This window comes from Paenibacillus sp. 19GGS1-52, assembly GCF_022369515.1.
In the GTDB taxonomy this organism is placed as follows: Bacteria; Bacillota; Bacilli; order Paenibacillales; family Paenibacillaceae; genus Paenibacillus_AQ.
In genome coordinates, this window is sequence record NZ_CP059724.1 from 2,767,883 (window position 1) to 3,229,255 (window position 461,373).

The 461,373-nt window shown below is 44.9% G+C and carries 409 protein-coding genes and 8 pseudogenes (1 of these 417 running past the window's edge); 349 read left to right on the forward strand and 68 right to left on the reverse strand.

All coding sequences use genetic code 11. From position 1 onward, the window contains the following. The first annotated feature begins 165 nt into the window (after nucleotides 1-165). The 11 genes and pseudogenes from H1230_RS13080 to H1230_RS13120 all read left to right on the forward strand — a co-directional run bounded on the left by H1230_RS13080 (nucleotide 166) and on the right by H1230_RS13120 (nucleotide 10,362). Nucleotides 166-1,518, forward strand: a complete 1,353-nt coding sequence (locus H1230_RS13080) for an IS4 family transposase (RefSeq protein WP_239714794.1) — start codon at nucleotides 166-168, stop codon at nucleotides 1,516-1,518. 135 nt (nucleotides 1,519-1,653) lie between these two features. Then, nucleotides 1,654-1,827: pseudogene (locus H1230_RS13085) on the forward strand (DUF255 domain-containing protein); the annotation flags it as partial. 556 nt (nucleotides 1,828-2,383) lie between these two features. After that, on the forward strand, nucleotides 2,384-2,989 hold the full coding sequence (locus tag H1230_RS13090) for a hypothetical protein (RefSeq protein ID WP_239715944.1): 606 nt from the start codon (nucleotides 2,384-2,386) through the stop codon (nucleotides 2,987-2,989). A gap of 95 nt (nucleotides 2,990-3,084) precedes the next feature. Further along, the gene (locus H1230_RS13095) at nucleotides 3,085-3,378 is read left to right on the forward strand and encodes a hypothetical protein (RefSeq protein ID WP_239715945.1); all 294 of its coding nucleotides are present in this window, start codon (nucleotides 3,085-3,087) and stop codon (nucleotides 3,376-3,378) included. Nucleotides 3,379-3,709: 331 nt separating this feature from the next. Beyond that, a complete protein-coding gene (locus H1230_RS31625; RefSeq protein WP_481857173.1) occupies nucleotides 3,710-3,826 on the forward strand; it encodes a hypothetical protein in 117 nt (38 codons plus the stop codon). A gap of 859 nt (nucleotides 3,827-4,685) precedes the next feature. Next, nucleotides 4,686-4,865 (forward strand): annotated as a pseudogene (locus H1230_RS13100) (DUF255 domain-containing protein); the annotation flags it as partial. A 333-nt stretch (nucleotides 4,866-5,198) separates the two neighbouring features. Next, entirely contained in the window at nucleotides 5,199-5,525 is a 327-nt protein-coding gene (locus tag H1230_RS13105) for a hypothetical protein (protein WP_239717293.1), read from the forward strand. A gap of 129 nt (nucleotides 5,526-5,654) precedes the next feature. Continuing rightward, nucleotides 5,655-5,972: pseudogene (locus tag H1230_RS31630) on the forward strand (DUF4304 domain-containing protein); the annotation flags it as partial. 556 nt (nucleotides 5,973-6,528) lie between these two features. After that, the gene (locus H1230_RS13110) at nucleotides 6,529-7,065 is read left to right on the forward strand and encodes a hypothetical protein (protein ID WP_239715948.1); all 537 of its coding nucleotides are present in this window, start codon (nucleotides 6,529-6,531) and stop codon (nucleotides 7,063-7,065) included. Nucleotides 7,066-7,173: 108 nt separating this feature from the next. Then, nucleotides 7,174-9,273, forward strand: a complete 2,100-nt coding sequence (locus H1230_RS13115; protein ID WP_239715950.1) for a thioredoxin domain-containing protein — start codon at nucleotides 7,174-7,176, stop codon at nucleotides 9,271-9,273. 102 nt (nucleotides 9,274-9,375) lie between these two features. After that, a complete protein-coding gene (locus H1230_RS13120) occupies nucleotides 9,376-10,362 on the forward strand; it encodes an aldo/keto reductase (protein ID WP_239715952.1) in 987 nt (328 codons plus the stop codon). 82 nt (nucleotides 10,363-10,444) lie between these two features. Here the strand turns inward: H1230_RS13120 and H1230_RS13125 are convergent, their stop codons facing one another. Next, nucleotides 10,445-10,660: a hypothetical protein gene (locus H1230_RS13125; protein WP_239715954.1), complete on the reverse strand. Its 216-nt coding sequence runs from the start codon at nucleotides 10,658-10,660 to the stop codon at nucleotides 10,445-10,447. Between the two features lie 168 nt (nucleotides 10,661-10,828). Here H1230_RS13125 and H1230_RS13130 point away from each other — a divergent pair, with 168 nt between their 5' ends. From H1230_RS13130 to H1230_RS13155, 6 genes are all read left to right on the forward strand, one after another. Next, a complete protein-coding gene (locus H1230_RS13130; RefSeq protein WP_239715956.1) occupies nucleotides 10,829-11,668 on the forward strand; it encodes a DegV family protein in 840 nt (279 codons plus the stop codon). A 144-nt stretch (nucleotides 11,669-11,812) separates the two neighbouring features. After that, complete coding sequence (locus H1230_RS13135) at nucleotides 11,813-12,517, forward strand: response regulator transcription factor (protein WP_239715957.1); 705 nt, start codon at nucleotides 11,813-11,815, stop codon at nucleotides 12,515-12,517. Then, a complete protein-coding gene (locus H1230_RS13140) occupies nucleotides 12,495-13,910 on the forward strand; it encodes a sensor histidine kinase (protein ID WP_239715959.1) in 1,416 nt (471 codons plus the stop codon). Before H1230_RS13135 ends, H1230_RS13140 begins: the two co-directional genes overlap by 23 nt. Nucleotides 13,911-13,998: 88 nt before the next feature. After that, nucleotides 13,999-14,346, forward strand: coding sequence for an Asp23/Gls24 family envelope stress response protein (locus tag H1230_RS13145; protein ID WP_239715961.1), 348 nt, complete (start codon nucleotides 13,999-14,001; stop codon nucleotides 14,344-14,346). Between the two features lie 79 nt (nucleotides 14,347-14,425). Then, nucleotides 14,426-14,788: an acetyl-CoA acetyltransferase gene (locus H1230_RS13150; protein ID WP_239715963.1), complete on the forward strand. Its 363-nt coding sequence runs from the start codon at nucleotides 14,426-14,428 to the stop codon at nucleotides 14,786-14,788. Between the two features lie 75 nt (nucleotides 14,789-14,863). Further along, a complete protein-coding gene (locus H1230_RS13155; protein ID WP_239715965.1) occupies nucleotides 14,864-15,880 on the forward strand; it encodes a S66 family peptidase in 1,017 nt (338 codons plus the stop codon). Nucleotides 15,881-15,961: 81 nt separating this feature from the next. On the opposite strand, the gene H1230_RS13160 is transcribed toward H1230_RS13155, so the two are convergent. Beyond that, nucleotides 15,962-16,534, reverse strand: coding sequence for a beta-class carbonic anhydrase (locus H1230_RS13160; RefSeq protein ID WP_239715966.1), 573 nt, complete (start codon nucleotides 16,532-16,534; stop codon nucleotides 15,962-15,964). Nucleotides 16,535-16,568: 34 nt separating this feature from the next. Continuing rightward, nucleotides 16,569-16,889 carry an iron-sulfur cluster biosynthesis family protein gene (locus tag H1230_RS13165; RefSeq protein ID WP_239715968.1) on the reverse strand — a complete coding sequence of 107 codons (321 nt, stop codon included), beginning with the start codon at nucleotides 16,887-16,889 and terminating at the stop codon, nucleotides 16,569-16,571. A gap of 164 nt (nucleotides 16,890-17,053) precedes the next feature. Here H1230_RS13165 and H1230_RS13170 point away from each other — a divergent pair, with 164 nt between their 5' ends. The 8 genes from H1230_RS13170 (at nucleotide 17,054) to trmD (ending at nucleotide 23,424) form a co-directional block, all read left to right on the forward strand. Next, nucleotides 17,054-18,571, forward strand: coding sequence for a carboxypeptidase M32 (locus tag H1230_RS13170; protein ID WP_239715970.1), 1,518 nt, complete (start codon nucleotides 17,054-17,056; stop codon nucleotides 18,569-18,571). An 87-nt stretch (nucleotides 18,572-18,658) separates the two neighbouring features. Continuing rightward, complete coding sequence (gene trhA / locus H1230_RS13175; RefSeq protein WP_239715972.1) at nucleotides 18,659-19,303, forward strand: PAQR family membrane homeostasis protein TrhA; 645 nt, start codon at nucleotides 18,659-18,661, stop codon at nucleotides 19,301-19,303. 150 nt (nucleotides 19,304-19,453) lie between these two features. Then, complete coding sequence (locus H1230_RS13180) at nucleotides 19,454-19,810, forward strand: putative DNA-binding protein (protein ID WP_154122272.1); 357 nt, start codon at nucleotides 19,454-19,456, stop codon at nucleotides 19,808-19,810. Between the two features lie 21 nt (nucleotides 19,811-19,831). Further along, nucleotides 19,832-21,220, forward strand: coding sequence for a signal recognition particle protein (ffh, locus tag H1230_RS13185; protein WP_154122273.1), 1,389 nt, complete (start codon nucleotides 19,832-19,834; stop codon nucleotides 21,218-21,220). 286 nt (nucleotides 21,221-21,506) lie between these two features. Further along, the gene (gene rpsP / locus H1230_RS13190; RefSeq protein ID WP_239715973.1) at nucleotides 21,507-21,779 is read left to right on the forward strand and encodes a 30S ribosomal protein S16; all 273 of its coding nucleotides are present in this window, start codon (nucleotides 21,507-21,509) and stop codon (nucleotides 21,777-21,779) included. Between the two features lie 22 nt (nucleotides 21,780-21,801). Continuing rightward, the gene (locus H1230_RS13195; RefSeq protein ID WP_239715975.1) at nucleotides 21,802-22,032 is read left to right on the forward strand and encodes a KH domain-containing protein; all 231 of its coding nucleotides are present in this window, start codon (nucleotides 21,802-21,804) and stop codon (nucleotides 22,030-22,032) included. Between the two features lie 121 nt (nucleotides 22,033-22,153). After that, a complete protein-coding gene (gene rimM, locus H1230_RS13200; RefSeq protein ID WP_239715976.1) occupies nucleotides 22,154-22,678 on the forward strand; it encodes a ribosome maturation factor RimM in 525 nt (174 codons plus the stop codon). After that, nucleotides 22,678-23,424 (forward strand): tRNA (guanosine(37)-N1)-methyltransferase TrmD, encoded by a 747-nt coding sequence (gene trmD, locus H1230_RS13205; RefSeq protein ID WP_239717295.1) that lies wholly within the window; start codon nucleotides 22,678-22,680, stop codon nucleotides 23,422-23,424. Before rimM ends, trmD begins: the two co-directional genes overlap by 1 nt. A gap of 767 nt (nucleotides 23,425-24,191) precedes the next feature. Here trmD and H1230_RS13210 read toward each other — a convergent pair. Continuing rightward, nucleotides 24,192-24,374, reverse strand: a complete 183-nt coding sequence (locus H1230_RS13210) for a hypothetical protein (RefSeq protein ID WP_239715978.1) — start codon at nucleotides 24,372-24,374, stop codon at nucleotides 24,192-24,194. 170 nt (nucleotides 24,375-24,544) lie between these two features. On the opposite strand from H1230_RS13210, the gene H1230_RS13215 reads away from it, so the two are divergent. Beyond that, a complete protein-coding gene (locus H1230_RS13215) occupies nucleotides 24,545-24,772 on the forward strand; it encodes a hypothetical protein (protein ID WP_239715980.1) in 228 nt (75 codons plus the stop codon). Between the two features lie 80 nt (nucleotides 24,773-24,852). Here H1230_RS13215 and H1230_RS13220 read toward each other — a convergent pair whose 3' ends face one another. Next, nucleotides 24,853-25,782: a hypothetical protein gene (locus H1230_RS13220; protein WP_239715981.1), complete on the reverse strand. Its 930-nt coding sequence runs from the start codon at nucleotides 25,780-25,782 to the stop codon at nucleotides 24,853-24,855. Nucleotides 25,783-25,972: 190 nt separating this feature from the next. Between H1230_RS13220 and H1230_RS13225 the strand changes: the two genes are divergently transcribed. The 16 genes from H1230_RS13225 (at nucleotide 25,973) to H1230_RS13300 (ending at nucleotide 36,224) form a co-directional block, all read left to right on the forward strand. Further along, on the forward strand, nucleotides 25,973-26,272 hold the full coding sequence (locus H1230_RS13225; protein WP_239715983.1) for a hypothetical protein: 300 nt from the start codon (nucleotides 25,973-25,975) through the stop codon (nucleotides 26,270-26,272). 146 nt (nucleotides 26,273-26,418) lie between these two features. Continuing rightward, nucleotides 26,419-26,763, forward strand: a complete 345-nt coding sequence (rplS, locus tag H1230_RS13230) for a 50S ribosomal protein L19 (protein WP_239715985.1) — start codon at nucleotides 26,419-26,421, stop codon at nucleotides 26,761-26,763. Nucleotides 26,764-27,102: 339 nt separating this feature from the next. Further along, nucleotides 27,103-27,723, forward strand: a complete 621-nt coding sequence (gene lepB, locus H1230_RS13235; RefSeq protein WP_239715986.1) for a signal peptidase I — start codon at nucleotides 27,103-27,105, stop codon at nucleotides 27,721-27,723. A 29-nt stretch (nucleotides 27,724-27,752) separates the two neighbouring features. After that, entirely contained in the window at nucleotides 27,753-28,613 is an 861-nt protein-coding gene (gene ylqF / locus H1230_RS13240; protein ID WP_239715988.1) for a ribosome biogenesis GTPase YlqF, read from the forward strand. 219 nt (nucleotides 28,614-28,832) lie between these two features. Continuing rightward, the gene (locus H1230_RS13245; RefSeq protein ID WP_239715990.1) at nucleotides 28,833-29,459 is read left to right on the forward strand and encodes a ribonuclease HII; all 627 of its coding nucleotides are present in this window, start codon (nucleotides 28,833-28,835) and stop codon (nucleotides 29,457-29,459) included. An 82-nt stretch (nucleotides 29,460-29,541) separates the two neighbouring features. Then, nucleotides 29,542-31,827: a DNA ligase gene (locus H1230_RS13250; RefSeq protein WP_239717687.1), complete on the forward strand. Its 2,286-nt coding sequence runs from the start codon at nucleotides 29,542-29,544 to the stop codon at nucleotides 31,825-31,827. Next, on the forward strand, nucleotides 31,824-32,126 hold the full coding sequence (locus H1230_RS13255) for an EscU/YscU/HrcU family type III secretion system export apparatus switch protein (protein WP_239715992.1): 303 nt from the start codon (nucleotides 31,824-31,826) through the stop codon (nucleotides 32,124-32,126). Before H1230_RS13250 ends, H1230_RS13255 begins: the two co-directional genes overlap by 4 nt. After that, a complete protein-coding gene (locus tag H1230_RS13260; RefSeq protein WP_239715993.1) occupies nucleotides 32,123-32,509 on the forward strand; it encodes a YraN family protein in 387 nt (128 codons plus the stop codon). The genes H1230_RS13255 and H1230_RS13260 overlap by 4 nt, the downstream gene beginning before the upstream one ends. A gap of 130 nt (nucleotides 32,510-32,639) precedes the next feature. Beyond that, nucleotides 32,640-33,053 (forward strand): hypothetical protein, encoded by a 414-nt coding sequence (locus H1230_RS13265; RefSeq protein WP_239715995.1) that lies wholly within the window; start codon nucleotides 32,640-32,642, stop codon nucleotides 33,051-33,053. A gap of 42 nt (nucleotides 33,054-33,095) precedes the next feature. Beyond that, a complete protein-coding gene (locus tag H1230_RS13270) occupies nucleotides 33,096-33,605 on the forward strand; it encodes a phosphoesterase (protein WP_239715996.1) in 510 nt (169 codons plus the stop codon). Between the two features lie 131 nt (nucleotides 33,606-33,736). Beyond that, a complete protein-coding gene (locus tag H1230_RS13275) occupies nucleotides 33,737-33,916 on the forward strand; it encodes a hypothetical protein (protein ID WP_239715998.1) in 180 nt (59 codons plus the stop codon). Nucleotides 33,917-33,948: 32 nt separating this feature from the next. Then, nucleotides 33,949-34,398, forward strand: coding sequence for a hypothetical protein (locus H1230_RS13280; RefSeq protein WP_239715999.1), 450 nt, complete (start codon nucleotides 33,949-33,951; stop codon nucleotides 34,396-34,398). 80 nt (nucleotides 34,399-34,478) lie between these two features. Beyond that, entirely contained in the window at nucleotides 34,479-35,000 is a 522-nt protein-coding gene (locus H1230_RS13285; protein ID WP_239716001.1) for a hypothetical protein, read from the forward strand. A gap of 52 nt (nucleotides 35,001-35,052) precedes the next feature. After that, on the forward strand, nucleotides 35,053-35,256 hold the full coding sequence (locus tag H1230_RS13290) for a hypothetical protein (RefSeq protein ID WP_239716003.1): 204 nt from the start codon (nucleotides 35,053-35,055) through the stop codon (nucleotides 35,254-35,256). Nucleotides 35,257-35,347: 91 nt separating this feature from the next. Further along, nucleotides 35,348-35,944, forward strand: coding sequence for a hypothetical protein (locus H1230_RS13295; protein ID WP_239716005.1), 597 nt, complete (start codon nucleotides 35,348-35,350; stop codon nucleotides 35,942-35,944). An 88-nt stretch (nucleotides 35,945-36,032) separates the two neighbouring features. Beyond that, complete coding sequence (locus tag H1230_RS13300) at nucleotides 36,033-36,224, forward strand: hypothetical protein (RefSeq protein ID WP_239716007.1); 192 nt, start codon at nucleotides 36,033-36,035, stop codon at nucleotides 36,222-36,224. Between the two features lie 54 nt (nucleotides 36,225-36,278). On the opposite strand, the gene H1230_RS13305 is transcribed toward H1230_RS13300, so the two are convergent. Next, nucleotides 36,279-36,464, reverse strand: a complete 186-nt coding sequence (locus tag H1230_RS13305) for a hypothetical protein (protein ID WP_239716009.1) — start codon at nucleotides 36,462-36,464, stop codon at nucleotides 36,279-36,281. Nucleotides 36,465-36,640: 176 nt separating this feature from the next. On the opposite strand from H1230_RS13305, the gene H1230_RS13310 reads away from it, so the two are divergent. The 8 genes from H1230_RS13310 (at nucleotide 36,641) to H1230_RS13345 (ending at nucleotide 45,070) form a co-directional block, all read left to right on the forward strand. Then, nucleotides 36,641-36,859: a hypothetical protein gene (locus H1230_RS13310; protein ID WP_239716011.1), complete on the forward strand. Its 219-nt coding sequence runs from the start codon at nucleotides 36,641-36,643 to the stop codon at nucleotides 36,857-36,859. A 19-nt stretch (nucleotides 36,860-36,878) separates the two neighbouring features. After that, on the forward strand, nucleotides 36,879-37,355 hold the full coding sequence (locus tag H1230_RS13315) for a hypothetical protein (RefSeq protein WP_239716013.1): 477 nt from the start codon (nucleotides 36,879-36,881) through the stop codon (nucleotides 37,353-37,355). A 159-nt stretch (nucleotides 37,356-37,514) separates the two neighbouring features. Then, nucleotides 37,515-37,733 carry a hypothetical protein gene (locus tag H1230_RS13320; protein WP_239716015.1) on the forward strand — a complete coding sequence of 73 codons (219 nt, stop codon included), beginning with the start codon at nucleotides 37,515-37,517 and terminating at the stop codon, nucleotides 37,731-37,733. A 311-nt stretch (nucleotides 37,734-38,044) separates the two neighbouring features. After that, on the forward strand, nucleotides 38,045-38,863 hold the full coding sequence (locus H1230_RS13325; protein WP_239716017.1) for a hypothetical protein: 819 nt from the start codon (nucleotides 38,045-38,047) through the stop codon (nucleotides 38,861-38,863). A gap of 688 nt (nucleotides 38,864-39,551) precedes the next feature. Next, entirely contained in the window at nucleotides 39,552-39,932 is a 381-nt protein-coding gene (locus tag H1230_RS13330) for a hypothetical protein (RefSeq protein ID WP_239716019.1), read from the forward strand. 90 nt (nucleotides 39,933-40,022) lie between these two features. Then, nucleotides 40,023-41,033, forward strand: coding sequence for a hypothetical protein (locus tag H1230_RS13335; protein ID WP_239716021.1), 1,011 nt, complete (start codon nucleotides 40,023-40,025; stop codon nucleotides 41,031-41,033). A gap of 546 nt (nucleotides 41,034-41,579) precedes the next feature. After that, nucleotides 41,580-44,231, forward strand: coding sequence for a hypothetical protein (locus H1230_RS13340; RefSeq protein ID WP_239716023.1), 2,652 nt, complete (start codon nucleotides 41,580-41,582; stop codon nucleotides 44,229-44,231). Nucleotides 44,232-44,740: 509 nt separating this feature from the next. Then, nucleotides 44,741-45,070: a hypothetical protein gene (locus H1230_RS13345; protein ID WP_239716025.1), complete on the forward strand. Its 330-nt coding sequence runs from the start codon at nucleotides 44,741-44,743 to the stop codon at nucleotides 45,068-45,070. A 76-nt stretch (nucleotides 45,071-45,146) separates the two neighbouring features. Here H1230_RS13345 and H1230_RS13350 read toward each other — a convergent pair whose 3' ends face one another. Next, nucleotides 45,147-45,377 carry a hypothetical protein gene (locus tag H1230_RS13350; RefSeq protein WP_239716027.1) on the reverse strand — a complete coding sequence of 77 codons (231 nt, stop codon included), beginning with the start codon at nucleotides 45,375-45,377 and terminating at the stop codon, nucleotides 45,147-45,149. Nucleotides 45,378-45,628: 251 nt separating this feature from the next. Between H1230_RS13350 and H1230_RS13355 the strand changes: the two genes are divergently transcribed. The 34 genes from H1230_RS13355 (at nucleotide 45,629) to H1230_RS13520 (ending at nucleotide 71,623) form a co-directional block, all read left to right on the forward strand. Next, nucleotides 45,629-46,321, forward strand: a complete 693-nt coding sequence (locus H1230_RS13355; RefSeq protein ID WP_239716029.1) for a type II toxin-antitoxin system PemK/MazF family toxin — start codon at nucleotides 45,629-45,631, stop codon at nucleotides 46,319-46,321. 261 nt (nucleotides 46,322-46,582) lie between these two features. Continuing rightward, nucleotides 46,583-46,906 carry a hypothetical protein gene (locus tag H1230_RS13360; protein WP_239716031.1) on the forward strand — a complete coding sequence of 108 codons (324 nt, stop codon included), beginning with the start codon at nucleotides 46,583-46,585 and terminating at the stop codon, nucleotides 46,904-46,906. Between the two features lie 328 nt (nucleotides 46,907-47,234). After that, complete coding sequence (locus H1230_RS13365; protein WP_239716033.1) at nucleotides 47,235-47,813, forward strand: hypothetical protein; 579 nt, start codon at nucleotides 47,235-47,237, stop codon at nucleotides 47,811-47,813. A 184-nt stretch (nucleotides 47,814-47,997) separates the two neighbouring features. Next, nucleotides 47,998-48,168, forward strand: coding sequence for a hypothetical protein (locus H1230_RS13370; RefSeq protein WP_239716035.1), 171 nt, complete (start codon nucleotides 47,998-48,000; stop codon nucleotides 48,166-48,168). Nucleotides 48,169-48,182: 14 nt separating this feature from the next. Then, complete coding sequence (locus H1230_RS13375) at nucleotides 48,183-48,596, forward strand: HNH endonuclease (RefSeq protein ID WP_239716037.1); 414 nt, start codon at nucleotides 48,183-48,185, stop codon at nucleotides 48,594-48,596. 183 nt (nucleotides 48,597-48,779) lie between these two features. Next, nucleotides 48,780-49,268: a phage terminase small subunit P27 family gene (locus H1230_RS13380; protein WP_239716039.1), complete on the forward strand. Its 489-nt coding sequence runs from the start codon at nucleotides 48,780-48,782 to the stop codon at nucleotides 49,266-49,268. Continuing rightward, nucleotides 49,265-50,986 (forward strand): terminase large subunit, encoded by a 1,722-nt coding sequence (locus tag H1230_RS13385; protein ID WP_239716041.1) that lies wholly within the window; start codon nucleotides 49,265-49,267, stop codon nucleotides 50,984-50,986. Before H1230_RS13380 ends, H1230_RS13385 begins: the two co-directional genes overlap by 4 nt. Before the next feature lie 13 nt (nucleotides 50,987-50,999). Then, on the forward strand, nucleotides 51,000-52,253 hold the full coding sequence (locus tag H1230_RS13390) for a phage portal protein (RefSeq protein WP_239716043.1): 1,254 nt from the start codon (nucleotides 51,000-51,002) through the stop codon (nucleotides 52,251-52,253). Nucleotides 52,254-52,281: 28 nt separating this feature from the next. Then, nucleotides 52,282-52,989, forward strand: coding sequence for a head maturation protease, ClpP-related (locus H1230_RS13395; RefSeq protein ID WP_239717297.1), 708 nt, complete (start codon nucleotides 52,282-52,284; stop codon nucleotides 52,987-52,989). A gap of 74 nt (nucleotides 52,990-53,063) precedes the next feature. Next, nucleotides 53,064-54,218 (forward strand): phage major capsid protein, encoded by a 1,155-nt coding sequence (locus H1230_RS13400; RefSeq protein ID WP_239716045.1) that lies wholly within the window; start codon nucleotides 53,064-53,066, stop codon nucleotides 54,216-54,218. 25 nt (nucleotides 54,219-54,243) lie between these two features. Continuing rightward, a complete protein-coding gene (locus tag H1230_RS13405) occupies nucleotides 54,244-54,528 on the forward strand; it encodes a head-tail connector protein (protein ID WP_239716047.1) in 285 nt (94 codons plus the stop codon). 1 nt (nucleotide 54,529) lies between these two features. Further along, complete coding sequence (locus H1230_RS13410; RefSeq protein WP_239716049.1) at nucleotides 54,530-54,862, forward strand: phage head closure protein; 333 nt, start codon at nucleotides 54,530-54,532, stop codon at nucleotides 54,860-54,862. Next, nucleotides 54,863-55,297 carry an HK97 gp10 family phage protein gene (locus tag H1230_RS13415; protein ID WP_239716051.1) on the forward strand — a complete coding sequence of 145 codons (435 nt, stop codon included), beginning with the start codon at nucleotides 54,863-54,865 and terminating at the stop codon, nucleotides 55,295-55,297. It begins immediately after the preceding gene. A gap of 11 nt (nucleotides 55,298-55,308) precedes the next feature. After that, entirely contained in the window at nucleotides 55,309-55,746 is a 438-nt protein-coding gene (locus H1230_RS13420; protein ID WP_239716053.1) for a phage tail terminator family protein, read from the forward strand. A gap of 19 nt (nucleotides 55,747-55,765) precedes the next feature. Beyond that, the gene (locus tag H1230_RS13425; protein ID WP_239716055.1) at nucleotides 55,766-56,845 is read left to right on the forward strand and encodes a phage tail sheath C-terminal domain-containing protein; all 1,080 of its coding nucleotides are present in this window, start codon (nucleotides 55,766-55,768) and stop codon (nucleotides 56,843-56,845) included. 20 nt (nucleotides 56,846-56,865) lie between these two features. Beyond that, on the forward strand, nucleotides 56,866-57,285 hold the full coding sequence (locus H1230_RS13430; protein WP_239716057.1) for a phage tail tube protein: 420 nt from the start codon (nucleotides 56,866-56,868) through the stop codon (nucleotides 57,283-57,285). Nucleotides 57,286-57,345: 60 nt separating this feature from the next. Then, nucleotides 57,346-57,741 (forward strand): hypothetical protein, encoded by a 396-nt coding sequence (locus H1230_RS13435; protein ID WP_239716059.1) that lies wholly within the window; start codon nucleotides 57,346-57,348, stop codon nucleotides 57,739-57,741. A 218-nt stretch (nucleotides 57,742-57,959) separates the two neighbouring features. After that, entirely contained in the window at nucleotides 57,960-60,080 is a 2,121-nt protein-coding gene (locus tag H1230_RS13440) for a phage tail tape measure protein (RefSeq protein WP_239716061.1), read from the forward strand. An 18-nt stretch (nucleotides 60,081-60,098) separates the two neighbouring features. Continuing rightward, the gene (locus tag H1230_RS13445) at nucleotides 60,099-60,524 is read left to right on the forward strand and encodes a hypothetical protein (protein WP_239716063.1); all 426 of its coding nucleotides are present in this window, start codon (nucleotides 60,099-60,101) and stop codon (nucleotides 60,522-60,524) included. Next, nucleotides 60,524-61,510 (forward strand): XkdQ/YqbQ family protein, encoded by a 987-nt coding sequence (locus H1230_RS13450; protein WP_239716065.1) that lies wholly within the window; start codon nucleotides 60,524-60,526, stop codon nucleotides 61,508-61,510. Before H1230_RS13445 ends, H1230_RS13450 begins: the two co-directional genes overlap by 1 nt. Continuing rightward, nucleotides 61,510-61,782 (forward strand): DUF2577 domain-containing protein, encoded by a 273-nt coding sequence (locus tag H1230_RS13455; RefSeq protein ID WP_239716067.1) that lies wholly within the window; start codon nucleotides 61,510-61,512, stop codon nucleotides 61,780-61,782. Before H1230_RS13450 ends, H1230_RS13455 begins: the two co-directional genes overlap by 1 nt. Beyond that, a complete protein-coding gene (locus H1230_RS13460) occupies nucleotides 61,772-62,221 on the forward strand; it encodes a DUF2634 domain-containing protein (protein ID WP_239716069.1) in 450 nt (149 codons plus the stop codon). Before H1230_RS13455 ends, H1230_RS13460 begins: the two co-directional genes overlap by 11 nt. Next, the gene (locus tag H1230_RS13465; protein WP_239716071.1) at nucleotides 62,214-63,284 is read left to right on the forward strand and encodes a baseplate J/gp47 family protein; all 1,071 of its coding nucleotides are present in this window, start codon (nucleotides 62,214-62,216) and stop codon (nucleotides 63,282-63,284) included. The genes H1230_RS13460 and H1230_RS13465 overlap by 8 nt, the downstream gene beginning before the upstream one ends. After that, nucleotides 63,277-63,813 (forward strand): putative phage tail protein, encoded by a 537-nt coding sequence (locus tag H1230_RS13470; RefSeq protein ID WP_239716073.1) that lies wholly within the window; start codon nucleotides 63,277-63,279, stop codon nucleotides 63,811-63,813. The genes H1230_RS13465 and H1230_RS13470 overlap by 8 nt, the downstream gene beginning before the upstream one ends. Before the next feature lies 1 nt (nucleotide 63,814). Then, nucleotides 63,815-65,623, forward strand: a complete 1,809-nt coding sequence (locus H1230_RS13475) for an autotransporter outer membrane beta-barrel domain-containing protein (protein WP_239716075.1) — start codon at nucleotides 63,815-63,817, stop codon at nucleotides 65,621-65,623. 15 nt (nucleotides 65,624-65,638) lie between these two features. Further along, a complete protein-coding gene (locus H1230_RS13480; RefSeq protein WP_239716077.1) occupies nucleotides 65,639-65,908 on the forward strand; it encodes an XkdW family protein in 270 nt (89 codons plus the stop codon). A 1-nt stretch (nucleotide 65,909) separates the two neighbouring features. Beyond that, complete coding sequence (locus H1230_RS13485; protein ID WP_239716079.1) at nucleotides 65,910-66,047, forward strand: XkdX family protein; 138 nt, start codon at nucleotides 65,910-65,912, stop codon at nucleotides 66,045-66,047. Nucleotides 66,048-66,072: 25 nt separating this feature from the next. Beyond that, on the forward strand, nucleotides 66,073-66,339 hold the full coding sequence (locus H1230_RS13490) for a spike base protein, RCAP_Rcc01079 family (RefSeq protein ID WP_239716080.1): 267 nt from the start codon (nucleotides 66,073-66,075) through the stop codon (nucleotides 66,337-66,339). Beyond that, the gene (locus tag H1230_RS13495; RefSeq protein ID WP_239716082.1) at nucleotides 66,321-66,911 is read left to right on the forward strand and encodes a hypothetical protein; all 591 of its coding nucleotides are present in this window, start codon (nucleotides 66,321-66,323) and stop codon (nucleotides 66,909-66,911) included. Before H1230_RS13490 ends, H1230_RS13495 begins: the two co-directional genes overlap by 19 nt. Before the next feature lie 5 nt (nucleotides 66,912-66,916). Continuing rightward, on the forward strand, nucleotides 66,917-67,054 hold the full coding sequence (locus H1230_RS13500; RefSeq protein WP_239716084.1) for a hypothetical protein: 138 nt from the start codon (nucleotides 66,917-66,919) through the stop codon (nucleotides 67,052-67,054). A gap of 34 nt (nucleotides 67,055-67,088) precedes the next feature. Further along, entirely contained in the window at nucleotides 67,089-67,502 is a 414-nt protein-coding gene (locus H1230_RS13505) for a phage holin family protein (protein ID WP_239716086.1), read from the forward strand. A gap of 29 nt (nucleotides 67,503-67,531) precedes the next feature. Continuing rightward, nucleotides 67,532-68,164, forward strand: a complete 633-nt coding sequence (locus tag H1230_RS13510) for a glycoside hydrolase family protein (RefSeq protein ID WP_239716088.1) — start codon at nucleotides 67,532-67,534, stop codon at nucleotides 68,162-68,164. A 109-nt stretch (nucleotides 68,165-68,273) separates the two neighbouring features. Next, nucleotides 68,274-69,992, forward strand: a complete 1,719-nt coding sequence (locus H1230_RS13515) for a recombinase family protein (protein ID WP_239716090.1) — start codon at nucleotides 68,274-68,276, stop codon at nucleotides 69,990-69,992. A gap of 14 nt (nucleotides 69,993-70,006) precedes the next feature. Beyond that, entirely contained in the window at nucleotides 70,007-71,623 is a 1,617-nt protein-coding gene (locus H1230_RS13520; protein ID WP_239716092.1) for a YifB family Mg chelatase-like AAA ATPase, read from the forward strand. 1,235 nt (nucleotides 71,624-72,858) lie between these two features. Here H1230_RS13520 and H1230_RS13525 read toward each other — a convergent pair. Further along, on the reverse strand, nucleotides 72,859-73,287 hold the full coding sequence (locus tag H1230_RS13525) for an organic hydroperoxide resistance protein (RefSeq protein ID WP_239716094.1): 429 nt from the start codon (nucleotides 73,285-73,287) through the stop codon (nucleotides 72,859-72,861). Nucleotides 73,288-73,432: 145 nt separating this feature from the next. On the opposite strand from H1230_RS13525, the gene H1230_RS13530 reads away from it, so the two are divergent. The 97 genes and pseudogenes from H1230_RS13530 to H1230_RS14010 all read left to right on the forward strand — a co-directional run bounded on the left by H1230_RS13530 (nucleotide 73,433) and on the right by H1230_RS14010 (nucleotide 175,079). Next, nucleotides 73,433-73,897, forward strand: a complete 465-nt coding sequence (locus H1230_RS13530) for a MarR family winged helix-turn-helix transcriptional regulator (protein WP_239716096.1) — start codon at nucleotides 73,433-73,435, stop codon at nucleotides 73,895-73,897. Nucleotides 73,898-74,291: 394 nt separating this feature from the next. Continuing rightward, nucleotides 74,292-75,452, forward strand: coding sequence for an ADP-forming succinate--CoA ligase subunit beta (gene sucC / locus H1230_RS13535; protein ID WP_239716098.1), 1,161 nt, complete (start codon nucleotides 74,292-74,294; stop codon nucleotides 75,450-75,452). Nucleotides 75,453-75,513: 61 nt separating this feature from the next. Further along, complete coding sequence (gene sucD / locus H1230_RS13540) at nucleotides 75,514-76,443, forward strand: succinate--CoA ligase subunit alpha (protein ID WP_239716100.1); 930 nt, start codon at nucleotides 75,514-75,516, stop codon at nucleotides 76,441-76,443. A gap of 153 nt (nucleotides 76,444-76,596) precedes the next feature. Continuing rightward, complete coding sequence (dprA, locus tag H1230_RS13545; RefSeq protein WP_239716102.1) at nucleotides 76,597-77,715, forward strand: DNA-processing protein DprA; 1,119 nt, start codon at nucleotides 76,597-76,599, stop codon at nucleotides 77,713-77,715. Between the two features lie 36 nt (nucleotides 77,716-77,751). Next, nucleotides 77,752-79,851, forward strand: a complete 2,100-nt coding sequence (topA, locus tag H1230_RS13550) for a type I DNA topoisomerase (RefSeq protein WP_239716104.1) — start codon at nucleotides 77,752-77,754, stop codon at nucleotides 79,849-79,851. Nucleotides 79,852-79,875: 24 nt separating this feature from the next. Then, nucleotides 79,876-81,234 (forward strand): FADH(2)-oxidizing methylenetetrahydrofolate--tRNA-(uracil(54)-C(5))-methyltransferase TrmFO, encoded by a 1,359-nt coding sequence (gene trmFO, locus H1230_RS13555; RefSeq protein ID WP_239716106.1) that lies wholly within the window; start codon nucleotides 79,876-79,878, stop codon nucleotides 81,232-81,234. Nucleotides 81,235-81,252: 18 nt separating this feature from the next. Then, nucleotides 81,253-81,795 (forward strand): ATP-dependent protease subunit HslV, encoded by a 543-nt coding sequence (gene hslV, locus H1230_RS13560; RefSeq protein ID WP_154120335.1) that lies wholly within the window; start codon nucleotides 81,253-81,255, stop codon nucleotides 81,793-81,795. Nucleotides 81,796-81,830: 35 nt separating this feature from the next. Continuing rightward, nucleotides 81,831-83,234: an ATP-dependent protease ATPase subunit HslU gene (gene hslU, locus H1230_RS13565; RefSeq protein WP_239716108.1), complete on the forward strand. Its 1,404-nt coding sequence runs from the start codon at nucleotides 81,831-81,833 to the stop codon at nucleotides 83,232-83,234. A 378-nt stretch (nucleotides 83,235-83,612) separates the two neighbouring features. Beyond that, nucleotides 83,613-84,020 carry a flagellar basal body rod protein FlgB gene (gene flgB, locus H1230_RS13570; protein WP_239716110.1) on the forward strand — a complete coding sequence of 136 codons (408 nt, stop codon included), beginning with the start codon at nucleotides 83,613-83,615 and terminating at the stop codon, nucleotides 84,018-84,020. A 5-nt stretch (nucleotides 84,021-84,025) separates the two neighbouring features. Then, nucleotides 84,026-84,472 carry a flagellar basal body rod protein FlgC gene (flgC, locus tag H1230_RS13575; protein ID WP_239716112.1) on the forward strand — a complete coding sequence of 149 codons (447 nt, stop codon included), beginning with the start codon at nucleotides 84,026-84,028 and terminating at the stop codon, nucleotides 84,470-84,472. A gap of 75 nt (nucleotides 84,473-84,547) precedes the next feature. Next, entirely contained in the window at nucleotides 84,548-84,811 is a 264-nt protein-coding gene (gene fliE / locus H1230_RS13580) for a flagellar hook-basal body complex protein FliE (RefSeq protein WP_239717299.1), read from the forward strand. A gap of 34 nt (nucleotides 84,812-84,845) precedes the next feature. Then, a complete protein-coding gene (gene fliF / locus H1230_RS13585; RefSeq protein WP_239716114.1) occupies nucleotides 84,846-86,432 on the forward strand; it encodes a flagellar basal-body MS-ring/collar protein FliF in 1,587 nt (528 codons plus the stop codon). Nucleotides 86,433-86,436: 4 nt separating this feature from the next. Then, nucleotides 86,437-87,453: a flagellar motor switch protein FliG gene (gene fliG / locus H1230_RS13590; protein ID WP_239716116.1), complete on the forward strand. Its 1,017-nt coding sequence runs from the start codon at nucleotides 86,437-86,439 to the stop codon at nucleotides 87,451-87,453. Continuing rightward, complete coding sequence (locus H1230_RS13595; protein WP_239716118.1) at nucleotides 87,446-88,294, forward strand: FliH/SctL family protein; 849 nt, start codon at nucleotides 87,446-87,448, stop codon at nucleotides 88,292-88,294. The genes fliG and H1230_RS13595 overlap by 8 nt, the downstream gene beginning before the upstream one ends. Then, nucleotides 88,287-89,600 carry a flagellar protein export ATPase FliI gene (fliI, locus tag H1230_RS13600; protein WP_195724380.1) on the forward strand — a complete coding sequence of 438 codons (1,314 nt, stop codon included), beginning with the start codon at nucleotides 88,287-88,289 and terminating at the stop codon, nucleotides 89,598-89,600. Before H1230_RS13595 ends, fliI begins: the two co-directional genes overlap by 8 nt. 9 nt (nucleotides 89,601-89,609) lie before the next feature. Beyond that, nucleotides 89,610-90,053 (forward strand): flagellar export protein FliJ, encoded by a 444-nt coding sequence (fliJ, locus tag H1230_RS13605; RefSeq protein ID WP_239716122.1) that lies wholly within the window; start codon nucleotides 89,610-89,612, stop codon nucleotides 90,051-90,053. 17 nt (nucleotides 90,054-90,070) lie between these two features. Then, nucleotides 90,071-91,000 (forward strand): MotE family protein, encoded by a 930-nt coding sequence (locus H1230_RS13610; RefSeq protein ID WP_239716124.1) that lies wholly within the window; start codon nucleotides 90,071-90,073, stop codon nucleotides 90,998-91,000. Between the two features lie 23 nt (nucleotides 91,001-91,023). Beyond that, on the forward strand, nucleotides 91,024-92,619 hold the full coding sequence (locus H1230_RS13615; protein ID WP_239716126.1) for a flagellar hook-length control protein FliK: 1,596 nt from the start codon (nucleotides 91,024-91,026) through the stop codon (nucleotides 92,617-92,619). A gap of 32 nt (nucleotides 92,620-92,651) precedes the next feature. After that, nucleotides 92,652-93,146, forward strand: a complete 495-nt coding sequence (gene flgD / locus H1230_RS13620; protein ID WP_481857138.1) for a flagellar hook assembly protein FlgD — start codon at nucleotides 92,652-92,654, stop codon at nucleotides 93,144-93,146. A gap of 2 nt (nucleotides 93,147-93,148) precedes the next feature. Beyond that, nucleotides 93,149-93,532 carry a TIGR02530 family flagellar biosynthesis protein gene (locus H1230_RS13625; protein WP_239717303.1) on the forward strand — a complete coding sequence of 128 codons (384 nt, stop codon included), beginning with the start codon at nucleotides 93,149-93,151 and terminating at the stop codon, nucleotides 93,530-93,532. Between the two features lie 132 nt (nucleotides 93,533-93,664). After that, complete coding sequence (gene flgG, locus H1230_RS13630) at nucleotides 93,665-94,483, forward strand: flagellar basal body rod protein FlgG (protein ID WP_239716128.1); 819 nt, start codon at nucleotides 93,665-93,667, stop codon at nucleotides 94,481-94,483. A 111-nt stretch (nucleotides 94,484-94,594) separates the two neighbouring features. Continuing rightward, a complete protein-coding gene (locus H1230_RS13635; RefSeq protein WP_154120312.1) occupies nucleotides 94,595-94,819 on the forward strand; it encodes a flagellar FlbD family protein in 225 nt (74 codons plus the stop codon). Continuing rightward, nucleotides 94,816-95,283 carry a flagellar basal body-associated FliL family protein gene (locus H1230_RS13640; protein ID WP_239716130.1) on the forward strand — a complete coding sequence of 156 codons (468 nt, stop codon included), beginning with the start codon at nucleotides 94,816-94,818 and terminating at the stop codon, nucleotides 95,281-95,283. Before H1230_RS13635 ends, H1230_RS13640 begins: the two co-directional genes overlap by 4 nt. Before the next feature lie 39 nt (nucleotides 95,284-95,322). Further along, a complete protein-coding gene (fliM, locus tag H1230_RS13645) occupies nucleotides 95,323-96,321 on the forward strand; it encodes a flagellar motor switch protein FliM (protein WP_239716133.1) in 999 nt (332 codons plus the stop codon). Next, complete coding sequence (fliY, locus tag H1230_RS13650; RefSeq protein WP_239716135.1) at nucleotides 96,311-97,624, forward strand: flagellar motor switch phosphatase FliY; 1,314 nt, start codon at nucleotides 96,311-96,313, stop codon at nucleotides 97,622-97,624. The genes fliM and fliY overlap by 11 nt, the downstream gene beginning before the upstream one ends. Nucleotides 97,625-97,650: 26 nt before the next feature. Further along, complete coding sequence (locus H1230_RS13655; RefSeq protein ID WP_019910416.1) at nucleotides 97,651-98,016, forward strand: response regulator; 366 nt, start codon at nucleotides 97,651-97,653, stop codon at nucleotides 98,014-98,016. 15 nt (nucleotides 98,017-98,031) lie between these two features. Further along, nucleotides 98,032-98,559, forward strand: a complete 528-nt coding sequence (locus H1230_RS13660) for a flagellar biosynthetic protein FliO (protein WP_481857139.1) — start codon at nucleotides 98,032-98,034, stop codon at nucleotides 98,557-98,559. After that, a complete protein-coding gene (fliP, locus tag H1230_RS13665; protein WP_239716139.1) occupies nucleotides 98,556-99,338 on the forward strand; it encodes a flagellar type III secretion system pore protein FliP in 783 nt (260 codons plus the stop codon). Before H1230_RS13660 ends, fliP begins: the two co-directional genes overlap by 4 nt. Before the next feature lie 22 nt (nucleotides 99,339-99,360). Next, entirely contained in the window at nucleotides 99,361-99,630 is a 270-nt protein-coding gene (fliQ, locus tag H1230_RS13670) for a flagellar biosynthesis protein FliQ (protein WP_239716141.1), read from the forward strand. 7 nt (nucleotides 99,631-99,637) lie between these two features. Further along, nucleotides 99,638-100,423, forward strand: coding sequence for a flagellar biosynthetic protein FliR (gene fliR / locus H1230_RS13675; protein WP_239716143.1), 786 nt, complete (start codon nucleotides 99,638-99,640; stop codon nucleotides 100,421-100,423). A gap of 28 nt (nucleotides 100,424-100,451) precedes the next feature. Further along, nucleotides 100,452-101,540: a flagellar biosynthesis protein FlhB gene (gene flhB, locus H1230_RS13680; RefSeq protein WP_239717305.1), complete on the forward strand. Its 1,089-nt coding sequence runs from the start codon at nucleotides 100,452-100,454 to the stop codon at nucleotides 101,538-101,540. 20 nt (nucleotides 101,541-101,560) lie between these two features. Next, entirely contained in the window at nucleotides 101,561-103,594 is a 2,034-nt protein-coding gene (gene flhA / locus H1230_RS13685) for a flagellar biosynthesis protein FlhA (RefSeq protein WP_239716145.1), read from the forward strand. Continuing rightward, nucleotides 103,591-104,994, forward strand: a complete 1,404-nt coding sequence (gene flhF, locus H1230_RS13690; RefSeq protein WP_239716147.1) for a flagellar biosynthesis GTPase FlhF — start codon at nucleotides 103,591-103,593, stop codon at nucleotides 104,992-104,994. Before flhA ends, flhF begins: the two co-directional genes overlap by 4 nt. Then, nucleotides 104,991-105,872: a MinD/ParA family protein gene (locus H1230_RS13695; protein ID WP_239717307.1), complete on the forward strand. Its 882-nt coding sequence runs from the start codon at nucleotides 104,991-104,993 to the stop codon at nucleotides 105,870-105,872. The genes flhF and H1230_RS13695 overlap by 4 nt, the downstream gene beginning before the upstream one ends. A gap of 34 nt (nucleotides 105,873-105,906) precedes the next feature. Further along, a complete protein-coding gene (locus H1230_RS13700) occupies nucleotides 105,907-107,292 on the forward strand; it encodes a protein-glutamate methylesterase/protein-glutamine glutaminase (RefSeq protein ID WP_239716149.1) in 1,386 nt (461 codons plus the stop codon). 33 nt (nucleotides 107,293-107,325) lie between these two features. Then, nucleotides 107,326-109,401, forward strand: a complete 2,076-nt coding sequence (locus H1230_RS13705; protein ID WP_239716151.1) for a chemotaxis protein CheA — start codon at nucleotides 107,326-107,328, stop codon at nucleotides 109,399-109,401. A gap of 27 nt (nucleotides 109,402-109,428) precedes the next feature. Next, nucleotides 109,429-109,890: a chemotaxis protein CheW gene (locus tag H1230_RS13710; protein ID WP_239716153.1), complete on the forward strand. Its 462-nt coding sequence runs from the start codon at nucleotides 109,429-109,431 to the stop codon at nucleotides 109,888-109,890. A gap of 36 nt (nucleotides 109,891-109,926) precedes the next feature. Continuing rightward, nucleotides 109,927-110,520 (forward strand): chemotaxis protein CheC, encoded by a 594-nt coding sequence (locus H1230_RS13715; protein ID WP_154120401.1) that lies wholly within the window; start codon nucleotides 109,927-109,929, stop codon nucleotides 110,518-110,520. Then, on the forward strand, nucleotides 110,513-111,010 hold the full coding sequence (locus H1230_RS13720; protein WP_154120286.1) for a chemotaxis protein CheD: 498 nt from the start codon (nucleotides 110,513-110,515) through the stop codon (nucleotides 111,008-111,010). Before H1230_RS13715 ends, H1230_RS13720 begins: the two co-directional genes overlap by 8 nt. A gap of 2 nt (nucleotides 111,011-111,012) precedes the next feature. After that, nucleotides 111,013-111,429 (forward strand): hypothetical protein, encoded by a 417-nt coding sequence (locus tag H1230_RS13725; protein WP_239716158.1) that lies wholly within the window; start codon nucleotides 111,013-111,015, stop codon nucleotides 111,427-111,429. Nucleotides 111,430-111,521: 92 nt separating this feature from the next. Further along, entirely contained in the window at nucleotides 111,522-112,310 is a 789-nt protein-coding gene (locus tag H1230_RS13730) for a FliA/WhiG family RNA polymerase sigma factor (protein ID WP_239716160.1), read from the forward strand. Nucleotides 112,311-112,339: 29 nt separating this feature from the next. Next, on the forward strand, nucleotides 112,340-113,743 hold the full coding sequence (locus tag H1230_RS13735) for a flagellar assembly protein A (protein WP_239716162.1): 1,404 nt from the start codon (nucleotides 112,340-112,342) through the stop codon (nucleotides 113,741-113,743). A gap of 62 nt (nucleotides 113,744-113,805) precedes the next feature. Beyond that, a complete protein-coding gene (locus H1230_RS13740) occupies nucleotides 113,806-114,117 on the forward strand; it encodes a hypothetical protein (RefSeq protein ID WP_239716164.1) in 312 nt (103 codons plus the stop codon). A gap of 40 nt (nucleotides 114,118-114,157) precedes the next feature. Beyond that, nucleotides 114,158-114,736 carry a DUF6115 domain-containing protein gene (locus tag H1230_RS13745; RefSeq protein WP_239716166.1) on the forward strand — a complete coding sequence of 193 codons (579 nt, stop codon included), beginning with the start codon at nucleotides 114,158-114,160 and terminating at the stop codon, nucleotides 114,734-114,736. Further along, nucleotides 114,733-115,362: a hypothetical protein gene (locus tag H1230_RS13750; RefSeq protein ID WP_239716168.1), complete on the forward strand. Its 630-nt coding sequence runs from the start codon at nucleotides 114,733-114,735 to the stop codon at nucleotides 115,360-115,362. Before H1230_RS13745 ends, H1230_RS13750 begins: the two co-directional genes overlap by 4 nt. A gap of 180 nt (nucleotides 115,363-115,542) precedes the next feature. Then, entirely contained in the window at nucleotides 115,543-116,244 is a 702-nt protein-coding gene (gene rpsB, locus H1230_RS13755; RefSeq protein ID WP_239716170.1) for a 30S ribosomal protein S2, read from the forward strand. A gap of 180 nt (nucleotides 116,245-116,424) precedes the next feature. Beyond that, on the forward strand, nucleotides 116,425-117,075 hold the full coding sequence (tsf, locus tag H1230_RS13760; RefSeq protein WP_154120271.1) for a translation elongation factor Ts: 651 nt from the start codon (nucleotides 116,425-116,427) through the stop codon (nucleotides 117,073-117,075). Between the two features lie 107 nt (nucleotides 117,076-117,182). Further along, complete coding sequence (pyrH, locus tag H1230_RS13765) at nucleotides 117,183-117,911, forward strand: UMP kinase (RefSeq protein WP_154120269.1); 729 nt, start codon at nucleotides 117,183-117,185, stop codon at nucleotides 117,909-117,911. After that, on the forward strand, nucleotides 117,911-118,465 hold the full coding sequence (gene frr / locus H1230_RS13770; RefSeq protein WP_239716172.1) for a ribosome recycling factor: 555 nt from the start codon (nucleotides 117,911-117,913) through the stop codon (nucleotides 118,463-118,465). Before pyrH ends, frr begins: the two co-directional genes overlap by 1 nt. 78 nt (nucleotides 118,466-118,543) lie before the next feature. After that, complete coding sequence (locus H1230_RS13775) at nucleotides 118,544-119,311, forward strand: undecaprenyl pyrophosphate synthase (protein ID WP_239716174.1); 768 nt, start codon at nucleotides 118,544-118,546, stop codon at nucleotides 119,309-119,311. Nucleotides 119,312-119,332: 21 nt separating this feature from the next. Continuing rightward, nucleotides 119,333-120,136 (forward strand): phosphatidate cytidylyltransferase, encoded by an 804-nt coding sequence (locus tag H1230_RS13780; protein ID WP_239716175.1) that lies wholly within the window; start codon nucleotides 119,333-119,335, stop codon nucleotides 120,134-120,136. 15 nt (nucleotides 120,137-120,151) lie between these two features. Beyond that, on the forward strand, nucleotides 120,152-121,291 hold the full coding sequence (locus H1230_RS13785) for a 1-deoxy-D-xylulose-5-phosphate reductoisomerase (RefSeq protein ID WP_239716202.1): 1,140 nt from the start codon (nucleotides 120,152-120,154) through the stop codon (nucleotides 121,289-121,291). Nucleotides 121,292-121,437: 146 nt separating this feature from the next. Beyond that, nucleotides 121,438-122,712 carry an RIP metalloprotease RseP gene (gene rseP, locus H1230_RS13790; protein ID WP_239716204.1) on the forward strand — a complete coding sequence of 425 codons (1,275 nt, stop codon included), beginning with the start codon at nucleotides 121,438-121,440 and terminating at the stop codon, nucleotides 122,710-122,712. 25 nt (nucleotides 122,713-122,737) lie between these two features. Then, a complete protein-coding gene (gene proS, locus H1230_RS13795; RefSeq protein WP_239716206.1) occupies nucleotides 122,738-124,186 on the forward strand; it encodes a proline--tRNA ligase in 1,449 nt (482 codons plus the stop codon). A 142-nt stretch (nucleotides 124,187-124,328) separates the two neighbouring features. Continuing rightward, nucleotides 124,329-128,654 (forward strand): PolC-type DNA polymerase III, encoded by a 4,326-nt coding sequence (locus H1230_RS13800; protein WP_239716209.1) that lies wholly within the window; start codon nucleotides 124,329-124,331, stop codon nucleotides 128,652-128,654. Nucleotides 128,655-128,841: 187 nt separating this feature from the next. Further along, entirely contained in the window at nucleotides 128,842-129,309 is a 468-nt protein-coding gene (gene rimP / locus H1230_RS13805) for a ribosome maturation factor RimP (RefSeq protein ID WP_154120255.1), read from the forward strand. A gap of 26 nt (nucleotides 129,310-129,335) precedes the next feature. Beyond that, nucleotides 129,336-130,433 (forward strand): transcription termination factor NusA, encoded by a 1,098-nt coding sequence (nusA, locus tag H1230_RS13810; RefSeq protein ID WP_154120254.1) that lies wholly within the window; start codon nucleotides 129,336-129,338, stop codon nucleotides 130,431-130,433. 27 nt (nucleotides 130,434-130,460) lie between these two features. Next, a complete protein-coding gene (gene rnpM, locus H1230_RS13815; RefSeq protein WP_239716211.1) occupies nucleotides 130,461-130,769 on the forward strand; it encodes an RNase P modulator RnpM in 309 nt (102 codons plus the stop codon). Next, nucleotides 130,762-131,080 (forward strand): annotated as a pseudogene (locus tag H1230_RS13820) (L7Ae/L30e/S12e/Gadd45 family ribosomal protein); the annotation flags it as partial. The gene rnpM and the pseudogene H1230_RS13820, both read left to right, overlap by 8 nt. Beyond that, the gene (gene infB / locus H1230_RS13825; protein ID WP_239716213.1) at nucleotides 131,078-133,762 is read left to right on the forward strand and encodes a translation initiation factor IF-2; all 2,685 of its coding nucleotides are present in this window, start codon (nucleotides 131,078-131,080) and stop codon (nucleotides 133,760-133,762) included. The pseudogene H1230_RS13820 and the gene infB, both read left to right, overlap by 3 nt. A 16-nt stretch (nucleotides 133,763-133,778) precedes the next feature. Beyond that, complete coding sequence (gene rbfA / locus H1230_RS13830; protein ID WP_239716215.1) at nucleotides 133,779-134,126, forward strand: 30S ribosome-binding factor RbfA; 348 nt, start codon at nucleotides 133,779-133,781, stop codon at nucleotides 134,124-134,126. Nucleotides 134,127-134,159: 33 nt separating this feature from the next. Further along, on the forward strand, nucleotides 134,160-135,137 hold the full coding sequence (locus H1230_RS13835) for a DHH family phosphoesterase (RefSeq protein ID WP_239716217.1): 978 nt from the start codon (nucleotides 134,160-134,162) through the stop codon (nucleotides 135,135-135,137). Continuing rightward, complete coding sequence (truB, locus tag H1230_RS13840; protein WP_239716219.1) at nucleotides 135,134-136,048, forward strand: tRNA pseudouridine(55) synthase TruB; 915 nt, start codon at nucleotides 135,134-135,136, stop codon at nucleotides 136,046-136,048. The genes H1230_RS13835 and truB overlap by 4 nt, the downstream gene beginning before the upstream one ends. 37 nt (nucleotides 136,049-136,085) lie before the next feature. After that, complete coding sequence (locus H1230_RS13845) at nucleotides 136,086-137,033, forward strand: bifunctional riboflavin kinase/FAD synthetase (protein ID WP_239716221.1); 948 nt, start codon at nucleotides 136,086-136,088, stop codon at nucleotides 137,031-137,033. A gap of 149 nt (nucleotides 137,034-137,182) precedes the next feature. Next, the gene (gene rpsO / locus H1230_RS13850) at nucleotides 137,183-137,452 is read left to right on the forward strand and encodes a 30S ribosomal protein S15 (RefSeq protein ID WP_036656390.1); all 270 of its coding nucleotides are present in this window, start codon (nucleotides 137,183-137,185) and stop codon (nucleotides 137,450-137,452) included. A gap of 285 nt (nucleotides 137,453-137,737) precedes the next feature. Then, nucleotides 137,738-139,840 carry a polyribonucleotide nucleotidyltransferase gene (gene pnp, locus H1230_RS13855; protein WP_239716222.1) on the forward strand — a complete coding sequence of 701 codons (2,103 nt, stop codon included), beginning with the start codon at nucleotides 137,738-137,740 and terminating at the stop codon, nucleotides 139,838-139,840. 315 nt (nucleotides 139,841-140,155) lie between these two features. Further along, nucleotides 140,156-141,376 (forward strand): IS110 family RNA-guided transposase, encoded by a 1,221-nt coding sequence (locus H1230_RS13860; protein WP_239712073.1) that lies wholly within the window; start codon nucleotides 140,156-140,158, stop codon nucleotides 141,374-141,376. Nucleotides 141,377-141,667: 291 nt separating this feature from the next. Further along, entirely contained in the window at nucleotides 141,668-142,654 is a 987-nt protein-coding gene (locus tag H1230_RS13865) for a polysaccharide deacetylase family protein (protein ID WP_239716224.1), read from the forward strand. Nucleotides 142,655-142,731: 77 nt separating this feature from the next. After that, nucleotides 142,732-144,000, forward strand: coding sequence for a M16 family metallopeptidase (locus H1230_RS13870; protein WP_239716226.1), 1,269 nt, complete (start codon nucleotides 142,732-142,734; stop codon nucleotides 143,998-144,000). Beyond that, nucleotides 143,975-144,421: a dUTP diphosphatase gene (gene dut, locus H1230_RS13875; RefSeq protein ID WP_239716228.1), complete on the forward strand. Its 447-nt coding sequence runs from the start codon at nucleotides 143,975-143,977 to the stop codon at nucleotides 144,419-144,421. Before H1230_RS13870 ends, dut begins: the two co-directional genes overlap by 26 nt. A 174-nt stretch (nucleotides 144,422-144,595) precedes the next feature. Continuing rightward, complete coding sequence (gene dpsA, locus H1230_RS13880; protein ID WP_239716230.1) at nucleotides 144,596-145,492, forward strand: dipicolinate synthase subunit DpsA; 897 nt, start codon at nucleotides 144,596-144,598, stop codon at nucleotides 145,490-145,492. Continuing rightward, the gene (locus H1230_RS13885) at nucleotides 145,493-146,089 is read left to right on the forward strand and encodes a dipicolinate synthase subunit B (protein WP_154120234.1); all 597 of its coding nucleotides are present in this window, start codon (nucleotides 145,493-145,495) and stop codon (nucleotides 146,087-146,089) included. Between the two features lie 279 nt (nucleotides 146,090-146,368). Beyond that, entirely contained in the window at nucleotides 146,369-147,589 is a 1,221-nt protein-coding gene (dapG, locus tag H1230_RS13890; RefSeq protein WP_239716232.1) for an aspartate kinase, read from the forward strand. Between the two features lie 16 nt (nucleotides 147,590-147,605). Next, nucleotides 147,606-148,481 carry a 4-hydroxy-tetrahydrodipicolinate synthase gene (gene dapA / locus H1230_RS13895; protein WP_239716234.1) on the forward strand — a complete coding sequence of 292 codons (876 nt, stop codon included), beginning with the start codon at nucleotides 147,606-147,608 and terminating at the stop codon, nucleotides 148,479-148,481. A 523-nt stretch (nucleotides 148,482-149,004) separates the two neighbouring features. Then, nucleotides 149,005-150,681 carry a ribonuclease J gene (locus H1230_RS13900; protein WP_239716236.1) on the forward strand — a complete coding sequence of 559 codons (1,677 nt, stop codon included), beginning with the start codon at nucleotides 149,005-149,007 and terminating at the stop codon, nucleotides 150,679-150,681. A 192-nt stretch (nucleotides 150,682-150,873) separates the two neighbouring features. Then, complete coding sequence (locus tag H1230_RS13905; protein WP_481857140.1) at nucleotides 150,874-151,653, forward strand: ClpP family protease; 780 nt, start codon at nucleotides 150,874-150,876, stop codon at nucleotides 151,651-151,653. Further along, nucleotides 151,650-151,862 carry a YlzJ-like family protein gene (locus tag H1230_RS13910; protein ID WP_239716238.1) on the forward strand — a complete coding sequence of 71 codons (213 nt, stop codon included), beginning with the start codon at nucleotides 151,650-151,652 and terminating at the stop codon, nucleotides 151,860-151,862. The genes H1230_RS13905 and H1230_RS13910 overlap by 4 nt, the downstream gene beginning before the upstream one ends. 78 nt (nucleotides 151,863-151,940) lie before the next feature. Further along, the gene (locus H1230_RS13915; RefSeq protein WP_239716240.1) at nucleotides 151,941-154,604 is read left to right on the forward strand and encodes an FtsK/SpoIIIE family DNA translocase; all 2,664 of its coding nucleotides are present in this window, start codon (nucleotides 151,941-151,943) and stop codon (nucleotides 154,602-154,604) included. Nucleotides 154,605-154,769: 165 nt separating this feature from the next. Next, nucleotides 154,770-155,627 carry a spore cortex-lytic enzyme gene (sleB, locus tag H1230_RS13920; RefSeq protein WP_239716242.1) on the forward strand — a complete coding sequence of 286 codons (858 nt, stop codon included), beginning with the start codon at nucleotides 154,770-154,772 and terminating at the stop codon, nucleotides 155,625-155,627. 160 nt (nucleotides 155,628-155,787) lie between these two features. Further along, nucleotides 155,788-157,029 (forward strand): EF-P 5-aminopentanol modification-associated protein YfmF, encoded by a 1,242-nt coding sequence (gene yfmF, locus H1230_RS13925; RefSeq protein ID WP_239717311.1) that lies wholly within the window; start codon nucleotides 155,788-155,790, stop codon nucleotides 157,027-157,029. A 2-nt stretch (nucleotides 157,030-157,031) separates the two neighbouring features. Beyond that, complete coding sequence (gene yfmH / locus H1230_RS13930) at nucleotides 157,032-158,312, forward strand: EF-P 5-aminopentanol modification-associated protein YfmH (protein WP_239716244.1); 1,281 nt, start codon at nucleotides 157,032-157,034, stop codon at nucleotides 158,310-158,312. A 9-nt stretch (nucleotides 158,313-158,321) separates the two neighbouring features. Beyond that, on the forward strand, nucleotides 158,322-159,080 hold the full coding sequence (ymfI, locus tag H1230_RS13935) for an elongation factor P 5-aminopentanone reductase (RefSeq protein WP_239716246.1): 759 nt from the start codon (nucleotides 158,322-158,324) through the stop codon (nucleotides 159,078-159,080). Between the two features lie 136 nt (nucleotides 159,081-159,216). After that, nucleotides 159,217-159,480: a DUF3243 domain-containing protein gene (locus H1230_RS13940; protein ID WP_154120217.1), complete on the forward strand. Its 264-nt coding sequence runs from the start codon at nucleotides 159,217-159,219 to the stop codon at nucleotides 159,478-159,480. Nucleotides 159,481-159,656: 176 nt separating this feature from the next. Further along, nucleotides 159,657-160,424, forward strand: coding sequence for a DUF3388 domain-containing protein (locus H1230_RS13945; RefSeq protein WP_239716248.1), 768 nt, complete (start codon nucleotides 159,657-159,659; stop codon nucleotides 160,422-160,424). A gap of 96 nt (nucleotides 160,425-160,520) precedes the next feature. Then, a complete protein-coding gene (locus H1230_RS13950) occupies nucleotides 160,521-161,477 on the forward strand; it encodes a RodZ domain-containing protein (protein ID WP_239716250.1) in 957 nt (318 codons plus the stop codon). Nucleotides 161,478-161,561: 84 nt separating this feature from the next. After that, on the forward strand, nucleotides 161,562-161,723 hold the full coding sequence (locus tag H1230_RS13955) for a hypothetical protein (RefSeq protein WP_239716252.1): 162 nt from the start codon (nucleotides 161,562-161,564) through the stop codon (nucleotides 161,721-161,723). 237 nt (nucleotides 161,724-161,960) lie between these two features. After that, nucleotides 161,961-162,452, forward strand: a complete 492-nt coding sequence (locus tag H1230_RS13960) for a YajQ family cyclic di-GMP-binding protein (protein WP_154120214.1) — start codon at nucleotides 161,961-161,963, stop codon at nucleotides 162,450-162,452. Between the two features lie 141 nt (nucleotides 162,453-162,593). Next, nucleotides 162,594-163,181 (forward strand): CDP-diacylglycerol--glycerol-3-phosphate 3-phosphatidyltransferase, encoded by a 588-nt coding sequence (gene pgsA / locus H1230_RS13965; RefSeq protein WP_239716253.1) that lies wholly within the window; start codon nucleotides 162,594-162,596, stop codon nucleotides 163,179-163,181. A gap of 196 nt (nucleotides 163,182-163,377) precedes the next feature. Continuing rightward, nucleotides 163,378-164,667: a competence/damage-inducible protein A gene (locus tag H1230_RS13970; protein ID WP_239716255.1), complete on the forward strand. Its 1,290-nt coding sequence runs from the start codon at nucleotides 163,378-163,380 to the stop codon at nucleotides 164,665-164,667. Nucleotides 164,668-164,909: 242 nt separating this feature from the next. Beyond that, nucleotides 164,910-165,974 carry a recombinase RecA gene (gene recA, locus H1230_RS13975; protein ID WP_239716256.1) on the forward strand — a complete coding sequence of 355 codons (1,065 nt, stop codon included), beginning with the start codon at nucleotides 164,910-164,912 and terminating at the stop codon, nucleotides 165,972-165,974. Nucleotides 165,975-166,108: 134 nt separating this feature from the next. Then, nucleotides 166,109-166,843 (forward strand): regulatory protein RecX, encoded by a 735-nt coding sequence (locus H1230_RS13980; RefSeq protein WP_239716258.1) that lies wholly within the window; start codon nucleotides 166,109-166,111, stop codon nucleotides 166,841-166,843. A gap of 306 nt (nucleotides 166,844-167,149) precedes the next feature. Continuing rightward, entirely contained in the window at nucleotides 167,150-168,691 is a 1,542-nt protein-coding gene (gene rny, locus H1230_RS13985) for a ribonuclease Y (RefSeq protein ID WP_154120204.1), read from the forward strand. A 202-nt stretch (nucleotides 168,692-168,893) separates the two neighbouring features. Continuing rightward, entirely contained in the window at nucleotides 168,894-169,688 is a 795-nt protein-coding gene (locus H1230_RS13990; protein ID WP_239717313.1) for a TIGR00282 family metallophosphoesterase, read from the forward strand. 203 nt (nucleotides 169,689-169,891) lie between these two features. Next, nucleotides 169,892-170,152 carry a stage V sporulation protein S gene (locus tag H1230_RS13995; RefSeq protein ID WP_154120202.1) on the forward strand — a complete coding sequence of 87 codons (261 nt, stop codon included), beginning with the start codon at nucleotides 169,892-169,894 and terminating at the stop codon, nucleotides 170,150-170,152. Between the two features lie 115 nt (nucleotides 170,153-170,267). Next, nucleotides 170,268-171,236: a dipeptidase gene (locus H1230_RS14000; protein ID WP_275591224.1), complete on the forward strand. Its 969-nt coding sequence runs from the start codon at nucleotides 170,268-170,270 to the stop codon at nucleotides 171,234-171,236. Nucleotides 171,237-171,375: 139 nt separating this feature from the next. Then, entirely contained in the window at nucleotides 171,376-171,948 is a 573-nt protein-coding gene (gene pduL, locus H1230_RS14005) for a phosphate propanoyltransferase (RefSeq protein ID WP_239716260.1), read from the forward strand. Between the two features lie 170 nt (nucleotides 171,949-172,118). Beyond that, the gene (locus H1230_RS14010; protein ID WP_239716262.1) at nucleotides 172,119-175,079 is read left to right on the forward strand and encodes an EAL domain-containing protein; all 2,961 of its coding nucleotides are present in this window, start codon (nucleotides 172,119-172,121) and stop codon (nucleotides 175,077-175,079) included. Between the two features lie 96 nt (nucleotides 175,080-175,175). Here H1230_RS14010 and H1230_RS14015 read toward each other — a convergent pair whose 3' ends face one another. Then, the gene (locus H1230_RS14015; protein WP_239716264.1) at nucleotides 175,176-176,804 is read right to left on the reverse strand and encodes a methyl-accepting chemotaxis protein; all 1,629 of its coding nucleotides are present in this window, start codon (nucleotides 176,802-176,804) and stop codon (nucleotides 175,176-175,178) included. 299 nt (nucleotides 176,805-177,103) lie between these two features. Between H1230_RS14015 and H1230_RS14020 the strand changes: the two genes are divergently transcribed. The 6 genes from H1230_RS14020 (at nucleotide 177,104) to H1230_RS14045 (ending at nucleotide 184,116) form a co-directional block, all read left to right on the forward strand. After that, nucleotides 177,104-178,414 carry a DEAD/DEAH box helicase gene (locus H1230_RS14020; RefSeq protein ID WP_239716266.1) on the forward strand — a complete coding sequence of 437 codons (1,311 nt, stop codon included), beginning with the start codon at nucleotides 177,104-177,106 and terminating at the stop codon, nucleotides 178,412-178,414. A gap of 169 nt (nucleotides 178,415-178,583) precedes the next feature. Continuing rightward, complete coding sequence (locus H1230_RS14025) at nucleotides 178,584-179,828, forward strand: hypothetical protein (protein WP_239716268.1); 1,245 nt, start codon at nucleotides 178,584-178,586, stop codon at nucleotides 179,826-179,828. Between the two features lie 196 nt (nucleotides 179,829-180,024). Then, nucleotides 180,025-180,897, forward strand: a complete 873-nt coding sequence (locus tag H1230_RS14030) for a dihydrodipicolinate synthase family protein (RefSeq protein WP_239716270.1) — start codon at nucleotides 180,025-180,027, stop codon at nucleotides 180,895-180,897. A gap of 56 nt (nucleotides 180,898-180,953) precedes the next feature. Then, nucleotides 180,954-181,616, forward strand: a complete 663-nt coding sequence (locus H1230_RS14035) for a cyclase family protein (RefSeq protein WP_239716272.1) — start codon at nucleotides 180,954-180,956, stop codon at nucleotides 181,614-181,616. Between the two features lie 24 nt (nucleotides 181,617-181,640). Continuing rightward, nucleotides 181,641-182,687, forward strand: coding sequence for a hypothetical protein (locus H1230_RS14040; RefSeq protein WP_239716274.1), 1,047 nt, complete (start codon nucleotides 181,641-181,643; stop codon nucleotides 182,685-182,687). A gap of 22 nt (nucleotides 182,688-182,709) precedes the next feature. Then, nucleotides 182,710-184,116 (forward strand): N,N-dimethylformamidase beta subunit family domain-containing protein, encoded by a 1,407-nt coding sequence (locus H1230_RS14045; protein WP_239716276.1) that lies wholly within the window; start codon nucleotides 182,710-182,712, stop codon nucleotides 184,114-184,116. Here H1230_RS14045 and H1230_RS14050 read toward each other — a convergent pair. Continuing rightward, nucleotides 184,113-184,874: an IclR family transcriptional regulator gene (locus H1230_RS14050; protein ID WP_239716278.1), complete on the reverse strand. Its 762-nt coding sequence runs from the start codon at nucleotides 184,872-184,874 to the stop codon at nucleotides 184,113-184,115. The two genes, H1230_RS14045 and H1230_RS14050, sit on opposite strands and share 4 nt — an antisense overlap. A gap of 190 nt (nucleotides 184,875-185,064) precedes the next feature. Between H1230_RS14050 and H1230_RS14055 the strand changes: the two genes are divergently transcribed. From H1230_RS14055 to H1230_RS14065, 3 genes are all read left to right on the forward strand, one after another. Beyond that, on the forward strand, nucleotides 185,065-186,945 hold the full coding sequence (locus H1230_RS14055) for a beta-N-acetylhexosaminidase (RefSeq protein WP_239716280.1): 1,881 nt from the start codon (nucleotides 185,065-185,067) through the stop codon (nucleotides 186,943-186,945). A gap of 31 nt (nucleotides 186,946-186,976) precedes the next feature. Continuing rightward, complete coding sequence (locus tag H1230_RS14060; RefSeq protein ID WP_239716282.1) at nucleotides 186,977-188,293, forward strand: M20 family metallopeptidase; 1,317 nt, start codon at nucleotides 186,977-186,979, stop codon at nucleotides 188,291-188,293. A 158-nt stretch (nucleotides 188,294-188,451) separates the two neighbouring features. Beyond that, nucleotides 188,452-189,645 (forward strand): ROK family protein, encoded by a 1,194-nt coding sequence (locus H1230_RS14065; protein ID WP_239716284.1) that lies wholly within the window; start codon nucleotides 188,452-188,454, stop codon nucleotides 189,643-189,645. Here the strand turns inward: H1230_RS14065 and H1230_RS14070 are convergent. Continuing rightward, on the reverse strand, nucleotides 189,597-190,787 hold the full coding sequence (locus tag H1230_RS14070; RefSeq protein ID WP_239716286.1) for an N-acetylglucosamine-6-phosphate deacetylase: 1,191 nt from the start codon (nucleotides 190,785-190,787) through the stop codon (nucleotides 189,597-189,599). The genes H1230_RS14065 and H1230_RS14070 overlap by 49 nt on opposite strands. 147 nt (nucleotides 190,788-190,934) lie before the next feature. On the opposite strand from H1230_RS14070, the gene H1230_RS14075 reads away from it, so the two are divergent. The 6 genes from H1230_RS14075 (at nucleotide 190,935) to H1230_RS14100 (ending at nucleotide 198,504) form a co-directional block, all read left to right on the forward strand. Beyond that, entirely contained in the window at nucleotides 190,935-192,266 is a 1,332-nt protein-coding gene (locus H1230_RS14075; protein WP_239716288.1) for a hypothetical protein, read from the forward strand. Between the two features lie 349 nt (nucleotides 192,267-192,615). After that, nucleotides 192,616-193,566 (forward strand): ABC transporter permease, encoded by a 951-nt coding sequence (locus H1230_RS14080; RefSeq protein WP_239717318.1) that lies wholly within the window; start codon nucleotides 192,616-192,618, stop codon nucleotides 193,564-193,566. An 18-nt stretch (nucleotides 193,567-193,584) separates the two neighbouring features. After that, entirely contained in the window at nucleotides 193,585-194,457 is an 873-nt protein-coding gene (locus H1230_RS14085) for a carbohydrate ABC transporter permease (protein ID WP_239716290.1), read from the forward strand. Between the two features lie 87 nt (nucleotides 194,458-194,544). After that, nucleotides 194,545-196,155: an extracellular solute-binding protein gene (locus tag H1230_RS14090; RefSeq protein ID WP_239716292.1), complete on the forward strand. Its 1,611-nt coding sequence runs from the start codon at nucleotides 194,545-194,547 to the stop codon at nucleotides 196,153-196,155. Between the two features lie 151 nt (nucleotides 196,156-196,306). Beyond that, nucleotides 196,307-197,587: a DegT/DnrJ/EryC1/StrS family aminotransferase gene (locus H1230_RS14095; protein ID WP_239716294.1), complete on the forward strand. Its 1,281-nt coding sequence runs from the start codon at nucleotides 196,307-196,309 to the stop codon at nucleotides 197,585-197,587. A 5-nt stretch (nucleotides 197,588-197,592) separates the two neighbouring features. Beyond that, on the forward strand, nucleotides 197,593-198,504 hold the full coding sequence (locus H1230_RS14100; protein ID WP_345773420.1) for a Gfo/Idh/MocA family protein: 912 nt from the start codon (nucleotides 197,593-197,595) through the stop codon (nucleotides 198,502-198,504). 12 nt (nucleotides 198,505-198,516) lie between these two features. On the opposite strand, the gene H1230_RS14105 is transcribed toward H1230_RS14100, so the two are convergent. Continuing rightward, nucleotides 198,517-199,899: an extracellular solute-binding protein gene (locus H1230_RS14105; protein WP_239716298.1), complete on the reverse strand. Its 1,383-nt coding sequence runs from the start codon at nucleotides 199,897-199,899 to the stop codon at nucleotides 198,517-198,519. A 135-nt stretch (nucleotides 199,900-200,034) separates the two neighbouring features. Here H1230_RS14105 and H1230_RS14110 point away from each other — a divergent pair, with 135 nt between their 5' ends. From H1230_RS14110 to H1230_RS14145, 8 genes are all read left to right on the forward strand, one after another. Next, on the forward strand, nucleotides 200,035-201,750 hold the full coding sequence (locus H1230_RS14110) for a polysaccharide deacetylase family protein (RefSeq protein WP_239716300.1): 1,716 nt from the start codon (nucleotides 200,035-200,037) through the stop codon (nucleotides 201,748-201,750). Further along, on the forward strand, nucleotides 201,743-202,792 hold the full coding sequence (locus H1230_RS14115; protein WP_239716302.1) for a Gfo/Idh/MocA family protein: 1,050 nt from the start codon (nucleotides 201,743-201,745) through the stop codon (nucleotides 202,790-202,792). The genes H1230_RS14110 and H1230_RS14115 overlap by 8 nt, the downstream gene beginning before the upstream one ends. A gap of 24 nt (nucleotides 202,793-202,816) precedes the next feature. Beyond that, entirely contained in the window at nucleotides 202,817-204,484 is a 1,668-nt protein-coding gene (locus H1230_RS14120) for a TIM barrel protein (protein ID WP_239716305.1), read from the forward strand. Between the two features lie 33 nt (nucleotides 204,485-204,517). After that, nucleotides 204,518-204,913, forward strand: coding sequence for a RidA family protein (locus H1230_RS14125; protein ID WP_239716307.1), 396 nt, complete (start codon nucleotides 204,518-204,520; stop codon nucleotides 204,911-204,913). Beyond that, nucleotides 204,910-205,662, forward strand: coding sequence for an SDR family NAD(P)-dependent oxidoreductase (locus H1230_RS14130; RefSeq protein WP_239716309.1), 753 nt, complete (start codon nucleotides 204,910-204,912; stop codon nucleotides 205,660-205,662). Before H1230_RS14125 ends, H1230_RS14130 begins: the two co-directional genes overlap by 4 nt. 20 nt (nucleotides 205,663-205,682) lie before the next feature. Then, complete coding sequence (locus H1230_RS14135; protein ID WP_239716311.1) at nucleotides 205,683-206,789, forward strand: alanine racemase; 1,107 nt, start codon at nucleotides 205,683-205,685, stop codon at nucleotides 206,787-206,789. 15 nt (nucleotides 206,790-206,804) lie between these two features. After that, complete coding sequence (locus tag H1230_RS14140) at nucleotides 206,805-207,689, forward strand: SMP-30/gluconolactonase/LRE family protein (protein WP_239716313.1); 885 nt, start codon at nucleotides 206,805-206,807, stop codon at nucleotides 207,687-207,689. Between the two features lie 410 nt (nucleotides 207,690-208,099). Continuing rightward, on the forward strand, nucleotides 208,100-215,311 hold the full coding sequence (locus tag H1230_RS14145) for an S-layer homology domain-containing protein (protein WP_239716315.1): 7,212 nt from the start codon (nucleotides 208,100-208,102) through the stop codon (nucleotides 215,309-215,311). A gap of 140 nt (nucleotides 215,312-215,451) precedes the next feature. On the opposite strand, the pseudogene H1230_RS14150 reads toward H1230_RS14145, so the two are convergent. Beyond that, nucleotides 215,452-216,899, reverse strand: a pseudogene (locus tag H1230_RS14150) (IS1182 family transposase). Between the two features lie 408 nt (nucleotides 216,900-217,307). Further along, complete coding sequence (gene dapA, locus H1230_RS14155) at nucleotides 217,308-218,183, reverse strand: 4-hydroxy-tetrahydrodipicolinate synthase (RefSeq protein ID WP_239716317.1); 876 nt, start codon at nucleotides 218,181-218,183, stop codon at nucleotides 217,308-217,310. A 119-nt stretch (nucleotides 218,184-218,302) separates the two neighbouring features. On the opposite strand from dapA (H1230_RS14155), the gene H1230_RS14160 reads away from it, so the two are divergent. From H1230_RS14160 to H1230_RS14200, 9 genes are all read left to right on the forward strand, one after another. Further along, the gene (locus H1230_RS14160) at nucleotides 218,303-219,208 is read left to right on the forward strand and encodes a LysR family transcriptional regulator (protein WP_239716319.1); all 906 of its coding nucleotides are present in this window, start codon (nucleotides 218,303-218,305) and stop codon (nucleotides 219,206-219,208) included. Between the two features lie 321 nt (nucleotides 219,209-219,529). After that, nucleotides 219,530-227,773 carry an Ig-like domain-containing protein gene (locus tag H1230_RS14165; protein ID WP_239716321.1) on the forward strand — a complete coding sequence of 2,748 codons (8,244 nt, stop codon included), beginning with the start codon at nucleotides 219,530-219,532 and terminating at the stop codon, nucleotides 227,771-227,773. 150 nt (nucleotides 227,774-227,923) lie between these two features. Next, nucleotides 227,924-230,362 (forward strand): beta-galactosidase, encoded by a 2,439-nt coding sequence (locus H1230_RS14170; RefSeq protein ID WP_239716323.1) that lies wholly within the window; start codon nucleotides 227,924-227,926, stop codon nucleotides 230,360-230,362. Between the two features lie 110 nt (nucleotides 230,363-230,472). Then, a complete protein-coding gene (locus H1230_RS14175; protein ID WP_239716325.1) occupies nucleotides 230,473-232,068 on the forward strand; it encodes a response regulator in 1,596 nt (531 codons plus the stop codon). Further along, complete coding sequence (locus H1230_RS14180) at nucleotides 232,065-233,855, forward strand: cache domain-containing sensor histidine kinase (protein WP_239716327.1); 1,791 nt, start codon at nucleotides 232,065-232,067, stop codon at nucleotides 233,853-233,855. Before H1230_RS14175 ends, H1230_RS14180 begins: the two co-directional genes overlap by 4 nt. Before the next feature lie 110 nt (nucleotides 233,856-233,965). Then, nucleotides 233,966-234,931: an ABC transporter permease gene (locus H1230_RS14185; protein ID WP_239716329.1), complete on the forward strand. Its 966-nt coding sequence runs from the start codon at nucleotides 233,966-233,968 to the stop codon at nucleotides 234,929-234,931. A 26-nt stretch (nucleotides 234,932-234,957) separates the two neighbouring features. Next, nucleotides 234,958-235,848 (forward strand): carbohydrate ABC transporter permease, encoded by an 891-nt coding sequence (locus H1230_RS14190; RefSeq protein ID WP_239716331.1) that lies wholly within the window; start codon nucleotides 234,958-234,960, stop codon nucleotides 235,846-235,848. Nucleotides 235,849-235,948: 100 nt separating this feature from the next. Further along, a complete protein-coding gene (locus H1230_RS14195) occupies nucleotides 235,949-237,559 on the forward strand; it encodes a DUF3502 domain-containing protein (RefSeq protein ID WP_239716333.1) in 1,611 nt (536 codons plus the stop codon). Between the two features lie 102 nt (nucleotides 237,560-237,661). Beyond that, nucleotides 237,662-239,047 (forward strand): MATE family efflux transporter, encoded by a 1,386-nt coding sequence (locus tag H1230_RS14200; protein WP_239717321.1) that lies wholly within the window; start codon nucleotides 237,662-237,664, stop codon nucleotides 239,045-239,047. Between the two features lie 49 nt (nucleotides 239,048-239,096). Here the strand turns inward: H1230_RS14200 and H1230_RS14205 are convergent, their stop codons facing one another. After that, a complete protein-coding gene (locus tag H1230_RS14205) occupies nucleotides 239,097-241,430 on the reverse strand; it encodes a beta-galactosidase (protein WP_239716335.1) in 2,334 nt (777 codons plus the stop codon). A gap of 123 nt (nucleotides 241,431-241,553) precedes the next feature. Here H1230_RS14205 and H1230_RS14210 point away from each other — a divergent pair, with 123 nt between their 5' ends. Further along, nucleotides 241,554-242,396, forward strand: a complete 843-nt coding sequence (locus H1230_RS14210) for a helix-turn-helix domain-containing protein (RefSeq protein ID WP_239716337.1) — start codon at nucleotides 241,554-241,556, stop codon at nucleotides 242,394-242,396. On the opposite strand, the gene H1230_RS14215 is transcribed toward H1230_RS14210, so the two are convergent. Beyond that, nucleotides 242,393-243,295, reverse strand: a complete 903-nt coding sequence (locus H1230_RS14215) for an AraC family transcriptional regulator (protein WP_345773421.1) — start codon at nucleotides 243,293-243,295, stop codon at nucleotides 242,393-242,395. The two genes, H1230_RS14210 and H1230_RS14215, sit on opposite strands and share 4 nt — an antisense overlap. A 127-nt stretch (nucleotides 243,296-243,422) precedes the next feature. On the opposite strand from H1230_RS14215, the gene H1230_RS14220 reads away from it, so the two are divergent. The 3 genes from H1230_RS14220 (at nucleotide 243,423) to htpG (ending at nucleotide 250,883) form a co-directional block, all read left to right on the forward strand. After that, complete coding sequence (locus H1230_RS14220) at nucleotides 243,423-246,770, forward strand: DUF5107 domain-containing protein (RefSeq protein ID WP_239716339.1); 3,348 nt, start codon at nucleotides 243,423-243,425, stop codon at nucleotides 246,768-246,770. Between the two features lie 2 nt (nucleotides 246,771-246,772). Beyond that, a complete protein-coding gene (locus H1230_RS14225; RefSeq protein WP_239716341.1) occupies nucleotides 246,773-248,752 on the forward strand; it encodes a glycoside hydrolase family 2 protein in 1,980 nt (659 codons plus the stop codon). A gap of 250 nt (nucleotides 248,753-249,002) precedes the next feature. Next, the gene (gene htpG / locus H1230_RS14230) at nucleotides 249,003-250,883 is read left to right on the forward strand and encodes a molecular chaperone HtpG (RefSeq protein WP_239716343.1); all 1,881 of its coding nucleotides are present in this window, start codon (nucleotides 249,003-249,005) and stop codon (nucleotides 250,881-250,883) included. Between the two features lie 126 nt (nucleotides 250,884-251,009). Here the strand turns inward: htpG and H1230_RS14235 are convergent, their stop codons facing one another. After that, nucleotides 251,010-251,876: a LysR family transcriptional regulator gene (locus H1230_RS14235; protein WP_239716345.1), complete on the reverse strand. Its 867-nt coding sequence runs from the start codon at nucleotides 251,874-251,876 to the stop codon at nucleotides 251,010-251,012. 149 nt (nucleotides 251,877-252,025) lie between these two features. Here H1230_RS14235 and H1230_RS14240 point away from each other — a divergent pair, with 149 nt between their 5' ends. Together H1230_RS14240 and H1230_RS14245 are read left to right on the forward strand one after the other, a co-directional pair. Next, entirely contained in the window at nucleotides 252,026-253,762 is a 1,737-nt protein-coding gene (locus tag H1230_RS14240) for an ABC transporter ATP-binding protein (protein WP_239716347.1), read from the forward strand. Continuing rightward, nucleotides 253,759-255,498, forward strand: coding sequence for an ABC transporter ATP-binding protein (locus H1230_RS14245; protein ID WP_239716349.1), 1,740 nt, complete (start codon nucleotides 253,759-253,761; stop codon nucleotides 255,496-255,498). Before H1230_RS14240 ends, H1230_RS14245 begins: the two co-directional genes overlap by 4 nt. 153 nt (nucleotides 255,499-255,651) lie before the next feature. Here the strand turns inward: H1230_RS14245 and H1230_RS31635 are convergent, their stop codons facing one another. Beyond that, complete coding sequence (locus H1230_RS31635; RefSeq protein ID WP_481857141.1) at nucleotides 255,652-255,879, reverse strand: DUF6199 family natural product biosynthesis protein; 228 nt, start codon at nucleotides 255,877-255,879, stop codon at nucleotides 255,652-255,654. Nucleotides 255,880-256,509: 630 nt separating this feature from the next. Between H1230_RS31635 and H1230_RS14250 the strand changes: the two are divergent. Next, nucleotides 256,510-256,587 (forward strand): annotated as a pseudogene (locus tag H1230_RS14250) (aldo/keto reductase); the annotation flags it as partial. Between the two features lie 121 nt (nucleotides 256,588-256,708). Further along, the gene (locus H1230_RS14255) at nucleotides 256,709-257,134 is read left to right on the forward strand and encodes a MaoC family dehydratase (protein ID WP_239716351.1); all 426 of its coding nucleotides are present in this window, start codon (nucleotides 256,709-256,711) and stop codon (nucleotides 257,132-257,134) included. A gap of 142 nt (nucleotides 257,135-257,276) precedes the next feature. On the opposite strand, the gene H1230_RS14260 is transcribed toward H1230_RS14255, so the two are convergent. Continuing rightward, complete coding sequence (locus H1230_RS14260; protein WP_239716353.1) at nucleotides 257,277-258,146, reverse strand: helix-turn-helix domain-containing protein; 870 nt, start codon at nucleotides 258,144-258,146, stop codon at nucleotides 257,277-257,279. A gap of 188 nt (nucleotides 258,147-258,334) precedes the next feature. Between H1230_RS14260 and H1230_RS14265 the strand changes: the two genes are divergently transcribed. From H1230_RS14265 to H1230_RS14285, 5 genes are all read left to right on the forward strand, one after another. Then, nucleotides 258,335-260,404, forward strand: coding sequence for a beta-galactosidase (locus tag H1230_RS14265; protein ID WP_275591225.1), 2,070 nt, complete (start codon nucleotides 258,335-258,337; stop codon nucleotides 260,402-260,404). Nucleotides 260,405-260,792: 388 nt separating this feature from the next. Continuing rightward, nucleotides 260,793-261,254 carry a DIP1984 family protein gene (locus tag H1230_RS14270; protein ID WP_239716355.1) on the forward strand — a complete coding sequence of 154 codons (462 nt, stop codon included), beginning with the start codon at nucleotides 260,793-260,795 and terminating at the stop codon, nucleotides 261,252-261,254. A 580-nt stretch (nucleotides 261,255-261,834) separates the two neighbouring features. Further along, nucleotides 261,835-263,310, forward strand: a complete 1,476-nt coding sequence (locus H1230_RS14275) for a malate:quinone oxidoreductase (RefSeq protein WP_239716357.1) — start codon at nucleotides 261,835-261,837, stop codon at nucleotides 263,308-263,310. Beyond that, a complete protein-coding gene (locus tag H1230_RS14280) occupies nucleotides 263,307-264,323 on the forward strand; it encodes an AraC family transcriptional regulator (protein ID WP_239717327.1) in 1,017 nt (338 codons plus the stop codon). The genes H1230_RS14275 and H1230_RS14280 overlap by 4 nt, the downstream gene beginning before the upstream one ends. Before the next feature lie 153 nt (nucleotides 264,324-264,476). Beyond that, nucleotides 264,477-265,271 carry an SDR family NAD(P)-dependent oxidoreductase gene (locus tag H1230_RS14285; RefSeq protein ID WP_239716359.1) on the forward strand — a complete coding sequence of 265 codons (795 nt, stop codon included), beginning with the start codon at nucleotides 264,477-264,479 and terminating at the stop codon, nucleotides 265,269-265,271. Nucleotides 265,272-265,392: 121 nt separating this feature from the next. Here the strand turns inward: H1230_RS14285 and H1230_RS14290 are convergent, their stop codons facing one another. Next, a complete protein-coding gene (locus H1230_RS14290) occupies nucleotides 265,393-265,539 on the reverse strand; it encodes a hypothetical protein (RefSeq protein ID WP_239711337.1) in 147 nt (48 codons plus the stop codon). A gap of 363 nt (nucleotides 265,540-265,902) precedes the next feature. Here H1230_RS14290 and ltrA point away from each other — a divergent pair, with 363 nt between their 5' ends. Continuing rightward, entirely contained in the window at nucleotides 265,903-267,156 is a 1,254-nt protein-coding gene (gene ltrA / locus H1230_RS14295; RefSeq protein WP_239716362.1) for a group II intron reverse transcriptase/maturase, read from the forward strand. Nucleotides 267,157-267,373: 217 nt separating this feature from the next. Here the strand turns inward: ltrA and kduD are convergent, their stop codons facing one another. Genes kduD through kduI form a run of 3 tightly spaced genes read right to left on the reverse strand, consistent with a single transcriptional unit; the run spans nucleotide 267,374 to nucleotide 269,791 of the window. After that, the gene (kduD, locus tag H1230_RS14300; protein ID WP_239716364.1) at nucleotides 267,374-268,129 is read right to left on the reverse strand and encodes a 2-dehydro-3-deoxy-D-gluconate 5-dehydrogenase KduD; all 756 of its coding nucleotides are present in this window, start codon (nucleotides 268,127-268,129) and stop codon (nucleotides 267,374-267,376) included. Between the two features lie 38 nt (nucleotides 268,130-268,167). Continuing rightward, complete coding sequence (locus H1230_RS14305; RefSeq protein ID WP_239716366.1) at nucleotides 268,168-268,923, reverse strand: DeoR/GlpR family DNA-binding transcription regulator; 756 nt, start codon at nucleotides 268,921-268,923, stop codon at nucleotides 268,168-268,170. A gap of 34 nt (nucleotides 268,924-268,957) precedes the next feature. Then, complete coding sequence (gene kduI, locus H1230_RS14310) at nucleotides 268,958-269,791, reverse strand: 5-dehydro-4-deoxy-D-glucuronate isomerase (RefSeq protein ID WP_239716368.1); 834 nt, start codon at nucleotides 269,789-269,791, stop codon at nucleotides 268,958-268,960. 203 nt (nucleotides 269,792-269,994) lie between these two features. Between kduI and H1230_RS14315 the strand changes: the two genes are divergently transcribed. The 7 genes from H1230_RS14315 to H1230_RS14345 all read left to right on the forward strand — a co-directional run bounded on the left by H1230_RS14315 (nucleotide 269,995) and on the right by H1230_RS14345 (nucleotide 279,105). After that, nucleotides 269,995-271,668, forward strand: coding sequence for a hypothetical protein (locus H1230_RS14315; RefSeq protein WP_239716370.1), 1,674 nt, complete (start codon nucleotides 269,995-269,997; stop codon nucleotides 271,666-271,668). Between the two features lie 121 nt (nucleotides 271,669-271,789). Then, a complete protein-coding gene (locus tag H1230_RS14320) occupies nucleotides 271,790-274,900 on the forward strand; it encodes an efflux RND transporter permease subunit (protein ID WP_239716372.1) in 3,111 nt (1,036 codons plus the stop codon). Between the two features lie 74 nt (nucleotides 274,901-274,974). Beyond that, a complete protein-coding gene (locus H1230_RS14325; RefSeq protein WP_239716374.1) occupies nucleotides 274,975-276,276 on the forward strand; it encodes a VTT domain-containing protein in 1,302 nt (433 codons plus the stop codon). A gap of 49 nt (nucleotides 276,277-276,325) precedes the next feature. Beyond that, nucleotides 276,326-276,859 (forward strand): RNA polymerase sigma factor, encoded by a 534-nt coding sequence (locus H1230_RS14330; protein WP_239716376.1) that lies wholly within the window; start codon nucleotides 276,326-276,328, stop codon nucleotides 276,857-276,859. Further along, entirely contained in the window at nucleotides 276,856-277,341 is a 486-nt protein-coding gene (locus H1230_RS14335; protein WP_239716378.1) for an anti-sigma factor family protein, read from the forward strand. Before H1230_RS14330 ends, H1230_RS14335 begins: the two co-directional genes overlap by 4 nt. Nucleotides 277,342-277,355: 14 nt before the next feature. Continuing rightward, complete coding sequence (locus H1230_RS14340) at nucleotides 277,356-278,198, forward strand: DUF2572 family protein (RefSeq protein WP_239716380.1); 843 nt, start codon at nucleotides 277,356-277,358, stop codon at nucleotides 278,196-278,198. Nucleotides 278,199-278,394: 196 nt separating this feature from the next. Continuing rightward, nucleotides 278,395-279,105 carry a COG4705 family protein gene (locus H1230_RS14345; protein ID WP_239717329.1) on the forward strand — a complete coding sequence of 237 codons (711 nt, stop codon included), beginning with the start codon at nucleotides 278,395-278,397 and terminating at the stop codon, nucleotides 279,103-279,105. Between the two features lie 233 nt (nucleotides 279,106-279,338). Here the strand turns inward: H1230_RS14345 and H1230_RS14350 are convergent, their stop codons facing one another. Beyond that, nucleotides 279,339-280,382: an HD-GYP domain-containing protein gene (locus tag H1230_RS14350; RefSeq protein WP_239716382.1), complete on the reverse strand. Its 1,044-nt coding sequence runs from the start codon at nucleotides 280,380-280,382 to the stop codon at nucleotides 279,339-279,341. 278 nt (nucleotides 280,383-280,660) lie between these two features. Between H1230_RS14350 and H1230_RS14355 the strand changes: the two genes are divergently transcribed. After that, the gene (locus H1230_RS14355; RefSeq protein WP_239716384.1) at nucleotides 280,661-280,912 is read left to right on the forward strand and encodes a YolD-like family protein; all 252 of its coding nucleotides are present in this window, start codon (nucleotides 280,661-280,663) and stop codon (nucleotides 280,910-280,912) included. A 297-nt stretch (nucleotides 280,913-281,209) separates the two neighbouring features. Here the strand turns inward: H1230_RS14355 and H1230_RS14360 are convergent, their stop codons facing one another. Beyond that, complete coding sequence (locus tag H1230_RS14360) at nucleotides 281,210-282,877, reverse strand: ribonuclease J (RefSeq protein ID WP_239716386.1); 1,668 nt, start codon at nucleotides 282,875-282,877, stop codon at nucleotides 281,210-281,212. A gap of 401 nt (nucleotides 282,878-283,278) precedes the next feature. Here H1230_RS14360 and H1230_RS14365 point away from each other — a divergent pair. The 7 genes from H1230_RS14365 (at nucleotide 283,279) to H1230_RS14395 (ending at nucleotide 288,844) form a co-directional block, all read left to right on the forward strand. Next, a protein-coding gene (locus tag H1230_RS14365; RefSeq protein ID WP_239717331.1) for an IS5 family transposase occupies nucleotides 283,279-284,033 on the forward strand; the annotation gives its coding sequence in 2 pieces (ribosomal slippage) (nucleotides 283,279-283,591 and nucleotides 283,591-284,033; 756 coding nt in all). 139 nt (nucleotides 284,034-284,172) lie between these two features. Continuing rightward, the gene (gene ybaK, locus H1230_RS14370) at nucleotides 284,173-284,652 is read left to right on the forward strand and encodes a Cys-tRNA(Pro) deacylase (RefSeq protein WP_239716388.1); all 480 of its coding nucleotides are present in this window, start codon (nucleotides 284,173-284,175) and stop codon (nucleotides 284,650-284,652) included. Nucleotides 284,653-284,868: 216 nt separating this feature from the next. After that, nucleotides 284,869-285,630: an ABC transporter ATP-binding protein gene (locus tag H1230_RS14375; RefSeq protein WP_239716390.1), complete on the forward strand. Its 762-nt coding sequence runs from the start codon at nucleotides 284,869-284,871 to the stop codon at nucleotides 285,628-285,630. Further along, the gene (locus H1230_RS14380) at nucleotides 285,599-286,381 is read left to right on the forward strand and encodes an ABC transporter permease (RefSeq protein ID WP_239716392.1); all 783 of its coding nucleotides are present in this window, start codon (nucleotides 285,599-285,601) and stop codon (nucleotides 286,379-286,381) included. The genes H1230_RS14375 and H1230_RS14380 overlap by 32 nt, the downstream gene beginning before the upstream one ends. A gap of 10 nt (nucleotides 286,382-286,391) precedes the next feature. Further along, nucleotides 286,392-287,111, forward strand: a complete 720-nt coding sequence (locus tag H1230_RS14385; protein ID WP_239716394.1) for an ABC transporter permease — start codon at nucleotides 286,392-286,394, stop codon at nucleotides 287,109-287,111. 21 nt (nucleotides 287,112-287,132) lie between these two features. Beyond that, nucleotides 287,133-287,822: a response regulator transcription factor gene (locus tag H1230_RS14390; protein WP_239716396.1), complete on the forward strand. Its 690-nt coding sequence runs from the start codon at nucleotides 287,133-287,135 to the stop codon at nucleotides 287,820-287,822. Beyond that, the gene (locus H1230_RS14395) at nucleotides 287,819-288,844 is read left to right on the forward strand and encodes a HAMP domain-containing sensor histidine kinase (RefSeq protein ID WP_239716398.1); all 1,026 of its coding nucleotides are present in this window, start codon (nucleotides 287,819-287,821) and stop codon (nucleotides 288,842-288,844) included. The genes H1230_RS14390 and H1230_RS14395 overlap by 4 nt, the downstream gene beginning before the upstream one ends. Before the next feature lie 33 nt (nucleotides 288,845-288,877). Here the strand turns inward: H1230_RS14395 and H1230_RS14400 are convergent, their stop codons facing one another. Both H1230_RS14400 and H1230_RS14405 read right to left on the reverse strand, forming a co-directional pair. Further along, entirely contained in the window at nucleotides 288,878-289,630 is a 753-nt protein-coding gene (locus H1230_RS14400) for a YdcF family protein (RefSeq protein ID WP_239716400.1), read from the reverse strand. A gap of 51 nt (nucleotides 289,631-289,681) precedes the next feature. Beyond that, nucleotides 289,682-290,554 carry a helix-turn-helix domain-containing protein gene (locus H1230_RS14405; protein WP_239716402.1) on the reverse strand — a complete coding sequence of 291 codons (873 nt, stop codon included), beginning with the start codon at nucleotides 290,552-290,554 and terminating at the stop codon, nucleotides 289,682-289,684. Nucleotides 290,555-290,697: 143 nt separating this feature from the next. Between H1230_RS14405 and H1230_RS14410 the strand changes: the two genes are divergently transcribed. The 8 genes from H1230_RS14410 (at nucleotide 290,698) to H1230_RS14445 (ending at nucleotide 301,955) form a co-directional block, all read left to right on the forward strand. Continuing rightward, complete coding sequence (locus tag H1230_RS14410) at nucleotides 290,698-292,584, forward strand: beta-L-arabinofuranosidase domain-containing protein (protein ID WP_239716405.1); 1,887 nt, start codon at nucleotides 290,698-290,700, stop codon at nucleotides 292,582-292,584. A 116-nt stretch (nucleotides 292,585-292,700) separates the two neighbouring features. Further along, nucleotides 292,701-294,302: a response regulator gene (locus tag H1230_RS14415; RefSeq protein WP_239716407.1), complete on the forward strand. Its 1,602-nt coding sequence runs from the start codon at nucleotides 292,701-292,703 to the stop codon at nucleotides 294,300-294,302. 32 nt (nucleotides 294,303-294,334) lie between these two features. After that, nucleotides 294,335-296,122 carry a cache domain-containing sensor histidine kinase gene (locus H1230_RS14420; protein ID WP_239716409.1) on the forward strand — a complete coding sequence of 596 codons (1,788 nt, stop codon included), beginning with the start codon at nucleotides 294,335-294,337 and terminating at the stop codon, nucleotides 296,120-296,122. A 201-nt stretch (nucleotides 296,123-296,323) separates the two neighbouring features. Beyond that, on the forward strand, nucleotides 296,324-297,667 hold the full coding sequence (locus tag H1230_RS14425; protein ID WP_239716412.1) for an ABC transporter substrate-binding protein: 1,344 nt from the start codon (nucleotides 296,324-296,326) through the stop codon (nucleotides 297,665-297,667). Between the two features lie 83 nt (nucleotides 297,668-297,750). Continuing rightward, nucleotides 297,751-298,683, forward strand: coding sequence for a carbohydrate ABC transporter permease (locus H1230_RS14430; protein ID WP_239716414.1), 933 nt, complete (start codon nucleotides 297,751-297,753; stop codon nucleotides 298,681-298,683). Between the two features lies 1 nt (nucleotide 298,684). Further along, nucleotides 298,685-299,521 carry a carbohydrate ABC transporter permease gene (locus H1230_RS14435; RefSeq protein WP_239716416.1) on the forward strand — a complete coding sequence of 279 codons (837 nt, stop codon included), beginning with the start codon at nucleotides 298,685-298,687 and terminating at the stop codon, nucleotides 299,519-299,521. A gap of 436 nt (nucleotides 299,522-299,957) precedes the next feature. Continuing rightward, complete coding sequence (locus H1230_RS14440) at nucleotides 299,958-300,716, forward strand: methyltransferase domain-containing protein (protein ID WP_239716418.1); 759 nt, start codon at nucleotides 299,958-299,960, stop codon at nucleotides 300,714-300,716. Between the two features lie 348 nt (nucleotides 300,717-301,064). Then, entirely contained in the window at nucleotides 301,065-301,955 is an 891-nt protein-coding gene (locus tag H1230_RS14445) for a copper amine oxidase N-terminal domain-containing protein (protein ID WP_239716420.1), read from the forward strand. 88 nt (nucleotides 301,956-302,043) lie between these two features. Here H1230_RS14445 and H1230_RS14450 read toward each other — a convergent pair whose 3' ends face one another. Next, the gene (locus H1230_RS14450) at nucleotides 302,044-302,958 is read right to left on the reverse strand and encodes a helix-turn-helix domain-containing protein (RefSeq protein ID WP_239716422.1); all 915 of its coding nucleotides are present in this window, start codon (nucleotides 302,956-302,958) and stop codon (nucleotides 302,044-302,046) included. 177 nt (nucleotides 302,959-303,135) lie between these two features. Between H1230_RS14450 and H1230_RS14455 the strand changes: the two genes are divergently transcribed. The 4 genes from H1230_RS14455 (at nucleotide 303,136) to H1230_RS14470 (ending at nucleotide 308,582) form a co-directional block, all read left to right on the forward strand. Continuing rightward, nucleotides 303,136-305,244, forward strand: a complete 2,109-nt coding sequence (locus tag H1230_RS14455; RefSeq protein WP_239716424.1) for a glycoside hydrolase family 52 protein — start codon at nucleotides 303,136-303,138, stop codon at nucleotides 305,242-305,244. Between the two features lie 390 nt (nucleotides 305,245-305,634). Further along, nucleotides 305,635-306,597 carry a helix-turn-helix transcriptional regulator gene (locus H1230_RS14460; RefSeq protein WP_239716426.1) on the forward strand — a complete coding sequence of 321 codons (963 nt, stop codon included), beginning with the start codon at nucleotides 305,635-305,637 and terminating at the stop codon, nucleotides 306,595-306,597. A gap of 113 nt (nucleotides 306,598-306,710) precedes the next feature. Further along, complete coding sequence (locus tag H1230_RS14465; protein ID WP_239716428.1) at nucleotides 306,711-307,337, forward strand: type 1 glutamine amidotransferase family protein; 627 nt, start codon at nucleotides 306,711-306,713, stop codon at nucleotides 307,335-307,337. Nucleotides 307,338-307,952: 615 nt separating this feature from the next. Then, the gene (locus H1230_RS14470; protein WP_239716430.1) at nucleotides 307,953-308,582 is read left to right on the forward strand and encodes a nitroreductase family protein; all 630 of its coding nucleotides are present in this window, start codon (nucleotides 307,953-307,955) and stop codon (nucleotides 308,580-308,582) included. A 61-nt stretch (nucleotides 308,583-308,643) separates the two neighbouring features. Here H1230_RS14470 and H1230_RS14475 read toward each other — a convergent pair whose 3' ends face one another. Next, on the reverse strand, nucleotides 308,644-308,967 hold the full coding sequence (locus H1230_RS14475) for a winged helix-turn-helix transcriptional regulator (RefSeq protein WP_239716432.1): 324 nt from the start codon (nucleotides 308,965-308,967) through the stop codon (nucleotides 308,644-308,646). A 149-nt stretch (nucleotides 308,968-309,116) separates the two neighbouring features. Here H1230_RS14475 and H1230_RS14480 point away from each other — a divergent pair, with 149 nt between their 5' ends. After that, nucleotides 309,117-309,899, forward strand: a complete 783-nt coding sequence (locus tag H1230_RS14480; RefSeq protein WP_239716434.1) for a DODA-type extradiol aromatic ring-opening family dioxygenase — start codon at nucleotides 309,117-309,119, stop codon at nucleotides 309,897-309,899. A gap of 450 nt (nucleotides 309,900-310,349) precedes the next feature. Here H1230_RS14480 and H1230_RS14485 read toward each other — a convergent pair whose 3' ends face one another. Then, the gene (locus H1230_RS14485; protein WP_239716436.1) at nucleotides 310,350-310,517 is read right to left on the reverse strand and encodes a hypothetical protein; all 168 of its coding nucleotides are present in this window, start codon (nucleotides 310,515-310,517) and stop codon (nucleotides 310,350-310,352) included. Between the two features lie 311 nt (nucleotides 310,518-310,828). Here H1230_RS14485 and H1230_RS14490 point away from each other — a divergent pair, with 311 nt between their 5' ends. From H1230_RS14490 to H1230_RS14500, 3 genes are all read left to right on the forward strand, one after another. Continuing rightward, nucleotides 310,829-311,053 carry a carboxymuconolactone decarboxylase family protein gene (locus H1230_RS14490; RefSeq protein WP_481857142.1) on the forward strand — a complete coding sequence of 75 codons (225 nt, stop codon included), beginning with the start codon at nucleotides 310,829-310,831 and terminating at the stop codon, nucleotides 311,051-311,053. 107 nt (nucleotides 311,054-311,160) lie between these two features. Beyond that, nucleotides 311,161-312,411, forward strand: coding sequence for an MFS transporter (locus H1230_RS14495; RefSeq protein WP_239716438.1), 1,251 nt, complete (start codon nucleotides 311,161-311,163; stop codon nucleotides 312,409-312,411). A gap of 219 nt (nucleotides 312,412-312,630) precedes the next feature. Beyond that, nucleotides 312,631-315,030, forward strand: coding sequence for a chitobiase/beta-hexosaminidase C-terminal domain-containing protein (locus tag H1230_RS14500; RefSeq protein WP_239716440.1), 2,400 nt, complete (start codon nucleotides 312,631-312,633; stop codon nucleotides 315,028-315,030). Between the two features lie 100 nt (nucleotides 315,031-315,130). Here the strand turns inward: H1230_RS14500 and H1230_RS14505 are convergent, their stop codons facing one another. The 3 genes from H1230_RS14505 to H1230_RS14515 all read right to left on the reverse strand — a co-directional run bounded on the left by H1230_RS14505 (nucleotide 315,131) and on the right by H1230_RS14515 (nucleotide 317,228). Further along, a complete protein-coding gene (locus H1230_RS14505) occupies nucleotides 315,131-316,153 on the reverse strand; it encodes an alpha/beta fold hydrolase (RefSeq protein ID WP_345773422.1) in 1,023 nt (340 codons plus the stop codon). Between the two features lie 40 nt (nucleotides 316,154-316,193). Next, nucleotides 316,194-316,385 (reverse strand): YgaP family membrane protein, encoded by a 192-nt coding sequence (locus H1230_RS14510; protein ID WP_239716442.1) that lies wholly within the window; start codon nucleotides 316,383-316,385, stop codon nucleotides 316,194-316,196. Nucleotides 316,386-316,553: 168 nt separating this feature from the next. Then, nucleotides 316,554-317,228: a Crp/Fnr family transcriptional regulator gene (locus H1230_RS14515; protein WP_239716446.1), complete on the reverse strand. Its 675-nt coding sequence runs from the start codon at nucleotides 317,226-317,228 to the stop codon at nucleotides 316,554-316,556. Between the two features lie 163 nt (nucleotides 317,229-317,391). Here H1230_RS14515 and H1230_RS14520 point away from each other — a divergent pair, with 163 nt between their 5' ends. The 11 genes from H1230_RS14520 to H1230_RS14570 all read left to right on the forward strand — a co-directional run bounded on the left by H1230_RS14520 (nucleotide 317,392) and on the right by H1230_RS14570 (nucleotide 332,705). Continuing rightward, complete coding sequence (locus tag H1230_RS14520; protein WP_239716448.1) at nucleotides 317,392-318,948, forward strand: ABC-F family ATP-binding cassette domain-containing protein; 1,557 nt, start codon at nucleotides 317,392-317,394, stop codon at nucleotides 318,946-318,948. A 242-nt stretch (nucleotides 318,949-319,190) separates the two neighbouring features. Continuing rightward, a complete protein-coding gene (locus tag H1230_RS14525; RefSeq protein WP_239716450.1) occupies nucleotides 319,191-320,342 on the forward strand; it encodes an ABC transporter substrate-binding protein in 1,152 nt (383 codons plus the stop codon). 2 nt (nucleotides 320,343-320,344) lie between these two features. After that, on the forward strand, nucleotides 320,345-321,235 hold the full coding sequence (locus tag H1230_RS14530) for an NHLP bacteriocin system secretion protein (RefSeq protein WP_239716452.1): 891 nt from the start codon (nucleotides 320,345-320,347) through the stop codon (nucleotides 321,233-321,235). A 19-nt stretch (nucleotides 321,236-321,254) separates the two neighbouring features. Beyond that, nucleotides 321,255-323,459, forward strand: coding sequence for an NHLP family bacteriocin export ABC transporter peptidase/permease/ATPase subunit (locus H1230_RS14535; RefSeq protein WP_239716454.1), 2,205 nt, complete (start codon nucleotides 321,255-321,257; stop codon nucleotides 323,457-323,459). Between the two features lie 18 nt (nucleotides 323,460-323,477). Beyond that, a complete protein-coding gene (locus tag H1230_RS14540) occupies nucleotides 323,478-326,390 on the forward strand; it encodes an NHLP bacteriocin export ABC transporter permease/ATPase subunit (RefSeq protein WP_239716456.1) in 2,913 nt (970 codons plus the stop codon). A 29-nt stretch (nucleotides 326,391-326,419) separates the two neighbouring features. Further along, on the forward strand, nucleotides 326,420-326,728 hold the full coding sequence (locus tag H1230_RS14545; protein ID WP_239716458.1) for an NHLP leader peptide family RiPP precursor: 309 nt from the start codon (nucleotides 326,420-326,422) through the stop codon (nucleotides 326,726-326,728). A gap of 22 nt (nucleotides 326,729-326,750) precedes the next feature. After that, the gene (locus H1230_RS14550) at nucleotides 326,751-327,080 is read left to right on the forward strand and encodes an NHLP leader peptide family RiPP precursor (protein ID WP_239716460.1); all 330 of its coding nucleotides are present in this window, start codon (nucleotides 326,751-326,753) and stop codon (nucleotides 327,078-327,080) included. Between the two features lie 33 nt (nucleotides 327,081-327,113). After that, nucleotides 327,114-327,443 (forward strand): NHLP leader peptide family RiPP precursor, encoded by a 330-nt coding sequence (locus H1230_RS14555; protein WP_239716462.1) that lies wholly within the window; start codon nucleotides 327,114-327,116, stop codon nucleotides 327,441-327,443. A gap of 341 nt (nucleotides 327,444-327,784) precedes the next feature. Further along, nucleotides 327,785-328,657 (forward strand): GNAT family N-acetyltransferase, encoded by an 873-nt coding sequence (locus H1230_RS14560; RefSeq protein ID WP_239716464.1) that lies wholly within the window; start codon nucleotides 327,785-327,787, stop codon nucleotides 328,655-328,657. A 34-nt stretch (nucleotides 328,658-328,691) separates the two neighbouring features. Next, a complete protein-coding gene (gene lanM, locus H1230_RS14565) occupies nucleotides 328,692-331,964 on the forward strand; it encodes a type 2 lanthipeptide synthetase LanM (RefSeq protein WP_239716466.1) in 3,273 nt (1,090 codons plus the stop codon). A gap of 129 nt (nucleotides 331,965-332,093) precedes the next feature. Next, nucleotides 332,094-332,705: an RQC-minor-1 family DNA-binding protein gene (locus H1230_RS14570; protein ID WP_239716468.1), complete on the forward strand. Its 612-nt coding sequence runs from the start codon at nucleotides 332,094-332,096 to the stop codon at nucleotides 332,703-332,705. A 15-nt stretch (nucleotides 332,706-332,720) separates the two neighbouring features. Here the strand turns inward: H1230_RS14570 and H1230_RS14575 are convergent, their stop codons facing one another. After that, complete coding sequence (locus H1230_RS14575; protein ID WP_239716470.1) at nucleotides 332,721-333,116, reverse strand: VOC family protein; 396 nt, start codon at nucleotides 333,114-333,116, stop codon at nucleotides 332,721-332,723. Between the two features lie 102 nt (nucleotides 333,117-333,218). Here H1230_RS14575 and pyk point away from each other — a divergent pair, with 102 nt between their 5' ends. Continuing rightward, nucleotides 333,219-334,283 carry a pyruvate kinase gene (gene pyk / locus H1230_RS14580; RefSeq protein ID WP_239716472.1) on the forward strand — a complete coding sequence of 355 codons (1,065 nt, stop codon included), beginning with the start codon at nucleotides 333,219-333,221 and terminating at the stop codon, nucleotides 334,281-334,283. Between the two features lie 86 nt (nucleotides 334,284-334,369). Here the strand turns inward: pyk and H1230_RS14585 are convergent, their stop codons facing one another. Next, on the reverse strand, nucleotides 334,370-335,137 hold the full coding sequence (locus H1230_RS14585; protein ID WP_239716474.1) for an ABC transporter ATP-binding protein: 768 nt from the start codon (nucleotides 335,135-335,137) through the stop codon (nucleotides 334,370-334,372). Further along, nucleotides 335,137-336,249 (reverse strand): FecCD family ABC transporter permease, encoded by a 1,113-nt coding sequence (locus H1230_RS14590; RefSeq protein ID WP_481857143.1) that lies wholly within the window; start codon nucleotides 336,247-336,249, stop codon nucleotides 335,137-335,139. Before H1230_RS14590 ends, H1230_RS14585 begins: the two co-directional genes overlap by 1 nt. Nucleotides 336,250-336,407: 158 nt before the next feature. Here H1230_RS14590 and H1230_RS14595 point away from each other — a divergent pair, with 158 nt between their 5' ends. Continuing rightward, entirely contained in the window at nucleotides 336,408-337,484 is a 1,077-nt protein-coding gene (locus H1230_RS14595) for an ABC transporter substrate-binding protein (protein WP_239716477.1), read from the forward strand. 137 nt (nucleotides 337,485-337,621) lie between these two features. Here H1230_RS14595 and H1230_RS31640 read toward each other — a convergent pair. Then, nucleotides 337,622-337,702: pseudogene (locus tag H1230_RS31640) on the reverse strand (formylglycine-generating enzyme family protein); the annotation flags it as partial. Between the two features lie 256 nt (nucleotides 337,703-337,958). Here H1230_RS31640 and H1230_RS14605 point away from each other — a divergent pair. From H1230_RS14605 to H1230_RS14620, 5 genes are all read left to right on the forward strand, one after another. Then, nucleotides 337,959-338,513, forward strand: a complete 555-nt coding sequence (locus H1230_RS14605; protein WP_239716479.1) for a DUF1697 domain-containing protein — start codon at nucleotides 337,959-337,961, stop codon at nucleotides 338,511-338,513. A gap of 101 nt (nucleotides 338,514-338,614) precedes the next feature. Continuing rightward, nucleotides 338,615-339,400, forward strand: coding sequence for a helix-turn-helix domain-containing protein (locus H1230_RS14610; RefSeq protein ID WP_275591226.1), 786 nt, complete (start codon nucleotides 338,615-338,617; stop codon nucleotides 339,398-339,400). A 212-nt stretch (nucleotides 339,401-339,612) separates the two neighbouring features. Beyond that, nucleotides 339,613-339,765, forward strand: coding sequence for a TetR/AcrR family transcriptional regulator (locus tag H1230_RS31645; RefSeq protein WP_481857174.1), 153 nt, complete (start codon nucleotides 339,613-339,615; stop codon nucleotides 339,763-339,765). A gap of 324 nt (nucleotides 339,766-340,089) precedes the next feature. Then, a complete protein-coding gene (locus H1230_RS14615) occupies nucleotides 340,090-340,716 on the forward strand; it encodes a hypothetical protein (protein ID WP_239716483.1) in 627 nt (208 codons plus the stop codon). A gap of 24 nt (nucleotides 340,717-340,740) precedes the next feature. Then, nucleotides 340,741-341,796 carry an LLM class flavin-dependent oxidoreductase gene (locus H1230_RS14620; protein WP_239716485.1) on the forward strand — a complete coding sequence of 352 codons (1,056 nt, stop codon included), beginning with the start codon at nucleotides 340,741-340,743 and terminating at the stop codon, nucleotides 341,794-341,796. Nucleotides 341,797-341,848: 52 nt separating this feature from the next. Here the strand turns inward: H1230_RS14620 and H1230_RS14625 are convergent, their stop codons facing one another. Next, nucleotides 341,849-342,736 carry a fructose bisphosphate aldolase gene (locus H1230_RS14625; protein WP_239716487.1) on the reverse strand — a complete coding sequence of 296 codons (888 nt, stop codon included), beginning with the start codon at nucleotides 342,734-342,736 and terminating at the stop codon, nucleotides 341,849-341,851. A gap of 417 nt (nucleotides 342,737-343,153) precedes the next feature. Further along, nucleotides 343,154-344,596, reverse strand: coding sequence for an MDR family MFS transporter (locus tag H1230_RS14630; protein ID WP_239716489.1), 1,443 nt, complete (start codon nucleotides 344,594-344,596; stop codon nucleotides 343,154-343,156). Between the two features lie 341 nt (nucleotides 344,597-344,937). Here H1230_RS14630 and H1230_RS14635 point away from each other — a divergent pair, with 341 nt between their 5' ends. The 4 genes from H1230_RS14635 to H1230_RS31655 all read left to right on the forward strand — a co-directional run bounded on the left by H1230_RS14635 (nucleotide 344,938) and on the right by H1230_RS31655 (nucleotide 347,479). Further along, a complete protein-coding gene (locus H1230_RS14635) occupies nucleotides 344,938-346,158 on the forward strand; it encodes an IS110 family RNA-guided transposase (RefSeq protein ID WP_239712073.1) in 1,221 nt (406 codons plus the stop codon). A gap of 189 nt (nucleotides 346,159-346,347) precedes the next feature. Further along, a complete protein-coding gene (locus H1230_RS14640) occupies nucleotides 346,348-346,941 on the forward strand; it encodes a TetR/AcrR family transcriptional regulator (protein WP_239716491.1) in 594 nt (197 codons plus the stop codon). A 25-nt stretch (nucleotides 346,942-346,966) separates the two neighbouring features. Further along, nucleotides 346,967-347,152, forward strand: coding sequence for a hypothetical protein (locus tag H1230_RS31650; protein WP_481857144.1), 186 nt, complete (start codon nucleotides 346,967-346,969; stop codon nucleotides 347,150-347,152). 60 nt (nucleotides 347,153-347,212) lie between these two features. Then, the gene (locus tag H1230_RS31655; RefSeq protein ID WP_481857145.1) at nucleotides 347,213-347,479 is read left to right on the forward strand and encodes a hypothetical protein; all 267 of its coding nucleotides are present in this window, start codon (nucleotides 347,213-347,215) and stop codon (nucleotides 347,477-347,479) included. Here H1230_RS31655 and H1230_RS14650 read toward each other — a convergent pair. Further along, entirely contained in the window at nucleotides 347,474-348,337 is an 864-nt protein-coding gene (locus H1230_RS14650) for a choline/ethanolamine kinase family protein (protein ID WP_239716493.1), read from the reverse strand. The two genes, H1230_RS31655 and H1230_RS14650, sit on opposite strands and share 6 nt — an antisense overlap. 131 nt (nucleotides 348,338-348,468) lie before the next feature. Then, complete coding sequence (locus H1230_RS14655; RefSeq protein ID WP_239716495.1) at nucleotides 348,469-349,215, reverse strand: SDR family NAD(P)-dependent oxidoreductase; 747 nt, start codon at nucleotides 349,213-349,215, stop codon at nucleotides 348,469-348,471. Between the two features lie 144 nt (nucleotides 349,216-349,359). Between H1230_RS14655 and H1230_RS14660 the strand changes: the two genes are divergently transcribed. Both H1230_RS14660 and H1230_RS14665 read left to right on the forward strand, forming a co-directional pair. Next, nucleotides 349,360-349,710: a winged helix-turn-helix transcriptional regulator gene (locus H1230_RS14660; RefSeq protein ID WP_239716497.1), complete on the forward strand. Its 351-nt coding sequence runs from the start codon at nucleotides 349,360-349,362 to the stop codon at nucleotides 349,708-349,710. Between the two features lie 16 nt (nucleotides 349,711-349,726). Further along, complete coding sequence (locus H1230_RS14665) at nucleotides 349,727-350,509, forward strand: aminoglycoside phosphotransferase family protein (RefSeq protein ID WP_239716499.1); 783 nt, start codon at nucleotides 349,727-349,729, stop codon at nucleotides 350,507-350,509. A gap of 315 nt (nucleotides 350,510-350,824) precedes the next feature. Here H1230_RS14665 and H1230_RS14670 read toward each other — a convergent pair whose 3' ends face one another. Further along, nucleotides 350,825-352,300 carry an MDR family MFS transporter gene (locus tag H1230_RS14670; protein ID WP_239716501.1) on the reverse strand — a complete coding sequence of 492 codons (1,476 nt, stop codon included), beginning with the start codon at nucleotides 352,298-352,300 and terminating at the stop codon, nucleotides 350,825-350,827. 231 nt (nucleotides 352,301-352,531) lie between these two features. Here H1230_RS14670 and H1230_RS14675 point away from each other — a divergent pair, with 231 nt between their 5' ends. After that, on the forward strand, nucleotides 352,532-353,131 hold the full coding sequence (locus H1230_RS14675) for a TetR/AcrR family transcriptional regulator (RefSeq protein WP_239716503.1): 600 nt from the start codon (nucleotides 352,532-352,534) through the stop codon (nucleotides 353,129-353,131). Nucleotides 353,132-353,196: 65 nt separating this feature from the next. On the opposite strand, the gene H1230_RS14680 is transcribed toward H1230_RS14675, so the two are convergent. Continuing rightward, complete coding sequence (locus tag H1230_RS14680) at nucleotides 353,197-354,246, reverse strand: PocR ligand-binding domain-containing protein (RefSeq protein ID WP_239716505.1); 1,050 nt, start codon at nucleotides 354,244-354,246, stop codon at nucleotides 353,197-353,199. Nucleotides 354,247-354,457: 211 nt separating this feature from the next. On the opposite strand from H1230_RS14680, the gene H1230_RS14685 reads away from it, so the two are divergent. The 11 genes from H1230_RS14685 to mprF all read left to right on the forward strand — a co-directional run bounded on the left by H1230_RS14685 (nucleotide 354,458) and on the right by mprF (nucleotide 373,056). Next, nucleotides 354,458-355,597, forward strand: a complete 1,140-nt coding sequence (locus H1230_RS14685; RefSeq protein ID WP_239716507.1) for a glycerol dehydrogenase — start codon at nucleotides 354,458-354,460, stop codon at nucleotides 355,595-355,597. Continuing rightward, nucleotides 355,598-357,361 (forward strand): dihydroxyacetone kinase subunit DhaK, encoded by a 1,764-nt coding sequence (dhaK, locus tag H1230_RS14690; protein ID WP_239716509.1) that lies wholly within the window; start codon nucleotides 355,598-355,600, stop codon nucleotides 357,359-357,361. 127 nt (nucleotides 357,362-357,488) lie between these two features. After that, entirely contained in the window at nucleotides 357,489-359,633 is a 2,145-nt protein-coding gene (locus tag H1230_RS14695; RefSeq protein WP_239716511.1) for an alpha/beta hydrolase family protein, read from the forward strand. A gap of 327 nt (nucleotides 359,634-359,960) precedes the next feature. Beyond that, the gene (locus H1230_RS14700) at nucleotides 359,961-361,055 is read left to right on the forward strand and encodes a glycosyltransferase (RefSeq protein WP_239716513.1); all 1,095 of its coding nucleotides are present in this window, start codon (nucleotides 359,961-359,963) and stop codon (nucleotides 361,053-361,055) included. Then, nucleotides 361,052-361,666, forward strand: a complete 615-nt coding sequence (locus H1230_RS14705) for a glycerol-3-phosphate acyltransferase (protein WP_239716515.1) — start codon at nucleotides 361,052-361,054, stop codon at nucleotides 361,664-361,666. Before H1230_RS14700 ends, H1230_RS14705 begins: the two co-directional genes overlap by 4 nt. A 350-nt stretch (nucleotides 361,667-362,016) precedes the next feature. Next, on the forward strand, nucleotides 362,017-363,987 hold the full coding sequence (locus H1230_RS14710; RefSeq protein WP_239716518.1) for a serine hydrolase domain-containing protein: 1,971 nt from the start codon (nucleotides 362,017-362,019) through the stop codon (nucleotides 363,985-363,987). 56 nt (nucleotides 363,988-364,043) lie between these two features. After that, a complete protein-coding gene (locus H1230_RS14715) occupies nucleotides 364,044-364,718 on the forward strand; it encodes a response regulator transcription factor (RefSeq protein WP_239716520.1) in 675 nt (224 codons plus the stop codon). Then, on the forward strand, nucleotides 364,715-366,067 hold the full coding sequence (locus H1230_RS14720) for a HAMP domain-containing sensor histidine kinase (RefSeq protein ID WP_239716522.1): 1,353 nt from the start codon (nucleotides 364,715-364,717) through the stop codon (nucleotides 366,065-366,067). The genes H1230_RS14715 and H1230_RS14720 overlap by 4 nt, the downstream gene beginning before the upstream one ends. A 410-nt stretch (nucleotides 366,068-366,477) precedes the next feature. Beyond that, the gene (locus H1230_RS14725; protein WP_239716524.1) at nucleotides 366,478-367,794 is read left to right on the forward strand and encodes an ABC transporter substrate-binding protein; all 1,317 of its coding nucleotides are present in this window, start codon (nucleotides 366,478-366,480) and stop codon (nucleotides 367,792-367,794) included. Between the two features lie 66 nt (nucleotides 367,795-367,860). Continuing rightward, nucleotides 367,861-369,933, forward strand: coding sequence for an alpha-glucuronidase family glycosyl hydrolase (locus H1230_RS14730; protein ID WP_239716526.1), 2,073 nt, complete (start codon nucleotides 367,861-367,863; stop codon nucleotides 369,931-369,933). A gap of 468 nt (nucleotides 369,934-370,401) precedes the next feature. Next, nucleotides 370,402-373,056, forward strand: coding sequence for a bifunctional lysylphosphatidylglycerol flippase/synthetase MprF (gene mprF / locus H1230_RS14735; RefSeq protein WP_239716528.1), 2,655 nt, complete (start codon nucleotides 370,402-370,404; stop codon nucleotides 373,054-373,056). A gap of 226 nt (nucleotides 373,057-373,282) precedes the next feature. On the opposite strand, the pseudogene H1230_RS14740 reads toward mprF, so the two are convergent. Continuing rightward, nucleotides 373,283-374,501 (reverse strand): annotated as a pseudogene (locus H1230_RS14740) (IS256 family transposase). Nucleotides 374,502-374,906: 405 nt separating this feature from the next. On the opposite strand from H1230_RS14740, the gene lgt reads away from it, so the two are divergent. From lgt to H1230_RS14775, 7 genes are all read left to right on the forward strand, one after another. Beyond that, nucleotides 374,907-375,695, forward strand: coding sequence for a prolipoprotein diacylglyceryl transferase (gene lgt / locus H1230_RS14745; protein ID WP_239716530.1), 789 nt, complete (start codon nucleotides 374,907-374,909; stop codon nucleotides 375,693-375,695). 389 nt (nucleotides 375,696-376,084) lie between these two features. Beyond that, nucleotides 376,085-377,047 carry a carbohydrate ABC transporter permease gene (locus H1230_RS14750; protein WP_239716532.1) on the forward strand — a complete coding sequence of 321 codons (963 nt, stop codon included), beginning with the start codon at nucleotides 376,085-376,087 and terminating at the stop codon, nucleotides 377,045-377,047. Further along, nucleotides 377,044-377,886: a carbohydrate ABC transporter permease gene (locus H1230_RS14755; RefSeq protein WP_239716534.1), complete on the forward strand. Its 843-nt coding sequence runs from the start codon at nucleotides 377,044-377,046 to the stop codon at nucleotides 377,884-377,886. Before H1230_RS14750 ends, H1230_RS14755 begins: the two co-directional genes overlap by 4 nt. A 202-nt stretch (nucleotides 377,887-378,088) precedes the next feature. Continuing rightward, nucleotides 378,089-379,798 (forward strand): sensor histidine kinase, encoded by a 1,710-nt coding sequence (locus tag H1230_RS14760; RefSeq protein ID WP_239716535.1) that lies wholly within the window; start codon nucleotides 378,089-378,091, stop codon nucleotides 379,796-379,798. Nucleotides 379,799-379,898: 100 nt separating this feature from the next. Then, nucleotides 379,899-381,515 (forward strand): response regulator transcription factor, encoded by a 1,617-nt coding sequence (locus H1230_RS14765; RefSeq protein ID WP_239716538.1) that lies wholly within the window; start codon nucleotides 379,899-379,901, stop codon nucleotides 381,513-381,515. Nucleotides 381,516-381,535: 20 nt separating this feature from the next. Next, a complete protein-coding gene (locus H1230_RS14770; RefSeq protein ID WP_345773423.1) occupies nucleotides 381,536-382,252 on the forward strand; it encodes a Gfo/Idh/MocA family protein in 717 nt (238 codons plus the stop codon). 1 nt (nucleotide 382,253) lies between these two features. Next, nucleotides 382,254-383,327, forward strand: a complete 1,074-nt coding sequence (locus tag H1230_RS14775) for a Gfo/Idh/MocA family protein (RefSeq protein ID WP_239716540.1) — start codon at nucleotides 382,254-382,256, stop codon at nucleotides 383,325-383,327. Nucleotides 383,328-383,374: 47 nt separating this feature from the next. Here the strand turns inward: H1230_RS14775 and H1230_RS14780 are convergent, their stop codons facing one another. The 3 genes from H1230_RS14780 to H1230_RS14790 form a co-directional block, all read right to left on the reverse strand. After that, complete coding sequence (locus tag H1230_RS14780) at nucleotides 383,375-383,707, reverse strand: HIT family protein (protein ID WP_239716542.1); 333 nt, start codon at nucleotides 383,705-383,707, stop codon at nucleotides 383,375-383,377. Nucleotides 383,708-383,715: 8 nt separating this feature from the next. Continuing rightward, nucleotides 383,716-384,381 (reverse strand): histidine phosphatase family protein, encoded by a 666-nt coding sequence (locus H1230_RS14785; RefSeq protein WP_239716544.1) that lies wholly within the window; start codon nucleotides 384,379-384,381, stop codon nucleotides 383,716-383,718. A gap of 231 nt (nucleotides 384,382-384,612) precedes the next feature. Then, nucleotides 384,613-385,719, reverse strand: a complete 1,107-nt coding sequence (locus H1230_RS14790) for a glycoside hydrolase family 88 protein (RefSeq protein ID WP_239716546.1) — start codon at nucleotides 385,717-385,719, stop codon at nucleotides 384,613-384,615. Between the two features lie 261 nt (nucleotides 385,720-385,980). Between H1230_RS14790 and H1230_RS14795 the strand changes: the two genes are divergently transcribed. Continuing rightward, nucleotides 385,981-387,423 carry a glycosyl hydrolase family 28 protein gene (locus H1230_RS14795; protein ID WP_239716548.1) on the forward strand — a complete coding sequence of 481 codons (1,443 nt, stop codon included), beginning with the start codon at nucleotides 385,981-385,983 and terminating at the stop codon, nucleotides 387,421-387,423. 7 nt (nucleotides 387,424-387,430) lie between these two features. Here the strand turns inward: H1230_RS14795 and H1230_RS14800 are convergent, their stop codons facing one another. Further along, entirely contained in the window at nucleotides 387,431-388,285 is an 855-nt protein-coding gene (locus H1230_RS14800) for an AraC family transcriptional regulator (protein ID WP_239716550.1), read from the reverse strand. 127 nt (nucleotides 388,286-388,412) lie between these two features. Between H1230_RS14800 and H1230_RS14805 the strand changes: the two genes are divergently transcribed. Next, nucleotides 388,413-390,002, forward strand: a complete 1,590-nt coding sequence (locus tag H1230_RS14805; RefSeq protein WP_239716552.1) for a glycoside hydrolase family 43 protein — start codon at nucleotides 388,413-388,415, stop codon at nucleotides 390,000-390,002. 43 nt (nucleotides 390,003-390,045) lie between these two features. Here the strand turns inward: H1230_RS14805 and H1230_RS14810 are convergent, their stop codons facing one another. Continuing rightward, the gene (locus tag H1230_RS14810) at nucleotides 390,046-390,495 is read right to left on the reverse strand and encodes a GNAT family N-acetyltransferase (RefSeq protein ID WP_239716554.1); all 450 of its coding nucleotides are present in this window, start codon (nucleotides 390,493-390,495) and stop codon (nucleotides 390,046-390,048) included. A 451-nt stretch (nucleotides 390,496-390,946) separates the two neighbouring features. Between H1230_RS14810 and zwf the strand changes: the two genes are divergently transcribed. The 7 genes from zwf to H1230_RS14845 all read left to right on the forward strand — a co-directional run bounded on the left by zwf (nucleotide 390,947) and on the right by H1230_RS14845 (nucleotide 399,869). Then, nucleotides 390,947-392,479 (forward strand): glucose-6-phosphate dehydrogenase, encoded by a 1,533-nt coding sequence (zwf, locus tag H1230_RS14815; protein ID WP_239716556.1) that lies wholly within the window; start codon nucleotides 390,947-390,949, stop codon nucleotides 392,477-392,479. 143 nt (nucleotides 392,480-392,622) lie between these two features. Next, a complete protein-coding gene (locus tag H1230_RS14820) occupies nucleotides 392,623-393,306 on the forward strand; it encodes a response regulator transcription factor (RefSeq protein WP_239716558.1) in 684 nt (227 codons plus the stop codon). Next, the gene (locus tag H1230_RS14825; protein WP_239716560.1) at nucleotides 393,299-394,675 is read left to right on the forward strand and encodes a sensor histidine kinase; all 1,377 of its coding nucleotides are present in this window, start codon (nucleotides 393,299-393,301) and stop codon (nucleotides 394,673-394,675) included. The genes H1230_RS14820 and H1230_RS14825 overlap by 8 nt, the downstream gene beginning before the upstream one ends. A gap of 67 nt (nucleotides 394,676-394,742) precedes the next feature. Further along, nucleotides 394,743-397,838, forward strand: coding sequence for an efflux RND transporter permease subunit (locus tag H1230_RS14830; protein WP_239716562.1), 3,096 nt, complete (start codon nucleotides 394,743-394,745; stop codon nucleotides 397,836-397,838). 112 nt (nucleotides 397,839-397,950) lie between these two features. Continuing rightward, a complete protein-coding gene (locus H1230_RS14835; protein ID WP_239716564.1) occupies nucleotides 397,951-398,559 on the forward strand; it encodes a class I SAM-dependent methyltransferase in 609 nt (202 codons plus the stop codon). Nucleotides 398,560-398,776: 217 nt separating this feature from the next. Next, entirely contained in the window at nucleotides 398,777-399,394 is a 618-nt protein-coding gene (locus tag H1230_RS14840; RefSeq protein ID WP_239716566.1) for a DUF3885 domain-containing protein, read from the forward strand. A 34-nt stretch (nucleotides 399,395-399,428) separates the two neighbouring features. Further along, complete coding sequence (locus H1230_RS14845) at nucleotides 399,429-399,869, forward strand: DUF6557 family protein (protein WP_239716568.1); 441 nt, start codon at nucleotides 399,429-399,431, stop codon at nucleotides 399,867-399,869. 128 nt (nucleotides 399,870-399,997) lie between these two features. Here H1230_RS14845 and H1230_RS14850 read toward each other — a convergent pair whose 3' ends face one another. Beyond that, on the reverse strand, nucleotides 399,998-400,753 hold the full coding sequence (locus H1230_RS14850) for a DeoR/GlpR family DNA-binding transcription regulator (RefSeq protein WP_239716570.1): 756 nt from the start codon (nucleotides 400,751-400,753) through the stop codon (nucleotides 399,998-400,000). Nucleotides 400,754-401,121: 368 nt separating this feature from the next. Between H1230_RS14850 and H1230_RS14855 the strand changes: the two genes are divergently transcribed. From H1230_RS14855 to H1230_RS14875, 5 genes are all read left to right on the forward strand, one after another. Further along, nucleotides 401,122-402,273 (forward strand): iron-containing alcohol dehydrogenase, encoded by a 1,152-nt coding sequence (locus tag H1230_RS14855; protein WP_239716572.1) that lies wholly within the window; start codon nucleotides 401,122-401,124, stop codon nucleotides 402,271-402,273. Nucleotides 402,274-402,531: 258 nt separating this feature from the next. Further along, a complete protein-coding gene (gene rhaB / locus H1230_RS14860) occupies nucleotides 402,532-404,007 on the forward strand; it encodes a rhamnulokinase (RefSeq protein WP_239716575.1) in 1,476 nt (491 codons plus the stop codon). A 25-nt stretch (nucleotides 404,008-404,032) separates the two neighbouring features. Next, entirely contained in the window at nucleotides 404,033-405,289 is a 1,257-nt protein-coding gene (gene rhaA, locus H1230_RS14865; protein ID WP_239716577.1) for an L-rhamnose isomerase, read from the forward strand. A 61-nt stretch (nucleotides 405,290-405,350) separates the two neighbouring features. After that, nucleotides 405,351-406,196 (forward strand): rhamnulose-1-phosphate aldolase, encoded by an 846-nt coding sequence (gene rhaD / locus H1230_RS14870; protein ID WP_239716579.1) that lies wholly within the window; start codon nucleotides 405,351-405,353, stop codon nucleotides 406,194-406,196. A gap of 171 nt (nucleotides 406,197-406,367) precedes the next feature. Beyond that, nucleotides 406,368-407,462: an NADH:flavin oxidoreductase gene (locus H1230_RS14875; protein ID WP_239716581.1), complete on the forward strand. Its 1,095-nt coding sequence runs from the start codon at nucleotides 406,368-406,370 to the stop codon at nucleotides 407,460-407,462. A gap of 226 nt (nucleotides 407,463-407,688) precedes the next feature. Here H1230_RS14875 and H1230_RS14880 read toward each other — a convergent pair whose 3' ends face one another. Continuing rightward, nucleotides 407,689-408,249 carry a tetratricopeptide repeat protein gene (locus H1230_RS14880; RefSeq protein ID WP_239716583.1) on the reverse strand — a complete coding sequence of 187 codons (561 nt, stop codon included), beginning with the start codon at nucleotides 408,247-408,249 and terminating at the stop codon, nucleotides 407,689-407,691. 100 nt (nucleotides 408,250-408,349) lie between these two features. On the opposite strand from H1230_RS14880, the gene H1230_RS31400 reads away from it, so the two are divergent. Continuing rightward, a complete protein-coding gene (locus tag H1230_RS31400; RefSeq protein ID WP_275591143.1) occupies nucleotides 408,350-408,676 on the forward strand; it encodes a transposase in 327 nt (108 codons plus the stop codon). A gap of 44 nt (nucleotides 408,677-408,720) precedes the next feature. Next, nucleotides 408,721-409,605 (forward strand): IS3 family transposase, encoded by an 885-nt coding sequence (locus H1230_RS14895; protein ID WP_239714765.1) that lies wholly within the window; start codon nucleotides 408,721-408,723, stop codon nucleotides 409,603-409,605. Nucleotides 409,606-409,646: 41 nt separating this feature from the next. Here H1230_RS14895 and H1230_RS14900 read toward each other — a convergent pair whose 3' ends face one another. After that, nucleotides 409,647-410,678 (reverse strand): alpha/beta fold hydrolase, encoded by a 1,032-nt coding sequence (locus H1230_RS14900; protein ID WP_239716585.1) that lies wholly within the window; start codon nucleotides 410,676-410,678, stop codon nucleotides 409,647-409,649. 159 nt (nucleotides 410,679-410,837) lie between these two features. Between H1230_RS14900 and H1230_RS14905 the strand changes: the two genes are divergently transcribed. From H1230_RS14905 to H1230_RS14940, 8 genes are all read left to right on the forward strand, one after another. After that, a complete protein-coding gene (locus H1230_RS14905) occupies nucleotides 410,838-411,608 on the forward strand; it encodes a hypothetical protein (RefSeq protein WP_239716587.1) in 771 nt (256 codons plus the stop codon). A gap of 252 nt (nucleotides 411,609-411,860) precedes the next feature. After that, a complete protein-coding gene (gene miaB / locus H1230_RS14910; protein WP_239716589.1) occupies nucleotides 411,861-413,447 on the forward strand; it encodes a tRNA (N6-isopentenyl adenosine(37)-C2)-methylthiotransferase MiaB in 1,587 nt (528 codons plus the stop codon). A gap of 63 nt (nucleotides 413,448-413,510) precedes the next feature. Then, nucleotides 413,511-413,927: a YlbF/YmcA family competence regulator gene (locus H1230_RS14915; RefSeq protein ID WP_239717338.1), complete on the forward strand. Its 417-nt coding sequence runs from the start codon at nucleotides 413,511-413,513 to the stop codon at nucleotides 413,925-413,927. Between the two features lie 162 nt (nucleotides 413,928-414,089). After that, nucleotides 414,090-414,860 (forward strand): NUDIX domain-containing protein, encoded by a 771-nt coding sequence (locus H1230_RS14920; RefSeq protein WP_481857146.1) that lies wholly within the window; start codon nucleotides 414,090-414,092, stop codon nucleotides 414,858-414,860. Between the two features lie 19 nt (nucleotides 414,861-414,879). Then, complete coding sequence (locus H1230_RS14925) at nucleotides 414,880-415,413, forward strand: cysteine hydrolase family protein (RefSeq protein WP_239716591.1); 534 nt, start codon at nucleotides 414,880-414,882, stop codon at nucleotides 415,411-415,413. Next, complete coding sequence (locus tag H1230_RS14930; RefSeq protein WP_275591227.1) at nucleotides 415,365-416,894, forward strand: nicotinate phosphoribosyltransferase; 1,530 nt, start codon at nucleotides 415,365-415,367, stop codon at nucleotides 416,892-416,894. The genes H1230_RS14925 and H1230_RS14930 overlap by 49 nt, the downstream gene beginning before the upstream one ends. 411 nt (nucleotides 416,895-417,305) lie before the next feature. Beyond that, the gene (locus H1230_RS14935) at nucleotides 417,306-418,316 is read left to right on the forward strand and encodes a 2-oxoacid:acceptor oxidoreductase family protein (RefSeq protein WP_239716593.1); all 1,011 of its coding nucleotides are present in this window, start codon (nucleotides 417,306-417,308) and stop codon (nucleotides 418,314-418,316) included. Between the two features lie 26 nt (nucleotides 418,317-418,342). Beyond that, the gene (locus H1230_RS14940) at nucleotides 418,343-420,649 is read left to right on the forward strand and encodes a thiamine pyrophosphate-dependent enzyme (protein ID WP_239716595.1); all 2,307 of its coding nucleotides are present in this window, start codon (nucleotides 418,343-418,345) and stop codon (nucleotides 420,647-420,649) included. Between the two features lie 124 nt (nucleotides 420,650-420,773). On the opposite strand, the gene H1230_RS14945 is transcribed toward H1230_RS14940, so the two are convergent. From H1230_RS14945 to H1230_RS14955, 3 genes are read right to left on the reverse strand one after another with little or no spacing between them, the layout of a single operon-like run. Then, nucleotides 420,774-421,862 carry a GerAB/ArcD/ProY family transporter gene (locus H1230_RS14945; protein ID WP_239716597.1) on the reverse strand — a complete coding sequence of 363 codons (1,089 nt, stop codon included), beginning with the start codon at nucleotides 421,860-421,862 and terminating at the stop codon, nucleotides 420,774-420,776. Nucleotides 421,863-421,911: 49 nt separating this feature from the next. Then, nucleotides 421,912-423,147, reverse strand: coding sequence for a Ger(x)C family spore germination protein (locus H1230_RS14950; protein ID WP_239716599.1), 1,236 nt, complete (start codon nucleotides 423,145-423,147; stop codon nucleotides 421,912-421,914). 11 nt (nucleotides 423,148-423,158) lie between these two features. Then, complete coding sequence (locus tag H1230_RS14955) at nucleotides 423,159-424,769, reverse strand: spore germination protein (RefSeq protein ID WP_481857147.1); 1,611 nt, start codon at nucleotides 424,767-424,769, stop codon at nucleotides 423,159-423,161. Between the two features lie 187 nt (nucleotides 424,770-424,956). Between H1230_RS14955 and H1230_RS14960 the strand changes: the two genes are divergently transcribed. The 10 genes from H1230_RS14960 (at nucleotide 424,957) to H1230_RS15005 (ending at nucleotide 435,558) form a co-directional block, all read left to right on the forward strand. Further along, nucleotides 424,957-425,475: a hypothetical protein gene (locus tag H1230_RS14960; RefSeq protein WP_239716601.1), complete on the forward strand. Its 519-nt coding sequence runs from the start codon at nucleotides 424,957-424,959 to the stop codon at nucleotides 425,473-425,475. Nucleotides 425,476-425,774: 299 nt separating this feature from the next. Beyond that, complete coding sequence (locus H1230_RS14965) at nucleotides 425,775-426,131, forward strand: NifB/NifX family molybdenum-iron cluster-binding protein (protein WP_239716603.1); 357 nt, start codon at nucleotides 425,775-425,777, stop codon at nucleotides 426,129-426,131. Between the two features lie 31 nt (nucleotides 426,132-426,162). Beyond that, the gene (nifH, locus tag H1230_RS14970; protein WP_239716605.1) at nucleotides 426,163-427,056 is read left to right on the forward strand and encodes a nitrogenase iron protein; all 894 of its coding nucleotides are present in this window, start codon (nucleotides 426,163-426,165) and stop codon (nucleotides 427,054-427,056) included. Between the two features lie 10 nt (nucleotides 427,057-427,066). Continuing rightward, entirely contained in the window at nucleotides 427,067-428,437 is a 1,371-nt protein-coding gene (nifB, locus tag H1230_RS14975) for a nitrogenase cofactor biosynthesis protein NifB (protein WP_239716607.1), read from the forward strand. 2 nt (nucleotides 428,438-428,439) lie between these two features. Then, complete coding sequence (locus tag H1230_RS14980) at nucleotides 428,440-429,759, forward strand: O-acetylhomoserine aminocarboxypropyltransferase/cysteine synthase family protein (protein WP_239716609.1); 1,320 nt, start codon at nucleotides 428,440-428,442, stop codon at nucleotides 429,757-429,759. A gap of 39 nt (nucleotides 429,760-429,798) precedes the next feature. Continuing rightward, nucleotides 429,799-430,923: an ABC transporter substrate-binding protein gene (locus tag H1230_RS14985; RefSeq protein ID WP_239716612.1), complete on the forward strand. Its 1,125-nt coding sequence runs from the start codon at nucleotides 429,799-429,801 to the stop codon at nucleotides 430,921-430,923. A 29-nt stretch (nucleotides 430,924-430,952) separates the two neighbouring features. After that, nucleotides 430,953-431,945, forward strand: coding sequence for an ABC transporter permease (locus H1230_RS14990; RefSeq protein WP_239716614.1), 993 nt, complete (start codon nucleotides 430,953-430,955; stop codon nucleotides 431,943-431,945). Next, complete coding sequence (locus H1230_RS14995) at nucleotides 431,942-432,745, forward strand: ABC transporter ATP-binding protein (RefSeq protein ID WP_239716617.1); 804 nt, start codon at nucleotides 431,942-431,944, stop codon at nucleotides 432,743-432,745. The genes H1230_RS14990 and H1230_RS14995 overlap by 4 nt, the downstream gene beginning before the upstream one ends. Nucleotides 432,746-432,773: 28 nt before the next feature. Next, a complete protein-coding gene (locus tag H1230_RS15000) occupies nucleotides 432,774-434,255 on the forward strand; it encodes a nitrogenase component 1 (protein ID WP_239716619.1) in 1,482 nt (493 codons plus the stop codon). After that, on the forward strand, nucleotides 434,239-435,558 hold the full coding sequence (locus H1230_RS15005) for a nitrogenase component 1 (RefSeq protein ID WP_239716621.1): 1,320 nt from the start codon (nucleotides 434,239-434,241) through the stop codon (nucleotides 435,556-435,558). Before H1230_RS15000 ends, H1230_RS15005 begins: the two co-directional genes overlap by 17 nt. A 326-nt stretch (nucleotides 435,559-435,884) precedes the next feature. Here H1230_RS15005 and H1230_RS15010 read toward each other — a convergent pair whose 3' ends face one another. The 5 genes from H1230_RS15010 to H1230_RS15030 all read right to left on the reverse strand — a co-directional run bounded on the left by H1230_RS15010 (nucleotide 435,885) and on the right by H1230_RS15030 (nucleotide 440,309). Continuing rightward, entirely contained in the window at nucleotides 435,885-436,703 is an 819-nt protein-coding gene (locus tag H1230_RS15010; RefSeq protein ID WP_239716623.1) for an ABC transporter permease, read from the reverse strand. Then, nucleotides 436,700-437,719, reverse strand: a complete 1,020-nt coding sequence (locus tag H1230_RS15015; RefSeq protein ID WP_239716625.1) for an ABC transporter ATP-binding protein — start codon at nucleotides 437,717-437,719, stop codon at nucleotides 436,700-436,702. Before H1230_RS15015 ends, H1230_RS15010 begins: the two co-directional genes overlap by 4 nt. A 22-nt stretch (nucleotides 437,720-437,741) precedes the next feature. Beyond that, complete coding sequence (locus H1230_RS15020) at nucleotides 437,742-438,539, reverse strand: ABC transporter permease (protein ID WP_239716627.1); 798 nt, start codon at nucleotides 438,537-438,539, stop codon at nucleotides 437,742-437,744. Nucleotides 438,540-438,575: 36 nt separating this feature from the next. Continuing rightward, nucleotides 438,576-439,613: an ArsR/SmtB family transcription factor gene (locus H1230_RS15025; RefSeq protein ID WP_239716629.1), complete on the reverse strand. Its 1,038-nt coding sequence runs from the start codon at nucleotides 439,611-439,613 to the stop codon at nucleotides 438,576-438,578. Between the two features lie 180 nt (nucleotides 439,614-439,793). Beyond that, nucleotides 439,794-440,309 (reverse strand): MogA/MoaB family molybdenum cofactor biosynthesis protein, encoded by a 516-nt coding sequence (locus tag H1230_RS15030; protein WP_239716631.1) that lies wholly within the window; start codon nucleotides 440,307-440,309, stop codon nucleotides 439,794-439,796. Nucleotides 440,310-440,491: 182 nt separating this feature from the next. Between H1230_RS15030 and H1230_RS15035 the strand changes: the two genes are divergently transcribed. The 6 genes from H1230_RS15035 (at nucleotide 440,492) to H1230_RS15060 (ending at nucleotide 444,925) form a co-directional block, all read left to right on the forward strand. Beyond that, nucleotides 440,492-441,505, forward strand: a complete 1,014-nt coding sequence (locus H1230_RS15035) for a CobW family GTP-binding protein (protein ID WP_239716633.1) — start codon at nucleotides 440,492-440,494, stop codon at nucleotides 441,503-441,505. Between the two features lie 91 nt (nucleotides 441,506-441,596). Then, complete coding sequence (locus H1230_RS15040) at nucleotides 441,597-441,944, forward strand: four-helix bundle copper-binding protein (RefSeq protein ID WP_239716635.1); 348 nt, start codon at nucleotides 441,597-441,599, stop codon at nucleotides 441,942-441,944. A 266-nt stretch (nucleotides 441,945-442,210) separates the two neighbouring features. Next, on the forward strand, nucleotides 442,211-443,086 hold the full coding sequence (locus H1230_RS15045) for an ATP-binding cassette domain-containing protein (RefSeq protein WP_239716637.1): 876 nt from the start codon (nucleotides 442,211-442,213) through the stop codon (nucleotides 443,084-443,086). Then, complete coding sequence (locus H1230_RS15050; RefSeq protein WP_239716639.1) at nucleotides 443,083-443,796, forward strand: hypothetical protein; 714 nt, start codon at nucleotides 443,083-443,085, stop codon at nucleotides 443,794-443,796. The genes H1230_RS15045 and H1230_RS15050 overlap by 4 nt, the downstream gene beginning before the upstream one ends. Before the next feature lie 59 nt (nucleotides 443,797-443,855). Further along, a complete protein-coding gene (locus tag H1230_RS15055) occupies nucleotides 443,856-444,320 on the forward strand; it encodes a hypothetical protein (RefSeq protein ID WP_239716641.1) in 465 nt (154 codons plus the stop codon). Further along, nucleotides 444,317-444,925 (forward strand): class I SAM-dependent methyltransferase, encoded by a 609-nt coding sequence (locus H1230_RS15060; protein WP_239716643.1) that lies wholly within the window; start codon nucleotides 444,317-444,319, stop codon nucleotides 444,923-444,925. The genes H1230_RS15055 and H1230_RS15060 overlap by 4 nt, the downstream gene beginning before the upstream one ends. Nucleotides 444,926-444,986: 61 nt before the next feature. Here H1230_RS15060 and H1230_RS15065 read toward each other — a convergent pair whose 3' ends face one another. The 3 genes from H1230_RS15065 to H1230_RS15075 form a co-directional block, all read right to left on the reverse strand. Continuing rightward, entirely contained in the window at nucleotides 444,987-446,237 is a 1,251-nt protein-coding gene (locus tag H1230_RS15065) for a winged helix-turn-helix domain-containing protein (RefSeq protein ID WP_239716645.1), read from the reverse strand. A gap of 146 nt (nucleotides 446,238-446,383) precedes the next feature. After that, nucleotides 446,384-448,462 (reverse strand): ABC transporter ATP-binding protein, encoded by a 2,079-nt coding sequence (locus H1230_RS15070; protein ID WP_239716648.1) that lies wholly within the window; start codon nucleotides 448,460-448,462, stop codon nucleotides 446,384-446,386. 163 nt (nucleotides 448,463-448,625) lie between these two features. Beyond that, on the reverse strand, nucleotides 448,626-450,374 hold the full coding sequence (locus tag H1230_RS15075; protein ID WP_239716650.1) for an ABC transporter ATP-binding protein: 1,749 nt from the start codon (nucleotides 450,372-450,374) through the stop codon (nucleotides 448,626-448,628). A gap of 494 nt (nucleotides 450,375-450,868) precedes the next feature. Here H1230_RS15075 and H1230_RS15080 point away from each other — a divergent pair, with 494 nt between their 5' ends. Beyond that, nucleotides 450,869-451,186, forward strand: a complete 318-nt coding sequence (locus H1230_RS15080; RefSeq protein ID WP_239716652.1) for a HesB/YadR/YfhF family protein — start codon at nucleotides 450,869-450,871, stop codon at nucleotides 451,184-451,186. A gap of 89 nt (nucleotides 451,187-451,275) precedes the next feature. Here the strand turns inward: H1230_RS15080 and H1230_RS15085 are convergent, their stop codons facing one another. Then, nucleotides 451,276-451,791 (reverse strand): ADP-heptose synthase, encoded by a 516-nt coding sequence (locus H1230_RS15085; RefSeq protein WP_239716654.1) that lies wholly within the window; start codon nucleotides 451,789-451,791, stop codon nucleotides 451,276-451,278. Between the two features lie 125 nt (nucleotides 451,792-451,916). On the opposite strand from H1230_RS15085, the gene H1230_RS15090 reads away from it, so the two are divergent. Then, complete coding sequence (locus H1230_RS15090) at nucleotides 451,917-453,665, forward strand: ABC transporter ATP-binding protein (RefSeq protein WP_275591228.1); 1,749 nt, start codon at nucleotides 451,917-451,919, stop codon at nucleotides 453,663-453,665. Nucleotides 453,666-453,769: 104 nt separating this feature from the next. Here the strand turns inward: H1230_RS15090 and H1230_RS15095 are convergent, their stop codons facing one another. Continuing rightward, nucleotides 453,770-454,213 (reverse strand): DUF441 domain-containing protein, encoded by a 444-nt coding sequence (locus H1230_RS15095; RefSeq protein ID WP_239716656.1) that lies wholly within the window; start codon nucleotides 454,211-454,213, stop codon nucleotides 453,770-453,772. 1 nt (nucleotide 454,214) lies between these two features. Continuing rightward, the gene (locus H1230_RS15100; protein ID WP_239716657.1) at nucleotides 454,215-455,219 is read right to left on the reverse strand and encodes a YpdA family putative bacillithiol disulfide reductase; all 1,005 of its coding nucleotides are present in this window, start codon (nucleotides 455,217-455,219) and stop codon (nucleotides 454,215-454,217) included. A gap of 195 nt (nucleotides 455,220-455,414) precedes the next feature. Here H1230_RS15100 and H1230_RS15105 point away from each other — a divergent pair, with 195 nt between their 5' ends. The 4 genes from H1230_RS15105 to rsgA all read left to right on the forward strand — a co-directional run bounded on the left by H1230_RS15105 (nucleotide 455,415) and on the right by rsgA (nucleotide 458,942). Further along, nucleotides 455,415-456,011, forward strand: a complete 597-nt coding sequence (locus H1230_RS15105; protein ID WP_239716659.1) for a DUF2087 domain-containing protein — start codon at nucleotides 455,415-455,417, stop codon at nucleotides 456,009-456,011. A gap of 121 nt (nucleotides 456,012-456,132) precedes the next feature. Continuing rightward, a complete protein-coding gene (locus tag H1230_RS15110) occupies nucleotides 456,133-456,588 on the forward strand; it encodes a DUF3939 domain-containing protein (protein WP_239716661.1) in 456 nt (151 codons plus the stop codon). A gap of 176 nt (nucleotides 456,589-456,764) precedes the next feature. After that, a complete protein-coding gene (locus H1230_RS15115) occupies nucleotides 456,765-457,436 on the forward strand; it encodes an HAD family hydrolase (RefSeq protein ID WP_239716663.1) in 672 nt (223 codons plus the stop codon). Between the two features lie 420 nt (nucleotides 457,437-457,856). Then, nucleotides 457,857-458,942, forward strand: a complete 1,086-nt coding sequence (gene rsgA / locus H1230_RS15120) for a ribosome small subunit-dependent GTPase A (RefSeq protein ID WP_239716665.1) — start codon at nucleotides 457,857-457,859, stop codon at nucleotides 458,940-458,942. A 168-nt stretch (nucleotides 458,943-459,110) separates the two neighbouring features. On the opposite strand, the gene H1230_RS15125 is transcribed toward rsgA, so the two are convergent. Beyond that, on the reverse strand, nucleotides 459,111-459,737 hold the full coding sequence (locus H1230_RS15125; RefSeq protein WP_239716667.1) for an FMN-dependent NADH-azoreductase: 627 nt from the start codon (nucleotides 459,735-459,737) through the stop codon (nucleotides 459,111-459,113). Nucleotides 459,738-459,951: 214 nt separating this feature from the next. Between H1230_RS15125 and H1230_RS15130 the strand changes: the two genes are divergently transcribed. Then, nucleotides 459,952-460,089, forward strand: a complete 138-nt coding sequence (locus H1230_RS15130; protein ID WP_239716669.1) for a hypothetical protein — start codon at nucleotides 459,952-459,954, stop codon at nucleotides 460,087-460,089. Nucleotides 460,090-460,492: 403 nt separating this feature from the next. On the opposite strand, the gene H1230_RS15135 is transcribed toward H1230_RS15130, so the two are convergent. Beyond that, nucleotides 460,493-460,732 carry a hypothetical protein gene (locus H1230_RS15135; protein ID WP_154119857.1) on the reverse strand — a complete coding sequence of 80 codons (240 nt, stop codon included), beginning with the start codon at nucleotides 460,730-460,732 and terminating at the stop codon, nucleotides 460,493-460,495. 171 nt (nucleotides 460,733-460,903) lie between these two features. Here H1230_RS15135 and H1230_RS15140 point away from each other — a divergent pair, with 171 nt between their 5' ends. Next, on the forward strand, nucleotides 460,904-461,373 hold the 5' portion of the coding sequence (locus H1230_RS15140) for a hypothetical protein (RefSeq protein WP_239716671.1). It continues 190 nt past the right edge of the window; the window shows 470 of its 660 coding nt (coding positions 1-470); it begins with the start codon at nucleotides 460,904-460,906; the stop codon falls past the right edge of the window.

Sequence of the window (461,373 nt, forward strand, 5' to 3'; positions counted from 1 at the left end):
TTACCTAATTATTTACTCAACTTTCGCACCTGGAATATTGTCTTAAACCCATGAGGGCGTAAGAAGAATTCAATACTTTTATTGCTATTGACAAAAAACACCTTACTTGTTTGGTATCATGGAAGTGTCGAATCAACCATGCCAACAAGAAAGGTGCGTAACCCTATGTTACAACAACATTCCCTGTCTGAACAGTCTCGCTTTTCCAAACTTTTTGTCACTCTCCATATCGGGAAAACCTTACGACACGCAGGTATTTCCAAATCCTTTGGTCTTTCGAGTCTCGCGGTTTTTCAAATCGTTTTCTCTTTAGTCTTCGAAGGTAAGAACTGGTTTCGACTCCTAGAGAGTGACCGTGGAGCAGATCTTCCAGGCAAAGATGTTATCTATCGGTTTTTAAATCAAGCTTCTTTTGCTTGGCGGCGCTTCTTGCAGACCTTAAGTCTTCGCATTGTGCTCTATTTCGAATCGCTTATTTCATCTTCGCGTGTACGAGTATTCATCGTTGACGATTCCGTGTTGAGCCGAAACCGTAGTAAAAAAGCAGAGTTACTGGCACGAGTATTTGACCATTCCACGGGCAAATTCATTAAAGGCTACACCCTGTTAACGTTAGGCTGGTCGGACGGGTTTAGCTTCGCTCCGCTTGACTTTGTCATGCTTTCTTCGGCCAAGCTGGCCAATCGTATTTGCGAAATGGCTTCGAATCTCTCGAAACGCAGCGCCGGGTACAAACGTCGAATGGAGGCTTTTTCTCGGAAGCCGGATGCCGTTGTCGCCTTGCTGGAACGGGCTTTGAAAGCGGGATTCACTGCCGACTATGTGCTTATGGATAGCTGGTTTACCCAAGTTCCACTCCTTCGTCAGCTCACCGGCAAAGGCCTTGGTGTGATTGGCATGGTCAAGGAAATGAAACAACACTATCTGGTTCAAGGAACACGAATGACGCTGCGTGAAGTCTTTCAAAGCCTTCCCAAATCGAATGCCAAAGACATTAAAGGCTCTGTCATCGTACAGACGACCTGCGGTCTACCCGTGAAACTTGTTTTTGTGCGCAACCGAAATAAAAAACGAGAATGGCTCGCGATTTTAAGTACAGATGTGACGCTAGATGCAGCTGAAATCGTACGAATCTACGGCATGCGCTGGAGTATAGAGACCTTTTTCAAAGTCACCAAAAGTTATTTGAAACTGGGAACCGAGTTTCAAGGTCGTTCCTTCGATCAACTGATTAGCCATACAACGATTGTATTCAGCCGTTATTTAGCGATGGAGTACGAACGGCGTCAATCGAGTGATGACCGAACACTTGGAGGTCTCTTTTTTCTCTTCGCGGATGAAGTCCGCGATCTGGATTATCAGACCGCCCTCCAGCAACTCATGAATTTATTTCTTGAAATGTCCCAAGCCAATACTAAGAAGAACAAAACGTCCGTTTTTTGTCAACTAGAGGAATGGATCTCTAGTTTACCCAGCTATATCAAGGGTTTGTTTAGAGATTTGAGCTGCGAAAGTTGAGTTATTTATAAGTTCCTTCGAGAAAAATAGTAGAGGACATTATAAGTTAAAAAGGCACTAACCCCCGTTAGTGTCTTTTCACTCTCGAGCGGGTAATACTAACAATGACCCATTCCGCACAAGGAGGTTACATAAATGGAATTCAAAGAAGGCCAACAGCCTAATCGATTAATAAATGAAAAGTCCCCATATCTATTACAACACGCACACAACCCCATGGATTGGTATTCTTGGGGAGACGAGGCTTTTGCAAAAGTCAAGTCCGAAAACAAGCCGATCTTCCTAAGTATCGGCTATTCGACCTGCCATTGATGGCATGTCGGTGAATTCCACTAATTTAACCTCAACGTTTTCGTCCCACCCCTGAGTCAGTTCCTGTTTTATTCTCCTTAGCTCTGTTCCTACTAATTCCTTGCTGTACTTGAATTCATACATTTTGAAAATCAATTTACCTGATCAAATCAAATGTCATAAGTCTCTTATACGAGTTATGCAATGTTTCATACATGTTTTACTAAAAATTGAAATACGAATTCAGCAAGTCAACTCGATAGACTGAGAAAATTTTTAGTGATGCATATCATTTTAAAATGTATGAATTCGCATGCCTTAGAAGGCTGTTTAGGAGGTCAGATATTGTTAGCTAATTAAAGGTGGGGGGTGGTTTACATCAAAATGAAGTTGTTTGAATAACGAAAGGGGGATAGCACTTCCACAGCTCGACTATGAGTGAAACTGGAGCGATACGACATAATGTAAATTCCAACATAGGGTACAATAATGAAGGTGAGATTTAAGTTAAATCCGCAACTGATAATAAAACGATGAGAGATATGTTCCTTATTGGAGTAAAGGGGGCTTTAATATGCTTCGAAACATGATAGATGCCATAGATAATGGAGTATTTGAAAATGATGTTTATTTAAGCTTAGTAAGCTTTGTAGTTAATGGAAATAGTATAATACTCACTCTTGAACTTACATATCAGGATGATGAGAACGTACTTCAAAAATGGGAAGTTCAGTGCAATGATTTTGGTGAACACAAACTTGAACTATTTTACTTTTCTGATTTTAAGGTTTTAGAGGAACATGTATATTTGTGGGACTACAATAATGATTATTTTGAACTTTATTTCAATGGACACGTAAAAGACAGCAAGAAGATAATTGGAGAACTTTACATTGCCCATAGAGATATTACAAATAACCTAATTCCTTTTGGAACATATATAAATGGGAAAATAGAATGGTTACTAGGATTTGATATAGGTTTGTTCGCTAAAGCCCCAATGAATCTTATTAGGGAATATTTTAACGTGCTAGAGGATAACGGTTTGAATGGCACGTTGCTTCCAACCAAAAGTGATAAGCAATGGAACGGTAAGCAAACAGATTACAAGGTCTTAATTTTTGGTGATTCGTATGTGATTGCCAAAGAATTTATTGCAATTCAACTTGATAATAGTTAAAAGTACGAAATTTATTTAGATAGGGGTTCATCATGAACAATGAAGAGTTTGTTCAAGTTGTCAAACTATAGGTTAGGGATTCTGCTATATAAACCATGATTAAACCAGCAGGGAGAAGACCAAGACAAAAGCATGTAGAACTATCTAACTGGTTCAATCAGCTTTCAGAGGAAAATCAATTGATGGTTCGAAGGGTATTAACAGAAGCTGTAGATAGTGCTTTATTTGGTTTGTTTGCTGTAATTGATGGAGTTCGAACAATAGAGGATTCATCTGATAAAAGAGAAGTTGAATTGTATTATGTCAGAGGACAAGTAAAGAAATTGATAAATAAACCTGATGATGAAGACCTTCATGATTGTTTTAATTTCTTAACTCAATCGGAATGAAAGAGCAATTAAACTGATAGGAGCGTCGGAAATGAGTAATAGAAAATGGATTTTCTCTGAGATACGATGGCGTTCACATTGAAACGAATCTTAGATAATAAGTCAACAATTAAGTATACTTCACATGATGCAGAAGATGGCATGTGGCAATTCCTTGATGGAATTGAAATAGAGATTGATGATTCTGTTATCGTTAGTCTACAAGAAATTCTTGAATACGACCCATCCCTAGCAAAGATCAGTTGACCTAGGACATTGTACCATTTGTGGGAAGTATCATGACGAATTACCTTTAAGTTACGGCGGTGATGCACCTTATTAATGGTATCAGATACCTCCTGATGAGCGAGAGGGTAGATGTGAGATAAATTCGGATTTGTGCGTGATTGACGAAGAGGGTTTTTTTATAAGACGGATTGTCAAGCTAAGTGTGACACCTCGTCCATGAAGCTCAGCTGGGAGAACGCTTGCATCGCATGCATGAGGTCGTCGGTTCGATCCCGATTTAAAATTGTTTGAGTGTACGATGTATAAGAAACTTGAAATCTGTGCAAGATATATTTGACGGTGTGAAGAGAGGTGTGGTTCCGTTGGACCATTTGGTGCTAGGGCTACAAGAGGAATTTAACTAATCACTAAGTCAACTGAAAGCGAGGGGTTGTGTCGCAGAGCATCTCTGAACACACACGCCTAGTAGCATTCCTTTAAAACGGAAAGTGAACAAGCGGTGCCCAAGTATTTCTAATGATGTGAAGTGTGACTTTTAAAGATACTCGAACGATCAAACACCGTCGAAGGGGAGCCTGTAAAAGGGCTCCTTTTTCTATTGCTTAAACGCAACAGTCCATTCCGAAAATGTTATGGTTATAATGGACTAGATGCTACGAAGGGACAGTTCCAAAAGTAGCGAGCGCTTTAATTTCTGTAACGGAACCTGATCGAGGTAGAGCAGAACTATCTCTTAATGCTGGAATTACAGCTAACGAATTAACCTCACAGAAAGATTATTTATTTGCATTAACACCATTTCATTCTGATGAGCAGAAAACGATGAAATAATAAGAGAAATATGTGTTAGCGCTTCTTTGAGATTTGAGAGAGGTGATAAGAAGTTTTTGAATGCTGACATATTACCTCATATATTAAGTCTATTCAAAGAGCCAGGGTTGTCATAGGTCCTGGTTAAGTTTCGGTAGCTGAATCAAGCAATACTTTAACAAAAAGACACTAACGAGGGTTAGTGTCTTTTTGTTCACCAATGGGTAGTAATAAAAATGGCAACATACGTGCTCAAGGAGGTTACATAAATGGAGATAATAGAAGGCCAACAGCCTAATCGATTGATAAACGAAAAGTCCCCATATTTATTGCAACACGCACATAACCCCGTGGACTGGTATCCATGGGGAGAAGAGGCATTTGCCAAAGCGCAAAATAAGCCGATCTTCCTGTCAGTCGGTTATTCAACCTGTCACTGGTGTCACGTCGGTGAATTCCACTAGTTTAATCTCAACGGTTTAGTCTCCCCCCCTAGTCGCTTCCTGATTTATTCTCCTTATCTCTGTTTCCACTAATCCCTTGCTGTACATGAATTCATACAGTCTTAATCATGATATGCATCACTATAAATTATCTCTCAGTCTATCGAGTTTACTTGCTGAATTCGTATTTCATTTTGTTGGTATTTTCGTAAATGTTATAAGCACTTCTACAGCCCGAATAAGGATGAATTGTATTGCGACACAATTAAATATAATTCCAACATATGGTACAATTGAATCCTTAAACAAACTGGTAAGAAGGCGATATTAGTGAAAGACATGCAATATTCAATTTGGATTGAAGCCGAGCAATGGGCTGAAGGAGAATGGAACATATATGATGATAACACTGATGCAATAGTTACATTTGTAGACGGTTCAAGGTGGGTTGCTTCATTTTTCACATACAAGAACATACAGTCCCTCGCTGAAAAGAATCAACAAACTGGAGAGTGCTTACAAGGGAAGTATTTCTGGGGTAGTGACATGGTTCTGGTGGATGAATGTAGTCGCAAACGTATTGAAGAAGTGGTTGAGCATTTGATATTCAAAGGTGACTTTGAAGTTATTTTTGATAAATGTGTCGAGGATAATATGGACGTATGAATGCAAGATTCTATCGCTAAGGGGATTGTTTATCATGTCTATGCAGAATGTATTGAAGCAAGTCGTAAAATAAACCATTGCTCCCTTGTTTAAGGTAGAGAGGTTTAAGAAGCAGGGCAAAACTTTGCCCATGTTTGTTCTAACTTCTCTGCGACAGTGAACATTCAGTCATCAAAGTGGAATACAGAAGATGAAGTTGAGTTTTTTTTCAATACAGGCATTTATATAGAGGAATTATTTGGAACAGTTCATCTATACCCGAAACCATCTTTTCCAATGGAAATAAATTCAGTTTTACGGATTCGTGGCACTGAACTAACGAAAAATGATAGTTGGTACAGATTGACTATCAATACTAAAGTTGAACAACTTAAACGAATGATAGTGAAAGACATTACAGAGTATATACTCCCTCACCTCGGCAGTTTGAAAGTATTAACGATGTAATCAAAGTAATGGAGTTACGAGAGAAAGATGGGATTTACGAGAATCCCCATTACTTAACGGTACTCTATTGCTCAATAGGTGACATGGAAAAAGCACAGGCTCGCATGACAAGAGTGTTTAACGAACTGAAGCTAAACCCTCAAAAAGAGTTTGCTACAGGATTGGCTTACCGATTAGGTCTGCAAGTGCAATTACGGTGAACCTTATAAGTAAACATAAAGTCGTCGTTTGGGATGTTCGTTATGCGATTTACAGATTCTCTTCTCTTCTCTAGACAAGAGGTGATTGCCGTGGACAACCGAAGGTTAATAAAAGCTCGTATTATTTATATTTTTGAATACTTTAAGAAATACGAAAACGAGACAGGAATTGGGTTATGGATTTGTTCTAAGCGAAGACGAATATTCAGACGTAACAATCGAGTATTGGGGAAAATGAAATCAGAAAGGACGTAAAACAAGTTCTTTGTTTTATTAAAATAAAAATTCATAAACCTATCATAAGAAGGTGAAGAATAATTTCACTCCAGCCTCCTGTATTCGAGATTAAGTACGAGTTGTTTGAAGATGATATAGAGGAACTAAAAACGATTGAAAGAGGAATATTTGATAAAGAATGGCATCAGATCTATGGACCCTTTACTTTGGTTGTGGGTGGCCATGAGTTCATAGCATACCCAACTCAGAATATACCTTTATCAGCTAAAAGGTTATATTCAGAATTGATACTTACACATTTTGATCTGCTTATTGATGTTTATAATTCTTTGAAATCTTATGATTATATAGCGTTAAAATATGTTGAAAATTCTTGGACTTGGTTAGAAATACAGGTTGAGAATGATATCCTAGTATTAAGTGAATTGAATTATGAGACTACTATTTTAAAAGATTTATTCATTATTGATAAGTCTGTACTGAAAATTGCATCATTCGGTTCATTTTCCAATATTAGAATAAGCAAAATTGATTTTCTTAGTGAGATAAGAATTAAAACAATTCAATTTTTTGAGGAGATTCAAGGAATAAACAGTAATATCTTAGATTCTGTTTGTTTTTCTAAAGTATTGAACTTTTATAATATATATAAGTAGGATGGAATAGGTATGCAAAGCTTATGAGGCACTAACCCTGTTGGTGTCTTTTTGCCATTCAATGGGTAATACTAACAATGACCCATTCCGCACAAGGAGGTTACATAAATGGAACTCAAAGAAGGCCAACAGCCTAATCGATTGATAAACGAAAAGTCCCCATATTTATTGCAACACGCACTTAACCCCGTGGACTGGTATTCATGGGGAGAAGAGGCATTTGCCAAAGCGCAAGCGGAAAATAAGCCGATCTTCCTGTCAGTCGGCTATTCAACTTGTCATTGGTGCCACGTAATGGAACGCGAGTCTTTCGAGGACGAGGAAGTCGCCAATTTACTGAACGAGAACTATATTTCCATAAAAGTAGACCGCGAGGAGCGGCCGGATATTGACGCGCTGTATATGTCAGTGTGCCAGGCGCTCACAGGGTCGGGCGGGTGGCCGCTGACGGTACTGCTGACACCGGAGAAGAAGCCTTTTTATGCGGGGACTTATTTTCCGAAACGGCGGATGTTCGGGCGGTTGGGAATCATGGATGTTCTAGAGCAAATCCGCGACAAGTGGGCACAGGACGGAGCTTCTTTTACCCGGCTTGGAGATGATCTGCTGGCTGAGCTGCAATCGTCAGAGCAGAAGGATCGCCAGAGTGGAGGCGCTGAAGTAGGTGAAGAGCTGCTGCATGAGGCTTTCCAGCTGTACGAGCGTCAGTTCGATGAGCAGTACGGCGGGTTTGGCAATGCACCGAAGTTTCCTTCGGCGCATAATCTTTCTTTTTTGCTGGCGTATAGTCAGGCCTATGATAAACCGGAAGCGTTACAAATGGTGGAAACTACACTGGAATCGATGTTCCGTGGTGGATTATATGACCATGTTGGCTTTGGATTCTCTCGTTATTCGACGGACCGGGAGTGGCTCGTCCCTCATTTTGAGAAAATGCTCTTTGATAATGCGTTGCTGGCTTTCGTCTATTTGGAGGCTTTTCAGATTACTAGAAAGCCGTTGTATGCAGAGATTGCTGAGAGTGTGTTCACGTATGTGCTACGGGATATGACTTCACCGGAGGGTGCGTTCTATTGTGCGGAGGACGCTGACTCGGAGGGTGAAGAAGGTAAGTTCTATGTGTTCTCCCGGGATGAGATTGAGGAGGCGCTTGGCTTGGAGGATATGCATTCCTACTGCCATGTATACGGGATAACACCGGAGGGGAACTTCGAAGGTTTCAATATTCCGAATCTGCTCCAGGACATGCCGGATGAGATGGCCGAGAAGTTGGGCATGAATCCGCTGGGTCTGCGAACCCGGATGGAGGAATGGCGGGAGAAGCTGTTTGCTTATCGGGAGCAGCGGATTCACCCCTCTAAGGATGACAAGGTGCTGACGGCCTGGAACGGGCTGATGATCGCGGCGTTGGCCAAAGGCGCGAAGGCGCTGCAAAAGCCGGAGTATGCCAAGGCTGCCGCTGCCGCAGCAGATTTCATATGGGAGAAAATGCGGCGTGAGGATGGCCGACTGCTGGCTCGCTATCGGGACGGGGATGCGGCTATAATGGGTTATGTGGACGATTATGCCTTTATGCTCTGGGGTTTGACGGAGCTGTATGAGGCTACCGGCAAGGCCGTTTATCTGGAACGGGCGTTAATCCTGAAGGATGGACTGCTGGAGTTGTTCAGGGACGAAGAGCACGGCGGCTTCTTTTTTTGTGGTCGGGATGGAGAGCAACTGCCGATTCGTTCCAAAGAGCTGTACGATGGAGCGATGCCGTCCGGTAATTCGGTGGCCGCCAAGGTTCTATGGAAGTTAGCAGCCGTTACACAGGATGTGGAGTTAAAAGGAATTGCTGAACGCACCGCTGGAGTCTTGGGAGCAGCCGCTTCTGCTTACCCAACAGGTTATGCGATTTATCTGCAGGCGCTGCTAGCTATGGTTGGTGGCGGCAAGGAGTGGGTCTTGTCTGGGAAGCACGATGATCCGGCGCTGCATGGTATGCTGGCCCAATTCCAACAAGCCTATATGCCTGATGCTGCCTTGCTCGTCAAGTGGGAGGGAACTGGAGCGGAAGACATTGTGAAGCTCCTGCCCCATCTTGCCGATAAGCCGTCTATTCACGGGGCGGCCACTGCGTATGTGTGTCGTGATTTTGCCTGTCGGGAACCAATCACTAACGTAGAGGCAGTTAGGGAGCTTCTGGCTGCTAAGGGTAAGGCATAAGCGGGAATGAATAGCAGGGGGAGCGGCTGCTGCGGTCCGTTATTCCCTCTTTTCATGAAAGTAGAGCACCAATCATACTCTCTTACGAAGGGCGGGAATCCATTGAATACAAGATCATTAGGCAAGGGTAATTTAGAGGTTTCGGCTTTGGGACTCGGTTGTATGGGAATGTCCGATTTCTACAGTGGACGGGATGAAGACGAGTCTATTCGCACGATTCACCGGGCGCTGGAGCTTGGAGTTAGTTTACTGGATACGGCGGATATGTATGGCGTCGGCAAGAATGAAGAGCTGATCGGCAAAGCGATCAAAGGACGGCGGGACGAAGTAGTATTGGCTACTAAGTTTGGCAATATGCGCAGTGAAGACGGGAAGTTTCTAGGTGTCAACGGCCGCCCGGAATATGTCAGAGCTGCTTGCGAGGCCAGCCTGCGCCGTCTGGGTGTTGATTATATTGACCTGTATTACCAACATAGGGTTGATCCTAATACGCCAATTGAAGAAACAGTTGGTGCGATGGCAGAGCTGGTACGTGAAGGAAAGGTCCGCTTCCTAGGTTTATCCGAAGCTGGACCTGCTACGATCCGGCGTGCACATGCAGTGCACCCGATCGCGGCACTGCAGACGGAATATTCGCTGTGGAGTCGGGATGTGGAAGACGAGATTTTGCCGGTCTGCCGTGAATTAGGCATCGGTTTTGTTCCTTACAGTCCACTGGGACGGGGATTTCTGACCGGTCAGATTCTTAAGTTTGAGGACTTGGCAGAAGATGATTACCGCCGCTTCTCGCCCCGTTTTCAGGGAGAGAATTTCAAGAAGAATCTCGATCTTGTAGAGCGAATCAAAGAGATTGCTCTCGAGAAGGGCAGCAAGCCGTCGCAATTAGCGTTAGCATGGCTGCTGGCTCAAGGCGAAGATATTGTACCAATTCCAGGTACCAAGCGGACGGTTTATCTGGAGGAGAATATCGGGGCATTGGCGATTGATTTGACGAAGGAAGATTTGGCGCGGATTGACGAAGCAGCTCCCATGGGTGTGGCCTTCGGCACCCGCTATCCGGAAGCGAACATGAAGAGCGTAAGCCTGTGATGCAGGCCTAGATAAAATTAACGCATGCTGAAACAACCTGCTGCCAATCGGCGCAGGTTGTTTTATTTGCAATCCCCATTGTTCACTTGTTATTTTTAGGAATGACGCGCGTTGGTCTCACTACCCAGTTATCACGCTTCATCGGTTTTACGGTATCCGTGCGGGGATTCGGAATTTCAATAGTAGCCTCAGTTGTATTCGGTTCCGCAGCAGTTGTTGCTTCTGTGCCTGCAACGTCCTTTTTCACCAGACCACGTCCGTTATGTTTACCTTTGTTCCATACTTTGTCCTTGCTCATTCTTTACACTCCATTTCTATACGCATATTTATAAACCATATCACACTAAGGATCACGAACACAATTCCAGATGCACAAATAATGCCATTTTACAAGTTATAAAGGATACTGGAGTTTCCAAAGGGTGATCGCTATAATAGTACTGATATTGAAAGGAGAGTCCCTATTATGGCTATTAAGATTATTACTGACAGCGGTTCTGATCTACCCCGTGAATACATGGAAAAATATAATATTTCGGTGATCCATCTGCCAGTTCATTTTCAACATGAGCTGATGCCGGAAGATACAGATGCAGAGACTTTTTATGCTAAAATGCGCGAATCCAAAGAATTGCCTACTACAGCCAGTCCAAGTCCAATGGTATTTCTGGAGAAGTTCATAGAAGTGGAAGCAGGCACTGACATTTTGGTTATCTGCATGTCCGCGAATATCAGCAGTACTTATCAGGCTGCGATGATTGCTATGGAAATGTATAAAGACGAAGGACATACCAATGCGATTGAAGTTATAGATTCCAAGAATTTCTCCGGAGGCCTTTCGCTGATTGTTGCCATGGCGGGCAAGTGGTCCCTGACCTGCTCAAGTCTGCTGGAATTGAAAGAAAAGGTAGTTCAGCAAAGCCAAGATGTACAAGCTTATTTTACGTTGGACACACTAGAGAACGTGATTAAGGGCGGGCGGCTAAGCCGATTGTCGGGTGCGGTTGCTTCGGTCCTCAATATTAAGCTGCTGCTTAAGATCAGCGATGAGGGAACAGTAGAGGTAGTGGAGAAGACACGTGGACTTCCAAAGGCTCTAGCCCGTCTGTTGGCCCGTCTCGAAGAGAAGCAATATGATTATGAAAAGGCCGTTGTCGCTATCGTACATAGCAATTGCGAGAAGCTGGCTCTGGAGATCAAGGAACGGATTCTTGAGAAATACCCCTTCAAGGAGGTTGTCTTCTCCAATATGGGTCCGATTATGGGCACCTATGCCGGTGAAGGCGGAATTGGGGTAGCTTTTTAGCAGTTATTTGTGGAGCATTCGTACATGGGACCAGTTCCTATGTGCGATTTTTTTTGGGAAGGTAGCATTATTTAGTTAATCTTTAGATTCTGTTTAGGTTGGGCTCAGGATGTTAGGATATAGTAAGAAAATGGGGGGATGACCATGTACACCGTTTTGATCGCTGACGATGAGTCGGAGATTGTCGAACTGCTGCAGTTATATCTGGAGAAAGAATATACCATTCTGGAAGCGACCAGTGGAACACAGGCTCTGAAGCTGATCCAAAATAATAAAATAGATCTGGCTATTCTCGATATTATGATGCCCGGAATGGATGGGCTGCAATTATTGAAAAGGATCCGCGAGCAATATCAGTTTCCGGTGCTGTTTCTATCTGCGAAGAGCCAGCACCATGACAAGATTCTGGGGCTTGAGCTTGGAGCGGACGATTATATTTCCAAACCATTTAATCCACTAGAGATTGTGGCTCGTGTAGGGGCGATGTTGCGGCGGGTTTACCATTTCGATGCCCCGGTGGTTGAAGAGAAGCAGAGTGAGCAGCTTGTACTCGGCCATTTAATGCTGGATCGGAGCCAATGTCTGCTGTACCGTTCAGGTCAACCAGTGGCCCTTACTTCCACTGAATTCAAAATTCTGGAGTTATTGATGGAACAGCCAGGTCGTGTCTTCACCCGCAAACGAATTTATGAGGCAGTCTGGGAGGATTTTTACGTGTATGAAGACAATAGTATTATGGTGCATATCAGCAATATTCGGGAGAAGATCGAACGTGATTCCAAGAAGCCGGAGTATTTGAGAACTATTCGAGGATTGGGGTACAAAATTGAAGCGCCTGTGGAGAACTAGGGAAAAGCGGCCGCTGCAAACGTCGTTTACTTTGGATTTTATGCTCTTTATGATTATTCTGCTGGTGCTTGCGCTTGGGGTATACTTATTTGTCAGTCTGGATGTGACCCATACGTTCGCCAAGTACCGAATAGCGGATCCGGAGCTGAAGGTTGAAGCAAACGCTTATATGGATGATCCCGAAAACGGTATTGAAAGCAAACGGCTCCTGCAAAGTGGCGGCTGGCTGGAGGTACTGGACAACGAGCGAAAGGTCATCAAGGTTGTGGGGGAGAAGTTGGATTTAGTGAGCCAGTATAGTAATAATGACTTATTCGTTGGGCTGGAGAACCGATCTGAACAGACCTACTTCTATTCGCTGGCCCATTTTCCGGACAATGCTTCTGGCTGGCTGCTGCTAAAAATACCCCGGGAAAAAATTGACGTCTCCATTAATAGCGACCCGTTAATTTCTTATCTGAAACATCCTGTTTCCTTCTATGTCCTGCTTGCCATCTGGCTGATGCTGTTGCTTATTTTTGTATACAGCTATTGGATGGCCCGGCGAATCAGGAAACCGTTGCGCATTATTACGCAAGGTCTCAATCAGATGACTAGAGGGAAATACAATACTCGTATTACCCTATATGCAGAGGAGGAATTCGTTCAAATTGGCGATACCTTCAACTACATGGCTGACGTGATTGAGAGAACTGCGGAGGAGAAGCGCCAAGCAGAGGAAAGTAAGCAGCGTCTTATGGTAGATCTTTCGCATGATCTGAAGACTCCGATTACGAGTATTCAAGGATATGCGCAAGCGCTGATGGAGGGCCGTGGCGAGGATGAAGAACGCCAGAAACGTTATTTAACCTACATCTATAACAAATCCGCTCAGGTCACCAAACTTATCCAAAATATCCTAGACCTGCTGAAGATAGATTCGCCTGACTTTATGCTGCATATGAAACGCCAAGACCTGAGTGAATTCATGCGGGAAATTATCGCAGATACTTATGGGGAGATTGAACAAAAAGATTTTGTGCTGCAATTCCTTGCTCCTGATCAGGGTGTATATGCAAACTACGACTCAGAGCTGCTCTCCAGTGTGGTAAATAATCTGATCTCCAATGCACTAACCTATAATCCGCCGGGAACGCAGCTGCGCGTAGAGGTCTTAGCGTCAGAGGATGATGTTGTCATTGAAATCGCCGATACGGGGATCGGAATTCCCGAGGAGTTATGGTCAACGATATTTGACCCATTCGTCCGTGGGGATAAAGCGCGGTCTGCGTCTGGTGGGACAGGGCTAGGCTTATCGATCGCTATGAAGAACATGGACAAAATGGGCGGTACGCTGCAACTTAACAAGCGGGATAACGAAGCAACGGTGTTTACGATTCGAATTCCAAAATAGCAGGATTGGCCTGGTCCTAGGTGCTTGTGAATTTAGTGCTTGTTGTATTAATGTATATGTAGATCCAATAGCTTAAAGGGGGATTCATATGGAACGGGAAATTCAAAAAGGTCTGGTTGATATTTCCGATGGTGTTGTTTCGTCTATTGTAGGGCGTGTGGTACTGGAAACGCCAGGAATCGCAGGGATGTCCGGAAGCAACATTACTAAAGGGTGGGCTCAGCGCCTGAGCGGTAGGAATGTATCTAAAGGTTTATCTGTCGAGGTCAAAGAGGTGGACGTTGCCATTGATCTGCGGGTTGTTGTTAACTATGGCTGTGTCATTCAAGAGGTGTGCTACAGTCTGCAGCAAAATGTACGCAATGCTGTTGAGACTATGATGGGACTGTCTCTGGTTGCTGTGAACGTTAAGGTGGAGAAAGTGGCTATTCCATAAGCATTGCCTTCAAGTTGGCACCGTGGCCTAGGCTTCTGCATAGAATGGAGTAAATCCATTTACGGAGGTCAGAACAACAATGTCGACATATTACACTGGGCAGCCAGAGACTGTGATTTATCAAGCCGATCCTGCTGTGATCCAGCACCTGCACGGTGTCCGTGAATCCCTGCATCATTCCTGCAAGCCATACCTTAACCATAAAGTGAAGGTACAAACGGTGGAAGGGCAAGTCCATGAAGGCGTAATCGCCGGGGTGGATAACAAGCATCTGTACTTAAGCGTGACGGTCACCCCAGAAATGGCTCGTGGATATTATAACCCTTATTATAAGCCGTATCCTACTCCCTATCCAGGTGGTCCATACCCGGGTTCTCCGTATAATAACAACGTTATTTTGCCGCTTGTGCTATTCGAATTGTTGGCAATCTCTCTAATCTAAAACGAAAAGAGGATGTCCTGCTGTAGTCGGGATGTCCTCTTTTCTTGCACGAGTATGATCACTAGGAGGCGGCATATGATTACATATCCTTTTTTAGACAAAGGAGCTACGATCGGAGTGACAGCCCCCTCATCCGGGGTTGGCGTAGAATATCAGGAATTGCTTAAGCTTTCCACTGGAAGGTTGAAGAAAGAGGGTTACCAGTTCATTGTAGGAGAAACTGCAGGGACTCAAGTGAAGGCAAAGTCTGCTCCCGCCACAATACGCGCTGAAGAGTTCAATGCGATGATGTCTGATGAACATATTGATATCATCATTCCGCCTTGGGGCGGGGAATTGCTGATCGAGATCCTGGAATATATTGATTTTGACCAGATTACAAATAAGTGGATATTAGGCTATTCAGACATCAGCTTATTGTTAATGGCGATTACGTTAAGAACCGGTATAGCAACTGCTCACGGAACGAATCTTCTAGATTTGCGGGGAAAATATTTCGATGAGACAACAGCACAGTGGCAAGCAGTGTTATCTACTCGAAGTGGTGATTCCATCCTTCAGCACTCTTCTCAGAAATATCAACAGGAATGGCAAGATGCGAAACCTTCACCCTATGTCTTTCATCTAACGGAGCCCACAGTATGGAAAACAGTGTCCACTGAGACTGTACAGATACAAGGTCGCTTACTGGGTGGATGCATAGACGTAATCAGACATCTAATCGGTACACCTTTTGGGAATCTGCAGCATTTTCAACAACAAATTATCCATAATGAACCTATAGTGTGGTATTTGGAGAATTGTGAGCTGAACACAACCGATGTACGCCGATCCTTAGTTCAAATGAAGCTGGCAGGCTGGTTCGAGCATTGTTCGGGGGTGATGTTTGGCAGAAGTGCGGCCAATAAGCCTGTTGATGGCTACACCGCTGAGGATATTTATCAGGAGCTGTCCGAGGAGCTTCAAGTACCGATAATCTATGATATCGATTGTGGCCATGTTCCTCCGCAGATCACGTTTATCAATGGGGCTTATGCGGAGATCGTAGTGAAAGCTGGCAAAGGAACGGTACAACAATATTTTCGTCCATAGCCTTCATATCCATAAATACAACAAAAGGGGCAGCCACAGGAGCTGTCCCTTTTATCTATATTCGATTGAACGATTACGTACTTAACTATTGAGTTGCTCATATCCGTCTGTGACAAGCTTAAGCGCTCCGGTAGCCGGGTCGATAATCATGCCATGCACAGGAATATTAGGAGGGAGTAGGGGGTGGCGCTTAATTAACTCTACAGAGCGCAGGACCGCTTCCTCTACATTGTTAAAGCCGCGCAGCCATTTGGTAAGCTTGATTCCCGAGTTCTCCAGTGTTGACAATACCTCATCAGAAACACCACGATCTTTAATGGATTGGATCATTCTTTCTGAATTAAGAGAAGCCATGCCACAATCATAGTGTCCCACGACAATGACTTCATCGGCGTCCAGTTCATATAGCGCAACCATAACGCTGCGCATAACGCTGCCAAAGGGCTGGGAAATAACGGCTCCCGCATTTTTGATAATTTTTACATCACCGTTCTTGAAATTCATAGCCTTAGGCAGAAGCTCTACCAGTCGCGTATCCATGCAGGTAATAATCAGCATTTTTTTGTCTGGATAACGGCTAGTCAGATAGGCTTCATATTCCTTGTTCTCTACAAAGTGTTCATTGAAGTTCATAATATTGGAAATTTGACTCATGACCGTGTGTCCTCCTCAGATTACCGAGCTATAGTTACGTGCGTAAGTCTCTTACTAGAATGTTACTGCCATAAATTTGCGAATTGCTGTCCAGCTTAAAGGAAGAGAATTGTTCTTCTGTATCAAGCCGCATCTTTTCTTCATAAAAGATTTCCTGTTGGCGGCTAATGATAAAGGGTAGAGCACCCGCCTCAATGACAGAATCTCCTTTCTCCGCCTCGTGGACGATCGTCAGTACGTTGATCCCGTCGCAGCCGCAACCTTCAGTATCATAGAAAAGCTTGAAAATTCCCGGCTGAACGCCAAGCCTCTCCTGCAATTTCCTCTCTGCAAGAGGTGTTACTTGAATCCTCATAGCCGGTCACACTCCTTAATAGTTTTGCGAAGCAAGGTCTGCTTCATACGCAATCGGAAGAAGTATTTTAAATTAGAGATGTAAGCTCCTGAAGTTGATTATACTTATTTAAAAAAGTATCATCAAGAGGAGTCGGTAAAACAGAGAAAGCAGGTGCTCTAAATATGGAACAACATGCACAGGAAGAGTGGGAGAAATTCAGTGAGTTTTTAGCTAAGATTAGTGGGTATTCGGAAGCGATCGGGTTACTGCATTGGGATTTGCGCACAGGTGCGCCGCGTAAGGGGGCTGAGATTCGTTCTGAAACCATCGGGATGCTGAGTGGAGAAATGTTCAGGCTGGAGACCTCGCCACTGATGGGACAATTCACCGAGTTCTTCAGCCGTCCTGAGGTAATGAATCAATTGACTACAGTGCAGAATAAAATTGTTGCGGATTGCCGCAAAGAGTATGACCGCAGCAAGAGCATCCCTTCCAAAAGGTATGAGGAGTACTCAGTCCTGGCTGCCCATTCCCAAACGATGTGGGAGGAAGCCAAGGAGAATAACGATTTTGCCTCATTTGAGCCTTATTTAAGCAAAATAGTGGCCTTCAAACAGGAGTTTATCGACTACTGGGGCGTGAAAGGTACGCGCTACGATACACTGCTCGATATGTATGAGCCTGATCTGACCGTGGAGAAGGTAGATGATTTATTCAACCGGCTGCGCAGTCGTCTTGTTCCGCTGGTAGAAGCGATCTCAGCTTCGCCGCACAAGCCGGATACGAATTTTCTGCATACCATCTTTGAAAAAGAACAGCAGCAGAAGTTCGGACTCTTCGTTCTGGAGCAGATGGGTTATGATTTTGCAGCGGGACGTTTGGATGAGAGTGTGCACCCTTTTGCCACTGGACTAAATCCGGGAGATGTCCGCATCACGACCAACTACCTGCTCGATAATGTTACGAGTGCTGTATTCAGCTCTTTGCACGAAGGTGGGCATGCACTCTATGAGCAAAACATCAACAAAGAGCTTGTAGGCACACCGCTTGCTCAAGGGGCATCCATGGGTATTCATGAGTCCCAGTCGAGATTATGGGAGAATATGATTGGCCGCAGCCGGACCTTCTGGCACCGTTACTATGGTGATCTGCAACAGCATTTCCCACAGCAGCTTGCGGGTGTAGAGGTAGAGGATTTCTACCGGGCTATTAACAGCGTAGCCAATTCCTTTATTCGGATTGAAGCGGATGAGCTGACTTACAATCTGCATATCATTGTGCGTTATGAGATTGAGAAGCTGATCTTTAATGAGGGGCTTGCCGTTAAGGATCTGCCTGAGGTATGGAACGCCAAATACCAGGAATATCTGGGAATAACACCGCCAACAGATGAACTTGGAGTTCTGCAGGATGTGCATTGGTCTGGTGGAGATTTTGGCTATTTCGCCTCTTATTCCCTGGGCAATATGTATGCCGCACAAATCCTTATCACACTTCGCAAAGAGCTGCCAGAGTTTGATGAACTGATCGCAGCCGGCAATCTGCTTCCTATTAAGGAGTGGCTGACTGCTAAAATTTACGTCTATGGGAAGAGCCTGACACCTGCGCAAATCATCGAACAAGTGACAGGTGAGCCGCTGAATCCTGATTATTTGGCCGACTATTTGGAGGCGAAGTATACAGAGCTATATAAACTGTAAGCTGGAGCCAAGCATCGCCGATAAGATTGGATTGACTCTAGGGTAAAGGATACAATAGAAGAAAACCGCAAATGAAAGGATTTTAGTATGGCAAACACACATACGTACAGCCGCAAGGAAGAGGTCGCAAATGCGATTACACACGGCATTGGTGTCGTATTAAGCATAGCTGCGCTCGTCTTGCTTATTGTTTTATCCAGTGAAAAGGGGACGGCTTGGCATGTTGTCAGTTTCTCTATCTATGGTGCAACGATGCTGCTGTTATATCTGAATTCAACTCTAGTGCATAGTCTCAGGGATGGAAAAGCGAAGGATTTGTTCGAATTCTTCGATCATTCCTCCATATATTTGTTTATTGCCGGCTCTTACACGCCCTATCTGTTGATAGCGATCCGTGGAACACTCGGCTGGAGCCTGTTTGGCATCATCTGGGGAATGGCTGTATTAGGAGTCTTGTTCAAAGCTTTTTTCGTTAAAAAATTCCTGTTCATGTCCACTGTTTTCTACATTATCATGGGCTGGCTGATGATGATCGCCTGGAGTCCACTCTCTCATGTTGTAGCCGCAGGAGGTATGCACCTGCTGTTGATTGGCGGATTACTGTACACGCTAGGGACCATCTTTTATGTATGGAGAGCCTTCCCGTATCATCATGCGATCTGGCATGTATTCGTGCTTGCAGGGAGTGTTGTCCACTTTTTGTCCCTCTTGTACCTGATGCCACTGAGTTAAAAAACAGTGTATTTAGTACTGGAAAGTTGATTGTTATCTAATATAAAGAGATGACAAGTGAAAAGACTTGACATGTCTCTTTGTTTTCGGTATCATAAGGGACGTTGTGAAGCTGTAAAGTGTTTTTCCTTGACGAAGGGAGTGCCCTTAATGAGTCAGGAGAATAGGCTCGAGAAAACTAACCGAATCAACTTACTTTTTGCTTTCTATGAACGGCTGCTTACAGAGAAGCAGCAAACATTTCTGAAATATTATTTTCATGATGATTTCTCGCTTGGAGAGATTGCTGCTGAATTTGAGATTAGTCGCCAAGCTGTGTATGAGCATATTAAGCGGGCGGAGCAAGTTCTGGAGAATTATGAAGATAAGCTTGGTTTGTTAGTCAAGTATGAAACTCGTAATAAACATTTAGATGAACTGCGCAGACTGCCGGATGATGGGATGCTGCCTGAGCAATATAAACTGCGGTTTGCGGATATCGTGGATCGTTTGCAGAGGTTGGAGTAGCATGAAGGGAGAAAGCTGCATATGGCGTTTGAAAGCTTAAGCGGAAGATTGCAGAATGTGTTTAGCAAACTGCGTGGCAAAGGCAAAGTGTCCGAAGAAGACGTAAACGAAGCCATGCGCGAAGTACGGCTGGCTCTACTGGAAGCGGACGTTAACTTTAAGGTAGTCAAGGACTTCGTGTCCAAGGTGAAAGAGAAGTCCATAGGCAAGGAAGTTATGAATAGCTTCACTCCCGGCATGGTTATTATCGATATCGTTAACAAGGAACTAACGGAGCTGATGGGCGGAAGTCAAGCCAAGCTGGCAAAGTCGAACAAACCACCAACTGTTATTATGATGGCGGGCCTGCAAGGTGCAGGTAAGACAACGACTTCGGCGAAGCTAGCCAAATTACTGCAGAAGGGCAATCATCGCCCACTGCTCGTAGCGGCTGATATTTACCGTCCTGCTGCCATCAAACAGCTGCAAGTGCTGGGTGAGCAGATCAAGGCACCGGTATTCTCGCTTGGGGATCAGACCAGCCCGGTAGAAATTGCCAGACAAGCTGTTCAACATGCGAAGGATAACGGACTGGATTATGTCATTATCGATACTGCAGGTCGTCTGCATATTGATGAAGAATTAATGGAAGAACTGAAGCAAATTCACAGTGTCGTTAGCCCTGATGAAGTGCTGCTTGTAGTAGACGCCATGACCGGTCAAGATGCCGTAAACGTAGCCGATAGCTTCAATAAGCAGCTTGCGCTTACTGGCGTAGTGCTGACGAAGCTCGATGGCGACAGCCGTGGTGGTGCTGCATTGTCCGTCAAAGCCGTTACTGGCTGCCCGATCAAATTCGCTGCGTTAGGTGAGAAGATCGATGCACTGGAGCCGTTCCATCCGGAACGGATGGCTTCACGGATCTTGGGAATGGGCGACATGCTCTCGCTGATTGAGAAAGCCCAGTCGAACATTGATACCGAAAAGGCTAAGGAAATGGAACGTAAGATGCGTAACGCAGAATTTACGTTTGATGATTTCCTGGAGCAGATGGATCAGGTGAAGAAGCTCGGCCCTATCGACCAAATTCTCGAAATGCTGCCTGGTATGAACAAAGCCAAAGGCATGAAGGATTTGAAGGTTGATGATAAGCAAATGGGTCGCGTCGAAGCCATTGTTCATTCAATGACTAAGAATGAGAAGCAGCAGCCTGAGATCATTAACCATAACCGCCGCAAGCGTATCGCTACGGGTAGCGGTACTTCTGTAGCCGAGGTCAATCGCCTCATCAAACAATTCGACGAGATGCGTAAGATGATGAAGCAATTCTCCGGTATGATGGGCGGCGGAGGCAAAGGTGCCAAGAACGCCATGAAGCAACTTAAAGGCATGGGTGGCAAGGGCGGCGGAATGAAATTCCCTTTCCGTTGATCTTAATCTTTTTCTTTGTTCTTTGTTCTTTTTCTTTGTTCTATACGAACTTCGATTATCCATTGTACAACATAGGATAATCCCTGTTTCTTTCTAGATAACGCAAACGTCAAGCGTGTCCCGTCAGGGACGAAAGCGATCATTCCCCAAACGTCTCCAAGCAACACCCTGCTAAACACTTACGCTAGTTGCACTTAGCCGGTGTCCAGAGGGTGCAACCCTTGGGGCCCTCCCTTGGAAGGGAGGGTTTGGGTGGGATCGAAATTAATTTAAGGAGGTGAATTTCGTGGCAGTACGTATTCGTTTGAAAAGAATGGGTGCTCATAAAGCGCCTTTCTATCGTGTAGTGGTTTCCGATTCCCGGTCCCCTCGTGATGGTCGTTTTATCGAGGAAATCGGTTACTATAATCCGATTGAAAAACCGGCAGTAGTTAAGATCGATGAAGAAAAAGCTCTTAAATGGCTTCAAACAGGTGCACAAGCATCTGATACAGTTCGCAGTCTGCTTTCCAAAGCAGGCGTGATGAAGAAGTTCCATGAGCTTAAGCTACAGAAATAATGACTGATTGTGAGGGTCCTCTATGGAAGAATTAGTTGGAGTTATTGCTAAGGCTTTAGTGGATCATCCAGAAGATGTGGTGGTAAGAACCGTGGAGAAGGATCACTTGATTGTCTATGAACTGTCCGTTCATCCTGATGACGTGGGCAAGGTTATAGGTAAGCAAGGTCGAATCGCCAAAGCGCTACGTACAGTAGTCACATCTGCAGCAGTCAAGAGCGATAAACGCGTAACAGTAGATATTTTATCTTAAATACTGCGTACAATGAGGGGCTAGGGATAGTATATCCCGGCTCCTTTTTGTGCAAATATATAGAATCAAATGTATGAACTAATATGATGTTGAAACAGGCTATTTAGAAGGAGAGGGTTTTATGACGGAAGAATTAACTGTAGGCAAGCTTGTAAATACACACGGTATTCGCGGGGAGATAAAAATATTCTCGCATACTGATTTCCCGGAAGTTCGTTTTGCGCCAGAAAAAAAGCTGATCGTATATCCTCCGAATGGTGGCGCACGATTCGAAGTCATCGTGGAATCGGCACGTGAGCACAAGGGAATGTTTATCGTTAAGCTAAAAGGCTATACCGATATTAACCAAGTGGAGAAATATAAGGGCAGCGTCCTCAAGGTTCCGAGCAAGGACTTGGTTGAATTGCCGGAGAACGAATACTATTTTCACCACATCGTGGGTTGTGAAGTATTTACTGATGAACCTGGAAGCGAGTCCTTGGGTACAATTATCGAAATATTGCAGCCCGGTGCGAATGATGTTTGGGTTGTGAAGCCAGTCAAGGGGCAGGATATTCTGATTCCCGTTATCCCGGATGTAGTATTGGATGTAGATATTGAGGCCAAACGGATCACGGTGCACCTGATGGAAGGGCTGCTGCCATGATTAGGATTGATGTGCTAACACTATTCCCTGAAATGTGTGAGAGTGTGTTTGGCACAAGTATTCTGGGGAAAGCCCGTGAGAAGGGAATCGTTGCATTGAATGCAGTGAACTTTCGTGATTTCTCGGGCAATAAGCATAATAGTGTGGATGATACGCCATATGGCGGAGGTGGGGGAATGGTGCTTAAGCCGGATCCGATCTTCGCTGCGGTGGAACATGTTCTGGAGATGTCTTCCTCACCGGTGAAACCTCGTATTATACTGATGTGTCCGCAAGGGAGAACTTATAATCAGAAAATAGCCGAGGAACTCGCACAGGAAGAGCATTTGATTTTTATATGCGGTCATTATGAGGGGTATGATGAACGTATCCGTGAGCATCTCGTAACAGATGAGCTTTCGATGGGGGATTACGTGCTGACTGGCGGAGAGTTGCCGGCATTAACCGTGATTGATTCGATAGTCCGGCTGCAGCCAGGGGCATTGGGAAATGAAACCTCAGCAGTAACTGATTCATTCAGCACAGGTTTGTTGGAGTATCCGCATTATACGCGCCCGGCAGAGTTCCGTGGCTGGAAGGTACCGGATATCTTACTGAGCGGTCATCATGCCAACATTGAGGTATGGCGGCGGGAACAAGCCCTTCAGCGTACGCTGGAGCGCAGACCCGATCTACTGGAGACCGCAGAGCTGACCAAGAAGGATTTGAAGGCCCTGGAGATTTTAAAGAAAAATAGCCCAGCTTAATATTAACTTATAGTACATGGCTTGTTACACGTCTTTTTAACGTCTTTACGTTGAAGGGACGTTTTTATTTATTATTTTCAAAAATGTGCGTCACTATTCCTTTTCCGGGGTAATTATAGGGAGTGCTGTAATTATTGAAAGGAATGACTAATATGAATACAAAAACAAGAGAAGAATATAAGCAGACAGTGGAAGCTGTCAACCAAGAGACGGAGCAGCTCCGTACAGTGAATGATATTATCGATTTCTATAAGAATCGTAAATCGTAATCCCCATTCGCCTATTAAGATCAGGTCTTTGCTGTTTAGAGATTTGTGATAATATAGCAAGAAATAAATAAGCCTTACTGCCGTGAACATTGTGTTCATTGCAGTAAGGCTTATTTATGATCTCCAAAGTCCGACGGAAATATTTCCTGAAAAAGAACATGAAAAAGACCGTCCGAAGACGGTCTTCTTTACCCGAGGCGCTAGTTTAAAGCTTTGATCCGTATCCCGCGCCACCAACGATAGAAACATTAGCCGTTGGTCCGGGTAAGGGATACGTTCAGCATGTCATGCTTGATGTGAACGCACCTCCTTTCCTTGTGCCAAGAGTATAGCATAATCTTTATAGAATATCCATTAAATTTTAGAGGAAATTTATAGAGAATAGTTTAGAAGAATCGGCTCTTATATTTAGACGTATTAGAGTATTACATTGACCCCTTCTGCCAGAATTCCTAGTATCCCAGCTGAAGGAGTCATTGTTGTTGAACATAAATTCATTTACGATTTATCACTGTGTCTAAGCTTGAGGAACCCTGTAACGAGAGAGTATAATCCAACAACCACGAGAAGTAATACAGCCCAGAGATAATTGCGCACTGTGTAAGTAAGCGATATCAAAATGAAAAATATAGCGATGCGCAGCACACCTTCGTTGATAAACAGGCTACCATTTCTAGTCATGATCTTTAGCCTCCTCAAATTAGCTGGTTACAATTATTATGATATCACTGAGTTTGCTAACAGGATAGTGAGTCCTGAAAAAAGATTCGTCAGTGGGGATCATTTAGCCGTTACCGGCCTTTCCAACTCCTCATAAAATACAGCAATACGAATGAGGAGGTATATCCAAAGTGGATGCTTATTATAACTGTTTGCGCTGCATGAATAAAAAGGTGCGGATTCTGACCGTACATGGTCAGCAATACGAAGGAGTTATTACAAATGTGGACGCTAATAATGTGTACTTAAGAACAGAAGGGAATGGGCCAATCAAGACTTCTGCCTTCTACCCTTACGGTTATGGCAGTCAAATTCTAACCTTAAGCTTGTTCACCTTATTGGCAATAGCTCTTATTTAGAAAGCTCTTCTAGCAAAAACAGACCATCCCGTTATCTAGGATGGTCTGTTTTTGCTGTTTCCTTATTCTTTTCCCATTGTTTATTGTTGTACAGTGATAGCACCGATTTGGGAGCTTAAGGATAACAGGGGGCCACCGCCCCCCAGTTCACTCTTGCCACATGCGGCTCCGGTGATTTGTCCAAGCTCGCTTTCGGTATCCAGGTTGCATTTAAGATCATGGGCCAGAACAGCGGTGAGGCTGCCTATATCACTTTTTGCTGAAAGACTGCTTCCGTTCTTCATGTCTGAGATCTCTAGATGAATACTGCCTGTGTTGGTCTCTACGCTGGATTTGCCAGTGACTATAGCTCCTTCAATGCTAATCGCACCAACATTGCTAATGATGCGGTAAGTACCTTGTAGATTATGGAGATTAATTTCTCCGACACGGTTATTAATTTGATACCGATTAAGGTTAGCTGGAATTTCTATGACATAGTTAATGCTAAAGTCGGAATAGCCGTATTTGTCTTGTGCCCAAGTCCAGAGATCCTTTTTCGAGTTTTCCTTAGGTCTAGCAGATACCTCTAACGTATTCCCGTTAGTCTGAATGGAAACTTCGGCGTGATCCAGAATCTCTTGACGGTCCGTAGAATGAGCTGAAACATTATGCGCCATAATGGTGGCACTCACGTTTATGTTGTTTCCAGCAATGGAGCTTACCGTGATTGTACCAACTGCGTTATCAATGCTGAGTACGGAGGCGGAATTGGTGGCTTGGGAAGCGGAGAGTTCTTTGCTTATACTGTCTGCTGCGACCGCATCTGCAACCTTGGCAGCCGTACTCTGAATGGTTTGCTCTACATTTGCGGTTGTTTGTCCAATTTCCTGCTTAATGATCTCTCCAATATTCTGTTCAGCATCATGGTTAGCCTCAACTTTGCCTTGTAATGGCGTGCAGCCAGCCTGAAGGGTGATGGATAGAACTGCAACGGCAGCAAGGATGATCAGCTTATGATTTTTTAACATTTGAGATGTCCCCCTAGATTTATATGTACTTCTCTGATTATATATTATGGGAAAATATTGAAAAACAGGCTGCAGTCCGGTTGTTGTACTGGACTTTAGACTAGGTGGAGTCTATGACTACAATTCAATTTTCAACTATGCTAAAATAACTTCTATATAGATGCGAGAACAAGGGAGTGGGTAAAGCCAAATGAGCTATACAGCAGTTATTATTGTGTTGTTGGTATTGGTGGTTGTTTATTTTATATCCCGTGGCCGGTTAACAAAGAATTCAAAAGATCATCGGAACAATAATGCCAATAGTAAGGGCAACGTTATTTCCATGGACAAGCATCGTAAAACCAAGACAATTTCAGGGGATCAACCCTGCTCATCATGCAAGAAAAAGAATGGTAAATTGATCTTCTATGCACAGGAGAATGGAACGATAGTTGGTTTGTGCAAGGACTGTAAGTCCAAAGCAATTAAGCAGGATATGCTGCCTCTCTAAAATAGTGGAAATAAGTTGTATTAGCCCTTACATTGTGGTATTATTATTTCTGTTGTGTGGAATACGGTGGTCCTCTGCTAATAATGATGGAGATATCATTTCTTCGGAAGAAGCAAGAACGCCTGTACGGAAGGAGGAAGACCTTAATGAATATCCTAGAATTAGTAACTCAAGAACAACTTCGCAAAGATATCCCGAGTTTTCGCCCGGGTGACACTTTGAAAGTGCACGTAAAAGTTATCGAGGGAACTCGTGAGCGTATCCAGTTGTTCGAAGGCGTTGTAATCAAACGTCGCGGCGGTGGTATCGGTGAAACTTTTACAGTTCGTAAAATTTCTTACGGTGTTGGTGTGGAAAGAACATTTCCGGTCAACTCGCCTAAACTCGAGAAAATCGAAGTAGCTCGTCGTGGTAAAGTTCGTCGTGCGAAACTTTATTATCTTCGTGACCTGCGCGGTAAAGCTGCGAGAATTAAAGAAATCCGTCGCTAGTATAGCGAACAAGGAAAGGGGCTTGAGTTCAAGCCCCTTTCGTTTTCTGATAAGCAAGAATTATCTTCCGCTAACTGCTTTTTGCACCATGAGTTCTGAATTCAATGCATGACATATATAGAGCGCTGGGGATCGGCTTCTCCGAAAAGGCCTCCTGAAGGAATATCTATGGAGGGGTTTTTGGTAGAGGTTTTTTTTGAAATTTATTGAAGTATAAGTTTAATTAAATACTCCATCCTTATATTTTACGAGAAACGGATGTCGCCCTTGTAAAAGTCGGCTCAGCCGTTTCTTCTTGTGTTGTATTGCTGGTGTGGCATAAAGAGAGGACGGTGAACTATGCAGCAGGATTTGCTGGAGGGACAGGGTGAGACTGGGGAGTCTAACCCGCAGAAACCTCGTAAACAGAAGAATGAAGTATTGGAATGGATTAAGGCGATTGCCATTGCTTTAGTTCTGGTGATTCTGATCCGTTGGCTGTTGTTCAAGCCGTTTATTGTCGATGGACCTTCCATGCAGCCTAATTTCCATACTGGAGAACGGGTTATTGTAAATGAAGTATTGTACGATATAAGGTCTCCGAAACGAGGCGAGGTTATCGTATTCCATGTGCCTTCAGAAGGCCGAGACTTCATTAAACGCGTTATAGGTGTGGCTGGAGACAAGATCAAGGTAGAGGGGGATGTCGTTACAGTTAACGGCGAGCCTGTGAACGAAACGTACATTCAAGGAGCTATTGATGCAGCGCATAATAATAACGCCTTGTACAATAATAAGAACTTCCCTAACGAAGATTTCACGGATGGTACAGTGCCAGAAGGGCATATATTCGTAATGGGCGACAACCGCTCGGATAGTACGGACAGCCGAATGATCGGTTATGTACCGCTGGGTGATATTGTCGGCCGGGCTGATTTGATATTCTGGCCGGTAAAAGACATCGAAATGATTAACCATTAAAGCAACAGAAGTCAAAGGAGGTGACGGCAATGGCCATTCAATGGTTTCCTGGTCATATGACGAAGGCTAGACGGCAAATCGAGGCTAAGTTGAAGCTGATTGATGTTGTAATAGAACTGCTCGATTCCCGTCTTCCTCTTTCCAGCCGCAATCCGATGATTGACGATATTTTGCGGGACAAGCCAAGGCTGATTATTTTGAATAAAGCGGATTTAGCCGATCCGGAAGCCACGCGGAAATGGCTGGCTTACTTTAAAGCTGAAGGGCACACTGCATTTCCGGTAGATGCATCTACCGGAACGGGGATCAAAGAAATTCCAGAGCAGGTCAAGATACTGCTGAAGGAAAAGATCGACCGGCAAATTGCTAGAGGAATGAATCCACGGGCAATGCGTGCTCTGATCGTTGGCATCCCGAATGTTGGGAAGTCAACATTGATTAACAAGATGGCTGGAAAACATATCGCTGCTGTCGGAGACCGTCCAGGTGTAACTAAAGGTCAACAGTGGATTAAGACGGGCGGGAATTTGGAGCTTCTGGATACCCCTGGTATTTTGTGGCCGAAGTTCGAAGACCAAGAAGTGGGTTACCGTCTGGCGGTAACTGGCGCAATCAAGGAAGAGATCCTCAACATTGAGGAGATCGCATTCTATGCCGTGAAGTATTTAGTGACTGACTATGGCTCTAGATTTCAAGAACGTTTTGGAATTGACAAGCTTCCTGAGGATCTGGATAATCCGGATGAGATTGTCGCCGTTCTGGAAGCAGTAGGCCGCAAGCGCGGTTGTCTGATCAGCGGTGGACGGGTAGATTTGGAGAAAGCCTCCCGTACTTTACTGCATGAGCTACGTGCTGGTAAGCTTGGGCGTTTCACGTTAGAAACTCCTTAATAAGGATTATATTTAACGTTTAAAAAACGGGGTATGGAAGAGCCATCCGAATTTGGGGTGGCTCTTTTTGTGTTTTCTGGGCTATACAAAGGTTATGAGCAAAGGACCACTATAATAAACAGCAAATCTATGAATAAAGTGGGATGCCCTGACTTGCATTACTATGTTAAGCTGAGTTGTAGAGACTAGGGATAAATTGTAGATGGTGGTGGAAGTAAGATGAGCACTATAGATATGTTATTTTACGAAAAAGAGATTTGGGAGCAATCCTATCGGAGCATCGCTGGAGTAGATGAAGTAGGTAGAGGTTGTCTATTCGGGGATGTGGTTGCAGCAGCGGTAATTTTGCCGGTGGGATTAATGATCGATGGTGTGGATGATTCCAAGAAGCTGACAGCCAAGAAGCGGGAATCCTTATTCGAGATCATCATGGAACAAGCATTGGCGGTTGGAGTGGGATATGTCGATTCAAGTGTGATTGATGAGATTAATATAAAGCAAGCCTCACGACTGGCCATGAAAAAAGCGGTTGAGGGTCTTAGCCATACACCTGATTACATGCTTATTGATGCGGAGAAGGTAGACTTGCCGCTACCGCAGCGCGCGATCATTAAAGGAGATGCAAACAGTCAATCTATTGCTGCAGCATCGATTGTGGCCAAGGTAACGCGGGACAGACTCTGTGCAGGCCTTTGGGAGGAATTATATCCGAATTATGGTATTGCGATACATAAAGGTTATGCAACCAAGCAACATCGGCAACAGATTACAGTACTAGGTCCATCGGATATGCATCGGCGCAGCTTTCTTGGAAACATACTGTCAGAGCAACAGACGCTGTTCTAGATTATGGCTACACAACTTATAAAAGCCGTAGAAATACCGATATAGATTAGAAGTAAGAACATTGGGAGGGAGGAGAAACGCTATGAATATCGGATCACTGATTCGCGGCTTGCTGGGAGACAATAAGCTAGGTGAGCCTAAGTCCTTGGAGTTGAAAGAAGGACAAATCGTGCGCGGTGTCGTTCTGAGTGTATCGGATTCGGGCAAGGAAGCACTTGTGCAGATTCAAGGAACGCCTGTTCGTGCGGAATTGGAAACACCTCTACAACCGGGACAAACGTTAAACTTACAGGTTGGCCTGCCCGGGGAAGGCGGATTACCGGTATTAAAGCCGGTCTCCCTCGGCGAAGCTGCACTAGTCTCTCCACAAAGTATGGGGGAGGCTTTGGAGTCACTTGGTTTGAGTGATTCCAAAGCAGGACGTGAGATTATACAGGCCATGCAGTCTGGGGGTTTGGTATTAACCAAAGAAACTGCGGCGAAGCTGGATGCTGTGATGAATGCCAAGCCTGCTGGCGTATCTGCAACAGAATGGCTGGAAGCCGCTGTGATTTCTGTGAAGAGAGGGTTGCCGGTTACAGTTGAGAGTGTAAAAGGTTTGCAGCAGGCTGTGTTTGGGCCGCAACTGCATCAGCTTTTGGCTACGCTGGAGGAGAGTTTAAGCCTCTGGGCAAGTCAGGAAGCTGGGAAGAGTGAATTGCCCGCTGGAACAGGAGAACAGAAGCTAACTGCTCCTCAAGCTTCAGGAACAGCAAGTGCTGTGATTGTTGGTGCCGCAGATACGGGGAATGAGCAGGCTGTCAATTCTCAGACTGGTAAAGCTGGTGTGCAGACTACGGGAGCCGTATCCGAGGAGCAACCTGTGCCAGCTGGTGCTATTCAAACAACAGAGTCTCGGAATAAGACGAATCCTGCAGGGAATGTAGCTGCTCCAAGCTTGGCTAAATCGGAGACTAGTGGCTCAGGAGCTATTGCACTTGTTAATGTTCCAGAAGCATCCGAAGACAGTTCTGGAACTGCTGCGAGTCGGGCAGCGGTGGATACTGGAAAAACTGAAGTAGGAGCCAGTGCTAAAGGTAATACAGCTGCGGAGCCCGCTAAAGGTTCAACTCTTGCGAGCGGTAACAGTGCTCCTAGCGGTGTAGTTGCAAATGAAGTTGGTGCAGAGACGGAACAGAGTAGTGTTTCTGTGCGTTCCGGAGCAGCGCCAGAACGTACAGAAACCGCTAGAGCTGCGGCTACAGGCGCTGCTCTAGCGGGAGATGCTGCTGGGAAGACAACAGCAGCACCAAGCGGTACGGCCCTGCTCGCGAAGCTGCAGGGCGTGCTCACCGAGCTGCGCGTCACAGTGCCGCAGCTCGCCGTTGCTCTGGCCCCGCCCGCAAGCCCGGCGGAGCCAGAGCAAGCCCCTGCGGCAACCGTGCCGCCGCAGGTTGCCGCAACCGCTCCGCCCACAAGCGTGGCGGAGCCAAAGCAAGCTCCTGCGGCAACCGTGCCGCCGCAGGGTGCCGTAACCGCTCCGCCCGCAAGCGCGGCGGAGCCAAGGCAAGCCCCTGCGGCAAGCGTGCCGCCGCAGGTTGCCGCAACAGCCCCGCCTGCAACTGCGGCGGGGCAGCCCGCCACCCCCGACATAGAGTCGTGGGTGGGGCGGGTGCTTAAGCTGCTCGGTGCGGAGCACGAGCAGCAGGCCGTGCGGGGCGGCGCGGCTGGCGTAGCCGCCGAGGCACGTCCGGCGGCAGCTGTGCTGGCGGCTGCCGGGCGTGAGGCGCAGCTGGTACCTGCTGCGCTGGGGCAAACGATCAGCGGCGGAGATCACACCGCTGATACGCTCAAGGGCCTGCTGCTGCAGGTGCTTGGCAGCAGCGATGTTCCACCTGCGGTTAAAGAAGCCGCAGGCCAGTTGGTGCAGCAGCTGACTGGGCAACAGCTGCTGCTGAATACAGACCGTACAGCACCGTTCGCGCAGGTTACCCTATTCCTGCCGCTTCAGGGTTCGGATGGAGAGGAGACCGCCTCCGTGCATATACAATCACGGCGGGGCCGCAAGGGAGAACTGGATGCTGCGAACTGCCGTCTCTGGTTTGATCTGAACATGAAGCAGTTAGGGCAGACATTGGTCGATGTACAAGTGGTTGACCGTATGGTTAGCCTCAAGCTGCACAATAATGATCCATGGGTGCTTGAACTGCTGGAGCAGAGTCGTGACGATATCAAGACGTCCGTAGAGTCGATTGGCTACCAGTTGTCTGGTCTGAGAACCGAACCCCTACCGGAGAAGAATGTAATGAATGATCTTGCCGGCAACAACGCTGGGAAACTGGCTGACTATGTCCCGGATTCTTACAAAGGAGTGGATTTCCGCATATGAATGAACCGGATAATGAAGCTCCGCAGAGACTTAAAAAAGCGGTCGCACTCAAATATAGCCCTGGCCAAAGCGAAGCTCCGGTCATCGTTGCCAAAGGTCAGGGCGCTGTAGCAGATATTATTCTCCAAAAAGCTAAAGAGAATGGCGTTGCCGTGCAAGAGGATGCTGCGCTGGTCGAAGTGCTTTCCAAGCTGGATCTGGACCAACAGATTCCACCTGAGCTCTATCAGCTTGTAGCTGAAATCTTGAGTTTTGTGTATCAGAGCGATCAATCCGCCGGAGCACGGAGACAGAAATGAAAGAGCAGTACCCCAAGGAACGATACAACCGTAAACAAAAGGGTGCAACTGCTGAGGAAGCTGCCGTGCAATATCTGGTTTCGCGGGGTTATTCCATTCTGGAACGCAATTGGCGTTGTCGTAGCGGAGAGCTTGATATTATTGCAGAGAACAAGGGTATCCTCTTCTTCGTCGAAGTTCGCAGCCGCAGCGGAACTTTGCTGCAGGGAACGCCGGAAGAGTCAGTAAATGCTCGCAAAATACATCAAGTCCGCAGTACAGCACAGGTATATTTGCATATGAAAGGCTATGAAGAGAGTATGATTTCATTTGATGTCATAACCGTTATATTAAATGAGGATTTAAGCATAGCTTCTCTTGGTCATATCCGCGAAGCCTTCTGATCGTATAATCGTGTAGTGTATTCATTTTATATGAAGTCCTTACATAGCCGTGGTACATTGGGTCACTTTGCAAAAGAAATGGGTAAACATTATTGTAACTTTTAATGTCATCATGAGGAGGATTATCCGAGTGAAGAATCAACCATTTGAAATAGGTGTGAGTTTTACTTGTCCGAATTGCCAACAAAAAATCGAAGTGGAATTTAACGGAGAGCCTTTATCTGTTGTCTGCTGCGCTCAATGCGATAAATCTTTTACCGTTATGCGGCCTGCCATAGCGGAGGAAATATTAATCGATTGGGAGAATGAAGCCTTATTCCAAAAAATTCGTGCTGAAAAAACACAAACCAACAATAGCAGTCTTTTAGCGCTTATTATTAGAGTCATTGAACTGCTCACCTGGCGCGATAAAGGCGATGGACAGGTAGAAGCAATTCGAGAAATGCGCGGCTGGCTTATCGAGAATGAGGACAAAGCGCCGCCAATAGCTGAATTGATTCAAATGGATGTCAATCACCGTACGAATAGACGTAATATGGAATAATGATGTCTATTCCGACAGAGGATGAACGAAAGAAGGGTAATTATGGCTAATGTATTTTTTACCTCAGACCATCACTTTGGACATAAACATATCATTGATTTCGAATCTCGTCCTTTCAGCGATGTAGAGCAGATGAACGAGGTTATGATCGATAGCTGGAATTCTATCGTGGGAAAAGATGATAAAGTCTTTCACTTGGGGGATTTTTCATTCCTAAATAAGGAAGCGACCCGCAATATTGTGGCTAGACTAAAGGGTTACAAAATATTGATACTTGGGAATCACGATCGCGGCCGTACCCGGAGCTGGTGGCTGGACGTGGGATTTGATGAGGTTAGCGAGTATGCAGTGATTTATAAGGATTTCTTTTTCCTCTCCCATGAGCCAATGTACATGAATAAGCACATGCCTTACGTGAATGTGCACGGTCATATTCATAACCAGAAGTACGAAGGTAATCATCATTTTAATATTTGTGTGGAACATTGGGAGTATAAACCCCTATCCTTTGAGCAGATTAGGGAAGCTGTTGTGGCTAGTGAAGAAGGTTAACATTACAGTTCAATAGAACCAATTATGCACACTTATGCAATAAGATATAATCAGAAAATAAGGAAGCACCTTTTTTCTTGAATTTATGACGCCTGTTATAGGCGTACTTCAGGAATCGAGGTGTTTTTGTTATGTATGGTAAAATGCACAGCGCATGTTTGTACGGAATTGAAGGGGTAATGATCGGTGTCGAGATTGATCTGGCCAACGGATTGCCGCAGACGAATATTATAGGAAACAAAGACCATACTTATTTTCTGAATCCAAACTACCTATTCAGCGTATTACAATGTATGGTAAAATTATCCTAACATTGAAAACTAAATAAAAGGAGATTACATAGATGGGAATATTTTCGTCAAGTCCAGAAAAGAAAGCTAAGAAACAAGAAGACAAAGATTTTCGCAAAGCTCTTGAAGCAGTAGGAAGAACTAATTATGTTATGGTTCATCATATTGGAGGCTTTCCCGGTATAGATGCAAACTCAATACTTGGAGTTAGTCAGGGTGTTGAAAAGAACACTCTTAGACTCAATGGGATACCTGTCACCGTTACAGGCTTGCAATGGGGTGAATCAGGCGAACGTTCACTAGGTAAAGCTGCTGTTGGGGCAATTGGCTTAGGATTGCTTACAGGCGGTATTGGAGCTATAGCAGGTGCTGCTATCGGTGGTAAGAAGCAAGATAATAGTACAGTTACAATGACTTGCACGGATAGTGAAGGCATAATGGAATACACAGTGTACATTCGTGCTGATGCTGAGAAATATCAGAAATTAGCTTCTTTATTGTAAGAAGGAAGTTAAAGCGCTAGCATTAACAATATAGAATTATACGAGAAGTTTGAAGATGATAAAGGTGGGAAAAGAACAGCATGAGAATCGGTGGTGGCCCCGTTGTTGCTAAACCCGGAGAACTAATTTTTCTGGGATTATTTATTATTATGCCAATTGGTATGGCGTTGGATTACGGGATTGGGGGTGCGGTATTATATTTAGTGATTCTCATAACATCCGGTATTGGTTATCATTTATGGCAAGAGCGTAAGTGGGACAAGGATTTATCTCTGTTCTATAAACAAATAGAAAGGAGTGGATACAAAAGATTTTATTATATTAGGAATTTAAAGGATACCCCTTCAAGTGATAATTATTACAATATTTCAGATATCCAAGTTAATAAACGAAACGAAGTAATAATTTCACATTTTAGAAACCTTGATCATCCCAACAAAGTGTTTACATTTAGCCACTCAAACACCAAAGGTTTTCGAAGTGGAACTCATTTAAAACTAGACCGTTTATTTGACACTATAGTCCTTCGTACTCATAAGGCGGATATTTATGGACTTATTGCAGGGCACTATGATGGTTATTTTGTGTTTGAACGTAGATAACCTCTTATACTTATTTCATAATTCATATTAGAATGGAGCAAAATTTACATATATGAACTTAATCATCAATTACACTATTAATCGCTTAACAGCACCAGGGCAATTCCAATATAAGAATAAATCTACAACTCTTAACCTCACTTGTAGTTTAGACGATATTGACGATCTGCTCAAAGAGGCCGTTAAAGCGATTATATTAATCGAAGATGTGAAGCCTGATCAGATTAAAATTTCTGGACTAATGAAGGTTAAGTAAACTGCAATAATGAAGAGAATGACTTTTTGTATAGAAATGAGGAGATATTCTGGATAGTAAAACTGTAACAAGTGCTGCTAAGTTTTTTTCTTTGATTGCAGAACAAAATATTAGTGAAATCGAAAAAATTCATAGCAAAATTCGGAATAGCCGATTTATTGGAACTAATATCTTTTTCTTTGCAAGCATTTTAATAATAATTGCTTATATATACTTCAGCACTATGCAACTGAAAAGTCCCTTGTTTATAGCATTGCCATTAATCATCGTAACTCCTATATTTATTCCAATTAGTATGTATAAGTTATTGAATGATTTCTTGATAGGTATACTTGCTATAATTTACGGTATTTGTTTCGAAATTTTAGTGGGTGGAGTTATATTTATAACGCTTAAGAGTCATAAGTTAAACTTAGATTCTAATATAATACCTTTAGTTTTACAAAGTCTCTTTTTTTTATTTCTTTTGTATGCGTTATTTCAATCAAGTAGAAGAATATCTGAATTATGGATACTTTCATTTTTCAATAAAAACTATGTATTAACCGCTAGCCTCATGAATGGTCATGAGGCTGTGGGTAGACTAGTAACAATAACTAAAAAAGGGGACTACATTGTCAAAATAAGTGATAATGAAGTTTTGATAAAAAATAATTCAATTAGTATGTTGAGAATTGATGAGTTTTAAAAGAAAATAACTCATAGTATAAACTTACCACTAATATCTCTCTCAACTCCTTGTTATGATATTTGTATCATCACGACAGGAGATCATCATGAAAAATAGCAAAGAAATAGAACTAGTAAAGGATTATATGAATGAGGATGAGAAGAGAGTTCAGATCTACAACATTCCAAACCTTGGAACGCTTATAATCAATGGTGAACCAGCAATTGATAACTGCAAAAAATTTGTAAAAATATTGATGGATGCAAAGAATAAGGATCAAAACAAAACTGTTGAATAAAGTAAAGCCCTTGAGGATTATCTCAGGGGCTTTTTTGTCTGTTACTCTTATGTATTATTTCAATAGTTGGATTAATTTGGCCTGTGTTTCTTTAGGAATACTGTCACAGTTTTCATATAAGTTGATTAGATAGGTTATAACATCGCTCTCGTTAGATAATCCCAGCTCTGTTTTAATTTCCTGTAATCTTTCCTTTGTTGATTCATATACTTGTACCGTTTTTCTAACTTGCTCTTTCACTTTTTTATCATCTCTCCTTAACTTGATATAATAAATTATATCATATAATGTACCCAAAATCAAAGTATTTGAGTAGAATTATTTTATATATAGTACTCAAAAACGCTTTACATGTACTCAATACCGTGATATATTGGGTACATGAAAGACATACCACATTAAAAGGGGGTGAGAAAATGGTAACTAATATGTTAGGCGATTCATTAATCTTCAACCGTCTAATGTGGGTCATGTCAGATGAGGATTTCGAAGAGGTTCACAACTTATCAACCACTCATTTTAAATTAGTTAATGAACATTTCGATGCTGCACCGGAACGTCAAGCTGAGATCGTGGAAGAGGTTGAGTTATTGAGAAGTCGTAAAGCTGCTTTATTCGCTAAGTATCAAAACTAATCTATTGGAGGAATAACAAATGACAACCGCAACAATCAACGCACCAGAGAACAAGCCTGAAGCAGTATTTTATTTCGCAGAAATAGCAACAGAAAAGGTTAGTGTAACTGGTAACATCGTCTACAAAACATATCTTTTTGATTCATTAAAGGAAGCACAAAAAAGCGGTGTAGAATATCACATCGCAACATGGGAAGACATCAATGGGCTTGCTGATTTGGGTGTTTTTATTCATGACAAAATTGTGGTCACGCCTCAGGGGAAATTTCAACTCATATCTATCACACAGTTTGATGATGTTGAGGATGCGGAAGTTGAGGTTGATTGTATCTATAATTACGTGGGTGCTCCGCTTAGATTGAATGAAGCCATTACTTGCCACTTACGTTGGAACAAAGGTAGCGAATTGCAATTCATTACTGACTGTGATGGTACTTATACCGCCTACGTCAAGAACGCAGACGGTCATGTCATTGCTTTAGATTACAGTATCTAATCAAACACTTAGCGAGAGGTATGTGCATCATTGGGTGGTGTTGCTGGTAACAACATCATCCACACATTTGTAATAAACTTTAAAGGAATTATATCATAGTTTGGGCTTATTTGTAAACTAATCACATCGGAAAACGCAACATTAAATGGAGGAATATATATGGAACTTACAATAACTAAAAATGAGGAAATGGCACGGTTTGTAAAGATACTATCTATCCCTTTTGATATGGGGATTACTATCGGTAAGATTTACCCAATCATGCACAGTGAGCCAATTTACGTTTATGGTAGTGAGACTTATGTGATTGATGATCTAGGACGCGATAATAGAGGGCCATTCCTGGTTATGGGCTGCAAGAGAGAGTATTACTTATAATGGTAATGGTGAAGGCCATCTATGTCATACCAGTAGTCGTACTCTCCAATTAAACGTATAGTGTCAATAACAAGAGACAAAGGTGGAACGCGCAATCGCTGGGATGCTTAATTTAGACTTTAACTATAATGAAATCAAAGATCGACTAATGACTAATCGTTCAAGATTTCATTCAAAGAATCAAATTATCACAAAACCCTAAAGATACTCAAATTAATATTTTGTTACAATATGGAATTTATGTAACGACAATTACCCACATTATCTATATAATGTTATAAATACAAAATATTATTTTGGGGGAGATTGTGTTGAAATTATTGAAGGTTCTAGCTTGGATTTTTGCGCCTTACATAATGATTTTTATTTTTTGGAGGAAGATGGGCAAGATCGCTAGAATTAGTGGTGCAGTTTGGGCGTTTTTCGCGCTATTGATTGCCATTTCTGCCTCAAACACAGAGGAGGTTAAGCCAGATTTAGCAAAAACAGATACTGTCAAACAAACTACAGCAAAAGAAAGTGTCCCAGAAGTTGACAGTAAAACAGTTACCGTCATTGATGAAGAGGCTGTGAAAAAAGAAGCTGAAAAGAAAAAACTAGAAGAAGAAAATAAGGCAAAGGCAGATAAAGCGAAAGCAGCAACAGCAAAGGCGGAGGCTGAAAAAGCAAACATTAAAAGTAAAGCTAATCAAACAAAAGTTTTGGAATTTGAAAAGTCTATTTATGCCTTAGAGGAAACTATGACTCCTGTCATGGAGGCATATAAAGAATCAATGGATGGATTGGGTAAGGGAACAGTAGATATATATACCGCATATGAAGCAACGGAAAATGCAAGAAAGGCCGCAAAATATCTACAAAATAAGTTTTATGGATTGTCTATCCCAGAAGGACTTCCTAAAGAAGTTGAAAAATTGTTGAGTGGTACTACTTCAGATATGGGCACTGCTTATTATAGTAAGGTTAAAGCTTTCGACGCAGTTCTCAAATTTCTTGATGAACAAAAACCTAGTTATATGTCTAAGTTCAAAGAAGAAATAGATATGTCTGACTCGTTTGTTATGAGTGGAGTTTCAAAAATAATTGAGGCAAAAACGGCTGTTGGTTTAGATATAGTTGAAAGTAAATAATTAATTGTAAATAAATTACCTACACCAAAGAACACACATCCCAGATTAACCAGATGTGTGTTCTTTGTATTTTAGCAGAAAGGAGGTATCAAAAGTATTACGATGACAACAAAACAACATTATCTAGTTGAAGCTTATCTGTATAAGTTTAGATTATTAGAGACATTGCCCATCACATCATTTAAGGTGGCTCTGACGGTGTTTAAGCACTGGAAGGAAGACGAAGATATGAATGATGTAAAATTGATGAAGGTGGTTGATCGCATTTATCGGTAGAGAATACAGAGTACAAAGGAGAGGTTATCGGAAATATTTTGGGTAGCCTTTACGAATGGACTAGCAGTTAATTAGAATTTAAATAGGGCGGAGAAGAGTATATTATCAGATAACGCAAAAATAAACGCTTGATATTAAACTATCAACGTTATATAATCGAATTGGGTCACTCTATACTTTCATAGCGAATGGCCTACTCTATTTACTATTCAATTTTAAGGAGATGATGTTATTGATTGTAATTATTAACTAGATACTATTGGGTGCTTCCCTTAAGTATCTATCTCTGCTACAGGCATAATAATATCATGTCGGAAGGGATTATGCAAGCTCTAACTGCTATCTTATTATACTTGTGTAGCAGTTAGCAGGGTTAAAAGGTTGAAAATCCAAAAAACAGGAGGAATTATTAATGAACTTTAACACGAGACATCTCACAGGACAGCAACAAGCAATCATTAGACAAAGAAATGAAGCTGATAAACAAACAAAGATTGAATATGAAAACAAGGTTGTTGCTGATTGGATTATGGTCGAAAATGATGGCACTATATATGAAACGAAAAATAAAAAGCCAGATGAAAAAACTATAAGAGTTAGTGACTTGCAGAAAAATACAACGGATCTGGTTGAACAGTTTGGAGATTTGAATAAAACAGCTTGGAAGTATTTGTTTACTGATACCCTAGTTGTTCAGCAAGGGGTATATAAATGGAACGAGAAAGCATCCAGCTTTAAAAAGGTAGCTGACGGTTATAAGTCCTTAAGCAAGCCTTCTGCAAACATAGAATAGAGCATCATAAAACACATAACCGCAGGGGCATTCGTGTCCCTGCACCATTAAAACTAGGTTTAACCGAGTTACATATAAAGGAGAGGTTCTTTGAAAATAGAAAATTTACATGTTGGTTCAACAGGGAAGAACTATGTACATATGTGTGAAATCTTAGATGAAGGGGTTGTGAATGGGAAATCTAGACAATTACAACTGAAAAGGTGGGCTTGTTACTTTGAACATGAGAAGCAAGGGAATAAGTGGATTATTACAAAAATATATGATTATCCTAGAGAATTAGCAAAAGGAGGAAATTTCACTCCTTACATAGGCGAAATAAATAAATTAATTGTTCAGTTATTGCTATGCTCAGATGATAAGAGAGTGATATTGCCCAAAAACAGGCTGTTGAAGTTGCTGAATATGATAAATGGAAATTATAAGGAATGCGAAGAAAGCGTAGGAAGTTTAAGTGAATACCTAAACGTGCCAAGAATGGATATATATGATTTTTATAACTCTGCTAATAACGTTCTCGCAGGAAACATTGAATCATCACTAAGGGATCTGAAGAATAAAAAGGCAGTATTCCATCAAACGGTGATGATGGTTGTAATAGGCAGAGCTGCACACGAAGCGACTAACGAAGAAATGGATATCATTTACCCAATTCAGGCCAGAGTATTAAAGGAAATGAAATTCGATAGCATGGTCGATGTGTACAAGTCTGGAAGAATAAAAACCTATACAGACAGGACAAATAGACTGTTGAAAAGTGAAGCAGGGATATCATACGTATATGAAGCTTACAATATTTACTTAAACAGAGAAGTGTTACAAGAGGAATTACATAGAATATGTGAAGACAAAGTAAAGGAAATCGAGGAAGGGTTGAATCAGTCAGTCAAGGATAGATTGATTGACCTATCCGAAAAAAGGAGGGAAAGGGAAATATCAACCATTGATAAGTGGTTTGGTGTTCCGAATTATAAAAAAGGATACAGAGTGAATGAGAATTACATAGGAAATCAAATCAAATTGGCAGACGTTTTGATAGACAGCAATTATAGATTAATAGTTGACGATATCAAGAAAATCAATGATAAGAATGGCAGATAAGGAGTAAATAAAAAAGTGTCACCCAAATCTCCTAATTACTATATTACTATTATAGGTTTTTGGGTGACGAAAATTATAATCATCCAATTAATACAGGTGCAAGTATACCCATATTCCGATGGGAGGGGTGAATTGCCGTAGGCAAGAGGGGTGGTGCATCGCAGCGAAGCTTTCGCACTTTGAAAGGTGAGGTGTAGCACCCCTGCACTTGAACTTGAGTATGAGTAACATCTAAGGGCAAAAGATTAAGTGCACCCTCATAAAGCAAAGAGCGCTTTATTCGTGTAGTCGGTTCCCGCCTTCATTAAGGTTCGAATTCTTACTTCAAGGACAAGGGATAAGATCAAGGTCAAAAGCGCCTGAACATGAATAATAGGTGGATACTATATTGTTGATTGATTCCATCCTCGTATCGTTTTTAAGCTTCATATCAATTGTCATTACATATGATCCACGGTGTCACAGTAGTACATAGGGTTAGTGTTAGTCGGTGTATCGGTGTCTGAATTCATTATAAATTATAAACAAAATGGAGGAATTAAATTAATGTCAAATATGTCTAACCAGTTTGAATTATATTCGCTGTCTGCTCCTGCTTTCTTTACTGATGAGGAGAGTAATAAAAAGTACATAGTCAATAAACTGACTGAGGATTTGAAAGGAGCAGAGAAACAATTAACGAACTCTGAAGATGATGATAAATATGTTGAAATATTTGCTGACATGTGTGATATCAATTTCCAAATCGTAGAAGCTAAGGAAGAGTTGAAATTTACTATAGCTAATCATCCAGGAATTAGACATCTCAGAGAAGATGCGTTGACTCTAGCCATCAAGGATACTGATGAGAGAAAACTTAATAAACAAAATATTATTTCTATGTTTCCATCAATTTTGAGTCGGACGCTAGGATTAGAAATGGAAAGGTTAACACTGGACATCATGATATTTGAAAGCAGCTATACTGATGTTCTGGAATCATTAATTAAATTAGGTTTTATGTATGGTGATGAACTTTATATTCCATATACAGCATCAGCAGGCCAAATAAGATCGGAGAAAGTTGTATTTATTAAAAAGTCGGTATTAGATGAACATGCTGATAGCATTATGTGTGGTCTGTCTGTTGAAAGAATAAATAAATCTGAATACAATGGTGCGAATATTAACAAGTACCTTGCATACTTGGCACTTGGACAATCGGCGTGTTCAGAATGGGAAATAGATTTAAATAGATGTATCGTTGTAGATGACTTTGAGACGTTGGTGAATGGTGTTGTGGATTTCATTAACCGTAATACGTATGAGATTACTCCGAAGAGAAATATGGATATTCCCATTCCTCACACTGACGGATGTGGGTTGATACTTCCTGTTTTAAGCGACAAGAATTTTCAATTTCGGATGCCATGGTTTAAGGGATTACTGGCGGTTATGCCATTCGATCTTTTTGTTGATAGCTATGAAGGTGCGACAACGAAGGTTATAGATATCTGGAATAGACCATGGGATATTGTTGAAGATAATATCCAAATCATATTTACGAAAAGCCAATTTAAGATGTGGAAGTATTATTCTTCTTGGCAGGAATATAAAGACTTATACAAATTACATAAATGTCAGTCTGGTATCTGTAGTGAAGATGAAGAAAGAGATAATGCTCAATTTGGCTATCAGATGCTTCAGACACTCGTGGATTGTTCAAAAGAGGAACTGGAATATATTGCATCCAAAACAATTCATGATATCAATATGGCGGGATCAGATAAGGAAACAATGTTGAAAATACTAGGTGTTGGCGAAGGGGAACAGACGTACATACAACAAGCGTTAGCACTATTACCTGAATTAGCAGCGGATAAACACAGTGTAGATAACATTAAGGACACCAGACGCTCCATGATAAACAGAGCTAGATTTGGAAAATTAGAAATAGATGCAAAATACACTTTTTTAATCCCAGATTTATACGCATTTTGTGAAAGGTTATTTGCTGGGATAGAAATACCGAAGGGATTATTAGCAGATGGAGAGGTGTATTGTAGTTTATATCCAGAAAGTGAACGGTTACTGGTTTTAAGATATCCTCACTTATACCGGGAACATAGCATAAATAATAATATGGTTGATGAAGTAAGAAGTAAGTGGTTCTTAACCAATGGAATGTACACGAGTAGTTTCTCAATAATTAGTAAACTATTACAATTTGATGTGGACGGAGATGACGCTTTAGTTGTTGCTGATAAAAAAATCATCGAAATTGCAGACAGAAATATGAAGAATGATAATATTGTCCCTTTATATTATGAGATGGCAACTGCTGAAGCAAGAATTATCAATAATAACAGCATATTTGAAGGGTTATCTGAAGCGTTCAAAGGAAGTGGGAAAATAGGTATATATTCAAATGCTATCAGCAAGTTGTGGAACAGTGAGAATCCAAATTTAAAAGTTATCAAATGGCTCGTAATGGAAAATAATTTCTCTATTGATCAGGCTAAGACGCTATATATGCCTAAGAGACCCGATGACGTTAATGAAGAGATAATGGAAGCGTTGGGTGTGAAACAGAAAAACGGTAAAATAGTGAATTATAAGCTCCCTCGTTTTTTCAAATTTGCAAAAGATAAATCTGATGATGAAGTTGAGCTTAAGAATAATAGTGTAGTCAATAGGCTAATGGATATTATCCCAAGCAACAATATTCGATTTAAGGACGTTGTTGGTAAACTTGATTATAAGATGTTAATGAATACTACAAGACAAAAAAAGAATGACAATTTGGAAAATGAAATTATAAAACAATATGATATATGTTTGAAAAACAAAGGCAATCAAACAAAGTATGCTGGAGTCAATCTTAAATTGATAAATCGAGAAATCAGACAACAATTATTGACAGTGTGCAAGGACAAATCTTATTTGGTTAATGTATTGGTTACTCATCTTTATACAACAAAAAACAAGAGTAAAATTATACTGTGGGATTGCTTCGGGAAAGAGATAGTTGAGAACATAAAAAGGAATAATGGAGTTGGCGTTTGTGCTGAGTGTAAGGAAGATTATGAGATCACAAAGCAAAGACAGTGCAGATGTAACAGTTGTCAAAAAGAGTATGAGAGAAGAATAGATGCTAAAAGAAAGAAAGAGAAAAGGGGGAATGATTTGTCCGGTCGAGTTGCAAATGCAGCAAGTTAAAAAGTGTGAAAAACCTATATGGAATAAGGTTTTTTTGATAGACTTGAAAAACCCTATTAAGGAGAACAAAGAGAGTTTGGATCAAAATGCGAGTTTTGCTCTCCCTAATATTTTTTCAGTTGACATTCATTATAAATTATTATATATTTAATAGTTAATTATTTACGTCCCTACATGCTAGTTGAAGCAGATTCTTGCTGCTAGTAGAAATCATTTTACCCTGAGACGATAAAAATAAGGGTGAGATACTTTCAAGTCTTCGAATGCTGAAGGTAGCTTGAATTTCCTCCGGGTCTGTATGAGCATCGGCTAATCCATTTTGGGTTGGCCTGTTCGTACGCCATTTTTAAGAAAACGACATTTCTTATAATTGACAATAAATAACTATAAAATGTAAAATATGTACTAAATATTCATTATTATAATATATCGACAATACGAATAATCAATAACTACTCTCTTCTCTTCTATGGTACAATTCTCCTATTATATGTAAAGGGGGTTTTTGTATGAACAAAAATATAGTATATGCAACTTTATTTGTAATAGTTTTCGTTCTATTAAAATTTATTTTAGGCGAAGAAAGTAATATCCCAATGTTTGCTGTTCTAGTAGCTATTATTTTTTATGGCAAAGCCTTTATTGACGGTAACAGAGAAGCCAAGGAATTTAAAAGAAAACAGAAAATTGAGTATGAAATGCAAGTCATGACAAAAGAACTGAGTAAATTAGAGACTCTGCGATCTAACAACATTATATCTGAGGAAGAATTTGATATTAAGAGAGAGCAATTAAAACATAAGTACAAAGTGAGCACTGAAAATTACATAGGCTCATAAATTCATAATCACCGAAACGGTCAACATCTAACTATATAGGTGTTGGACTTTTTGTTGATTAACACTCTCCACTCTGTTATTTACAGAACCTACAATCTTCATCTTTATATTTTGGATAATTACATTTAACACAAAATTCATGCTCTCTGTTTTTTGTATCGGGTATCTTCTTGTATTCAGCAATTACAACACTTATCTCTTTTACTATGGACAGCATATCAATCCAAAATTGTGGAGGTGTTCCTTTTAATTTATCATCATAGATTTTCCAAGCAACCTCTTCAGGATTCGTATCCCTATCGAGCAAAGGAAATATATCCTTGTAATCATTGATGCAATTCTTGGATTCGGTCTCGCTGTAATTGTAATGTTTAACAAGACAATCAAAGACCTTTTTTTGAAAGATAGATAGTCGATTATTTAACACTAGATCACCCTTTAAGATGTAATAAGAATACTTTACCATAGAATATTAATTGCGGTAGGCGCAAAAGACAATTTTCATAGGAATATGTTCCCATTTGTCGTATTATGGATAAATAGGGAGAGTGATTGAAATTGGAGCCTAATTATTTAAAATTAAAAGAAATAATTGATAATGACATCAATAAAAAAGTACCGTCAGTATCAAATGAATCGATCATCCAAAATATGTATCCTGTTTCTAAGAAACTATTTTCATTTTTTGAGCAGCAAAATTCTTACGATACTGCCGCTACAATGTTAGAATTAAAACAGTGGCAGCAATTTAAAGGTGACGATAGTAAGCCTTGGAGATATGAAATTAGAGATATCGTTTTAGTAAATCTTGGTGGAACAAATTATGGGTACGAAGCATCTTTTTCTCATCCCTGTATTATCTACAAGGAAATGTTTAATGAGGCCATGGTAATTCCGTGCTCTACTGGTCGCTATAAAGTTAAAAGTGATTACATCATAAAAGGTGAAAGCACAGATGGATTTATTTATAAAACAGGAATCCAATTAGATAAGATCAGAGTTATATCGAAGAAAAGAATTCAAGGAAAAAGATTAGGTAAAGTTGGAAATATCAAATTTAATGAAATAACAAATACAATTATTGACCTTTATTTTAATCCAGTAAAAAAAAGAATTGAAAAATTAGAGGAAAATATATCGGACATTACTCTCAATAATTTAGAGTTAGCTAGTAGAATATTCGAGCTAGAAGACGAATTACAAAGTCTCAAGAAAGAATTGACAGAAGATAAATTACGTGATACTATTTAGTTACAGAAATATTGATGCGCCTCGTAGCGCCTAGCCATTATGGATTTTTGAGGAAAGGGACTCCGCTTCTTGTGGAGTCTTTTTCATTTTATAATATCCAAGTCACCTCACATCGAAGTGGCTTTTTTGTTGATGTGCTACACAATAGGCTTTTAACCGGCTGACAAAAGCTTTGCCCAGTAAACAATTGAATAAGTATTCCCTGGACTCCTATTATATAGGGGTCTTATTTGCGTTATCTAATCTGAGGAGGAATTATTAATGAACGAAGAATTTAAAGTTGCCATGCAAGGGAAGTTTGATAAATTAATGGAACGTATGCTGAAGGAAGTAGACGGTAGAGATGGATTATTTGATCATTTATTAAATGGTGAATTACTTGTCACTGGATTAACAACATATGACAGGAGTAAATTCGAGTTAGAGGTCAGTGTTGATTCATACACCGCTCTGTTTGGATATAAAGAACAGGTAATTTATCGTGGGAATGATATCAACGTGGCTGATTATGTTCAAGATGGATTACTTGAAGCCTTGAATAACTCAGCATTATTTTGTGATGAAGAGGGAATTTATAGTATGTAATTCTGTGGTGAATCCCAACATCCAAATATCGTAAATCACGACTTTATAAAATACATAATGTTGGAGATATATACATATGAAAAGTGATAAGCAGCTATTGAAAGAGCATGCTAATGAAGACTGGTATACCGTTCTAGAGCAAATGGAACAGGATCAAAGCAGGATAAGCAGAAGAGGATCAACAAGCAGATAAAGAAGGACATGATTAAGGCTGCTAAAGTTAAGGCCGTATAGGTGTCAAAAGGTATAAAAAGGTATCTCAAATTGGGATGGTCTGTTAATCAGGCCGTCCTTTTTGTGTTACCCATATAAATTAGGAGGAATTAAATTGAAACGGAATATTGAAAAAGTGATGCCAAATGGGATTGAAATGTTTTGGAGTGTGCCGAGTTTTGTTGATGGCGAAGGTAATGAACGAGTGTTTAGTTATTATTTCGTACATAGTGTTACAGGTGATATCTGGAGTTGTCGTTCTAATCGATATCTTGTGCCAAGTGTTGCGACTGGTGGTTACATGTACGTTGGTTTGTTAGATGATTCAGGAAAACAGTTGACAACAGGACAGCATAGATTTGTACTTGCAAGTTCACTTGGTGCATGGGAATTTGAAGAAACAGGCCATAAGGACAGGGTTCGCTATAACAATAAGCCTAACAATTTATTCCCAACTACTAGAAAAGAGCAGTTTGATAATGAATTACGTGAAGCAGCGAGAGATAGTAAAATTGGGAAAAGATCAAATAGCGCTGAGTTTAGTGATGATGAGGTCAGAGGCATTAGAAATGAATACAAATCGTGGGTTGGTAAGAGTCGGTTATATATTCGTGAAGTAGCAGCCAGAACAGGTGTAACGGAACAAACCATCTATTGTATCGTTGATGGTAGGACTTATAAAGATATTATATAGGGTGAGTGCCTATACATAATTAATATAACACAAATAAAAATGAATGTACATAGGAGGGAAATGTTAATGAAAGAACCTATATATAAGGCTATTGATAAAGTGGAATACGTTTACATTCGGGTAATCGGTGGATTCTGTTTGTTCTCTATCTATGAAGCAATTCTTAATCTGGTGCGTGGTTGATATGAATAATGAATTTGTTATTGAAATCGGTACTGAATTGTATGAGGTGAATGAATATAGTGTTGCTGAGTATATGGTTGATAAGATGGGTGGCAGTGTAGTGAGCAAGTGGGGTAGTGAGTTTAAGAGGTATGTAGTGGATGAACATGGAATCGTGAGGTTTGTTGATTAGAGAGTTGGATACATATGGCACTAAAGAAGCAATGCAGTAAGTCAGGATGCAATGAGTTATGTGATATGGGTCAGAAGTATTGTGAGAAGCATGTAGATGCTAAGACAGTTAGGCGTGAAGGTAATCGTTACTATGATATGAACATTAGGGATAGAGAAGCTGTGGAGTTCTATCGTAGTAAAGAATGGCTGAAGGTTAGAAAGGTAGCATTAGTACGTGACAATTATTTGTGTGTCAAGTGTCTAGAGGATATGAAGTTCAGCAGATATGATGTAGTGGATCATATGTTGCCACGTGAATGGTTCCCTGAATTGGCCCTAAGAGTAGATAACCTACAATGTTTGTGCCACATGCACCACAATGGAAAGACTGCTGAAGATGAGAAGAAGTATGGTAAGAGGAACAATAATAATATGAAAAAATATTAAATTTAAAATAAAAAATAAATTATTTTTAAAATTCTAGGCACAGGGGGTAGGCAAAAGATTTTTTGCAAACTGATATGACCGCATCGTCCCTATTTTAGCGCGGAAATTCTATCTATGAAATCTAAAAGGGTATCGGATATACTTAGACTCATTCTAAATACTTGATGAAGGGTGGTGAAAATCATGACAAGACCAAAAGAATCAATTGAGGTTCTATTAGCAAAGGGTGTATCGAATATTAACAAAGAAGATATTGCACGTAGACGTGAAGAAGAAGCAGCACTTAAACCAAACAATAACAAGACTGATGTTCCTGATTGGTTAACAGATAAGATTGCACGTAAAGAGTATAGACGTATTGCCAAGGAGTTAACAGAACTCAATTTATTATCTAATCTTGATGTGACTACACTAGCCCAATATTGTGCTGCATATGTAAACTATCTAAATGTTTCTAAAGAAATGGAAGGTCAACCTTTTGTTGTTCCGATGGTTAATAAAACTGGTGCGACTAATATGGTTAAGAATCCTCTGATATCAATCCAACAACAATATGCTATTGAGATGCAAAAGTATTCTATTCAGATGGGATTGACTATTCAATCACGTTTAAAGATGACTCCACCTAAACCAGAAGAGAAGCCAAAGGGAAAGTTCGATGAATTTGTATGATAATACATGATTATACAACTCAATATGCATTAGATGTGTTGGATGGAACGATTATTGCAGGGAATTTAGTTAAATTAGCATGCCAAAGACATCTAAATGATCTACAAAAAGAGGGAACCGAAGGGTTCTCTTTTGTGTTTTCTAGGGAGAAAGCAGATAGAGCATTCCGTTTCTTTGAAAATTTAAAGTTTACAGATGGTGATATGAGAGGTAAACCAGTTAAATTGGTTGACTTTCAATACTTCATCATCGGGAATTTGTTTGGTTGGGTGGATGCTAAGACAGGTTATAGAAGATTCTCTAAGTCATATGTTCAACTTTCACGCAAGCAAGCCAAGAGTTTACTTAATTCTGGTATCGCAATTTATACTGCTGGCTTTTGTGGATACCAAAATGCGCAAGTATATACTGTTGCCACGAAGAAAGCACAAGCACGAATTGTATGGGAACAAGCTAAAAAGTTTATTGAACAAGATAAAGAATTAGCAGCGCTACATAAGACTTATGATCGTGAAAGTTTAATCAAACATAAAATCAACGGTGGTAAGATCGTTGCTTTAGGTAGAGATACAAATAGTATTGATGGATTTGAACCGTACACGGGAATCGTCGATGAACTGCACAGCCATAAGAATAATCAAATGATTAAACTGTTGCAGGATGGAACGATTAACTTGCAGGAGAGTTTGATTTCCATTATTACTACGGCTGGATTTGACTTATCACCAACGAATCCATGTGTAATTGAGTACGAATATTGTATCAACATACTCAATGGTTTAGGTGATAACGATAGATATTTTAATTATATTGCTCAGATGGATAAAGAAGATGATATTTGGGACAGTAAAAACTGGGCCAAATGCGCTCCTTTGTCTAGACATATTCCTCACTCTATTAAATCAATGGAAATGTTAGCGATTGAAGCCAAGGATAAAGGTGGAGAAGAACTAACAAACTTCATGACAAAGACGCTGAACATATGGACTCATTCAGAAGTGAATGCGTATATCAATCTTGATAAATGGAAAGCATGTGCCTCTGACATGACACTAGATAACTTCATAGGTTATGAGGCGGTTATAGGCTTGGATTTATCGAGTGGCGGAGATTTAACGAGTCTAGCTATTGAGATTCCTATTGTTATTGATGGAGTACAAAAGTTTTTCATTCACTCTCATTCATTTATTCCAAAGGAGAGATTGCAAGAACATATTAAATCTGACTTGGCTCCCTATGGTACGTGGTTAAAGGATGGATTATTAACAACAACTCCTGGATATAAGTCTGATTACAAATTCATACTTAAGTATCTTAGAGAACTAAAAGAAACTTATAACATAAAATTTAAAATGATATGTTATGACCCTCATAATGCCGATGCGTTCTTGAGTGATCTTGAAGATTTTGGTGTTCCAGTAGTTGAGATATTAGCGTCTGCTAGAAATCTCAATCAACCAACTGTTGATTTTAAATTAGAGGTAGATTCAGGAAATATCATTTACAACAAGGATAGCAAACTTCTATCTTGGTCTGTTGCAAATGCGAAGCTGGATCATAACTCAATGGGTGAATGCAAAATTGATAAGAATCTTAGAGTTAAAAGAATTGACCCTGTTGATGCTGTCATTGATGCACACAAAATGGCTATGCTTCAAAAGAAAGAGTTTGTAATGACAGATGAATACATAGACGATCTCTACAAAGATTACATGTAAGGGAGGTGAACAAATGGGACTATTTACAAGTAAGAAAAAGACAGCATTAAATTCACTTAGAGCGCAAGGCTTAACGTTGGCTGATGCTCAATCATTTCTAGCGGCCTTAAATCTGGATAGTGATATATCAGAGAATAAATTATACTCAGCAACCTACTACGCTTGTATGGATATCAGGTGTAAAGCTTTGGCTAAACTTCCTATTAAGATTATTAAGACTGGTGAATCAGGAACAGAAAAGCAAGATAGCCATTATCTATATTCATTGTTGAAGAGAAGACCTAATCCATATATTTCAACGACTGACTTTCTATTCGCATGTGAGTTTCAAAAGTTGGAACATGGTAATGCGTTTATATATGCTCCAACAATGAGGGGCAAGGTCACAGGATTATATATTCTGGACAGTACTAGAATGCAGATTGTAATTGATAACACAGGTTTATTCTCTACTGACGGAACTGTTAAAGAGAATATGATCTGGTATTCCTACACTGACATCAATGGTAAACAGTATATGTTTAATTATAAAGAGATTGTTCACCTTAAGAATTTCTCGAAGGATGGAATAGTTGGTACACCAATTAAAAAATATTTGGCTGAAACAATTCAGAATGAACAATACGCAAGTAAGTTCACCAACAATTATTGGAAGAATGGTGTTCAAGGTCGCGCAGTATTACAGTACACAGGTGATATTGGAGCAACAGAACGTGAAAAGATGCGGGGAATATTTGAGAGTATGGTTAGTGGTGTTAAAAACTCAGGTCGAATCATACCTGTTGCAATGGGTTATGAGTTGAAAGAGTTTAATCCTAAACTAGTTGATTCTCAATTCTTTGAACTCTCAGGAATGACAATCAAGCATATAGCGAACGCTTTTGGTGTGAAGCTATATCAATTGAACAGTCTTGAACAGTCTACATACTCAAATATAGAATCGCAGAATAGAGCGTTCCTATCAGATACTTTGGAGATTGTACTAGTTTCGTATGAACAAGAGTTTGAATATAAACTTCTGACAACTAAAGAGTTGAGTGGCGGTTATAGTATTCGCTTTAATCTTGATGGTATGTTGCGTTCTGACTTAGCAACTAGAATGACTACTTATCAAGCTGCTATTCAGAATGGTGTTTATACTCCAGCAGATGCACGAAGACTGGAAGACATGCCGTTCATTGAAGGTAGTGACGTACTAGTATTCAATGGTGCTTTGATCCCTGTTGCAAACGCAGGAAAACAAGTTGCTGTTCCAGCGGCTAAGTAAGGGAGGTGATAAATTGAAACATAAGTATATGCAAATTAAAAACGTTACTAATGATAGCGCCGATATCTACTTTTATGGGGATATCGTAAATAGCGCTTGGGATAAATGGACTGAAGCGGATACAGCACCAGAAGACGTATTAGCTATTCTAGAGCAAGCTAAAGATAAGCCTAGTCTAAACATATATGTAAACAGTGGTGGTGGTTCTGTCTTTGGTGGTATAGCAATTTATAATATTCTCAAACGTTTTCAGGGATTTAAAACTGTATATGTTGATGCTTTGGCCGGGTCTATCGCATCCGTGATTGCAATGGTTGGAGACAGAATCATTATCCCATCGAATTCATATTTGATGATTCATAAACCTTGGAATATGGCTGTTGGCAATAGTATTGATTTCCGGAAAATGGCTGATGATTTGGATAGAATTGAAGCTGGAATTATGAATGTCTATGCTGAGAAACTTAAAGAAGGCGTTGATATTGCGACAATCCAACAAATGGTAGACGCTGAAACATGGTTGAACGGGAATGAAGCTGCTAAGTATTTCAATATTGAAGTTTCAGAAGCAAATGATATCGCTGCATGTATCAGTGATAACTTCAAAAATTACATAAACGTACCAGAAACATTGGTTGTTGCAGAGGTTGAACCAGAAGAAGTACATAGTTTAGAAGTAGTACAGGTTGATGAGGATGAAATCATAAGAATGCAGATGCAATTACAGTTACTATAAGCGGCTCCTATAACAAATGTTATGGGGCTTTTTTGTTGTGAAAAAAACCAAAATTAGAATGGAGATTAAATTATATGAAACATATTGACGAATTGAAAAACTCTTTGGAAGCTGCAAAGACTGAAGCCCAGACTCTATTGAATGCTAAAAATACTGTAGCTGCTCAAGCAAAGATGGATGAAATTAATGACCTAAAAGCAAGCATTAAAATTCAGGAACAACTCGATATCGAAGCACTAGAAGACGCACAAAACAAAATTGAAACTGAAAAGGTGGACAATAAGATGGATGAAAAGAACACTAAACAAACAGCAAATTCTGTACGAGCATTGATTAAAAAGGGTATGGGCAAACGTTTGACTGAAGCCGAAAATGCTTTGCTGATTCCTGCTTCTGGTAATGGTACTAGCGGTGAAGGCTACCTATTGCCACAAGATATTAATACAATTATCGTTGAAAAGATTCGTCAATATAAATCTTTCCGTGATGTGTTGGGTTATATTCCAACTACTGCCCTGAGTGGTTCTTTCCCTGTAGAATCTTTTGAAACTCTTTCTGAATTAGTAGATTTTACAGATGGTGTTGATGGCACCGAGGCATCTGACGTAACATTTACAACTGTCTCATTCAAACTGAAAGAAAAAGGCGCTCTTATTACGTTGTCAAATACTTTGCTTGCTATGACTGATAATGCTTTGATTCAGTACATTGCTGGTGTATTCGCTAAGAAAGCAGTTGTTACTGAAAATAAAATGGCTATTGCTGCACTGAAACTAGGAAAGACTTCTAAAGCAATCGCTGACTGGAAAGCTCTGAAGAAATCTATTAACGTTGATCTCGACGAAGGTGTGAAGTATGGCGCTTGTGTCTGCACAAATCAGGATGGATTCGACATGTTGGATTCTGCCCTTGATGAATATGGTCGCCCTGTACTGCAACCGAACCCTGCCCTACCTACTAGTCGTCTATTTATGGGATATCCAGTACATGTATTCTCTGGCTCTTTGCTTCCTACCCTTGGAACTACTACAAAGAAAGCACCAATTTTCTACGGTAATGTAATGGAGGGCGCTAAGTTTGTTGATGCTGGAGCCTATGAATTTGCAACATCTTCTGAAGCTGGCTTCAAATCCAACACCACTATTGCACGTATAATTACTCATCTTGACGCAGTTCAAACAGACGCTTCAGACAAAATGTATATTTTCGGTGAAATCACACTTGCATAAGTGACTGTGATGGAGTCACAAAGGAGTGGCTAAATTGCTAATTGATGATTTAAAAGAATATTTAAGATTGGATGCTGATGACACTGAGGAAGATTCTTTCCTTGGTGTCTTAATTGCTGCTGCTAAGATGTATATCAAAACAGCAACGGGCAAGGAATTTAATGAAGAAAGTCCTAGACACAGGCTTGCTGTTTACCTTTACTGTACTCATATGTATGAAAATAGGAATCCAGTGGTTACAACTTCAACTAAAACATTAGAACTTAGCCTAAGTAGTTTGCTTATGCAAATTGAATGGGGTGAGGATTAATATGGATGTTGGAAAACTGGATACTAAATTAACCGTATGGCATAACGTCAAGGTTCAGAATGAAATACATGAAACTAGTAATCAACCTGAAGTGTTTAAAGAAAAACTATGGGCTAGTGTCATTCCTCAAACGGGAAGTCTAGGTAAAACTGTTGCTGATACGATTCTAGTTAATGTTACTCACAAGGTAATCATTCGCTATCGTTCAGGCAAGAACATTACTAATGACATGTGGTTTATGTTTGGATCTCATAGGCTTGAAATTAGATTTATTTTAAATCCATACTTTGCAGATGAGACTTTGGAAATATTCTGTGAAGAGGTGATAGGATAAATGGCACAACAAGGAATTGATTTTAGTGAGATGGATGAATTCACGAAACGATTAATGGATATTGCCGTGAAAAAGATGCCCAAAGAATCCAAGAAGTTTTTGAGAACTGAGGGCAACAAGCTGAAGAAGATTATTAAGAAAAATGCTAAATCAAGCGGTGTCAAGAAACAGAGTGGTAACTATATCAAGAGTATTAAGAGAGGGAAGATATACAAATACGAAGGGAAACTTAGTATTCGTGCATATTCCACCGATCCCAAAGCCCATCTAATTGAACTAGGCCACAAAATAGTAACAAAGAAGCCGGGAAAACAAGACGTTGGATTTGTGCCGGGACACCATGTATTTAAGAAGTCAGAAGCGGAATTTAAATCTGAGTATTTAGCAGATTGTAAAGAGTTTTTTGATGGATTGCTAGAAGATGGTTTGAGTTGAGAGGTGTATGAATGATTACCTTAATTAATGTTGCTGAAGCTATTAATCAAAAGTTGATTGATATATTGCCTGATATACCTATTCAGAGTTCAGATATTCGCGAAGGATTTGGAAGACCATGTCTTTATGTTGATTTCGACAGCGTTGTCCCTGCTAAGTATGGGCCGAAGGGATTAGACCGCACAATAAGCGTGATAATCTACTTTTTTCCTACCAGTCAAACAAACTATAAATTGGAACTATTGACTGTTCAAGATATGTTGGAAACAGCATTTGTTGACAATTTCAAAATAGTAGACGGATTCGTAGTTTATCCCTCTAATCTATCTTCGGATAAAGTGGATGGTATTCTACAGGTATCTTTCGATATTCAATTAATCGAAATTGCAGATGAAGAAAATGGTAATACAAGTGACTTCATGATGGATGAATTAGATGTAAATGTTTAAAAATGAGAGGATGATTTAAATGGCTATTGGAGTACCCAATATTGAGATTAATTTTAAGGCATTAGGGGTTTCTGCTGTGACTAGAAGTGCAAAAGGAATCGTAGCTTTAATTGTTAAGGACACAACGAATGTCACGTTTAACCTGAAAGAGTATAAATTTGCTACTGATATTGAACCAGCGTTGTTTACGGCAGCTAATGTTGCTTATATTCGTCAGGTATTTTTAGGAACGCCTAATAAAGTATATGTCGTTCGCGTTGGTACATCCGGTACTACAGGTGTAGCCGATGCAGTTTTAGCATTGGGAAGCAGAAAATATAATTGGATCGGGTTTGCTGAAGCCAGTACGACTGAAACGACTGACCTAGTTACCTATGTTAAGGCACAAGAAGCATTGAAGAAGACAATTAAAGCGGTAGTTTTCAACGCTACAATTAGCGATTCTATGCATATTGTGAATTTCTGCAATACTAGTGTGACATATAAAACTGGTGCAACTGTAACTGGTGAAAAATATATTGCACGTTTGCTAGGTGTCCTAGCTGGTCTGTCGCTTCTTCAGTCGAGCACATACCTAGTTTTAGATGATCTTGCAGGAGTTGTTCAACCAGCAGACCTTACTGTTGCAGTAAATGCAGGCAAGCTTGTGCTCTTTAACGATGACGTGTCAGTCAGAATTTGCCGAGGAGTCAATAGCTTAATTACTTACACATCTGGCGTAACCGAATCAATGAGCAAAATTCTTGTCGTTGAATCTATGGACTTGATCAGGGACGATATTTATACCACGTTTAAGAATACATACACGGGAAAATTTAAGAACATCTATGACAATCAGGTCTTGTTGATTAGTTCGATCAACAGTTATTTTAGTACTCTTGCTGATGAGGGTGTACTAGATAATGAATTCACCAATGTTTCGTTCGTTGATATTGAAGCCCAGCGCTCCGCACACTTGGCAATAGGTAAAACTATGGCGGCTGATTGGGACGATGTAACGGTACGTAAAAATACTTTCCGTAGCAATGTTTATCTTGCTGGTAACATCAAGATTGCTGATGCAATGGAAGACTTTGTATTCAATATCACAATGGAGTAATAGAAGGGAGAGAATAAAACATGGCTAACAAAGGTAATGAAGTCGCAACAGGTACAAATACCGTAGTATGGGTAAACGGTGAAGATGTTAAATCTAATAAGTTTGAATATAAAGTTGCATATGAAACTGCTGATGTTAAATTTGGTGGAGATTTGCAAACTTATAAACGTGTTGTAGGCGTTAGTTGTGAGGGATCATTCACAATCAATCGCACACAAAGTAGAATGGCGCTATTGATTGGTGATGTTGCAAAAACTGGTTTGCTTCCAGATATTACAATCACATCCAAAATTATTAACGACAGTACAGGCAAGGCAGAACGTGCAACATTCAGAAACGTTGTAATTGCAGAATATGGCGCAACATCTGAGAATCAAGCTGTAATGGAAGATACTATTCCATTTACATCATCCCCACCAGAATTTATTGAATACATGTAATTATATTGGGGAGTCAATGGCTCCCCTCTAACTATAAAAATAATGGAGATGGATTATATAATGACTAAAGCTAATCAACACGATACAAAATTGACTTTGGAACTATTGATTGCAAAGAAAGCACAAAGACTCAACAGAAAAATGAGAACAAAAGATGTGTATGTTGATAGTTTGGATTGTATGGTTACACTCAACGAACCATCGAAGGAACTTGTTTATAAATTTAGTGACAGAATACAAGAATCTGATGGTAGCACAGCGGAAAAATTTATGGCATTCAGTTATATAATTAGCCAATGTGTAGATTTGTTTAAAGATAAATCTTTCTACGAAGAATATGGAACACCTGAACTTGCTGTGCACGAATTGCTAACATTTAATGATATTAACATCCTGCAAACAGAACTGAACGGTCTAACTTATGTCAACGGTGTTAATGAAGAAATAAAAAACTAATAGAGTCAGATCGTGACTTCAATATGTACTCCTATTATGTTGATAGAGGTTATGATCTGGCTAAGTTAATTAATATGTCATTGATTGAAAAGACTTTCTATTATGAATCCATGATATATAACAAAGATGAAAGAGTCGAAGAACATAACGCTAAATGGGGAGGGGAAAAGAAATAATCCTTTCTCCATTTTTTTAGTTTTACAAGGAGGTGAGTATATATGGCAGGAGCAATACAATCAATTCTAAACTTCCGTGAGAATATGACTGAAGGTTTACAACGGATTGCTGGACAAAGTGATGATACATCACGTCAAGTAAGATTGCTTAATAATGGCGTTGAAGATTTTAGAGCAAGAGCATCATCTGGATTTATGAGCGTTGCAAAGAAAGCGGCAGGATTAACCATTGCATTCGCTGGCATTGGTGCAGCTGGTTTAACTATTGGTGCTTCAGTCGATAGCGTTAAGGAATATTCAACATCGTTATCACAATTATCAGCAGCAACAGGATACACAGGAGCAGAGTTTGACAAAATGAAGGCATCAATGGTTAGTGTCTATGGTAATAATTTCGGCGCGTCTTGGGAAGATGTCGGTGAGTCATTAGCTACAGTTGCACAAATTACAGGTCAGACAGGTAAAGCATTGGAAGACAGCACAGAAAATGCATTAGTATACAGAGATGTATTCAAAGCTGAGATTCCAGACTCTATTGCTACAACTGATAGCATGATGAAACAGTTCGGGATTACATCTGATCAAGCTTTCAATTTGCTTGCACAAGGTTCACAATCTGGATTGGATAAGACCGGTGAATTGCTTGATGGTGTCTCAGAATTTGGTGTTCAATTTAAACAACTAGGATTCTCAGCAGATGAAATGTTTGACACATTCGGTTCAGGATTAGATTCAGGAGCATTTTCTCTGGCGACAATTGGAGATTCTGTAAAAGAGTTTGGTATACGTGCAAAAGATGGTAGTGATAGCACGGCGCAAGCTTTTAAAGGATTGAATCTTGATGCAAAAGGTTTATCTGCAACATTTGCAAAAGGTGGCCCTAATGCAAAGAAGGCATTTGATCAAGTTGTTAAAGCATTGGATAAGGTTAAAGACCCACTTAAGAAAAATGCTATCGGTACAGCGTTATTTGGATCAACGTGGGAAGATTTAGGAGCGAAGTCAATATCTGCACTTGCCAATGTTGAGAAGGGATTCAATAGCACTACTGACACAATGGGCAAATTGAATGATGTGAAGTATACGGACTTAGATTCTGCCATTACTGGTATCTCCAGAACACTTGAAACTAGTATTGTGACACCGCTTGCTGATAAGGTACTTCCCAAACTATCAGAACTTAGCAAATGGGTAACAAGTAAAACACCAGCAATCAAGAAAGGTATTGATTCTGCCTTTAAAACAGGTAAAGAATTGATGAATGATTTCGGTGACGCTATGGGATGGGTCAAGAAAAATTCTGATTGGTTAGTTCCAGCACTCGGGGCTGTAACGGCAGCAGTAATAGCCCAACAAGCAGTTAATGGCGTTAAGGGATTAATCACAGCTTATAAAGCCTGGAGAACAACAACAGCAGGGTTAACACTGGTTCAAGCTGGTTTAAACGTAGTTTTAGCAGCCAATCCTCTCGGGATAATTGCCGTTGTAATTGGATTAGTTATAGGTGCTGGTATCCTTCTGTGGAAAAACTGGGATACGGTAAAAGTTAAAGCATCTGAATTATGGTCTTGGCTTGGTGGAGTATGGACAAGTCTTAAAGCAGGAACAGTTAATGCTTTCAACAGCGTAAAAGAAGCCGCTTCAAATCTGTGGGGAAGCATATCTGGTGCATGGACTAACATAAAAACGGGTACGGTTGACACCTTTAACGGTATAAAAGATAGCGTTGCTGGTACATTCAATTCAATGGTAGGTGCTGTAAAGACGCCTATTAACTCTATCATCGGCATGATAAACGGACTTATCGGAAAGATTAATGGGATTTCCATAGAATTTCCAGATTGGATGCCGGGAGATCTTTCGGGTAAAACTTTTGGACTAAGCATTCCTACAATTCCTACATTTGCTAAAGGTACTAATAATGCGCCGGGAGGCATGTCATTAGTTGGCGAAGAAGGGCCAGAACTTGTTAACTTGAAAAAGGGTTCATCTGTAGCTACAGCAGATAAGACAAGTAAAATCCTTGCTGCTAATTCCAGTGGAACAAAAATTGAAGTTAATATTCACGGCAATGTATACGGTGAAGCTGATTTTATGGATAAGGTTATGGCTAAACTAGTCAGTGTTCTTGACAGTAATATACCAAACGTTGCTACTACATAAGAGGGGATGAAAAGTAAAATGAATATAGTATTTACAGCAAATAATAACGCCGAAATACTAACTTTGCCAATTGTTCCCCCTGAGTTTTCTATCCCTGAGATAGTCAACAATAATGAGGAATTTTCTATTATTGGTGGAGTAAATGGTATTGGAGCATTGAATCTAATTGGATTAAAGTCGCTTAGAACACTGTCTATTGCTTCTCTATTTCCTAATAAATACTACTCTTTTGTTAAAGTGCAAAAGAGTGGATATGATTGTGTTTCATTTTTCAAAAAGTGGAATGATAAGCGTGTTCCCATTCGTATTATCGTCACTCACGGTGATAAAAAAATACTAAATATGGCATGTACTATTGAAACATTTACTTATGATTTAGATTCAGCAGGAGACTTTCCTTATACTCTTGAATTGAAAGAATTCGTTTTTCCGGTGGTGAAATAATGGGACATGAACTTGTATTAATTAAGAGTGGTAAGAAGTATAACATTACAGAATTAGTTGGTAATCTCTCATGGGGCAGTAATATTGACGCTGTCTCTGAAGAGTTAACTTTTGATTATGCTTACAATGATTATGAGAATATAAAGAAATATGACATTATCGAGTTAGGTGATACGGTTATTCTATTTAATGAAGGTAAAGCCCTACATAGGTATAAAATAATGGATGAATCTGTTAATGGTAGAGTGAGCAAGTCATACACTTGTTATGATTATGCTTTTTACTTAAATAGTAATAAAACAATCATTCAATTTAAGGGAATTCCTGCTTCAGATGCAATAAGTAAGTTGTGTGATAAATTCAATATCAAACATAATATATCTCCTATGTCAACTAGTATTAAGCAGATTTATAAAGAAGAAGTCATCAATACTATCAATGACATTATGGATCAGGTTAAAAAGGAAACGGGAAGCAAGTATAGGATGGAAATGGTTGATGATACGCTAACAATCAAGAAACAAACAGATTTACTTATTAAACCAATGGTTAGAAATAGTAGTATTACACCGTTATTTCCTGTAACATCTGCAATTTCTAATCCTAGTAAATCAACTAGTGTTGTAGAAATGAAGAACAAGGTTATTGTTGCAACTAGTGATGATAAGTCAACAAAGATTTTTGCGGAATCCTCAGATACAGCCAATATTAAGAAATACGGTTTGTTAACTGAAATTATAACTGTTGATGCTAAAGAAGCAGCGCAAGCACGAAATATCGCTAAAAATACACTTGCTGATTTGAATAAAGCGGTAGAAGACGTATCTTTAGACTTGTTAGGTCATGACGATATTAAGGCTGGTAGGTTAATGGATTTTAATGAACCGATCACAGGTGTTATTGGTAGATATTTAATCAAGAGTGCCGCTCATAGTGAAGCAAATGGCTTGCATAAAGTAAGCGTCCAGTTGGAGAAGGTGAGTTAATGAATGACAATGAAGTGAGATTTACTAAGTATTTTAAAGACAGGGATAACAAAACACCTGAAGAAATTGCTGTTGCAAAGGTGATAACAATTATGCCTAACATTAAGCTTTCATTAGGTTTAGATATTATCCTTGATGCTGATGATTTAGTAATTGCTTCACGTATATATGATCTAATTTTGCATATTGGAGACGATGTTATTGTAACTCCTAGTGCGAGTGGGCAATTATACTATCTTATTGATAAAGTAGGTGCGCCGCATGTTTCCTGATGATGAATTAACATTGGAAGAAATAGAAGCTTTGTCCGCTGTATCTACAGTCATGGGCAAGGTTTTTTTATTTGATTTCGATACAAAAGAATATGTATTGATCAATGGTAGACCTGTTGAAGCCACATATGAGCAAGCCATTAAACAATGGGTAACATTTTTATTGACCGCTGACTCTGATTCCATTGTGATTTATCAAGGAACTGATTTCGGAATGAGTATTAAGCAGTTTATTGGCAATAGAGATATGGATCGAATTTCTGCTGAATTTGAAATAGAAAGACAGTTAAAGGAAAAGATTATCCTTCATCCTGAGATTATTGATATCGAAGAAGTAGTGATCACAAGAGATGGAAGCAGAGTGGTAATATCCTTAAACATAATCACAAGTAGAGGAATTATTGACGGTTCAGAAAGTGAGGTGGTATTTAGTGGATGAGTTAGTTAAAGCAATCAAGCAACAACTATTAAACCAAATCAGCAATGATTATGATAAATCAGATGGCTATTTATTGGCAGATATTATGTCGAGTGTCGCATATGTATTCAATAATTTATCTATTAGATTAGATGATATTGAAAAACTATTAGACGTTGATAATCTTACGGGCGACTTGCTGACGAAGTTTGTTGAACAACGTAGAGGGATTGTAAGAAATGATGCCACTCTTTCAATTGGTCAAGTTACTGCAACGGGAAGCGGAACAGTTAATATTGGTGATTTATTCGAGACAGCAAACGGAATACAATTCGCAGCGTCAGAAACAAAGGTTATTTCTGGAACAGGTACAGTTAATATTGTCGCTATTATTGCTGGTAACAATGGTAATGTTCCGGCTAACCAAATAGTACAGATACCAGTTACACTAACGGGTATCACATCGGTTACAAATCCAGCATCAACATACAATGGATTTGATATTGAAATTGATAGTGCATTGAGAAATCGTTACTATTTGGCAGTTAGATCACCAGCGACTTCAGGAAATGTTGCTCATTATATGGCTTGGGCAATGGAGACCGATGGTGTTGGAGATGCAAAAGTATTTCCATCTGATGGCGATATCGTAGGCGGTATTAGTGAGGTTGATGTAGTTATTATCAATGCCAATAAACAGCCAGCTAGTGCAGCATTGGTTACAGAAGTTCAAACATATATTGATCCGTCCAGTACAGGTTTGGGTTATGGTCAGGCTCCAATAGGTGCAAAGTGCTATGTGAGTTCTGCAACGGGGTTAACTCTCAATATTAGTTTATCGCTTACATATTCTAGTGGGTATACGTTAACACAGGTTAAGCAGAACATTAGCAATTCTGTTACGGCATATTTGCAGAGTATTGCATTCAAGCAACTTTATGTATCTGCTGCCAAGGTGGGAGATGCTATCCTTAATTCTGCTGGGGTTTTAGATTATACTACTCTTCTTCTCAATGGTTCGGCGGGAAATGTAACAACTACAGCTAGACAAATTGCTGTTATGGGAGTGGTGACAGTTGTATAAAGATACCTTAACGAATAATCTACATAAAATAGTTAGACAAGATCCATTAATCAATGAGATTAACGGGTCTATTGGTATTACATTGGACAACTTTGATGAACAAATGACTGACTTTAGTAATCAGATTGATATTAGTACGGCTACTTGGTCATTGCCTGTCTATGAAAAGGAATTAGGCATAGTAACAGATATTACTAAGACTGATGCAATTAGAAGAGAACAGATAATGTCAAGGTTAAAAGGAATGACTAAGATTGGAGCAGCAGAGTTAAAAGTAATAGCTGACTCTTATGCTCATGGCGATGTGGAAATTACATTAGATCATGGAATCGTAGTTGAATTCACTTCTGTATTTGGTGTTCCTTCCAATATTGAAGACTTAAAAGCGGTTCTTCGGAGTTATGCACCAGCACACATAAAAATGAGTTATAAATTCAGATATGCTTTTTACAGCGAGTTTATACCATATACATATAGTCAACTCTCTACACACACATATGGAGAGTTACTTTTAGGAGGGTTCTTATAAGATGGCAACAACAAATTATGGTTTACCGATTATCACAAGCACAATGACAGGTGATGTTCCAAGAGATATGAATGCTTTAGCCAATGCAACAGATACTGCTTTATTGAGCGTAAAGAATACAGCAATGGCAGCATTTACAGGTGATATTACAAAGGCAGCAGGAAGTACATCAACAGCTATCACAGCAGGAGTCATTGTAAATGCAGATGTTAATGCGGCTGCAAATATCGACGCTTCCAAAATTGGTACAGGAGTTGTAAGTAATGCTGAATTCAATTATTTGGATGGGGTTACATCTGCAATTCAGACACAAATAACATCAAAACAGTCAATATCTGAGAAAGGTGCTGTTAATGGCTATGCTCCATTGGATGCAAATGGTTTCTTGCCAGCGACATATTCAGGAGCGATAACGGGAGATATTACATCTGCTGCTGGTAGTAGTGTATCCGCCATTACCGCTGGAGTGATCGTTAATGCTGACGTTAATGCAGCGGCTAATATTGATGCAACTAAGATAGGTACAGGTATAGTATCAACAACTGAATTTAACTATCTTGACGGAGTTACTTCTTCTATTCAAACACAAATTGCTGCAAAGCTACCAACGGCATCCTATACGGCTGCTGATGTACTAGCAAAATTATTAACGGTAGACGGTGCGGGTAGCCTAGTAGACGCTGACACACTGGACACCTACCATGCCGCAGACTTTCCAAAACAGACAACGGCAGCGCTGACCTACTATGTGCGGACGGACGGAAACGATGCCAATACGGGGCTGGCTAATACAGCGGGCGGGGCGTTAAAAACCATACAGGCGGCGATATGGAAGTTACCGCGCATTGTAAACAGCCTGGTAATAATTAATGTTGCAGCGGGTACGTATGCCGAAGATGTTATTATTGCAGGGTTTTCAGGGTCTGGTGTTATCCAAATTGTAGGTGACACAGTATTAAGTTCTACACGGTCTATTCAGTCACTAAATCTTTCTAGTAATGCACTACGTACTGAGGTTTATGGAGTAGCTACAACAAAAACGACAACCGCAGGCTTTACTGTGAGCGGCTGTATTAATGCTTACTTAGCCCGTTGCGTTTGTATAACGGCCTCGTCATTCCAAGGGTTTTATATTGAAGAGGGCAATTGCCATATGGCAGAATGTCAAGCAAGCAACAGACTTGCGGGGGTTTATGCGCATGTAAACGGTAAAGTGCTGGTACAGAATATGACGGGTAGCGGCAACAATGTAGGATATAGCGCCTCTTATGGCGGTCAAATTTCGGTTGGTGCTTCTACAATAACAGCAACGTCATTATACACAACGTTTTACGGTGGTGTTATTTTCGGTAATGATGTTGGCGGCGCTGTTAACCCATGGGGAGATAGTACTAGGGGAACTAGATCAGGGGTATTCTATTATACAAACGCCACACAGCCACTTACTGCAAACGTGAGCGCTAAAGTACTATTTCAAAACTCTTTATTCCCTGACGCACTTTCTGAATTTAGTTCAAGTCGTTTTACTGCAAAAGGTGGTATAGGGTTATACAGTATCAGCGGTATTATGGGGTGGCAATCTGGTATTTCTTCTACAACAACATCCATAGAAATATTTTTATTTAAAAACGGAGCGTTACACCTTAATTTAGGCCGAGTTTCAGGTTTTACGCTAAATAATCCGCAAGTACCTTATTGCGCCACTGTTGAACTATACCCTGGCGAATACATTGAAATGTACGCTTTGACAAGTACCGCGAGTGTACTGAATTCAAATATAACAACATTCTCAGTGGTTAGAATCGCATAAGAAGGGATGAAAAATATGAATATAGCACAAGTGATCATGCACCTATACCCGACAGCTAACCAAATGATTGATTTTATGGTACAAGATAATTCAGACGGCAACGGCCCATTCATAGCCTTTTGGAATCTACCAGAGCCACAACCGACAGAAACCGAATTACAGGCAGCGTGGGAGGCTTATCTAGAAGAACAAGCAAACAAGCCGCCAGTACTAACTGAGATCGAGCAGTTACAATCAGAAGTATCTTCACTATGGTATGAAATTATGACGATAGGAGGTGCATGAAATGGTATGGTTTAATCGTATAAAGAAGTTTTACGATGCTGGTTTCTGGACGAAAGATATGGTAGCCGACGGAGTTGTGGCTAAGAAAATAACAGCTGAACAGTATGAAGAGATTACAGGAGATATTTATATTACCTAATTACAACAAGAGAGGATGAATTATAATGAGAATTTTCGCAGCCAAATTATTAGGAAGTAATGTATCTGATTTCGGGTCTGTTACACCAAGCAACACAGTCAATTTGACTACTCAGGCTATTAGTATTGCCGTAGCAGGTACAGCAGGAACAGTATCTGTAGTGAAACCAGATGGTACATCCGTTATTATTCCTTCTGCATTATTGCCTGTTGGACAATTTGTACCATTTCCAGCAACTAGAATTAATGCAACCGGAACAACAGCAACCGAAATATGGGTAATGTACCAATGATTATCGGGGCTGGCGTAGGTGTAGGATTTGGTTATGGAGTAAGAGCAAAAACATTCAAAACATATGTCAAAGACAGTTTTGATAGAGCTGACGCGACAACATTAGGTACATCCGAAACTGGACAGATATGGGCTAGTGCGATGAAAATAGCCAATGGCAAGGCGTATGCTGATGCTTGGGTAACAGCAAAAATTAACGCTGGCTATGCTGATTATGAGATTAGTTGTGATGTTACCAGAGGGATAAGTACAGCCTGTTCATTAGGGTTTCGTTTAAGTGCAACTAATGATGCTGACCGCATGGAATTGATATTGAGCGGCAGTACTGTACAAATCAATAAAAAGGTAAACTTTGTATCAACTAATCTAGGCAGCTATACACGTGCTTATGTATCCGGTGAGATTATTCAGCTTAAGGCTATTTGTGTTGGTTCAAGCATTAAATGTTATGTCAATGATCAATTGATCTTTAACATTACAGATGCTGAATTAATTACACGTACATATGTGGGTATTTTCCCCAACAATAGCACACTCATTAAATACGACAACTTCTTAGTAAAGGAGGTTTAGTCACTATGACTAATTTACTAGTAACTAAAATAGGTACTGGAGTAGAAGGGGATTTATATCGCCCTGATACAACAGAGGAGCGCTGGCAGATTGTTGAAACTAGAGATACAGAGTATGTGATTGAATTAATTGAGACTAGATAATACGTCTCTTTTTTTATGAATTAGGGGTGATGAAATGGAACATATAGGTATAATTCTAAAATTAATAATTGGACTTATCTCAGGAATAGTATCATGGCTAATAGGTGGATTGGGACTGGTTTTCACCGTTTTGCTTGCATTGCAAATGATAGATTTCATAACAGGACTTATGGTTGGGATATATGAGAAGAATATAAACTCGCGAATTGGAACTAAAGGACTTATTAGAAAAACATATGTAATTTTATTGATTGGTGCTGTATATATGGTCGAGTCCGCTATGTTGGGTAGTCATGGAATAATCACAGATGGAATATCTGCTTCTTTTTGTTTGGTTGAGTTCGTGAGTATTGTTGAAAATGGTGGCAAAATGGGTGTTCCACTTCCTGATAAAGTTAAGAATTTGATTCTGGTGTTGAAGAATAAGGATAAATCAGAGGTTGAATAAAAATACGAATAAAGGGAGTAGTCATCAATATGAGTAGAAAAATATCACAGGCAGGAATCAGCCTAATCAAATCATTTGAGGGTTGCAGACTTGCAGCATACAAACCTGTTCAGACTGAAACCTATTATACAATTGGATGGGGTCACTATGGATCAGATGTTAAAAAGGGTTCGACTATAACACAGTCACAAGCAGATGATATGTTAGTGTCTGACCTTGCTAAATATGAATCATATGTTAATGACACATCGTATGTACCCGTTACAGCACAGCTTAATCAGTACCAATTTGATGCACTTGTAAGCTTCTGTTATAACTGTGGTAATGGCAACCTTCGAGCGTTATGTAAAGGCCGTTCAATTAAACAAATTTCAGAAAGTATTTTCAATTACAATAAGTCAAGCGGTACTGTTTTAGCTGGTTTAGTGAGACGTAGAAATGCAGAATTAGAATTGTTTAATAAGGTTGAACAGGTTGTAATCAAACCAGAGACAACGGGGAATGATGATGTGCAACTAATTAAGCAAATTTTAACTAAAGATAACAGCGTACATAATGGATTCTTGAAAGATAATGTGAATTATGTTCCTGCTGAAGTTATTGAAGCGCTTGGTCATAAAGTGTCATGGGACAATGTCAACAAGAAACTGTATATCTCATGATTTATAAGGTGTGATGCTAATATGGCATTGCACCTTTTTTTTCGTTTTGACAGCGATGGTCTATTGATAAATGATATAATAGGAAACATAAACCATCAAGGAGGAAAATATGATAACTGTTGCTGCTTATGGTAGGGTAAGTACTAAACATGATGATCAATTAAATTCACTACAGGCACAAATTAATTACTATTCAAACTACACAAATGACAAGGAAAACATGCAATTACATAAGGTTTATCATGACACATTATCTGCAACAAGATGGGAAAAGAGAAAAGGTTTTAGAGAGTTATTACATGATGCTGGATTAGATATTGCTACAAGTGATAAGGGTACTATTATGATTGAATTAAGTGATAGAAAGCCTTTATTTAATCGCATTCTTGTTAAAGATATTTCTCGCTTCACACGTAATGTAAATGACAACAGAATATTTACCTTACTTAGGGATAAAGGCGTATATATCGACTTCACAAATATGAACCTATCTACTGAGAATATGTCTGAGGAAACTATGCTACAAATTATGATGGTGTTCTCTCAACGTGAATCACAAGATAGATCAGAGAAGGTATTGTTTGGACTTAAAGAAAGTGCTAAAAATGGACGCATCAGAATGAAAGATAATTTCTATGGTTATAGGCTTAATAAAGAACTTGATACGTTAATAACTTTACCAGATGGTACACAAGTATTATCTAACAGTTTAGAAATTGTTCCTGAAGAAGCAGAAATAGTTAGAATGATATATGGACTATATATAGAGGGAAATGGGCTTAGAAAGATATTGCAGTATCTAGAGGCTAATGGAATTCTACGTGATGGAAAACCGTTTTCGCAGACAACAATTAACAGGATGTTAAATAATCCAGCATATAAAGGTGTTCTTGTTCGCAATAAGATGGAGTCTCCATTAGTTTTTAGTAATAAAAAATCTGCAACGCTTAAAGATGAGAAGGAATGGGAAATATTTGAGAATAGAATCCCTGCTATTGTTGATGCTGATACATTCGCAAACGCGCAAAAAGCGAGAGGGGGAAGGATTAATCAGGATAGAAAAGGTATTAAAACACAACACGGAAAATATTCTGGTAAGATTAAATGTGAAAAATGTGGTAAAGGTTATGTTCAAAACCGTGATAGGCATGGGAATTTATTCATGAATTGTGCTACAAGGAAAACAAAAGGAGTTGCTGTCTGTTCAGCGAAAAATGTTAGAAACGATTTGATTGATGTTGCAGTAAATGAATTTATAGGAACAGGACTAGAAGAAACAATCATGAATTTTAAAAAAAGTTATACTGTTGAATTAAACAATTTAAAAAAGGAATTGTATGGAAAGATTGATAACCAGCAGATCAGGGAATCAGAAGCATTACAACTAAAGATTAAAGATGTTATGGAGCGAAAAGAAAGATTAGGTATGTTGTTTGTAATGGGTAATTTCAATGAAGAAACATTACAAAAGATGGCTGCTGAAATAGATATGGAATACGAATCATTATCACAAAAATATCAACGTACCATATTATCAAATGAAGAATTACAGGAGGAAATAAAAGATATAGACGATACTATTAAGAGTCTAAAAGATTTCAAATTTAATAAGGAAGTCACCGGAGATACAATAATGAATCTAATTAGCAGTATTGGTGTTATGAATTACAGCGGTATTGATAATGTGACTTCTAATGAAAGTAATAATAATGAAGGATTTATATTCACATTTGAATTTAAAATGTTTGAACGATTAAATCAAATCGTAGAAAAGTATAAGTTAATGGGTAAGGTGCATACCGAAAACACCATCAGTGTGATACTGTGAAATAAGTATGGTCTATGTTACTACTAATAAATATTATAGGACTGCCAGACTCCGCCATTCGTGAAGCAGTAGAAAGGGTGCGAGCTGCCGTTAAAAATTGCGGCTACCGTTACCCTCAGCAACGCATTACGATTAATCTGGCTCCTGCCGATCTGCGGAAAGAAGGCTCGGCGTTCGATTTGGCCATCGCACTGGGTATTCTGACGACTAGCGGCCAATTGATCATGCCTGCTGCCCAAGAGATGCTGTTGATCGGTGAGCTTGCCCTCGATGGCAGTCTGCGACCCGTAAGCGGAGTTCTACCCATGGTGGAAGCTGCCCGTAGAGCGGGTATACAGGCTGTACTGCTCCCCAAAGAAAATGCTGCAGAAGCTGCACTAATCAGTGGACTAACTGTGTATGTCATGGATCATTTAAGGGGTCTGGAAAATTCGGGTGAGACAACCTCAGCAGTTGAACCGGAGGTTATTCCTGCCGAGTTTGTTTCGGTGGAAGCCGTATCATTTTCACCTCTACCTTTTCCTGTGTCAACGAGCACGGGTTCAGTTTCCAGAGAACGGCCTCCAATATTGGCAATTTCCCTGGAGCATCTCCGGTATGTAGTTCCTGTACATAACTCTTCTCCAACAGACCATTCTTTGCGCATGAGAAATGAAATGTTGGATGATTATAGTGATGTATTGGGTCAGCAGCATGTCAAGAGAGCGTTAACTATTGCCGCGGCAGGGATGCATAACATCCTCCTGATGGGTCCTCCAGGGACAGGGAAAACGATGCTGATCAAACGTCTGCCAGGCATCCTTCCACAGTTATCTGACAGCGAGGCACTAGAGGTGACCAAGATTTTCAGTGCTGCCGGAAAGCTTAAGGATGCTCATAGTGGTTTACTGCGCAGCAGGCCCTTTCGCTCACCGCACCATACGATTTCAAGCGCAGGACTTATTGGCGGCGGAGGAATCCCCAAACCGGGAGAGGTCAGTTTGGCTCATCGCGGGATTCTCTTCTTGGATGAGCTCCCTGAATTCTCCCGCAACGTGCTTGAAGTGCTGCGCCAACCGCTGGAGGATGGGGTTGTGACGATAAGCCGTGCACGGGCTTCTTTCACATTCCCCGCTCAATTTATGTTAGCCGCATCTATGAATCCGTGCAGCTGTGGTTTCCTCGGAAGTGGGAACCCACTACAAGGTTGTTCGTGCAGTCCTGCCCGTATTGCTCAATACCGGGCAAAAATTTCTGGGCCGCTTCTGGACCGGATCGATTTGCAGGTTGATGTCCCCCGTCCCAAGGATTGGGGTAAGCAAGGTACAGTTATATCCTCGGCAGATATGCGTGCCGAAGTTGTAGCAGCCCAAGCAATACAAGCTGAGCGCTATCAACACTTGTCCATCTCCTGGAATAGCGAGCTTTCCGGGGCTGCCCTTCGTCGTTATGCTAATCTGGGAAAAGAGGGCACTCAGCTGTTGCATAGTATTTTGGAGACACTGGGTCTAAGTATGCGAGCACATGATCGAATTATTAAGCTCTCCCGAACGATAGCTGATTTGGCTGGCGCGGCTGATATCAGCTCCGCACACCTGGCAGAAGCGGTGCAATATCGTAATTTGGATCGTCAGGTGACATCAGAAGAATAAATAGCTGAGCAATATTTCTTAACTCTTGCAGTAGTTCGATTTGATCGTAATAAGACCAAGCCATACTGAATTATACCGGTTGGCTTGGTGACAACGATGATTAGTGGGGCTCCTCGTTATAGTGCTCTTCAACAAATCGAACGAAATAAGTTAATTCCCCTTTGGCTTGAACTGATAGGTGTTATTAAGCTTTTCGGGTCAACGTTTAGAATATATACAGTCAACTGAAAACTCGTTCAGCGCATGTGGTGGGCGTTCGGTAGTATTGGAGAAATACTTTGGCCATGAAGCCTATTTTGCCTCTAGAAACTTGGGACAGTAGATCTCTTATCCATCTGAAGTATTGAAAGTCAACCACCTAACTGGTTTACCTCTCATATCACCATTTGTAAACTTTAAATTTTTAAAGAAAATGAATACTCAATCTGCTTTCTCCCTAGAAAACACAAAAGAGAACCCTTCGGTTCCCTCTTTTTGTAGAACATTTAGATGTTGATCCAATCTTTCCTTTGGCTTCTCTTCTGGCTTAGGTGGAGCCATCTTCAAATATGATTGAATAGTTACTCCCATCTGAATAGCATACTTTTACATCTTAATAGCATATTGCTGTTAGATTGATATTAGAGGATTCTTGAATCTGAGTGTGTTCTTTTCAACTCCCTGACTAACTCCAAGTGTTTCATTTTCTTGGTTTCAGATATGATATAACACAACATAAAAGACTACCTCTTAAGAAGTAGTCTTTTATTGTTCAGTTCAGTTGTATATTTAACAATGAAAACAAAGCCCAAACCAATATAGCTAAAAATAGAGAAATTAAGAATCTACTCATTTTTCCCCTTTTGTCAAGGAGCAAATACATCATTATAAAAGATATTATAGGACTAAGTACTAAAGATGTGATTATAACAATTTGTTCCATAGGTATCTCCCTTTTTATTGTGAAAATTTCAAGTGAAAGCTAAGTTTGGTTGGGCAGTATGGCAGTATGATTATAGTATACATTATTTGGTATTGTTCATAAATCCGTGCCTTGCGTTTTGTTCCCCAAATGTGCTCACAGGTAAGTCATCAAAACACACTTGAGACAGTTTTTTTGTGTTGGAAGCGAAGCCATATTTATATTCCATCTGAACACACGAAAACAAGCCACTCAGACATAATCCGAAGGCTTGTTTTTGTATGTGCTTACCCCGTAAAGGGGAATTATTTAATTATCTTTAACACAATATAAATTACAATACATTTAGCTCAACAGCAATATTACCGCGGGTTGCACGGGAGTAGGGACATGCTTGATGAGCACCTTCTACAAGTTTAACGGCAGTTTCGTGGTCTACGCCTTTAACGAGTACATCAAGTTTAACTGCGATACCGAAGCCGCCATCTTCGACCTTGCCGAAGCTTACAGTAGCTGTTACTTCGCTGCCTTCGATCTTAATTTTGCCTAGACGTGCAACCATGTTCAGAGCACTATCAAAGCAAGCAGAGTATCCAGCTGCGAACAATTGTTCAGGGTTCGTACCTTCGCCGCCAGCACCACCCATTTCGCGTGGAGTACTGATTGTAAGGTTTAGTTTAGGGCTTTCTGATTCTATAAATCCGTTTCTTCCACCTACTGCTTTAACTGTAGTTTCATACATTTTTTGTTGGATGGTCATCATAATATATCGCTCCCGTTTCTGATAATGTATTGTACACAATATAATATAACACAATTAAAATAATAATCAAATTATTTTTTGCTATTAACATGAAGTTGAGAGTGATTTATGCTAAAATAAAATCATAAAGGCAGGTGAAGAAGACATGACAAAGATGACAACAACTCCAGAGTTGCTGCTAGAGAACCAGCTCTGTTTTACCATTTATGCTTGCTCACGAGAAATTACGAAGTTATATCAGCCTTATCTGGACAGTATCGGGGTAACTTATTCTCAGTATCTGGTAATGCTTGTATTATGGGAGCGGCGCCAATGTACAGTAAAGGAAATAGGTGAGGCACTTTTTCTGGATTCAGGAACATTGACTCCGTTGCTTAAACGTCTACAAGCCGCAGGATTTATTTTGCGCGAACGTTCGTTGCAGGATGAGCGTAAAGTTCTGATCTCTCTAACAGAGCAGGGATGGGCTCTACAAAATGAAGCTGCTTGTATTCCTAGCAAAATGATGGAAGGAACGGCGATGACTGGCGATGAATTCGTTGATCTGCTGGCCCAGTTTAAGAACCTGCTGGGACGCGTTCACGATACGAATCTCCTGTCGAAAAAGTAAAGTTTCAGCACATGTCAATGTAATTGATCGCATTCCGGCATGGAATCAAGCGAAAACGTGTGTACAAATATTGAAAGTAATTAAGGAAAGCGTTTCAAAAACATGTTACACTATTCTGGGTTTCCTTTTTAGACATAACAGTAAATATAAGCTCAGTCTTGTATTTTTCTGATATGCCTCTTGCAGGAAATGTGTGCCGTTATTCGTCAAGGGACAGCACCGTTTCTGCTTGATCCGGGACCGGGATAGTGTATTTTTTGTTTCCGGCCAAAGACCAAGACCTAAGCGGCAATCAAAACGGAACGCTGAAAAACTGCGGGCTGCCTGCAATAATTCACCGTCAAGGGTTTATGCAAAGATGCTTATGCTATCAAACTTTTAGGAGGCTTCCGGTATGAATATCCACGAGTATCAGGGAAAAGAAGTACTTAAGAAGTACGGTGTATCCGTGCCGAATGGCAAAGTAGCGTATACAGTGGAGGAAGCGGTGGAAGCCGCACAGTCGCTGAGCACACCGGTAGTTGTTGTGAAGGCGCAGATTCATGCTGGAGGACGCGGTAAAGCTGGAGGCGTTAAGGTCGCCAAGAGTATTGACGAAGTGCGGACTTACGCCGCAGAGATTCTTGGCAAGACATTGATTACACATCAGACTGGACCGGAAGGTAAGCTTGTAAAACGGCTGCTCATTGAAGAGGGTTGTCAGATTGTTAAGGAATATTACATCGGAATCGTTGTGGATCGGGGTTCAGGGCGGATCGTTATGATGGCCTCTGAAGAGGGCGGTACAGAGATTGAAGAGGTAGCAGCAACGCATCCGGAGAAGATTTTTAAAGAGATTATTGATCCGGCAGTGGGACTTCAGACCTTTCAAGCTCGCAAGCTGGCGTACAGCATTGCCATTCCAAACGAACTCGTAGGGAAAACGGTCAAGTTTATGCAAGCGCTCTATTCCGCCTTTGTGGATAAGGATTGTTCCATTGCGGAGATAAATCCACTGGTTGTTACAGCTGATGGAAATGTAATGGCTCTCGATGCTAAACTGAATTTTGACCCTAATGCTTTGTTCCGTCATAAAGATATTCTGGAGCTTCGTGATCTTGATGAAGAGGACGAGAAAGAGATTGAAGCCTCAAAGTATGATCTCAGCTATATCGCGCTTGATGGCAATATTGGCTGTATGGTGAATGGTGCGGGTCTGGCCATGGCGACGATGGATATTATTAAATATTATGGCGGCGAGCCCGCCAACTTCCTGGACGTAGGGGGCGGTGCGACTACCGAGAAGGTTACAGAGGCGTTTAAGATTATTTTATCAGATGCCAAAGTAAATGGAATATTCGTCAACATCTTCGGCGGTATTATGCGCTGCGATGTGATTGCTAATGGTGTTGTGGAAGCAGCTAAACAGCTGGGCTTGACGAAACCTCTGGTCGTGCGTCTTGAAGGGACTAATGTCGGACTCGGCAAGCAGATTTTGGCCGGTTCGGGACTTAATATTACCACTGCAGATTCAATGGCGGATGGTGCGCGTAAGATTGTAGCACTTGTACAGTAACAGCAGATTTAGTAGGACCAGTTCTCGTATATGACAAATTCAGTAGGGATGTGACTAAGGCATGAGCATTCTTGTAGATAAAAATACGAAAGTCATCACGCAGGGTATTACAGGTTCAACGGGCTTATTTCATACCAAGGGAGCACTGGATTACGGCACGCAAATGGTTGGTGGGGTAACGCCTGGCAAAGGTGGGACCTTTGTTAACATCACTTTGGAAAATGGCAGCGAGGTTAGCTTGCCAGTATTTAATACAGTAGCTGAAGCCAAAGCGGCAACCGGTGCAACCGCCAGTGTAATCTATGTACCGCCAGCTTTCGCAGCAGACTCCATTATGGAGGCAGTGGATGCGGAGATCGAATTGGTTATTTGTATTACAGAAGGTATTCCAGTGCTGGACATGGTGAAGGTATCGCGTTATATGGAAGGTCGCCCTTCGATATTGATCGGTCCGAACTGTCCAGGTGTGATTACTCCAGGTGAATGCAAAATAGGTATTATGCCAGGTTATATTCATATGCCGGGTTATGTCGGAGTGGTCTCACGCAGTGGCACTTTAACGTATGAGGCGGTGCATCAGCTTACCACACGTGGAATCGGGCAGTCCTCTGCTGTGGGTATTGGTGGCGATCCGGTTAAAGGCTCCGAGTTTATAGATATCCTGAAGCTGTTTAATGAAGATCCAGGTACAAAGGCCGTTATCATGATTGGTGAGATCGGTGGAACAGCAGAGGAAGAGGCTGCCGAGTGGATCAGCAAATATATGACTAAGCCTGTAGTTGGTTTTATTGGTGGGGCCACGGCGCCTCCAGGTAAAAGAATGGGGCACGCAGGTGCGATTATTTCCGGAGGTAAAGGTACTGCTAGTGAGAAAATCGCTGTGCTGGAAGCCTGCGGAATTAAGGTAGCTCCTACCCCTGCCGAGATGGGCTCCACGCTTGTGAGTGTCCTGGAAGAACGCGGTATTCTGAATGCTTTTACCACACACTAATCCTGTAGTGAAGTAAGGCTAGGAAAGACTCTACAATACATGGTGTTTTCGTGTATAATCACTTTTAAAGGTAAGCAACCTTTTGTTCCTGCCAAGGGAATGAAAGGTTGCTTTTTTGCGTTTACAAGTAAATTCTGAAGGAGAGAGTTCATTATGGAGGAACGTAAATTAATATTTGGATTAAATGAAGTGGAAGGCATCGGCTGGAAGAGCATCGACAAGATACGCAAAGCGGGTTTTTTGACGGAAAAAGCATTTTCTTATACTCCTGAGGACTGGGAGAGCATTGGACTTACTAATAAAATGTCGAATCGACTTGCCTCAATATATGATGCTGAGTGGATAAACAAGCGGTACTCTTTAATGAAAGAAAGCGGTGCAGCAATGGTTACTCCGTTCGATGGAAATTACCCTGAATTATTAAAAGAGACGGCGCAGCCTCCCTGGGTACTCTATTACCGTGGGCGTTTGGAACTGATCTCCCGGCCCGCTATTGCCATGGTAGGTACCCGTGTACCCACTGCGTATGGACGCAAGGTGGGCGAAATACTGGCTGAGGAGCTTAGTGCTGCGGGCCTAACAGTCGTTAGCGGGCTGGCGCGGGGGATTGATAGTGTCTGTCATGAAGCGGCACTGAGAGGACGTGGAGGCACTATCGCGGTGATGGCTACTGGAATGGATAGGGTCTATCCACCTGAGAATCGGGAACTGGAGCGTCTGATTGGCCGAGAGGGACTGGTGCTTACGGAGTATCCACTTGGTACCCAAAGCCACCCTGGGCTTTTTCCACAACGCAATCGTATTATTGCAGGTCTTACTCTGGGGACTGTGGTCGTCGAGGCTGACATTCGGAGTGGTTCTCTTATCACGGCAGATGCTGCAATGGAAGCTAATAGAGATGTGTTTGCCGTTCCTGGTCCGATAACTTCTCCCAAAAGTAGGGGAGCGTTAGATTTGATCAAACAAGGAGCAAAGCTGATTACCTGTGCTAAGGATATTGTCGAGGAGTACGCATCTTATTTGGACAAAATTCCCGCTGAAATCAGGGAATCTGAGTCATTTGTCCCTGAAGCTGGAAACTTGGGCTTTGAAAAAAATTTGACAAGTGAGGAACTGCGACTATACCATATACTCCATCAAGGGCCATTTACGCTGGATGATCTTTTGATGAGGACCGAATGGGATTTTGGACATTTGCATTCAGTTCTGTTATCTTTAATCATAAAAAAAGCGGTAACACAATTACCAGGAGCAATTTATAAGGTAATTTAATATAGTAGTGCGAGTGTTAACGAGGAGGACGAATCTATGGCGGATGTATTAGTGATTGTCGAATCGCCGGCAAAAGCGAAGACCATCGGCAAATATTTAGGCAGTAAATATATTGTAAAGGCATCAATGGGTCATATTAGGGATTTGCCAAAAAGCCAGATCGGCGTCGAAGTTGAGAATAACTTCAACCCCAAATATATCACGATTCGTGGTAAAGGCTCCATTTTGAAGGAATTAAAGGATGCTAGAAAAAAAGTGAAAAAAGTGTACCTCGCAGCTGACCCTGACCGTGAAGGTGAAGCTATCGCTTGGCACTTGGCCCATGCGCTGGATTTGGATGTTACAGAGGATTGTCGAGTTGTTTTTAATGAGATTACCAAGCAAGCTGTGAAGGATGCTTTTAAGACTCCACGCAAGATTAATATGGATCTTGTGAACGCCCAGCAGGCCCGGCGGATACTAGATCGTCTCGTGGGTTACAAGATTAGTCCTCTATTATGGAAGAAAGTCAAAAAAGGCTTATCCGCTGGACGGGTACAATCCGTAGCTGTGAAGATTATCATGGACCGAGAAAATGAGATTTCGATGTTTGTTCCGACGGAATATTGGAGCATTACAGCCAAGCTTGGCATTCGTGATTCTCTTCTTGAGGCTAAATTCCACAAGCTTAATGGCCAGAAGAAGGAGCTTAATCAGGAAAGTGATGTGCAGGAGGTTCTTGAGGCCATCAAAGATGCTGCCTTCAAGGTGAGTGAAGTTAAGGAAAAGGAAAGACAGCGTCACCCATCAGCTCCGTTTACTACGAGCTCACTGCAGCAGGAAGCTGCCCGTAAGCTGGGATTCCGTGCAGCAAAGACAATGTCTGTTGCGCAACAGCTGTATGAGGGTGTGGAATTAGGCAAAGAAGGTACGGTTGGTTTGATTACCTATATGCGTACAGACTCCACACGGCTATCCGTAATTGCGCAGGATGAGGCCAAAGAGCTGATTGCTGCCAAATATGGTGAGAAGTTCATTCCAGAAACACCGCGGCAGTATTCCAAGAAGGCCGCCGGAGCACAGGAAGCACATGAAGCGGTTCGGCCGACTTCAGCTATGCGTGAACCAGATATGGTGAAGGAGTTCTTGAGTCGGGATCAATTCCGTTTATACAAGCTGGTTTGGGAGCGATTCGTATCCAGTCAGATGGCTTCTGCCTTGCTGGATACGCTTTCGGTTGATATCACTGCTGGCACAGCCATCTTCAGAGCTGTAGGTTCCAAAGTTTCATTCCCTGGTTTTATGAAGGTCTATGTGGAAGGAAACGATGATGGAACTACGGATGAAGACAAATATTTGCCGCCGCTTAAAGCAGGAGATGACTTAATCAAGCAAGATATCGAACCTAAGCAGCATTTTACACAGCCGCCGCCTCGCTACACAGAGGCCCGTTTGGTAAAGACGCTGGAAGAACTGGGTATAGGACGTCCAAGTACCTATGCCCCAACCTTGGAAACCATTCAGAAGCGTGGTTACGTAGCAATCGAAGAGAAAAAGTTCATGCCGACAGAGCTGGGAGAACTTATTATAGAACAAATGGAGCAGTTCTTTCCTGAAATCCTTAACGTGGAATTCACGGCTCACATGGAAGGGGATCTTGACCATGTGGAGGAAGGTGCGGAAGATTGGGTGAAGGTTCTTGCCGAATTTTACGAGACTTTCGAGAAGCGTCTTATCTTTGCAGAAGAGGAAATGAAGGAAATAGAGATCGAAGATGAGGTCTCTGATGAGTTTTGTGAGAAATGCGGTAAGCCGATGGTGTATAAGCTGGGGCGATTCGGTAAATTTCTGGCTTGCTCTGGATTTCCAGATTGCCGCAATACCAAGCCTATCGTGAAGGATATCGGCGTCAGCTGTCCGAAATGCAATGAAGGACGGGTAGTGGAACGCCGCAGCAAGAAAGGGCGCGTCTTCTATGGCTGTGATCAATACCCTGGCTGCGATTTCGTTTCATGGGACAGACCGTCCATTAAGCCTTGTCCTGTCTGTGGCTCTTGGATGGTAGAGAAGCGTAATAAGCAGGGAACCAAGCTGCAATGCACTTCTTGCGACCATACAGAGGCAGTCCTTGACAATGAGGAAGAACTAGCAGAATAAAGTCTTAACAGGAGGAAGTTTAAATTGACCGAGATAGCAAAAGTTACAGTAATTGGTGCAGGCTTAGCCGGAAGCGAAGCAGCCTGGCAAATTGCCTCACAAGGCGTGCCGGTGAGATTGTATGAGATGCGGCCTGTTGTGAAGACGCCAGCGCATCATACGGATCAATTCGCGGAGCTCGTGTGCAGCAACTCGCTGCGCGCTAACGGACTTGCTAATGCAGTGGGTGTATTGAAGGAAGAAATGCGGCGGCTGAATTCACTTGTGCTAGGCGCAGCTGACCGAAATGCAGTACCAGCTGGCGGAGCACTTGCTGTGGACCGGGATGGATTCTCTGGCGAGATTACGGCAACTCTGCACAATCATCCCCTTGTAGAAGTCATAAATGAAGAACTTACGCATATACCGGAGGAAGGGATTGTAGTTATTGCTACGGGGCCCTTAACTTCACCGGCATTATCAAATGATATAAAGGCTTTACTGGGTGAAGAGTATTTCTACTTCTATGATGCTGCTGCACCTATTGTTGAGAAGGATACCATCGATATGAGCAAGGTATATCTTGCCTCCCGATATGATAAGGGAGAAGCCGCCTATCTGAATTGTCCAATGACGGAAGCTGAATTTGATGTGTTTTATGATGCGTTAATTTCGGCAGAGACTGCTGAGCTCAAGGATTTTGAGAAGGAGATTTACTTTGAAGGCTGTATGCCGATTGAAATTATGATGCGGCGCGGCAAACAAACAGCACTATTTGGCCCGATGAAGCCAGTGGGGTTGGTAAACCCGCATACGGGTAAGCTACCTTATGCTGTTGTACAGCTTCGTCAGGATAATGCAGCCGGAACGCTTTATAATCTTGTCGGCTTTCAGACTCATTTGAAATGGGGCGAGCAAAAGCGCGTGTTCTCCCTGATTCCTGGTCTTGAGCAAGCAGAGTATGTACGTTACGGGGTTATGCACAGAAACACCTTTATTAATTCACCTAAGCTGCTGCATCCTACCTATCAAATGAAGGGTCAGGAAAGACTGTTCTTTGCCGGCCAAATGACTGGTGTAGAAGGTTATGTAGAGTCGGCAGCTTCTGGTCTTATAGCCGGGCTTAACGCTGCTAGAGCTGCATTGGGTCAGGAAGGTCTGGTCTTTCCGGAGGATACTGTTCTGGGTAGTATGCCTGCATATATCACTTCGGCCGATCCAGAGCATTTTCAACCGATGAATGCCAATTTCGGTTTGCTGCCAAAGCCTGAGAAGAGAATGCGGAGTAAACAAGAAAAAAATGAACTTCTAGCCTACCGAGCACTGGATAGTCTTGCTGGGTTTGCAGCCAAGACAGGTCTTACCCACACAGCGCCGGACGATGAAGAGCAGAGCCCATCTTAAAGGAGGTTATTTACAATTATGGTTCCTAGTTTTCATGCCACTACAATATGTGCTGTAAGACACAACGGCCAGGCTGCTATTGCTGGTGATGGTCAGGTTACATTCGGAGAGAGCGTTATTATGAAAACGACGGCTAAGAAAGTCCGTCGTCTGTATAGAGGACAAGTAATCGCCGGTTTTGCGGGTTCGGTAGCGGATGCAATAACCTTGTTTGAGAAGTTCGAAGGTAAGCTTGAGGAACATCACGGCAACTTGCAGCGGGCTGCTGTAGAGCTTGCCAAAGACTGGCGCCAGGACCGTATCCTGCGCAAGCTGGAAGCATTGATGATCGTAATGGATAAGGATGGCATGCTGCTTATTTCGGGTAACGGTGAAATCATCGAACCGGATGATGATGTGCTAGCCATAGGTTCTGGAGGCAACTTTGCCTTAGCATCCGGCCGTGCTCTTAAACGACATGCTCCTGCATTAAGTGCAGCGGAAATCGCCAGAGAAGCACTCCAGATTGCTTCCGAAATATGTGTGTACACCAATTCCAATATTATTGTTGAACAATTATAGGCCCCGGTGCCATAAGAGAGATGGAGGAAGTCACGATGGTGAATCAATCACTTACACCCCGCCAAATCGTAGCCGAATTGGATAAATATATTGTAGGTCAGAAGCAGGCCAAGAAATCGGTGGCCGTTGCACTGCGCAACCGCTATCGGCGCAGTCTGTTGGCCGAGGAACTCCGTGATGAAGTCGTACCGAAGAACATTTTGATGATTGGTCCAACGGGTGTAGGGAAGACCGAGATTGCCCGCCGTCTGGCGAAGCTCGTAAATGCACCTTTTATTAAAGTGGAAGCAACCAAATTCACTGAAGTCGGTTATGTAGGCCGCGACGTGGAATCCATGGTTCGCGATCTGGTGGAGACATCCATACGCATGGTGAAGCTAGAACGGACAGAGAAGGTTAAAGACCGTGCAGAAGAATTAGCTAACGAGCGAATTGTCTCTATACTGGTTCCTTCATCCTCCAAAGGCAAGACTCAACGCAATCCATTTGAAATGATCTTTGGAGGAAACGGTTCAAGTCAAGAGGATTCCAAAGAAGATGCTGAACAAGACGGAAGTCTAAGTGAGCGCCGTCGTGGGATTAAGTTTAAGCTGTTGGCTGGCCAATTGGAAGAGACCATCATTGAAATCGATGTTGAAGACACTACTCCAAGCATGTTGGATATGTTCGCTGGCCAAGGGAATGACCAGATGGGCATGAACATGCAGGAAATGTTCGGCAGCCTATTGCCTAAGCGCACCAAGAAGCGTAAGCTTCCAATCCGAGAGGCTCGCAAAGTACTGACTCAGGATGAAGCAGGCAAACTCATCGATATGGATGATTTGATTCAGGAGTCAGTGACGCGGGCTGAGCAGTCCGGTATTATTTTTATTGATGAAATTGATAAGGTGGCTAGTCAAGGCAAAGGCTCAGGTCCAGATGTATCTCGTGAGGGCGTACAGCGTGATATCCTCCCGATCGTCGAAGGGTCTACAGTAATGACGAAATATGGCCCTGTGAAGACGGACTACGTGCTCTTTATGGCTGCCGGTGCATTTCATATCGCCAAGCCCTCTGACCTTATCCCTGAGCTTCAGGGCCGCTTTCCGATCCGTGTGGAACTAAGCAGTCTGACCCTGGAGGACTTTGTATCTATTTTGACCGAACCAGAGAATGCACTGACGAAGCAATATGTGAATTTGCTCAAAACAGAAAATATTGAAATACAGTTTCAGCCGGAAGCTATTTATGAGATTGCCAGAATAGCAGCTTCAGTTAATCAAAATATGGAGAATATTGGCGCACGACGTTTGCATACCATTTTGGAGAAGCTTTTAGAGGATTTGTCCTTTGAGGCTCCAGAGTTAACTTTGGACACTATGGTTATCACACCGGAATATGTGCGTGAGAAACTGGCGAGCATTGCACAGGATCGGGACTTAAGCCAATATATCCTGTAATGTGCCGACAACCTTCGGCATATTACGAATTTAGGTAGTTTGAATTAGAAATTTAAAATTGCGTGTCCGAAAAAAGGAATTAAAAGTAAGTATATGAAATAAAAAAGAATATTTTGGAACTAAAAAGGTTGAATATGGAAAATAAATGATCTAAGCCCTGTCTTTTCTGAAAAGATAGGGCTTATTTCTTATTGTAATAATATACAAATTCTAAGAGAATCAATGTATGTGAGAAAGATATAATATTGTTTGACGACACCATTCGACTTAATTCGAGAAATATGGGATTTTTTTTGCTTTTTTTGTCGAATCTAGCAGGAATTTAGAAGGAAGTTGTAGAATTCTTTTCATTATGATAGGTTTGAAAGGGGGATATCCATGGGATTGCTGAATAGTGTCAGTTTTCAAAGATTACAGGGAGGCATAGACGCTGCCAGCAAACGGCAAAGTGTTCTCGCTAATAATGTAGCTAATGTCGATACACCAAATTTTAAACGCTCTGATGTTTCATTTGAAAGTTTTCTCCAACAACAAGATAGTGGACTAAAGTCCCAACTCAGTGCCAAGGTAACGGATTCCCGCCATTTTCAGTTCGGATCTAATACTGTTGTACCCGCTACAGTCGTCACTACAGATGAAACAACCTCAATGAATAACAACGACAATAATGTAGATATTGACCGGGAAATGGCGCTAAGCGCTGAGAACCAGCTCAGGTACAGTTCTTATATTCAACAAATGAACAATCAGTTTACGATGATGCGTACCGTAGTTGAAGGGAGATAATAAAAATGAACTTTGGTAGCAGTTTTGGGATCAGCGCTTCTGCACTAACTACTCAGCGGTTGCGAATGGATGTTATTTCCTCAAACATTGCCAATGCCGAAACAACGAGAGCATCTGTTGTCAATGGCAAAGCAGTTCCATACAAGCGTAAGCTTGTAGTACTGGAAGCCGCCCAGAGTGATAAGTTTTCGAATATTTTACACTCCAAAATGAATGGGAGCGCAGAAGGTGTTAAGGTTCAATCTATAATTGAAGACACCTCTCCACTGAAGCCAGTGTATAACCCAAGTCATCCTGATGCAGATGCGAACGGATATGTGTATATGCCAAACGTCGATATCACAAAAGAGATGGTAGACATGCTGTCTGTATCTCGTTCATATGAAGCCAATGTCACAATGCTTAATGCGACAAAAGGTATGGTGAGTAAGGCACTCGAAATAGGGCGGTAAAGTAAATAACATCTAGGGAGGGAATAGGTTATGCAAAGTTTGTCTATTGGAACTCAAGCTGTACAGCAGCTTGCTATGAAACCGACAACAACTAAGTCCTCAGCAGATAGCGCTGATTCAACGGACAGCTTCGGTTCTTATTTGGAAGACGCACTGAATCAAGTATCTGCTCAGGAGCAAACTTCTAAGGATATGAGTAACAAGTTTGTTTTGGGAGAAGTAAATATAGATGAAGCAATGATTTCATCGCAACAGGCTCTGCTAAGTTTGCAACTGACTACTCAAGTCCGGAACAAAGTGATTGAAGCCTATCAGGAAATTATGAGAACTCAGATTTAGATAATCCTAGTTTGATTTCGGATGGGGTGACACTGTGAATGAAAGATTGGCCCAATATCGGGAGAAATTGCTCCTGTATTGGAACAAATTTAGTGGTAAACAAAAAATATTATTTTTTTCAACATTGTTTATCATCATAATAATAATCGTAGTTTTGACAATGCAACTATCGAAGACGGAATACGAAGTGGCTTTTAAGGATTTGGATAGCACGGATTCAGCTGGCGTAATGACTTATCTGGACTCAGCTGGGATTTCTTACCGTTTAAGTCCTGATGGAAAAAGTATCTCTGTACCTAGTACTGAAGCAGCACGAATTAAGGTAGACATAGGGTCTCAGGGGATTGTGCAAGGTGGTTCTATTGGTTACAAAGTATTTGACACAAATTCATCAATGATAGGCACAACTGACAGTGAATTTAATGTGAAGTACAATAACGCACTAAACGGTGAAGTGGAACAATTAATGAGGCGTATGCAGGGAATCAAGGACGTCAAAGTCCTTATTAATCTGCCCAAAGAGACCGTGTTTGCCTCACAGTCTGATCAGGAGCAGGCATCTGCTTCCGTGGTGCTTACCTTTACCCCGGGATTTAGACCGAGTCAAGATAATATCGACGGATACTTCAATCTTGTAAAGACAGCGGTACCCAATTTGCCGATTGCAAACATAACGATCGCTAATAATGAAGTTGAATTAATGCCTACAGCCAAAGGTGGACAGGCAGGGGTCTCCAGTCAAGTAGAAGAGAATTTTGCACTGCAAAAGAAATTTGAGGATGACGTCAAAAAAGATGTCAAACAATTTTTGAGCACTCTTACTGGTCCCGACAAAGTGGATGTCTTGGTATTCTCCAAGCTGAACTTCGATAAAGAAAGTCGTAAAGAGGATCTTGTTACTCCTGTTGATGTACCAAATATGAAGGGGATCGAGATCAGTTCGCAAATTATCAGCAATACTTATTCGGGTCAGGGAAACACCACTGGAGGCGTAGCAGGTACGGGTTCACAAGATGTTGCGGGGTACCCTTCAGGAACGAATACAGGCACGTCAACCTCGGATGAATCTTCGGAAACGAGGAATTATGAGGTCAATAGAATCACAAGAGATATAATAGCCAGCCCTTATTCTGTAAAAGATTTAACCATAAATGTTGCTGTTGAACCACCAACTGGTCAAACTACTTTGGATCAGCCTACATCGGCTGCCATCCAAAATATTCTGGTCAATATCGTCCGTGCTTCACTTGCGGATTCTGGTGTTATTTATACAGACGCTGATTTAGCAAAAAAAGTTTCGGTTTATTCACAGCAATTTGGTAGTAATACTGTAACTGCTACTTCGGCTGGACTAGCAACATGGATGATATGGGCGATCGGCGCAGCTGCACTGCTCGTCGGTGTCGGTGGTGGATATCTGTTCTACCGTAGTCGTAAAAAGACTGCTGAAGAGGAAGAAGAAGACATTCCATTACAAGTTCCAACTGAATTTCCATCTATTAATATGGAGAGTGTGACGAATGACAGTCAAGTTCGTAAGCAGCTTGAGAATCTGGCAAAGAAGAAGCCGGATGAATTCGTAAATCTGCTACGTACATGGCTTGCTGACGAACAGAGGTGAACCAATGGCAAAAGCTAACCAGCAGGTACTTAGCGGCCGTCAAAAGGCGGCAATCCTGCTTATCACACTAGGACCCGAGGTATCGGCGCAAATATTCAAGCATTTGAAAGATGAGGAGATTGAACAACTGACACTCGAAATTGCCAATGTCCGCAAAGTGGAGAGCGGTGAAAAAGAAACGATCATGTCAGAGTTCCATCAGATATGCCTCGCTCAGGAGTATATATCGCAAGGTGGTATTAACTACGCCAAAGAGATTCTGGAGAAAGCGTTGGGTCCGCAAAAAGCAATGGAGGTTATTAATCGCCTGACTGCAACCTTGCAAGTAAGACCCTTTGATTTTGCGCGTAAGGCAGATCCTAATCAGATTCTGAACTTTATCCAGAATGAGAATGTACAGACGATTGCACTTGTTCTATCCTATCTTCAATTTGAACAGGCTGCGGCAATCCTTTCTTCGCTACCACAGGAGAAGCAGGCTGAGGTAGCCAGAAGAATTGCCGTTATGGATAGTACCTCTCCAGAAGTTATCACTCAGATTGAGCGAGTGCTGGAACAGAAACTTTCAGCAACTGTAACTCAGGATTATACAAATGCGGGTGGTATCGAGTCAATTGTACAGATCCTGAATGGGGTGGATCGCGGTACAGAACGGACCATTCTGGACTCCCTGGAGATCCAGGATCCAGAACTTGCCGAAGAGATCAAGAAACGGATGTTTGTGTTCGAGGATATTGTTAACGTAGACAACCGTTCGATCCAAAGAATTATTCGAGATATCGAGAACGCAGATTTGCAATTGGCACTCAAAGTTGCCAGCGAGGAAGTACGGGATGTTATTTTCCGCAATATGTCCAAACGTATGGCTGATACATTCCGGGAAGAGATGGAGTATATGGGTCCGGTGCGGCTGCGTGATGTTGAGGAAGCCCAGACCCGCATTGTTGGCACGATCCGTAGACTGGAAGAGTCCGGTGAAATAATTATTGCCCGCGGTGGAGGAGATGACATAATTGTCTAAGCTGATCAAACACTCCCAATACGTTCCGGTAGATGTTCTGAAGAGACTGGAGCAGGCAAGGCATCATGCTGGTCTTGTTGAAGAGCCTATTACGGAAGAGTATACCGGAGAAGTACACTATCAGGACCCAGCCCGTGAAGCGGCGGAATTAGCCCGTAAGCAAATGCTGAAGGATGCCCAGGAATTTGCCGAAGGGCAAGTCCGGAACGCATCCCAAGAAGCAGAGAATATTGTGGAATCGGCGCGGTCGGAAGCTGAAGAGTGGTGGCGTCAACGCCGGGAGCAGGATGAGCATCTTATCGAAGCTGTCAAATCCGAGGGGTATCAGCTAGGTTATCAGGAAGGCGTATCGCAGGCTGAGCAAGAAATGAAAGAGAAAATTGCCGGAATGATGGAAGAAGCGCGAACAGTACTATATGAAGCCTATAAGGCTAGAGATGTCATTATTCAGGAAGCAGAGCCTTTTCTGGTAGAGCTAAGCTGCGATATTGCTGAGAAAATAGTAGACAGGCAGTTAACTGTTGAACCACAGTTTACGATGGAGTTGATCCGAAAGAATCTGGCTCGTAAACGCGAGCAAGGAATGATTTCCTTGTGCGTAGCACCAGCACAGTTTGCATTTGTGAACGCAGCAAGGGAGGAATTAACACTCGCTGTTGATTCCCAGGCTGAATTGCAAATTTTGCCTGACGCTACTGTGAAAGACCGAGGTTGTGTGATCCGCTCTTCCTTTGGAAGCATTGATGCCCGTATTGATACTCAGCTTGCAGAAATTAAGAAAGAGCTGGTAAGGATCGCGCTCGATACTGAAGAGCACGGAAATGGGGAAGACGATGCTTGACAGCAAGCGTTACAAAGAGCAGCTGCGTAATTTCGACCCTGTAAGGATCAATGGTAAAGTCACACAAGTTATCGGGCTTATGGTTGAATCAGAAGGGCCAGATGCCAGCATAGGCGATGTGTGCTATATCTATCCAGCAAAAGGCAATAAGCCGCTGCAGGCTGAAGTCGTTGGTTTTCGTGACAACAAGGTTTTACTAATGCCGCTTGGAGAGCTGCAAGCTATTGGTCCCGGTTGTGATGTTGTCGGTACGGGAAAGCCATTAAGTGTTCAGGTCGGTTCAGAACTGCTGGGTAAGATACTTGATGGTCTTGGACAGCCGCTTGACGGCTCGCTCATCCCAGCTCGGATGCCGCATAGCTCTACCTTTAACATCCCGTCCAATCCGCTCAATCGTCCAAGAGTACTGGAACCAATCAGTATTGGTGTTAGAGCGATTGATGGATTATTGACAATTGGTAAAGGACAACGGGTGGGTATCTTCGCAGGCTCTGGTGTTGGAAAGAGCACATTGATGGGTATGATTGCCCGGAATACTTCAGCTGACGTAAATGTTATCGCTTTGATTGGGGAGCGAGGCAGGGAAGTACTGGATTTCATTGAACGTGACCTGGGTCCAGAAGGGTTACAACGTTCGGTGGTTATCGTCGCTACATCGGACCAGCCAGCGTTAATTCGGATTAAGGGAGCACTTATTGCTACAACGATTGCTGAATACTTTCGGGATCGTGGACTTAATGTCATGCTGATGATGGACTCTGTTACGCGGTACGCTATGGCTCAACGTGAAGTTGGCCTTGCGGTAGGCGAACCTCCGGCAATGAGAGGATATACTCCTTCTGTATTTGCTAGCTTGCCGAAGCTGCTGGAAAGAGCAGGAACTGGGCCTACGGGTTCAATAACCGCATTTTATACTGTGCTGGTTGACGGTGATGATATGAATGAGCCCATTGCGGACGCTGTTCGGGGAATACTAGATGGACATATTGTGCTGAACCGGAGCATTGCCAATAAAGGACATTTTCCTGCAATAGACGTACTTTCGAGTATTAGTCGTGTAATGAAGGATATCGCACCTGAAGAACAGATCGCAGCAGCAGAAAATGTAAAACGACTAATGGCAGTTTATAAGGATTCAGAGGATTTAATTAATATCGGAGCCTATCAGAGAGGTTCTAATGCTCAGATAGATGAGTCAATGCATTACATTGATAGCATTTGGGAATTCACCAAACAGAAGGTAGATGAAAAAGTAACGCTTGCCGAAGTTCAACAATCTTTAATTTCTCAATTCTCAAGGAGCTGATCCGGTATTGTGAGATTTCATTATACTTTTCAAAAAGTAGTGGATTTGAAGGGCAATGAGAAGACACAGGCAGAGTGGATTCTTTCAAGCGCGTTAGTTGAACTACAGGCACAAGAAAAAAGTCTTGATGAGTTAACGGATCAACGCAATGCTATCATAACCTCTTTGCAAAGTGCTGCTGAACAAAAGACGCCAATGGCAAAGATTATGGAAATGCAGGAATATGTTAATTATCTCGATACATGCATTGCCCGTAAAAATAAGGACATTAGCCATGCGCATCAGGAAGTCCAGAACAAGCAAGAAACGCTCAGTACGAAGGTGCTGGATGAAAAAGTATGGTTGAAGGCGAAAGATAAGGCTCAAACCTTATTTCAGCAAAGTATGAATTTACGGGAGCAAAACGAAATGGATGAGATGGCTACCGTCCGGTTCGCGATGAAATCCCTCTAACTGGGAGGTTTCCTCAAGTGGCTAAGAAAGATATAGAGCTTGAAAATGAAGGATCAGCAGGAAAGCTTGAACGTTTTTTATTTTTAATGATACCGATTATATTCACGCTTGTACTGCTTGGTGTACTATTAACGCTTTTTAACATGGATATTCGCAATAATGTGCTCCAGATTGCAAATAAGATCCCTATTGTTCAAAATTGGTTCCCTGATCCAGTAGCGGATCCGCAGCAGCAAACTGTGGATCAGGCAGCAAGCTCGGACACAACGGTCAAGCAGTTAAAGGCGGAACTTGCTAAGCAGGAAGCGAATCTGAAAAAGGCTAAGGAAGAGAAAACGGCTCAAGATACGCAGTTGAAATCTTTGCAAGCCCAGGTTGAAAAAATGAAAACAGAGGCAGCGGCAGCGGCAGTAGCCGTAACGACACAGGCTGTAGATGATCCTTATCAGAAGAAGGTAAGTGATCTTGCCCTGCTTTACGCAGGAATGAAGCCGGCGAATGCAGCACTGATTATGGCAAATTTAACAACAGAAGAAATGGTGCAAGTCTTCAGTGCAATGAGTACTTCAAGTAAGACAGCAATTCTGGAAAAGATGGATCCCAAAAAAGCTGCAGAAGTTTCAATAAAGCTAAAAGAAACGACAACTTCTACCGATATGGCAATTGCAGCCCTTCAATCACGCTTGAAAAAGGATGCTTCCACAACGGCAACAACTGGAACCAGTGCTAATCTGGATAAAGCAAAGCTTGTACAGACCTTCACCACGATGACGGCAGCCAATGCGGCTGTACTTCTCGGATCAATGTACGCAATAAGCCCGGATAAAGTAATTACAATACTGAATTCTGTAAGCGACAGCGTACGGTCCTCTATATTAGGGGAAATGACCAAAAATGACAGTGCACAGACAGCCAAGGTCGTTAATCGGCTAATGGGTGGTAAATAACATTTGAAGGGAGGTGAAAATATATGAGTTTAGTTGTTCAATCAAATTCTAGTGGTAATGCCTTGACGGCAAATGGGACAACCTCAGCTTCTGCTTCTAACGGAGCCGCAGTAGTACTACCATTTGCACAGACGCTTGTCCAAACTATGGGCGAAAATACAGCGCAGAAACAGGCAGCACCGTTACTTGGAAACTTAGCTTCTCTGCTTCAAGGCTTACTAAATGCAGTACAGCCTACTGGTAAGGAGAGTGAGGAGTCGGTTCCTAAGAGTACTGATCTCGCAGCTGGTCTGAAAGAAGATATCGATAAGTTGGATGATAGTATCAGTGCTGACCCAACCTTGCTTGTTGCCTTGCAAAGCTGGCTTCTTCAGGTATCTGCCTTATTATCAGGAAGTAGCACTTCCAAAACAGTTACGACAACCGGAGCAGAAGCTGGTAGTGAGGTCGCAACTAAAGGCGGTATTGAGACAGCTGGCAGTTTGTCGCCATTAGCACAGAATCCCGCTACTATCCGGTTTGCCGTTCAGGATGATCTCAACAGTCTGGTTAATTTGGTTCAACAAGCTGTTGTCAGTGGGAATACTGAATCTGCAGCTAAAGGAATTAATTTATTGAATAATTTCACGGCACTGTTAGAGCAGGTATCTACTGCAGACAACACAAATAAAGTAACAGCTTCCAATGTAGTTGTGAATTCTGGCGGAATCTTAGAACAGCCTGCTGTAACCAAGAACAAAGTAAATAACAAAACAACATCATCTGATGTAGTCGTGAATTCAGGCGTAGTGTTCGATCAGCCAACTGGAACTGAGGCCAAGGTAGATTCTAAAGACAAGATAGCAAAAGCTATCCCCACTTGGATTAACCGTTTGGAAGATATCTTAGCGCCCAAGAAAGAGACAAGCGCAACTGCTACAGTTGCAACCTCAACTACTGTAGAAGCAGATTCCGAGATTTCAAACATACCTGTGCTTAAGGTAATTGTTGCTGAGGAAGTCAAGAAGACTAATGCAGCTAAGGATTACTTACCCGAGGTAAAGATAGTTTCCAAAGATCCAGAAGTCGTTACTGTGGGTCAATTATCCTTGCGTGGTGGAATTACAGCTCCACTGAAATCGGAGGTGCCTCCGGTACCGATTCAGAGGTTTGTGCAGGAAATGACCGGACTTATTACTGGTAAATTAGGTATTGTTAATAAGGGTGGAATTGCTGAAGCTACGATCTCACTATTCCCGGAGAATCTTGGACAAGTGGATGTTAAGATTACTATGCAGAACGGTAATCTGGTTGCTCAGTTCTTAACGCAAAATTCAACAACAAAAGATATGTTGGATCAGCAAATGACGCAGCTGCGGACAGCATTGCAGTCCCAGGGGTTGCAGGTTGAGAAATTGGAAGTGACACAGAATAATACACCTTTGCAGTCTCAATTTGGTCAAGAAGGACGTCAGCCTGGTTCTGGAGGACAGCAGACAGACAGTCGTGCCAAAAAAAGCCGCGGAGATTCCAAAGATGCAATCCATGCCGCTGAGTTGAATAGTGAATGGAAAGAATGGACCGCAAACGCAGTGCAGTCAGAACGGAATCAAGGTGAAACTTTTTCTGCTAAAGCTTAAATCCTGAATTCACGAAAGTGAGGTGAATCAACATGACAACTAACCCTGTATCTACCAGTGACCAATGGAACTATTCGGCTGCTAATGCGGCTGCAGCAAGCAAAACTACCGGCAACTCTACTTTAGGCAAGGATCAATTCTTGAAAATTCTTATTACTCAGCTGCAGAATCAGGACCCTATGCAGCCGATGGAGGACAAAGAGTTTATCGCTCAAATGGCTCAGTTTTCATCCGTAGAGCAATTAATGAATATTTCAACCCAGTTAACTGCATTAAATCAATCACTTGGCTCAGTATCGGGACTTATTGGTAAGTCTGTCACCTGGAATGATGCAGATACAAAATTGCCGAAGACGGGTAATGTTGAATCTATCGTTGTAAGTAGCGGTGTTCAATATGCAGTTGTGGGTAGTGAGAGAATTGCTTTAACCGATATTACACAAATTCAGAATGCTGCAGCGGAAGTAAATACTATTACAGACAGTAATACTAGTACTTCAGGAGACAGTGGGGAGAGCGGGGCGTGACTATGAGCGACCGGCTAACTATAGGTCAAATGTATCCTGTAAATGTTCATTCATCAGTTCTACAGCGACCATCAGCAACTAAGAACTCCGTGACTCCGGAAGCTTCATTTGAAACTGTCTTGCAGCAAAAAATGCTGAAATTCAGCAATCATGCCGCTAAACGTCTGGAGCAAAGAGGGATAGAGCTCGGGAGTCGTGAGTTGGAACAGATCTCGTCCGCAGTGGACAAAGCTGCAGCCAAGGGCAGTAAAGAATCTTTGATATTGATGAAAGACATGGCTCTAATCGTTAGTGTTCAGAACAGAACGGTAGTTACAGCTATGGATGGAAGTTCGATGAAAGACAATGTTTTTACACAGATTGATAGTGCTGTAATCATATCCTAAACCGGCCGGTCCTAACGGAGAGCCGGGGTGACCGCCGACCGACTGACGCGGTCCCAGCTCTGAATCACTATAGTATTCCAAATAATTCACTTTAGGAGTCATAAGACTTCATAATCTGGGAGGACAACAAACATGTTAAGATCTATGTATTCAGGAGTTTCAGGAATGCGCGGTTTCCAAACGAAGCTGGATGTTATCGGTAACAATATTGCTAACGTTAATACCATTGGCTTCAAATCGGGACGTGTAATGTTTAAAGATATTATGAGTCAGACGGTTTCTGGGGTTACAGCTCCAACAGATGGCGCCCAGGGCGGTGTGAACGCCAAGCAGATTGGATTGGGTGTAAGTATAGGATCAATTGATACTTTGCATCTAGCTGGCAGTGCAATGACGACCAATAATCCAACTGATCTGCGGATTGATGGTGATGGTTTTTTCATGGTTAAGCTTTCAGACGACCAAGCAACTCCGTTTCTCACCCGTGCAGGCGACTTTCATATGGATGCAAGCCGCAACCTTTTGACAGCTGATGGAATGCACGTGCAGGACTCTGACGGTGCATCCATTCAATTGGGTACAGATGTTACAGCGTTCACCATTTCCAATGATGGAACACTTGTCCAAACCATGGCCGATGGAACTACACAACAAGGTGTTAAAATTGGAGTGGCTAAGGTCAGTAACCCCGAGGGTCTGGAGAAAATTGGCGGCAATCTCTATCGTATGACTTTGAATGCCAATGTTGATGGTGAACTGGTTCCCACGACTGCAAACAATACAGAAACAGGTACAGGAGCAATTGTTGCTGGTCAGTTGGAAATGTCCAATGTGGATCTCACGAATGAATTTACAGAAATGATTGTATCTCAGCGGGGTTTCCAAGCGAATTCACGTATCATTACTACTTCAGATGAAGTTCTGCAAGAAATTGTTAACCTGAAACATTAATTACAAGATACTTAACGAGGTGCTTACTAATAGCATTTCGTTTTGGCAAAAGTTCTATTGTAAAGTCACGGGGGAGGGTCTCCTTCCCCTATTTTTGTTAGGAGGCCTGTTATGATTTCAGTAACAAGATTAAATGGTACACCAATGTGGCTAAATGCTCTGTTGGTAGAAATGGTTGAAGAAAGCCCCGATACATATATTACACTCGTCACGGGGAAAAGATTGATCGTTCTTGAAAAAGCCGATGAAGTCATTACGAAGATCCGGGATTATAACAGGGACATAGGCACATATGCTGCCACCATCAAAGTCCAATCAATGGAGGAGCTTTCATGAAGAAGATGCTGCCGTGGCTCATCACAATTTTATTGGCGATTACACTTATCGCAGTAGCCGCATTTTTATTAATGGATAAAATCTTTCCGAGTAATGCAAATCCTGTAACTGCAGCAGTTGAGAAGGTGGAAGCCAAGAAATTAAGCGCTGACGAAATCGTTAAATTAACGTCAGAAATCATTGACATCAAAACTAATCTTGCTGACCCCGATTATATCGTTATGATAAACTTCGCATTTCAATTGGATACTGCAACCGCCAAAACGGAATTCGATAAAATTAAAGATATTAAGATTAAGCCGCTTATTATTAAGACGCTTGCCGATACTAAACCGGCCGAGCTCAATGGGGCAAATGGCAAAGATCAACTTAGTAGCAAGCTTATTAATCTAATTAATAAGACTTTGACTGAAGGCAAGCTGACTCAAATAGAAGTGACTAGCTTCATATTGACTACTTTGTAGCTGCAGTCGTGATTATTCTCTGATGGGGGGGTGAATGAATTGGTTGATGTACTTTCACAAAACGAAATTGATGCTCTGCTTGCTGCACTATCATCCGGTGAAATGGATGCTGATGAGCTTAAAAAAGAAGAAACACAGAAAAAGATCCGTTCTTATGACTTCAAACGGGCTGTACGTTTTTCTAAAGATCATATCCGCAGTCTTACGCGGATTCATGACAATTTTGCCCGCTACCTTACAACCTACTTTTCAGCTCAATTGCGGACTTTTGTGCAGATCAGTGTCGTTCAGGTAGAGCAGCTCCCTTATGATGAGTTTATTCGCTCCATTCCGAAAATGACGATTTTGAATATTTTTGAAGCCGAACCTCTAGAAGGTCGAATGGTAATGGAGGTTCATCCTAATATCGCTTTCGCCATGCTGGATAGGCTATTAGGAGGTTTTGGAACGGCCCCCTCAAAAATCACTAATTTAACCGAGATTGAAACAACAATTATGGAACGTATTTTTAGCAGGTGCTTTGAGAGCCTGCAGGAAGCCTGGAAGACGGTTCTGGATATTCAGCCACGAATGGAGGCACTGGAAACCAATCCACAGTTTATGCAGATTGTATCGCCGAATGAGACCATTGCGTTGATCTCCTTAAGTACCAAAATTGGAGATACAACGGGGATGATCAATCTTTGTATCCCCCATGTTGTGCTAGAACCGATTATGTCAAGGCTGTCCGTTCACCAATGGTTTGTTACTGAGAAAAAAGTGCGGGATGAAGATGAACTAGCGGCTATTAAAGCTAGGGTACATAGAGCCCAGCTTCCAATTGTGGCTGAGCTAGGCGAATCGAATATTTCAATTGCTGAATTTCTTGGACTCGCTGTTGGTGATGTGATTTCACTGAACAAGACCGTGGATTCCGGACTTTCGATTAAAGTAGGAAACAAGCTGAAATTCATTGGGAGTCCAGGAATGATTAAAGATCGGGTGGCTGTGCAAATAGACGAGATTGTTAGTGAAGGAGTTGAAGAATTTGACGAGTAAAGATTATTTATCCCAAGAAGAAATCGACGCCCTTCTACGACAATCCGCAGAGGGCACATTGGCTCCCGTGGAGAAGTCGGTGAACGACTTTTTAACACCATTCGAACAGGACGCCTTGGGGGAAATAGGTAATATAACATTTGGCAGCGCAGCAACTGCCCTCTCCACCTTGCTGGGTAAAAAGGTTGATATCACTACACCACAGGTATCTATTATCACACGTAGCGAGTTCGAAGAAGCGTTCCCTAAACCACATGTTGCAGTACACGTTCAGTATGTTGATGGTTTTCAAGGCATTAACTCACTCGTTATCAAAATTAGGGATGCTCAAGTCATCGCTGATTTAATGCTTGGTGGTGAGGGAGATCCCAAGGACGAAGAGCTCAATGAAATTCATATCAGCGCCGTTCAGGAAGCCATGAATCAGATGATGGGTTCATCCGCAACCTCAATGTCGACTATTTTCAACAGGTTCGTTAATATCTCCCCTCCGGGAATCGACATACTCAATATGTCGAGTGGAGAAGGGGTAGGCAGCCTACCTGATGCAGAGACGCTGATTCGTATTTCATTCCGTCTCAAAATAGGTGATTTAATTGATTCGACAATTATGCAGCTTTTGCCGGTGAAGTTTGCGAAAGACATGGTAACAATGTTGCTTGGTGATGTTAGTGCAGAGACACAAGAGGCAGCCGCCGCGTCTATGGAAGCAACTTCTAAGTCAGCACACTCAGCACCACCCGAAACAGCTCCACCAGCACCTCCGGTGCAGCAGGCACCCTCTCAACCGATGGGAGGTGTACCTCCGCAGTATCCGCCGCAGGGAATGCCACCTTACCCGGGAATGCCAGAAGGAGGCTATTATTATCCTCCAGCAGGAATGCCTGCATATGGAATGCCCGGGATGCCGCCATATGGAATGCCACCGCAAGGTATGCCATATGGACAGGCTCCACCGCCTAATTCAATACCGAATCGCAACGTAAATGTACAGCCAGTGCAATTTGCTAACCTTACTGGTGGGGCTTTTGGTAATATTGATGAAAATAATTTAAATTTATTGATGGACATACCACTGAGAGTAACCGTAGAATTAGGTAGGACCCAGAAGCAGATCAAAGATATTTTAGAAATGTCCCAAGGTTCGATTATTGAGCTGGATAAACTGGCTGGTGAGCCAGTGGACATTTTGGTTAACAACAAGCTTATTGCCAAAGGGGAAGTCGTAGTTATCGACGAAAACTTCGGAGTTCGCGTTACGGATATCGTCAGCCAGTGGGACCGAATTCAAAAATTACAATAAGCATATTTAGGGAGGATTTTGTAAAAATGGCTAATCGAATTCTAATCGTGGACGATGCAGCATTTATGAGAATGATGATCCGGGACATTTTGTCGAAAAATGGATTTGAAGTAGTGGGGGAAGCTCAGGATGGTTCTCAAGCTATTGAGAAATTTAAAGAACTGCGTCCAGACTTAATCACGATGGATATTACAATGCCTGAGATGGACGGAATCGCCGCCCTTAAAGAAATTAAAAAAGTGGACGCTAACGCTAAAGTAATCATGTGTTCAGCCATGGGCCAGCAGGCTATGGTTATCGATGCTATTCAGGCGGGCGCTAAGGACTTTATTGTAAAGCCTTTCCAAGCTGACCGTGTAATTGAAGCTATCAACAAAACGCTGGGCGTGTAGTAAAAAGACATGTCATTGTCAACCAATTCAGTACCGCTCGGCGGCGATAACGCCCTGCTGAGTTTGTTTAAAGTTATTTTTGTCCTTGCGGTAATTGTTGTACTTATTGTGTTGCTGATCCGGTTTCTAGGACGCCGAAATCAAACTTTTATGAGTAGCCGTTCCATTCGCACCCTTGGTGCGGTTGGACTTGGCCCTAACAAGTCGATGCAGGTTATTGAAATTGGCAGCAGCCTATATTTAATTGGGGTGGGTGAGAATATATCCATTCTGGATAAGGTTATCGATCCAACTGAGGTAGCATTGATCATATCGGCATTCGAGAATCCATCCTCAGGCCAGAATAATATTCTCGCACCCCTTATTGCCAAGATCAAGGGTAAGTTGCGCGGGGAAATTCCATCTCAAGAAATCGAACTTAGTGAAACATCATCCTTTTATGAAACATTGCAATCCAAGCTTCGTACTGCGCCTGAACGCAAAGAGAAACTGGAAGAACTGCTTCGGGATGATGCCTCTAAGGTTGAGTCGAGGGATTTATGAAAAAAAAGCTAATCCTTGTTTTTCTGCTACTCGGTATCTTAAGCGTACTTATGATTCGCCCGATACATGCTGATCCTATACCTAACATCAATATTCAAGTCGGCAATAATAATGATGGTTCAAGTGGTGGTGCCAGTGGTGGTACCAGTTCTATATCTATTCTGCTTCTCACTACGGTACTTAGTGTAGCGCCTGCTTTCTTGATGCTGATGACCAGCTTTACACGGATTGTGATTGTACTGGGTTTTGTTAGAACATCGCTAGGAACACAGCAGATGCCTCCGAATCAGGTTTTGGTAGGTCTTGCTCTTTTTCTCACATTGTTCATTATGTCTCCAACTTTGGCTACTGTGAATGAAACGGCTCTGCAGCCATATATAAAGGGTACAATAACGCAGACTGAAGCGCTTAATAAGGCCGCTGATCCGATGAAGGAGTTCATGTTTAAGCAGACTAGCACCAAAGATTTGTTGCTATTTATGAACTATACCAGCAAAAACAGCACCACGACAAAGCCCGCAAACTATAGTGAAATTCCACTAACGGTGATGGTACCGGCTTTTGCAATCGGTGAAATGAAAAAAGCTTTTACAATGGGGTTCTTGATTTTCATACCATTTCTCATTATTGATATTGTAGTTGCAAGTACTTTGATGGCTATGGGTATGATGATGTTGCCTCCGGTTATGATCTCATTACCGTTTAAAATTATGCTCTTTGTACTGGTAGACGGCTGGTACCTAGTCATAAAATCACTTCTATTAAGTTTTAACCCCTGACGCAAAAGAGGAGGCATGAGGGATGAGTACGGAGTTTATTATTGGTCTAGCTGGTCAAGCCGTATATTTGGCACTTGAAGCCAGCGCTCCCATGCTGATTCTTGGTCTGGTGGTAGGACTGATAATCAGTATTTTTCAGGCAACTACACAGATTCAGGAGCAGACGTTAGCTTTTGTTCCTAAAATCGTTGCTGTAATGCTGGCATTATTGGTTTTTGGACCGTGGATCATCACGAAGCTGATGGATTTTACCAGTCAGATTTTGGGCAATCTCAATATGTACATTGGATAATATCAGTATGGAGTCCATACAGCAAAGTTTACCCGTCTTTATGTTGATTTTTTGTCGAATTTCAGCTTTTTTTGTTGTAATTCCCGTTTTTTCTTCTCGAAGTATTCCAACAACATTTAAGATTGGCCTTTCATTTTTTATATCATTAGTGATATTTAGTGCAATTGGCACGGGAGTCACGGTTCCTCAGGATCTTAGTTATGTTTTGCTGATCGCTAGAGAGGTATTAATAGGGTTACTACTCGGTTTTGTAGGATATCTCATGTTTACAACGATTCAGACGGCTGGCTCTCTTATTGATATCCAGATTGGCTTTGGGATGGCAAATGTTATTGATCCAATGACAGGTGCCTCTGCACCAATTATCGGTAACTTCAAGTATATGATCGCAATGCTGATGTTTCTAAGTATGAATGGGCATCATTATTTGCTAGATGCAATCGTATACAGTTATAAATGGATTCCGCTTAATAATGATTTGTTTCTCAAAATGATAGATGGAAGTTTGTCCGAGTTTCTGGTCCGAACTTTTGCACAGTCGTTTGTACTGGCGTTTCAAATGGCGGCTCCTTTAGTAACTGCGCTTTTTCTGACCGATGTGGGTCTTGCCTTTCTTGCTAAAACTGCTCCACAGTACAATGTATTCGTTATCGGGATTCCACTCAAAATTATTGTGGGTCTTGCGCTGCTACTTGTATTGATGCCAACTCTAGCCGTGCTATTCCAGAACCTCTTCGATATTATGTTCCAGTCCATGCATAATTTACTAACCATCATGGGGAATAAACCATAGGTGACTGTAAGGGGAGAGTGTTATGCCAATAACGAAGCGTTATAGACTGGATCTTCAACACTTCGCGGGCGAAAAGACGGAGAGAGGTACTGCGAAGAAAAGACAGGATGCACGTAAAAAGGGCCAAGTGGCCAAAAGTGCTGAGTTAGCCGGTGCTTCAGTGTTACTGATGGCAATTGTATGCTTAATGATGTTTGGTGGCTTTATGAAAGAACGTTTTATGTCGCTGTTCACTGATGTTTTTCTGAACCGGCTACAGATGGAGCTGACTCCAGAGAATGTGACTGAACTTTTTAACCAGTATGGTATTCAAATATTAATTCTGCTTGCTCCGCTGCTAGGGCTTACATTTATTATCGCTATTGTGGCGAATATTGCTCAGGTGGGCTTTATGGCAACTGGTGAAGGGCTTACCCCAAAGTTCGGCAAGCTTAATCCGATCAAGGGCTTCAAAAATATATTTTCCACTCGCTCCTTCGTTGAGTTTCTAAAGTCAATATTTAAGCTTGTATTGATTGCTTATCTGGTTTATAGCACACTTTGGGGCCAGAGGAGTAGCTTTGCCTCTCTCTCTCATATTGGTACGGAAGAGATTTTCCATTTTGCTGCTAAGATGACTATGAATCTGGGAATGAAAATCGCTGTTGTACTGATGATCATGGCCTTTATGGATTTTATGTATCAGAAGTATGAGCATGAAAAAAGTCTGAAGATGTCCAAGCAGGACATCAAGGATGAATATAAGAAAATGGAGGGTGATCCTCTAATTAAAGGTAAGATCAGGGAACGTCAACGTAGTATGGCCATGAAGCGGATGATGCAAGAGGTTCCAAAAGCGGATGTAATTATTACGAACCCAACACATTTTGCAGTAGCGCTAAAATATGATGGTTCCAAGATGGAAGCACCACAGATTATTGCCAAAGGTCAGGATTTTGTAGCACTCCGCATTCGGGAGCTAGCCAAAGAGCATGGCGTTGTAACTATGGAAAACAAACCGCTGGCACGGGCATTGTTCCAACGAGCAGAAATAGGGGATGTAGTTCCCGCCGATCTGTTCCAAGCTGTAGCCGAAGTGTTGGCATATGTATATAAGCTAAAAGGTAAGAAAAGATAAGGCGGGGGAGGTCAAGGACATTGAAAGCTAAAGAACTAACAGTCTTACTAGGCATTATTGGTATCGTGCTTATGATGATTCTGCCAATCCCGTCCTGGCTTTTGGACGTTCTGCTGGTCATTAATATTTCGATAGCGTTGACTATCATTTTGGTAGCCATGAATACCAAGGATCCTCTTCAGTTTTCAATCTTTCCTTCCCTTTTACTGATTACGACATTGTTTAGACTTTCGTTGAACATTTCAACAACTAAGCTCATCCTGACTTATGGAGAAGCGGGTTCGGTTGTCGCAACATTCGGAAGCTGGATAGCTGGTGGACAAATTGCTATTGGGTTTGTCGTCTTCCTGATTCTCGTTGTAGTACAGTTTATTGTTATTACTAAAGGTTCGGAACGTGTTGCTGAGGTAGGAGCAAGGTTTACGTTGGATGCTATGCCTGGTAAGCAGATGAGTATTGATGCCGACCTTAACGCGGGTATGATTAATGAACAGCAGGCGCGGGAGCGTAGACAAAGCGTCGAGCGTGAAGCAGATTTCTTCGGTGCAATGGACGGTGCGAGTAAGTTTGTTAAAGGGGATGCTATTGCTAGTATTATTATTCTCGTTATCAACTTGATCGGCGGATTCATAATCGGTATGGTAGTTCACGGTATGCCTTTTGGAGAAGCATTATCTACATATTCTTTATTAACCATTGGAGATGGCTTGGTCAGTCAGATTCCGGCTCTACTTATTTCGACCGCAGCCGGCCTGATTGTTACGCGGGCTTCTTCGGATGGAAATTTGGCGGAAGATTTAACTAGGCAATTATTCTCATATCCAAAGTTATTATATATTGTTGCTATTACCATTGCTTTTTTAGGTCTTTTTACTCCTATTCATATCATTACAACTCTTCCACTGGCAGCTTTATTAGCCTTTGCAGCCTATACAATGGGACAAAATTTAAATCGTAAGCAAATTGCCGAAGAACAGCTCGTTGAGGAAAAACAGATCGAAGATGTGCGAAGTCCAGAGAGTGTGATCAACCTGCTTTCTGTTGATCCTATTGAATTTGAATTTGGTTATGGACTCATTCCTTTAGCAGATACGGGACAAGGCGGTGATTTGCTGGACAGAATCATCATGATTCGACGGCAATGTGCACTTGAAATGGGACTTGTAGTGCCCGTTATTCGTATTCGCGACAATATTCAACTAAAACCGAATGAATATGTCATCAAAATTAAAGGAAATAACGTTGGTGGTGGTGAATTATTACTGAATCACTATCTAGCCATGAGTCCTGGGTATGACGATGACTCTATCAATGGTATAGAAACAGTCGAGCCGTCCTTTGGACTTCCGGCCCTTTGGATTGACGAATCAGTTAAAGAGCGGGCTGAGTTATCCGGATATACCGTGGTAGATCCGCCTTCAGTTGTTGCTACGCATTTAACGGAGCTCATCAAGCGACACGGGCACGAGTTGCTTGGCCGTCAGGAGACCAAAATGCTGGTCGACAATCTGCGGGATAACTATCCTGTATTGGTAGACGAGTTGATTCCCTCTGTACTGGCTATTGGTGATGTGCAAAAAGTGCTGGCAAAGCTGCTTCGTGAGAAAATTTCCATTCGGGATTTAGTCACCATTTTCGAAACGCTGGCCGATTATGGAACATACACCAAAGATCCTGATATTCTAACAGAGTATGTTCGCCAATCTTTGTCCAGACAGATTACTCAACAGTTCTCGCAGGCTGGGGAAACGTTGCGAGTAATTACTGTAGGACCGACTCTAGAGAAAAAAATTACCGAAAGCGTGCAGCAATCAGAGCAGGGAAGTTATCTAGCACTTGATCCAGTCTCAACCCAAACTGTATATCAACGGCTTACAGAGCAGATTAACCGTCTCCTTCAGTCGGGACATCAGCCTATTGTTCTGACTTCGCCGACAATCCGTATGTATTTACGGCAAGTAATTGAACGGACCATGCAGGATATTCCAGTGCTGTCCTATAGTGAGCTTGAGCCAAATATTGAAATTCAAAGCGTTGGAGTGGTGAATTTATGAGAGTGAAGCGTTACGTGGTCGACACGATGCCGGACGCCATGTATTCCATCCGCAACGAGCTTGGAAGCGATGCCGTCATTCTTAGTACGAAAGAAATCAAAATTGGTGGATTCATGGGTCTGTTTACAAAGAAGAAAATAGAGGTTGTAGCTGCTGTTGAAAAAGAGCAGAAGGCAATTGTTCCTGAAAAGCGTCCAACTCCTTCACAGAGCATACCGCGCAGCGCTGTGCCGCAGGCTTACCAAAAAGCCTCAGCCAATGCACTTGCGTTCGCAGATAAGCCTGCGGAGAATCGTTCAAAGCCTGCGGAGAATCGTTCATTTGCTGAGATCGCTGCAGCGTTATCTGAAGCCGTAGGGCTTCAAGGCTCAGTTGCTGTCTTATCAGAGCCTACTATAGAACAACCCTATACTCTGGCTCCTGATTTGGAACACTCGGCACCAAGTAAGGAATCATCTGCATTTACACAAACGCTGCATGAGTCGCTTGGATTTGAGCAGACAACTCCTGCCGCTGCAGGGCAAGACAATGACGTTCTCCGTGAGATTAGGGATATGAAGCAGTGGATGGAGCGCATTGCCCGACACTCATCAGTGACAAGGGATTTGCCTTCGAGGCTGGAGCAGTTGCGCGATCGCTTAGTTGAACAGGAAACGGACACTGTGCTTGTTGAGGAGTGGGTCGAAACCGTTGTTGAACGCTGGAATGAGGATGGGCGTACCTGGATTCCAGAACAATTTGATGAATGTCTGAGAGAGCAAATGGATAAATTCTTGTCGAATAGGATCGGCTATGGTATTGCCTCGGATACACGGATCGTCTATATTGCTGGTCCTACTGGTGTTGGCAAGACAACGACGATTGCAAAACTAGCGGCTGAACAGTTATTCAGGCAAGGACGCAAAGTAGGTCTTATCACTTCAGATACCTATCGTATATCAGCAGTGGAGCAGTTACGGACATACGCAGCTATTTTGAATATACCCTTGGAGGTTGTTCAATCACCTGGAGATTTGCAGAGAGCGTTGTTTCGTCTCGAAAGCTGTGATCTTGTGTTGATGGATACTGCAGGACGCAACTATCGTAATGAGATGCTGGTTGCAGAATTACAGAGCCTACTTGCAAAGGAACTCAAAAGTGAAACGTTCCTGGTGTTAAGCTTAACCTCGAAGAGCAGAGACATGAAAATGATCGCTGAACATTTCGGCAGGTATCAGCTTGATAAAGTCATATTTACTAAGCTTGATGAAACGGGTAGTTATGGTCCGCTTTTCAATGTTCTGAATGATTACCCGTTAGCGTTGTCTTATGTAACGAACGGACAGAATGTTCCTGATGACTTGCTGATGGTTTCCAAGGAGCAGCTGTGCGATTTGCTGCTGGGAACAGGGGGGCCATAATGGATCAAGCACAATCCTTAAGACAGCTTGTATCAAGTCAGGACCCCAAACGTATTGCTGGTGGCGAGTCCACTGCCCGCATCATTACTGTCTGTAGTGGTAAAGGTGGTGTTGGTAAGTCTAATTTCACTCTTAACTTTGCTTTGGCGCTGAAAGCGATGGGTAGAAGGGTATTATTATTTGATGCAGATATTGGAATGGCTAACATTGATGTGTTGATGGGAGTAACAGCCAAGTATAACTTATATCATTTGCTGAAAAGAGAAGCTGATATTGGACAGATCATTCAGTTGGGTCCTAACGCACTCCCTTTTATTGCTGGGGGTTCAGGTATGGATGAGTTATTCTCACTTTCAGAATCTGATCTTAATTATTTCACTGCACAAATCGCTCAAATCGCGGACACTATGGATTTCATTTTGTTCGATACAGGAGCTGGATTATCCAAAGAAACAATGAAATTCATCACTTCGGCCGACGATTGTCTTGTGGTGACAACGCCTGAACCAACGGCTATCACAGATGCCTACGCTCTGATGAAGGTCGTGAACAATTCTAATCCTGGACTTTCCTTTAGGCTGATTGTTAATCAAGCAGTTGATGAGAGGGAGGCAGTAGTAACCAGTGACAAAATTCGGATGGCTGCCAGTCGATTTTTACAATTAGATGTTCCTTTTCTAGGTTATATAAGCAGTGATGTGCATGTTGTGCAGTCGGTCAAACGGCAAGTTCCATTCTCGATTGCCTTTCCGAATAGTGCGGCAGCAAAAGATATACAGAGACTCGCACTTAGTTACCTAGCAAGTGGTAATATAGAAGTATCAAAGGTACAAGGTATCAAGGGTTTTATTAGCAAATGGTTAAAGCGAAGCAAATAATTGTTCTGAATTTAAGGACAGAGGTGGAAATGATATGAAGCCATATAAAGTTTTGGTTGTTGATGATTCTGCCTTCATGCGCAAGATTATATCTGATTTAATAGAAAATGATGCTGACTTTCAGGTAACGGCAACAGCTGCAAATGGCCGTGAGGCTATTGAAAAGGTGAATGAACTTCGTCCGGATCTTGTTACTATGGATGTGGAAATGCCGGAAATGAACGGCCTGGAAGCGCTGAAAATAATAATGGCCTCTCATCCGCTGCCAGTAATCATGGTTTCAGGCATTAATGAAGAGGGCATGAAGGAAACCATTCTTGCACTTGAATGGGGAGCATTTGATTTTATTCGCAAACCTTCCATTTCGAATTCCCAAGATATTATGGCTGTGGGAGAATCCTTAAAGGAACAAATGAGAGAAGCTATGTTGGCCCGTCAACAGCGTGAGGCACGGGCTGCAGCTAACAAAGCTCCGGAGACCAAGCCTTCGGACATTCCAATACCGTCAATACCAGTTATAAAACCATCATTGAAAGAACTAAAGAGTAGCCTGGATGTTCCAAAGAAAGCTGCTGACAAACCGCAAATAGATTCTAAACCTTCTCCAGAAATAGAAGCGGCAAAACGGTTGAAGGAAAAGCTACCAGTAGACAACAATGTTTCCAAAAAAGTAGCCAAGCCTTTAGCTTCTCCACCAAAGCCCGCTTCCGAGAAGTTTCTAAATCGCTCTAAAGCGGAAAATCATCCAATGTCACCTATCTCACGATTGGTGCCAGAACCATCTGTTGAGGCGTTTACTGAACCTCCAGCGGCCATTGCAGACCGAAAGTCTGGTGTCAAAGGTCTTCGTAAGTTAGTTGCTGTAGGCTGCTCAACAGGGGGACCACGCGCTCTAAAGGCATTGTTGGAGAATATTCCTGCCGATTTCCCTGCGCCAATTGTCATTGTGCAGCATATGCCGCCCAATTTCACCAAATCGTTAGCGCAGCGTCTGAATACCTTCAGCCCACTTGAAGTGACGGAAGCAGAGCAGGGGATGACATTACGTCAGGGAGTTGCCTATATTGCCCCTGGTGGTTACCACATGAAGGTTATTTCAATTCCTGGCGGGCAATATGCAGTTACACTTACAAAGGAAGAAATGCGGAATGGCCATCGGCCTTCGGTGGACGTGCTATTCGAATCGGTGCTTTCCCTAACCTCTTTGGAACGTCATGCAGTGTTGATGACCGGTATGGGTAGTGATGGCGCAAAAATGATGAAGTCTCTTTATGATTCTGGTGTTACATCGACCTTTGCCGAAAGTGAAGAAACCTGTGTTGTCTACGGGATGCCGCGATCGGCGGTTGAATTACAATGTGTTAAATACGTCCTGCCGTTGCAAGAAATTGCTCCAAGGCTGGTGCAAGCCGTTAAATAACGGAAAAGCGAACTCGAAGGGGAGGTGCTCACAATGGACATGAACCAATACTTATCCATGTTTATTGATGAGTCAAATGATCATCTGCAGTCTTTAAACGAGAGTATGATGGGACTAGAAGCAAATCCTGATGATCTTAGTATTGTACAGGTGATATTCCGCTCTGCACATACGTTAAAGGGCATGGCTGCCACAATGGGCTTTGAGGATTTGGCTTCACTCACACATCAAATGGAAAATGTGCTTGACCTGGTTCGCAATAGTAAACTCCGGATGCAGGATTTCATTTTTGACACATTATTCAAAAGTATTGATGCTTTAGAATCTATGGTAGAGGATATTATGGGAGGCGGAGATGGCAAAGCTGATGTATCAGCAATTGTAACTTCCCTTCAAGCTATTGTTCGGGGTGAGGTTCCTAATGCGGGAGGAGCTGTAGCTGAAGTCTCGAAGCCTGCTGTTAAAGCGTCTGATGCTCCGGTTTTCCTGGATGAGTTCCAATTTTCAGTTCTGGAACAGTCAATGCAGGAAGGCCATAATGTATTATATGTGGAGGTAACGATTCGCAAGGATTGTCAACTTAAAGCGGTACGCGCATATATGGTATTTGATCTTTTGGAACGCTCAGGTGAAGTTATTAAATCCTTCCCTTCGGTACAGGACATAGAGCAAGAGAAATTCGATCAAAGTTTCTCACTCTATTACATAACTCAAAAGGGTGCAAGCGAAATACAGGCAATGATTCTGAACTTGTCGGAGATCGAGAAAGTAACGTCTGTAGCACTTGATCAGGAATCCTTACGACAGTTAGGGCAAGATTCTGTTGCTGCAACTGCGGAAGTACCTACTTCTGCTCCGGTGATCTCATCCGTCTCAGTTCCTTCTGCAGCTTCGTCGAATACGTCGGCAGCCAGAGAAGAAGGAGGGAAAGCAGCACCAGCCAAAACTGGTGGAGCACCTTCTCGGACGATTCGTGTGGATATCGAACGTCTTGATGTGCTGATGAATCTATTTAGTGAACTTTTAATCGACCGTGTCCGGTTGGAACAGCTTGCTTCAGAAGTACAGAATGGTGATCTGACCGAAACCGTTGAGCACATGAGCCGGGTCAGTGGGGATTTGCAAAATATTGTAATGAAGCTACGGATGGTTCCCGTGGATACGGTATTCAATCGTTTTCCACGTATGGTACGCGATCTCGCGAAGTCGCTGGATAAGAAAATTGACCTAGTAGTCACTGGTGCCGAAACAGAACTTGATCGTACCGTTATTGATGAGATCGGTGATCCGCTAGTGCATCTACTGCGTAATGCCGTTGATCATGGTATTGAATCCGTGTCTGACCGGATTGCTGCCGGTAAACCGGAGATGGGTACGATCAATCTGCGGGCTTTTCATAGCGGTAACCATGTCTTTATTGAAATAGAGGAAGATGGGGCTGGAATAGATTCGCAAAAAGTACTGAAGTCAGCTGTGAAAAAGGGCGTCATTACACAAGAGCAAGCAGCGACGATGAATGATGAAGAAGCTCACCAGATGCTTTTTGCAGCAGGTTTTAGTACCGCAGAAGTGATTTCGGATGTCTCTGGACGCGGGGTAGGGCTGGATGTAGTGAAGTCGAAGATTTCTTCGCTTGGGGGAAATGTAACGATATATTCCACCCTGGGTAAAGGCACAAACTTCTCTGTTCAGTTACCACTTACTCTATCAATTATTGCTGCCATGCTCATTCGGCTTGGTTCGGAGAAATATGCAATTCCTTTGTCTTCTATTGTAGAGACAGGAATTGTGAAGAAATCTCAAATCCGCACCATACATGGAAATAAAATGCTTGAATTCCGCAATAAGAATATTCCACTTCTTTCACTAAGCCGTATTTTCTCAGTACCTGATTATGATGAGAGTGATGAAGAGGAAACTGAAATTGTTGTGGTACGCAAGGGAGAACGCTTAGTTGCCATGGCCGTCCAAGATTTTATTGGGCAGAACGAAATTGTTATTAAGAATCTCGGAAAATATTTGCCGGATATTCAAGGAATATCAGGCGCTACAATTCTTGGTGACGGCCAAGTTGCACTCATTATCGATCCAAACGCTTTTATTAAATAACTAGGATAGAACAGGGAGGTTCATTCCATGGCTGAAGATATTAAAGTGATAGTATTCAAATTGGGCTCAGAGGAATATGGTATTGAAGTAGAAAAGGTACAAACCATTGAACGTATGATGCCAATTACCCGCGTACCCAAAACATATTCTTTTATCAAGGGTGTCATTAATTTGCGCGGTGTGGTTATTCCTGTTATTGATTTGCGGGGGCGTTTTGGTATTGAAGAGGGTGAACATACGGATCAGACCCGTGTAATTATTGTATCCGTAAATGATATGGAAGTTGGCTTCATCGTTGACTCTGCAAATGATGTTATAGATTTAAACAGAGACTCCATTGACACACCTCCGGACGTTGTGGGTGGTATCAAAGCTAAATATCTGGACGGGGTAGCCAAAATTGGAGAAGATCGTCTGCTCATTATGCTTAACTTGGCCGAGGTGCTTAACAAGGGTGAAATCGTTCATTTAGAAAGTCTAGAGGGCTAACCCGTGGAATTATTCAAGCACTTCAAGGATTTTAAAATGGATGTGCTCAAGGAAATCGGAAATATCGGAGCGGGTAATGCAGCCACTGCATTATCCCAACTCTTGAACAAACCGATTGATATGGCGGTTCCAAAAGTTCAATTGCTGAGTTTTGAAGAGATTACTGATAAAGTTGGCGGAGCAGAAGAACTTGTATATGCTATTTTTCTGCGTGTTGAAGGTGAAGCACCGGGCAATCTTTTCTTTATTCTTACACCTGATGCAGCAAGAAGCTTACTAAGCCGTGTTGCAGGTCTCGAAATGTCGGACAACGAAGAACTTACCGAAATGGAGCTTTCTGCGTTAAGTGAAATTGGTAATATTCTAGCAGGTTCCTATCTCACTTCTCTTGCAGACTTTACCTCGCTATCTATGTATCCGACTGTGCCAGCACTGGCGATGGACATGGCAGGGGCCATTCTGAGTTATGGTTTGCTGCAATTCGGTCAAATGGGAGATAATGCCTTATTGATTGACACAACCTTTTTAGAGGGAAAAAATGAAATTGAAGGGCAATTTTTCCTGATTCCCGATCCAGAATCTTTCCCGAAAATCTTCAAATCTCTTGGAGTCCCGTTTGAAGATGATTGAAGAACAGAGCATTATTAAAGTAGGAATGGCTGATCTTAACGTTGGGAGCCAAGAGAGTTTAATCCGCACCACAGGCCTTGGTTCCTGCGTAGGATTGACGTTGTTCGATCCCGGGAAAAAACTTGCGGGGATGGCGCATGTTATGCTGCCATCGTCCGATATTGCCCGTGAAGGACAACTTAACATAGCAAAGTTTGCAGATACGGCAGTGCCGGAGCTCTTATCCCGTCTGTTGGAACTTGGAGCGGTCCGGAGTCGGATCGTGGCTAAGATGGCAGGAGGCTCACAAATGTTTGCCTTTGCCGGGGGGAGTGATACCATGAGGATCGGGCCTCGAAATGTGGAATCTTGTAAACTTGCACTCGAGTTATTAAGAATTCCGCTAATCGCGGAAGACACAGGCGGCAATTATGGCCGTACGATTGAAATCGCCTGCAACACCGGAGTTTTGTATATCCGTAGTGTGCAAAAGGGCGCTAAGGAATTATAATTATGATTGGAAACATTGTGATAAACCTTATCTTTGGATTGTTAGGTTTCATTTTTACTTTTTTTATTAATTATGGGAACAATTTGCTACTAACTAGTTTTATTCGGGGTATTTTAGGATTTATCATTTGGTTTGTGCTTGCGTTCCTCCTGAGATGGGTATTAGGTTCTATTGTTCAACAAAACTTGCCTCCCATAGACTCCGATTCTAATAATGAGGTCGGTGATGAGGAGCTTGGTTCCCAATTGGATATTAGTACCCCTAATGAGGATGAGGAGTTAATAAACCTTCTTAAACCGCAGCCGGGTCAAGGAAGCGGAAAGAGTGATGGCTTCACACCACTGCAGCCGCCGAAACTGGTGTCGCTGAAAGATCCTGAAGAATTGGCCAAGGCCGTTCGTCACCTGAAAGAAGAATAAGCGAGTGCTGCGGTGGAACCGGTTATCCTATAGCAAGGAACGCTTCACCGCGAAAAGGCGCGTTGACTAAACTTTGGGAAGGGTGAAAGCCATTGAACGAGCGTAAAGTTTCTCAATTGGAAACTGACGGGTTATGGGAACAGTGGAAAGAACACGGTGATCCTGAAGCCAAAAAAAAATTGATTGAGAGTTACCTTCATATTGTAGATTATGTATCCAGTCGTTTGGCTGTCGGTCTGCCCAAAAATGTATCCAAAGATGATTTGTCAAGCAATGGTATTATGGGACTGATTGATGCTATCGAGAAATTCGATTACAAAAGAGGCCTCCAGTTTCAGACATATGCCTCTTGGCGGGTTCGTGGAGCAATTTTGGATTCATTGCGCCAAAGTGACTGGGTTCCCAGATCGGTACGCGAAAAGGCAAGGAAAATTGAGGATGCTTATCAGCAATTGGAACAGAAATATTTAAGGTCAGTCAGTGACGAGGAAATGAGCCAGTATCTGGATATTAGCGAACTAGAATTTCAAAATATGCTGCAGGATGTGGCGGTTATGACACTCTGCTCACTGGAAGACCCCATTCGTGAAGAAGAATCGGAAACCCGGATGTCCATACTGGTGGACGATAAAGCTAAGAATCCGGACCGAAAGGTAAATGAGTTCTATTTACGTGAAATGCTCACCAAAGGAATTGAGAAATTAACGGTGAAAGAACGGACCGTTGTGTCCCTTTTATATTATGAGGATTTATCTTTAAGCGAGATCGCTGAGGTTATGTCTCTATCCCCCTCACGTATTTCGCAGCTTCATTCCAAGGCTATTTTGCGGCTGAGAGGAACGCTTGAAAAAAACCGCGATCTTCTCATGCAAAACGATTAACCGGCGGCGGTAACAAGGGGGAGCATAGAATGATCGGTCAGTACGCTTTGAATCAATACTTAAGCATTACATTTTCGGAGGATAAAGAGATTGCTTATCTTCAATTCTCCAAAAAAGATGAGAACTTTTCCTGCTCAGTTGAAGATCTTGAAGGCTTCCTGCTCAGTCACAATATTAAATTTGGTATTCAGAACGATATAGTTAAACGCCTAAGTGAACATCCAGAAGAATATTTTTTTAATAGGGTACCTATTGCAATTGGTGAACCCGCAGTAAAGGGTGAAGATGGACGGGTTATGCTTACTGTTGATCTGGAAGTGGACCGTAAACCTCTGGAGAAGGCTGATGGCAAGGTGGATTACAAGGATTTAATTCGGCTTCATAACGTCCGTAAAGGTCAATTGATAGCTAAAATTATTCCTCCACGACCTGGGAAGGCTGGTAAGACAGTAACTGGAGAAGAGCTCACTTTCAAGGCAGGAAAAGAAGCCTACTTCAAAATCGGTAAAAACGTGCTGATCGACAAAGACGAAATCGCAATGTATGCAGCAATTGATGGTCTTGTAACACTTACTGATAAAGGAAAGATTAATGTATTCCCTGTGTATGAGGTTAACGGCGATGTTGATTACAACACAGGCAATATTGATTTTGTAGGTACAGTTGTTATCCGAGGGAACGTGCTTTCGGGATTCAGCGTGAAGTCTGTTGGTGATATCCGCGTAATTGGTGGTGTAGAAGGTGCTGAGTTAATATCTGGCGGTTCCATCGAGATTACTGGAGGCATTATCGGTTACAACAAAGGTCATGTAAGCGCTGGAAAAAATGTGAAGGTCTCGTTCATTCAAGATGGAAATGTGACTGCTGGTGAAGATGTTATTGTCTCACAAAGCATAATGCATTCTAATATACGGGCAGGAAGAGATGTCATTTGCAGTGGGGCTAAGGGATTAATTGTTGGTGGTATTGTTCAGGCTGGAGAAAAAGTTGTCGCACGAACAATCGGGAACTCAATGTCAACGGCAACTGCGATCGAGGTTGGTGTTGTTCCTGAATTAAGAAACGAGATAAATGAGTTGCGACAAGAGCTACGGCAGCTGCTGGATAATGAAGATAAAACTACTAAAGCATTATATCTATTGAGTCAATTAGCAAATAACGGGCAACTCTCATCTGACAAAGTAGCACTACGCATTAAACTTAACGCTACCAAACAATCACACCAGCGTGAGGAGAAAAGAATTAAAGAACGTGTGCTGGAGATTGAAAAAATGCTTGAAGACACTACCAGAGCCAGAGTGGAAGTCATAAAGACAATATATGGTGGTTCCAAAATCGTAATTGGCAGATATACTAGATTCGTCAAGGATGCTACGGAACGTGTTGTGTTCACCTATAACGAAGGTGATATTTCTTTATCGCCTTATATTTAAGTTAAGTGGGTTGGTATCCTGGTAGTCGGTAGTTGGTTATTACTTGTGAGAAGAGGGTTGATATGAGCCTGAGACCTGTGGAATTGCAAGTTGCTATGCCTCGAACAACCGATGCCGGAAAAATCCAGAATGAGCTGCAGCATCGTCCAGCTGTAGACCAGCAGCATTTGGCCGGGCAAAATGTGAAGCACAGCCTGGAATTGAGTCAGCGCAACTCCGAAGTAGATGATGCTTCTGAAACTGCGCTGCGGGATGATGGTCAACGGGGAAAACATTCAGGGAATAACTCTTCTTCAGAAAAACGTCATAAATCAGACGTTGAGCATAATGCGGAACATCCCTATAAGGGACACCGTATCGATCTGAGTCTTTAAGCTTCAGTTTATATTCCGTATATAAAAGGAGATAAGGTACTTGCAACCATGGGTGTATATTGTGCTGGTGGGCGCCGTTGCTATCGTTTACGCCCTGATACTGCCGGCGCGTGCACGGCAAGGAAAAACAGAGAAACAAAGTCTGAAGGAAATTGAAACTGCTCTTGAACTGTATATGGCGGACATTGAGCGTGAGAACAATGAATTGGTACAATTGATCACCAGTCTCAAACAGCAGTCTCAAAGCAATCAAACTGCCATGCAGGAACAACTAAATGAACTTCGGGGTCAATTCACTGAACTGCAGAAGAGTTCACATCAGCTTGAGGCAAGAATGGCTGCGGAAGAGAAAGGTCTGCTTCAGCTAGCGGTTTCGTATGGAACAAGTTCTTCAACTGCTGCGGCAACAGCAGAAGGCTCTGCTCCACGAAATGATTCATATCTTGAACAAGCTAAAGAAAAACCAAAGCCCGTCAGTTCTATTAAACTGCGCTATCCACGCTTGTTTGAATTACATGATCAGGGGAAGTCCATTGATTCCATTGCCAAGACGGCAGGACTTCAACGGGGAGAAGTACAATTAATCCTGCAGCTTGCCAAACAGGAGGAATCACTATGATTAAGAATCGCTCCTTCATGCTTGGAATGGGTTCAGGACTTATTGCAGGTGCAATGCTGCTTCAGTTAGTGATATCTAGTGGTGCGGCCCCACTTACGAAGGATCAGGTTGTAAAAGGTGCAGCAAAGCTTAATCTAAAAGTAACTGATGAAACGGCTAAACTGCTCACCGCTGAAGAGTGGAAAGCTAATTCAGAGGCGGCAATAGTAACGCCGGCTCCTTCAGAGGCTGCTGTCGCTGTTTCTCCGTCTCCAGCAACCTCTCCAGTCACTGCTGGAGAACCAAGTGCGGCCACGGCTCCTAAAGAGCCTGTGACACCATCCCAGCCTGCTAAAGTAGAAGTCCAGCAGCCTAAGGTAACGGCACCCTCTTCGATAACTACGGTTACTCCTGCTCCACCGAAAATAACAGCAAACGGAACCATTTCCGTAAAAATTCCCAATGGGACCACATTAACTGAGACTGCAAATCTATTGGCCAAAGCTGGAGTTATTCAGGATAAAAGTATCTTTCTTCAGGCTGCCAATGAGCGTAAAGTTAATAAAATTATACAGTACGGAACCTACAGCTTTGCTGATGATGAGAGCATAAGCGCTATTATAGACAAACTTGTAACCGTGAAGTAATTATAAGGTATTATGATTTTCGTTGCATACGTGAATATATTATGGTATAGTAATTGACGGTGTTATAACACACGCCGGTTGATTTCGACAAGAGGTGCTTTCTTCTGAAGAAAGTCTTGCTGAAAGATGACACGCGGCGGAGGAGACACACAATAAACCAAAACTAGGAGGTGTGTGAAGATGGCAGTAATCTCCATGAAGCAGCTTCTCGAAGCTGGGGTACACTTCGGTCATCAGACTCGACGTTGGAATCCGAAAATGGATCGTTATATCTTCACTGAAAGAAACGGAATTTACATTATTGACCTGCAAAAAACGGTCAAGAAGGTAGAAGAAGCTTACAACTTTGTGAAAAGTGTTGCTGGTGACGGCGGTACAATCCTATTCGTAGGAACAAAGAAACAAGCACAGGATTCCGTAAAAGAAGAAGCTGAACGTTCAGGTATGTTCTTCATTAACCAACGTTGGCTTGGTGGTACCCTGACTAACTTCCAGACTATTCAGAAGCGTATTGATCGCCTGAAGAAATTGGAAGCTTGGGAAGAAGACGGTACCTTCGCAGTTCTACCTAAGAAAGAGGTTATCATTCTCCGCAAAGAGAAAGATCGTCTTGAAAAATTCTTGGGCGGTATCAAGAACATGAAAGGATTGCCAAGCGCGCTGTTCATTATTGACCCGCGTAAAGAGCGTATCGCTGTTGCGGAAGCTCGCAAACTGGGAATTCCTATCGTTGCTATTGTTGATACTAACTGTGATCCTGACGAAATCGACTATGTTATTCCGGGCAACGACGACGCAATTCGCGCCGTGAAATTGTTGACTGGTAAGATGGCTGATGCTGTTGTAGAAGCCCACCAAGGCGAAGAAACAACTACAGCGTAAGTAGCAACACAACTTAAACAAGAACATAAATGAAAAGGGTGGTTGGCAGGTGGATAACCTCTCACTGCCCTTTTTTTAAAATAATAGAAAGAATATGCTTCAGCTATTCTTTCTATTATTTTCGAGTAACGCACCATCAATAAGGAAATCAAACGACAAATAATCTGGAGGTAATAAACAATGGCAGTAGACGCAAAGGCAGTAAAAGAACTTCGTGAAAGAACAGGCGCGGGTATGCTTGATTGTAAACATGCACTGGAAGAAGCAAATAATGATATTACTAAAGCTGCTGAATTGCTTCGTGAAAAAGGATTGTCCGCAGCTGCAAGTAAAGCAGGACGTATTGCAACTGAAGGTGTTGTTCAATCTTACATCCACGCTGGTGGTAAAATTGGCGTACTCGTAGAAATTAACTGCGAAACTGACTTCGTAGGTAAAACAGATCAATTTAAAGACTTTGCCCGCGATATCGCGATGCAAATCGCAGCTGCAAATCCTCGCTATGTGCGTCGTGAAGAAGTGCCGCAATCAGAAGTGGATAAAGAGAAAGAAATTTTGACTGCTCAAGCCCTGAACGAAGGCAAGCCTGAGAAAATCGTGGCGAAAATGGTAGAAGGACGCATCAGCAAATTCTATGAAGAATATTGTTTGCTTGAGCAAACTTTCGTAAAAGACCCAGACAAAACGATCTCCCAATTGTTGAATGAAAAAGTCAGCACTATTGGTGAGAACATCTCCATCCGTCGTTTCGTTCGTTACGAGCTGGGTGAAGGTCTGGAAAAGAAAGTTGACAACTTTGTCGAAGAAGTAATGGCACAAGTTAATAAATAAGTAAATGGATGTTCAGAGTTTTGAAGAACAGAATATAGGCAAGCATCAGAAGAGCGGAACACGTACAAGTAGTGTTCCGTCTTTTGTAAGAAAGTGAGGGTATACATTTGGAACAGCCGGTTTTTAAAAGAGTAGTGCTTAAAGTTAGCGGAGAATCATTGGCAGGACCGAACGGATACGGCATTGATGCAGAGATGATTCTTTCGATCGCAGAACAGGTCAAAGAAGTGGTGGAGCTTGGAGTACAAATCGCAATAGTCTGCGGCGGTGGTAATATCTGGCGCGGAATAGCAGGTAGTGCAAGCGGTATTGATCGTGCTACTGCTGACTACATGGGCATGTTGGCTACAGTCATGAATTCACTTGCTCTGCAGGACGCATTAGAACAAATTGATGTACCAACGAGAGTGCAAACTTCTATCTCCATGCAGCAAATCGCTGAGCCTTACATTCGCCGCCGTGCTATTCGGCATCTGGAAAAAGGCCGTGTGGTTATTTTTGCAGCAGGTACGGGTAATCCGTTCTTCTCCACCGATACAACAGCAGCATTAAGAGCAGCTGAGATCGAAGCTGAAGTCATCCTGATGGCAAAGAACAAAGTAGACGGTGTATATTCTGCCGATCCTTTCAAAGACAGCACTGCGGTGAAATATGATCAGCTGACCTATATGGATATTCTGAACAAAAATCTTGGCGTTATGGATTCTACTGCTTCTTCTCTGTGCATGGACAACAATATACCACTCATTGTGTTTGCCATTACGCAACAAGGTAATATCAAACGTGTTGTTCTCGGTGAGAAGATCGGGACTATTGTTAAAGGGAGTGTAGATTAATGCCACAAGCAATCAAACAAAGTGCTGAAGAACGTATGGAAAAAGCGATTTTGTCGCTGAGACGTGACTTAGCTTCATTGCGTGCAGGTCGTGCATCAACATCGCTACTGGATCGTATCCAGGTTGAATATTATGGTTCCCTTACTCCTATTAATCAGTTGGCCAATATTAGCACGCCGGATTCTCGGACCCTGCTAATCCAACCATGGGATAAAACATCGATGTCAGACATCGAACGGGCGATTATGAAGTCGGACATTGGAATAACTCCTGCAAACGACGGCACAATCATTCGTCTTTCTATTCCTGCACTGACAGAAGATCGCCGGACTGAGTTAGTGAAGTTCACGAAGAAGTTTGGCGAAGAGGCTAAGATAGCTATTCGCAACATTCGCCGTGATGCCAATGATGATATCAAGAAGATGGAAAAAAACGGGATATCTGAAGATGAATCCCACGGTCATCAGGAAGACATCCAAAAAACAACGGATAAGTTCATAGCCGAAGTTGACAAAGTGCTCTTGTCCAAAGAGAAAGAGATTATGGAAGTATAATGATACTCAAGAGACAAAAAGCCCCTCCGTTTATGGTGGGGTTTGTCTCTTTCTGATAAGAGCTTGGAGGAAAAGGAAATGATTAAACGGGTTCAAGCATGGCTGGGCCGTGAAGACAAGCATCAGCCAGTCGAGATTTCACCGGATAACATTCCCCGACATGTGGCTGTAATTATGGACGGCAATGGGCGTTGGGCCAAGCGACGCGGTTTGCCACGGATTGTCGGTCATCGAAACGGGATGAAGGCTGTTAAACGCGCCACCATTGCCGCAGATGAGCTGGGTGTTCAATTTTTGACCATGTATGCTTTCTCAACGGAAAATTGGAAGCGTCCCAAGGAAGAAGTAGATTTCTTGATGCGTTTGCCGGAGGAGTTCTTGGCGATTGAGCTGGATGAGTTGATCGAGAAGAACGTTCAGGTACGCGTGATGGGCGATATGAACGAAGTACCTTCTTATACCCGTAAAGCTATGGAAGTGGCTGTGGCGCGAACGGAAGGGAATACAGGCCTTATACTGAATTTTGCCTTGAATTATGGGGGACGCAAGGAAATTACGGATTGTATGCAAGCCTTGGGGCGGGACATACAAGCGGGCTTGTTGTCACCTGAAGAAATTACATCAGCACTGATTGACAGTCGTTTGTTGTCCAGCGGCATACCTGATCCTGATCTGCTAATTCGCACTAGTGGTGAAATGCGGCTCAGCAATTTCATGTTATGGCAGCTTGCTTACAGTGAACTATGGTTTACGGATGTGTACTGGCCGGAGTTCGACAAAGAGCATTTGCTTCAGGCAGTGGCTGAATATCAGCGGCGCACACGGCGCTATGGTGGACTGAAGTAGCCTGATGGGAGATGAGAACCTTTGAAGCAGCGCTTAATTACCGGAATTATTGCCGGTGCATTATTTTTAGGTTTATGCCTTTTGGGAGGCTGGTCGTATCAGCTTTTGCTAACTGCCATGGCTCTTATCGGGTATTATGAGTTTGTGAAAATGACAGGCACGCCTGCGTTTAGAGGCAGTGCTTTACTTGGTTATGCTGCGGTTCTTATTTTTATGATTCCATGGGGTTTGCTTGGAGTTTCGGCACCTTTATCGTGGGAACAAGGGATTTGGCTGCTGTTGCTGCTATTTCTTCTGGTTACTGTATTCACTAAGAATAAATTAGATATTCGCATCACGGCATTGCTGTTTACGGGTATCGTATATCTAGGGATGGGTTTCTCCTACATGGCTGTGGCTCGTGCATCTAATGACGGACATGGTTTATTCTGGACATTCCTGCTCCTCTTTTGTATATGGGGAAGTGATGCTGGGGCCTATTTTGTGGGCAGGAGCTTTGGAAAGAATAAGTTATGGCCAGCAATTAGCCCCAACAAAACAATAGAGGGTGCAGTTGGTGGAGTTCTGATCTCTATGATCATTTCCTTAGCTTTTGCGATATTTGTTCCTGATCTGCTGACGATTGGACGAGCGCTGCTTATTGGTCTTTCCTGCGCAGTTCTGGGTCAACTTGGAGATCTTGTACAGTCTGCCTATAAGAGGGTATACGGTATTAAGGATTCGGGCTCACTTTTGCCCGGCCATGGTGGTATTCTAGACCGCTGTGACAGCTGGATTATCGTATTTCCGTTCGTACATATTGTAATGCTCATGCCTTACTATTAACGGAGGAGTACAACTGTGAAAAAAATAAGTATTCTTGGTTCTACAGGTTCAATCGGCACTCAGACACTTGATGTTGTGGCCATGCACCCGGAATCTTTTGAAATAGAAGGTTTGGCGGCGGGTAGCAACATAACATTGCTGATGGAACAGGTTCGCCGGTTCAAGCCACGGCGTGTCTCTGTTGCCACAAAGGAGTTGGCAGCGGAAATAAGTTCTAGCCTGCCTTCCGGAATAGAAGTATTTAGCGGCAATGAAGGCCTGGTTGAGATCGCTGCAGGTGGAGACGCTGAAATGGTCGTCACAGCTGTAATGGGCAGTGTAGGACTGCAGTCAACCCTCGCAGCTATCGAAGCCGGTAGGCATATTGGTCTTGCGAATAAAGAGACGCTTGTAACCGCCGGACATTTGGTGACAGAGCTCGCAATTCGTAAAGGTGTTAAGCTGCTGCCCGTGGACAGTGAACATTCCGCTATTTTTCAATGTATGAATGGTGAGAACCGTGAAGATGTTGCTTCAATTACAATAACTGCATCTGGTGGGTCTTTTCGGGATTACAATAGGGATCAACTAAAAAATGTAACGGTGGAAGATGCACTTCGTCATCCAAACTGGAGCATGGGAGCCAAAATAACGATCGATTCCGCCACGATGGTGAATAAAGGCCTTGAGGTGATCGAAGCCCATTGGTTGTTCGGGCTTTCTTATGAGCAGATTAACGTGCTGCTGCATCCAGAGAGCATTATCCATTCTTATGTAGAATTCCGCGACTGCAGCATCATTGCCCAGCTTGGTAACCCTGATATGCGTGTGCCCATCCAATATGCACTGACCTATCCCGAGCGCTGGAAATCTCCGGCACAGCGTCTTTCACTTGCTGAGGTGGGGCGGCTCACTTTTCGAGAGATGGATTATGAACGTTACCCAGCCCTTAGACTGGCTATAGACTGTGGCAAGGCTGGTGGAACAGCAACAACCGCCTTTAATGCTGCTAATGAAATTGCGGTTGCTCGTTTTCTACGAGGTGAAATTCCATTTTTGCGTATTGAGGAGATTATTTCGGAGGTATTGCAGAGACATCTGAATTCGGGATATCCGGATTTGGAGCTAATTGAGTTCACTGACCGGACTGTCCGCGAGCTGGCTTCTAGCCTTTAAAAGGTTTAAGGTTTGTTTTACAACTGGAAATACTTGTGTTGCCCTAAAAATAGGTATGGACTGTTGATTCTCTTGTGCCCGATCAGAGAATAATGATAAATTAAGAGGACATACTTCGGTCTTACACCTAAAGGGGGTTGTTATGCTTGGAAATGGTTCAAGTTGTTTTTTTAACGGTGCTCATGTTTTTTGTCCTTGTGACCGTTCATGAATGGGGACATTACTATTTCGCTAAACGCGCCGGTATTCTCGTCCGGGAATTCGCTATCGGTTTCGGCCCGAAACTGTTTTCTTATAAACGCAATGAAACCCAGTTTACCCTTCGCTTACTACCCTTTGGAGGGTATGCGCGTATGGCTGGTGAAGATCCTGAGATTATCGAGATCGGTTCAGGTCAGACCATCGCTGTGAGACTTGGACAGGATAACAAGGTTAAGAATATCTATCTCGATGCCCTCGACACTCGCAGAAATGTCATCCGTGGCGAAGCACAATATACTGATCTTGAGGTTGAACTAGTAATTCGACTGGATGTAGATGGAGAAGTAACTACCTATGACGTACACCCACAAGCGATGATGATCAGAGGGACACAGCAGACTCAAATTGCTCCTAAAGACCGTCAATTCGGCAGTAAAACGGTTGGACAGCGTGCATTAGCGATTGTTGCAGGTCCTGTGATGAACTTCCTGTTAGCATTTGTTCTATTTGCTATCCATTTACAAATGGTTGGAATTCCAGTCGAGAATCCTACCTTCGTTAAGATAGGGGATGTTAGCCAGGGAATGCCGGCGCAAGAGGCCGGTCTGCAAAAAGGTGACATTGTTGAGTCTATCAACGGGGAAAAGATCGGCGCCGATTACCAAAAGATGATAACTCTAACTTCGGAGTCTAAAGGCAAGGAAATGAAATGGACTTTGCTGCGCGGTGAAGAGACGATTAACGTGACTATGGTGCCACGCGGTATGGAGGGTGAAGAAGGTGGCAAGGTTGGGATCACACCTGAACTTCCTAGTCGTAAGGCTGGCATAGGTGAGACAGTAAAGGGTTCCGGTGTTGCTATGGTCGACACGACCAAGGCGATATTTCTGGGATTTAAACAGCTAATAAATAAATTCAATATGGATGATATTGGAGGTCCGGTTCGTACATTTGAGTTGACGGGCCAGATTGCCCAGCAGGGCATTGAATATCTGACTTATTGGGCAGCAATACTGAGTTTGTACCTGGGTATTTTCAATCTGCTGCCCATTCCCGCACTTGACGGAAGCCGTTTGGCGTTCCTGGGCGTAGAGGCACTGCGTGGTAAACCAGTCGATCCAGGACATGAAGGTATGGTCCATTTTGTCGGATTCGCGATGCTGTTCTTGCTAATGATTGCCGTTACTTATAATGATATATTGCGCTTGATCACTGGATAATTTTCTTTGGGAGGAACTTCATTACATGTCAAAAGATAAGCAGTTCGTTACAGAAATCACACCACAGGCGCAGGATTTCTCACGCTGGTACATTGATGTTATTAAAAAAGCTGACCTGATGGATTACTCTCCAGTACGGGGTTGTATTGTATTTAAGCCGGATGGCTATGAAATTTGGGAGCATATTCAAGAGGAAATGAACCGCCGCTTTAAGGCAACGGGCCACCGTAATGCTTACTTCCCGCTGTTTATTCCAGAAAGCTTTTTTCAAAAGGAAAAGGAACATATTGAGGGTTTCAATCCGGAACTGCCTTGGGTCACTGAAGCAGGTGGAGATAAGCTGGAAGAGCGTCTGGCGATTCGCCCGACTTCGGAAACTATGTTTGGCCATATGTACTCCAAGTGGATTCAATCGTATCGTGACCTACCGGTTCTAATCAACCAATGGGCAAACGTTGTTCGCTGGGAGAAACGGACCCTGCCGTTTATTCGCACAAGTGAATTTCTCTGGCAGGAAGGGCATACCGCGCATGAGGAAGAAACCGAAGCTCGTGAAGAAACGATGCGCATGCTGGAAATCTATCGTGATTTCGTTGAGGGCTACTTGGCCATCCCGGTTATCACTGGGCAGAAGACGCCTTCGGAGAGATTTGCCGGAGCAGTGGATACTTACTCCATTGAGGCCATGATGAAGGATGGACGTGCAGTCCAAGCGGGAACCTCACATTATTTGGGTACCAAATTTGCCGTTGCTTTTGATATCCAATATTTAAGCCGTGAGAACGTGCTTGAGTATGTACACACTACTTCATGGGGAACTAGTACGCGCCTGATCGGTTCGTTAATCATGGTGCATGGTGATGACCGTGGTCTCGTCTTGCCACCAAAGGTTGCCCCAACTCAGGTCATTATGATTCCGATTGGACCACCTAAGACTCGTGAAGCTGTGATTGGACGGACGGACGAGCTGTTCCAGGAACTGAAAAGTGCCGGAATTCGCGTGCGTGTAGACGATCGTGCTGACGTAACGCCTGGCTGGAAATTCAACGAATACGAAATGCGTGGTGTACCTGTCCGTCTGGAGCTTGGACCACGTGATATGGAGAATGGCGTTTGCGTGCTAGTCTCACGTGTTACAGGCGAGAAGAAGGTCGTTCAGCAGGAGAATCTCGTGGAAGAGGTCAACGCCATGCTGGAGCAAGTTCATAAAGACATGTTCGAGCGTGCTTTGAAGTTCCGTGAGGATAACTTCTATTCTGTAGATACACTAGAAGAAATGAAGGCTTCCATGGAAGAGAAACGTGGCTTTGCCCTTGCAGGCTGGTGCGGCTCCGAGGAATGTGAGACCAAGGTTAAAGAAGAAACTGGGGCAGGCAGCCGCAATATTCCTTTTAACCCGGCAGAAGTCAAAGAAATCTGTATTTGCTGTGGAGAGCCAGCTAAGCATACGGTTGTTTTTGCTAAGGCTTACTAAGTTCAATCAAATTATATGATATTTCAAATGTAGCTTCTGGCGAGAGGAGTCGGCGGGCCGAAAGAACCCAATGCTTTTTATCCTGGAAGCTTTTTATCATAATGTCAGAGAGTTAAAGCTTCAGTCAGGTAAGGGGGATAGCATGGAACAGAACATGGAGAGAAGAAAACGGTTCGAGTTGCTGATGAAGCAGGGAGAAATACCACCCGCGCTGATTGACCCCTACTTTTTGGACGGGTATATAGAACGTGTGGAGATCAGCCGTGGCAACCGGGATTGGCATATTGTAATCAATAAAGAAACTCTGGTTCCAGCACAGACCTATCGAACATTTTGCCTCAGAATGCGTGATAAGCTGCAGCATATTGCCAAAGTAAGCTTTTTGTTTTTATATGATGAAAAAGTTAGCAGGGCAGACCTTGTTGGAGAGTACTGGGGGCTGTTTCTGGAATGGGTACACCGCGAGATTCCTTCCGTTAACGGCTGGATGACTCGTTCAACTCAAGAGCTTAAGGGCGATATATTATATCTGACGATGAGTGATTCTACTTCGCTAGAACTGGCCCGCAAAAAAGGGATTGACGCGGCGATTATCAAATTTTACGAGAAGTACTTTGGTCTTGTTCTTAAGATTAAAGTGCAAATGGCGGAAAATGTGAGTAACGTCAACGTCTATGAAGAATTGCAGCAAAAGGTCCAGCAGGAAGAGCGGGAGCTAGTGGAGCTAATGATGTCCGCCACCGAGCCAGAGATTTCAGCAGAAGAAGGCGACTCCGGAGAGGTAGTCCGGCTACAGGTTGGTTACGAGATCAAGGAGCAGGCTGTTCCTATGGTGGATATACAGGATGAAGAGAAGAAGATTACCATTCAAGGTACGATCTTTGGGCTGGACCGCAAGGAGTTGCGTAACGGCAGTACGCTGTTCACCTTTAGTCTGACCGATTTCAGCGATTCACTGCAGATGAAGATGTTTGCCAAGAACAAAGAGGATTTAAAGGTAATGAGCCAGCTTGCAAACGGTAAATGGGTGAGAGCACGTGGCAAGGTGGAATTCGATCGTTTTATGCAGATTCCTGAGCTGGTTATGATTCCCTCGGATCTGTCGGAAGTACAGGCTCCTCCTGCACGTAAAGATAATGCTCCGCAGAAGCGGGTGGAGTTCCATCTTCACACGAAGATGAGCGCGATGGATGCGGTGGCTTCCATTGATGCATATGTCAAAACAGCTTCCAAATGGGGCCATCCGGCAATTGCCGTCACCGATCATGGTGTGGTTCAAGCTTTTCCGGACGCAGCGCATTCTGCACATAAGAACAAGATTAAGATGATTTATGGGGTCGAAGCAAATGTAGTGAATGACGCTGTAAATATAGTCGAGAACGCTCAGGAGCTGGAACTCAAGACGGCAACCTATGTCGTATTTGATATTGAGACCACAGGTTTATCGATTACTCGCAATAATATTACCGAGCTGGCAGCAATTAAAATGTGCGAGGGTAAGGAACTTGACCGTTATTCTACTTTTGTTAATCCGCATGAGAAGATTCCTTATCATATCCAGCAGTTGACGAGCATAACGGATGAAATGGTCAAGGATGCCCCTGATCTGGAACCCGTGCTGCATCAGTTTGTGGATTTTGTAGGGGACAGCATACTTGTTGCGCATAATGCCAGATTTGATATGGGATTTATTCAAGCATCCCTTGTGAAGTTGGGGCTGCCAAAGCTGACTAATCCCACGCTGGATACGCTTGAACTGGCACGTCTGCTGTATCCGACTATGAAAAATCACAGGCTGAACACTTTGGCCGACAAATATAAAGTTTTGTTGGAGAGCCATCACCGTGCGATAGATGATACCGTTGCTTTGGGTGGGATTCTAAACGGTTTGCTGGTCGATGCGCAGAAGCTGAAAGGCATGACACGACTTGATCGGCTGAATGATTATGTGGGTAATGATCTCTCAACCGTGCGTCCGTTCCATTGCTGCATTTATGCGCTCAACCCTATTGGCAAGAAGAATCTGTATAAGCTAATTTCGATGTCGCATACGGAATACTTTAAGCGTGTACCTTGTATTCCAAAGTCGAAACTGGAAGAGCTGCGAGATGGTCTGCTGATTATTTCCGGTTGCGAACGCGGGGAGTTCTTTGAGGCAGTGCTGAACAAAACCACGGAGGAAGCGACGGAGGTTGCCCAATTCTATGATGTTCTGGAGATTCAGCCGCTGACCATGTACATGCATTTGGTGGACAAAGGTTTTGTGGCCAGTCCTGAGGAGTTGCGGGGTGCGGTGCGCAAGGTCTGCGAAATTGGAGATCAATTGAACAAGCCGGTTATTGCTACAGGTAACGTCCATTATCTTGAACCACGTGATAAGCTGTTCCGTGATATCACCATTAATGGAATTACGGGCTTTAGCCCACTGAAGGATTTGCGCAAACCAGATGCCCATTTTCGGACAACCGATGAAATGCTGACGGAATTTGAATTTCTGGGTTCTGAAAAAGCATTGGAGGTCGTTGTCACCAATACAGTGGCGTTGGCTGAACGTTTCGAAGATTACGAGTTGTTTCCGGATAAGTTATTCACACCTGTTATTGAGGGTGCCGATGAGGAAATCCGCGAGACCTGCTACAATACGGCAAAGTCCATTTACGGCGAGGAGCTGCCAGAGGTAGTGATAGCCCGTCTGGAAAAAGAGCTGGCGCCGATTATCAAATTTGGTTTCTCTGCCAACTATCTGATTTCTGAACGTCTCGTTAAAAAATCGAACCAAGATGGTTATCTTGTCGGGTCTCGGGGATCTGTAGGTTCTTCTGTAGTAGCGACCTTTCTCGGGATATCCGAGGTTAATCCGCTTCCGGCCCATTATATCTGCGGTAATTCAGAATGCCGACATTCAGAATGGTTCCTTGACGGCAGTGTGCCGAGCGGGTTCGACTTGCCGGACAAGGCCTGTCCGGATTGCGGGGGCAGGCTGAGGGGAGAAGGCCAGGATATTCCATTTGAGACCTTCCTTGGATTTAAGGGCGATAAGGTTCCCGATATCGACCTTAACTTCTCGGGTGCTTATCAGCCGAATGCCCATAATTTCACCAAGACGATGTTCGGACCGGATAACGTATTCCGTGCGGGCACAATCGGTACGGTAGCTGAGAAGACCGCCTTTGGCTTTACCAAGAAATACGAGGAACATCATCAGAAACGCTGGCGCGGCGCTGAGGTCGGCCGTCTAGCGGCTGGCTGCACGGGTGTGAAGCGAAGCACGGGTCAACATCCCGGTGGAATAGTCGTTTTGCCGGACTATATGGAAATAGAAGATATTACACCTGTGCAATTTCCAGCCGATGATGTGAACTCTGAGTGGAAGACGACTCATTTTGATTATCATGCGTTTGATGCCAACTTGCTTAAGCTTGATATTCTAGGTCATGACGATCCGACGATGATGCGGATGCTGCAGGATTTAACAGGTGTTGATCCTACGTCGATCCCAATGAATGATCCCAAAGTAATGAGTATGTTCAATTCTACAGATTCACTTGGGGTAAGACCCGATCAGATACGCACGCCGGTTGCAACCTATGGTGTTCCAGAGATGGGCACACGTTTTGTCCGCCAGATGCTTATAGAGTCCCAACCCTCAAGCTTTGCCGATTTACTGCAAATTTCTGGGTTGTCACATGGTACGGGTGTATGGTTGGGTAATGCTCAGGACCTTATCAAGAACAACACCTGTAACATCAAGACCGTTATTGGTTGTCGGGATGATATCATGCTTTTCCTAATTTATAAAGCGGGTATGGATGCAGGACTTGCCTTCAAAATTACCGAAAGTGTGCGTAAAGGTAAAGGCCTATCGTCCGAATGGATCGATGAAATGAAGAAATGCAAAGTTCCGCAGTGGTATATCGATTCTTGCTTGAAGATCCAGTACATGTTTCCAAAGGCGCACGCTGCGGCTTATGTTATATCTGCAGTGCGCACCGCCTACTTCAAGCTGTATCACCCTATCGAATATTATGCGACTTATTTCTCGGTAAGAGCAGCGGATTTTGATATTGAGTTATGCTGCAAGGGCTATGATGCCATAACCCGTCAGATTGTCGAAATCGAGCAAAAAGGATTTCAGGCCTTGCCGAAGGAAAAAGCTATGCTACCTATTCTTGAGATGGCACTAGAGATGACCGCGCGTGGTTTTGTTTTCAAAAATATTGATCTTTACCGGTCCGATGCTATCAACTTTATAGTTGACGGCAACAGTCTTATCCCTCCCTTCTCTGCATTGCAGGGTATTGGTGATAATGCAGCCTATAACGTTGCTGCCGCTAAAGATGCTGGCGAATTTCTCTCTATCGAAGATTTTCAGCAGAAATCAAAAGCGAGCAAGACGGTTATTGAGCTCCTAACCGGGATGGGCTGCTTCCGCGGATTACCGGAAAGCAACCAGCTTTCCTTATTTTAAGGCCTCATAATATCTAGAAAATGAATGTTCGACAGAGGCAGTCAAGGGCTAGCACTTGTCAGTGCTACCGCTGTATGGTATAATTTCTTTGGTAATAATGAGATAAGTCCGTTGTGTAAAGAGTGGGGAAACCCACTCTTTATCTTTGGTATATAGCAAAAGACAAGTTCGTGGAGGTTATTTTCTTTTGAGCACACCCAAATCAAATATTAAACAAACGGTAGAGCAGATGCTCGGGCCCTATCTCGACGACAATGGTTTCGAACTGGTGGACGTTGAATACGTGAAGGAAGGCTCCAATTGGTTTCTGCGCATATTCGTTGATAAAGAAGGCGGCATAGATATTGATGACTGCGGAAGTATCAGCGAATATTTCAGTCAAAAATTGGATGAGAATGATCCTATCCCTGAGGCTTATTTCCTTGAGGTTTCTTCGCCGGGAGCTGAACGTCCGCTCAAAAAAGCTGCGGATGTTGCTAAAGCGGTAGGCAAGGACGTGTATGTGACTGTTTATGAGCCGATTCAAGGACTCAAAGAATTCGAAGGTCGGTTGCTCTCGTTCGAGAACGAGGAACTGCTCATCTCCGCGGGCAAAAAAGAACAAACAATACCGTATGCCAAAGTTGCCAGCGCGAGATTGGCCATTATTTTTTAACGTCTTGAAAGGGGGACCGGAATTTCATGAGTATGGAGTTTATTGATGCTATGAATGAACTGGAAAGGGAGAGAGGCATAAGCAAGGATGTGCTGTTTGAAGCCATCGAAGCTGCACTGATCTCCAGTTATAAACGTAATTTTAATGCAGCGCAAAACGTGCGAGTCGACATGAATCGCGCAACAGGTGTGATCAGGGTTTATGCTCGCAAGCTGATTGTAGAGGAAGTCCTGGATATCCGGACTGAAATCTCTCTGCCGTCTGCTCGGGAGATTAACCCGCACTTCCAGCTTGAAGATATTGCTGAGCTTGAAGTGACACCGCGTGATTTCGGACGTATTGCCGCCCAGACCGCTAAGCAGGTTGTGACTCAGCGTATTCGCGAAGCAGAGCGTGGACTCATCTATAACGCTTTTATTGACAAGGAAGATGATATTGTTACCGGCCTTGTACAGCGTCAGGATATGCGCAACATCTACATCGATCTTGGCAAAATCGAGGCGGTGCTTCCGCTTGGCGAATTGATGCCTGGTGAGAAGTTCAAGCAAAGCGAGCGCATCAAAGCCTATATCACTAAGGTTGAGAACACAACCAAAGGACCGCAGATTATGCTGTCCCGAAGTCATCCTGGTCTGCTGAAGCGTTTGTTCGAGCTTGAGGTACCAGAAATTTTTGATGGCGTGGTTGAGATTCGTTCCGTTGCACGTGAAGCTGGCTTCCGTTCCAAAATTGCTGTGTATTCCCGTAATCCGGAAGTCGATCCTGTCGGTTCCTGCGTAGGTCCTAGAGGCACACGCGTTCAGACGATCGTTACAGAACTTCGCGGTGAGAAGATCGATATCGTCCGTTATTCGGATCTGGTTCAGGAATATGTAGCGAACGCGCTTAGTCCATCCAAAGTGCTTGAAGTACAGATCTTTGAACCTGAGAAAATGGCACGGGTCATCGTTCCTGATTATCAATTGTCACTGGCTATCGGTATTAAAGGGCAGAACGCACGTCTCGCTGCCAAACTCACCGGTTGGAAAATTGATATCAAGAGCGAAAGCCAAGCGGAGCAGGAATACGGCAGAGCGAGAACTTCAGTTGATGAAATGCATCAGGATTCCGTCTCCATTGATTAATTAACCTGTTGGCGGGAGGCTTATGTTATGAAACAAAGGAAGGTACCGCTGCGTAAATGTGTTGCTAGCCAGGAGATGAAGCCCAAGAAAGAGCTGATTCGTGTGGTTAGGACGCCGGAGGGCGAGGTGCTTATCGATCTGACAGGTAAGAAATCAGGTCGAGGTGCTTATATATGCGGTAAACTGGAATGTTTTAAATTGGCACAAAAGAATAAAGCACTTGATCGTGCATTAAAATGTCAAGTGAGTCCTGAAATCTATGCCCAGCTTGCCCGGGATTTTGTATCCGTGGAGGAGCAGTTTTTAGCAGCAAAGGATAGTGAGGACAATGAGTAAGGCACTTTCTTATTTAGGGCTTGCAATGAGAGCAGGCAAGATTGTCACCGGCGATGAGGCAGTACTTAAGGCAGTGCGGTCTTCAGAGGCGAAGCTGGTCGTTCTGGCGGGTGACGCTTCAGATAATACTCAGAAAAAGTTCCGTGATAAATGCGGAACCTACGATATTCCACTAGTAATCGCATTTCATCGAGACAGTCTCGGTGCAAGTATTGGTAAAGTTCAGCGCGTTGTGCTGGCCGTTACGGATAAAGGATTCGCGGAAATGATCTCCAAGCAACTTGGAGATACTGTCGGAGGTGGAGTTATTGACTAAAGAAGACAATAAAGATAAACTGCGTGTTTACGAATACGCTAAATCATTGAACATGAGTAGTAAAGAAATTATTACCATTCTGAAGCGTTTGGATGTCCCTGTGAACAATCATATGAGTGTCATGGAGAATGGTTCCGTGAACAAAGTAGAACAGTTCTTTAAGGACATTAAGTCAAACGCTGCAGCCAAGCGGGAACCCGGCACCAGCAGCCGCCCAGTGACAAACACTGGTGCGGTAACCGCCGAACCCCAGAGTGCTCAGAACGCCAACCAAAATCAACCGGAAAAGCAGGTAGGTATGAACAGTAACCAAAACAACAACCAATCGACGACGTCCCCAAGGCCCCAAAGCGGACAAGATTCCCGCACAGCACAAACAGGATCGACACAGAATGCACGTCCGCAAGGCAGTACAACAGGTAGCCGCCCACAAGGCAGCAGCACAACCGGAAGTCGCCCACAAGGCAGCAGCACAACTGGAAGCCGCCCACAAGGCAGCAGCACAACTGGAAGCCGCCCACAAGGCAGCAGCACAACTGGAAGCCGCCCACAAGGCAGCAGCACAACCGGAAGTCGCCCACAAGGCAGCAGCACAACTGGAAGCCGCCCACAAGGCAGCTCGCCAGCTGGCAACCGTCCGCCCGGCCAAGGTACAACTCCTCGCACAGGCGATCGTCCGCAAGGTCAAGGCGGAGCGCCTCGTTCAGCAGGTCCACAAGGTCAAGGCGGCACAGGCGGAGATTTCTCCCGTGGCGGTGACAAAGGTGGTCCTAAGAAGAGTGGTGCTACTGGTGGCAGTAGACCAACTACGGGTACAGGCCAAAGACGTTTTGATGATGGTAAGGGCGGCAACTTCCGCGGACGTGGAGGCAAAAACGGCCGTGGTAAGAATCAACAAATGGAACGTCGCGAGAAAATTGATAATACACCGAAGAAGATTATTGTTCGCGGCAGCATGACTGTTGGCGAAACAGCGAAACTGCTGCATAAGGATGCTTCGGAAGTTATCAAAAAGCTGATTTCAATGGGTGTTATGGCTACCATAAACCAAGAGCTTGATCTCGACACTATTTTACTTCTTGCCGGTGAATTTGGTGTAGAAGTAGATGTGAAGATTCCTGTCGATGAGGACAGCTTTGAAACCGTTGAAGAGAACGATACTGAAGAAGAATTGCAGAGCCGTCCTCCAGTTGTAACAATCATGGGTCACGTCGATCATGGTAAAACAACATTGTTGGATGCTATCCGTTCTACGAATGTGACCAGCGGCGAAGCCGGTGGGATTACTCAGCACATCGGTGCATATCAAGTCGAAATCAACCACAAAAAAATTACGTTCCTGGATACCCCAGGTCACGAAGCATTTACCGCAATGCGTGCCCGTGGAGCACAGGTTACAGATATGACCATAATTGTAGTAGCAGCAGATGACGGTGTTATGCCTCAGACGGTAGAAGCCATTAACCATGCTAAGGCAGCAGGACTACCAATCATAGTAGCTGTTAACAAAATTGATAAAGTGGGCGCTGATCCTGACAAGGTGAAGCAAGAGCTTACTGGATATGGCCTAGTTCCTGAAGAGTGGGGCGGCGATACAATCTTTGTGAACTTGTCTGCTAAACAGCGCACGAATCTGGAAGAGCTGCTGGAAATGATCTTGCTTGTAGCTGAAGTGAATGAATACAAAGCGAACCCGGACAAACGGGCACGTGGTACAGTGATTGAAGCGGAACTTGATAAGAACCGTGGACCCGTTGCACGTATTCTCGTACAGCATGGTACTCTGAGAGTGGGAGACGCTTTTGTAGCAGGTAACTGCTTCGGACGTGTTCGTGCCATGGTGAATGACAAAGGCCGCAAGATCAAAGAAGCGGGACCTTCCACACCAGTGGAAATTACCGGTTTGACTGAAGTACCGCAGGCTGGTGATCCGTTTATGGCCTTTGAAGATGAGCGTAAAGCTCGTGCAATTGCCGACAGACGGGCGATTACTCAGCGTCAATCCGAGCTGAATGTTAATACCCGTGTCACTTTGGATGATCTGTTCAAGCACATTAAAGACGGTGAAATTAAAGACCTGAACGTTATCATTAAAGGTGATGTACAGGGTTCGGTTGAAGCGCTTAAAGGTTCTTTGGCTAAAATTGAAGTCGAAGGCGTACGCGTGAAGATTCTTCATAGCGGAGCTGGAGCGATTACGGAATCGGATATTACCCTGGCTGCAGCATCCAATGCCATCGTTATCGGTTTTAATGTTCGTCCAGACGCTCAGACTAAGGCAGCGGCTGACCAAGAGAAGGTAGATGTTCGTTTACATCGCATCATCTACAACGTCATTGAAGAAATTGAGCAGGCCATGAAGGGCATGCTGGATCCTATCTTCAAAGAGAGCATTATCGGCCACGCTGAAGTACGCAACGTCTTTACAATTAGTAAAGTGGGCACAATTGCAGGTTGTATGGTTACTTCCGGCAAAATTGCCCGCAATGCTGAAATGCGCTTGATTCGTAGCGGTATCGTTGTTTTTGAAGGTAAGATCGATACCTTGAAACGCTTTAAAGACGATGCTAAAGAAGTGGCGCAGGGGTATGAATGCGGGATTACATTGGAACGCTATAATGACCTCAAAGAGGGCGACATTATCGAAGCGTTCATAATGGAAACTGTAGAGCGCTAAGAAGAGGTGGATATAGATGTCTAAAATCAGAGCTGGACGTGTGGGCGAACAGATTAAAAAAGAATTAAGCCTACTGATCCAAAAAGAAATGAAAGACCCCCGAATCGGTTTTGTTACAGTAACCGGCGTTGAAGTCACTAATGATCTGACGCAGGCCAAAGTATACCTAAGTGTATTAGGGGATGAAGATCAGAAGACAGCTTCGCTTAAGGCGATTGAGAAGGCACATGGCTTCCTTCGCTCAGAGCTTGGTAAAGCTATCCGCCTTCGGCATACACCGGAGCTGATCTTTAAGACTGATGAATCCGTAGCTTATGGCAGCCATATTGAGAAGCTGCTTGGAGACATCGGAAAGACAGAATAGATTTAGGCAACCTTGTTAATAAGGAGACGGCGAATGCAGAGCTATGAACAAAGTCTCCAGCAGACCCGTGAATTTCTGCTGGAACACGACGATTATCTTGTAGTGTCGCATGTTCAGCCGGACGGAGACGCAGTCAGCTCCACCCTCGCGGTGGGCTGGCTTCTCTCATGTCTGGGCAAGAAATATTCGATGCTGAACGAAGGCCCGATTCCCAAACGGATGGAATACTTGTGGCATGCAGACGAAATTATCAATCTGAGTGCTAGTGAGCAAGCGCGTAAATACAGTAATGTTATTTGTGTCGATTGCGCCGATTTCCAGCGTGTAGGTCAGACGCAACGTTATTTTGCAGATGATGCGCTCATCGTAAACATAGATCATCACCCTACCAATAATGGATATGGCCTCGTTAATCTCATCAAGCCGGATGCAGCTGCCACAGCGGAAATTTTATTCGACCTGCTGAAAGTGTTTGGGATCGAGTGGGATATTCATATTGCCACAGCTATTTATACGGGACTGTTGACAGATACCGGAGGCTTCCGTTATGCCAATACCTCTCCCAAGGTAATGGCTGCTGTATCAGAACTGTTAGTACTTGGTGTTAAAGGTCCTGAACTGGCGGAAACACTGCTTGAAGAAATGACACTTGCGCAAGTTAAGGTTCTGAACCGGGCGTTGAACACATTACAATTGTCGCCTGAGGGTGATATTGCTTGGGTTCACGTTACACCTCAAGATATGCTTGACTGTGATGCAGCTAATGAAGATTTGGAAGGAATAGTGAACTATCCTCGCAATATTCGCGGCGTTGAGGTTGGCATTCTATTCAAGGTCATTCATGAGCAAGCAGTAAAGGTCAGTTTGCGCTCCGCTGGAAAGGTTGATGTAGCGGCCCTGGCTCAAACCTTCGGTGGTGGGGGTCACACTCGTGCTGCGGGTGCGCGCATAGAAGCTACGCTGGAACAGGTTATTCCCTTGGTGCTTGAGGAGGTAAAACGTCATTTATGAGTGAACTTACCGGTGTATTAGCTGTCTACAAGCCAGCAGGATTCACATCACATGATGTTGTAGCAAAAGCACGCCGTATTCTTGGAATGAAACGGATTGGTCACACGGGGACACTTGATCCCCAGGTGACTGGTGTGTTGCCTCTTTGTCTCGGACGAGCTACTCGGGTAGTGGAGTATATTCAGGAGTTGCCCAAGGAATATGTGGCAACGCTCAGATTAGGATTAGCCAGCGATACGGAGGACATGACCGGAACAATCACGGAAACGGCAGATGAGGTTCATGTTACTGAACAAGAAGTATTGGCTGTGCTTGGTTCTTTCCAAGGAATAATTTCTCAGATTCCTCCCATGTATTCGGCGGTGAAAATTGACGGCAAGCGCTTGTACGAATTAGCCAGAGAAGGCAAAACCGTAGAACGCAAAAGTCGTGAAGTAGAGATCTATGAGATTGAAATGCTAGGAATGAGTTGGAGTGGCAATTATCCTGATATCACTTTTCGTGCACTTTGCTCTAAAGGCACCTATATTCGTACACTTTGCGTTGATATCGGCCGGGCTTTAGGGTTGCCAGGTGTAATGGTGAAGCTGGAAAGAACGATGTCTGCAGGAATTAGGGCCAGCCACTGTCTCACTCTGGAAGAGATTGCTTCCCATAAAGAAGCTGGAACCTTGGAAGCACATCTTATAGCAGCTGACGAGGCGATCTCACATTTGCCACGCCATATTGTTGTGAATGAGAAGAGAAAGTCGGCCTTGCAGGGACAACGCCTTTCGTCTCGGTTTGTGATACCTGAGGTAGAGAGTTCAGGTCATTTCCGGCTGTACGACCTTCAGAGTGAATTTCTGGGTATTTATGAACTCGAAGATTCGGGAGCCATTGCTCCGGTTAAGGTATTTGCACAAATTTAACATCAACTTTCCAAGTGAATTGTAGGTGATTACCAGCGTGAGAACTGTAACGTTAACCTATCCAATGTCGTCGGAGACTGCTGCGCATTGGGCACAGCCTCAAGTGGCTGCCCTAGGGCAGTTTGATGGCCTGCATCGCGGACATGCCAGCGTCATTAGTTCCGCTGTAGCTATGGCCCGCAAAGAAGGCGTGCCGGCTGCAGTCATAACTTTCCACCCTCATCCGAAGGATGTTATGGGCAAGGGAGATTATGAGGGATATTTGACACCACAAAGGGATAAGCAGCAGTTGCTTGCCGGAATGGGCGTAGATATTCTGTATATTGTTGAATTCAATGAACTATTATCCCAGGTGAGTCCGAAGAACTTCGTCAATATCATGCTGCTGCCGCTGCAAATTGTAACAGCAGTGATCGGATTTGATTTCCGCTTTGGCTACAAAGGCGAAGGCGATGCGGACATGCTTCGTAAGCTGGGAGAAGGCGTAATGGCTGTGGAAACTGTGCCCCCGTTCCTGCTTGAGGGACAGAAGGTAAGTAGCTCCGGTATTCGGAAATCCCTCCAGAACGGCGAGCTTGCGCTGGCCAACTCATGGTTCGGACGATGCTATCATCTGCGTGGGGTGGTAGGGCATGGAGAAAAGCGGGGGCGTACAATTGGATTTCCAACCGCAAATATTCAACTGGATGATCCATTTGTCGTTCCTGCAAAGGGTGTTTATGCGGTCAGAGTCTTTTATAATGATGAAATTCTGCCTGGTGTCATGAATGTAGGTGTGAAACCTACCTTTCACGATGGCGTAATTGCTCCGACCTTTGAGGTGCATCTGTTCGATTTTGCTGGGGACTTATATTATCAGGAACTCAAGGTAGAATTGGTTTCATACATTCGTCCTGAGCGTAAATTTGATTCTATAGAAACTTTGATCGCGCAGATCACAGCAGATGCCGAAACCTCCAAAAAAGTTTTGGGAACTAATTCATAAACTGCCCGGACAAGTCGTTTACTTTTATCTATGAAGGTGCTATACTGATTAACGTTGCTGGACTGACGGCATCATAACCTTAGCTTGGTTGTTCGTTCTCACCGACGGTAACGAGGCTACAGGCGATTATATTGAAGGAGGTGAACAGGATGGCTTTGACTCAAGAACGTAAACACCAATTGATTGACGAGCACAAAACTCACGAATCCGATACTGGATCCCCTGAGGTGCAAGTTGCTATCCTTACGGAGAACATTGTTAATTTGACTGACCACTTGCGTACACACAAGAAGGATCATCATTCTCGTCGTGGATTGTTGAAGATGGTTGGACAACGTCGTAAACTTTTGGCATATCTGAAGAATAAAGATATCAGACGTTATAGCGCCCTGATCGAAAGACTGGGATTGCGTCGTTAATATCCAATAAGATTAACCTTAAAGCAGCCTGGTTGTATACCGTATGTCCTTCTCGGAGCGACAGCGGGACAGCCGGGTTGCTTTTTGAAAATTTAGGGTAAACTTTACAAGCAAGATGATATTATTCGCAAAAACGGCTGCTTTACCTCTATTGTGAGGCCAAGCCGTTTTTGCTTGTATTGCATACAGTACCGGCTACTTCGACAGTTATTCGGTTTCAATTAGATTATTTCATTAACCTGCTATATTGAACAGCGGGTCTACTACCATTCAAGGAGGGGTTTTATGGAACAACGTGTAGAAATGCAACTGGGCGGAAGACGCCTTGTGCTGGAAACCGGCCGCTTGGCCAAACAAGCCAACGCAGCTGTAATGGTGCGTTATGGGGATACTGCAGTATTGTGTACGGTTACAGCTTCAAAGGAACCAAAGGATTTGGATTTTTTCCCGCTTACAGTGAACTATGAAGAAAAATTATATGCGGTAGGGAAAATTCCAGGTGGATTTATTAAACGTGAAGGCAGACCTAGTGAAAAGGCTATTCTGTCTTGCCGTCTGACTGACCGTCCAATTCGTCCTTTGTTCCCAGAAGGCTTCCGTAATGACGTGCAGGTATTGAATATGGTCATGAGTGTGGACCAGGACTGCTCACCGGAAATTGCTGCTATGATTGGTACTTCTGCGGCACTGAGTATTTCTGATGTTCCTTTTAGTGGTCCAATCGGAGGCGTGGCTGTAGGCCGGGTCAACGGAGAGTTTGTAATTAATCCTGATATTGCTCAACAAGCTGCAAGTGATCTATATCTGGTTGTTGCAGGTACCTATAACGCTATCATGATGGTAGAAGCGGAAGCTAATGAATTAACGGAAGATGTTATGCTCGAAGCGATCATGTTCGGACATGAAGAAATCCGTAAGATTGTAACAACCATTGAAGAACTGGTGAAGCTAGCTGGTAAAGAAAAGATGGCTGTGAAGCTGCATGCAGTGGATGCTGTTGTGAATACTGAAGTTCGTGTTTTTGCAGAAAGCCGCTTGGTGGATGCAGTGAAAATTGCTGAGAAGCATGCTCGTCAGGAAGCTATAGATGTTGTGAACGATGAAGCGGTAGCGTATTTCGCGGAGAAATACATAGAAGCGCCGGAACTTCTAAAAGATGTCAAAGAAGCATTGCATGACATCGTTAAAGAAGAAGTAAGACGTCTCATTACCCATGATAAAGTTCGTCCAGATGGTCGTAAGCTTGACGAAATTCGTCCAATTGAATGTGACACAGGTCTGCTGCCACGTACACATGGCTCCGGTCTGTTTACTCGCGGTCAGACTCAAGTACTCAGCGTATGTACGCTTGGTGCATTGGGTGATGTGCAAATTCTGGATGGTATCGATCTGGCCGAAACGAAACGGTTTATGCATCATTACAACTTCCCTCCGTTCAGCGTAGGTGAAGCCCGTCCACTAAGAGCACCAGGTCGTCGTGAAATTGGTCACGGAGCATTGGGCGAACGTGCGTTGTCCAAGGTTATTCCTAGTGAAACCGAATTCCCTTACACTATTCGTCTGGTATCTGAAGCTATTGAATCTAATGGTTCTACTTCCCAAGCAAGTATCTGTGCCAGCATATTGGCAATGATGGATGCAGGTGTACCAATCAAAGCACCGGTTGCCGGAGTAGCTATGGGTCTCATTAAGGATGGAGATCACGTTTCGATCCTGACTGATATTCAAGGCATGGAAGATCACCTTGGCGATATGGACTTTAAGGTAGCAGGAACAGCAGAAGGAATTACGGCTATTCAGATGGACATTAAGATTGATGGCATCGACCGTAAAATTCTGCAGGACGCATTGCAGCAGGCTAAAGAGGGACGTTTGTTCATCTTAGACAAAATGCTTGAAGTGATTGCAGAACCAAGACCTAACCTGTCCAAATACGCTCCAAAGATTATTATCATCAACATTAACCCGGACAAAATCCGTGATGTTATTGGTGCTGGCGGTAAGATTATTAACAAGATCATCGAAGAAACCGGCGTGAAAATTGACATCGAACAGGATGGCCGTGTATTCATCGGTTCTTCTAATGAAGAAATGATCCAAAAGGCTCGTTCTATTATCGAAGGCATTGTGCGTGAAGTGCAAGTCGGCGAGATCTATGTGGGTACAGTAAGACGTATCGAGAAATTCGGGGCGTTTGTCGAACTGATTCCAGGCAAAGATGGTTTGGTGCACATTTCCCAACTGTCTACTGAACGCGTAGCTAACGTAGAAGATGTTGTAGCCATCGGTGATAAGATCACTGTAAAGGTCACCGAAATTGATCAGCAGGGTCGCGTCAACTTGTCGCGCAAAGCTGTACTGACCTCGGAAAGCGGAGCTAAGGCATAAGATTGTTTTAGTCCAAACTGAATGTTTAAAAAGAGACAGAGACGAATGCGTTCTGGCTCTTTTTTTTAAAATATAAGACACCCATGCCGCTGCGCGGCATCACTGAGGAATGAAAATATTGTCTATACTGGTTACTGGGCTGGCGAAGGTAGGTCGGAAATTCTTGGTGTCACGAACCCGCATATAAGACGGACCCCAACGACCCGGTGCATCACAGATTGTTGCTCCCTACGGGGAAGCACGCAGGGCAGAATAACCTTAGCATTGGTCTTTGCACCAGCCTTAATTACCGCCAGCAGGCAGGAGACGCAAACCGTGGAAATACTCATTGAACGTTGCTGTGGATTGGATGTGCACAAGAAGAGTATCACAGCATGTATCATCACCTCGAAAGGAAAGGAGATTCGGAGTTTTGAAACATTGACTCGTCGGCTGATTGATCTGGTAGATTGGATCAAAAGCGAACGGTGCACCCATGTCGCGATGGAGAGTACCGGAGATTACTGGAAACCCATTTATAATCTGCTAGAAATGGAAGACCTTGAGCCACTGGTCGTAAACGCCCAGCATATCAAAGCCGTGCCAGGACGCAAAACGGACGTGAAAGATGCAGAATGGATAGCGAAATTACTCCGGCATGGGTTGGTGCAAGGCAGCTACATTCCGAATCGGGATCAACGAGAACTTCGGGAAATTATCCGTTATCGCCGAAGTATCATTGAAGAACGCACGCGTGAAGTGAACCGGCTGCAAAAGGTACTAGAAGGCGGCAATATCAAACTTTCGTCGGTAGCGTCTAATGTGCTAGGCGTGTCTGGACGAAACATGCTGGAAGCGATGATTCAAGGAGAAAGTGATCCGTCCATCCTGGCTGACTTTGCGCAAAAGAAGTTAAAGGCCAAGAAAGAGCAATTGAAACTTGCACTGGAGGGAAGCCTAGGTCCCCATCAATTATTAATGCTGGAAAAACAGTTGTCGCATATCGACCAATTGAATGAGTTAATCACGGAACTGGATGAAGAGATCGAGCGCCGAATGAGCCCTTTTGCTGAGGATCTGAAGTTGTTGGATACCATCCCCGGTGTCGGTAAGCGAACCGCTGAGCAAATTCTGGCGGAAATTGGGACAGACATGACACGGTTTCCAAGTGCAGGACATTTATGTTCCTGGGCAGGGATGACTCCAGGTCACGATGAAAGTGCGGGGAAGAAGAGATCCGCCAAAACCCGAAAAGGGAACAAAAAACTACGAAGTGCACTCGTAGAATCAGCGCGAGCCGCAGGACGAAAAAAGAACACCTACCTGTCGGCGCAATATCACCGAATTGCAGGCAGGCGAGGGAAAAACAGAGCGGCCGTGGCCGTTGGACACAGCATTTTAGCGATTGTATACATCTTGTTAACGCGAAGACAAGAATATAAGGAACTAGGATTTGACTACTTCGACCAACGAAACCACGATATGGTAATGAACCGTTCTATTAAACGTTTGGAATCCTTGGGATACCAAGTGAATCTGAGTGAGCAAACGGCCTGACGGCCGAAATTAAAAAAACAAAACATGGGGTTTGTTTTCGTATGCGTAATTTTAGTGTTCTAGAGCAATTTTATTTTCAGGGCAGAAATTATATGTTCCACCCAATAACTTATCCTTACATTTCTCGAAGAAACGGATGCCATCCATAGAAGGACGGCGAATCCGTTTCTTCTTGATTAAGATTAGGTATCCGTTCTTGTGCATATTTTCTTCTGAAGGCTCATAGGCTGGGACTAGCGTCATAGTGGTTGTACACTAATTGATCAGTCTCTGCCGGGGAGGAAGTTTGTCATGAAGACGGAAAAAGCAGCGCTAGTGCTAGCCTGTATTGCCATAGTAATAGGAATTGGGAGCAGTCGTGGGCCCGTTAAGGATATGCTGGCTCAAATGAGGCTGCAGAGTGGAGTGCCTGTCTGGAGCAATGCTCCTAAGCAGCAGGATGATGCTCTGCGCAGGCAGATTGAGAGCGCAGCAGCCAAGCTTGCCGCAACTCCCGTAGATGCCACCGTTGACCGGGTTTGGAAGGCGATTCCAGGGTACAACGGGTTGGAGGTTGATGTCGAGACTACGTATCGGGATGCTCTTTTGCAGGGGAGGACTACCCCGGTCAAATATGTATATCGGCAGATCGCACCGAAGGTATCCCTTGATGATCTGGGAGCGCAGCCTATTTACCGGGGGAATCCGGCTAAACCGATGGTTTCGCTTATGATCAATGTGGCATGGGGGAACCAATATATTAAACCGATGCTGGATATTCTCGATGAGGAACAGGTGAAGGTTACCTTTTTTCTGGATGGCAGTTGGTTAAGCCATAATGTGGAGCTAGCCGCAGAAATGCTGAAGCGCGGACATGAAATGGAGAACCACGCCTATACACACCCGAATATGAGCACTTTAAGCCAGGACAGGGCCACTGCTGAAATTGAGAAAACGCAAAAGCTACTGAAGCAATCCCTTGGCGTGACCAATAAATGGTTTGCACCGCCTTCTGGTGATTTTGATCAGGAAACTGTGGAGATTGCCAGCAGGTTGGGCTTGAAAACGGTGCTGTGGACACTGGATACCGTCGATTGGCGCAATCCGACACCTGAATCGATCATTGCCAAGATTACAGCCAAGGTAGAGCCGGGTACGCTGATTCTAATGCATCCGACAGCCTCCTCTTCTAAAGCGCTGAGAGGCATGATCAGAGGAATTAAAGGAAAAGGACTAAAGCTAGGCACTGTCAGTCAAACCCTGTCAGCGGAGCGTCTGACGCCCTCTACAGTTGAGTGAACGGGCAGGTTCTGGTAGGATGGATAAATGCGTCATAATAATGAATAGAAACATGGCTATGCCAGGAGGATTTTGAATTGGAAAAAATATTGTTATCCAACGGTTTGCGAGTAGTTCTGGAGAAAATTCCTACTGGACGATCCGTCTCCTTCGGAATCTGGGTGAAGACGGGCTCCCGGAATGAGCTTCCCGAAAATAATGGGGTTTCCCATTTTGTTGAACATATGCTTTTTAAAGGTACGGATCGTTATAGTGCTAAGGATATTGCGGAGCAATTTGATGCTATAGGCGGTAATGTTAATGCCTTTACCTCTAAAGAATATACATGTTATTATGCCAAAGTGCTGGATGAGCATCTTCCGATTGCTGTAGATGTGCTGGCTGACATGTTCTTCCGTTCACGAATGGATGCTGAAGAGCTGGCGAAGGAAAAGAACGTTATTCTTGAGGAAATTTCCATGTGCGAAGATACGCCGGATGATCTGGTGCACGAATTGATGTGTGCAGCCGCTTATGGCGACCATCCACTTGCCTATACAATACTGGGTCTGAAGGAACGGTTGCAGGAAATGACGCCTGACCATCTCCGAAGCTATATGAAGGATCAATATACGATCGAAAATACGGTGATCAGCGTAGCTGGTAATATTAATGATGGGCTTATCGAGCTGCTGGAGCAGCATTTTGGTTCGTTCACTAATCATGGCACCGCTGCACCGCTGTCTCCACCCATTTTTCATGGCGAGCTGGTATATCATCGTAAAAAAACAGAGCAAAATCACATCTGCCTCTCCCTTCCAGGTGTAGAGTCTGGCGATCCACTGCAATATGCAATGGTGTTGCTGAATAATGCTATCGGAGGCGGGATGAGCTCGCGGATGTTCCAGGAGATTCGTGAAAAGCGCGGTTTGGCCTATTCAGTCTATTCTTATCACAGCTCCCAAGCGGATAGTGGATTGTTTACTGTGTATGCTGGGACTGCACCTAAGCAGACAAAGGCTGTCATGGAGTTAATTAAAGAAATGATGTACGATCTGGCTACCAAAGGTCTTAGTGAGGATGAGCTGAGAAAAGGCAAGGAACAGCTTAAAGGCAGCCTCATTCTTAGTCTGGAAAGCACAAGCAGCCGGATGAACCGTATTGGTAAAAATGAACTTATGCTCGGAAGACACGATACACTGGATGATATGATATCCAAAATTCAAGAGGTTACCATGGAGGATGTGGATAGTGTGCTGAACCTAATGTTCGCTGAGCCACTTGCACTAGCCATGGTGGGCGCAACAGACAAAGCCATTGCAAATGTTAGGAGAGATGATCTTGTCTTACTACGTACAAATCAATAAGCTTCCAGGAAATGAAGATGTATTCATCCCCCGCAAGATGTCAGAGCAAGCCTCGGGTTATGATTTGTACGCCGCGGTTGAGAGTGAAGTTGTGTTAGTTCCGGGAGCGCGGGCATTGATTCCAACAGGAATTTCGCTGGCCATGCCGGATGGACTAGAGGCACAGATTCGCCCACGCAGTGGACTGGCGTTGAAGCATGGCATTACCTGCCTGAATACACCAGGAACCATTGATGCGGATTATCGTGGAGAAATCAAGGTGCTGCTGATCAATCTGGGGCAGGAGCCGTTTGCCATTGCTCGCAATGAGCGGATTGCCCAAATGGTATTTCAGGCAGTGCCGTCAGTAACTTTGGTTGAAGTGGAACAGCTGACTGAAACTGAACGGGGCGACGGAGGCTTCGGACATACCGGAAAATAATAATATTATTATAAAAAGCTTGCGAAATCATGCCTTAGGGCGCGATTCGCAAGCTTTTTTTTGGAATTAAGAGGTAGTGTGTGAAATCCTCTGACGGCTTTTCACCCATCCTGTTAGCCCAGCATAAGATGCTCTATAGTCGAAAAGTGTAAATTTGAAAGGAGCGTCATCCCTATGCTTACTGGCATCAGGATCGTGTTCCTGGGCGGGGACGCGAGACAGATTGAAGTGATTCGCAAATGTGTGGAAATGGATGCTACGGTAAGCGCTGCCGGGTTCGATAAGTGGGAGGCCCCAAGCCCAGGGGTGAGCCTTGAACAAATGTCGGTGGAGCTGTTAAGTAATGCTGATGTACTTGTGCTGCCTACGGTAGGCTGTGATGATGTGGGAAATATTAATGCACTACTGTCTTCTCATCCCCTTCAATTACTCGAAGCGCATATTGCTGCATTGCCGTCACATTGTAAGGTTTATACCGGTATGGCCAAAAGCTACCTGCGTAACCTGTGCGCTAGGCAATCGTTAAAGCTGGTAGAACTGCTAAATCGTGATGATGTAGCCATTTACAACTCCATCCCTACTGCGGAGGGAGCGCTGGTTATGGCGATCCAGAATACCGATTTTACTATTCATGGTTCTACATCCATGGTGCTTGGGATGGGCAGGACTGGATTCACAATGGCAAGAAGTCTTCAGGGATTGGGTTCGAGTGTAAAGGTAGGTGTAAGAAGACAGGAGCATTATGCTCGTGCAGAGGAAATGGGCTGGAAGCCTTTTATGACTGAAGAGCTGCTGCTGCATGTGCCGGATGTTGATCTCATATTTAATACCATTCCGAGCATGATTATTAACGCGCAGATCCTTTCGCGTCTCTCACGGCATTGTGTAATTATCGATTTGGCTTCCGCTCCGGGCGGATGCGATTTCCGATATGCGGAGAAGCGTGGAATTAAGGCGATACTGGCTCCGGGACTGCCTGGAATCGTTGCCCCTAAGAGCGCTGGGATTATTATGGCAAATGCGCTGATACAGTCGATTTCCGACGACACTCTAAACAGGGGGGATGAATAAATGGATTGGCACGGAATTACAGTAGGTTATGCGATAACTGGATCTCACTGCACATTTGCTGAAGTAATGCCGCAAATCCAGCGGTTTATGGATGGGGGAGCGAACGTGGTGCCAATTGTTTCCGCATCGGTGCTGGGAACGGATACTCGCTTTGGCACATCGGAAAATTGGTTAAAACAGTTGAAAGATATAACAGGGAATGATATCATTTCTACAATTGTTGAAGCGGAACCGCTAGGTCCTTCCAAGCTGCTGGATGTGCTGACCATAGCACCTTGCACTGGGAATACAACGAGCAAATTGGCAAATGCCATGACAGATAGTCCGGTGCTAATGGCGGCTAAATCGCAAATGCGCAACGGACGTCCCCTTGTACTAGCCATATCCACCAATGACGGATTGGGACTGAATGCTGCGAATATTGCAAAGCTTCTGGTAACCAAGAATATTTATTTTGTTCCGTTCGGCCAGGATAACCCGCAAGGTAAGCCGAACTCACTCGTGGCGCGAATGGATCTTATCCCAGAGGCCTGTTATGCTGCTCTGCAGGGTAATCAGCTGCAGCCGATGATTATCGAACGGTTTCATTCAGCATAGTCCTACTAGATGAACTAACTGATCCAGCTGTATACTAAAAGGGGAGATGAGCCAAATGAGCATCCATGTTACGGCATGGAACGCCGTGCAAATAGCTGGAATCGTCGCTTCCCAACAAACATAGTCTTTTTAGCTGCCGCCCCCACTCTGGAGGCGGTAGAACCATTTGTTAACATAATCTAAGGCGAAACTTGCGTATGGAAACCTCGTTCCATTTTGTGGGGATCTCCCTGCGTTTCTGTTAGTTTGTTTGCTTTGAAAGTAATGGAGGAATTATACATGGGTATTTTGGTGCAAAAATTTGGTGGGACATCGCTCTCAACAGCTGGAGCTAGGGAACACGTCATTCGTCATGTCAAAAGAGAACTGGCAAGCGGCTATAGCCTGGTTATTGTAGTATCAGCAATGGGCCGCCGTGGCGAGCCCTATGCGACAGATACACTACTGGATTGGGCCGTTCAGAACGGCGACGCGCTTCCAGATCGGGAAAAGGATCTGTTAATGTGTTGTGGTGAGATTATCTCCGCTACTACATTGTGTGGGCTGCTAGTAAATGAGGGCATTCTCTCTACAGTATTAACAGGGGCCCAAGCAGGATTTGTGACTGATAACAGCTACGGGAATGCCAGAATACTGGATGTGCGTCCAGAACGTATTCTACGTGAGTTGCGCGAGCATAAAGTAGTGATCGTAACCGGATTTCAGGGTCAGACAGAAGCTGGTGATTTCACAACTTTGGGCAGGGGGGGAAGCGATACCTCGGCGACTGCACTCGGTGCTGCACTGCGTGCAGATATGGTTGATATCTATACAGATGTTAACGGAATACTCACAGCGGACCCGCGTATCGTTGAAGATGCCAGGCCACTGACAGTAGTCAGCTACACTGAAATTTGCAATATGGCCTATCAAGGGGCAAAGGTAATTCATCCCCGTGCAGTAGAAATTGCCATGCAGGCGCAGATACCGGTACGCGTACGGTCTACATTTTCCGAGACAGAAGGTACACTGGTTACAAATCCGGAAGGATTTAGGGATATTCAGAACGGTATTGTGGACCGTTTCGTGACAGGCATCGCCTATGTTAGCAACATCACCCAAATTTCTGTAGAATGTCCTGAAGGGAATGGAACTGGCGTTCAACTGCAGATTTTCAAAAGTATGGCTGACAATGGGATAAGTGTTGATTTTATCAATGTGACGCCAACAGAAGCCTTATATACCGTCCTCGATGATAAATCAGAACGCGCTATTACAGCTCTGCAGGAGCTGGGTTTACGTCCTAAAAGCCTGTCCGGCTGTGCCAAGGTATCTGTCATTGGTGGCGGAATAAACGGGGTGCCTGGTATCATGGCCCGGATCGTAGAGGCGCTTAGTTCCCAGAATATTCAGATACTGCAATCAGCTGATTCGAATACAACGATTTGGGTGCTGGTGAAGAAGGAAGATATGGTGCAATCGCTGCGCGCATTGCATGCCAAGTTTGAATTACACCGCTGACAAGGAGGAATTCAAAGTGGATTTCGGAAGATTAATAACCGCGATGGTAACCCCTTTTGACAGAGATGGTGAGATCAACTGGGAAGCAACTTCACAGCTTGTCGATTATTTAATAGAAGAGCAGAAATCAGAAGCATTAGTTGTCTGCGGAACGACTGGTGAATCTCCAACCTTAATCGATGATGAGAAACTGCAATTGTTCTCTTTTGTAATGGAAAAGGCCGCTGGCCGCTGTAAAATCATTGCAGGAACGGGCAGTAACAGCACCAGACATTCGATACAGCTGACCCAAAAAGCAGAGAGTATTGGCGTAGATGGTGTGCTTCTGGTAGTTCCCTATTATAATAAGCCAAACCAGGAAGGTCTTTATCAGCACTTTGCAGCCATTGCTGCGGGAACCTCCCTTCCAGCTATTTTGTACAATGTTCCCAGTCGTACCGGTGTAAGTATGAGTGTTGCTACAACACTTCGACTGGCGGAAATTCCGAATATCGTGGCTACAAAGGAATGTGTGTCTGTTGATCAGATCACGCTGATTGCTGCGGCATGTCCAGTTGATTTCCATGTCTATTCCGGTGATGATTCCGCTGGCCTTGCGGCACTGGCAGTGGGTGGACACGGTATTATTAGTGTAGCCAGCCATATAGTCGGAGCACAGATGTCAGAGATGATCGATGCTTTCACTAGCGGTAATGTAAAGCTTGCTGGAGAGTTTCATCGGAGGTTATTTCCTGTATTTAAAGGATTGTTCGAATGTCCGCAGCCGTTGCCGAATCCATCCGCCGTCAAATATGCGCTGGGACTTCGGGGCTTGAATGTTGGATCAGTCAGGTTGCCGCTAATTGCGCCGACTGAGGCTGAAGCTGCATTTATTGAGGCGCTGCTTAATTAAGCAGCTGTATGACAACTTGCACAGATTTATCAAGATTAACCGGCATCTCTCTGGAGAGCCGGTTTTTAGTTTGAATTTTTATAATATTTTTCTGAAATTATGGAGATATTTTAACCAAAGAATAAGGATACGAAGTCGATGACTTGTCTTTTGCCAAAAAAATCATGTATAATGATTCTTAAGTGACTGAGTGCGGCTAAATTAAATATGCGATAATCTTCCGTCAATGTTTTACATTGTGAGACAGGATAGGTCCTTGGATGAGTCTGTTCTTTGGTGCTAGAACTTCGCGCAAGGGGCGCGGCGGTGAAATTTTGACGGCGTTTGTCCGCTTCAAACGAACTTACTGCCCGGAGTCGGGAGCTTTCGCATTGAATAATTTTACAGACTTTCGGAATTTCCTTGTTGATTTGTGGAAGCTATCAGCTGTTTGAAGATTGTGTTCAGCACCGCTGAAATATTTGAAGTTCATGTTTACAAATAAAAAGTATGACGTCCAACATCATAGGAGGGTTAGATTCATTTGTCCAAAAAAAACAACAACGATAAATTGATGATTTTCGCTTTGGGCGGAGTCGGAGAAATCGGGAAAAACATGTATGTCATTCAATATGGAGCTGACATTGTAGTCATTGATTCAGGTCTAAAGTTCCCAGAAGAAGACATGCTCGGTATTGATATCGTTATCCCTGACATCTCGTATTTGACGGAGAACCGCGACAAGGTAAGAGGCATCGTGCTCACGCACGGACACGAGGATCACATCGGTGGTCTCCCTTATGTCTTGAAGAATCTGAATGTTCCGATTTACGGAACAAGACTTACTTTAGGCCTTGTGGAGAACAAACTGAAGGAAGCGAACCTGCTTGGCGATACCAAACGAATTCTGATTGATGAAGATTCAGAAATTCAATTGGGCAATCTCACAGCAACCTTCTTTAGAACCAATCACAGTATTCCCGATTCAGTCGGCGTATGCATCGAAACACCAGAAGGCAATGTTGTTCATACAGGTGATTTCAAGTTCGACCATACCCCTGTTAACGGTCAATTTGCAAATCTGCACCGGATGGCTGAAATCGGAACTAAGGGTGTTCTTGCCCTCTTGTCCGATAGCACCAATGCTGAGAAACCAGGCTTTACACCTTCGGAAAGAAATGTCGGCATTGTTTTGGAAGATATTTTCCGCAAGGCTGAGCAACGTGTGGTTGTAGCCACATTTGCTTCCAATGTGCACCGTATTCAGCAAGTGGTTAATGCTGCTGAATCGACAGGCCGCAAGATTACGGTAATCGGCCGCAGTATGGTTAACGTTGTAGCCATTGCTTCTGAGCTTGGGTATCTCAACGTGCCGGATGGTATGCTGATTGAACCTGAGGAAATGAATAGAATGGCGGGTAACCGTGTGGTTGTTCTTTGCACAGGCAGTCAAGGCGAGCCAATGTCTGCATTGACACGTATGGCACGCTCCAGCCACCGCAAGGTAGATATCATGCCGGGCGATACTGTTATTATTGCAGCAACGCCAGTACCGGGTAATGAGAAGTATGTAGGCCGTACGATTGATGAATTATTCCGTCTTGGCGCTAATGTTATTTACAGCGGTTCCAATTCCGGCGTTCACGTTTCCGGTCACGGTAGTCAGGAAGAGCTGAAGCTTATGCTCAATCTGATGAAGCCTAAATTCTTTATTCCAATTCATGGTGAATTCAGAATGCAGCGCAGACATGCAATACTTGCAGAAGCTGTTGGCGTAGAGCCACAGAACATTTTCATCACAGAAATCGGTGAGATTGTTGAAATTCAGAACGGTGCTGCTCGCAGAGCCGGTAAGGTAACTGCAGGCAACGTACTGATTGATGGCTTAGGTGTAGGAGATGTTGGTAATATTGTCTTGCGCGACCGCAAGCTATTGTCTCAGGATGGTATTCTTGTTGTTGTTGTGACACTGAGCAAGCAGAATGGAGCAATTGTCTCCGGACCGGATATCATCTCACGCGGTTTTGTGTACGTACGGGAGTCTGAAGGACTGCTGGATGAAGCGAATCGTATTGTATCCAGTACACTGCAACGCCTCATGAGTGAAAAAGTAAACGAGTGGGCTTCGCTCAAAACAAGTGTCAAAGATTCACTTGGCCGTTTCCTCTATGAGCAGACTCGCCGTAGACCGATGATTTTGCCAATTATTATGGAAGTGTAAGGAGAACTCTCCTTAAATATATTTTGTAGGGCCAAGGCCCCTTTTCCCCGGAAATATTGGACGGTTTCCAGGGGGAGAGGGGTTTTTGTGTTGAGTTTTTGCATAATGCAGCACCCTGAAATGTCATACTAATGAAAGTTAATATGGCTGCAGAAGTAGAGAGCTGCAAGCGTAAAGGGAGAGCTGCGAACTATGGAGTACACAGAAGGATCTAACCCAGGCAAGAATGAGGAAGTTATTCCCGGTGAGGTGAGACCTGATATCAATGAGATGATGTCTCCCAGCACAATCGGGGCGCTGAAGGAGTTGGGTCAGACAGCGGTCCCAAACGGAGAGCCGGATATCTTTTGTATGACGATTATCGGCCAGATTGAAGGTCATTTCGTGCTGCCTCCCCATAATAAAACAACCAAATATGAGCATATTATTCCACAGTTGGTAGCGGCTGAGCAGAGCAAAAGCATTAAGGGTCTGCTTATTATTTTAAATACGGTAGGCGGAGATGTGGAAGCAGGACTGGCGATTGCCGAAATGATCTCCTCACTGTCAAAGCCTACGGTAACTGTAGTCATTGGAGGCGGTCATAGTATTGGAGTGCCGATCGCGGTATCTTCAAGCTATTCCATCATTGCAGAAAGTGCGACGATGACCATTCATCCGATCCGCATGAATGGTTTGGTTATCGGAGTGCCGCAGAGCTTTGAATATATGGAGAAGATGCAGGAGCGAGTGGTTAAGTTTGTTACCTCACATTCGCGAATTACCGAGAAGAAATTCAAGCATCTGATGTTCACGACCGGAGAACTCAACCGTGATATCGGGACGGCTGTTGGCGGTATTGATGCCGTTAAATATGGCCTAATGGATGAGGTTGGCGGAATTGGAGCAGCGCTCGCGCGACTTAACCGCATGATTGCCGGAAACAACACTTTAGAGTCTTCAGAGGCGATAACAGGAGGGCTTACCCAATGATTCTCTATACAGTCATGCCCATGGAACAGGTATGGGAGGGAGCACTGCATACGTTCCCACCAGTACGCGAGGTAAGCATTAAGGGAGTGTTGATGCAGGTTGAACCGCTGGAAGAAGGAAGAGCCCGTATTGTACGTCTTCTAGATTGTCCGTTGGACCGTTATTTGGATCCAAAGCTCTCTCCCGGAGCGATTATTTCGTTAACCTAAAGATGCAATTTTTGACAAAAGAGAACATAGGTACGCCACGCCATTATATGGTATAATATTGTACCGGGGGTGGCTGGCGTGGCTAAGCGAAAGAAGAAAAAGAAAAAAGCGCTGCTGGGCAGTGTTTTAAAATATGAAATATATGGAATTATGTTGATCACAATCTCTGTCATTGCGTTGTCTGGTGAAGCAGCTGTTGGACGCTCATTGTCAAGCATGGCGGGTTATTTGTTGGGCAGATTTTATTTTGTGCTGCCGTTGGCCGGTATTTTTTATGGACTAATGGTCATGATACACCGGAGGTGGCCATCCTCATGGAACAGCCGTCATACAGGTGTGCTGCTGTTGGTGCTGTCCATGTGCCTGATGAGTACGATCTCTGCGATGGAACAGAAACTGGGTCCTTTATCCATGTTACATCCGGGCAATGTGATGGCACAAGTACATAATGATCTTGCGGGATCACTTTCACCTAGTTCTAACGACAATAGCAGTGTTTATATGTTGGGTAAGGATATCAGCGGAGGATATATTGGCGGGCTGGAATATGCTGCTCTATTATGGCTGTTTGGAAGCCTTGGAGCCAAGCTGCTCATGATCGTCATGCTGGCAATAAGTTTTATGCTGGTAACCAATCTGTCCTATGTGGAGCTGTTTGGGTTGTTGCGGGTCCGTGCTGTGAAGTTTGTAGAAGGCATCCGTCATAAGGCGGCAAACCGTCCTCAGGCGGTACCGGTGACAACACGGGTAACGAAATCCAATAAGGTTTCTGCAGCTCAGCAGGTTATGCAAAACGATGACGATGATGAGGACGACGAACAATCTTTGCCTAACCGCAAACAGCCATTCTTGTTCAAAAAGCTTGCGGGGTGGATTTCCGGTACTCCACGAACGGAGGGGCTTGCTGACGATGATCAGGAGGAAGAGCTTCAGGAACCCGTCCTGAGAAGCGGTCAGAGGGGGCCAATTATATCGGGTATGGCCTCAGGCAGCGGACCTTTTTCTCATGGCCAATTGGAGAGTGATATTGCTGAAGAAGAGAATGAGCCGGTTACCCCGATCATTCGCGATTTCTTTGAGCATATCCGTTCCGAAGGGCTGAATGCAGAAGACCGCGAGGAGTGGAGTGAGTTCTCGCCTGCTGCCCGTAGTGGCGGTCCTAAGGCTGCAATTATTAGCGGAAGGGATACAGCGAGCCCACATACGGCGGATACGATGGATCCATCACAAGAGGGAGATGTGGCTATAGAGCTGGAAGGGCTATTAGTAACTACTGCTGATGGGGATATTATTCCTGTGCCGCCACTTCCACCTCCGCCCAAACCCTATAAACTTCCTTCTTTTCGTCTTTTGGCCAAGCCTGTGGGAGTCAAGGCTGGAGACCAGAATGATTATATGCAGACAGCCCGTAAGCTCGAAGCAACGCTCGAGAGCTTTGGAGTAAGGGCAAAGGTACTTGAGGTAGTAAGAGGACCTGCGGTTACCCGCTACGAGATTCAACCGGATATTGGTGTGAAGGTCAGCCGTATTGTGAATCTTACCGATGATATTGCACTTGCCCTTGCAGCCAAGGATATCCGGATGGAAGCGCCTATCCCGGGCAAGTCAGCGATAGGGATTGAGGTGCCGAATGCTGAGGTGTCCATTGTTACTATGCGTGAAGTCATGGAGACGCAGATCTTTCAGGAGGCTGAATCGAAATTAACGATTGCTTTTGGGCGGGATATTTCTGGACAGACTATTATCGGCAATCTGGCCAAGATGCCCCATTTGCTGGTTGCTGGAGCGACTGGATCAGGGAAGTCCGTCTGCATCAACGGTATTATTACTAGCATCTTGTATAAAGCGAAGCCTAATGAAGTCAAATTCCTGATGGTTGATCCCAAGATGGTTGAACTCAATATCTATAACGGAATTCCGCATCTTTTAGCACCGGTAGTCACCGATCCGAAGCGGGCCAGTCTTGCCCTGAAGAAGATTGTTGTGGAAATGGAGAAGAGATATGATCTCTTCTCCAAATCGGGAACGCGAAATTTGGAAGGCTACAATAAACTGATGAAGGATAACCCAGCCGCCGTGCTGCCTTATATCGTTGTTGTTGTGGATGAACTTGCCGACCTAATGATGGTTGCAGCCAATGATGTGGAGGATGCGATTTGCCGGCTTGCCCAGATGGCACGGGCAGCAGGTATTCATCTAATCATTGCTACTCAACGTCCTTCGGTCGATGTTATTACTGGTCTTATTAAGGCGAATATACCGTCCCGAATTGCGTTTGGTGTATCCTCTAATGTTGATTCACGCACGATTCTGGACATGCCTGGTGCAGAGAAGCTGCTTGGTCGTGGGGATATGCTTTTCCTGCCAATGGGAGCCTCCAAACCGGTTCGGGTTCAAGGTGCTTTTATGAGCGATCAGGAGGTTGAGGACATCGTTCAATATGTCAGTAGCCAAGGTGAAGCCAACTATGATGAATCCATTGTTCCGGAAATCGATGATACCACGGCAGAAGATCAGGAGCCACAGGATGAATTGTATGAACAGGCGGTGCAAATTGTACTAGAAGCGAAGCAGGCATCCGTATCATTGCTTCAGCGGCGCATGCGCGTCGGATACACCCGTGCTGCACGCCTAGTTGACTCTATGGAGGCGCGAGGGGTCATCGGGCCTTACGAAGGCAGCAAGCCACGTGAGGTGCTGATCTCCCTTGAACAGTATCATCATAATAAGATCAGCTCGTAGTTCAACAACAACATCAACAGCCAGTCTCCATTCACTCGGAGGCTGGCTGTTTTTTTTGATGGAACACTGCCTTCTTGAACTGCCATGCATAGGAAAAGCTGACTGTCGTCATAATAACTTTAGCCATCCATGCAGAACTTACAAGAGAAAGGTAGAGCGAACCTTATGAAGAAACAAAAGATGTGGATACTTGCCGCATTAACCCTTGCCTTGGCCGCCGCTCCATTTGCAGGAAGACTCGTTATGGAACCTCGTGTTGTTCACACGAATCAAAGCACGGTTGAACCGCAAGCCCCGGAGACTATTGTCATCGAGGATGAGGCTATGCCCGCCTTCAGCACAACTCCGGTCAAATATGGAGCATCCGGCCAGGATGTCTATGAACTGCAGGGGCGTCTGAAATATCTCGGTTATTACGCGGGGAATATAGACAGCCAATTCGGAGCCAAAACCAAAAATTCTGTAACCTGGTTTCAGTGGAAATTTGGTTTGACAGCAGATGGCGTAGTAGGTGCCAAAACAAAGCTGAAGCTGTATAACGCAAGCAAAAGTTGGAAGCCGACAGAACCATCTGCTTCAAACAAGACAGCTAACAATAGTAGCGCTAACACAAATACCCCGGAGAAATCGAATACAGCTGAACTAGCATCAGGAAATACAATGGGCTTAACCGAGAATGATCTCAAAATTATGTCTAACGCCGTTTATGGAGAATCCAGAGGGGAGCCCTTTGAAGGTCAGGTCGCTGTAGCTGCAGTAATCCTGAATCGTGTGAAATCCCCGAGCTTTCCCAATACGCCATCCGGTGTTATTTTCCAACCCGGTGCCTTTACTGCCGTAGCCGATGGTCAGATTTATCTGGAGCCGAATGAGCAGGCCCGCAAAGCTGTGCAGCAGGCACTGAATGGCTGGGACCCATCGGGTGGATGTATTTATTATTTCAATCCTAAGACGGCTACCTCCAAATGGATTTGGAGCCGCCCGCAGGTGAAGACGATTGGGGCGCATATTTTCTGTATGTAGCAGTATGGAGCAACCGGGTATGTACTTCCGGTTGCTTCCTTACTTTGGAATGGTTTAGAATGGATAATACTTCATAAACTATTTGTAAAGCATCTATCCACGCCGTAAAGGAGTTTTGGACTTGACTAATAATGGGTTTCATCATGGCAACGCCGCAGGCATGCGTATTCACGTATTGCCGACAAAGGCTTTTAAGACTTTCGCCATCTCACTTTATGCCGGTGTTCCGCTTGACGAGGACACAGTTACTCCTACAGCGTTGGTTCCTTTTGTACTTCGCCGAGGCACAGCATCCTATCCGGAGACAACACAATTCCGTGAACGTCTAGAAGAGCTGTACGGAGCAGGCTTCGGTTTTGATATTTACAAAAGAGGAGATTACCAGATCGTTCAATTCCGGATGGATACGATTAATGATTCCTTTGTACAAAGCAAGGAGAGCCTGCTTGCCGAATCGTTCGCTTTTCTAGGTGATGTATTAACACAACCCTTGCTGGAGGATGGAAGCTTCCGCCCGTCTTACGTGGCAACTGAACGTGAAACGGTACGTAAAAAACTCGAAGCTATCGTAAACGATAAGGCCCGTTATGCAGCTGAACGCTGTATTGAGGAAATGTGCCGCTTGGAACCTTACCGTCTGCATCCGCTTGGTCAAAGAGCTGATCTTGAGGGTATTACTCCGGAGAATCTATACCAGTCCTACAAATCCTGGCTCGATGGAGCCATTCTTGATCTCTATGTAGTCGGTGATACTACACCGGAGGAAGTGGAGAAGCTAGTCAAACGTCACTTCGGTGGTGATAAGGCAGATACAGGGATATACTCTTCCAAATTTACGCCTGTTGCGGTAAATGAGGTCCGGACGATCGAAGAGAAACTGGATGTCAATCAGGGCAAGCTGAACATGGGACTGCGAACCTCTATTACCTACAAGGATGATACATATGCGACTGCGCTTATGTACAACGGAATATTCGGTGGATACCCACACTCAAAGCTGTTTGTCAATGTGCGTGAGAAGGAAAGCCTAGCTTATTATGCCTCTTCCCGCTATGACGGCCATAAGGGAATTGGAACGATCCAATCGGGTATCGAAGCTAAGAATTACGGCAAAGCAGTCGATATCATACGCAAGCAGCTCGATGAGATGAAGGCTGGAAATATCAGTGATTTAGAGCTGAGCCAGACTAAAGCGATGATCCGCAATCTGCTCTCCGAAATTCAGGATTCCGCTTTTGAAATGATTTCCTTCGATTTTAATCGCCAGATATCCGGAAAAGATCGGTCAACACTGGAGCTGATTGAGCAGGTGGAAGCAATAGGAGCTGAAGAAGTGAAGGCTGCTGCTGATACTTTTCAGCTGGATACGATTTATTTCTTGACAGGGCAGAAGGAGGAATAGCGATGGAAAAGATTCATTACGAGAGACTTCAAGAAACGCTCTATCACGAGGTTATGGATAATGGTCTTCAGGTATATGTACTTCCAAAGCCGGACTTCCTGAAAACCTATGCTACTTTTGCAACTAAATTTGGTTCGGTGGACAATCACTTTCGTGTTGCTAATGGAGAAGAGACTCAGGTCCCTGACGGGATAGCCCATTTTCTGGAGCACAAAATGTTTGAAGAACCTGAAGGTGATATTTTCGCAACCTTTGCTTCAAATGGAGCATCTGCGAATGCTTTTACAAGCTTTGATCAAACCGTGTATTTGTTCTCGGCCACAGAGAATATTGAGACTAACCTCAGCACGCTTGTAGACTTTGTTCAGAACCCTTATTTCACGGATGAGAATGTGGAGAAGGAAAAAGGGATTATTGGGCAGGAAATCAATATGTATGCAGACAATCCAGACTGGCGTGTATACTTCGGACTGATTGAAGCGATGTATGCCAAGCATCCGGTTCATATTGATATTGCCGGTACTATAGAGTCAATAGATACGATTACAAAGGAGACACTGTATACTTGTTACCACTCCTTTTATCATCCCAGCAATATGCTGTTATTTGTCGTTGGCGGTGTGGAGCCAGAGAAGGTGTTCTCGCTCATCCGTGCTAATCAGGGCAAGAAGTCATACGAGAAGCAGGGCGAAATCAACCGTATTTTTGAAGCGGAGCCTGAGGAAGTCGCCAAGAAGCATCTGGAGAGCAAACTTGCGGTTTCCATGCCCAAGATTATGTTTGGTTTTAAGGAAAAAGAAGAAGGACTTACGGGTGAAGCAGCGGTGCGTCGTGATCTTACGACCAAGCTGATGCTGGATTTGCTGCTTGGAAGCAGCACGGTGTTGTATCAGAAGCTATATGATGCGGATCTGATCTCCGACAGCTTTGGTCATGAGTTTAACAGCTCTCCACAATATGCTTTTTCAGCGATTGGCGGGGATACCAAGGACCCTGATTTACTACTTCAGCGGATTAAGGAAGAAGTGAATCTACTGCTGGAGTCAGGCTTCGCGGAGAAGGATTTTGAGCGGGCCCGCAAAAAGAAAATCGGTGGCTATTTGCGCATGTTGAATTCACCGGAAAGCATTGCCCACGAATTCACACGTTACCAGTTCCGTGGTGGTGATCTGTTCGAAGTGTTGCCTATTTATGAATCCATAACACTAGATGAAGTTAACAAGCGCCTGCATGATCATGTGGATTGGGAGCAGCTCGCAGTTTCGTTGGTGGTGAGTCCTTAGGTGGCTATTATGGGAGAGAACAGTAAGCCTATAGGGGAAATGACAGTGCTAGTTACTGGAGGCAGCGGAGGAATTGGCGGAGCTATAGCCGAGCGCTTTGCTTCTGTAGGAATGAACATTGTCATTCACTACATGAATTCGCACGAAGCTGCAAATGATGTAGCCAGACGGTGTATGGCCCTTGGCGCAAAAGTGATGACGGTGACTGCGGATATGAAAGACCGCAGTCAGCTTTTGCGTATGGCCGAAAGACTCGAGAGCAGCGGAATGCAGCCTGATATTCTTGTGAATAATGCTGGCAAATCGCATTATGGGATGCTTGCCGATGTGACTGAAGAAGAATGGGATGATATTATGGCTGTCAACCTGAAAGGGACCTTTCTGTGCAGCCAGATTTTCATGCCCTATATGGTTTCCCAGCGCTATGGACGAATTGTGAACGTCTCGTCGGTGTGGGGAATTTCGGGAGCCTCTTGCGAAGTAGCCTATTCTGCCAGTAAGGGTGGTGTCAACGCTTTTACCAAAGCGTTAGCTAAAGAGCTGGCACCTTCCGGTGTGACCGTAAATGCTGTGGCACCCGGAGCAGTTAACACCGCCATGCTGGATAATCTTCAGGAGGATGAAATGCGTATGTTAGAGGAGGAGATTCCGGCTGGACGCCTGGCCTCTCCCCATGAAATATCTTCACTTGTTTATTTTCTGGCACTGCCCGAATCGGGCTACATCACGGGTCAGATCATTAGTCCTAACGGTGGCTGGATAACCTGATGCTTTAAGCTGGAGAAATACACCAGCATAAGATCATCCGACCTGAGACATATTATAACTGTTGATTTTAAATCTCACGTAAGGCGGCCAGTACTCGAAGTCGGTAATGGACCGTAAACATGAAGGAGGATTTAAGATGTCAACAGAAAATACTGTAATCAAGAATTTCGATACCTGGAAAAAATTTCTAGGTGAACGGGTCGTACAGGCGGAGAAAATCGGGATGAGCGAAGAGACGATCACTAAGCTTGCCTTTGAAATCGGGGAATTCCTCGATAATAAGGTCGATCCAGCGAACTCTTCGAACCGCGCGATCAAAGAACTGTGGGATGTTGGCGATGACGGAGATAAGAAGACCATTGCCAAACTCATGGTCAAGCTGGCGAAGAATAACGCATAAGCTTGCGGAACAAGCTCCCCTTGAGGGAGCTTTTCTGCAATTTTACAGACTGACCTTGCCTTTCAAATTTTTTTTATATATCATTAACATGACCCTTGTTTCAGATCGCTTTGTTGAATCAGAGCTTTTTTTACGTCTGGCAAAGTATAGGGAAAAGGAATCTATGAGGTGTACAGGTGGAGTATAAACAATGGTATATGGAATATAAGATACATAAGAACAGACCCGGTCTGCTCGGTGATATCGCTTCGATGTTGGGAATGCTGGAGGTTAACATTCTGACGATTAACGGAGTTGAAGGGAAAACTCGCGGAATGCTGCTGGAAACGAATGATGATGAGAAAATTATGCTGATGGGCGAAATGCTCAAGAAGGTAGATAATATTACGGTTACAGCTCTGCGTACTCCAAGACTTGTGGACAAGCTGGCTGTCCGGCATGGACGATATATAGACAGGGATTCTGACGATCGTAAGACCTTCCGCTTCACACGTGATGAGCTGGGTCTGTTGGTGGATTTCCTCGGTGAGCTTTTTAAAAGAGAGGGCAATCAGGTTATTGGTCTTCGCGGAATGCCGCGTGTTGGTAAAACGGAATCCATTATTGCGGGAAGTGTCTGTTCGATGAAGCGTTGGACGTTTGTATCCTCAACCCTTTTACGGCAGACTGTCCGCAGTCAGCTTGCTGAAGATGAGCTAAACCCAAACAATGTATTCATTATTGATGGTATAGTTAGTACAATACGTTCCAATGAGAAGCATTACAACTTGCTGCAGAAGGTTATGAGTATGCCTAGCACAAAGGTTATTGAGCATCCAGATATTTTTGTGCGTGAGTCTGATTACACGTTCGATGATTTTGATATCATTATTGAACTGCGCAATAATCCCACAGAAGAGATATTGTATGAATCATTTACAGCAAGCTATAGCGATGATCTATAGAACAAGCTACACATCGAAGATTATGCTTACAAAACTTAGTGAATTACGAAGTTGTACATCGAAGATTATGCTTACAAAACTTTAGGAGGTGATGGTATGTCGGAACTGGGCCGGCATTTGAAGGAAGCTCGTCTGCAAAAAGGGATGAGCCTTGATGATGTCCAGGAAGTAACAAAAATTCGCAAAAAATATTTGGAAGCCATCGAGGCGGAGGATTACAAGGTGCTCCCCGGTAGTTTTTATGTACGGGCGTTTATCAAAACCTACGCTGAGGCAGTTGGCGTCAATCCCGATGAACTGTTAGAGGAACATGGCAACGTACCTGTACCTCAGGTGGAATCGACTATGGAAACGGTGATTCAAAAGCGCAGTCGCAGACCGGAAACGGAACGGAATGCGAAGTGGCTGCCTACACTATTAATGTGGACTTTCCCTATATTAATTATTGTAGTGATTTATATGTATGCCTCACAGCTTAACAAATCAGATACCAAGCAAATCGATCCGGTCAAGCTGACTGACGCAGAGCAAGACCCACAGACTGCTCAAACCGCCCCACCAGCGGCTGGTGGGGGCGTAGTGGTGCCATCAGCCTCATCAGGAGCAGATGTAGGCGGAGCAACTGCGCAAACGACTACAGAGCCAACAGCAACGCCAACTCCTTCTCCGTCTCCTTCCACGCAAGCAGTTACAGTAACGGAGGATGGCAAATCGGGAAAAACAACGATATTCAAGGTCTCAGCTCCCCCAGGCAGCGCAGTACAGGTAGAGATTGCTGCCACTGGAGTGAGCTGGCTTGAAGTCTATAATGGCGAGAACTCCAAGGGTGAGAAGCTGTCTTTTGGCAATACTGCTGCAGGAGATACAATGAGCTTTACTCTTGGAAGTGCAGGGATGTATATTAAATCAGGTTATTCACCTGCTACCACGGTCACGGTTAATGGCCAGGTCATTACCGATGGGAAAACCTCTTCACGTTTTCTTGTTAAGCTTGATGAGGGAACGCCCAGTAGTACACCTGATACTGGACAGAATAGCGAAACGAGTCAATAGAGGATAGATATGTATAGACTTTGGTTTTCTGGAGAACCTAAGAATGAATTACAGTTCTTACGCCAAAGTGAGGTGTATTCTCTCATGACCGTCAGTTGGATCGTAGCAGGACTAGGTGTTATCGTCAGTCTCTTCGGGTATTATTTGACACCGGGCGCCTGGGGCTATGGAATTCTTGGTTTTGGACTGGCACATATCTACCTTGGAATTCTGGATATGTTCCGGAATCCTGCCCGCAGTAGATAACTGTCAGAGTAGTGGCCGTCTCCTAGGGAAGAGGGAATCTCTTGGAGGCGTGTTTTATGTAATTAAGCCTGTATATCTGCCTTAGTAGATGAGCAGGAGCTAGCTTCAGCATAAAAGCTCCACTTTGGTGGGGCTGTTTTCTATGCTAGGTTGCTTTTTTTCTTTTCATAATTAGACTTGGGAGACCCTTTCTCATATAATAGTAGCAGAATAAACGCAAGCAAAGGACGTGGAGTAATGAGTTCGGAATGTTCATTTGACATCTTATCCAAGATGGATATGCAGGAACTGACCAATGCAATCCATCAGACCGAAAAGGAAATCGATAACCGTTTTGACTTTAAGAACAGCAAGAGCAGCCTCAAACTCGAGAAGGATGCGCTAATTATCGCTTCTGAAGATGAATTTAAACTAAATGCCGTCATTGATATTTTACAGACCAAGATGGTTAAGAGAGGTATCACGCTCAAGAATCTGGATTTTGGCACCATTGAACCAGCGTCTTTAGGAAGTGTACGCCAGCGCTTGGGCCTCAAGCAAGGAATTGATCAAGAGAATGCCAAGAAGATCAACATTCTGATTCGCGACTCCAAGCTGAAGGTAAAGAGTCAAATTCAGGGTGATCAAATCCGCGTCACTGGAAAAAGCCGTGATGATATGCAAGAGATCATGCAACTTCTGCGAAAAGCTGATTTGCCGTTGGATTTGCAGTTTAACAATTTCAAGTAAGTTCTCGTACCCCGCAGTGCTTGCCAGCACCTATTTTGCGGGGTGCTTTCTGTTTTTTTGACACTCATTTGTGGCTATAATATACTTGCTTAAGAAATGTGGATTAACGTTTTTGTATGAATGATCAGGGGAGGAACTTCAGTGAATTTGCCCAACCGCATCACGCTTGCTCGCATTTGTCTTATTCCAATTATGATGTTTTTTTTGCTGGTGAATTTTAGCTTTTATCCAGAGCCAATACATTGGGGCTCATTCCAGCTTTCCATTAACCATCTGATAGCGGCTGTAATATTCTTGCTTGCTGCCAGCACGGATGGGATAGATGGTTACATCGCTAGGAAATATAATATGGTCACCAATCTGGGCAAACTGCTCGATCCCCTTGCGGACAAGCTGCTGGTATCAGCAGTATTGATTTCTTTAGTGGAGCTGGGTAGATGTGATTCATGGATTGTGATTGTTATTATCAGTCGGGAGTTTGCAGTAACCGGACTTCGCCAGGTAGCGCTGCTTGAAGGAAAGGTAGTAGCCGCCAGTAAATGGGGGAAAGTAAAGACAGTTGTCCAAATTATTGCGATTTCTTTGCTGCTGCTTAATAACTTTCCATTTCAGTTCATTAGCATTCCTGTAGATGAGATTGCTATTTGGGCCGCAGCAATCATCACTATTTATTCTGGTATTGATTATTTCGTGAAGAACAAGGATTTGCTTCAGCTTCACAATGCATAGGCTGAAGAAGAGTGTGAAGCAATAGGTATAGTGCCTATTGTTTTTTTTAAAGATAAGAATTTATATATTTGACGCGATAATTTATCCTTATCTTTCTCGAAGAAACGGGTGCCGTCCATATAATGGACGGCAAAGCCGTTTCTTCTTGCGAAATATCAGTTATGCAAACTCTACAACTAGGAGGCGAAAGCCAGCTATGAAGGCAGAAATTATTGCAGTCGGTACGGAACTTTTACTTGGCCAGATCGTGAATAGCAATGCCCAGTTTTTATCGGTAGAGCTTGCTGCATTAGGAATTGATGTGTATTTTCAAACCGTGGTTGGTGACAATAGCAGCCGGCTGCAGGAGGCCATCAAGATCGCACAAAGCCGTGCGGATGTTATTCTATTCACTGGCGGAATTGGTCCAACTGAGGACGATCTCACTAAAGATGCCTTGGCTGCTGCGTTGAGTCGAACGGTTCATATTGATCAGCTGGCGATGGATCATGTGCAGCGTTTTTTTGATGAGCGGAAGATTGTAATGACAGAAAATAACCGTAAGCAAGCCATAATTATTGAAGGCACTACACCGCTTCCTAACGAGATCGGTCTTGCTGTTGGTATTGCTTTGGCTCACGACAATAAATATTATATCGTACTTCCTGGTCCGCCCCGGGAGATGAAGCCGATGTTCACAGATCAGGCCAAGCCGTGGCTGCAACAACATGCTTTAACTGATGAAATGCCGATTTACTCCAAAATGCTTAAATTCGCTGGAATTGGAGAATCGCTGCTGGAGGATAAGCTGATTGATCTCATTCACAGCCAGACTGATCCTACAATTGCACCATACGCCAAAGAAGGCGAGGTCACAGTCCGTATTTCGACAAAGGCTCCTTCCGAGCGAGAAGCAATGCAGAAGCTAGAGGTTATGGAACAGAAAATCAAGGAGATCCTTCCGGAGCATATGTATGCGAATATAGATGTACCTTTAGAACAGCTGATTGTGGACTGGATGGCTGATGCAGGACTGACCCTAAGCGCAGCGGAGAGCTGCACAGGGGGACTGCTGATGGAAAGCATCACTAATATACCCGGTAGCGCTACAATGTTTGCAGGAGGCATCGTCTGCTATTCTAATGATATGAAGAAAAAGCTGCTGAATGTGCCAAGTGCTTTACTCGAGGGGAAAGACGCTCCCGGAGCTGTCAGCCGTGAAGTAGCTGAGGTGCTGGCAGATCAGGTGAGAATGATCGCGGATACTGACTTTGGATTATCCGTTACAGGTGTAGCAGGACCAGGGTATTCTGAACGCAAACCCGTGGGTTTGGTATTTGTCGGCTTAGCTGAACGAGGCCGTAAGACAGAGGTGTACGAGCTTAATCTTAAAGGTACTCGCGAGAATATACGGCTGCGCACTGTTAAGGCTTTGCTCTACCGTCTCTGGCGCAGGCTGGAGGAACGTAAAGTTGAAACTCCGCTCGAGGGAACAGTCTTGCAATGACATTCAGTTTAGGTATATAATTGACCCATACGGAAGAACCGTGGCACTGAGCTTTCTTTGCCGCGGTTTTTTGTTTTTTATGGTTCTTTGTTATTATGGGTTAGCTTCCTGTGATCAACTTACAATAAAAGGGATAATTAACCTAAGAATCAAAAAAAACGAATGTATGTTCGAAAAAAAGCTTGGCAAGACTTCCAAAACACGCTATTATATTACTATAAACAGTGAAGGAAGTGGTCTGATTGTCAGATCGTAGTGCAGCGTTGGAGATAGCTCTTCGTCAAATAGAAAAACAATTTGGTAAAGGTTCGATCATGAAACTGGGAGAGTCCACTCATATGCAAGTGGAAGTTGTACCTAGTGGATCTTTGGCACTTGATATTGCGTTAGGTATTGGCGGACTTCCCAAAGGACGGATTATTGAAGTGTATGGACCAGAATCTTCTGGTAAGACAACCGTTGCTCTTCATGCTATTGCAGAAGTACAACGGTATGGAGGACAAGCTGCATTTATCGATGCTGAGCATGCTCTCGACCCTAAATATGCTAAGGCCTTGGGTGTAAACATTGATGAGCTTCTCCTGTCTCAGCCAGATACGGGTGAGCAGGCGCTTGAAATTGCTGAAGCACTCGTTCGCAGTGGAGCTGTAGACATTATTGTCATCGACTCCGTAGCGGCATTGGTGCCAAAGGCTGAAATTGAAGGCGATATGGGTGATTCTCATATGGGTTTACAAGCTCGTTTAATGTCTCAGGCTTTGCGTAAGCTGAATGGTGTAATCAGTAAATCGAATACGATTGCAATTTTCATTAATCAGCTCCGTGAGAAAATCGGAGTTATGTTCGGTAATCCGGAGACCACTCCAGGTGGTCGGGCCTTGAAATTCTACTCTTCGGTGCGGTTAGATGTACGTCGTGTAGAGAGTATTAAGATGGGTAACGATGTCGTAGGTAACCGTACTAAGATCAAAGTCGTGAAGAACAAGGTAGCGCCTCCGTTTAAGCAGGCGGATGTAGATATCATGTACGGTGAAGGGATTTCCAAAGAAGGAAGTCTGGTGGATATTGGTATTGATTTGGATATCGTTAACAAGAGTGGCGCGTGGTATTCCTACGAGGGCGAACGTTTAGGCCAAGGACGGGAAAATGCCAAGCAGTTTCTGAAAGAACATCAGGAAATGGCGCTTGAAATTGAGAATAAGATTCGTGAAGCAAGCAATTTATCAACTATTGTTGCTGCGCCGAAGGCAGCAGAGATTGAAGCAGAACAAAAAGAAGAAGAAAATCTACTGCTTGAAATTGAATAATATCACTCGTTGAACATGGGGTTAAATTACATTTATGGCGCGAGCGCCCTGCGAAAGACTGTAGCAGGGTGCTTTTTCCTAATAAATAAGTGTATGAAGAATAAGGATATACAGCTATGAGGTGACAAACAGCCATGGTAATTCAATTGAACCCTGAACCGGAAGAGCAGGATGAACAGGTACTGGCCCATTTTCCTGAAAATGAGCCTCTGGAAATTACGCGAGTAGAACTGCAGAAGAAGTCGAAATATCGTTATATCATTCATTTCGGGGCTTATAACATGACTGTTCATGAAGATGTCATGATTAAATATCGAATGATTACTGGGAATACTTTTATTAAAGCTGACCTAGAGGAAATTATTGTGGCGGACGAGCGCCAACGAGCCTATGTAGAGGGACTGCGTTATCTGGAACGGAAGGCGCGTACAGCTCTGGAGATGACCCGCCGTTTACGGGAGAAGGAAATAGGGGAGACTATTATCGCGGAAGTGCTGCAGCGTTTGCAGCAGGAACGGCTGATAGACGATTCTTTATATGCCAAACAATGGGCAGAGCAGCGCATTATGAACCAGCGCAAGGGCAAGATGCGGATTCGCCAGGAGCTGCGTGAGAAGGGTATCGACAAATCTTTGATCTCTGAGGTGTTGGAGAATATTAGCCCGGAGCAGGAACTGGAGATCGCACTTGAGACAGGCCGGAAGAAGTGGAATCTGATTCGCGGTGATGTCGCAGGCAAGCGAAATAAGACTGGAGCCTTCTTAATGCGGCGTGGATTTACAGGTGAAATGGTACGCCAAGTTCTGAATACTTTGCTTCAGGAAGAGGATTTTGAGGGTGAAGAAGAGGAAATATACTACACTGACTGATTCTCTTGACTTTAATGAGTATATCGTCTCTCTTGACAATGTCTTTTTATAAATAATAAAATATAACATGAATCGGCATAAAGTAAGAATCCTTTTTCCTTCCCAAAAAGGTAACCCTTACTCGCGATTCGCGTACAACTCATATGAAATGTAAACGCCGGATAAGGCGGGCAGTGTGCATGTAATCATGTGCAGTAATGGCAATCGGTGAATTTACCGGTTTTTTGTATGGTGATGGAACGGATAGTTTAACAACTGCACAATTCCCAAGGTAACTCTTGGAGGAATCAACGAGGAGGTGAACAGATGCCAATTATCATCTGGATCATTATCGTTCTCGTTGTAGCTGCCTTATTCTTTGGGTTCGGTTATTTTATTCGTAAATCCATTGCAGAAGCTAAAATTTCAAGCGCAGAGAAAGAAGCCCTCGTCATCGTGGAGAACGCGAAGAAAGAGGCGGAAGCGCTGAAGAAGGAAACGGTATTGGAAGCTAAGGACGAAATCCATAGAATCCGTACCGAAGCTGAGAAAGAAACTCGTGAACGTCGGAATGAAATCCAACGACAAGAGAGACGTTTGCTGCAAAAGGAAGAATCGCTGGATAAAAAAATGGAATCGCTTGAACGAAAAGAAGAACAAGTAGCGAACAAAGAGAAACGAATTGATGAAACCCAACAGCAAATTGATGTCATTTACAAAAATCAAGTCACGGAATTGGAGCGTATCTCCAATTTGAGCATCGAAGACGCAAGAAGTATCATTCTTAGCAATGTAGAGCAAGAAGTTCGCCATGAGACCGCACAGATGATTAAGGAAATTGAGCAGCAAGCTAAAGAAGAAGCGGATAAGAAAGCCCGTGAAATCATTACACTCGCTATTCAACGTTGCGCAGCTGATCATGTAGCGGAAACAACGGTTTCGGTGGTTACGTTGCCGAATGAAGAAATGAAAGGCCGGATTATTGGTCGTGAAGGTCGGAACATTCGCGCACTGGAAACTCTTACCGGTATTGACCTCATTATTGATGATACGCCGGAAGCTGTTATTTTGTCAGGATTTGATCCAATCCGCCGCGAAGTGGCTCGTACAGCACTTGAGAAGCTTGTGGCTGACGGACGTATCCATCCAGCTAGAATTGAAGAAATGGTTGAGAAATCCCGTAAAGAAGTGGATGAACGGATTCGGGAATACGGTGAGCAGGCTACCTTTGAGGTAGGTGTTCATGGATTGCATCCGGATCTGATCAAAATTCTGGGCCGTCTGAAATTCCGTACAAGCTACGGTCAAAATGTATTGAAGCACTCTATGGAGGTTGCTTATTTGACTGGACTGATGGCCGGTGAGCTAGGGGAAGACATCGTGCTTGCAAAACGTGCCGGACTGCTCCATGATATCGGCAAAGCGCTTGATCATGAAGTAGAAGGTTCGCACGTCGAGATCGGTGCTGAACTTGCGAAGAAATACAAAGAGCATCCAGTTGTGCTTAACAGTATCGCATCTCATCATGGAGACTGCGAGGCTACCTCGGTTATTGCAATGCTGGTTGGTGCCGCTGATGCTTTATCAGCCGCAAGACCAGGCGCACGCCGTGAAACACTGGAAACGTATATCAAGCGTCTGGAAAAGCTGGAGGAAATCTCCGAGTCCTTCGAAGGCGTCGAGAAATCCTACGCCATTCAAGCGGGCCGCGAGGTTCGCGTAATGGTGCAGCCTGAGAAGATAGACGATGCTGAAGCATTCCGTCTGGCTCGCGATATTACGAAGATGATTGAGAGTGAACTGGATTATCCAGGACATATCAAGGTTACCGTTATCCGCGAGACACGGGCTGTAGAATACGCTAAATAAGCAAACAAGCAGAAACGGTAGCTGCGCCTGTAATCAGGACAGCATCCGTTTCTACGGGAAATATAAGGATAAAGCTTAAGCAAAACTTATACTTTCTTATATTTTAAGAAAATTGGCCCCTAAGCGGGGGCCTTTTTTTCTTTAAAAATGGATGACTCAGAATGAAAATATACACAGTGGTTCAGTTTAGGAGGAGAAGATCATAAAAGTTTTATTTATTGGAGATATCGTAGGAAACACTGGAAGAAAAGCACTGCGCGAGATGCTGCCTTCCCTGAAAACTAAATACCAGCCGCATATTATTATTGTCAATGGGGAGAACTCTGCTGCCGGCAGAGGTATTACTTCTTCCATTGCTAATGAGTTTTTTAATTGGGGAGTTCACGGCATCACTTTGGGCAATCACACTTGGGATAACAAAGACATCTTTGAATTCATCGATGATGAGCCACGAATTATCCGTCCCGCCAATTTCCCGCCAGGAACACCAGGCCGAGGTTATACTGTCGTTAAAGCCAATGGCAAGGAATTGGCGATTGTCAATCTGCAAGGCCGTACTTTTTTACCGCCTATCGATTGTCCTTTCCGTGTTGGAGAAGAAATTGTTGAAGAGCTGCGTAAGGAGCATAAGTGTATTCTTGTTGATTTCCATGCGGAGGCCACGTCGGAGAAAATAGCTATGGGTTACTTTATGGATGGACAGGTGTCGATAGTGGTAGGGACTCATACTCATGTTCAGAGCAATGATGATGTGATTTTACCGGGCGGAACAGCCTTTTTGACCGATGCCGGCATGGTTGGTTCTAGAGAAGGGATTCTCGGGATGGAAAAAGACGCAGTCTTGTATAAGTTCACTACTCAGCTTCCGGCACGATTTGTTGTAGACGAAGGCAAGTGGCAGCTCAACGGTTTATTTGTAGAGTTGGATGAGGACACTGGTGCGGCAAAACGTCTAGAGAAGATACGCCTGCGTGAAGATGAGTGGGTCATGAGCTAGTCTGATTTTGGTGAGTCTAGTAAATAAGTCGGGAAAAATGATGGATTTAAGCGAAGTGTGATATTTTTTATAGCAGAAAAGAGTATCTTTTGTACCATTTTCTCCGAAGAGGTCCGCAAAAAGAAGGAATTATTTCTTCTCTCGCGAATAACATCTACTGTAGTGGAAGAACACCAACATTTTTCCCAGGGGAGGTACTTACTATGGATGTATTAAAAGTATCAGCTAAATCCAATCCAAATTCCGTCGCCGGTGCATTAGCAGGTGTTCTTCGTGAACGTGGAACGGCCGAGCTACAGGCTATTGGAGCAGGTGCACTGAATCAAGCAGTTAAAGCTGTCGCTATCGCCCGGGGATTCGTCGCACCAAGCGGCGTCGACTTGATTTGTATTCCAGCCTTTACCGATATTAAGATTGATGGAGAAGATCGGACGGCGATTAAGCTGATTGTCGAGCCCAGATAATAGATTAGCAGTTTGGATAGAAGCCTGTTTGCTTTTGTAGACAGGTTTTTTTCTTTTGTATTTATAGCAGTAGGTTTCGGTACATAAACGGAGCAAGGGAAAGTGAGGGAGTCTCTTGAACAGAGCCGATAAGCTGAAGGTAGCAGATTTTCACTGTGATGTACTTAGCAAGATGCAGGCCTTTCCGGATATTAATTTCGAGAACGATCTTCGTCTTGATGTTACTGCGGAACGCCTACAGGCGGGTGGGGTAGGAATGCAATGCTTCGCAATCTATCTGTCTGCCGCCAGAGGAAGACCTAGCTTCGAGAGTGTTCTGGGACAAATTAGTTTCTTCAGGGAAAAGATAACAGGCTCAGGAGGCTTGCAGTGGCTGCGCTGGAGGGAAGATATAGAGAATCAGATGATTATCCCCCCAAGCTGGGGAATGCTCTCTCTGGAAGGCGTAGACGGTCTGGAGGGCAATCTATTCTATGCTGAGCTTTGCTTCGAGCTTGGGGTGCGTTTCTTCGGAGTAACCTGGAATTATGCTAACTGGGCTGCAGATGGGGTCTTGGAGAAGAGGAATGGTGGATTCACGGAGAAAGGGCGGGAACTGGTAGAGTGGTGCAATCGCAGTGGAATGCTACTGGATGTTTCGCATCTGTCACCGGCAGGCTTCTGGGAGCTTAAAGAGCTTAGTACGCGGCCTTTTATTGCCTCCCATTCCAATGCTGCTGCAATCTGCAAGCACCCGCGTAATTTGAACGATGAGCAGATAAAAGCGGTGATTGCTATGGACGGTCGCATGGGCTTGACCTTTTTTCCGAGCTTTGTACGTGACGAAGGTACGGCAAAAGCTGAGGATTTACTGAAGCACATTGATCATGTCTGCAGTCTTGGTGGTGATAAGCAGCTGATGTTTGGATCCGATTTTGACGGGATCGATTCCTGGCTGGAGAACCTGGAGCATCCGGGGAAATATCCGGAGTTTGCAGATCTATTGCTTGCGCACTATTCGGAAGATTCTGTGAAAGGTTGGTTATCTGGCAATGCTATGTCCTATTTGAAGCTACATATGCCGTCTAAAGCCGCTCAACCGTGACAATCCTGTTCCGAAATCATAAAATGTCGAAAAAAAGAACATTAAAGTGAGGAGCTTCCTTTTTATTTTTGCTGAATAAGATGTATAATATTCAATGGCTTGTACAGATACTAGAGAAAATACAAGGAGTGACTTTACAATGAGCAAGACTGTACCCGTAGGTGTGTCGGCCCGACATATTCACCTAACGCAGGAGCATGTGGAAGCGTTGTTTGGCCCAGGCTATCAATTAACTGAGTTCAAACCGCTCTCCCAACCCGGACAATTTGCAGCAAATGAACAAGTAGCAGTAATCGGAAGCAAGAGTAAATTCGACAAAGTAAGAATTCTCGGACCTGTGCGTCCGGCATCCCAACTGGAAATCTCGCGCACTGACTCTTTCAGCCTCGGCGTGAAAGCACCTGTACGCGAATCCGGCAACATCGAAGGTACACCAGGCATTACTCTTAAAGGTCCTGCCGGCGAAGTCGTACTGGAAACAGGCGTTATTATTGCAGCCCGTCATATTCACTTTCATACTTCCGAAGCTGAAGCTTGGGGCATTGCTGACAAGCAATTGCTGAAAGTTCGTCTTGGTGGAGATCGTGGACTCGTACTAGAGAACGTGCTGGCGCGTGTATCTGACAACTTTGCACTTGACATGCATATCGACACCGACGAAGCTAACGCTGCAGGTGCCAACAATGGCGATACTGCTGAAATTGTAGACTAGTCTTTTTTATTCATAACGAATGAGAGCGGGGGAGAGGTCCTTCGCTCTTTTTATTGTTTTAAACTAAGTGCGTATGTTAGCAGGAAAAGGGTTATTATTTAAGTATGAGGGATTAACGTTGTTATGCTCCTTTGAAGTAATAAAGTGCAAAATTGGGAGTGATGATATGTATGGAGATGGAACTGGAGCGGAAATTTAAAATAACACTAGATGAGATATTGTCGATAACGGACAACATCGAATTAATTGATGTGTTGCGTAGAAAAGATAAGAGTTCTGAGTTAGCTCAAAAAGTAGCAAACGTAGGGTATTGGGAGTATGACGAATTGCTTGACAAGGTCACATGGTCGAAACAAATGTTTATTATTTTTGCGATCGATGATCAATTAGCGTTGAATTCAGAATCCATTTCGAATTGTATCCATCCGGATGACCGGGATCGAGTTCATGATTGGTTTGTCTTAGCGGCCAAGGATAAAGCTGCCTATACCATTGAATATCGCATCATCCGACCAAGTGGGGAAGAACGGCATGTTATCGAGATTACCGAATTTTACCCTAAGGGAGTCATAGGAACCATTCAAGATATTTCGGAAAATAGAAAATTGAAGCTCCAATTAATAGAAGAAGGCCAATATTACAAAGCACTGTTTGAAAATAATGTGGACGCCGTCTATTCTATGGATCTGGATGGTAACTTCCTATCCTGTAATTCAGCATTAGAGGATATGTTTGGATATTCCAAGAAAGAAATTTTTGATAAAAATTTAAAGCATTTTGTGGAACCAACCTCTTTGGGAATCATTCAAAGCTACTTTAAGGAAGCCATTAAATCACTCTTACCGCAAAATTATGAGGTAGTAGGTATTCATAAGAATGGGGAAGTAATTGATTTTATACTTACGAATATTCCTATCATTATCAATGATGAACTGGTCGGGATTTATGGAATAGCTAAAAATATATCCGAGAAAAAAGTGATGGAGAGAGATCTTAAGGAAGCAGAAGCTAAATATAGAGGGATTGTGGAGCAATCGATCGTAGGCGTATTTATTGCCCAGAAGGGGTCGTTTGTGTATACAAATCCGCAATTCAACACTATGTTAGGTTATAACTCTTTAATAGGGATGAATGTATTAGTGACGGTACACATGGAAGATAGAGAACTCTTTTCAAGCAAAATCCTGAATTTAAGCGAAGGGCAATTTAACCAGAACATTAGCCATAGAGCTGTGAAAAAGGATGGGACCATTTTAATATGTGAGGTTCATTTCACGAAGATACTTCATAATGGTGAATTGGCAACGGTTGCTACCGTCTTGGATATTACAGAACGGCGAAATACAGAGGAGCACAATCAGTACTTGGCTTACTATGATTACTTGACCGATCTACCTAATCGCAGGCTGTTTGAAGATGAGTTAGTGAAGGAACTGCGAGTGGCTCAGGACGACAACAAGAAATTGGCAATTATATTAATTGATCTGGATCGGTTTAAATCAGTGAATGATGCGCTAGGCCACTCCATCGGAGATACCTTGTTACAGCAATTTGCCAAAAAACTACAGAGCTGCTTAGGTGAGGAGCAAATTGTGTATCGCCTTAGTGGCGATGAATTTGGTATTGTTGTATCCGATGTGGATAATCATCGTGACCCCATGTCCCTTGCGGATAAAATCATACAAATAAACGGCGAGGTCTATTTAATTGAAGGTTATGAATTAACAATTACGGTCAGTATTGGCATAAGCATGTTCCCTGAAGATGGTGTTAATATGGACATTTTACTCAAAAGTGCAGACACTGCACTCTTCTTTGCTAAATCCAAAGGCAGGGACCAGGCCCAATATTATTACTCAGCCTTAAATATTCAGTCCTTTAAGATCTTTACGATGAGAAATGGTCTTCGCAAAGCTCTAGAGAATAAGGAATTTTTCCTGCAATATATGCCGCGTGTAGATACCCAAACTAAGAAAATCCTGGGGGTGGAAGCATTAATCAGATGGAATCATCCAGATTGGGGCCTAGTTCCACCGGCAGAATTCATCCCGCTTGCTGAAGAAACAGGACTTATTGTCCCGATCGGTGAATGGGTGTTACGTGAAGCTTGTGAACAGAATAGACGCTGGCAGGATATGGGTCTTCCACCCATTGTAGTCTCGGTTAATTTCTCTGTACAACAATTATTCAAACATAATATATTGCAGATCATAGATGGAATTATTCATGAGTCAGGAATTGCTCCAGATTGCTTGGAGATTGAAATTACGGAAAGTTCTTTTATTAGTAACGAAAAAGAAGTGACTCAATTGCTGCTGGAGTTAAAGAAGCGGAGAATTAAAGTTTCGTTGGATGATTTTGGTACAGGCTATTCATCCTTATATATGCTTAAACGCTTGGCACTGAATACGATTAAAATAGATAAATCATTTGTGGAGGAAATTCTAACTAATGATGTGAATAGAAGCATTATTGAATGTATTTTGAATTTAGCCAAAGCGCTAAATATGAGTGTAGTGGCTGAAGGTGTGGAAACAGTTGAACAATATGATTTCTTGAAGGCGCAACATTGTGATGAAATTCAAGGTTATTATTTTAGCCGTCCTATTGGAGCTGCAGAGCTTGCAAAACTATTAAAAAATAAGTATATGTTTAGTCCAACCGTGCCAATTAAACAACAGGAATTAATATTAAACCGCAGAAAAAACTTTAGAGTTGAGTTGGATGATCCATTAGTAGCCGGAATGACGATTGTCATGTTTAAGGGAAGGAAGGTTGATCTGGGCACTACGGATGTATACGTTACGAGCATTGGTCCAGATGGTCTGAAGTTTCTTACGGGCTTTAAATTACCGATGAATGATGAGATTACGTTGATATTTGAAACGGAAATATTAAATCAGACTTATGAGCTAGAAGGAAATATTACATGGAGTAATGAAATTGAAGGTGGCGAAGTTTACGAATATGGTGTGCAATTTCAGATTGAGGAAAACGAGCAATTGGCTTTGGTTCAAGATCTAAACCTGCTAGCCATCAAAATCCTTGAAGGAGTTCCAGCACATACTCAAATCTTTGTCGGAAATCCAATAAATAGAATTAAGGAAAAGGCTAAGAAAATAAGGTTATAAGAAGGAGAATTACAAGTTAAAAAATCAAAAAAAGCGTTGCCGAGAGCTACTTCTTTCTCTCAGCAACGCTTTTTTTTGTTCTAGACCGGGCTGAGCTTATAACGTAAAGCTGCCGACCAGTTGATCCAAGTTCTCTGATAATTGGGTCAGATTTTGCGAGGAGGCTAGTAGCTCTTCCATAGCAGCCAACGATCTCACAGTTGCTTTTGCGACATGCTCTGCTTTTTCACTAGAGGTCTCCACATTGGTAACCAGTGATTGAGTGGTAGCGGCAATCTCTTCGGAGCTCGCAGAGATTTCTTCGACAATAGCGGATACACTCATAATCTGATTGTTCACGATATCTACATCTACCGCGATCTGATCAAAGGATTCTCCAGCGTTACGAACAGCAAGTAAGCCTTCTTCGGTTTTTTCAAAGCTTTGACTGATTTGTAGGGCAACCGTCTCGGTTTCATTTTGAATCGAAGAGATCATTTGAGATACAGTTTCAGATGCTACACGTGATTTCTCTGCCAGCTTTTTGACTTCATTTGCTACGACGGCAAAACCTCTGCCTTCCTCACCTGCTCTAGCTGCTTCAATGGCTGCATTCAAGGCTAACAAATTGGTTTGTGATGAAATCTGGGCAATCAAATCAATGATTTGATCAATTTCCTTTGTTTTTTCTCCCAAGAGCATAATTTTCGTCACGGATTCCTTAGACTGACTAACCACGTTCTCAATGATAAGTTGTGTTTCAGTAATAATCTGTTTTCCTCGTTCTGCTTGTTGCATCGAGTTCAATGAGGCATTGGAGACTTCCTCTGTGCTCGTTGCAATATATCCAATACCCGTTGCTACTTCATCTATAGCAATAGAACTTTCACTGATGGAAGTAGATTGGTCTTTCGCATTTTGAGAAATTTCTTCAATGGATACCGAAATGGCTCGCTCTGTTTTACCTGTCATTGTAGAAATTAATAGAATTTGATTGGCATTATCTGCTAATTGACCTGAGGAAACTGATATTTGTGTCAGAACATTTTTTAAATTATTGACCATATGATAAAAGGATCGCGATAAAATACCGATTTCATCCTGGCGATTGTTGTTAAGAACTTCTAAATCCATTGATAGATCACCAACAGCGATTTGTTCTGAAAAGCGTACAAGCGCAATCAAGGATCTCGTTAAAAAGTGGCGGACCAAATACCAAATGCTAAGCATGACTAGGATTAGAAGAATTATAGTTGTTACTATAATTTTAAGGATAGATTGGTTTGATGATTCTAACTCATCTGAAATGGAAAACTTGATTCCTGCAACGAATTTGACTTGATCCTTATTATGTAAAGGAGTTGTGACGTCTACGGTATCCTTATTAATAATTGAAACGGTTCTGTTCTCTTTAGCAGCTGTGATATCTTCGGGATCAGCCTTTTTACCGACCATAGCAGGATCTATGGATGCAATCGCTGTAGGATCATTATCCAGTTTGTAGATATTAAATTCGATGACCTCTGGATTCGCAGCTTTTAGCTTGTCTAGGGATGTTTGCAGGCTCTGAGCGTTGTCATTCCCGGTAAGTGTTGAATCAAAGGTTTGGACAATGACTATGGCCTTCTCTTCACCAGCAGCTAAGGCTGCCTTTTTACTTTCTGAATAAAAAATAGAACAGGATATAATCGAAACAAGCAACACGGAAAATCCAACCAAAACAATAATTTTATTAGCCAATTTCATGGTAGTCCACCTCGTAGTTAAAGTATGAGGTGCAAGTATAACACAGCAAAACTGACTAACAGCACGTTCGCTATATTGACACAAACGATGGAAGTTGAGTGTAACAGATGGTTAATTTTAGTTGGAAAGTTGAAATGAATTGTATATCCATGAAAAAATAAGATGTATTACTCTACCTTTTTATAATATAGTGTGCTATAATTATATGTTGCGACGCGCTTTGTGGAGACGCTGATAGCCAAAGATAGATAAGTTACTTGATTTACAAAAATATATGTACATGAAATTAGGGAGAAAAAATGACATTTAACGAATTGAATATTATGCCTGCCATTCTAAAAGCATTAAGCAAAGAAAACTATACAGAGCCAACACCTATACAGGAACAGGCGATTCCAGCAGTGTTAGCCGGCAGAGATTTACTGGGCTGTGCACAGACAGGAACCGGGAAGACCGCCGCTTTTGCTGTACCTATTATCCAATTGCTAACTGAACAGAAGACTGCTCCTAACTCAGGACGCAAGATTCGTTCATTAATATTAACACCGACTAGAGAACTGGCACTGCAGATTTCGGACAACATCAAAGCCTATAGCCAATACACTGATATTCGTTGTACAGCAATCGTAGGTGGTGTTTCGCAAAAAGCTCAGGAACGGGCGCTAGCTCAAGGTGCGGATATTCTTATTGCAACACCAGGTCGACTCATCGATTTAATGAACCAGAAGCGGGTTGATTTGCAGTTTGTGAAGATATTGGTGCTGGATGAGGCTGACAGAATGTTAGACATGGGCTTTATCCATGATGTGAAGAAGATTATTGCCAAAATGCCTGTCAAAAAACAAACCCTGTTCTTCTCGGCGACAATGCCTCCTGAAATAGATAAAATGGTCAAATCCCTACTGGTTAATCCAGTGAAGGTAGAAATTACTCCAGTGTCTTCTACTGTAGATAGAATTGAACAATCTATTTATTTATTAGAAATGGGAAATAAGCAAAACCAATTAAATCGGCTGCTGGAAGATAAAGCCATTGTTTCGGCACTGGTGTTTACTCGTACTAAGCGTGGAGCGGACCGTGTTACTCGTGATCTGGCGAAAATTAACGTTTCTGCTCAGGCCATTCATGGCAACAAATCACAAAATGATCGGCAGAATGCGCTTAAGAATTTCAAGAGTGGGGCAACACGTGTGTTGGTTGCGACGGATATCGCAGCAAGAGGGATTGATATTGATGAGCTTTCGCATGTAATCAACTTTAACCTCCCCAACATCCCAGAAACTTATGTTCACCGCATTGGCCGTACAGGCAGAGCCGGACTGAGCGGAACTGCGATCTCTTTTTGCGAAGTTGATGAGCTTCCGTTTCTGAAGGATATTGAGAAATTGATCGGAAAGACGATCCCGGAAGTAAAAGATCATGCTTATCCGATGCCCAAATCGGCGCGTACGTTCAAGACTTCGTCGAAGCCAGCAGCAGCCAAGCCAGCCAAACCGAAAGCAAACCCGCCGCTTAAGCCTAAATCCGAGTGGTTTAAAAAGGGAAGTAATACAAGTGGCAGACCCAGCAGCAAACCTAGCAGTAAAACAAGCAGTAAGACCAGCAGATAAAGGTCGTATATTGTCTTGAATAAGCCCGAAGAACCGTCAGTGAAACTCTGCTGATGGTTCTTTTTTGTGTGCGCAAATGGACCTGTTTGCTGGAGTGGTGTCGTATATATTGGGGCACTGGTGGACAAATTGGGTAATAGAACATAAAGACGGAAATGGGCGAAGTCATATGAAGATTGCAAAAAAGAAAATAAATGTAGGTGTTGGGTTCGTAACAGGGCGCAAAAATTTCAAAAATGTGGTGAAGGCTTATTTTGATGACTGGACGGAATCCAGACGGGTTGACAATAAAAAAAATGCTCTCCACCTGTTCGTTGCCTATGATTTGAAGTATAAAGGTACAAAAGTGAGCGATTATAAAGTCACGGATGAAGAAATATTGGATATGGTCGATTCAGCTTATTATTTGGGGAATTCCTCCATCGCCACTGAAGCGCAATATTTAGTGGAAAAAAAAGTGATTACCTTAAAAGAAGCTAAGTTGATCTTTGGCGAAGGGTATGCCATGAAACGAAATGCTGTATTATATTTTGCCATTAAGAATAAAATGGACTATCTTATTTTTCTGGATGATGATGAATACCCTATTGCGAATATTAAGATCAAGGATAGCCTGCTTTGGAAGGGTCAAGAGGTTATCTCTACGCACATCAATAATATTAAGCATGCAGATATGACCCATGGACATCATTGTGGATACATCTCACCAATCCCTTATTTGGACTTCAACGACAAGCTATCTGAAGATGAATTCCGCCTATTCATAGAGTCGATCAGCAATGATATTATTAACTGGGCTTCAGTAAAAAGCATTATGGATGATGGTGGAGTTACCTATGCGGATCTTGATACGATGAATAGTGAAATTACGGAAGTCGTAGAAGAGGTCAATGGTATGAAGTTTATATCGGGAGCTAATCTGGGTTTTAACCTGAAGACGATTGATAAAATATTCCCTTTCTACAACCCGCCAGGAGCCAGAGGTGAAGATACGTTCTTAAGCACCTGTATTGCTGAAGCGAATATTCGTAAGGTCCCATGTTATACCTTCCATGATGGCTTCTCGAATTATGAGCATTTGCTGCTGGGTGTGCTGCCCAATCAATTGAAGGCGATGAAAGCTGATTCCAACATGAATACGAAAAGATTCTTAAAAGCTACGATCGGTTGGATTCGATACAAACCACTGTTACTGTATATTACGCAAAGAGATAATTATGAAGCGGAAATTATGAAAATGAGAGAGAACCTTACGCTTGTTCTTCCGAAAATCTGTGCTTACTTTGGAAATAATGAATTTAAAAATATATTAAATGAGCTCGATTTCTATCATGCACATGTGGAAGAGCATTATCAGGATTTCGAAAATACGAAGGCGGCTTGGGCCAAGGTAGTGAAGCATTTAAATAATTAGGTGCAGCAAATAAGGGTTATTCTCTTAACAGTCGAACAGGCTGGTTAAGGGGATAGCCTTTTTTATCGTTGACTGAAAGGGATTTAGAGTGATATATTGTTAATAATTCAATAAGGTAAATGTATTTTCAGTATACGGAAAATATATGATGATGCCTAATGATAACTAGGGCAACTAAACTCAGGAGGTTTGAATTATGAAAGGAAATATCCCTGTCATTCCAACACCGTTCGTAGATGGGAAAATTGAATATGCTGATTTTGACAAATTAATCGATTATACAGCAGCTTATTTAGAGGGTTATGTGATTGGAGGCAGCACCGGTGAAGCACCGGCACTGACGGCTGAAGAAAGAATCGGCATCGCAAAGTACTTCGCGAAGCGTGTCCCCGACAAACATGTAGTAATCGGTCTGGGACATACGAATTTATTAGAAGCAATCCGGATCGGTCAAGAAGCAGCCGATGCGGGTGTGCGCACTGCGCTAGTCCCGAGTCCATACTATTTTCCTAACTCGCTGGAGATGGTCAAAAGTTATATAGGTGAACTGGCATTAAAGACCGGTCTGGAACTCGTATTCTACGATAATCCGGTGACAACCAAAACTTTCTATACCGCTGAACAGCTTATAGAATTGGCTAAGGCCGTCCCAGCAATTAAGGCGATCAAAATGACAGATCATAATATGGATAAGATTCGCTCCTTGAAACAGAACCCATCTCTGGCCGTATTTGGAGGCGATGATATTATCTGCTTCCGTGCTTTCGAGGCGGGTATAGACGGCAATATGATTATTGCGCCAATCATCTATCCAGAGGCCTTCAAAGCCTGTTGGGATCTATTCACAAACGGACAACGTGGAGAGAGCTTCGAGATTTTCTCGCAGACGATATTGCCGTTTATTCATATGTTCGGGCCTGGTGACGAGATTCCTACGACCAAAGCGCTGCTTAGCCATCTTGGGATCTTCAAGAGCGCTGAGACACGCCTTCCCCTGCTGCCGTCGAATGAGCGTCGGGTAAGAGAGACATTGCTTGGATACCGCAGCGGCTTAGGGGAATTGATCTAATCAGGGTATGCAGAAGTACTTAGAAGAGGTTGCCTTTTGAAGGAGGAAGAAGCGAGATGCGTAAGTGGCTTGATCTGACTGGCAAGCTGGAGAACGGAATGTGGAATTACGGAGAGCCCTTTCCGGATATTGCTATCGAGCAGGTGGCAAGCGTGAAGACTCATGGATATGTTGGCCATGCCTTTCGACTCCATTCCCTTGCAGGTACCTATCTGGAAACAGCGAACCATCTGTTTGCGGATAGGGAGAAGCTGAGTGATGTTGGTCTGGAACGTATGGTGCTGCGAGCATGGGTGGCACAGCTACCCGATAAGGCATCCCTCGAGCCGATTCGTGCGGATGAACTAGAGGCGGCGGTGGGAGCTTTGTTGGAACCCGGGGATGCCCTATTGATTGCTACGGGTTGGGACGCACACTGGAATCTGCCAGACTATATTGAATCCTGCCCATTCTTCGAGGCTGGGGCAATGGACTGGATTGTCGAAAATGATGTCAGTCTCCTGGGGGTGGATATACCCTCCATCGAAGATCCACGTAAGACTAGCGGCGAAATGCCACTCCTTACGCATTATTATGCCAAGGATCGGCTGCTGGCCGCTCCGCTCGTGCGCTTGCGGGAGGCGGGAAGCGGACCATGGACGCTTGCGATACTGCCGCTGAATATCCCGGATGTGTGCGCTGCACCCTGCCGGGCCATTCTTTATGAAACATCCAAATAACGGTTGCCGAGGAGGTTAGTATCCATGAATCCATTGCGTAAAGGTGTCGCGTATCATGGAAATCGCATATTGAAGCATGTGCATGCAGATATGATTGATATCGTAGAGCATCACTTCAATCTGGTGGTGCATATGTTCTCTCATAATGACTGGGATCGACATCGGAACGTGATGAAAGAGATTGTCGCGATCACCGAGAGCTATGGACTTGAGGTATGGGTGGATAATTGGGGGATTGGGGGGCCGCCAGGTGATAAGTCGCACTTTCTGGCTTATTATCCGGACTGTCATCAAATCTATTCTGACGGAACACGGGACCCAGTGCATGTATGTCTGAATCGTGCGGAATTTCGTCAGTTCACTAAAGAGTGGATCGATACGGTAAGGGAGATTGGCGGGAACAAGATATTCTGGGACGAACCTCGTCTGATTATGAAAAAAGGTACTAGTGAGCCGGTCTGGACCTGCTACTGCAACGTATGCCGCAAGTTGTTCGAGGAACGTTATGGCAAGCCGATGCCGACAGTGCTTACCCCAGAGACGGAAGCTTTTCGGGTCTGGACATTGGTGAACTATTTCAGCGAAGTGACGACGTACAGCAGTCTGAAGGGCATGGAAAATATCGTCTGTGTAATGCTGGGGCAGTCGTATGGCCTACACTTGGGGACACTGGGTGAAATCGCCAGCCTGGAGCATCTGCAGAATATCGGTTCTGACCCTTACTGGGGTTGGGATGGAGTCAACGATCCGTATTCATTCGTATATGATGCGACCATTAAGAACCTGGAAATTTGCCGCCAACACGACAAGGATCATAATATTTGGATACAAGGGTATGGGACGAAGCCAGGAACGGAAGAAGAAATCGTTCTGGCAACAGATGCTGCCTATGATGCGGGTGCCAGAACAATTCTGGTCTGGGGCTACCGAGGATCAGAGTCTAATGATTACCGCGCGGTGCATCCCGAGATGACTTGGAAGACCATTGGAGACGCCATGTACCGAATTACCGAGAAGGAACGGGATGCCATGCGCGTACAAAAGCGGGAGGCTATGAATATCCGCACTTAGAGAGACTTGGGAGGTAGCGAACATGACCAATGCAACGATTGTGGAAAATGGACATGAGGGAACGCTGGATTGGCAATTGACGAACTATTTGTTCGAGTATCCAGAAACCTCGCAGGGCGATGGACTGCTGCGGGGTCTTCGTTCGCCTAGTATTGAAGGTTTCGCTTCTGCTACTAGCGTCTATCCGGGGGAACAGCTGGATTTTAAGGTGAGCTTGAATCCGGCAGGCCCTTTTATGATCGATATCTACCGTTTAGGTTATTACGGAGGGACAGGAGGTCGGCATTTTCTCCAGGTTGGACCTCTGGACGGAGAGATACAACCCGTTCCGCTGGAGACGATTGAACGATTGCGAAGCTGCAATTGGGATACTGCAATGCAGCTTACCATCCCGGAAGACTGGCCAAGCGGGGTCTATCTGGCCAAGCTGTCGAGACAGTCTTCGCAGCCTGCCCAAAGCTATATCATCTTTGTCGTGAAACGGCGTGGCCCCGCTGATATTATGGTCCAGGTTAGCGATTTGACATGGCAAGCCTACAATAAGTGGCCTGGAGTCAACTCATTGTATGATGACGGGTCACCCTATCCTTGGTATCAAGGGCCGAATGTGCGGGTTAGCTTTGATCGTCCTTATACGAAATATTGCCAGATTGTAGATTCACCGTTATCGTGTGGTTCGGGAGAATTTCTGCTGTGGGAGTTCCCTCTTGCTTATTGGCTGGAGAGTGAGGGATATGATGTCGCTTACTGCTCCAATCTGGATCTTCATAGCGGTCTGATTGTGGCAGAGCAATGTCGGGTGTTCATATCAGTGGGGCATGATGAATACTGGACACGCCAGATGTACGATAATGCGCTTACCGCAAGAGATGCGGGGGTCAGCTTACTCTTCCTGTCGGGGAACACCTTGTATCATGAAATTATTCCCTATGATGGTGAAGATGGGGGGCGTTCCTTTCAATCTTTTGCCAGATCCAAGCGATTTACTGATGAACAGGCATTGATGGGCTCCTCCACATTTGGCCCTGGATATGGAGATTGGACAATCACCAAGCCGGACCATTGGCTGTTCGCAGGTACAGGGATGAAGAAAGGGGATTGTATTCCAGGATTGGTGGGTTGGGAGTATCACGGAGCGCCATTTAAAGAGATTGACGGGTTAGAAATCGTGGCCGAGAGTGAACTGATTCGAACGCCGCAGCCAGACGATATGGATCTTCCGAAGCCGGAGCATGGACGACATGCCGCCGTCCTATATCCCGGGCCTCATGACAACTGGGTGTTTAATGCGGGGACGATCTGGTGGTCAGAGGGGCTCAGCGCTCCACCTGGACTTGTTCCTGCAATAGGGACCTTTGGTCGGCCACAGGGAGTGGACCCTCGGGTGCAGATCATCACCCGCAATCTGTTATCACATTGTTTAGGCTAAATATAGCCCATCTTTTTCGAAACGTTCAATGCTTTATCACGGAGCCGACTTCCATAATCTGCAAAAGAATTGTCAGGCAACTCGTTGCGAAGTGCAGTCACGCCAAGCGCGCCAACGGCTTTGCCTTTGTGATCGAAGATCGGTGCAGCGATGCAGCGGATACCTTTTTCTCCTTCTTCATCCTCTATCGCATAACCGTTTTCTCTGACACTTTCCAGAAATACTTTTAAAGTCGCGAGCGATGTCATGGTATGTTCGGTAATCTTGGGCATGCCATGCTTCTGGATCGCTTGCTCCAGCTGCTCATCGCTCATATAGGCGGCCAATACCTTGCCAACACTGGAATTATGCAGCATTTGGGTCTGACCAATCTCTGTGGAGAAGCGGACAAAGCCTGGGCCGTTCACCTTGTCTACATAGAGAGCCTTGTCATTCTCAAGAATGGCTAGGTGTACGGTGAACAGCATATTCTCAGCGATCCATTCCATCTCTGGTCGTGCCGCTTGCCGGATATCAAGCTTGGAGAGCCGTTCCATACCGATGTTATACAGCTTCAGTGTGAGTTGATATTTGCCCTCGTCGGTCTTGATGACATAATTGAGATTGACTAGCTCGCTTAGGATGCTGAAGATTGAGGACTTCGGGATTGCGCTTATTTCATAAATATCAGTGATCCCAAGCGCGTCCTTGGAAGCTGCCAGCATTTCGATGATGGCCATTCCTTTCTCCAACGCTGGAACGCTATATTGTTTTTTCATAGTCACACACCTTTTCGATATACTGAAAATAATTGAATAGTTTTATTAAAGCATATTTTGATACACGTGGCAATGATTGCGAATAACGAGTAGTTGACGCTATTTTAGCAGGAATGATATATTATTTGTGTTTATAACTCAGAACAATAATTCTATATATTGAAAATATAAGAGTCTGGGAGTGGTGGACATGCGGTTTCACTTTATCGGCGACCTGGAAGGGTTGACTGAAGGGCTGGCGGAAATCGCGGCGGAGGCTGGCTTCGAGCTATCCCCGGATGGGCATGTTGTGGAGGTTGTACGCCACGAAGACAAGCGGATTGTGGTGCAAGCTGAGGGAGATCTCCTGCGCATTGAATGCAGTCAAAGAATTCATTTTTTTCGGGCAGTGGGTCTGCTAGTGGAAGCTTTGCAGAACGGAAATCTGTTTAGGATTGAGGAACAGCCCCAATTCGATATGAATGGGCCCATGTTTGATGTTTCACAGGGGGGAGCGGTGATCCGACCGGACTCTGTGAAGGTGTTTTTGCGGAAGATGGCGCTGATGGGCTTGGACATGATTATGTTGTATGCAGAGGACAGCTATGAGGTTAAAGAGCAGCCTTATTTCGGCTATATGAGAGGACGCTATTCGCAGGAAGAGATCCGGGAGCTGGATGATTACGCAGATCTGTTCGGTATTGAGATGATCCCCTGTATCCAGACATTAAGCCATCTGGCTGATGTATTGAAGTGGGACACATTCGCCGACATCCGCGACGATCATGAGACCATGCTGGTGGGTCACGAGCGGACTTATGAAATCGTGGAACAGATGTTGATCGCAGCTTCGGCGCCGGTGCGCACCAAGCGTATCCATATCGGGATGGACGAAGCCTGGAAGCTGGGCCTTGGCGAATATTTGGTCAAGAACGGACTGCGTACGAAGTTTGATATTATGAATGATCATCTGGATCGGGTTATGGAGATCGTAGAGAAACTTGGATTGGTGCCGATGATGTGGAGCGATATGTACTTCCGAGCAGGCTCGGCTAAGGGCGAGTATTATGATCGTGATAGCATCATTTCCGATGAAGTCATCGCAGGCATGTCGAAGAATGTCCAGTTTGTCTATTGGGATTATTACAACTATGACGAAGATTTCTATTCAGAGTGGATTCGGCGGCATAAAGAATTTGGTTCAACACCGGTCTTCGCTGGGGGGATTTGGAACTGGAAGGGTTTTGTACTGAATTACGGAATCACTTTCGCCACGACGAACGCCGCCCTGAACGTATGTAAGCGCGAAGGGGTACGGGAGATTATCGCCACATTGTGGGGAGACGACGGTACAGAATGCGATTGGTTCTCTGCACTGCTGGGGCTCCAGCTGTTCGCAGAGCATGGCTATGCGGAGCAATTAGATGAAGAGAAGCTGCGCAGTCGTTTCTACTATTGTACTGGTGGACGGATGGATGATTTCATGGCAATCAAGGATGTGGATGAGCCTCCGGGTATTCAACCGGGCAATCTGGAGACCTATAACCCTTCCCGTTATATGTTGTGGCAAAATGTAATGATGGGCTTATTTGACGAAAATTTGCGTGGTTTAGATATGGCGGGTCACTATAGCAAGCTTCAAGAGCAGATGGCTCTCTACGCGACTCGAAATGGCGAATACGGTTTTGTATTCGAGGTACTTGAACGCTTGTGTGGTGTGTTAGCATTAAAAGCGGAGGTAGGACTGCAAATTACAGCTGCCTATCTGAACGGAAATAGGCAGGAGCTGGCGCTGATTGCAGGGGTGATTTTGCCGCAAATCAAAGCTGGTGTTGAGGGGCTGCGGCTGTTTCATAGGGAGCGTTGGCATTTGGTGAATAAGCCATTCGGATGGGATATTATGGATTTAAGATATGGTGGGTTGTTAATGAGCCTGGATACCGCAATGGACCGGATATCCAGTTATACAGACGGAGTCATTGATCGCCTGGAGGAGCTTGAAGAGAAGCGGCTTTTGTTCCAGGGACAACAGGGGTTGGTAGACTGTTATTGGTACAAGAATATGCCGACACCAAGTCGGATTGCACCTTAACTTAATCTAGGGACCAAGGTGAAAGTGAGGGATGAATATGGAAGATTGCAAAAGGGATATTCCTTCATTGATTCGGGAATGGACACGGCTGAACCGTGGAATGATGGAGAGCATCCTGTCTGAGCTCATTCGTCATGATACCGTCAATCGGGTCGTCTCGGGAACGGAGCTGGAATGCCAGCAGACACTTCGGGGGATTATGGAGGAGCTAGGCCTAGAGGCTGAGCTGTACAATCCAGAAGAAGTTTCAGGATTTCATGAACACCCGGCGTATTATCCAGGCAAAGATTATAGCAATCGTCCGAATCTAAGTGCGGTGTGGAAGGGCTTGGGAGGAGGGAAATCACTGCTCTTCTCTAGTCATATCGATACTGCGGCGGTTGCTCCCGGCTGGACCGCGGATCCCTTCATACCGAGAGTAGAGAATAACAGGCTATATGGTCTGGGATCCTTCGACATGAAGGGTGGATTGACAGCATCGCTGATGGCTGTCCGTTGTTTGATGGAATTGGGTATTCGACTGCAAGGCGATGTGCGCATCGAATCCGTTGTTGATGAGGAATTTGGCGGGGCCAATGGTACGGTAGCAGGCCGTGCCCGAGGGGTAACCGCGGATGCGGTGATCATTCCTGAGCCGACGAATCTTGCACTCTATCCTGCCGCGCGCGGGGGGGCGCTATGGCGCGTCACTTTCCGGGGAACGACTGGCTTATCATTTAGTGGGGAGATCATTCGAAATCCGGCGAATGATGCCGCCCGTTTCATTATGTTTCTGGAAGCTTTTGAACTTGAGCGAGGTGGACTCGGAGGTCCGGCACCATGGTACGAGGAACAGAAGGAGTTATTGCCAGTTATCGTCACTCGGCTGGAGGCGGGCGACTTGAATTCCCCGCTATGTGACGTTGGTCCTGTTGAATGCCATGTCGATATCTGGGTGGAATGTTATCCTGGAGTGAGTGAGGAACAATTACGGGACGAGATTCTACAGGGCTATGAACGCTATTGTGGCATAGCTTACGGGAATGGACTTCAACAACCGGAGTTCCGGCGAATGATCCGCTTTCTTCCCGGCTGCTCGGTAGACCCGAATTTCCCACTGCTTCCGCTGCTAGCTGAAGAAATCGCTGCCGCAACTGGTCAGCCAGCACTAGTGACTGGAGCACCGTTTGCTTGCGATGCCTTCGTATTTAATGAATATGGAACAGCTCCAGCGCTGATTCTTGGACCCTCGGGGGCCAATGCGCATGCTCCGGACGAGTACGTAGATCTCGATAGCCTGACCTTACTTGTGGAAATCTACGCGAGGACCCTCCTAGGTTGGTGCGGGCAGAGTGAAGATCAGCGCTGATAGTAGTGTGATTATGGTGGCGGAGGATTAGACGGCGTACAATGATGTGAGAGAGGTTATGATCTGGGAACATAGGGTTTCAACCTCTTTCTTACCAAATAAGAAGAATTACCGGAATTCTTGTAGTTCATACAAATGAAAAGTTGAGGAGGCGAGATATGGCGAAGTCCCGTGGCAGGGGGCCAACGTTGGCCAAAGACGTAAATCGTATGCTGATATACAGGCAGCTGAAGCAATTAAGATCGACAACACGAATAGAGCTGTCCAATCTGCTTCAGCTCAATAAAAATACGATTAACAGTATAGTTGACGAACTGATGGCTGCTGGATACGTCAACGAGAAGGGTCTTAGCACTACCATTGGGTTAGGTCGCAAGCCCGTGATGATTGCCTTCCACGCAGCCAATAAATACGCCGTTGGAGCTACACTCAGCTCGGCAGCTATTTATTGGGCGGTGACTGATCTGTATGCGAAGCCAGTGGAGACCTTTACAACCTTGCTGCAAGATTCCTCTCCTGAATCGATGGTGGAGGCACTATGTGAAGGAGTGCAACAATTGCTGGAGCGTTATCCTAGCTCAGCGTGGATTGGCTTCGATATTGGGATACCTGGGCAGTTGAACTCGGAGCGGGGGGTCGTTCTGCAATCCAGCCATCTGCAATGGAATCAGGTGCCGTTTGCGGAGCTTTTAGGTTCACGTCTGAGCGTGCCGTTTCGTCTGGATCATAGCGTCAAACTTGCGGCACTCGGAGAACTTTGGCATGGATTCGGCAGAGAGGCTGATAATTTTGCTTACTGTTCTTTTGGGGATGGGGTTGGCTGTGGAATCGTGATGGGCGGATCGCTGATCCGTGGAGAAGGCAATTTGGCCGGGGAATTGGGTCATATTGTGATAGACCCACAGGGGCCTTTATGCCGTTGCGGCAATCGAGGTTGCCTGGAAGCCATTGCCGGAATCCCAGCAATCATGGAACGACTGTACCCGATAGGCGAAAGAGAGAAGAATTTAGATAGCATGAATTGGCTGTTTGAACAGCTGAAAAAAGGAAACCCTGCCGTCGAACAGGATATAAGACGGACAGGGGGCGTGATAGGCCGTGCCCTCAGTCATATAGTCAACCTGATCAATCCCAGACTGATCATTTGTGATGGTCCACTCATGCTGATTGCTGATTATTTGTTTCCGATTATTGAAGAAGAATTGGCGGCCTGCTCGACCCCGCCGGCCTACCGTCATGTTCAGCTAGTCCGCTCAACACTTTTTCCCTACACGGGGTGTATTGGAGCTGCCGCAAGCGCTATTCAGGATTGGGAGTCGAGTGTCGATCCATTGGAGCTGGTCAGCTGCTGACCGTCCTTATAAACCTCTCGAATGACGAACTGCTCTTGAAGCCAGTCAAAGACAACCAGATCGCCCGGCGCACCCACTTGGAGTCCGCGGGCTTCCGGCAGCTTCATGAACGAGGCTGGCCGTGTCGAAGCCATGTCCCAGGCTTCAGCTAGTTCACAGAGATTACTGCTTACTAAATGCGCCACTCCGAAAGGCAGCATTTGCGCTGATCCGGCCAACAGGTTGGGATTATCTGCCATGTGAAGCCGCCCTTCCGCCGTGAGTACAACATTCCCGCCGATAAAGCTGCTGTACGTTCCTGGTGCCAGACCACTCAAAGAGACGGCATCGCTAACTAACATCAACTGGTGCGGCTTCACCTTGTGAAACACCTTCAACACCTGCTCAGGCAGGTGGAAGCCGTCTGCAATGACACACGGCCACAGATCATCTTGGGCCAGCTGCTCCCAAATGTAGTTGGGGTGGCGCGGCAGTAATAGATGGGCCCCATTTCCAAGATGTGTACACATTCTGGCTCCCGCAGCTACGGCTCTATTGATTTGGTCTGGAGTCGCGGCGGTATGACCAATGGAGACCACGATATTGTTTTGAACACATTCAGCGATAAAGGCAGGCGCGTTCTCCCACTCCGGAGATAGAGTCACTATCTGGATCATTCCTCGTGCTGCTGTTTGCCAGCGCTGGAATTGCTCCCAGTCTGGAGCTTTGACGAATTGTTTATCATGTGCGCCTCTCACCCCATTCTCTGGTGAAATGTATGGGCCTTCCAGGTGAATGCCACGCAGAATTCGGTGGAGCCAAGGGTGCTCAGCGCAGGCTTGGGATATCGCTCCAAGTAATTTCTCCAAGGTGTGGTCGCTGTTCGTAATGATGGTTGGATAAAAGGAAGTGACCCCAAGCGCCGCAATTTTCAGGGCAACATTGCAGATTTCTTCACTGGATAGGGTCAGTGTATTGAAATCAAAGCCGGCATATCCGTTCACTTGTAAATCTACAAGGCCAGGTCCAATCCAGGGTAAGATCTCATCTGTCTCAGGCAGAGCCTCTATCTGTTCAATAAGGCTATTATTCAGTGTAATTCGTTGGGGCTGCCCAGTCTGGATATGGCGGCCGTTCAGTACGAACTTAGCATGCGTATTCATGATTGATATCGTTCCCCCTGATAGTCTTATTGAATTAGTATAATATTTATATTATCTAGTATGAGGGAGGAAATGACAACCTTACATTTAAGCATTTCAGGAGTAATATCTGATTAGGCTGGATATACCTGCGAGGAGGAGAAAATAATGGAGGTAGGTTTTGGGACGGCAGATATAACGCCAGAAAAGGGTGAACCGACTTCACTGTTTATCGAGCATCCGCTGGAAGAAGCCGTGACACCGCTCTTACTGAAGGTGTGCTATCTGCGTGACGAAGAACAGGCAACAGTTATCGTTACGTTGGATACGACTTCGCTATATACGCAAGTGATTGAGGATCTGTGCAGGACAATCGCCGGAGCCACGGGTATTCCGCATTCCTGCATCATCGTTCAATCGACACACACACATTCGTCTCCCTTCCTGCATCCAGCAGCCCAAGAAGTACTCGGGAGAAGAGGTGTACGCTTTCTGAGCTCGACTTATTATGCGCGAGTGCTGCAAGGGGCAGAGGAAGCGGCAAGGGAAGCGCTGCGCACCCTGTCTATTGTTGATGTATTTTATTCCTCAGGTATGGCGAAGCAGGTGGCAAGCAATCGTAGGGTGCGGCTGGCAGATGGCAGCATTGAGGTGCGCTGGAGTCGAGGGGTATCCGACGAGCTGCGTAGTTCACCTGAAGGGATAATAGACCCTGTTGTTTCTTGTATTTGGTTCAAAAATTCTCTAGGGCAGATAATGGGCAGCCTGATTCATTACGCATGCCATGCCACAACTTATAATAACTATTTGAAGGCGCATTGGGACTTTCCTGGCTATGCTGCGAGTGAGGTGGAGCACCAACTCGGTGGGACTTGTATGTTCCTGCAAGGCTGTGCAGGGAATATCAGTCCGGGGAAATATACAGTAGGTGAGCCGCAGGAGGATTGCCTGAGAATGGCTCATGAGATTGCGATAGCGGCGCTTGACAGCTACCCGACAGCCCAGAGGCTGGGGGTCCAGAGCTTGTCGCTGGTAAGCGGAGAAGTGAGTACCACTTTGCGGATTTTGCCCAATATCGATGAATTAAATAGATTGCTGGATCAAGAAGTAGCCAAATATCAGGAGGCACTGTCCGCGGGTAAGTCGTTTGATAATAATGATTTTATGAGCATAGCTGCGCGCCTTGTGCTGTTAGAACGCTATCCGGATAAGAATATGCCTTCCAAAGTATTTGTCCTAGGGGTGGGTGAGCTTCCCCTTGTTTTTCTGCCGGGCGAGATATTCATTGAGACTTCGCTGCAACTGCAGTTTGAATTTCCTGATACAAGACCGATAGTCATGGCTTACACGGATGCATCGTTGGAGTATGTGCCAATTGCTAGTGCCTTTGCGGAACAAGGTGGATATGAGACGAGTGAGGATTGGTGTTTCTCCGTTCCGGGCAATGCGGAAGTTCTAACGGCATATGCAGCAGAGTTGATCCGCAAGGGCATGTCTTAAGAAATGGATTAGAAATGTGCTTAGGGAGCAGTGAGACTGATACAGAAACTGTCACTGTTCCCGATAGCACGTCAAAGCTTGGAGGAAGGGGAATGTCTGACCATTTTAGAGAACGCTTACACGAACCGTACATGTTAAGTTACATAACAGATCAATCAAAAAAACTATCCACAACACGGTTACAGAGATGAAATGTTAGTAAATATTACATACATGTATTGACGAAGAAATAAGATAGTGGTATGGTACTTGTAACTAAAAGAGCTTTTAAATTTGATTGCTGGTTATAGCCATGTTGAACGTGTGAACAGGGGCTAGCCGTACAAACTGGAGAGGTGAGAAAGTGAATATTGTCGATAGCGCTCCTATACTCAAAGCTGCTCAACCGAAACCCCTAGGCTTTTTTAGAAAAAGAATTTGGCGTGACCGGCATTACTATCTGCTGATTTTTCCGGGATTACTATTTTTCCTCATCTTCCGCTACATACCGATGCTGGGATTGATCATTGCGTTTAAAGATTACAATCCTTTTCAAGGCATTATGAAGAGTGAGTGGGTTGGATTCCAGCATTTCCAGACTATTTTCTCTGATCCCGAAGTTGCTCATGTACTCATGAATACCTTGGTGCTGTCGTTCCTGCAAATTCTATTCGCTTTCCCGGCGCCGTTAATTATTGCGCTATTGCTGAACGAGGTGCGGAATCAGGTCTTCAAACGCTCGATCCAGTCCGTTGTTTATGTGCCGCATTTCTTGTCATGGGTTGTGGTCATCAGCATGGTGATTCTTATGCTTAAGAATGAAGGGATGATCAATCATTATCTGCAGCAATGGTTCGGTATCGAACCTATTCCGTTTCTAACCAACACTAGTTATTTCTATCCGTTGGTTATCGGTGAGGTCATCTGGAAGGAAGTGGGCTGGGGAACGATCTTGTTTCTCGCAGCATTGTCCGGTGTGAATCTGGAATTGTATGAGGCGGCTATCGTAGATGGAGCAAACCGCTGGAAGCAGTTATGGCATGTCACGATGCCGGCCATTCGAGGCACAGTGATCATAATGCTGATTCTACGGATTGGCAGTGTGCTGGACAGCGGGTTTGAACAAATCTTCCTGATGCTGAATCCATTTAACATGGAAGTAGGGAGTGTGCTCGACACCTTTGTTTATTTTAAAGGCATCAAGCAGTCCGATTTCAGCTTTGCTACAGCCGTAGGCTTATTCAAGGGATTGGTTGGCTTAGTACTAGTGATGGGTGCTAACCGTACCGCCAAAAAATTCGGAGAAGACGGGCTATATTAACTCTGAGGGGGGACTTGTATGCATTACAGAACCAAATCGGGACGAATCTTCGACCTTGGGATTACGATATTCTTTATTTTATTGAGTGCTGCCATGATGTTTCCCATCTATTACATTATCGTTATTTCCTTCTCCTCTTCGCAGGACTTGACCATGAACAGGTTTCTGCTCTGGCCGAAGCACTGGGATTTCAGCGCTTACCGTTATATTCTGAATTCCGAATCCTTCCGCAGGGCGATGCTGTTTACGATTTACATTACAGGGCTTGGCACAGTATGCAACTTGCTCTTCACTTCAACAATGGCGTATGGCTTGACCAAGCAGATCTATGGTCAGAAGGTGTTGCTATTCATGGTCACTTTCACCCTGCTGTTCGGCGCAGGCATGATTCCATCTTATCTAGTTGTGAAGGCAATGGGTCTGCGAGATTCGATCTGGGCTTTAATTCTGCCGAATGTCATCAATAGCTTTAATTTGATTGTCATGCGGCAGTTTTTCAAAAATATTCCGAATGAGATTCAGGAAGCTGGTGTAGTGGATGGGGCCAATCCTATGCAGATATTCATCCGCATCATCCTTCCTCTCTCGAAACCAGCGCTGGCTGCTTTTGGCCTATTCTATGCGGTGGATTATTGGAACAGCTATTTTAATGCCATCCTCTACATCAATGACCCTCACAAATGGCCAATTCAGGTCATACTCCGCCAAATTGTAATCATCAACGAGCCAACCGCTACGCTAGGGCGATCAGTGATGATGCAAAATCCGCCACAACCAGAGTCTATTCAGATGGCTGCGATTCTGCTAGCGACGCTTCCAGTTCTGCTAGTGTATCCATTTCTGCAAAAGCATTTTGCCAAGGGGGTGATGATTGGCTCCATTAAGGGTTAAGTTGGAACACGGATAATCATGAAGTGGGTGTCAGTCAGGTTAGGCAGTAACCGGAAATTAAATCATATAAAAGAGGTGTAGGAGAGAATGAAAAAACTATTCAGCGTACTGTTAACCGTCGCTATGACCACAACGATTCTAGCTGCATGTTCAAGCAACAATAACAATTCAGCAAATTCAGCGTCATCATCCCCAGCGGCAGAGGGAACTGCGGCTCCTGCCAGCACTTCAGACCCGGCTGCGAAGAAGATTGAGATCACCACTATGGATTACAGTTTCTCCGATCCTGCGCCTCTAGATGGCAAAGCGCTGCAAATGATTAACGAAAAATTCAATGTGGATTATAAGCCACAGCTGGTACCTTATGCTGATTATGCTGCCAAAATGTCGGCAACCGTCGCAGGGGGAGATACTCCGGATATTATGATGATTGAAGATCCGGCACAAGGGTTCAAAACCTGGGCGCAGCAAGGTGCTTTTCTGGATGTGACGCAATATATCGACAAGTATCCAACTTTTAAAAATGTCCCTGCCGATGTCTGGGACGCTATGAAGGTAGATGGCAAGATTGTGGGAATCCCGCGCTATTATCCTTCCACTTATAACTCACATATCATTCTCCGTCAGGATTGGTTGGACAATCTCGGTCTGAAAATGCCAACCACTCTGGACGAATTGAAGCAAGTTGCTATCGCCTTCACCAAGAATGACCCTGACAAGAATGGCAAGGATGATACTTATGGCTTGGTAATGTCAAGTGGTTTCTGGCCGAACTATACTCCATCTGCCTATTGGGATGCCAGCTCGTGGTACCACAAGGACGATCAAGGGAATCTGATTCCAGGCATTGTTGCTCCAGCACGGAAGGAAATGATCGGCTGGCTGCGAGACCTGTACAAAGAAGGCGCTATAACGAAGGACTTTCCAGTTATTACTAACGTTGTTGATTCCGCTAAGGATTTCTGGAGCGGAAAAGCTGGTATTTACACGGGTACAGCGCGAGGTATGGGTGATGATGGTATGAAGATTCTAGCTGCTGCGGTGCCAACTGCCAAATTAGCTCCACTTCCACCGTTTCTGGCTCCAGATGGATCACAAGGTCTAACGGCACTAGGTGGGTATTATGGACTTGCTACGCTGAATGCCAAATTGGTAGATGACCCGGACAAAGTAGATCGCATTATGCAGATGCTGGATTATGGCCGCAAATTCACTCCGCTGGAAGAACGTAACAGCTCTTCTCCCGATTTTGACTGGATGTATGGTGGAGAAGGCACGGGCTATACGTTAGAGAATGGTGTAGTTGCCATTACTCCATCTACAGATGGTTTAATGCCTTGGTGGTATATGCCGGATCGTGCAATGTGGCCTGCCAAGGATAGTGATAACCAATATTCCAAAACGTATACCACCCCTCAAATGCAAGATCTGATCTCACAGATCGAAACGCTGGATGCGAAATACGAGCACTATGTAAATCCATTTAACCGAATTTTCTCCCAGACCTACACCAAAAAAGGTTTTGATATTGAACAAAAAATGTATGCCCAGGAAGCCAAAATCGTGGTTGGTGAAACCCCGCTGGAAGATTGGGATAAGATCAAAGACGCTTACTTGAGCAGCGGTGGCAATGACATTATTAAAGAAGTGAACGAGCAGCTTAAAGGCACAGAAACTACGGTATGGAAGAAGCAATAATTACGAAATAACCTGGTTTGAAATAAAGATGCGTTTAGCCCGTCAGGCTAGCACATGTTCACCTAGATGGGTTGAACGCATCTTATTCCTGATCTCTACTATGTTCAATTAATAATTAGCGCGGCAATCCGTATAAAGGGAGTGTAGACAGATGGAAAAGTTAGTAGTCGACGGAGGTAGACCCGCACGTTCTGAGCCGATGCCACCGGCATATCCCGGAGGAATGATGTTGGGGCAGGAGGAAGCAGAGGCCAGTGGGGCAGTAGTACTGGATCAATCCCCCTTCCGCTATTACGGACCGAATATGCGTTATGCAGTTCAGCAACTGGAAGACATGATCTCCGCGTATGCCGAAATCCCTTACGTATTAGGGGTCACATCCGGGACGGCAGCCCTTGTAGTAGCACTGAAAGCTCTGGGTGTTGGCTACGGAGATAAAGTGATAGTACCAGCCAATACGTTTCTGGCAACACCGGGAGCTGTGGTATGCAGCCAGGCTGTCCCAGTCTTTGCAGATGTGGACGATAGCTTGAATATCAGCCCTGAAAGCATTGATAAGTTATGTGAGGACGATGAAGTTAAAGCTATTATAACGGTTCCGATCTTAGGAAACCTATGTGATATGGACGCGATTCAGTCCATTGCCAAGAAGTGGGGAATTCCTGTAATCGAAGATATCGCTCAATCCTGCGGAGCTACGTATAAGGGGAGTTTCGCTGGAACTATCGGCGATATAGGCACCTTGAGTTTCCAGATGAACAAAGTACTGACTGCAGGCGAAGGTGGAGCCGTCATCACACGCGATGCCAACTTGTTCGAACGGGCGGTTCGCTATCATGATCAGGGCAGTTTTCGGGAGAAATCACGGTATGGTATTGTCTCGGATGATGAGGAGAACGCATTTGTTGGACAAAATTATCGCATGAGCGAGGTAACGGGCGGTGTGCTGGTAGAGCAATGGAAGCGTCTGAACGGAATTCTTGGAGTGATGCGTGCTCGCTACATCGCGATTCAACAGACGCTGGCAGCGGAACTGCCGGGTATTAAGTTTCGTGTGGAACCAGATTCGACGGGTTATACAGGGTCTCATCTGGGAATGATTCTGCCCAATGCTGCAATTGCTAATCAATTCATGGAGTACTTGTATGCAGAGAATATCCAAGTGTATCCTCTGTATGGTGGCAAACCGGTATTTATGCTTCCTCAGTTGCTGCATCAGCGAACAGCCGATGTGAAGGGATCGCCATTTGCCTATCCGTTCCGCAAACCAGTCATCTACACGCCGGATTCATGTCCGAATGCAGTAAGCCTTATGCCGAGGACTATGTACTTACCGATCAGTCCCCTGTTAACCGAACAGGATGCTGTAGAAATCGCGGCCGGGATCATTAAGGTCTACCGCAGTCTGAACATTTCAGAACAAAAAGGATGAAGAATATGTTGAAATTCGGCATTATTGGCTGCGATACATCCCATGTGGAGGCTTTTGCCGAGCTGCTCGGCGATCCGCTGAATCCTTACCATACACCGGGTGCGAAGATTACGGTAGCCTTTCCGGGCGGCTCTCCAGATTTTGATCTCAGTATTTCCAGAGTAGAGGGCTATACCAACCTGTTGAGAGAACAGTACGGAGTACAGATCGTCTCCTCTCCAGAAGAAGTGGCAGAACTAGCAGATGTAATTCTGATCGAGTCCGTGGACGGCCGGGTACATCTGGAGCAGTTCCGGAGGATTGCCCCGTTCGGCAAGCCGATATTTGTAGATAAACCGTTCACTGTGAATTCGTTGGAGGCACGGGAGATTAGTGCCCTAGCGCGAGAGCATAAGGTGTTATTCATGAGCTGCTCTCCCTTGCGTTATGCGGAAGGTTTCGAGCAGGCACTTGCGCACATCAAGAGTGTCGATTCGGGGAAGGTCATCGGAGCGGATTGCTACGGGCCGATGGAGCTTGAGGCGACCCAACCTGGCCTGTTCTGGTACGGAATTCATGCCGCTGAGATGCTTTATGCGGCGATGGGTACGGGCTGTAAAGAGGTGAGCGCCTACACGAATGAAGATCATGAGTTCGTTCAAGGGGTGTGGGCAGATGGACGAATCGGTACGATTCGGGGAAATCGCAAGGGGAATAACAAGTTTGGAGCTGTGATCCATGGGGAGAAACAGACCGTTTTTGCCGATGTCTATGCATACGAAAAGCCCTACTATGCAGGGCTGATGGAAGGGATTATGGAGATGGTTCGGTCCGGTGTAGCACCGATCGCTCCAGAGGAAACGGAAGAAATCATCCGTTTCCTGGAGGCGGCGAATGAAAGCAGAGAAAGTGGCCTGCCTGTTGCAATCAGCGGATGAGACCATCCTGATTTATTGAGGCTTGTAAGCTAGTGTCTGTAGCCGATCTAGAGTAAGAGCAGGCGATTCAAGTCCGCTCCAGAACAAACCCATTTCTTCTTCCAATAGTTCCAGAACAAGCGGATCTGGCATCAGTTGCGACAGAAATCGACAGCTTGCTGATGTATCGCTCTGCAGGTTGATCGATTTCAGTATAGAAGAGTCCCATAGCATCTCATTTACGGATTCCAGAACGGAGAGGAAGTTGGCAGATCTTCCATTCATCTCTTGAATCTCCGGTGACTGCGCAGCCTGGATGAACCGTGCCGCCAGTTCCGGATTCTGCGTATCCGCCGGGATCATGAACATATTGGCAATTTGCAGTGTTTCCTTCCGTTCACCAAAAGGCAGGGAGGCCACTTTATAAGGCACTGTGTAGGATTCATTCTGCCAGCCAGCCAGCTCAATGGCGCTGGTCATAACCATGGCGGCTTTGTGATGAAGAAAGGCGTCGGCAATCAAGCTGGATCTTTGATTGAGAACAGCCGTCCGGTGACGGTACAACATATCGTGAATGAAGGTTAGTGTCTCTCGTAAAGGTTCTTGTTGAAAGGGTTGAGAGAAGCTCACTCCGTTCTGCAGTGCCAGAACGATCCAGCGTGTTGAATTCGATGACATGGAGAATCCGTACTGATCGACGATGCCGTCACCATCCGTATCGAGGGTCAACAGCTTCGCTGCTTCCAGGAAATCGTCCCGTGTCCAGTTGGGTTCGGGGTGCTTAACTCCATATTTGTCGAATAGCTCTGGGTTATAAACCAGATAAATCGGTGAGAAGGTAACCGGTGCACCGATCAAAGCTCCGTTGCGGGTACAAGCTTCAATCAGTGATGGGTATAGATCGGGTAGGGCTGGAGCCATTACTTCTTGAAGATCCAAGAAGGCTTCCTCCAGATTGATTTCATTAAAATGAGTATCGGTCATATAGAGCAGGTCGGTTTCCATACCTTGCTCTTTGCTGGAACGGACGGATTCCCAGAAATCGTTGGAGGGCATTCCGATGAACTTCACTTCCACATTAGGATTGTCTTGGTGGAACACCTCGATGATAGATTGGATGCAGGAATCCGCAAAATATGAGGGCATAGCGCCCCAAATGCGCAGGATCTTGCGCTGGCTCTCTTCAACAACCAAGTCAGGTGAAACGAAGGTGCCCTGACCGACCTTTTTGACAATCAGCCCTTCCTGCAGCAGTTCGTTCAGCGATTTACGCACGGATGTGCGGCTCATTTCATAATGCTTGCATAATTCATTCTCGGATAGCAAATATTGCCCCGGTTTGATATAGCCGGACAGGATCTGCTCACGCAGGATGCCAGCGAGTCTTGTATATCGAAATTGATTTTCTCGTTTCATAATGTCTCATCCATTCTGCTTCTATTCCGCAAGCTATTTACTATTGTTTTATTGTAATAGAAAGGTCATTAAGATACAAGTATGATACCGATAATGGTAGGATTAATCTAATGTCATAGATAAAGGATGAATCACATGATAATGGCAAAAGTTGGCATATTAATGGATCAACAGGAGGCGGAACGCTACTGGAAATACAGCGTCAACGTTTTCGGAGGTTACGCTGCAGAAATATTAAGCTACGCAGGAATTCCTTTTGATGTGCTGACGGATGTCCATCATTCGGAATATCACCAGTACGACATCGTGATTGCTGCACATGTGGCCAACGATGACGCTCGTCTTCCTGAATTGTGGGATTTCATGGCAAAAGGAGGCGTACTGATCTCATATGGTGGATTGCAGGGCTGGGCTCCGCGGCTGGGTTGTACCCTAACCGGGCACTTTGGAGCCGGGTATGCCGAAACGGGAGATTCTAATGGCGAGGAGGCTAGTCCCTTGCGTTTTCTCCGTGCGATCCCCTGGTTAAGTGCCGCGAATAAAGGGCTGCCGGTGCGTGAAGTGGGTTCGATTCACATTGACGAGCCCACGGGAACGGTCATTGGACCGTTGAAGCAAATCTTTACGATTGGTCAAGGACAGTTCATCCGCTGGTCGGTAGATGTACTGCGAACAGTCGTGGAGATGCAGCAGGGCTCGGCTCCGATTCTGGCGGATGGAATTCCCGCTCCGGACGGATCAGCTCCTGTGAATGACGGAATTCTGAAGGCTGACGACCGAGTTGAGCTGGACTGGCAATGGGATCGACGGACGACAGAAACGGGTGCTCCTTATTTTGCAATTCCATATGCTGATTATTGGCGGAATCAGATCAAGCAGGAATTGCTGGAACTGGCGCTGACTCAGGGAAAAACCTTGCCGTTCGTGGGTTATTGGCCGGATGGAATAAACGGAGTGGTTACGATTTCTCTGGATAGCGACCTTAATGAGGATGTTCATGCGGAAGCAACGCTTGCGCTTCATGCGGAATGTGGAATTTCCTCGACTTGGTGCATGCTGGAGCCGGGATATAGCAAAGAGATTTACGACCGGATCAAGGAAGCGGGCCATGAGCTGGCTTTGCATTATAATGCCCTGGCTGAAGCGGATGGAGAGTGGAGCGAGACTGCTTTTGACAGACAGTTTGACTGGTTAACCGCTGCGGCAGATCTGGACCAAGTGACTACCAATAAGAATCATTACACTCGTTTCGAAGGATGGGGAGAACTGTTTGAGTGGTGTGAAAAACGGGGTATTCGATGTGATCAAACTCGGGGTCCGTCCAAACGCGGAAATGTAGGTTTCTTATTCGGCTCCAGTCATCCCTATGTACCGATGGCACAGCATGATCAACAGAATCGCCTATACAACTTGATGGAGATCGGCTTTCTCACTCAGGATATGGATTTATTGAATTCATGGTCTGACAGCAGCATCATTACTCCACTGCTGGAGCAGATACGCAGTGTTGAAGGCGTCGCTCATTTCCTATTCCATCCGGTGCATATTCATGGCCACGAAGCGGTCAGAAATGCGTTCCGTAAGCTGGTGAAGGAAGCGGATAGGCAGGGTTTTGTATTCTGGACCACTGAAGAAATCCAACGGTGGGACCATGCCCGTAGACAAATCCGCATTACGGGTATGTCAGAGATTCTCCCTTATCAGCTAACCGTGCAGGGCTCCGCACCACAAGCTGTCGTCTGGATTCCGCTACCCCCAGGAACGCCAACAGATCCAGAGGACCGAATAGAACCTTTAAGTGGATTGCGTTGCCGGAAGCTGCAGGTGGGGGAGCTAGTCGCTAATGTCTAAAGATATGCCGGATGCGCTTAATTTCGCTATCGTAGGTGCTGGTGCTATTGCCCGTCAACATGTAAAAGCTATATTGAATCATCCAGCGGCTAAACTGGTTGCTGTTAGCAGTCGTGATCTCACTCCTATCGACGTTCTGCTTGGAGACAGCTCCTATGTGGGTAAATATCTCGATTATCGGGAGATGCTGCTTCGTTCGGATATCGATGTTGTCTGTATCTGTACCCCAAGCGGAACACATAGTGAGATTGCCATCGCCTGTGCAGAAGCAGGCAAACATGTGTTGTGCGAGAAGCCGCTGGATATTCGGGAGGACCGAATGTCCGCCATGATCAAGGCTTGCCGAAGTCATGGGGTGAAGCTGGGCTGTGTTTTTCAGAGGAGATTGATGCCTGCGGCACAGCACACCCAAGAGGCGCTGCAAGCTGGCAAGCTGGGACGTCTCCTGATCGGCAATGCTTTTCTAAAATATTATCGTAGTCCTGAATATTACGACAGTGGAAGCTGGCGCGGCACCTGGGAGCTGGATGGGGGTGGAGCACTGATGAATCAAGGGATTCACGGAGTGGATTTACTGCAGTATTTGCTGGGCGATGTGGAGTCGGTATTTGCTTATTCCGATACCCTGATTCATCGCATCAGCGTAGAGGACACCTCTGTGGTGGCACTGAAATTTCGCAGTGGCGCATTCGGTGTGATTCAGGCCACTACATCGGTCTACCCTGGACAGGAAACCCGCTTCGAGCTGCATGGAGATAAAGGGACAGTGGAATTTGGTGACGAGGGTTTCCGGCAATGGGTATTTCGCGATTATCCGGAATCGGTTCCTTTCATTGCAGATACCTTAGGTTTGTCGGTCAGCAGTGATCCGCAGCAGCTTTCTTTTGCTGGGCACTATTATTATATAGATGACATGATTCAAGCCATTCACGAAGGACGAGAGCCTGCCGTAAACGGAGAAGAAGCAAGGAAGTCAGTAGATCTGATTCTGGCTTGCTATGAATCTGCGCGAACTGGGAAAGAGGTAAAGCTTCCAGTGTAGCTAAAAAAGAAAGGGGGTTATGGCATGATTTGGGATCGTTTAGGTGTGTTGACGGACGAGGTTTCCCCGAATTTGGATACTGCTCTTGATTGGGTGGTACAGCAAGGGCTGAAGCACGTGGAGATTCGTACCCTTGATGGAATCAATGTCATGGATCTTGAGGATGCGGCGATTGTCCTTATCCGTTCAGCAATTGAAGAGCGAGGGCTGTTTGTGTCTGCTCTGGCTTCTCCGGTATTTAAATGTACTCTGGATTCGGATCATCCGGTCACTATAGGGGACACATTCGGACAGCAGGAAGAGTCGGTGGAGGCGCATTTCGGCAAATTGGGAAGAGCGATAGAAATTGCTAAAGGCTTAGGTACGCCCTATATTCGGATTTTCTCTTTCTGGCGTGAACGAATTCCATTGCTCATTGAAGAGGAAATTGTTGGACATCTGAAGAGGGCGGCAGCTATTGCGGAACAAGAGGGCATTATTCTGCTGCTCGAGAATGAGCCTGCCTGCAATGGAGGATTCGCAGCGGAGATCGAACGAATGATTACTCAAACCTCATCGCCAGCGTTGAAAGCACTCTGGGACCCGGGGAATGAAGCTTATGGCGGCAAATCTGCCTATCCAGAAGGCTATTCTCACATTAGTTCTGTATTGGGTCATGTACATCTAAAGGATGCGATAATCGGAGAGGACGGCCTTCCTCATTGTGTACCCATCGGCAGCGGAACCGTTCACTTCGCGGACCAGATTGCCGCGCTGGAGCGGGAGGGTTATCAAGGTTTGTATACGCTCGAAACTCATTATATTCCTCCCGGAGGAACAGCAGCCGACGGTACGCTTCAATCTTTGGAAGGCCTCCGCCAGGTATTGGAAAGCTTTCAGGTAATGAATAGTGTCAGGGATACATTTGCGGAACAACAGCTTACTGTACACCGCTATTCCAATCGTCTAGAAATGGGCCGTGCAGTTGCGGCTGACGTAGCCGATACTATCCGCAGACAATTGCAGCACAAAGAAAGGCTGACCATCGTCTTTGCCTCCGCTCCTTCACAGAACGAGTTTCTGGAGGCGCTGGTTGAGAGAGCGGATATAGAGTGGGAGCGTCTGGTTTGCTTTCATCTGGATGAATATGTCGGGTTGCCAGCCGATGCTCCGCAAAGCTTCTCGCGCTATCTTCAAGATAAGCTGTTTACAAGAAGACCGCCGCAGCAGTTTCACCGAATTAATGGACTAAACGAACCGGAAACGGAATGTAGCAGATATGGGAAATTACTAGAGACTTATGGCGTTGACATTGCTTGTATCGGAATTGGAGAGAATGGACATCTTGCTTTCAATGATCCTCATGTGGCAGATTTTCATGATCTGTATCCTGTGAAGCTGGTGAGTCTGGATGAAACGAGCCGGAAACAGCAAGTAAATGATGGCTGTTTCACGCAATTGAATCAGGTTCCTGTTCAGGCAATCACCTTGACGATTCCGGTGATTCTGTCGGCGGCGGCTATTTTCTGCACGGTGCCTGGTGCCCGCAAGAGCAGTGCAGTTGGGAAGACGCTTCTAGGACCGGTCACAACGCTCTGTCCATCCTCCATTCTGCGTACGGCTCGCTCTTGCCAAATGTATCTGGATATGGAGAGTGCGTCAGAGCTGGTAACGCCAGGCCAGAGGTTCGGGAGATTGCAGTTCTTAAGCTAAGGTGGACGGATAGTGAAGGAGGAGTAGGAATAGATGAGACAGGCAGTTAGTACCGGAATGGCTTCGGCTGGCAACGGTCCATATTCGCAAGCGATTTTGGCTGGTAATTATCTGTATGTGTCCGGTCAAGGGCCGTTGGACTCTACGGGCGACATCGTACCGGGCAGTATCGAAGAACAAACAAAGCTGACGCTTCAGAATATTCGTGAAATTGTTGAGGCAGGCGGATTCACTATGGATCAGGTGGTTAAAGTCGGTGTTTACCTATCTGATCTGCAGCATTTTCAGAGATTCAATGAGGTGTATGTCGCTTTTTTTCAAGCGCCAATGCCGGCCCGCACCTGTATTGAAGCTGGACTAAACGGAATACTCGTCGAGATCGATGTCATTGCTTATCGCCAGCAGGTAGAGACGAAGGCAAGTCTATGAGGAGATTTGTGGGTCAGGTAGCTGTCGTGACGGGAGCGGGACAGGGCATTGGAGCAGCGATTGCGGAGAGGTTAGCCGCTGAAGGCGCTCACGTCGTGATGTTGGATATACAAGAACATGTCTTAGCGCAATCTGTTGAACGAATGAAAAGCATGAATTATTCTGTTTCCTCGTTTACGCTTGATGTCTCAAATGCTGAAGAAGTTGAAGATACGATTCGCCGGACGGTAGAAACCGTGGGGAATATTGATATTCTGGTCAACAATGCGGGCATTGCCTGGGAGGAAGAGTTCATTCATATCAGTGATGAGCATTGGCGGCGAATTATCGATGTCAACTTAAATGGGATGTTCTATGTAGCCCAAAGAGTTGCTCGTCACATGAAGCTGAATGGGCAAGGGGTAATTTGTAATATGGCCTCTACGAATGGTTTAGTTGGAGAAGCTAAATATGCCCACTACAATGCCTCCAAGGGAGGTGTGGTTCTGCTGACCAAGACGATGGCGATTGAACTGGGACCGTACGGAATTCGCGTGAATGCGGTTTGCCCAGGTTATATACAAACACCATTATCCGAGTCGATTGACAGTCCGGAAACGGTAGGTCGTTATATTGAGCAATATATTCCGCTGGGACGAGCGGGAAAGCCTGCTGACATCGCCGGAGTATTTGCATTTTTAGCTTCAGACGATGCCGCCTTCATTAATGGGGAATGTATAGTTGTTGATGGTGGGCAACTTGCATTTTAATCTATAATAAGGGAGAATTTATGGATAAAAAGGATTTGGATACGCCTGTGGTGATGATCGATGCTACCAAGCTTGCAGGGAATATTTCGCGGATGCAAGAAAAGGTGGATAGGGCGGGGATCGCCCTTCGTCCACATGCCAAAACGCACAAAACCCCTGAGATCGCCGCCATGCAACTGGCTTCTGGTGCTGTTGGAATAACTGTGGCGAAGTTAGGGGAAGCCGAAGCGATGGCTGCTGCCGGAATCAGGGATATTCTGATTGCTTATCCGCTGGTTGGCGCCCAGAAGCTGGAACGGTTAGTTCGCCTGGTAAAGGATAAGAAGAACGTGATTAGAGTTGCTGTTGATAGTGTGGAAGTTGCAGCGGGCATCTCTGCCGCTGCATTGCAGGCTGGAGAAGTTATTGAAGTGTGGCTCGAAATCGACCCAGGCTACGGACGCGTAGGCCTGCAGCTCGGCGAAGCTCTAATTGCAGCTGCGGGCAGCATGCTCAACTTGCCAGGTATTCGACTGACCGGGGTTATGACGTTTGCCGGACAGTCCTATGATGCCATTACTGATGAGGAACTGCTGCAAACCGTGAGAAAAGAATGCGCGATTGCTGTCGAAGCTGCAGCCGCTCTGCGAGTTCTAGGCTGTCCTATTGAGCATATCAGCGTGGGTTCCACACCGGCCAGTCGATTCGTGTCCGCTATGGAGGGCGTCACGGAAATCCGACCGGGAACCTATGTGTTTGGCGATTTAACTCAAGTGAAGGCGAAGGCTCTTCAGCTAGAAGAATGCGCACTATCAGTGCTTGTAACGGTTATTAGCCGACCCACGCCGGAGCGGGCTGTTGTCGATGCGGGAACTAAAGTATTTACCGTGGATGGTGAGGATTCACCATTAGGTACCGGCCGGGGGTATGTGGTGGGCCATCCTGAGGTGAAGGTGGAGTGGTTTAACGAAGAACATGGGGTGCTTTATCTTCCACCTGATGAAAGAAAGATCAGTGTGGGTGATAAACTGGAGATCGTTCCGGTTCATTGCTGCGCGGTTGTCAATAATTTTGATGAAATCTCGATGATAAGAGAGAATGAATTCGAACACAATCTCACCGTAGCCGCGAGAGGGAAGGTTCGCTGAAAAGAGGTAAGGAATATGAATATTCGTGTGGAAAAGTTGGGCAGTATAGTGGCGGAACTGGGCGAAGGTCCATGTTGGATTGCGAAAAGTGGGCGATTGTTTTGGCTGGATATTAAAGGTCCGTCCATCCATGAATGGGATTCCGTGACCGGACAGATGGTTAGCTACAAAGCTCCCGACTTGATCAGTGCTATCGTTCCGTGTGCAGCTGGAGGCTGGCTGGCAACGGCATACCATAGTCTTTTTTATTGGGAGCCGGACGGAAGCGGTCTATTTCAAGAGGTGGCAAGGCTTGCGCATTTGCAGCCGGAGGTGCGGTTTAATGATGCCAAAGCGGGTCCGGACGGGCGCTTATGGGCAGGGACTATGTCCATGGATGGCACAAGTGGACTTGGTGCTTTATACGCTTTTGAATCCGATTATTCGTGGCATGAAGCAATAGCTGGTGTCAGCGTTTCCAATGGGTTGGATTGGAATCCAGAAGGTACGATCATGTATTATGTTGATTCTCCCACACGGATCATACAGGCGTTCGATTATCAGGATCACGGTCCGCTTGGACGCGGCCGTACCGCTGTCGCTTTTGGAGAAGAGGATTTAGGGATACCCGATGGTTTGACCGTCGACACTCTCGGCAATATTTGGGTTGCTCATTGGGGTGGGAGCTGCGTTTCCCATTGGAATCCGGCTACAGGTGAATGTTTGGACAAGATCATCGTCCCTGCTCCTCAGCCGACAAGCTGTGTTTTTGGAGGGCATAACCGGGACGAATTGTTCATTACAAGCGCGAAGGAAGGCATGGATTCACAGGCGAAGGCTGATCACCCGGATGCGGGGGCGTTGTTTAGAGCGGTTGCGAACGTACAAGGAAAACCAGGGTTCAGCTTTGGAAGAAAATAAGCTTTAGTCAACAAGAACATTCAGCCTTCCCCCTAACCTCCATGATATGGAGGTTATTTGTTATGTTTGGAGTAGAATATCTTCCATAAAATTGAGCTTTGGAAAGCCTATATTAACAAAATTATGATAATTTTCATGTATTGAGGGAGGAAACTAAAAATTTAAGTTGTTCATGTAATATATACTAACACAAACCTATTGACACGAAAAAGAGATATACGTATGATACAACTATCATTTCAACCTATCGAATTTTTGTTCAGAATACAATGTTCATTTCACTGCAACCGAAAGGAGGAAGAAGTATACAAGCTTGCAACGGACATTTAGAAAGCTCTGATCATGGATAGCTGGTTGATGGAGATAGAAGAGTACCGTGCACTTATCGCAAATTCGGGAGGGAACAATAAATGGGAATAGTCATGGCAAAAAAGTCGCGAGTCAGTGGGTTGGCCTTGTGGATTTCGATCATCATGGTCTGTAGTTTTGTGACCAATGCATTGTATTTACCCACGTCTATCCAAGCGGAGACAGCGGATACCCTGTATGATTTTACACAGGTGAATGTTGCAGGGAGTGGGATATCCGTTATTGATGCGGAGACCGAGTTGGGGCCGTATGGTTGGGAACTGCAGTCATACGGACTGAAGGCGGATACCTACACGCAGGGAGAATATATAACCTTTGAGTTAAGTGTTCCGGAGTCTGCTAGTTATGCCATCTATCTCCAAGGTGCCAATGCATCAGGCGGGGGTATTGGGGCACTATCCATCGATGGGGTCGCTTTGGAGGATTATAATTTCTACGCCGCTGCTTACACAGCGGCCGCACCGGAGCAGAAGCTGGGTATGCTGCCGCTTACGGCTGGCACTCATAAACTGAAACTAATGACCAATGGACAGCCAAGCGGATCGTGGGGAATGAACATGTATCCCGGTAAACTGAGGCTGGCTAAGGAAGCCACACCAGTGGCGCCGGCTGCCGTTTCGTACGATTTTAAGAAAGTGAATGAAGAGAATAGCGGAATTTCGGTCATTGAAGCGGAAACAGATATAGGTAGCTCTGGCTGGGAGTTACAACCGTACGGGCTGAAGACGGACACTTATACACAAGGTGAATATATTTCCTTTCAGATCGAAGTTCCGGTAACAGCGACCTATGCAGTTTATTTCCAAGGAGCCAATGCCTCGGGCGGGGGTCTCGGAGCCTTGTCGATCGACGGGACTGCGCTTGGAGATTATAACTTTTATGCAGAGACCTATACACCTGCTGCGCCCGAGCAGAAACAGGGTGTGCTTCTGCTGAGCGCTGGAAGTCATAAGCTGAAGGTGATGACCGATGGTCAACCAAGCGGCTCATGGGGCATGAATATGTATCTCGGCAAGCTGAGATTGGCAGAGGAAGCCATTCCTGTGGTGCCGGATAATGTATTATACGATTTCACGAAGGTGAACAAGACTGGCAGTGGCATCGCGGTCATTGAAGCAGAGACGGAAATTGGCAACTCCGGCTGGGAGTTGCAGTCATATGGTCTGAAGACAGACTCGTATTCAGAGGGCGAACATATTACCTTTCAGCTGGATGTTCCGGCGAATGGCATCTATGCCATCTATATTCAAGGTGCGAATGCAGCGGGCGGCGGGATAGGTGCTTGGTCGATAGACGGACAAGTCCTCGGAAGCTACAATTTCTACGCAGCTGATTATACGGCCACCGGCCTTAATCAATATATGCGTACGCTAGAGCTGACGGCAGGCAGCCATAAGCTGTTGTTGACGGCGAGTGGCATGCCAAGTGGATCATGGGGAATGAATCTTTATCCCAGCAAGCTGAATATGGTTTCTGTAGCGAAGCTGCCGGATCTGCTGGAAGTGGAAGCGTCAGTCCGTAAAAATCTGCTGCTCATCGGACAGTCAGTTCAAGTATCCGTTAAGGGCACCTTCAATGATGGCTACAAAGGCGCGATCCTAGAGGGAACGACTAGCTTCACAAGCAGTAATTCTCAAGTGGCCAGTGTTGATGATACAGGAAGGATCACGGCCATCGGAGCCGGAACGGCTGATATTACGGCAACCGTTAATATTCGCGGGACGCTGCAGCAAGCTGTGGTAGCGATAACGGTTAGCGACAAACAGCTCGGCAGCGTCGGAATTCAAGCGGATTCATTGGAAGTGGTGGAGGGGCAAACTCTTGCTCTGAGCGTCACCGGTAAATTGACAGATGGGACCGATATCCTGCTTGATGAGGATGCGACAATCCATTTTACAAGCTTAAATAACGAAGTAGCCGAAGTAGACGAGAGTGGATTGGTTATGGGAGTCGCAAAAGGGAAGGCCACAATTCAGGTAGAGGTAACTCTTGGCTCAACTACGGTAAGTGGACAATTGGACTTGACCGTACTGGGCCTGGAGCTTGCTCAAGTGCTGCTGACTTTGCCGAGGGATGAGCTATATGTCGGGCAGACAGCCAAGTCAAAGTTGGTAGGTGTGCTCAACAATGGTGAAATCGCCAATTTGTCGGCCGCTGGCACAGAGATCACTTATGAAAGTGATGAACCAGCTGTAGCTACAATTAGTTTGAACGGGACAGTAAATGCCCTGACTCCAGGAACGGTTGTACTTCGTGCTACTGTTCATCAAGGTACAACAGTGATCAGCGGCGAGACAAGTCTGGACGTTATCAGCACGACCGATATTAAGAATGCCAAGCAACGGCAAACGATTTATACGGTAGACAAAATCCAAAATGCCAGAGATAATATCGTCCAGTTCGACTGGGCTAGAAAGCTGAAGGATGAAGCGGTAACAGCTGCGGATGCCTATGTGGCAAAAGGGAATGATTACTGGTGGAGTCTCGTGACTCCGCAAACCTTACCCCGCGGATACGCTGTAAACGAAGATCTCGGCAGTCCGGTAACGGGACGGGAGATCGACAATTTCGGCACCTATCCCTATACCTATGATCCGCTAAATAATCCATGGAAAATCACCGATCCGAGCAGTGGCTATCAGTTTCCTACAAATGATTTCGCCTCCTATTATGCAAGTGGACTGGATGCGCAGGGGTTGTTTGATCCGGTGAAGGCTAAAGCGACAGGCAGCCAATATTTGGTCAATACCTTGTATCCGGAAAAGGGCGAGCATTGGGGCGTCGATGACGGAACGGGCTGGGTGGACGATAATGGGCACAAGTATACGTTCATTGCATACTACAATCATTGGGCGCTATGGGAAACAACGCATGGCCTAATACCTCGGGCATTGAATGCCTTGCGGGATGCCTATAACTATACAGGGGATGTGAAGTATGCCCGCACAGGTTCCATTCTGCTAGATCGCATAGCTGACGTTTATCCTGATATGGACGTTTCAGCTTATAGCTGGGACGATGGCTTCCGCAATTCGCACGGCGGGACCGGGCAAGGCAAGGTTCTCGGTTCGATCTGGGAATCGCTATTGGTGCCTGAGTTTATTAAGGCTTATGATGCTTTTTTTCCAGCGATGGATGATGAGGAGATCACCGGATTTCTGCAGTCCAAGGTAGACGAATTCCAATTAAACACAGTAAAGTCAAGCGGAGCAGCTGTCCGCAAAAATATTGAGGATGGCCTTCTGAAGCAGGTATATCCAGCTATGAAAACGATGCAGATCAATGGCAACACCGGGATGCACCAGAGTGCGCTCGCCCTAGCTGCAATCGTCTATGACACCTTCCCAGAAACGAAGGATTGGCTGGATTTTGATTTCCAGGCAGGAGCCGAACTGAGCTCACCTTGGCGTCTGACAGGAGGGAACTTAGGGCCGCTCTTGGTCAATAATCTGGACCGGGATGGTATGGGTAATGAGGCGGCACCAGAGTATAACCGGTTATGGTTTGACCAATTGAAACAAGTAGCCGACGTCTTGAAAGGTTACGATAAATATCCGGATGCCGACATGTATCTAAATCCCAAATTCAAAAAGATGTTCACAGCATTCTATCCATTAATCCTGTCTGACAAGTATACGGCAGCGATTGGGGACTCGGGGGGGACAGCCAAAGCGGACATCATCGTGAAGGCGGATGACTTCATCGCCGGGTTCGAGGTGTACCGCGACCCACTGTTGGCCCAATTGGCGTATTTCTACAACGGCAACAAAACGGAGGGGATTCGTGGTGATATTTTTGCTGCAGATCCCGAACAAATTGCTGATGAGATTCACAGTGTCATTGAAGAATACGGTACTTTAGTGATGAAGAGCGATAATATGACGGGTTACGGCTTCACGGCGCTGCGTGACGGCACTAATTATAATACGAAAGCCGGTATAACCTATGATTTCTCCAAAATGGATGTCATATCTTCCACTGTTCCCTACAATTTGTATACCAGCAGCGGTACGATTCAGCTAGAAGCGGAAAAAGCAGGAGAGAGCATAGCTTTTAATTTCCCTGTGTCTGCGGAAGGTACTTATGATTTGGACTTGGTACCGTTCAAAGCGACCAGTTACGGACAATATGATATTTATCTGGATGGGGCGAAGGCGGGCTCGCTTAGCTTCTATGGAACTAGTGGTGCGGGAAGTGCTGCCGAGACGATCGTGTCGGATGTGCATCTGAGCGCTGGGAATCATGAGATCTCTTTCGTCGGCACAGGCAAAGAGGAACTGGCTAATAACTATAAGATGGGCGTCATTACTTTGTCACTGCTGGATGAGGCGGCACAGGCCGTTCGAGATCAGGCGGGGAGTAAAGGAAATGAACAACGAGATTTATGGATGTATTACGGCCGCTCCTCAGGTCATGGCCACCGCGATACGCTGAACCTTGGCCTTCACGCTTTCGGACTTGATCTGGCTCCCGATCTGGGATATCCCGAACGGACTGGCGAATGGCCGAGCCGAATGGAATGGACCAGCAATACGATCAGCCATAACACGGTGGTTGTAGATAAGGGCAAGCAGGAAGAACAATGGGGCGGACTGCCGCAGCATTTTGCAGCAGAAGATGCAGTGAAGCTGATAGATGTGGAAGCGCCAGATGCCTATCCACAGACCAGTCAATACCGGAGAACTTCTGTCATGATCAAAGTGGATGCAGCAAACTCTTACTATTTAGATCTGTTTCGGGTAACCGGGGGCAGCGATCATGCATTCAGCTTCCATGGAGGTGAAGGGACGGTTACGACGGAAGGCTTGAATTTGGTGCCACAGGCCACCGGAACCTATGCCGGACCACAGGTGGATTATGGGGTGCGGACGGATAGTGTAGCTGGCTGGGGCTATATGGGAAGCGGATTTCATTATCTGAAAAATGTGGAGAAGGATACGAACCCGGCCGGACCGTTCAGTGTGGATTGGAGCTTGAAGAGCGACGGTACACTCCCGGTAGGCGAGCAGGCGCATCTGAAGCTGACCATGCTGAATAAAGTGGACGATGTAGCGCTGGCGGATGGGATACCCCCTGTCAATGGCAGCAATCCAGACAAGTTGAAGTATATGGTCGCCCATAGTAGTGGGGACAATTTGAGCAGTGTATTCACCTCTGTGCTTCAGCCTTATGTTAACGAACCCTATATTGTCTCTACCTCCGAAGTCAGCGTTGTCAACGAAGCAGGTCAAGCAGTTGGCAAGGATAAGGCAGTTGCAGTGAAGGTAACTCTGGCAAATGGCAGAACCGATTACATTATTCAATCCTTGGATGCAGAGCAACTGCTGACGATTGATGGGAAGATCAAGTTCCAAGGTTTCCTGGGTGTGTATTCCGAGTCGGAAGGTCAACCTGTATACGGTTATGTCAACGATGGAACATTGATTGGTCTGGCTGGACAGCCACTTGTGCAGGAGAATATGGGTCGCGTAACTGGAACGGTGGAGGATTTCACCAAGACATTGTCCATGGACAATACGATGACTATCAACGCTGACCTGCAAGGTCGGAGCGCATCCAATTTGGTCGGTGAGAGCATCTATGTGGATAATGACGGCGAACGAAATGCTGTATACACGATTCAAGGCATCCAGCAAACAGCCGACCACGAATACAAACTGGATCTCGGTGACCAGACACTGATTCGCAGCTATACAAATAGCAACGATCCGAATGCTGGATATATTTATGATGTATTAAAAGGCAATACCTTCCGGATACCTCTCTCCAATGAGAGCCGCAAACCAGATGAGAGTACGCCAACTGTACCATCTGCCCCAACCGGAGTAACGGCAGTGGCTGGCAACGGCATGGCGACGGTAAGCTTTACAGCTCCAGTAAGTGATGGAGGTAGTGCAATAACCGGATATAGTGTCACTTCCAGTCCAGGAGGAATTACGGCAACTGGAACAACGAGTCCGATTACAATTAATGGACTCAGTAATGGAACGGCGTATAGTTTTACTGTTATTGCAACCAATAGTGTTGGGAATTCGCTGGCCTCGGCAGCTTCGGCAAGTGTCACGCCTACAGCCCCAGCCAACGTACCGGATGTAATTAATAACACTGTAAATTCTTCAGGTACAGGTTTGACATCACCGGTCGTTAGCGACTATGCAAGAATCACAGTGAATGAGATCAAACCTAATGCCGAGGGCAAAGTGACGATTGCACTGAAGCAGGAGCAAAAGGGTATTTTGCTGGATCAAAATATTCTGCTATTACTAAAGGATACGGGGTTGATTCTCACCTCGGAGGATATCTCACTGACAGTTCCGGAAACAGCTATCCAAAAGGCATTAAATGATCAAGCAGTTGGTGCAGCAGGCAGTCTCTTGTCTATCTCTATTGAGGATCTAACGAAAGCAGAGAGCGACAAGCTGCTGGCGAACGTTCAGCCTAAGGGGAATGTGGAATGGAAGCTCGCTGGTCCAGTACTGACCCTAGACATTTCATGGATGGTTGACGGGAAGAAGACTTCAGACTTTATTTTACCTGTTGCTGCGCAGGCTGCTTTCCGCCAGAGCAAGGATATGAATATGGATCTGCTAGGGGTCTACCGCATCGCTGATACGGGTGAGTTAACTTATTTAACCGGGAAGACTGAAGAAAATGTGGTGGAGGTTCCGCTGCAGCAATCAGGCACTTATGCTGTGCTGGAATATGACCGGAGCTTTACGGATGTGCCTTCCACGCATTGGGCTTTGGCTGCAATTAAGCAGCTGGCGGCCAAACATATTGTGGAAGGGGTCACGGATACTAATTTTGCGCCGAACCAGAAAGTTTCTCGTGCCGAATTTACTGCTTTGTTGGTCAGAACACTTCAGTTACAAGAGAAATCTGATGAAGTATTCACGGATATCGGACAGAATGCCTGGTATGCGACGGATGTAGCGCTGGCTATCAAAGCCGGTCTTGTACAGGGGACTGGGGAAGCTGAGTTCTCCCCGAACCGGGCTATCACGAGAGAAGAAATGGTTGTAATGCTAATGCGGGCTTATGTAACATTGAAAGGTCAAGCTAATTTACCTGCTTCACCGGCCGTGTTCTCGGACCGGAGTAATGTGAATGGCTGGGCGCAGGAAGCATTGGATCAAGCCGCTCAACTTGGACTAGTCAAGGGCGATGGAGCTGGACTATTTCGCCCTGATGCGGCAACAGGACGAGCTGAGGCTGCCCAGATGTTGGTTCGTCTGCTTCAATCGCAATCCTAATCTTAATCTTAATTTAGGGACAGTCTTATCTATTTCAAATTAATAACAAGGAGCTGTCCCAAAAGGAGATATTTTTCACGCATGAGACAGCCTTTTACACATCGAAGCTGTAAAAGCAAAAAAACGAGCCAGTCTCCAGGTTATTGGAGACTGGCTCGTTTTCGTTTTTGATCCGTAGTGGCCTGCTTTAGCAGGTTATGGGCAAGCGAAAGCCACCCGACTTCGAGCGTCACTTTTGACAACCCTCGAAGCAGGAAACGCCGGAATCCCCGGTTATTCTTCAGTTGGCCAAACACACTTTCCGGTTCAATCATCCTTCGAACCGCAAGCACATATCCTTCCTCGCTCCGCAGTAGCTCCCTTGCCCGATTTCGGTAACGCAGGGTCTCCATACTGACGGTGACTTTCCGGTTCCCCGCCGCCTTCGTACAGCTGGATTTCAGAGGACAGTCTTCACAACCGGCACTTCGGTAATGGCGTTTACGAATTTCGTATCCACTTTCCGTTCTTTCTTTGCTCTCGTAGCGAAAATGAAGCGTTCGTCCAGCCTTACAGGTCCACGTATCTTGCTCCTCGTCGTAGCTCCAGTTTTCGATTTTTCCCACCTGGTTTCCCCAGGCCTTACTTTTCTCTTTGTGGAAGCTGTTATATTTGACAACGGCTTGGACGTTTTCTTTTTCTAAATAGGCGTAATTTTCTTCGCTTCTATACCCTGCATCGGCGATGACCGTTTCAGGCAGTCTTCCCAGTATCCGTTTCACCTTCTCAAAATGAGGTTCCAGACACCGTGTATCTGTAGGTCTTTGATGAACACTGTAGGCTAAAATAAACTGATTTTCCGTCCCAATCTGTACATTGTATCCCGGTTTAAGCGGCCATTTCGCATGTGATCTTCCTTCATTCGCATAAAGGTGGCGTCCGAATCCGTCTTGCTAAAGCTGTTTCGGTTGCCGAGAGTTTTCTGATATTGTTCGTATTTTTGCAGGCGAGGAAGCAGATCCTTGCGGAGCTGACGTTCCGCTTTCTTCAGTGGTTTATCTTTCGGTTTCTCCTGGAGCTGAGCTTCCCGCTGTTCGTCAGCCTCAATGGTAGCAAAAAGGGTATGCACCTTCTCTTGCAATTTGGCTTTGTGCTTAACAAAGGCTTTCCCCCAAACAAAGGTGTACCGATTGGCATTCGCTTCAATCTTGGTCCCGTCTACAAAATAATGATTTAGGGAGACGTACTTTTCCTCGGCCAAGAACTGCAACACGGCAGTAAAGACGGTTTCGAGAATCTCTTTCATGCGCTGGGAACGGAACCGGTTGAGGGTTCGGAAATCTGGATGCTGCCGACCCGCCAGCCACATGAAGGGGATGTTCTCCCGCACAGCCTTGGCGATTTGACGGGAGGAATAGATACGCTGGGTGTAGGCGTAAATAATAACTTTGGTTAGCATTTTAGGGTGGTAGCTGTCGCGGCCACCGCCCGGATACGCTGCGGCAAAGATAGCGTCGTCTAGGCGGTTGACGGCGGTATTGACGACACGAACAAGGTGATGGCTCGGGATATCTTCTTCTAAATCCATTGGTAGGCAAAGTGGGTCCATGGTCTATTGAATGTACAAAGAAATCGCTCCTTTGAAATGGTTGCTGGTACTTCCATTTTACCAAAGGGCGATTTCTTTTTGTGATTTCAATGAAGATTTCGAGTATGGTTTTTCCGCTGAAACCAGCGGAGAGGACGGACTGATTGCGGAAAAGCGGTAGCGGTCGCCCGAAAGCTTTCCGAAGGAAAGCTCGCTTCGAAAGCATATGCTGTGTCCGGATTTTCACCGCTAAGGGGAATTCAAAAAATCTGGACACAACAGCGATTGGAGCAACGGTCCGTTCGCGAAAGCGTCCTCACAAGCACAACCGTTTATCCGACTCCAAAAACAGGGGATGTCCCAAGCAGTCATTTCATGGCTTATGGGACACCCCCATATGGTCCTGACAGACCTGTGAAACCCACAAGGTTATCTGGAAAGATGTACGCTAAGCTCCTGCTGCAGACCTTGGCTGATCGATGTCATCGGTAACCGCAAGGTATCAGAAGCAATTTCACCATATTTGCTAAGAATCCATTTAATAGGGGCGGGATTGGATTCCTTGAATAATAAGCGCATTAGAGGAAGCAACTTAGTAAAGGTTTCCTTGGCTAGGTCGAGCTGACCGGAAGCGAAGTATTCGTAAACTTTGATGAACTCTGCCGTGTGTACATTAGCTGAAGCAAGCATTCCTCCAGCTGCTCCGCAGCCTAGCATATCATAAAAGTGCAGATCATCTCCGCACAGTACCGGCTTTGAACCCAGGCGTGACAGCTCGGACACTAGCGTTGGACTACCGGAGCAGTCTTTCAAGCCGACAACGTTATTCATATCCAGAATGGTGCGGGCGGTATCGACAGACATGCCGACACCGGCGCGGCCTGGAATATCATAGGCGATGACGGGCACGCCTACCTCGGCTGCTTTACGGAAGTGGGCGATAATTCCTTCTTGGGAAGGACGGCTATAGTAAGGAACAACAACAAGCACAGCATCGGCCCCGAGGTTCCCGGCAAGCTCCGTCCGTGCAATCGTTGAAGCGGTATCGTTAGTTCCGGTACCGACGATCAAGGGGATAGTCGATGATTGTAATAATTCACGCGATGTATTTATCAGAAGCTGCAGTTCATTAATGGTTACAGTTGGCGATTCTCCAGTGGTTCCGTTTACGACCAGACCTTGTATGTTGTTACCAATGATGTTGTTCACATAATGCTGGTACGAATCCAGATCAACTTCACCGGCAGCACTGAACGGGGTTACAACGGGGACATAGATTCCATAAATCTGTTGCTCTGTAAGCATTTATTATCGGCCTCCATTATATTTTTTGCTATAATCCTACTTTACCATGGAATATTGCATCGGCGTTATCTATAATAAGTAATAAGTATCATCATTATTATTGATGTTAGGGTGGGATTATGGATTTAACATACTTAAGAACATTCCGTGAGGTCGCTAAACGTCAAAGCTTTACCCGTGCAGCAGAAGAGCTTGGTTATGCACAATCCAGTGTCACTATGCAGATACAGAAGATAGAGAAGGAATACGGAGTTCCGTTAATTGAAAGACATGGACGCCAGTTGCGCCTTACCCCTCCCGGGGAGGAGCTGCTGAAGCTATTCGTGGAAATACTGGATTTATATGATCGTTCGAAAGAAACTATTGCCCAGCAAATCGGGGGTACCTTGACCATTGGAACGATAGATTCATTAGCCGCTTTTTATTTGCCACCTTTTCTGCAGCAGCTGCGGACGCGCTTTCCCGGACTGAACATTCATCTGCAGACGGAACAGGAAGCCAATCTGGTATCCAAAATAAAAGACGGAGAAGTCGATATCGGCTTAATGCTCGATCGCAATACGGCGGATTCTATGCTGCACCGGACGATTATCAGAGAGGAGCCGTTGGTGCTGATTGCGCCCGTAGGTCATAAGCTAGCTCAGCTCAAGACTGTTCAACTGAGTGATCTCAATAACTGTGAGCTCATTGTCTCTGAGGAGAGCTGTATTTATCGAAGCTTATTTGAGAATCTGCTAAAAGAGCATGGGATCATCTTTCGGATCGGCTTTGAGCTTTCGAATCTGGAGGCCATTAAGCGCTGCGTGATGAATGAGCTTGGAATTGCTCTGCTGCCACGAATTGTGGCGCAGGAAGAGATCGAACGAGGTTATCTGGCAGAACTGCCGTTTTATCATCCAGAAATACACTTTGATCTGCAGCTTCTGCTCCATCCGAAGAAGTGGAGATCGCAGCCGCTGCAATATTTCATCGAGATGGTCATGGCTGAGGCCATGGCAGGTGCAGTGGCAGGTACGGTGGAGTAATAATTAAAGGCAAAGACAATTAAGGGGCCCGCGTTGGGGGCTTCTTTTTTATATACTGATAAGAATCTAGGAGGAGTAAATACGCTGCGGGAAGGGCGGAGGATGGAAATCGCCAGCTGTGTCTGTGTCCAGACTGGTTATCTCTTTCGGCTAAGCTTGCTTTGGGGCTGTAAAAAAGAGGGGCCTTTCTGCACTTATCATTAAATATAAAAGGCAATCGTAACTTTGTCCGGTTACGGTTTAGCCGCAAGAACTTTATATTTATAATCAGCTCTACTATGTAAGCGCTTCACAATTCTGTGGTAAACAGGAGGTCAAAGAATGATAAAAGGTAAAATGGCAAGGAAAATACTTGCTCAGCTGCTGTCAGTACTTTTGCTGGCAACGTCTGTATTAGGGCTGTCTCCCGGCTCCTATGCGACAATCGCTCAGGCGGATGCAGCAGGCGGGAATCTGGATTTTGAGAGTGGTAGCTTATCGGGCTGGAGCAGCACCGGTACGGCCGCTAGTCTCACTACGGATAAGCATGGGGGAGCAGCCGCAGCAGTGCTTTCTGCTAATTCTTCGCTGTCACAGACGATAGGGAATATCCCTCAGGGCAGCTATACGTTATCCGTATGGATTAAAGGAACGACAAGCGGGAATACAGCTGCATTGACGGCTACGGAGACTGGAGGACCGGATTCCCGAGCGTTAATTGATACGCATATCAACGCTTCGGAATGGAGGCAGATAGCCATCCGCAACGTGCTTGTATATAACGGGCAGGTAAAGATTACTATTACCTCCGGAGCGGGAGCGGCTACCAATCTGCTGGTCGATGATGTGCAGCTTGCACTAGACAGCAGTGATAGCAATCCAATAAGCAACTGGAATTTTGAAGCAGGAAGCCTGCAAGGCTGGAATGTGGATCAAGGAGCTGTTGCTATAACCAGTGCCTCCGATACAGGTGCAACGGCAGCTGTGCTAAGCGCAGATTCGCAGATGAGTCAGAGCATTCCTGTTAAACCAAATACTTCCTATATTGCGACAGTACGTGCAAAGGTAGACAAACAGGATGTTTGGGAAACTATATATCAGAAAAATTATCGTGGTAATACAGGCCAGTTAGTCAATGTGACCTCTTATGGAGACCGGATCAACCTAGGTGTCAAGGGTCTGCAGGGTCAGGTATTGCGTCAAGCTCCAGCAGGTCTGGAGGGGTATTCACTCCTTACAGTTGCATTTAAGACAGGACCGAGTGATACACAAATCACAGTCTATGCCAATACGATTAAGGATGCCAGTTATATCAAGAGCGTGACAGCAAATAATTCACAAGGCAGCAATGCTGATCATGACCAGTGGGCTGGAAATGGCAATGACAAGGCCTATGTAGACAACTTTGATGTGTTTGAGATTGATAATTCGGTCATCAAGGGTGCGGATGTATCCTTTCTGCCGTTAATTGAAGATAAAGGCGGAAAGTATTTTGCGAATGGGGTGCAGCAGGATTGTCTGACAATTCTCTCTAACCATGGGGTAAACGCCATATTGAATATGATTTTTGTACATGCGGGCAACCCGATCTATGATCAAAGCTCACCGAAGCAGCTGCAGTATACGGGTTTCAATGATGAGGCTGGAAATCCGTATCCATATACTATGGTGGCCGGTTATTTTGACAAGGTACATTCCTATGATTTGGCGAAACGGGCTACTGAGTTGAATATGGGCTATATGCCAAGCTTTCATTATAGTGATGGATGGATGAGTGCCAGCAAAGCTTATACACCTGTAGACTGGATGGTAAAAGATGCCTCCGGCAAGCTGGTGGATCAGACCTTGGATCAGCTAACAACGACGGTCTATAACTACGTGTATGATTTCATGAAGGGTTTGGTAGATCAAGGGACAAAGCTGGTTGGTGTTAAGCATGGTAACGAGGAGGATGGGGGTATCGTTTGGCCAGTAGGCAAAGGCTACAGCTCAGCTGGCTTTAAGGCGCTGATCAATGCTTCCTATGATGCGGCGAAGGCTGCGGTACCGGGAATTCCGGCTTACATTCATTCGAATGGTGGATATAATCCGACCAACTCCAACACAATCTTCAATACCTTAAAGAATAATGGTACGGAATTCGATGGTCAGGCCTATTCGCTGTACGGCGGACATGTCTCCAGCGATATCATCAACATGATCAATAATAATCTGGTAAATTTCCCAGATAAGGATTATCTGAATGTGGAAACGGGTTTTGCTTTTACCAAATATTCTCCGGACTTTGCGGATGAGAGCGGTTCGATGGGGCAGACCCAGTATTATCAGCAAAATGCAAATGGGCAGTATAACTGGCTGCTCGATTATATGCAGGCACATCGTGACGCAGCCAATCCGCATGACATGACGCGGGGCTTCTTTTACTGGGAGACCGACTGGATTGTTGTAGAAGGAGCTGGCGCCAGCACCGGTGATGGGAATACGGTAGATCGGCGGACGATGTTCAACAACGGGGATGTCTCCATTAAGGAGATGGGCAGCACCGCTAATGGCAAGATGGGCGACATGATGGACAGTATGTACGCTTATCTGTGGCGCGGATATGCCAAGAATAAACCGGAAACCATGCTGACTCCTCTGGAGGGGGCAGGTGTTTACAAAGTTGAACAGACTCATCCAACCGGGGTCACGCTCGACAAGTTAGCGTTAACAATGGTGCAGGGCGAGGTTCAGCGTCTGCTACCTACAGTTGCTCCGGCTACTGGAATTCTGAATAATACAGTGGACTGGGTCTCGGATCATCCGGAAATAGCCACTGTTAATGAGTTCGGATTTGTCAAAGCCGTATCCGCAGGAACGGCAACGATTACCGTGAAGACAGCAGACGGCGGGTTCACTGCGCTATCTACGGTTACTGTTGCCCCAGCTACTGTAGCAGGAGAAGGCAATCTGGTCCTTACCGTGAATGGTAACCCGGCAGGCAGTACACTGAATGCCAAAGTGTGGGATAAACTGATCTTGAAGGCAGCACTTCCTGTAGGGACGACAGATAAGGGAGTAACCTTCCAGTCAAGCGATCCTGACGTGGCTTCCTTCCTAGGGGAAACCTGGCAGAGCGCAAGCCTTGGCACATTGCATCAGCAGAGTGGTGTGACTGCGAATGTGCAGCTGAATGTTAAGCATGACGGAGAAGCAACAATCACCGCCACTTCAGCGGATGGAACGGCATTGACTACTTTTCAGCTAAGTGTCAGTAAAATACCGGTCAGTAGCGTTACACTAGATAAGAGTGCAGTGACGGTAAGCCTTGGCCGCACACAGCAGTTGAAAGCAACAGTTCTGCCAGCAGATGCCAGCTTTAATGAACTGCTCTGGACCTCTTCGCAGCCTGAAGTGGCGAGTGTGGATGGAAACGGACTTGTAACAACTTTAACTACAGGGGTTACAACAATCCGGGCTGCATCTAAGGATGATTCTACCAAGTATGCAGAAAATTTAGTCACAGTTGTTCCGGTACAGGTTACAGGGATGACGTTGAATAAAGCAAAATTAAATCTGATGCTCGGCACCTCGAAGAAGCTGATCCCTATCATCACTCCAGAAGATGCTTATAACAAAAAGGTGATCTGGAGCTCTTCGGATGAAGGAGTCGCACAGGTGGATACGAGCGGCTTGATTACAGGAGCAGGATTGGGAACATCAACTATTACAGCCCTAACAGAGGATGGTGGGTTTAGTCAGTCAGCTACAGTAACGGTTCAGGATACACCGGTTCCAGTAGTGGGTGTGAGTCTTGGAGATAACTCTTATTATTTTGCCTCCGATTACTTCTCCGTGACGAATCAGTCCACTGGCGCACCAGTGCATGATTTCATTGCACAGATTGCACCGGAGGACGCCACTAATACGGATATCGTCTGGAAGTCAGACAATCCCAATGTGGCTCGCGTAGATAGCTTTGGGAAAGTTACTGCAGTTAAAGGCGGAACAGCTACGATTTCTGCGGTGACCGCTGACGGAGGATATATTGCTTCTGCTCCGGTGTATGTACCGGCAATCAGTGAAAGCTTCGATAACCGGACGGCAGCTGACAACTGGTCTACCAGTGTCGGGACGGCAGGCGGCTCGGGTACTCTGGGCGGTGCAGTTACAGCCAATAATGGCAATAACGTGTTCCAGATCAGTGGTGGAGGCTCGGGTGTTAGAAGTACACAGAAGACCTTCTCGCCTGTCGTTTCCAGCCAGCTGGTACAGCTTGACTTCGACTGGAACGTAGGAGCTGCCACTAATACTAACGGTGGAATGCTTAGTGTTGAGGATAGCGCTGGTAAGCGATATCTTACTCTTCAGACCAAAGCAGCTACTGAACTCATCTACGCAGTTGGTGGCACAGCCACTAATGCTGCAGTAGCTGGGAGCAACGTAGGCACCGGATTCAATGTAAATAGTGCACTGTATCATGTGGAGATTCAGCTTGATTTTGCCACTAGAACGATTGACTTAACTGTAACGAACAAGGGCAATCCAACCCTTACAGCAACACACAGCAATATCCCGTTTGATCCAGCTACAATCTATACTAATACGGTGGGCAAAATTCAATTCGCACTGCAGCGGAGCAGTGGAAGCTCCTCATGGACTTCTTTCTTGGACAATTTCAATGTATATGCCATGGCTCCGGTTCCAGTATCTGTGAGCCTGAACAAAACCTCATTTGGGCTGCTGCCTATTGAAGGGACACCAGGCTATACCTTCCAGTTAGTTGCTACAGTAAATCCTGTATCTACTGCTTTTGATGGCAGTGTTAACTGGGTATCAAGCGATTCGTCCGTGGCAAAGGTGAGTCCTACAGGTCTAGTGACGGCGGTTACTGAAGGAAATGTAACTATCACTGCCACCTCTATCGCTAATCCAAGTTTGAGTGCTAGCGCGTCTGTGGATGTACATTCCATTGTCCCGTTAGAAGCGCTAGGGATCAAAGATGAGAACGGAGCGGATATTGAAGGCACGACGCTCACTTTGGAATCCGGAACTACCAAAGTGCTAAAGGCAGCCCAGAACCCGGGTCATGCCGATTACATCTCACAAATCTGGTCCTCTAGTGACTCGGAAGTTATTGAGATTGATGCACAGACTGGCGAACTTCATGCTGTAGGTCCAGGCAGCGCCAAAGTGACGCTTACCGTCGATAACTATGCTGCTTACGGCGGTTATCTCAAGACGCAAAGTCTGGATATAACCGTGACAGGTGAAGCTATACTAAAAACGACATTGCTGAAAGCTGCAGTTGCAGAGGCGGTGTCAGCGAAGACTTATCCGAATGACTATTATTCACCAGAGAGTTTGACGGCCTATACCCTGGCATTACAGCAGGCCCAAGAGGATCTGCTGAAAGCCAAAAATGAGCATTGGGACAACTCACAGCAGAGCACTATTGATGAAGATGCAGCGGTTTTGAAGGCTGCGACAGTCGGTCTTATGAAGAGCAGCAACATATTGGTGTCAGGCGTTGAGCTCTCAGGCACTACTATGACAATAACGGCTGGCCAATCTAAAAGGGTAACAGCAATATTGACTCCTGCCTATGCAACGAACAAGGAACTCGTCTGGAGTTCGAACCATCCAGAGATTGCGACTGTAGATGCTGAGGGTATGATTGCCGCAATTGCCGCAGGTACTGCTACAATTACAGCGGAGGCAGTCAATGGCGGAGCAAAGGCTACCAGTGTCATTACCGTTTCTCCGGACCTTTCCACAGGCTATCTTGCCAATGGAGGTGCAGTCACCGCTAGCAAAGTAGCGGGGTCTAACGTTGCCGCTAATCCGTTGCTCAATGCAGTGACGATGAATACTGGCGGCGGCGCATGGTCTACAGGAGCGAATCTGCAGACGAGTGCCAATCCGGAATACTGGCAGGTAGATCTTGGAGGCAAAGCGAGAATCGATACGATTTCCATGCTTTTTTGGCAGACCATGAAATACAGTATCCAGGTTTCGGATAACGGAACGGACTGGACGATGGCGCTGGACAGTCGTGAGACATTCGGCGGCTCGAAGACATTGTTCACGGAACCTATGCCAGAGAATACCTCTGGACGTTATATTCGGGTAACCATCTATGGAGTCTCAAGTACTACGGACTGGGTGGGGATTGTGCTGTTTCAGGCGAAGGGTGCATTTGTACCCCTAGCTCCAGGACAATTAACAGTGAATCAGTCAGGGCGTCTGGACTGGGAGGCTGTGAACGGGGCTCAATATAATGTGTATAGAGCAGATCAGGCGAATGGCCCTTATGCCCAAATTAACAACAGTCCACTGCTGACCAATAGTTATAGTGATCTCAATCTACAGCCTGGGAGCACCTACTATTATCAGGTGAGTGCAGTAAACACAGCTGGGGAATCCCTTAAGTCGCCGTTTGTGAAATTACAGGTTCTTTATCCGGCACCTGCTCAGTTGACTGCTGTAGGCACTAGTGCTTCATCTATTCAATTGAATTGGGAAGCAGTAGTAGATTCAGATCAAGCAACAGTCACATATAATGTGTACCGCGCGGTTACTGAGGCGGGAGTTTATACTCAAATCAATCTGGAACCGCTGCTGTTAAATAGCTATGCCGATCAGGATCTACTCGCCGGAACAATCTATTATTACAAAATAGCAGCAGTCCACGGCCAAAGTATATCAGTGCTTTCTCCAACTGTAACAGCAATAACAATTCCAGCGACACCGGGAGGTTTGAGGTCGCTGGGAGCAGGAGGAAACCATATTACACTGGCTTGGAATGCAGTCGAAGGAGCAACAGGGTATAATCTGTACCGCTCTGCCACTGGAGCGGGCGGATTCATCAAGATTAACACGGTGACTATCCATGGAACTAGCTTTACGGATTCGACCCTAAATGCGGATACGGTATATTACTATTCGCTGACCGCAGTTAATGGTTCAGGAGAATCAGGTTACAGTGAACCTGTTCGTTCTCAGACCACAACCGTGCCGCAAGTAATTCTCCCCCCAGAAACACCAACGGGAGTAACAGCAATAGCGGATGGAGCTACTTCGGTCAAGATCACCTGGAATACGGTCGCTGCTGAAGGGACCGTAACCTACAGTGTGTATCGCGCTACACAGGAAGAGGGCCCTTACATTCAGGTAAATGCTGACACGGTAATTCTAACTTCTTATATCGATACAGATCTTACCTCAGCTACAGCCTACTATTACAAGGTAGCAGCTGCTAACGAAACAGGAGTCTCGGAAAGATCAGCCGCGGTATCCGCGAAGACGGCTGTTGTCGTCATACCGGACCCGACTGCAACACCAACATCGTCGCCTACAGCGTCACCCGTGCCAACAGCAATACCAACAGTTTCACAGAACACACCCACACCAGTAGTCCAAACAGGTTACAACGTTAATGCGGACGGCTCAGTAACGATTGCGGCGCCACCAACTGTAGTGGACAGAGCTGCCGGAAAAGCGAAGGTATCACTCACCAATGAGCTCCTGAATACAGCCATTTCTATGGCAGGTGAGAAAGAAAGCCATAACATTGTGGTGGATATACCAGGTATTGAGGGCGTGAAAAGTATCAGTATTGAGCTTTCCGCAAGTGCTCTATCGTATTCTTCGGCAACCTCGCAGTTTGAAATTCGGACCAGTCTGGGTACGATGCACTTGACGGATAACATGCTGAATTCCTTAAATGCTGATCCTGCTGCTGTAGTCACACTCAACATCAGCGCAACTGACACAGCAGGAATCCAGCCGGAGGTGCTGGCAATGATCGGCAGCAGACCGGTTATTGAACTGTCGTTGACGATTAACGGAGCAGTCATTGCTTGGAAGAATTCTGCGGCTCCAGTGACTGTCTCTGTGCCTTACACTCCGTCGGCGGCAGAACAGAACAGGCTTGCCCACTTAACGGTATGGTATCTGGATGATGCCGGCAATACTGTACCCGTACCAAGCGGTTCGTATGACGCAGCCACAGGCAATATGACGTTTACGACGACGCATTTCAGCAAATACGCAGTTGTTCTGGTCAACAAATCATTCAGTGACTTGGGAACTGTGGAATGGGGTCGCGAGGCCATAGAGGTCATGGCTTCCAAAGGGGTTATCAACGGTGTGTCTGTTGATAGATTTGCGCCACAATCCACAATTACCCGCGCAGATTATATTACATTATTAGTGAGAACACTGGGACTTCAAGCAGCAATAGAGAGCAGTTTCAGCGATGTGTCTACCAGTGATTACTACTATGAAGCAGTGAGTATTGCCAAGGCACTTGGAATTACGACAGGTCGTGATGGTCGCAGCTTTGATCCGGCGGCAACCATCACCCGCGAAGAAATGATGACTTTGACTGTCCGGGCGATGAAGCTGACTGGAAAGCTTGGAGATGTTCAGGCAGATTTGAGCGGATTCACAGATGGGAAGCAGATCGCTTCATTTGCGCAGCAGGGAATTGCTGAACTGATCGCAGCTGGTCTTGTAGAGGGAAGTGGTGGGTTTATCCATCCACAGGCTACGACCACCCGTGCTGAAGCAGCTGTACTTATGTATCGGATTTATAATCATTAAGGAACTACGAATCAAGAACGAATATGAGCCAGTCTCCGGGTTATTGGAGACTGGCTCATTTTTAACATTTACAGATTCAAAAGCTAGAAGCTGTAGGGAGAACCACAGGTTTTCGAAGAAGAACGTAATTCTAAGTGGGATGTATATCTGATGAAAGCGTTTTATTATATAGATACTGGACTTCACAGAGAAGACAAAGGGGTGGAGATTGGCATGACACACACTAAAGATAACGATGAGCTGAATATTGATCTAAGGGGGATTTCGAAAGCAATTAGACCCGCTACTTTAAGTTTAGGCGGGCATAATTTGCAAGGAGATAAGATTTCTTTTACCAACTATTATATGGAATGGAACGGAGCACCCTTCTTTGGGATTTGTGGTGAAATGCATTTCTCACGCATCGCTCATGATAGATGGGAAGAAGGACTGCTTAAGATGAAGGCGGCAGGCATAAATATCGTCGCCACTTATATATTCTGGAACCATCATGAGGAAGTGCAAGGCGAGTTCCACTGGGACGGGAACCTGAATCTGCGCAAATTTATTGAATTATGCGGGAAGCACGGCTTGCAGCTAATTCTCCGGGTAGGTCCATTCTGCCATGGGGAATGCCGTAATGGTGGACTTCCGGATTGGCTGTATGGCCGTCCATTTGAGGTTCGCTCGAATGATGAAGCTTATCTGAAAGCAGTGAATATCCTCTACCATGAGATTGGGACAGAGGCGGAGGGGCTGATGTTCAAGGACGGCGGGCCGGTTATTGGCGTTCAATTAGAGAATGAATATCAACATGCGGGAGCTCCTTGGGAGATGACGAATGGACAGACGAATGAATTCGTACCCTCCGGCAGGGATGGTGAAGCCCATATGAGTCGTTTAAAAGAAATGGCTGTGGCAGCTGGCCTTATAGCGCCGATATATACCTCAACGGGTTGGGGCGGAGCCGCAGTATTGTTGGATGAGGTTCTACCGTTATATGGAGGGTACGCGTATACACCCTGGAATGTGACGGAGGAACAGCCGGAGCAGTCGCCTACCACTGAATTTTTATTTCAGGATTATCACAATAACAATGTGGTGGTGCCTGGCTTTGAGCCTCCTTACCAGCCGGAGGATTATCCATATGCTTGTTGCGAGATGGGCGGTGGTATGCAGGCTTGGTATCTGGCCCGCTTTCAGGTAGAGCCGGAGACTGTTGAAGCTATGAGTATCCAAAAAATTGCCGGAGGTTGTAATTTCATTGGTTACTATGTATTCCATGGAGGCTCACAGCCAGTTGGCAGGCATTCTTACATGAATGAGAAGACAAATCCACGGATTTCTTATGACTATCAGGCCCCGATCGGAGAATTTGGCCAGGTACGGGAGTCCTATCTGCGGTTGAAGCTCTTATTCTCATTCGTTCATAGTTATGGGGAAGAATTATGCACAATGGCGACAGCACTTCCAGACAATGCGGGTCAGTTGAAGCCGACGGATGTGGATGAGGTGCGTTTTGCTGTAAGGGTTAAGGAAGGCTCTGGTTATGTGTTCCTCACTAATGTACAAGACCATGTGAAGACGAGGACCCATACCGGAATCTCCCTTCGGCTTGAGCTGGAGGATGAAATTCTGACTGTCCCAGAATCACATGGATTCACGCTGGAAAGTGACGTGTCAGCTATTCTCCCCTTTAATTTCCAGATGGGTGAATTCTTACTTAAATATGCTACAGCACAACCTATCACATGTATAATGGGGAGAAACTGTGAGGAGTATTTCTTTTTTGCTCCGCAAGGCATGTCTTCAGAATTTTGTTTTGTAAGCGCTGGACTGCATAATGTAACCTCTGAGAGTGCTCTTGTCCATCATGAAAGTGATCGGGTATATGTCACTTTTGGGGGGCGGACAGAAGGGATATTTAAGCTCCTTTCCATCACAGGACAAACCGTCATTGTGCATTTGCTCTCACACAAGCAAGCCTTGAATCTCTGGGATGTTGAGTTATGGGGAGAGCGGCGTCTGGTTCTATCTGAACTGCCACTCACGGTGAAAGGTGAGGAGCTGAGCTTCTACAGCCGCAGCAGTGGCAGCACCACATTTGCTGTATTTCCGGCTATCCAACATTCGCTGGTTTCGGATTTCATGGACATTCAGCAGATACAGGGTTCTGACCTGCACGGATTCGAGCATTACAGGCTGGACCTTCCTACCCAATCCTTCACGGTAGATACCTGCCATATTGACGATCGCAAGGCAGTTGTAAACATTCCGCCACAGGTGTGGGCAGCAACTAATCTGCATGAACTTTTTCTGGCTGTGGATTATGAGGGAGATGTCGGGAATGCGTCTATTAATGGAAGGCTGGTAGGCGACCATTTCTGGAATGGTGACAGGTGGGAGCTTGGATTAACGCAACATGCCAGGGAGCTGCAGGAACATTCGTTGGATCTATATATATCACCTGCGCGCAGAGGCGAACAGACTCGAAGTGATTCCGCTATGGCGGTACAATACTCTTTTTCCGGCCTGGAGGTTGTCAATATCGCGGAAATTTCTCTGATTCCTGAGTGGGTGGTTCGTGTGAAACCAGAATTTACCTCGTGAAACTATATTTTACCAATTACAGTCCGCTTCGGCGGCCTGTTTTTGACTTTTTAGATCATGCTGAAGAAATTTACCAGCACGGGTATAGCTATTTATAAGGGGGATGCAGCATGAGATTGTTAATCGTAGATGATGAAGAGAGAACCCGGGAGATGCTGCGCAAACATATGGATTGGGGAGAATTGGGGATATTTGAGGTGGAAACTGCGCGAAATGGTCTGGTAGCTCTGGAAATCTCACAGCGCTGGCAGCCTGATATTATCCTCTGTGACGTCCGTATGCCCAAAATGGATGGGATCGAGTTCGCCGAGCAGCTGCGGAAAAGAGATATTGGCTGCAAGCTGATTTTCTTAAGTGGTTTCTCTGACAAAGAGTATTTAATGTCGGCGATCCGGCTGCACGCTATGGATTATATAGAGAAGCCGATTAACCTTGATAAAGTCCGCAAAGCGGTCAAAGCAGCCGTGGAGGCTCGGGAAGCTGATCAGAAGAAACAGTCCGAGGGTCGCTATTTGCAAGATGCCTATGATGAAGGATTGCCTTATCTCAGGCAGGAGATGGTTCGCAAGCTAATTGCGACACCTAGTTCCGACAATGTAAACAAAGCGCTGGAGAGCCGTGAGACTTTTTTATTGCCGCTTGTGGGACCTTATACAGTCATTGCTTCATCCCTTTATTGGAATCCACCACAGTACCCTGAAGATCCAAAGCTAGTGCAGGAGCAGGTGCTGCGTAAGCTGAATTTGAGTGAAAAGCTTTCCTCTTTACAAGCGATATGCGGGTTCGACGTCCAGCACTATTTGATCATTATCATGCCTGGCCTCTATGGTAGCAGCTATCGGGAGCAACGCAGCGTACTGGAGGACTTATTTGAGGAAATCAACGGTATCATTGGCAGCAACATACGTTTTCGGATGGGGGTTGGAGAACCAGCTTCAGGGTTGACACAGATTCCAACATCCTACAAAACGGCTTACGATGCCTGCAGTCTTCATTATTATAATGTGGGCAGCAAGTTGATATTTGCCGATGTACTGGGGGGGAATACAGCGCTCGATACAGATTGGAACGTAGTTCGGAATTTACGCGATTTATTGAAAAAAGGTGACATAGAGGGTGCGGGTAATTTGATCGTAAAGTGGACGGAGCGAGCCCGTCATGCGCGTGACCTGAATATCGCCCGGCTCAATGATTCCTACTTTCAGTTTCTGCTTGTCCTCCTGGATGTAGCTGTGCAACTAGGATTCACGGATACGGATGAGGATACAGAGCGGCGGTACATCTGGAAAGAAATTGACCGGATTCCTGATCTGGCCAGCATGGAGCTATACATTCTTTCGTTTCTGGAACTGTTCTCTGTGACCGCGGGTCCTGAGGGTACAGTAGGGAAAATGCGGGATATTCTGCATTATATTCATAAGCATTATCATGAAAAAGGCTTTACCATTCTGGACATCGCAGACCATGTGGGACTTAGCGAAACCTATCTTTGCTCCTACTTTAAGAAGCAAAGGGGTGCGACTGTAAAAGAATATATTACCTCGCTCCGGGCGGATAAAGCGAAGGAGTTGCTGCTTGACAAAGAGATGAAGCTGTACGAAGTGGCTTTGCGGCTTGGTTTTGCAGATGCCAACTATTTCACAACCTTTTTCAAAAAATATACTGGCTTCACGCCTTCTGAATATCGGGAGAGGGTATCCAAATGAAATTTAGACCCCGTAAGCCATTCGTCGATTTGAGCATCCGTTATAAGCTGTTTGCGTCCTATATGTTAGTCATCTTCATCCCCTTTGTGCTGCTATTGTATATTCATCTTCATGTGACCGCTGCTGAGAATGAGAAGCAGGCGCTTTACTCCGCTCGTAAGATGCTGGAAGAGACAAAGTCATATCTACAGTACCGTGCGGAGACAGTACGGGAAGTTCTGAATTTCCTCTCTTTTAATGAAACCGTACAGACCTTGGTTGCTGAGGACCCGCAAAGGTATGAAGATGTCAATCTCTGGGGAACGGATGCCAACAAACTTGCTAGTGTACTGAACCAATTTCGCTATAACTCGGATATTGAGACGATACAGTTGTACATGAAGAAAGGGCTGGCCTCAGCCACGGAGAACCCAGACTATCTGAATATGGGGAAAGTGGAGAATAGTGAATGGTTTAAGCAGTTCGTAGCCTCACATTCAGCCTTCGCGTGGCTTCCTTCTTCCGCTTTTGATAACGAATCAGATAGTGATATGGTGTCAGTTCTGCGCGTAATTCCAAATGCACATAACATTCAGCAGACCGATGGGATTGTTCGCGCACAGGTGTCGCAGGACACGCTGCGTTCCGTATTAAATCATGCTGTTGCTACACCCTCGACTTCTGTAGCACTGTTTAATGACCGCGGCGATATTCTCAGTACCTCAGGTGGATTTCCTTATTCGACCCAAGAATTTGAGGACATTATGTCTCTATTGCCGGAAGGGAAGAACTCGGAGAGCTACTGGGTAGATCAGCTGGAATTTAAAGGCGAGCGGTTCTTATTCGGCTTGCAATCGATTTCCGACACGGATATGAAGCTGGCGATGATCGTCCCGTATACCGATATTCTGAAGTCCAGCAACAAGATGCGGAACCGCTTGATCCTCATTTTTTTCCTCATTGTCCCGGTCACGTTCATTCTCTCCTTCATTGTGGCTGGATCAGCAACCAAACGGCTCCGGCGGCTCAGTCTACATGTGCGCAAGGTGAAGAATGGCAACTTCCGGATTGCGCCGCTCCCGGCTAACCAGGATGAGATTGGGGAACTCACTCATAACTTTAATGTGATGGTGGAGAATGTGTCGCAACTGATGGATGAGACCTATACGCTGGGGCGAGATATTAAGAATAAGGAGCTTAAGGTACTGCAGGCCCAGATTAACCCTCACTTTCTATATAACACCCTTGATCTGATTAATATTATGGCGATTGAGTCCGGCAATAGTAACATTTCCAAGGTCGTGGACCGGTTAGCGATGTTTTATCGGTTGAGCTTGTCCAACGGTGAGGAGACAGTCACGCTGGAGAGCGAGTTAAAGCATATTGAATCTTATGTTTCTATCCAGAATATGCGGTTTGGCAACTCAGTCACTTTATCCATTGAGATTCCGGCAGAGTTCATCCAGTGCATGGTTCCGAAGATTATGCTCCAGCCGCTAATTGAGAATGCGATTCTGCACGGGATTATGGAGAAGGATTCGGAGATCGGGGAGATCCATGTGACCGCGCGTACGGAGATGAATGATCTGCTGATTATCATCAGCGATGACGGTATTGGCATGAATGCGGAGCAAGTAGCAACCCTTTTTACGGAGTCAATCCGCAAAGGAACAGGTGGATTCGGTATCCGCAACATCCAGGAAAGAATTGAGCTAACCTATGGGGCTTTATACGGCCTTTCCTATGTCAGCATACAAGGTGAAGGGACATCTGTGCGTATTCGACTTCCCTTTTCCACTAAAAAGTAAGCGTTAACATAACATTTCAAAGAAGATCGAAACTTTGCCTCGTATGTGTAATATCCTGAATATTTTACAATAAAGGAGGAGAAGAGAAAGCATACGTGGAGGGGATACATATGGGTGCTAAAGTGGAGCAAGTTGTCTTGAAAAACAAGAAAACGGCAAAAGGCCTGTCACCGTTCAAGGAATTAAGGAAGAACTGGGTGCTGTATGCCATGTTTTTACCGATTGCCATCTATTTCATTATTTTTGCCTACATTCCAATGTCGGGAGTGGTCATGGCCTTTAAAGAATTTAATTATCGGGATGGCATTTTCTTAAGTCCGTGGAATGGCTGGGAGAATTTCCAATACTTCTTCCAATCGGGAAAAGCTTGGCTCGTTACCAGAAACACAATGATGTACAATGTCGTATTCCTGGCAACCTATACCTTCTTTTCAATTCTGGCTGCGGTGCTGATTTCGGAAACGTATCACAAATTTTTTAAAAAGGCAGCCCAGACCTTTATGTTTCTGCCTTACTTTATTTCATGGGTAACGGTATCCGCTTTCGTCTATAACTTTCTGAATTATGAGTTCGGGATTGTCAATGTGTTCCTCCGGAACATTGGTCTGGAAGCCATTGATATTTATTCGACGACAGGCTATTGGTACCTGTTGCTTCCATTGCTCTACGTGTGGAAATGGGTTGGCTTCGGCAGCGTCCTGTATCTGGCGGCAATTGTCGGCATCGACCAGGAAATATACGAGGCGGCTACGATTGACGGTGCGACACGTTTTCAAAAAATCATGAGGATTACCCTACCTTTGCTCAAGCCAACCGTAATTGTGCTGATATTGCTTGGTTTGGGACGGATCATGCGCGGTGAGTTCGATATGTTCTACCAGTTGATCGGGAATAACGGTACGCTGATGAATGCCACAGATATTATCGATACCCTGGTCTTCCGCTCGCTGGTGGGCACACAGGATTTCGGAATGGCTTCTTCTGTAGGGCTGTATCAATCCGTATTAACACTGATCATTATCCTGTTCGCCAACTCTATGGTCCGTCGCTATGACAAAGATAACGCGCTGTTCTAAATTAACTAAATCGCTGGTGGGGTGAAATGATCGTGGAAAAAAACAAATTGAATTCAGCACCTGTCTTTCAGGTATTCTCTTATGTCATGGTTTCGATTATTGCACTTTTGTGCTTGATGCCATTTATCGTTCTGATCTCAGGTTCGATCTCTGATGAAGGTCAGGTTCTGGCAAAAGGGTATTCCTTTCTGCCCCGAGGGTTTTCGTTAGATGCTTATGCTTTTATATTCCGGAATTTCAGTGATGTATTATCCGGCTACCGCGTGTCGCTGATCGTAGCCATCGTAGGTACCGTACTGTCGCTCTTGATCTCGACGATGGCGGCATATGTCATGTACCGCAAAGAAGTGAAATACCGGAACCAACTGGCCTTCTTCTTGTTCTTTACTACGTTGTTCAACGGTGGACTGGCCCCTTACTATATCTGGATTACCAGCTATCTGCACTTGAAGAACTCGCTAGCCGTACTCATTCTCGTCCCAATGTTCAACGTAATGTACGTTCTGATTCTGCGCAGCTTTATTCAAGGCTCTGTTCCGGAACCGTTAGTTGAGTCAGCAAAAATAGACGGAGCCGGCGATTTTCGGATCTTTTGGCAAATGGTACTTCCGCTCTGCAAGCCCGCTTTGGCCTCTATCGGCTTGTTCACAATTCTAGCTTACTGGAATGACTGGTGGACGCCAATGATGTTTACGGATAAGGAGCAATATGTTCCGCTGCAATATTTGTTGTATAAAATGCTTTCGGCGATGAACATGTCTGCTGCAATGGCCCAGCATATGTCGACCCTGGATACACCTAAGGAAACTTTCAAGCTCGCTATGACGGTAATTGCCACCGGACCTATAGTAATCTTGTTCCCATTCCTCCAACAGTATTTCGTTAAGGGCATTACGATCGGTGCTGTGAAAGGCTGAGCACAGGCGGGCAAGGCCAGATTTACCATACTTATTGGTATGAATCCTGCAACTTATAGGGTTTATATATAATTACACACTACTTAGGGGGGTAATAAGGGTGAAGAAAGCAAAGAAAAACGTTGCGTCTATTCTGACAATGATCCTGTCGTTGACGCTAGTCCTATCCGCTTGTTCTAGTAGCAATAACGGCGGTAATAAAGAGAATAGCAGCAATGCTGGGAAAGAGACCAGCGCTGCGTCCGCAGAGCCGTCGGCAGCTGCGGATCAGAAAGAAGTTGTACTGAAGGGCTATCTGCTCGGTGATGCACCTAAGGGAATGCCTGAAGTGCTGACTCAATTGAACGAGAAATTGAAGAAGGATATCAATGCTACGATTGAACTGAATTATATCGGGTGGGGCGATGTGCAGTCTAAATATCCGCTTATCCTGGCTTCAGGCGAAGATGTTGATTTCGTATTCTCTGCAGACTGGAATTACTATGTTCAACAGGCAACCAAAGGTGCCTTCTATGAATTGAAGATGGAAGATATCCAGAAATATATGCCACTCAAAACTGCAAAGCTTGACCCTGCCGCATGGGATGCAACAAAAATTAACGGACAGATGTTTATGATTCCGTCCAGCACTCCGGACCGTAAAGTCAGTGTAGCTGTTCTACGTAAGGATATCATGGCCGAAGCGGGTCTGACTGAAGTTAAGAGATTCTCGGAGATCGGACCTTATCTGGCTGCCGCGAAAAAAAATCATCCCGACATGATCGGACTTAATCTGGATTCTCAGTTCGACCTTCCGACTCCATATCAATATTTGCTTCGTGATAAGATTGGTTATCAAGGTGCTCCAATCGATTCTGGAAATCCGATGGCTCAAGGTGTAGCTTACGATTTCGAAGATCCTACTGGCAAGCTTTACAGTATGGTGGAGGAGCCTTATCTTAGTGCCCAGAAGTATGCTGCTGGCATTATGAAAGACTGGTATGACAAAGGATATATCAACAAAAATCCTTACTCCAACAAGATCCGCTCCAAGGATAACTTTGTGGAAGGCAAGTCTGCAGTAGCGCTTGGCAATACCAATGACGTCGCTTCAGTAATGGAAGCTGCTGCTGCAAAGGGAATCGAAACGTATGTGGTTTCTGCCTTAACCGCTGATGGCAAAGCACCGCAAAGCACATGGACGAATAACGGGATTTCTATCGCTGCCAATTCCAAAAATCCTGAGCGTGTCATGCAAGCGATAGACCTGATCATGGAAGATCCATCTTATGTATACCTCACCTACTTCGGTGTGGAAGGAACAAACTATGCTATCACTGCTGATGACAAAATCGGATTGCCAGAAGGCATAACCTCCGAAACGAATACGTATCCTCCGGATGCGGCAGGCTTCTGGTTTGTAAACAAGGATTTGTTCAAACCGATGAGTAACTGGCCGCAATCGTATATTGATCATCAGGAAAAGGTAAAAGATTATTTGACGGATTTCACTTACAACGGGTTTACGTTCAATTCTGACAAAGTGAAGACTCAGATCTCCAACCTTGCGAATGCTTCTACGCAATACGCCAATCCTATCTATATCGGTGTTATAAAAGATGTAGATAAGGCATTCGACGAGCTGGCAAAAAACTTGAATAGCGCCGGTCTGGATAAAGTGAAAGCAGAAGTTCAAGCTCAAGCAGACGTATATCTGGCTAGCAAAAAGTAATAAATCGAAGATAGGCATAACCGCCTCGCGCAGTTTAAACTGTGCGGAGGCGGTTTTTGTTGAAATATAAGTTAAACATCGAGCAGGGAGGGCGATGCTGTGATGATATCGGATCAAGCTTTTATAGCAACAAATAAACTGTCACTCTGGCATTTATCCTGGCCGATTGCCGTCGAAATGCTGCTGCAATTTCTAATGGGAACGGTAGATTCGATGATGGTCAGCCGGCTCGGAGATTACGAAGTATCCGCAGTGGGCCTCTCAAACGGGATTATTACATCCGTGATGACTGTGTTTTTTCTTGTGAATGCCGGAACGGGAATTGTTGTCTCGCGGAAGTGGGGTGCAGGGAAGCAGCAAGAAGCGCGAAAGGCAACCTATATGGCTCTAAAAATTAACTTAGTTGCTGGTATAGGGATAAGCACTTTGTTATGTTTGAGTGCCGAGCCATTGCTGAAGCTGATGAAGAGTCCGCCGGAAGTGCTGCCTTACGCTACAACCTATTTGAGTATTGTTGGCGCAGGTATGCTCATAACCGTACTGAATTTAACGATATCGAGTGTGATCCGCAGTACTGGAAACACTAGAGGGACAATGTACGTGGCTATCGGCATGAACTTGATGCATTTGCTGCTCAATTATGGCTTGATATTTGGCAAGCTTGGTTTCCCGCAACTGGGATTGCAGGGGGCGGCAATATCAACAGTGGGCAGTAAATGTATTGCACTGCTATTCTGTGTGTACATCCTATATCTTACTTTTAAACCCCACCTGCATTGGCGTGAATGGCTAGGCTTTGATAAGCCGCTCTTGAAGGAAATTATGTCGATTGGTATGCCCTCCATCTTTATTTCGATGTCATGGGGTGCCTCGCAAATAGTGGTTATTTCCATTGTTTCTTCAATGGGGGCTTTACCGCTTGCTGCCTATACTTATCTCAACCTGATCCAGCAACTGCCGTTTACTATAGGTCAAGCGTTCGGCAGTGCTGTACAGATTCAGGTCGGGCAATTATATGGAGCAGGCAGATATCAAGCGGTATTCCGCAGTCCTTATGCCGGTTCCCGTGTCGGGGTTCTTGGCTCCTTCGGTGCCTCACTACTGATCTGGATCACGGCGAAGCCATTGCTCGGGCTCTTTACCTCCGATTTGGATGTGGTGCACAAGGCGTTGCCGATCTTTATGCTTTGCCTGCTGTGGCAGCCGCTGCGAATCTGGACCTTTACTTTGACCGGAGCGCTTACGGCGGTTGGCGAAGCCAAATTCGTGGCTGTTATTAGTGTGTTGGGCATGTGGATGACACAGACTGGCGGTGCCTTTCTGTTCGGGATCTCCTGCGGTTGGGGTATTCTCGGGGTATATACTGCATTCTTTGTGGATGAGGTGTTCCGTGCCGTCTGTGCTACCCTCCGCTGGCGGCAGCGGCGAATGCTGCCGCCAGCGGGAGGTGGATTGTTGCACAAGGATGAAATAATAACTAGTCTATAAAGCCGAATTTAATCCATTCGTTACTTTTACTTATGAGTGCTGGAGCATTTTAAATAGCTAGATATAGAGCGGATTTGTAATGCGGAACTGCTTGGATCTGCTGGAACGTGGCTATTTCCACCCCCTCGAAGACTTCTACATAAGCCTGGTTCACAAAGCTGTGCAGCGTCCCTTTGCGCAGGGGTGTAATCAGCAAATGAACTTCACCTGACTCTAACTCGTCCTTGACCTGCTTCAGCCCGATATTCCACGTGTGACCATATTGAATATGATCCGTCAGCAACCGATTGGCTAGATAAGCGGCGGCCACATCGCCCTCATAATCGATATGCAGGTAGATGTCGTCCACCTGTTGAGGCCAAGCTGAACTAATCTTTAGTAGCCGAGAACGCTCTGAAGGTTCGAACTGCTCCAATTCAGGCGTGTACGCCTCCAATCCGACATAATAGGTGCGAAACAGTCCTTCTTCATTAGACTTCAAGGTGCCGAGGCTTAGTGCAGGTTCTGCTGGTGGAGCCGGAAAGAGAGAAACAGCAAATTGGGCGCTTCCCGGCGAATGTAGTAGCAGTTGTCCATCCTTGGCGTAGAGGTGAAAGCCCTCGATTTCACTGTCGCCAATAACTAGGCGATCTTCACCCCACAGGGAGAGGCGGTAGGTGCGCATGGCTTCCTTGCGACTGAGAATGATAATGGTAACGCTTGCTCCATCTTCGGCTGTAATGCAGATGCTATGGCTTTTGCCTACTACTGGGGTTATTAGCCACACATCGCTGATCAGCCGAGCTGAGCCTAAGCCTGCATCAATGGATTGAATGCCGTTGGCCTGAAGGACTAGCTCTGGAGCTATTCCTTCATGAGCGTAGAAGACAATGGTTGTGTTCCCTGCAGATTCCAGCTTGGTCAGTAACTGAGCAGTAGCGCTAATGAGCTTGAGTCCCGCAAGCGGCAGGTTGAAGGGAAATACAACCCCTTGTCCATTCCGCAAAGTCATGGAGCCCACCTGCGGAAAGACTGCCGGCCCCTGTTTAGTATCTAACTCTAGTCGGAGTTCCTGGTTCTGCATTTCCAGATGATCCTGAAAGTTATTCAGGAATAGAAATCCGGAACCGCCCTGCTGGCGCAGACACCAGCGCAAACTGTCCACATCCGTACTTTCCACTTCGCTCTGTCCTTCTGGCAACACGGTGCCCATCGGGGCAAGAACATCCCCAAAGGATTCCAGGAACATCGAGATTGAACGGATACGATCGTAAGATGGGCCTACCCTGCCGAATTCACCCAATGGAGATTGGTAATCATAAGTGATTTTGGGGAGTGATGTTTCGTTGTAGTAGCTATGCTTGCCGGTAGGGTTGGAGCCGCCATGATACATATAATAGCCGAGCAGATTGCTGCCGCTAGCCAGCTTAACTAATGTCATTGCTTCTATGCTCGCTGCCGGCACATAGGGTCGGGCATTGTAGCTGACCTGCATGCCTCCAGCCATTTCGCAATAAGCTACCGGATAATCAAGCGAGTCATAGTTGACCGGTTCCGCTGGAGTACGGTGAAGATCACGATATAGGAATTCCTGACTGGGCGGTTGATTCGGAATCCATGGCGTATAGGCATAGCCGGCCAGCATTGGGAGTGTACCCTTGTGGGGTACAGCAGCACCACCCCAGGCCGTAACTGTGAAGAGAAGCGGATCGATCCCTACTTCTTCAGCCAACCTGCGCAGCTCAGCCAGATGCTCATTCCCGCCTGTGCCAATAGGCAGGTATACCCCGCTTTTATAACCCCAGGAGTCATAAGGAGCGCCACAATGCATGAATTCATTCTCCAGTTGGACCGCGATGACCGGACCTCCCTCCTGAAACAGAGAGCCTTTCATTTGTTTGGCAATTTCGCGGTATAGCTGCTTGGCCAGCTTGAGATAACCTGGATCATTGGAACGAATGTCAATCGGATATTTGAAGACCCAATCTGGAATGCCTCCGTTGCGCACTTCTCCATGACAGAAGGGACCCATTCGTAAGATCAGTGGCATTTCAAGCTTGGCACAGAGATCGATGAAATGGCGCAGATTCAAATCGCCGCCCCAGTTGAAGTGACCTTCCTCTTCCTCATGGAAATTCCAAAATATGTAGGTAGCCACGATGTGCACCCCACCGGCCTTCATCTTCAGCAATTCCTCCTCCCAATGCAAATAAGAGAAGCGGGAAAAGTGAAATTCCCCAACGATAGGAATAAAGGGGTGACCATTCTGAGTCATGTAATAATTTGTGAATCCAAAGCTGCGACCCTGCCGATTGCTGCCGCCATTTTCGCTCAACTTGCCATTAGTTATGGTTTTGTCCGGGGCATCGAGGGTATAACGAACCGTCTTGCTAACAGTATTCATCTGAAATAAAACCTCCTTGTACTAGTAATATATTTACGATATATTCTCTTACACAGATTAAAGTTGTAATCGTAATATATCCTTTATTGTAAACATATGAGCCAATAGTAAGGAAGTGTGGATGTGGCTAACAAACCGATGGATTATGCTATTGATGAGCTGCGGCCTTACGGTATTCTTGTGTCTGGACATTATGTGGAGAGCTGCCCTTATGTCATTCATCGGCCCTCAGGAAGTATAGATTGGCTACTGATGTATACTCACTCTGGTGAGGGAGAAATTTGGGTTAATGGGGAAAGAATTCTATGTCGGGAGGGGGATGTCACCATTCTACTGCCAGGCATACCCCATCATTATGGAGCGAACGGTGAGAATTGGTCATTTACTTGGGTACACTATATTCCTGATCCTGACTGGGTCCACCGTCTGCGGTTTCCGGAACGAATGGTTCGATTCATTCATATTTCCCTTCTGGAAGCAGAGCTGCAGAGAGCGTTCTTCGAGGCGCTAGAACGCATGCGGAAATATGGGGAACAAGGAATTTCAGAGTTGCCACGGCGTCTCGCGATGCTTGCTCTGGAGGAGGCGTTGCTGCTGCTGCAGATGTCTATTCCCCCTGCTAAGCAGGATCAAATAGACCCCCGTATTGCAGAGGTGTTAGCTCAGTTGCAGGAATCTTACACGGAGAAGCTGACTCTGCCTGAACTGGCTCGTCAAAGCTGTCTCTCTATTTCGCGGCTGTCCCATTTATTCAAGGAGCAGACCGGAGACAGCATCGGCAATACGATAAACAAGCTGAGGCTGGAAAAGGCCGCTGAGCTACTGATTTACACGAAACGGCAGATAGCGGAAATATCCGAAGATGTCGGCTACGAAAGCAGTGACCATTTTACCCGAATGTTTCAATCGCACTTTGACATTACCCCGGCCCGTTATAGAAAACAGAAGCTCACTCAGCCTCTTTAGCCTTTGGGAATGCTGCGATACTGCGTGGGTGAATACCCGATCATTTTTTTGAAGAGCCGTGAGAAATAATAAGGGTCGGCGATGCCGATAGCACTGCTGATTTCCTTGATACTCAGATCTGTCAGATCAAGATATTGTCCGGCACGCTGCATTTTCATCCGCAAAAAGTATTCAATGGGCGGGACTCCAGTCTCTTGATTGAAAAGATGTATCAAGTGCTGCTTCGATAATCCGGCATGATTGGCCAGATCTGGCAATTTGATGGAATCTGTCAAATGCTCATTCATAAACTGAATGGCTTGTTCTAGGTACCTTTCCCGCTTCATATCCTGTGAGGTCTGACTGGCGCCAATGCCAATGCTGGACAATAAATGGCGCATCGTCTGCGAAATATGGACATGTGTTGTTAGATTATAGGTCCTGTCGATCAACAAATCGTAGACAGGATCGAACCATTCTATAAAGCGGCCAGCGCTGCTGATGGGCAGGGTAAGTGGACCTTGATCGAGTCCGTACATGTTGATCAGGGCCAGCGTATGTCCACCTTTCAGATGAAACCAATAAATGCTCCAGGGGTCAATAGTAGAGGCACCGTAACGATGGGGTACCCCGGCAGGAATGACTAATAGCTGGTGTTCTGTGACTGGGATAGGCTCTTCACTGCCGAACTGAACCCAACCTTCACCTACAGAGCAGTAAATAAAGATATGGGAATCACAACCCTCTGGACGTTCGCGAAAATGATATTGAGCATGGGGGAAATACCCAATGTCGCTGACAAAGAGAGAGGCGGTCAGCTCACATTCACCCAGCTCCTTTATCTGATATTCAGGCAAGACAAATAACCGCTCCTGTGTGAATCCCTCCGGTTTGCGAGGGTTCTCTTTTTCCATCTCCATGTTCTGTTCCTCCTTCAGTTGTAAGCATCAATATAAGAATATAATCCATCAATTCCCGCATTTCGTCAATTGGATTCCACTTTGCCGAGCGTTATAGTAAAGCTATAAAGGCAAGGAGGAAAGCCCAATGAGTGAATTAATTGAATTGAACAACGCTAAGGTGCGCGTCTGGGAGGAACAGGTCTCCATTCCCACCTACAGCGTAGGAAAGCCAGACCGCAATCCGATGTTTTTGGAGAAACGGGTGTATCAGGGCAGCTCTGGCCGCGTCTATCCGCATCCGGTTATTGAGAGTATCTCCAATGAGAAGATCGCGCAGAATTATAAGCTGGTCATCCTTGAGAATGAATATGTCCGCATCGAGATTATGCCGGAGATTGGTGGCCGTATTTACCGAGCGTTGGACAAGACTAACAACTATGATTTCGTCTACTATAATCGGGTAATCAAGCCTGCACTGGTAGGTCTGGCTGGACCGTGGATTTCAGGTGGCATTGAATTCAACTGGCCGCAGCATCACCGTCCGAACACCTTCGGACCCGTGGAGTACCGCTATGATGAGAATGCGGATGGAAGTGCTACGGTATGGGTCAGCGAGATTGACCGGATGTATGGTACAAAGGTTACGGCAGGTTTTAGTCTCTATCCAGGTAAAGCCTATCTGGAGATTAAAGCCCAGCTATACAATCGCACGCCTGAGCCACAAACCTTTCTCTGGTGGGCTAACCCAGCGGTGGCAGTTAATGATCATACCCAGTCGGTATTTCCGCCAGATGTTACTGCTGTGTTCGACCACGGCAAACGCGATGTGTCGCGATTCCCGATTGCAACAGGCACCTATTACAAGATGGATTACTCTGAAGGTGTAGATATCTCCCGTTACAAGAACATTCCTGTACCTACTTCCTACATGGCTTATAAATCGGAATACAACTTTGTCGGAGGTTATGACCATGGCGTAAATGCAGGTCTGCTGCATGTCGCCAATCACCATATTTCACCAGGCAAAAAGCAATGGACCTGGGGCAACGGAGAATTCGGCCAAGCCTGGGACCGCCAGCTTACGGACGAGGACGGACCGTACATTGAGCTGATGACCGGCGTATATACAGATAACCAACCAGATTTCTCCTGGTTGCAGCCTTATGAAGAAAAGACCTTTACCCAATATTTTATGCCCTATAAAAATATTGGCGTCGTCAAGAATGCTTCCATTGAAGTTGCTGTCAATCTGGAGGTTGACGAGAATACGCGTGAAGCGCGTGTACTAGTCTACACAACCTCTTTAATGGAGGGTGCGGTTGTAGAACTGCGTGGAAGTCAACAAGTATACCTGTTGGAAACGGTCACCCTTTCGCCAACACTAACGTTTCGTTCAGTCCTTACACTGAACGAAATTGACCAGCCGCATGATCTGTCATTGTCCGTACGTGCTACCGATGGTCGCCTGCTGATCACTTATCAGTCGAAGCGTCCGGAGATCGAGCAGGTGCCGGAGGCGGCCAAGCCGCTTGCCGAACCGGAAGAGCTGCAGACCACAGAAGAGCTGTATCTAGCGGGTTTGCATCTGGAGCAATACCGGCATGCGACATTTGAACCTGAAGCTTATTATCTGGAAGGCCTAAAGCGAAGTCCTGGCGATATCCGCATTAATGTAGCCTATGGAACCTTGCTGCTGCGCCGGGGTCTCTTCACCGAGAGCGACAAGCATTTCCGTCGAGCGATCAAGACGATGACCTGGCGTAATACAAACCCGTATGACAGCGAAGCTTATTATCAGCTGGGCGTTTCGCTAAAGCTGCAAGGGCGTTTGGATGAAGCTTTTGCCGCATTCTACAAAGCGGTTTGGTCGGTTGCGTGGCAAGATGCCGGATACTTCTCACTGGCTCAGATCGCTAGCGAAAGAGGTTCGTATGATGAAGCGCTGGAGCTCGCAGAGCGCTCCCTGATCCGCAATGCCCGGAACTATAAGGCCCGTAATTTGAAGACCGCGATGTTGCGCAAGCTAGGTCTCGCTGCACAGGCGAAGGATTTCGCTACAGAGACACTTGGACTGGATGTCGCTGACTTTGGTGCCTATAACGAGCAGGCACTGGCGCTAGTGGAGTTAGGCGATACTGCTGCGGCTGAAGCTGTATGGAGTGAGCTGTCACGGCTGATGCGTGGAGACGCGCACAACTATCTGAATCTGCTGGCTGACTATGCCGGTTGTGGCTTGGTCGAAGAGGCGATTGCCGTGGCTGTGCACCTCGTACAGCAGGGCGTCGCAGTTTACCCGATGCTGCATTATGCACTTGGCGAATTGTATGATCGTGCCGGAGAGCATGACAAGGCTGCTGAACAACGTGCGGCAGGACAGCAAGCTGATCCGACCTATTGTTTCCCAAGCAGCCTGTTCGAACTGCAAGTGCTGGAGCAAGCGGTGGAGGCACAGCCAGAGGATGCAATGGCGCTGTATTATTTGGGCAACCTCTGCTATGACAAGAAACGCTCGGAGGATGCTATTTCGTACTGGGAGGCGTCCCGTGCAGTCCGCGACGATTTTGCCACAGTCCATCGCAATCTGGCCTTGGCATATTTCAACAAACGTAACAATGCTGAAGCGGCGTTGGTTTCACTGGAAAGAGCTTTCGATTGCGATCAGGAAGATGCGCGCGTACTATTCGAACTGGATCAGCTGTATAAGAAGCTGGCTTATTCTGCAGGACGGAGACTGGCGAAGCTGGAGCAATTCCACACTCTGGTCGAAGAGCGGGATGATCTCTACGTTGAATATGTGACGCTGCTGAATAGTCTGGGGCGTTATGAGACTGCGGTCGAAGCGCTGGAGAGCCGCAACTTCCATCCTTGGGAAGGTGGGGAAGGCAAGGTTACCGGCCAATATAAGCTTGCTCATGTCGAGCTAGGGAAGCAGTCACTTAAGGAGGACCGCTACGCTGAAGCGGTGACGTTGCTGCAGCAGGCGCTAGTGTATCCGCATAACTTGGGCGAAGGCAATCTGGCCGGTGCCCAGGAGAACAATATTAATTACTATCTGGGCTGCGCTTATGAAGCGCTGGAGAAACACGATGAAGCGCAGGAAAGCTTTGCGCTGGCCTCGCAAGGTCTGGAGGAACCAGCTAGTGCGATGTTCTATAACGATCAGCCGCCGGATATGATTTTTTACCAGGGGATGGCTTGGTTGAAGCTCAACAATGATAAAGAAGCGAAGCGTCGTTTCAATAAATTGATCGACTTCGCTGAGAAGAATTTGTTCGCCACGGTCAAGATTGACTATTTCGCGGTCTCACTGCCTGACTTCCTCGTCTTCGAGGATGACTTGAATCGTCGTAATGAAGTTCACTGCCGCTACATGCGGGGATTAGGTCTGCTGGGACTTGGCCATCTGGAGGCGTCTGTTCAGGAGCTGGAGCATGCGTTGGTCTTGGAGCCGAATCATCAGGGAGCGGCCATTCATCGAAAGGGTGTTTTATAAGTATGAGCAGCCGGCAAACACTTGCATTGGACCAAGGCTGGGGATTTCAGGCCGATTTGGGAATAGCGGGCTTGCGGGAAGAATGGGCCAGTAAAGAACTGCCGAATCCGCGTTCGGTTAAGGTTCCGCATACGTGGAACGTGGAAGAGGGTCTGGAAGAATTCCGGGGCATGGGGTGGTACGAATACCGTTTGCAGGTACCAGAGGCTTGGGAGCAGCGGCGTGTCTGCATACGGTTTGAAGCGGTGTACAGAGATGCGACCTTGTGGCTGAATGGGGAGAAGGTAGGAGGGCATTATCATTCCGGTTATACCTCCTTTGTCCTTGATCTGACGAAGCTTATAAGGCATGGACAAGAGAATGTGCTGACCCTCTTAGTAGACAATTCCAACAGCGAAGTGGCACTTCCCCGCGGGAACAGCTTTGATTGGGCGGATGATGGCGGCATTATTCGGGGAGTATCGCTTATTGTGAGTGGTGCTGCCGTCATTCAGCAGCTCAAGGTAAATGCAATTCCACGGTTCGGGACTAATCCCGCAGAGCCAGTGTCCGGGATCGTTAACGCCGAACTGAGTCTTTGCAATGGTTCTAGCGGTTCTGAAGTAGCAGATCCATTGACTGCACAGGTTGCGATTACTCGGCAAGGAAAGACGCTATGGAGCGTTGTACTTCCGGTCGTACGAGAAGCTTTAAGTATACAGACCGGAGAAATTACGCTAGATACTGTTGATCTGTGGCATTTTGACCATCCGCATCTGTATGAGCTTAAGGTTACACTGTGGAATAACGGAGTGGCTGAAGATGAGCAGACCGTCAGCTTTGGTTTTCGGGAGATTAAGCCGGTAGGGCATGAGCTGTGGCTCAACCGTGAACGAGTCAGGCTGATCGGAGTGGAGTGGATGCCTGGCTCTAACCCAGAGAGTGGAATGGCTGAATCAGAAGAGCAGCTTATCAGACAGCTTGTACGGTTAAAAGAAGCCAACTGTGTATTTACCCGCTTTCATTGGCAGCAGGATAGGAAGCTGCTGGACTGGTGTGACCGCAACGGTATTCTTGTACAGGAGGAAATACCGCATTGGCAACAGCCGGAGCAACCGGATGAGGCCTTACTAGCCATCGCACTTATGCAGGCGGAGGAAATGATTGGAGATCATTATAACCATCCCTGCATCTTCGCCTGGGGCATGGGGAATGAGCTTGATGGACATTCTCCACAGACAGCGGATTATATGATGAAATTTAAGGAAGCGATACTTAAGTTTGATCCGCACCGGATGATCAACTATGTCAGCAATACGCTGCAGCTTGATCCCGAAAAGGATGCCACAGGTAAAGGTGATCTGCTGATATGGAACGATTATATAGGGACTTGGCATGGTGACATGAACGAGCATGAAGTGATCCAGAGTATTCTTAAAGCCTACCCCGACAAACCGCTGGTTGTGGCCGAATATGGATTATGCGAGCCTGTGTTCGAAGGAGGAGATCCCCGGCGAATTCAGATTCTGCGCGACAAAACGGAGCTTTATCGCCAGTATGAACCATTTGCTGCGCTGATCTACTTCAGTCTGAACGATTACCGCACACAGATGGGGGAAGATAGAACGGGCAGGCTGCGCCAGCGCGTGCATGGGACGCTGGATGTATATGGCGCCGAGAAACCATCCTATGCAGCGCTACGGAAAGTATCCTCTCCGGTGTTATTAACATCGGCAGAGCGAACCACTGACGGAAATCTCAAGCTGGTGCTTGCCTGCCGCGCCGATATACCCGGCTATACGATTTCCGGGTATAAGCTGAAAGCAGAGTTAGAGGGAATAAATGAACCGTTGACGGCGGAGATTCCGCGGCTTGTCCCGGGTCAGACAGCAGAACTGCTGCTTGGACTGCCGTCAACAGTCTCCGCTTCACCTCAGCGGCTTACCGTGACGGTCATTAGACCAACTGGGTACAGTGTGTGCACAGAAGAGTTTAAGCTTTAGAATAGCAGGTGATCATAGCATACCAAAGCTTAGCCCAGCTCCCAGCATCATCGATGTGGACGGAGCTGGGTTATTGCTATGCTAATATGCAATACCGCAAATTTAACAAACGACAGGAGTTTTCCGTAATATATTGACAGCAAATTTGAGTTTATGTTATATAAAAGGTAGAATTAGCACTCAGGCTAATGGAGTGCTAATGTGTCTGTGTTGGACAAGATGTTCATTTTGAAGGGAGATCTATTTATTCATGGCTAAAAAAGAATTTAAAGCAGAATCGAAAAGAATGCTGGAAATGATGATTAACTCCATTTATACGCAAAAGGAAATTTTCCTGCGGGAGCTGATCTCAAATGCCAGTGATGCGATTGACAAAATCTATTACAAAGCACTGTCTGATGAAGGATTGGTGTTCAATAAAGAGGATTATTACGTTAAAGTAACTGTGGATAAAGCCAGCAGAACCTTGACGATCTCTGATACGGGTATTGGTATGACCGAAGAAGAGATGGAGAGTAATCTCGGAATTATCGCGAGAAGCGGCTCACTAGCCTTCAAGAATGAGAACGAGGCTAAAGACGGCCACGATATCATCGGACAGTTCGGGGTAGGTTTCTATTCCGCTTTTATGGTGGCAGATGATGTTGTTGTCATCAGTAAAGCCCTGGGCAGTGACAAGGCGTTCAAATGGGAATCCTTAGGCGCAGACGGCTACACCATTGAGCCCTACGAGAAGGAAACGGTCGGCACCGAGGTTATTTTGACTATTAAAGAGAACACCGAAGATGAACAATACGATGATTATCTGGAAGAGTACCGCTTGAAATCCATTATCAAAAAATATTCCGATTTCATCCGTTTCCCGATCAAGATGGACGTTACCGGTAGCCAACCTAAAGAAGGCAGCGAGACGGAATTCGAGGAAGTTGTCGAAGAACAAACCGTGAACAGCATGGTGCCAATCTGGCGCAAAAATAAGAACGAGCTCACCACTGAAGATTATGATAACTTCTATGCTGAGAAACGTTATGGCTATGACAAACCGTTGAAGCATATTCATATCAGTGCCGATGGCGCGGTAGAGTATAATGCGATTCTCTTTATTCCGGAAAGCACGCCGTATGATTACTATACGAAGGAATATGAGAAGGGCTTAGAGCTGTATTCCAATGGCGTTCTGATCATGAGCAAGAGTGCGGACCTGTTGCCTGACTATTTTAGCTTTGTCAAAGGGATGGTAGATTCTTCCGATCTTTCCCTGAACATCTCCCGCGAAATGCTGCAGCATGACCGCCAGCTGACACTGATCGCCAAGAACATCAAGAACAAGATTAAGAGCCAACTGCAAAGTCTGCTGAAGGATGAAAGAGATAAATATGAGTTGTTCTACAAAGCTTTTGGCAGACAGCTGAAATTTGGCGTATACAACGATTATGGCATCAATAAAGAAACGCTGCAGGACCTGCTAATGTTCTACTCCTCCACTGAGAAGAAGCTTGTTACCTTGGATGAGTACATTGCCAGAATGCCTGAAGAGCAGAAATTCATCTATTATGCCTCCGGTGAATCGGTTGAACGCATCGAGAAGCTGCCGCAAACCGAAATCGTGGCGGATAAGGGCTATGAGATGCTGTACCTGACGGATGATATTGATGAGTTCGCGATCAAAGTCATTGCGACGTATAAAGAGAAGGAATTCAAATCGGTATCCAGCGGCGACCTCGGCATTGAAGCGGATGAGAGTGAGAAGCCTACAGAAGCGGAAGAAAGCGAGAATAAAGAGCTTTTTGAAGCGATGAAGGGCATTCTGTCCGGTAAAGTGAAGAACGTTAAAGCCTCCAAGCGACTGAAGACACATCCAGTGTGTCTGTCCACTGAAGGTGAGCTGACCATCGAGATGGAGAAAATATTAAAATCCATGTCTACCGGCCAAGATGTGCAAGCAGACAAGGTGTTGGAAATCAACATCAACCATGAAGTATTCCACTCCTTGAAGGCTGCTGCAGAAACAGATCAAGAGAAATTGAGCCTCTATACACATTTGCTGTATAACCAGGCACTATTGATCGAAGGTCTGCAGGTCAGTGACCCTGTACAATTCACTAATGATATTTGCAAAATCATGGTCTAAACCGGCGCATTAGCCGACTTACATCCATGAGCAACATAAATACCCCGCGACTGGTGCAAATGACCAGGGCGGGGTATTTTTTTCGGGAATTTATATTTCGTAATTATGCTCTGAGTCCGCTTACCGTTAGATCTGAAAGCTCTCGATAAACTTGGTAGCGAGCGTTGACAAATATTTGTGCTTGATCCAGACTGCGGCCACACGGGTATGCAGCGCTTCGCACCTGATTTCTTTATAGACCAGATTGCCATGGTTAGCCAGCTCGAAGGCAGATTTGGGAATAATTCCGATGCCAAGTCCAGCATTTGCCCAGAGCAGCGTAGTGCGCGCATCATCATTCATACAGAAGACAAGTGGTTCGAAGCCATGCTCCAGACAGGTCTCACGAATGAGCTGCTCGAACCGGCGGTAGATAATAAGCGGCTTATCTTGCAGCTCCCCGAGGTCAATGCTAGTATCGCTCGGATTCCAGTCATAATCTGGGGTCATTACGGCAATCATAGGTTCGGAATTGATGTAACGACATTCCAGATTGCTAGTATTAAAAGGGGTGCGGACAATGCCGATTTCGACAATGCCTTTGTTCAGCAGGTCGATGATCATAAAGGTATTCCCCTCATGGATTTCAAAAGTAACGCCTAAATAGTTCTTATGGAACTCGCCCAGCCGATCTTGCAGCAATGTAGCTCCAGAAGAGGACACGGTGCCAATCGAAAGACTCCCCTTCAGCCCTTTCACAAAATCATTAATTTCTCTAGTGGTCGAATCGGTCAATTCAAGGATTTGCTGTGCTCGATTGCGCAAAATAATGCCGGCATCTGTCAATTGCACGCTGCGAGCCCCCCGTTCAACCAGCTTTACCCCAAGCTCTTCCTCCAGCAGCTTAAGCTGCTGACTGAGCGGGGGTTGGGCCATTTGCAGCTTCCGCGCAGCTGAAGTAATTTGTCCTTCCTCAGCGATGGCCAGAAAATATCTGAGTTGTCTGATATCCATACAAAAACCTCCGAATTTGGTATATGCTATTCATATCGGAATGAGACGAATCCAATATTATTAATATGAAAGAAGATATGACATAATCATAACGGGTCTTGTACATAAATCAAATTGTTACATAAACTTTAGGTTGGGTGTGGATAACTTTGCTGAAAATTGCCGTATTCTTAAAGCCTTACAGAAAAGAAGCTATTATTGGTCCAATATTCAAGCTGTTCGAAGCTATTCTGGAATTGCTGCTGCCGACGATCGTGGCCCTGATTATTAACAATGGCATTGGCAAACATGATTCGGCGTATGTGTATCGCATGGGAGGTCTCATGGTGCTGATGTCCATATTGGGCTTTGGCTGTTCCATGGTCTGCCAGTTCTTCGCGGCTCGGGCTTCGCAGGGCTTTGGTACAACGCTGCGGAATAAAATGTTCCAGCACATCTCCTCTTTTTCGTACGCTGAACTGGATATCTTTGGAACGCCAACGTTGATTAACCGAATAACGAACGATGTTAACCAGCTGCAGTTGGCCGTGGCGATGTTGATTCGGCTAGTAATCCGCGCTCCTTTTATCTTTATCGGGGCCATTATCATGTCGATGATACTGGATTTTCGGCTGTCCCTGGTTTTGTTGGCCGCAACCCCGGTGTTTGCACTTATTTTATACTTTATTATCACTCGTACCTCACCAATGTACCGCAAGTATCAACAGAAGCTGGATCAGCTTGCGGTCGTGCTGAGCGAGAATCTATCCGGGATTAGGGTTATTCGTGCCTTCGCGAAGAGCCGTGAGGAGAGAGCACGCTTTAATGAGGCTTCCGAAGATTTGACCGCAACGGCTATTCGGGTCAGCCGCATTTCTGCATGGCTAGGTCCGTTGACTACATTAGTCGTGAATGCCGCCATCATCGCTATTCTATGGGTTGGTGGGATTCACATTGATGGAGGACGGCTTTCACAGGGTGAGATTATTGCTTTTATCAATTACATCACCCAAATTCTGCTGGCGTTGATCGTGGTTTCAAATCTGGTCATTATTTTTACCAAAGCCGCTTCCTCAGCGAACCGTGTGAATGAGGTACTGGCTGTTGCAGCCTCCGTTTCCGATAAGGGAAATGCGGTCTTGGGTATGCTGGATAAGGCGGTTCCAGTCATTTCATTTGACCATGTATCCTTTGGTTATAACACTACTGGTGAACTGGCGCTGAATGATATCTCCGTTGTGATTAACCGTGGGGAGACGGTCGGACTAATCGGCAGTACGGGTTCAGGCAAGTCTACTTTTGTAAACCTAATTCCCCGCTTCTATGATGCTGTGAAAGGTGACATTTACGTCGAGGGTGTTAACGTGAAAGATTATCCGCTGCAGCAATTGCGCGGGGAAATCGGGATTGTTCCGCAAAAAGCAGTGCTGTTTACCGGTTCAATAGCCGACAATATCCGCTGGGGCAAGGAGGATGCTACGGATGACGAGCTCAAGCTGGCCTTGTCTGTAGCACAGGCGGAGGAATTTGTTCAAAAGCTTCCTGAAGGTTTGGCGACAGAAGTCTCCCGTGGAGGAACAAATTTATCTGGTGGACAGAAACAGCGTTTGACGATTGCCCGTGCAGTGGTTGGTCAGCCGCAGGTTCTGATCCTAGACGACTCCTCAAGCGCATTAGACTTTGCAACCGATGCGGCGCTTCGGCGGGCACTGCAGCAGAGCAGCAAGGAAATGACGGTGCTTCTAGTATCCCAACGGGTCAGCACGGTGCGGCAAGCGGATAAAATATTGGTGTTTGAGGAAGGACGGATTGCTGGCGTTGGGACCCATGAGGAACTGATGATCAGCTGTGTGGAGTACAAGGAAATCTGTCTGTCGCAGCTATCCAGTGAGGAGTCGGGACAATGAATAATAAAGATACCTGGAAAAGAGTCTTAGGTTATACCGGGCAATATAAAAATATAGCTGTAGGGGCAGTGATCTGCGCTCTACTTAGTGTGATTGCCAGCTTGATTGGCCCGTTGCTCATCGGCCGAGCAGTAGACCATATGATAGGACCAGGTCAGGTAGACTTCACAGCTGTGCTCAAGCTGCTTGTTATATTGGCTGTTGTTTATGTAGTAGGCAGCTTGTTCAGCTGGCTGCTTACGTATTATACAAATCGGATTGCTTACCGGACAGTGTATGAACTTCGGCGCCAGCTTTTTGACAAATTGAATGTCTTACCATTGAAGTTCCACGATAATCACCCGCAAGGGGACAGCATCAGCCGCTTTGTGAATGATATGGATGCAGTCTCAGACGGGCTGCTGCAAGGCTTCTCCACGCTGCTAACGGGTGTAGTGACTATCGCAGGTGCGATCGGACTTATGCTCTACATCAGCCCGCTGATGACGGTGGTTGTGCTGTTATCGGCTCCGGCCACTTTTTTTGTGGCCCGCTTTATTACTATGCGCTCGCAAGCGCTGTTCCGCGAACAAGCCAAGATTCTGGGCGGACTAAACGGATACGTGGAAGAGATGATCGGTGGACAAAAGGTAGTGCAGGCTTATCACTACGAAGATCGTGCCTATACACGTTTCGTGGAACGGAATGAGACCTTATACCAAACGGGTGTGAAATCGCAGTTCTACGGCTCCTTGTCGAATCCGACGACTCGTCTGGTCAACAATATTACCTTCTCCGTCATTGCTATGATTGGCAGTGTATTGGTTATTATGAACCATTTGACGGTAGGGGATCTGTCCAGCTTTCTGATCTATTCGAATCTGTTCGCCAAGCCTTTTAATGAAATTACCGGAGTGATTACGCAGTTGCAATCCGCAACGGCTTCAGCGCAGCGTATTTTCAGTATCCTTGATCTGCCCCCAGAACGCCCTGAACCTAAATCGGCGTTGCAGCTGGAATCGAGCCAAGGCACAATCCGGTTTGACAAGGTGAAGTTTGCTTACAATCCGGAGCGCCCGCTGATTACTGGATTCAGCTTGGAAGTGAAGTCAGGGACGCGCGTGGCGATTGTCGGACAGACTGGCGCTGGCAAGACAACACTGGTCAATCTGCTGATGCGTTTTTATGAAGTGGATAGTGGTTCGATCTCCATAGATGGAATAGATATCACCACCCTAACCCGTGACAGTCTGCGGCGTAATTTCGGAATGGTGCTGCAGGATACGTGGCTTTTTGGAGGCAGCATTAGAGAGAATATAGCTTACGGCAAGCCTGAAGCGACAGAGCAGGAAGTCATTGCCGCCGCCAAAGCAGCCAATGCGCACAGCTTTATCAAACGCCTGCCGGACGGCTATGCGACGAAGATTACCGGCTCGGGCGATAATCTGTCGCAGGGACAGAAACAGTTGCTAACGATAGCACGTGTCATGCTCGCCGATCCACCGATGCTGATCCTGGATGAAGCCACTAGTAGCATCGATACACTAACAGAATTACGCATTCAGAAGGCTTTTCTGACCATGATCGCTGGGCGCACCAGCTTTGTGATCGCCCACCGGCTCTCGACGATCCGCGAATCGGATCTGATTCTCTTTATGAAGGACGGGGATATCGTGGAGAGTGGTACTCATGATGGGCTGCTGGAGAGCGGCGGGTATTATGCTCGGTTGTATAACAGCCAATTTGCAGCTGTATAGCTGCATTTGGTGGGGGCATTTAAGGCTCAAAGCCAAAATCAGCGGTTGACCTGTTGTGAGTAGAACCGCTACGGTTCGGAGCGTTCTTGCGATCGCTGTTAAAGCCCGATTTCCTCTGATTTTTAAATAGAGCCTCATTTAATGCTTACTTTTTTACTGTCTACTCATAAAGTATGGAAATAATAATAGGCCAGCGATGATAAGCATGGCAATCATACCTGAAATTCTCCGGGCTATGAAATAAGTATTGCTGGGCTCTTTAGTTGCTTTCCAGCTTTCAAACGTTTTCCACATCAGCCTTGGAGCTATAGCATTTAATAATCCGCTAACAAATATAAGACCAAAAATAAGCATCGGGATTAGTAGTATTCCTTTGGGCATAGGTATTCTTTCCTTTCAGATCTTATTTATTTTTGTGTTTTCTCTTAGCAGCCTAGCACGAATTGAAAGTGCTGCTAAGAATAACGGAAACATTCGCTAATTATCGAGTTCTGTATACTAAACAATAGAAACGATTTGTCCAGTGGAAGATTAAGGAAGTCTAAGTACTGATTGAAAGCAGGGTTAGACTTAGCTGCACTCTGTACATTTATTCTAGGGAAATGAACTGCTAAAGTGACTTTAGTTGTACTTCGTGCAGTTAAATCTCGACAAATTCCCTCTGTACGGTAGCATCAAAAATATAGTTGCAGTAAATGCAGTAAATGCAGTAAATACAGTTAAAGCGTCAGTTGCCGGTAAAAGAGATGTTTTAAGTGTACAGACTACAACTATTCACTTGTAGCATTGGTGTGTAACCAAGTAGAACTGTGCTTCACAGATACTTAAGCGACAGCCTTCTAAAGAAATATACTACCTCTGCAGTAACCTCTGATTGGCTGAAGAAAACGTAGTATTAGATTAACGATGTAGCGTAAGATAACGGGCAGCGATTTAATCCAATAATAGCAAATTATAATAATGATATGGTAAAATTTTCACTATGAGAAGATCGGAATGGAAAAAGAGATTGATTATGTGAATCTGTACCAAATTCACCATTGGGATTACAATACTCCTATCGAAGAGACGATGGAAGCATTACATGATAATTAGGCTAACACCTGAAGAAATTGCGTCGGTGGAAGAACCGTATGTTCCCCATCCGGTAGTGGGTCCTAATAGGATCTAATGACAAACACATTTGAAATTTCAACTAAGAGGTGCATTAATGAAGTTTAATGAATTTTTTGTCGGACAAGTATTTAAAACCAAGTCTATAACAATCACTAAAGAGAGTATTAGGAGATTTGCTGCAGAGTTTGACCCGCAATATATGCATCTGGATGAAGATAAGGCAAAGCAAGGAAGATTTAATGGAATCATCGCTTCTGGAATACAGACCATAGCAGTTTCATTTAAACTTTGGGTCGAGACAGGTGTTTATGGTGATGATGTTATTGCCGGAACGGCTATGAATAATCTGAAATTTATTAATCCGGTGTATCCAGAGGATGAATTGTATACAATTGTTGAGGTTATTGAAGTAAGAGAGAAGAAGAATGAAACGGGACTCGTTACGGTGCGGCTGTCCACTTTCAACAATAAAGATGAGAAAGTTTTTGAAGGCGATTTATCCGTTTTGGTTAAGCAGTAAAACAAGGAGTAGATACCTTCCGAGGGTTCTGCTCCTTTTTCACTCATTAAGAAGGTTTCAGGCTGATTCTAGTGATGAGGTTGGTATGGAATGGGACTTGTTTGGGTTATTATATTCTTTATGAAAGAAGATGACCGGACTTCTAAGATTCATCAATTTCGCTCAACTTATTTCTCATAACACCGGGAGTACATCCGTAGGTTTTACGGAAGACCCTGATAAAATAGTTCGTCTCCATGCCCAGCTGCAGCGCAATTTCCTGCACTGGGGTTTCGGCATTCTCTCTCATTAGCTGCAGTGCCCGCTGGAGGCGCAGATTCTGCAAGTACTTATGCGGAGTTACCTCATACTCTTGCAGGAACAGTCGCTGAAAATGCTGTACCGAATAGCCAACGGCACCAGCGAGATTGGAGATCAGCAGCGGTTCCGTAAAATGCTCGTTAATCAGACTGACAGCTTTTTGCAGGGCTTCGTTGCGGACCGTTTCGAACTCGATCCGGCTAACGCCTCCTGTTGAAGTTGCGGTACGGCGGAGCATTAACAGCAGTCGATACATAGTTACAGATAGCTCCTGCATCACCTGCTCGTCTTGGCGGTTCGTGGTTTGCAGACTTACGGTATGCCAAATTCCACCAATCTCCCTCCAACACTCTTCAAATCGGTCCGGCCGGAAGGGGGCGGACGGCAGCAGGCGGATGCCTTCCAGAATTTCGCGAGACTGTGTTCCATGAAAGCCAATAAAACCGACATGCCAGGGTTCATGGGAGAGTGGATAATATTCATGTCCCCGATCCGGTGGAAATACAAAAGCCATTCCCGGTTCTAATATGGTTTCTATGCCACTCTCCAGGTCACGGAACAATCCGCTTCCGCTGCGGATCAGAAAGATCTGGTGAACGGGGAAACCTGTCGGGCGTACATGATGGTATTGGATATGACGGCCCACGGAATAAGGATATAACGGATAGTCATCCGGATTGCGCGGCATTTCAATCAGTGAGAAGGGAAGCATATATTCACCTCATATTCATTTTGTACTAGTATATCGCTACTATATTCCTACTGCCTGAATTGAATATTCTTATATTATTAATAGTATAAAGAATGATTCAGGAGTTGGATAGTGGGCACTGATCGAATTTCATCAGAGAATAGTCCCATCGGCTCTTGGACATGAATCTGAGAGGATGATTTATAGCAATGATTACTAAATTCCCTTCAATTAGCAGCAAAGCACCTGTAATGCTACACGGTGCCGATTATAATCCTGAACAATGGCTGAAGTACCCGGAAATTTTGCGTGAGGACCTGCGGCTGATGAAGCTGGCTGGCTGCAACGTAATGTCTGTAGGGATCTTTTCCTGGGTTTCACTGGAGAAGGAGGAGGGTGTCTTTACCTTCGATTGGCTCGATACTTTACTGGATACTTTTTCGGAAAATGGAATTTACGCGTTTCTGGCTACTCCTAGCGGAGCACGCCCGGCCTGGATGTCGGAGAAATACCCCGAGGTGCTTAGAGTAGAACGGAATCGGGTTCGCAATCTGCATGGAGTACGCCATAACCACTGCTTTACTTCCCCTGTCTACCGGGACAAAACAGCTCTGCTGAATTCGAAGCTGGCCGAGCGTTATGCGCATCATCCGGCTGTCATTGGCTGGCACATCTCCAATGAGTTCGGCGGAGAATGTCATTGTGATCTGTGTCAAACCGCGTTTAGAGACTGGCTTAAGGTTAAATATGATAATAATCTCGAGGAGTTGAACCATGCCTGGTGGGCAACCTTCTGGAGTCATACGTATACTTCGTGGGAGCAGATTGAGTCTCCAGCCCCGCATGGAGAGACGCAGGTGCACGGACTGAATCTCGATTGGCGGCGGTTTGTCAGCGAGCAGACGATCAATTTTTGCCAGCATGAGATCACTTCGGTACGCAGCTATAACCCAGAACTGCCTGTGACGACCAATATGCATATGATTGATGGGATTGATTACCGCGAGCTGGCCAAGATTCTGGATGTTGTCTCCTGGGACGCTTATCCGGATTGGGGTTATACCGCGGATGATGACGATGCCCGGCTGGCAGCCTGGACTGCGATGCACCATGATCTGTTCCGTTCATTCAAAAAGAAACCATTCCTGCTCATGGAGAGTACTCCTTCACTCACGAACTGGCAATCGGTCAGCAAGCTGAAGCGGCCTGGTATGCATAAGTTATCCTCGCTGCAAGCAGTTGCGCATGGCTCAGATTCCGTACAATACTTTCAATGGCGCAAAAGCCGTGGCTCCAGCGAGAAGTTCCATGGGGCTGTTGTGGACCACAGTGGTCACGCTGAGACCCGCGTCTTCCGCGATGTAGCTGAAGTGGGCAGGACTCTAGCAGGTCTGACAGATGTAGTAGGTACTTCTACACCTGTGCAGACGGCCATCATCTTTGACTGGGACAACCGCTGGGCGATTAAGGATGCTCAAGGGATCAATAATTCTGCACTACGCTATGAGGAGACGGTGCTCCAGCATTACCGCGGGCTTTGGGAACTAGGAATTCCTGTTGATATCATCGGTTCAGGAGATGACCTGTCGGCCTATAAGTTGGTCATTGCTCCAATGCTGTATCTGATCAGTGAAGAGAATGGCAAAAGAATTGAGAAATATGTGGAGCAGGGAGGTACTTTCCTCGCTACTTACTGGTCCGGTGTTGTCGGTGAGACCGATTTATGTCACTTGGGCGGGTTCCCGGGGCCACTGCGCAGAACACTTGGTATTTGGGCTGAAGAGACTGAAGGTCTGCATAGCCGCGATCTGAATGGGATTGTAATGCAGGCAGGGAATGCCCTAAGCTTAAGTGGAGATTATGATGCGCATGAGATTGCCGAGCTGATTCATCTTGAAGGAGCAGAGATGCTGGGAGCTTACCGCAATGATTTCTATGCCGGACAACCAGCGCTTACTCTGAATAAGCTGGGTCTAGGATTGGCATACCATCTGGCTACGCGCGTAAAGGACTATGCATTCTATGTGGAGCTATATGCCGCAATTACGAGCAAGGCTGGCATCACCCGTACAATAAATAGTGAATTACCAACGGGAGTAACAGCGCAGCTGCGGACAGACGGAGAGAACGATTATATTTTCGTGCAGAACTTCAGCGGCATTCAACAATCTGTGGAGCTGGACGGTAGAGCGTATACCGATCTGGAATCCGGTGCAGTCGCAGCAGGCGTATTGGATCTACCGGTGAACGGCCTGGTTATGCTGAAGCGTAAGGCATAAAGCAAGGTGATTTGAGTGGATTACACTTCTATTCACGGAGAAGTGAGACCCTACTTTTGGAATTTAGGGGAGTTTGTCTGACTGTCGAAAAAGTAAGGTTTCCCCGCAGGTACCAACTCTCGCTGCCTACGGATTCTGTTCTGAAATGAATTCTATAAAGCCTATTTCTTCGAGGAATATAAGGATGATTTATCGTGTGAAACAGATAAATTCTTAGCTTTTCAAAAAAGATCCCACACAATTTACAGTTATGTGCGGGATCTTTTTATTTGCTGATTTTGTTTTTAGCTTGCACGGTCCATACTCAAAAAAATAATTGGAAGATATAATTTTATTTGGTATATTTGGATTACTGTGTTTGTTCTGAAGATAGCGGAGGGGATTAGCGATGAGACTAGCGGAAGCGCTTGTAAGGCGAGCGGACTGCCAACGGAAGGTGGCACAGATCAAGCAGCGTCTTGGGAGAGTTATAAAGGTGCAAGAAGGAGAGACACCTTCGGAATCGCCTACTGAGCTGCTGGATGAATTAAGTCAGACGCTAGGTGATTTAGCCGTCTGGGTGAAGAAGATAAATAAGACGAATGCTTTTAGCCCGTTCGATACGAGTATCAGCTTGGCAGAAGCGCTGGCGGAACGTGATCGCATCATGCAGCATCGCAATATCCTGAATGAATTGCTTAACGAGGCTTCCATCAAACAGGAACGATACAGCCGGCAAGAAGTGAAATTTCACACGACTGTTGAAATCGTAGCTCTTCAAAAAGAGGTCGACGAGTTATCGAGGAAATACCGCGAGTTGGACTTCAAGATCCAGGAGAAAAACTGGAGCACGGACGTACTGGATAACTAAACAAGTTGGTAACCGGAATCATACAGGCGAGCACAACCCGCCAACGGGTAGTTGGACCTCTGATGTAGATGCAGGGCCATATCTACAAAACATAACTAATTAGCCCAATAATGTAACAAGAGTGCGCGATAGCATGTAACTAGGCTGTATTTTGTTTAATGTGACTACCACGTGCTGATGTATGGTTAGGTGAGGGCGGGTTCGGGGACTTGTTCAATTGGTAGTCGATGAGACAGTTGGCATATTGCTGGCCTGTCTCTTTTTTGTATGGATGACGAAGGAGTCTGCCCTCTAGTGAGGGTGGGTCTTCCAATCCGTAGTGGCCTTCAAAATAAACAGAAGCCTTAGTGAAGTTATGACATGTTTTGCTAGAAGCTGGGTTAAGGCCTTGGTTTTTTGTGTTCCTAAATTATCAGATAAGAGTAGATATTTTAATCTTTAAATAATTGTAATACACTATGATTTGGTTATAATTGAAACAGAATAGGTGTGTTACTAGTTTGTGCCTTGGTTTGATGTAATGCCTAAGCAGGAGCGCCTACATCCTGTCTGCAAATTTCAGAGTATAAGGATGGTAAATATGAGCAATAGAGAAACTACAACAGACGTTATCTTAATTGGTGCCGGAATCATGAGTGCGACCTTAGCGACATTTCTGAAAGAATTAGAGCCGGAATGGGAAATGACAGTGTTTGAGAAGCTTGAACATGCTGGAGAAGAAAGCTCGAACGAATGGAATAATGCAGGAACTGGGCATGCGGCATTGTGCGAGCTTAACTACACTGTCGAAAAACCTGACGGATCTATAGATATTAGCAAAGCAATCCAGATTAATGAACAATTTCAGCTTTCCATGCAGTTTTGGTCTTATCTTGTTAACAGTGAGCTAATACGTAATCCGCGGGATTTTATCATGCCATTGCCTCATATGAGTATGGTGCAAGGAGAACACAATATAGCTTTTTTAAAGAAACGTTTTGAAGCGATGTCAGATAATCCACTGTTTCAAGGGATGGAATTTTCGGATGACCCTGCAAAGCTGATGGAATGGATTCCGCTTATTATGCAAGATCGACCCTCTCATGAACCTATAGCGGCAACCAAAATCGACACAGGAACGGATGTCAATTTTGGTGCTTTAACGCGCATGTTGTTCGAACACTTAAAGAGTAAGAATGTCGATATCAAATACAAACATTGCGTGGATACTATAAAACGTACTAGCGATGGTTCGTGGGAATTGAAAATACGAAATGACAGCGGTAACATCGAACGCCATACTGCAAAATTCGTCTTTATTGGAGGCGGGGGAGGGAGTCTGCATTTACTGCAAAAATCCGGTATTCCTGAAGGGAAACATATTGGCGGATTCCCGGTAAGCGGAATGTTTATGGTGTGTAATAATCCGGAGGTTGTCGCGCAGCATCATGCAAAAGTATATGGCAAAGCTAAAGTTGGAGCTCCACCAATGTCTGTTCCGCATCTTGACACAAGATTTATCGACAATAAAAAATCGTTGCTTTTTGGACCTTATGCGGGCTTCTCACCAAAGTTTTTAAAGACTGGGTCTATGTTTGATTTGATAACTTCCGTAAAATCAGATAATCTCGTAACGATGTTGGCGGCAGGTGCGAAGAGCATGTCATTAACAAAATATCTGATTGAGCAAGTGATGTTATCGAAAGAAAAGCGCATGGAAGAGTTACGAGAGTTTATCCCGAACGCCAAAATAGAGGATTGGGATTTAGTAGTAGCGGGCCAACGTGTGCAAGTGATCAAAGATACGGAAGCTGGCGGCAAAGGTACACTGCAATTTGGTACGGAAGTTATTACTGCCGATGATGGCTCTATAGCAGCATTGCTAGGAGCTTCTCCAGGGGCTTCTACTGCTGTTCACGTTATGCTTGAGGTCATTAACAAATGCTTCCCGCAACATATCAAAGAGTGGGAACCGAATATTAAAGAAATGATACCTTCTTATAGAGTGTCACTAATGGACAATCCAGAGCTTCTACATGAAATTCATACTTTAACAGCGAAGGCGCTTGGTCTATAAAGTCTCAACCCTCTGACCGTATTAAACTCCCGCCAGGATTTTGGGCAGGATTACGTCAATTAGGGATTGCTGTGCACGACGTTGCTCACAAAGCACGCCTGCCGCGCACTATTATTACTGAACCAACCGTCACTACCGCCCAGTATTTCGCGATCTGGCAGGCTTATTCCGATCTTATGGGTGACACTGCTCAAGGAATCATCAAACTTGCAACTGTCTTTGAAACAGCGAAGTACCCACCGCCCGTCTTAGCAACTTACCACGCTCGTGACTACCGCGACGCGCTAAACCGGATGGCTCGGTACAAACAAATGTGTCCTCCCGAAAGCTTGCGGATCACCGAGGAGGGCGAGTACTGTACAATCGATCTGGAATGGCTGAATACCGAGCAATCCGGTCCGCCGGTGCTGGTTGGTATCACGCTGGCATTTCTGCTGGAGCTTGGGCGCCGGGGAACAGGTCAACCATTGACGGCGCGGTCCGTCGAATTCTCGCAGTCAATGGGCGATGTACAGGTCCTTGAAGCTTACTTCGGCTGCAACATCCGTATGGGCGCACAATGCAACCGGTTGACGCTACATCGAAGAGATCTGGATCGCCCCTTTGTCTCGTATAACGAAGAGTTGCTGGAGATCCTGACTCCCGTTCTGGATCGATCGCTGGGTGAACAGCAGCGCAGCCGTTCATTTCCAGAGTTGGTTAAATGGATCATGAAACGTAGCCTCACTGGAGGGCACCCCGACATTCACGCTGTCGCGAAGGAGCTCAGTGTGAGCGATCGTACCTTACAGCGCCGGCTCACTAACGAGAATACGAGCTTCAAGCATTTGTTGACACAAGCTAGACATGAGCAGGCACGAGAGTACTTGGCAGACCCCACGCTCGATATTAAAGAAGTGGCTTTCTTGATTGGATATGAAGACCAGAACTCATTCTACCGCGCATTCCGCCTTTGGGAAGGGGATACTCCAACACATTGGCGTACTGAACATTTAGGTGCATTCCCAACCTAACCAACCCCACAGGGTGCTAGTATGGACTGAATATTATCATTTGGCGTGTTGAGCAAGTATTCTGGCGTAATCTGCTAGTTACTGAACATTCCAGACAAGGTAATATAATCACTATCCGGAGCACCACACTGTTTGTAAAAGGGGAAATGGATTATGGATATGGGATTAAACAATAAAACAGCTCTAATTACAGGATCAACGAAAGGTATAGGTAAAGCAATTGCCATTGAACTTGCCAAAGAAGGAGTTAATGTACTAATTAATGGACGGAATGATGAAGAGGTAGAACGAACTGTAAATCAACTGAAGTCAGAATACCCAGCTACCTCTCCTCAAAATGCTACAGCCGATATTGTGGATACTCAGCAAAGAGAAGCTTTATTTGAAAAGTACCCCACTATTGATATTTTAGTTAATAACATGGGTATTTATGAAATCATGAAATATGAGGACGTTGACGATGAAATATGGGAAAAATATTTCCGTACTAATGTTCTTGCTGCCAACGGATTAACTAAGTTCTATTTACCTAAGATGTTGAAAAATGATTATGGCCGCATAATCTTTATTGCGAGTGAAGAAGCTATGCAACCTTCAGGACAAATGCCTCAATATGCAATGACCAAATCAATGCTATTATCATTGTCGAAAATTTTATCTAAATTAACAATAGGAACAGAAGTTACAGTAAATACAATTATGCCAGGACCCACACTCTCTGAAAATGTGTATCAAATCATTGATGGTCTGTACCCTAATGAAGATTTGACTTTTTCCGAAAAAGAGAAACGATTCATGACCACAAACCTACCTCAATCTGAAATTCAGCGATTTATTAAGCCGATTGAAATAGGTAGACTGACTACATTTGTATGTAGTCCTTATGCCTCTGCATTTAAAGGTTCTCCTATTCGTATGGATGGTGGAATGGTACCGACTATTTTTTAAAAGATAAGAATTTATATGTTTCACACGATAACTTATCCTTATATTTCTCGAAGAAACGGGTACCGTCCATAAGAGGACGGCGAAGCCGTTTTTTCTTGGTTGGCGTGCCCAGAGGCACGCATTATCTAGTTGGTGAAAGTCCAACCCAAGGAGGGGCCAAGCCACCTTGGTAGCTAGGATGCTTGCACATGGCGAAATCTGTGTGTAAAAGCGCATCGACAAAAGTACCTGTCTGAGACAGGGCGAGCGACAATCCAGGCCGCAACATGAAGTGAATCCTGCCGCGTCGTCAAAAAGGCCCTGCAAGGGGGAAAAGAGGGAGCCGAGTCTCGCGAACATAGACGAAGGCCAAGGAAACTGTGCAGAACTTGGGACAACAGTGAAGAACCCTCCGGCGTAGAGGGAACGGCATGGGTTGAAAGATAATGCAGTGAACTGGGGAGACCCTCCCCCACACGGAATTTTTTTTCGGAATCCGTAAAGAGACGCTCTATAAGCCCAAAAGACGAAGTGAACCGTCTGTGGGAAGGGAGTCCGAGGGGCTCATAGTACCGAAGAACCTAAGGACAACATAACCTTAGGGAGGGAAGGAGCCCTGCTTTGTTTATGCTTTTGGAGGAGGTACGAGTGAGTGAATGCCAACCGGCTAACGACACCCAAGGAAAAAGTTCAACAACTCCAAGAAAAGCTAGGTCATGCGGCCAAGGCGAACAAAAAGCGTAAATTCCATGCATTGTATGACAAGATCTATCGGTGGGATGTACTGTGCGAAGCGTGGAAACGAGTGAAAGCCAACAAGGGAGCTGCGGGAGTAGATGCCGTGACGCTAGCAGACATTGAGGAACAAGGAGAAATATGGTTTCTCAAGACATGTGAGCGAGAACTTAAAGAAGGTAACTACCATCCGCAACCCGTAAGGCGACACTATATCCCGAAGAAAGACGGAAAGCAAAGGCCATTAGGCATACCCACCGTACGGGATCGAGTCATACAGATGGCAACCAAACTAGTGATTGAACCCATCTTTGAAGCAGACTTTGGGGAAGTATCCTTCGGTTTTCGTCCGAAACGAAGTGCTAAAGGGGCGTTGGAACGTATTCGTAAAGCCTGCAACCGCAAAGGAAATTGGGTAGTCGACGTCGATATCCAAGGTTACTTCGACAACATTAATCAAGAGAAGCTTATGAAATTGGTGCAGATGCGTATCAATGACAGGAGGATACTGAAATTAATGAGGAAGTGGCTACAAGCGGGAGTTATGGAAGAAGGAACGGTAAGACGCTCGGATTTAGGGACTCCGCAAGGAGGCGTGATTTCACCGCTCCTTGCGAATATCTATCTAAATTACTTCGACCAACTGTGGGAGAAACACGGAAAAGGAGTAGGGGAGCTCACAAGGTATGCAGACGACTTTGTAGTGGTATGCAAAACCAAGAAGGACGCGGAACATGCGTATGAGCTCATACGCAAAATTATGGAGCGTTTGGAGTTAACCCTACACCCGACCAAAACCCGCATTGTTGGATTATGGACGGGAGACGAAGGATTCGACTTCTTAGGGATGCATCACCGAAAAACCAAAGCAGAAACCTCCCAAGGTAAGGTGTACTACACCACCCAACAGTGGCTAACGAAAAAGGCAGAGGAACGCATTCGAGAGGTGGTCAAAGAAAGATTAGCACCCCCGAGCATGCGCTCGAAATCGTTTGCGGAACAGGTAAAATGGCTCAATCCAAAGATCCAAGGATGGAGAAATTATTACTACACGAACTACAGCCAAAAAAAGATTAGCCAAGTTGGACTGGTATATTTTGCAGCGATTAACCCGGTGGTATGCCAAGAAAAGACAACGCAGAAGATGGATGGGTTCACTCTCAGAGGTTAGATATATTGCCGTCCAGTATGGACTAAAAACGCTATTGTAAACTGCATGCCCATGAATGACGAACATCGGAAAGCCGTATGAGGGAAAACCTCACGTACGGTTTGATGAGGAGGGGCTGAATTTGTTCAGCCCTTTACTCTAGCTACAATGCAAAAAAAAGAGGTATCCCAGCATCCATGTTCATGGAAACTGAGATACCTCTTTAAATTAACAATAATTATCTAGCCAACCATCCGCCATCAACATTAAGGATGTGACCGTTCAGGTAATCGGAAGCTGCGGAAGCCAAGAAGACAGCAGGGCCTTTAACATCTTCTGGAGTCCCCCAACGTGCAGCTGGAATGCGGTCCAGAATTGAATCAGAACGGCTTTGATCCGCTCGGATTGGAGCCGTGTTTTCTGTAGCCATGTAACCAGGTGCAATCGCATTGATATTCAGTCCGGAACCAGCCCATTCATTAGCAAAGGCTTTAGTCAGACCAGCTACGCCATGTTTACTGGCAGTGTAGCCTGGTACGTTGATGCCACCTTGGTAGGAAAGCATGGAGCAGATGTTGATGATTTTGCCGGATTTTCTTTCCAAGAAGTGGCGGCCAGCGATTTGGGACAGTAAGAATACTGTATTCAGGTTCAGGTTGATCACGTCGAACCAGTCTTTTTCACTATGGTCTTTAGCAGGCGCACGACGGATCATACCTGCGCAGTTAACGAGAATGTCAACGTGTCCAGTCAGTTCAAGTGCTTGGTCAAACATAGCTTGAAGAGTAGTATGGTCACTAAGATCGGATTCGATGCTAAGCGCCTTAACGCCATAGGCTTCAGCAGCTTTTACTGTTTCTTCACTTGTATTAAGGGAAGCAGAGATTACATCTGCGCCTGCTTCTGCGAAGGCAAGTGCGATGCCTTGTCCAAGACCTTGAGCAGCACCGGTGACGATTGCTGTTTTTCCTGCCAAGCTGAATAATGATGACATATTAAATTACCCCTTTAATGGTTGGATTGGTGTACTTGTTACCCGCATTCGATGGTTATGCCTCTGCTGCGGAATTGGGCCGCTGTATCAGGAGAGAGCCCCTTATCTGTCAAGATGACGTCTACCTGCTGAAGGGAAGCGAATGTACGAAGGGCCGTTTGTCCGAATTTATGATGATCCACAACGGCATATACCATCCGTGCGGTAGATACGAGCGCTTGCTTATATTCAATGAAATCTCCGGTATAGATGGAGAGCCCTTGCTCGATATTAACTGCTGTTGCGGAGAGAAAAGCTTTTTGAATGTTCAGGTTCTTCACATATGAGACCGCTTCGGGTCCGGCCAGCATATTGCGGACACGGTACCCGCCAGGTACAACGAGGCGGATGTTATCTTTGGAAACCAGTTCGCTGATGATGTACACATCATTGGTGATTACCGTTAGAGGCATGTTCTCCAGCCTCCGGGCAATTTCCAGCGTCGTGCTTCCGCCGTCCAGGGCCACGATATCATCCTTCACAATATGGGCTAGTGCGCGCAGGGCAATCTCCGTTTTTTCCTCAGAATATTTATCCAGCGGATCTTTAGAGGGCAGAATACCAAATTGATCGCTTTGCGCCAGCACAGCACCGCCGTGTACACGCATAATCAATCCTTGCTCCTCCAGCTTGCTTAAATCCTCACGAATTGTTTTTCCTGTGACCTGGAGCTTGTCGCTTAGCTCATTTACCGTTACATCTTTCTGGTTCAGCAGAACTTCCATAATCATCTCGTGCCGTCGTATCGGGTTCATCCGCCTGCCTCATCTTTCCGTAAGTGATTTATCTCTATTGTAATTCTTTCATGGATACGGGGTCCATATCATCATATCTTTTGTTGTCGCCAGCCATGCTCCAGATAAAAGTATAGTTGTGAGTACCAACACCGCTATGAATCGACCAGCTTGGTGAAATAACAGCCTGTTCATTATGCATAACGATATGGCGGGTTTCTGTAGGCTGGCCCATCAAATGAAACACGATAGAATCGTCAGGAAGGTCGAAGTAGAAATACGCTTCCATCCGGCGTGGATGAGTATGGGATGGCATAGTGTTCCACATGCTGCCTGGTTTAAGTTGAGTCATGCCCATAACAAGCTGTGCACTTTGCACGCCGTTGGCATGGATGAAGCGGTGTATCGTACGTTCATTAGAGTTCTCAATACCGCCCATTGCACCGGATTCGGACTCGCTCAACGTAGCTTTTGCAGTAGGGTAGGAGTGGTGAGCTGGTGCGGAATTTAAGTAGAACTTTGCAGGTTTAGCTGCATCTGCACTCTTAAATACTACATCCTTAGAACCTTGACCTACATACAGACATTCCTTCGTATCTACTTCAAATTCTGTTCCATCAACCACAACGGTTCCCTTGCCGCCAACATTGATAATCCCGAGTTCCCGGCGTTCTAGAAAATAAGTAACCCCAAGCTCTTTAAGATCCGTTGTCAGAACAACATCTTTCGTTACGGGATTTGCGCCGCCAACAATCATGCGATCCTCATGTGTCAGCACAAGCTTCAGTTCATCTGGAGCAAAAATAACAGGGATATGAAATTCCTCGCGTAAGCGTGCGGTATCAAACTGCTTAACCTCATTAGGATGGGAAGCGAAACGTCTTTCCATTGACTATTCAATCTCCTTCGAAAACATATTTTCGTTCGTATAGGTACAATTTACTCCATTTACGTTCATATGGCAAGTGATAATCTTTTTTATCAGGTTTATTTTAGTTTGTTATTTGGTTTAGTGATTGCCATATGAACTGAAAGCGTGCACAATAGACCTAAAAAGAAAAAGACCTATGAATAATGGAGGGATAATCTTCGATGGCGGATTTGAACAGTAAACAAAGCCCTTATAAGGAACGGCAAATCAAGATTATATACGCAATAGCGCTGGAAGCCATGCACAGACCTTTGCTTGTGAGCGGCTTGTGGTTTCACGACGATGTGCGCAACAACTTCTATTATGCTTCCTATTTATTTGCTGCAACGGTAGAAGCTTCGCTAGACCTGCCTTTTGATCAGGAAGAAGCGAAGCAGAAAGCTCAGGATGTGCTGCTTGAGACCTTATTACTGCAAAATAGAGTGCCAGGAACCGTACTTCACGGTCATTGGCCGTTAAGCCTAAACCCTGTTCCCCGAGAAGCGGTACCACATGAGCTACCTGTAGAAATTATGGGCAGTCTGATGGTTTTCTTCTATAAGAAATATGGAGCGCTGCTTAGCGGTCAATTGCGTGTAGCCTTCAATACGGCTCTCGGACATATTTATCGCAGCGATTTCTTCCGCAAGCCTGTAGTGACTTTCGGGCATCATGAGGCCAAATATACGGCAGCGAAGCTCATATTCGGTAAGATGTTCGAGGATGATGAGCTGGTGGAGGACGGGCGCCAGAGCTTGAAGGATACATTGCTCTACATCCAATCCACTGGGATGCCGGAATACGGAAGCTTACCTTGGTTCTGGCATTGGATTCAGGCTTTTACTTGTGCTCTGGAGCTTGATGACGGTACAGATGAAGATTTGCAAACAGCCCTTCGGGAAATGCTGAATCACCTCTGGAGTGTAAGGGCTGATTTCTATCTGCAAGGCGCATGGGTTGGGGCCCATTCACGGGGCTGGCCGCATGATGTGCCAGGTGACGTCAACGCACTTCACGATTATGTGCAGTTCGGAAATTTCCCACTGCCTGAAGAAATGCCGCGCACGGAATATGCCGGGTTCTTGTTCTATGAAGCACCGGAGCAGGTGCGTGCTGCTGCACTGGATCGTCAGACGCCAGTGGAAGTAACGAAGGTTACGCAAAAGGTAGTTCCAAGTGATCCCAATCCGCAGCCCTTGTTGCATTCCTATGCTTATATTACAGAGCACTTCGCAGCAGGTGGCATGTGGGAGCGGGTCGAAGAATTCGATAATGAGCAGCAGCGTTGGGCGTTCTCCTTACCGCTGAGTGGACGGGGAGGAGCTAACCAGCTATATTTCTTCCACCCCGGTCAAGGCTACCATGAAGGAGACCCCCGCCATCAGAGCCGTTATTCGGAGGTTTTATACCACCAGAGCGTGATTATGGCACTTTACCCCATCCCGGATGGAGAGCAGAATTCGATTATAGGAGTTCTTCCACAGGGGAAATGGTTGGAGCGGCCCAAGGCCCTATTCGGGCAGGTGGGCGAGGTCTATTTTGCCATTTACTTGTCGCATCCGTATCAATTGCTAGAACGCCCTGGATACATTGAAGTCTCAGCCGGAGGCATGCCTGGTGGAGTAGTAATAGAGGCATTAAGTGTGAAGAAAGCCCTTGAGCTTGGAATCGGTAAGCTGGAGCTATACGCAGCGGCCATGGACTTGAAAGCTCCGCATTTTAGCACAGGTGGATTATTACAGGCGGAGTATACCAGCTTGAACGGGGAAGAATTGAAGCTGGAAATTATAGAGCATAAGCCGCCGCAAGCCTCGATTAACGGATATCTGATCTCATTGGAACATTATTCGGTATAAATCAGCAACTATCGAGGTCAGCCGGAGTTATCGGTTGGCCTTTTTTTTATTTTTTTCACAGGTGAACAATTGGGCTCTTCGTGAAGTCTTTTCTTATATAGACTTGAGAGGGGACTTCACAATGAAGCGAATGATTGAATCCGTAATGCAAAGAGCAACTATCATTATAGTTTGTGTTGTACTCATATTAGCTTGGGGAGCGATATCCGCTGTTCAAATGCAAAGAGATTATCTCCCCGGTATTAATAACACCACTTTAATGGTGTCGCTGCGAGCGTCGTCTTACCAAGCGAACCAGATTAGAAGCGATATCACAACGCCCATAGAGGAAGTAATCCGCAAGACACCAGGCTTAACCAATCTGGAGACGACCTCGTATGACGGCGGGTTTCTAATGAATCTTTATTACCCCATGGATTATAATATGGAACAAGCAGAGAACTCGATCAAACAAGCACTAAATGAAGCGAGCTTACCAGATGGTGTTAATAAGCCAATCGTAACCAGACTGACCTCAAGCACATTTCCGATACTAACTTACAGCCTGATGGCTAGTGGCAAGCAAGTAGATGATCTGACTCTGCAATCTTCACTGCAAACCGATATGGTCAAACAAATAAAATCCGTTCCCGGTGTGGCAGATGTCCAGACTATTGGCGGAGCCAACAAGGGTTATGTAGTGGTCCTTCGTATGAAAGATATGGTAGCTAACAGCATCACGTTAGATGATTTCAACAAATCCATTGTGGCAGATTTACCTAGCCTACAGGGGAATATTGCGAATGTAAAAGCCTCATTTCCTATCCGCGTGGAAGGTTGGGACCTCACTGAGCAACAGTTGAACAATCTCGTGATGAAGAACAAAGATGGTGACAGCGTACCATTATCGGCCATTGCCTCTGTTTCAGGATCACTTACGGATGTCAAAACCGTCTCTCGAACCAATGGTCAAGCGAGCGTGATCATCAATGTCATCAAGACGCCTACCGCGACGATCACGGATGTTGCTCAGCATGTAAAAGAACGGGTATCTGGTATTGCCGCTGTGAAGAGTGGTGATGTAACGATGAGCTTGCAGACAGACCGTGCACATGATCTGAACAGCTCTTTGAAAGGACTGATTCGTGAAGGTTTATTAGGTTGTTTGTTCTCCATGCTCTGCGTGCTCTTCTTTTTCCGAAATGTGCGGTCAACATTACTTATCGCAATTTCGCTTCCCATATCGCTGCTCGCTACGACAGCTATTCTTAAATGGATGGGCATTACGCTTAATATATTGACCGTTTCCGGGCTGATTGTGGCTATGGGGCGTATCGTTGATGATGCGATTGTTATCTTGGATAATATGCACCGACGGGTTCAGGAAAATAAGGATAAGCCTATCTTGCCGGTGTTGTCTTCTGCGGTTGTAGAGATGCTACCTGCTATATTCGCTTCTACTGCGACTACTATTGCTGTATATGTTCCAATAGCTCTGGTAGGCGGGATTATTGGAGCTTCGTATGCCGGATTTGCCTGGTCGATTGTCATTGCGCTTGTGATCTCATTCCTCGTCGCTATGCTTGTGATTCCGGCCTTTGCTATTATCGGCTGGAGAGAGCCTAAGGCTAAAGCGGTAACACTTGAGCCTCTGATGAAACCTTTTCTTTTGTTGGCACTAAAGCATAAAAAAATGGTGATCAGCACCTCACTCATTCTATTTATAGTGGCAGCACTGTTCGCCTCACAGCTTCCGTTCAGTCTGCTTCCTAGCACAGCCACGGGTCAGGTAGCCATCAAGGTAGAGCTTCCAAAAGGGACACCGCTGTCGGAAGTGGATAAAGAAGTGAAGAAAGTAGAAGAGGTTCTGCATAACAATGCACAAATTGCAGCTTATTCAGCCACCTTCGGGTCTTCGTTTACGCCACAGGCCGATGATGTATTTGATCAAGGCGGTGGGTACATTCAGCAGCCTAATATAGCTAATCTTTCGATTCAATTAGTAAATAAAAAGCAGGTCAATACATTCATCCCAGCCTTACAAAAAGATCTGGCTAATCTTTCGGATCGTGCGGCCATTACAGTTACCAATCAAAACATAGCTGGTGATGATTCAACGATTAAGATTATGCTGATGGGAGCCGATGAAAAAACACTGGAGCAGGCAGCTCAGTTAGTGCGGACGAAACTAGCTGATGTACAAGGTCTAAGCGTATCCGGTAAAACAGACCTGACCAACGGTAATCCGAAGTATAGCATTACTTTAGATAAGGAAAAGGTTACACAGGCAGGTATTAAAGAGGACGATATCAACAAGATATTGAAGCGTTACCTGAGCAAGGGCAAAGATTTTGACATCTCAACATCTGTAGGAAATGGATCGATTCCGGTCGACGTCTACATTGATCCTGTTAAGACTGGGGTAGTACAGGATAAGGAACTGCCTGTATACACACCAGAGCAAGTATTGGCCTCACTAGCGGCAGAAACCGTTAAAGGCAGCAATGGCCAGTCGTATCGTCTGGATCAAGTGGCTATGATTCATAAAAGTGATGTGGTTTCGTCCATTCAGGAGCGTGACGGCCAACCCTTCTCTGTCGTAAGTGCACAAATTATCTCCAGTGACTTAAGTAAGGTATCCAGTGCTGTGGATCAGACGTTGAAGGAAGTCCAGCTTCCAAACGGAGTAACGTATTCCCTGGGAGGCATCACACAACAAGTCACACAGATGATTATCGAAATAACGATAGCTGTTCTTGTATCAATCCTGCTTGTTCTAATGATCACAAGCTTCGTATTTAAGGGTTGGAAGGCCCCGCTTGCCGTTTTGGTTAGCATCCCTTTGGCCTTATCCGGTGTGGTGCTTGCCTTGTATGCCATTCATGGGCAATGGAATCTCGCTGCATTTATTGGAGTCTTAATGCTAACAGGTATCGTGGTGACCAATGGGATTGTGCTCATCGATAAGATCGAGCGAAATCGCAAGGAAGGCTTAGGTCTAAGAGAAGCCGTAGTGCAGGGCAGTCTTTCCCGGGTTCGGCCGATATTTATGACAGCAGGGACGACGGTGCTCACCTTGATTCCGCTAGCTTTGTCTCATAGCGCTGACACCGTCATTTCACAAGTGCTAGGTATTGTAGTTATTGGCGGCATGGTCACTTCAACACTCAATAGCTTTCTTGTTATTCCCATTATTTATGAATGGATGCAAGGCACAGCAGTACGCAAAGCTGACATATCCATGCGAGGATAAACAGTGTAATATAGCAATGAGTAAGAATGATTATGAATGTTTAAGTTCAGACTAAAGGTAGAGGGGGCATTTCATTGAGTATTTTGACAACATGGCTGGAACACTATGGTTATGGAATGTTATTTATAGCCTTATTCCTTGAAATGCTTGCTTTACCTCTTCCTGGTGAAATGATGATGAGCTATACCGGCTTATTCGTATTTGAAGGAAAGCTGAATTGGCTGCTTAGTATTGTATCAGCGAGTGCCGGAGTCACAGCCGGCATTACCCTTTCCTACTGGATCGGTTATCGACTCGGGCGACCGTTCGTCGCTAAATACGGGCATCGTATTCATCTAGGTGAACAACAGCTGGCAAAGATGAGCCTGTGGTTTGAGAAATATGGAGACAAGCTTTTGTTCGTCGCCTATTTCATTCCAGGGGTTCGGCATATTACGGGCTACTTCTGTGGAGTCACCCGCATGTCTTTTCGGCGATATGCGCTTTACTCCTATTCAGGTGCAATTGTGTGGGTGAGTTTGTTCATTTCTCTGGGAAGGATACTAGGACCGAAGTGGGAGGCCTATCACCAAACGGTGAACCGCTATATGATCATATTCGGAATTTCCTCTATTATATTGACTCTATTAGTGTATTTCTACCAAAAGTACAAGCGGCGTGTACTGGGCGCGGTTATGAGCCTTCTTACACAAGGGGTACAACATTTTCACTCGCTTGGAAAAGTCAGAATCTTGTTATTATCTTCGTTTATAACATTTGTTCTATTCGTTTCCTTGATGCTGGGTCTGATTCAGGATTTCTTAGCACAGGAGTTTAGTCAATTCGATGAGGTTGCTTCTTTTGTAGTTCATTCGTTATTTGGTCCAGAGTGGATAGGTTGGATGAGCGGTTTTGCAAAGTTAGGGTCTATATCTCTTTATGGGCCACTTCTCATTATAACTGCCGTATGGATCATTCTCAGATCCCGCGAACGACTGCTGGAGCTTGGCTTCCTGTTCTGGGTTGTCATTGGTGTGGAATTTTTGGATGAAGGTCTGAGGATGCTTTTTCATCGTTCGGGACAGGTTGTTCCCGGATTACAGTTATTTAACACTTTTCCAAGCGATGAAACGTTAACTTCGATTACCGTATGTGGCTTTTCCGCCTTTTTGCTGCTGCGTCATTACAGCATGAGACTCTTTCATATATCGGTCATTTTAGCTGTAATTCTAATATGTCTTCTTGTTGGGATAAGTCGGATTTATTTTAATGTGCAATTTCCAAGCGATGTCGTTGCGGGTTATGTATTCGGTGGGGTTTGGGTTAGTCTGAACGTTATACTACTGGAGCTTCTGAGGAAACTTCAAACTAGCGAGGGCGCCAAACTGATTAACTAAGCTATACAGAATGTTGAGAAAGCTTCCGTTTCGGTAGGAGTTGAACACGGTGGGAGACGAGGAACTTTATCATATAATTCAGCAAGCCAAACAGGGCAATCGTGAAGCCTTTAGTGAACTTGTCAAACGTTATAAAGGGCCTGTGTACCGTTACGCATTGGGCATGTTGAGTGAGCGGATGGATGCAGAGGATATCTCGCAAGAGGCATTTGTCAAAGCCTTTCATTCCATTTCCAATCTGGAGAATGAGTATGCTTTTTCAGCATGGTTGTTGCGAATTGTAGCCAATCTTTGCAAAGATCGATTAAAAAAACGTGCCAAAGAACAAAGCTTCAATACAGAGCCCAATGATATGATCGAAGATCAAAGATTGTCAGACCCCTTGGAGACAGTATCTGTTCAAGCTTGTATGAGCAGACTTTCCATCGATCATCGGGAGGTTATTGTACTTCACGATGTACAAGGGTATCGTTATGAGGAAATAGCAGAGATGGTTGAAGTACCCCTAGGGACTGTGAAATCACGGTTATTTGCTGCACGAATGGCATTGCGTAAGGAATTAGGAAAGGAGGACCAAGGATGACCTACCATCTTGAGGATCAATTGTCAGCGTATATTGATGATGAGCTGGAGGATCATGAAAGACAACAAGTTGAAGCCCATCTGGAGAGCTGTGAATCATGTCAGGTCCTTCTGGAAGATCTATTGTCCATCCAAAATGTCGTGATGTCTTCATATGAACAAGTTCAAGCACCTGACAATCTCGAAGCTCTAGTTCTCCAATCGATGGGTATGGAACAATCTCCTGTGGTAGCTGAAAAAGGTTGGTTCCTTATTCCAGTTCTTGCATTGTTGTCTCTTGGGATACTTTGGTTTGTAACTAGCACAGTACTGGTAAACCTGCTTCATGGATTCCTGAAATTAACTATAGCTTTGGTCTATTTAGCATCACATTACATTACTGGCTTACCGATGTTATCTGGGCTGACGGTTGTATTTTCATTAGTTATCCTGATTCTAGCTGCATACTCACTTAAGAGGCTGCTCCAAACCACGACTCCATGAAAGGGATGATTACGTTGAAACGGTATACTTTAAGTTGTTTGACACTGCTTATGCTGCTCATGCTATTCATTCCGAATGTAGCCTCAGCGAGGAGTATATTTGAACATCAGAATACGACCGTTCCAGCAGGGCAGACAGTAGATGATGTATATGTCGTTGGAGGAGATGCTGAGGTTCTTGGTCAAGTGGATGGTGTGCTGGTAATCGCAAATGGCAATCTCCATCTGGGCAGCAAGGCGAATATAAAAGGTGTTATCGTGGTGATCGGAGGGCATGTCAGCCAAGATCCAGGTGCTGTACTCGGGGACGACATCTATAATATTTCTCTGGACACGGCGACTCAGAACAGTCTATTGATCGGAAGTGGGCTAGTAATGGGCTTGTGGGTGCTGCAACTGGCGCTCAGCTTACTGATGATACTTATACCGGTACTCATTAGAATCATTGGCAAACATAAAATGGCGGACTTCACGGATCACTACAAGCAAGCTTCAATCGGACGCTTACTGTATATTGGTTTCTTAAGTGCGTTGATTATTGCGGCTTTAAGCGCGTTGTTGCTCGTCACGGTGATTGGTATTCCAGTTTTAGTGCTTATTCTGCTAGTTATAATAGTTGCGCTTGCCCTAGGAATCACTTTGATTAGCTACCGTATTGGCGAAATGTTTCATGGACCCGCACAACTGTCAGACTGGATGAAGGTGTTGGTTGGAGCAGCCATTCTAACGGCTTTTGTGAATATCCCTATTATTGGCTGGATTTTCTTTATCCTTATTCTGTTGTTATCCTTGGGAATAGGTACGCAATGGATTTCCAGAATCCGCAAGAGAAAGAGGAATTCGAAAACGCTAAAATAAGCCCTTTTAACCGTGTTCTCAGAATGTCCTGCTACACTTGAGGCAAGCGGCAGGGAGAAACCCCAATCGCAATAAATTCCGAGAGGGGAAATGAAGCTTGAATCTAGAAAATGCAACTCTCCATAATGTCAAGACAGCTCCATTCAGTGCCCGGCAATTACTGAGCAAGGTTCCAGAAGTCACGATTTTTTTCTGGATGATCAAGATTTTGGCGACCACGGTAGGGGAGACGGCCGCAGATTTTCTAAATGTTAACTTGAACTGGGGATTGACCAATACAAGTATTGTTATGACTGTTCTATTGCTAATTACATTATTATTACAATTCAGATCCAAACAGTACGTACCGGGAATCTATTGGCTTACGGTTGTTCTTATAAGTGTTGTTGGCACGCTGGTCACTGACAATCTCACGGATAACCTGGGAGTCCCGTTAGTAACAACGACCCTTATTTTTGCTATTGCGCTGCTGGTGACCTTTGTAATTTGGTTCATCAGTGAGAAGACATTATCCATTCATTCCATTTATACTTCCAAACGGGAAGCTTTTTATTGGTTGACTATTTTATTCAGCTTTGCTCTCGGTACTGCAGCCGGAGATCTGGTAGCTGAGGGGCTTAATCTAGGTTACTGGGTGTCGGCGCTCATATTTGCCGCATTGATCGGGGCGGTCACCTTAGCTCATTATCGCTTTAAATTAAATGCCGTGTTAGCCTTCTGGATTGCATACATCCTGACTCGGCCTTTAGGTGCTTCATTGGGGGATTATCTCTCACAGCCGCGGGGGGATGGCGGACTGGGTCTGGGAACTACTGGAACCAGCATAATATTTCTTGTGACTATCCTTATCCTGGTTGTCTATTTGTCCAAGACCAATAGAGACAAGCTCCCATCAGTGAATAGCTGATAAGGATGGGGCTGTCAATAAAGTAGATTTTCTATGACAGGAGACACTTCTCTTCATTCTTAAAACCATAAAAAGCAGCAAAGCAGCGATTCACCTGTTATTGGGGAATCGCTGCTTTTCGTTTTTGGTCATTGGTTGCTTCCATTGTATCCAAAAAAGAGCTGTCCCAAGCGGCCATTTCATGGCTTATGGGACGACCCCTTATATTTAGTGGAGCAAAAGATAAATAGCGCTTAATCCATAAGGATTGAAACAATATCAATATAGGTATGAACAGATAGGTCAAGGAATTCATCATCCAGTTGAATCAAGGGTCTAAAGAAATCCAGGAGATTTGTCATGACAATGATTCCTGTCTGTCCGTTGTTTAGCGCCACCTTTTTCCCGATTAAATGAGGCAGTAGATTCTTGATAAAGGTATGAGTGATGGCAGCGTCCAATTCACCAAAGCTCATCCGATGAAGTTCTCTGAGTACATACAGGAGATTCTTTTTCTCCTGATAAATGCGGTTTGAAGTCATGGCATCGAAGATATCAGCTACGGCTACTATTTTAGAATAGAAGTGGATATCATCGCAGATTTTTTGCAAAGGATAGCCGGAACCATTAAGTCGTTCGTGATGTTCTAGGGCAACAATGGCAAAAATGTTATTGTCCCCAAGTGATTCTTGCAGGATCTCATATCCGTATGTAGTGTGTTTTTTCATTTCAGTGAATTCATCATTTGATAGTCTATCCGGTTTTAGGAGAATAGCATTATCGACTTTACCTTTTCCGATATCATGAAGATATCCGGTTTCTCCAATCAGGATTGCTTCTTCCTTATCTAAGCCCAGCCAAGTGGCAATAAAGTAGGAGAAAATTCCGACCTGAACACAATGTTCATAGGTATATTCATCTTTTCTGTTCAAGTGCAGTAAGAAAGAGAGAAGATCCTGTTCATCCTGAAATTGCAATAATAACTCTGAATACCTTTCCTTTACAAAATCTTTAGAGATGATGCCCTCCGTCCGAACGGACTGAAATAAATCCCTAACGCCCTGAATAGCATTTTTATAGATCTGCAAATGCTTAGGGTATAAGGTTCGCATGCGATATTTGGAACCAGAGATTTTTTCTTTTTTTATTTCGATATAGTCAATATTGTGCTTCAACAATTTCCCTCTATCTTCTTCACTAATAATCTTATCAGTAGGTAAAAGATGCAACCCAGATAAATTATAGACATCACCACCCAATACATCTCCGATTTTAAGTTCAGCCAAAGAGATTCGCATAGTTCCACTCCCAAAAGGATAGTAAATTCTAGGAAATAGTCATTATGACCTAGTTCGATTATCCCTATGATATCATATTGTTTGTAGTATTAAAGATCTATTTTGAAGAACATTTGATGGAGCTTGAGGGGGTAGTGAAGCGCTTACCATTTGCCCCGTATTACTGCTTATAGAGCGTAAGCAGAACAGTTGACGGATGCCAGAAAAGGTGCAGGCATGTTATAATCATTGGGAGCATTCTACTACCGTAACTTGTAATGACTTATTGGAGGAATCGTGTGGCAAAACCAAAAGTATCCAAGCGTCCTACCAGAGATGAATTTGTGCTGGAGGAAATAGGCAATCAATTGACCGAAGCAAAACAAGAGGATTCTGAGATTGTATTGACTGTATGGGGAAAAGAAGAGCTGGTACGCGGACACATTGTGTTAATGGACTCGCGCACAGGCAAAGTACACATCAGCCATTCCGAGGAGATCACAAAGGTTCCTTTTATGGATATTATGCAAGTCAATTATCCTAGAGATTAGACGGTACGGTAAGCGGGGTCCTACAAGCCAAAATTGCCTAAGGGCCCTTTTGCTATGTACATTAGGTAACAAAACCAAGTATAAATACGCCAGTACATTTAATAATGTGCCGATCCTGATTCACTTGCCTGGACAGCATCACGGGAGAATTAGTGCTCAGACCGGAGGTCAAATCAATATTCTCCCGACATATAATCATGGAAATGACTCTGCAGGCTGAAGGGTTTACAACTTGAGATATTAATTGGGAAGGGTCAACGCCGACCAACTTCTACCGGAAAATCATGGCAACGACGTCTAAACCTCAATGATGATGGGAAGAATCATCGGCCGCCGCTTCGTTCTCTCGTACAGGAATTTCCCCAAGGTATCCTTGATCGTTTGTTTCATGATATTCCATTGACCAAGATCAGCTTTACTCATTTTTTGCAGGGTTGCGGCGACAAGCTGATTGATTTCTTCCATCAGCTTGTCTGAATTCCGGACATAAACGAAACCTCTGGAGATCGTATCCGGATCGTTTAGAATTCGACCATCACTTTGGCTTATTGTGATCACAGTGATCAGGATCCCGTCTGCTGACAATTGACGCCGATCGCGCAGCACGACATTGCCAATATCGCCGATCCCGAGACCATCCACAAGAATCTGACCGGCGGTTACCCGCCCCGACTGGCGGACAACGCCTGCGCTAGACTCGACAATCTCCCCGTTCTTCAAGATGAAGATATGATCAGGATTGACCCCAACGTCTTCCGCCAGCAAGCTGTGGTGATGAAGCATGCGGTATTCTCCATGGATCGGAATGAAATATTCAGGTTTCATCAAGGTCAGCATTAGCTTTAATTCCTCTTGGCTGCCGTGCCCCGAGACATGCAGTTCACTGCGGGAACCATAAATGACGCGTGCACCAAGGATGTACAAATTGTCTACAATCCGGGATACATTGCGTTCATTGCCCGGAATCGGATTAGCTGCGATTAAGACGGTGTCCCCCGCCCCAATCTCCATTAGTCTATGGCTTGAGTTAGCCAAGCGGGATAAGGCTGCCATAGGTTCGCCTTGACTTCCTGTGCAGAGCACTGCCAACTTTTCTGGAGCCAGCTTGGCCGCATCTGCTGGCTCTACCAGCATGCCTTCGGGTATGTCCAGATATCCTAACTCTGCAGCAATTCTTACCACGTTAACCATACTTCTGCCGAGCAAGGTAAGCTTACGTCCGGTTTGGCTGGCAGAATCAACAATTTGCTGAACTCGATTCACATTTGAGGCAAAGGTAGAGACAAATATTCTGCGCTCGGCTTTATGGAAAGCATCATCCATATGAGCGCCAACGAGTTTCTCGGAAGGTGTGAAGCCAGGGCGTTCGGCATTTGTGCTCTCAGAGAGCAGAAACTTTACGCCTTTTTGGCCGATGTTAGCCATTTTATGTATATCTGGATATTGTTTGTTGACCGGGGACATATCAAATTTGAAATCTCCCGTATGGACAACGGTGCCTTCAGGTGTATCGAATACGATTCCGAGGCAATCCGGTATACTGTGATTTGTACTGAAGAAAGTTATGGAAATAGCCCCTAGCTTTAAACTCGATTCCGCATTAATGCAATGCAAGCTAGTCTGGCGTAGAATCCCGTGTTCCTTCAGCTTGTTCTCGATGAGTCCTAACGTCAAACGGGAGGCATAGATTGGGATGTTCAACTGTTTCAGCAGGTAAGGAATGCCTCCAATGTGGTCCTCGTGGCCGTGCGTGACAACTAAAGCTCTTACCTTGTCAATATTGTTTAGTAAATAAGTGACATCAGGAATAATCAGGTCGATACCTAATAGACTCTCATCCGGAAATTTAGAGCCGCAATCAATGACTATAATATCATCGGCATATTGCAGGATATACATATTCTTACCAATTTCATTAACGCCGCCCAATGCTGCAATCCATAGCCGCTCTCCAGACATCTGCATAGAAGAACCTCCTTGTTAAATTCCCCTATATTATGCATGAATTATCAGCGAATTATCCAATCAAATAATGTTGGACTTTATTTAGGGCGTGTCTGAAAACTATATAAGTTGAACTTAAGATTTCCTGAATCGGCTTTAATCGTAACTGCGGTGAATGTTTGGACTTCCGGCCGCTGTTGTCTCCCGATTTCTTGATTTATTCCGCTTTAGCGGATGAAATCCGGAGACAAAGGCGATCGCTATCGCTCCTACAGTTCCAAAATTCCCCTCCGTTACTTTTGCCTTTTGCTTAATTTTCTAGTTTAACTTATATAGATATTGCTTCAAAAGCGAAACCGTAGCATAATTTTACAAGAAAGAAATCACGAGGGGATTGTAAAAAGATGCTATGACGCCACGAAATCAAGGACGAAGAATGGGACCGAATACAAGATCTTTTACCGCCCGAAAATACAGGAGAAGGCAGACCCTCGAAGTCCAATCAATTCATGCTAAATGGAATGCTTTGGAAAGTAAAAACAGGCGCTCCTTGGCGTGATTTGCCTGAACGTTTCGGTCCTTGGAAAACGGTGTATTCCCGATTTCGTTTGTGGAGCAAAGACGACCTATTTCAAAAGGTGTTTGAGTCGTTGACCCGCGATGCGGACTTGCAGGATGTCTCTCTGGACAGCACCTCCTGTAAAGTTCATCAGCACGCAGCGGGGGCTAAAAAGGGGCCGAAAACGCCGAAACCAACCAGCAAATTGGACTTTCCCGAGGGGGACGCAATACCAAAATCCACGCTGTAGTGGACGCGCTGGGGAATCCGGTTCGTCTGTTTCTAACGTCTGGAAACATCCATGACTGTAAGGTAGCCATTGAAGTCCTCTCTGAGTTAACGTTGTCCGGAAGTGTTGTTTTAGCCGATAAAGCCTACGGAACCCAAAACATTCGAACATATATTGAATCCCAAAACGCAACGTTCTGCATCCCGCCCAAGTCCAATGCGACAGCTCCTTGGGCATGTGATTTTTACCATTATAAAGAACGCCATGTGGTGGAATGTTTTTTCAACAAACTCAAACAATTTCGTGGGATCGCAACTCGCTATGACAAGCTTTCCCGAAATTTTTTGAGCTTTGCCTTTCTGGCTTCTGCGATGATTTTGTTGTATTAGCCCCATTAAGATTAGTTTTCAGACACGCCCTAGTAATATTACCCTAGTGAGCTGTACAAGAATGAACTCCTCGGCTAGTGCACAATCTACTTTCTTGCTATAGTTGTACTATATGAATAGTTTAAAGAGGTGGATGATCATGCAAGTTACCAAAACGAATGCCATGCGAATATTAGATGCCAAGAAGATAGAGTATGAAGTCCTGATCTATGACAATGAAGACGGGAATATCCATGGAACTGCTGTTGCCGAGAAGGTTGGCCGACCGCCGGAGGTTGTATTTAAGACATTAGTTTCCCATAGCGGTCCCAATCTATATGTGTTTGTAATTCCTGTGGCGGAAGAGCTGGATCTCAAAAAGGCCGCCAAGGCAGCCGGGGAGAAGAAAATAGAGATGCTGCCCGTAAAAGAATTGCAGAAATGGACAGGTTATATCCGTGGCGGTTGTTCGCCAGTCGGCATGAAGAAGCTGTATCCCACTTACATAGACAACAGCGCAGCGGTATTGGACAAAATGGCAGTCAGCGCCGGAAAGATTGGGATGCAAATGGAACTTGCGCCCTCGCAGCTTGTCGGAATTGTGGCGGCGGAATTCTGCGAGTTGGTTCGTTCCCTTTGAATAAATCGCAAAAGTAGGGACTCCGCACACCCGCAAATTTGTCGAGTGGTTAGACCTTATTCCAGTTTATCTTCGCCCTCATCTATTTAATAGGTGGGGGCTATTTGACGTTTACACTTTATCATAACTTTATGAAACTCAAAGCGAATCTTTATTATTTCGGCATAGGGATTCTATTCTGAGTTGCTACAATCAACTCAAAGAGGAGGAAGAATTATGACAAACATCGTTCTTGAGACTAAAGAGTTAACTAAGGTTATGCATGGAAAACCTATCGTATCCAAAGTAAATATTCAAGTGAATACGGGTGATATATTTGGTTTTCTCGGACCGAACGGGGCTGGCAAAACAACGACCATTCGCATGATTACTCATTTGGTTTTTCCAACATCAGGCGAAATATTCATCAATGGTCTTTCTTTAAGAGAGCACTTTAAAGAGGCTATTTCACAAGTGGGTTGTATCGTTGAAAATCCGACATTTTATCCCCATCTCTCTGCGTATCAGAATTTAAAATTAAGTGCAGCACTTTTGGGGAATATCCACAATCAGCGAATCGAAGAAGTGCTTGCCCTGGTTGGACTAACCAGCCATTTGAAACAAAAGGTCGGAACCTTCTCGCTGGGCATGAAGCAAAGACTCGGTATAGCCAATGCTATCCTGGGGTACCCCAAGCTAGTCATCCTGGACGAACCAACAAATGGTGTTGATCCCATAGGGTTGAGAGAAATGAAGATATTAATCAAGGAACTTGCAAACAAAGAGAACATTACCTTTTTCATCTCCAGCCATATGCTTAGAGAAATGGAGGATCTATGCAACAAAGTTGCGATCATTCAAAAGGGAGAAATCGTAGCACAGGGGCAAGTAATAAGCTTACTGGCTGCTAATTCTGTTGAAACTTTAGAAGATTTATTCTTACAGATTACACAGGGGGATATCAACCATGAGAAATATCGTAACACTCTTGAAATTTGAAACCAAAAGGTTGCTGACCTCCAAGATCTCCTTACTCTACGCTGCAATCTACGGCCTATGTTTTCTGATCTCCGCCTATTTTTATTCCGTGTACGGTTCTGAAGGATCGGTTCTCGTTACCGCCAACGGTCAATCGTTTGCAATACAGCATTTACAGGCCAGCTTTTTGTTTACGGGTGTATTTGTAGCCATCTATGCTTCCAGTTTGATTCTGCAGGAGAGAACTAAAGGTACGATTAAAAACATACTGACCAGACCCGTTACACGAGGTGAATTTTGGGTTTCTCGCGCATTATCCCTAACCGTATTTGTCATCTTCATTAGCTTTATGATGGTTGTTATAGGCTACATAGTTGGGATCGCCTGCTTTGGCTGGGGGGATTATATGGAGTTCGCTAATTTACGTTATCCGCCTGTAGAGGGTGTATTTCAAACCCTAAACGCTGCTCTTGCCTTTAGTTACGCATATCTAGGTTATGGAATGATGGCTTTAGTCATGTCCATCTTTATGGATCAGATGATCACTAGTGTCACCGTGATGACCCTTCTGCTTATGGTGGGACAATACGCCGAGGTCTTGCCTAACTTGAAGGTTGGCGTGATCATGCATCAAATGCTGTTTTACCATATTGACTTATTCAAAGCCTCCCAAACCGTTATAGCCTGGAATGGATTCGTGATCGGATTATATATTGTGGTGTTCTTCAGCCTGGGGTGGGTCACTTTTCGACAACAGAATTTGAAAGTATAGGTGATCTCAAGTGAGAATAGCATTATTAAATGAAATCAGAAAAGTCATCTGGAGAAAAAAGTTACTTGGAGTACTATTCATCCTATTGGTGGCTGAGCTGATATACTATTACCGCCTAAGTTTAGGTGGCAATCCAGAGCAGTCCATTTCCGGGATACAACAGTCTTTTGATTTTTTCGAAACTTTCCGTTCTTTCTTTTGGATTCTGGCAGTCTATTTCATCTGCGATATCATCAATGAAGACTACCACTACCAAACGATGAAAACAGCTCTGACAAGGAAAATCACGAGGATGGAGTATCTCATTTCCAAATTTCTAGTGTCTATAGCTACTGTGGAAGTTTTATTTCTATTTCTAATCTTGTCCGCCGGAGCCTTAGAAGGGTTATTCCATGGATGGGGCTTGTTATTTGTGGTGGGTCTCCTTATCTCGTCGTTATTAACGATTGCTTCATTTACGGCCGTTTGTTTATGTATCATAGTGGCTTCACAAAAATCCTCTGTCTCGTTGGGGTTAGGTATGGCGCTTATTTTTCTCATGCTGCTCTTGGAAGCAGATCCCAGGCTGTCACCTTTTCTGCTTACCAAACAGATTATAGAGTTGCCCCTAAAGATGATGCAGGGTTTGACTCTTAGCCTGTTGCCTGGTATCACTCTGTTTCTTATACTGATTATTGTTGGTGTATCATGTAGTGTAAGCATGTTCAATAAACAAGACATGTATATCTGATCAGGAGGTATAGTCATTCCAGTGAAATATAAAGTTATGATCGTTGAGGATGAAGTGGAGTTGGCAGAGATTGAACGAGATTTTCTGCTGGCTGAACAATATGATGTGATGTTATGTCACGATGGGAACATGGCCTTTGGGCTCTTTCAACAATACCAGCCGGATATCCTGCTTCTAGACATTATGCTCCCCGGAACAGATGGAATCGAGATCTTACGAAGAGTCAGAACCGAATCGTCAGCGATTGTGATCATTACCAGTGCGAAGGAGTCTGAATTCGATCGGATCTTAGGTCTGGGATTGGGTGCGGATGATTATATGACCAAGCCCTTTTCGATCAAAGAAATGGTGGCTCGTGTAAAAGCACAGCTACGTCGTTCCTTTTATTTTAATGAAAAGTTATCAACTACTGCGCATGTAATTGGCTTTCAAAATATTAAAATTGACTTGAAATCCAGGCAGATTATGAATGGTGAAGCGGAAATCTTTTTAACTGTAAAAGAATATGATATTCTCGTTTTTTTACTACAGCATCCTAACCAAGTGTTTACACGAGAGCAAATGTTCGAACATATCTGGGGAACATGGGAGGTAGGTGATCTAAATACGATTACAGTACATGTGCAGAAAATCCGTGAAAAGCTAAAAGATACAGAAAGTATTGTGACTGTGAGGGGAGTTGGCTATCGATTTAATGGTGCGATGTTATGAAGAAAAGTATAGTCAGTCATCTCCGCGGTTTAATTATAGTCACGATGGTGATACCCACATTATCTTTAATGTTTCTTATTAGTGAATATCCAACAAACTTGTTCCCTATTTTCTTTATAGGATTTCTATATGTGATATTAGTCTTGTTAACAAGCTTCTATATTAAGCGCAAGATCATTGTTCCCATCACCGTTTTAGGTGAAAATGCCAAAAATATCATGAAAGGGAATATGACTGAAGAAATAGATTACCATAGTGATGATGAAATCGGGCAGTTTGCCCTGATTTTCAAACAAATGAAAGACCAACTCCTCGTTAATGAGCAAGCAAAGCAAAGGTTCGAGGAGGAACGCATGCAGTTTATCATCAATATTACCCATGATCTAAAAACGCCTTTATCCTCGATACGTGCTTATGTAGAAGGACTTCAGGAAGGCCTAGCAACAACGGAAAAGGAGCAGACCAAATACCTGGAGATTATAGACCGAAAGGCCATCGAAATCGAAGCACTAATGGATCAACTAAAGCTCATTGATCTTGGCGAACCCCTGCTTTGGACAGGAAAACCAACAAAGATACCCTTTCGTACATGGATAGAGGATAACCTCGTGCAAGAACTGGAGAAACCATTGTACCAGCATTCAAATTTCCATACGTCTATCGAAGTTGATCCACATTCTATGATTTCTGCCCATTCGCAAGATTTAAAACGGCTTGTGAATAATCTATTGGACAACGCGCTTAGGTATCAGAAGGACGTATTAGAATTAAAGGTATTTGAAACACCTGACAAGATCTGTTTAGACTTAGCTAACGATGGCTATACCCTCTCAACTAGTGAGGTTAAACAGGTATTTGACCGTTTCTATACCAAAGAAAATGAGCATGGGAATCCAAAAGGGCATTTAGGGATCGGCTTGCATATTGCTGATAATATTGCAAAATCAATGAGCGCCACTCTATCTGCTGAAATAAAAGATGAGTTATTTCATGTGATGTTGAGTATCCCTAAAATTAGATAGAGGGTCAGCCAGAGAATAGGGGAATGAGCAATCTTAGAACCGTGCCGCAAGTATGCCCAAGTATTCCTTCAATGCCAACCCCGTTGTGGAGACTGCTCCTGGTGAAGGGACAAACTTGCTGAAATACAGCGTCATAGGTCTGCTAGCTATATAATCGGTGGGATACGCTAACGGGTTCAGCCCGACATGCTCAAATTGCAGCATCGCCCGCCACATGTGAAAGCCGGAGGTTACCAAAACTGGACGGCTGAGCCCGTTCGCCTGCATAACTGCCGCTGTATTGACAGCATTTTGATCGGTGTTCAAGGATTGATTGTCGGTCAATATATCTTGCTTAGGGATGCCGAGCCCGATCAATTGCCGTTTGGCAATATCAGCTTCATTGCCGCTGTCGGCGTACACCTGACCCCCGGAAAAGAGGATCGGCAGCCCGGTCTGCCGATAAAGACGCACAGCAGTTAGCAGCCGATTGGCTGCCGAACCCAGCAGATTGCCTTCCCCGTCAAGATCAGGTGTGCCAGAGGTGGCACCTCCACCGAGCACGACAATAACATCGCCCTGCACAGCCGCAATATCTGGCTGTGCATATTTTTGTTCGAGGCTGCTAATCAGCGTATCGCTTACTAGAGTAGTCATCGACAGATACAGCGTTAGTGTAACACCGAGCAGTGCGAGCGCCGGACGGCGGTTCTTTTTCCAAATCCACAGCACAAGTCCTAACAGCAGAACGATGAAGATGCCAGGAGGAAGCACGAAGCTATAGGCAATTTTGATGAAATAGATCAAAGGGATCGACCGCCTTTATAAGAGTGATTATGGAGAGTATTGTATCATGCTTCATCTATATAATTGCTTTAAATAAGCGGACGGGGCTTCGCCTAACACCTTTTTGAATACACGGCTGAAATAATAAGGATTCGGATAGCCTAAAGACTCGCTGATTTCGGAGATATTCAATGAAGTGCTGCGCATCAGCCCGATGGCTTTGTTCATTCTGAGCTTGGTGTGGGTCTCAATAATGGTCTGGCCCGTTCTTTGCTTAAACATTGCCGACAGGTAGCTGTAGTTCATCTTCATATATAAGCTGAGCTTGTCTCCCACGAATTCTTCCCCACAATGCTCCGTCAGATAAGCCATGATTTTTCGGGCCGTATGCTCACTTTTTCCGTGAATACTCTCTTGCTCGCCTAAGTTCCATGCTTCTTGCAGATCCATCAAAAGCTCATAAACCCTGAGACAACTCTGCGTCATCCAATGCTCCTTCAAGTAGTAGTAATGCTCCATCAGCAGCTTTAAACGGTTCTCCAGTGTCAGTTGAACAGGTGAATAACCGTACTTGGGCAACGGAAACCGGTACTCATAATAATTGGGATAATAGAACCCTAATTCAGGCAGGGGAGGATAGTCCTTGTAAGCTACGGATTCCTCAAATACAGTATGGAAATGAATCCAGTACCAGGCAGTTCCAGCCGGAGTCTGGGGTAGCCCCCAATGATGTCGTCCTTTTCGCAAAAAAAGAAATTGTCCCTGCTGAACAACATACTCCTGTCCCTCTTCAATAACCTGCATTGTGCCTGCGGTAACGTAAATAAATACGTCATAATCAAGCGTACGGTCAGGATGGGTGTAGAGGCCAGTGGTCTGATTCCAGCCGATATCACGCACGAGCGGGAAACGGTCCGCACTCAGATAAATAATAGACTCATCCACAATTACACGCCCCTTCGATCTTCGTCACAGCTGAATTTAATAAACACAAAAAAGGATATGTAATCTGATATTACGTCCATTTACCCTCTAAATCAAGGAGATATAATTAAATCTATATCCAAAATATAGAGAGGGTGCTGTAAATGAGCAACGTGATGTCAACTTTTCCTGCTGGAGCAGTCCGGCTTTCGCCTGGGCCCATCCAAGCACGATTTGAACTGAATAAACACTATGTAATGAGTCTGAGCAATGCCAATCTGCTGCGTAATTTTTATCTGGAGGCGGGATTGTGGAGCTATAGCGGGAATAGTGGGACGACAGCAGCCTCGACCACAAGTATGGATAGCCCGGATCAGTGGCATTGGGGCTGGGAATCGCCAACCTGTGAGTTAAGAGGCCATATTATGGGGCATTGGCTATCTGCTGCCGCACGTATTTACGCTCAGACTGAAGATATGCTGGTGAAGGCCAAAGCCGATCATATCGTTAGTGAACTTGCCAAGTGCCAGGAAGCTAACGGGGGAGAATGGCTGGCTGCTTTTCCAGAGATTTATATGCACCGGATCGCGAATGGCAAATATGTCTGGGCGCCGCATTATACGATTCATAAGCTGCTGATGGGCTTGTATGAGATGTACACCATTGCCGGTAGCGGTCAGGCGCTGGAGATGATGAAGGGAATGGCAATCTGGTTTTATCGCTGGACGACCAAATTCAGCCGTGAGCAGATGGCTGATCTGCTGGACCTGGAAACGGGCGGCATGCTGGAGACCTGGGCCGATCTATATGGAATTACCGGAGACGAACAGCATTTGGAGCTGATCCGCCGTTATGACCGCCGCCGCTTCTTCGACGCGCTGCTGGCGGGTGAGGATGTGCTTACCAACAAGCATGCCAATACGCAAATTCCGGAGATTTTGGGCGCTGCGAAGGCTTTTGAAGTGACAGGAGATGTGCGCTACCAGGAAATTGTCGAGGCATTCTGGAAGTGTGCCGTCACGGACCGTGGTTATGTCTGCACGGGGGCGGGAGATGATGCGGAGCTGTGGATGCCTGCGGGAGAGATGTGCTCACGCATGGGCGTGGGACAGGAGCATTGTGTGAATTACAACATGATGAGGCTGGCACATATCCTTTTGCGCTGGAGTGGCGATGCGGCCTACGGAGATTATTGGGAGCGGCGCTTCTATAATGGTGTGCTGGCGCACCAGCATGGGGAGAATGGTAGAATCTCTTATTTTCTTGGGATGGGTGCGAGCAGCCGGAAGAACTGGGGCTCGGAGACTGGGCATTTCTGGTGCTGCCACGGAACGCTGATGCAAGCTAATGCGGCTTACGAACCGATGATTTTTATGGAAGAGGAAGTGGGGCTGGCGGTTTGCCAGTGGATTCCTGCCACCGTTCATTTTAAGCGGGGAGAGGCCAATATAAGCCTGCAGCTGGAGCAGGACGGCCAGTATGGGCTATATCCACTTAGCGGTTGGTCTGTTGCGGGCATGTCGGCGATCACGAAGGTGAATATACCGCCAATTCCGCAGCACCGTCCAGATGCATTCATATATAAGCTGACTTTAACGACTGATCAGGAGATAGAATTCACACTGAAGCTCAGACTTCCATGGTGGGTAAGGGAAGGGGCGAGCATAACAGTAAATGGTGTACAAGAGACTGGAACATTTGCTCCGTCTTCCTTTTATGAGATCCAGCGGGTATGGAGCAGTGGAGATAGGGTCTGTGTGGCGCTGCCCAAAATGCTGGTTACCGAATCATTGCCAGATCGTCCGGATGTTGTAGCTTTTATGGACGGGCCCATCGTACTGGTTGGTCTCGTTGATGAGGAAAGAACATTATTCGGCATTCAACAGGAGCCAAGCAGTATGCTTACAACTGATCGAGAACGGAACCATAGCTGGTGGAATCAAGGCTATTATCGGACCATTGGCCAGGAACGTGGCATCCGCTTTATTCCGCTGCTTGAGGTGAAGGATGAAGCCTATACGGTGTATTTTCCGGTGAGTACTAAGCGGTAGAGTACAACTTCTATAGAAACTGCGGTTCGCTCTAAAGAAACTTCATTCCGACTCAGATGCATCTTGGATATCTTGTCTGTTATCATAAGACTAGAGCTAAGTAGGAGGACTGCAGTATGCACACGATTCGGGTAATCTTGGCTGATGATGAGCCGGTTATTATACGGGGATTAAAGAAGCTGCTTGCTTGGGAGCAACTAGGGTTGACGATAGTAGGAGAAGCCAGCGATGGTTATGAATTGAAGCAGCAGATCGAATTATGTAACCCTGATCTGATCATTAGTGATATAAGCATGCCAGGATACACGGGAATTGATATTATTCGGGAAATTCATGATTCCGGGCGGCCGATAAAAGTGATCTTTATTAGTGCTTACCAGGAATTCTCATACGCACGGCAGGCCATTCAGTACGGCGCGATGGATTACCTGGTTAAGCCGGTTAATAAGAACCAGCTGGAGCAGGTCGTAAGCCGTGCTGTTTCGCAAATTCGACAGGAATCTGAGGGAGAACGTAATAAAAAGATGCTTAAATCCTATGAACAAAAAAACCTTAGATTAACCATTGAAGAGTTGTTAGACCGGCTTACGGATGGGAACAAAGGGACGGCGGAAACGCTGCTGGAATTGGGAATCACTGCTATAAGCCGCTATGTGAGCATCTGTGTGCTGGAGACGGATGAATACGCGGGACAGCCTTCGCGCTGGGAAGAGCGAGAACGCAAACTGGTTGAATTCGCACTGTCCAACATTATTAAAGAAACCGTAGATCAGGTTGACAATAGCTATATGTTCCGCAAAGGTGAGCGCTTTTGTATTTTGCTGCAGCATGAGCATTCAGGAGATCCGGAGCGTTTGGCTGATGATCTGCACGGCAAAATAAACAGCTTTCTGAAATTGCCGGTTTCCATTGGGGTCGGCAATACTGTAGAGGGCATGGATATTGCTGATGAGTCTTATCGTAGTGCCGTGAGAGCGCTAAACCGCAAGTATTTTGTAGGCTTGAATCATGTGATTCCTAGCCGATTGGAGCAGCCCGCTGGTGAAATCCAGACATTAACCTCGCTAAATGAGCTTCAGTCTGCGTTGAGAACGGCATTGAAGTGTCAGGATAAAGAGCAGATTGTTGAATGTACGAACCATTTGCTGCAGACGATCCGAGTGTTAGCCGTCGACAATAAGAATCAAGCCGTATCCAGTGTATATAATACGATTGTGCAGCTAGAGCAAGAACTGGCTAATTTTGGCGTAGAGGCCAATCCTGCGGGTCAGGACAGCAGTCCAATGCTGGAGAAATTGACTAATCTCTCCACGTATACAGAGGTCGAGCAAGAATTTTCCGTAATCTTGGGCAAGATGTCCGAGCAAATTGGCGGCCGCATGGTGAACAAGGAAATGGTCCAGCTGTCCCAGGTCAAAATATTTATGGAGGAGCATTACGCTGAGAACATCACACTAGAATCTATAGCAGGTATGATGTTCATGAATCCCTACTATTTCAGCAGTTTTTTTAAGAAGCACACCGGACAGAACTTTAAGAATTATGTGACTGAGGTTCGTATGAACCGTGCGCTCCAGTTGCTGCTGCAGAGCGATATGATGGTCTATGAAATAGCTGAAAGTGTAGGGTATAACAATGCCCGGCATTTCAGTGATATGTTCAAGAAGAAATATGGAAAACTGCCGCAGGAATATAAACAATCCTTCAAAAACCAATAGCAGCACTAAGAAGGAAAGGGGTGCCTTTTTACATGTTCATCTGGGGCCGCAGACAAAAAAGCATATTTGTTAAATTCTCGGCCTCCTTTATACTGGTGGGTCTGATTCCGCTGTTTGCGCTCAGTTTTTTTTCGGTTCAGACCTTTTCCGGTTATGTTGAACGTTATACCACCAGCAATCTGCAGCAAATGGTGCTGTATATGGGCTATAATCTGAACTCTGCCTTCAATCAATACAACGAGGTCTCCAAGCTGATGTACACGGGTCGTTATGAGGGATTTATTGAGAGCTACACGCAGAATCAATCCTATAATGTGAATGAACTGGAGCAGATCAATTCCATTCCGATCGAATCCTTTCTGAAGACAGTACTCTATAGTGACCCTTATATTACAAGTGTTTATTTTCAAAGAGCATTGGACGATAAGCTCTATTATCAGGATAAGGAGAATCGGGGAATCACTTATGACTCTCTACCCTATAAAAAATGGCTGGCGGTGATGGCCCCGAATCCTTCCCAAGTAGGCATATTTCCGACCCATCCCGAGAATTATTACGCCGGTTCGAAACGCAGTGTCTTTACGGTTGGACGAAGTCTGATCGATATTTCTGGCAAGGTTACCAAAGAACCGAAGATTGTTGGAACCTTATTTCTGGATGTGGATACCGCCATGTTCAACCAATTTTTCAGAGAGCTTAATCTGGGAGTGAAGGATGAGCTGTTCCTGCTGGATGGTGAGGGGAATGTCTATTTTACTAATGAGGGTTCAGTAAAGAGCACTGAAGGATATCGGACCAAAGAGGATAAGGAAATGATCGTCCTGAAGGAAGCTATTCCATTCTTAAAAGGGAACGTGATTGCCCGTATTCACCGGGATAATCTGTTCGAACAGCTGTTATCCGCCCGTTTGACTGTATTCATTGCGATCATCCTGTGTTCGATTGTCTTGATCGTGATGGGGACATGGTTCTCCCGGCGGCTGGCCGCACCGATCAGAAATCTAATTAAGCAAATGGCTGTCGTCGAATCCGGCAATCTTGATACCCAGATGGTTGTAGAGAGCAATGATGAGATGGGCAGACTCAGCCATGGCTTCAATCGAATGGTGGAGCGCTTGCAGGTATATATAGATGAAGCGTATGTGGCCCAGATCAAGCAGAAGCAAATAGAACTGAATGCCTTGAAAAGTCAGATTCGCCCGCATTATTTATATAATACGCTGGAAGTCATCCGTATGAATGCGGTTGATAAGGATATGGACGAAGTGGCGGATATGATTCTAGCACTCTCCAACCAACTGAAATATGTTATTGATTATGGGGAGGACCGGGTAAGTATACGGGGTGAGCTTGAGCATCTGCGCGATTATTTCTATATCATTTCCGTTAGGTTCGAGAACAAATATGAGCTCCGCTGTGACATCTCACCGGAAGTGGATGTGGAGTGGTACATTCTAAAACTGTCCTTGCAGCCAATTGTAGAGAATGCCATCCAGCATGGACTTCGCCAGCAGGGAAAAGGTACGGTGGGCCTGACGATAGAGAAACAGGATAACAAGCTGTTGGTTACTGTCTATGATGATGGAATCGGGATGAGTAAGGAGAAGGTGCAGCAGCTAACTGAAGCCTTGGAAGATTCTACTACACCAGGGAAAAATGTCGGACTCAAAAATGTGCATGAACGGATGCGTTCGCTCTATGGGGAAGAGTACGGTTTATCTATCAGCAGTCGCGAGCATATCGGGACTTCGATCCTACTCTCCTTTCCAATCGTGGAGAACCCCAACTTTATAAGTACCACTACGCGAACGGAGGACTGATTGAGGTCCTTCGTTCTTATTTGTTATGGGGTTGTTTCCTAATTACTTCTTAAATTCACCGCATATCCCGCTTAAAAAAGTTCATTCTAACAACGAATATAGAATGCTATTCTATTTACAGAAGGAAACGCTTTCTAAGCGATGATGCGCACATCGGTCTTTATGTTTCCGCGGTTCACTAAAAGGGGAGGCAACTATAAAATGTTAAAACAAACAATGACGAAATTGTCCGTATTGCTGCTTGCCACAACAACAGTACTGACTGCCTGCGGTGGAAACAATAACAACACGGCCGGCAATGCGACAAATGCACCAGCCTCTGATACACCTGCTACAGAGGTTGCCAAAAAAGATGTCAGCTTCACTATCGGATATGCATCCGGTGATCCGGCCACGAAAAAAGCTATCGCAGATACGGTTAAAAAATTCACAGAAGCAAATCCAAACGTGACAATTAAGGATTTAAGTGAAACTTCATCCGCAGCTTATCTGGACTGGCTGAAGACAAAAGATGCAGTTGGTGAATTCCCGGATCTGGTTGAAATGCGGGATACTCAAGTGTTTGCCGATGCCGGTAAAATCGTAGAACTGCCAGCAGATCTGCTTGATTTATTCGAAGCTCCACCGCAGGTAGATGGCAAGGTGTGGAATGCACCCATGCAGGTGAATGCACCTCAGGGCATTATTTACAGCAAAAAAGCATATGCGGATGCCGGCATCACCGAGCTTCCCAAAACCTATGATGAATTTATAGCTATTCAAGAGAAATTGAAAACATCAGGTATTACCCCGCTAGTTGTAGGCGGCAAGGATATCTTCCATATGGGCTTCTGGGTCAACAAATTCCTGATTGACGATGTATATTCCAAAGATCCCGATTGGAACTCCAAACGCACTGCCAAAACCGTAAGTTTCACAGATGCCAATGTAGTTCAGGCTATGACCGATTATAAAGATCTGTTCACTAAGTATGTCGATAAAGGTTGGTTAAGCACCGGTGACAACCAAACAGCCTCAATTCTAGTTTCGGGCAAAGCGGCACAATTGTATTCCGGTACCTGGATGTTCACGCAGATCGCCGAAGCTGACCCAAGCTTTGAATTTGGCTTCTATGCAATCCCTGACCGTGAAGGAAAAGTAAATGTAATTGGTCTCCCATCTCCAGCCGGTTGGTCTTTGTCGACCGAAGCAGCTAAGGATGCAGACAAAACTGAAGCGATCAAAGAATTTATCCGTTTCTTCTTTGCACCTGAACAATATTCTGTATATTTGGCTACAATCAACGCCATTCCATCTACTAAAGAGAACGTAACTTATAAAACAAGTGAGCAGATGCAAGTGGCCCTTGATCTTGTTGCTGATCCGAATGTAGTCAAATCATTGGCCATTAACAACTGGTGGGGTGACAATCTGATTCCGCCGCAGTTCCGCAATTGGTATTATAAACTGTTGCAGGAGCTAGTCCTTAAAGACGGAGACGTTACCGATTATATGAAAAAAGCAGATACAGAGTATGACACCCAAGTGAAAGCTAATCAAATGTAATCGTTGCGCTTAAGAAGAGAATCCTCTGCTCACAAGCGGAGGTTCTCTTTCTACCAAGCGTTTCCTTAGGAGGGAGAGCAACCATGGCAACATCCATAATAAATACGGACAAGTCAATAATCGCCACTCATAAAAAGAAAAAGAAAAAGTGGCAGTCCTACGCACTGCTGTTCATCTTGCCATCATTCATACTGTACACATTATTCGTTATTGTTCCTACAGTGGGGAGTATCTATTTAAGCTTTACCTCTTGGGATGGTATCAGTTCAGACGTTCGTTATATCGGCTTCGCCAACTTCGTGGAAATCTGGAACAGTCCACGGGTTCATAATGCACTTAAGAATACGATGGTCATGACCATTTCCCTAGTGTTGTTAGAGAATATCGCTGCAATTGCCTTGGCGATGATGGTTGATAAAGTGCGTTGGTTCCGCAATTTATTTAGAAGTGTATTTTATTTCCCCACACTGCTCAGCGGGATTGTCATGGGTTTTGTCTGGTCGATGATTCTCAATTATAACTTCGGTGTGTTCAATCAGATTTTGGATAAGATCGGAATGGGAAGCTATATTGTTGACTGGTTGGGCAACCCTAAATATGCCATGATTTCGATTATTTTGTCTACGGCTTGGAAAGGCGCGGGCTACTATATGATTATCTATCTTGCTGGATTGCAGGGAATCCCACAAGAGCTTAACGAAGCGGCCAGCATAGATGGCGCTAACGGAAGACAACAATTCCGCCATATCACCTTTCCGCTGCTCGCGGGATCAATGACAGTGTGCTTGGTGCTCTCCATGATCAGCGCATTGAAAATATTTGATCAGATTGCCGTGATGACCGATGGAGGTCCAGGGTTTGAGACCGAAACGTTAACTTATATTATTTACAAGGTAGGCTTTGGTGAATTAAGGCAGGGATTTGGTACTGCTCTAGCGATGGTCCTGTTCTTAATTATTCTGATCATTACCGTTATTCAAGTGAAATTTCTTCAGAAGAGGGAGGTGCAGCTCTAAGATGACCATGCAGACTCGCCGAAGAATAGCCGAAATCTCACTGTTCGTCATTACGCTTATAGTTGCAATCCTATTTTTCTTCCCTATCTTCTATAACCTGATGTCAGCGTTTAAGAACAATGCGGAAATTATGCGTGATGCGATTGCTTTTCCAAAGACACTTTATCTGGACAGCTTTAAATACCTGTTGACGGAGACAGAATTCCCACGGGCGATCTTGAACAGTCTAATCCTGACCGGAGTATCAATTGTTGCTCAAGTATTGATTATTCCAATGGCAGGTTACGCCATCGAGCGCAGAAATGTTAGGTGGACACGGTTTATATTCGTCTACTTTCTGGCCGGGATGATGATTCCTTTCCAAGCTTATATGATTCCCTTGTTTAAAGAGCTGAGAATGCTGGGGCTGTATGGTAATCTTGCAGGGCCCATCTTCATTTATGTCGCTGGTGCGGTAGGCTTTGGCTGTCTGCTATACACGAGCTTTGTTAAAGGCATCCCGCGTGAAATTGAGGAAGCGGCTGAGATTGACGGCTGCTCCCGCTACGGGATTTTTTGGAGAATTGTATTCCCGCTGTTAGGGCCGGTTACGGCAAGTATGGTCGTGTTGAACGGTCTGGGAATCTGGAATGACTTCCTGATGCCAATGCTGGTGCTGCCCTCCGGTGAGGCGAAGACGATGGTCGTAGAAATTTACCGTTATATCGGTGAGTTCTCCTCGCGTTGGGACATGATTTTTGCCGGAACCGCAATGTCTGTAATACCAGTGCTGATAGTGTTTATTTCACTGCAGAAGTATTTCGTTAAAGGGATTGCGTCTGGGGCGACTAAAGGCTAATGCTAATCAACGGAAGTAAGTAACGATTTAATCCAATTGGGATGTCTCTGTTAGCCAGATTCTTGGTCAGAGGCATCCCTTCTTGAATTAATGACAGTTGAAGAGGAGGAATCACTAATGAAACAACAGATCGAGGATTCAAAGAATGTAATTCATATTCTTCGATACAGGAGCCCGTACTTTTAAGATAAGGGGAATTCCTCCCCTTAATTCCTTTTGAATCACCGAATTGAGCCCGAAGGGTTAATATTAAAGGGATGAATTCCTCCTAATTGCTGAAATATCCATAATATTGCACAATTAAAGGGAAGATTTCCCTCTAATTCGTTGAGCTGACCCTGTTAACGGGCAGGAAAGCTCATTAATTTCGCGAATTCTTCAGATATATGATGTAGCAGAAATTATCCAGATCGAAATTGAAAGGATGCATTTTGTTATGAATAGTTCAGAAGCATTTTCAAAGACTATAGAGCAATACTTAAATTACACTCAGATGCCTTGGGGGCAATTGTTTTACCAAACAGCTTGGCATCAAATGGATCCATATTTTACGCTACAAGAACAAACTGTACTGGATATTGGTTGTGGGTTTGGAATTACTAGCCTTGAATATGCTAAGAGAGGGAATAAAGTTACTGGAATTGATCCGACAAAGGATATGATCGAGAGGGCGCAATGTAAAGGAACAGAAGTTACTTATTTATGTGGTTCCTTTGAGAGCATGGCTGCTGATATGGGGAGTTATAATTGGATTTTTTGTCATAATATACTTGAGTATGTAGAAGATCCAAAACTATTTATTAAACATATTAGTGGTTGTCAGGACATGAATGGTTATCTATCACTGATTGCTCATAATCCAACAGCCAAAATAATGAAGAAGGCCATTATAAATAAAGACCCTGTGGCTGCTCTTTCAAGTATAGGAAACAGCAAAGAATATAGTAGAATAATTCAGACAGAACTAACAATTTATACGTTTGATGAGATATCAAAGTGGCTGGTGGATTCAGGGTATGATATTGTAGGACACTTTGGAATACATAATATTTACGGATATATCTCAGATAATGAGATAAAGCAAAATGAAGATTGGCATAAGAAGATTGTTAATTTAGAATTTGAGCTTGGGAATCAAAGCCCGTATAGAGAAATTGCTAGATTTACACACATCATTGCTAGGAAGAAAACTTGAACGCAACTTATCAATTTTGGAGAAGAGGCTGAAGCTTTTGAATAGACTTTCAGAACTACAGGGTAATTGGTGAAGCACTCGGACATTGCGATCAATACATTAGCGATTGTTATTTCGAATATAATGAGGAGCCAATAAAAAAGATATACAAATTGGTTCATAGAGAGCAGCCCTCAGAATGGGACTGCTCTTTGTACGTTTAGGAACATTGAAATAGTGCTATTTCTAACCCATCCAGAGTAGCTTCGCTTCAAACTTGATCACCAATCATAAATTCGTAACTTTTTAAAATTTAGATCGTCTAATCAATTGTAGCATTTTACCAATTTTATGAAGGAGGAGTAAAAAATGAAAAAATACTTGAAGATTAGCCTACTTGTCATCTTCTTATTGACAACTATGTCAGGAACAGCGATGGCAAACCATTCAGACATCATTTCTATTAATGTTAACAAGGACATCATTGAGACGGACGCTGCATCATATATTGATCATGGAACTACCATAGTTCCTTTAAATGTGATTCAGAAAATTCCGGGTATTAGCGTTAAGTGGAACAACTCGAACAAAACTGTCACTATTATTCAGGATAATAAGATTATTAAACTTGTCGCAGGTCAGAACTCAGCAACTATTGGTTCAAATAAGGTGAAACTACCTGTGGCTTCCCTTATTAAAAATGGACGTGTAATGGTGCCTCTGCGCTTTATCGCTGAAGCAACAGATGCCTATATTGGTTGGAATCCTTATACTCGTAATGTTCATATTGTAAAAGCAACTCAAGAAATGATAGAAAAGACAAAATCATCTGATTTAGCCGAAGCTCGAAATGCGACTTTACAACTTCCAACTGTACGCTTACTTAAGCCAATAACCAAAGCAGGGGGAACGGATACTCAATACTACTATTTTCCTGAAGGTAAGGCTGATCAAGTATTTAGGAGTATAGGGAATGGAGTAGAGTATCTTGAAGCAATAAACGGGAGATTAGAGCAAAAGTGGGTAGGACGTATTGGGGAGAAAGGAACTATAAAAGGCCCCTTTTTTCTCTCGAGCATTGAAGAAGAGGTAGGAAAACAGCCCATAATCGATTTTGATCGCATAACCTTCTTCAAACTAATTTTACCTATTGGAGAGGCGGATTATGGTTTTATCAATAAAGATGGTAAAGCTACAACAATAGGGCATCAGGATATGCCTGGATTATATGATTTTTTTAATATTTCAGAAGAAAAATAAGTTGTTGAACTCGTTGTATAAATTGCTGTACGGACTCTACCTCTACTGGAAGATATTCTCTTTGCGACCACAAATCTCTTTAATGTGTCTAAGACTCGGCTGTCAGTCGCCGATAACCCATAGGCGGCAGGCCAGTCCAGCGCTTGAACTGCTTGCTGAAGTGGGAAACATCTCGATATCCGAGCTGGTGGGCGATGGAATCTACAGACAGGCTGTTGTCCATTAGCAGCAGCTTGGCCTGCCGGATAATCAGGCCCGACAAATATTGGCGTGGTGACATGCCATAGATTTGGTGGAAGGTACGATTACAATGAGTAGGACTGTAGCCTAGGCTTGCGGCAATGTCTTCAATGCCCCCGTTCCGCTCTCCTGTAGCTGCCGCAGAGAAGACAGAGGCTTGAAGCAATCCTTCAATGGCATTGGCCAGGGCAACTGTATTTTCCGAAACCCCGGACTGGGTACTTCCTGCTGCATTAGGCATTTCCGCAAGCACCCAGCCGCTTAGTGCGGTGAGAAGCTGCAACGAAGCATGCAGTGTAACCAAGCGGTTCCGGTGCGAATCCTCTGATTCGGATAGGATGGTCGAGCTGATGATCCCATCCAGCGCCGAGCGGATCTCCCGAAGTTCAGGTGTATCCCCACTGAGGCTGACCGAATCAGCTGTTAATAAGGAACGGCGTAAGGTCAGATCATCGATATCAAAATGCAGGCAATAGTAGGTCATTTCACAGCCGGGGTCAGTACCAAGGCTCGAATGCTTGACGCCAGGGCGGATAAACAGAATATCGCCGCTATGCTGGACAAAAGATTGGCCCCCGACTAGCATATGCTGCTGTCCTTGCAGAGCTATATTGATTTCAAACATAGGATGGGTATGTTCAGGGTAATGCCATAACTCATTCACCTTGCGCCAGTGTGCGGCGAAGATGTGAAAGGCTACCTGGATGTCAGCTGACATCCGTCCGTCAATGGAATTTTGTATACCAGGTTCAATGGGGTTCACTAGTAATCCTCTTTTACAATGGAATGATACCTTCATTATAACATAGCACTTTGCTAAGGTTTGATTTGCCCAAATAATAGAATGCTTTAACCCTGTTATGCCTGATGCAATGCGGATACCATTGAAGTAGAGCCCGGATCTTCGCGGGAACCATGCTGGAGGGAGTGCATTTACGTTATGTCACATAATCAATTTTTTAATGCCCATCATTCACCGATCGGTGCATTTGCAAGCTTTACTTTAGGGTTCAAGGGGGCCAGCGGGGGCTTTGACCTGGAACTTGGCAAACCGCCTAAACAGAATATATTTATTGGCTTGGAACGCAAGGATGGCAAAGGTTTTGATACGCTCCCATTCCATGCGGAGGCTGGGGAGGATGAGAGTAAACGCTACGACATCGAGAACCCTGATCCTAATCCCAACAAGCCGCATATCCTCTTTCCTTTTTCGGAACAAGAAATCAAGAGAGACTTTCGCTTATCTACAGACAGCTGGAGTGCAGGGGATCTAACCTTCCGCATTCTGTCGCCGGTACGTCCAATACCTAATCCCGAAACTGCCTCCGCTGAAGAACTTAAAGATATTCTTTTGCCTGCGGTGCTGGTTGAGATTGAAGTGGACAACACCGCATCGACATCCGAACGGCGCGCTTTCTTTGGTTTTCAGGGAAATGATGCTTATAGTGCGATGAGAAGGCTGGACGGATCACCTACACTTACAGGTATTGGTCAAGGGAGATTTCTGGCGATCGCAGCTACGCAGGGAACAGTCAAGTCTGCCCTGCATTTCACGATGGAGGACATTCTGACGGCAGAGCTGCAGGAGAATTGGTCCTTTGGGTTAGGTCAGGTTGGGGCGTTGATTATGGACGTGCCAGCGGGTGTGCGGGAAACCTATCGCTTCGCCGTGAGCTTCCACCGTTCAGGGTTTGTTACCTCCGGAATGGACGCCGCCTACTACTATACCCGCTATTTTAGCAATGTAGAGTCTGTGGCAGAGTATGCCCTATCTAGATTTGATGTCTTGAAAAAAGAAGCGGAGCAAGCCAACCAAATGTTTGCGGATGCCAATCTTTCGGAGGATCAGACCTTTATGCTCGCCCATGCGATTCGCAGCTATTACGGTTCAACTCAGCTTTTGGATTATAATGATAAGCCATTCTGGATCGTCAACGAAGGTGAGTACCGGATGATGAATACCTTCGATCTTACCGTCGATCAACTATTCTACGAGCTGCGCTTGAATCCTTGGACCGTGCGCAATGAGCTGGACATGTTCGTGGACCGATTCAGTTATGAAGACACCGTACGCTTCCCAGGTGATGTTACGGAATATCCAGGCGGTATCAGCTTTACCCACGATATGGGCGTTGCCAATGCCGTTTCCCGTCCTGGTTATTCTGCATATGAGCTGTATGGGATCGATGACTGTTTCTCCCATATGACACATGAACAGCTGGTCAACTGGGTATTGACTGCGGCAACCTATGTTGAGCATACCGGCGATTCTGCATGGATGGAGCGCAATCTTAAGGTTATGGAGAGCTGTCTGGACAGCATGTTGAACCGGGATCACCCAGACCCTGCACTAAGAAACGGTGTAATGGCACTCGACAGCTCCCGCACGATGGGTGGAGCCGAGATTACGACCTATGACAGTCTGGATGTGTCGCTTGGTCAAGCGCGGAACAACATTTATTTAGCAGGGAAATGCTGGGCAGCGTATCTGGCCATGGAGAAAATATTCAACGAATATGACCGCGCAGAATTGTCTGCTATTGCAGGGACGCAGGCAGAGAAGTGTGCAGCAACCATTGTGGCAAGTGTCACTGAGGATGGCTATATTCCAGCTGTGATTGGCGAAGGCAATGATTCTCGTATCATTCCAGCGATCGAAGGTCTGGTATTCCCGTACTTTACCGGCTGCCAAGAAGCACTCGATCGCAATGGCCGCTTCGCCGCCTACATCGGGGCACTCGACAAACATCTGCATGCTGTACTTCAGCCAGGCATCTGCCTGTTTGAAGATGGCGGCTGGAAAATCTCCTCCACCAGCAACAACAGCTGGTTGAGCAAAGTGTATCTCTGCCAGTTCATCGCCAGAAGTATTCTGGGTCTGAAATGGGAAGAAAGTGGACGCAAAGCGGATGCGGCACATGTAGCCTGGCTGACCCATCCAGAGCTGTCCATCTGGAGCTGGAGCGACCAAATCATCTCCGGCGAAATCGCCGGCAGCAAGTATTATCCGCGGGGTGTGACGGCGATATTGTGGTTGGATGAGAAGTAGAATGAGAAGCTGAATAGGGATGATGGAACGGGCCTCCGGTGGGGGCCCGTTTGGTTTGTGTGTGGAGGAGGGGGTGGAAGGTTATTATTTAGTTTAGCTGGGAGAACACTTACATGGCATACAAGGGTCAGCGGTTCGATCCCGCTAGCTCCAGCAGTACCTTAAATTATAACGGTAGAGAAGCCGTTTTTTTGTTCTGATTTTTGTTTCTACGCTCCACACATGTGGAGTGACTAATATTGATGGTACGAAAAGAAATGTGACAGTACTGGTCGAGGAAATTGAAAGATAGGCAGACGATTCGCAAAGCTAATAATTTCGTGCGATACTTTAGTAGATAAAAAGATATTAATAAAATATAGAGGTTCAACAAAAAATGAGGTTCATGTTATGCCAAAAAACGAAAATATGCTGGCAGTTCTATGGATGCTGAATTCGGGCGTAAAAATGACTGCAAAACAAATATCCGAAAAGTTAGAAATAAATATAAGGACAGTTTATCGGTATATTGATGCACTATGTGCCAGTGGAGTGCCTATAATATCCGACGCAGGTCATAATGGCGGGTATAGCTTGCTGAATAATTTTATCAGAGCACCTCTGCTATTTGATATGGAAGAAAAAAAGGCACTTCTTTATGCTTCGGTTTTTGCAAAAGAAACCGGATACCCTTTGAGTGAGGCATTAGGCAATGCGACATCAAAGTTGAAAATGTATTCGAATCAGGAGCAGGAAAATATACTTGGTCGCTATTTAGCCGGATTTGAAGTTATAAATCGGAGGGTAGACCCTTCTATTCAGCCGATATTGTTGGAATTGGAGCAGGCTGTAGTAAACGAAATCTCTGTAGAAATTGATTATCTTACAAGCCATGAAGAACAACCTAAGAATAGGGTAATAGACCCCTATGGAACGGTATATTGGAACAACAAATGGTATACTGTTGCATTTTGCCACCTTAGGAATGAGATCCGCAGCTTTCGGGCAGAGCGGATTGTACAAATCAAGCGTACTCAGAACCAATTTAAGCGTCCCGAAGCCTTTTCGGCCCGTGAATTTTTTATGCGAAATTTGTTACCTGATTTAGTGGGCAAGGACGGGTTAATTTCTTTAATTATCGGAGGCAGGTCAGAGGCATTGGATGACTTATGCCTGCATTGGTTTTTGGGGCATCATCTGAAAGAACGGACATCAAATCAAGCAATCTTTTTAATTGAGGAAGAATCAATTCATAGATATGTACCTCATCTTCTCCTATCCTATGGTAAATCCATTCAAGTAATCGAACCACAGAGTTTGAAGGAAAAACTTGTTGCAGTTGCGTCGGAGTTAATGGAATATTATCAACTTTAATTGCTTCACTGACAGCAGATGTCAGTGAAGTTGTTTTATAATGATGATAATCATTGATTACCTATGAATGTTTGGTACTACTTGATGAATTGTAAAATAAGGAGAACTTGCAAATGAATAATACGGTATATCTTTATGTGTTTGATACAATGGCAGACTGGGAAATAGGTTACATAACTGCCGAACTGAACTCGGGAAGATATTATAAAAAGGGGCTGGTCCCATCAAAAATAGTTACCGTAGGAATTGAAAAGACTCCTGTAACTACAATGGGCGGACTTACAATACTGCCTGACATCAAACTGGATGAGTGCAGCATTGAAAGCACAGATACATTGATTTTACCCGGTGGAGAGACATGGACAGAAACCATTCACCAACCCATCTTAACAATCGTAGAGAGGTGCTTAAAGGAAGGTACATTGGTTGCAGCGATTTGTGGTGCTACAATGGCACTTGCCCAGACAGGATTGCTGAATTCACGTCAGCATACAAGCAATGATCTGGAGTACCTAAAAATGATCTGTCCCACTTATAAGGGCGAAGAGTATTATAAAATGGAGTCTGTTGTAACTGATGGGAATTTGATCACTGCATCTGGAATAGCCCCGTTGGAATTTTCTGTGCACGTCTTGAAAGCTTTGGATGTGTTTTCTTCAAAAACATTAGATGCTTGGTATAGTCTTAATAAGACTCATGAATCCAAATATTTCTATGGGTTGATGAATTCAATCCAATGATGGTGAAATAAAAACCCAGATCCATGCGATTCCGCAGAGCCAACAGATCTTCAGGATTACCTCCTGCATTCTCAGGCTTTTCCTCGGCTCTTTTTATCCAGCTTTTAATCTTATCTCAAGTATTTCCTATTTTTTTAATCGATCAGTTACTCTAATTATTTCTTTCGAAATCCAGTATTTCACTTATTTTTTCTCGTGCTCTGAGGCAGAATGTTAGCTATTTAATGTGGGGAATAAAAAAGGCGAGAGAATGGCTGATCTGTCTTGCTGGGCGTGAGCTTTAGGAGATTGGAGCGAGAGGGAGCGGGATCTGCGGGGACGCGAGTGGCTTGCGTCTCCTTTTTTAATAGTGATTAGGGTAACCCAAACAAAGTTTTAGATTACGCATCGTTGTTCAGGATAGATCAGGTGAGGATTACAGATCATTATCATTTCATCATAGAAATTAATCCATACTATATACAATGGTCTTGTTTTTGTGACTAGGTCATTATTTAATGACTACTTTTATAAATACGTCTATTAATATAATATTGAGATCGAACTTGATATTGAAAGTTTGGAAGATAAGTGCATGGCTTTGTACCAACATACGATACAGGAGGGAAATAGACAATGACAGTAACCAATGATTTTAATGAGGTTCTATTGAACCGTCGCTCAGTAAAACAATATGATACTTCAGTAAAAATAAGTAAAGAAGAAATGACTGAAATTTTGGCGAAGACGATGCGTGCACCCTCAACATCCAATACACAAACTTACCGTTTTGTTGTAATTGATACACCTGAGGGTAAAGAAAAGCTGGCGAAGTTGGCGCCGCATAACCTATCCCAAGTGACAACTTCATCAGCTGTTATTGCGATATTCGGCGATTTAAAAGCAAGTGAAAAATTCGAGAAAATGTTCTCGAAAACCGTCGAGCTAGGTTTTATGCCTGAGGAAATCAAAAATCAACTGCAACCCATGCTTATGCAGCGTGTTGCAAATATGCCAGAACGTGAATTGCGAGATTGGGTGCTTACCGATGCTGGGCTTGTCGCCATGCAGTTTATGCTCGTTGCGCGTTCACATGGTTACGAAACGAACCCAATGGGTGGCTATGACAAGGAAAATATTGCAGAAACATTTGGTTTAGAAAAAGAGCGGTATGTCCCGGTTATGATTATTTCAGTTGGTAAAGCTGCAGCTGAGGGTCGCGGATCGTATCGATTCCCAGTCGATGAAGTGACATTCTGGAGATAACGAAGAGAGCCAAAAAGATGGTTCCTGTATGGCACAGGAGTCATCTTTTTTAACTGCATAACTAACTTCCCAAATATTCCTTACCCCATTGATCCATACTCTGTATTATAGGGTTAAAACTTTGTGCTAAAGTTGTTAACGAGTACTCCACTTTCGGCGGGACTTCTTTATATACCTCTCTGTGAATCATATGATCTGCTTCCAGCTCTCTCAGTTGTTGTGTCAATATTCCTTTTGAAATACCGGGGATAGAACGTTGAAGTTCATTAAACCTTCTTGTTTGAGTGCTTAATTCATACAAAATAATAATTTTCCATTTCCCTCCAATGATATTTTGAAGTCGATATACTGGACAAATTAATTCATCTGACAAACGATGTGTCATAATAATACCTCACTTTTCCAATAGTCCTGTTTTTATAACTACGTCACAAAATTATGACTACTTCTAAATATACGTCTACTACTATAATATTGTGATTGTACTTGATAATCAATTGAAAGCTAAAACATCAGCGTGGAGGTTTGAAGATAATGATTCCATCACTCTTTATTACTCATGGTACTCCAATGCTCGCCGTAGAAGATACAACGTATTCACGTTATTTAGAAGAACTCGGACAAACATTCCCCCGTCCCCAAGCAATTATTTTGTTTTCCGCACATTGGGAAAGTGATGTGCAGATGATTAGCGAAATTGATGAGTATACCATGATGTATGACTTTGGGGGATTTCCGAATGAGCTCTACCAAGTGATTTATCCGGCAAAAGGAAACAAAGAGGTATCCCTTCAGGTACAGGAACTATTGAACGCAGCTGGCATAACGAATCGTAGTGAACGTGAACGAGGTTTGGATCATGGATCGTGGACGATTCTCAAGAGGATGTATCCTGATGCAGACATTCCTTTGATCGCGATGTCGGTAAATCCTAGTCTGACTCCTGCGGAGCAATATGCGATTGGAAAGGCGCTTGCCCCATTAAGGGAACAAGACGTGCTGATCATCGGCAGCGGAGTAACCGTACACAATTTCGGTCTATTAAGAGCTAAGGATAAATCGGCAGTCAAATCGTTGGTTTTAGGTTTCGAGAAATGGTTGGAAAATCACATGAAACAATGGGATCTGGATTCACTCTTTCGTTACGAAGAACTTGCGCCTAATGCAAAGATCGCCGTTCCTCCACAAGCAAAAGAACATTTCATTCCTGTTTTTTATACGATGGGGGCAGCTAATCAAAACCAATTTACAAAGACGTTATTTCAAGGTTTAGTGATGGACGTGATCATGAACAGCGTCTATCAATATGGTGAGTGATCACTATAGCAACTTAAACGATGTGAAACTATTGTTTCTATCAAAAATATATATAGGGATATCTTGAATAAGCTCCCTCGGTACAATGCAATTTACTCACGAATACTCGCTTATTCGCAGGATCTCACCTTAGGATAAATTGCTATCTGGACAGAAAAGGCATTGTACCGTCAAATTCGGCAACCAAAGCGCATGCGGGAACAGAAGGGGTGTAGTTTCGCTCTTTTTTTAGCTGCTCTGCTGCACGCTGCTCCACTTACCTCCGGAGGCTTTCACTCCCATTTCTCAACGGGTCGATATCCTCTCATTCCTTCGTTACGCCTAACCGGTCGGTGCGGGCCGTTCTTCCTAACGCTACGGGTCCGGGCCCTTTTACTCAATGCAATCCGGTACTCCGTGCAATCTTGAGATCCTGCGAATAAGCAAGTTTTCGTGCCAATTGAGAAGCGGTTAAGCAGCTTGTTTCACAGGAAGATTACCATCTGGTTCGTAAGCTTCGCCGCTTTGTGCCATGGCAACGAGTAGGCGAGCAAGCTTGCCGCAAAGCTTCCTCACGGAGCGCATGGGCTTCATACTTTTCGTCTTTACATTCACTTCGTGATGTCGTTTAAACAGCATCTAAAAGAGTCTTCGAAGCACTTGCTTTAATTGAACATCGAAACTAAACACGTCGATTACTGGCGTGTTTTTTTGCATTTAGTTTCGGCTTTGCTTAAGCTCTTCTTTTACATGCTGGATCAAAAGCTTCTTGGATGTGGATATATTCCTCGTTGTAAAGAGTACAATAAGGATAAGTTACTAAAGGAGTGAAGTGGAAATGCCATTTATCAGGGTTAGTTACTTAGAAAACCAATACGATGTCCAGCAGTTAACCATTGGTTCTCATGATAGCATGAGTGCTATAGTGGAGCATTTTAACGTAACAGAAGATGGTTTTTTTAAAAGTATTCCACGCACATAAGGCTCCTTACGGTATCTGCACTAGTCGCCGGTGGGCTTACAGAGCAATTGCCCTTTCATATCCGTCTGGCCTGAAGAATGGTCTATCCGAAGAAGAGTTGATCGAAGCGATAACTCATCACGCCTTTTACGCGGGCTGGCCACGCGCGGCATCTGCGATACAGGTTGACAAGGAGATTTTCCTGGAAAACTAAAAACCGTCACTTTACTAAACCCTAACTAGATTTAACATTAAGTTTACCTTACACCCTCTAACAAAATGCTATAATGTCGGCAAGTATGTTATGCGGGGGCTGAGTGTATGAAGGTGAGCAAGGAAGAAAGATCATGGATTCTATATGATTGCGGGAATTCAGCGTATTCCATGGCTGTTTCCACCGCGTTATTGCCGATTGTATTCGGTATGTTTGAGAATGTAAATAGCAGTATGGATCTGGGGTATTTTAATTCGTTAGCCAGTATTCTTGTTGCAATCATTAGTCCGATTTTGGGTACCTTGGCAGATTATAAGGATAAGAAAAAACGCTTCTTCATATTTTTTACATTGATCGGTTTAATATCCACGCTTTCTCTCGCATTTGTATCACCCGCAAGCGGACAGTGGCAGTTACTGATTGTATTCTATGTCTTATCAGCAATAGGTTTTGCCGGTTCTAATATTTTCTATGATTCGTTTTTGGTGGATATTACAAGCGATGATAGGATGGACAAGGTTTCTTCAAGAGGTTTTGCTTTTGGTTATATCTCCAGTGTTATTCCTTTTGGCCTTAGTCTTGCGTTGATCTTTGTTCTAGGGATGGATGAGGGCATTGGTTATCAGATTGGGTTTATCATTACTGCTCTGTGGTGGGGGCTACTGACCATTCCAATGATCAGGGATGTAAAACAGCGGTATTATATTGAGCCTGAGCCTAGACCGGTGATCAACAGCTTCAAAAGGTTAGGACAAACCTTTAAGCATATTAGAAATTATAAAACGGTATTTATATTCTTGATCGCCTACTTTTGCTATATAGATGGTGTAGATACGATTATTAAGATGGTCGTCCCATACGCCACGTCAGTTTTAGGTGCTGATGCGCTTGATACGTTCACCTTGCTGGGCATTTTATTAGTTATTCAGATTATTGCCTTTCCGTGTGCACTCATTTACGGGAATTTGGCGAAAAAGTATTCGACACGAAGCATGATCATCGTCGGTATTCTCACCTACATCATTTCTTGTATCGCTGCTTTCTATATATCGTCTGTCTGGCATATCTTCATTCTAGGTGCTTTGATTGGTTCCGCACAGGGAGGAATTCAGGCATTAAGCAGGTCTTATTATGGCAGGATTATTCCCAAGGAAAGATCCAATGAATTTTTTGGCTTTTATAATATTTTTGGCAAGTTCGCTGCCATTGTCGGACCTTTTGTGATGTCTTTAACGACTACGATGACAGGCAATGCCAAATACAGTATTTTATCGATTATTCCCTTATTTATTATTGGGTTAATTGTATTTTTAGCTTTACCTAAGGAAAAGGTTAGTCTTGCTGAGGGGCACTTTTGAAGTTCACTTCTGCTAATAGTGAAATATATGGAGGCTCAGGCGACATTATCGCTTGGGCTTGTTTTTCGTAATCGAATCAAATTTTGTGGGAGGAAATAAGGCTTTATCCAAAAATCAGAGGTTGACTAAACGTGCAGATGGAGCGGAGGTTCGAAGTTTATCATTTTTTCATCATAATGGTGTGATAATCTTAGTAAAAAGTTTGAAGGAGGTGCTGCATTGAATATTATCTTAAAAAAGAGAATGTCTATTATTCTAGTAATATTAATGGTGCTAGGTGGATTGAATTTGCTGGATATTGGTGGAGGTAAAGCGTATGCAGCAGATTTCGAGGGAACAGGAAGTGAGGATAATCCATATCTAATTGCCACGGCTGATCAACTGAATAAGGTCAGAGATCATTTGGGGGAAGATGGTGCCTTTTTCAAGCTAACAGAGGATATTAGTCTGATTGATTACCAAGATGATAAGGGTTGGAGTCCGATAGGGAATGCAGCTGCACCATTTGTTGGAAATATGAATGGCGATGGTTTTACTATAACAGGGTTGTTAATTGATAGAGATAGCGACAATGGTGTAGGTCTATTTGGTGATAATATGGGTACTATTCAGAACATTAAACTGGAAGCTGGAATTATTAAGGGCAAGTCAAATGTAGGCGGTTTAGTTGGCTTTAATGATAGTAATGGAGTAATAAGGTACAGCTACGCTTCGGCAGATGTGAATGGAGTTGTCGGAGTAGGTGGGCTGGTAGGTTTAAACAATGGATATATCAGCAACAGCTACACTACGGGATCTGTTACTGGATACAGTGGCGTTGGCGGTTTAGCCGGTATTACGGACGGATGGATTAGTGACAATTACTCTACATCAGCTGTTAGCGGAAGTTCGTATGTTGGTGGCTTGGTTGGTAATATGATTGATGGATATATCGCCAATAACTACGCTGCTGGAGTTGTGACTGGAGTTAGCAATACAGGTGGCTTTATGGGTAATGACAGTAACAGAACTACCATCAACAACTACTATGACACTCAAACAACAGGAAAAGCAGGCTTAGGAGCCAGTGGGAAAACTACAGTTGAAATGAAAACGATAAGCACTTACGAGGGTTGGGACTTTCGCTTCACTTGGTATATAGATGTAGGCCAATATCCTAAATTATTTTCTGGAATTACGGGAGATCCTACAGCAAACCTACCAGGTGGAACTGTAGCAGTGGGAACAAGCGTGGTTTTGAGCAGTGCAACAGAAGGAGCTTCCATCTATTACACAAGAGATGGCAGCGATCCGACAATGGTTAGCACTTTGTATACAGGAGCAATTGTAGTAAACAACACGCAAGCTATCAAGGCGATAGCCGTGAAAATGGGATACGCGGATAGTGAGATGATCACTGCAAGTTACACAGTAGAGCAAGTAGCGGCACCAACAGCAAGTGTATCAAGTGGAGTTGTATCGACAGGAACAAGTGTGACATTGAGCAGTGCGACAGAGGGAGCTTCCATCTATTACACAAGAGATGGCAGCGATCCAACAACAGCGAGCACTTTGTATTCAGGAGCAATTGTAGTTAACAACACGCAAACTATCAAGGCGATAGCCGTGAAAATGGGATACGCGGATAGTGAGATGATCACTGAAAGTTATACAGTAGAGCAAGTAGCAGCACCGACAGCAAGCGTATCAAGTGGAGCTGTAGCAGCGGGAACAAGTGTGGTATTGAGCAGCACGACAACAGGAGCGGCAATTTATTACACTTCAGACAACACTGATCCAAGCACAGCCAGCAAGCTGTATAATGAAGCAATTGTGATCAACAGGGAACAAACGATCAAAGCGATAGCGATTCATGCCGGAATGATAAATAGTGAGATTATGAGCATCAGTTATACGATTTTACCAAGTGGGACCCATGAAACTTCCCCAGCTACTGCAACACCACCAACAGTTCCCACCGCAACACCTATACCAACTGTATCACCAACGCCTGTACCAACAGCAAAATCATTTTACAATGAAAAAGTGAATATGGATGCAATCAAGGCTTTAGTAGAAAAAGCAAACTCTGAACCAGCAGTAACATTCAAGGATGTGCCCAAAGATTCTCGAATGGCTAAAACAATCGAGTTAGCCACTAAGCTTGGCATTATCAGGGGTTATGAGGATGGTTCATTCCGCGCAAATATGACCATAACTAGAGCGGAATTTGCCACAATGCTGGTAAAAGCGCTTGGCTTAACGTCTGAAGGGGATTCAAGCTTTAAGGACACCCAAGATCATTGGGCAACAGAAGCAATTACTACATTAAAAGCAAGTGGTATTATCAAAGGTTACTTGGACGGTACGTTCAAACCGAATCAGAGTATCTCCAGAGCGGAAATAGTGGCGATGCTGTCAAAAGTAATAAATACGACTTTAGTGAAAAGTGATAGGTTCAAGGATGTTTCAGGTAGCTGGGCAGAGTATGAGATTAATACGTTATCCGAGATGGGAATTGTAAAAGGTGGAGCGGATGGTTCGTTCAAACCAAATGCTAGTGCTACGAGATACGAGTCAATACTCATGATCTTACGTATGCTAAATGTCAGTCTTAACCACTCCTTAGATGTAGAGTAGTCGCTTTGCATTCCATGCTTGTTGAATTTTCCATATAAAAGATAACAACAGCACAACAGGCCCTGGCAATATGCCGGGCCTGTTGCTCTGTCCACCAGCTTCAATCTCTGGAAGCTTCATACAGCTTTTCTTCTAAATATTTTGGTGCTGCATAGGCAGTTGTCATATGGTCGCCTTCGCCGGTGATGAGACGGAACTGGCCAAGGTGACTGGCTTGTGCCGGGTTCCAGCCATAGCTGCCTTGTGGCAAGGCGGTATCGGAGGTCAGAACCAAATAGCTTTTGGGCAGCTCAAGCGTATAGAATGTTTTCAAATCCAGCTTTTCGAATAAAGGTCCGGCAGGCTCTGGTCTGGCGGATTGATAGATCTCTTTAGCCAAGCTGAGGCTTGCGGTATTTACGAAGCTGTCGCGGAACATGGAGAAGGGCAGAGGGAGCGTATTATTGCCGGACGCCTCTCGCAATTGTCCAAACCCAGCTTCGAGTCCGGGAGCTTGATCGACGACGCTTTGTCCGTCAAGCGGCACAAAAGCATCGAAGAATACCAGCCGGTGAATACGTTCCGGAATTTGCTCCGCCACCTTTTGAATGATCGTTCCTCCGAAGCTATGACCCACGAGGACGATATTGGTAAGCTTCTTGGACTTGATATAGTCTACAACAGAAGTGACAATCTGCTCATGGGTCACATTGGGATCATACAGAGTGCCATGACCGGCATATTCAGGAGCGTAGACGGTATGTCCTGTTTTTCGCAATTCGGCTGCAGTTTTATCCCAGAAGAAGGCATCTGCCCAGGCACCGTATATCAGGACGAAGGTTAAAGGCTGTTGGGTTTGGGCTTTGGCAACCGCTGCAGCAATGCTCTCACTGAGAGCATAAGCCCGACCATTCTTGATGGTAGTTGGTTTAAGGACATCTTGGCCGTCGATTTGAATATAATGGGTGCTGGCGTTGTAGAAGACACGGTTCGGACTGATATCATATTGTGTGCTTAAGGTCTGAATTACGGGTAGTGAGCTGCCAGCGGCATTTGCCGTGGCGCCGCCACCCAATTGCACACCTGCGAGAAGTACTATCCCTGTAAGAAGTGTTGCAGCGAGTTTCTTTTTCATCATATTCATTATTATTACCTCCTTTAGTTTGGGTGTTTCAGTGGGTTTATCAGTTGATTCTGCAGGTATTCCGACCAAGCAACTTGTTGATTCCACAACGCTGTGTTAAGCCGGTAACCAGGAAAGGGATGGCCGTCAAGCCGAACAGCTTCCAGTAGCCTGGGAGAAAATAGAATAGCGACAAGAGCACCACCCCGGCAATAATTCTTATAGCACGATCTGCTCCACCAACATTTTTCATTTTCTGTTCCTCCGTTTCATTGTGATTGTATCTACAGGACCGATCTTACCAATTGCAGCGAGGAACAACCGTAACTTCGTCACACAGAAATAAATGATGACAGGAATTCAAAATAAAACCGCCTGGCGGAAAGCCAGACGGTTTTATTTGCTAGGTTTGTTATCAGAGTCAGAGCTCCTGATGCTGCTCTATTCCTTCACGGCTGATCAGTGCAATCTGTCCACGGGAAAGTTTGATCAGCCCTTCTTTTTCCAACTGTTTGAGCGACCTGCTGATCACTTCCCGCGCCGTTCCCAGCTCCACGGACAATGTGTCATGGGTAATATTCAGCAGGTCTCCGCTGTCTTGGCTATGCTGAATCAAATATTCGGCGATCCGTCCACGGATGGATTTGAAATGGATGCTGTCCAGCAGGTTGGACATAAGGATGATTCTGTTCGCAAAAGATTTAAATATAAACTGGCGGAAGCCCTGATAACGGTCTGTCCACTCCCGGAAAATGCTTACCGGAATCAGCAGGGCCAGCCCATCTTCTTCCACGCAGGCAGATGCTTCATATTCACTTTCTCCTAATATGCTTGTGGTCATTAGCGGACAGCACTCGCCGCCATGGATGCGGTACAGGGTGATTTCTCTGCCGCCGGCACTGATTTTGTACATACGTATGGTTCCCTCTAGCACCAATACTGCATATTCGAGAAACTGGCCTTCTTCAATGACTAGATTAGCTTCGACCTTCATGACCTCTATCCCGTCTCGGCTCCAATCCTCTGTACGGATTTCGGACAAACAAGGAAAAAGAGCAACGATTCGGGGGAGGTGTTCAAATACGGTTGGACTCAATATCTCTCAGCTCCTTGTACCAAAGGATAGTTCGGCAGTTGCATTTTATCATGTACAGGGGATGAACACTGTGACAATGTTACAAATCAAACATTCCATTGAATTCCCCCGCATTCCTGCTTATAATATAAACGATAAAATACAGAAAAAAAGGTGCCCACTAATGAGTATATTAAATGTTGAAGCATTAAGTCATGGCTTTGGGGATCGGGCGATCTTCAAGGATGTTTCGTTCCGCCTGCTCAAAGGCGAGCATATCGGGTTGATCGGCGCGAATGGCGAAGGTAAATCCACGTTTATGAACATTGTAATAGGCAAGCTGCAGCCCGACGAAGGGAAAGTTGAATGGTCCAAGCGGGTACGGGTCGGCTACCTTGACCAGCATGCGGTATTGACCCAGGGGTTAACGATTCAGGATGTATTGCGGGGTGCATTCCAATACTTGTTTGATCTTGAGCAAGAAATGAATGATATGTACGGCCGGATGGGTGACGTTTCCCCGGAAGAGCTGGAGAAGATGCTTGAAGAAGTGGGTACGATCCAGGATACCCTGACGAGTCAGGATTTCTACATGATCGATGCGAAGGTGCAGGAGACGGCACGTGGCTTGGGAATTACAGACATAGGACTGGACCGCGATGTATCCGAGCTTAGCGGAGGACAGCGCACGAAGATATTGCTGGCCAAGCTGCTGCTGGAGAAACCGGATATTCTGCTCCTCGATGAACCTACGAACTATCTGGATGAGTTGCATATTGAATGGCTGAAGCGTTATCTTCAGGAGTATGAGAATGCATTTATTCTTATCTCACATGACATTCCTTTTTTGAACAACGTAATCAACCTGATTTACCATATGGAGAACCTGAAGCTATCCCGTTATGTCGGCGATTATAATCAATTCCAGCAGATTTATGAAATGCGCAAGCAGCAGCATGAATCGGCTTTTAACCGGCAGCAGCAGGAAATTTCCGAGTTGAAGGACTTTGTTGCCCGCAATAAGGCCAGTGTGGCTACCCGCAATATGGCGATGTCTAGGCAGAAGAAGCTCGACAAGATGGACATCCTCGAAATGTCGAAAGACAAGCCCAAGCCACAGTTTCATTTCAAAGATGGCAAAACGGCAGGCAAAGTTATTTTTGAAGCCAAAGGATTGGTTATCGGGTATGAGGAACCTTTATCTCGGCCCCTGGATTTGCTGATGGAACGCGGTCAAAGGGTAGCGCTTGTCGGTGCGAACGGAATCGGGAAGACGACTCTTCTGCGCAGTATCCTGGGCGAAATCCCGGCATTGTCCGGTTCGGTTGAGCTTGGATACAATCAGGAGATCGGCTATTTCGAACAAGAATCAAAGGAAGGCAAGAACAATACCTGTTTAGAGGAAATATGGGATACGTTCCCCTCCATGTCTCAATTCGAAGTACGTGCGGCATTAGCCAAATGTGGACTCACCACTAAGCACATCGAGAGCAAACTCTCGGTTCTCAGCGGTGGAGAGAAAGCCAAGGTACGTCTATGCAAGCTCATTAATCGCGAAACGAATATACTCGTGCTGGATGAGCCTACGAACCATTTGGATGTGGATGCGAAGGAAGAGCTCAAACGAGCTTTGAAAGCGTACAAAGGAAGCATGCTGTTAATTTCCCACGAACCTGAGTTTTATCGTGATATTGCCACAGATATTTGGAATTGCGAATCCTGGACGACAAAAATATTTTAATTCTCCAAAGTGGTGACTAGGGAATTAATATCTTGGTTTAAACATTAAGAACGGCAGAAATGTCGTTTTTTTTGCTATAAAGAAACAGGATTTCGACTTTTACTGTGAAATTTCGGCATGAGATAGATTCAAAATTCATTGGATAGCATAGTTTGTCATTTTCCTTTCATTCAGTTGTGGTATGTTAAATTTAGTAATATTTTGAACGGCATTCTATACGAAAAAAGGAGGATCAAGATTAGATGAACTATAAAATGATGTTAAACATCATGTTGATCCTCATTTTGCTTTCGGGGTGTTCAGGATCGCTTGAAGTCAGCCAGGAACGCGCGAAAGTGGCTAAACAAAATGGGGAGATAGTTATTGGTGTGGCATGGCCTTTTGCTTCCAAGGATGATTTGTTCGAGGAAGGAATCGATTTGGCTGTGAAAGAAATTAATGCAGCAGGAGGGATTCTCGGCAGTCCGCTCCGCTTGGTCAAAGAAGATGATCAATCCTCTATAACGCATGGTTTATCTGTAGCGCAATCTTTTGCGAATAATCTCGATATGGTGGCTGTGATAGGACATCGCAATTCAGCGATCTCAATTCCAGCAGCGGCTATTTATGAAAATGCGGGTCTATTAATGCTAACTCCGGCTTCCACTGCCTCGGATCTAACCCATTTAGGATATAAGCAAGTGTTTCGCAGTATACCCAATGATGAACAAGTGGGGCAGCAGATGTCCCAATATGCACTCAATCGTGGATATCGTAATATCGCTATATTTTATAAGGATGATGCAAACGGCCAAGGGCTTGCTAATGCTTTTGAAGATCGTGCTACCGACAGTGGGATTAACATTATTGATCGTATTTCATCCTATACTGATCTCAACGATTTACAACGAATCGCCGATATGTGGACAACTTTGGGTGTGGACGCGGTCTTCCTTGCAGACATTATGCCGGAAGGGGCTGAATTCATTACTAAACTTCGACAAGTTGGCATAGATGTGCCGATTATTGGAGGAGACGGTTTAGATTCAGAGCTTCTGGGATCTGTTGGCGGGAAAGCGGTGGAAGGGACCGTGGTGGCTTCTGAATTTAATCCAAACGATAAGAGTGAACAGACGGCCGAGTTCGTGAAAGGTTTTACGGAACAATATAAAGTCGCTCCCACCACATGGGCGGCTCAAGGATATGATGCTGTATATCTGTTAACCGAGGCGATAAAAACTGCTGGATCAAGAGTTCCTGCAGATATAGCCATCGCGCTACAAAAAATGAAAGCATGGGCCGGTGTCACAGGAAACTATTCATTTGATAGTAACGGCGATGTGTTGGATAAACCTATTGTCAAAAAGATCTACCGGGATGGCCATTTTGATTACTTGGATGAGGGAGGGAATTAAGGATGGAGAATCAGGTGTTTCGTAAAGTCTCGATGGATAGGTTATCCTCACCTGAACAGCTAGACTCATTAATGAAAGTGACCTCCCCCAGAGGATGGCTTGCCTTATTAGCGATCGGACTTTTAATCATTTCTGCGATGATATGGGGCTTTTATGGCAGTTTGGCTACAAAGATAAATGGCCAGGGCGTACTAATCAAGCCAGGTGGGATTCATCAGATCTATATCTCTTCCAGTGGTCAGATTACAGACATCCGCGCTGGCACAGGTGATTTGATACATAAGGGTGAAGTTATCGCTAGAATTTCTCAACCCCAAATGATTGAGCAAATGAAACAAACACAGTCGCCAACGCAATTATCTCAATTAAAAAAGGATTATGAAATAGCCTCCAAAGTGGTAAGTCCCTACACGGGTAGAATTCTAGAGGTTAAAGTGAACAAAGGCGATCTTGTCACTACGGGAATGCCAGTAGTGACAATAGAATTGGTAGGGGACGATATTAACGAACTTGTCACCGTAATGTATATTCCTGAGGGTGAAGGGGAGGGGATTATTCCGGGTATGGATGTACAGATCTCTCCAGCTTCTGTGAATAAGGAAGAGTATGGTTTTATGCTAGGGCGAGTTGTTTCTGTTTCGGAATTTCCTGTCTCCAAACAAGGGATGATGATAACTTTGGGGGATGAAGAATTAGTGAATCAACTCTCCGAAGGCGGTGCCTCTTTAGAGGTGCGCATTGATTTAACACCGAATGTGAATACGCCGAGCGGTTATGCGTGGTCATCCAAACATGGACCTCCTGTTCTAATCAACAGCGGTACATTAGCGCTTGGATCGATCATTTTGAAGAAGGAACGTCCGATTACTTCTGTTATCCCTCAGATCAAATAAATTGGAGTTGAGTTTCCAAATGAATCAAACTAAGCAAACGAAACCTTCAAATCCTGAGGAGAAGCAGAATTCGTATACAAGGGTGAAGACACCGACTGTCCTGCAGATGGAAGCGGTGGAATGCGGAGCAGCTGCATTAGCGATCATCTTGGGTTACTTTAAAAGCTATATTCCGCTCGAAGAACTTCGCGTAGAATGCGGTGTATCCAGAGATGGAAGTAAAGCGTTGAATATTTTGAAGGCCGCGCGAAAATATGGATTAACAGCTAAGGGATTTAAGAAGGGGCCGGAAGCGCTAAGGAAAGTAAAAGGGCCAATGATCATTCATTGGAACTTTAACCATTTTGTTGTGCTGGAAGGTTTTAAGAAAGACCGCGTCTATTTAAATGATCCGGCCTCCGGTCCGCGCGTGATTACATATGAAGAATTTGATCAATCGTATACTGGTGTGGTACTTACCTTTGAACCCACACCTGAATACAAAACTCAAGGTGAAAAACGCAGTATCATCACCGCATTGAAAAAAAGATTAATAGGATCAGAAGTTGCTTTGCTATTTGTTGTGTTGACCGGTTTAGCGTTGGTTGTTCCGGGACTGGTCATCCCAACTTTCACAAAAATATTTGTGGATGATGTTCTGCTAGGGGATATGACACATTGGCTGTTGCCCTTAATTATCGGTATGGGTTTGACCGCTTTGTTAAGAGGAGTACTAACCTGGTTGCAGCAGTACTATTTACTGCGCTTAGAAACCAAAATGGCCTTGAACACATCAAGCAAGTTTTTCTGGCACGTCCTGAGGCTACCGATTGAGTTTTTTTCTCAGCGATCTGGCGGGGAGATTAGCTCCAGGGTGATGATTAATGATAGAATCGCACAGTTATTATCTGGAGAATTAGCAACTTCTGTATTAAATTCAGTCATGATTCTCTTTTATTTAATTTTGATGTTTCAATACAGTGTGCTGCTAACGTGTGTTGGCATAGGTATTGCCGCGCTAAACGTACTTTTTTTAAGGCTAGTTGCCCGTAAAAGAGTAGATCAAAATCAAAAGTTAATTCAAGAAAGAGGGAAAATCCAAGGGATATCAATGGGCGGATTACAGGTGATTGAAACCTTGAAGGCCAGTGGCTCTGAATCAGACTTTTTCTCCAAGTGGGCAGGGCATCAAAGTAAATTATTAAATTCAGAGCAAGAATTGGGCGTGTCTACTCAAGTACTTTCATCTGTTCCAACCTTCTTATCGGCTCTTACGACAACCGTGATATTAGCTGTTGGCGGATTACAGGTATTAGACGGTGCATTAACGATTGGGATGCTGGTCGCTTTTCAAAGTTTAATGGCAAGTTTTATAGGTCCTGTAAATAGTTTGGTTCAGTTAGGCAGTGCGATCCAAGAGGTGGAGGGAAATATGAATCGCTTGGATGACGTGTTGAACTATCCATTAGACCCCCAATTCTCGGTTGCAGAAGAACTTGATGGAATAGAGGCATATAAGGCAAAACTATCAGGATTTGTAGAGTTAAGGAATGTTACATTTGGCTACAACAAATTAGAAGGACCACTTATTGAAAATTTCAATCTTATAGTAAAGCCGGGATCACGTGTTGCTTTGGTGGGCGGTTCCGGAAGTGGGAAATCGACCATTTCCAAACTTATCGCTGGGATTTATCAGCCTTGGTCGGGTGAAATATTGTTCGATGGCAAACCGCGCCATGAAATTTCCCGTTCGTTAGTGTGTAACTCCATTTCTGTTGTTGATCAGGATATCAGTATGTTTGAAGGGACGATCAAGGAAAACTTAACGTTATGGGATAGTACCATTGAAGAAAAAAATGTGATTGTAGCTGCTAAAGATGCGTACATTCATGACGATATTACGAGCAGAAACGGCGGATATGATCATGTGATGGAGGAAAGTGGAGCAAACTTTAGCGGAGGGCAGCGACAGCGTTTGGAAATCGCCCGGGCTTTGGTTGGAAATCCCACAATACTCGTACTCGATGAGGCGACAAGCGCACTCGATCCCAAGACAGAGAAATGGGTCGATGACAGTTTTAGGCGAAGGGGCTGTACATGTATTATCGTCGCACATCGATTAAGCACCATTCGTGATGCGGATGAAATCATCGTTTTGGATAGAGGGAAAGTAGTAGAACGGGGAACCCACACGGAGATGATAACGTCTGACGGATATTATGCCCGGTTAATTGCACTGCATTAATACTAAGGAGGTGGGTGTATGGACCAACTGAAAAAACCGGTTTTGCAGGAAATCTTTGCGGAATTAGGCATTGTAATCGAGCTGGAAGGCAACAATCCTTTAATTGTGAATGATGACAACAGTATTTATTACGTAAACAAAGGTCATGTTGAATTATTCGCTGTTCCGTTACAGGAAGGCGAAATCATAGACAAACGGAGTTATTTATTTCGTGCAAATGAAGATCAGGTTCTGTTCGGCATCCATCCTACCGACGAAGCACAATCGATAGGTTTAATGATAACGGGTGAATTTGGTACACAATTGATCAAGGTTGCCAAATCTAATCTACTTGGGAAGATTTATGAATCGGGAAAGAGCGGGATCATCGAAGGTTCAATCCAAGAGTGGATTGGCTTATGGTCTAATACATTAAGAACCGGTCCTACTCCCACTCATTTTACAGGTCTCGAATTAGGAGACAACATCGATGTTCCAGCAGATATTATTTTGCAATCGGTTAATACAATTACGTGGTTAACAACGGAAGCCAAAGAGATGCAATGGATGGGCGAAACAGCAGTTGGAGTAGGGAGTGACTACTTCCCGTTAGCAACTGGTAGTTGGCTTACTACTCGGGAACAAGTTCGTTTATCTGCCTATTCGACTGCCGACTGGTTGAAGTTGGATAAGCAATGGAACGGGTTGTCCCACTTTCATAAGATCGTTTACGAATGTCTGCGGCAGAAACTTCGAAATACAGAAGTGGCGGACTGGGACCGTTTACAGAAAAAAAGAGAAAATGAAATTTTGTTTATGAGTCAAGCAGTTAATCAAATTACATCCGTGACACAGGGGTCGGCGCTCCGAAAAAGACCAACTACGGTTTCGACTGATCTGCTCTATTTAGCAAGTGTAATCGTTGGGGAAGCCATGGATTTGGAGATCAAACCGTTATCTGAAAAGATTATGACCAGATCAAGAAATCTGGTTGAGGACATCGCCAAAGCTTCTCGAATCCGTACGCGTCAAGTCGTATTAAAAGGCGAATGGTGGACCTCCGATAACGGACCGCTGCTTGCTTTTATGGAAGAAGACGGCAGGGCAGTTGCACTGTTACAAAAGAATCCAAAAACCTATGAGCTGCACGACCCACTCCATCAGACGCAAATCATTGTGACACAAGGAGTAGCACAAAGCTTGAAACCATTTGCCCATTCCTTTTACCGGCCGCTGCCAGCTCATGCTCTTTCCATTAAAGATATTATTAAATTTGGTACACACAAATCAATAAAGCGTGATCTTCTTGCTGTATTCATTATGGGCTTGGCTGGGGGTCTTCTCGGTATGGTGACACCGATTGCAACCGGCATTTTGTTTGACAGCATCATTCCGGAAGCAGAACGGAATCCACTCGTTCAAATGACCATGATCCTAATTGTGGTAGCGGTATCCATTTTGCTGTTCGAGATGACACGTTCTTTGGCCATGTTAAGAATTGAAGGCAGAATGGATAGTTCGATTCAAGCAGCTATATGGGATCGTTTATTGAATTTACCGGTTCCATTTTTTAGGGATTATTCCGCCGGGGATCTTGCCATGAGGGCAAACAGTATCAACATGATACGTCAGGCCATTTCTGGTGTGGCCATCACGACCATTTTTTCAGGTATATTCTCAATCTTTAATTTCTTTTTGTTGTTTTATTATGATGTGAGGCTAGCTTCAGTCGCCTTTGGATTAGTAGTAATTTCGATCTTGATCACATCGGGACTCAGCGTATTACAAGTTCGTTATCAACGTAGCTTAGTAGCGGTTCAAGGGAAAATATCTGGATTGGTGCTGCAAATTTTGAATGGTATTGCTAAATTCCGCGTGACAGGTGCAGAGAATCGCGCATTCTTCTTATGGGCTCATTTATTCAGCGAACAGAAAAGAATAGCGTTTAAGAGCCGAACGGTAGCGAATTCTTTAGCTGTATTCAACGCTATTTTTCCAATACTAACTTCGATGGTGTTGTTTTATATTATTATTTCATCGAGTTCAACTTCATTAAGTGCTGGAAAGTTTTTAGCCTTCTTTGCCGCTTTTTCCGCATTTTTAAGTGCCATGATTTCGATGTCTACAGCATTAATTTCCATTATTAATATTGTTCCCTTGTATGAAAGAGCGAAACCGATCTTACAGACGCTTCCTGAAGTTCACGAAGCGATGGCTGACCCAGGAGAACTATCCGGAGCAGTTGAGATTAGCCACTTGAACTTTAGATACAAAGCAGATCAACCCATGGTGTTGCGTGATGTTTCATTGCAGATTAAACCCGGTGAATTTGTTGCTTTAATTGGTTCATCCGGCTGCGGGAAATCGACATTGTTCCGATTGCTGCTAGGTTTTGAACAACCTAATTCGGGTTCGGTTTATTATGATGGTCAGGATTTAAAGATGGTCGATGTTCGCTCATTACGCAGCCAGCTTGGTGTTGTCCTGCAGAACGGAAAAATCATGTCTGGGGATATCTATACCAATATCATCGGATCCTCCAACTTAACGATAAACGATGCTTGGGAAGCCGCAAGGATGGCTGGACTTGACGAAGAGATACGACAGATGCCCATGGGTATGCACACAGTTATTTCTGAAGGGGGGTGTACAATATCCGGTGGACAGAGGCAAAGGATATTAATTGCCAGAGCCATGGTCAGGAAACCAAGAATCATTTATTTTGATGAAGCGACAAGCGCTCTGGATAATCGGACACAGGCAATTGTTAGTGAAAGCCTGGATAAGCTTCAAGCGACTAGAGTCGTTATTGCTCACAGGTTAAGTACGATCATGAACGCAGATCGTATCCTCGTATTTGATAAAGGGGAAATCATTCAGACGGGCACCTATCAGGAGCTGATCACCCAAGAAGGCTTGTTCGCTGACTTGGCAAAAAGGCAATTGGCATAGTGAATAACATATTATAGGAGGAAAAACCAATGTCAAATGAAGATGTAGTAGCTAATGCAATTGAAACGGTAACAAGCAAGGCCGTAACGGACAGCGAGTTTCGCGCGTTGTGTCTATCGAACCCGCGTGAAGCGGTGAAGCAAGCCACAGGGTTGGAATTACCAGAGAACTTCAAGCTGCAAGTGGTCGAAAATGCGGGAGCGCATTATACCTTGGTATTGCCGGATGCGGTATCGGGTGAGGAGTTAAACGAAAGTGAGTTGGAGCAAGTTGCTGGCGGCGCTATAATATCAACCATAAATGTGCTGACAGGGTTATGTACAACTGAAAAAATGTAACCAATTATTGGAGGCGAAATCAATGACAAATGAAGATGTAGTAGTTAAAGCAATTGAAACGGTAACAAGCAAGGCCGTAACGGACAGTGAGTTTCGCGCGTTGTGTCTATCGAACCCGCGTGAAGCGGTGAAGCAAGCCACAGGGTTGGAATTACCAATGAATTTCAAATTGCAAGTGGTCGAAAATGCGGGAGCGCATTATACCTTGGTATTACCTGATGCGATATCGGGTGAGGAGTTGAACGAAAGTGAACTGGAGCAAGTTGCAGGCGGCGCTGTAGTAGCAACCTATGATCCTAATGATCCTCTAGCAAAACCGGGGATGGGTGAAGGTTATAAACCATGTTTTTAAAGTAAAATGACAACTATGTAGGAGGAAAAACCAATGTCAAATGAAGATGTAGTAGCTAATGCAATTGAAGCAGTAACAAGCAAGGCCGTAACGGACAACGAGTTTCGCGCGTTGTGTCTATCGAACCCGCGTGAAGCAGTGAAGCAAGCCACAGGGTTGGAATTACCAGAGAATTTCAAACTGCAAGTGGTCGAAAATGCGGGAGCACATTATACCTTGGTATTGCCGGATGCGGTATCGGGTGAGGAGTTAAACGAAAGTGAGCTGGAGCAAGTTGCTGGCGGTGCTACGTCAACAACCTTCATGTTTTTGATTGCGCCTGAATGTTTTCATCCCACAAATGACGGTGACAAGCCGTTCTGACAGCGTGTTTCGCGTGTTGTGTCTATGGAACCCGCGTGAAGCGGTGAAGCAGCCATCGGTATGGAATTACCAGAGAATTTCAAACTGCAAGTAGTCGAAAATGCGGGAGCGCATTATACCTTGGTATTGCCGGATGCGGTATCGGGTGAGAGTTGAATGAAAGTGAGCTGGAGCAAGTTGCTGGCGGCGCTATGGTATTTTCCATGGATCCTACAACAGGAAAAACAGGAGCGGGTGAAAATTGTAGTTCATACGTATAAAGAAAGATAATAACCAAACTGAGATCTTAGTATCCCAGCCCGTGTCAATCGGGCTGGGATTAACTATCCGGAGGCTTATCTATGTTAAGTGTACAAGAGTTAACTCTTGACCAGATTCCTTTATTTAAGCAATTTGCCTATCCTAACTTCCGGTCCAAGCTTCATGAGTTAGTTGAAAGTCCTAACCATGTAGTACTTCGCGCGATGATATTCAGTCAGCCTGCGGGTCTTCTAATTGCTTATCGAAATGGCCCAGAATCTAATTGTGAGGTCGAATCGATATTTGTCGCAGCCCGGTTTCGGAACATAGGAGTAGCGACAGGCTTATTTCAGACATTAATCGGAAATTCGCAGGCATCTGCTCAAATCCAGATCCGTTACTTTGCCAATCAATCAGAAATAGCGTATTTGGAACAAGCGTTAAATAAGGTTGGATTCGATCCTCCCCACATGCATAGTATTTATTATAATTCCAATTTAGCAGCACTCGCCCGTGCTTCTTGGATAAGAAGATGTAAACATTCGCCGGAACTTCAGATCCTTTCGTGGAAACATATAACGGAACAACAAAAAAAAGACTTGAAGGAGAAGCGATACTTCGATTATCCGGAGGGATTATCGCCATTCATCCATGAGGAAGTCATTCAGGCCTCGGCGAGTTTAATCTTACAGCGCCAAGATGGTGCTATTATGGGATGGATTATTTACCATTCTTATGTAGAGAATGCAGTATTATGCCGCTCTTTATTTATTGCCGAATCCCTTCAGGACAAGGGAATAGGCATATCGATGATGGGTCTCTCTATTGTACGGATGTTGGATGTCAATCTTTCCAGAGCTGTATTTCAAGTTACTTCCACTAATAAGCGGATGCTGCGTATTGCCGAAAAAATGTTTATGCCTTATCAAACGGAGCAAACGGAATTCAGACAAGCACTTTTTATTCGACAGTAACCTTTATGATGAAGGAAAAGAAAAGAGTGTTGACATGAACCAGGAAGAGTTAGTTGCCATCGTAGAAAAAGCAAGCACTCTCCGCGAGCGGCTAAACGGCGGGTTTGTTTCTATTGAACTGGAAGGAAATGAACATCAATCCACTCTCATCGCTAAACGTTGGGAAGAATGGCTTCGTTATGTAGGTGCAAACGACGAGCAGGAGCTGCTGAAGACGGTAAATACCCATTTACCGCGGGATGAAGTACAAAGACTGCTCGGCGATGTTCGGCTCCGCGATCGTGAAATTTTGCCGGAGTGGGCACAGGTATTGAATGAAACTATTCACACTATCTTAGATAAGACTGACAGGCAATCTTCTTTCCAAGGGAGGATACTGAATTCTCACAAGCCTTATCCTTTTGAGGATTTGTTCATGCCTGTACTGGAGATGGCTTACGTTAAACTTGAACAAGATGTGCCGAACTTAAGCACTTTATATACAACCGGGGCTTGCGCTGATTTGCTGGAGCGTCTGCTGGCAGAACTATCAGAGCTATGCGGTCGAGCATTAATGGCTGATTTTGCTGTTTTCCGAACGATCAAATTCCCTAATCAGGGGTTTATGGCTGCCTTTATGAATGTATCTTCTACAGTCGCATATACCGCTTATATCGAATCGATGCGCCAGGGGCGAATCATTGATTTTTTTAAACAATATAGTTTCCTGGCCCGACTTACTGCTACTCGTCTTCAATACTGGTTGTCATCCGCGTCCGAGTTAAGTCGCAGGTTGGCAGAGGATAGCGAAGGTCTTTCTGCTAGATATGAGGTCTTCGGACCTGTTAAACGGTTGCAATGGGGGCTTTCCGACTCTCATCAACAAGGCCGAACAGTAGCCATACTGGAATATAAAGAACAGTACAAAGTAGTATATAAGCCAAAATCATTAGCGATAGATCAAGCGTTCAGTCATCTAATAGAGTGGCTGCATGAGCGCGTTGTTCCCGTGAAATTTCGGGCACCTAAAGTATGGGATCGTGGGAAGTATGGCTGGGCGGAATATATCGATAACACCTCTTGCAGCGAGGCTTCTGGAATCGAAGCGTATTATCGTCATTTTGGCGGATTGGTCTGCCTTGTGTATTTATTGGGGGGAAATGATTTTCACATAGAGAATATTGCTGCAGCCGGTGACATTCCTGTATTGATTGACTTGGAGACCCTCCTGCATCCTTTAGGGTCTAAACCCCCTAGATTGCTTGAAGAAGAGCGTGAGAAGGATGATGCTGAGTATCAGGAAGTAATGAAATCGGTATTCGCCACAAACTTGCTGCCCTATCATAAGCTTGGACATAGCGGTTTGCTTGGCTGGAGACAGCAGGAAGGAAGCATTTCTAAGCTGCAATGGGATCATATCAATCTCGATAATATGCAAGTCGTGCAAAAGATAGGGGACCCTGAGCGTATTCATACGAATTTGCCTTATTGGGATTCTCAGGTGCAACAGGTTCATGCTTTCATCCCTGAGCTGCTGGATGGTTTCCGGCAAACTGCGTTATTCATTCTACAGCACAAGGAACAATTGCTCAGGGATAAGGTATTAGAACCCTTTCATGATGTTATTGGACGTTTCTTGTTTCGCTCAACATTCAAATACCAGTTGCTCCTGAACAAAATACGCCATCCAGAAAACTTGCGGGATGGGCTGGCTGCTTCAGTCAAGCTGGAGTCGCTCAGCCGCATTTATATTTCGGATCATGTGCCGCAACTGCTACCCGTCATCCATACGGAAGTGGAGCAGTTACTCGGAGGCGATATTCCCTATTTCACGATACCTGCACATTCCAGACAATTAGGTGTCGGTGCGGAAGATAAGCAGTCCGATGATTCCAAGCTTCTCGTCACGCAATCGTCCTTGGAACGCCTGTTAACCCGACTTGAACTGTGGAATGAGTCCGATATTGAACATCAGTTGGGTATGATGGAAGAGGCTGTAAAGGGCGCAATAATGAAGCCAGAAGCGGTTCAATCGATCTCGATAATCGAACATTCTCCTCCGCTCGAACATTCTCCACCCTTGCAGACGACCGATACGCTTCGTAAACTCGTCTGGAAACTCGCAGATTATATGCGGAGAAGGTCTTTCTATCGCCCGGAGCATTCACCCATCTGGCTAGTTCCAGGTATCGAAATGAGTTCGCAAAGCTTCAGGTTTAACCCCATAGGATACGGTCTGTACGATGGCGTTATGGGGGTGTCTCTGTTTCTGATGGCTGCCGGAAAAGTACTGGGGGATGACGATTTCACGCAGTTGTCCCTGGAGCTGGCAGCTCCAGTTCGGCAGATGCTCGTTACGGAGGGGGTGAACTCCCGTTCACTTGGTATGGGTGCCGCTTCAGGGTGGGCCTCCGTCGTGTACGGATTGACGCAGCTTAGTAAACTTTCTGGAGAGATCGAAATGTTGAAACAGGCTGCGCAAGCTGCCCGTTTTATTGTACCTGAACAAATTGCCAAAGATGATCAACTCGATATGATGTATGGGTCGGCCGGTGTGATTGCCAGCCTGTTGACGCTTTACAACGATACTAAATACGAGTGGCTGTTGGAGCTTGCTAAATGTGCTGGAGAGCAGTTGCTTCTTCTTCGCAAGCGGACGCATACCGGACATTTGGCTTGGGTTAATCGCGACCAAAGGTTGGCCTTAACCGGATTTTCGCACGGCACAACTGGAATTGCATATGCCCTGTTAAGATTGTATGAGAGAACAGGGCTGGAACGTTATAAAGAAGCAGCCGAGGAAGGACTCCGTTACGAAACTGCGGTATTTCAAACCGAGTCTAACAATTGGCCGGATTATCGCGGAGTCCATAAGCTGGATGGGCCTTCCCGATTCATGAATAGTTGGTGTAACGGTGCTGCCGGGATTGGCTTAGCGCGAATGGGGATTTCAGGATTTGTAGAGTCCGCTTCCCTTAGACATGATGTGGAAGCAGCAGTTTTGGCTGTAACGCAGGATGGGGAATCGGCTTTAGATCATATTTGTTGCGGTAATTTCGGGCGAATTGAGTTGCTGATCACCGCTTCACAGAAACTGAATCGCCCGGAGCTGGCGGGGATCGCCTTCGACAAAGCCAATCTTTCCCTGTACGGACGAGCGGACTCATTAGGCATTGCTTTCTCTTCCAGCCCGAAATCGCCTAAGGTCGAGCAGGTTCACGATATCGGATTTCACCGGGGGATAGCAGGTATTGGCTACACAATGTTGCGGCTTTGTGCTGTGGTGGAACATAAAGAGCCCGTCCCGCAAATCCTGTTGTGGAATTAGAGATAGGGCTCAGGCCCGATAACCACTTATTCCATAAGAACATGCGATAGTAATGATTATTTACAACGGATTTAACAATTTGGTAAGGTATAAGTACAGTGATATTCGATAATAGGAGGAGGATAAGTGATGGGTAGAAGAAGCCCGAAAGTCGAAGTACACCTGGATTCTGGCGATATAAAGAGTCTGACAGAGCAAGAGATCAGAGCGATCCTTCGTGCTGCCGAAGAACTGATCATGACAGGTGGGAGAAACATGCTGGCCTTAATACTGAAAGGCTCCAAAGACAAGCGGATCTTAGAGCATGAGCTTCAACGATCTCCAGTCTATGGCTATTATCAGGACTTGAAGTTGGATGAGATTATGCACCGAATAGACTGGATGATCCGCCAAGGATATCTGAAAATTGAATATAGTGATAGATTGCCTATGATTGTATTTTCTGATATAGGGTGGGCGATTGAACGTGAGACTTATGCGGAGGAATTGCTTCTCAAGCTTGACTCAGTACTGGACGGGCATGACTATAGATACGTTGAAACGCTAAAGGACCGGAATCGTGGAATGATCCTTTTGCTGATTGAGAAGATCAAAGAAACAGGCAATGTTCGGTTTGTGCCGCTGCTTAGAGCCTGGCAAGCTATAGAATACAAGAAGGTGCAGGCAGAAATCCAGAATGCAGTGAACTATTTGCTACAAGAAGGTCAGATTAAATATGTGCAAGATAAGGAAACAGACTAAAGGTTAAGCAGAGGTTCAAGCATTATTACCTTGAAAAGCCCCGGCTTGGCTGTGCTCGGCAAGCTGCACCTCGAAGCCGTCTGGGTCCAATACATAAAAAAACCGCATTTGTGGGTTTGGCATGATTGGTCCACGCGCTAGCGGGATGCCTTGGCTAGTCAAATGCGCTATAGCCTCTTCCAGCGACTCTACTTCAAAACCAACGGAAACACCGCATTCTGGTTTCAAGGTCGGGTCATTTCCTTGGATTAACTCGATCTTGGGCTGACCCGCAGCACCTAACATGACAATCTGTTTTCCTCTGCTCTCAAATCTACGTTCAATCGGAAGCCCAAGAATACTGTGATAAAAATGAAGAGACTTCTCCAAATCGCGCACCCTGAGTGTAATCCAGTTCAGGCTCAATTTCATGATTTAATATCTCCTTCTGCGTGATTGAAATGGCAACTATTGCTATCATGTATAGTTTAGTTACAATAAACGTACAATGCAAGGTAGGGGAGTTGAGTTCACATGAGTATTGATTTAGTCTGCACGATAGGTCCGGCAAGTTCTACACCTGCTGTGCTCAAGGAATTACTGCGCAGCGGGATGACAATCGCAAGGCTCAATATGTCTCACGGAAGCCATGAGGAGCATAAACAGGTTATCGACATTTTGCAGGCAGCAGCGGCCGAATCGGGACAGTCCGTACAGATCTTGGGTGACTTGCAAGGCCCCAAAATTCGTCTGAAGAATGTGCAGGGAGATGCAGTTCGATTAGTAGAGGGCCAGACGTTTACTCTCGATCAGTCGGATGAGCCGGGTGACGAGGTACGAGCTGCGCTCGATAACCCGGGTGTGCTGGAAGATATTCAACTAGGAGCCGTAATCTTAATCAATGATGGGGAAGTCAAGCTTGAGGTGACGGATAAGCATCCGAATAGCCTCACTACAAGAGTTGTAGTAGGCGGAACTATTGGCAGCCATAAAGGCGTCAACCTTCCAGGAACGAGACTCCGCTTGCCTGCCATTACTGAAAAAGACAAACTGGATCTACAGTTTCTGCTGGAGCATCATGTGGATTGGATCGCATGCTCGTTTATCCGTGAGGCGTCTCATCTGGAGGGAATTCGCGAGTATGTATCTACTCTTAGGAAATACAGTCAACCTAAACTCATGTCAAAGATCGAAACTGTTCAAGCTGTGCGTAACTTTACATCCATTATGGAGGCGTCAGATGGGATCATGATTGCGAGAGGGGATCTTGGCGTAGAGCTGCCATTCGAGCGAATCCCTTTCATCCAGAAAGCGATTCTGCGCGAATGCAGCCGAACGAAGACCTATGTGATCACGGCCACCCAAATGCTTCAATCCATGGTCGAACACCCTGTGCCAACACGCGCGGAGGTAATGGATATCGCTCAGGCGGTACTCGACGGGACGGATGCCGTGATGCTGTCAGCAGAAAGCTCTGTTGGGAATTATCCGGTGCAAAGTACAAGAGTCATGGATACTATCGCACAATATGCCGAGAAGATGCGCGAGCACGGAGAGAGTGAGATATCGCTTGGGGAGCTATGTACGGAAGAACACTGACTGAATATATACACACAGAAATAGACCGCTTCCGTTGGATTAGGAGGCGGTCTTTTTTTTCGAAGCAATCAACTGTACAAGAACAGCTATCTAGTCTCCAAATAAGCTATTCCGAGCGCCCCGGTCACGGGGTTTCGGTAAGTCTCACAGGCTACATCAAATACTTCCCTGATCAATTCCTTCGTCAGAATATCCTCTGGCGTGCCACTGGCTGCGACTTGACCTTCCTTCATCACATACAGGTAGTCGCAATATTGTGCTGCCAGCGTAAGATCATGAAGTGCAGCAAGAATGCCGATGTCCAGCCTTTTTACGATATTCAAAATTTGCAGCTGATATTTAATGTCCAGATGGTTGGTCGGCTCATCCAGAATCATAAATTCCGGCTGCTGGGCCAGCACACGGGCCAGGATGACACGTTGTTTCTCACCACCGGACAAAGAATTATACCTGCGGCCCGCATAGGTTTCCAGATTCACCTTGTGCAGAGCGGCTGTGACGATGTTATAGTCCTCTTGATTGTCGGATTCCAGCATCCCTTTATGCGGAGTTCGGCCCATCGCGACCATTTCGCGCACTGTGAAGTCAAAGCTCAGTTCGTTGAACTGGCCGACTACGCCGAGCTTTTGCGCCACTTTTCGGGGGCTTGATTGGATAACGTCCAACTCAGATAAATAAACATCGCCTTGGCGCGGTTTGATGACTTTATAAATACTTTTAAGCAGTGTGGACTTTCCGCAGCCGTTTGGCCCGATCAGGCCTACGAATTGCTTGTTGTTAACCTTCAGGGACACATCCCTTACAATATTCGCCTCGGAAAAAGATACACATAAATGTTCAACGTTTAGATTCATTAGGATTGGCCTCCAAACGCATAGCCTTTTTTGATCAGCATGTACATGAACATCGGGGCGCCAATAAGAGCGGTAATGATTCCAATCGGAAGTTCCACATTCGGTACAATGGTTCGAGCGATCACATCTGTCCAGATTAAGAAGATGGCACCGAACAGAACGGATGCCGGCAGTAGTCTCCTGTGATCGGAGCCGAGAAGCCCTCTAACCAAATGGGGGATGATCAAGCCCACGAATCCAATCATGCCACAGCTCGCCACCATCACCCCTGTAATCAGCGCGGTAATAATCATGTAGGCTCTGCGGTAAGCTCCCAGATGAATTCCCAAGGTGACCGCGGTCTCATCCCCGAGCAGCATGGCGTTCAATACGCGGAATTGCAGCAGGAAAAAGAAAATAGCCAGCGCGACGGATATGGAGATCAGCGGCAGCTTGTCCCAGCTCGAAGCAGCCAGACTGCCCATCGTCCAGAAGGTTACGGTCTTGATGCCTTCCGCATTATTGGCAAAATAAACAATGAAATTGGCGAAGGCTGTACATAAAGCATTAATGACCATACCAGCCAGTACTAACTTAACCGAAGTCATTTTACTGCCCGCGCTTGCCAGTAGCAGTACAAGCAGTGAAGCGCCAACCGCACCAGCAAAAGCCCAGAAGGCCAGCCCCGTTTGACCCAATAGGCCCATGGAGCCAAAGCCGATTAAGATGGCAAATGTTGCGCCGAGAGAAGCGCCGGACGAGATGCCGAGTATGTAAGGATCTGCCAAAGGATTCTGGACGGCGGCTTGCATGATGGTTCCGCATAACGTCAGGCCGGCACCGATGAACATAGCCATTAGGACGCGGGGTAATCGGATCTTCCAGATGATGTCGACAAATGAACCGGAGGACAGGTCATGGATGTCTCCGATTTGGATACCTGTGATGTGGTAGAGCAGAATCCGATAGGATTGCGAGAAGGGGATTTCTACCTGTCCAAAAGAAACAGCAGCGCCAACCGATAATACAGCAATAATCAGCAGGACTGCAATTACGGCCATAAATCCGGAACGGGAATGAATCATGGATTGCTTAGGTTGTGGTTCTGATGGTATTAATAGATCAGTTTGCATGCTATTCAATACGCTCCTTAATGTGTTTAATTTTAACTATATTTTATAATGAGAATGATTGTCAATGATAAACATTCTCATTGACAGACTATCCAACCTTCTATATTCTTACGAGTGTAATCCAGTGAGCAAACTTACATAACGAAAAGGGGATTGGAATGATGAAGAATGTATTCAGAAAATATGTGCCGCTGACAGCGGTTTTGTTAATGGCAGTTATGATAGCAGCCTGTTCGTCGAACACGCAGAATCAGAATGAAGCTGCAAACTCGGCTGCCGCAACGGACAGTAACAGTAATAATACACAAGCAGAAGAAGTTGCACCAAGCAGCAAGACGATATATCCACTCACGGTTGAGAACTTTACGAACAACGGAGAAGGAATTGAATGGAAGGCCAAATCGCAAACGTTTGACAAGGCGCCTGAAAAAGTAGTGGCCAATACCCAGGGAGCTGCCGAGCTGCTGATCAAGCTGGGACTGACCGACAAAATGGTGGGGGTTGCCGCACTCTACGGTGTGGGAGATCCAGCAGTGCATGAGGAATTCAAGAAGATTCCGGTAATCTCCAAGGAGTATGCCAGTAAAGAGCTGGTTGTTGGTGCAAGTCCTGATCTGGTACTGGGACGCAGTGATCTGTTTGCGGATGCGGATTGGGGTGTCGGGACTGTAGAAGGGTTAAATGAACTGGGTATTAAGACATTCGTTCAGAATACCAGCGTTAAGGGATCCACACTCGAAAGCCTATATAAAGATATAGAACAGCTCGGACAAATCTTTGATGTGCAGGATAAGGCAACCGCCTATACCGAGGAATTGAAGAAACGTGCACAAACGCTTAAGGACGCCACGGCAGCCAGTGGAGAGAAGACCTTTGCGTATGTTTCGGATGGTGGAGAGGGGGCAATCGCGATTTACAGCGGGAATACTGACACTTTTGCGGGCGGAGTGCTTGGTCTGCTTGGGCTCAAAAATAGCTTCAGCACGGTTACAGGTGACATCAGCAAGGAGCAGCTCATCGCAACCAACCCAGATATTCTATTGCTCTCATCGTATACCGGAGGACCTGATTCGGCGGTAACACTGGGGGCTTTCTACGCAGATGCTTCACTTCAAAGTCTGAATGCGATCAAGAACAAAGCGATTCACGTGATTGATTTCAACCAGTTCTGGGGGTACAGCTACTCTATATTTGATGGAGCGGACAAGCTGGCATCCGAACTGCTTGCTAAATAATAAGTTGAGCAGATAAAAATGGTTATCAGAAACAGCAGATGGATGGTCACTTAGGTGATCATTTAATCTGCTTTTTTATTGATTAGGCAAGTTGGAATCCAAGGTCGTCGGGTTACTTTTTCATTGTATAGATCTCAGCACCACTCCCAAGCTTTTCTCAGCATGTCATACAAACCCCAGGCATTCTGTACCTTTTTGCCAACTTCATGGATTTCTCCGGATTACAGATCATATCTTCGGCATCATTACTTATAGAATCCTGATCGATCTGACAGCAGATTGCACATTATAATTGGCTTCAATCAAGGAAATCTTCACAATCGGTTTTTGATTTCCGACGATCCGCTGAATGAATCGGAACCGTGCTTTAGTGGTTTAGTTGCTCGAGTGTATGTAGTACTCTATAATGGAAGGGTTTACGGGTGTGGGAAATACAGTAAGATTAATCTATTGAACGAAAGCTGGTGATCGGGTATGGAGGATAAATATTGTGCATTCCTGCGTGGGATTAATGTAAACGGAATAAATATTAAAATGGATGCCTTGAAAGAGGCATTTATCAAGATGGGTTTTCGAGACGCTAAAACAATACTTGCCACAGGCAATGTGATTTTTACTATAGCTGAAGGGATTAATGGAGGGCAGGATTCTAAGTCTTATATTGAAGAGGAACTGAGTAAGTATTTTTCTTATGACGCCCATGTGATTATCCGCAGCAGTAGAGAAATTCAGGAGATCGTTGTTGCCGCACAAACCATGGATGTTGCCGAAGAATGCCACAATTACCTCTTGCTGTGTGATGATAGAGAAATGATTTTGGATTTAAAACAGCTTTTTGATTCCATGCCCCAAACGCCACTGGAGCAACTAATGGTACTAGAATGCGGAGTTTTTTGGACGGTTCTCAAAGGGTCCACGCTCAGTTCTGATTTTGGTTCGAAAGTATTGGGGAACAAAAAATATAAAAGCAGATTGACTTCAAGAAATATCAACACCATTCAGAAAATTCATAAACTCATGGTGGATTAGTACAGGAGAATTGCATTCGCAACCTGTGGTTGACAGTCTGTCAGCTCGACTTGGTAGTCATAAATAATACACTATTATAAGATGAATCTGAGGTGATGTTGATGGACTTTGCGGATAAATTGCAGAGCTACAGGAAACAAAGGGGCATGTCTCAAGAAAATTTGGCAGAGGTTATGGGCGTATCACGGCAAGCCGTATCAAAGTGGGAATCGGGACAATCCTATCCTGAAATGGAGAAGATGATTGGGTTAAGTGAGCTATTTCAAGTAAGCGTAGACCATCTAGTTAAGGACGTTCCCAACAATATCGGAATAGCTGAACCTACAGTAAGTCCTCACATTGTAGATCTGAACTCCCTGTTTCGTTATGAATACACAAGCAAAGGAACCTTGTTCGGTGTTCCGTTGATTCATGTTAATATCGGACGTGGCTTTTACGTAGCCAGAGGGATTCTGGCCATTGGCAATGTTGCCATTGGTGCCTTGTCAATCGGAGTCGTTGCCTTGGGCGGCCTATGTATTGGAGCGCTAGCCTTGGGCTTCATTAGCTTGGCCGGGCTGGCGCTGGGTTTGCTGTTGGCGGTTGGGGGCCTGGCGGCTGGTACTTTTGCCATTGGCGGGCTGGCCTTGGGAATTGTCACGGTTGGTGGTTTGTCAGTTGGCATGTACGCGTTGGGTGGATGCGCCATTGCTTCACGTATCGCCATTGGTGGGTATGCAAGTGGACACATCGCAATTGGTGAAACTGCAAAGGGAGCTTATACTCTCATAACTCAAACCGATAATTTCAGCAGCATTCAGGCTGAACAGGTCAGACAATTAATTAACCAAGAGTATCCACACTTGTGGAAGCCTTTTGTAGAACGGATAATCTCGATTTTCAATTAATAGTGAGTTGTTACTGTAAGATGGTGTGAGTGGGGGCTAATCGCCCCCGATTACTCCTACAGAAACTAAGTATCCAGCGCCTGAGCTTAAGCTTTGATATACTAAAACGTATTGCTTACATACGCTAAGCATGTTTATGATTCTTTTGCTACTGAACCACTTTTACGCATTGGCAATAATAGGGCGGGAATGAAGGTATCCTGGAGAATGCTATCTTACAGGCCGCTGGGGATGAACTTAATGAGGTTGGTCATGGTCATCTGACCATGGAGGGAATCGCCGTGCGGGCAAAGACAAATAAAACAGCGGTATATCGTCGTTGGCCAAATAAGTCTAAGATTGTTGTTGCGTCCATTGGGTGCTGAAACTATATACGGTCTCATGGTCGAATATCATGCGAATGATTTATTTTCTTTATTGCCGAAATTAATGCAATCGAGATCTGAAGACAAGTTGGCTACGGCAATGATAGCGATTTTGAAAAATGCAGAGAAGCGTGGAGAGGTAAGTCACTTCCCTCTGATTTACTGATGTATAAATTACTCACGACCCATGAGCCGATATCTGATCAGACTGTTATAGGGATTGTTGATGACATTTTTTTACCTCTTGTCCTTATGTAACTTATTATCTAAAATAGCTTATATCACCTTATGTGCTGGGTGGTATGATAGTAAACGGAGGGATTTATGATGAATAAAGAAATAGTAAATGACGAAGCGAATAGTAAACCAGTTGAAATGACTGAAGAGAAGTTGGCTGAACTAGTTAATAATGTTTACCATAACGGCCTCGCAGCTTTGAAATTGCACTTTCAATATGTTGATGGACAAGTATTGAACTTGGAGGCCTATGGTCCGGTTTTTATTTATCATGTTAAGTCTGATTCGAATGATGTTTATTCCTGCGGTTTTTTTCTGCGCGAGTTGCTCACAAGATTCCAGTCGGGTAATGATCCTACAGTTTGGATGGCTTCATTCTACGTTGATCTCATGAAGAACAAGGGAGGCAAGACCCTTCCCAAACCAGTTGCCAGTGAAGATGAAGCCAAAGCGAGGATTGACAATGTGTTAGTTCCGCAATGTATAGCTGCAATTCGTGAAGAATTTGCTCCAGAGCAAATACATGCGGACCTAGCTTTGAATCAAGAACATGGACCTGTCCTCGAAGCCGGATTTCCAGCGATAACGGAAGGGAATAACGTGTGTGCTGTCCCTTTACATCTATTGTTAACACATCTGCAGTTGAACCGCGATCCTGCGGAGCTTTTGATTCAAGGCTTGTACAATATCCGCAAAGAACATGGAATCGAATAAATACAAATTAGGAGGAACCGAAAAGTGGAACTTGGTGTAAGCACCTTTGTCGAGACCACACCTGATGTGGAAACGGGTGAGACGATGAGTCACGCTGCGCGATTACGTGAAGTGGTGGAAGAAATCGTGCTCGCTGATCAGGTAGGACTGGATGTATTCGGCGTGGGTGAACATCATCGGCATGATTTCGGTGCTTCCTCTCCTGCGGTTTTACTGGCTGCGGCTGCATCACAGACGACCAGAATACGGTTATCCAGTGCAGTAATGATCCTATCGTCAGCCGATCCAGTGCGTGTATTTCAGGATTTTGCTACGCTTGACGGAATTTCTAACGGACGTGCTGAGATCATGGTAGGTCGTGGTTCGTTTACAGAGTCGTTTCCGTTATTCGGCTATGATCTAAAAGACTATGAAGAGTTGTTCGAGGAGAAATTGGATTTGTTATTAAAAATCCAGGAGTCGGAGAAAGTAACTTGGAGTGGTAAACACAGACCTGCAATACATAATCTAGGCGTTTATCCACGCCCTGTGCAAACTCCTTTACCGGTATGGATTGCTAGCGCAGGGAGCCCGGAGTCTGCAGTCCGTGCGGGGGCTTTAGGATTGCCTTTCGCCCTTGCCATTATTGGAAATGTGAATCCATCGCATTATGAGTCGCAGGTGCGGCTCTACAAGGAATCAGCGGCTAAGGCGGGTTATGATGTTTCACGGCTGCCCATAGCGTCGCACTCCCATGGTTTCATAGCAGAGAATAAGCAGACGGCTGTAGAAAAGTTTTTTCCTTCAACACATGCTCGAACGAATGTGCGGGCACTGGAGAAAGGTCTTCCGCCCTATCATCGCTCGGATTATGATGCGGCTTGCAGCTTTGATGGAGCTTTGTATGTAGGAGATCCAGAGACGGTGGCAAACAAAATCATTCATTTGCGCAAGCATGTAGGAATTACGAGATTCTTATTGCATGTGCCACATGGTACGATGCCTCATGCGGATGTTATGCAGGCGATTAGACTACTCGGAACAGAAGTGGCACCTCGGGTGCGAGAAGAAGTAGCGCGTTGGGAAAATAATAATCGATAATCAGAAAACGACCCCGAGCTTTCGACAGCTCGGGGTCGTTCTATAATTTCCTTTATTTAATGGAGGCATCGTAGATGTCTTGAGTAGATTTTGCGAGCATTGCATTAAATTCATCATCTGTTAGTTGGTCGGTCAATCCTTGCGATAAGGCGCGTGAGAAACTGGCGATTAAGCCATGATTATGGGCCAGCTTTTCATTGGCTTCTGCTTGAGTATAGCCTCCTGATAAAGCTACGACTCGTACCACATGCGGTTCCCCAATTAAATCGCTGTAGAAATTGTCTTCTGTCGGTATGGACAGTTTGAGCATTACTATTACGTCTTTGCCAAGGGAAGATAACTGAGTAGTAAGCTCGTCTCTTAATAGCTTTTCCGATTGTTCTTTGTCTGCACTGAGGATATCCACTTCTGGTTCGATAATCGGTACCAGACCATACCCAGCGATTTGTTTAGCGATGGCAAACTGCTGCTCGACGATTTTTTTGATCCCATTAGGATTGGCTTCTTTAATGAGCGAACGCATCTTGGTACCGAAGATGTTTCTCTTAACCGCCTGCTTCAAAAGGTCGTCCAAACCGGGAATGGGTTTCATCAGTTGAACCCCATCTTCAAGCTCAGCCAGCCCTTGATCGATTTTTAGAAAAGGCACAATGCCTTTCTCTTCCCACAAATAATCGGCGGTTAATCGACCGTCAATGTAACGATCCATCGTGTTCTCAAATAAGATGGAACCCAGAATATGCTTGGAATTGAATGCCGGACTCTTGATAATGCGGGTTCTCATCCCGTGCACCAATCCATACATTTCTTCCTCATTGGAATAACGATCTTCCTTAATGCCATACTGCAGCAAAGCTTTTGGAGTGCTTCCACCGCTTTGATCCAAAGCAGCGATAAAGCCCTTACCTGTGCGAATTCGTTCCAATTGTTCCATATTCATGAATGTTGTTCCTTTCTCTATTGTGAACTGGAGTATAATCTGAATCCTTTTATTATAGCACCTTTGCAAGCAAGCATACATTCCGCTCCATAACGTGCTTATATAATCTCGGAAAATGAATGACAATAGGCGATGTTGTAATTCATATACTCCACTAGCAGCAAACAGACGTCTCCATATGCTGCAGACGTCTGTTTTAGTCTTTGAATATACGAATTGAACTTGGATATCAGAATTTAGTATCGGTAAATCATATCCCACATGGCGTGAGGGTGTGCACGATTATGAGGATTGATTCTGCAATGCATCAGCTACTCTGTTGCATTCTCCATTAGTTCGGGAGTAACTTGAACACCAAGGGCGCCAGATATTCCAGTCAGCTGATCGTGTAACAGATAGTATGGTAGTCAGTCTATATTAAGCACCACTATGAGCTTTACTTCTAATCCTCGGGAGAAGAAATGCAGGTATTAATCCAACTATAGTAAATCCTAAAGACCACAAGAAAGTATGATCAAATGCATGGGCTCGTGCAACGAGGTCTGTTGCTGAGTGACTACTCAGTTGATTTTGTAAAATAACGGCAAGTACAGAAGCGCCAAAGGCACCACCGATTTGCTGGATCAGTCGTGTGGCACTGCTGGCGTCTGGGATTTGTTCTCGACTAAGGCCCACGTACGCTGAGGCCATAATAGGAAGGAACACGGCTCCAAGCCCGGCACCGCGCACTATCAGCGCTAACGCCAAGAGGGTTTGACTTGTATGAGCGCCAGCCAGGGCAAAAGGCAATGTGCCAAGCGCAGTTAGCAGAGTTCCTGCCAAGACGACGGGTCGCGAACCGATTTGATCCGTAAGTTTACCTGCCAGGGAGCGGGTGAGCAGCATACCTATTCCTTGGGGAACTAATAATAACCCCGAAGCAAGCACACTTTCTCCGCGCACCTGTTGATAATACATCGGCAGCAGCAGCATGGCTCCATACGTGGAAAGACCAGATAAAAATAGCAGGATGGATGAGGCTGTAAAGGGACGAGACTTAAATAATCTTAGGTCGAGAAGAGGAGATTCGGCCTTCTGCAGTACATAAATTGCAAAGGCAGCCAATAGAATTAAGCCGATAATGATAGGGATAAGTACAGATGCATGCCCGAACCCATGGTGAATGCCTACTTGCGACAGCCCGTAAATCAGCAACACGAGTGCTGGCGAAATTAAGGTGAGTCCGATTACGTCGAGATGTTGAGTATGTTTGGTAGTAACTTTATCAGACAAACCCCAGCGTGCCAGTATGATTGCTGTGATGCAGATCGGGATGTTGACATAGAAAACCCAACGCCAGTTCAAGTTCTCGATAACTAACCCGCCTACCACTGGTCCGAGTATGGGTCCGAGAAGTGCTGGCAAGCCAGCAACCGCCATTAACTTCCCTAGTTTCTGATTGCCGGAGGCTTGAACGACCAATGTCTGCATAATGGGGAGCATCAGACCCCCGCCGATGCCTTGAATCGCCCGGAAAACAATTAGACTGCCTACGTTCCATGATAGACTGCATAGGATAGATCCTCCCAAAAACACAGCCAGGGCAAAGATCCACATCCGTTTACCGCCAAATCGATTCACTGACCATCCAGTAATTGGAACAACGATACCAAGTGCAAGCAAGTAGCTTGTCATTACCCAGTGAATGGACGAAACCGAGGCGTGTAAGGACTGACCGAGCGTATCAATGGATACGTTCATAATGGTCGTATCGAACAAGGGAGCCAAGGTGCCAACCAGGAGTACCCAGACCAATTTCATCAAAGCTGGATCGATGGGTTCACTCAATACGGATTGTGACGCTTCTTTACTATTTTTCATGTAAATGTTCCTTTCTTTAAGTCATATAAGATACGCAAAGTTTCTTATTTTCATTTATGATATAATATCTTTATAAGATACGCAACGTTTTTTAAAATATAAGACACCCATGCCGCTGCGCGGCATCACTGAGGAATGAAAATATTGTCTATACTGGTTACTGGGCTGGCGAAGGTAGGTCGGAAATTCTTGGTGTCACGAACCCGCATATAAGACGGACCCCAACGACCCGGTGCATCACAGATTGTTGCTCCCTACGGGGAAGCACGCAGGGCAGAATAACCTTAGCATTGGTCTTTGCACCAGCCTTAATTACCGCCAGCAGGCAGGAGACGCAAACCGTGGAAATACTCATTGAACGTTGCTGTGGATTGGATGTGCACAAGAAGAGTATCACAGCATGTATCATCACCTCGAAAGGAAAGGAGATTCGGAGTTTTGAAACATTGACTCGTCGGCTGATTGATCTGGTAGATTGGATCAAAAGCGAACGGTGCACCCATGTCGCGATGGAGAGTACCGGAGATTACTGGAAACCCATTTATAATCTGCTAGAAATGGAAGACCTTGAGCCACTGGTCGTAAACGCCCAGCATATCAAAGCCGTGCCAGGACGCAAAACGGACGTGAAAGATGCAGAATGGATAGCGAAATTACTCCGGCATGGGTTGGTGCAAGGCAGCTACATTCCGAATCGGGATCAACGAGAACTTCGGGAAATTATCCGTTATCGCCGAAGTATCATTGAAGAACGCACGCGTGAAGTGAACCGGCTGCAAAAGGTACTAGAAGGCGGCAATATCAAACTTTCGTCGGTAGCGTCTAATGTGCTAGGCGTGTCTGGACGAAACATGCTGGAAGCGATGATTCAAGGAGAAAGTGATCCGTCCATCCTGGCTGACTTTGCGCAAAAGAAGTTAAAGGCCAAGAAAGAGCAATTGAAACTTGCACTGGAGGGAAGCCTAGGTCCCCATCAATTATTAATGCTGGAAAAACAGTTGTCGCATATCGACCAATTGAATGAGTTAATCACGGAACTGGATGAAGAGATCGAGCGCCGAATGAGCCCTTTTGCTGAGGATCTGAAGTTGTTGGATACCATCCCCGGTGTCGGTAAGCGAACCGCTGAGCAAATTCTGGCGGAAATTGGGACAGACATGACACGGTTTCCAAGTGCAGGACATTTATGTTCCTGGGCAGGGATGACTCCAGGTCACGATGAAAGTGCGGGGAAGAAGAGATCCGCCAAAACCCGAAAAGGGAACAAAAAACTACGAAGTGCACTCGTAGAATCAGCGCGAGCCGCAGGACGAAAAAAGAACACCTACCTGTCGGCGCAATATCACCGAATCGCAGGCAGGCGAGGGAAAAACAGAGCGGCCGTGGCCGTTGGACACAGCATTTTAGCGATTGTATACATCTTGTTAACGCGAAGACAAGAATATAAGGAACTAGGATTTGACTACTTCGACCAACGAAACCACGATATGGTAATGAACCGTTCTATTAAACGTTTGGAATCCTTGGGATACCAAGTGAATCTGAGTGAGCAAACGGCCTGACGGCCGAAATTAAAAAAACAAAACATGGGGTTTGTTTTCGTATGCGTAATTTTAGTGTTCTAGAGCAATTTTATTTTCAGGGCAGAATTTATATGTTTCACACGATAACTTATCTTTATATTTCTCGAAGAAGCGGGTACCGTCCATAAAAGGACGGCGAAGCCGTTTCTTCTTATTTGGAGGGGTTTTATGAGTGATATCAATCAATTTGATAATAAACCGGAGACGCGGCGTAGGGGTAAACAACTGGAGTCAGCTATCTTTCAGGCCACCTGGGATGAGTTATCTGCTGTTGGGTATTCGCGGTTGACCATGGAGGGAGTCGCTGATCGGGCTGAAACGAGTAAGACCGTTATCTACCGTCGTTGGCCCAATCGGGCTGAACTAGTCTTAGCTACAATCCGCCAACGAGTACCCACGCCTTCTGATGAGATACCGGACACCGGGAAACTTCGAGATGATCTTCTAATATTGCTACGTCGTATGAATCGTTCCTTAAAAGAGGTTGGATTTGAGACTATACATGGATTAATGGTAGATCTAGGAGATATACCGTTCTCCAGACTGTTCTTTCCCAACGGACGGAGCAGTAATACGATGAATACTATTCTTAAACGTGCTGCGGAACGCGGAGAAGTCCAACTTGCCAAGATAACACCTCGAATAGCGACGCTTCCCGTAGATCTGACACGACATGAGTTGCTGTTATCTCAGGAACCGGTGTCAGAAAACACACTTATCGAAATTGTTGATGAAATATTCTTGCCGCTCATTTCTATGTAACATTGTACAATTACAGGACAAGCCATTGGAACCAGCAGCGGCGGCTGGGGAAACAATGAGCTGCAGTACTACCAACCGTACGCAGAACCTGCAGGTTACGGGTGGAAATCTAGTGATTACCGCGCAAAAAGAACCCTATGGCGGTATGAATTATACCTCCGCAAGGATCAAGACACAGGGATTAAAGAGCTTTACGTATAATGCTGGTTGACTATGTACGGGTGTATCAGGCATTCTCGGCAACCAGTATCGTCAGCGAGCGGGGCGAAAAATGCAGCAGTGGGATGACAATGGAACTGATGCCCAAAGGTGGAGCATCGTGGACGGGGTGGGGGTTACTACAAACTTATTTCTAAAGTCAGCGGATTGGCTATCGACGTATCCGGATCTTCTACAGCCGATGGCGCTGCGATCCAACAGTGGACCGACAACGGAACGGATGCACAGAAGTGGTTATTTACCAAAGTTAACTAATGGTTTAAAGATTCAGCCGTCTGGATTAGGGATTATTCCAATCCAGACGGCTTTTTTTCTATGATTCAAGTACAGTCTGCTTCAGCTGTAAAAACATGTGTTCTGCCATTTTTATATAATCATCGTTCAGTACATTGACTTGTGTTTGCAGAACAGCCCACATGGCATTCCAAAATGTTACTACAAAAGACATCTGTTCTAAGCTTTTCAGCGTATCAAGTTCACATTGACCAAAGTAATGCCGCAGGAAGTCCTCCTTCATTGCGGGAGAATAGGATACACATGCACAAGATAAATCAAAAAAGATATCACCCATACCTGCATATTCCCAATCTATCAGCCTTACTGTTCCATCATCCAAAAAATTATTAGGAAACGGATCATTATGACACAGCCCTATATACAATTGCTTATGCTGCTCTCTTTCCTCTTTTATGGTATATAACTTAGCGATCAATGTATCCAAGTAATCTGGAAGCTCCAAATGATTTTGGATTGCAAATTGAATTCTATCCTCGATATCCTTATAGGGTGAGAATTCATAGGGAATAGCAGTTAAACTATGCACCTTCCTCAAGGTGTCGGCAATACGCTTCATATTCTCAGTGGTTCCAACATCCTCATTTGTCCATTTTCTGCCGTCTATAAATTTCGTAATCATATTTCCAGTTCCAGTTGAAAAATAAACGATTTCCGCACCTATACCTATTTCTGATACAACCTCCATGGAAGCAAGTTCAGCATATCTATTAATACCAAGGTTGCTAGCGTTTGTGCCGCTTATTCGAATGGCATATTTGATATCGCCTTTAGATACAACATAATTCTGATTGGTCAAACCGTCGCTTTGATATTCTATAGAAATATCTGCGATTTCCCACTTTAAATGGTCCTTAATGAGCTTGTGTATTAATTCATTCATATCTATAATCCTCCTGTTATGTAATTACAAACTCAGGATAACAGAAGGAGTGTATATTAAAAATGCAGATTACAATCATTAATTTGTATTTTATTAACTTTTAGCATTTCATTGATTCGTGTTTATTCCAATTAAATTTGAGCGGCTCCGCCATCCACGAACAATTCTGTTCCAGTAATATAGCTGCTCTCATCAGAAGCAAGGAACATGACCGCATTTGCGATTTCTTCAGATGTGCCTATTCTGCCTAAGGGAGTTGTAGCCTTCATATTTTCCAGGACGTTGTCGAGTTCTGTTCCAAATAAGTCATCATAAGCCGGTGTCAGAATGTTTCCAGGGCTCACAACATTCACACGAATTTGAGAACCTTTCAAATCTAGCGCCCAACTGCGAATTAACTGTCTGATAGCTGCTTTTGTCGCACTGTAGACACTGAACGCGGGCATGCCCATTGAACCAGCCGTGGACCCCGTTATGATAATTGAACCTATATTGCTCGGGAATAAGGGTAATGCTTTTTGAACCGTGAAGATCGTTCCTTTTACGTTTACGTCGAAGGTTTGGTAATATTGCTCTTCCGTAATCTCACCCAGTGGGAGTAATGACCCCAGTCCAGCATTAGCAAACAAAATGTCCAGATGGCCTTTCTCTTGCTTCACGGCTTCGTAGAGTTTATCCAAATCTGCCAAATTGGACACGTCGCCTTGAATACCTGTTACATTCTCACCCATTAACTTCACTGCTGCATCAAGCTCGCTTTGTCTGCGTCCAGTAATAAAGACATGTGCACCTTCTTTTACAAATTGCTGTGCTGCTGCAAGACCGATCCCACTAGTGCCTCCAGTTACAACTGCTACTTTACCCGTAAACTTTCCCATGTGATGAATCTCCTTTTAAAGAAATATTTTGATTCCCTTTTATAAGTGTTATTATGTATCATAAGTAGTATTAATGTAAGTACCCACTTATTTGTTACATAGTAACCAAAAAGTGATAATTGTATAGGAGAGGGGTTCTACAACATGAAAGTTTATTATTGTAACCTAGAAGTAACGATGGAGGTCATCGGGGGGAAGTGGAAAGGGCTAGTTCTATACTATTTGATCAAAGGTCCGAAACGAACGAGCGAATTAAAGCGACTGGTGCATAGTATCACACAAAAAATGCTTATCCAAACCCTCAGGGAATTAGAAGCTAGTGGACTTATTAGCCGAAAAATGTTCAATCAAGTACCTCCGAAGGTCGAATATTCGACTACAGAGTTAGGGCAATCGCTAGAACCCATTCTAAGATCACTTTGTGAATGGGGTGACGATTATGCGGAGCAAACTTTCGCTGAAGGCGAAGTGCAAATTCTGAAATCTGATCAATAGTATAAGATGTGATGGAATGATAGGGAAGTTGATTGGTATAGGGAATACAGCTGAAGTTTTTGCTGTAGGCGACGGCAAAGTGGTTAAGCTTTTTAATTTTGGTTATCCATTGGATAATGTGTGTAAAGAGTTTGATAATTCCAAATTACTGCATGGATTAAATATTCCAACCGTCAAAAGCTATGAAATGGTTACATACGAAGGGAGAAATGGCATCCTATATGATAGGATCGACGGGATGTCTATGCTGGATATACTTCTGAACACCGAGGATTTTGAGAAATACGCAAATACTTTAGCTAGATTGCATAAACAGATGCTGGCGTGCAAATTGCGCGGCGCCGTTAGTTTAAAGTCTATTTTAAAGAGAAATATTGAATATACGGATCATTTAAGTATGCCCAACAAATCTAAGCTTATTAATATGCTTGATACATTGCCGGATGGCGACTGTTTTTGCCATGGTGATTTTCACTTCGGCAATGTTATTATCGAGCAAGAACAGAATTATATCATTGACTACATGAATGTCTGTCACGGGCATGAATATGGAGATATTGCCCGAACCGTATACTTAATCGAAATGACGCCTGTGCCAGCCCAAACTCACAATGCCGAACGTATTCTTGTTATGAAAAAACAGGCAACTGAAATTTATCTACAGGAAATAGGCGTTAATAGAGAATGTTTGTCCGAGTGGTTATTAGTAATTGCTGCTGCCAGACTTTCAGAATTAAGCTATGAGCAAGCAGATGAGAAAAATTCGGTGCTGGAGTATCTAACGAAACAAGGATTATAGTCAAGGGGTTTTCAATAAAGAAATACAATAGCATCAACCAAGATGAAACGGATGCCGTCCTTTATATGGACGGCATCCGTTTCTTCGAGAAATATAAGGATATATTATTGCGTGAAGCCTATAAATTCTTATATTTTAAGATGAAACGGCTTCTCCGTCCTTTTAGGGATGGAATACATTTCTTCGAGAAATATAAGGATAAGTTATTGCGTGAAGCATATAAATTCTTATATTTGAGAAAAAAACCGTTTTACACGGCAGACCTCTGTCGCGTAAAACGGTTTATTTTGTAATGAACTCATTCGTTTCCTGCTATTACATAAACATTTTACTGGCTTCCAAGTGCTCTGCGCTTTTGGCATCCCCTACGGTTTTGGGTTTCTTAAGTAGAACACCTAAGACCACACCTACAATGGCGATGTATACCAGTACTTTAAAAGTACCTGAGAAAGAATTCGTCCATGTTTCAATAGTGGGTATGCCATCGGCAGGCATGAATCCTTTCATATTACTGGTCAGGATCGTCATCAGGCCAGCAATAGCGAAGGAACTCATTACTTGTTGAGCGGCATTGGTGAGTGAAGTGACCCGACCTACCAGGTTTTGCGGTGAAGCTTGAATCAGATGCGTATTCAGAGGCATTAGAGAAATTCCCATTCCAGCACCCAGCAAGGAAAGGGGGAGGATCAGAGAGGATATTCCATCCGCTGCGGAGACTTGAGTCAGCATAAAGGTTGCGGCTGTGACAAAGGCCATACCAGCCATGACTAAAGGACGGGCGCCGATTCTATCGAATAAAGCACCGCTGATGGGCATGAATATACCTGCAGCTATCGCTTGAGGCAACATGATTAACCCGGTATCAAAGGCACTGTAGTTCTGAGCTTGTTGAAGGAATAGAGGGACAATGAACATGGAGCCAAACAGGGCAATCTGAGAAATCCATTGAATTACAATTCCTTTGCTGAAATCCATGGATTTAAATACACGCAGTTCCAGGATCGGTTGCTTATGGCGAAGCTCAACAATGATAAATAACACTAAGGCTACGAAGCCAATGCCTAAACCTGTAAGTGTTTTGGTAGAGGTCCAGCCATTAATACCTTCGCTAACCCCATAGGATAGACCAGCAAAAGCGATCGGAGCTAAGATCATCCCCCAGATATCAAGGGCAGTAACTGGCTGACGCTTAATGTTGGGGAGAAAACGAATACCAATGATAACGGCAAGGATACCAATCGGGATGTTAATGATGAAAATCCACTGCCATGCCGCATAATCCACTAACCATCCAGCTAATAGCGGACCAAGAGCAGGGGCGAGTAGGACAGGAATACCCATAATACCCATTACGGCACCGACTTTATGGGGTGGAGCAAGCTGATAAACAAAAGCGAAAGCAATGGGCATTACCATTCCGCCGCCAACACCTTGAATAATACGGTAAATAATTAGTTGTGTGGGGTCTGTTGCAATGGAGCAGAGCAAGGAACCAAGAGTAAAGAATCCGACAGAGAAAAGGAAAATTTGCTTGGCGCCAAATCGGTCGGATAACCATCCGGCAAGTGGAATCACTGCTGCGTTGGCAAGAACGTAACCGGTGACCGTCCACTGCAAAGTGGTTAAGGAAGAATTAAATGCGCCTGAAAGCTTAGGAAGTGCAACATTTACAGCCGATCCATCCAGAACAACCATGAACAATCCCAGAATAATGGTGATTAGGGGGACTAATATGGCTGTAATCGATTCTGGCCTTTCTTTAGATAAATCTTTTACTGTTCCAGCTGACATACTCAACCCCCTAGTTTTTTTTGAAATAAATTGTAAATAGCTTGTCACTTATAGTCCTTATCGTTCACTTGACCCTGTCAGTCTTCAAGGGTACAATACGGCTATATCAAGCAACATTTACATTTAGTTCGATAAGTGGACATTTGTCCGTTTCGTGATTCTGATAATACCGGACAAATGTCCACTTGTCAATTGTATAGGCAGCAACTTTTGGAAAAGAGGTATGGTTCCATGAAAATTCGGAAGGAACGTAAAGATGCGATTGAGCATCGTCGTCTTATTTTACTAAATGCACAGACCCTTTTTATCGAACATGGTGTAGAGGGTGTAACGATGAATCAGATTGCTAAAACGGCTGGTATTGGACAAGGGACGCTCTATCGACGTTATGCACATAAGGGTGAGATTTGTCAGGATTTGATGAAAGACAGCAGTGAGGAGATCTGTGACACGATTCAAAGCTATTTGGACCTGAATAAGGATATCCCGCTAAAAGATCGTATTACCAAAGCGCTCGAAATCTCTTTTGATTTCATTGAAAGCTATTCCCCTTTGCTGGTTTCTATCCAAGCTCCAACCTGTGAAGGGCGGCAATCGCTCTATTATCAATCCCCTTTATATAGTTTCATGCATAATGTCTTTTGTAATTTGCTCCAAGAAGCTGAACCTGCGACCAAAGAATTATCTAAGGATACGAATTTTATAGCAGATATGATACTCGCTTCTATGAATCCTGAGCTATTCCTATTTATGAGAAGTGAGCGCGGGTTAACAAAAGAAGAGATCAAGGATAAGCTGGTAAGCGTATACATTGATCCGTTGTTGGTGTAACAAAAAAAAAGACCCGTAAGATAGACGCTTCTTTCTGAAGCGTCTATCTTACGGGTCTTTTTTTTTCAAAGATACTTATCCTTATGTTTTTCCTTATAATGTTTACGATACAGAGCAGGCGTTATCTCTGCGAATTTCTTAAAGGTCTTAATAAAATAACCAGGTTCATTGAAGCCCAGTTCATCACTGATTTGGGAAACGGGCATATCGGTTACTTCTAACAGTTGCTTCGCCCAGGTAATTTTGAGCTGTGCGACATAACTCGTGAAGTTCTCGCCTGTTTCTTTGGCAAACAGTCTGCTAAAGTAGCTGGGACTTATATGACAAAGCTCAGCCATATGCGTTAAAGAGATATTTTCACTTTTGTTATGGTAAATATAGTCACCAGCCGGTTTCAAAACGGAGTTTGTCCAAACATTGGGTTCATTTGAGTTTTTTAGATAGGCATCTGCAATCGCGTTGGTCATTTCTTTTTTTATGGACTCCATATTTTTGATCGTGTAGCCGGGCAGAATGGTGGAAATATGTAAGCTCTCCTCATTTCCAGCAGCTTTTTCGAACATTTCAACCAGCAGATTTTTGTTGAGTGCTTCCTCAATAATATAATTGCAGAGTAGAAACAGCATATTGGAGATCTTGATGACTTCTTCATAAGTCATGGTAGGGATATTATCATAATATTCCTTCAAGTTATTCGCTTTCATATGATGTGATGTTTTGTTCATCGAGGTTACAATCTGCTCCAGGTCCTTGCCGTTCTCAGGGTCTGAAAGCTTCACCTGTCCGGCCATAACTGCACCGATATACTTATCATCGATGGTGATCGGAATTGCAATATCCACGATATTAAAATGGCACAGATAAACGTAAGGCGCATTTAAGCGAACCGCTTCTAGACCCCCGCGGGAATCACACTTTTGACAATAAGGCAGCAACTCAGGGTCTTTGCGTACATTTTGACAGAAAGCCTGGCAGCTGCTGTGACTTGTAACAGGGTTGCCTTTATAATCAACCGTTAGAATAGCCAGTTTGGTAACAGTAGCCAAAGAATCTTGAAGGCGCTTCCATTTATTCAAGTCCAATATTTTATGAATCCGTAATGATTCCTGTATCACAAAGTTACACCTCCGCAGCAAGATTGAAGTATGAATCATAATAAGTTGAGCTAAAATGATGAGAATGGTGAATTTTTGAGAACCGAGTGCAAAAAATTACGATTGCAAATTATAATTATTAGTAATTAGATTCCACTCCAATGCTTTAATTCCTGCTATATACTTTAATAAATGAATAATTAAATTATTTACAAACGGAGGAAATGACGATATGAGAAAAGCATTTATAAGTCCAACGAAATATGTTCAAGGAGAAGATGAGTTATTGAACCTTGGATATTTCGTGCAATTATTTGGCGCTTCGGCTCTATTAATTGCCCACCCGGACGATGTGTTGCGTGTAAAGGATAAGCTCGATGCAACAGCTGAGAAGTATGCAGTGACCTTTGTTGAAAGCGGTTTTAAAGGGGAATGCTCTCGTCAGGAAGTAGCCAGATTGCAGGAAATTGCCAAAGACAAAGGTTGTAGTTGTATTATCGGCCTGGGTGGAGGCAAAGCAATTGATGCGGCCAAATGTGTAGCTGAAGGAGAGTCCCTAATCATTTGTCCAACGATTGCCGCCACCGATGCGCCCACAAGCCATTCAGCCGTTCTGTATACGCCAGAGGGTGCTTTTGATGATTATGCGTATTTCAAGCAAAGTCCTAGTGTTGTTCTAGTGGATACGACGGTTATTGCCAATGCACCTACACGCTTCCTCGTTTCAGGTATGGGCGACGCCTTATCTACCTATTTCGAAGCAAGAGCGACAGCCAAATCCTTCTCCAGAGTGAATGCCAGTCTTCCCATGGGTTCAAGAGAAGGGTTCACTGCCCCGGCTGTGGGAACTCATGCGGCTCTCGCGCTGGCGACTTTATGTTATGAAATGCTGCTGAAGGATGGCGCCAAAGCCAAGACAGCCTGTGATTGCAACATGGTTACACAAGCATTAGAGAATATAATCGAGACGAATATTTTATTATCCGGGCTGGGCTTTGAGAGCGCTGGCTTGGGTGGGGCACATGCGATTCACGATGGCCTAACGATCCTCGAAGGGACACATTCCTTTTATCATGGTGAAAAAGTTGCCTTTGGAACCATCGCTCAATTGGTGCTGGAGAATGCTCCAACGGAGGAGCTGCATCAGGTACTGGATTTTTGTCTGGAGATAGGATTGCCGGTGTGTCTGGCGGATATTGGCGTTGACTCTATTACTACAGAGGAACTGCTTCAAGTAGCCGAAAAATCATGTATTCCGGAAGAATCGATTCATGCTATGCCTTTCCCTGTCACGGTAAAGGAAGTTGCAGCGGCGATTGCTACGGCAGACCGAATTGGCCAAGACTATAAAGCGCGCCGGGAGGCCAAGTAAATGAAGAAGATTATCAATAAAGCGGAAGATATCGTTATTGAAATGTGTAACGGTATGGTTATGGCTCATCCGGAGCTGGAATTTGTGAAGAAGTATAAGATTATCAAGAAAAAAGATATCAACCAGAACAAGGTCAGCCTGATCAGTGGTGGAGGCAGCGGCCATGAGCCTGCACATGCAGGATATGTTGGCAAGGGGATGCTGGATGCAGCTGTGTGTGGAGATATCTTCGCTTCTCCGTCGCAAATTCAGGTGTATCAGGCCCTTAAAGCAACTGCTGGCAACAAAGGTGCTCTGATGATTATTAAGAACTACACCGGGGACATGATGAACTTTAGGAATGCAGCATTTATGGCCGAGGAAGATGGGCTGCAAGTCGATTATGTGGTAGTGAATGATGACATTTCAGTGCAGGACAGTTTATATACAGTAGGACGGCGGGGAGTAGCGGGAACTGTATTGGTCCACAAAATTGCCGGTGCTGCGGCAGAAGAAGGACGTAGCTTACAACAGGTGAAAGCCGCTGCAGAGAAAGCCGCTGCAAATGTGCGCAGTATCGGTTTTGCTTTAACCTCAAGTACGGTTCCTGCGAAGGGTACACCAACGTTTGAGATAGCTGAAGATGAGATGGAATATGGTGTGGGTATTCATGGGGAGCCAGGGATTCGGCGGGAAAAAATGGCCACAGCCAATGTGTTGGCCAAGCGTATGCTGGAAGCATTGTTGAAAGACTTAAAGATCGACAGTCATACATCTACCGAGATTGCCTTATTAATTAACGGTTTTGGAGGAACGCCTTTACAAGAGCTGTATCTGCTAAATAATGCAGTTGCGCGAGAGTTGGCAAATCACAGCAACATTAAGGGTTGTGCTACTTTCGTCGGGAACTATATGACAAGTATTGATATGGCCGGGGCGTCCGTAACCCTTATGAAATTGGATGAAGAACTGAAAGCGCTGTTGTTCAAAGAAAGTGATACACCTGGCTTCAAAGTTTCAGGACCTATAGAAAGCGCCCGGTATGTTGAAATCGTTGACGAGAATACACAAGAAGCCACTATCTCCTATGAGACCGAAACACCTGCAGAATATGCCACCATGAATGGCAAGACATTCACGCTAGATAACATCGTTTATCTGGTCGATAAGATGAGCGAAATTATTATCAAGAATGAAGTTCCTTTCTGCGAACTGGATTCCCATGCGGGTGATGGTGATTTTGGGATGAGCATTGCCAAAGGCTTCCGGCAGTTGAAACGAGAGTGGAAGCACATTCTGGCGGATAACAAGACGGACATTGGAACTTTTTTGAATGCTTGTTCACTGGTGATTATGGAATATTGCGGAGGGGCGTCTGGTCCAATCTGGGGTTCGGCGTTTCGGTCTGCGAGCAAGGCTGTTGCTGGAAAAACAGAATTAACTATAGCTGATTTTGCAGACATGATGCAGGCAGGTGTAACAGGCATACAAACTACGGGTGAGCGTTCTTTTGGACGGGGGGCTGTGGTCGGAGATAAAACGCTGATTGACGCACTGGTGCCTTGTGCAGATTCCTGGTCGGAGAGTGCTAAAGCTGGAGATGATTTCAAAGACGCTTTTGCGAAAGGTGCCGATGCAGCTGTTGAGGGCGCTAAGAAAACAGAAGATTTCGCAGCACGAATGGGACGCGCAGGCACCGTTGGGGACAGAAGTATTGGTTATCCGGATGCCGGAGCATATGCGCTGGGTGTTATTTTCAAAGAGCTATCGGATCAAATGAAATAAGCATAGATCGTTATCAAAAGGTTACAGCGTTACGCTACTTAGCGCTGATTTACCTTCGAGAAGATATGATAACGCTTTCATGTAGAGTGTGCTAATCGACATAACCATGACAAAGGAGCAATCTATAATGAGGAAAATAGGTTCGTTTTTAAGAAAACCACAGGGCTTGCTGGCCCTATCTTTAGTGTTGATCATCATTGGCAGCCTTTTTGCTAGTATGTTTAACACCTCATTTTACTCGGTGAAGGTTAAGGAAATTACATTTAAAGCGGACCACGGGACACTCTCCGGGTTGCTCTATATGCCTAAAGGAGCAGGTGCAGATGATCCCCGACCGGTGATTATCACGACACATGGATATCTGAATACCAAAGAAATGCAGGATGCTCCTGCGATAGAGATGTCCAGAAGAGGTTATATCGTCTTGGCATTGGATATGTATGATCACGGGGATTCCCGCTGGGACAACGACATACCCGTGAAAGATCTATTTGGTACCTTTTGGATCTATTCTCAATTTGACGCATCAAAGTACATTTTCCAACAGGATTACACCAAAAAAGATGATAGCGGTAATGCATATGTCGCTGTCAGCGGCCATTCCATGGGCGGCTTCTCCTCATTGCTGGCTATGTATATGGACGAACTAAACTCATTGCAGACTGGCCAGCGCATGATTTATACAGGAATTACAGCAGGCGCCGATTTCTCTTACTCTTCAGCAGTTGCTCCTCAGGACCAGCTTCAAGCGGCATTTGGCAGCCGTACAGTTGGGATGATTGCCGGTAAATATGATGAGTTCTTCTTCAATAAGTCTGACGGGGAGAAAAGTACTGCAGAGAAGAAAGTGCAAGGTACAGTTACGAGTAAGGATTTCGCGTCAACCCTCTCAGGCAAGATGTTCCTCGGTCTTTCTGCGGATAAACAGGCAACTGAGAGCAAGTTCTACACTGTGCAATCCGGCGAGTTAAGTCTCGACGATGCGGTGGTGCGTCAATCACAGACGGGTGAGCGAATCCTGTTTACACCTAACCAAACTCACCCATGGAACCACTTTTCCAAAACTACCACAGCCCATTTTATTGATTTCTACGCCCAAGCTTTTAAAGGTGTGACTTCTCCAAATCAGACAAATGTTGATCTGGGTTCAGGCCATCAAATCTGGTGGTTAAAAGAAGCTGGCAACTTTATGGCCTTAATCGGTTTCTTTCTAATCATAGTTCCACTTATCAGCTTGCTGCTGAAAGTTCCATTCTTGAAGCGCTCAGTCACCTCATCCATTGCAACCGTTAGTGCGCCATCAACTGGCAAGGGTAGAATCGTATACTGGGCAGCTATCGTATTCAGTACCTTAATCCCGGCTATTTTGTTCCCAACACTGATGGATAAACAAGTGAACGGAATGAATGTCCTCAGCATTATTGCCGTTATTTTGCTAGTTGTTTGTGTAGTGGCAGCAGCAGTTGGTTTTATTCTGGCGAATACCCAAAAGACAAACCCTGAACTCCGTTCCAAAATGAAAAATATGGGTTATGGAAGTGCGGTGCTGGCAGTAGTTGCACTACTGATGTGGCTGATCTTTAACAATGCCAACCATATTCTCTCCACAAGTTCTTTCTTTAACGAACCGACAACGAACCAGGTAGCTTATTGGGCGATTGTTTCCGGACTAATTATTACATTCCTAACATTTGCTTTCTACTTCTTCTCGAAAAAGCAGGCAGGTACGAAATTCAGTGACTATGGAATCAATCTTAATATAGTTACAATTATCTCCAGCTTATGTACAGCACTTGCTGCCGTGTTTTTGGGCTATCTGCTGCTGTTCACGGTACAGGCGGTATTTGGCACTGACTTCCGAATCTGGACCTTCGCCGTACGAACCTTTCAGATAGAGCATCTGATTACCGCGCTGCGGTATATGCCATTTTTCCTAATCTACTACTTTGTCAGCGTTGTGGCACTGAATGCGAATACACGAGGTCGAAAAGGAGAATATCTCCTGTCCATTATTCTGAATGTGGGCGGGCTTATCCTTTGGATGGCAGCTCAATACGGTAAGGATTTTATTACGGGTGTTGCGCTTTACCCAGGGCAAGCCTTAAATGGTATATTGCTATTCGCCTTGGTACCATGCCTCGTATTGGCGGCAATATATGCCCGTAAGATTTTTGATAAAACCAACAATGTGTGGCTGGCCTCTTTCTTGAACACTCTATTGTTCACAATCATTACCGCAGCTAATACTGCAATGTTCTGGAATCTTATTTAATCTTGTGAAGTCACTAGTGAGCAACACAGATTGTCAGTGAGATAGTGAAGCACCCGCAGAGATGATCTGCGGGTTTTTGCTGTGATAGTACAGGAAACCGATAGGCGGAACAATGGAAGTGCGATTATTCGCCTCATAGCCGAGGGGAAAACCAAGTAGGGGATCTCTGCGGAAATTATATACTGTGAGTTCGGTCTTTTTGGAACAATTTATTTTATCTAGCCGTGATTAGCGGGCATGTAAGGACAGGACATGGAATAACCTATTGTATATGGTCTACTGAATGGCTCTTATCATTCCAGCTACTTTAGAGAGACGGGGTTGATCATGGGTCTTTACCTGTTGTTCGTTATTGGCTGCCTTTCGGGTATCGTACTGTTTCGCAGAAAGCTCATTCCCCAGAGTGTGGAAGTGAATCCGGGCAATGAGAGGCTGTCTGTCATTATTCCGGCAAGAAATGAAGCGAAGAATCTGTCCAATATACTGGACTCTCTCCGGGCTCAAACGGTTAAGCCTTATGAAATCATTGTCGTTGACGATTGTTCAGAGGATCGAACGAAAGAAATTGCCGCAAGCTATGGGGTTACAGTGATTGAGAACCCAGCTCTACCTGAGGGCTGGACGGGGAAAACTTGGGCGGTGTGGAACGGATTCTTGAATTCCGCGGGCGACACGATCGTTTTTCTAGATGCGGATATTCGCCTGTCTCCGCAGGCGCTGGAATCTCTACTGAAAGCAAGAGCCAAGGTTAGCGGCGTGATTTCAGTCGTTCCGTTTCACCATACGGAGAAATTTTACGAGCGATTGGCGTTAATTCCTAATATCTTGGGTGTGTTTGCCTTCACCTCGTTGTTTGAACATAACAATCCACGTAAAGGCCTGTACGGGTCCTGTATCGTCACTTCCAGAGTTGATTATGAAACAATCCATGGACATAGCAGCATACGCTCCGAACTACTGGATGACCTGAATTTGGGTGCTCGCTATCGGGAGGCGGGCATCCCTGTCACCAATTTTATCGGACGCGGACTGGTCTCTTTCCGCATGTATCCGCAAGGTTTGAAGAGTGAATTACAGGGCTTTGGCAAGGGAGCGGTACTAAGCACAGCTAAATTAAGTATCTGGACGATTATGCTGATAGCACTATGGTTTCTGGGGTTAATTGCTTCGTTGAGTGCGGTTTTTCTCTGGAATACGCCATGGGCCTATCCGTTGATCTTTGGATACATGCTTTATGTGCTTCACATCTATTATTTGGTCAGAGATGTGGGTTATTTTGGGAAAGTCATGCCGTTCCTCCACATTTTATCTACGCTCTTTTTTCTGGTCGTTCTGCTTTATTCAGCGTACCAGGTCCTCTTTCTGGGGCATGTGTCGTGGAAAGGCAGGGCGATTGAAGTAGGGGGCCAAAGAGACAAATGATTATAGTGCTGACTCTTGTGGAGTTTCTGTGTGGTTCTCTTATGTTCTCGTATTGGCTGGGCCGGATTGCCCGTAAAGATCTAAAGTCGGTAGGGGATGGCAACCCCGGCGCGTTCAATTTATGGAATGCTGCAGGATATAAACTGGGCCTAGCCGGAGTCCTGCTTGATTTCATGAAGGGTTATCTGCCCCTGGTCCTGTTCATCGAGAACGGGGTAGTGCAAGGATATGAGATAGTCCTTATTGCAGCAGCACCTATTGTAGGGCATGCTTTCTCGCCGTTTATGAAATTTAAAGGGGGAAAAGCAATTGCCGTCACCTTTGGTGTCTGGAGTGCCCTGACCCGATTTGAGGTATCCCTTGCTTATGCGATCATCTTGGCTATATTGCTTGCCATATCTACTATAATCAAGAAAGGCAAGCCAGTTTCGACGGAAGCCAATGCTTTTCAGGCTGTATTCGGGATGCTGCTTGTGTCAGTATATTTGTACCTCAGGAACTTCTCCATGCCGTATTTCTGCTTGTGGTTCCTAAATTTACTATTATTGAGCTATACAAATAAAAGTAAAATTGCGATTTATTTAAAAAGAAAAAACTATCATGGATCTTAACACTGTTTCTCAGCTTTTAAGCTGGATAGGTTGTTTTTTTTAGAGACTTTACGGTCAGGAGCTGCCCCTGAGACAGGCTAATGAGATGAGTATGAAATTGTGCTCCCATAGAACTTTTCACAGTCCAGTAAAGAAAACCTTCCTACCAGTAGGGAGGTTTTTCGATATGTGAATATACGATTGTTACGCGCGCATTATACTTTTGTCTTTCCACTTGAACTTCAATCTGACGACTCTCCGGTTTTGTGATTACCAGCCAGGTTCATTCTCCGTTCATATGTTTGTGATATGCTCTCAATTAAATGGCGAGAGTTAGTTATCAATAACACATTGAATGTTGGAGGGTTATCATGTCATCATCTATGAGAAGAATATTTTGCACAAAGATTTTACTGGCGTTACTGGTTGCTACAGTTGGGGCGAGTTTGTTAGGGGCTCAAACGCCCGCATCGGCAGCACTTCCCCCATCTACATTACTATCCACTAAACCGGAGGGACCAGCGGCGGGATTGGACGACCTCGCACAGCTATCAGCATTCATTGATGGAATCATGGAAGGGCATATGGACAATTTCAAAATTCCAGGTGCGGTCATCTCAATTGTCAAGGATGGGAAAATACTGCTCTCTAAAGGTTATGGACACTCCAACGTCGAAGAAGCCACACTAGTCGACCCCGAGACCAGCCTATTTCGGATCGCTTCGGTAACGAAGCTGTTTACTTGGACGGCAGTGATGCAATTGGTCGAGCAGGGTAAAATCGATCTGGATACAGACGTCAACACCTATTTGAAAACGGTGATCATACCAAAAACCTATCCGCAGCCGATTACTATGCGTCATCTCATGACCCATACCGCTGGCTTCGAAGAGGGGGGCGTCGGTTATCAAATTACCACGGATCCTAAGAAGCTGCCGGTTTCGATTTCTGAAACTCTTGCCAAACATATGCCAGCTCGGGTCATGCCTCCAGGCGAGATGATGTCCTATTCGAACTATGGCGCTTCGTTGGCGGGATTAATCGTCGAGGAAGTTAGCGGAATTGCGTATAATGACTATATCCAGAAAAACATCTTCGATCCGCTCGATATGAAATATGCTACGGTTCAGGAGCCTGTTCCGGCGTCTTTAGAGCCCTATGCAGTGCTCGGATATGCTAGAGAGAACGGCCAATTCGCAACCAGGCCGCCTACGTTCGAAGGCGGATTTCGCCCCGCGGGATCAGGATCCGTCTCAGCGGATGATATGGCTCATTTCATGATCGCCCATCTTCAGGACGGACGTTATGGAAACCAACAAATTCTCGAACCCAAAACGGCCCAATTAATGCATTCACCGGCTTTTGTATTTAACAAGCATTTACCGGCAATGGACCTTGGCTTTTCCGAGCTGAACATGAACGGCCTCCGCGTTATTTCTCATGGGGGCTCCGACGAGCTATTCAATACGGAAGTTTATCTTGTACCCGATAAGCAAATCGGCATTTTCGTTTCATATAGCGGCGGAGACGGTGGAGCAGCAGCGACAGGGTTGGCGAAAGCCTTTTTCGATCGTTACTTTCCTCAGCAGGAAGTCAATCAGTCTCCTGCCTACGCCGTTCTTGAGAATTCCTTGCAAAAATACGCAGGTTCCTATCAATTCACACGCCGTAACCACAGTGATGTAGATAAGTTTTTCAATTTCCTGGTCAAGCTTAACATTACGGTTTCCGATAACCGACTATCTATTGGAAGCGGAGCGGATCAGCAAGTTTATGCTCCAATAGGACTAGATTTATTCCAAGAAGTCGGAGGCACCAATAAGATGGGATTCCGCACTGATGCATCGGGAAAGGTTACTTATCTGTTCCTTGACGTGCTTAATCCCATGCCGCTTGAGCCCACGCCTCTGATCGACCAACCCAAATTCTGGCTTCCTTTGCTGGGAATATCGGCAGTTCTGTTTATTACTGTATTGACGGGGTTTGCTTATCGCAGACGCGAAATTAATGAGATGCCCAAAGTGCAGAGGTGGGCAGTTCGGGTATCGGTGGCTACCGCTGCTTGGGCGCTAATGACGTCGGTCGCGACATTCGTTGTCGTATTGAACATGGGACTGATTGATCGGCTTAGCCGCATTACACAATCGTTAAATCTCTACTTGTTCATGCCCATCATACTTGTGGGATTGACCGTGGCGATACTGGCTTTAAGCGTTATGGCATGGGAAAAAAAGTATTGGACCGTGCTGAAGCGTGTGCATTACACGCTAGTGGCGCTATCGGCAGTTGTGATGAGTTTGTTTTTTTATCATTGGAATCTATTGGGATGGCATTTTGGTTGAAGCAATAATCCGCCCATTCGGGAGGAACACGATAGAGATTGGAGGAGTGTATTCTCATGGCCAAAATCCTTATTGCGGATGACGATGCGCTCATTCGCGAGCTGATCACCTTGTTTTTGCGGAAAGAAGGATTCGAGATATTGGAGGCAAAAGACGGTGCGGAAGCGCTAGCGATTGTGGAAAATTCTCAAGTGGATTTGGTTATCCTCGACATTATGATGCCCCATTTAGACGGCTGGGAGTTGTGCAGGGAGATCAGGCGCGTAGATTCGAATATCCCTCTCTTGATGGTCACAGCCAAGGGAGAATCGGGGCATAAGGTTAAGGGATTTGAGCTTGGAACAGACGATTATTTAACGAAGCCATTCGATCCGCTCGAGCTTGTGATGAGAGTGAAAGCGTTGCTGAAACGTTATATGATTATCTCTTCACAAACCATACAGTTAGGCGGCATCGTACTGAATCGCCGCGGCTTTCAAGTTACACGTGGAGATGAAACGCTTAATCTACCGTTAAAGGAGTTCGAGCTACTGTTCAAGCTGGCTAGCCAGCCCGGGCAAATCTACACCCGAGAACAGTTGATCTCGCATATTTGGGGGAAAAGCTACGAAGGTGATGACCGAACCGTCGATGTTCATATTAAGCGGTTAAGAGAAAGGTTTGCCGGCGATTCGCAACATTTTCAAATTGAAACGGCCCGTAGTCTCGGGTATAGGTTAGTGATTACATGATCAAAACCTTATACGTTCGTACCATCTGTACGTTTCTGGTAGTCATTATCTTCAGCTTACTGTCCTCTTTCTTTATTGGGCACTTTCTATTCAAGAAAGAAATAAACCATATAGGACAGAACGACATGATTGCAGTAGGAGAGGATATTATACGTCTCTATGAACAAACAGGACCCGATGATGTGGATACGTTCTTAAAACGCATGGTGAAGGTATCCTCCTATCCAATTCATATTTATGACACTTCCGGCAACGTAATGATCTATGGTTTAAAAAATATGAATATCGTCAAAATAGCGCCGGAAGCGGTTCGGCAGGTGCTGGCGGGACAAAATTATACTTCTCCTACTAAGGTGGAACAAACTTTCATTGGTCTTCCCTTTTCATTCGACGGGGAGCCGCATGCCATGTTTATGCAGTTTTCCCCGCAGAACGAAAATGTCCTTAATCGGATGATGCTGCTCATATTGCTGCTCGGCCTGCTGATTGGAAGCCTATGCATTCTCATTGCGGCCCGGTATTTGGTGAGACCCATCCAAGCCTTGACGCAAGCGACCAAACGACTTGCAAAGGGCGATTTCGATATGGAGATAAAAACGAAACGCGTGGACGAAATGGGAGCCCTGACCCGTAGCTTTAATGAGATGGCGAGCGAGCTTAAGCAGTTGGAGCAGATGAGGCAGGATTTCGTTTCGAACATCTCTCACGAAATTCAAACTCCGCTAACATCTATTTCCGGTTTTGCTCTGGCCATGAAAAACAGCAACTTGGTAGCGGAGAGCGAACGGAATTATTATCTGGATATCGTTATCGCGGAGAGCGGACGACTATCTAGGCTTAGCGACAATTTGCTGAAGCTCGCTTCTCTAGATTCGGAGCATCATCCATTCGAGGCGATTACGTATAATCTGGACGAGCAAATCAGGCGAATAGTTGTTACTTGCGAGCCCCAATGGTCGGCCAAGGGCATTCGCATCGATTTAGAATGGGCTGATGCAGTCAAAATAACGGCAGATCGGGACCAGCTTAACCAAGTATGGATGAATTTACTCGGTAACGGCATCAAGTTTACCCCCGTGGGCGGGCATATCGAAATACGTATTACCCACTTGGTGAATGAAATTTTCGTCGCGATAACCGATTCAGGGATTGGAATAGCGCCGGAGCAGCTCGATCATGTTTTCGAACGGTTTTACAAAACAGACCTGTCGCGGAACCGCAACATTGGCGGTAATGGCCTAGGACTTGCCATTGCCAAGAAAATCGTGAGTCTTCATCATGGAAACATCGAAATAAAAAGTCAGGTTGGCCAAGGTACGACAGTGGTTGTTCATTTACCTATTCGATAATGGGAATTAAATATCACGTTGTGTCGGCAGTAGCAGTAGTTGGCCATCTACCCTTACACTCTCGACAATAAGATGTCAGTTGTATATATGCTATTATCCACTGTTTCTTTTGAGTGCTCAGATAGATTCATAATTTATCGGAGCTACACATTTAGGAAATACAGAACACTTGGCGGAATGAGATTGAAACCTGAAGAGAATAACTGTAAAAAGCCGCTAAACGCTTTTTTTGGTGTTTGGCGGTTTTTCTCGATGAAATATAATCTGTAATAGGTGTCTACCTCTTTTCACTGATATTTTCGGACTATTTTAAAACAATTCGTGCATTGCTCTCCTATAAACTTCAATTCTAAATTGCTACTATTACTAATGTAGCAAGACATTAAAGATTCAAAACAGGAGGGTTAATAATGTTAAAATGGAAGCGTTCTCTAACGGTCTTGGTAGCAACCGCTTTAATGGGATCGCTGGCTGCATGTGGTGGTGGCGGAGACACAAAGAATACTTCGGAGCCCACAAGCACTACGGCTGCAACAACAGTAGCCAGTAATGAGCCAGTAAAGCTGCGCATCATGTGGTGGGGTGCTCAAGAACGTCATGAGGCCACTCTGGCTGCGTTAGATTTGTACACGAAGAATAACCCGAATGTTACATTCGAGCCGGAGTATTCGGGGATGGATGGATATTTAGACAAATTATCTACACAGGCTGCAGCAAATAATGCGCCGGATATTATTCAATTAGATCCAGGCTGGACTCCGGATTGGGCAGCTCGCAATCAATTGGCGGAGCTGACGCCAGAGGTAGATGTTAGTAAAATTGATCCTAAACTGTTAGCCGGTGGACAATCTGCTGGCAAGCAATACGCTGTACCGTTGGGTTCGGTTGCTTTCGGCATGATTTATGACAAGGCGGCAATGGATAAGCTTGGTATTGCTAATCCTGCAAATGGCTGGTCATGGGATGATTTCTTCGCTTTAGCCAAGGAATCCAAGGCCAAGCTGCCAAGCGGACAATACTTTACCAAGGATTACGCTGGCGATTATTTTGCCTATTCAGCATTCCAATACAGCAAAGGCAAGGGAACCGTTATAACTGAAGACGGCAAGTTCAACATTGATCAGGCGACCTTTCTGGAGTGGACCACAAATTTCGAAGAGTTGCGTAATGCCGAGATTGTTCCTCCTGCGGATGTGAATTCATCGGATAAAGAGTTTGATCCGCAAATGGATTTGATGGCTGCAGGTAAAATTCTGCTGCGCTTGAGCTTCTCGAATAACTATGGTTCATGGGACAGCTTGAAACCAGGGGCATATGCCTTGGTGACCATGCCTCGTGCAACAGAATCAGGTGGCTGGCTGAAGCCATCTATGTATCTGGCAGTGTCCGCAGGCTCCAAAAAAATAGATGAAGCCAGAAAGTTCATCAACTGGTTCGTAAACGACCCGGAAGCCGGGAAAATATTGAAAACTTTGCGCGGATTGCCAGTTAATAAGGACAATGCGACCGCTCTGGAGTCCAGTATGAGTGATACTGATAAGGTAGGAATGGCGCTTCTTCGAGCCACGGAGAAAGACGGACAGACCTGGACAGCTGGAGCGGGAGGCTGGACGAACTATATTGATAAGGATTGGCCGTATGTTCGCGATCAGCTCAGCTTCAAGAAAATTACGCCGCAGCAAGCATTTGATCAGTTGAAAGAGGCATCGACAGCTTACGAAAAATAAATCAATGCGAAGATGCCCGGAACAAAGCTGTTCCGGGTCTTGCATTGTCTATTGGAGGGCTTTCTCATGAATAAACCTACTTTATTTCAACCTGGGGATGGTTATCAGGCTTGGCTGCAGTATCGCCAAATGTCGCCGGGGGAACGGTATAACGAATATGCATCATATAGCCATATTATCGTAACGGAACATGATGATATTATGCGTTCCGCCGTGTTCGAACTTTCACAAGGCATCAAGGGTATCTTGGGACATCCGCTTAATATTGCCGATGATCCCGAAATGACATCCTGTATCGTACTTGGAACCTTTGGTAGTAATTCTCTTCTCGATAAAGTTTTTCACAGCAGCGTGAGTGCTGCGGTTGGGACAGAAGGATATGTTATGAAGTCGGATAGCGTAACCTCCCGTATTGTTATAGGTGCCGTTTCTTCTGCTGGAGTGTTATATGGTGTCTTTCATCTGCTGCGGCTTTTAAGTACAGGCAGTCCAGTGGATGCTTTAGACATTGTAGAGAATCCCGTCAATAAGCTGCGTATGGTTAATCAATGGGATAATATAGATGGCAGTGTGGAACGGGGATATGCCGGGAAGTCAATTTTTTATCACAAGAACCAGATAACGACGAATCTGGAGCGTGTTCGGGATTACGCTCGGCTGCTGTCTTCCTCGGGATTGAATGCGATTTCAATTAATAACGTTAATGTGCATGAATTTGAGACTAAGCTTATGACTCAGGAATATCTGGCTGATGTAGCGAAGCTGGCGGATATCTTCAGGGCTTACGGCATTAAGCTATTCCTGAGCGTCAATTACGCCAGCCCAATTGAAATAGGGGGACTCACAACTGCAGATCCTCTGGATGTTGCAGTCCGCGCATGGTGGAGGGTTAAAGCGGAGGAGGTGTACGCCGCCATTCCGGATTTCGGAGGGTTCCTGGTGAAGGCGGATTCGGAGAATCGGCCAGGTCCGTTCACTTACGGGCGCGATCATGCCGATGGTGCCAATATGCTGGCTGAAGCACTGGAGCCTTACGGCGGCGTGGTAATCTGGCGTTGCTTTGTCTATAACTGTAAGCAGGATTGGCGCGATAGAACTACTGATCGAGCCCGGGCGGCCTATGATCATTTCCGACCTCTTGACGGAAGATTTATGAATAATGTCATCCTGCAGGTGAAGAACGGACCGATAGACTTTCAGGTACGGGAGCCCGTATCTCCGCTGCTGGGCGCGATGGAACATACGAACCAGATGATCGAGTTCCAGCTTACTCAGGAGTACACAGGTCAGCAGCGTCATGTGTGTTATCTGGTGCCGCAGTGGAAGGAGATTCTAAACTTCGAAACCTATATCAAAGGCGGAGGCTCCACGGTTAAACGGATTGTAGATGGATCTCTGCACGGCAATGCTTACAGCGGTTTCGCCGCTGTTTCCAATATAGGAACCGACGCGAACTGGACGGGGCATTTGTTAGCGCAAGCGAACCTGTACGGCTATGGGCGGCTATCCTGGAATCCGGAACTGTCTTCCGAAGACATCGCCGAGGAGTGGATACGTCTGACCTTCGGAAGCAATGAACAGCTGGTCCATACCATCACGAATATCCTGATGGACTCCTGGAGAATTTACGAGTCGTATACGGCCCCGCTTGGCGTAGGCTTTATGGTTAATCCGGATCATCATTATGGTCCAAATGTGGATGGGTACGAATATTCGATGTGGGGTACCTACCATTTTGCAGATTGCCATGGCATCGGTGTAGATCGAACACAATTATCGGGTACTGGATATACCGGCCAATATGCTGGCGCTAATGTTGACACTTACGAGTCGCTGGAGAGCTGCCCGGACGAGCTGCTGCTATTTTTCCATCATGTGCCTTATACCCATGTGCTTCACTCCGGCAAAACGGTTATTCAGCATATATATGACACTCATTTTGCAGGCGCGGAGCAGGCCAGTCAGTTGAAATCTGCTTGGAGGCTTCTGGAAGTACTCATGGATGATCAGCTGCATCAACAGGTAGCAGTCCGTCTAGAAGAGCAAGCCGAGCATGCAATGGAATGGCGGGACAGGATCAATACGTACTTTTACCGGAAGAGCGGCATTGCTGATCAAGAGGGAAGAGGGATTTATTAAGCATCTAATATCTAAGAGGAAGCGGTGAAATTGCCGTTTCTTTTTTTTGTCCAGTAAAATCAGTGTCTTTAAAAAATATTTCTTAATCTGAACTTTTCGATCTTTAGGCAAGTCTTTTTATTAGTAAGCTTAATTAAGAAAGGAGCAACTCACTTGCGGAAATTTTTAATAAATTTGCTGATATTTGGATTTGGTATCCTGTTATATGTTTTGATGTTTTATAGTCATGAATTGATATTTGTAAAAATATTCGTTTCTGAAATTGGTTCTTTTGCCTTGTGTTATAGTGGTTTTTCCATAATTCTATCTATAAAAAATAAAAACGAATAGTAACGGTTCAACTACGTCACATGAGCAGCATAAAGAACCTAACTTATTGAAGAAACTCCTTAACCTTTTTTACGAAATAATATCATGGGTATACTTAGACTGAGAATGTAGACTTAATAAACCATAAGGAGAGTTCCGATGAAAAGTTTCCGAGAAGTTCTTCGACGAGTACAGATCGTTAAGCTATTCACAGCTCTTTACCGCTTTAAGCTATTGCAAATAATGATCCCTGCCGCAGTGATTGTATTTATTTACTTGGAAGGGCAGAATGAGTTCCGAAGAATTAATTGGGTGAGGACTCTTCACATTCTTCATCATATAAAGCCAACGACTGTGTTCTTACTGTTAGGATTTGCGCTTATGTCAGTAGCTGCGATTAGTGTATACGATTTTGTTCTCCGACGTCATTTCCGAATTCCCACCAGTCTTTGGGATACCTTCCGTTATTCATGGATCGCAAACACCTCCAATAGTGTCATTGGTTTCTCCGGCATTGCAGGAGCCGCTTTACGGACCTTTCTGTACCGAAAACGGCAGATCCCGATGCAGACGATTACAGCTTCGATCGCTTTCCTCTCCACGATTACGATAACCGGCCTTTCGTTGCTCTCTTGGGCTGGTATTTTCGGTATTTTGCCTATACAGATTCTCATAAGGGTGCATCCCTGGACACTTTATGCGGTGTGGATTACGGCTTTATATTTGCCTGGTTACGTTATACTACAACGTACGTCGTTTTACACAAAGTGGTTGAATAGGAATCTGCCCCGGATGAATGCAGCTACAATTGCCGCCTCTATTGGCGCTTCCCTTTTGGAATGGGTCTTAGCAGGAATCTCCTTCTGGCTGATTGGCTCCTGTCTTCTTCCCGGGCTCTCACTTACAGAGGCGCTTGGAATCTACACGATTTCCGCTATTACAGGTTTACTTAGTATGGCTCCGGGTGGCATTGGCGGCTTTGATCTAACAGCGCTACTTGGACTTCAACTGCTTGGTTATCCACCTGATAAGACGGCGGCCGTCCTCGTCCTCTTCCGAATATTGTATTACTTTTTTCCTTGGATGATCGGTCTTGTTCTAGCCGCATACGATTTTGCTAGGGATCGTGATAATGAGAAAGAACGGAATTATGAGGGCTTCGAGAGCGTATTGAACAGCTGGCAAAAAGTATGGCACTATCCTAATCAGTTTGGGCTGCTAGGAGAACTCGGGGCTTGGTCACTTGGCAAACTTGTATTTGTTAGTGGATTCATATTATTGCTCTCTGCTGCAACGCCCGGCCTTTTGTATAGGCTCGAATTTACAGGGGAACTGTTATCTGCACCACTTATGCGGTTGTCTCATCAATTAAGTGTCATCATTGGCCTTTTGCTGATTGTGCTTTCCTGGGGAATTTCGCATCGGGTAAAACGCGCTTACCAATTGACACTATCTCTTCTATGTGCCGGAGCCCTATTTACATTCGCTAAGGCATTTGATTTTGAGGAAGCCATTTTCTTACTCATCGTGGCTCTGCTACTTTGGATATCACGAAACCGTTTTTTCAGGGTTGGTGCACCTTTTAGCAAAGGAAAAGCTGTTCTCTGGGGGCTTGTAACGTTTGTGGCCGCTTATGTTTATGACTTGCTTGCTTCGGGTCTACGCCCTGCTTACTTAAAGCATTGGCCTTCTTATGCTAAGGTTTCGTGGCTCATTAACCCAGCACAACATGCAGCGGCAGCAATCGCCGGTCTTCTAGTTGCTTGGTTATTGATATCACTTATTCTAATTCTCAGGCCCGAACATTTGTCTAACAAGGGGGCTTCTGAAGCAGAACTGCATAAATTACGTTTGTTCCTTGAGCACGAACGGGGCAACTTACTGACCCATATGTTATTTGCTGGTGACAAAAGTTTTTTCTGGGCTTGCAACGATCAGGTTGTGATTCCTTATGCCGTGATCAGAAATAAACTCGTCGTTCTTGGCGATCCCATTGGACATGAGGATCTAATCAGTGAAGCCATTCAGGAATGTCAGCGTTTTGCAGATCTATATGATTTGTCGGTAGTGTTTTATCAGGTTTCTCCACATTATTTTCCGATTTATCTTGAAAATGGATACCGATTTTTTAAATTGGGTGAGGATGCTTTAGTTCCTTTGAAGCCTTTTACACTAATCGGGAAACAAAACGCAAGCTTACGGAGTGTGAATAACAGGTTCGATCGCGAAGGATTCCGTTTTGAAGTGGCACAACCTCCCCATGAGTCTCATTTAATTGAAAGACTTCGTGAAATTTCTCGAAACTGGTTGAAGGGAAAAAAAGAAAAGGGCTTTTCATTGGGCTGGTTCGAGGAGTCCTACTTGCAACTATCCACAATCACTTTACTAATCAGTCCAGAGGGAGAGATCATTGCGTTTGCCTCATTGGCTCCCAGCTATGATCATGGTGAAACTCTATCAGTCGATCTCATGCGCCATGACTTCAATACCCCAAACGGAACGATGGATCATTTATTTGTTTGTCTATTAAAATGGGCCAAGGAGCAGGATTATTTATATTTCAGCTTAGGAATGGCTCCATTATCGAGCGTAGGACAAGCTCAAGCAGCCATTCGAGAAGAAAAGCTTGCTCATTTTGTTTTTAAGCATGGAGGGTATTGGTATGGGTTTGAGGGTCTTAGAAAATACAAGGAAAAGTTCTCACCAGCTTGGGAGCCACGTTATCTTGCCTATCCTACTTCGGTCTCGCTCCCGATTCTTTTATTAGAGCTGGTAAGACTGATTGCGCGCCGACCCAAGAAAGGTATTGATTAAAGTGTGGGATAACAGTAAGAGAATACATAATTTCCACACATTCTTACGTTAGGATGGAGGTACATTCTGAAGGTGGGAGAAGCCAGTGAAGAGAAAAGAAACTTTTTGGAAGAGAATAATAAGGAATAAAATGGAATGGGTGTTATGGATGGATTTAATCCCGGGTCTGTCAATAATTTTGTGTAAACTCTTTTAAGCACAGATTCCCCCGAGGGGGAGTGGCGATTCATCGCAAGTGTTGACCGACCCGATCCGGGAAAAATACCGAAAGCTGAAGGAGCATTTGTCCCCAATTTTGAACGCGCCCCGTCCATTTTCGAGTCACGTCGACGGTGGCGAGATAGAGCATTTTTAGCAGCGCCTCATCCGTGGGGAAGATGCTTTTTCCTTTCGTCACTTTACGTAGCTGGCGGTGGTAACTCTCAATCATGTTTGTCGTGTAGATAAGCTTGCGGATCTCAGGAGGGTACTTGAAAAAGGTTGCTAATTCCTCCCAATTATTCCGCCAGAAACGGAGGATGAGCGGATATCTGGCTCCCCACACCTCTTCAAAACGGTCGAGTTCAAGCAAGGCTCTTCTTCGGTAGCTGCCTTGTAAATGGGCTTTAAATCGGCAGTAACCTTCTTCAGATCCTTGTACGAAACGTATCGCGTGGAACTACGGATTTGGTGAATAATACACTTTTGGATTTCCGTTTGAGGGTAGCAGGCCGCAATCGCTTGAGAGAACCCCGACAGGTTGTCCACACAGATGATGAGGATGTCTTGAACCCCGCGGTTCTTCAGTTCATTCAGTACGCTAAGCCAGAACTTAGAGGACTCGTTCTCTCCAATCCATATGCCCAGTACATCCTTGTTTCCATCCAGATCGATGCCAATGACCATGTAGGCTTCTTTGTTGATAATAGCCCCGTCCTGCTTGACTTTGAGGTGGATGGCATCCAGATAGACTACCGCGTAAACACCTTGTAAGGGGCGATTCTGCCACTCTTTAATGAGGGGAACAATCTTGTTGGTCACATTGGAAATGAGTGTGGGCGAGACCTCAATCCCGTACATATGCTGTAGATGATCTTGGATATCTCTCGTGCTGACGCCTTTGGCGTACAGCGCCACAATCTGCTCCTCAATGCCCGTTACATTCGATTGATGCTTCTTGACCACCAAAGGCTCAAACTCGCCTAAATGGTCTCGAGGGATAACGATTTCCTGCTCACCGTACTCACTGACTACGGTTTGCGGCTTTTTCCATTGCGACTGTTTGGAGTGAGTTTCGCCTTCACTTCATGCTTTCCATAACCCAAATGGGTATCCATTTCGGCTTCTAGCATCTCCTGAATCGTCTCAGCAAATAAATCCTTTAAGGCATTCTGCGCATCTTTTGCGCTGACCAAGTTGTTTTCCTTAATAAACTCCCGCAGTTGCTGTTTTGTCCAAAGTCCCATGTATTCTCCCCAACCTTTCTCTTACTTCCATTTTAATGGGTTTGAGAGTTTACACAATATATTTTACAGACTCTTAATCCCTGCTCCTTTACATCGCTGTTATTATGGTCATTTACTTTATATTTGGAGTTGCTAGAGAGAACATTTGTTTTATTCTTTTATAATCTCGGATTTATTGTTCCAGTTCTGTTGTTCGCGTCGATATTGGCGAATAAGAAGCTTCTGCAAGCACTTAGTAAGGACTTTCTGATTTCTCGAAAAGTATTAAAAAGTATCATAGCAATCGTGACAATATTAATGGGACTGTTATCAATTTATTTAGCTTAAAAATTAGGCGAATCCGGAAACCGGGATATAGTTGGGATTTTGAATAATCAAATTCATAGCCAAAGAGGGGTCAGTAGTATGAGAGTTATATTGTTCGAAATCGGAGGCTTTTCTCTGAGGTCGTATGGAGTTATCGTCGCATTAGCGATTGTAATTGCTTTTGGAGTAGCTTATTATCTGGCACGAGGAACTCAATATCAGAAACATCTCCCCAATCTTGTTGTTTATTTACTATTCGGTGCGATTGTTGGGGCAAGAATCTGGCATGTGTTCTTTTTCCAATGGTGGTATTTTTCAGATCATTTAACAGAGATATTCGCCGTTTGGAAAGGTGGAATCGCCATTCAGGGTGCATTGGTGGGCGGATTCTTCACTGCAGTCATTTATGCAAGGAAACACAAACTCTCCTTTTGGGAACTTGCGGATATCTTGGCACCAGCCATTATACTTGGGCAGGCTATCGGACGAATTGCTTGTTTACTAAACGGCGATGCTTTTGGGTCTCCAACGGGGTTGGGGTTCGGTATCGTCTATCCGGAAGGAACCATCGCATTTGATAGATATGGTGCATCTCCGTTGTGGCCTGCAGAAATTTGGGAAGGGCAGTTGGATCTTGTTGTTTTTGGTATTCTTATGGCCATGAAAAATGTCAAACTCCCATTAGGAATGATGTTCTTAAGCTATAATATATTGTACTCATTAGTCCGGTTTATGCTTGAATTTCTTCGTGGAGACTCGCCTCGTTATGCTTTGCAATGGACTGCGGGACAATGGACGAGTATAACCGTTTTACTGATTTCTGTAATACTCATGCTTTACTTTTTCAAGCGCAACCCTGTAATAAAACCAGTTCAAGATTCGGCTTAAGCAAGAAACACGGGAGGGGTGGACATACATGAACAAGACGGATTGGCTGGTAGCCTTATTTATCATAGCTATGGGAATGATGTGTTTGATCATTTCAGTAACGTCATTTCGTAATATGTCCCTTCTGCAAGTTGGAAGTTGGACGGGGGGAGTCTGTTTTTTGGCGATCCTAGTAGGCGGAATTATTAGTCTTGTATATTATTTTATTACAAAAAAGCATAAGGATTGATTTCTCCCTCGCTTAACACCTTCCCCGCCCCGCTTTCCAGTTTAGAGAGAGCTTCTTTTTTCGTTATATTTTGAAAGAATTCGAGCATTGCCCTCCTTTAGTCCATAGGTAGCCGCCTATATACTTAAGCTATTAAATTGACTACAAGAGGTGACCACACTTGAATCGTTCCACAGCCGTTATTACAAACCCCGCTGAGAACACACGGAAAAAGAGCTCTTTTCTTAACAGATGGAACGCTCCCATCGCGGGCTACTTGTTCATTTCACCTTGGCTGCTCGGCTTTCTCGGGCTAACTGCCTACCCCCTATTTTTATCGTTATACTATTCGTTTACTGACTACACGCTGATGGAACCTATCCACTGGATTGGAACGCGCAACTATGAGCGCATATTCACGGCCGATCCGAAATTTCTGCAATCTGTAAAGGTTACCTTCATGTACGTGCTTGCTTCGGTACCGTTGAAGCTCATTGCGGCCCTGTTTGTGGCCGTAGTACTCAACAAAGCCATACGCGGAATATCCCTTTACCGCACGGCGATTTATTTTCCTTCACTGATTGGGGGCAGTATTGCGGTGTCCTTGCTCTGGCGGAATATTTTTGGAGTGGATGGAATCTTCAACAAAATCATTGCTGTCTTTGGGGTAGAGGGCAAAGGCTGGATTACGAGTCCGGATACGGCTCTGGCCACACTCGTTCTGTTGACCGTTTGGCAGTTTGGCTCTACGATGGTAATCTTTCTAGCTGGATTGAAGCAAATTCCAAGCGATCTATATGAAGCTTCATCTGTGGATGGTGCCAATCGGTTTACCCAATTTTTCAAGATTACGTTACCCATGCTGTCGCCGATCCTGTATTTTAATCTCATCATGGCGGTTATCGGGGCGTTCCAAATGTTCACCTCTGCTTTTGTAATTACGAATGGTGGGCCAATGAACTCTACTTATGTCTACGCTCTCTATCTGTACGAACGAGCCTTTAGCCGCTATCAACTGGGTTATTCCTCAGCGCTGGCCTGGATTATGCTCGTCATGATCGTTGCGGCCGCAGCCATTATCGCTGGCACCTCGAAATATTGGGTGTTTTACGAAACGGAAACTGGAGGGAAGAAACGCAAATGACGAAAAAATGGAAGTTGGCTACCCGACATCTCTTCATGATCATCTTTAGCCTGTTGATGGTTTACCCGGTCCTTTGGTGGATTGGTGCATCCTTGAAGCCGAATAATGAGCTGAGCTCGCCCAATATTTTTCCATCTGTTCCGCAGTGGAGCAATTTCGTAAATGGGTGGAATTCCGTTCCTGGACATTCTTTCACAGACTTTTATTTTAACACCTTTGAACTGGAAATTGCCGTCCTTATGGCCACATTGATCTCGTGCACACTTGTTGCGTTCGGCTTCGCGAGACTGGACTTTCCACTCAAAAAGTTTTGGTTCTCCCTCCTCATGCTGACGCTGATGATGCCTGGACAGGTGCTGATCATTCCTCAATATGCATTGTTCTACCAACTAGGCTGGGTAAATACGTATCTCCCCTTTATTGTGCCTCATCTGTTGGCTAGTGGGGCAGGCGGAACGTTCTTCGTCTTCTTGTTGATTCAATTTATCCGCGGTATCCCACGAGAGCTTGATGAATCTGCCAAAATAGACGGCTGCAACTGGTTTGGTATCTTTTGGCGAGTAATTATGCCCCTTACCAAGCCCGCAATCGTTACGGTCATGATCTTCTGCTTCCTGTGGAATTGGGATGATTTCCTGGGCCATCTGCTGTATATTAACTCGGTGGACAAATACACAGTTGGATTGGCGCTTCGCATGATCAACGATTCTCAATCTGCTCAGCAGTGGGGGCAGTTGCTGGCCATGTCGCTGGTATCGATTGTGCCGGCCACGCTTGTCTTTATGTTCCTGCAGAAGTATTTCGTTGAAGGGATTGCTACAACAGGAATAAAAGGATAAGATAAACAACAATTATCAATCCTATGGCGGTAAAGCGACGAACCTTTTTTCGCTGCTTTATCGTTTATTTCGAAATATAAGAATGTATATGTACACATGATAACTTATCCTTATATTTCTCGAAGAAGCGGGTGCCGTCCATAAAAGGACGGCGAAGCCGTTTCTTCTTGTCTCAACAGGAACAAAGGAAGTGTGAAGCACTATGACCAATCCTTTCAAAAAATTCAGGATCGACCGCCTATTTTTCCACGGTTTTGCCGTGCTGATCATTGTAGTAATCGCTTCCATCGCTTGGACAAGCTACAGCAGCTCGTCAAAGGCACTCGTGCAGACAACCTCTCATTACCAGCAGCAACTGCTGGATGAGCTGAATAATGAAATTACGACCCGGCTGGTTATGATTGAGCAGATCTCATTGTCTACCTCTCGTGACAACGAGCTGATTACCTTTCTAATGAACAAGCAGGACGAATTCGATCGTTATCGGCGGCGAGTGAGTGTTGAACGTGCGTTGGCTAATTTGACCTATTCGATTCCGGTGATTCAAGGGATTGATCTATACATGAAGGCACCGCTCCAGGGGGATGCCAAAAGTTATATCCAATTTCGGGATATTGCCGATCTGGATAAACAGGAAGGATTCCAGAATCTGGCGAAGAGTGATTTTGCCTGGACCGGCGAGCATAACATACCCAGCTTTCAAGGTGATGTTCCGGTGCTTAGCTTTGCCAGAACAATTATGTATGAGGATACCAATTTGGGAGTGCTTGTGATTCACGTCAAAGCCAAGGAAATTCGCATGCTGCTGACAGGTAATTCCTCAGGATCGAATCGGATGATGATGAACACTCAAGGGCAGCAGATTCTGAAGATTGGTCAGGCAGTGGATCAGGCAGAATGGTCCAAATGGGTTGATATCAAGAACCAACAATCAGGCTACGTTCATATTAAGGGAAACAAGGCAGCCGATGATTCTCTGCTGGTGTATTCGAAGCTGGCTGATTCCAATTGGACGCTGGTTGAGATTACGTCGTGGAACCAGATTACCGCTAAAAGCTTCAGGCTGGCTGAAGTGATTGGCCTCATTGGGATTGCCGCCGTTCTGCTGGTGCTGCTCCTCACCCACTTTTTAAGCAGGCAATTCACGAAGCCCATCAAACAACTGGTTACAGCAATGAGGATTTATTCCGTAGGCGGGAACAATGTGGAGCTGCCGGTGGATTATGAGAATGAGTTCGGGTATTTATTTGCCGGATACCGCAAACAGAACGAGCGGATCGAAGAACTGTATCTATCCCTGCAACGCCGGTATGAGCAGCAGCGAAAAGCCGAGATTGAAGCACTGCAGGCTAACATTAATCCCCATTTCCTCTACAACATGCTCGATCAATTGAACTGGATGGCGATCGAAGCCGGACAGGATGAGCTTAGCCGGATTCTGGAATTAATGGGACGCATGTTCCGCATTGGCTTGTCCAATGGGGACAGCTTTATCACAATCGCTGAAGAACTTATTCATATGGAGTGTTATCTGGAAATTCAACAGCTGCGCTGGGGCAATGGACTTCAATATACGATAGAGGTGCCGCAAGACATAGAGCCCTTATATATTCCAAAGCTTACTCTGCAACCCTTTGTTGAGAATTCGGTCGTTCATGGCTTCAATAAGCGGAATCGCGGTCATATTCACATCTCGATAAGCAGAAGCACTAATTCTCTACAGATCATTATTGATGATGATGGGGTCGGGCTGAAGCAGGTGGTAGACAAGGAACTCAAGCGTCATACGGGAGGTTACGGCATTCGTAATGTAAGAGAGCGAATTGCTGGTTATTTCGGAGAATGTTATGGGGTTTCTCTTATGGAACGAGAGGTTGGGGGACAAGGGTTGAGATTAATCTGCCACTATTGATTGAACCTCCCAATAAAGAGCAAATAGAGAAAAGTATCGAATAGATCATTCTATAGTTGGTTGCTGCCGACTGATGTGGAGTTCGAAGGAGGCAAAATGTGTGTGGAAAATCGCCATTATTGATGATGAACGCCAAGTGCTGCAAGGAATGAAGCGTGCGATTCCTTGGGATGAACTGGATGCGGAATGGGTTGGGGAAGCTCTAAATGGCGTGGACGGATTGGATATCATTCGAGCTACTGAGCCGGATATAGTCATTACCGATATTTATATGCCGGCGATGAATGGTCTGGATATGATGGAGCAACTAAGGAAAGAAGGATTTAACGGAAAAATCATTATTTTGAGCGGATATTCTGATTTTGAACATGCCAGACAGGCGTTAAGGTACAACGTAAGTGATTACGTGTCCAAGCCCATTAGTGTCCCGACTTTAAAATCTATTCTGGGCAAAGTTATTGAAGAGCTTGTGCAGGAAGAGGAGAAAAGAATCAAGCAAGGTGAGCTTGAAGATAAAATGATGCTGTATGAGCCTTTCGTGGAGAAGGAATGGGTGAGATCTGCTGCAGTTGGTACGCTAGACCGTACTTATCGCAGTGGTGCCCACTTGCCGCCGCCTTATCGCTATTGGATGGACTGCAGCCATATAACCATTGGGATTGATCTGGTTCGTGATCATCGTGCCAACGAACTATCTGTATCGGACTGGAATCTATTTCGGTTTGCGATTAGCAACATAGCCTGCGAGGTCGCCCGCAAAGTGTTTCCGACAATTGAATATACGGAGCTTCACAGTACAAGAACACTGCTAATTGTTCATCCGCAAGCGGAGAGCCCGGAACAAGTACAGCAGAAACTGGAGGAGCTCGGGATCAAGCTGATTGATAGCATTAAGAGTTACCTTAAGTTGGTTATATGCGTGGGTATTGGAGGTATCAAGGAGTTGTGGACGAAGATTCCAGACTCGACGGAGGAAGCCTTCCGTGCTATTGATTTGCGGGAGCGGAGGATGGTACCCACTTACGATATCTATGTTTACCAGGGGCAAATAAGCAGCGAACAGGATTCGGTTGCCCTGTTTCCAGTTAAGTTTTCGTTCAAACTGGCCAGTGCGATGAAGGCATCGCAGGAAACTGAGGCGCAGCAGCTGGTTGCTGACTATATCAGAGAATTAAAGAAGCAGAAAGGGATTACACCCGACTACGTGCAGATGCTGGGAAGTGAGCTATGGGGGATAATTACGTATTCCCTGTATGAGGCGGGGCTGGTGCTGGATGATCTTTTTACAAATGATCAGATTGCCAAGGAATTGGTCGGCCTGACCGGGCCGGACGCCTTAGCTAACTGGCTGATTGACAAGATAACCAGCATTTGCAGCAGTCGGCAGTGGAAGGGAAGCAGCAAGCACAGACAGGTTGTCGATTTCATGACTCATTACATTCACGAGCATTATGCAGAAGAGGTCACACTTGCTGATCTTTCAGAAATGGTCTACATTTCACGCAACCACCTGTCCATTATTTTTAAAAATATTACAGGCGAAACGTTCAACACCTATTTAACACGTGTGCGGATTGAAAAAGCACGGGAACTGCTGCTAGAGCGCAATATGCTGGTCTATGAGGTAGCTGAACGGGTGGGTTATAAGAACATACCCTATTTCAGCACACTGTTCAAAAAAATTACCGGAATGAATCCGACAGAGCTAATTAAATAAAACAGAAAATCATTTCAGGAGTGAAACCTAAAGCAACACTGGATTCTGGCTTAGCAGGCAAAATTGTTCATACTCAGGTAGACTCCTTTTGGTGGAGGGGCCACAGCTATTATGACGTATGGTGGAGAGGGACCTGGGAAAAAGAAGGGGGCGGCTGTACCCTTAATCATGGGGTTCATCATATGGATCTGCTGCAATGGATGCTAGGCATGCCGCACACCGTTCAGGCAGTCATGAGTAATACTTCGCATGATAATGCCGAGGTGGATGACCTTTCTATTGCTATTCTTTCCTACCCCAATGGCAGTCTGGCACAGATCACAAGCTCGCTTGTTCATCATGGTCAAGAGCAGCAGATGATCTTTCAAGGGGAGCGGGAGCGAATCTCGGCACCCTGGAATGTGTATGCGTCTACCTCGCAAGCAGATGGGTTTCCGGAGCGGAATGTGGTGCTTGAGGAAGAGTTGGAGCAGTATTACAATAGCCTTGAACCGTTACTTTATAAGGGGCACACCGGACAAATTGATGATGTCATGAAAGCGATCGAGAATAACTCGCTGCAGGTGCTTATTGATGGTTATGAAGGACGGAAGATGATAGAGCTAATAACAGCCATCTATGAAGCAGTCATTACGGCGCGGCCTGTAAGTCTCCCGTTAACCAAAGAAAGTAAATTGTATACGAAGGAAGGCTTTCTGGCGAACGCACCACACTTTCATTCACTTGGGGGCAAATAATATGGTGAAATTCAGTATTATTGGTGGATCGGGCTTTCGGGCGCAATATTTCCTCCGAATCGTCCAAGCCTTGCCCGAACGTTTCCAAATCTGCGGTATGGTCGTGCGGAATGAGGTCAAAGGCAGAGACATGGCAATGAAATGGGGCATTCCCACCTACCGTTCTCTGGAAGATCTGCTGAAGTATGAAAGCCCTGACTTCGTTGTCGTTTCGGTAAGCGGGGCTGGAGGTCTCGAATATTTATTGAAGCTGGCTGAGGCCGGGATTCCAGCCTTGTCGGAAACGCCGCCTGCACCGGATCTGCCGGGCCTTGAACTTCTTTATGACAAACTAATTGTTACTGGTGCACATATTCAAGTAGCAGAACAATACCACCTTCATCCCATACAAGAGGCGCGTTTGGCACTTATTCGTTCGGGGAAGTTAGGGAGAATTACAGAAACCACTGTCTCTATCTCGCATCTATATCATGGTGTAAGCTTAATTCGCAAAATGCTTGGTGTTACCTTTGAGGAAGTGCGAATAAGAGCGATGCGCTTTGAATCCGAGTGGATTAATGGACCTACACGCAGTGGTCCGCCGACGGAAGATAAGCTGATTCCCTCTCAAAGGGATTTAGCCTGGTTGGATTTTGGTGATTCGCTAGGGATTTATGACTTCACCAAGGATCAGCATCGTTCCTGGATTCGCTCGAATCATCTATCCGTCAAAGGGGAGCGAGGTGAAATCTTCGATAATCGCGTCCTGATTCAGCAGGACAACCTGATTCCACTTCAATTAGAGCTGAAGCGAGTCAATAAAGGAGAGTTGGAGAACGCGGAAGGTTATTTTCTGCAAGGCATCCTGTGCGGAGAACAATGGCTCTACGACAATCCATTTGCTCCCGCCAGACTGTACGATGATGAAATCGCCATTGCCAGCTGCCTGCAAAAGATGGCCGATTACGTCTCGGGTGGACCGGGATTCTATAGCCTGGCAGAGGCTGCTCAGGATTATTATCTGGGGATGATGATCGAGAAAGCCATTCAAAGCGGAGAAACTATTATCGCGCCGCAGCAACGATGGGCGCGGTAGGAGTATTTTACAGTATATGCGGTGAGCGAGCCCCCTGAATGGGGGCTTTATCTAATTTTATTACCACTTACCACATGCCAATGTAAATGTTTTGTATCCTGATACGCTCCTAAATTTGTGATGATCTTCGATGCTCCTGTTTTATTAACCATTTCCTCTGCTATTTTTTTAATAACTTCCATCATTTCTAATAGCAATTGTCCTGTGTTTTCTGCTTCATCAGAGATTAGCGATGAAATATGTATTTTCGGAATTACAACGATATGATGATCATAAAAAGGTTGTGTATGATGATAGGCAAGTACGGAGTCAGTTTCAAATACTGTGTTTACTGGAGTCTTACCGTTTAGCACTTCATCGCAATAAAAATCTTGATTCATAATTATCCTCATATCAGTAGGGATAGATGAGCGGTATCGTTTAAAACGCTTAAGACATTTTGCTTATAACTATTCTGATTTAGTATTGAAATACTGCCTACAGACGCTGAGAAATATGCCTTACTGAGCATTTGTGGTTGAAAATTCATCCACCATGCGATGATATAAGCCAATGTCCCGCCATGAGTTACGATTATTAGATCTTTCTCTTCTGTATTACATATCCTTTCCATGCAGCAACATATACGACTATAGAATTCTCTCCATGTCTCACCCTCTTGAAATTCTTGATAATCCATGTCAAAATCGCTGCCTATTCGCGGGTTCCTGTTGTCTCTTATCCAATCCTTTGTTTTTCCAGCAGCGATTCCGGTATTGATTTCTCGAAGGTTGCTATCTTCAATTACCTGTAAATTCAGGTGTGACCCTACTATTTCTGCTGTTTGTTTTGCGCGAAGCAAATCTGAAGAATACAAAGTGTATGCATCATGATCCAGAGTGTTAATCAAACTTAAACCAACCAGATCTGCTTGTTTTCTTCCCAGGTCAGTTAATGGTGTATCTGTCCATCCTCCCGACATATTATTTATATGATGCTCTGATTGACAATGTTGAATAAGAATAATTTTTCTCACCTCAACCATCCTTTCAAATAAAAATCTTTGTGCCCACATAAAAATACCCTCGCCAATAATGGTTGGGTATCGGTACTTCTGAACTTTCAATAAGGAAAGTATATTTTATATGGGGTAATCTGTAAATTAATTCTATGTCAGGGGTGAAATTTTTTTCTGATATCTAAATTCTGCGAAATTAAAGTAAGGGCAGTCCGTATCCAAATCATTAAGGTTACGGACTGCCTTTTTGTTTAGCTGTGCTTAATATTTATGCGCTGGCTGTTCTCCTTAGAAAATCCGTTGCTTCCAGCCGTTTAATTTGGCGACAGCTTCAACGTAATAGTAATCTCCATAAATGACTGACACATCAATGAAAGAGGTGCCGCTGCCTGTTGCATGCAGCAGTATAGCTTCATGCTCCGGCTGATCCCAGGTAGCATAATTCTCGGTCAGTGAACGCAGGATGCGCTCGGCTGCGCTTGCATACAGATTTTGTTCACCCAGAGGGACGATATCGGCAAGCTCAAGCAGTCCTGATGCGGCAATCGCGGCCGCCGAGCTGTCTCTGAACATCCGCTCATCATTATCCAGTCGGAAATCCCAATAAGGAACCTGATCCTCAGGCAGGGCAGAAATAAAATAATGGGCAATTCGCTTCGCCGTATTCAGGAAACGTACATCCCCTGTATGACGGTAGGTGTTGATGAAGCCGTATAAACCCCAAGCCGTTCCACGGCTCCATGACGATTCAGGAGAGTAGCCCTGGCCACCAAAGTTCTCAATGTAAGCTCCTGTTTCAGCATCGAAGGAGAGGATATGCTTGGTCGAGCCATCTTCGCGGATGCCATATTGCATGGTCGTTTCGGCATGACTAATTGCAATATGCTTATATCGTGGATCTCCTGTTACTTTGCTGGCCCAGAACAGCAGAGAGATATTCAGCATACAGTCGATGATGACCCAGCCGTATTTATCCTCATTCCAGGCCCGAATGAACTTCCCAACAGGATTATATCGGGCGGCAAGGAAGTTGGCAGCTTCAATTCCTCTGCGCAGGGCATCCTCGTCACCAGTGATGCTGTGCTTGATAACGGCGGTTGGGAGAAACTGAAAGCCTACATCGTGATGTAGCTCAACTGTGTGCTTAACAAACCATTCCTCTAAAGTTCCATCCCAGTGCCAAGCCGCCTTTTTGTAGGAATCCTTTCCGGTCATGTCATGCATAATCCAGAGGATACCCGGCCAAAAACCGGTTGTCCACCAGTCGGAGCCGATATCGTCAAATTTGCCGTCCTCACCAGCGAAATGGGGACATTTATCACCGATCTGCTCTATCATGCGTTCAACTTTTGTATCGAGCTTGTTCATAATTTCCTGCCAATAAGGTAAATTCATTTTTACTGCCTCCAGTGTTTTAGAATGTGTCATGAGTATAGCCCGCAAATGGCTGGGGAAGTTGTGATTTTATATTAGAAAATATTCAAATATTGTCATGATGCTGATAATCACAATATAGGAACATTTCCGCATAACACATTGAAACTTTATTCCATAGGGAAGCGATATAATGAGGACGAAAATACAGGAACCTTTACCAAGCCATTGATCAGAAAGAAACATACTGTGCATTTATGCAGCCCGGGAGAGAATAGCCTTATGAGTTATTTACAAGTATATGATGCCCTCAAAGATATACCAGGGCGGGAGGATTTCAAGGTCAGGGTACGTCTGATCGGAAGGGAATGGCAGCCACTGTTTATCTATGAAGTAAAGGTAGACATGCATGAGGTCCGTCCAGCATCTATGGCTTCTTTTGATCTGGAGGGTGCTGCAGATGTGGAAGTCACTTGCCTCTACTCAGAAGTAACAAGCGTAAATATCGCTCCAGCCTCACAGAGCATTGCCTACATACAGAGTGGGCAAACCATTAGCTTTCGTGTAAGCGGTCCGCAAAAGCTCTCGATTGAAATCAATGGAGATCTCTGCAGAAATCTCCATCTCTTCGCCAATCCACGGGAGGTGGAACCTCCGTTGCCGGGTGAGTCTAATGTAGTTCTAGTGAAACCGGGCATTCACCGCACAGCAGATTTATTGCGGCTGTTGAATACTCCTGCTGTTAGCACAGGCTTTAAACCAGAGGTGCTGTATTTCACTTCTGGCGCACACTATATAGAAGAAACAGTGCTGCCAATTCCATCGGGAACTACGGTTTATCTTGCGGGAGGTTCGACGCTGGTCGGCTCTTTGGTCTGCGAAGGAGTCCAAGATGTCTGCATCCGCGGGCGCGGAGTGATTTATTTGGCTGCCTTTCACCGTTATTCAGCCTTTCGTGGCGTACGAATTATTTTCTCGCACAATGTTAGTGTAGAGGGGATTATGGTTATCGATCCGCCGCATTACAGCATTTTTATCGGGCAGTCGGAAGAGGTTGAGATTAACAATTTCAAATCGTTCAGCACACGGGGTTGGTCGGACGGCATTGATATCATGTCAAGTTCAGAGATTATAATCCGAGATGTCTTTATGCGCAATTCAGATGATTGCATCGCTATTTACGGCTCAAGGTGGGACTTCTATGGGGATAGCCGCAATATTAGTGTGCGCGATTCCATTCTCTGGGCAGATGTGGCTCATCCGTTGATGATCGGCACACATGGCGACCATCAGCGCAGTGGGGATATCATTGAAAATATCATATTTGAGAACATTGATATTCTGGAGCATCACGAGCCACAGGAGAATTATTGGGGAGCACTGGCAATCAACGCTGGTGACCGTAATACAGTGCGCAATGTGCTCTATAAGAATATCCGTGTGGAGCGAATCACGATGGGGCAGTTGTTCGATCTTCGCGTCATCCAGAACAAGGATTATAATCCGGAACCGGGTACAAGGATCGAGAATATTACCTTTCGTGATGTCCAGTTCAACGGGAACAACGTCAAGCCCTCAAGAATTTATGGATTTGACGAAGAAAGAGTCGTTAAGGGTATAACCTTTATCAATCTGTTGCTCAACGGGGAGCTGCTGGCAGCGCCACGGTCTGAGTGGGTAAATATCAACTCTTACACAGAGGATATAAAGTTTGTTGTTGAATAATCGCTCGCTAATTACTTTTTCTATATTTAAGCGGAGTCGTCCCGAGCACTCTTTTGAATAATTGATTGAAGTAGGAAGCGTTTGGAAAACCAACAGCAATACCAATCCGCTCCACAGGCAGATCTGTCGTTCCCAATAGGCGGCAGGCTTGTTTGATTCGTCGTGCAGTCAGATAATCAACAAGCCGACCGCCTGTTTCCTGATGGAAAATCCGCGAGACATAGGACTTGGACAAATGAGTCTCCTCAGCCAGTTGCTCCAGATTAACCTCCTCGTGGTAATGCTCCTCGATCCAGCTCATGATTTTCTCGGAATAACGAAGGCTCCGCAGTTCACCTGAATGGAGTAAGGCTTGGTCTCCGGTGCCTATGCTGCTTAACAGCTGCAGAAGAAACACAGTGATGTTCTCCGAGTCTGCTTCTGTATTGCGGCTGCACTGCTCATAATTCTCGTATATCCACTCCACAATATCCCTGCGGTCCTGAAGATCGAATGCACCAAGTGTTTCTTTACCCTGCCATAATGCTGTGAATAGAGTTTTGCGCTTGGCAAAGCCTTGCAGGAGGTTCTCAGCTACATGGGGATCGATATAAAAGATAGAACGTTCAAAGGGGCAAGCGGGAGAGACATCCGAATAAATCCGGTGCAACTGATAAGGCTGGAAAAAAAACAGCATACCCGCGCGGATATCATACATTTGTTGATTAACGACCACATTTCCCTGTCCAGCATGCACATACATAATTTCACAGCACTGATGCCAGTGATAATAGCCCTTGTAATAGTCGTCCGTAAATATTCTATAATTCCATATTAAGCTCTGCGAGTCTTCGAATAAGACAGGTTCAAATAGCTGCTTCATAGCTCCTCCATCATGACAAGATATCAACATTTTATTATATCCTAGCATAACTTTGATCTCGATGTAAGCGATACAATGAAATCAAAAATAATCTATGGTTTATCTAATCGTCCAGGAGGGATTTATCATGACTCAAATGATTGTTAATCCGGTGTTGGCCGGCTGTCACCCCGATCCGTCTTTTATACGCGTAGGTGATGATTATTATATTGCTACATCTACCTTTGAATGGTTTCCAGGTGTAGAAATTCATCATTCCCGAGATTTGGTTCATTGGCATTCCCTTTCACGCGTGCTCACCGAGTCTGCGCAGGTGGATCTGCGAGGCAACGGCAGCTCAGGTTCGATTTGGGCGCCAGCGCTATCCTTTGATCATGGCGTTTATTATTTACTGTTTACTGACGTGAAATCTCGGAAAAGTGTGTACAAGGATTTACGTAACTATTTGATTACGGCGACTGACATTATGGGGCCTTGGAGTGCACCTGTAAGGCTGAATGGCAGCGGATTTGATCCATTTCTCTTCCATGATAACGACGGTACAAAATGGCTGCTGAACATGCGCTGGGATTTCCGCAAGAATCATAGCAACTTCTCAGGTATTATTATGCAGGAATACGATCTGGAGGCAGGTGAACTGACCGGACCTATTCATGAGATTTACAAAGGAACGCCAATAGGCGTAACGGAAGGCCCGCAAATGTACAAGCGCAACGGCTATTACTATTTGCTGGCAGCTGAAGGTGGTACCGGAGTGAATCACATGGTTACATTGGCGAGAAGCCGCAACCTGACCGGACCTTATGAAACGGACCCTAATTATCCTATTATGACAACGGCCCATGATCTGACCTTCCCCTTTCAGCAGGCAGGTCACGGTTCACTCGTGGAGACGCAGTCCGGTGAATGGTACATGGCTCATTTATGCACACGTCCGATTCCAGGGACTGCAACAATGAATCCGCTAGGGCGAGAGACCGCGATTCAACGCTGCGAATGGACGGAAGACGGCTGGCTGCGTCTGGCACATGGCGGAAAACTGCCTGCGCTAAAGACGCAGGCACCGGATCTGCCGGAGTATCCTTTTCCTGCGCTGCCCGATCGAGATGATTTTGATGCTGCGGAGCTGGGTTTTCCGTATCAGAGCTTGCGGGTTCCCTTTGCCGAATCGTGGGTAAGCCTGAGCGAGCGCCCGGGATTTTTGCGTCTTAGAGGAAGAGACTCACTGGCATCGTTGTTTGATCAGAGTCTGGTAGGCAGGCCGATTCAGCATTTTGAATGCTCCATATCCACCTGTCTGGAATTCATACCGGATAATTTCCTGCAAATGGCGGGGTTGGTGCTCTATTACGATGATAGCGACTATTATTATTTGCGTGTGACGGCTGATGAAATCAGAGGGATAAGTCTGGGGGTCGTACTGTGCAAGGGCGGCAAATATGATGAGATTTCCTCGATGCAAATTTCAGTCATAGATTGGGATCGATACTATTTACGAGCGGAGATTTCCGGTCGTGAGCTTATATTCTACGCTTCCCCGGACGGAGAACAGTGGACGGCTGTCTGCACACCGCTTGACTTCGGCACTCTTTCGGATGAATACGGCGGGAAGTTGGGTTTTACCGGCTCGTATGCCGGTATTTGTGCCCAAGATATGGATCAACAGGCGAAGCCGGCTTATTTTGATTATTTCGAATATAAGGCGCTTAATTCTTGAAAGAGAATTACTGGAGATGAAGCGTATAATGCTGTAATTAAGGCTATGGAGTAGCAATAAAGCCTGTTTTCACACCCATTTGGAAACCTGCGTTTTCATAGAATCTCAAGGTTCCTTCTTCTTTTGAACTTGTCAGCAGCATTACTTTGTAGCAATTATGTTCCCAAGCAATATCTAGAGATTTTCTTAGCAGTTTGGTTCCATACCCTTTTCTTTGGAAATCAGGATGAGTTACGACATTTTCTATTATTCCGAACGGACGGGCGTTTCTGGTTAGATTTGGAATGAGGGTTAACACACAAGTGGCCACCAATCGACCCTCTACATCGACTACTAAGTAGTGCATGTTCTTGTTATTGTATATTTGCTCCCACAGTGAATTTATCTCCAATAGATTAAGTTCAGGATCTTCTTCATGTAAGTATTTATATAAATCCAGTAGTTTATGTACTTCATCTTGTTTGATAGCTCTAATTACAGCTTTATTATTCAACGTTAGTTCACCCCTTATTTTTCTTGTATTATATACTCACTTGGTAGCATATGGAAATGTTGATTTAGCCGAACAATAAAGCTCCACAAGCGCGGTACAAAAGCTTGTGGGGCTTTATTGTGCCATGCAGTTTGTAGGCCAGATATTGATGTGGGTGAAATAGTTGTTCGTCCCACTGCGCAGGGGTAGTAACAACCCTTTTATGAACTTAGTCTAATGAAGACAGTAAACTATTAAACCAGCGACAGACAAGGACTCTACTTTTGCGTCCTAGTCTGTCGCTGGTTTATTTGAGATAGAGAACTCGGAAAACATTGTGAAAATAAGAACTTTCGTAAATGTCGAAATGAGGTTGACGAATGAAAGTTACAGACGTATGATGAGTGTTATAAAGTTTGCGAGTAATAAATTGTAAGCTAATAAATATTTCTTAACAACGGGAGGAATGAAAGTGGAATCATCAACTTTTGTGCTGTTTGGCGCTACCGGAGATTTGGCGAAACGAAAAATATATCCGGCTTTGTATAATCTGTACGTTGATCAAAAAATTTCCACTCCCTTCTCGGTAATCGGTCTCGGCAGACGTGAGATTTCAAAAGATGCTTTTCAGGCTCAAGTGCTGAATTCTTTGCAGACCTTTTCTAGACGGCCAACAGATGATTCCGCAGAATTGCAGGAATTTCTACAGGCCTTTGAATATAGCGTGCTTGATGTAGGGCGACCAGAGGATTATAAGAAGTTGTTACAGCATGTTCGTCAGCGGGAACAACAGCTTCATTTACAGGAGAATAGAATGTTCTACTTATCCGTTGGTCCTGAATATTTTGAAGAAATTGCCTCCAATATCAATTCAAGCGGACTCGGTTCGACCAAGGGCTGGAAACGCCTGATTATCGAGAAGCCCTTTGGAACAGATTTGAAATCGGCAAGGGTGTTGAATGAGAGCCTGAGCGCTACTTTTAAGGAAGAAGAGATCTTCCGGATTGATCATTTCCTGGGGAAACCGATGGTGCAGAATCTTGAAGTACTGAAGTATTCGAACCCCGTGCTCCGAGCTTTGTGGAAAAACCGCTATATTGCCAACGTCCAGATTACAGCCAGTGAGACGGTTGGAGTTGAAGAACGGGCCGGTTATTATGATAAGGCAGGCGCGCTGCGCGACATGTTCCAGAATCATATGCTACAGCTGTTAATGATGATTGCCATGCAGCTTCCCAAGGGAAGTACACCAGAGGAGATCCGCAGCAAAAAGAGACATGTGATGGAGTCTGTGCGGCCTTTGCTGAAAGAAGATTTGGCACAGCATGTAGTTCGTGGACAATATACCGCTGGTGAAATTCAAGGCAAACCGGTTGTTGGTTATACGGAAGAACCCAATATTGCGCCTACCTCGCAGATTGAGACTTTTATTGCGGCCCGATTATGGATTGAAGATCCGTTGTGGAGCGAAGTACCTTTTTACATTCGTACCGGCAAACGCATGAAAGAGAAATCTACACGGATTGTCATTGAATTCAAAGAGCCTTTTAATGACTACCATAATTTAAATAGAAGCACGCAGGACCCCAATCTACTGATCATTGATATTGGACCTGACGAAGCGCTTACCTTGCAGCTCAATACCAAAGATCCTCTGCGGCATGGTGAACTGGAGCCTGTTCCGATTAAATATCAATCGGGCAACGCGGATATGCCTGAGGCTTACGAGAACCTGATTTATGATGCGCTGCGTGGGGACGCGACCTTTTTCGCACATTGGCGAGAAGTGGAATTGTCCTGGCAGTGGGTTCAGCCGATTATTGATGCCATTGAAGCAGGGGATTTACCGCTACACCCTTATTCTTCCGGCACTTATGGTCCGGATGCAGCGATGGAGCTGCTGGGGAGTGATCGCTGGTGGCAGGACGCCGTTTCCGATGCGGTGGAGGATAATATAATCCCATTACCAGCAAAAGAACAACAATCTATACGGCCAGGGGCTTAAGCCCTTGGCTTTTTTTTATATAAATTATCCACCTGCACTTCTAGCTGTACGAATGTAATATTCCGTTCACCCTTAGTTCAAAATAGTAGGGTAGAATGGAGTGATAACATGGGCGAACAATAGAAGCATGAGGTGAAATTGGAATGACGGCAATTATGGTGGTGGATGATGAGGCGCATATCCGCGAGCTGGTAAAGCTTTTTCTGGAAGATGAAGGTATGGAGATTATAGAGCAAAGCAATGGTGCAGCAGCCTGGGAATATTATGAGAACAATGCAGTGGATTTGATCATTATCGATATTATGATGCCCGGAATGGATGGCTGGGAGCTGTGCAGGAGACTGAGGGAGGCAGGGGATAAGCCCATTCTGATGATTACGGCAAAAGGTGAGCCGGCGGATAAGATTAAAGGCTTTCGCCTAGGCACGGATGATTATCTCGTAAAGCCCTTTGATCCGATGGAAATGGTCATGCGGGTGAAAGCTCTGCTCAAACGTTACGGCATATCGACCTCGCATACGATCAGACTAGGTGGAGTTATTTTGGATAAGAAAAGCTATCAGGTACATTTTGCAGACTCCAGCGAATCCGTGGTCATCCCACTAAAGGAGTTCGAGCTGCTCTGCCAGCTGGCTAGCAATCCGGGCCAGATTTTTACCCGGGACATGCTGATTCGCCAAATCTGGGGCTACGAATATGATGGCGATGAGCGGACTGTAGATACACATATCAAACGGCTGCGGGAACGGTTCCAGAAATATACTGCGGATTTCAGAATTGTTACACTGAGAGGAATGGGCTACCGGCTAGAGGTGCTTCATGATTAAATCACTGTACGTCCGGGTTGTAGTCATCTTTTTGGGCGCCGTTATTCTCAGTATTTTTGCAGCCTCACTGTTAATTAACCGATTATATGTGGGACAGATGCAATCAGCGGTACAGGATAATATGATCTTAAGCGGCAAAGTGATTATTCAGGCCTATGAGCAAGCAGATGACTATAATCTGGATTCTCTGATGAAGGGGATATCATCTTTGCCGTTATACTCAGTTCGTGTGTATGATAGCGAAGGAATACAGTTATATACCAGCGGGGAAGCATCGGATAAGCAAAATGTACGGGACGTAGTCCATCTTCAAAGTGTGCTGCAGGGTGGCGTGTATCGTAGTAACCTGCATGAAGGCAATGGAGGGCTGACAGTCGGATTGCCTTTTTCCGTGAATGGCTCTTCCAGAGCCTTGTTTATCACACCTGAATTAGGAGAACTGTTTAGCATGATTGCTGGTTTCCTGAAGACTCAACTATTGCTCATTCTGGGCTTTGGCAGTGTGCTCATTCTCATCGCAGCTACTTATATAGTACGTCCTTTACAGCTACTGACCCGAGCGACCCGAAGAATGGCAAAAGGGGACTTTACAGTCAGCCTGCACACGAAGCGGAGGGATGAAATTGGCGAATTGACGCGCAGCTTTAATGTCATGGCACAGGAGCTTGGAACGCTTGAGGCTATCCGCAAACAGTTTGTCTCAGATGTGTCCCATGAAATCCAGTCCCCATTAACTTCTATTAAAGGCTTTACGCAAGCGCTGAAGCACAAGCAATTAGATGAGCCCAGTCGAATGCGACTGCTGAATATTATTGAAGAGGAAAGTGATCGTCTATCCCGACTCAGTGGGGATCTGCTGCAATTATCTACGCTAGAATATGAGCATTTTGAGCTAGAGTCGGATCGCTACTCTCTAGATGAACAGCTTCGCAAAATCGTAATCGCCTTTGAACCGCAATGGTCAGTCAAGCTTATTAATGTTGAGCTCGAACTACAGCCTCTAAGCATCGTAGCCGACGAGGATAAGCTTAGCCAGATCTGGACTAACCTGATTAGTAACAGCATCAAATTCACGGGTTCAGGTGGACGGATCACAATCACAGCTGCCGAAAAAGGGGATCAGCTCGTAGTTCAGATGGCCGATAATGGTGTTGGAGTTCCAGAGGAGGAGCTCAGCCATATTTTTAAACCTTTTTATAAAATCGATAAATCACGAGACCGGCTAGTAGGTGGCAGCGGAATCGGATTGTCAATCGTCAAAAGAATTGTCGATCTGCATCACGGTCAGATTGAAGTAAGCTCCAAGCCGGGCGAGGGAACAACCTTTACCGTATGGCTCCCCCTAATCTACACCAAGCTCGAATTGTAATCCTCAGTACACACTGAGGACAAATTCGGGCTTTATACTGTGGTCAGATAGAGGAGGGAGAAAGAGCATGAGCTTTCTAAGTAAATTAAGTTTGAAAAATTCGGTAGCAGTTATAATTTTATTTGCCCTTATTCTGGGTTATGGTGCGTTCTCCGCCACACAGATTAAGCAGCAAACCTTCCCGGACATTGAATTTCCGGCAGTATTTATTCAGGTTGTCGACCCTGGAGCTTCCACAGAGGAAATAGAAACAGGTGTTACAAAGCCCATTGAAGACAGTTTAAAAGCAATGACCGGTTATGATTCTTTTACTAGCACAACGTCCGAGAATGCCGCAAGTATCTCCATTCAATATCCGTTTGGCTCTGATATGGATAAGCTATCCGCAGATATCGAAGCCTTGTTGGCCAAACTGAATTTGCCAGAGAACGCGAACGTAACACTTCGCCGTCTGTCAGCTGGAGCGTCGCCCATTTATCAGGCGGCTTTATTCTCTGGTAATAACGATTCGCAGGCTCTTAGCAAGAAGCTAGTGGAGGAAATCGTTCCTTCCCTGCAGAAGCTGAACGGAGTCAGCTCGGTTGCGCTGAAGGGCATTTCCAGCGATAAACTACAAATTGTTGTGGATAAGGAAAAGGCCGCCAGTTTAGGCATAACTCTAAGTACGATTCAAAGTGCTTTGCAGGGCTTGAACTATGCGCTTCCGTTAGGATCTGTCAGTGAGAATCAAATCACCATTCCTATTCGACTCTCTGGCTCTGTTTCTACCCTGCAGCAGATCCAGGATTTACCACTAAGCTCTACAGCAGCTGGCGGTGGGATGAAATCCCCTGCGGGAGCAGGTACTTCAGCCTCAGTACCACAAATTTCGGCAGCTGCAGCTATTAAACTCTCCGATCTAGCGACGATAACGACGGTCTCTACAGCTGATGAGATCACCCGCTTTAATGGTGAACCAAGCTATGTGCTGGAAGTCATCAAGAATCAGGATGCCAACACCGCTGATGTTGCCGATGCAGTGCAGAGCCAACTAGATTCCTATAAAGATGACAATTTGGAAGTGCATGTCATTATGAATCAGGGGGAGGAGATTAAAGCATCCGTATCCTCGCTCATTCGGGAAGGGCTATATGGAGCCTTATTCTGCATCATTATCATCTTCCTCTTCTTGCGCAATGTGCGTGCGACATTCATTTCAATTCTATCCTTACCGATTTCCATCTTTGCTACTATGGCTGTGATGAATCAGTTGGGCTATACCCTGAATATTATGACGCTAGGCGGGATCGCAGTCTCGATTGGACGTATAGTCGATGACAGTATCGTCGTTATCGAGAATATATATAGATGGCGCCAGGAAAAAGGCAATACCCTTAAGGGCAAGGAATTAGCCTATCGGGCTACGAAAGAAGTTATCAGTCCGGTTTTTTCCTCAACCCTCGCCACGGTTGTTGTATTTGCTCCGCTGGCTTTTGTCAGCGGCATTATCGGGGAGTTCTTCCGCCCCTTCTCTTTAGCTGTTGTTATTTCCATTGTGACCAGTCTGCTAGTAGCAGTAATGCTTATACCGGTACTTGGGGCCGCGTTCTTCAATAACGTTAAGCCGCACAAGAAGGAAAGTAAACTCACGGGATATTACGCCCGGATTATTTATGCAGCCTTGAAGCGCAAATGGCTCGTTATAAGCCTAGCTCTTGTGCTGCTTGTCGGCTCACTCAGTACCATACCGCTAATTGGTGTGGCATTCCTCCCTGCTGACTCTTTGCCAACAGCTTCGATTAACTTGACACTGCCAGCAGGCAGCGGGCTGGAGCAGAGCAACAAGGTCAGCCAGGAAGTGGAGAAATATATAAGCAAGCTTGAGGGTGTGAACAATTACCAGGTCTCCATTGGTGGTTCTGCCGATAATCCCTTTAGATCCTCCGGTGGTGGAAACCAGGCAGCGGTTACAGTACAATTTGCCGATGGAACAGACATGGACGGAATCATTGATAAAGCGAAAGCAACGCTCCCAGCCCTTGTAGAGGCGAGTGTCTCTGGGACAACAGTAGCTGTCAAAGAAGGGGAACAGCAGGGCTTGCCATCAGGCAATAATATTGATGTTAGTCTGTATTCGGATAATATAGATGATCTCTCGAAGGCTGCTAAACAGGTTGAAGCCTTAATGAAACAAAGTGTTGATCTAAAAGATGTTACCAATAACATGAATGAAGTAACGCCGAAATGGGAATTGACGCTGAATCAGAAGGGGATCGACGAGAAGATTAGCCCATTCGCCCTTATGCAGGCCGTTACCGAACAGCTAAAACCGGTTAACGCTGGTACTTTCAAGCTGGACAATCAGACAAGAGCGATTGTGTTATCTTATCAGCAAAAGATTACTTCTCTGGATGAATTGAAAGGGATACAGCTGCCAACAGCTGGCGGAATGAGAACGCTAAGTGATGTGGCAGATGTGACGGTTGAGGATGCGCTAGTAACCGTTAATCATAGCGAAGGCAAGACGTATGCCCAGGTTAGCGGTACCGTCAAGGGTGAAGATACTGCTGCTGTGACGAAAGCCGTCAAAGCAGACATAGGAAGTCTTACTTTGCCTAAGGATGTAGAGATTAATTATGGTGGTGGTTTAGCCATGATAACAGAGGGCTTTACGAATCTGGGAATTGCTATGGCCGTGGCTGTGGGTCTCGTATTTCTGGTTATGAGCTTCACCTTCGGTGGTGTGGTTACACCGCTGATTATCTTGTCCTCACTGGTGTTCATCCCAGTTGGTTCACTGGGAGCATTATTGATAACAGGTCAAGCTTTGTCCATGAGCTCAATGATCGGGATGCTGATGCTGGTAGGTATCGTCGTAACCAATGCTGTGGTGCTGCTGGACCGTGTTGAGAAGAACCGCAAATCAGGACAACCCATTACTGAAGCCATTGTGGAAGCCAGCACCACTCGTCTCAGACCTATCCTGATGACTGCACTTGCGACAATGCTGGCTTTGTTGCCGCTGGCCTTGTCCGGCTCCTCAACAAGCTTGATTTCTGGTGGTTTGGCAGTCACAGTCATCGGTGGTTTATTCTCTTCAACACTGCTGACTCTCATTGTTGTACCTGTACTATACGAACTGGTTTGGAAGAAGCGTAAAGTGAAGGTTACGGAGAATTTTTAAAGAGAAAACAATCCAGTTTTATCTACAGTGTGAATGTAAACGGGAACGGCTTATACTCTGTCAACATAGTTTAGATTAGAGTATAAGCCACGCTAACTGAAGGGGGAATCTTATGCGTAACGGAATTCGCGACAGACTTCTGTTCCTGTATAAATTTCTGCGTTCACCCCGGCAATTCGGCAGTATGACTCCAAGTTCGCGCTGGTTAGCTCGAGCGATAATCACTCCGTTACCATGGAATGAGCTGTTTAATATTGCCGAGCTGGGAGCAGGTACGGGAGCCATTACCAAATATTTGAGTGCTGAGACTACGGAGCGCACGAACGTCCTACTTTTTGAGAAGGACCCTGATCTTCGCCGTCAATTACACCTTCGCTATCCTGGATATAGGCTATTTAACGATTGCTTACGGCTGCGGCTTGCGTTGCATAACAGCAACCTTGAGAAACTGGACTGTATTGTTAGCAGTCTATCTTACCGCAATTTCTCAATGTTGGGCCGCGTCCAGTTTATGGAGCAGATTACGGCCTCTTTGAAGGAGGAAGGCTGGTTTATAGCCTTTGAATATTTCTTTCCTAGGATGAAGAGAGAGTTGCAGCAGCATTTCGATATCTTGAGCATCCAGTACGTGCCACTGAATTTCCCGCCTGCCATCGTTTATATTTGCCGGAAGAAGACTTCAGCTTATGCCAAGCAGCAGCTTAAGGTAATCTTTATATAATCTTCATTCTGGCTTAAGCTAGGAGGATTATAGTAAACACATACCCCCCTTATAATATAGTTTGACCCTGCCGGATGTCGGCAGGGTTATTTTTTTATAGTTATCTGGCTCAAAATCTAAATTAGCCATTGAACGCTTGTTACTTGACCCAGATAATCCCAGTGGCATAATCTATAATGAGCAACTGAAAAAAATAAATGATAGAGTTGGGGACGCCTTGAAGAGACAACTAATTGAATACATGAACAATTTCTTTTTGGAGCGGAAGGATGTACATCTTAGATTTGAATTAGGTGAACCTTATGAGAATGGAACACATGCAAGAATAAATCAGGTTATATATCGGGTGAACACCTTATTCGAGGAGGTATTTGAACAAGAGTCTGCTATATATATTTATATAAAGGATTGGGAGACTAAGGAAGACATTATGTTTGGCAATACAACTCCTAATTATGTTTACGATTTACTTAAGGGGCACAAATTCGAAGATGACACTCTGTTCGAGTTAGAGGAAGACGAAGATGATGAAGGAATTAAGATTCAGATTCAACATGAATATAAAGTGAGAATACTGAATGGATTAATTTCTTCTTTTCCATACAAGGAAATATTAAAAGGAATATGTCATTATGAACAGGGAAAAGAACCGTCAATCGGTCAATCCATTTATTTTGTGAATATTGAAAAGGATCTGGTGTTTAATATGTATGATGACAGAGGATGTATAGTCTGTTCCAAGGATAAAGAAATACTTAAACCAATTTATATAAAGCACAACACTTGGCTCGTAGATTATTGGAGAGAGTACTTTAACAGTATTTTTGGCGAATGAAGACTAATAAGTTACGAATGGAGGTTGAAATAAAATGCTAACATTCAAGGATTTAATAATCAACACATCCTTTGATAAGGTATGGAAAAAGATGGTTATTCATCATCCCGATATGACAATACCTGATGAGGAATACGAGATGTTTTACGAACGCCTAAAATTACTGGCACCACTAAAAAATGAGAAAAATATGTACATTTCCATCTGTGCCTTTAAAGATGATGCTGATGGAGAACCTGAGTGGATTCACATTTTCGACGAAGATAATGAATTACTTTATTTTGATGTAAGCGGTTGTGAAGACGAAGGGAATATTTACTCTTTAGTTTCTAGTAAATTTTCTTCATGGCTAGGATTTTTCGTGGATAATGATACCCTTCAAAGTATGTCTAATGAAAGTTTTATCGCCCATTGTCTTTGGGAAATGAACTTATTATTCGGTTTTGATGATGAAAGGGATTTTGATCAAGTATGATTCACTGAGTGGATAAGTTTCATTCTCTGCGGTGAATATCGTGCTAGTTCTAATCATGATTTGACCGGAGATTAATCTTTAAATAGGCCGCTTCCTAATTAAATAGGAGACGGCCTATTTCTATTCCTTTAATACATTACCTCAATATTGTCCTCTTTCAGTCGTTTTATCCAGGCGTCAGAAGGTTTGCGGTCAGTGATCAGCACGTCAATTCTGTTCAACTCAACCAGCTTCGTAAAAGCGGTTTTGTCGAACTTGGTATGATCGGCGAGCAGTACAACCTTGCTGGCTTGGCGCAGCATATATTTTTTGAGCTCACATTCGGGCTCGTTGGAATCGGTGATACCACGCTCCATATCAATCCCTTTGCAGCTAATGACAGCTGTATCTACATTATAGCGCTCGATGGTTTCATGGGCGATCGGACCGACCAGCGACAGAGAGCGGTAACGCAGCGATCCGCCGGACGAAATGATATTTAGACCGGAATTCGCGAATTCATGCAAAATATTGATCGAGTTCGTAATGATCGTCAGGTTGTTTTTGTTGCCCAGTAACTTCAGAAATTCAAAAGCAGTGGAGCTAGGATCGACCATCAGGGTGTCTCCGTCATTAATTAAATCGAGCGCTTTGAGCGCAATATTGCGTTTGATATCTGTATTCAGAGCGTTGCGTGTCACAAAAGGCAAATCCTCATTCGTGTGACGATTCAGCATCGCCCCTCCATAGGTGCGGCTCAGAATACCATCCTTCTCCAATTTCTCCAGATCCCGGCGGATGGTTTCTTCTGTCACCTCAAACATACGGCTTAAATCGGAGACGAGCACCCGTTTATCCTGATGAACCAGATCTATGATCTTCTTGCGTCTTTCGGCTGCCAGCATAGTAATCACCTTTCCGAGTCATATTTCTTAATCATAGCCCTGTATATCTGTGTTTTGCAACAAATCAAACAGAATCAACATCTATTTTATTATAATCTTCACAAAACAGACAGTAAACAAATGAATACAACATTATTAATATTTTATTTGTTGACAACAAAGATTTAGGAAGCTACGATGGAAGTGTACATAAGGTCCTTTGAAAATGCATGCTTTTTTAAGGGATACCAGAGCCGGCCAGCTGTGAAAGATTCAGAGGCCAGCCTGAAATGCTGCAGCCGGAAGGTTACACCCTAGCTTGCAGAGCAGGACAGGAGCATGGAAATTAATAGGTTTCTCAGCAAAATTATCAGGAGGCTGGTCAAGCAATGAGTACTCATGTGTATTATGTGCCATCGATCAACATTATGGGCAAAGGCTGTTTGCAGGAAATTGGTCCTTTCATTCAAGAACTACAATTGAAGAAGGCGCTCGTTGTAACCGACAAATTTCTAGTGAGTAGCGGGATCGCCGGTAAGTTGCTGGCCGTTCTGGATGCAGCGCATGTTGAATACGTCGTTTATGATGAAGTGAAACCTAACCCAACCTGTAAAAATGTTCATGACGGCGTGGATTTTCTCAAAGCGCATAACTGTGATTATCTAATCTCCATTGGTGGCGGCTCACCGCAGGATACGGCTAAGGCCATCGGTATTATCGCCACGAACGGCGGTCATATTGCTGAATACGAAGGCGTACACAAATCCAAACATAAATCGCTGCCCATCGTGGCCGTAAATACAACAGCTGGAACTTCCAGTGAAGTGACGATTAACTATGTAATTACAGATGAAGAACGCAAAGTGAAGATGGTTATGGTTGATAAGAATAGCATTGCTACCATTTCAGTTAATGATCCTGAGTTAATGGTAGATAAACCAGCCGCGCTTACGGCAGCAACCGGTATGGACGCCCTGACACATGCAATTGAAGCATTGGTAACTCCGGGTGCTTATCCGGTAACCGATGCTACGGCACTGGCGGCAGTCGAACTGATTTTTGGCAATCTGGCCCGCACCGTAAAGAATGGCCATGACATTGAAGCCCGCGAGCAAATGGTCTATGCGATCTTCTTGGGTGGCCTGGCGTTTAACAATGCTGGACTTGGTTATGTACATGCCATGGCGCATCAGCTTGGTGGTGTGTATGACTTGCCACATGGGGTCTGTAACGCCATGCTGCTGCCGATTGTGGAAGAAGAGAACGCCAAATACGTACCCGAGAAATTCAGATCCATTGCCAAGGTGATTGGCTTCGATGTATTAGGCAAAAGCGACAAGGAATGCGCGGATTTTGTCATCGAATCGATCAAGGCGTTGTCCAAGGAAGTTGGTATTCCGTCCAAATTATCGGAGCTGGGTGTGAACGAGGTTGATCTGGACCTGCTTGCTGAGAATGCAATGAAAGATGCCTGCGCTCCTGGAAATCCGTTTATCCCTACTAAAGATGAAGCTATTGCCATGTTCAAAAAAATCCTTTAGCAATAAATTTGGCTCTATCTAAAAATCAGAGGTTGACTAAACGTGCGGATTGAGCGGAGGGTCGGAGGGATTCTGGAGAAACGAAGGGGTCGCCTTTAAAGCCCGATTTCACCCTATATTCATTGTTCAATCAGGAAATCGGGCTTTAACAGCGATCGTAAGAACCCTCCGAACCGTAGCGGCTATACTCACAACAGGTCAACCGCTGATTTTGGTTTTGAGCCATAAATTTCATTCCATTGAATAAGGAGATTCCCTATGAACAATCATATCGCCGTCGATATCGGCGCCTCCAGCGGGCGGCTTGTGCTCGGAACACTCGATGATGGGACGCTCTCCCTGGAGGAGATTCACAGGTTCAGTAATGCTTTCTCAGAGCGGGCTGGTTCCTGCTTCTGGGACATTGATTATTTATTCGAACAGATTATAGTCGGCCTGCAGAAAGCGAAAGCCAAAGGCATCCATAAATGTACCTTGGGAATTGATACCTGGGCTGTAGATTATGTGCTTCTGGATGCGGAAGGCAACCGCATCCAGGAGGTCTACGCTTACCGCGACCGCCGTACGGAGCAAATGATGGAAGAGGTAGCCAAGCATATTTCCCCCGCTATCGTGTATGAGAAGACAGGGATACAGCAGCTTACCTTCAATACGTTATACCAGCTGTACGCTCATAACCCGGAGGAGTTGGCGCAGGCAGACCAAATTCTGCTTGTACCTGATTACCTCTACTATAGGCTGTGCGGCCGCAAGATCAATGAGATAACTAATGCGTCTACGTCACAGCTGCTAAACTTGGCCACTCGTGATTTTGATGAGGATTTGCTGAAGCTGCTGCATCTCAGACGAGAGCAGTTCGCTGCATTGACTGAACCGGGTGAGGTGCTTGGTTTTATAAGCCAGCCACTTGTCCAACAATATGATCTCCCAGAAGAATGTCTGCTGATCTGTGCAGCTACGCATGACACAGCATCAGCTGTACTTGGCATTCCCCTTGCAAGCGATAAATCATCGGCCTATATCAGTAGCGGGACGTGGTCATTACTTGGTGTGGAGCTGAGTCAGCCGATTAACAATAAACAAGCCATGGAAGCCAACTATACCAATGAGTGGGGGGCCTTCGGTACCTACCGCTTTCTCAAGAACATTATGGGGTTATGGCTCATTCAGGAGGTACGCCGACTGGACGGTGATCGTTACAGCTTCGCGAAGTTAGCTGAGCTTGCCGGAGAAGCGGACGCGTTCCGCAGCCTTATTCCATGCAATGACCCGCGCTTTTTGAATCCGGACAACATGATTGAGGAGATTCGTAAATCTTGCGTGGAAAGCGGACAGCCCGTGCCTGAGTCGATAGGGCAGCTGGCGCGCTGTATTTTTGACAGTTTGGCCTTATCCTATTTTACTTATCTGTTGGAACTGGAAGTACTAACTGGAACAGCAATTGAAGTACTGCAAATCGGCGGGGGTGGTGCCAACAACGAACTGCTCTGCCAGCTGACTGCCGATATTATTGGCAGAGAGGTACTGGCTGGACCCGTGGAATCGACTGCGCTTGGCAACCTGGCAGTACAGATTATCAGAGCCGGTAATATTTCGAATATTACGGAAGCCAGAACGATTATCAGGAACTCTTTTGAGATTAAATCCTACGTACCACGGCCAATTCCACAACTAGCAGAGATTCTCAGCCTCTGGGAGGCGCTTCATCCAGGTCCAGTAAGCGAAACTATATAAGCACAAACTTTTAGGAGGTAGCAGCATGGATCAGAGCATAATCAACAGCTATAACGAAGCCAAAAAACTGTACGAAGCACACGGAATCAACGTTGATGAAGTATTGGAAAAGCTAGCACAGATCAAAATTTCCCTGCATTGCTGGCAGGGTGACGATGTAAATGGCTTTCTTTTCAAGGATAAAGCACTGAGTGGTGGAATTGCTGTAACCGGCAGCTATCCAGGTCGTGCAGGTACACCGGATGAGCTGCGGCAAGATTTAGAGAAGGCATTATCGCTGATCCCTGGTAAACACAAAGTGAATTTACATGCAATCTATGCAGACACAGATGAAGTGGTAGACTTGGACGAATTAGAACCACGTCATTTTGCTTCATGGGTTGAATGGGCTAAAGAACAGGGACTGGGGCTTGATTTCAACCCAACCTGCTTCTCTCATCCGAAAGCGGCGGACGGCTTCACTTTAAGCCATGCCGATGAGGAAATCCGCAATTTCTGGATTACCCACTGCAAAGCTTCCCGCAAAATCGCCGAACATTTCGGCCGGGAACTGGGACAGCCGTGTGTAACTAATTTCTGGATTCCGGATGGGTACAAGGATACTCCAGTTGATCGCCTATCTCCAAGAGTTCGTCTGAAGGAATCGCTGGATGAGATTTTTAGCGAGCGAATTGATCCGCAATACAACATTGATGCTGTAGAGAGTAAGCTGTTTGGCCTAGGTTCAGAGAGTTATGTAGTCGGATCGCATGAATTCTATATGGGTTATGGAATGACACGTGGCGTAGCGATCTGCCTGGATGCCGGACATTTCCATCCCACAGAAGTCATCTCCAATAAACTGTCCTCCATTCTCATGTTCAGCGAGCAACTGTTGCTGCATGTTAGCAGACCTGTGCGTTGGGATAGCGATCATGTAGTTACAATGGATGATGAATTGCTGGAAATTGCGCGTGAACTCGTACGTGGTGATTTGCTCTCCCGCACCAATATCGGTCTCGATTTCTTCGATGGCAGCATCAATCATATCGCGGCTTGGGTCATTGGCACACGCAATACGATTAAGGCGCTGCTGCGCGCAATGCTGGAGCCGATTGCCGTGCTTAAGCAGATCGAGTTAGAAGGAGATTATACCTCTCGTCTGGCGTTAGTCGAAGAATTCAAATCCTATCCATTTGGTGCGATCTGGGATTATTACTGCGCAAAGCAAAATACACCGGTACGCGAGCAATGGCTGGCTGATGTGAAGAGCTATGAGCAGGAAGTGCTGTCAGCAAGATAAGAAGATCTATAGAGGGCTACACAAGGATATGGAGTTGCACCTATAAAAGGAGAGATACGAAATGAGTACATCCGTGATTGAATCCAAAGGTTATATTGCCAGCATTGAAGCACCGTTTATTCAGGAAATGGCCGAAATTACCCGCCACATGTGGGAACTGGGCTGGGATGAGCTGAACGGCGGTAACGTCAGCTACCTGCTGGATGAAGAAGAGGTTGCCAAGTATATCAACATTCTGGAGCCACTGCGTGTCATTAACCTGACATTTCCGGTAGCGGAATTGGCCGGCAAATATTTCATCGTAACGGGTTCCGGCAAATATTTTAGAAATGTGATCAAAGACCCAGAAGCTAATATGGGTGTACTTCGAGTCAGCAAAAACGGCGAGAGTGTAGAAGTGCTGTGGGGTCTGCGTAACGGAGCTGTGCCAACAAGTGAACTGGCTTCCCATTTCATGAGCCACATCGAACGTTTAAAGGTTGATCCAACACACCGTATCGTGCTGCATACACATGCAACCAATGTTATCGCTATGACCTTCACTCATGATCTGGATGAACTGAAGTTCACCAAGACACTCTGGGAAATGTGCACCGAATGCCTAGTTGTATTCCCAGATGGCGTTAGTGTCATTCCTTGGATCGTTCCGGGCAGCAGCGAAATTGGCCGCGAAACCGCTAAGAAAATGAAAGATCACCGTGTAGTGATCTGGCCGCAGCATGGTATCTTCGGCACAGGATCAACTATGGATTCAACTTTCGGTTTGGTTGAAACGGTAGAGAAAGCAGCGATTGTCTATAACCTGATCGGTGGCAGAGAGATCAAACAAAAAATCACTGACCAACAGCTGGTAGATTTGGCGAAAGCTTTTAATGTTACGCCTAAGGCTGGGATTCTGAACGTCTAATTTATATATTTAGCTTGAATTCATCCCTATTCTTCTCGGTGCAAGCCGGGCATCGGCAGACTTAACTGCTATGTCCGGCTTTTTTGTTATTTCTCAATTTGCAAATGATCCTAAACAGAGCGATAATAAGACTTACTTAAAGTAATCAAATTATGACACGGAGGCCAATTTATGAATACAGAAATATTATTTACACCTTTTCAGGCAGGCAATCTTAGCCTTTCTAACCGGATTGTGATGGCACCAATGACACGGGGATTTTCCCCTAACGGAGTTCCCGGCAGTGATGTTGCTGCTTATTACCGCCGCCGGGCGGAAGGTGGGGTTGGGCTGATCGTTACAGAGGGAACAGCGATTAATCATCCATCGGCTGTCACAAGTCCGAACATTCCTACTTTCCATGGGGAAGAAGCCTTGAAGGGCTGGGCACAGGTGGTTAAAGAAGTCCACGCAGCAGGCGGCAAGATTATTCCGCAGCTATGGCATGTTGGAATGGCTCGTTCCATAGGCGCATTGCCGAATGCAGAGGCTCTGCCCATCGGACCTTCCGGTTTGAATCTGGCTGGGGAACAGGTTACTGAACCTATGACTGAGGATGAAATTCAGGGGATCATCACTGCTTTCGCACAAGCGGCTGCAGATGCCAAGCGAATCGGCTTTGACGGTATCGAACTGCATGGTGCGCATGGTTATTTAATCGATCAATTCTTTTGGGAAAAAACAAACCAACGCACAGACCGTTACGGTGGCGATATGGAAGCGCGTACTACGTTTGCTGTGGAGATCGTTGACGCCTGCCGCCGTGCAGTCGGACCGGACTTCCCGATCGTGCTGCGCTTCTCACAGTGGAAAGCGGGCGATTACTCCGCCAAGCTGGCGCGGAATCCAGAAGAGCTAACCCGTTTCCTGGCACCGCTCAGCAATGCTGGCGTAGATATTTTCCATTGCTCCACACGCCGCTTCTGGCTGCCCGAATTCGAAGGCTCCGAGCTGAATCTGGCCGGCTGGACGAAGAAAATAACAGGCAAACCAAGCATCACCGTTGGCTCCGTCGGCATGAACAGCGAGTTTGTATCCGCAGTTCCCGATAAAAATGAAGAGGATAATCTTGATCGTCTGGTGGAGATGCTGGAGAAAGAGGAATTTGATCTTGTCGCAGTAGGCAGAGCACTGATCATCGATCCCGAATGGCCTGCAAAGGTTCAGAGCGGCAGAACAGAAGAGATTCTTCCGTTTACTCCCGAGTCGACCCAAACGTTGTACTGAGCGTAATCAACGAATATCTTAAGGGAAAGAGCTGTCCCCAGGCGAATCTGCTTGGTGGATAGCTCTTTTTTTATGAGGTTTACGAGCCATTTGTCCCATTTAACTTGGAAGTTGCAGTATAAAAGGATCAAGAGGGGTGTTAGGGTCAGAAACTGTAATGAAAGTGTAACGCGCATTTGCTAGTATTAAAAATAAACTCAATAGTATCTTCTCTTCTACCGTTTTTTTATGAATTAAATATCAATCTTTCTGATTCCACTCTCCATTTTTGCGCTTCGGCATTTTGATGATTACGTTCATATAAGTGAGAAATCTGCATATAAGTGCTATATTCCTCGGGGTTAAAAATTAATACAAATTTCAAATAGGAAATAGCGTCTAAAAGCTTTCCCTGAGCAATAAGGAGTTCAGACATGTTGTTAGCTAATTCAATCAGTTGAATCTCTATTTTTATACGAATATGCAAATTCCAGTCTTCATTTAAATTCCTGAAAATATTTTGGTCTAAATTGAAAAACAATTCGCTAATTATTTCTTCTTTGATTTTATTGTTCTTTTCTTCAATTGCTTTTTTGATTTTTTGCAAAAGGATTAATAAATCACATTGAACCTCATCAGATAAAGAGATTTGTTTTTTTTCAACAAATAATATCTTGGTTTCTTTATTATTTAACAATTGTGTTAAATGAGAAAGACATACTCTTAATTGATTTCTAGCTTTGGTGTTATCTATGTCTCCCCATAATTCTTCACAAATTTGATCACGTGTAACGTTGGGATGGAACAACAAATAAGTTAATAGTTCCTTGGCATTTCTATTTAGCCCCCTAGAAGATTTGGACAGTACACCCCTTATTCAAATACAATAGTAGACGGAGGGGAACGTTATGAAGCGTGTACAATATGATCTGAATTTCAAGCGGGAAATCGTTCGAAAAGGGAAAGAGATTGGGAACTTTACAGCGGTTGCTAGACAGCATGAACTAGATCCCAAGATGGTATTACGATGGGCAAGAGATCTGAATCGTAAAGATGTAGATCAGTTAGACGGTACGAGCAAAAGACAAGCCCAGTTTATCCCCACGGCTGAAGATTTTAAACAGCTTGAGCATGAGAATGAAAAACTGAAGAAGCTACTCGCGGAACAAGCCCTCGAAAGGGAAATTCTCAAAGACCTACTAAAAAAAACGAACCCAAACTTACGGATAAAATAGAAATTGCTCGTAAATATATCGATAAAGGACATTCAATTAGCCTGGTGCTCCGTGTACTCGAAGTCGAACGCTCAACGTACTATGCCCATGTCAAAGAAACGGCACAGAATCCGATTCAAAGGGTAGGGCGTCCTGCACCCGGATACTCGTATACCACCACTGGAACTCGCGTGAGCGACGAAGAAATCTGTGAATGGCTTATGGAGTTCTTGGCGGGTGAGGGAGCCTCGTTTGGGTACCGCAAGCTGACCGTTCTTCTAAAAAGACGCCACCAACTTGTGATTAACAAGAAGAAAATCTACAGGCTGTGTACGCAGTTGAATGTCTTGCGTCCGCAGCGTGAGTTGAAACTGAAACATCCCCGAAGACTCGCAAACAACCGTGTGATTACGGGCTCTAATCAGTTGTGGGAGACGGATATAAAGTATGGCTGGATGGCGGGTGAGCGTCGGTTTTTCTTCATAATGTGCATCTTAGACGTATTCGATCGTGCCATTATTTCGTATCACCTCGGCTTAACTTGTGAAGCGAGGCATCTGGTTCAGATTACACAGGAAGCCCTGATGAAGCGTCAGCTATTTGATAAGCCCAAGGAAGAGAAGCCGTTCATCCGCTCTGATAATGGTCCACAGTTCATCAGTCACCGGTTTGAAGAAGCTTGTGAAACGTTTGGAATCACTCATGAACGAATTCCTCCACGAACGCCAAATAAGAATGCGCACATCGAATCTTTCCATTCTATTTTGGAGGCGGAATGTTATCAAAGGCATGAATTCGAGTCGTATCCTGAGACCTACGAGATCGTTACGCAGTTTATTCAGGACTATAATCAGCAACGGATTCATGGGAGTATTTACGACCTATCTCCCTACGAATATATCGATGCCCTACAGAAAAACTTGGTAAAACCTAAAGAAATCAAGGTCTAAAATGCAGAAATCGAAGGAAAGAAGAGCAAATTCGAGTTATTTTATGAAAGCATCTGGTTAAGGGGTGCAGTGTCCAGCATAAGGGTGTTCAACCGATTTCTTCTTCCCCAACCACTAATAATTTGAACATTGTCAACAAAAACTTGGAACTGATTTATTAAATTTACCTCCAGCCGAGTGGGTGAGTTCTTTATCTTTGGCTCGTTTAACATATCCAAGAAATTAGAATGCAAGTCTTTTAAAAGTGGGTCAACAGGTATTCTTTGCTCCATTTTATTGTTAAAAAAATGATTGATTTGTTTAAAGGATTCCAAAGGCTGGTCATAAAAAACCATGTTGGATGAATTATAAATAGTCATGTATCGACAATTTGGGTTTGATGAGGCTGTTAAGGAAGATAAGAATGTAGGGAACATATTGTCTTGTTCACCTGTTAATAAAAGAGTAGGGATGACATTTTCTTTGAAGATTCCTACAATTTTATCATGCACAGAAATGTAGAAATCTAATATTTCGAAGTAAACATCAATAGTTACTTTTGAAAAAGCCTCATACAACTTAATCATTTCAGAAGAGTTGCTTGGATATAGTGTGACATTGGGAATAACATGAGCAGCAATAGCTTCTATTGAATTATGTATATTCAAATCTTTTCGATATGAGGTGTACTTATGGGCAGTATCCGAAGAATTGAATAATGGAAGAGATACAAACACACTTGATTGTACTCGACTGGGATATCTGTCGGTATAGAAAAGAGCGAGTACTGAGCCAGCTCCATGAGCTACAAAATGAAATTTATCTATCTGCAAATGAGTTAAAAGGCATATTAAATCATCCACGAATGTCTTGTCATTTAACGTCTCAACACCTCTATCAGTTAAACCATGTCCTCTAAAATCATACCTCAGAACGTTATAATCAGTTGTCATATAAGGAACAATTAAATCCCAACCTCTTAAATCGAAACCAACCCCATGGATTAGAACAAGAGATTCAGTTGAATCTATGAGATTACTTGCAGGTTCATATTCATAATAGATTCGAATATTATCTTTTAGAATATACGGCATTTTTTTTACCCCTTTGTAGAGTTAGTGTTACTTTGTACCTAATATCATTATATATAATTTTTGGGATTATGTAATGGAAGTGTAGCGAGCCTTTGCTAAAGTAATTAAAGAATCAATTTAATTCTAATTAATGAATGGTGAAAGGAGAGCTGGATTAATATGCAAGAAAGTATTCAGCCCCAATTTACATGGAGCCATGAGCGTATTTGTGCGGGGGGAGTAAAGGACGTAGCTCTTCTTGTTGAGTGGAAAGGGATTAAGACTGCAGAACAATGCCGAAAAAATAGTCATAAAGTAGCAGCGTCTGAAATTGAGCTGAGAATCTGGTTTGAACCTCATGTGAAGTTATGTAAATGCCATGGTTGTAGCATCGAAACGAGAGAAGGGCAGTCAGTGTCTTTCAAGCTTGGCAAGATACTTTCCGGACAGCGTAAATACATTGGATTGGAATTTACAATGGCTGCTATGCCTGCAGGTAAACATGAAGCTATCTGGCTGCAATGGCAATATAAACAACCATTCGGAGAACGTATTCGAGAGCTTTCGGTAATAAAGCTGGGTCTGGAGCACACACATCATACTAGTGTTCTGAGAGATTCAAGCTCCTTTATTGTAGAAAAGCATATGGAACTGTTAAAAACGGAAGAAGCGCTTGAAGATGCGGCTGAGCTGCGAAAGAACGGACAAATCTTGCCTGCCTATGAGAAGCTCCGCCGCCATGCTGATAAACTGCTATTGCTGGCGACCCGTTCGGGGGATTATTTGTTATTTAAAGAAGCGGAGAAGCTCTACGAGCAGAATAAACAAGAGCTCCAGCAAAGCGATAATATAGCAGGTATCCTATGTGATACGAGGAAGGAAGCAGTTTCACTTCCTTACATACTAAATAGTACTATTCAAATTTCTGAAAATTGTTTGTATAACCATTAACTATTAGAATAATATTAAGGACAAGCAGTGACTGACTGGGGAAAGAAGTAGCCAGTCACCAATAAGTAGAGAAATGGCTGTTCTCATTTGTAGGGAAATCTACTTATGGGACAGCCTCTTCGTCGGGAAAAATGAAATACATATGAAAATAGGCTTATTTTATTTGTGGATAGATCGGTTTAGGTTAGTTATGTTATAATTTTAAATTAGCAGAATAAAAATAATTGTTTATCAATAGAGGACGTGAGCAGCATGACAAAGGGGAACAATAACTCACCGGACTTAAAATCCGGCAAGGGTGCCAAAGATTACGCACAATATTTCGATTTCAGTGATGCCAAGCTGATCAGTGAAACTGAAGGTAAGACCACTTACCGGATTAAAGGCAGAAACGTACAGATTAACAGCCAGCCTGACTATAAGGAAGGCAAACGACGGGGCAAGGAAGATATTGAAGTGCATTATGACTTTGAGATTCCGGCTGATATGGTTGATATTGGGGAGAATAAATTCTACCATATCACCACCTATGGCTGCCAAATGAATGAGCATGACACGGAAACAATGAAGGGCCTGCTGGAGCAGATGGGCTATAGCAGCACCCCTGACCGCAATCTGGCGGATATTATTTTGCTTAATACCTGCGCGATTCGTGAGAACGCTGAGGATAAGGTGTTCGGCGAGCTCGGTCACCTTAAAGTACTGAAGATCGAGAAACCAGGGTTATTGCTCGGCATCTGTGGCTGCATGTCGCAGGAAGAAGGCGTTGTGAACCGGATTATGCAAAAGCACAGCTTCGTGGATATGATCTTCGGTACGCATAACATTCACCGCCTGCCGCAGTTGATCAAGGAAGCTTTGTTCAGCAAAGAGCTGGTCGTGGAGGTATGGTCCAAGGAAGGCGACATTATTGAGAACTTGCCGAAGAAGCGTGAGGGCATGCGTGCTTGGGTAAACATTATGTACGGCTGCGACAAGTTCTGTACCTACTGTATTGTACCGTTCACACGTGGCAAGGAGCGCAGCCGTCGTCCGGAGGATGTCATTGCCGAGGTGCGGGAGCTTGCCCGTCAAGGCTTTAAGGAAGTGACTTTGCTGGGGCAAAATGTGAACGCCTATGGCAAGGATTTTACTGATATCGATTATACATTCGGTGATCTGATGGATGACATGCGGCTAATTGATATTCCGCGCATCCGCTTCATGACCTCACATCCCCGTGACTTTGATGATAAATTGGTTCAAGTGCTTGGCAAAGGTGGCAATCTGGTGGAGCATATCCATCTGCCCGTTCAATCCGGGAGCACAGCTATATTGAAGAAAATGAGCCGCAAATATACCCGTGAAGCTTATCAGGAGCTTGTTCGCAAGATCAAGGCTAATGTACCTGGCGCTGTGTTGTCTACCGATATCATTGTCGGCTTCCCCGGTGAAACGGAAGAACAGTTCGAGGAGACGCTATCGCTCGTTCGCGAGGTAGGGTATGATATGGCTTACACGTTCATTTATTCTCCACGCGAGGGCACCCCTGCAGCGGCCATGGAGGATAATGTGCCGATGGAGGTTAAGAGCGAACGTCTGCAAAGGCTGAATAGTCTGATTAAAGAGAATAGTCGGATCATTAATGACGGGATGCTGGGCGAGGTCGTTGAGGTTCTGGTAGAGGGTGAGAGTAAGAACAACTCTGACATGCTTTCCGGTCGTTCCCGCACGAACAAGCTCGTGCATTTTGAAGGTACGAAGGAGCTTATCGGCACCTTTGTGCAGGTGAGAATTACAGATACCAAGACTTGGTACATTAAAGGCGATCGTGTAGTCGAAGCTGCAGTGATCCATTAATCATATACGAAAAGGGGCGTGTGAGCAGTGAGCCAGAAGGAACAGCATCTGAATGAATATGGAATGCAGTCCCACAATACCCGTGATCTAATCGTCCGCGAGGATATTATGGGCAAGGCGAAAGAGCTAGCTTCCTTGATCTCAACCAGTGAGGAAGTGCGGCATTTTCAGCAGGCTGAGTTAAAAGTCAATAACCATGAACGGGTACAGGGACTGATCGCGACAATTAAGAAGAAACAGAAGGAGATTGTGGCCTTCGAAAGCTTCAAGAATAAAGCCATGGTAGCCAAGATCGAAGGCGAGATCGAGGTGCTGCAGGATGAGATCGACGGGATTCCCGTGGTGAACGAATTTCAGCAAAGCCAGACCGATATCAATTATCTGCTGCAGCTCGTTATTTCTGTAATCAGAGATACGGTTTCGGAAAAAATAAATGTGGAAGCCGGCACTGAAGCACCTCCGTCCACATGCGGCGATTAACTTAGAATAGATCAGGGGCGGATATAAATCCGCTCCTTTATTTTTAAATTTGACCGAATGATGTAAAATTGTTACATAGGGTAGTTGATTTTATCAGTTCAAGTTTGGTACATTTAAAGATACGAATAGTAAACTAAAGCTGCGGCAAAGGATGGATCTATAGTGAGCGAAGACGGGGAACAAACCTATAACGCCAAAAAGTACCGCACGCCGGATGGTGTTCCGGCTGATATTGTTATGTTTACATTAACTAAACGCGAGCGGAAGACGGTTACCAAGACACTGCCTCTGCGTGAATTAAAAGTAATGCTGATCAGACGGAAGAAATGGCCTTATGCCGGGATGTGGGCTTTACCGGGTGGGTTTTGTCAGGAGGATGAATCCATATACGATGCAGCAACCCGTGAGCTAAAAGAAGAAACGGGTGTGAACGGCGGGCATTTGGAATATCTTGGAGTCTATAGCACACCGGGCCGCGATCCCCGCGGTTGGATCATCAGCCACGCCTTCTTCGCGTTGGTTGAAGAGTGGATGCTAGAGCAAAGACAGGCGTCCGATGATGCAGGCGAAGTCGGTTTATTCACTCTGCAGGAAGCGCTTGAGGAGCTGGAATTAGCATTCGATCATCATAATATCATTACAGACGCCTACTTGCGTATTCAACAGCAAATGCTGCAGACAACGATTGCGAGACAGTTTCTACCTCAGCATTTTACGCTTAGCGAGCTATATCAGGTTATCCAGACGGTAGTGCCTGAATTCAAGGAACCTAACTTTATTCGCAAAATCACTTCAACCCGCAGCCGCCAGGGTATATTAGTAGAAGTGAATGATGAAGCGGGCAATTCGCTCAGCTCCAACCAGTACTCACAGCGTCCGGCTCAGCTGTACATGTTCACAGACCACGAGCCTTTGTTATCTATCTATACTTAGTTTTTAGGGGGTTCAACACATGAAAGCATTGATCGTGATTGATTTTACGAATGATTTTGTGGATGGAAGTCTGCCGGTCGGACAGCCGGGCATTGAAATTGAACCTAGGATAGCTCAATTGACAGCAGAATTTGTACAGCAAGGTGATTATGTCGTTATGGCTGTAGATCTCCATGAAGAGAATGACGCCTACCATCCGGAGAGCAAGCTGTTTCCACCTCATAATCTACGGGGCAGCAGAGGCCGTGAGCTGTACGGAAGCTTGAATAAGGTTTTTGAGGATAACCGCGAATCCATCTATTGGATGGACAAGACCCGGTATAGTGCATTTAGCGGCACTGATTTGGAATTAAAGCTGCGGGAGCGGGGCATCACTGAACTGCATCTTTGCGGTGTCTGTACAGATATCTGTGTGCTGCACACAGCAGTTGACGCTTATAACCAAGGTTTTGCTATCACCATTCACAAGGATGCTGTAGCCAGCTTTAACGCCGAAGGTCATACATGGGCACTTGGACACTTCCAGAACAGTCTGGGAGCAAGGATTGTGTAGGCGCAACACAGCAACTAGGAGATGAGGACTTGAGAAGAGAACTTGCTCTACATACTGATAAATATCAGATCAACATGATGTATGCCCATTGGGTGAACGGAACCCACAAACGCAAGGCTGTGTTCGAGGCTTACTTCCGCAAGCTGCCGTTTGGCAACGGTTTTGCCGTGTTCGCGGGTTTGGAGCGCATCATCGGCTATATTGGGTCCTTACGCTTTAGTGAGGATGATATCCGCTACTTATCGGAGCAGGAGGAGAACTACGCACCTGCTTTTCTGGAGGAGCTGCTGCAGTTCCATTTCCAAGGGACCATCCATTCTATGAAAGAAGGGGCTCTGGTCTTCCCTGATGAACCGTTGATTCGTGTTGAAGGCACGATTATGGAAGCACAGCTGGTGGAGACGGCAATTCTGAACTTTATGAATTACCAGACGCTGATTGCTACCAAAGCTTCCCGGATCAAGCAGGTGGCTCCAAATGATATTCTGCTTGAATTTGGTACCCGGCGTGCACAGGAAGCGGATGCGGCGGTGTGGGGTGCCCGTGCGACCTATATCGGCGGCTTCGACGCAACCTCGAATATGCTTGCCGGCAAATTGTTCGGCATCCCTACCAAAGGTACGCATGCGCATTCCTGGGTTCAGAGCTTCGATAGCGAACTTGAGGCGTTTGACGCCTATGCCAAGGTAATGCCGGATTTGGTTACGCTGCTGGTAGATACCTTTGATACATTGCGCAGCGGCGTTCCGAATGCGATTATTACCGCAAAGAAGCTGGAAGCGCAGGGCAAACGGATGAATGCCATTCGTCTGGACAGCGGTGACTTGGCCTATTTATCGCGGCAGGCGCGGAAGATGCTAGATGAGGCTGGGCTACAGTATGTCAAGATAGTGGCTTCCAATGATCTGGATGAGAATACAATTATGGATCTGAAGCTGCAAGGAGCAGCTATAGATACATGGGGCGTTGGAACTCAGCTCATAACTGCTTCCGATCAACCGTCACTAGGAGGAGTCTATAAGCTAGTGGAAATTGAATCAGCTAGCGGTGAAATGGTGCCAACGATCAAGATTTCCTCCAACCCGGAGAAGGTATCTACTCCAGGCAAAAAAGATGTCTTTCGCATTATTGGCACCAACGGCAAAGCGCTGGCTGATTATATCAGCTTCCCTGAAGAGGCTGCACCGCGAAGCGGAGCAAAGCTGAAGCTGTTTAATCCGCTGCATCCTTATATGCAAAAGCGTGTCGACCGCTATGAGGCGCTCGCGATGCTGGAACCGATTTACGTCAATGGATTTCAGGTGTATTCGTTGCCAGATCTCAGTGAAATTCGTCGCTATCACAAGGAACAGCTGGACTTGTTCTGGCCAGAGTATCTGCGTAAGCTGAATCCCGAGGTTTACCGGGTGAACCTTAGCCAGCAGGTATGGACTCGCAAGCAACAGTTGCTGGCTCAGCATATGGAACCTGACATAGAATAGATAATGGACATGAAATAAATATAGAAACCAAGAGGCGCTCCTGTGTTATTCAGGAGCGTCTCTTTAGTGTGATTTTTATCATGTTTACTGTGACAAAATTAACATCTTAATTTTTAAATAATTGTTAAATTAAGTTTGCAGATAACTCTATGATAACCTATGAAAACATCGGTTTTCGTATAGTTTTCACACAATTTTCACATTGTGTTGTTTTTGTGGCAGATTATCTTCTATTAAAGTAACGCAGCTCTGTCGCATATAAAGAAATCGATTGAAATCTATAAAAAATTGTGATTCCCAAAGGGTAGAGAATGCAAGATTTGTCACTTCCTTACCTGCAAATTCAAGTTACAATCGTTGAAAAAGTCAAAGTATGTTATTTAAAATGACATTTTGAAAGGGGCTATGTCGGTGGTACAGTTGCCAAAAGTAAACGAGCTCGGATTTTTCGAGATTCGTCTGGAATCAATAGGGGGCCTGGGAGCAAACCTGGCTGGAAAAATGCTTGCTGAAGCGGGCGTTGTCGGTGCCGGAATGAATGGGGTAAGCTTCTCATCTTATGGTTCGGAGAAGAAAGGTTCTGCTGTTAAGGCGCATATTCGCTTCTGTGATATGAACACACATATCCGCGACACCACTCCAGTAGAACGTCCTCATGTAGTTGGAATATTTCATGAATCGTTGGCGAAGACCGTAAACGTGACTAGCGGTATCTATGCAGACAGCACCGTGCTGATCAATTCAAACAAATCGCCTGAGGAACTGAAAGTGTTATTGAATATGAAGGCAGGTACAATAGCTGTTATTGATGCTACAAGCATTGCACTGAAGGAGAAGAATCGTGTAAACATGGCCATGTTGGGCGCGTTGTTCCGGATGTGTGATTTTCTTGATCCGGATATTATGAAGGAAGTTATCGAGAAGTCGCTTGGCAAGAAATATCCGCAAGCTGTGCAGTCAGCCATTACTACTTTTGATCGTGGATTTAATGAAGTGAAGTTTCTGCATTTCGAGCTTCCAGCAGGTGAAAGCATGCCGCAGTATGTCCGTTCCGATATTTCGGCACTTGGATATGATACACAGCCGATTGGTGGCGTCATTATCAATCCGGGGAACAGTTTCTTAAAGAACCTAAGCATTTCCCGTTCCGGAATGCTGCCAACCTACGAGCAAGAGTCTTGTATTAACTGCGCGCAATGCGACACGGTTTGTCCAGATATGTGTTTTGTGTGGGAAGAACGGATTGATAAGAAAGGCCGGTCGCAAATGTACCTCCAGGGCATCGATTACCAATATTGTAAAGGCTGCCTAAAATGCGTGGAAGCTTGCCCAACTTCGGCCCTGGCAAGTCAGCGTGAACATGAAGGCTACGCTGACAGTCATACCGTGCATCATTTGTTTGATCTTATTACACAGTCTTAATATTGGGAAGAAAGGTGGAACAACACATGGCTATCGATTATGAAAAAGAAGTCGGCTCTGCCAAGGTAGAGCAGAAATCTCTATATGAATCCGGGAATGAAATGGCAGCCTATGCTGCTCATCAGATCAATTATCATGTAATGGGATACTTTCCAATTTCACCATCGACGGAAGTCGCCCAGTTTCTGGATACAATGAAAGCTAACGGACAGCATGATATTATGCTGGTCCCTTCGGATGGGGAGCACAGTTCTGCCGGTATTTGTTATGGTGCCTCTACAGCAGGTGGACGAGTATTCAATGCGACAAGTGCACAAGGTTACATGTTCATGCTGGAGCAATTGCCCGTACAGTCTGGATCACGTATGCCAATGGTTATGAATTTGATCTGCCGCGCGATTTCTGGACCGCTTAACATCCACGGTGACCATTCCGATTTATATTTCGCGCTAAATACAGGCTGGCCAATTCTGATGTGTCGCGATCCACAGTCTGTCTATGATATGAACCTGATGGCGCTTAAGCTAGCTGAGCATGCCAAGGTCCGACTGCCAGTGATGATTGCTTCCGACGGCTACTTTACATCCCACCAAAAACGACGGGTGCAGGCATTTGTCCATCGTGCAGATGTACAAAAATTTGTGGGAGAACAACCACCAACGGGCTTTACAGATACATTGGATCGTAATAATCCGGTTTCTGTTGGTGCTTATATGAATGAACCTGACTCGATCAACAATAGCTATCAACAATCAGTAGCCATGTATAATGCTGGCGATGTTTTCGAAGAAATATCCAAAGAATTCGGTGAATTAACCGGACGTCACTATCCGATCGTTGAGGAATATCGGATGGAGGATGCTGATGTAGCCGTATTCCTGATGAACTCCGCTTCGGAGATTATCAAGGATGTTGTAGATCAGCTTCGCCTGCAAGGTGTCAAAGCTGGTTCAATCTCCCCGAACATGATCCGTCCTTTCCCGCAGAAGCAGATTGCTGAAGCCCTGAAGAATGTGAAAGCCATCACAGTAGGAGATCGTGCGGATTCTATTGGCGGACATGGCGGCAACATGGTGAATGAGATTAAAGCTGCATTGTTTACGTATAACAATACTACTACCCAAGTCATAAGCCGGATTTACGGGTTGGGTGGCAAGGATTTCTACGCTGAGGACGGGCATAACTTCTTCCAATTGGCGATGGATGCTGTTACCGCAGGTAAGGTTGAAGTTCCTTTTGACTATTATGGTCATAATGCCGGTGCTCCAGAAAAAGCACCACAGCGTCTTTTGAAGCCGATGAACTTTGAGTCACTCAAAACAGGTCTGATTACTGTGAAGCAGGATGAAGTTACAGGCAAGCTGAGTGTGAAGATTCCACCACTGCGCAGTTTAACGAAGAAACCTAAGCGTGTGTCACCAGGTCATGGTGCATGTCCGGGCTGCGGGATTTTCTCAGGCTTGGAAACATTCTTCAAAGGGATAGAAGGAGATATCGTAGCCCTCTATCACACAGGCTGTGCAATGGTAACGACTACGGGCTATCCGTATTCTTCGCACAAATCAACATTTATCCATAACCTGTTCCAGAATGGTGCAGCTACGCTGTCTGGTGTAGTCGAGATGTTCTGGGAACGCAAACGCCGTGGTGAGCTTGATGAACTTGGTATTCAAGAGGACTTTACATTCGTTATGGTTACTGGTGATGGTGGGATGGACATCGGTATGGGACCGGCTATAGGTGCTGCACTGCGTGGACACAAGATGATTATCATTGAGTATGATAATGAGGGTTATATGAATACGGGTGCTCAGCAGACCTATTCTACGCCGCTTGGGCACCGTACAACTACCTCGAGTATTGGTAAGTTCCAGCAAGGTAAATCGACCCAACATAAGGATACAGCACAGATTATGGCTGCAACCAACATTCCTTACGTGTTCACTGGCTCTGAGGCTTTTCCACAGGATCTCGTGAAAAAAGCAGCTAAAGCACAGTGGTATGCGCAGAATGAAGGTCTGGTGTATGGTAAAATCTTAACGGCTTGTCCATTAAACTGGATGTCTGAGGATAAAGAGGGTTCTAACATTGTATCTCTAGCCGTAGAATCCTGCTTCTTCCCTCTGTATGAAGTAGAACAGGGAATTACGAATATCACTTACAATCCAGAAGAGAAGGATAAACGTGTTGAGCTTTCTGCTTGGCTGAAGACGATGGGCAAGACCCGCCATCTGCTTAAACCAGAGAATGAACCGGCCCTGCATATCTTCGAAGATGAAGTTCAACGTCGCTGGAACCGTCTGAAAGTAAAACATGAGCATCCGGATTTGTAAGTTCAAGGAAGCGTGTCATCATTTCATAATCTATGATTGAGTAGATAAACAGCCAGTCTCCAAGTTATTGGAGGCTGGCTGTTTGCGTTTTCGGTCCACAGCAGCTTGGAAATAGCTCTGAAGGTTATTTCTGCTTGGGTTTACGAACTAACATGACTACAAAGAGCAATAAAGGCAGAACAAACTGGAAAATGGGCCACCAGTATTTGACCGCAACACCTCGGCCGATCTCAATATGCTGAGTGAAATTGGGCGATAGAAAGGAAAGCCCAAAAATGATAGCTCCCAGAGGAAGTATCCATTTTTTAGAACGAACTCCGGTTATTCTTTCCAGGCCTATCACTGCACCATTGAAAAAAGCGGTCATCTTGATTCCTAAGCCGAGAAAGAGAATCATGATAAACAGGGCATCCATCCGTTCAAACACCTCCGCTAATTGAATCAATTGTACCGTTCCCAGAAGAGGCAGAGTGCTGTTAGCCGCAATTTTGGGTCCCAGAACAAGTATATTAAGCTGATTAAATAGAGTCAGAAAAAGTGCAACAACTATATAGGAAATGATAACCGCTCTAGAGAGATTCCGCCCTTTCGTTGCCAGCGGGTAAAAGACAAGAAATAATACCGTCTGTCCGAACGGAAAAGAGACGATGTCGGGAATTGCTGTTTGTAGAACCGGCTTTAGCCCATTCTCCAGAATCGGGAACATGAAATCATAATGAATGAGGCCAGTGGCAGGTATTAATATACCAATTATCATATAGGTGAATAATATAAAGGGAAAAAGCACTACACAGATTAGGAAGAATATTTCAGGCCCGTAGCGGATATTATTGCAGATAACCATGATTGTTATCAAAATAATAATCCACATTGGTGTTTGGTTCAATAAAGTCATTACGGTCAGTTCGCCTAAATCGCGTAAATTCCGGGAAGTCTCATAGGTGAAATAACCAACAAACAGAAGGTTTATGAACGTACCCAGATATTTGCCCATATAACGGCGGAATAAGAGGAATAAATCCAGGCTAGGGTTCTGTTGGTGGATAGCCAGATGAAGTAAAAGAAGGAACAGGCCTAATAATGCCCCAATTAACATGGCTAACCATGCATCTTGTTTAGCTTCCCCACCTAGAAGAAATAATGTGGTGCTGCCTACCTCAAATAATACAAGACAAATGATCAGTTCGGAGACACGGGTTGTACTTTGATTCATCGGGTACATGTCACCTCCTTTCGTTGATTTGCTGTTCAAGCTTCAAGTTTTATTGATCAGTATTGGACTTCAGTAGATTGCTAAAAGACTTCTGAAAAAGTCCAGGTCGTTTAATGGAGGCTTGTACATCAATGTTAATATCCATTCTGGATAATTCTTCGGGCCAGTTTTTCTTAGTTTCTTTCCAATATCTCGGATACTTTCGATGGATTTTATCGGCGATACCCACAAGATCGATGTGCAGCTTCTGAACGGTTTTCCAGCCTTCCTTAATTTGCAGCTCAATGACCTTTTCTACTTGATGTTGCATTTTTTTTATACTTTCCGTCTTCGCGGGATCTTCTTCCGAATTGGATATGACCAACTCTCCGGCCACTTTCACCTTGACATCTAAGGAGAAATGCAGAGGGCCCTTTACAGGGGTAACCTTAACTTTAGCCTTAATAATCCGGAAAGAAGATAAAGCCTTTTCTGCGCTCTTAGCATTCTCATCTTCAAATGAAAGGGTACTGCTCTTCATATGGTTGGTTAGCCACGAAATGCCCAGACTCTCCGCTTGATTTAAAGTTCCGACCTTCCTGGCTCTATCGAATATAGATAATCCGGTTAACCTTAGATTTGCCTTGGAAGATGTTTTTTTGGAAATATCAGCGGATTCCAATGTTGCATCATCAGATCCTGCTATAGATACCTCAGGAACTCCTGAAGAACCACTGTCAGAGCTGATTTTCAGTGCTAATTCATATATGGAGATTGAAGGGTAAAATGAGCCTGTTTGGTCATCCTTTTGTAGGATTTTTGAGAGTGCTTGACCAGGGAGCTTTTCCGGAGGGAGGAGTTGTATTAGGATTTCCCGAGCTTTCCGGTCAGCTACTAATACTTTCACGGTTTCCCTGGCATCAGGATTACGGAAATAGTTATCAATAACTTCCTCAATGCCTTCTTCTGCAGCCTGTTTACCAATGATAATTACATTATTATGGGCAAAATACAGCTTGCGAGGATTTTCTAGGTTACTGATATCAATAGCTTCTCGAATGGTCTTTCCTTGGGTTGAGAAGGTATGCACGGCGGCTTGAGAAGAACCTCCTCCGGCAGATCCGCCTAAGCTGGAGGACATCGCCGAAGGGAGAATAACTTGGTAGGTTACTGTCCAATCCCCTTTATGACCATCTATTCCGGTTGCAATTGTGATTCCTAAATCATTCAACTCGGTACGGCTTCCGCATGCCGTGAGCGATAACTCTATAATAAGTACAGCAGAAATAACCCACAGTCGGCGCATAGTTTCTCTCCTTATTTCTGATTATCTGGCTCATCTCTACGCCCTTTTTTAGCTGAACTGACGGGATATTGATGAGGTGCTTGTCTAGTCTTATTGGGTCCCGATATCCCATTGGGTCTGGTCTTCATGGCCCACCACGGTACTCTAATGAAAAAGTCCTTCATATTTGATTTAGTAAAGGGGGCGAAGGGCATCAGGTATCTAACGCCGAAAGATTGGAGCGCGACGAGATGAAATAAAATGGGGATAAGCCCGGCCAGTATCCCAAAAAATCCGAGCATTCCGGCCATAAGCATGAGAAAAAAACGGATAAGCCGGACAGTTGACGCCATATTAAAGGAAGGGATTACAAAGTTTGATATCGCTGTAAAGGACACTACGATAACCATTGCTGCAGAGACCAGACCCGCTTGCACCGCTGCTTGACCAATGACAAGTGCTCCTACGATGGATATGGCCGGACCAATGACCCGGGGCATCCGAACGCCGGCTTCACGAATAACTTCAAAGATCAATTCCATGATCAACGCCTCCAATAAAGCTGGGAATGGCGTTCCCTCCCGTTGTGCAGCTAGTGTAATTAGAAGGGTAGTTGGCAGCATTTCTTGATGAAAGGTCGTGATAGCAATATACAAGGACGGAAGCAGTAGGGCGATTAGGAAAGAGAACAAACGGATAATCCGTAGAAAGGTTGAAATGTCGTATCGTTGATAATAATCTTCACTCGAATGAAAAAATTTAATAAAGGTAACGGGTGCGAGCAGAACAAAAGGCGTTCCATCAATGAAGATAGCTATTTGTCCATCCAATAAGCTTCCTGCTACGGTATCAGGGCGTTCTGTATTTAAGAGTGTAGGGAATGGGGAAAGCGGCGCATCTTGAATGAACTCTTCTATATATCCACTTTCAAGTATGCTGTCCGTATCTATGGATTGTAATCGTTTTTTCGCTTCTTCTATCACTTCCGGCCGGGCAAGTCCTTCAATATAGGCCAATACGACTCTGGTTTGTGTGTATCTACCGATATTGTGACTATCGAACTTAAGATCGGGTGTCCGCAGCTTTCGTCTGAGCAATGTTATGTTGGTAGAAAGTTCTTCTGTAAACCCTTCTTTCGGGCCACGAACTACAGTTTGTGTGGTGGGCTCCTCAACAGCTCTCCTGATACCACCTTGAATGGAAGCAGCCAAAGCAACTTGAACACCATCCACCAGAATTATGACATTTCCAGCAAGGATAGCCGCGATCATTTGATCTTCTGTGTTGACGATGTTTAAATTTCCCGTAGGGATTTTTTGCTTTATGGCATCAATTGCAGTGTGTACATCAGATGTTAAAGAGGTCTTAGAGGCCTGTTCTGCAATTAAGGCTTCCATTAAGTCCGATAGTAAGTTTTGTTCGATCAGCCCTTCGATATAACAAATGGCAAGAAGGCCAGCATTAGATGAACTGTCGCCAAATTTACGTATGATAAAGTCAGGGCTATGACCAAGCTTAGCTTGAAGTAAAGTCAGACTATGAGACAATGAAGAATTTATCGCTTCAGGGGTCTGTGTTATTGGATTTGCTTTCTTTTGCGGACGACGTTTGGCGGGTTTTAGTATAGTTTTCATCCAATGCATTGGCACATGCCTCCCTTGTTCAACTATAACTTTTACTTTTCAACTAGGAAATATTCATAGGAGGATAATAGTCAGCCCAGTGCTGCTTAATTTATCATTTTTTCAAAGAAAGTATAGAAGTCATGTTCTCAGCCATCCTATAGATAGCAAGATTGTAGCTAGAAGAGAGGGAGGAAGTGAGGTTGACATGATGCAACGTTTAGCAAGTTTATTAGCTGCTGTAATGGTGCTAGGTATGGTCTTGGCAGGCTGCAGTCAAGAGCAGGTACAGAAAGAAGCAGGAAGATATAAGCTACAGTCTTATCAGGATGGGGTAATGCTCGCACAGTCACAGGGGAAAGGTCTGAATGGACGCTTTATTAACGAAATGCGGCATTCTTTTGCCAGAGAAAAGATTAAGCTGACTCACGATATGTTCGCTGAAGATAGCAGAGGTAATATTAGCTATCAGTTCCTGATAAATAGCAAGCCTTCACAGACGATTACGCTGCATGTATTCTCAAGTCCACAAATGTTGCTGAAGAAGATGCCAGGCTGGTATGGAAATGAACAAATCGCTGAAACTAGAACGACAAAAACAGAAATTTACACAAAGGATAATACTTCGCTCGTGTATACCTCAATGGGAAAAGAGAAGGGGAAATATTCGCAAAAGGTAAAGGCTTTGTTCACAAATCTATTTGAACGTATGGATGCACATTTTTGATCACACAATATTCACCAATTTAGGGATTGATCTTTGTGCATTCCTTCGGTATATTAAAACAAAGTAAATCAATGTGTATTTGTTTAATTAGCCAAGCGGTTAACCGCAGGCCGGTCAGCATCTTAGCAGATGTCGTTCCGGCCTTTTCTTTTGATACAAATGTGAATAATATCACACATGTTAAAGGCTGACTGGACAATGGTCCGGAGGTCAAACCAAACACCAGGAAGAGGTGGAGCGGTTTGGCCTCTTTGTGCATTCAGGAGTGGTGAGACGACATTACTTTAGGAGGGGTTGGAATGTCTTGGAAAGTAGCAATAGGCAGTTCGGATGGTCACATCGTTAATCAGCATTTTGGACGCTGTGATCGATTTCTGATCTATGAAGTAGACGAGGATGGGAACTACAGTCGAATTGAGAACCGGATTTATGAGCATCTGTTTACACTGCAGGGGCATGCAGAGAATAAGCTGCGGGCTGTGGCGGAGTTGCTGGATGATTGCTCTTTTGTGCTAGTAAGTCACATAGGTCCAGGAGCAAGGGCGGTATTGCACGGCAAGGGGATTCAGGCCCTGGCTGTAAATGCACCTATTGAGCAGGCACTTGATCGGTTAACCCTTTTTCTCCGTTCGGGTCGGGAATCCATTCTAAATTAAATATGTTATTACCAGCAAAGGAGAGTTGCACATGGCTAAAAAGGTTAAACAAATTGCGATCTACGGCAAGGGTGGTATTGGAAAATCGACTACGACATCCAATATCAGCGCGGCCTTATCGGTCGCAGGTTATAAGGTAATGCAATTCGGCTGCGATCCGAAGAGTGATTCTACCAATACCCTGAGAGGCGGAGAATACATACCAACCGTGCTCGATACGCTGCGGGACAGCCATACGGTGAAGGCGCAAGATGTGATTTTCCAAGGTTTCAACGGTATTTATTGTGTTGAAGCGGGTGGACCCGCTCCAGGTGTGGGTTGTGCTGGCCGTGGGATCATAACGTCGGTCTCACTGCTGAAGCAACAGAAGGTGTTCGAGGAGTTGGACCTGGATTTTGTGATTTACGATGTGTTAGGTGATGTGGTCTGCGGAGGTTTCGCCGTACCGATTCGCGAGGGCATTGCCGAGCATGTCTATACGGTCACATCAGCGGATTTCATGGCGATCTATGCGGCGAATAATCTTTTTAAAGGGATTCACAAGTATTCGCAAGAAGGCGGCGCACTGCTGGGCGGAGTCATTGCCAATTCGATCAATGCGCCGTATGCCAAGGATATTGTGGATGATTTCGTTAGACGAACGGATACCCAAGTGGTCGAATATATACCTCGTTCCGTTACTGTCACTCGAAGTGAACTTCAGGGGAAGACAACCATTGAAGCAGCACCGGATTCAGAGCAAGCGAAGGTCTATCGCAGCCTGGCACAAAAGATTGCTGAGCACACCGTATCCAAGGTGCCTGCACCGCTGGATACACATGAACTGCGCCAGTGGGCGGCTGAATGGGGCCGGCATCTGGTAGCACAGGAAGCGGCAGCCCAGAAAGCTGAACTTGAGACTCCAGCAGCTGCAGTAAACTTATAAGGACTCAGTCATGGAAGGGGGGAGCACACTGCAAGAGATTCAACGTCATCCATGCTACGACGAGCTGGCGCATGAGTATTTTGCTAGAATGCATGTGGCCGTTGCTCCGAAATGCAATATTAACTGCAACTACTGCAACATTAAATACGATTGTGTCAGCGAGAGCCGCCCAGGTGTAGTAAGTCAGGTGCTGACACCACAGGAGGCTTATCAGAACGTACGGAAGACTGCTGCTATTCTGCCTCGCTTAACTGTGGTAGGTATTGCCGGGCCAGGAGATCCCCTGGCTAATCCAGTACAGACCTTTGAGACGTTTCGGCTGCTAAACCAAGGAATGCCGGATCTGCAGCTGTGCCTTAGCACGAATGGATTGAAGCTCCCTGATTATGTACAGGAGATTATAGACTGCGGCATTAATCATGTCACGGTAACGATGAACGCGGTCGATCCCGTAATCGGGGGGAAGATTTATCACTCCATTTATTATCGAGGCAAGGCCTATCGGGGTGAGGAAGCGGCCGCAATTCTCATCTCTAAACAGCTGGAAGGGATCAAGCTGTTAGCGGAGCGTGGCATTAAGATTAAAGTTAACTCGGTACTTATTCCGGGTGTGAATGCTGGACATTTGGTTGAGGTAACGCGTGCCGTTCAAGCTGCAGGGGCATTCTCGCATAATATTATGCCTTTAATCATTTCACCAGGGAGTCGCTTTGAACGAGACGGACACCAAGCACCTGCGCCGGAGTTAACGCTTAAGATTCAAGAACAATCGGCTGCTATTATGCCAGTGATGCGGCATTGCCGACAGTGCCGCGCTGATGCGGTGGGTCTTCTGGGCGAGGACCGTGGTGGATGTGAGGGGCAGGTAGGATTGCCAGTATACTCCCAAGAGGAGCGGGAGGTGGAGTTATTACGGTTAGATGCAGAGCTGCAGGCGCGCAGGTCGCATCGACAGTCTGGCGGCACCTCAGGTTTCGGCGGTAACGGAGTAAGGATTGCCGTTGCGACAAGAGGAGGCGGCAAGGTGAATCTTCATTTTGGCCATGCCAAGGAGTTTCTGGTCTATGAGGCCGATGGAGTAAGCTCACGCCTGCTTGGGGTCCGCAAGATTCAGGCTTACTGCAACGGGACGGCAGAATGCGATGAAGATGATGGTAAAGGGAAATCTTTCATTCTAGCGGAAACCGTGGACTTGTTGCGGGATTGCCGGATACTGCTCTGTTCGGGCATTGGAACCTTTCCGCAGGAGGCACTGCGCAAGGCAGATATTATGACGATTGTAACCAAGGATGATATTGATACAGCACTGGGGCAATACGGGCGGTTCTTCACGTACTTCACCGATGAAACCTCCAATATAAACAAGCGGAAAGAGGGATAACAATGGCTGGGAAAAAGCTGGGCTTTGACACCTTGAAAGTACGGGCGGGCTACGATTCAAGTGAACATAATTATGCGGTAGCGGTCCCCATTTATCAGACAGCATCCTATGATCTGGGCAGTGTAGAGCGGGGGGAGAAGCTGTTTGGCATGGAGGAAGCCGGTTATTTGTACACGCGAATCGGCAATCCGACGGTAAGCGTACTAGAGCAGCGGCTAGCTGCGCTAGACCACGGTTCAGGAGCCGTAGCTGTAGCTTCCGGAATGGCGGCGGTTACCTATGCGCTGCTGAACTTGGCGGAAGGCGGGGGGCGGATTGTTACAACACCGCAGCTGTACGGCGGTACCTTTGATGCGATCAAACATCTGTTTCCGAAGTTTGGGATTCACGTAGATTTTGTTGAAGATTCAGACGATCCAGAATCCTTTCGCCAGGCTATTGGGCCTGACACCAAGGCAGTGCTGATCGAGAGCATCAGTAACCCCAATGCTACAGTGCTGGATATCGAGGCCATCGCAGCTGTTGCTCATGATAACGGCCTTCCGTTAGTGGTGGACAACACCTTTGGCACACCCTACTTATTCGATTCCTTTGCGCATGGAGCCGACATTATCATCTATTCGGCAACGAAAGCGATTGGTGGGCATGGGACCACAATAGGCGGTGTCATCGTAGAGAATGGTGAATTTGATTGGAGTAACGGAAAATTCCCACATTTTGAGCAACCACAATATCTGCTTAGAGAACAATCAACAGGCCGTGAACGCAGCATATTGGAGGTGTTTCCGGAGGCTCCTTTCACAACCAGAGCTCGGTTAAGCTATCTTGCTTACTTTGGTGCATCACTCAGTCCGTTTGATGCTTTCCTGCTGTTACAGGGAATAGAGACGCTGTCGGAACGCATCACCAAGCAGATATCGAATGCCCTGCGAATTGTGGACTACCTGCAGAATAACGACAAAGTAAGCTGGGTAAGCCATCCCGCTGCCGAAGGCAATCCTTACAAGGCTCTAGCGGAGAAGTATTTTCCCAAAGGTGCAAGCTCTATATTCTCCTTTGGATTCAAGGGGAACGAAGAGCAACTAAAAGCTTTTTTAAATGCGGTAGAGCTGTTTAGTTATCATGCCAATGTGGGGGATGCCCGCTCATTGATTATCAATTCTCCTAAGACCACACATGGTGAGTTGAATGCTGAGGAGCAGGCCTTGGCTGGAATTTCGCCGGAAACTATTCGGCTCTCCATCGGACTGGAGGATGCTGAAGACTTGATCGACGATTTGGAACAGGCTTTTGCCAAGGCTTTTGTAGGAACCCTAGTGTGAATACGTACATTCCCCTTATATGAGAAAGGAAGTTATGGAATGAAGAAGAATAGGAAGAACAAGTGGAAGAATAAAAGGAAGCTGCCGGCTATTCTGCTGGTCACCTCAGCACTGCTTGTAGTTACAGCGTGCGCGAATTCAAACGAACAAAAAACGTCTGCTAACAACCATAATCACTCATCCAATAAAACAACCGCTGCTGCAGATGCTCCGGTAAGCAATGCTTCTGCTACTAACAGCAGCAAGGCAGCACCTGCATCGTATAAATATGGAAAGCTCAAAATTCAGGCGCTTAGCGGGGCTGTATGTGGTGCACCGAGCTATGTCGCTTATGAGAAAGGCTTTTTCGCTGAAGAGGGGCTGGATGTCGAACTGGTCAGCGGCTCGATGGACGCAATGAAGGCTGGACTTACAACAGGTGAATTCACGGTTACTAACGGAGATTTCGTATGGTTCACCTCGATCCAGCAAGGTTTGGATCTGAAGGTGATTGGCGGGCTGCATCATGGTTGCATCAAATTGGTTGTTCCCCCTGGCTCCAGTATCAAGACGGCTGCTGACCTGAAGGGGAAGAAGATCGGTGTCGATGAAATCGGGGGTGTGCCGATGGCAGTTGCCAGCGTAGTGCTTACCAACGCCGGACTTGATCCGCAAAAAGATGTACAGTGGTTGGCGTATCCGCTGGACCAGCTACAAGAAGGAGTAAAGAAGGGTGAAATCGATGTCTATGCGGCTTGGGACCCGTTTGGCAAACTGGCTGAAGTGAATGACGGCTATACCGTGCTGTCGGATATTTCTACAGATCATAACTTTGCCGGCAAAAGCTGCTGCTTCCTGTACGCTTCTGGGAAACAAATTAAAGAGAACCCAGAACGAGTTGCAGCTATAGCCCGCGCTTATCAAAAGGCAACAGCCTGGATTGCCGAGCATCCCGAAGAAACGGCCAAGCTAGAAATCGAGAAGAAATATGTATCGACCGATGATCTTACACTCGTGACGGATTTGATCAAGAGCTATCATTTTAATTATACCACCGAAGCTGCTCAGGACGATATTCGTTATTTTGTGAAACAGTTCAGCCAGACCGGATTTTTGAAAAAGGATACGGACCCTGAAGAATTCTTAAAGAAAGCCTATTACGATGTGTTCGCCACCTCTAAATAGTGGTTCGGCGGTTGAGGAGGTAACCATTTATGAGCATTGTCGATCGTAATCTGGCACTTAGCCGCTCCCGCAGCAGCCTCCACCTCTCTAAGGGTTTACGGGCTGGCCTACCCATTCTATCGTTTGGGATTGCCTTACTGGTTAATGTCCTGCTGCCCTCACGGCAGGAGGTAGAGCTTTTACCTTATCGGATTTTGCTGCTGGCATTCCTTGTTTTTTTTGCGATACGGATTCCGCTTGGCAGATTGAACGCTAAAGGCTATCAAAAAGCGCTGCATGATTCCCCCTTTTATCTAGTGCTGGGATTTGTGCTGGCGATATGGGATGTGCTGACTACTAAGCTCGACTTGCTTCCTTTGCCGTTCGTGCCGGGTTTGGCGCAGATTGTATCAGTCATGGTAGATGATGCCGATACCTTGTTGCTTAGTACTGCCTATTCCTTGCGGTTGCTTGTGATCGGCTTTCTCATCGGCAGCTTTATCGGTATTGTGCTGGGGGTACTGATCGGCTGGTACCGCAAATGGAGCTATTGGATGTTTCCAGTGCTAAAGGTAATGGGAGTCATTCCGGCCACGGCACTCATTCCGATTGTGATGATCCTGGTTCCGTCGAGTTTCTATGCGGCCGTGTTGCTTATTGTAATTGCCGTTTGTTTTCCGGTGGCCTTTATGACTAGCGTTGGAATTGCTAATGTGCAGAATACGTATTTTGAAGCGGCGCGGACGCTTGGAGCAGATGAAAGGTTTCTGATCTTTCGGGTGGCGATTCCGGGGGCGATGCCTTCGATTTTTACGGGAATTTATACGGCTACTGGCATTTCCTTCGCTACTTTGGTCGTTTCCGAGATGATCGGAGCTAGAGCGGGACTCGGCTGGTATATCAACTGGGCAAAGGGCTGGTCTGATTATGCCAAAGTGTATGCTTCCATCATTATTATGGCGGTTACCTTCTCCATTGTAATGGCGATCGTATTCAGAGTAAGAGACCGCGTGCTGAGATGGCAAAAGGGGCTGGTGAAATGAGTCAATATGCACTAGGGAATGTCAAAGGAGCAGTCAGCATTCGGAAAGTCAGCCGAATTTATGACGATGAGTCAGGGAGCAAGGTTGAAGCGCTAAAGGATGTGAATCTGGAGATTGATCCGGGTACGTTCGTCTCCTTCATCGGACCCAGCGGCTGCGGCAAAACAACCTTGATGCGTCTAATAGCCGGGCTGGATGATTGTGCAAGCGGTGAGATGTTGCTGGACGGTGAGATCATTCAGGGGACACATTATGAACGGGGATATGTATTTCAGCAAGCCAATCTATTCCCTTGGATGACGATTCGCCGGAATATTGCCGCAGGGCTTAAGGCGAGAAAAATCTACCAAAACAACCGCAACAAGCCGGATGAATATCTCGACATGGTAGGGCTTCAGGGTTTTGGTGATGCTTATCCACATCAAGTGTCGGGCGGTATGGCGCAGCGAGCTTCACTGGCTCGGGCGTTGATTAACGAGCCTAAGGTACTGATGCTGGATGAACCGCTCGGTGCGCTGGATGCTTTTACCCGCATGAACCTGCAGGATGAACTGCTCAGATTGTGGAAGCTGCGCGGTACCACTATGATTCTCGTCACCCATGATGTGGACGAAGCGGTATATCTCAGTGACAGGATTGTAATTATGACCTCAAGACCGGGGCAAATTCAGGAGATTGTCGAGGTGGGGATGGAGCATCCACGGGATCGAAACAGCCCCGAGTTTATCCGCTTACGGTCCAAAATCCTGGAGACCCTGCATTTCGCAGGAAACAGGAAGAATCTGGAGTATTATTTGTAGGCCTATAGGCCAGGAAAGGGAGAGAACGATGAGCAAAGTAAATTTGAACGCCTCCGAGGTACAGGTTCGTGAACAGCGACTGGGTTCAATTACCGGCTTTGCAGGAACCGCTGCTGGACTGGTTAGTTGCTCTAATGCCGGCGGCTTGCAGGACGCTTCCCGTTCCTTCAGCCAGTGCATGGGCTGCAGCTCTGGAAATGCCTTTTGCCAGCTATCGATGATTACGGATGCGGCGATGGTCAATCATGCGCCGGTAGGCTGCGCTGGTGACTTCTTCGGTTTCAACTTCGTTTACCGTGTCGGCCAGATGGAGCGTAAGCTTCCAGCTGCCATCGGCCGATATTTCAATACGAATATTGAAGAAATGGATACTATTTTTGGTGCGGTGCGCAAGCTTGAAGATACCATTAAGTTAGCCTTTGAACGGGCAAAGCCAAATGCTATTTTTGTTACTACATCATGTGCTTCTGGCATTATTGGCGATGACGTAGAGAGTGTAACTAACCGCATGACCAAGGAGTTGGGTATTCCGGTGGTGTCCTGCTTCTGTGAAGGCTTTAAATCGAAGATCTGGACTTCCGGCTTCGATTCGGCTTATCACTCCATTGTCCGCAAAATTGTCAAACCGCCAGAGAAGAAAACCAACAAGGTGAATATTATCAACTTTTGGGGGAGCGATGTATTTTCCGGCTTATTAAATAAACTAGGGTATGAAGCAGATTATATTGTGCCATTCTCTACGGTAGCACAGCTTGAGAAAATATCCGAGGCGGCCGCAACGATTCAAATCTGCCCCACGCTTGGAACTTATCTCGGCGCTGCCCTAGAGCAGGTCTATGGAGTTCCGGAGATCAAGGCGCCGTTGGCTTACGGACTGGCGGGTACGGATGCCTGGATGCGTGAATTGGGTCGGGTATTGAACCGTGAGCAGGAAGTGGAGGAGATTATTCGTGAAGAGAAAGCTGCAGTGCTGCCGAAACTGGAAGAGTATAGAGCCAAACTAGCGGGCACGACTTGTTATCTTACGGCCGGCTCGGCGCATGGGCATGCGTTGATTGCGCTGCTACGCGAGTTGGGCATTGATGTGCAAGGTGCAGCCATTTTTCATCATGATCCGGTGTACGACAACGGCGATCCGGCAGCGGATATGCTGGATCACACGGTCAAAACCTACGGGGATATCCAGAATTACAATGTCTGCAATAAGCAGGCTTATGAGCTGGTGAATATTCTGAACCGGGTGCGCCCCGATCTGATGATTGCCCGTCACGGCGGTATGACGCTGTGGGGAGCTAAGCTGGGAATCCCAACTCTGCTGATTGGGGATGAACATTTCAGTTGGGGGTATCAAGGGCTGCTCAATTATGCCGAGCGTATTCTGGAGACGCTGGATAATAAGGAATTTGTGACGAATCTGGCCAAACACAGCAGCATGCCCTACACCAAGTGGTGGATGGAACAGAATCCGTATACTTTTCTGGGAGGAAACAGTCATGTCAAAGCTTATTGAACAGCCGCGTTACTCCTGTGCTCTGGGTGTTCAGCAATCGGTGATCGCCATTAATCGTGCAGTTCCAATCGTTCATGCAGGCCCAGGCTGCAGCACCAAAATACACAGCTTGCTAGGGCAAGGCGAAGGTTACGCAGGCGGGAGCACGATTCCCTGCACAAATTCAAGTGAATCTGAAATCGTGTTTGGCGGAGAACGCAAGCTTCGTGGGGTAATTGAAGGTGCACTTAAGGTCATAGACGCCGATTTATATGTGGTGCTGACTGGATGTACCTCTGACATTGTCGGTGATGATGTGGGCCAGGTGACCCGAGATTTTCAGGATTTAGGTAAACCGATCGTATATGCTGAAACCGGCGGCTTCAAGAGCAATAATTATGTCAGCCATGACCTGATTATCAAAGCGGTTATAGAACAATTCGTTGACAAGTATGCTCCTTCGAAGGACGAGAAGATTCCCGGACTTGTGAATCTGTTCGCCACCATTCCTTATCAGGACCCATATTGGATTGGCAATCTGCAGGAGCTGAAACGACTCTTGGAAGGCATCGGCCTTAAGGCCAACGTGTTATTCGGTCCGGAATCCGGTGGAGCACCGGAATGGCTTACGATTCCGCAAGCGGAATTTAATATAGTCGTCTCAGCCTGGCCCGGACTGAAGAGCGCAGAGCTGCTGCAGCGCAAGTATGATACGCCCTTTTATCATTTTCCTTATCTGCCAGTTGGGGGAATCGAGAGTAGTCGCTTTTTGCGGGGGGTGACAGATTTCAGCAGCGTTAACAGGGAACAGGCAGAAGCTTTTATTCTTAGTGAAGAGAAAAAATTCTACTCCCATATTGAACGCACCGCGGATTTCATGCTGGAGTTCCGTTATGGATTGCCGCGTGTATTCTATACCATCCTTGATGCGACTTATGCGGTTGGCTTTGCCAAATATTTATTGAACGAACTGGGAATTCTTCCAGCTGAGCAATATATCGTGGATAATACGCCTGAAGAGTATCGTGAAAGCATTCGCGAGCAGTTCCGCACGATATCCGAACGACGTTCGGCGAGTGTGGAATTTACCGAAGACGGTGGAGGGATTCAGGAGGACATTCGCAAGAACCAGTTGAAGCAACGTTCGCTAATCCTGGGCAGTGGGTGGGAGCGGGATCTCGCTAACGAGATCGGCGCCGACTTGCTTCCAGTCAGTGTACCCGTGACGTACCGACTGATTCTGAACTGCGGATATGCGGGTTATAATGGCGGACTCCGGCTGGTGGAGGATATTTATGATCGGGTGCTGGGAACCTACCGCTAGGATTAGATTTATAGCATGGTGAGCAATCTGCCTCTTAGTCTATATCTACGTATATACAAGGGCTCTCCCAAATGAAGATATTTTCCACTTATGGGACAGTCCTTTGACACTCCAAAGCTGCAATAGTTAAAAAACGAGTCTGTCTCCGGATTAAGGGAGACTGGCTCGTTTTCGTTTTAGATCCGTAGTGGCCTGCTTTAGCAGGAAAGCGCATATCCTTCCTCACTCTTCATTCGCCATAGGGGGTGTCCCAAACAGCCATTTCATGGATTATAGATCAGCCCCTAGTTAACGTCTGAGAATACTTCGCATTACCTCACACACACTCAGAATAATGTCCAGTTTCCTTTCACTCGTGCATGTTGTTCCGCGCGAGTCAGTATATAACGTGTAGCGACTATAAGTGCTGTGTTACCTACGATAAGAACGGATAGTGACCACCACCAAGGACTGCCAATCTGGTTATTTAATGCTCCGCGCACGAGAATCAGACTATAGGTTAACGGGAAGAGCAGCGAGAGTCCGGTTGCCCACGCCGGGAATACAGCAGGGGGAATACGCACTCCTCCGAACAGCTCCATCGGAGCTTGGAAAATGTAATACAGCAGTCCAGAATCTCTGGAGAACAGTGATATTGCGCAAAGTGCCGCTCCCCAGATTATTGCCGACACCATAATAAGCAGTAATGCCGGGAGTAAAGCTAGCCAATTAATGGTCGAAATATCTGCTACGAAGATGAATGTCAGGCCCGAAAAGACGGCAAACATCCAAATTCCGTGGAAAAGGGAATATAGAGAGCGGCCGTACAGAAACGCCATTTTGGAAGCGGGACTAAGAAAGACCATTTCCAGCGTGCCACCCTTACGCTCGAGTTCAAAGAGCCAGGCCGCCTGAACGACAGTCCAGAATAACTGGAATACCAGATAACCGCTTAGCAAAAATAACGGCACTCGTCCATCCGGTATCACGCGTGAGAGGACAGAACCTTCACCAATTCTGTAGGGCAGCATCGTATAGTAGGAAGTTAGAAAAGTTAATGCAGGCCACAAGAGTAGGGAGAAAAATACAGCCCGTCCCTTCGTGCGATTCTGGTGCTGCTTGCTCACCTCCGCGCGGATTGTCAGCCAGAAACCTCCGGATGTCATGACTTCTTCCCCTCCGAGAGCAGGATAATAGCATCCTCCAGATTAGGCTTTTCGGAAGCGAAGCCGGTTATATGTAGACCATGCTGGGTCGTCCACGGCAGGAGTTCTGTAATTAAGCGATCCGCAGAAGGGGTCTGCACCGAGATACGATAAGACGCATCGCTTCTTAGTGTGCTGATTCCTGCAGGGTCAGTACTGACCAGTGCCGCAGGATACTCTCTTGCAGCAAGCTGCTCAACCAGCAGCGGGCGCAGCTGTTCGCTCCAGCCTGTGACATCCAGATGGGCGGTTTGTGTGCCCGCGACCTGCTGGACAATACGCTCAGGCGTATCACACAGCAGTAGTTCACCTTGATTCAGCACATAGACCCGGTCACAGAGCTCTTCAACCTCCTGCAGATAATGGCTGGTCAGCAAGATTCCCTTGCCTTTCTCCAGCGCAAGCTTCCGCACGGTACTGCGCAGTTGTCTGGCAATAGGCGCATCCAACCCGAGCGTAGGCTCATCCAGGAATAAGTACTGCGGGTCGTTGATTAAGCCGCGGGCAATCTGCAGGCGCTGCTTCATGCCTTTTGAATATTGCTCAACTGGCTGGTCTGCGGCTTCAGTTAATCCAACCTCGCGCAGCAGCGCTTCCGCTTCCCGCTCAATCTGGGAGCGCTTAAGACCATATAGCTTGCCGAAGTATTGGAGGTTCTCACGGCCGGTAAGCCGCCAGTATAGCATCCGTTCACCTCCAGCGATCATATTCACCTTTTGTTGGATAGCCTGTCGGTTTCTAGCCATAGAAAGTCCGTCTACCTCAATACTGCCGGAGGTAGGTTCGAGCAAGGTGGATAGCATGCGGATCGTAGTGGTTTTGCCTGCCCCGTTGAGCCCGAGAAGTCCTACAATCTCCCCGGAGGCGATGGTCAGACTCAGGGATTTCACCGCACTTACCGATCTTTTCTCAGAGCGGAACCAGCCCTGCCTATGTTTGGTTTCATAAATTTTACTGACTTCATTTAGCTTAATCATCTTCAGATTATCCCTCCAGTATCTAGAACCGTTCAAACAACTTCCGTTCCACCAGTCGATTGCTCCATAGACCTACCGCAATATATACCGTACTTAATAGTACGATTGGCAAGATATCCTGCAATCCAATCGTTTCTCCTGTAAGTAGAGCGCCCCGCAGCAACTGAAGCGAGTGGGTTAACGGGAAGATCTCGCCCGCGTGCTGCAGTACTTCAGGCAAATATTGCCTTGGGAATTGAAAACCGCATAGCAGAGCAGTGAATGCAAATAAGGTATTCTGCACAATGTAAGTATCCCGTGTGAAGAGCATGATGCTGCCCAGCACCAACGCCATCGCATAGCAGGCTAGTAAATAGGCCAGACCTCCGATAAAGATGGACCACAAATGGGGGAAGGGCAGCCTCAGACCTGCCAGAATCCCGAAACTGAGCACCACCAGTAACTCCAAGCCACTACGGTATAGCTGTTGCACGGCATTGCCCAGAAAGTAACCGTTTCGGTTGGAAGGTGAGAGCAGCAACGCTTCCAATGTGCCTTCCCGCCATTCGGTGATCAAGGCTCTGGATATATTCATCATCATGCTGATGGAGAACATATTCAGCAGCCCTCCGATAATGACGTAGGTTAAATAATCATTGCTGCCTGTGTAAACCGCAAATTGTGAATCTACGTCACCTTGAATGAGGTAGACATAAGAGAAATATGAGATGAGAACAAGATAGGTCCCATCAATGATATGACCTAAGGTAAAGGTCCAGGGATAGGCTCGGCGATTAGCCCGCTGGTTCCTGACCAAGGTCGCGATAGCGGTATGCCACACAAGCGACAGCTCCTTTTTAGTCAATACATTAAAGCTTCATTGTTCAAGAAATTGCCTCTGCAGAACGATGAGCGCATCAAAGGCATCTTTGCAGCCACTGTAGAATAAGTAGTTTCCTTTACGTTGAGACTTGGCGAACCCGGCCTCACTGAGTTGCTTTAGCTGTTTGGACACTGCTGCTTCTGAGATGCCTAAGATGGGAGCCAGCTGCTTGGTGCAATAAGGTCCCTTCCATAACAGCTTCAAGATACGCAGACGAGTATCATCACCCAATGCCTTGAGCTGGCGCAGCAGATCAGCAGGTGGGCCCTCACTGTAGGAAAGTCCGGGAATATCTACCGCAAGCGGAAGGTATAATGTATCCTCGTTCGACCCGATCAGTAGATGCGGAAAAATGAATGTCGAAGGAAACACATAAACATGCTGCAGTTGCTCGTAAGGATAGTAATAAGTGACTGCTTTTTGCGCAGATACCGTCCCGTTCTCTGCAAGCAGACGGGGATGCAGGCTGTTTATTGCTTTTTCCGGAGCTCGGAAGGCTGTTTCCTGAAATTCTGCGGCCGCAATGTTCATCCAGGGCTCAATAAAGTCCCATTCCTGGCGGAAATAATCTCGTTCATAGGTCTCCAGCGTAGCAATGAGCAGCTTGCGGACAGCACTTAGGTTCGTAAGCAGATACTGCAGATCAGTGTCCAGTTCCTCTTTTGGCAGCAACCCTTCTTTTCCGTGCATTTTGTAAATAATGGTGCTTAGAGATACCTTGTTGTTGAGCAACAGGAGGATGAACTCTGCATCCGGCAGTTGATTTAGTTCGATGATTCCATCCATGCAGGACACAGGTATCCCGGCATGATCGGGAAGATCAATGAGAGCTGTCCAGCTGTCCGACAATTTCCCCAGGGTGTGTATAGCCTCTTGCAGCGAAAGCGGCATTTGTGCTTTAAGCCCCAGCGCCCATTGCAAGCGTTTCGGGTGATGCTCCGGCTGATCCAAGACATGCAGGCTGCATAACAATTCATGAAAAGGGCTAACAATCGTCTTAATCTTGCGAGTTAATGTTGGGAGTGAGCTCATCTCGTTCCTTTCCGATTAACCATTTGGTTAATCAAAAACCACTTTCGCGTAAAGTGTTCAAAATTATATGTGGAATCACAGTTATTGTCAATTGAAATTAAAAAAGGCAAGAGACCCCGTGTGCATTTAACGCACAACAGTGGTTCTCTTGCCTTAAGTGTATGCAACTGCTCTTGTGAACTAAGAGCGCTTGTAAATCTCCCTCATTACATGGCGCAGCTCAGGGATGATCAGACGTTCCATGGCCAGCTTAACCGCACCTTCGGAGCCTGGCATGGAGAAGATGGCCGTGCTCCCAATCGTGCCGGCAATGGCCCGGCTCAGGATTGCGGCGGAGCCAATGTCCTCCGTAAAGCTGAGATACCGGAAGATTTCCCCAAACCCTGGCAGTGATTTATCCAACAGGGAAGCAACGGCCTCATAGGTTGTATCCCGGGGAGAAATGCCAGTTCCGCCAGTTAACAACACAGCCTCTATTCCAGAATGAACAGAGTTTTTATAGACTAGCTCACGAATTTCCTCATAATCATCTTTAACGATAGTGCGGCCTGCAACGGTATAACCGGCTTGTTCTAACAGAGATTGAATTAACGCTCCGCCCGTATCGGTTTCAAGGGTTCGGGTGTCTGAGACAGTAATAATATAGCAGGCGACTGATTGTGGCGCCTCCCGGCGATGTTCATCCACAGATGACATGTTTACCAACTCCTTGATAAGAGTAATCGCTATTTGTATCAATGATAGGTGATGGCTGAGCCAAAGACAAGTCAGTCCGGAGCTAGCAGTCATGAACGTTATGAGGTAATAGTGTGCTTGCACGAGGCAACTACATGTAGTACACTCGCTACCATAACCGTATTTTAGGGGAGAGATGAAACATGGAACAGGTTGTACCTGTGTATATATTGTCAGGATTTCTGGGGAGCGGCAAAACAACGTTGCTGCAGCGGCTTCTGGATCATTGGAAGGAGCAGGGGCTGCGTCCGGCCGTGGTGATGAATGAGCTGGGCGAGGTGAACCTCGATGGTTTGTTATTGGAGCAATCTGTACCGATGGCGGAATTGCTGGGCGGCTGTATCTGCTGCTCCATTCGTGGTGATCTCAGTACAGAGCTGGCTACCTTGGTCAAAAAAGAATCGCCGGACGTCGTAGTGATCGAAGCGACCGGTGCGGCGAATCCGCTGGAAATTGTCGACGGTGTGACCGAGACCTCGTTGTACCAGCGAGTAGAGTTAAAGAGTCTGATTACGGTTGTTGACGCTGCGCATCTGTTAGGGTTATACCGCACACAGCAGGGCGCATCCTACAGACTGATGCAGGAACAAATCCGCTGCGCCTCCGTACTGATACTGAATAAGACCGACCGGATATCGTCAGCAGAGGCGGAAGAAATAACCACAGTGCTGCGAAAATGGAATGCATATGCAATAATCTTGCCTGCAGTGTGCTGTGAGGTGGATACAGAAGAGCTGTTGAGCGTTGCTGGAGGAGTTCTCACTGATGACCTGATCGATGTTGAAGATGCTGAACAAGCTGAAGTTGAACAGGAAACAGGTTCTATGCATGCCTCACACGATCATGTAATGGCGTATACCCATTATTTTAAGCGTCCGGTCAACAGTGAGGAATTTGAGCAATTCGTCAAGGATCTGCCGCGGGATGTCTATCGGGCTAAAGGAATCGTCACCTTTAATGACACGTCGAGCCGGTTTCTTTTTCAATATGCCTATCGGGAATCAGATTTTATGAAAATCACCCCACAGGGCGAGGTGCCTGACGTTGCCGTATTCATCGGCGAGCATTTCTCGTCAAGTGAGCTTCGCAGCAAGTTGTTGCTGTTGGAGAAGCGCACGTTAGTAGTCCGGCCTGGCACGGTAAAAAGAAGTTTATAGAATCGTTTTTCAGCGATAGAAGGTGGTTCGCTCCTTTTTGTGCAGGTTAATACATAGGCATACCTATAAAAAATTGCAGGAGGTTGTCTCAATGACCCCAATTCTATATCAGGAATGTATTAATGCTTGTCTTGAAAGTATGAATGCCTGTAACCATAGCTATGTTGCAAGTCTGAAGGAATACGATCTTGCTGTGCTTCGCCACAGCATCCGGCTGGACCGGGAATGCGCTGATATTTGTTCCTTTGCCATTCAGGCGATGACCCGCCAAAGTCCGTTTGTGGGTAGTATTCTTCGACTCTGTGCTGAGATATGTGATGCCTGTGCCACGGAGAACAGTAACCACATACATATCCATTGCCAGACGTGTATTGAAGCCTGCCGAAGCTGTGCCGAGGCCTGCCGCTCCATTAGTGAAGTTGTTGAAGTGTACGCATAAGGCTATGAAGAGCCTCTATTCTTCAAAAAGCAACCAGACTTTGTACAGTTTTTTTCTGCTGTGAGAGTCTGGTTGTTTTTAAAACATAAGAATTTATATGTTTCACGTCATAATTTATCCTTATATTTTTCGGAGAAACGGATGCCGTCCATATAAAGGAAGGCGAAGCCGTTTCATCTTGTTAAGTCTATGTTAATTTGTTTTCTTTAAGAGGGAAAAGACAAAGATCTGGCGAATAAAAGAAGGAGGTGAAGGGAGCACAGCTAATGAGTGTGAGGGTTCCTTTAATAGAGCTGAAGCAGGTTAGTAAACTTTATGGAGGTCGACGTGTACTGGATGAAGTGTCGCTGAGTATAGAGCAGGGGACCGCAACTGCACTTATTGGCCGGAATGGTTCTGGCAAAAGTACACTACTCTCAATTATCGCTGGATTGATCCATATCTCATCAGGTCGCTTAACCCGACAACCTGACATTGTAATCGGTTATGCACCAGAGTCCTTTCCGGGACTAAAGGTTACACCAGAGCAATATCTACGCAGTATGGGCAGGATCAGTGGACTGATCGCGGGGGAATTAGAGCATCGCATACAGGAGCTACTTGAAGTTTTTTATCTGGAGCAATTTCGCACTGAGGTTATGATGAATTTCTCCAAAGGGATGCTGCAAAAAATAAACCTGATTCAAGCCTTGCTTGTACCACCAACGCTTCTTTTGCTAGACGAGCCCTTATCAGGTCTGGATATTCCAGCTATGGATCAATTCATTGCTCTGCTGCGTGAGCTAAAGAAAAAGGGGACGGCTATTGTATACTCTGTTCATGAACCGCAGATGATTGAGGCTTTGGCAGACCAAGTCCTCGTGCTTCAAGCGGGAAAGATGATAAGGAATATAAAAGGTACAGAGAACCTGTGGGTTAAACCTACTACATACATATGCTGTACAGGCTTATCTTCCGCGGAACAGATGGAAATGACGGGTAGATCCGGCTTCATTTCTTTAAATATAATTACAGATGCTCGCAGGGGTGAAGGGATTGGTTTGACTGTCCAACCGGATGCCACAGATGATTTTCTACGGCGAGTGCTAGGTGTTGGCGGTTCTATTATTTCGGTGGAACCCCTAGGGGAGTCGGGAATATGATGGCTCTTATCGCTTATTTACTGCGTAGTTATACACGCTCACAGCGGTATTTTGCTCCTTTTGCGGGCCTGGTGATAGCAGTATTAGTCCTGTATTCGTATAAGCCTAACCCGGTTATGAACAGTTATGCAGCAACCGCGGTGTTGTTATTTATCGGCTGTGCTTGGATGGGGCTTAGTTTTCTGAACCATGAGCATTCCGTGCAGGCACAGATCACCATTGTTCATCTGCGCAGTGCCCGAAAATATACCGCTGGCAGATTAATAACACTTGCCCTTCTGACATTACTGCTTGATCTACTGATCGTAATCTATCCGTTAGTTAGCGATCGTTTTGACGAACCGGCAGGTGGATATCGGATTCTAGTAGCTTTAGTAGGTCATGGATTATTGGGTATGCTCGGGATAGCGATCGCCCTTTACCTGCAAGCCTCATGGGTTAAAAAAAGCAGCCATGCACTTGGTATCCTGCTGGCAATCATCGCTATATCTATTGGGGCGACTAAGATAAGTAGTCTTTTACCCGCGCAGTGGCAACTGCTTACTCTGCTTTTGCCACCGGTATCGCCGATGATGGATACTCTGATGAACGCCGACACCCTGCCGATATCGGATGTGCTGCTGTCTTTTGTTCATGTTTTTCTATATACAGCCGTGCTTGTCGCTCTATATCTCTATCTCTCGGGTCGCAAGGATAACAACAAGAACTAACACTAACGAATACAAAGAACCGTAACAAAAATAAACAAGAGACTAAAGTGGGAGGAAAGATGAAGGATACACAAATACCGGGGAGTGAGCAGTCCAAAGAGTTATTCGCTTATTTCGGATTGGCAGTCTACTATTGTCAGGCGTTGGAACAGCAGTTAACGAACCTGCTGCTGCTTACCAAGATGTCTCAAGGGAAGACACCTACGGAAGCGGAACTCGCTGATCTATATCAGCGAAAGCTCAGCAATTCACTCGGCCAGCTCATCAAAGAAATCCAGCATCATTTTCCTTTCTCAGAACAAGAGACTGCCCAGCTTCAGCAGGTCTGGAAGCAGCGAAATCACATTGTGCATGATTATTTTAAAGAACGGATTCAGGAGACATTTACGCCAGCAGGCCGGGCACAAATGATTCGCGAGCTGAAACGCTTCAAGAATAAAGCCAGCAGGCTGGAGATCAAATTACAGGGATATTGCACGGAAATGTACTCTAAATTAGGACTAGAAGAGGAGCATTTAATATGAATACGATATACAAGCAAACTCCTTTATATCGGTTTTTGATGTTCTGTAATGAAACCAATTTGGAAAGAAAAATTCTGGATTGTGGAGCGGGAGGAGAGACCCCACCGTTAGGCTTGTTTGCAGAGCATGGCTATACGACTTATGGTATTGACTGTGATCTACTGCAAATTGAGATCGCCAATACATATGCCCGGGAAAAGGGATACAATCTTAACATTAATCTGGGAGACATGCGGAAGCTGGATTTTGCAGATCACTCACTCAGTTTCGTCTATTCCTACAATTCTATATTTCATATGAGAAAAATAGAGGTTAGTCAGTCCATACAAGAATTGAAGCGTGTATTAAAACCAGGCGGACTGTTATTCGCCAACTTTCTGACAGTCAACGATTTTCGCTGTGGTACTGGTGGCGATCTGGGAGAGCATCAATATGAACAATTCGATGATGATCTGCCCGTAATTCATTCCTACTACAGTGCTGATGAGCCGGATGCTCTGTTCAGTGATATGGAGGTGCTCTATAAGGAAGATCGGGTGCTGGAGCGGATCTTTGAAGGAGAACGGATACGGCAAGGTTTTGTGGATTATATAGTGAAGAAATAAGAAAATAAACGTCAAACCCCTAACCTTTGGGAGATTTGACGTTTATTTACGTTCGAGATCCCTACCAAGCACCTTCTTCTAATTTCTCAAGTCCGCAAGCAGCAGCGACGACGGGGAGGAACTGAATCGACGTAGCCCTTGCGCAGCGTGCTAACGAATTTAGGGCATTCTTGAGCGCCGGAATCATGTCCGCTGTTAAGGATTCTCCCGGTTCCCACCACCAATTTACAATGTTCAATATCCCACTTTTCTTATCCATTACAGGTTCGAATCGGCCGACGAAACGATCCTCGTACAGTAGAGGAAGTACATAATAGCCATATTCTCGTTCAGCCGCAGGCTTGTAGACTTCCCAGCGGTAGTGAAAGTCGAACAATTGACGGATGAGTTCACGGTCCCATATTAGATTGTCCAGCGGTGCCAAAGCTGCTGCAAAAGGGATATGGGTAGGGTGGATACCAGTATTTTCTGCTTCCTCCTGCAGAATAAGCTCCAAGGTGGGAACATCCATGGTGCGCATGTATAACGGCAGCTTTACGTCTGCGACTCTCACTTCTCTGATACTGTCCTGCAGCAATAGTCGCTCGACCGCAGCGGTTCGTTCTTTGCTCTTAAGACCGAAAATACCCAGCCAGCCGTCACCGGATTTATTCCATTGCAGCCCAATACTGCCGATCCGACGCAGCACATACCAGTCATGATACTGCTCCGGTGTAACATTAGGCTCGTCAGCTTGAAGCAGATGTTCAGGCAGCAGCTTAGCAGCAAAGTCGTAATAGCGGCGCGTATGCACCCGATGGTGTACGACCAGCTCGCCCCAGTAGAACATACTCTCCAGTGCGGCCCGCGACAATCTGGCTGGAGCCCAGGCCCAGTCAATCTTCTCCGTCCGTTCGAAATCCAGTGAGCAGAGAGGGCCACCTTGTAGCAATGCTTGGCGGACCTCTGTGACAGTGGATATTAAGGCATCATTTCCATCATGGCGTGTGGAGGCAGGTACCCTGAGCCTGCGAAAATAGGGCCAGTCCTCCGTGCAATAAATGGACATATTCTTATCCCAGCCGTCCACCAGCAGCCTGTCCTTGTATAGTAGCTCTTGTACAAGCTCTGGCGTAAATCCGGGAACACGTGCCTGCAGTACAAGCTCGTGATTATGCCCGGCGATGCTAAGTGGATCATATTGAATACAGCCCACATGGCGCACATAATCATAAATGCTTTGTTTGCCTTCTGGCAATGCTCCGGAAGCTAATTTCTGATGACGCAGCAAAAAAAGTCGGGCCTGCCTCTTGGTTAATGTATAGGAAATCATCGACTATCACTCCGCTCTTATGTATATATTCCCATTATACGGAACAAACGTTCTGTGTTCAAGCAGCAAGAATTCTATTCATTACAAAAAGCCCTTGGACTGCAACGAAGCAGTACCAAGGGCTTATTAATATTAGGGTGGTTTGATTATAACAGTGAGTTTGCTGCCGTCGCCGGTGTTATGGGTACAGCAGGGATGCTTGCTCCTCCTGCGGCTCCAGCTCCAACCTGCAACTGGTACATATTGAAGTATCTTCCGCCAATCGCCATCAGTTCCTCATGGCTGCCGCGTTCTACGATCTCGCCGCGATGCAGCACCAGGATCTGGTCAGCACTGCGGATTGTGGACAGGCGATGCGCGATGATAAAGGTAGTGCGTCCTTTTTTAAGCACCTCCAGCGCATCTTGTATGACACTCTCTGTTTCCGTATCAATATTGGAGGTTGCTTCATCCAGAATGAGGATAGCTGGATCGAAGGACAAGGCTCTGGCAAAAGAAATCAGTTGGCGCTGACCGGCGGAAAGAGTACTACCTTTCTCAACAACCGGCTCATCAAAACCTTGGGGAAGATGGGATAGCAGCTTATCGGCACCGACCTCGCGCAAGGCCCGTTCAACCCGCTCCCGTGATATTCGTTTGTCCCCTAGACTGACATTGGAGGCGATGGTACCCGTGAAGAGATAAGGGTCCTGTAATACGATACCCATGTGGCTGCGCAGCCACTGCTTAGGTATAGCGGTAACCTCTTGCCCGTCAATCGTGATCGAGCCGCGCTGCGGATCATAGAAACGGAACAGCAGGTTAATGATTGAGCTTTTGCCGGAGCCGGTATGACCCACGAGCGCAACTGTTTCGCCTGGACGTGCCTCAAAGGAGATATCGCGCAATACGAAGTCTTTTTTATAAGCAAACGAGACATCCTTGAAGACCACATTCCCTTTGTAGCGCGGCATGGAACCATCGGTGACCAGTTCTCCGGGTTCGTCCATCAACGTAAATACACGTCCTGCTGAGACCATGGAGGAATCGAGGTTGGCTAGCTGATTGACCATACCGGTAATAGGCTGGAACATCCGGCCCAAGACATCGACAAAGGCATACAGGACACCAAGTGACACAAAAGTCGTGCCGTCGAGACTGCCAAATCCGAAATACCACAATACCAAGACAAAAGAGAGACTGCGCAACGAATTAACCAGATTGTGGGACGTAAAGGCATTTAGATTGAGCATTTTATTCTGATATTTCAAGTAATCATCGTTCAGTCCCTCGAATTCTTCTCTACGCTGCTTCTGGCGGCGGAAAATACGGATGATTGACATTCCCTGAATCGATTCATTAATAATGGCATTGATCTCACTGAGACGTGAGCGGATAATCGTGTTGTATTTGGTGGCGATTTTGCGGTATAGAATGATCCAGAGCACAAGAATGGGAATGAGGAACAGGCTGAGTAGACCCAAACGGACGTCAAGCAGGAACATGGCTACATAGACCCCAATAATATTGATAATACCTGTGCTGAAATTGGATAGAACGGCAATGAACAGATCTTTGATCGCTTCAGTATCATTGGTTACCCGGGAGACGACCTTGCCCGCAGGCAAATTGTCAAAAAAGTAAACGGGCAGCCGCTGGATATGCGCATACACATCGGTCCGCAACTTGCGGATGACCTGATTGGCTGAGGATTGAAGCCAGTAGGTTTTACCGAACTCTGCGAAGATCGAGATGACGAGAAACAGAGCGTACAATCCTACCAGCTCATAAATACCGGGCAGCTCAGGTTTGTAAAAGGAAAATAATTCATTTGCGGAAAGCTTGACTGCAGGGTAGCTTAGCTCTTTGTCACCACGCTGAATATATAGCACTCCATCACGGTACGTTCTTTGTCCTTCAGGCTGAGCTACTGCTTCGTTAATGAAATAAAAGCTTCTTCCCTCTTGAAGCAGGCGAATTTCCTGACCCTTGGCTTCTCCCGGCTCAAACCGGTCGCCACGTTTATAATAGGTATTGTTATATTCCGCAGCCTCTTTGGAGGAGTCAACGGTCTGGAAATAAGGCTTCTCGATCGCCAGCATATGATTGTCGATCATGCTCTTGGCGATAAAAGGGCCAGCAAGCTCTGCCGCAACTCCGATGGACAGGAGCAGAAGGGCGGCGATAAAGGTCTTTTTGGCAGTTAATGCGTATTGCAGCAGGCGTTTGCCTGTACTTTGTGTCAACGGTGACACCCCCTAAAAGTTTTACGAAGCCTAAGGCTTCACTGAATGTTCTTCGCAGTAAAACTACTTCGAAAGCATAGGCCAAGTTTTACGAAGCCTTACGCTTCACTGAAGTATACTCCGCAGTAAAACTGCCTCGAAAGCATACGCTAAGATTTGCTTATTATTCATTCGTTAAGTTATTCTCAAGCTGCTGCCGATCGTACTGTTCACGATACCAGCCATTCATACCAAGCAGCTCTTGATGTGTGCCCCGTTCAATAATATGTCCGTTGTCGAGAACAACGATAATGTCGGCATGCTCAATGGCGGAGAGACGATGCGTTGAGATCAAAGTTGTCTTACCCGAACGCTCTTGCCGGATGTTCTCGATGATTCGGGCTTCCGTACGTGCATCTACGGCTGATAAGGCATCGTCCAGAATCAGAATATCCGGATTGGCGATAAAAGCTCTGGAGAGGGAGACACGTTGCTTCTGTCCGCCGGAGAGGGAGACTCCCCGTTCCCCGACCAAGGTATCCAGACCCTCGGACAAGGTCCCGAGGTCATTCTGGAAGGCAGCAGCGGTTATGGCTTTCATAATCGTTTCATCATCAGCCTTATCAAGACCGAACTGAATGTTCTGGCGCACGCTTTTGGAGAACAGGATCTGCTCCTGCGGAACATAACCCATCCAGCTATGCAGGCGGTCGAGAGCAATATTGTCAATCGGTACACCCGAGATTAGAAGTTCACCGCTCCCGCTCGGATATTCATGCAGTAATTGCTTCAGCAGTGTTGATTTACCGCTGCCGGTGCGGCCGACTACACCTAGTGTTTGCCCTTGCGACAATGAGAGGCTTACTCCATTAAGGTTATCAATGGTTGAGGTGGGATAACGGAAGGTCACATTTTTTAGTTCGATACTGCTTGGACTAGCAACTTCTACTGGCTGCGCTATATCCTGTACATCTGGTACTGAATTCAGCGTTTCATCAATGCGTTCGAGTGAAGCGCCACCCCGTTGCATGATATTAATCAGCTCACCTATGGCGAACATCGGCCACACAATCATTCCAAGGTACATATTGAAGGAGACAAGATCTCCAAGGGTGATTTGATTGCGGAAGACAAGGTATATGCCATATGTGAGCCCAATAATGTAGCTCAGTCCGACACAGAAGCGGATCGTTGGTTCAAAAAAAGCATCAACACGGGCCACTGCCATATTCTTGCGGTATACATCTTCCGTAATGTCCGCGAAACGTTGCTCATCCAGCCGTTCCTGCACATACGCACGGATAACCCGCACTCCGGATACGGATTCAAGCACCTGGTCATTCATATCGCCAAAAGCGTCTTGTGCCAGACTGTAACGGTCATGAATGGCCCGGCCATAGAAAATCATTGCTACCGCTATTAGCGGTAGTGGCAATACAGCAGCCAATGTAAGCTTCCAACTGACCAGAGAGCCCATCGCCAGCAGCACGACTGACAGAAAGATCGTAGAGTCACACAGCGTCAGCATCCCGAAGCCTACCGTTGCCGAGACCGCACGGATGTCATTGGTCGCCCGCGCCATCAAGTCTCCGGTACGATTGCGTTCAAAGAAGGATGGGGTCATGGTCATAAGACGGTTCATATAGCGGGAACGCAGCAAGCGCTCTACGAGGTTGGAACCCCCAAACAGCTTATGCATCCATATGTAAGTGATCCAATAGATGATGAGCAGCATGGCGATTATTGCCGAAATATACTTGATCAAAGAAGTAGCTGTAATTGAGCCACTTACAATCTCGTCAATGGCATTACCGAGGAGACGTGGGGGAAGAAGTTCAAGTACTCCGGCAATGATAAGCAGAATAAGGCCGATAAAATAACGTTTTTTCTCCCGGCGAAAGAACCACCCGAGATTTTTGAGAACAGAGAACAAGGTAAATCCCATCCTTTCGAGTTAAATGGTTGTCGGCTGTTTGCAGGGAATTCAGAATAGTGGTCCGCTCAAAAGCATACAAAAAGGCATATCATCCGAAAACGGACGATATGCCTGTAATTTACAGCTTATCATGCGCACGGTGCTAAGACAGCACCAGGCATGGAGAGATTGTCATGTACTGAAATCAAGCGCTACGCGTATATCGCTAGATATTCAGGATGGTTCCACCACTTGGGCTGCTTCGGTATTTGGTTGTGTGTAGTTGCCGACAATAGTATAAGATTGCACTGGTACAATATTAAACACCGCTCTCACCCTTTCTTTCATTTGGTAATAACTTGAAGACGCTTCGTTATGAACCGAGTTTATCACTCACTTCGAGACCTTGTCAAATGTATTTTTGAACAAATTGTTAATCCCTTATGGTGTATAGTCATTTGGAATATTAGCATTTTTTAAGTATGATAAGAATCACAAAGGAGCTGAGAGAGATGAGTATGGAAATAAGTCAAGCCGCGGCTGCCTGGTTCAGAAGAGAGCTTGGCCTAGCAAATGGAGACTATATTCGTTTATTTCCCCGTTATAGTTCGGGTGGTGGACTTCACCCCGGATTCTCACTGGGTATAGCTACTGAAGCGCCGGGACGTCCGGCGAACAGAGTGGAACAAGAAGGAATAGTGTTCTATATGGAAGAGCAGGACTTATGGTATATGGATGGATATAGCCTATCTATCGTGTACTCCGAGGTTGAGGATGATATTGAGTATAAGTACAAAGCATTGACAGCAACCGAAACTTTACGGGAGTAAATATACAGATTGATATTTCAGAAATGGGTGGTTTCTGCATAATACAAAAAGCCCTTGCCAAAAGGCATGGGCTAATATGCATATTTGTATTAAGGAGAGCTGCGAAAAGATTCTTCCTCCATCGCGAAATCGAAATCATCAATATCGTATACCTGAACAGGAATCCCGCCTTCAATAATACGTTGGATCAGCTCAAATTGATCGGTCAGGATGGGTACCTTCTCACGCTGGGATGACAACAGAAGTTCGGTTTCGATTGGATCGAATACTTCCCCATAGGTTTCAGTATCCAAGCTGTTAATAATCGTGATCTGCGCCTGTCCACCGAGCAGAATGGCGGAGCTTTTGGCCCAGGGGATGGAGAGGCAGCGATTGATTTTCTTGGAATTCAGCGGCTCTTCGAAATAATCGATTAGCTCACGAATCTTAAGTTTGACATGCTTGTCATCGTCCGGGCGGTTCATTAACGGTTCATCGCTATCCCGTAATTCGTACAATTCTATTATAGTTGTATAAGGCACTATATATTCCACAGGGCTACTCGGAACGAGCAGTTGACCGTAGATCGCCATCATGACGGCTTCCGTCACAAATTGTCTAGACATCGTTATCCTCCTGAAGTTCGGGTACTGCAATCGTACTTATGGACTTAAAAATATAAAAACATTGTAGAGCGCAAAAGTCAACAATACCTTGTAATCTCGATGAAGTGAAGGGACAGAACAATTCAGTGAAGCAATGGAAATCCTATTACCCTTTTGTTCGGCCCTATATGAAATTGATAATAATTACGCTCATTATTGGCATGATCAAATTCAGCATTCCCCTGACCCTGCCAATGATCCTGAAATATATTGTGGATGATCTGCTGCTGAATCCGAATATGACGGTTCAGGAGCGGGTGTCACAGCTAATGCTTATTTTGGGTGGAGCTTTTATTTTGTTTGTAATTGTTAGGGGGCCGGTGGAATACTTCCGTCAATATTTTGCCCAGCTGATTACCAGCAAAGTACTTTTCGACATGCGAAACAAGCTATACAGCCATTTGCAGCGTTTATCGCTGCGGTATTACCAGAATACCAAGGTGGGAGAAGCCATCTCCCGATTCATCAATGATGTGGAGCAGACCAAGAATCTGGTGGAAGTGGGGATGATGAACATATGGCTGGATATGTTCACGCTTGTGTTCGCATTGGCGTTTATGTTTTACCTCAATCCGACGCTTGCCCTTGTATCCATCGCCATTTTACCGTTTTACGCCATTGCTGTAAATACGCTATACAAGCGGCTTAAGATACTGACCAAGGACCGCTCACAAGCACTTGCTGGGATTCAAGGATACCTGCATGAACGGATTCAGGGCATTGCGATCATCCGCAGCTTCACGATGGAACAAGTAGATCATAAGCAATTCGAATCTATCAATAAGCATTTTCTGGAAAAAGCAATGGCCCAAACCCGCTGGAATGCGATCACCTTCGCCATTATCAATACACTGACGGATATTGCACCGCTGCTCGTCATTGGTTATGGAGGATATCAGGTTATCCTAGGAAACTTGACCTTGGGCACCTTTGTTGCGTTCTTCGGTTACCTTGACCGCATGTATGCGCCGTTGCGGCGCTTGATCAACTCCTCGACGGTGTTGACCCAAGCCTCGGCTTCCCTGGAGCGGGTGCTGGAGCTGTTGAATGAGCCTTATGATATTGTTGATGAGCCAGGTGCTAAACCTCTGCTTGGAGCAACTGGTGCCATTGATTTTAAGCAGGTATGGTTTAAATATAACGATGAGAACGAATGGGTGCTGAAGGATATTTCTTTAAGCATCAAGCCGGGGCAGACGATTGCTTTTGTAGGAATGAGCGGGGGAGGCAAGTCGTCCTTGATTAGCCTGATTCCGCGTTTCTATGATATTAGCGAAGGCAGTCTCCAAATGGACGGGCAGGATATAAGGGGGCTGACACAAGAGAGTCTGCGCAGAACCGTCGGTATGGTGCTTCAGGATAATTTCCTGTTCAGTGGTTCAGTGCGTGACAATATCCTCTTCGGCAATCCTGAGGCGCCGGAGGAAGATATTATTGCTGCCGCTCAGGCGGCCAATGCCCATGATTTCATTCTGCAGCTGCCGCAGGGCTATGATACCGAGGTTGGCGAGCGCGGAGTAAAGCTGTCCGGTGGACAGAAGCAGCGTGTAGCCATCGCACGAGTATTTCTTAAAGACCCAAAGGTGCTCATTCTGGACGAGGCTACCTCGGCCCTGGATTTGGAATCGGAGTATCTGATCCAACAAGCGCTGCAGGCACTTTCTTCCGAGCGCACCACCTTGATCGTAGCCCATAGGCTGTCAACGATTACACACGCAGATCAGATTGTGGTGCTGGAGAACGGTGCAATCACCGAACGTGGGACACATGATCAACTGATGGCTGTGGAGGGAAGTTACGCCAGACTGTTTAATGTGCAGCGTCTGGATGGGTGATTACTGGCAGCAAGGTTAGAATGAGAAATTCATAATACATTTACGGGTCGCCTGATGAAGGCGGCCATTTTTTGCATTGAACTTGCTCAAATACTCAGCATGAATTACATTCTCCCAATCAACAGTGACAAAATGCCAGCCGCGATGAGCGGGCCCACCGGGACACCCTTGAAGAAGGCCACGCCGATCACTGTACCGATCAGGAGTCCGGCAACAACAGTAGGCTGACTGCCCATAAGTACCGCGCCTCGTCCACCAAGGTAGGCGACAAGAATACCGATGGCGATCGCTAACAGTGACTTCCAGTTCAGAAATGACTGGCCAACCATCTGCAGCGATATTTTACCGCTGGCCAGCGGTGTCATCACACCGATGGTCAACACGATAATCCCGACGGTCAGGCCATACTTCTCCAGCCACGGGAAGGCCTGCTGTAATCCAAGCACTCTCAGCAGCAGCAGGACGACCATGGCGATGGTCACAGGTGAATTGCTGCTGATGATACCTAGTGCTGCCAATCCAAGCAAAAGCAAAGAGGTCAAGTCCATATTAGTGATCCATCTCCTTATCCTTGCTGCACTGTTTCGAGAGGATATGGTCCACAATAAGCTTGCCATGTCCCCGACCGGTCTCAATAAAGACCTCATTAGCATTGCGGCCGGAAGCGATTACACCGGCTACATACAGTCCGGGCACATTGCTCTCCATGGTGGATGGATTAAATGCTGGTTTCTCCAGTTCGTCGTCCATGACAACGCCTGCTGAAGTAAGGAGGATGCGGCTAGGCCGGAAACCGGTTAAGGCCAGCACAAAATCATTATCCACAGCTTCAGTTTCTCCATTTGGCAACTGAATGATTACAGAGTGTGGTGTAATTTCCACTACACGTGATTGGATATGCAGTGTGATTTTTTCTTTTTTTACCAGGCTTTCAAAGATTGGCCGAACCCAGGGTTTAATATTCTCTGAGATGCTATCTCCGCGATACACCATGTCTACGGCAGCTCCTACACGGATCAGCTCGAGCGCCGCATCCACTGCCGAATTGCTGCCGCCAATAACGGTAACCCTCATACCCGTATAAGGATGGGCTTCTCCAAAATAATGAGTCACCTTAGGCAGCTCTTCGCCGGGGATTCCGATCATATTAGGCTGGTCAAAGTAACCTGTCGCGATCACAACGTGGGCAGCTTGCCGAGTCTTGTGCTCACCACGCGAATATGAAGTATGTACGGCGAACGTTCCATCATCAAGAGGCTCGACAGATAAAGCTTCTTCATAGGCGGCGATTTCCAGACCATGCTGCTGTGCAGCGCGACGATAATAGACTAGTGCTTCATGACGGAAGGGCTTATCATTTGGCGATGTAAAAGGAACACCCCCGATTTCCAGCAGCTCGGCTGTACTAAAAAATTGCATGTTGGTTGGATACAAATAAATGGAATGTACGATAAAATTTTTCTCAATGATCAAGCTAGTAAGCCCTTGACGCTGACATTCCATGGCTGTCGAGAGCCCACAGGGACCTGCCCCGATAATAATTACATCTTTCATTTTGCTGGCAACCTCCTGTTAGTTCCTGTTCGTTTCTTTAAATCCTACCCCAAACCCAAGTTTTTTTCCATAAAGGCCGGTTTTTATGGTGGAAGCGGTTGATAAAGCCGCATTTATTGTTGTATAATTAGATATATATCTAAATTGCTTCGCCGCTTTATCTTCAGTCTATGAATGTTAGAGGAGTGTCTACCCGTGCAACTTGATAAAATTGTGAAATATCATAAGGCTTTAGCTGATCCTACCCGTCTGCGCATGCTGCTGATTCTGTCCCAGGGAGAAATGCATGGACAGGCACTGGCCGAGAAATTGAATTTATCGCAGCCAACAGTAACTCATCATGCTTCCAAATTGCGTGAGGCTGCGCTAATTAAAGAACGTCGCGACAAGAACACTGTCTATTTCAAGCTGAATCCTGAATTTATTACGGCTACAGCAGATGCTTCATTGCAATTTATTTTTGCTAAGGGGGTAGAAGGTATGGAAGAACAATCATCGGACAACAGTCTCAAAGAAACGGTGCTGCGTAATTTTTTCTCCAAGGATGGTCGTCTGCGGCAAATTCCAGCACAGTATAAGAAAAAACTCATCGCCCTACAGTATATTGTGGAGAAACTGGAGCCCGGAGTCATCTACACGGAAAAAGAAATAAATGAGTTCATTAAGCCATTTCATGATGATTTTGCTACTATCCGCCGTGAGTTTATTATGCATCAGTTCATGTATCGGGAGAATGATAAATATGAACTAAACCCGCAGGAGATGTGGACTCACTGGGAATATGTCAAATAATGAACTTATAAATGGTAACTTTCTGTGAATATTGGGAAGAATACTGATTAAATATTCAGAAAACGAATAAACTGGAATTGTAAGCGTTATCTGACATATACTTCGAAAGGAGACTTTCAGTATGATATTCAAACGCGCTAAGAAAAATCCCATTTCAGATCAAGTAATGGTCACTTTGCCACAGGTCAAGCAGGCTGTAAAGCAATTCGAAGCTGATATGCCCACTCCGATTAATCGCACGGCTCTTATCATGGCAGATAAAAGTATTGATCTCGCTCGTCTAAAACGTTATTTGGGTGGAGTACCGCAGCAAAAGTTCTATATGTCGCGTGAAACATTCGAAATCTTTACCGAAGAAGACAAGCTAGTTCCTTATTACCTCGATTTGGTTCAGTCTGCGGTAGACAATTATATTAATGATACAGGAAAGCTACCGCTAATCGAGGACTCCTGGTTGCCTGAGGTCCATTACCGACTGCTCTCCACAGAAAGTTATCTTAAGGAAACACCACCTTTTCCATTATATATCACGGACGAGGAAATGATGCTGACACACAGGCCGGAGCATTTTGAGTAAGGAAGTGACCCATGGATTTATGCAAATGATTTATGAATTTGATCAGTAGGACTGTTTTGAACAGAGGAGAATCGGTTTCCTTTTTCAGAATGGTCTTTTCTTTGTTTGTAAAGGCATAGTACAATGAATTCCTGAAGAGAGCGGATTGAAATTAAGCACATAAGGGGAATCATTGCATGAAAGAAATACAAGCCTTGCTATTTGATCTAGACAATACATTAATGGACCGTGATCATACCTTTCGCAGTTTTAGCACGCAATTTGTCCGTGATTTTCTGGGATATTTAAATCCCAAGCAGGCGCAGGAGGTAATTGAGGATATCATTCTCCGGGACGCTGACGGTTACAGGGATAAAGACGGTTTTTTTGCGGAGCTCGCTCAGGAGCTGCCTTGGCAATCTCCAGTCTCCGCTTCAGCCATCCGTGTGTATTATGACGAAAGCTATATAAAGCATGGAGCATTGATGAAACATGCCCTTGATGTATTAAAATACTGTCGGGATCGTGGTTATATTCTCGGACTGGTTACTAACGGAAAGACGGATATCCAATATGGCAAAATAGACTCCATCAATCTGCGCGACTACTTTCAAACCATCGTTATCTCTGGAGAAGTAGGGATCAGTAAGCCGGACCCGGAAATTTACCTACTGGCGCTTGCACGGCTGGGTACAGATGCCGGACAAACCTTGTTTATCGGCGATCATCCTGTGAATGATATCTGGGGAGCGGGTAAAGCCGGGATGGAAAGTATTTGGCTGCGGAGGAACCATGGCTGGGACGATTCGCTGGATGTACATCCATGGAAGACCATTAACGAGCTGGATGAGCTCAAGGACATTTTGTAAATTATGACTATGAGTTAAATGATTAGGTTGACATTATGTGGGATCAACGTTTATGCTTACAACAGATTATTTCGGAAGGGGATGATATTTATGACAGTCTATACATTATCGGTTGCAACTGTTGTGGATACGTGTCTTCCGGGAACAGCTACTGCGCAGTAATGCTTAACGCAGTTTAGCGCGTAAGCTCTAATACAACTATTAGAGCCGTCGGGGACCGTATCGGTTCCGGCGGCTTTTTTTGCGTGTCTATCTAAGATTCGCTCTTCTTTCTTGCAAAGGGAGCAGTCTATAGCAGACCAGCCGCCGGAACCTAAACGTTCCGGCGGTTTTTTGCCTTTTGGCAAAGTTTATGTTCCCAAAGACTGGTTGATTTGAATGCAGGTAAGAGCTATAACCACATTATTTAGGAGGAATTGGATGAGTATTATGCAATATGGCTGGAATGAAGATTGGAATAGAAAATGGAATGAAAAGTGGTTTGACACCGGGAGACCAGAGCTTGTTCCCGGTAGGATCGTCGGTGACTTTGGCACTAAGTATCGGGTAATGGCGGAGTCGGGCGAGACCTGGGGCGAGCTTGCGGGCAAGTTGAGACATGGGCTAGTAGTATCCGGGGATTATCCGGCTATCGGTGACTGGGTGGGGCTTTCCATGCAGGATGGCGGTGAGCATGCAGTGATTCATGGTGTTCTACCGCGGCATAGTGTCATCTCACGTAAAGTAGCGGGAACGACTCAAGAGGAGCAAATCGTGGCCGCAAATGTGGATACCTTATTTCTGGTCAGCGCCTTGAATGATGATTTTAACGTACGGCGGATGGAGCGATATCTCATCATGGCATGGAATAGTGGAGCGAATCCGGTTATTCTGCTGACAAAAGCAGATCTCTGTACGGATGCGAAGAGCAAGATAGCCGATATGGAACGTGCTGCACCAGGCGTGGCTGTACATGCGGTTAGTGCCTTACAAGGTGAGGGGTTGGAGAGTCTTCTGCCTTACCTTGGCAGCGGTCAGACCGTTGCCCTGACGGGTTCCTCCGGCTGTGGTAAATCGACAATGGTTAATCGGTTATGCGGAAAGGAACTGCAAGTAACCCAGGATATAAGAGAGGGTGACAGTCGAGGCCGTCATACCACAACACATCGTGAGCTGTTTGTAATGCCGGATGGAGGCATTATCGTGGACACACCAGGCATGCGGGAGCTGCAGCTGTGGGAGGATGACGGGGGACTTGAACTGGCTTTTGCTGACATAAACAGCTTGGCGGCAGAATGCCGTTACAAGGATTGCAGTCATGAACGAGAAGAAGGCTGTGCTGTGCTGGAGGCGGTGCAGAGCGGTGTGCTTGAACAGAATCGGCTGCTGAATTATCGCAAAACACAGCGTGAGCTGTTGTTTCAGAATAGCAAAGAGAAGAAGACAAAGCGTAAAAACGCTCAGACTGCTTTAAAAGTCAGTCCATCACGGTCCAGAGGCTGGCGTCTGGGAGTGGATGATTTTTAAGAAGAGCTCAAGATATTCTATGTAAAAGTAAAGGGTGCCCCTTTAGCCATTGGCTTTAGGGGCACCCTTATGAAGCTATATATAAATAAAAGTCCGGTTGGTGCAGGAAAGCTGTCTGAAAAAGTTGCGTTGTATAACTATAACCAGACTTTTAATACTGGAGGCAGATTAGAATGATGCTGCCGTAGTCTTAGCCAATTGCAAGCCTTTTTCGATGATTTCTGTTGCTTGTTGTGGAAGCTGGTTATGTCCTTCGATAATTACTTGCTCGATATCCGTAACTCCCCAGAAGCCTAACATTCCCAAGACAAAGTTTACGGCCATTTCAGCGCCAGCAGCAGGTCCTTCGGAATAAATGCCACCTCTGGCATTCAATAGAACGACTTTTTTGCCGCCTAGCAGGCCATTAGGTCCTTCAGCAGTGTATTGGAATGTTTTGCCGGCTTGGCTCAGGTAGTCAATATAAGTATGCAATACAGCCGGAACCGTCATGTTCCAGAGTGGGAACGCGATGACTACTTTTTCAGCAGCAATAAACTGTTCCAGATATTTGTTGACCAGCGCAGCGCCTGCAGCTTCTTCAGGGGTTGCTTCATAACCTTGAGCTGCTTTGTACATTCCCGTAATCAACGTGTTGTCGTAATATGGAAGTTGTTCTGCAAACAGATCCAATTCAGTAATTTCATCTTGTGGATGACTTTGTTTGTAGCTCTCCAGAAATTCGTGGTACAACTTAACACTTACGGATTGTTCAACAGGGCGGTTATTAGCTTTGATAAAAAGGACATTTGTCATTATGATTTCTCCTTAAATATATAATAGGTATTTACTTTATTTAATATAGCACTTAATATTTTGTTTGTAAATCACTTTTTTCGAATGATTAAATTGGATAGAATAACTGCGTTTAGATCGTTGAATTCCCGTTTATATAGGAGATACAGGGACAGGGAATTATTTCCTGTTAGCCTGATTTTGAAGAATGGAAGTATGAAAGGAAGCGAAGGACATGTCCATTGACCGTTTCATAATAAAGAAACTGGACAGCTGTCATGAAGAACGCACACGTCTGAATCTAGTGAAGCTATTCAAGTTGCGTATTCAAAAAGCCGAAAAAGAAGAAAATGCGAACCATAAGATCGGCTGAAGAGCAGCCGCTATTTGAATAGAACCGGTATTAAAATACAGTTAGGCATATTCCTTTAAATCGAAGGGATATGCTTTTTTTCTGCGGCTGATTAAAAAAACTAACTTTTCAGAAAACGGGTAACAAGTGGTACTTGTGTGGGGAAAAGATCGGCCAGTCTTAAAGGAATATTTAAAAGCGCAGAAAATTACCAATGGATATGTGGGAAACGCCTCAGAAAGCAAAAGAGTGTTTAGAATCTAACAATAAGGAGCTTATCTTTACGGTGAGCTGGAAGCTGCTTGTTTTATGTCTTGGATGCAGAAGTCGTATACCCGTAAGGGCGTTTCCGTCGGAAAACAATCGCCTATCTTAAACAGGTAGATAATGTGTTTGGAAAATATGGCAAAAAAATATCCCTCCTTTAATAGAGGGATAGAGCTAATGAATCGTTTTCACTATAACTGTGCAATATAGCTTCAGAGCCTTTAATTTCGATACTAATCAGAGAATTGAGACATTTCTTGAGGGCAGTTTTGCCTTTTTGAATTTTGAGCTCCAGCGTACTGTTAAGTAATCTAAGTACTTTTTGAGTGGGCTGTTTATTTTCTGTTGTGAAATACACAGGTACAAGTTTGTTCTGAAATGTTATGACCATTCTCATTTTGAAATCACCTCGCTACAAGTATTTCATGTTTTGATCTTAACCTTTATTTCTTAATTTTACCTTAAAATTAGCTTATGATAACATAAAGATTGCGATATTTATCACGAAGGCGTCTTTATTTTGCAAGAATTATGAATTTTTATTGAATTAAAGGAAGGATACGATGGTGTGAATGATAAGGACAGCGTTTATTTAGCACATTTCCTGTTCCCTGATTGTGCTATGAATGAAAATGTAATGGAACAGCTGCGCACGGCGACAGCTGCGGAACGAATGTGCCGATTGCGATATAGTGAAGGCGAGCATGTACAAGACGTATGTCTGCAAGTACATAAGGATAGGATACTGTTGATTTCTAATCAAAAGGTTGGCGCCATAAGCTTTGAACAGATTGAACCTGCTGCAGTTGAGCAGACCTGTCTTCAGCTGTTCAATATAATTGAACCACTTGAGCTGGGTTACCCGCTTGTCCCAGCTCTGATGATGTCTAAACATAAGTATGAAGAGCTCAAAGAGAGCTCAGTTTCATCTTCTCTACATAGTTTATCTCAAAGCTTATTTGCTGAAACCGGAGAATATGAGCACTCCGCCCAACTAGCCAGGGTCATGAAATATTATTGCACGGAGGGAGAATTGCG

Excerpts from the sequence above, each read along its gene's own strand:
- H1230_RS13080 (WP_239714794.1), top strand. The coding sequence starts at position 166 with ATGTTACAACAACATTCCCTGTCTGAACAGTCTCGCTTTTCCAAACTT.
- H1230_RS13090 (WP_239715944.1), top strand. The coding sequence starts at position 2,384 with ATGCTTCGAAACATGATAGATGCCATAGATAATGGAGTATTTGAAAAT.
- H1230_RS13095 (WP_239715945.1), top strand. The coding sequence starts at position 3,085 with ATGATTAAACCAGCAGGGAGAAGACCAAGACAAAAGCATGTAGAACTA.
- H1230_RS13105 (WP_239717293.1), top strand. The coding sequence starts at position 5,199 with ATGCAATATTCAATTTGGATTGAAGCCGAGCAATGGGCTGAAGGAGAA.
- H1230_RS13115 (WP_239715950.1), top strand. The coding sequence starts at position 7,174 with ATGGAACTCAAAGAAGGCCAACAGCCTAATCGATTGATAAACGAAAAG.
- H1230_RS13125 (WP_239715954.1), bottom strand. The coding sequence starts at position 10,660 with ATGAGCAAGGACAAAGTATGGAACAAAGGTAAACATAACGGACGTGGT.
- H1230_RS13130 (WP_239715956.1), top strand. The coding sequence starts at position 10,829 with ATGGCTATTAAGATTATTACTGACAGCGGTTCTGATCTACCCCGTGAA.
- H1230_RS13135 (WP_239715957.1), top strand. The coding sequence starts at position 11,813 with ATGTACACCGTTTTGATCGCTGACGATGAGTCGGAGATTGTCGAACTG.
- H1230_RS13145 (WP_239715961.1), top strand. The coding sequence starts at position 13,999 with ATGGAACGGGAAATTCAAAAAGGTCTGGTTGATATTTCCGATGGTGTT.
- H1230_RS13150 (WP_239715963.1), top strand. The coding sequence starts at position 14,426 with ATGTCGACATATTACACTGGGCAGCCAGAGACTGTGATTTATCAAGCC.
- H1230_RS13155 (WP_239715965.1), top strand. The coding sequence starts at position 14,864 with ATGATTACATATCCTTTTTTAGACAAAGGAGCTACGATCGGAGTGACA.
- H1230_RS13160 (WP_239715966.1), bottom strand. The coding sequence starts at position 16,534 with ATGAGTCAAATTTCCAATATTATGAACTTCAATGAACACTTTGTAGAG.
- H1230_RS13165 (WP_239715968.1), bottom strand. The coding sequence starts at position 16,889 with ATGAGGATTCAAGTAACACCTCTTGCAGAGAGGAAATTGCAGGAGAGG.
- H1230_RS13170 (WP_239715970.1), top strand. The coding sequence starts at position 17,054 with ATGGAACAACATGCACAGGAAGAGTGGGAGAAATTCAGTGAGTTTTTA.
- trhA (WP_239715972.1), top strand. The coding sequence starts at position 18,659 with ATGGCAAACACACATACGTACAGCCGCAAGGAAGAGGTCGCAAATGCG.
- H1230_RS13180 (WP_154122272.1), top strand. The coding sequence starts at position 19,454 with ATGAGTCAGGAGAATAGGCTCGAGAAAACTAACCGAATCAACTTACTT.
- ffh (WP_154122273.1), top strand. The coding sequence starts at position 19,832 with ATGGCGTTTGAAAGCTTAAGCGGAAGATTGCAGAATGTGTTTAGCAAA.
- H1230_RS13195 (WP_239715975.1), top strand. The coding sequence starts at position 21,802 with ATGGAAGAATTAGTTGGAGTTATTGCTAAGGCTTTAGTGGATCATCCA.
- rimM (WP_239715976.1), top strand. The coding sequence starts at position 22,154 with ATGACGGAAGAATTAACTGTAGGCAAGCTTGTAAATACACACGGTATT.
- H1230_RS13210 (WP_239715978.1), bottom strand. The coding sequence starts at position 24,374 with ATGACTAGAAATGGTAGCCTGTTTATCAACGAAGGTGTGCTGCGCATC.
- H1230_RS13220 (WP_239715981.1), bottom strand. The coding sequence starts at position 25,782 with ATGTTAAAAAATCATAAGCTGATCATCCTTGCTGCCGTTGCAGTTCTA.
- H1230_RS13225 (WP_239715983.1), top strand. The coding sequence starts at position 25,973 with ATGAGCTATACAGCAGTTATTATTGTGTTGTTGGTATTGGTGGTTGTT.
- rplS (WP_239715985.1), top strand. The coding sequence starts at position 26,419 with ATGAATATCCTAGAATTAGTAACTCAAGAACAACTTCGCAAAGATATC.
- lepB (WP_239715986.1), top strand. The coding sequence starts at position 27,103 with ATGCAGCAGGATTTGCTGGAGGGACAGGGTGAGACTGGGGAGTCTAAC.
- ylqF (WP_239715988.1), top strand. The coding sequence starts at position 27,753 with ATGGCCATTCAATGGTTTCCTGGTCATATGACGAAGGCTAGACGGCAA.
- H1230_RS13245 (WP_239715990.1), top strand. The coding sequence starts at position 28,833 with ATGAGCACTATAGATATGTTATTTTACGAAAAAGAGATTTGGGAGCAA.
- H1230_RS13250 (WP_239717687.1), top strand. The coding sequence starts at position 29,542 with ATGAATATCGGATCACTGATTCGCGGCTTGCTGGGAGACAATAAGCTA.
- H1230_RS13255 (WP_239715992.1), top strand. The coding sequence starts at position 31,824 with ATGAATGAACCGGATAATGAAGCTCCGCAGAGACTTAAAAAAGCGGTC.
- H1230_RS13260 (WP_239715993.1), top strand. The coding sequence starts at position 32,123 with ATGAAAGAGCAGTACCCCAAGGAACGATACAACCGTAAACAAAAGGGT.
- H1230_RS13270 (WP_239715996.1), top strand. The coding sequence starts at position 33,096 with ATGGCTAATGTATTTTTTACCTCAGACCATCACTTTGGACATAAACAT.
- H1230_RS13275 (WP_239715998.1), top strand. The coding sequence starts at position 33,737 with ATGTATGGTAAAATGCACAGCGCATGTTTGTACGGAATTGAAGGGGTA.
- H1230_RS13280 (WP_239715999.1), top strand. The coding sequence starts at position 33,949 with ATGGGAATATTTTCGTCAAGTCCAGAAAAGAAAGCTAAGAAACAAGAA.
- H1230_RS13285 (WP_239716001.1), top strand. The coding sequence starts at position 34,479 with ATGAGAATCGGTGGTGGCCCCGTTGTTGCTAAACCCGGAGAACTAATT.
- H1230_RS13290 (WP_239716003.1), top strand. The coding sequence starts at position 35,053 with ATGAACTTAATCATCAATTACACTATTAATCGCTTAACAGCACCAGGG.
- H1230_RS13300 (WP_239716007.1), top strand. The coding sequence starts at position 36,033 with ATGAAAAATAGCAAAGAAATAGAACTAGTAAAGGATTATATGAATGAG.
- H1230_RS13310 (WP_239716011.1), top strand. The coding sequence starts at position 36,641 with ATGGTAACTAATATGTTAGGCGATTCATTAATCTTCAACCGTCTAATG.
- H1230_RS13315 (WP_239716013.1), top strand. The coding sequence starts at position 36,879 with ATGACAACCGCAACAATCAACGCACCAGAGAACAAGCCTGAAGCAGTA.
- H1230_RS13320 (WP_239716015.1), top strand. The coding sequence starts at position 37,515 with ATGGAACTTACAATAACTAAAAATGAGGAAATGGCACGGTTTGTAAAG.
- H1230_RS13330 (WP_239716019.1), top strand. The coding sequence starts at position 39,552 with ATGAACTTTAACACGAGACATCTCACAGGACAGCAACAAGCAATCATT.
- H1230_RS13340 (WP_239716023.1), top strand. The coding sequence starts at position 41,580 with ATGTCAAATATGTCTAACCAGTTTGAATTATATTCGCTGTCTGCTCCT.
- H1230_RS13345 (WP_239716025.1), top strand. The coding sequence starts at position 44,741 with ATGAACAAAAATATAGTATATGCAACTTTATTTGTAATAGTTTTCGTT.
- H1230_RS13360 (WP_239716031.1), top strand. The coding sequence starts at position 46,583 with ATGAACGAAGAATTTAAAGTTGCCATGCAAGGGAAGTTTGATAAATTA.
- H1230_RS13370 (WP_239716035.1), top strand. The coding sequence starts at position 47,998 with ATGAATAATGAATTTGTTATTGAAATCGGTACTGAATTGTATGAGGTG.
- H1230_RS13375 (WP_239716037.1), top strand. The coding sequence starts at position 48,183 with ATGGCACTAAAGAAGCAATGCAGTAAGTCAGGATGCAATGAGTTATGT.
- H1230_RS13380 (WP_239716039.1), top strand. The coding sequence starts at position 48,780 with ATGACAAGACCAAAAGAATCAATTGAGGTTCTATTAGCAAAGGGTGTA.
- H1230_RS13385 (WP_239716041.1), top strand. The coding sequence starts at position 49,265 with ATGATAATACATGATTATACAACTCAATATGCATTAGATGTGTTGGAT.
- H1230_RS13390 (WP_239716043.1), top strand. The coding sequence starts at position 51,000 with ATGGGACTATTTACAAGTAAGAAAAAGACAGCATTAAATTCACTTAGA.
- H1230_RS13395 (WP_239717297.1), top strand. The coding sequence starts at position 52,282 with ATGCAAATTAAAAACGTTACTAATGATAGCGCCGATATCTACTTTTAT.
- H1230_RS13400 (WP_239716045.1), top strand. The coding sequence starts at position 53,064 with ATGAAACATATTGACGAATTGAAAAACTCTTTGGAAGCTGCAAAGACT.
- H1230_RS13410 (WP_239716049.1), top strand. The coding sequence starts at position 54,530 with ATGGATGTTGGAAAACTGGATACTAAATTAACCGTATGGCATAACGTC.
- H1230_RS13415 (WP_239716051.1), top strand. The coding sequence starts at position 54,863 with ATGGCACAACAAGGAATTGATTTTAGTGAGATGGATGAATTCACGAAA.
- H1230_RS13420 (WP_239716053.1), top strand. The coding sequence starts at position 55,309 with ATGATTACCTTAATTAATGTTGCTGAAGCTATTAATCAAAAGTTGATT.
- H1230_RS13425 (WP_239716055.1), top strand. The coding sequence starts at position 55,766 with ATGGCTATTGGAGTACCCAATATTGAGATTAATTTTAAGGCATTAGGG.
- H1230_RS13430 (WP_239716057.1), top strand. The coding sequence starts at position 56,866 with ATGGCTAACAAAGGTAATGAAGTCGCAACAGGTACAAATACCGTAGTA.
- H1230_RS13435 (WP_239716059.1), top strand. The coding sequence starts at position 57,346 with ATGACTAAAGCTAATCAACACGATACAAAATTGACTTTGGAACTATTG.
- H1230_RS13440 (WP_239716061.1), top strand. The coding sequence starts at position 57,960 with ATGGCAGGAGCAATACAATCAATTCTAAACTTCCGTGAGAATATGACT.
- H1230_RS13445 (WP_239716063.1), top strand. The coding sequence starts at position 60,099 with ATGAATATAGTATTTACAGCAAATAATAACGCCGAAATACTAACTTTG.
- H1230_RS13450 (WP_239716065.1), top strand. The coding sequence starts at position 60,524 with ATGGGACATGAACTTGTATTAATTAAGAGTGGTAAGAAGTATAACATT.
- H1230_RS13455 (WP_239716067.1), top strand. The coding sequence starts at position 61,510 with ATGAATGACAATGAAGTGAGATTTACTAAGTATTTTAAAGACAGGGAT.
- H1230_RS13460 (WP_239716069.1), top strand. The coding sequence starts at position 61,772 with ATGTTTCCTGATGATGAATTAACATTGGAAGAAATAGAAGCTTTGTCC.
- H1230_RS13475 (WP_239716075.1), top strand. The coding sequence starts at position 63,815 with ATGGCAACAACAAATTATGGTTTACCGATTATCACAAGCACAATGACA.
- H1230_RS13480 (WP_239716077.1), top strand. The coding sequence starts at position 65,639 with ATGAATATAGCACAAGTGATCATGCACCTATACCCGACAGCTAACCAA.
- H1230_RS13485 (WP_239716079.1), top strand. The coding sequence starts at position 65,910 with ATGGTATGGTTTAATCGTATAAAGAAGTTTTACGATGCTGGTTTCTGG.
- H1230_RS13490 (WP_239716080.1), top strand. The coding sequence starts at position 66,073 with ATGAGAATTTTCGCAGCCAAATTATTAGGAAGTAATGTATCTGATTTC.
- H1230_RS13495 (WP_239716082.1), top strand. The coding sequence starts at position 66,321 with ATGGGTAATGTACCAATGATTATCGGGGCTGGCGTAGGTGTAGGATTT.
- H1230_RS13500 (WP_239716084.1), top strand. The coding sequence starts at position 66,917 with ATGACTAATTTACTAGTAACTAAAATAGGTACTGGAGTAGAAGGGGAT.
- H1230_RS13505 (WP_239716086.1), top strand. The coding sequence starts at position 67,089 with ATGGAACATATAGGTATAATTCTAAAATTAATAATTGGACTTATCTCA.
- H1230_RS13510 (WP_239716088.1), top strand. The coding sequence starts at position 67,532 with ATGAGTAGAAAAATATCACAGGCAGGAATCAGCCTAATCAAATCATTT.
- H1230_RS13515 (WP_239716090.1), top strand. The coding sequence starts at position 68,274 with ATGATAACTGTTGCTGCTTATGGTAGGGTAAGTACTAAACATGATGAT.
- H1230_RS13520 (WP_239716092.1), top strand. The coding sequence starts at position 70,007 with ATGTTACTACTAATAAATATTATAGGACTGCCAGACTCCGCCATTCGT.
- H1230_RS13525 (WP_239716094.1), bottom strand. The coding sequence starts at position 73,287 with ATGATGACCATCCAACAAAAAATGTATGAAACTACAGTTAAAGCAGTA.
- H1230_RS13530 (WP_239716096.1), top strand. The coding sequence starts at position 73,433 with ATGACAAAGATGACAACAACTCCAGAGTTGCTGCTAGAGAACCAGCTC.
- sucC (WP_239716098.1), top strand. The coding sequence starts at position 74,292 with ATGAATATCCACGAGTATCAGGGAAAAGAAGTACTTAAGAAGTACGGT.
- sucD (WP_239716100.1), top strand. The coding sequence starts at position 75,514 with ATGAGCATTCTTGTAGATAAAAATACGAAAGTCATCACGCAGGGTATT.
- dprA (WP_239716102.1), top strand. The coding sequence starts at position 76,597 with ATGGAGGAACGTAAATTAATATTTGGATTAAATGAAGTGGAAGGCATC.
- topA (WP_239716104.1), top strand. The coding sequence starts at position 77,752 with ATGGCGGATGTATTAGTGATTGTCGAATCGCCGGCAAAAGCGAAGACC.
- hslV (WP_154120335.1), top strand. The coding sequence starts at position 81,253 with ATGGTTCCTAGTTTTCATGCCACTACAATATGTGCTGTAAGACACAAC.
- hslU (WP_239716108.1), top strand. The coding sequence starts at position 81,831 with ATGGTGAATCAATCACTTACACCCCGCCAAATCGTAGCCGAATTGGAT.
- flgB (WP_239716110.1), top strand. The coding sequence starts at position 83,613 with ATGGGATTGCTGAATAGTGTCAGTTTTCAAAGATTACAGGGAGGCATA.
- flgC (WP_239716112.1), top strand. The coding sequence starts at position 84,026 with ATGAACTTTGGTAGCAGTTTTGGGATCAGCGCTTCTGCACTAACTACT.
- fliE (WP_239717299.1), top strand. The coding sequence starts at position 84,548 with ATGAAACCGACAACAACTAAGTCCTCAGCAGATAGCGCTGATTCAACG.
- fliG (WP_239716116.1), top strand. The coding sequence starts at position 86,437 with ATGGCAAAAGCTAACCAGCAGGTACTTAGCGGCCGTCAAAAGGCGGCA.
- fliI (WP_195724380.1), top strand. The coding sequence starts at position 88,287 with ATGCTTGACAGCAAGCGTTACAAAGAGCAGCTGCGTAATTTCGACCCT.
- H1230_RS13615 (WP_239716126.1), top strand. The coding sequence starts at position 91,024 with ATGAGTTTAGTTGTTCAATCAAATTCTAGTGGTAATGCCTTGACGGCA.
- flgD (WP_481857138.1), top strand. The coding sequence starts at position 92,652 with ATGACAACTAACCCTGTATCTACCAGTGACCAATGGAACTATTCGGCT.
- H1230_RS13625 (WP_239717303.1), top strand. The coding sequence starts at position 93,149 with ATGAGCGACCGGCTAACTATAGGTCAAATGTATCCTGTAAATGTTCAT.
- flgG (WP_239716128.1), top strand. The coding sequence starts at position 93,665 with ATGTTAAGATCTATGTATTCAGGAGTTTCAGGAATGCGCGGTTTCCAA.
- H1230_RS13635 (WP_154120312.1), top strand. The coding sequence starts at position 94,595 with ATGATTTCAGTAACAAGATTAAATGGTACACCAATGTGGCTAAATGCT.
- H1230_RS13640 (WP_239716130.1), top strand. The coding sequence starts at position 94,816 with ATGAAGAAGATGCTGCCGTGGCTCATCACAATTTTATTGGCGATTACA.
- H1230_RS13655 (WP_019910416.1), top strand. The coding sequence starts at position 97,651 with ATGGCTAATCGAATTCTAATCGTGGACGATGCAGCATTTATGAGAATG.
- fliP (WP_239716139.1), top strand. The coding sequence starts at position 98,556 with ATGAAAAAAAAGCTAATCCTTGTTTTTCTGCTACTCGGTATCTTAAGC.
- fliQ (WP_239716141.1), top strand. The coding sequence starts at position 99,361 with ATGAGTACGGAGTTTATTATTGGTCTAGCTGGTCAAGCCGTATATTTG.
- fliR (WP_239716143.1), top strand. The coding sequence starts at position 99,638 with ATGGAGTCCATACAGCAAAGTTTACCCGTCTTTATGTTGATTTTTTGT.
- flhF (WP_239716147.1), top strand. The coding sequence starts at position 103,591 with ATGAGAGTGAAGCGTTACGTGGTCGACACGATGCCGGACGCCATGTAT.
- H1230_RS13700 (WP_239716149.1), top strand. The coding sequence starts at position 105,907 with ATGAAGCCATATAAAGTTTTGGTTGTTGATGATTCTGCCTTCATGCGC.
- H1230_RS13705 (WP_239716151.1), top strand. The coding sequence starts at position 107,326 with ATGGACATGAACCAATACTTATCCATGTTTATTGATGAGTCAAATGAT.
- H1230_RS13710 (WP_239716153.1), top strand. The coding sequence starts at position 109,429 with ATGGCTGAAGATATTAAAGTGATAGTATTCAAATTGGGCTCAGAGGAA.
- H1230_RS13715 (WP_154120401.1), top strand. The coding sequence starts at position 109,927 with ATGGATGTGCTCAAGGAAATCGGAAATATCGGAGCGGGTAATGCAGCC.
- H1230_RS13720 (WP_154120286.1), top strand. The coding sequence starts at position 110,513 with ATGATTGAAGAACAGAGCATTATTAAAGTAGGAATGGCTGATCTTAAC.
- H1230_RS13725 (WP_239716158.1), top strand. The coding sequence starts at position 111,013 with ATGATTGGAAACATTGTGATAAACCTTATCTTTGGATTGTTAGGTTTC.
- H1230_RS13735 (WP_239716162.1), top strand. The coding sequence starts at position 112,340 with ATGATCGGTCAGTACGCTTTGAATCAATACTTAAGCATTACATTTTCG.
- H1230_RS13740 (WP_239716164.1), top strand. The coding sequence starts at position 113,806 with ATGAGCCTGAGACCTGTGGAATTGCAAGTTGCTATGCCTCGAACAACC.
- H1230_RS13750 (WP_239716168.1), top strand. The coding sequence starts at position 114,733 with ATGATTAAGAATCGCTCCTTCATGCTTGGAATGGGTTCAGGACTTATT.
- rpsB (WP_239716170.1), top strand. The coding sequence starts at position 115,543 with ATGGCAGTAATCTCCATGAAGCAGCTTCTCGAAGCTGGGGTACACTTC.
- tsf (WP_154120271.1), top strand. The coding sequence starts at position 116,425 with ATGGCAGTAGACGCAAAGGCAGTAAAAGAACTTCGTGAAAGAACAGGC.
- frr (WP_239716172.1), top strand. The coding sequence starts at position 117,911 with ATGCCACAAGCAATCAAACAAAGTGCTGAAGAACGTATGGAAAAAGCG.
- H1230_RS13775 (WP_239716174.1), top strand. The coding sequence starts at position 118,544 with ATGATTAAACGGGTTCAAGCATGGCTGGGCCGTGAAGACAAGCATCAG.
- proS (WP_239716206.1), top strand. The coding sequence starts at position 122,738 with ATGTCAAAAGATAAGCAGTTCGTTACAGAAATCACACCACAGGCGCAG.
- H1230_RS13800 (WP_239716209.1), top strand. The coding sequence starts at position 124,329 with ATGGAACAGAACATGGAGAGAAGAAAACGGTTCGAGTTGCTGATGAAG.
- nusA (WP_154120254.1), top strand. The coding sequence starts at position 129,336 with ATGAGTATGGAGTTTATTGATGCTATGAATGAACTGGAAAGGGAGAGA.
- rnpM (WP_239716211.1), top strand. The coding sequence starts at position 130,461 with ATGAAACAAAGGAAGGTACCGCTGCGTAAATGTGTTGCTAGCCAGGAG.
- rbfA (WP_239716215.1), top strand. The coding sequence starts at position 133,779 with ATGTCTAAAATCAGAGCTGGACGTGTGGGCGAACAGATTAAAAAAGAA.
- H1230_RS13835 (WP_239716217.1), top strand. The coding sequence starts at position 134,160 with ATGCAGAGCTATGAACAAAGTCTCCAGCAGACCCGTGAATTTCTGCTG.
- truB (WP_239716219.1), top strand. The coding sequence starts at position 135,134 with ATGAGTGAACTTACCGGTGTATTAGCTGTCTACAAGCCAGCAGGATTC.
- rpsO (WP_036656390.1), top strand. The coding sequence starts at position 137,183 with ATGGCTTTGACTCAAGAACGTAAACACCAATTGATTGACGAGCACAAA.
- pnp (WP_239716222.1), top strand. The coding sequence starts at position 137,738 with ATGGAACAACGTGTAGAAATGCAACTGGGCGGAAGACGCCTTGTGCTG.
- H1230_RS13865 (WP_239716224.1), top strand. The coding sequence starts at position 141,668 with ATGAAGACGGAAAAAGCAGCGCTAGTGCTAGCCTGTATTGCCATAGTA.
- dpsA (WP_239716230.1), top strand. The coding sequence starts at position 144,596 with ATGCTTACTGGCATCAGGATCGTGTTCCTGGGCGGGGACGCGAGACAG.
- H1230_RS13885 (WP_154120234.1), top strand. The coding sequence starts at position 145,493 with ATGGATTGGCACGGAATTACAGTAGGTTATGCGATAACTGGATCTCAC.
- dapG (WP_239716232.1), top strand. The coding sequence starts at position 146,369 with ATGGGTATTTTGGTGCAAAAATTTGGTGGGACATCGCTCTCAACAGCT.
- H1230_RS13905 (WP_481857140.1), top strand. The coding sequence starts at position 150,874 with ATGGAGTACACAGAAGGATCTAACCCAGGCAAGAATGAGGAAGTTATT.
- H1230_RS13910 (WP_239716238.1), top strand. The coding sequence starts at position 151,650 with ATGATTCTCTATACAGTCATGCCCATGGAACAGGTATGGGAGGGAGCA.
- sleB (WP_239716242.1), top strand. The coding sequence starts at position 154,770 with ATGAAGAAACAAAAGATGTGGATACTTGCCGCATTAACCCTTGCCTTG.
- yfmF (WP_239717311.1), top strand. The coding sequence starts at position 155,788 with ATGCGTATTCACGTATTGCCGACAAAGGCTTTTAAGACTTTCGCCATC.
- yfmH (WP_239716244.1), top strand. The coding sequence starts at position 157,032 with ATGGAAAAGATTCATTACGAGAGACTTCAAGAAACGCTCTATCACGAG.
- ymfI (WP_239716246.1), top strand. The coding sequence starts at position 158,322 with ATGGGAGAGAACAGTAAGCCTATAGGGGAAATGACAGTGCTAGTTACT.
- H1230_RS13940 (WP_154120217.1), top strand. The coding sequence starts at position 159,217 with ATGTCAACAGAAAATACTGTAATCAAGAATTTCGATACCTGGAAAAAA.
- H1230_RS13950 (WP_239716250.1), top strand. The coding sequence starts at position 160,521 with ATGTCGGAACTGGGCCGGCATTTGAAGGAAGCTCGTCTGCAAAAAGGG.
- H1230_RS13955 (WP_239716252.1), top strand. The coding sequence starts at position 161,562 with ATGACCGTCAGTTGGATCGTAGCAGGACTAGGTGTTATCGTCAGTCTC.
- H1230_RS13960 (WP_154120214.1), top strand. The coding sequence starts at position 161,961 with ATGAGTTCGGAATGTTCATTTGACATCTTATCCAAGATGGATATGCAG.
- H1230_RS13970 (WP_239716255.1), top strand. The coding sequence starts at position 163,378 with ATGAAGGCAGAAATTATTGCAGTCGGTACGGAACTTTTACTTGGCCAG.
- H1230_RS13980 (WP_239716258.1), top strand. The coding sequence starts at position 166,109 with ATGGTAATTCAATTGAACCCTGAACCGGAAGAGCAGGATGAACAGGTA.
- rny (WP_154120204.1), top strand. The coding sequence starts at position 167,150 with ATGCCAATTATCATCTGGATCATTATCGTTCTCGTTGTAGCTGCCTTA.
- H1230_RS13995 (WP_154120202.1), top strand. The coding sequence starts at position 169,892 with ATGGATGTATTAAAAGTATCAGCTAAATCCAATCCAAATTCCGTCGCC.
- pduL (WP_239716260.1), top strand. The coding sequence starts at position 171,376 with ATGAGCAAGACTGTACCCGTAGGTGTGTCGGCCCGACATATTCACCTA.
- H1230_RS14010 (WP_239716262.1), top strand. The coding sequence starts at position 172,119 with ATGGAGATGGAACTGGAGCGGAAATTTAAAATAACACTAGATGAGATA.
- H1230_RS14015 (WP_239716264.1), bottom strand. The coding sequence starts at position 176,804 with ATGAAATTGGCTAATAAAATTATTGTTTTGGTTGGATTTTCCGTGTTG.
- H1230_RS14020 (WP_239716266.1), top strand. The coding sequence starts at position 177,104 with ATGACATTTAACGAATTGAATATTATGCCTGCCATTCTAAAAGCATTA.
- H1230_RS14025 (WP_239716268.1), top strand. The coding sequence starts at position 178,584 with ATGAAGATTGCAAAAAAGAAAATAAATGTAGGTGTTGGGTTCGTAACA.
- H1230_RS14030 (WP_239716270.1), top strand. The coding sequence starts at position 180,025 with ATGAAAGGAAATATCCCTGTCATTCCAACACCGTTCGTAGATGGGAAA.
- H1230_RS14035 (WP_239716272.1), top strand. The coding sequence starts at position 180,954 with ATGCGTAAGTGGCTTGATCTGACTGGCAAGCTGGAGAACGGAATGTGG.
- H1230_RS14040 (WP_239716274.1), top strand. The coding sequence starts at position 181,641 with ATGAATCCATTGCGTAAAGGTGTCGCGTATCATGGAAATCGCATATTG.
- H1230_RS14045 (WP_239716276.1), top strand. The coding sequence starts at position 182,710 with ATGACCAATGCAACGATTGTGGAAAATGGACATGAGGGAACGCTGGAT.
- H1230_RS14050 (WP_239716278.1), bottom strand. The coding sequence starts at position 184,874 with ATGAAAAAACAATATAGCGTTCCAGCGTTGGAGAAAGGAATGGCCATC.
- H1230_RS14055 (WP_239716280.1), top strand. The coding sequence starts at position 185,065 with ATGCGGTTTCACTTTATCGGCGACCTGGAAGGGTTGACTGAAGGGCTG.
- H1230_RS14060 (WP_239716282.1), top strand. The coding sequence starts at position 186,977 with ATGAATATGGAAGATTGCAAAAGGGATATTCCTTCATTGATTCGGGAA.
- H1230_RS14065 (WP_239716284.1), top strand. The coding sequence starts at position 188,452 with ATGGCGAAGTCCCGTGGCAGGGGGCCAACGTTGGCCAAAGACGTAAAT.
- H1230_RS14070 (WP_239716286.1), bottom strand. The coding sequence starts at position 190,787 with ATGAATACGCATGCTAAGTTCGTACTGAACGGCCGCCATATCCAGACT.
- H1230_RS14075 (WP_239716288.1), top strand. The coding sequence starts at position 190,935 with ATGGAGGTAGGTTTTGGGACGGCAGATATAACGCCAGAAAAGGGTGAA.
- H1230_RS14085 (WP_239716290.1), top strand. The coding sequence starts at position 193,585 with ATGCATTACAGAACCAAATCGGGACGAATCTTCGACCTTGGGATTACG.
- H1230_RS14090 (WP_239716292.1), top strand. The coding sequence starts at position 194,545 with ATGAAAAAACTATTCAGCGTACTGTTAACCGTCGCTATGACCACAACG.
- H1230_RS14095 (WP_239716294.1), top strand. The coding sequence starts at position 196,307 with ATGGAAAAGTTAGTAGTCGACGGAGGTAGACCCGCACGTTCTGAGCCG.
- H1230_RS14100 (WP_345773420.1), top strand. The coding sequence starts at position 197,593 with ATGTTGAAATTCGGCATTATTGGCTGCGATACATCCCATGTGGAGGCT.
- H1230_RS14105 (WP_239716298.1), bottom strand. The coding sequence starts at position 199,899 with ATGAAACGAGAAAATCAATTTCGATATACAAGACTCGCTGGCATCCTG.
- H1230_RS14110 (WP_239716300.1), top strand. The coding sequence starts at position 200,035 with ATGATAATGGCAAAAGTTGGCATATTAATGGATCAACAGGAGGCGGAA.
- H1230_RS14115 (WP_239716302.1), top strand. The coding sequence starts at position 201,743 with ATGTCTAAAGATATGCCGGATGCGCTTAATTTCGCTATCGTAGGTGCT.
- H1230_RS14120 (WP_239716305.1), top strand. The coding sequence starts at position 202,817 with ATGATTTGGGATCGTTTAGGTGTGTTGACGGACGAGGTTTCCCCGAAT.
- H1230_RS14125 (WP_239716307.1), top strand. The coding sequence starts at position 204,518 with ATGAGACAGGCAGTTAGTACCGGAATGGCTTCGGCTGGCAACGGTCCA.
- H1230_RS14130 (WP_239716309.1), top strand. The coding sequence starts at position 204,910 with ATGAGGAGATTTGTGGGTCAGGTAGCTGTCGTGACGGGAGCGGGACAG.
- H1230_RS14135 (WP_239716311.1), top strand. The coding sequence starts at position 205,683 with ATGGATAAAAAGGATTTGGATACGCCTGTGGTGATGATCGATGCTACC.
- H1230_RS14140 (WP_239716313.1), top strand. The coding sequence starts at position 206,805 with ATGAATATTCGTGTGGAAAAGTTGGGCAGTATAGTGGCGGAACTGGGC.
- H1230_RS14145 (WP_239716315.1), top strand. The coding sequence starts at position 208,100 with ATGGGAATAGTCATGGCAAAAAAGTCGCGAGTCAGTGGGTTGGCCTTG.
- dapA (WP_239716317.1), bottom strand. The coding sequence starts at position 218,183 with ATGCTTACAGAGCAACAGATTTATGGAATCTATGTCCCCGTTGTAACC.
- H1230_RS14160 (WP_239716319.1), top strand. The coding sequence starts at position 218,303 with ATGGATTTAACATACTTAAGAACATTCCGTGAGGTCGCTAAACGTCAA.
- H1230_RS14165 (WP_239716321.1), top strand. The coding sequence starts at position 219,530 with ATGATAAAAGGTAAAATGGCAAGGAAAATACTTGCTCAGCTGCTGTCA.
- H1230_RS14170 (WP_239716323.1), top strand. The coding sequence starts at position 227,924 with ATGAAAGCGTTTTATTATATAGATACTGGACTTCACAGAGAAGACAAA.
- H1230_RS14175 (WP_239716325.1), top strand. The coding sequence starts at position 230,473 with ATGAGATTGTTAATCGTAGATGATGAAGAGAGAACCCGGGAGATGCTG.
- H1230_RS14180 (WP_239716327.1), top strand. The coding sequence starts at position 232,065 with ATGAAATTTAGACCCCGTAAGCCATTCGTCGATTTGAGCATCCGTTAT.
- H1230_RS14185 (WP_239716329.1), top strand. The coding sequence starts at position 233,966 with ATGGGTGCTAAAGTGGAGCAAGTTGTCTTGAAAAACAAGAAAACGGCA.
- H1230_RS14190 (WP_239716331.1), top strand. The coding sequence starts at position 234,958 with ATGATCGTGGAAAAAAACAAATTGAATTCAGCACCTGTCTTTCAGGTA.
- H1230_RS14200 (WP_239717321.1), top strand. The coding sequence starts at position 237,662 with ATGATATCGGATCAAGCTTTTATAGCAACAAATAAACTGTCACTCTGG.
- H1230_RS14205 (WP_239716335.1), bottom strand. The coding sequence starts at position 241,430 with ATGAATACTGTTAGCAAGACGGTTCGTTATACCCTCGATGCCCCGGAC.
- H1230_RS14215 (WP_345773421.1), bottom strand. The coding sequence starts at position 243,295 with ATGGAGATGGAAAAAGAGAACCCTCGCAAACCGGAGGGATTCACACAG.
- H1230_RS14220 (WP_239716339.1), top strand. The coding sequence starts at position 243,423 with ATGAGTGAATTAATTGAATTGAACAACGCTAAGGTGCGCGTCTGGGAG.
- H1230_RS14225 (WP_239716341.1), top strand. The coding sequence starts at position 246,773 with ATGAGCAGCCGGCAAACACTTGCATTGGACCAAGGCTGGGGATTTCAG.
- htpG (WP_239716343.1), top strand. The coding sequence starts at position 249,003 with ATGGCTAAAAAAGAATTTAAAGCAGAATCGAAAAGAATGCTGGAAATG.
- H1230_RS14235 (WP_239716345.1), bottom strand. The coding sequence starts at position 251,876 with ATGGATATCAGACAACTCAGATATTTTCTGGCCATCGCTGAGGAAGGA.
- H1230_RS14245 (WP_239716349.1), top strand. The coding sequence starts at position 253,759 with ATGAATAATAAAGATACCTGGAAAAGAGTCTTAGGTTATACCGGGCAA.
- H1230_RS31635 (WP_481857141.1), bottom strand. The coding sequence starts at position 255,879 with ATGCCCAAAGGAATACTACTAATCCCGATGCTTATTTTTGGTCTTATA.
- H1230_RS14255 (WP_239716351.1), top strand. The coding sequence starts at position 256,709 with ATGAAGTTTAATGAATTTTTTGTCGGACAAGTATTTAAAACCAAGTCT.
- H1230_RS14260 (WP_239716353.1), bottom strand. The coding sequence starts at position 258,146 with ATGCTTCCCTTCTCACTGATTGAAATGCCGCGCAATCCGGATGACTAT.
- H1230_RS14265 (WP_275591225.1), top strand. The coding sequence starts at position 258,335 with ATGATTACTAAATTCCCTTCAATTAGCAGCAAAGCACCTGTAATGCTA.
- H1230_RS14270 (WP_239716355.1), top strand. The coding sequence starts at position 260,793 with ATGAGACTAGCGGAAGCGCTTGTAAGGCGAGCGGACTGCCAACGGAAG.
- H1230_RS14275 (WP_239716357.1), top strand. The coding sequence starts at position 261,835 with ATGAGCAATAGAGAAACTACAACAGACGTTATCTTAATTGGTGCCGGA.
- H1230_RS14285 (WP_239716359.1), top strand. The coding sequence starts at position 264,477 with ATGGATATGGGATTAAACAATAAAACAGCTCTAATTACAGGATCAACG.
- H1230_RS14290 (WP_239711337.1), bottom strand. The coding sequence starts at position 265,539 with ATGTTGCGGCCTGGATTGTCGCTCGCCCTGTCTCAGACAGGTACTTTT.
- kduD (WP_239716364.1), bottom strand. The coding sequence starts at position 268,129 with ATGTCATCATTATTCAGCTTGGCAGGAAAAACAGCAATCGTCACCGGT.
- H1230_RS14305 (WP_239716366.1), bottom strand. The coding sequence starts at position 268,923 with ATGAACCCGATACGACGGCACGAGATGATTATGGAAGTTCTGCTGAAC.
- kduI (WP_239716368.1), bottom strand. The coding sequence starts at position 269,791 with ATGGAAAGACGTTTCGCTTCCCATCCTAATGAGGTTAAGCAGTTTGAT.
- H1230_RS14315 (WP_239716370.1), top strand. The coding sequence starts at position 269,995 with ATGGCGGATTTGAACAGTAAACAAAGCCCTTATAAGGAACGGCAAATC.
- H1230_RS14320 (WP_239716372.1), top strand. The coding sequence starts at position 271,790 with ATGAAGCGAATGATTGAATCCGTAATGCAAAGAGCAACTATCATTATA.
- H1230_RS14335 (WP_239716378.1), top strand. The coding sequence starts at position 276,856 with ATGACCTACCATCTTGAGGATCAATTGTCAGCGTATATTGATGATGAG.
- H1230_RS14345 (WP_239717329.1), top strand. The coding sequence starts at position 278,395 with ATGATCAAGATTTTGGCGACCACGGTAGGGGAGACGGCCGCAGATTTT.
- H1230_RS14350 (WP_239716382.1), bottom strand. The coding sequence starts at position 280,382 with ATGCGAATCTCTTTGGCTGAACTTAAAATCGGAGATGTATTGGGTGGT.
- H1230_RS14360 (WP_239716386.1), bottom strand. The coding sequence starts at position 282,877 with ATGCAGATGTCTGGAGAGCGGCTATGGATTGCAGCATTGGGCGGCGTT.
- ybaK (WP_239716388.1), top strand. The coding sequence starts at position 284,173 with ATGCAAGTTACCAAAACGAATGCCATGCGAATATTAGATGCCAAGAAG.
- H1230_RS14375 (WP_239716390.1), top strand. The coding sequence starts at position 284,869 with ATGACAAACATCGTTCTTGAGACTAAAGAGTTAACTAAGGTTATGCAT.
- H1230_RS14380 (WP_239716392.1), top strand. The coding sequence starts at position 285,599 with ATGAGAAATATCGTAACACTCTTGAAATTTGAAACCAAAAGGTTGCTG.
- H1230_RS14395 (WP_239716398.1), top strand. The coding sequence starts at position 287,819 with ATGAAGAAAAGTATAGTCAGTCATCTCCGCGGTTTAATTATAGTCACG.
- H1230_RS14410 (WP_239716405.1), top strand. The coding sequence starts at position 290,698 with ATGAGCAACGTGATGTCAACTTTTCCTGCTGGAGCAGTCCGGCTTTCG.
- H1230_RS14415 (WP_239716407.1), top strand. The coding sequence starts at position 292,701 with ATGCACACGATTCGGGTAATCTTGGCTGATGATGAGCCGGTTATTATA.
- H1230_RS14420 (WP_239716409.1), top strand. The coding sequence starts at position 294,335 with ATGTTCATCTGGGGCCGCAGACAAAAAAGCATATTTGTTAAATTCTCG.
- H1230_RS14425 (WP_239716412.1), top strand. The coding sequence starts at position 296,324 with ATGTTAAAACAAACAATGACGAAATTGTCCGTATTGCTGCTTGCCACA.
- H1230_RS14430 (WP_239716414.1), top strand. The coding sequence starts at position 297,751 with ATGGCAACATCCATAATAAATACGGACAAGTCAATAATCGCCACTCAT.
- H1230_RS14435 (WP_239716416.1), top strand. The coding sequence starts at position 298,685 with ATGACCATGCAGACTCGCCGAAGAATAGCCGAAATCTCACTGTTCGTC.
- H1230_RS14440 (WP_239716418.1), top strand. The coding sequence starts at position 299,958 with ATGAATAGTTCAGAAGCATTTTCAAAGACTATAGAGCAATACTTAAAT.
- H1230_RS14445 (WP_239716420.1), top strand. The coding sequence starts at position 301,065 with ATGAAAAAATACTTGAAGATTAGCCTACTTGTCATCTTCTTATTGACA.
- H1230_RS14455 (WP_239716424.1), top strand. The coding sequence starts at position 303,136 with ATGTCACATAATCAATTTTTTAATGCCCATCATTCACCGATCGGTGCA.
- H1230_RS14460 (WP_239716426.1), top strand. The coding sequence starts at position 305,635 with ATGCCAAAAAACGAAAATATGCTGGCAGTTCTATGGATGCTGAATTCG.
- H1230_RS14465 (WP_239716428.1), top strand. The coding sequence starts at position 306,711 with ATGAATAATACGGTATATCTTTATGTGTTTGATACAATGGCAGACTGG.
- H1230_RS14470 (WP_239716430.1), top strand. The coding sequence starts at position 307,953 with ATGACAGTAACCAATGATTTTAATGAGGTTCTATTGAACCGTCGCTCA.
- H1230_RS14475 (WP_239716432.1), bottom strand. The coding sequence starts at position 308,967 with ATGACACATCGTTTGTCAGATGAATTAATTTGTCCAGTATATCGACTT.
- H1230_RS14480 (WP_239716434.1), top strand. The coding sequence starts at position 309,117 with ATGATTCCATCACTCTTTATTACTCATGGTACTCCAATGCTCGCCGTA.
- H1230_RS14485 (WP_239716436.1), bottom strand. The coding sequence starts at position 310,517 with ATGCTGTTTAAACGACATCACGAAGTGAATGTAAAGACGAAAAGTATG.
- H1230_RS14490 (WP_481857142.1), top strand. The coding sequence starts at position 310,829 with ATGGTTTTTTTAAAAGTATTCCACGCACATAAGGCTCCTTACGGTATC.
- H1230_RS14495 (WP_239716438.1), top strand. The coding sequence starts at position 311,161 with ATGAAGGTGAGCAAGGAAGAAAGATCATGGATTCTATATGATTGCGGG.
- H1230_RS14505 (WP_345773422.1), bottom strand. The coding sequence starts at position 316,153 with ATGAATATGATGAAAAAGAAACTCGCTGCAACACTTCTTACAGGGATA.
- H1230_RS14510 (WP_239716442.1), bottom strand. The coding sequence starts at position 316,385 with ATGAAAAATGTTGGTGGAGCAGATCGTGCTATAAGAATTATTGCCGGG.
- H1230_RS14520 (WP_239716448.1), top strand. The coding sequence starts at position 317,392 with ATGAGTATATTAAATGTTGAAGCATTAAGTCATGGCTTTGGGGATCGG.
- H1230_RS14525 (WP_239716450.1), top strand. The coding sequence starts at position 319,191 with ATGAACTATAAAATGATGTTAAACATCATGTTGATCCTCATTTTGCTT.
- H1230_RS14530 (WP_239716452.1), top strand. The coding sequence starts at position 320,345 with ATGGAGAATCAGGTGTTTCGTAAAGTCTCGATGGATAGGTTATCCTCA.
- H1230_RS14535 (WP_239716454.1), top strand. The coding sequence starts at position 321,255 with ATGAATCAAACTAAGCAAACGAAACCTTCAAATCCTGAGGAGAAGCAG.
- H1230_RS14540 (WP_239716456.1), top strand. The coding sequence starts at position 323,478 with ATGGACCAACTGAAAAAACCGGTTTTGCAGGAAATCTTTGCGGAATTA.
- H1230_RS14545 (WP_239716458.1), top strand. The coding sequence starts at position 326,420 with ATGTCAAATGAAGATGTAGTAGCTAATGCAATTGAAACGGTAACAAGC.
- H1230_RS14550 (WP_239716460.1), top strand. The coding sequence starts at position 326,751 with ATGACAAATGAAGATGTAGTAGTTAAAGCAATTGAAACGGTAACAAGC.
- H1230_RS14555 (WP_239716462.1), top strand. The coding sequence starts at position 327,114 with ATGTCAAATGAAGATGTAGTAGCTAATGCAATTGAAGCAGTAACAAGC.
- H1230_RS14560 (WP_239716464.1), top strand. The coding sequence starts at position 327,785 with ATGTTAAGTGTACAAGAGTTAACTCTTGACCAGATTCCTTTATTTAAG.
- lanM (WP_239716466.1), top strand. The coding sequence starts at position 328,692 with ATGAACCAGGAAGAGTTAGTTGCCATCGTAGAAAAAGCAAGCACTCTC.
- H1230_RS14570 (WP_239716468.1), top strand. The coding sequence starts at position 332,094 with ATGGGTAGAAGAAGCCCGAAAGTCGAAGTACACCTGGATTCTGGCGAT.
- H1230_RS14575 (WP_239716470.1), bottom strand. The coding sequence starts at position 333,116 with ATGAAATTGAGCCTGAACTGGATTACACTCAGGGTGCGCGATTTGGAG.
- pyk (WP_239716472.1), top strand. The coding sequence starts at position 333,219 with ATGAGTATTGATTTAGTCTGCACGATAGGTCCGGCAAGTTCTACACCT.
- H1230_RS14585 (WP_239716474.1), bottom strand. The coding sequence starts at position 335,137 with ATGAATCTAAACGTTGAACATTTATGTGTATCTTTTTCCGAGGCGAAT.
- H1230_RS14590 (WP_481857143.1), bottom strand. The coding sequence starts at position 336,249 with ATGCAAACTGATCTATTAATACCATCAGAACCACAACCTAAGCAATCC.
- H1230_RS14595 (WP_239716477.1), top strand. The coding sequence starts at position 336,408 with ATGATGAAGAATGTATTCAGAAAATATGTGCCGCTGACAGCGGTTTTG.
- H1230_RS14605 (WP_239716479.1), top strand. The coding sequence starts at position 337,959 with ATGGAGGATAAATATTGTGCATTCCTGCGTGGGATTAATGTAAACGGA.
- H1230_RS14610 (WP_275591226.1), top strand. The coding sequence starts at position 338,615 with ATGGACTTTGCGGATAAATTGCAGAGCTACAGGAAACAAAGGGGCATG.
- H1230_RS14615 (WP_239716483.1), top strand. The coding sequence starts at position 340,090 with ATGATGAATAAAGAAATAGTAAATGACGAAGCGAATAGTAAACCAGTT.
- H1230_RS14625 (WP_239716487.1), bottom strand. The coding sequence starts at position 342,736 with ATGAATATGGAACAATTGGAACGAATTCGCACAGGTAAGGGCTTTATC.
- H1230_RS14630 (WP_239716489.1), bottom strand. The coding sequence starts at position 344,596 with ATGAAAAATAGTAAAGAAGCGTCACAATCCGTATTGAGTGAACCCATC.
- H1230_RS14640 (WP_239716491.1), top strand. The coding sequence starts at position 346,348 with ATGAGTGATATCAATCAATTTGATAATAAACCGGAGACGCGGCGTAGG.
- H1230_RS31655 (WP_481857145.1), top strand. The coding sequence starts at position 347,213 with ATGCAGCAGTGGGATGACAATGGAACTGATGCCCAAAGGTGGAGCATC.
- H1230_RS14650 (WP_239716493.1), bottom strand. The coding sequence starts at position 348,337 with ATGAATGAATTAATACACAAGCTCATTAAGGACCATTTAAAGTGGGAA.
- H1230_RS14655 (WP_239716495.1), bottom strand. The coding sequence starts at position 349,215 with ATGGGAAAGTTTACGGGTAAAGTAGCAGTTGTAACTGGAGGCACTAGT.
- H1230_RS14660 (WP_239716497.1), top strand. The coding sequence starts at position 349,360 with ATGAAAGTTTATTATTGTAACCTAGAAGTAACGATGGAGGTCATCGGG.
- H1230_RS14665 (WP_239716499.1), top strand. The coding sequence starts at position 349,727 with ATGATAGGGAAGTTGATTGGTATAGGGAATACAGCTGAAGTTTTTGCT.
- H1230_RS14670 (WP_239716501.1), bottom strand. The coding sequence starts at position 352,300 with ATGTCAGCTGGAACAGTAAAAGATTTATCTAAAGAAAGGCCAGAATCG.
- H1230_RS14675 (WP_239716503.1), top strand. The coding sequence starts at position 352,532 with ATGAAAATTCGGAAGGAACGTAAAGATGCGATTGAGCATCGTCGTCTT.
- H1230_RS14685 (WP_239716507.1), top strand. The coding sequence starts at position 354,458 with ATGAGAAAAGCATTTATAAGTCCAACGAAATATGTTCAAGGAGAAGAT.
- dhaK (WP_239716509.1), top strand. The coding sequence starts at position 355,598 with ATGAAGAAGATTATCAATAAAGCGGAAGATATCGTTATTGAAATGTGT.
- H1230_RS14695 (WP_239716511.1), top strand. The coding sequence starts at position 357,489 with ATGAGGAAAATAGGTTCGTTTTTAAGAAAACCACAGGGCTTGCTGGCC.
- H1230_RS14700 (WP_239716513.1), top strand. The coding sequence starts at position 359,961 with ATGGGTCTTTACCTGTTGTTCGTTATTGGCTGCCTTTCGGGTATCGTA.
- H1230_RS14705 (WP_239716515.1), top strand. The coding sequence starts at position 361,052 with ATGATTATAGTGCTGACTCTTGTGGAGTTTCTGTGTGGTTCTCTTATG.
- H1230_RS14710 (WP_239716518.1), top strand. The coding sequence starts at position 362,017 with ATGTCATCATCTATGAGAAGAATATTTTGCACAAAGATTTTACTGGCG.
- H1230_RS14715 (WP_239716520.1), top strand. The coding sequence starts at position 364,044 with ATGGCCAAAATCCTTATTGCGGATGACGATGCGCTCATTCGCGAGCTG.
- H1230_RS14720 (WP_239716522.1), top strand. The coding sequence starts at position 364,715 with ATGATCAAAACCTTATACGTTCGTACCATCTGTACGTTTCTGGTAGTC.
- H1230_RS14725 (WP_239716524.1), top strand. The coding sequence starts at position 366,478 with ATGTTAAAATGGAAGCGTTCTCTAACGGTCTTGGTAGCAACCGCTTTA.
- H1230_RS14730 (WP_239716526.1), top strand. The coding sequence starts at position 367,861 with ATGAATAAACCTACTTTATTTCAACCTGGGGATGGTTATCAGGCTTGG.
- mprF (WP_239716528.1), top strand. The coding sequence starts at position 370,402 with ATGAAAAGTTTCCGAGAAGTTCTTCGACGAGTACAGATCGTTAAGCTA.
- lgt (WP_239716530.1), top strand. The coding sequence starts at position 374,907 with ATGAGAGTTATATTGTTCGAAATCGGAGGCTTTTCTCTGAGGTCGTAT.
- H1230_RS14755 (WP_239716534.1), top strand. The coding sequence starts at position 377,044 with ATGACGAAAAAATGGAAGTTGGCTACCCGACATCTCTTCATGATCATC.
- H1230_RS14760 (WP_239716535.1), top strand. The coding sequence starts at position 378,089 with ATGACCAATCCTTTCAAAAAATTCAGGATCGACCGCCTATTTTTCCAC.
- H1230_RS14775 (WP_239716540.1), top strand. The coding sequence starts at position 382,254 with ATGGTGAAATTCAGTATTATTGGTGGATCGGGCTTTCGGGCGCAATAT.
- H1230_RS14780 (WP_239716542.1), bottom strand. The coding sequence starts at position 383,707 with ATGAATCAAGATTTTTATTGCGATGAAGTGCTAAACGGTAAGACTCCA.
- H1230_RS14785 (WP_239716544.1), bottom strand. The coding sequence starts at position 384,381 with ATGTGGGCACAAAGATTTTTATTTGAAAGGATGGTTGAGGTGAGAAAA.
- H1230_RS14790 (WP_239716546.1), bottom strand. The coding sequence starts at position 385,719 with ATGAATTTACCTTATTGGCAGGAAATTATGAACAAGCTCGATACAAAA.
- H1230_RS14795 (WP_239716548.1), top strand. The coding sequence starts at position 385,981 with ATGAGTTATTTACAAGTATATGATGCCCTCAAAGATATACCAGGGCGG.
- H1230_RS14800 (WP_239716550.1), bottom strand. The coding sequence starts at position 388,285 with ATGAAGCAGCTATTTGAACCTGTCTTATTCGAAGACTCGCAGAGCTTA.
- H1230_RS14805 (WP_239716552.1), top strand. The coding sequence starts at position 388,413 with ATGACTCAAATGATTGTTAATCCGGTGTTGGCCGGCTGTCACCCCGAT.
- H1230_RS14820 (WP_239716558.1), top strand. The coding sequence starts at position 392,623 with ATGACGGCAATTATGGTGGTGGATGATGAGGCGCATATCCGCGAGCTG.
- H1230_RS14825 (WP_239716560.1), top strand. The coding sequence starts at position 393,299 with ATGATTAAATCACTGTACGTCCGGGTTGTAGTCATCTTTTTGGGCGCC.
- H1230_RS14830 (WP_239716562.1), top strand. The coding sequence starts at position 394,743 with ATGAGCTTTCTAAGTAAATTAAGTTTGAAAAATTCGGTAGCAGTTATA.
- H1230_RS14835 (WP_239716564.1), top strand. The coding sequence starts at position 397,951 with ATGCGTAACGGAATTCGCGACAGACTTCTGTTCCTGTATAAATTTCTG.
- H1230_RS14845 (WP_239716568.1), top strand. The coding sequence starts at position 399,429 with ATGCTAACATTCAAGGATTTAATAATCAACACATCCTTTGATAAGGTA.
- H1230_RS14850 (WP_239716570.1), bottom strand. The coding sequence starts at position 400,753 with ATGCTGGCAGCCGAAAGACGCAAGAAGATCATAGATCTGGTTCATCAG.
- H1230_RS14855 (WP_239716572.1), top strand. The coding sequence starts at position 401,122 with ATGAGTACTCATGTGTATTATGTGCCATCGATCAACATTATGGGCAAA.
- rhaB (WP_239716575.1), top strand. The coding sequence starts at position 402,532 with ATGAACAATCATATCGCCGTCGATATCGGCGCCTCCAGCGGGCGGCTT.
- rhaA (WP_239716577.1), top strand. The coding sequence starts at position 404,033 with ATGGATCAGAGCATAATCAACAGCTATAACGAAGCCAAAAAACTGTAC.
- rhaD (WP_239716579.1), top strand. The coding sequence starts at position 405,351 with ATGAGTACATCCGTGATTGAATCCAAAGGTTATATTGCCAGCATTGAA.
- H1230_RS14875 (WP_239716581.1), top strand. The coding sequence starts at position 406,368 with ATGAATACAGAAATATTATTTACACCTTTTCAGGCAGGCAATCTTAGC.
- H1230_RS31400 (WP_275591143.1), top strand. The coding sequence starts at position 408,350 with ATGAAGCGTGTACAATATGATCTGAATTTCAAGCGGGAAATCGTTCGA.
- H1230_RS14900 (WP_239716585.1), bottom strand. The coding sequence starts at position 410,678 with ATGCCGTATATTCTAAAAGATAATATTCGAATCTATTATGAATATGAA.
- H1230_RS14905 (WP_239716587.1), top strand. The coding sequence starts at position 410,838 with ATGCAAGAAAGTATTCAGCCCCAATTTACATGGAGCCATGAGCGTATT.
- miaB (WP_239716589.1), top strand. The coding sequence starts at position 411,861 with ATGACAAAGGGGAACAATAACTCACCGGACTTAAAATCCGGCAAGGGT.
- H1230_RS14915 (WP_239717338.1), top strand. The coding sequence starts at position 413,511 with ATGCAGTCCCACAATACCCGTGATCTAATCGTCCGCGAGGATATTATG.
- H1230_RS14925 (WP_239716591.1), top strand. The coding sequence starts at position 414,880 with ATGAAAGCATTGATCGTGATTGATTTTACGAATGATTTTGTGGATGGA.
- H1230_RS14930 (WP_275591227.1), top strand. The coding sequence starts at position 415,365 with ATGGGCACTTGGACACTTCCAGAACAGTCTGGGAGCAAGGATTGTGTA.
- H1230_RS14940 (WP_239716595.1), top strand. The coding sequence starts at position 418,343 with ATGGCTATCGATTATGAAAAAGAAGTCGGCTCTGCCAAGGTAGAGCAG.
- H1230_RS14945 (WP_239716597.1), bottom strand. The coding sequence starts at position 421,862 with ATGAATCAAAGTACAACCCGTGTCTCCGAACTGATCATTTGTCTTGTA.
- H1230_RS14950 (WP_239716599.1), bottom strand. The coding sequence starts at position 423,147 with ATGCGCCGACTGTGGGTTATTTCTGCTGTACTTATTATAGAGTTATCG.
- H1230_RS14955 (WP_481857147.1), bottom strand. The coding sequence starts at position 424,769 with ATGCATTGGATGAAAACTATACTAAAACCCGCCAAACGTCGTCCGCAA.
- H1230_RS14960 (WP_239716601.1), top strand. The coding sequence starts at position 424,957 with ATGATGCAACGTTTAGCAAGTTTATTAGCTGCTGTAATGGTGCTAGGT.
- H1230_RS14965 (WP_239716603.1), top strand. The coding sequence starts at position 425,775 with ATGTCTTGGAAAGTAGCAATAGGCAGTTCGGATGGTCACATCGTTAAT.
- nifH (WP_239716605.1), top strand. The coding sequence starts at position 426,163 with ATGGCTAAAAAGGTTAAACAAATTGCGATCTACGGCAAGGGTGGTATT.
- nifB (WP_239716607.1), top strand. The coding sequence starts at position 427,067 with ATGGAAGGGGGGAGCACACTGCAAGAGATTCAACGTCATCCATGCTAC.
- H1230_RS14980 (WP_239716609.1), top strand. The coding sequence starts at position 428,440 with ATGGCTGGGAAAAAGCTGGGCTTTGACACCTTGAAAGTACGGGCGGGC.
- H1230_RS14985 (WP_239716612.1), top strand. The coding sequence starts at position 429,799 with ATGAAGAAGAATAGGAAGAACAAGTGGAAGAATAAAAGGAAGCTGCCG.
- H1230_RS14990 (WP_239716614.1), top strand. The coding sequence starts at position 430,953 with ATGAGCATTGTCGATCGTAATCTGGCACTTAGCCGCTCCCGCAGCAGC.
- H1230_RS14995 (WP_239716617.1), top strand. The coding sequence starts at position 431,942 with ATGAGTCAATATGCACTAGGGAATGTCAAAGGAGCAGTCAGCATTCGG.
- H1230_RS15000 (WP_239716619.1), top strand. The coding sequence starts at position 432,774 with ATGAGCAAAGTAAATTTGAACGCCTCCGAGGTACAGGTTCGTGAACAG.
- H1230_RS15005 (WP_239716621.1), top strand. The coding sequence starts at position 434,239 with ATGTCAAAGCTTATTGAACAGCCGCGTTACTCCTGTGCTCTGGGTGTT.
- H1230_RS15010 (WP_239716623.1), bottom strand. The coding sequence starts at position 436,703 with ATGACATCCGGAGGTTTCTGGCTGACAATCCGCGCGGAGGTGAGCAAG.
- H1230_RS15015 (WP_239716625.1), bottom strand. The coding sequence starts at position 437,719 with ATGATTAAGCTAAATGAAGTCAGTAAAATTTATGAAACCAAACATAGG.
- H1230_RS15025 (WP_239716629.1), bottom strand. The coding sequence starts at position 439,613 with ATGAGCTCACTCCCAACATTAACTCGCAAGATTAAGACGATTGTTAGC.
- H1230_RS15030 (WP_239716631.1), bottom strand. The coding sequence starts at position 440,309 with ATGTCATCTGTGGATGAACATCGCCGGGAGGCGCCACAATCAGTCGCC.
- H1230_RS15035 (WP_239716633.1), top strand. The coding sequence starts at position 440,492 with ATGGAACAGGTTGTACCTGTGTATATATTGTCAGGATTTCTGGGGAGC.
- H1230_RS15040 (WP_239716635.1), top strand. The coding sequence starts at position 441,597 with ATGACCCCAATTCTATATCAGGAATGTATTAATGCTTGTCTTGAAAGT.
- H1230_RS15045 (WP_239716637.1), top strand. The coding sequence starts at position 442,211 with ATGAGTGTGAGGGTTCCTTTAATAGAGCTGAAGCAGGTTAGTAAACTT.
- H1230_RS15050 (WP_239716639.1), top strand. The coding sequence starts at position 443,083 with ATGATGGCTCTTATCGCTTATTTACTGCGTAGTTATACACGCTCACAG.
- H1230_RS15055 (WP_239716641.1), top strand. The coding sequence starts at position 443,856 with ATGAAGGATACACAAATACCGGGGAGTGAGCAGTCCAAAGAGTTATTC.
- H1230_RS15060 (WP_239716643.1), top strand. The coding sequence starts at position 444,317 with ATGAATACGATATACAAGCAAACTCCTTTATATCGGTTTTTGATGTTC.
- H1230_RS15065 (WP_239716645.1), bottom strand. The coding sequence starts at position 446,237 with ATGATTTCCTATACATTAACCAAGAGGCAGGCCCGACTTTTTTTGCTG.
- H1230_RS15080 (WP_239716652.1), top strand. The coding sequence starts at position 450,869 with ATGAGTATGGAAATAAGTCAAGCCGCGGCTGCCTGGTTCAGAAGAGAG.
- H1230_RS15085 (WP_239716654.1), bottom strand. The coding sequence starts at position 451,791 with ATGTCTAGACAATTTGTGACGGAAGCCGTCATGATGGCGATCTACGGT.
- H1230_RS15095 (WP_239716656.1), bottom strand. The coding sequence starts at position 454,213 with ATGGACTTGACCTCTTTGCTTTTGCTTGGATTGGCAGCACTAGGTATC.
- H1230_RS15100 (WP_239716657.1), bottom strand. The coding sequence starts at position 455,219 with ATGAAAGATGTAATTATTATCGGGGCAGGTCCCTGTGGGCTCTCGACA.
- H1230_RS15110 (WP_239716661.1), top strand. The coding sequence starts at position 456,133 with ATGATATTCAAACGCGCTAAGAAAAATCCCATTTCAGATCAAGTAATG.
- H1230_RS15115 (WP_239716663.1), top strand. The coding sequence starts at position 456,765 with ATGAAAGAAATACAAGCCTTGCTATTTGATCTAGACAATACATTAATG.
- rsgA (WP_239716665.1), top strand. The coding sequence starts at position 457,857 with ATGAGTATTATGCAATATGGCTGGAATGAAGATTGGAATAGAAAATGG.
- H1230_RS15125 (WP_239716667.1), bottom strand. The coding sequence starts at position 459,737 with ATGACAAATGTCCTTTTTATCAAAGCTAATAACCGCCCTGTTGAACAA.
- H1230_RS15130 (WP_239716669.1), top strand. The coding sequence starts at position 459,952 with ATGTCCATTGACCGTTTCATAATAAAGAAACTGGACAGCTGTCATGAA.
- H1230_RS15135 (WP_154119857.1), bottom strand. The coding sequence starts at position 460,732 with ATGAGAATGGTCATAACATTTCAGAACAAACTTGTACCTGTGTATTTC.